Source organism: Stenotrophomonas nitritireducens (assembly GCF_050984405.1).
Taxonomy (GTDB): domain Bacteria; phylum Pseudomonadota; class Gammaproteobacteria; order Xanthomonadales; family Xanthomonadaceae; genus Stenotrophomonas; species Stenotrophomonas nitritireducens_B.
Genome location: NZ_CP158790.1, coordinates 800,344 through 1,215,000, shown reverse-complemented (window position 1 = coordinate 1,215,000; position 414,657 = coordinate 800,344). Strand labels below are relative to the sequence as shown.

Genomic DNA, 414,657 nt, shown 5'->3' with positions numbered 1-414,657 from the left:
CGCACGGCGTGGGCGCGGTAGAGCGCTTCGCGCAGCGCGCGGTTGTCCGCATAGGTCTGCACCGGCAGGTAGCACGGCATGTGCAGGGTCAGCTTCCAGCCGGCGCGCCCGTCCTTCTGCGCCGCGGCGCGGGCATTGGCGCGCACGTCGGCCGGCAGGCCCGCCAGCTCGGCTTCGTCCTCGACGTACAGGGCGAAGGCGTCGGTGGCGTCGAGAACGTTCTGCGAGAACGTCGCCGACAGCGCCGACAGTTCCTGCTGGATCTGCGCGAAGCTCGCCTTGTCGGCCTCGCCGAGTTCGGCGCCGCCCAGGCGGAAATCGCGCAATGCGTTGTCCAGCACCTTGCGCCTTGCGTCGTCGTACGCCGCCGCCTCGGGCGACGCCGCCAGCGCCTTGTACTGCGCATACAGCGCCGGGTTCTGCGCCATTGCGCTGCCGAAGCGGCTGATCTTGGGCAGGTTGGCGTTGTAGGCCTCGCGCAGCTCGGGGGTATCGGCCACCGCCTGCAGGTGCGCGACCTGGCCCCAGGCGCGGTGCAGCCGCTCGGTGGCGTCGTCCAGCGGCACGACGAAGGTTTCCCAGCTCACCGGCGCCACGGTTTCGGCGGCCTTCACCGCGGCTTCGGCCTCGGCCAGCAGGGCGTCGATGGCCGGGGCGACGTGCGCGGGGCGGATCTCGTCGAAGCGCGGCAGGCCGGAGAAATCGAGCAGGGGATTGGCGTTCATGGGGGTCCTGGAAACGGCGCCGGCGCGGCCGGCATCACCGCTGATATGGCGACGGCTCCAGCCACGCACAAGGCAATGCCGGCAGCCCCTGCCCCGCCACCGCGGCGGCGATGGCGGCATCGGCGCCCGCCACGTCGATGCCCTGGCGCTCGTACCAAGCGGTGTCGTAGTAGCTGTGCGCGTAGCGCTCGCCGGCGTCGCAGAGGATGGTGACGATGGAACCGTCGCGGCCGGCATCACGCATCAGCTGCGCGGCCTGCAGCACGCCGATGAAATTGGTGCCGGTGGAACCGCCGACGCGGCGCCCCAGGGTGACGCTGACGTGGCGCATGGCGGCCAGGCTCAGCGCGTCGGGCACCTTGACCATCGCATCGACGCAGGTGGGGATGAAGCTGCGCTCCACGCGCGGGCGGCCGATGCCTTCCACGCGCGAACCGCCCTCGCAGTTCATGTCGCGCCAGTCGGCGCCGGCCAGCGCCGCGCAGTAGCCGTCGTAGAACACCGACACTTCCGGGTCCGCGCACAGGATCAGCGTGTCGTGGCGGCGGTAACTGACGTAGCGGCCCAGGGTGGCCGCGGTGCCGCCGGTTCCGGGGCTGCAGACGATCCATTCCGGCACCGGGTGCGGCTCCTCGGCCATCTGCTTGAAGATCGACTCGGCGATGTTGTTGTTGGCGCGCCAGTCGGTGGCGCGCTCGGCATAGGTGAACTGGTCCATGAAGTGGCCGCCGGTCTCGCGCGCCAGCCGCTCGGATTCGCAGTTCAGGTCACAGGCGCGCTGCACCAGGTGGCAGCGGCCGCCGTGGAACTCGATGGCGGCGATCTTCTCCGGCGAGGTGCTGGCCGGGATCACCGCGATGAACGGCAGGCCCAGCAGGCGGGCGAAGTAGGCCTCGGACACCGCGGTCGAGCCGCTGGACGCCTCGATCACCGGGCAGCCCTCGCGCAGCCAGCCGTTGGCCAGCGCGTACAGGAACAGCGAGCGCGCCAGGCGGTGCTTGAGGCTGCCGGTCGGGTGGCTGGACTCGTCCTTCAGGTAGACGTCGATGCCGGGGAAGCCGGGCAGATCGATCGGGATCAGGTGGGTATCGGCCGAGCGGTTGAAATCGGCTTCGATCTTGCGGATGGCCGCCGCCACCCAGGCGCGCTGTGACATGGATCGCACACTCAATGAAAGCTGAAGCCGATTCTACTGTGGATGGTCCAGGGCGGACGGGCACGGCGACTTCCCGCGCCTCACGATGGTATGGTGCGCACTCCCTGTCCTGCCGACGCCGCGTGCCGCGCATCCTGCTGCCCCTGCTGCTGTGCCTGTCCCTGATCGCCGGTGCGGTCGGGTCGGTGTGGTCGGCCACGGCGATGGCGATACCGGCCGATACCGCGGCGGTCGCGCACATGGACATGGACCATGCCTGCTGCCACGACGGCGGCGGCATGCACGACGACGCAAGGCAGCCGCAGCCCGCGGCCCCGCCCTGCGGCGACGGCAAGCACTGCGACTGCACCCAGCACTGCAACATGCTGCCCACGCCGGCGGTGGCGCCGGCCAGCGAGATCATGCGCTCCCCGGAGCCCATGGCGCCCACGCCCGCGCGCTACGACGTGCGCCCGGCTAAGCTCAACCGGCCTCCCATCGCCTGATCCGGCCGTGACCGTCGGTGCGCAGCGATCGCGCCGGCGGCTATCCCGCAGGTGCGCGGTCCGCCGCGCCAGGTGACGTCACCCGCCGTGCCGAGCGCATTCCTGCGTATCCCGAACAATCCGCAGCTGCCATCCACGCCCAACGTGGATGGCCGATGGAGTTCCCATGAAAACCGATTTTCTTTCCGACCCACGCTCGGTGCTGTCGCGGCGGCGCTTCGTGCAGGGCCTGGCCCTGGGCGGCGTCGTTGCCGGCACCGGGCTGTGGCGCGCGTCCGATGCGTTCGCCGCGTCCGCCCGCGCGATGGCCGCCAGCGAGCTGCGCGGCACCGACCTGAGCCTGGCCATCGGCCGCTCGACGGTCGATTTCACCGGCCGCGCGCGCAGCGCGGTTACCGTCAACGGCTCGCTGCCGGCGCCGATCCTGCGCTGGCGCGAGGGCGATACGGTCAACATCCGCGTGGCCAACACGCTCGCCGACGAGATGACCTCGATCCATTGGCACGGCATCCTGCTGCCGGCCAACATGGATGGCGTGCCGGGGCTGAGCTTCGACGGCATCGCGCCCGGCGAGGCGTTCCAGTACCGCTTCCAGCTGCGCCAGTCGGGCACCTACTGGTACCACAGCCATTCGCTGTTCCAGGAGCAGGCCGGCCTGTACGGCGCGCTGGTGATCGACCCGCTGGAACCGCCGCCGTACCGTTTCGACCGCGAGCACGTGATCCTGCTGTCGGACTGGACCGACCTGGACCCGGCCGCGCTGTACCGGCGCATGAAGAAGATGCCGATGCACGACAACACCTACCAGCGCACGGTGGGCGATTTCATGCGCGATGCGCGCCGCGACGGCCTGCGCGCCACGCTGGCCGACCGCGGCATGTGGGGGCGGATGCGGATGACGCCCTCGGACCTGTCCGACATCAACGCCCACACCTACACCTACCTGATGAACGGCACCGCGCCGGCCGGCAACTGGACCGGGCTGTTCCGCAGCGGCGAAAAAGTGCTGCTGCGCTTCATCAACGGCTCAGCGATGACCTATTTCGACGTGCGCATCCCGGGGCTGAAGATGACCGTGGTGGCCGCCGACGGCCAGTACATCCACCCGGTGAGCGTGGACGAGTTCCGCATCGCGGTGGCCGAGACCTTCGACGTGATCGTCGAGCCGTCCGGGCAGGATGCGTTCACGATCTTCGCCCAGGACATGGGCCGCACCGGCCACGCCTGCGGCACGCTGGCGGTGCGCCACGGCCTGCAGGCGCCGGTGCCGGCGCTGGACCCGCGGCCGCTGCTGACCATGGCCGACATGGCCCACGGCCACGGTGGCGGCCACGACACCATGCAGATGGCGCAGGGCGGGCACGACGCCCATGCCGGTCATGGTGGTCATGGTGGCGGTGGCGGCAGCGCGCCGAAACATCCTCCCGGCGAACGCGGCAATCCGCTGGTGGACATGCAGAGCTCGGCCAGTTCGCCGCGGCTGGACGATCCCGGCATCGGCCTGCGCGACAACGGCCGCAGGGTGCTCGCCTACGCCGACCTGCATTCGCTGTTCGACGACCCGGACGGGCGCGAACCCGGGCGCGAGATCGAGCTGCACCTGACCGGGCACATGGAGAAGTTCGCCTGGAATTTCGCCGGCGTCCCCTTCGCCGGCGCCGAACCGCTGCGTCTGAACTACGGCGAGCGCATGCGCATCGTGCTGGTCAACGACACGATGATGACCCACCCCATCCACCTGCACGGCGTGTGGAGCGACCTGGAGAACGCCGACGGCCAGTTCCAGGTGCGCAAGCACACCGTCGACATGCCGCCGGGCACGCGCCGCAGCTACCGCGTGCGCGCCGATGCGCTGGGCCGCTGGGCCTTCCATTGCCACCTGCTGTACCACATGGAAGCGGGCATGATGCGCGAAGTGAGGATCGAGGCATGAAGACGATGACCCGATCCCTGCTGTTCATCGCCCTGGCCGCGGCCACCGGCAGCGCCGCCGCGCAGGACGCGCATGCCGGCCATCACGGCCACGACGCCGCCACGACGCCGGATCCGCACGCGAACCACGCCGCACATGGGGACCATGCGTCCCCTGCGACGCCGTCGCCCTCGTCGGATCCACACGCGGGCCATGCGTCGGCGTCGCCAACCGGCGCCGCGAAAGCCGATCCGCATGCGGGCCACTCGGTACCTCCGAGCACCTCCGGCCCGGACATGCATGCAGACCACGCCGCGCATGGGGATCATGCCTCCCACGCGATGCCGCCGCCGTCGACGGATCCGCATGCAGGCCATGCCGCGCATGCGGCGACTGCGACATCGACGGGGCCCGTGGCCGACCCGCATGCAGGCCACAAGGCACCGGCGAGCATGTCCGTTCAGTCGGACACACACGCGGACCACGCCGCGCATGGGGATCATGCGTCCCCTGCGATGCCGTCGCCTTCGACCGATCCGCACGCAGGCCACGCGATGGAAGCGCCAGCCAGCACATCCAGCGATCTGCATGAGGCCCACGCGGGACACGGCATGCATGACGGCCACGCACGGCAGCCGGCCCCGGCCGCTACGTCCGCCCATGCCGGCCACGCACCGGCGACGCCAGCCGTGCCTTCCAACGCCGGCACGCACGGCGAACACGGCGAACACGGCGAACACGGCGAACACGGCGAACACGGCCGCCATGATGCTGCTGCCCCGCAGGCACCGCGCGAGCCCATCCCCGAACCGACTACCGCGGATCTGGCCGCCGCGTTCCCCACGCTCCAGCCGCATGCGATGCAGCACGCGCCCGGCTTCAACAGCCTGGTGGTGTTCGACCATCTGGAAGCCTGGAACAACGCCCATGGCAGCGGCCAGTCGTGGGCGGCCAAGGGCTGGTTCGGCGGCGACATCGACCGCCTGTGGCTTCGCAGCGAAGGGCAGCGCAGCGAGGGCCGGCTCGGCGAGTGGTCACTGGATGCGCTCCATGGCCACGCCATCTCGCCCTGGTGGGATGTGGTCGCAGGCGTCCGCCACGACGGTGGCGACGTACCTGGCCTGACCCGCGCCGCCCTCGGCGTGCAGGGCCTGGCGCCCTACAAGTTCGAGATCGCCGCCACCGCCTACCTGGGCGGCCCGCGCAGGGCCGAACTGGCGGTGGAAGCGGAGTACTCGTTGCTGCTGACCAATCGGCTGATCCTGCAGCCGACGCTGGAAACCAGCGTGGCCGCCGACGACGACCCGCGCCGCGGCGTCGGCCGCGGGCTGGGTCACGTCGAGGCCGGCCTGCGCCTGCGCTACGAGATCACCCGCCGTTTCGCGCCCTACGTCGGCTTCGTGCACGAGCGCCGGTTCGGCCGCACCGCCGACCTGCACCGCGATGCCGGGGAAAGCCCACGCGATTCGCGCTGGGTAGCCGGCGTGCGTTTCTGGTTCTGACCGGACGAGGAGCGGGCAGGAAGGAGCGGGAAACGCCGCCCGGCTGGGCTCCTCGCTTCTGCTTCCGCCCTTCCCGCTCCTCTCCACCCGTTCGCCACTTTTCCAAGGAGATTCCCATGAACGTATCGCTGTACAGACTGGCCTCGCTGCTGCTCGCCATCGCTTCCGCCTTCGCCGTTTCCGCCTGCGAAGCCGCGCCGCCGCAGGCGGCGGGCAAGCCGGCGGCGTCCGCGCACGGCGCCCATGCGGCGCAGGTGGTGCACGTCCACAAGGACGCGAACTGCGGCTGCTGCAACGGCTGGATCGCGCACATGCGCGCGGCCGGCTTCACCGTGATGGCCCACGACAGCGCGGACATGGTGGCGGTGAAGCAGCGCCTGGGCATTCCGCTGTCGCAGGCCTCCTGCCACACCGCCGAGGTCGGCGGCTACGTGCTGGAAGGCCATGTCCCAGCCGCAGACGTGCAGCGCCTGCTGCGCGAGAAGCCAGCCGCGCGCGGACTGGTGCTGCCCGGCATGCCCGTCGGTTCGCCCGGCATGGAATCGCCCGATGGCCGCCGTGACGCGTTCACCGTGGCCCTGCTGGGCAAGGACGGCACGCTGCAGCCCTACGCCCGGCACCCCTGAGCCACATGGCCCACCGGGAGCACGGCCCGCCGCGCTCCCGGTGCGACGACGCCCGGCCCTCTAGAATTGCCCTCTCCCCCACTCCCAGGAGCAACGCCATGAGCCTGAACGCTCTCCACCCGCAGCCCGGCATGGCCGCGCAGCCGCCGGCCGAAACCGCCGGCTTCGTCTTCAACCATACGATGCTGCGGGTCAAGGACATCGCCGCCTCGCTGGATTTCTACACCCGCGTGCTCGGCTTCCGCCTGATCGACAGGCGCGATTTCCCCGAAGCCGCGTTCAGCCTGTACTTCCTGGCCTACGTGCCGGAAAACATGCAGGTGCCCGAGGACGATGCCCAGCGCCGCCTGTGGATGGCCGGCATTCCCGGCGTGCTGGAACTGACCCACAACCACGGCACCGAGAACCAGGACGGCCCGGTCTATCACGACGGCAACAGCGAACCGCGCGGCTTCGGCCACATCTGCGTGTCGGTGCCGGCGCTGGAAGCGGCCTGCGCGCGCTTCGAGGAACTCGGCGTGCCGTTCCAGAAGCGCCTGCAGGATGGGCGCATGAAGAACCTGGCGTTCATCAAGGACCCGGACGGCTACTGGGTGGAGATCATCGGCAACCGCTGAAGAAGCCGACCTCTTTCCTTTCGCAGGAGCGGCTTAAGCCGCGATGGGGCTTTCCCGGCATCCTCGTCACGGCGGATTTCGGCGCAGACCCCGTCGCGGCTGAAGCCGCTCCTACGGGGGCAGGCGGGGATGCAGGCGCTCCTGCTCCAGCAGCAGCGGGGTGCGCTGCAACGCCGATGCGGCTTCGTCCCAGCCCACGCGGCGGGCCAGGTCGCACATGCTGTCCAGCACTGCCGGCGATGGCGGTTCGGCAGCGGCGACGATGTCCGCAGGCAATTCTTCCGGCGTCATCAACCACGGACGCAAGGTGCGGCCACTCTGCCGCACGGTTTCGACCAGTTTGGCGGCGATGCGGAAACCGCCGCGGTCGATGTCGCCCCAGTGGTAGAGCGCCGCATCGGCCGGCAACCCGGCGAGCAGCCGCGCGTAGGCCTGGCGCCACGTCGGCGACGGCATGCCGCCGGTATAGAGCAGCAGCACCGGGGCATCGCCACGCATCGCCGCCGCCTCGTGGAAGCTTGCGAGGTTCTCGATGCTCAGCAGCGCGCGTGCGTCCGTATCTATTCCCCGCACCTCGTTCACCGGGAAACCCAGCCAACTGCGCGGCAACCGGTGGGAGCTGCCGTCGTCCAGCTGCACCGTGCCCGGCCCGGCAAGCCGCAGCGGCTGCGGCTCCCTGCGCAGGCCCAGCGCCGCCCACAGCTGCTCCTCTTCCAGCCCGCTCGGTGCCAGTTCGCCCGTCACCAGCACGTCCAGCCAGGCCGTCAGCTTTTCCAGCCGCTTGCTGTCGCCGAACAGGGTGACGCTGGCCTTGCGCAGGATGCGCTCGCCACGCGCTTCGGCCAACAAGGCATTCACCGCCTGCGCGGCGTCGGCGAGATGGGCGGCGGCTTCCGGGCCGCAGCCGCGTACCTTGCGACCCGCGCGCCACGCCTCGAGGACTTCGCTGATGATCGGGAAACCGGAGCTGCTTTCCGCCTGGTTTTCGCAGGAGCCGGGTGGTGGTTGCCATTGCGCCAGCAGGATTCCGGCTTGCGCCACGCGCTCGCCCAGCAGCTCGATGCGCAGGTCCCGGGCCAGTGCGGACAGATCGCGCACGGTCAGGCGCAGCAGGCGTTCGCCGTCGTCGCGGTGGCGGTCGCGTTCAACCGTGATCGCACCGGCACGCTCGGCCAGCGCGATACGGGCGTGGAATGCATCGAAATCCGCTACGCCGCTCAATGCGCGGTATTCGGCGCCGTCGCGGTTGCCGGTCATCGACAACGACACCGGCGGTGCACCGCCGTTCAACGAAGCGGCTTCGGCGCGGCGCAGCAGGCGTTCGAGTACGCGCCTGGCGGGCGTATCGTCCTCCGGCTGCGCCGCCGGCGTCATGTCGCCGCCTGCTCGCGTTCGATGCGTTCGGTTTCGGCCGCCAGCAGTTCCGGGTGCAGGTCGAACTGGTCGGACAGCAGCAGGGTGCGCGCGGCTTCAGTGACCTCGATGCGTTCGGCCTGCAGCAGGTCGCCGTCGCGGAACAGTTCGATGTAGCTGTCCAGCACGCCGGACAAGGTGCCCTGCGCGGTGTCCGGCGCCGCCAGCACCAGCTGCAGGCCCAGCGAGCGCAGGTAGTTGGTGGTGGCGCGCGCGTTCTGCGCGTCGATCTTGTCGCCGAACTCGTCGAGCAGGATCAGCCCCAGCCCGCCCGGGTGCGCCTCGCTCTTGCCGTAGGCCGCGGCCAGCGCGGCGCCGGCGATCACGTACAGCGGCGCGCGGTGTTCGCCGCCGGAACCCGAGCGCATGCGTTCGCTGAGGCTGCCGATCACCCTGTCGTCCTGGCGGATCTGCACCTCGAAGCGGAAGAAGCGGCGGTAGTCGTCCAGCGGCGAGTTGGCCACGTGGGTGGCGGCCTTGTCCTCGACCAGCGCGCGGAACGCCTCGGGCACCTGGCCGGCGCTCTCGAACAGCGTGTCCTCGCCGCCGATGTCGGCGGCGCGCTGGATGAAGCGGTGCAGTTCGCGGAACTCCGGCACCACCTCGTAATGGAACTGGTAGCGCTCGTTGTTGGAGAAGGCCGGGCTGGCGCGCAGGGTGCGGTTGAGCGTGGCGATCTGGGTCTTGAGCCGGGTGAAGTTGTCGTACAGCGTGGAGGCCACGCCAGTGCGGAAGGTATCCACGGCGGTGGCGTAGGCCTGGCGCGCTTCTTCCTCGTACTGCACCAGCTCGGTGTCGCGCAGCTGGGTCAGTTCGCGCTGCAGCAGGACGCGCGCCGGGCGCCAGGCGCTGGCGTCGAAATCCAGCTCCAGGCCGTGGTCGCGCGCGTACTGCGCCAGCCCGCTCCATGCCTCCGGCAGCAGCCGCGCCAGCTGTGCGTCGCTGTCCTTGGCGCGTTCCTCGCAGCGGCGTGCGCGTTCTTCCAGCGACGGGTACTTCTCGTCCAGTTCCTCGCGCTGGCGCTCGACCCGGTTGGGATCGACGTCCGGGTCGGCGAAAGCCTCCACCGCGCGCCGCGCGACCAGTTCCTCCTGCTGGCGCAGGCCGTCGAGCAGGCCGCGCGTGCCGGCAAGGTTGGACTCGGCCACCGCCTCCTTGCGCAGCAGGTCGTCGGCGCGCTTCTCGCAGTCGGCCAGGTGCAGGCCCAGTTCGCGCACCTGCTCGGACAGCCGCAGCAGATCCGGATCGAGCGAGGCGTGGCGGCTTTCCTGCGCGGCGCGATAACGCTCGGCCACCTGGCGGTGCTCGAGCACGCGCTCGTGCAGCGCCTGCGCCACCGCATCGGCGTCGGCCAGCCGCGCCAGCCCGCGCTGGCACTCGTCGGCGCGGCGCAGGTTGGGTTCGATGCGGCGCACCTCGGCTTCGGCCTTTTCGATCTCCTCGTGCAGCACACGCATGCGCGCGCGGTTGTCGGAGGCGCCGATGCGCAGGTCGCCCGCCGCCGGCAGGCGCAGGCGTTCGATGCTGCCGCCGCGCGAGAGCAGGCCGTCGCGGGTCAGGCCCTGGCGGCTGCGCACCAGCTCGGCCTCGGTTTCCACGCAGCGCAGCTCGCCGAGCTGGCGGCGCAGGAAGGCCAGTGCGTCGGCATTGACGCCCTCCAGCAGCGCGGCGACGCTGCCGGCCTCCGGTTCGTCGGCGCCACGCGACTTGCGCGCCTGGCTGGACAGCGCCAGCTTGACGCCATACACCGAGCGCCCGCCGGACAGGCCGCGGTACAGCTTGACCGCGCGTTCCTCGTCCTTGTCCGGAATCAGCAGCGCTTCGACGTTGCTGCGCAGATAGCCTTCGATGGCGTGCTGCCAGGTCGCGTCGGTGACGCGCACCAGGTCGCAGACCGGGCGCGCGTCGATGTTGGCCTCGCGCAGGTAGCTCATCAGCCGCACTGTGTCCGGGTGCAGCTCGGCCTGGCCGGCGGCCAGGCGCTTCTGGTTCTGGCGCGCGGTTTCCAGCGCGTCGCGCGCCTTGTCGTGCGCGGCGTGCAGCTGGCGGGCATGGCGGTCGACCCGCTCGCGCAGCGGCGCGGCGGCGCGCAGGGCCTGGCGGGCGCGGGCGAACAGTTCTTCCGGCGTCCATGGCAGCGCGTCTTCGGACGACAGCGCGGACAGGCTGGCGTGCCATTCATCCCAGTCGGCGCGGGCGGCGGCCAGCGCCCTGGCGTCGAGATCGTCCAGCGCCAGGGCATCGAGCTGGCGGAACTGCTGGCCGATGAAACCGACTTCGCGCAGCAGGTCTTTCTTCAGCTGCGCCAGCCGCTCGCGGTCGCGGCCGGACAGTTCGTCCAGCTGCGCCTGTTCGCCATAGCCGGCGCTGCCCTGCAGGCGGGCATTGGCGCGGGCGTGCTCCTCGCGCAGGGTGTCGCGCTCGACGCGGGTATCGACCAGCAGGCGCCGGGTATCGGCCAGCGTGCCTTCCGCGCGCGCCACCGCGTCCTCGGCCTGGTCGAGCTGTTCGCTGTACAGGTCGCGCGCGTACTCGGCGGCCAGCGCACGCGCGGACGCGGCGCGGGTCGCCTGGCCGGCGATCTTCTCGTACTGGCGCTCCACGCCTTCGGCGGCGTCGATGCGCTGCCGGACCTGCTCGATCTTCTCCTTGATCTGGCGGAAGCTCTCCAGCAGCGCGCGGAAGCGGGCGATGTCGGTGGGCCGGTCCTCGGCCACCAGGGTGCGCACGAACAGGTCCACGTCCTCGACGCGCTGCAGGTTCAGCGCGTTGAGGAAGGCCTTGCGGTAGGCGTTGAGGTCGGGGCTGGCCGACGGGCTGGCGCGCAGGCGCAGCAGCAGGTCGCGCAGGAAGCGCTCGGCGTTGGGATGCAGCTGCGGGGTTTCGCCCACCTCCTTGCAGCGGCGCGCGATGTGCTCTTTGAAAGTGTTCCAGGCCAGCGGCAGTTCCTTGCCCTTGACCCGCTCCAGGTGTTCGTCCAGATCCAGCGCCACGCCCGGCAGCAGGTACAGGCCATGGGTGCGGTGTTCGGGCTCGTCGACCGAGGCGCCGAGCGCGATGCCGGCGGTCAGCGGCACGCCGGTTTCGGTATCGCGGAACACCAGCGAGATGTAGGTGGTGGCGGTGCGGCGCTTGCGCCCTTCCTCGCCGCTGCGGAACACGCCCAGGCAGTAGTCGCGGATGGTACGCGCGCGGTGGCTGCCGCCGGCCTGCGCGTTGAAGCGGATGCGGCTGCGGTCGCCGCCCAGCAGCACGATCTGCAGGGCATCGAGCAGGGCGCTCTTGCCGGCGCCGTTGGGCGCGATGATGGCGCTGGTCGCGTCCAGCTGCAGGCTCTGCGCCTCGAACAGGAAGAACTGGACCAGGTGGATGCGTTCAAGCTGCTGCATCGTCGTCCTCCGCATCCGTGTCGCCCGCTTCGTCGCGGTTGTGCTGGTCCAGGCGCTGCAGCCACAGCTCGCCGACGATCTCGACGATGGCCGGGCGCACGCGCAGGTGGAACGGCTGCGGATCGTCGCCTTCGGAGTCGACCAGCCGGCACACGCCCCAGCGCTTGAGCGTGCGCGCCAGTTCGCGCAGCGCACCTACCTCGGGCATCGCGCGGCCGGTCAACGCCTGCCAGCTTTCCTGCAGTTCCGGCAGCTCCACCACCACTTCGCCATGGTCCTCGATCAGCCCCTGGCGCATGGCTTCGTCATAGCGCTGACGCAGTACCAGCAGCACGAGGGTTTCATGCAGGGTCACCGCCGTACCTTCGCCATGCGCCGGCAGCGCCACCACGTAGCGGTAGTGCGCGTTGCGCTCCAGGCGGATGCCCAGCGGCTCCAGCGCGGAGACGAAATCGGCATAGTGGTCTTCGACCAGGTGGTAGGCCACGCGCGAGCGCGCGTCGGCGGCGTACAGCACCTGCTCGGTGGCCAGGCGGTAGGCGGCGCGCTCGAAGTCCTGCACGGCGTAGGTGCCGTTGGACATCTGGCTGAGGGTGTTCCAGCTGCGTTTCATTGAGGAGAAGCCGGGAAGGGGGAACAGGGAACGGGGAAGGAAGCGAGGTTGCGAGGATCGGGCATGGCCGGGTGCAGGGGCGCGCGATGAACTGCGGATGGTCGGTGTCCCATCATTCCCTTTTCCCCGTTCCCGCATTCCCCGCCACCCGCTGGATGCGGAAGCGCGGGCCGCGCAGGTAATCGTTGCCGTCGCCGTTGCCGGCATCGAGCAGCTCGACGCGGAAGCCGCGCAGCAGCCGGCCGAGCGGATCCTCGCGGCGCAGGCCGCCGATGCGGTTGCCGCGCAGGGCGAGCGTGAGCAGGGTCTGGTAGGCGCGCAGGTCCTCGATGCTGGCGATGTCCAGCCGCGCCGAGTCGATCGCGGCGCCCTGCTGCAGGTGGCGGCCGACGTAGCGCGCCATGTCCTCTGCGTTGACCAGGCGCGCGCGCTTCATGCGCCGCAGCAGCGACAGCCGCGCCAGCTGCTCGGGCGTGGGCGGCGCGGTGGCGTTGGCGCTGCGCGGGATCGGCGCCGGCTTGCGGTGCGGCGGGCGCAGCCGCGTCTCGTCCATCAGCGGGCCCGGCGCCACCGGCAGGCGCAGCGCGTCTTCCGGCGCCGACAGCACGCCGCGGCAGGCGCGGCGCAGCAGCACGTCAAGCTTGTCGGGCGCGCGCAGGCGGTAGTCGAGGAAGGCCAGCGCGCGGCGGTTGGCCTGGCGGATGTCCTCGTCCAGGCGGGTCAGGTATTCGTCGATGCGCTCGAGCTCGCGCAGCCGGCCCAGGCTGCGCGACAGGCGCTGCTGCGCGCGCGCCTCGTCGCCGCCGGTGACGTGCTCGCGGTACCAGGCCACCAGCGTTTCGCGCTGCGTGCCGGATTCGAGCTGCTGCACCATCGCCAGAATCGAACTGCGCCGCGCCATCGGGTGGTCGGCGCGGTGCAGTTCGGCGTAGTCGCCGATGAACAGCTGGCCGACGTAGCGCTCGAACCACTGCCGGGCGAACTGCGCGGTGGTCTCGGCCTTGCTCAGTTCCGGCATCAGGTCGCGCACCTGCAGGCTCATCGAGGCCAGCGATACCAGCAGGCGGCGCGCCTGGTCGGCGGCCTCGTCGAGGATGCCGCCGTCCATGCGGCCTTCGGCGACCTGCTGCAGCTGCAGTTCCACCGAGCGCATCTTGGCCGATACGAAGGTCGGGCCGTGCTCGCTGAACTCCACCAGGGTGGACAGCAGCTGCGCCACCATCGGCGGCATGGTCACCATCTCGCGCGCGCCGATGCGCTCCTGGCGCAGCCAGCCGGCGGCGCGGAAGCGGTCGTGGATGGCGTTGGCGCGCACGTTCAGCGGCGCGTCCGGGGCCTGGCCGTCCTCGTCTTCCCACGGGTCGTCGGTGAGCAGGTAGCGCTCGATCGCGGCGGTGATCTCGCGGCGCGGGAAGCCGTGGCTGGGCGGCACCGGCGCGTCCGGGCCGAAGAACTCGTCGAACATCCGGCACAGCAGCGACCAGTAGTTCTGGCGGTTGGCCGAGGCCAGCGGGCCGAAGATGCCGGCGGGCACGACCGAGAACAGCGGCGGGGTGGTCGTGGGGTTGGTCGTGGTCAAAACGTCGGGGTCCTGCAGCTTCCTGCCGTGCGGCGGCGATTGTGGCATATCGCCGCCGCGCCCGGCCCGGGCAGCCCCTCCGGCCCACGACGGCGGGCGCCACCAGGCGCCCGCCGCCGGAACCGGACACCGCCGGCGGATCAGAACTTCTGGGTGTAGCGCAGGTAGACGATGCGTCCGTAGGCGTCGTACAGGTTGAAGTTCCACGGGCGGCCGTCGGTCTCGATCAGCTGCGGGTAGCGGTCGGCCAGGTTGTTGGCGCCCAGGGTGATGCCGGCGCGCCACGGCGTCGTGTAGGTCAGGCCGACGTCATGGGTGACATAGCTGGCCACGCGCGTGCCCGGATCGCCGGCGAGGAAGCCGAAGGTCGGCTTGACCCCGGGATTGCGCTGGTCGCCGATGTAGTTGACGTTCCAGTTGACGCTCCAGTCGCCCCGGCTCCAGGTATTGCGCAGGGTGCCGCGCAGCTCCGGCGCCGCGGCCCAGCCCAGCCGGTCCTTGACCGTGCTGCCGTCGGTGACCTTGAACTCCAGCACGCGCGCCACCTGCAGCCAGCTTTCCAGCCGGCCCCAGCCATCGCCCTCGAAGCGGCCGCGCAGGTTCAGGTCCAGGCCGCGGGTGTCCAGGTCGCCTTCGTTGGCGTAGGCGGTGTTGATCTCGCGGATGGAACCGTTGGAGCGGCGCTGCACCGAGGTGCCGGCCGGAAGCGGCAGCCCGCGGTTGTCGAAATCCACCAGCTCCTGGTACTCGATCAGGCGGATCCGGTCGTCGATCCGGATGTGGTAGTAGTCCAGCGTCAGGTTCAGCCAGTCCAGCGGATCCCAGGCCAGGCCCAGGCTGTACTGCCGCGAATGCTCCGAGCCGAGCGCCGGGTTGCCGCTGGACCAGGTATCGACCTGGTAGCTGACATCGCGGCTCACCGGGCCGTCGGCGATGCCGTCGTTGTTGGCGTCACCGCCGCAGTCGGCCGCCGAGTAGCCCACCGCCACGCAGCTGCGGTAATCCTGCACGTCCTCGGCCGAGAACGAACGCTTGGCGTGGATGCTGTTCAGGTTGGGCGCGCGGAAACCCTTGCCGGCCGAGCCGCGCAGGGTCAGGTTGGGCAGCGGCTGCCAGCGCAGCGAGACCTTGGGCGAGAGGTCGCCGCCGTAGTCGCTGTAGCGGTCGTAGCGCGCGGCCAGGGTGAAGTCGAAGTCCTGCATCACCGGCAGCAGCCATTCGGCGTAGGCCGCCTGCACGCGGCGGTTGCCGGCGGCCGAGTTGCCGGACGACCCGGCGACCACGCCGGCCTCGGACAGCGAGTCGTAGACGTCGGCATAGTCCTCGCTGCGCGCTTCCACGCCGAAGGCCACGGCCGAGCGCCCGCCGGCCATGTCGAACAGGTCCAGGCTGGCGTTGGCGTACAGCTCGTCGATGACGAACTTGCCCTCGCGGCTGGTGGTGGTGGTGAAGCCCTTGATGACCTCGTCGGGGTTGCCGAACGGATCGCGCAGGTCGTAGCGGCCGTCGGCGGCCGCGGCCTCGGCCAGCGGCGTGACGATGTAGCCGCGGCCCTGGTCCTTGAGGCGGGCGTCGCTGCGGCGTACGCCGGCGTCGATGCCGAGCCGGTCGTTGACCTGCCAGTTCATGCCCAGGTTGATGTCCAGCACCGTGTTGTCGATGAAGTTGTCGCGGTTGCCGGCCGCCGCGTAGCGGTGGTAGATGAAGGCGCCGAGCCCGTCGCCCGGCACCGGGTCGTTGGGCGAGTTCTCCGCCACGTACAGCACGCCCGGCGTCGGCGCGTAGCGGCCGAAGCTGCTGGCATGGCTGTAGCTGGCCGTGGCGTACAGCGACACCGCGTCGTCGAGCTGCACGGTGCCGCGCGCGAACAGCGACTTGTTCTTGATCGAGGCCTCGTTGGCGGCTACCGCGTTGTAGTCGTAGACGCAGTTGCTGCCGTTCATCCAGAAGTTCGGATCGTTGCAGGCGTAACCGGGCAGCGCGCCGCCGGCGTCGCCCTCCTCGCCCGGGGTGGTCGCGCTTTCGAAATAGAAGTTGTTGCCGTACGGGGAGCCGCCGCGGGTGTCGCCGCCAAGCTGGTCGCGCGTGAACACGATGCCGCGCGAGTTGTAGGACGCCCCGAACATCAGGTTGCCGCGCTCGCCCGAGGTGCCGAACAGCACCGCGCCCTCCTCGGTATCGCCACCGGCCACGCGCGGCGAGCCCTTGCCGATGCGCAGCTCGGCGCCGTCGAAGTCCTTGCGCAGGATGATGTTGACCACCCCGCCGATCGCGTCGGACCCGTACAGCGCCGACGCGCCATCGGACAGGACTTCGATCCGCTCCACCGCCGCCAGCGGGATGGTGTTGAGGTCGGCGTTGCTGCCCAGCGACGGTGCGTACGGCGCGCGCCGGCCATCGACCAGCACCAGGGTGCGGTCAGAGCCGATGCCGCGCAGGTCGACGTCGGACACCGCCTGGGCGCTGCTGCCCGAGCGCGGGCTGAAATTGCCGAACGAGGCGAAGGTGGTGTCGCGCAGCACGTCGGCGACGGAAACGTGGCCGCTGGCGTCGATCGCGGCGCGGTCGATCACCGTCACCGGCACGGCGCCTTCGATGTCGGCGCGCTTGATGCGCGAGCCGGTCACTTCGATCCGGTCCAGGCTGTGCACGTCGGGCTGTGACTGCGCCAGGACGGCGAACGGGACCAGTGCGGCGGCGATTCCCAGCGGGAGCGCGGCCAGCCGGACGGCCGGCGTCGGACAACGATGTTTCACGGGTTTCTCTCCTGATGATGTTAGTGATGCGTTAACGCCCGACGACGTTAAAGAGCGGCTCACGCCACCGCGCCGCATGCCCTGTCCACTGGGTTTGCACGATCTGTCGACACCCCGGGCCCGCCGTTGCGGTACAGCGAGGGGGACACGCCGAAGTGCGTGCGGAACGCGCGCGAGAAGCTGCAGTTGTTCTCGAAGCCGCTGGCCGCGCCTATCTCGGTGATGGACAGCGGCGTCTCGCGGATCAGCCGCGCGCTGTTGGCCAGGCGCAGGCGCACCGAGATGGCCTGCGGGCATTCGCCGTAGACCGCGCGGAAGGTCTTGGTGAAGTACCAGACCGACATGCTGCTCAACTCGGCGAGTTCGCCGATCCTGACCACGCGGTCGGTATGGCCCTGGAGGTACTGCAGCGCGCGCTGCATGCGGGCGTAGACCTGGCGCCGGTGCATCAGCGAGCGCCCCGGGCAGCGCGCGATCAGCGCCTGCTGGCCCTGCTGCAGGCCGGCCAGCGCGCGCAGCAGCCGGTCCACCTGCCAGCGGTCGGCGGCGATGGCCTGGCTGCCGCGCGCCGGGGTGCCGATCACCGCGCGCCAGCGCCGCGTCAGCAACCGCCGCGCCAGCGCCGGTACGACGCCGCGGCCGGGGAAGAGCGCCAGCTGCGGCGAGCGCAGCAGTTGCAGCTGGATGTCGGCCGGCACGGCCACGCCGATCGCCACGGTGCGCTCGCCGGCATGCAGCACCGGACTGGCGCCGCGATCGAAATGGATCCACTGCCCGGCCTCGAGCCGGAACGTGCCGGTGCGCGCGGCGATATCCAGCCCACCGCGCAGCACCAGCCACAGCGACGCCTCGGCCGGCCCGAGCGCCAGGCTGGCGCCGCGCGCGACCGTCGCCAGCAGCGGGGCCTGCCGTTCCATCCCACGCTCCAGTTCCTGGCTGTCGCCGCGATCGAGCCACAGCACCTGCACTTGCACCTGCATGACCACTCCCTTGTCGGACTGGCCTCCTGTTTGGCCGTGCGCCAGCCGAAATGCCGGAAATCCGGCCGAAATCTTTCCGAAATCCGCGGTTTCCAGCGCGTGCGGCGACGCCATGTGTCCGCGGCGCGGACAGGCGGACAGGCGGACACTCCGCGTCGGCGCTGCGTCGGCGGCGTTTCCGGCGTCCGCGGCGGACACACGAACGCCAAAGCCCGCACGGCATGCCGCGCGGGCCTTCGTCGATGGCGGGTTTCGTGCGTCAGTTGCGGCGGCGGGCGAGGCGCTTGTACTCGGCCTCGTCGATCACGCGCATTTCGCGTACCGCGCAGGAGCCGGCGCGCGAGCTCACCGTGCTGCCGTGGGTGCAGACGACGTTCTCGCGCCCATCGGTGGCGATCATCACGCTCGAGGTCTTCATCATCGCGTCGCAGTAGCGGCCGAAATCCAGGCGCAGGTGATTGCCGTCGTCGGCGACGACCATGCCGTCGGTGCTGACGCGCGCGGCCTTGTGCTGGCCGGACAGGGTGACGCAGCTCGGCGGCGCGTCGGCGCTCTTTCCCGCCGCGGCGGCGTCCACGGGCAGCATCGCGATGGCGCCCAGGGACAGGACGATCAACAGGCATCGGTACATGGCGTTTTCCTTCTTCGTTCCGTGCCGGGGGTGGGCACGGATGCAAGGCTAGGCGGCGCGTGCGCAGCGGGAATCTGCTTGAAGTCGCGATGACCAAGGGCCGGGCGTGAGGCCAAGGAATGCAAACAACGCGGCCGGCGGCGCAGCGCGTGATGCACCGAAAGCGTCGCCTGCCTGAACGCTTCCCCGCGACCTGACCAAAGGCACATGCCGCCGCCTCCGCGCCGCCAGCATCCTCGGCCCGGTGATGGAACGCCGATGGGCCCCATCGCACCGAACGGACGGCGAGGCGTGCGGCGCATGCACGGCGCCGTCTCCATGATCAGGGCGGGGCGTGCTGGCCAAGCCTGCACTCGGGCAGACCGGCGTAATGGAAGAGCGGGCAGTCACTGGTGGACGTCGTACCGGCAACGCGGCCGGGACGCAGGCGGCGCGCGGCGACATGCTGCGCGTGGGCGACCACGACATCGACCTGTCGCGGCGCACCGTGGTCTCGCGCATCGACGGCGCGTCGCGGCGGCTCACGCTCAAGTCGCTGCAGGTGCTGCTGGCGCTGGTGGACGAGGCGGGCAAGGTAGTCAGCCGCGACGCGCTGCTGGCGCGCGTCTGGCCCGACACGCTGCCCACCGACGATGTGCTGACCCAGGCCATCGCGCTGCTGCGCAAGGCGTTCGGCGACGACCGGGAAGCGCCGCGCTACATCGAAACCATCGCCAAGGGCGGCTACCGCCTGCTGGCCGCGCACGAGTGGACGCCGACGCCGGCCGATACCGCCGGCACCGCCGAAACGCAGACGCCGCCGCCAGCGCCGCGGCCCGTCCGGCGCGCGCCGCGCTGGCGATGGGCCGCGGCAGCGGCGGCATCGCTGCTGCTGGTGGCGCTGGTGGTATTCCTGCATGCCGGCGTCGCGCGCGATGACGACGACGAAGGCGCGCCGCCGGCATCCGCCGCGGCCACGTCGGCGCCCGACACCGCGCCGCCGTACCGCGCCATCGTTTCCACTACCGAGCAGGAGACCACGCCACGGCTGTCGCCGGACGGGACGCAGCTGGTGTTCGCGCGGCTGGATCCGGTCACGCGCAGGCAGCGGCTGCACATCCAGCGCGTCTCGCAGGCCAACGCCCGCCCGTTCGCCGCTCCCGGCCCCGGCGAACAGGACAGCCTGCCGGCCTGGTCGCGCGATGGCCGGCGCATCGCCTTCCTGCGCCGCGCCGGCCAACGCTGCCGCTTCATGGTCGCGGCGGCCGACGGCGGCGACGCGCGCGCGGTGGGCGATTGCACGGACCCGGATGGGCTGCCGTTCGACTGGACGCCCGATGGCCGCGGCCTGGTCACCGGCGGCACGCGCACGGCCGCGGACACGGGCGCCCTGCGCCGGCTCGACCTCGCCAGCGGGCGCTGGCAGGCCCTGGACTATGCGATCGACCGCGACGCCGTCGATGCGCTGCCGCGCCACTCTCCCGACGGCCGCTGGCTCGGCTTCCGCCGCGGCACCACCCTCGGCGACCTGTGGGTGATGCCCGCCGCCGGCGGCACGCCGCGCCGCATCACCACGCTGCGCGGCGACATCCGCGGCTGGTCGTGGCTGCCGGACAGCCGCGGCGTGGTCTTCAGCCTGGTCAAGGAGGAAGTGCGGCTGTACCGCGTCGACCTGGCCGGCGGCGAACCGCTGCCGCTGCCGGTGCTGGCCGGCGGCAACCCGGTGCACCCGGACATCGCCGCGGACGACTGGTCGATGGTGTTCGAGATCGACCGGCTGCGCAGCGGCCTGTTCCGCCTGCGCACCGATGGCCGCGGCGCCGCCGAGCCGCTGTTCGCGTCCAGCGGCGTGGACCTGACGCCGGGCATTTCCACCGACGGCGCCACCCTGGCCTTCGTATCGGATCGCAGCCTGCACGCGCAGTTGTGGATCGGCCAGCCGGCGCGGCCGGAAACCCTGCGTGCGGTGGCCGGCATCGTGCCGGTGCCGCGCCATCCGCCGGTCTGGTCGGGCGACGGCCGCCGGCTGCTGGTGATCGGCCGCGGTGAGGACGGCGACCGCCTGTTCGAGGTGGACGTCGGCAGCGATGCGGTGACGCCGCTGCCGGTACCGGCGCCGTCGCCGACGTTCGCCGCCTACACCGACCGGGACGACCGCCTGCTGGTTGGCATCGACGGTGGCCGGGGCAGGCTGCAGCTGGTGCTCTATGCGCGGCCGGACTGGCGCCGCGTCGCCGCCGTGGAAGACGTGTCCGTGGCGCGCTACGACGCCGTCGGCCGGCGGGTCTGCTTCACGCGGCCGGCGCGTGCGGGCATCTGGTGCGCCGACACCGGGCTGGGCTCAATCGTCGCGTACGACACCCGGCTCCCCGCGCCCGCCCACTACCGCGAATGGAGCGTCGCCGGCGGGACGATCTACTACGACGGACCGGCCGATGGCTGCCAGACCTCCTGGCGCCCGCTGGGCGACGGCCGGTCCGACGATGACGGCGCCTGCCTGATCGCCGCCCAGGGCGCCCTGCCCGGCTCCAGCAGCGTCGACGCCGCCGGCCGTTGGCTGCATGTCTCGCTGCCGCTGGAACACAACATCGATGTCGGCTGGACGCCGCTGCAGGCGCCGGCAGCGAGCGGCGGTCGATAGCCGCACCGGCATCGGGCGCCGTGCCCGGAAACGCGCCCGTCATCGCGCTGCGCTAATGTCGGCCATCGCTTCCGCGCCGTGCTTTCCCATGCCCGCCACGATCCTCCCGGCCAATGCCCACAGGCGGCCGCACCGCCGCGCACCGCCGTGGCGCAACGCACATGCGGCCTGAAACCGCACCCGATGGCGCGGGGCCTGCGCATGCACGCGAAAGCGCGTGGCACGTGTTCCTCGTCTTCCTGCGCCTGGGCCTGACCTCCTTCGGCGGGCCGGTCGCGCACCTGGGCTATTTCCATGCCGAGTTCGTGGTACGGCGGTGCTGGCTGGACGCACGCGGTTATGCCGACCTCGTTGCGCTGTGCCAGTTCCTGCCGGGGCCGGCCAGCAGCCAGGTCGGCATGGCGCTGGGCATGACGCGATGCGGCTACCGCGGCGCGCTCGCCGCCTGGGCCGGATTCACCCTGCCCTCGGCCATCGCCCTGGTCGCTTTCGCGCTGTTCCTGTCCGGGCACCCGGGCGCGATTCCGGCCGGCGCGCTGCACGGGCTGAAGATCGCGGCGGTCGCGGTGGTGGCGCAGGCGGTCTGGGGCATGTGCCGGAACCTGTACGCGGGCGGCGCGTGGCTCGCCCTGATGCTGGCGGCCACGGGCGTCGCCCTGCTGGTTCCTTCCGCCTTCGCGCAGCCGGGAATCACTGCCGCCGCCGCGGGCGCCGGGTTGCTGCTGTTCAAGCCCACGCCGCCACGCGAACACGCCGCATGGGCGATGCCCGTCGGGCGCCGCGCCGGCGCGGCGTGGCTGGTGGCGTTCCTTGGCCTGCTGGCCGGGCTGCCGCTGCTCGCCGCGCTGCTGCCGGGCCAGGCCATCGCCGAGGCCGATGCCTTCTTCCGCGCCGGCGCGCTGGTGTTCGGCGGCGGCCACGTGGTGCTGCCGCTGCTGCAGGCCGCGGTGGTGCCGCCGGGCTGGGTGGACAACGACGCCTTCCTCGCCGGTTACGGCGCGGCGCAGGCGATGCCCGGGCCGCTGTTCGCGTTCGCCGCCTTTCTCGGCGCCTCCATGCACGTCGCGCCTTCGGGCTGGAGCGGCGGACTGCTGTGCCTGCTGGCGGTATTCGCCCCGTCCTTCCTGCTGGTGACCGGCGCCCTGCCGTTCTGGAACCGGCTGCGCCTCAACGCGCGCATGCGCGCGGCGCTGACCGGCATCAACGCGGCGGTGGTCGGCCTGCTGCTGGCCGCGCTCTACGACCCGGTGTGGACCAGCGTCATCCACGCGCCCCTGGATATCGCGCTGGCACTGGCCGCGCTCGCCGCGCTGGCGCTGTGGAAACTGCCGCCGTGGCTTGTGGTGGTCGGCTGCGGCGTCGCCGGCGCGTTGTCGGGTACGGCCGGCCTGTCATGACGCAAACGGCCGGGGCGGATGCCGCCCCGGCCGTCCGTTACGCCAGCGCTTCGCGCCGCGCTTATTCCACCGTGACGCTCTTGGCCAGGTTGCGCGGTTTGTCCACGTCGGTGCCGCGCGCCAGCGCGGTGTGGTAGGCCAGCAACTGCACCGGGATGGTGTGCACCACCGGGCTGAGCACGCCGGCGTGGCGCGGGGTGCGGATCACGTGCACGCCGTCGGACGCGGTGAAGTTGCTGTCCTGGTCGGCGAATACGAACAGCTCGCCGCCGCGCGCGCGCACTTCCTGCATGTTGGATTTCACTTTCTCCAGCAGGCTGTCGTTGGGCGCGATCACCACCACCGGCATCTCCGCGTCGACCAGCGCCAGCGGGCCGTGCTTGAGCTCGCCGGCCGGGTAGGCCTCGGCGTGGATGTAGGAGATTTCCTTGAGCTTGAGCGCGCCTTCCAGCGCGATCGGGTAATGCAGGCCGCGGCCGAGGAACAGCGCGTTGGACTTGCCGGCGAAGCGCTCGGCCCAGGCGACGATCTGCGGCTCCAGGTTGAGCACGTGCTGCACGCTGCCGGGCAGGTGCCGCAGCTGTTCCAGGTAGTCGGCTTCCTGCGCGGCATCGACGCGGCCGTGCAGCTTGCCCAGCACCACCGCCAGCTGGAACAGCGCCGCCAGCTGGGTGGTGAAGGCCTTGGTCGAGGCCACGCCGATCTCGGCGCCGGCGCGGGTGTAGCAGACCAGTTCGCTGGCGCGCGGGATCGCGCTCTCCGGCACGTTGCAGATCGACAGCGTGTGGGTGTGGCCCAGCGCCTTGGCGTACTTGAGCGCCTCCATCGTGTCCAGGGTTTCGCCGGACTGGGAAATGGTGACGACCAGGTGCCTGGGATTGGCGTAGGCGGCGCGGTAGCGGTACTCGCTGGCGATCTCCACGCTGCACGGCAGGCCGGCGATGGCCTCGATCCAGTAGCGCGCGGTGAGGCCGGCGTAGTAACTGGTGCCGCAGGCGAGGATCTGCACGCCCTCGATGCCGGCAAGCACCGCCCCGGCATTGCGGCCGAACAGCGTGGCCGGGAACCCGCCGGCGTCGATCGCCGCCTCGAGGGTGTCGCCCAGCGCGCGCGGCTGCTCGTGGATTTCCTTCTGCATGAAGTGGCGGTACGGGCCCAGCTCCAGCGAGGCCAGCGACACGTCGGACAGGCGCTCCTCGCGCCGCACCGGCGTGTCGTCGGCGCCGAATACGCGCACGCCGGCGCGGGTCAGCTCGGCGGTGTCGCCCTCTTCCAGGAACATCACCCGGCGCGTGGCCGAGATCACCGCCGAGACGTCGGAGGCGACGAAGTTCTCGCCCTCGCCCAGGCCCACCAGCAGCGGGCAGCCCATGCGCGCGACCACCATGCGTCCCGGCTCGGCGCGGCTGATCACCGCCAGCGCGTAGGCGCCGGTCAGCTCCTTCACCGCGCGCTGCAGGGCGCCGAGCAGGTCGTCCGGATCGGCCTGCAGGTGGTGGTGGATCAGGTGCGCGATGACCTCGGTGTCGGTCTGCGATTCGAACGCATAGCCCAGCGCGCGCAGGCGTTCGCGCTGTTCCTCGTGGTTCTCGATGATGCCGTTGTGCACCAGCGCCACGCCGTGGCTGATGTGCGGATGGGCGTTGGATTCGGTGACGCCGCCGTGGGTGGCCCAGCGGGTGTGGCCGATGCCCAGCGTCGCGGCGAAGCCCTCGGCGGCGGCGGCGTTCTCCATCTCGGACACGCGGCCGGTGCGGCGCACGCGGCGGATGTCGCGGTCTTCCAGCACGGCGATGCCGGAGGAATCGTAGCCCCGGTATTCCAGCCGCTTCAGTCCTTCGATCAGTACCGGTACCACGTCGCGATCAGCGATCGCTCCCACAATGCCGCACATAGTCCATCCGTCTGGATTCACAGGCGGACATTCTAGGTCAGCCGGTTCGGACATCCACCGGACAACGGCCGGACATCGCCTCCGCGGACACTGTCCGCGCAGGTGTCCGCGGACACCCGGACACCGTGCCCTGCGGAAAACATTTCTTTGTTTTCAATCATTTGAAAGTTGGCACGGCACCTGCTTAACCGTTACCAACTCCGCCAGTGATGCCGACGATGATCCGCGACACCTCCGCACAGGACCACACCCTTTCCCAGCGCCCCCGGCCGCAGTGGCGCCGCTGGCTGTGGCCGGCCGTGGCCACGGTCGTGGTGCTGGCCGGCATCGGTTTCGTCGCCAAGGGCTGGCTCGGCGGGTCGCGTTCGTTCGACGGCGCGCGCCTGCGCATCGCCACCGTCGGCCGCGGCGACCTGGTGCGCGACATCGCCGCCGACGGCCGCGTGATCGCCGCCAACAGCCCGGTGCTGTACGCGATCTCCGCCGGCACGGTCACGCTGAAGGTGGTGGCCGGCGACGTGGTCAAGCAGGGCCAGGAGCTGGCGGTGATCGACAGCCCGGAACTGCGCAGCAAGCTGGCGCAGGAACAGGCCACCCTGGCCGGCCTGGAAGCCGAAGCCGGCCGCGCCGCACTGGACGCCACCCTGGCCCGCGCCACCGCCAGCAAGGTCACCGACCAGGCCGCCATCGACCGCCAGGCCGCCGCGCGCGACCTGGAGCGCTACCAGCGCGGCTTCGACGGCGGCGCGGTGCCGCAGGTCAACCTGGCCAAGGCGCAGGACGACCTGAAGAAGGCCGAGATCACCCTGCAGCACGCGCGCAGCGACGCCGCGCTGCAGAGCCAGGGCGCCGATCTGGACGCGCGCAACAAGCGCCTGCTCGCCAACCGCCAGCAGGCGGTGGTGGCCGAAGTGCAGCGCCAGGTGGACGCGCTGACCCTGCGCGCGCCGTTCGACGGCCAGGTCGGCCAGGTGCAGGCCACCCAGCACACCCAGGTCGCGGCCAACGCGCCGATCCTGGGCGTGGTGGACCTGTCGCGCTTCGAGATCGAGATCAAGGTGCCGGAGAGCTTCGCCCGCGACCTGGCGATCGGCATGCCGTCCCAGCTCACCAGCGGCTCCGGCCAGCCGTTCCCGGGCGAGATCTCGGCGGTGTCGCCGGAGGTGGTCAACGGCGAGGTCGTGGCCCGCATCCGCTTCTCCGACAAGCAGCCCGAGGGCCTGCGCCAGAGCCAGCGCATGAGCGCGCGCATCCTGCTCGACACCCGCAAGGACGTGATCAAGGTCGAGCGCGGCCCGTTCGTCGAGCAGTCCGGCGGCCGCTACGCCTGGGTGGTCAACGGCAGTACCGCCAGCCGCCGCCCGGTGCAGTTCGGCGTCAGCAGCCTGGGCGAGGTCGAGATCGTCTCCGGCCTGCAGCCGGGCGAGAAGGTCGTCGTTTCCGGCACCGACCTGTTCGGCGATGCCGAAAGGGTTTCCATCAATTGATGCAAAGCCGGGAAAGGGGAACAGGGAACCGGGAATGGAAGTGACTGCAATCGTCCGGGCCCCTGCAAGAGCAGGCACCTGTCCTTTCGCCACTCCGCTTCCTGTCCGCCACGCCTGGTCCTGCATTCCCCGCTCCCCGTTTCCCGCTTCCCGTTTCTCCTTTCCCAGAGGTCATCCCATGCTCCAGATGCAATCCGTCTCCAAGGTCTTCCGCACCGAGCAGGTCGAAACCCACGCGTTGCGTTCGCTCGACCTGCATGTGCGCGAGGGCGAGTTCGTCGCCGTCACCGGCCCGTCGGGCTCGGGCAAGACCACCTTCCTCAACATCGCCGGCCTGCTGGAGACCTTCACCAGCGGCCAGTACCTGCTCGACGGCCAGGACGTCAGCCACCTGGGCGACGATGCCCGCTCGCGCCTGCGCAACCAGAAGATCGGCTTCATCTTCCAGGGCTTCAACCTGATCCCCGACCTGAACCTGTTCGACAACGTCGACGTGCCGCTGCGCTACCGCGGCATGCCGTCGGCCGAGCGCCGCGAGCGCATCGAAAAGGCGCTGAGCAGCGTCGGCCTGGGCTCGCGCATGAAGCACTACCCGGCCGAACTGTCCGGCGGCCAGCAGCAGCGCGCCGCCATCGCCCGCGCCCTGGCCGGCAGCCCGCGCCTGCTGCTGGCCGACGAACCGACCGGCAACCTGGACACGCAGATGGCGCGCGGCGTCATGGAGCTGCTGGAGGAGATCAACAGCCAGGGCACCACCATCGTCATGGTGACCCACGATCCGGAACTGGCCGCGCGCGCGCAGCGCAACGTGCACATCGTCGACGGCCAGGCCACCGACCTGCTGCGCGATCCGTCGCTGGGCCGTGGCGTGGCGGCCACCGAAGCGGCCACGCAGGACTGAGGAACGGACATGCTGTCGCTGCTCCCGTACTACCTCGGACAGGGCCTGCGCAGTCTGCGCCGCACGCCGGTGCTCACCGGGCTGATGGTGCTGTCCATCGCCATGGGCATCGGAGCGGCGATGACGACCCTGACCGTGCGGCACCTGCTTTCCGGCGACCCGCTGCCCGGCCGCAGCCAGCACCTGTACTACCCGCAGCTGGATGCGATGCCGGGCGTGGAGCCGCGCACCAATCCGCCGGACATGCTCGACTACACCTCGGCCGTGGACCTGTGGCGCGCCGGCAAGGCCGACCGCCAGGCGCTGGTGGTGGACAGCCCGGTGAAGCTGCAGGCGCCGGAAAGCGGCGAGCCGGCGAGCATGACCACCATGCTCTCCACCACCGCCGACTTCTTCCCGATGTTCCAGGTGCCGATGGCCTGGGGCAGCGGCTGGTCGGCCGAGGACGACGAACGCCGCGCGCGCGTGGCGGTGATCTCCTGGGACCTCAACCAGCACCTGTTCGGCGGCCAGGACAGCACCGGCAGGATGCTGCGCATCCGCGGCAGCGACGTGCGCATCGTCGGCGTGCTGGCGCCGTGGCGGCCTTCGCCGCAGTTCTACACGGTGGCCGGCGGCCGTTTCTCCCAGGGCGACACGGCGTCGTACTACGCCAAGCCCGAGGACGTGATGGTGCCGTTCTTCACCGGCCTGCAGATCAACGCCGGCAACTTCCGCCAGTTCACCTGCTGGGGCCTGCCCGAGCGCCCCGGCTACCTGGAGAACTCCAACTGCGTGTGGCTGCAGCTTTGGGTGCAGCTGGACAGCGGCGCCAAGGTGGCCGCGTACCGCCAGTTCATGGACGGCTACGTGCGCCAGCAGCACGAGCTGGGCCGCATCAGCCAGACCGGCAATGTGCGCCTGCCCGGCCTGATGGAATGGCTGGACTACAACGGCGCGGTGCCGCGCGACGCGCGCCTGCAGGCGTGGCTGGCGCTGGCCTTCCTCGGCATCTGCCTGTTCAACACCGTCGGCCTGCTGCTGGCCAAGTTCCTGCGCCGCAGCGGCGAGATCGGCGTGCTGCGCGCGCTCGGCGCCACCCGCTCGATGGTGTTCGCGCAGTGCCTGGTCGAAGCGGCGCTGATCGGCCTGGCCGGCGGCCTGGCCGGCCTGTGCCTGACCCTGCTGGGCCTGTGGAACGTGCGCCAGCAGCCGCTGGAATACGCCGACATGGTGCACCTGGACCTGCCGATGCTGGCCCTCACCTTCGCCCTGGCCGTGGCCACCACGCTCGTCGCCGGCCTGCTGCCGGCGCTGCGTGCGAGCCGGATCGACCCCGCACTGCAGGTCAAGTCGCTGTGAACATGCTCATGGACATCAAACCCATCCTCGCGACCCTGACCCGGCACCGCGTCTCGGCGCTGCTGATCACCCTGGAGATCGCCCTGGCCTGCGCGGTGCTGTGCAACGCGCTGTTCATGGCGGTGGCGCGCATCGACCTGGTCGGCCTGGACAGCGGCGTGGACGAAGCGGCGCTGGCCACGCTGGCGCTGAACGATTGCGAGGGCTGCAACCCGGCCGACATCAACGGCCGCTGGCTGGATTTCCTGCGCCGCCAGCCCGGCGTGCAGGCCGCCGGCGTGGTCAACAGCCTGCCGTTCGCACAGCGCGCCGGCGCCGCCGGCGTCACCCTGGATGCCGAGGGCAAGCGCTTCGGTGGCGTGCCGCACTTCTACACCTTCGACCCGGGCGCGATCCAGGCGCTGGGACTGGTGCCGGTGCAGGGCCGCGCCTTCACCGCTGCCGACTACCAGCCGATCGACAACTTCCTGCCGGCCAGCGCGCAGGTATGGATCACCCGCGATTTCGCCGCGCACCTGTGGCCCGGCGAGAGCCCGCTGGGCAAGGAGTTCTGGATGGCCAGCTCGCGTTTCAGCGTGGCCGGCATCGTCGAGCACTTCGCCGTGCCCGATCCGGGCCGCAGCGAAGGCGGCGTCGCCGCGGCGCAGTGGTCGGTGATCGTGCCGGTCACCACCGACGCGCAGAGCGGCACCTACGTGGTGCGCGCCGATCCGCGCGACCTGCCCGGCATCCTCCAGGCCGCGGTGGCCGCCGCGCCGACGCTGGCGCCCGAAGCCATCCTCAACCGCGAGTACAGCCGCACGCTGACCGAGCTGCGCCACCGCTATTTCACCCAGGACCGCGCCATGACCCGGCTGCTGCTGGGCGTGTGCCTGGCGATGCTGCTGGTGACCGCGCTGGGCATCGTCGGCCTGGCCAGCTTCTGGGTGCAGCAGCGCACCAAGCAGATCGGCATCCGCCGCGCGCTCGGCGCCACCCGGCGCCAGGTCGTGGCGTACTTCCAGACCGAGAACCTGCTGCTGAGCGGCGCCGGCATCGTGCTGGGCATGTTGCTGGCCTATGCCGGCAACCAGTTGCTGATGCATTACTTCGAGACCGCGCGCCTGCCGCTGCTGTACCTGCCGCTCGGCGCGCTTGCCCTGTTCGCGCTGGGCCAGGCCGCCGTCATCGGCCCGGCACTGCGCGCCGCCACCGTTCCGCCCATCGTCGCCACCCGCGGTCAATGACCGCCCGCAAGGATCCGACCATGTTCGCCTACTACTTCAAACTGGCGTTGCGCAGCTTCCGCCGCAACAAGGTGCTCACCGCGCTGATGGTGCTGGCCATCGCGCTGGGCATCGGCGCGGCGATGACCACCCTGACCGTGTTCAAGGTGCTTTCCGGCGACCCCATCCCGCACAAGAGCGAGCGCCTGTTCTACGTGCAGCTCGATCCCTACACCCGCGACGGCTACAAGCCGGGCGAGGAGCCGGAGTGGCAGCTGACCCGCTTCGACGCCGAGGAACTGCTGCGGCAGAAGAAGGCGCCGCGGCAGGCGATGATGACCGGCGGCAGCGGCATCGTCGATCCGCGCGTGGACGCGCTCAAGCCGTTCAACGTCGGCGCGCGCTACACCTCGGCCGATTTCTTCCCGATGTTCGACACACCGTTCCTGTACGGACAGGGCTGGAGCGGCGCCGAGGATACCGGCCACGCGCGGGTGGCGGTGATCAGCCGTACGCTCAACGAGAAGCTGTTCAAGGGCGCCAACAGCGTCGGCCGCGAGGTGCTGTTCGAAGGCCACCCGCTGCGCATCGTCGGCGTGCTCGACGCCTGGACGCCGCGCCCGCAGTTCTACGACCTGTTCTCCGGCCGCTACGGCCGCCAGGAGGAAGTGTTCGTGCCGTTCTCCACCTCGCGCGACCTGCAGCTGGACCGCAGCGGCAACATGAACTGCTTCGGCCGCGAGATCGTCAACGACGCGACCGCGTTGAACGTGCCCTGCTCCTGGATCCAGTACTGGGTGGAGCTGGACTCGGCCGGCGACGCCGCCGCGTTCAAGACCTACCTGGACAACTACTCCGACCAGCAGCGCGCCGCCGGCCGCTTCGAGCGTCCGGCCAATACCCGCCTGCGCAACGTGATGGAGTGGCTGGACGTGCGCGGCGTGGTGCCCGGCGACGTGCGCCTGCAGATGTGGCTGGCGTTCGGCTTCCTGCTGGTGTGCCTGGTGAACACCGTCGGCCTGCTGCTGGCCAAGTTCCTGCGCCGCAGCGGCGAGATCGGCGTGCGCCGCGCGCTCGGCGCCAGCCGCATGGAGATCTTCAAGCAGTGCCTGGTCGAGGCCGGCACGATCGGCCTGGCCGGCGGCCTGCTCGGCCTGCTGCTCGCGCTCGGCGGGTTGTGGGCGGTGCGGCAGCGCCCGGCCGAATACGCGTCGCTGGCACACCTGGACGGCTCGATGCTGCTGCTGACCTTTGCCCTGGCCATCGTCGCCAGCCTGCTCGCCGGCATGCTGCCGGCCTGGCGCGCGATGCAGGTGGCGCCGGCGCTGCAGCTCAAGAGCCAGTAACGCTGGAACTACTGAGGGGTGGGGAGCGGTCGAGGAATCGGCTCTCTCCGCCCGCTTCCCACTCCTCGTCTTTATTCCGCTCCCGGAGAACCCCATGGAAATCCGTCCCATCCTCTCCACGCTGGCGCGCCACAAGACGGCCGCGGCCCTGATCGTGCTGGAGATCGCGCTGAGCTGCGCCATCATCTGCAACGCGCTGTTCATCGTCTCCCAGCGCATGGAAACCCTGAACCTGGCCAGCGGCATGGACGACGACCGCCTGATCGAGATCGGCCTGAGCGGCATCGGCCAGCAGACCGACGGCGACGCGCGCAGCGCCGAGGACCTGGCCACGCTGCGCGCCATCCCCGGCGTGGAGCGCGTGGCCATCACCAACCAGCTGCCGTTCCAGAACGGCAGCTGGAACACCTCGCTCTCGCTCTCGCCCGAGCAGGAAGTGCCCACGCTCAACGCCACCCAGTACCTGGTCAGCGAAGGCACCCTGGCGACCATGGGCCTGAAGCTGGTTGCCGGCCGCGACTTCAACGTCGACGAATACAAGAGCAACGACACCCTGAGCGAGGTCGAGGACGTCACCGGCCTGAGCTCGGCGATCATCGTCAGCAAGCCGGCCGCCGACAAGATGTTTCCGGAGGGCGGCGCGGTCGGAAAAACCGTGTACATGGCCAACATCCCGCTGACCATCGTCGGCGTGGTCGACACCCTGCTGCGCCCGAACATGCAGAACAACAACCGCACGTTCTCGGTGATCTTCCCGATCCGCATGAACTTCGCCAACGGCGGCCGCTACCTGGTCCGCGTCGCCGACCCGGCGCGCCGCGCCGAAGTGCTCGAGCAGGCGCTGGCCGCGCTGGACAAGAAAGATCCCAACCGCCTGGTGTGGCGCAAGGTGACCTTCGAGGAAGGCCGCGCCAGCTACTTCGCCAACGACCGCGACATGATCGGCCTGCTGCTGATCGTCAGCGGCCTGCTGCTCCTGGTCACGGCGCTGGGCATCGTCGGTCTGGCCAGCTTCTGGGTGCAGCAGCGCACCAAGCAGATCGGCATCCGCCGCGCGCTCGGCGCGACCAAGGGCCAGATCCTGCGCTACTTCCAGACCGAGAACTTCCTGCTGGCGACGATCGGCATCGTGATCGGCATGCTGCTGGCCTACCTGCTGAACCAGTGGCTGATGGGGCGTTACGAGCTGCCGCGCCTGCCGCTGCTTTACCTGCCGGTCGGCGCGGGCACGCTGTGGCTGCTGGGTCAGATGGCGGTGTTCGGCCCGGCGCGGCGCGCCGCGGCGATCCCGCCGGCGGTCGCCACCCGCAGCACCTGACCTGCAAGCCCTTCTCCCGCCGGGAGAGGGGTGGGGGTGAGGGCAGAAGGAAACAGACCCGGCCCAACCTCTTCCCCTCATCCGGCGCTTCGCGCCACCTTCTCCCGAGGGGAGAAGGAAATCAGGAACCTTCATGCTCGCCTACTACCTGCAGCTCGCGCTGCGCAGCTTCCGCCGCAACAAGGTGCTGACCGCGCTGATGGTGGTGACGATCGGCATCGGCATCGGCGCGGCGATGACCACGCTCACGCTGTACAAGGTGCTGTCCGGCGATCCGATCCCGGGCCGGAGCGCGCAGCTGTTCTATCCGCGGCTGGAGCCGCGCACGCTGGGCCGCGATACCAGCCTGGACGCGGAGCCGATGGAGCAGATGACCCGCTTCGACGCCGAGGAACTGCTGCGGCAGAAGCGCGGCAGGCGCCAGGCGCTGATGAGCGCCGGCTCGGTGACGATCCTGCCCGAGGGCGCCGCCGCGCAGCCGTTCCGCGCGCCGTCGCGCTACACCTCGGCCGATTTCTTCGCCATGTTCGCCGCGCCGCTGCGCGCCGGCCATGCGTGGAACGCGGACGACGATATCGCCCGCGCGCGCGTGGCGGTGATCGGCGCCAAGCTGGCCGGCAGGCTGTTCGGCGACGCCGACCCGATCGGGCGCGAGATCCGCATGCCGCAGGGCACGCTGCGCGTCATCGGGGTGATGGACGAATGGAATCTCAACCCGCGCTTCTACGACCTGAGCAACCGCCGCTTCGGCGGCGGCGAGCAGGTGTTCCTGCCGTTCTCCGCCTCGCGCGACATGCGCCTGCCCACCCAGGGCAGCATGAACTGCTGGGGCAACAGCAACGGCGACCCGGAAGGCGCGCGCAGCCTCAACGCGCCCTGCACCTGGCTGCAGTACTGGGTGGAACTGGAATCGCCGGACCAGGCCGCCGACTACCTCAAGTACCTGGCCGACTATTCGGACCAGCAGCGCGCCGCCGGCCGCTTCGAGCGCCCGACCAACGTGCGCCTGGACGACGTGATGGGCTGGCTCGACTACAACCGCGTGGTGCCCAACGACGTGCGCATGCAGATGTGGCTGGCATTCGGTTTCCTGCTGGTGTGCCTGCTCAACACCGTCGGCCTGCTGCTGGCCAAGTTCCTGCGCCGCAGCGGCGAGATCGGCGTGCGCCGCGCGCTCGGCGCCGCGCGCGGCGACATCTTCCGGCAATGCCTGACCGAGGCCGGCGCGATCGGCCTGGCCGGCGGCCTGCTCGGCCTCGGCTTCGCCGCCCTGGGGCTGTGGCTGATCCGCCAGCAACCGGACGACTACGCGCGCCTGGCGCAGATGGACACCAGCACGCTGCTGCTGACCCTGGCACTGGCGCTGGCCGCCAGCCTGCTGGCCGGCCTGCTGCCGGCGTGGCGGGCGATGCAGGTGCCGCCGGCATTGCAGCTCAAGAGCCAGTGAAGCAGGAACGAGTGAACAGGAGTGAGAAGTGAGAGAAGTCCAGATCAAGAGCGCCTGCAATCAAGTCTGTCGTTTTTTCATGAGCAGTGATCGCAGCTGAGAAGTGAAGCAACGGCTTGCCATCGCTTCTTCTCGCTCCTCACTCCTCTTCACTCACTCCTCGCTCCCGGAGATTCCCATGGAAATCCGCCCCATCTTCTCCATCCTGATGCGGCACAAGACCGCCGCGGCGCTGATCGTGCTGGAGATCGCGCTGAGCTGCGCGATCATCTGCAACGCGGTCTTCGTGATCGGCCACCGCGCCGGCGAGATGCGCCGCGACAGCGGCATCGCCGAGGACGAGCTGGTCTACATCAGCGTCAGCAGCCTGCAGCCGGACCGCAACCGCGACGCGATGCGGCGCGAGGACACCGCCACCCTGGCGGCGGTGCCGGGGGTCAGGTCGGTCACCAGCGTCAACCAGCTGCCTTATGGCGACAATGTCTGGGCGTCGGGCATCAACCTGCGCCCGGGCCAGGCCGAGTCCGACGTCACCGCATCCAACTACATGGACGACGGCCGGCTGCTGCCCACCCTGGGCCTTCGCGTGGCCGAGGGCCGCAGCTTCAACGCGGACGAGTACCAGGACCAGGAAGTACTGGAGACGGCCGGCATCTCGCCGCAGGTACCCGCGGTGCTGCTGAGCCGCCCGCTGGCGGCGCGGCTGTTCCCGGGCAGGAACGCAGTCGGCCAGGACATCTACGTCTGGGGCGACCAGCCCAGCCGCGTGGTCGGCGTGGTCGACCGGCTGATCGCGCCGGGGCGCGGCCGCACCTTCGAGGACAGCTTCCACACCATGATCTTCCCGTTGCGGGTGTCCAACGGCGGCTATGTGCTGCGCACCGACCCGGCACGCCGCGACGAAGTGCTCAAGGCCGCCGTGGCCGCGCTCAACCGCGCCGACCCCAACCGCATCATCGGCCAGCAGAGTACGGTCAGCCAGATGCGCCGTGACTTCTACAGCCGCGACCGCGCGGTGATCTGGCTGCTGGTGAGCGTCTGCGTCGCGCTGCTGGCGGTGACCGCCTTCGGCATCGTCGGCCTGGCCAGTTTCTGGGTGCAGCAGCGCACCCGCCAGATCGGCATCCGCCGCGCGCTCGGCGCCACCCGCGCGCAGATCCTGCGCTACTTCCAGGCGGAGAACCTGCTGCTCACCACCACCGGCATCGTGCTCGGCGTGCTGCTGGCCTATGCCCTCAACCTGACCCTGATGCGCCAGTACGAGCTGCCGCGCCTGCCGTTGGCCTACATCCCGGCCAGCGCGCTGCTGCTGTGGCTGCTGGGCCAGGCCGCCGTGTTCGGCCCGGCGCGGCGCGCGGCCTCCATCCCGCCGGCCGTCGCCACCCGCAGCGCCTGAGGAGCGACGCCATGAAAACCGCAAGGCGCCTGCTGCTCCTGCTGTCGTTGTCGCCCGCCACCGCGCTGGCGGCCGACGACCTGGCCACCACCGTCGCCGCGCTCGACCGCGCGGTGTTCGACAGCTTCAACCGGTGCCAGGATCCGGCCCAGCTGGAAAAGCACGCCGGCTACTTCGACCCGGCGGTCGAGTTCTACCACGATACCGGCGGCGTCACCTGGACACGCGAGGCAATGCTCGACAACACCCGCAGGCATGCCTGCGGCCGCTACACGCGTGAACTGATCGACGGCCGCCTGCAGGTATTCCCGGTCAAGGACTTCGGCGCCATCGCCCAGGGCAGCCACCGCTTCTGCGACACCGCCAGCGGCAGGTGCGAGGGACTGGCCGACTTCGTCATGCTCTGGCGCCTGCACGACGGCCAGTGGTCAATCACCCGCGTGCTGAGCTACGGCCACCGCGCCGCGCCTTCGCCGGCCGGGCGACAACCATGAACTACACGCTGGAGACCGGACCACACACCCCTCGGCCGACCTCCCTGGCATCGCGCGCCGCGCGCCTGCCCCCTGCGGACGCCGCGCGCAGCGTGTAAGGTCTGCGCTGCCCTTTCCCTTCCACCTGCCCGAACCGTGATGCCGCAGATACTGATCATCGACGACAACGCCGCCGTGGCCACCGCGCTGGACGTGCTGTTCTCGCTGCACGACATCGAGACGCGCCATGCGTGCTCGCCCGCGCAGGGGCTGGCGATGCTCGCCGAACAGGAGTTCGACCTGGTGATCCAGGACATGAACTTCACCGCCGACACCACTTCCGGCGAGGAAGGCCAAGTGCTGTTCCGGCAGATCCGCGACAGCTGGCCGGACCTGCCGGTGATCCTGCTCACCGCCTGGACCCACCTGGACAGCGCGGTGGAGCTGGTGAAAGCCGGCGCCGCCGACTACCTGGCCAAGCCCTGGGACGACGGGCGCCTGCTGACCACGGTCAACAACCTGCTGGAACTGGCCGAGACCCGGCGCGAGCTGAGCCGCCGCCGCCAGCGCGAACTGAAGCAGCGGCAGAGCCTGCACGAGCGCTACGACCTGGCCGGCGTGATATTCGCCGACCCGGCCAGCGAGCGCGTCATCAGCCTGGCCTGCCAGGTCGCGCGCTCCGACCTGCCGGTGCTGATCACCGGCCCCAACGGCGCCGGCAAGGAGAAGATCGCCGAGATCATCCAGGCCAACTCCGGCAAGCGCGGCGGCCCGTTCGTCGCGCTCAACTGCGGCGCGATCCCCGCCGAGCTGATCGAGGCCGAGCTGTTCGGCGCCGAGGCCGGCGCCTACACCGGCGCCAACAAGGCGCGCGAGGGCAAGTTCGAGGCCGCCGATGGCGGCACCCTGTTCCTGGACGAGATCGGCAACCTGTCGCTGACCGGGCAGATGAAGCTGCTGCGCGTGCTGGAGACCGGCCGCTTCGAGCGCCTGGGCTCCAACCGCGAGCGCCAGGTGAAGGTGCGCGTGGTCAGCGCCACCAACGCCGACCTGCCGGCGATGATCCGCGACGGCGGCTTCCGCGAGGACCTCTATTACCGCCTCAACACGGTCGAGCTGGCGCTGCCGGCGCTGGGCGAACGCCGCGAGGACATCCTGCCGCTGGCCCGCCACTTCCTCGGCGACGACGGCAAGCCGCTGTCGCCGCAGGCCGCGCAGGCGCTGCAGCGCCACACCTGGCCCGGTAACGTGCGCGAGCTGCGCAACGTGATCCAGCGCGCGAGCCTGCTCGCGCAGGGGCCGCGCATCGAGGTTGCCGACCTGAACCTGCCGCGCGCACCGCAGCGCCCCACCGCGCCGGCGGACGAGCCGGACCGCGCGCGCATCGTCGGCGCGCTGGAACGCGCCGGCGGCGTCATCGCCCAGGCCGCCGCCGACCTCGGCCTGAGCCGGCAGGCGCTGTACCGGCGCATGGACCGCCATGGCATCCCGCGCGAATGAAACGGCCATGCTGAGAACGCGCTCCTTCACCTTCCGCCTATTCCTGCGCCTGCTGCCGGTGCTGGCGCTGGCCGCGGCCGTGCCGTGGCTGCTGGCCTACTGGATGGACCGCGGCTGGGGAGTCACCGTGGTCTCCACGGTGCTGCTGCTGTCGCTGATGTGGTGGACGCTGCGCCGCGCCACCGCGCCGATCCGCTCGCTGCTGCGCACCCTGGCCGGCATCACCAGCAGCTACCGCGACGGCGAATACAACTTCGGCGTGCACTGGCGCGGCGACGACGAGCTGGCGCAACTGGTGAAGGCGCACGCCGAGCTCGGCGACGTGCTGCGCGAGCAGCGCCAGTCGCTGGTGCAGCGCGAGCTGCTGCTGGACACCATGGTGCAGAACACGCCGGTGGCGATGCTGCTGCTGGCCGACGGCGGCGACGGCATCCAGCGCGTGGCGTTCTCCAACGTTTCCGCGCGCAAGCTGCTGCACGGCGGCTGGAAGCTGGAAGGCAAGCGCATGCACGAACTGCTGGAGAACATGCCGGTGGAACTGCGCAACGCCATCGCCCGCGGCGGCGACAGCCTGTTCGCGGTGCGCGAGGCCGACGGCGACGAGGACGACGAACAGATCTACCACCTGTCGCGGCGCAGCTTCCACCTCAACGGCCGCCCGCACGACCTGCTGCTGCTGCGCCTGCTCACCGCCGAGCTGCGCCGGCAGGAAGTGCAGACCTGGAAGAAGGTCATCCGCGTCATCAGCCACGAGCTCAACAACTCGCTGGCGCCGATCGCCTCACTGGCGCACTCGGGCGCCGAACTGGTGCGGCGCGGCCGCACCGACCGGCTGGAGGACATCTTCGGCACGGTCGAGGAACGCGCGCGCCACCTGGAGGGTTTCATCCGCGGCTACGCGCGCTTCGCCAAGCTGCCGCAGCCGCAGCTGCAGACCATCGTCTGGGCGCCGTTCCTGGGCGGGCTGCAGCAGCAGATCCCGTTCCGCATGGTGCCGCCGCCGGACGACCTGTGCAGCCGCATCGATCCGGCGCAGTTCTCGCAGGCGCTGCTCAACCTGCTCAAGAACGCGCACGAAGCCAGCACCGACAACGGCGTCACCGACGACGCGGTGGAAGTCCGGCTGGCGCGGCTGCCGCACTGGCTGCGCATCGAAGTGCTGGACCGCGGCGGCGGCATGAACGAAGCGGTGCTGCAGAACGCGCTGATGCCGTTCTACTCGACCAAGCGCAACGGCACCGGCCTGGGCCTGGCGCTCACCCGCGAGATCGTCGAAGCGCACGATGGCCGCATCTCGCTGCAGAACCGCAACGACGGCGGGCTGTGCGTGACCATCCTGCTGCCGGCCGGCCCGTAAACCGGCCGGCGCGCGTCAGGCGGCCGGCCCGGCGGCGTCCTCCGCCATCAGCAGCCAGGCGCTGCGGCTGCCCGCTACCAGCAACGCCAGCACTGCCCACATCGCCAGCGCGAAGGCCTCCGGCACACCAGCAGCACGCCGGCAGCCAGAAATAACAGCTGGCCCATCACCGACAGGCCGAAACGCTGCAGTAGCACCGGCCGCGACCGCAATTCGCGCCGCAGCGCGAGCATGCCGCTCACGGTGCGGACCACCAGCGCCCCATCCACCGCAAGCCGAGCACGCCGTGATTGATCGGTCCCAGCGTCTGCACGACCAGCAAAAGCGAACACACCGACACGCCAAGGAAATCCAGTTGGACCTGCTGGGCCAGCGCATGCATCGCGCCGTCCCTGCCCTACCCGCGGCGGTCGCGGAAGGTCATCGCCACCCCCGGGCCGAGCGGACCGCCACCGATCTTCGCGGTGGCGATGAAGGACACGCTGCATGCCGCAAGTTGCTGTTCAACGCCGTCCATGCGCCGTGTCCCGGGTCGGCCGGTCAGGATTTTTTCTGCGGCCGCTTCCAGCCGTCGACGGTCTGCTGGCGGGCGCGCGCCACCGTGAGCCGGTCGGCCGGCGCATCGCGGGTGACCACCGAACCGGCGGCGATGGTGGCGCCATCGCCCAGCGTCACCGGCGCCACCAGCGCGCTGTTGGAGCCGACGAACACGCGGTCGCCGATGGTGGTCTGGAACTTGTTCACGCCGTCGTAGTTGCAGGTGATGGTGCCGGCACCGATGTTGGTGCCGCTGCCGATCACCGCATCGCCCAGGTAGGTCAGGTGGTTGGCCTTGCTGCCCTTGCCCAGCGTGACCTTCTTGGTCTCCACGAAGTTGCCCACGTGCACGCCGTCGGCCAGCACCGTGCCCGGGCGCAGCCGCGCGAACGGGCCGATCTGCGCCGCGCCTTCGCTGACCACGCCTTCCAGGTCGCAATGCGGGCGCACTTCGGTGCCCGCGCCGAGGCGGACATCCTTCAGCCGCACGAAGGCGCCGATGACGACGCCGTCGCCCAGCTCGACTTCGCCTTCCAGCACCACGTTGGCGTCGATCTGCACGTCGCGCCCGGCCTTGACCGTGCCGCGCTGGTCGAAGCGCGCCGGGTCGAGCAGGCGCACGCCCTGCTCGCACAGCGCCCGCGCCGCGCGCAGCTGCCAGGCGCGCTCCAGCTGCGCCAGCTGCCACGGATCGTTGGCGCCCTCGGCTTCCTGCGCATCAGCCACGTGCACCAGCGAAGCCGGCGTGTACTCGGCCGCGGCCGAGGCGAACACGTCGGTCAGGTAGTACTCGCCCTGCGCGTTGGCGTTGGACAGGCCCGACAGCCAGCGCCGCAGCGCGGTCGATTCGGCGGTGATGATGCCGGTGTTCACGGTGCGGATGCGTTTCTGTTCGTCGTCGGCATCCTTCTGCTCGACGATGGCCGCGACCTTGCCCTCGGCGTCGCGCACCACGCGACCATAGCCGCGCGGATCGTCGAGTTCGGCCACCAGCACCGCCAGCCGCGGCGCGTCGTGCAGCAGCGCGCGCAGCGTATCGGCGCGGATCAGCGGCACGTCGCCGTACAGCACCAGCACCTGCGCGGTGTCCGGAACGGCCGGCATCGCCTGCTGCACGGCATGGCCGGTGCCCAGCTGCTGCGCCTGCTCGGCCCAGGTCAGGTCGTCCTGGCCGTCGAAGGCCGCACGCACCGCCTCGCCGCCGTGGCCATGCACCACGTGGATGCCGGCCGGCTGCAGCTGGCGCGCGGTTTCGATCACGTGCGCCAGCATCGGCCGCCCGGCCAGCGGCTGCAGCACCTTGGGCAGGGCCGACTTCATGCGTTTGCCGGCGCCGGCGGCGAGAATGATCACGTGCAGCGGTTGGCTCATCGGCGGGCTTCCAGGGATCGATGTCCGGATTCTAAGAACGCGCCCATGAACCGTCGAGCGCGATGCGGGTACGCGCGCCGTGGCGGCCGGTTCGCCGGCGCGCTTTCCGGGCCCGTCGGGCGGGAAAGCCGCGCACCGGAGGAAGAAAGCGGACGCCTGCACGATACGGCGGCACTGCCGCTTGTCGTCCTTGTCCGGGCGCGCTGCAAGCCGGTCGTGCGCATGCGGCAGGCCACCGTGAACATGCGTTGGCCTCCAATGGTTAGCATGGTCGCCTTTCCCGGTCCGCGCCCCTCCCCATGACCCTGTTGCGACAAGGTGGCCGCTATGTCGCCGTCGGCCTGATGCAGCTGCTGCTGGACTGGGGGGTGTTCGTCGTGTCCACCGCCGCCGGTATGCCCACGGTGCCCGGCAACCTGCTCGGCCGCGCCAGCGGCGCGCTGCTGGGCTTCTGGCTCAACGGCCGCTACACCTTCCCGCGCGCGGACGGGCGCTGCCATGGCTGGCCGCACTTCGTGCGTTTCCTTGCCTTGTGGCTGCTGATGACCGCGGCCAGCAGCTGGCTGCTGGCTTGGGCCACGCACGCGCTGGGCCTGCAGATGGCCTGGCTGGCCAAGCCGCTGGTGGAAGCGGGGCTGTCGGCGCTGAATTTCTTCCTGCTGCGGCACGTGGTCTACCGCTGAACCTGATCGCCGCCGGAGCAGCGGCATGCAGCACCGTTGCCACAGCCCTCGTAGGAGCGGCTTCAGCCGCGACCGGAGCCTGACCGGGACATCCCCGTTCGCGGCTGAAGCCGCTCCTACGGGATGACGGGCGATGGGAGGGGCGGCGCGTGCACCGTGGCGTCGACTGCCGCAACGAAAAACGCCGGGCGCTGGCCCGGCGTTTTTCGTCGATACCGCGCTCGCGCGCTCAGTGCTTGAGGTTGCGGCGCAGGCGCTCCAGCGCCTGCAGCTGCGCGGTGACCTCGGCCAGGCGCTGCTGCGCCTCGGCCAGTTCCATGGCTTCGCCACGGTTGGCCAGCACGCGCTCGGCTTCTTCCTTGGCCTTGCGCACCGCCGCTTCGTCGATGTCGGTGGCGCGGATGGCGGTGTCGGCCAGCACGGTCACGACCTGCGGCTGCACTTCCAGGATGCCGCCGGAGATGGCGAAATCCAGGTGCTCGCCAGCGGCGGTGGTGACCACGACCTTGCCCGGCTTCAGGCGGGTGATCAGCGGCGCGTGCTTGGGCGCGATGCCCAGCTCGCCCAGCTCACCGGTGGCCACGACCAGGGTCGCTTCGCCGCTGAAGATCTGCTGCTCGGCACTGACGATGTCGCAACGGATGGTGCTCATGGTTTGGTTCTCGAAAGCAGGGAACGGGGAACAGGGAACGGGGAAGGCGGCTGCGCCGCGATGGAGGGTGCCCGGAACAGGGAAACTTCATTCCCTGTTCCCGTCTCCCCGTTCCCGCTCCAGCCTTCCTCAGGCCTTTTCGGCCATCTTCTTGGCCTTCTCGACCGCTTCTTCGATGCCGCCGACCATGTAGAACGCCTGCTCCGGCAGGTGGTCGTACTCGCCGTCGACGATGGCCTTGAAGCCACGGATGGTTTCCTTCAGCGGCACGTACTTGCCCGGCGAGCCGGTGAACACTTCGGCCACGTGGAACGGCTGGCTGAAGAAGCGCTCGATCTTGCGGGCGCGCGACACGGCCTGCTTGTCTTCCTCGGACAGTTCGTCCATGCCCAGGATGGCGATGATGTCCTTCAGCTCCTTGTACTTCTGCAGGGTCTGCTGGACGCGCTGGGCGGTCTCGTAGTGCTCGTTGCCGATGACCTGCGGGTCCATCTGGCGCGAGGTGGAATCCAGCGGGTCCACCGCCGGGTAGATGCCCAGCGAGGCGATCGAACGCGACAGGGTCACGGTCGAGTCCAGGTGGGCGAAGGTGGTGGCCGGCGACGGGTCGGTCAGGTCGTCCGCGGGCACGTACACGGCCTGGATCGAGGTGATCGAACCGGTCTTGGTCGAGGTGATGCGTTCCTGCAGGACGCCCATTTCCTCGGCCAGGGTCGGCTGGTAGCCCACCGCCGACGGCATGCGGCCCAGCAGCGCCGACACTTCGGTACCGGCCAGCGTGTAGCGGTAGATGTTGTCGACGAACAGCAGCACGTCCTTGCCCTTGCCGTTGGCGTCCTTCTCGTCGCGGAAGTACTCGGCCATGGTCAGGCCGGTCAGGGCGACGCGCAGGCGGTTGCCCGGCGGCTCGTTCATCTGGCCGTATACCATCGCCACCTTGTCCAGGACGTTGGAGTCCTTCATCTCGTGGTAGAAGTCGTTGCCCTCGCGGGTACGCTCGCCCACGCCGGCGAACACGGACAGGCCGCTGTGCGCCTTGGCGATGTTGTTGATCAGCTCCATCATGTTGACGGTCTTGCCGACGCCGGCGCCGCCGAACAGGCCGACCTTGCCGCCCTTGGCGAACGGGCACATCAGGTCGATGACCTTGATGCCGGTTTCCAGCAGCTCGGTCGAGGAGGACTGGTCTTCGTACGACGGGGCGGCGCGGTGGATTTCCCACGAATCCGAAGCGACGACCGGGCCGGCTTCGTCGATCGGGCGGCCCAGCACGTCCATGATGCGGCCCAGGGTACCGGCGCCGACCGGCACCGAGATGGCGCGACCGGTGTTGTTGGCCACCAGGCCCCGCTTCAGGCCGTCGGTGGAGCCCAGCGCGATGGCGCGGACGATGCCGTCGCCGAGCTGCTGCTGGACTTCCAAGGTGATGTCGGTGTTCTCGACCTTCAGCGCGTCGTACACCTTCGGCACGTCGCTGCGCGGGAATTCGACGTCGACGACCGCGCCGATGATCTGAACGATCTTGCCCTGACTCATTGCTGCATCCTCTAAGTAAATACTTTGACTGTGCGCGTCAGACCGCTGCCGCGCCGCCGACGATTTCGGAGATTTCCTGGGTGATCGCTGCCTGGCGGGCCTTGTTGTAGACCAGCTGCAGGGTTCCGATCAGCTTGTTCGCGTTGTCGCTTGCCGCCTTCATCGCCACCATGCGTGCCGCGTGCTCGGAAGCAACATTCTCCAGCACGGCCTGGTAGACCAGCGACTCGATGTAGCGCGTGATCACGTGCTCGAGCACGGTCGCGGCATCGGGTTCGTACAGGTAGTCCCAGTCGTGCGAGGCGACCTGCGTCTCGCTGGCCGGCAACGGCAGCAGCTGGTCGAAGGACGCCTTCTGCGTCATCGTGTTGATGAAGCGGTTGTAGACCAGGTACACACGGTCGACCTTGCCTTCGGTGAAGGCGTCGAGCATGACCTTGATCACGCCGATCAGCGTTTCCAGCTTCGGCTGGTCGCCGATGTGGGTGACGCTGCCGACCATGTTCACGTTGACGCGGCGGAAGAACACGCTGGCCTTCTGGCCGACGGTCACCATGTCGATCTCGGCGCCCTTGTCCTGCCAGCCGCGCATTTCGGCCACGGCCTTGCGGAACAGGTTGTTGTTCAGGCCGCCGGCCAGACCGCGATCGGAGGAGATCACGATGTAGCCCACGCGCTTGACGTTCTCGCGCTCGACCAGGAACGGATGCTGGAAATCGGTGCTGGCCTGGGCCAGGTGGCCGATCACCTGCTTCATCGCCTGCGCGTACGGACGCGAGGTCTTCATCCGATCCTGCGCCTTGCGGATCTTGGAGGCCGAGACCATTTCGAGCGCACGCGTCACCTTGCGGGTGTTCTGCACGCTCTTGATCTTGGTTTTGATTTCGCGTCCGCTTGCCATTTCTCTTCTCGGGACTCGGGACCCGGGACCCGGGACCCGGGAAGGTCCCTCGTCGCGCGTCGTTTATGCCAACCGTTTCCCGGCGCTGTTCCCGAACCCCGGAACCCGCTTTCGCGAGTCCCGGGTCCCGGGTCCCGGGTCCCGGCTCTTACCAGCTGCCGGTGGTCTTGAACTCGGAGATGCCCTTCTTGAAGGCAGCCTCGATGTCGTTGTCCCAGCCGCCGGTGGCGTTGACCTTGCTGACCAGCTCGCCCTGGGTGTTGGCGAAGTGGGCGTGCAGGCCCTCTTCGAACGCCAGCAGCTTGTTGACCGGCACGTCGTCCAGGTAGCCCTCGTTGACGGCGTAGATCGACAGCGCCTGGTTGGCGATGGACATCGGCGCGTACTGCTTCTGCTTCATCAGCTCGGTGACGCGCTGGCCGCGCTCGAGCTGCTTGCGGGTGGCTTCGTCCAGGTCCGAGGCGAACTGCGCGAACGCCGCCAGCTCGCGGTACTGCGCCAGCGAGATGCGGATGCCGCCGGACAGCTTCTTGATGATCTTGGTCTGGGCCGAGCCGCCGACGCGCGACACCGAGATACCGGCGTTCACGGCCGGGCGGATGCCGGCGTTGAACAGGTCGGTTTCCAGGAAGATCTGGCCGTCGGTGATCGAGATCACGTTGGTCGGGACGAAGGCGGACACGTCGCCGGCCTGGGTCTCGATGATCGGCAGCGCGGTCAGCGAACCGGTCTTGCCGGTGACCTTGCCTTCGGTGAACTTCTCCACGTACTCCTCGGACACGCGGGCGGCGCGCTCGAGCAGGCGGGAGTGCAGGTAGAACACGTCGCCCGGGTAGGCTTCGCGGCCCGGCGGGCGCTTGAGCAGCAGCGAGATCTGGCGGTAGGCCACGGCCTGCTTGGACAGGTCGTCGTACACGATCAGGGCGTCTTCGCCGCGATCCATGAAGTACTCGCCCATGGTGCAGCCGGAGTAGGCGCTGATGTACTGCATCGCGGCCGACTCCGAAGCGGTGGCGGCCACGACCACGGTGTGGGCCAGGGCGCCGTTTTCTTCCAGCTTGCGCACGATGTTGGCCACGGTCGAGGCCTTCTGGCCGATCGCGACGTACACGCACTTGATGCCGGTGCCCTTCTGGTTGATCACCGCGTCGATGGCCATCGCGGTCTTGCCGGTCTGGCGGTCGCCGATGATCAGCTCGCGCTGGCCGCGGCCGATCGGGATCATCGAGTCGACGGACTTGTAGCCGGTCTGCACCGGCTGGTCGACGGACTTGCGCCAGATCACGCCCGGGGCCACGCGCTCCACCGGAGCGGTCAGCGAGGTGCCCAGCGGGCCCTTGCCGTCGATCGGCTCGCCCAGCGCGTTCACCACGCGGCCGAGCATTTCCGGACCGACCGGCACCGACAGGATCTGGCCGGTGGTCTTGGCCACGTCGCCTTCGCGCAGGTGCTCGTAGTCGCCCAGCACCACGGCGCCGACCGAGTCGCGCTCCAGGTTCAGCGCCAGCGCGTAGGTGTTGTTCGGCAGTTCGATCATTTCGCCCTGCATCACGTCGGCCAGGCCGTAGATGCGCACGATGCCGTCGGACACCGAGGTCACGGTGCCTTCGTTGCGCGATTCCGCGGACAGGGCGACCTTCTCGATGCGGTTCTTGATCAGTTCGCTGATTTCGGAGGGGTTGAGCGTGGTAGCCATCGTCAAGTCCTAGTGCCGGCGATCAAGCCGGACGATAAGTGAATTCAGTGTGCGAGCGCGGTCTGCAGGCGCGACAGCTTGCCCTTGAGCGAACCGTCGATGACCACGTCGCCGGCATCGATCACGGCGCCGCCGATCAGCGAAGCGTCCACCGCGGTCGATACCTCGACGTCGCGGCCGAAACGCCTGCGCAGCGCGACCTTGATCTTTTCCAGCTCGTCGGCCGACAGCTCGGCCGCCGAGGTCACCGTGGCCTTGACCACGTTTTCGGCTTCCGCGCGCAGCTGGTCGAACAGGCCGGCGATCTCCGGCAGCTGCTGCAGGCGGTGCGACTCGGCCAGCAGGTTCAGGAAGCGGCCGTAGGTTTCGCCCGCCGCTTCCGGGGCCAGCAGGGCGACGGCGTCGCCGCGGGCCAGCTCCGGGTTGGACAGCAGGGCCGACACGCGCGGATCGGCGGCAACGCGGGCGGAGAACGCAAGCGCTTCGGACCACGGCGCGAACTTGCCGTCCTCGCGCGCAATCGCGAACGCGGCGCGGGCGTACGGGCGGGCAAGCGTGAGGGCCTGGCTCATCTATCAGATCTCCGCGGCCAGCTCGTCGAGCAGCGCCTTGTGGGCGTTGGCGTCGATTTCGCGCTTGAGCAGCTTCTCGGCACCGGTCACGGCCAGGGCGGACACCTGCTTGCGCAGGTCTTCGCGGGCGCGGTTGGCGGCGGCGTCGATTTCAGCCTGGGCCAGTTCTTTCTGGCGGTTGGCTTCGGCGATGGCTTCGTTCTTGGCGGCCTCGACGATCTGGTTGGCGCGGGCGTGGGCCTGGTCGATGATCTCGTTGGCCTTGCCACGGGCTTCCTTCAGCGCCTCGTTGACCTTCACTTCCGCCTGGGCCAGGTCTTTCTGGCTGCGGTCGGCAGCGGCGAGGCCTTCGGCGATCTTCTGCTGGCGCTCTTCGATGGCCTTCATCAGCGGCGGCCAGATCTTGGTCGCGATGATCCAGATCAGCGCGGCAAAGGCCAGGGCCTGTGCAATGAGGGTGAGATTGATATTCATGGGTTAGCTCGATCGCTGGTGTCGGGGTGGCTGCGCCGCCGCGACGGCGGCGCAACCGGACCTTCATCCGAAGCCGGATGCCGCAAGGCATCCGGCCGTCTCACTTCAGCTGGATCAGCCCGCCAGCTTGGCGGCTTCGGCCAGCAGGGCAGCGGCCAGCGGGTTGGCGAAGGCCAGCAGCAGGCCGACGGCGACCGAGATGATGAACGCGGCGTCGATCAGGCCGGCGGTGATGAACATGCGGACCTGCAGGACCGGGATCAGTTCCGGCTGGCGGGCGGCCGATTCCAGGAACTTACCAGCCATGATGGCCAGACCCAGACCGGCGCCCAGCGCGGCCAGGCCGATCATGATGCCGACGGCAAGGGCGGTGGAGCTCTGAACTTGGGCGAGATTGGTCAGGACGGCGAAGTACATGGTTTTCTCCGAGAACTAAAGGTAGCTAAGGGTGATGAAACGGATGAAGGTTGGAACTGGATGAAGCTTGCAACTCAGTGGCTGTCTTCCGACAGGCTCAGGTACACGATCGACAGCATCATGAAGATGAAGGCCTGCAGCGGAATCACCAGCAGGTGGAACAGCATCCAGCCCAGGCCGAACACGCCACCGGCAACAGCACCGAACAAGCCGGCGCCGCCCAGCACCCAGATCAGCAGGAAGACGATCTCGCCGCCGAACATGTTGCCGAACAGTCGCATCGCCAGGGAGATCGGCTTGCTCAGCCACTCGACGATGTTGAGGATCAGGTTGAACGGCATCATCCACTTGCCGAACGGGGCGGTCAGGAACTCCTTCACGAAGCCGACCAAGCCCTTGGAGCTGAGCGAGAAGAACACCATCAGGAAGAACACGCTGATCGACATGCCCAGGGTGGCATTGACGTCGGCGGTCGGCACCGGCTTCCAGTAGTGGACGCCCGCCCACTCCAGCGGCTTGGCGATGAAGTCGGCCGGGATCATCTTGATGAGGTTCATCAGCAGGATCCAGAAGAAGATGGTGATCGCGATCGGCGTCACCAGCTTGCTCTTGCCGTGGTAGGTGTCCTTGGCCTGGCGGTCGACGAACTCCAGGCAGATCTCGACGAAGGCCTGCCACTTGCCCGGCACGCCGGCGGTGGCCTTGCGGGTGGCCATCCAGAAGGCGAACACCATCAGCAGCCCCAGCAGCACCGCGGTGACGATGGTATCGACGTGGATGGTCCAGAAGCTGCCGCCGTCCCCGACCTTGGCGGTCAGGTTCTGCAGGTGATGCTGGATATAGGTGGTAGGGGTTAGAGCCTCGCCCGCCATGAGTCCGGAACCTTTTATGAATTCGATCAACGCCTGGCCAGAGCCAGAACCTGGAACATCAGCGCCACTGGAATCGCCGCCAGCAGCGCCAAGGGAGGAAGCCGCCACCAGACGAACGCCATTGCCAGCACGGCGACAATCAGCACGATCTTCAGCGCGAACCCAAGGAACATGCGGATCATCGCCGAACCAGCGGCCTGTACGCCGCCGCCGAGCCCCACCCATGCCGCCAGGACCGTCCCCGCCACCACCGTCACGCCGGAAACCAGCGCGCCAAGGGCGTACTTCGGCCCCACCAGCAGGAAGGCCAGAGCCAGGACAACCACTGCGGCCAGCGGGTAGACCGCGGCACGCAGCATCAGCCGCCGACCCGCATCAACGGAGTTCAGCACGTGGAATGTCCTGCTTCATGGAACAAGGAGATCTGGGCGGCGCCGGGGGCGCCTCATCGAGCCGCCAAATTATAGCAGGGGGACATTTTGCGAGACAACCGCCACAAGCTGCCCTCCTCCGGATCGCAAGTTGCGGCATTTACTGGATTTTTCAGCCGGCTCCGGGTAGGGCCGGGGAACCCGTTTTTTGCGATGCAGCATGAGGAACTTCGGCGGCTCCGCCGGGTCAGATGCACGTCCGCCGCCATTACCTCGTCGATGTGCGCGACGGACGCAACGGGCGGGGTGGTCCGCGAACGGGCCACCTCGCCGCACTTTGCACATTCCCTGCACCTTCCGGTCACGCAGGTGGCACGCCCCCTCGTCCAGGGTAGCGGCTCCGGTTTCAACACACACGGAGCGACCCGAACGATGCGACTTTCCCCTCCCCTCATGACCTGCGCGTCCTGCGCGCTCGCTTTCTCCCTCCTGCACGCCGCGCCGGCCAGCGCCGCCGACGGCGATCCGCGCTTCACCCTGCGCGTGGGCGCGATGAACATCGATTCGTCCAACACCCTGCGCGGCAATACCGACATCGACGGACGCGAGGTCGCGTTCGACCGCGACTTCGATCTCGGCGGCAAGGAATGGGAGCCGCGCGTGGACGGCCTGTTCCGGCTCAGCGACCGGCAGCGGCTGATATTCGATTACTTCAAGTACGACAAAGACCGCCGCCAGACGCTGGACGACAGCGTCAGCTTCGACGACACCACCGTGCCCGCCGGCAGTTTCGTCAAGGGCGAACTGAAGTACCAGATCGCCAGCCTCGTCTACGACTACTCGGTGGTCGATGGCGACCGCTTCGACCTGGGCCTGCAGCTGGGCGCCGAGTACGCCAAGGTCAGCGCGCACGGCTACGCCGATCTCGGCGATCTCTACCAGGGCCGTTTCCTCGACGACAGGACCGACGGCATCGCACCGGTGGTAGGCGCGCGGCTGACCTTCACCCCGTCCGAGCGCTGGCTTATCAACCTGCAGGGCCAGTACCTCAACACCAGCTGGGGCAGCTTCGACGACTACGAGGGCGACCTCAGCCGCGCCAACGCCATCGTGCAGTACAACTTCAACCCGAACTTCGGCATCTTCGCCGGCTACGACTGGTTCAAGCTCGACGCCGACAGGAAGGGAAGCGACGGCGTCATCGGCCTGAAGCAGGAGTTCAAGGGACCGCTGGCGGGCGTGAGCCTGTCGTTCTGAGCCGGCCGCTCACGGTCGCCGTGGCAGCGGCCCGTGCCGGGCAGGCGCTTTGCGGGCAACGCGGCAGGGCGCCGCGCCACGGCACCGAGGGCAGGCCTACAGCCGCTTGCCGTCGGCATCGGTCGCCGGGGCCGGGAACATCTGCGCCGCGACGCAGATGTAATCCGCCAGCGGCATCTGCCCGATGCTGGCGCGGCGCTGGTCCACCTGCTCCGGCGCTTCCATGGCCTTCGGCTGCCACTTGCCGCCAATGGCGGCGAGCTGGCTGCCGTAGCGCTGCGGCTTGCCGGAATTCACCAGCACCCGGTCGGTCAGCAGGGCGAATTCGCGCGATGAAACCTCGCCGCTGGCCACCTTCGGCGCCAGCCCGTCCAGCACCTGCCGCTGGAAACCGGCATCGGCATCGGCGTGCTGCACCAGCAGCCAGGCCGCGCGCAGGCCGTCCACGCCGACCGCGCGCACGTCCGGCAGGCCGCCATGGTCGGCGACCACCTGCCTGATCTTCGGCAGGTTCGCCGCGTCCACCGCAAGCATCTTCTCGACCATCGCCTGCGACCAGTCGCCGTCGCGCGCCTGCTGGTCCAGGCGCGCCATTTCCAGCAGCTGCTCGCGCAGGTCCGGCTCGGACGGCACGATGCCGGCGCTCCTGCGCGCCAGTGCCTGTTCGCGCAGCCTGTCCGCCTTCACGAACGGCGCCGCACCCGGGCATTGCAGCAACGCCGCATCCAGCTGTGGGTCCGCCTCCTCCGCCAGCACACTGCCCGTACCTGCCAGCAACACCACCGCCACGATCGCCCGCCGCATGTCCTTGCTCCTCCAGACGCCGGAAACGACGACGCCCCGGTGAAGGGGCGTCGCGTGGATCACTTCTTCTTGGGGATGTACAGGTCGGTGATGGTGCCGTCGTAGATCTCCGAGGCCATCGCCACCGATTCGCTCAGCGTCGGGTGGGCGTGGATGGTGTGGCCGATGTCCTCGGCTTCCGCGCCCATCTCGATGGCCAGGCCGATCTCGGCCAGCAGTTCGCCGGCATGCACGCCGACGATGGCGCCGCCGATGACGCGGTGGGTTTCCTCGTCGAACACCAGCTTGGTGAAGCCCTCGGTGCGGCCGATGCCGATGGCGCGGCCGCTGGCCGCCCACGGGAACTTGGCCACGCCGACCTTCAGTCCCTTGGCCTTGGCTTCGGTCTCGGTGACGCCGACCCAGGCGATTTCCGGGTTGGTGTAGGCCACCGACGGAATCACCCGCGCCACCCACTCCTTCTTCTCGCCGAAGGCCACTTCCGCGGCCAGCTTGCCCTCGTGCGTGGCCTTGTGCGCCAGCATCGGGTTACCGACGATGTCGCCGATGGCGAAGATGTGCGGCACGTTGGTGCGCATCTGCCGGTCCACCGGGATGAAGCCGCGGTCGGTCACTTCCACGCCGGCCTTGTCGGCATCGATCTTCCTGCCGTTCGGCGCGCGGCCCACGGCCACCAGCACGCGGTCGAAGGTGCCGCTTTCCATCGCCGGCTTCTCGCCCGCGGTGGCGGCCTCGAAGGTCACGGTGATGCCCTTCTTGTCGGCGGTGACGCCCGACGCCTTGGTCTTCAGGTGCACCTCGATGCCCTGCTTCTTCAGGCGGTCGGCCAGCGGCTTGACCAGGTCCTTGTCGGCGCCCGGCATCAGCTGGTCCATGAACTCGACCACGGTGACTGCCGCGCCCAGCGCGCTGTACACGGTGGCCATTTCCAGGCCGATGATGCCGCCGCCCACGACCAGCAGCGACTTCGGCACGTCGGCCAGTTCCAGCGCGTCGGTGGAATCCATCACGCGCTTGTCGTCCCACGGGAAGTTGGGCAGCTTCACCGCCTGCGAACCGGCGGCGATGATGCACTGCTCGAAGCGCAGCAGCTGGGTCCTGCCGTCGTCGCCGGTGATCTCCAGCTCGTTGGCCGAGACGAACTTCGCCACGCCCTGCACGGTGCGCACCTTGCGCTGCTTGGCCATGCCGGCCAGGCCCTTGGTCAGCTGGCCGACGACCTTTTCCTTGTACTCGCGCAGCTTGTCCAGGGCGATCTTCGGCTTGCCGAAGGCGATGCCCAGTTCATCGGCATGCGCGGCGTGGTCGATGATCTCGGCCGCGTGCAGCAGCGCCTTGGACGGAATGCAGCCGACGTTGAGGCAGACGCCGCCGAGGCTGGCGTAGCGCTCCACCAGCACGGTATCCATGCCCAGGTCGGCCGAACGGAAGGCGGCGGTATAGCCGCCGGGGCCGGCGCCCAGCACCACCATGCGGCATTCGATGTCGGCGGCGCGGCCGGTGGACGGCAGCGCCCGGGCGGCCACGGCCGGGTCCGGCGCGCGGTGCGACGGCGTCACCGGCGGCTTGCTGCCCGGCGCCACGTTGCCGGCGGCCGCCGCGGGCGCGGCGCCCTGGGCTTCCAGCACCACCACCACGTCGCCCTCGGACAGCTTGTCGCCGAGCTTGACCTTGACCTCCTTGACCACGCCGGCGGCCGAGGACGGCACCTCCAGCGTCGCCTTGTCCGATTCCAGCGTCACCAGGCCCTGGTCCTTGGCCACCGTATCGCCCACGGCCACCAGCACCTCGATGACCGGCACGCCGCTGTAGTCGCCGATGTCCGGCACCTTGACCTCGACCGGGCCGCTGGCGGCCGGGGCCGGAGCCGCCGGCGCGCTCACCGCCGCCGTCGGCGCGGCCGCAGCAGCCGGCTGCGCGGCGGGAGCCGGCGTCGCGGCGGGTGCGGTGGATGCCGGCGCGGCGGCCGCGCCTGCGGCTTCCAGCACCACCACCACGTCGCCCTCGGACAGCTTGTCGCCGAGCTTGACCTTGACCTCCTTGACCACGCCGGCGGCCGAGGACGGCACTTCCAGCGTCGCCTTGTCCGATTCCAGCGTCACCAAGCCCTGGTCCTTGGCCACCGTGTCGCCCACGGCCACCAGGATCTCGATCACCGGCACCGCGCTGTAATCGCCGATATCCGGGACTTTGACTTCAATCGTGTTCGCCATCTTTCAAGTCCTCGGGATCAGAGCAGCACGCGGCGCATGTCGGCCAGCACCTGCGACAGGTACGTGGTGAAACGCGCGGCCAGCGCACCGTCGATGACGCGGTGGTCGTAGCTCAGCGACAGCGGCAGCAGCAGCTTCGGCGCGAACTCCTTGCCGTTCCAGACCGGCTGGATCGACGACTTGGAGACGCCGAGGATGGCCACTTCCGGCGCATTGACGATCGGGGTGAACGCGGTGCCGCCGATGCCGCCCAGCGAGCTGATCGAGAAACAGCCGCCGCTCATGTCGGCCGGGCCGAGCTTGCCGTCGCGCGCCTTCTTCGCCAGCTCGCCGGTTTCCTGCGCGATCTGCACCACACCCTTCTTGTCCACGTCGCGGACCACCGGCACGACCAGGCCGTTCGGCGTGTCGGCGGCGAAGCCGATGTGGAAGTACTTCTTCAGGGTCAGGTTCTCGCCGCTGGCGTCCAGCGAGGCGTTGAACTCGGGGAACTTCTTCAACGCCGCGGCGCTGGCCTTGATCAGGAAGGCGAGCATGGTCAGCTTGATGCCGGCCTTCTCATTCTCCTTGTTCAACGCCACGCGCAGGGCTTCCAGCTCGGTGATGTCGGCCTGGTCGAACTGGGTGACGTGCGGAATCATCGCCCAGTTGCGCGCCAGGTTGGCGCCGGAAATCTTCTTGATGCGCGACAGCGGCTGTACTTCGGTCTCGCCGAACTTGCTGAAGTCCACCTTCGGCCACGGCAGCAGGTTCAGGCCGCCGCCGGCGGCCACCGGGGCGCCGGCCACGGCAGCACCGCCACCGGTCAGCGCGCCCTTGACGAACTTCTGCACGTCGGCCTTGGTGATGCGGCCGCCCTTCTCGGTGCCGGCCACCTGGGCCAGGTCCACGCCCAGCTCGCGGGCGAACACGCGCACCGCCGGGCTGGCGTAGGGCACGTTGGACGGCAGCACGCCCTCGGCGTTGAACTGCACCGGCGGGCTGGCCGGCTTGCTGGCGGCCAGCACGGCTTCCTGCGCGATCTCGCGCTGGGCCAGCTTGTCCGGCACCGGGGCCACGGCCACCGGCTCGACCTTGGCGCCGGTCTCGGCGGTCGGCTCGACCTTGGCCGGCGCGGCGGCGGGGGCGGCCTTGGCGCCGTCGGCGGCGCCCTCGGCGGCCACCTCGATCAGCGCCACGACCTTGCCCTCGGACAGGGTGTCGCCGACCTTGACCTTGATTTCCTTGACCACGCCGGCCACGGCCGACGGCACTTCCATCGTCGCCTTGTCCGATTCCAGCGTGACCAGGCCCTGGTCCTTCTTGACCGTATCGCCCACGGCGACCAGCACCTCGATCACCGGGATGTCGCTGTAGTCACCGATATCGGGGACAACTGCTTCCTTGATTTCGGCCATGAAACAACTCCAGCAACAGTGAGGGAAACCGCTATTGTGGCGCCAGCGCGCCGCAGCGCCAACCGCCGCAGCTGGATTCGCATACGTATGTCCGCGGACAAGGGCACGCCATGCCCCGCCTTCCATGGCCGCACGCGCCCTGTCGCGGGCGTCGCTGGCCTCCCTGCTGTCCCGCCCTGTCCGGTGCGGCCAGCCGCTCAGGGGACGGACTGTTCCGCCGCCGGCAACCACGGCGACAGCCGCCCCCACTCGCCCAGCAGCCGTTCGAACGACCAGGCGGCGTTGGCCGGGCTGGTCGATGGCAGCGCCAGCAGCGTCAATCCATGCCCGGCCGGCAGCGCCGGGCGCACATGGCGCTCGAACGCCCGCGCCGCCGCGGCGCCGTTGCAGGCGATGACCCGCAGATGCGGCAGTCCCCCGACCAGTTCCGGCAGCGGGTTGGCGAACTCGCTGCCGCGCACGATGGCCGCGTCCAGGCTGCCGCGCCGCCGGCAGCGGCCGATCACGTCCCACAGCCCGACGCCGGCGGCCTGCAGGCAGGCCACGCGCTGCGCATAGCCCTGCTGCGGATCGAAGCCGCACAGCGCTCCCATCAGCGGCCAGAAACGATTGCGCGGATGCGCGTAGTAGCGCGCCGCCTGCAGCGACGCCATGCCCGGCATCGAACCCAGCACGAGCACGCGGCATCGCGCATTCACCTGCGCAGGCAGGCCCTGCAGCGTCGTTTCGTTCGTCACGCGCGACACAACTCCATGAATGTCCTTTTCCCGGCGCAGGCCGGTGCGGCGGGCGTGCGGCCATTTTCCCTGAACGCACGCGCCCGCGGCGTCCGCTGCGTGCGGATCGATTCATCCTGCCGCGGCGAGGATGTGGCCGCCCCGACCGAGGGCCTCGATAACAACGCAATCCCGAGAGCACTACGAGGAGTCACCCCATGCGTACCACCAAGATCATGAGCCTTGCCGTCCTTGGCGCCTTGGCGCTGTCGCCCGCCGCGTTCGCGCAGGACGCCGGCACCACCTCCGCCGACACCGCGTCGGGCAAGCATTTCGCCGTCGTCGGCGGCGTGACGCTGCTGCAGCCCAAGAGCGGCCCGGCCGATGGCATCGACAAGTTCGACGGCGGCCCGGCGCCGACCGTGAGCGCCAGCTACTACTTCACCGACAACGTGGCCGTCGAGCTGTGGGGCGCGGCGGACAAGTTCAACCACCGCGTGCGCGCCAACGGCGGCAAGGTCGGCACCGTCGAACAGCAGCCGCTGGCGCTGAGCGCGCAGTACCACTTCGGCGCCGCCGACAACGTGTTCCGTCCGTTCGTGGGCGCGGGCTACTACGAGTCGAACTTCAGCAACGAGAAGATCGACGGCCTGGATGCCAGCGGCGACCATGTCGGCCTGCGCACCGCCAAGGGCGCCATCGGCACCGTCGGCGTGGACATGAACATCAACTCCACCTGGTTCGCCCGCGCCGACGCCCGCTACATGCACGCGCGTCCGGAACTGAGCGTGGCCGGCGCCGGCACCGGCGAGAAGCTGAAGCTGGACCCGTGGACCGTGGGCTTCGGCATCGGCGCCCGCTTCTGATCCAGAAGCCCCTACGCTCCAAAGCCCCTCTCCCTGCGGGAGAGGGGTTGGGGTGAGGGCCGCAGCAAGCCGCCCGCCCCTCTTCATGATCAGAGTTCCGCTCCTTCCCACTTCGCGCCACGCCCTTGACGTGCCTTGCCCCCGCAGCGCGGCGATACCGGCCGTGCTACTCCCAGAAAGGGAACCACACCCTCAAGGATTGCCATCCTCACTCCACTGCAGCGCGCGGTAATCGAAACCCAGCTGCAGGCGCGGCTTGACGATCTCGAAGAACGGCGACACGTCGAAATCGCGCGGCGTGTACAGGCTGTAGTTGCGGATGTGCAGGATCTCGCGCTGCTGCTCGCGGCCGCCGGCGTGGCCAAGCACCGTCTCGATCTCGGGCAGGATCGGGTAGCGGATCGACTCGAACGCCTGCGCCAGCAGGGTCGAGCAGATCGCCTTGGTCGGCTCGCCGCTGCCCAGCGCGATCAGGCGCCGGCGCATGTGCCCGGGCACCGGCGGCAGGATCAGGTAGCGCGCCAGGTCGAACACGTTCTTCAGGTCGTAGCTGTAGCCGATGCGCGCGCGCATGAAGCCGACCAGCTGGTCGATCACCGGCGGCGGCAGGTCCTGCGGCCGGCAGATGCGGGTGTGTTCCTCGGCGAAGGCGGCCAGCGGCACGCGCCGCACGCCGGCTTCCACGTCCACGTCGATCAGCATCGGCTGGCGCGGCCCGCCGGGCGCCAGCGCTTCCTCGCCGATATAGAGCGCGGCATGCGACCAGGTGGACTGGGTGAGGTACTTGATCGCGGTGGAGAAGCGGCTGTTGCCCTCCACCAGCAGCACGTCGCCGCGCCGCAGGGTGCGCGCCAGCAGGTGCGGATCGCTGGTGGGCGGGCGCGCCTGCCGGCGGCGCGGCTGGGCCAGGAAATGCGCCATGCGGCGCCCGGCGAAACGCAGCAACCCCATCCATGCCCCTCCGCGAAAGCATGGGTGGAAGCCTAGCCCCCGTCGAGGCAGGCGCACAACCGGCGGCGATGGCGCGGCCGCGATGTTCCTGCAGGAGCGCACTTCAGTGCGCGATGGAGCTCTACCGGGAAGGCCCCATCGCGCACTGAAGTGCGCTCCTGCAGGGATATAGAGGGCCTCAGAACGCCGGCAGCACCGCGCCCTGGTACTTCTTCTCGATGAAAGCCTTCACTTCCGGCCCGGTCAACGCCTTGGCCAGCTTGCGCACGCGCGCATCGTCGCGGTTGTCGGTACGCGCGACCAGGAAGTTCACGTACGGCGAATCGCTGCTTTCGATCGCCAGCGCGTCGCGGGTCGGGTTGAGCCCGGCATCCAGCGCGTAGTTGGTGTTGATCAGCGCCAGGTCCACCTGGTCGAGCACGCGCGGCAGCATTGCCGAGTCCAGCTCGCGGAACTTGAGCTGCCTGGGGTTGTCGACGATGTCGCGCTGGGTGGACAGGGCGTTGGACGGATCCTTCAACTTGATGACGCCGGCCTTGTCCAGCAGGATCAGCGCGCGGCTGTTGTTGCTCGGATCGTTGGGGATGACCACGTCCGCGCCCTGGGGCAGTTCGGCCAGCGACTTGACGCGGCGCGAATAGGCGCCGAACGGCTCGATGTGCACGCCGACCACGGTCACCAGGTCGGTCTTGCGGTCGCGGTTGTAGGCATCCAGGTACGGCTCGGTCTGGAAATAGTTGGCGTCGACCTGCTTCTGCACCAGCTGGTCGTTGGGCTGCACGTAGTCGTTGAACACGCGCACGTCCAGGGTGACGCCTTCCTTTTCCAGGAGCGGCTTGACCACCTCGAGGATCTCGGCGTGCGGCACGGCGGTGGCGGCGACCACCAGCCTGGAATCGTCGGCGGCGGGCTTGCCGCAGGCCGACAGCGCCAGCGCGGCGGCGGCAACGAGCAGCGGACGGAACAGGGAAGTCTTCATCGGGATTCCAGTGCGGCGGGAGGGGATGCGCATAGGTGCGGGGCTCGCCCCGCACGGGGTTTTGCCGAGAAAGCCCCATGCCGGGCAAGCCCGGCATCTACGAAAATGTTGCTCAACGGCGAGTGTAGTGGCGCACCAGCCGGTCGCCCAGCATCTGCAGCAGCTGCACCAGTACCAGCAGCAGCACCACGGTGACCAGGGCCACGTCGGTGTGCGAGCGCTGGTAGCCATCGCGGAAGGCCAGGTCGCCGAGGCCGCCGGAGCCGATGGCGCCGCCCATGGCGGTGAAGCCGATCAGGGCGATGGTGGTCACCGTGGCGCCGGCGATCAGGCCTGGCCGCGCCTCGGGCAGCAGCACCTTGAACACCAGCTGCGCGGTGGTGGCGCCCATCGCCTGGCTGGCCTCGATCACGCCGCGGTCCACTTCGCGCAGCGCGGTCTCGACCAGGCGCGCGTAGAACGGCGCCGCGCCGACCACCAGCGGCAGGATCGCGCCGCGCACGCCCAGCGAGGTGCCCATCATCGCCAGCGTCACCGGGATCAGCACGATCATCAGGATGATGAAGGGCACCGAGCGCAGCACGTTCACCAGCAACGCGGTCACGCCATACAGCAGCGGGCGGCGGCGCAGCTGCGGCGAGCCGGTGAGGAACAGCAGCACGCCCAGCGGCAAGCCGATGGCCATGGTCAGCGGCAACGAGCCGGCCAGCATCAGCAGGGTGTCGACGGTGGCCTGGCCGATGTCGGCCCATTTGCCGGCATCGAGGTGGCGGAAGAAACCGCCGGCGGTGGCGACGATCATCGGCGCAGTTCCTCCACGTGCACGCCGGCGTCGACGAAACCGGCCTGGGCGGCGTTCTGGTCGCCGCCCACCAGGGCCACGGTCAGCTGCCCGTAGGGTGTGTCCTTGATCCGGTCGATGCGGCCGGAAAGGATGTTGTAGTCCACCCCGGTCTGCCGCGCGATGCGGCCCAGCAGCGGTTCGTAGGTGCCGTCGCCGAGGAAGGTCAGGCGCACGATGCGCCCGCCCACGGCGGCGAAGTCGCGGTGCAGCTCGCCCTCGTCCACGTGCTCGGATTCGGACACGAAGCGGCGCGTGGTCGGGTGCTGCGGATGCAGGAACACCTGGCTCACCGGCCCGCTCTCGACCAGGCGGCCGGCGTCGAGCACCGCCACGCGGTCGCAGACGCGGCGGATCACGTCCATCTCGTGGGTGATCAGCACGATGGTCAGGCCCAGCTCGCGGTTGATCCTGGCCAGCAGCGACAGCACCGAGGCGGTTGTCTGCGGATCGAGCGCGCTGGTGGCCTCGTCGCACAGCAGGATCTTCGGCTCGGTGGCCAGCGCGCGGGCGATGCCCACGCGCTGCTTCTGCCCGCCGGACAGCTGCGCCGGGTACTTGGCTGCGTGCGCCTCCAGGCCGACGGTGCGCAGCAGTTCGGCCACGCGCGCGTCGATCTTCGCCTTCGGCGTGCCGGCCAGTTCCAGCGGGAAGGCGACGTTGCCGGCCACGGTGCGCGCCGACAGCAGGTTGAAGTGCTGGAAGATCATGCCGATGCGCCGGCGCAGCGCGCGCAGGCCCTCGGCGTCCAGCGCGGTGGCGTCCTGGCCGTCGATCAGCACGCGGCCGCCGCTGGGCTCCTCCAGCCGGTTGATCAGGCGGATCAGGGTCGACTTGCCGGCGCCGGAATGGCCGATGATGCCGAACACCTCGCCGGCGCCGATGGTCAGGTCGAGCGGATGCAGCGCGGTGATCGCGCGGCCGTCCACGGCGTAGGATTTGTGCAGGTTCTGGAACTCGATCACGGCCAGGGGCGATTGGACGGACGGCAGGGGCGGCAAGCCTAGCAGCGCCTGGACCGCGGCGCCCGCACGGGCGGAGGGAATCTTATTCCTTTTGGTTCTATGCGGGCCGATGGACCGTTCAGGGGTGGTCCACCTGTCCGGCCCGGCGCGCGTGCTGGACGCGCTCGCGGTGCAGCAGGTACAGGCCGCTGGCGACGATGATCGCCGCGCCGATCCAGGTCATGCGGTCCGGTAGCACGCCCCACAGCAGCAGGTCCCAGCCGATCACCCAGACCAGGCCGGTGTATTCCAGCGGCGCGATCATCGACGCCTGGCCCAGCTGGAAGGCGCGGGTCAGCGCGATCTGCCCCAGCGCGCCGGCCAGGCCCATGCCGGCGATCACCCCGGCGTGCTTCCACTGCAGCGGCTGCCACTGCGGCCAGGCCAGCAGCCCGGCGCCGACCGCCATGATCAGCAGGAACCACACCACCATCGACTGCGGCGTATCGGTGCGGGTCAGCAGGCTCACCGTCACCGCGGCGATGGCATAGGCGGTGGCCGCCAGCAGCACCATCAGCCCCGGCAGCGAGATGAAACCGTCCACGCCGGGGCGCAGCACCACCAGCACGCCGACCAGGCCGACGCCGATCGCGACCCAGCGCCGCGGCCCGACCCGCTCGCCCAGCAGCGGCACCGACAGCGCCGCCACCAGCAGCGGCGCGACGAAGTAGATCGAATAGGCGGTGGACAGCGGCAGGCTGCGCAGCGCGTAGACGAAGCAGCCGATCATCACCATGCCCAGCGCGCCGCGCAGCAGGTGCAGGCCCCAGCGCACCGGCACCAGCGAACGCGGTCCGGCGGTGGCCAGCACCCACACCAGCACGAACGGCAGCGAGGCGGCGCCGCGCAGCATGGTCACCTGCAGGGTCGGGTAGCTGCCGGACAGCAGCTTCATGCCGGCATCCATCAACGAGAACAGGGCGACGGCGGACAGCATCCACGCCACGGCGGCGGCGGGAGAGCGCGGAACGGACGGGGGGGAAGCAGACATGGCCGGATTATCGCAGGCGCACGCCGCGTTGCCGCTATGCTCGCCCCATCTGCCGCCGGAGCCGGATGCATGCCTGCCACGTCCACCCCGCCTCGTTCCCTGGCCGCGCTGGCCCTGTCCCTGGCCTGCGCGACGGCCGCCGCGCAGGCACCTTCGGCCACCGACCTTGCGCGGCTGGACGGCTTCACCCTCGGACTGGAGGCGGCTGGACGCTTTTCCGGCGTGGTGCTGGTCGCGCACGACGGCAACGTCGTGTTCGAAAAGGCCTACGGCCTGCGCGACGAGAACGGCGAGGCGCCGCTGCGCGCCGACGACCGCCTGAACCTGGCCTCGGCCGGCAAGATGTTCACCAGCGTGGCGATCCTGCAGCAGGTCGCCGCCGGCCGCATCAGCCTGGACAGCCATGTCGGCGACGTGCTCAAGGATTACCCGCACCGCGGCTTCGCCGACACGGTGACGGTGCGGCAGCTGCTCACCCACACCGCCGGCGCCGGCGACGTGGACGAACTGTTCGGCGCCGCGCACGCGGCCGGGCGCGCGCGGCTGCGCAGCGCCGCCGACATCATCGCCCTGCACGGCGGGCGCGCGCCGGAATTCGCCCCCGGCACGCAGCAGAAGTACGGCAACTACGGCTACGTGGTGCTGGGGCGCATGGTCGAGGTGCTGTCCGGGCAGGATTTCGAGTCCTACATCCGCGCGCACGTGCTGGCGCCGGCCGGCATGACCCGCACCGGTTTCGTCGACTGCGACGATCCCGCGCCGGACTTGGCGGCCGGCTACGTCGAAGTCGATGGCAGGCGCGTACGCAACTGCGCCACGCTGCCGGCGCGCGGCTTCGCCGCCGGCGGCGAGGTGGCGCCGGCCGCCGACCTGCTGCGCTTCGTGCAGGCCCTGCGTGATGGCCGGCTGCTGCCCCTGCCGCTGTTCATGGAGGCGACCACGCCGCAGCGCGAATTCATGGGACTGGGCTTCTTCGCCACCGGTTACGGCCCGGACGTGCCCAAGCGCGACTTCCGCTGGGGCCATGGCGGCAACGCCGACGGCATCTGTACCGACGTGCGCACCTACCCGCACACGGGCGAAACCGTGATCGTGCTGTCCAACAAGGGCGCGCCGGCCTGCTTCGCGGTATCCAACCTGCTGCATGCGCAGTGGAAGGGCGCGCCCTGACGGCGGCGCCACGCGGCGATCGCCTAGAATGGCCGCTGTTTTTCCGCCAGGAGCTTCCCCATGCCTTCCTTCGACGTCGTGTCCGAAGTCGACAAGCACGAACTGACCAATGCCATCGACCAGGCCAACCGCGAGCTGTCCACGCGCTTCGATTTCAAGGGCGTGGACGCGAAGTTCGAGCAGGACGGCGAAAAGCTGATCAAGCTGGCCGCGCCCAGCGATTTCCAGCTCAAGCAGATGGCCGACATCCTCAAGCAGCGCCTGGCCGCGCGCGGCATCGACTTCCGCTGCATGGAGTTCGGCGACATCGAAACCAACCTGGGCGGCGCGCGCCAGCAGGTCACGGTCAAGCAGGGCATCGAGCAGAAGCTGGCCAAGCAGATCGCGGCGAAGATCAAGGAATCCAAGATCAAGGTCGACACCCAGATCAACGGCGACAAGCTGCGGGTGAACGGCAAGAAGCGCGACGACCTGCAGGAAGTGATCGCGCTGCTGAAGAAGACCGAGTTCGAGCAGCCGCTGCAGTTCGACAACTTCCGCGATTGAGCCTGCCGGCCCGCAACCGGCCGCATGTCACCGCAGGAGCGGCTTCAGCCGCGATGGGGCTTTCCCGGGAAGGCGCCATCGCGGCTGAAGCCGCTCCTGCAGCGTTTCTGGCCGCCGCCGCGGCCGGCATCCCCTAGAATGGCCGCCCCGCTTCCCAGCCCGCACGCCATGAACGACACCGCCCACGACCCGATCGCCGACACCCGCCGCTGGCTGGAGAAGGCCGTGATCGGGCTGAACCTGTGCCCGTTCGCCAAGGCGGTGTACGTCAAGGAGCAGGTGCGCTTCGTGCTCAGTGACGCCACCACGCCCGAGGCGCTGCTGGAGGAACTGGCCGAGGAGCTGCTGCTGCTGCGCGACACGCCGGCCGAGCAGGTCGACACCACGCTGATCGTGCACCCGCAGGTGCTCGCCGATTTCCTCGACTACAACGACTTCCTCGACAACGCCGACGCGGCGGTGGAGGCGCTGGACCTGCAGGGCATCCTGCAGGTGGCCAGTTTCCACCCGCAGTACCAGTTCGCCGGCGCCGCGCCGGACGACGTGAGCAACTACACCAACCGCGCGCCCTGGCCGACCCTGCACCTGCTGCGCGAGGACAGCGTGGAGCGCGCGGTGGCCGCGTTCCCGGACCCGGACGTGATCGTCGAGCGCAACATCGCCACGCTGGACAGGCTGGGCGTGGACGGCTGGAAACGGCTGCTGGCCGACGATTGACCTGGCATCACCGGCCCGTCCTGGGGCTGGCCGGCGCTGTTCATGCCCCCCGGGGATAACCAGCGGCCACGCCGCAGACCTGCGCACGGCACGCGCCCTGTTTTCCGCTGCCCGGCCGCCACCCACGCATGGCGGCACCCGGCAATCACCGGCGGGCACGGGCCGCCCGGCCCCATCACATCAGGCCAGGCCGGCCATGTGTTCCTGTGCGAGACGGCCGACAAAGGCGCGGCCGGGGTTGTCGCCGGCGATCCACTCCTGCGGCGGGAACAGCTCGAACAACCCCACCTTGAACAGCGTCGGCACCGCCAACCGCAGGGCCTGCTCCACCTCGCCGCGGGCGCCGGCGTTGTACAGCCCGATGTTGTGCAGCATCGCCGCGACCGTGCCGGTCTGTACGCGGGTGCCGTCCTTCAGCTGCACCGCGGGCAACACCTCGCCGTCGGCCACGATGCGGCGGTTGATGTCGACCAGTGTCTGGATATCGTCCACTACGCCCTGAGCCATGCGTCCTCCCTGTCGCGGGCCTCGCCCGCCGTTCTCAAGGAAGTAGGGCGCGCGCCCGTGGAGTTCAAGCCGGCAATGGCAGCCAGCGTGCCAAGGCGCGGCGCACGTCGTGCAGCGAACCGGCGATGGCATGGCCCAGCGCGCGCACGTCGGCGTCCGGCTCCAGCAGGTCTGGTACCTGGATCACGCTCATGCCGGCGGCCAGCGCGGCGCGCACGCCGGTGGGCGAATCCTCCAGCGCCAGGCAATGGCGCGGTTCGACGCCCAGCCTGGCCGCGGCCAGCAGGTAGATGTCCGGCGCAGGCTTGGCATGGGCGACGTCGCTGCTGGTCGCCACGTGTTCGAAATACGGCAGCAGGCCGGCGCTTTCGAGCTTGCGCAGCGCCAGCGGGCGCCGCGTCGAAGTCGCCACCGCGCGCGGCACGCCATGGGCGACCAGGGTGTCGAGCAGGTCGACGATGCCCGGCCGGTGCGGCACGCCGGCGGCGACCAGGCCGTCGTAGCGCGCATAGGAATCCTGCAGCAGGGCATCAACCGCGTCGGCACCGACCTGGGCGGCGATGCGCTGGCGGGTGAGCGCGTCGCTGGAACCGATCAGCGACAGCAGGAAGGCCTCGGGCAGGTCGTGCCCGGCCGCGGCGCCGGCCTGCGCCAGGCAGCCCAGCAGGGCGCGCTCGCTGTCCAGCATCAGCCCGTCCATGTCGAAGATCACCGCCTGCGGCCGCGCCGACAGTGCCGTCAGCAGGGTCATGGCGCGTCTCCGAACAGGGCCTGCAGGTCGGCGGCCGACAGTTGCCGCCACTGCCCTTCCGCCAGGTCGCCCAGCCCCAGCCCACCGATGCGGCTGCGGTGCAGGGCATCGACGTGGTTGCCCACGGCCGCGAACATGCGCCGCACCTGGTGGTAGCGGCCTTCGTGCAGGGTCAGCCGCGCGTGGCGGGGACCGAGCACGTCCAGTTCGGCCGGCAGCAGCGGCTTGTCCTCCGATTCCAGCAGCAGCGCGCCGCTGGCGAAGGTCGCCGCCTCGTCGCCGCGCAGGTCCTGCGCCAGCCGCGCTTCGTAGACCTTGTCCAGCTTCGACTTCGGCGACACGATCCGGTGCAGCAGCGCGCCGTCGTCGGTCATCAGCAGCAGGCCGCTGGTATCGCGGTCCAGCCGGCCCACCGTGGACAGCAGCGGCGAGCGTTCGCGGAAACGGGTGGGGAGCAGGTCGTAGACCAGCCGGCCCTGGTCCTTGGTCGAGCAGGTGTAACCGGCCGGCTTGTGCAGCATCAGGGTCAGGCCCGGCGGCGGGTCCAGCGGCTCGCCGTCGATGCGGATGGCGCCGTGCTCCACCTTGTCGTCGGCGTACAGCACCTCGCCGTCGGCGTCGGTGACGCGGCCCTCGCGGAACAGCCACTGCACCTGCTTGCGGCTGCCGTAGCCGAGGTTGGCGATGTGCTTGACCAGCTTCATGCGCGCCCCCCGCGGGTGCCGACGATGACCTTGAAGCCGTCGCGCTCGGCCGCCACGCGCACCTGCCCGAAACTGTCGTTGAGGATCTGCTCGTAGGGCAGGTGCCGGTTGGCGACCATGAACAGCCGCCCGCCCGGGCGCAGCGCCTGCGCGGCCACGGCGATGAAGCGCTGGCCGATGTCCGGCCGGTCCTCGCGCGCGGGGGTGTGGAACGGCGGGTTGGAGACGATGAAGTCGTAACGGCCGTCGATGCCGGCGGTGACGTCGTGCCAGCGGAAATCCAGCTGCGCGCGGCTGTCGGCCAGGTTGCGGCGGGCCAGCGCCAGCGCGCGCGACTCGGCCTCGTACAGGTCCAGCGCGGCGACCTTGGGGCAGCGCGCCAGCACTTCGGCCGACAGGTAGCCCCAGCCGGCACCCAGGTCGGCGCCGCGCCCGGCGAGGTCGGCCGGCAGCTGTTCGGCCAGCAGCGCCGAGGCCGGGTCGATGCGGTCCCAGGCGAACACGCCGGGGCGGCTGTGGAAGCGCCCGTCCACGATCGGCCGCGACGCGTCCAGCGCCGCCCAGCGCCGGCGCAGCGTTTCGTCGTGGCTGCCGGCGAGCGGTGCGGTCCAGAACACGCGGCAGTGGTTCTTGGTCAGCTTGCCGCCCAGCCCGGCCAGCAGCTGCAGGTCGCTTTCGCCCGAGCGCGCGCCCTCGTTGTTGGACTGGCAGGCCACCAGCACGCCGCCCGGCGCCACCCGCTCCAGCGCGCGCGCCAGCAGCGCGCGGGCCTCGTCGCGCTGGCGCGGCGGCAGCACCAGCACCAGCGGGTATTTTTCGGCGGAGGCTTCCAGCGCCGCCTCGTCGCGCACCTCCCAGCCGCCGCGCTCCAGCGCCTGCGCGAAGGGCTGGAAGCTCTGCACGCAGACCAGCTGCGCGGGCGCGGCCTGCTCGCGCAGCGGCCAGCCTTCGCGCGCGCGCAGGAACAGCACCGGCCCCTGCGGCCAGGGCAGGACGCCGGTGGCGAACGGGAGGAACAGGGTCTGCAGCGGGGCGTCTTGGGCGGCGGCCATCGCGGGTATCCAGCGGAACGTAGCCGGCCATTCTAGCGGCCCGTCCGGAACCGGGCCGGCGCGCGCGGCCGCGGGTTCAGCCGCCGGTGCAGGCCTCGCGTATCGCGCCGACCAGTTGCGCCACGCTGTAGGGCTTGGCGACATGTTTCTGGAAGCCGGCCGCGAGCGCGCGGCGGCGGTCGTCGCCGCGCGCCAGCGCGGTCACCGCGACGGCAGGCAGCTCGGCGGCGGATACGCCCATGGTCTCGCGCAGGGTGCGCACCAGCCCGTAGCCGTCCATGCCGGGCATGCCGATGTCGCTGACCAGCACGTCGAAGGCGGCATGGCCGCGCAGGTCGAGCAGTTCCAGCGCCTCGGCCGCGGACGCCGCCGCCACCACGGTGGCGCCCTGCTCCTCCAGCACGCGCCGGAGATAGGCCAGCACCTCCGGCTGGTCCTCCACCGCCAGGATGCGGGTGCCGGCCAGCGCGTGGGCGGCCACCACCTGCTCGCCCGCGGCGACCCGCTGCACCGTGCGCCGCGGGCGACCGGCGCTCTCCATGCGATATACCGGCAGGCGCACGCTGAAGGTCGCGCCCTGGCCGGCGCCGGCGCTGTGCGCGGAAACCGAGCCGCCGTGCAGCTCGGTCAGCTGCTGCACGATCGCCAGCCCCAGGCCCAGGCCGCCGTGGCGGCGGGTGGTGGTGGCATCGGCCTGGCTGAAGCGGCTGAACAGGTGGGCGAGGAATTCGGGCGCGATGCCGTCGCCGTTGTCGCGCACGTCCACCACGTAGTGCCCGTCTTCCTGGCGCAGCTCGACGTCGACCCGGCCTTCGACCGGTGTGAACTTGATCGCGTTGGCCAGCAGGTTCCACAGCACCTGCTGCAGCCGCGTCGCATCGCCCAGCACCGGACACGGCACCGGCGGCACGCTCACCACCACGGCCTGCGCCTTGCCCTGCGCCACCAGCTCCTGCAGGCGCACCGCCTCGCGCACCTGCTCGGCCAGGTCCAGCACCTCCACCTCCAGCTGCACCTTGCCCAGCAGCATGCTGCTCAGGTCCAGCATGTCCGACATCAGGCGCTTCTGCGCCATCGCGCTGCTGGCGATCACCTCCATGCCGCGGCGCATGGGGTGCTCGGCCTCCATGCGCTGCAGCAGCAGCTCGCTCCAGCCCAGGATGGTGGTGAGCGGCGTGCGCAGTTCGTGCGACAGGGTGGCGAGGAATTCGTCCTTCACCCGCGCCATGCCTTCGGCGGTGTTGCGGGCGGCGCGTTCTGCCTCCAGCAGTTCCTCGCGCGCCATCTCGATTTCGCGGCGCTCGGTGATGTCCGGGCTGTTGCCTGCCAGGCCGATGAAGCGGCCATCGGCGGAGAAACGCGGCGCGGCCTTCATCTCCAGCCACCGCCATTGCCCGTCGTGGCGGCGCAGGCGGGCGCTCAGGTGCAGGTCGCGCTCGTTGGACAGCGCCTCGGCCAGCGCGTATTCGAAGACCTTCAGGTCTTCCGGATGCAGCAGCCCTTCCCACCAGCGCGGCCCGAACGCATGGTCGCCGCCCAGCCCGAAGAAGCTGCCGAAGGCGTTGTTGACGAAACGCACGTGGCCCAGGTCGTCCAGCACCCAGACCGGCATCGGCAGGCCGTCGGCCAGCGCGCTGAAGCGCGCCTCGCTCTCGGCCAGGTCGGTTTCGACCTGCTTGCGCCGCGAGATGTCGAAGAACAGCACCGCCACCCGCCGCGCCACGGCCGGCCCCAGCCGCACCGCCTCCACCGAATACCAGCGCCCGAGCTGCGGCAGGTAGCGCTCGAACTGCACCGGAATGCCCTCGCCGACCACCCGCCCGAACACCCGGAACCAGTACTCGTCCAGCCCTGGCAGCACCTCGGTGGCGCGCCGCCCGACCACGTCGGCCAGGCCGGTGATGCGCTCGAACGCGGCGTTGACCTTGCAATGGAGGAAATCCACCGCGCGGGCCTCGTCGAACAGCACCTCGATCACGCAGAAGCCGGTGCCGACGGCCTCGAACACCTCCTGGTACAGCGGGGAGCTCTCCAGGCTTCCGGCCACCGGGGAAACCGGGGGCAGAACGAACGGTTCCAGTTCGGGCGGATGCATGGTCAAGGCGGCGGAAGTCCGTGCGGCGCTGCGACAACGGGGGGAAAGTCTGGGCATGCGGCTATCGACGGTACGTGATGATGAACCGTCCGCAACCCGGCTCCAACCGTCCGGCGCCCGGCGATTGCCCGGCCCACGGATCGGCCCCACACTGCAGGGGACACCCCAACACCGGAGGTTGCGATGAAAACCACGACCCTCGCCGGAGTGGTGCTGGCCGGCCTGATCGCCGCCGGCAGCGCCCAGGCCGGCCCCCGTACCGTCACCGACCCGCAGGCGCCGCGCGCGCTGGCCAGCGAAGGCCCCGTGCAGGTGCAGTGGAACGACCCGTCCGGATTCGCCGAGCTGCGCCAGAGCCACAACCGCTGGGAAGCCGAGCGCGGCGACTGGGTGGTGAAGCTGGCCGAGCACCTGCGCAAGCAGGCGTCCAGCCAGCTGCCCGATGGCCAGCAGCTGGCGGTGACCATCACCGACATCAAGCGCGCCGGCGATTACGAGCCCTGGCACGGCATGCGCATGGACGATGTGCGTTTCATGCGCGACATCTACCCGCCGCGCATCAGCCTGCAGTTCACCCTGACCGACGCGCAGGGCCAGGTGATCGACCAGGGCGAGCGCAAGCTGGTGGACAACGCCTACCTGTACGGCAACACCCGCCTGTCGGACACCGATCCGCTGCGCTACGAGAAGCGCCTGCTCGACGACTGGCTGCGCCGCGAGCTGCGCACCGACCGCGTCACCGCCGGGCTGTAACGCCGCGGCGCCGATGCAGGGAAGGACAGGGAAAGGGCCGCGAACGCGGCCCTTTCTTATTGCGACAGATAGACGCGCGGGGTGCGCTTGAGGCTGCAGGGCAGCCGGTAGGCGCTGGTATTGCAGCGCGGCGCCAGTTCGGAAATGGTCGGCGCGGTACCCCACAGCTGCACGATGCTGCCCAGCCCGGCCTGCGGGTGGTCGGTGAGGTCGACGGTGAGCATGTCCATCGACACGCGCCCGATCAGCTGGCCCGGCACGCCGTCGATCTGCACCGGGGTGCCGTTGGGCGCGAACTGCGGGTAGCCGTCGGCATAGCCCATCGCCACCACGCCCACGCGGGTGGGCCGCTGCGCGACGAAGCGCGCGCCATAGCCCAGCGGCTCGCCGATGCCGATCTCGCGCACCGCGATCACCCGCGACTCCAGCGTCATCACCGGACGCAGCCGGGCCGCGTGCGCGCTCGGCTGCGGGTACAGCGGGTCGGCGCCGTACAGCATCAGGCCCGGGCGCACCCAGTCGCTGCGCACCTGCGGCCAGCCCAGCAGCGCCGGCGAGTTGCACAGGCTGGTTTCGCCGGACAGGCCGTCGATGGCGCGGCCGAAGGTTTCCAGCTGCTCCAGCGTGCGCGGGCTGTCCAGTTCGTCGGCGCGCGCCATGTGGCTCATCAGCACCATCGGCGCGACGTGCGGCAGCGCCGACAGCCGCGCATGCGCGGCGCGGAATTCCTCCACCGACAGGCCCAGCCGGTGCATGCCGCTGTCCAGCTTCAGCCAGACCTGCAGCGTGGCGTCGGTGCGGAACGCGGCCACCGCCTCGACCTGCCACGGCGAGGCCACCGCGGTCCACAGGCCGTGCTCGACGATCAGCGGCAGCTCGGCCGCGTCGAAGAAGCCTTCCAGCAGCAGCACCGGCGTGGTGATGCCGGCCTGCCGGAGCTCCAGCGCTTCCTCGATGCAGGCCACGCCGAAGCCGTCGGCCTCGGCCTCCAGCGCGCGCGCGCAGGCGACCGCGCCGTGGCCGTAGGCATCGGCCTTGATCACCGCCAGTGCCTTGCCGCCACCCAACTCGCGCGCCAGCCGGTAATTGCCGCGCAGCGCCTCCAGGTCGATCAGGGCCTGTGCCGGGCGCATCAGGCCGCTCCCTGGCCGCCGTAGCGGAAGATGTCCAGGCCTTCGGTGCTGATCTGCGGCGTCCTGCCGTCCATCAGGTCGGCCAGGTAACGGCCGGAGCCGGCGGCCATGGTCCAGCCGAGGGTGCCGTGGCCGGTATTGAGGAACAGGTTGCGGTACGGCGTGGCGCCGATGACCGGGGTGCCGTCCGGCGTGGCCGGGCGCAGGCCGGTCCAGAACTCGGCGCGCGACAGGTCGCCGCCGTGCGGATAGAGGTCGTTGACCACTTTTTCCAGGGTGGCGCGGCGGCGCGGGTCCAGCGACAGGTCGAACCCGGCCACCTCGGCCATGCCGCCGACGCGGATGCGGTCCTCGAAGCGGGTCACCGCCACCTTGTAGCTCTCGTCCAGGATGGTCGAGGTCGGCGCCATCGCCGCGTCGGTGATCGGCAGGGTCAGCGAATAGCCCTTGAGCGGGTACACCGGCAGGCGCATGCCCAGCGGCGCCAGCAGCTGCGGCGAATAGCTGCCCAGCGCAACCACGTACTGGTCGGCGGTCTCCAGCCGCCCGCCGATGCGCACGCCGGTGATGCGGTCGCCGTCGCGCTCCAGCCCGGCCACGTCCTGGTCGAAGCGGAACTCGACGCCGGCCGCGGCGGCCAGCGCGGCCAGCCGGCGGGTGAACAGCTGGCAGTCGCCGGTCTGGTCCTCGGGCAGGCGCAGCGCGCCGACCAGGGTGTCGGCCTTGCCGGCCAGGGCCGGTTCCACGCGCACGATGCCCTGGCGGTCCAGCACCTCGTAGGGCACGCCGTACTGGCGCAGCACCTCGATGTCCTGGGCGGCGGCGTCCAGCTGCTGCTGGGTGCGGAACAACTGGGTGGTGCCCAGCTGGCGGCCTTCGTAGTCGATGCCGGTGGCCGCGCGCAGCTCGTCGATGCAGTCGCGGCTGTAATCGGACATGCGCACCATGCGCGCCTTGTTGATCGCGTAGCGGCCCGCGGTGCAGTTGCGCAGCATCTGCCACAGCCAGCGGTACTGGGCGATGTCGGCGGTGGGGCGGATCGCCAGCGGCGCGTGTTCCTGGAACAGCCACTTGATCGCCTTCAGCGGCACGCCAGGGGCGGCCCACGGCGAGGTGTAGCCGAAGGAGAGCTGGCCGGCGTTGGCGAAGCTGGTTTCCAGCGCCGGGCCGGGCTGCCGGTCCACCACCGTCACCTCGTGACCCGCCTGTCGCAGGTACCAGGCACTAGTCGTGCCGATCACACCACTGCCGAGTATCAGAACCCGCATCGTTCTCTCCTGGGAGCCTGCCCCTGCCCGGCGCGGAGGCGGCGGGGATGACACGGCAGGCCCTTTACCCTGTCAATTCCCTGCCTGGAATCGGGCAGGGGCCATGAACGGCGCAGTATATTCAGCGGTTCCCAGTGATTTTTCCCGTATTGATGGATAAAACAGGGTAATTTCCCGTTTCCTTCACGCAAAACAGAGCGCCATGGCCACCCGCAGCCGCGAACTGGACAAGATCGACCGCCGCATCCTGCGCATCCTGCAGGCCGAGGGCCGCATATCCTTCACCGAACTGGGCGAGCGCGTGGGCCTGTCCACCACGCCCTGCACCGAACGCGTGCGCCGGCTCGAACGCGAGGGCGTGATCACCGGCTACTACGCGCGGCTGGACCCGCAGTACGTGAAGGCCGGGCTGCTGGTGTTCGTGGAAATCAGCCTGGCCTACAAATCCGGCGACATCTTCGAGGAGTTCCGCCGCGCCGCGCTCAAGCTGCCCAACGTGCTGGAATGCCACCTGGTCTCGGGCGATTTCGACTACCTGCTCAAGGCCCGCATCAACGAGATGGCCTCCTACCGCAAGCTGCTCGGCAGCACCCTGCTCAGCCTGCCGCACGTACGCGAATCCAAGAGCTACATCGTGATGGAGGAAGTGAAGGAGACGCTCAGCCTGCCGATCGCCGAGTAGCGCCGCGGGTTGCCCAAAGGATGCCGCTTCGCGGGCTCCCAGGACGCAGGACGCCTGCTGCGCCGCGGGCGCGCCACCGGCCATGCCGCCGCTCCGTATGCCGGCAGTGCCGGCATGACCGGCCGGAAAAGCTCAGGTCCCGTCGCCGTCCTTCTTCACCACGCGCACGCCGTCGCCGCTGGGCACGGTGTCGTGGTAACGGCCGGTGCGCGTATCCATCACCCGGCCCGGGCCAGTCGGGCGCATGCCGTTGAGACGCTGGCCCTTGCTGTCGTATACCGGCGCGGCCCTGGCCGGCTGCGGCTTCGCCGCGGGTTTGGGGGCCGGGGCGTCGCCCAGCGCCGGGCGCTCCAGCCGCTCGCGCAGGCGCGCGTTGTCGGCGGCCTGGCCCGACGCGTCAGTGGCCGGCTTCGAGGGCGGCGGCAGGCTCACCGGCCGGGTCGCGGTGGGCGCCGGCGGCGGCTTGAGCTGGGCCAGCGCCGGTGCGGCCGCCACGAGTCCCAGCAACAACAGTGCGATCCTTTTCATCACAAGCTCCCCCATGACCATGTACGCCAAGCATGCACCCAACCGGCTGCAGGCGCGGTAAACGCGGCGGCTGGAGCCCCGTCGCGCCCGGGCCTACCATGGGCGCCCATCCCCCACGGAGGCGCCCCATGACCGCTTTCGACCTGACCCCGCCCGATGCCGCCCAGCGCGACGCCCTGGTTGCCGGCCTGGGCGACGACGAGCGCCGCGTCCTGCTGCACCACGGCACCGAAGCGCCGTTCTGCGGCGTGTTCCTGGACAACAAGCGCGAAGGCACCTACTGCTGCCGGCTGTGCGGCCTGCCGCTGTTCCGCTCCAGCACCAAGTTCGACTCGGGCACCGGCTGGCCCAGCTTCTTCGCCCCGTTCGACCCGGCGCACATCGGCCGCGTCCGCGACAGCAGCCACGGGATGGTGCGCACGGAAATCACCTGCGCCCGCTGCGGCAGCCACCTGGGCCACGTGTTCCCCGACGGCCCGCCGCCGACCTTCGAAAGACATTGCCTGAACTCGGTTTCGCTGTCCTTCGTCGACCGCGGCGCGGCCTGGCCGGACCCGCTGCGGCGCGGCGGCGCCGAATCCGCGGCCTCCGACTGAGTTCACATTTCGCCGCTTCAGTTTCGCCCGGGCCGGCCGACAACGGGTTATCCCCCTCCGTGCCCGTGCCCCATGCTCATCATCGTCGGTCTGCTTGTCGTCATCCTCAGCGTGCTCGGCGGCTATATCGGCGCGCACGGAAAACTCGGCGCCCTGTGGCAGCCCTACGAGCTGGTGATCATCGGCGGCGCGGCGCTGGGCGCCTTCCTGGTCGGCACCCCGGCCAAGACGGTGAAAAAGACCCTGCAGGCCGTGGTCGGCGTGTTCAAGGGCCCGCGCTACAAACAGCAGGACTACCTGGACGTGCTCAGCCTGCTGTACGAACTGCTCAACAAGGCGCGCCGCGAGGGCTTCATGTCGCTCGAGGAGCACGTGGAGAACGCCGCCGAAAGCCCGATCTTCGCCAATTACCCGAAGATCCAGGCCGACCATCACCTGATCGACTTCATCACCGACTGCCTGCGGCTGATGATCGGCTCCAACATCGAGCCGCACGAACTGGAACCGCTGCTCGAACTGGAGCTGGAAAAGCACCACCACGAGGCGATGGAGCCGGCGCACGTGCTGACCAAGGTGGCCGACGGCCTGCCCGGTTTCGGCATCGTCGCGGCGGTGCTGGGCATCGTGGTGACCATGGGCTCGATCGGCGGCGACATCAAGGAAGTCGGCGCGCACGTGGCCGGCGCGCTGGTGGGTACCTTCCTCGGCATCCTGCTCGGCTACGGCTTCATCGGCCCGCTCGCGGCCGCGGTGGAAGCCCGCGCCGAACAGGACTCGCGCATCTACGAATCGGTCAAGACCGCCCTGCTGGCCTGCCTGCGCGGCTACAACCCGAAGATCGCCCTGGAGTTCGCGCGCAAGACCGTGCCGTCGGCGCTGCGCCCGGGTTTCAGCGAATTCGAGCAGCACCTGAAGTCGGTCAAGTAAGCCATGGCCAGCAACGATGCCAAGCCCACGGTGATCGTGCGGCGGGTGAAGAAGGTCCAGGGCGGCGGCCACCACGGCGGTTCGTGGAAGGTGGCCTACGCCGACTTCGTCACCGCGATGATGGCCTTCTTCCTGGTGATGTGGCTGCTGGCCGCCACCAGCAAGCCCGAGCGCGCGGCCATTTCCGAGTATTTCCGCAACCCGAGCCCGCTCAGCGGCACCAGCGCCACCCCGGCGCCGGGCATGGCCGGTCCCGGTGGCGCCAGCACCTCGATGATCAAGCTCGGCGGCGCCACCGACATCTCCCGCGGCAACAGTGACGACCCGTTCCAGAACCAGCGCGAGGCCGTGCCCACGCCGGTGGACGAACGCGAGCGCGAGAAGAAGCAGCTGGAGGCGCTGAAGCAGGAGCTGGAGGAAGCCATCAGCAAGAGCCAGGCGCTGGAGCCGTTCAAGGACCAGCTGCTGCTGGACATCACCCCGGAAGGGCTGCGCATCCAGATCGTGGACAAGCAGAACCGGCCGATGTTCGACATGGGCAGCGCCAAGCTGATGCCGTACACGCGCGAGATCCTGCGCGAGCTGTCGCGCTTCATCAACCAGGTGCCCAACCACATCAGCATCAGCGGCCATACCGACATCACCGCCTATTCCACGCAGCTGGGCTACAGCAACTGGGAGCTGAGCGCGGACCGCGCCAACGCGGCGCGCCGCGCCCTGCTGGAAGGCGGCATGGGCGAGGACAAGGTGGCGCGGGTGATCGGGCTGTCGTCCTCGGTGCTGTTCGACAAGACCGACCCGCAGAACCCGATCAACCGCCGCATCAGCATCGTGGTGATGACCAAGGACGCCGAGGCCGCCGCGCTGTCGGCCACCGCCGCGCTGCCGATGCCGGCCGCCGCGCCGCCCGCCCCCGCCGCGGCGGACGAGGAGGCCGGCGCCACGCCGGGCGTCGGCGCCCGCTGAGCCGCGGGTTCGGCAACGACCGGAACGGCCGCCTACAATGGCGGCCGTTTCCTTTTGCCGAACGATCATGTCCAAGCAGTCCAAAGCCAAGCGCGACCAGCGCAAGAAGCAGCAGCCCCGCCGCCCGTTCCTGCGCCTGGACGCGCAGCAGCAGGTCCAGAACCACGCCGTGCTGGTGAACGAGGAAGGCCAGGTGGTCGCCGCCATCGGCCTGCAGGGCCGGCAGTGGCTGCTGTCCATCGGCGGCCAGACCATGGGCAACGCCGACAACCCGGTGCCGATGCTGGCCATGCTCAAGCACCTGGCCAACGTGCAGGAGAAGGAAGGCCGCAAGGTCGCGCTGGAGTACTCGGAGCAGCTGCAGCAGCTGATCGACGCCACCGCCGCGACCGAAGGCAAGAGCGCCGACGACTACCTGGCCGGCCTGGTCGCCGAGTTCGAGGGCGTCGAAGGCGAGGAAGCCGCGACCGTGACCGACGGCGACGATGCCGCCGATGAAACCGGCGCCACCGAAGCGGCGACCGACACCGACGCCGGCGACAAGCCGCAGGCCTGAACGGCGGCGGCGCGGTGACGGTCTATATCGACGATGCGGTACACCCCTGGCGGGGCGAGCGCTGGGCGCATCTGCTGGCCGACACCCTGCCCGAGCTGCATGCCATGGCGCAGCAGCTCGGGATTCCGCGGCGGGCGTTCCAGAACCGGCCCAGCGGCGCGCACTACGACGTGCCGGCGCCGCTGCGCGAAACCGCCATCGCGCTGGGCGCGCGCGCCATCTCGCGCCACACCGACCGCGAGCTGGTGCGGCGTGTCATCGCCAACGCCCGCGCGCAATATCAGCCGTAGGTGGGGGGCCTGCCGCGCACGCTTCCCGTGGCATCTGCCCCGTCCGCAAAACGCCTGCGGGGCAAGCCCCGCAGCCACGCGGGCACGGCGGGATTCAGAACGGATCGCTGCCCGGCCGCACTTCCACGCCCAGCAGTGAGCACAGCGCCAGCATCGCCTCGTCGTCGCGGCTGAGCGCGATCCAGCCGGCGTAGCCGTCGCCGCCGGTGTTCCAGTTCCACAGCGAGTAGCCGTGCTCGCGCAGGCGGTCGTGCGCGGTCGCCATCAGCGCCGGCACGTCGATGTCCTGCGCGAAATCCTCGTCGTCCAGGTCGCCGCCCCAGTCGATGCGCAGGTTCCAGCGCGCGGCCAGCTCGTCGAGCGCGGCCACGAACGAATCGACGTCCTTCCAGTCCACGTAGAAGCCGGCGCGCCAGTCGATGGCGTCCTTCAGATCCCACAGCCACTGCTCGTCGCCGGATTCGTCCTCCGCGCCGGCGCGCGCCTCGCGCCAGGCGTCGAACTGCTGCAGCGCCGTCTCCTCGTCGCCGGGATTGATCAGCCACAGCAGGTTCCACACCCGCGCCGGATGATCGTCCTCGTCGAAGGTCGGCAGCAGTTCGTCGGAATCCTCGTAGTCGGCACTGTTGTCGGGCATGGCGGCTCTCCACTGCGTGATGGCGCGCATTCTGCCGCCGCGCGCGCGGCAGCGGAAGCCGCAGCGGTTATCCTTGTGCCCTGAAGAGGGCCACGGTGGCCTTCAGCGAACAGTGACATGAGCGATACCCCTCCCGATCGCCTGGCGGTCAACCCCACCAGCCCGTTCCACGACCCGGCCGTGCTCGAGCGCGGCGTCGGCATCCGCTTCAACGGCGTCGAGCGCGATGACGTGGAGGAATATTCGGTCAGCGAAGGCTGGATCCGCGTCCAGGCCGGCAAGGCCCGCGACCGTCGCGGCAACCCGATGACGCTGAAGATCAAGGGCGCGGTCGAGGCGTATTTCCTCAATCTGAAGTAGTTGGAGCGAGGAGTGAGTGAAGGGGAGTGAGGAGTGAAAAAAAGCAGGCGGAGCTCCGCTCCGCCACCTTTCCCGTGGGAGCCGGTTTTACCGGCGATTGCTCTACGATCGGACCACACAACGGCAATCGCCGGTAAAACCGGCTCCTACAAAAGCAGCAGCCAGGCTTTTGCTTTTGCTTTTGCTTTTTCTCACTCCTCACTCCCCTTCACTCACCCCTGCCTCTAATCCCGCTGCCGGCTCTCCAGCAGATCCAGGTTGCGGATCAGCTTGCGCGCGACCTCGTCGGGTATCTGCCCGTGCCGGGTCAAGCGGAACAGTTCCTCGCGCTCGGCGGTGAGCCCGGCCGAGCGCAGGCTGCGGTAGGCCTGCTCCATGCGCCGCACCTTCTCCGGGTCTTCGTCCGGGCCCTGCCCCTTTTCCAGATTGCGCTGGTACAGCAGGCTGACCCGCGCCGCGGCGTCGTTGTAGAGCTGCACGTTGGTGGTGGTCTGGCCTTCCACCAGCTGCTGGCGCGTCTTCTCCACCGCCGCCAGCGCGGCCTTGGACGACAGCTTGCGGGCCAGGTCCTCCACGCGCCGGCTGTCGTCGTCGCGCGGCAGTTCCAGGCCGCGCAGCAGCCGCGGCAGCAGCAGGCTGGCGCCGACCAGCGACACCAGGATCACCGACGCGGCCAGGAAGATCACCAGGTCGCGCGCCGGGAACGGCTCGCCGCCAGGCACCATCAGCGGCAGGGTCAGCACGCCGGCCAGGGTGATGGCGCCGCGCACCCCGGCCACCGACATCGCCAGCACCACGCGCCATGAAGTCGAGTTCACGCGCTCCTCGCCGCGCCAGCGCGCGCGCAGCAGGTTCCAGCGCAGCGACAGCCACACCCATGCCAGGCGCAGCACCACCAGCGCCGCATTGATCGCCAGCACGTAGACCGCCAGCCACCACCACTCGCGGTGCCCGGTGACCGCGATGGTGTCCACCGCGCGCTGCACGATGCCCGGCAGCTGTTCGCCGAGCAGCACGAACATGATGCCGTTGAAGCTGAACTGCACCGTGTTCCACACCGCGGTGCGCTGCACGCGCATGCTGCCGCTGATGCGGCCGGTCAGCTCCACGTAGCTCATGGTGATGCCGGCGGCGACCGCGGCGAGGATGCCCGAGGCATTGAATTCCTCGGCCAGCAGGTAGGCGGCGAAGGGAATCAGCAGGTTGACCAGCATCGCCGCGCCCGGCTCCTCGCCGAAGCTGCGCCACAGCCAGCGCTGGAAGGTGGACACGCCCAGGGTCACCGCCACGCCGATGCCCAGGCCGGCGAAGGCCACCCACAGGAAAGTCAGCGAGGCCTGCGCCAGCGAGAAGCTGCCGGTCATCACCGCCGCCACCGCGAAGCGGAAGCAGACCAGGCCGGAGGCGTCGTTGAGCAGCGACTCGCCTTCCAGGATGTGCATCAGCCGCTTGGGGATCGGCACGCGCGAGGCGATGGCGCCCACTGCCACCGGGTCGGTGGGCGAGATGATCGCCGCCAGCGCGAACGCCACGGCCAGCGGCATGGCCGGGATCAGCCAGTGGATCAGCAGACCGGCGCCGACCACGGTGAACACCACCAGGCCGAAGGCCAGCTCCAGGATCGCGCCCTTGTCGCGGAACAGGCCCTGCTTGGGAATGCGCCAGCCGTCCAGGAACAGCAGCGGCGGCAGGAACAGCAGGAAGAACATGTCCGGCTCGAGCGCGTGGCCGCGCTTGAACACCCCGGAAATCAACGCGCCCAGGCCGATCTGCACCAGCGGCAACGGCAGGGAGAAGGGAAGGATCCTTACCAGGTAGCCGCTGGCGACCACCGCCACCAGCATCGCCAGAACGACTTCGATCGTGTGCATGCCTCTCCACGAAGTCACCACCATGGCGGCGACGGTTGGACCACGCGGAAAAATTACCACAGCCCCGCGCCGCCGCCGATGACGGCGGCGGATGTTCCGGCACGAGTCCGGACGATCAGGCCGCGCCGTCGAAGCGGTAGATGTCCATCGCCAGGAAGCCCATGTCGATGCCGGCATCGATGCGGCGCGCGCCGAGCCGGTCGGAACCGGCCGCGCCCATCGCGAAGTGCAGCGGCAGCAGGTGCTCGTCGGTGGGATGCGCCTGCTCGGCGAACGGCGCCTGGCGGCGGTAGTCCAGCAGCGCCGGCACGTCGTCGGCCAGCAGTTTCCGTTCCACCCACTCGATGAAGGGGCGCACGTACGGCGCTTCCCCACCCTGCGCGTAGCTGCGCCAGTCGTGCAGGTTGTGGGTGATGCTGCCGGAGCCGACCAGCAGCACGCCTTCGTCGCGCAGCGGTGCCAGCGCGCGGCCCATCGCCCACTGGTGCGCCGGCCCCAGCGACGGCTGGATCGACAGCTGCAGCACCGGCACGTCGGCCTGCGGATAGAGGAAGCGCAGCGGCACCCACGCGCCATGGTCGAGCCCGCGCCGCGGGTCGATCGATGGCGACAGGCCGGCGGCGGCCAGCCGCGCGGCCACGTCCTGCGCCAGTTCCGGCGCGCCCGGGGCCGGGTACTGCAGCTGGTACAGCGCCTCGGGGAAACCGCCGAAGTCGTGGATGGTCTCCGGCCGCGCCGCGGCCGACACCATCGGCGCGCGGCCGAGCCAGTGCGCCGAGGCCATCACGATGGCGCGCGGGCGCGGCAGCGCCGCGGCCAGCTCGGCCAGGCGCGGCCCCACCGCGCCCGGCTCCAGCGCGGTCATCGGCGAACCATGGGAGATGTACAGGGACGGCAGGGAGGACATGGCGGCTTCCAGACGGCAGGAGCGATGCCGCTCAGGTTATTGCCGATGGCCGGGGCAACAAATAACCTCGTCCTCAACGTTTTATTGCCGAAGCGGAAACAATGGACACCATCGATGCCATGCGGGTGTTCGTCGCGGTGGTCGAGCGCAACGGCTTCAGCGCCGCGGCCGGCGCGCTGGACCTGTCCACCGCCGCCGTCACCCGGCAGATCGCCGCGCTGGAAAAACGCCTGTCCGCGCGCCTGCTCAACCGCACCACGCGGCGGGTCAGCCCGACCAGCATCGGCGCGGCCTACTACCAGCGCTGCGTGCAGCTGCTGGCCGAGTTCGACGCGCTGGAGGCCTCGGTCGGCGCGCAGGCGCTGCAGCCTTCGGGCCGGCTGCGGATCAACGCGCCGGTCAGCTACGGCATCGCCCGGCTGGCGCCGCTGCTGCCCGGCTATGCCGAACGCCACCCCGACGTGGAGCTGGACCTGTCGCTGGCCGACCGGCAGGTGGACATGGTCGAGGAAGGCTTCGACCTGGCCATCCGCATCACCCGCCAGCCGTCACCGTCGCTGATCGCCCGCCGCCTGGCCGAGGCGGCGATCGTGCTGTGCGCGGCGCCGGCCTATCTGGCACGCCACGGCACGCCGGCGCGGCCGGACGACCTGGCGCAGCACGCCTGCCTGGCCTACAGCTACTGGGCCGGCGGCGACAGCTGGCAGCTGCAGGGGCCGCAGGGCGAAGCGAGCGTACCGGTCAGGGCGCGCATGCGCGCCAACAACGGCGAGGTCCTGCGCGAGGCGGCCATCGCCGGCATGGGCATCATCGCCCAGCCCGATTTCATCGTCGGCCAGGCGCTGGCCGACGGCCGGCTGGTGCCGGTGCTGCCGGACTGGCGGCTGCCGCCGGTCGGCATCCACGCGGTCTACGCCAGCCGCAGCCATCTGGCGCCGAAAGTGCGCAGTTTCATCGACTACCTTGTCGAGCAGCTCGGCGCGGACGCCGCCGCCCCGCCCTCAGCCTGAGTCGCGCGCCATCGCCAGCAGCGCCAGCAGTTCGCGCAGCGGCATCGGCCGGCCCAGCAGGTAGCCCTGCACCTGGTCGCAGCCATGCGCGACCAGCCAGTCGAGCTGGCCTTCGGTTTCCACGCCCTCGGCGATCACCACCAGTCCCATGCTGTGCCCCAGCGACAGCAGCGCGCGGCAGATGGCGGCGTTGCGCGGGTTTCGTTCGACGTCGGCGACGAAGGCGCGGTCGATCTTCAGCGAATCCAGCGCCAGGTGCTGCAGGTAGGACATGCTGGAGAAGCCGGTGCCGAAGTCGTCCAGCGCCACCGCGATGCCGCTGGTGCTCAGGCTCTCCAGCACCTGCATCGCCTGCGCCGGGTTGCGCATCAGGCTGCTCTCGGTCAGCTCCATCTGCAGCGCGCCGGAGGGCAGCCCGAAGGCATCGGCGGCGCCGGCGAACTCGCCGACCAGGTCGCTGTTGAACAACTGCACCGCCGATACGTTGACCGCGACCGGCAGGTCATCCCAGCCGGCGTCGGCCAGCGCCCGCGCGGCGCGCGCGGCGGCGCGGATCACCCAGCGGCCCAGCGCGATGATCTGGCCGGTGTCCTCGCACAGCTGGATGAAATCCGAGGGCGGGATGAAGCTGCCGTCGGGCTGCGGCCAGCGCAGCAGCGCCTCCAGCACGGCCGGCGAGCCGTCGGCGGCGTGGCGGATCGGCTGGAAGTACAGCTCGAACTCGTCGCGCTCGATGGCCAGGTGGATGCGCCCGGCCAGCTGCAGCCGGTCGGCGTGGCGCTGCGCCAGCGCATGGTCGAAACGCAGCACGACCACGCCGTTCTCGCGCGCGGCGTGGGCCGCCTGCGCGGCGCGGCCCAGCACCAGGTCGGCCTGTTCGCCATCGCCCGGGCAGACCGCCATGCCGATGCGCGGCTCCAGCTGGTGGAAGGAATCGCGCCCGCGCACCGGCTCGGATACCGCCCCGCGCAGCGCCTCCAGCGCCTGCTGGGGGTCGTGCCCGCCGGCGACGGCCAGCACGAAGTCCTCCGCCGGCTGGTAGGCCAGCAGGCCATACCGCATGCCCAGCGTGGCGAGCCGGGCCACCATCGCCTGCAGCACTTCGTCGCCGGCCTCGCGGCCCAGCGTGTCGGCCACCATCTGCAGGCCGCGCAGCTGCGCGTGGATGATGGTGTAGCCGGCCGCGCCGGCGTCCAGCCGCTCGGCCAGCGCCTCGATCGTCAACAGGCCGGTGCCCGGGTGGTGGCTGGCGCGCCAGGCCAGGTCGCGCTCGTAGGCCAGCCGCTGGCTGACGTCCTCGGCCAGCACGAGGCAGGCCGGGCGTCCGTCGAACTCCAGCCGCGCCAGATGCCCCAGCACCTCGAACAGGCTGCCGTCGCGGCGCCGGTGCATGCGCACCTGCGGCGCCGGCGTCCTGCCCTCCCGCGATTCCTCCAGCGTGCGCTGGATCTCCTCCCAGCCCTCGCGCGGGCGGATGTCGAGGATGGTCATGGCCAGGAATTCCTCGCGGCTGTAGCCGTACTGGTCGATCGCGGCCTGGTTCACTTCCAGGAACTGCAGCGTGGCCAGGTCGAAGATCCAGAACGGCGCCGGATTGCGGTCGAAGACGAGGCGGAACTGGTGTTCGGCGCGCTGCACGCGCGCCTCGTTGCGCACCCGTTCGGTGATGTCGGTCACCGCGCCGGTCATGCGCGGCTGCGGTCCCGGCCCCTGCACGCGCTCGCCGCGCGCCGACAGCCAGCGCACGGTACCGTCGTGCAGCACCAGGCGGAACAGCGCGTTCAGCGCGCGCCCGGCGTCGGTCGCCTGCTGCACCTGCTGGCGCAGCCACGGCCGATCCTCCTCGTGCACGTGCGCGTAGAACTCCTCCAGGCGCGCCTGCCGCGCCGGCAGCGCGAACATGCGCCGGGTCAGCGCCGACCAGCGCACGGTCTCGCCCTTCCGGTCGATCGACCAGGTGCCCACCTTGCCGACCTGGTGGGCCAGCGCCAGTTCGGCCGCGCCGGTGCGCAGTTCCTCGGCCAGCCGCGCCTGGCGCAACGCGCTGCGGCGCATGCTGCCGAACAGGTAGGCGAACCCGCACAGGTACAGCAGGTAGATGCCGGCGGCGACGTAGAAATAGGTACGCCACGGCGCCATGACCTCGTCGTAGGACAGGCCGGCGAACAGGATCAGCGGATAGTCGCGCGGCGCGCTCACCGCCACCACGCGGCGCACGCCGTCCATCGGGCTGACCATTACCCCCAGCGCCTGGACCGTGTCCGCCGGCGGCGGCGGCACCAGCATGCGCGCAGGAACGCCACCTACCGATTCCGGCTCCAGATTGCGGCCCAACATGAGCCGGTCCCGGTTGCTGATCGACACCACCCCAAGCCGCCCCGTATCCAGGCCGCTGACCACGCGCTGGAACACCGCCAGGCGTACGCGCGCCAGCAACCACTGGCCCGGCTGCATCGGCACCGCGACCATCAGCATCCTGCTGCCATCAGGCGTGACGTCCAGCCCGCCAAGATACAGTTCGCCGGCCATCACCCGGTTCTGCGGCAGCGCCCAACGCGGCAGCGTCGGATCACCGCGTCCCTCGGACACGGCCTGCCCCGCATCGTCCACCAGGGTTATCGAGGCCAGGTCGGTATTGCGTTCGAGCGTGCCGCGGATGCTGGCCGCCAGCAGCGCAGGCGCCCGTTCCGGCACCTGCCGGTAGTATTCGCGCCCGTCGCGGGCCACGCCGCGCAGCGCACGCTCCATCGTGCCCAGTTCGGCGCGCAGCAGGCGGTCGCTGCCGGTCGCCAGCGCCATGCTCTGCCGCTGCGCGGCCTGCAGGCGGCTGTCGCGGTCGTTCCACAGCATGATCACCAGCGTCGCCGCCAGCAGCAGCGCGATCACGATCCCGAACGCGGCGACCTGGCGCAGCGGGTGGGTCATGTCCCGGTGCACCGGCATCCTCCCAGCGTCAGCGATCGGTCTGCATGCATGGTCTCGTTTCGTCGTTTGTCGCTGCCACCGGAAACCACGGGCCACGGCCGCAGCGCGCCATCCGCGCAGCCGCCAGCAGCATGCGGCCCGTCCCCCCGGAGCCGCCATCGATGTCGTCTTCACAGCATGCAGTACAAAGGCCCCCGACGGGAAGCCTTGCGCGGTGCCGGCGTGGCGGCATACCCGCGCGGCGCCGGCAAGTGCCGGAATCGGGCGCGCGCGCCGTGGGCCGCAGGACTAGACTGCGCGTTCCCTTTCCGCTTCCGGAGCCGCCATGGCCCTGCCACGTTCGATCCTCGCACTCGCCCTGGGCGCCGCGCTGTCGCTGAGCGGCTGCGGCGGCGACAAGGCCCCCGCCGAGGGCAATGCCGCCACCGCCACGCCCGCCGCCGCCGTCAAGGCGCAGCTGGGCAGCTTCGGCTTCGACGTGTCCGGCATGGACCGCAGCGTCGCCGCCGGCGACAACTTCTTCGACTTCGCCAACGGCCAGTGGGTGCAGCGCACCGAGATCCCGGCCGACCGCTCCAGCTTCGGCAGCTTCAACGTGATCTACGAGAAGACCCTGGCCGACACCCGCGCGATCATGGAAGAAGCCGCCAAGGCCGGCGATGGCGAGGCGCGCAGGATCGGCGACTACTACGCCGCGTTCATGGACGAGGCCGGCATCGAGGCGCGCGGCGCGGCGCCGGTGCAGCCGCAGTTGCAGGCCGTCGCCGGCATCGCCGACAGGCAGGCGCTGGCCCGGGCGCTGGGCGCCAGCCTGCGCGCCGACGTGGACCTGCTCAACGCCACCAACTTCTACACGCCGCACCTGTTCGGGGTGTGGGTGTCGGTGGACCTGCTGCAGCCGGACCGCAACGCACCCTACCTGGTGCAGGGCGGCCTGGGCATGCCCGACCGCGACTTCTACCTGGAAGGCGGGCGCATGGCCGAACTGCGCAAGGCCTACGAAGGCTATGTCGCACGGCTGCTGGAACTGTCCGGTGATGCCGACGCCGCCGGCAAGGCCGCGCGCATCGTCGCGCTGGAAACGAAGATCGCGCGCGCCCACGCTACCCAGGAGGAAACCAACGACGTCGAGAAAGGCGCCAACGCCTGGAAGCAGGCCGACCTCGCGGGCAAGGCGCCGGGCATGGACTGGGCGGCGTTCCTGGACGCGGCCGGCCTGTCGGCGCAGCAGGACTTCATCGTCTGGCAGCCGAAGGCCGTGGCCGGGCTGTCGAAGCTGGTCGCCAGCGAGCCGCTGGACGCCTGGAAGGATTACCTCGCCTTCCACGCGCTGGACGAAGCCGCGCCCTACCTGCCCAAGGCCTTCGCCGACGCGCACTTCGCCTTCCACGGCACCGCCATGAGCGGCACCCCGCAGCAGAGCGAGCGCTGGAAGCGCGCCGTCAGCGAGACCAACAACGCCGTCGGCGAGGCGGTCGGCAGGATCTACGTCGAGCGCCACTTCGACGCCGCCACCAAGGCGCGCGCCGACGAGATGGCGAAGAACATCATCGCCGCCTTCGCCCGGCGCATCGACGCGCTGGACTGGATGTCGCCGGAAACCAAGGCGCACGCCAAGGCCAAGGTCGCCGGGCTCAAGGTTGGCATGGGCTACCCGGACACGTGGCGCGACTACAGCGCGCTGGAAGTGAAGCGCGACGACGCGCTGGGCAACGCGCAGCGCGCGGCGCTGTTCGAGTACCGCCGCAACATCGCCAAGCTGGGCCAGCCGGTGGACCACGGCGAATGGGCGATGCTGCCGCAGACCATCAACGCGATGAACGTGCCGCTGGAAAACCGGCTGGTGTTCCCGGCCGCGATCCTGCAGCCGCCGTTCTTCGACGCCGCGGCCGACGACGCGGTGAACTACGGCGCCATCGGCGCGGTGATCGGCCACGAGATCAGCCACGGCTTCGACAACGCCGGCGCGCTGTTCGACGAGACCGGCAGGCTGCACAACTGGTGGACGGCCGAGGACCTGAAGCAGTTCAACGCCGCCGGCGACGCGCTGGCCGCGCAGTTCAGCAGCTACGAACCGTTCCCGGGCGTGCACGTCAACGGCCGCCTGACCCTGGGCGAGAACATCGCCGACGTGGCCGGCCTGGCGACCGCGCACGATGCCTACCGCATGGCGCAGCAGGGCAAACCGGCGCAGGACCTGGAAGGCTTCACCCCGGACCAGCGCTTCTTCCTCGGCTTCGCCCAGGCCTGGCGCAGCAAGATGCGCGAACAGGCGCTGCGCAACTCGCTGCTGACCAACGTGCATGCGCCGGGCCAGTTCCGCGCGCTGACCGTGCGCAACCTCGATGCGTGGTATCCGGCGTTCGGGGTCAAGGAAGGCCAGGCGCTGTACCTGGCGCCGGACAAGCGGGTCAAGGTCTGGTAGCGCGCCGCCGGCATGCACACGAAAACGGGCGCCTCGGCGCCCGTTTTCTTCTGGTCCGCCGTCACGGCGGCCATCGCAGCAGCGACTGCGGATCGCGTCCCACCCGCCGGCAGGCGCGCGTGGCGATGCCATCGCCGAGCGCGACGCGGAACAGCGGCGCCGCCCCGCGCAGGGTGCGCGCGGCCAGCCTGGCGCGCAGGCGCTGGCCGCGGCTGCGACCGAGCAGCCGCTGTGCCCAGTCCGGCAGCAGCGCCGCGCCGGCGGACAGGAAAAACTCGCGCGACACGCCAGGCAGCGGCACCGGCAGACGCACGGCCTCGAGCACCTCCAGTACCTCGCGCGAACGCGCGTCCATGCACAGCTGCGGCCGCTGCGCGGCGAAGTAGTCGCGCACCTGCGCCTCGCTGGCCGGCACGTCGCGCGCGCCCAGCGCTTCGGCCACGCGCCGGTACTCGTCGTAGTAGCGGTCGGCGATGTCGCCCGGCACTTCGCGGCAGTAGCGGCGGCAGCCTTCGAGGAAGCCATGGGCCTCGGTGACGTGCACCCAGGTGAGCAGTTCCGGATCGTCGGCGGCATAGGCGCGGCCATCGGGCAGCGTGCCGGCGATGCGCGCATGGATGCGCCGCACCCTCTCGACCAGCTTTTCCACTTCCGCTGCCGGTGCGTAGCTGGTGCCGGCGACGAAGGCGGTGGTGCGGCGCAGGCGCCCGACCAGGTCCTGCCGGAAGTTGGAATGGTCGTGCACGCCGGCCAGCGCGCGCGGGTGCAGCAGCTGCAGCATCAGCGCGCACAGGCCGCCGGCGAGCATGCCCGGGAATTCGGAATGGATGCGCCAGGTCACGCTGTCCGGGCCGAACCAGCCCGGGTCGCCCAAAGGGGCGTCATAGGCGATGCCGCTCTGGTCGCGCGGGAAGGCATCGAGCACCCAGCGCCGGATCTGGGCGGTGGCGGCGGCGGAAACGGATCGCGGCAGGAACGGCATGGAGGCCATCCTAGCCGGACGCCCGCGCACGCTCACCGCGCCGGACGCGCATCGCGCCCACCTTCCTCCGCCTCAAGCGCGTGCACGCGGCCTCCATTCTGGCCTTGTGCGCATGCAACATGCAGGCGGATTTTCGATTTTCGATTCCGCCACTTGCGCCATGACGCGGCGCAAAAAATACGGCGCCCCGGCGCATTCCGCAGGCATGCCGCCGCCGCTGCTTCGCGCCGCCCCCATTGCCAAGCCGGATGAAAGTGCTAGAACTGGAAGCGCCAGATCGTTCCACGCCGTATCCGTCGCTCGTTCCAGCCAGTATCTGCAAGGAGCTCCACATGATCGCGTTGTTCAAGGGTTTGGGTTTGTTGCTGCAGGACAATGAGCTGTACCGCAGTCCGTTCGAAAAACAGGTCGAGCACTGGAAGAACCTGAGTGACGAGCAGATACGCGACGAGGTGGGCGTGCTGGCCAAGGCCAAGTGCCAGTGGCTGATGGCGTCCATCGTGCTCTGGCAGGCGTCCTCTCTGCTGATCCTGGGGCTGATCACCAATTACCTGTGGCGCGACGACTTCCACATCACCTTCACCCGCGTGGTCATCGTGTTCGGCTCGTGGGTGTCGATCCTGTTCGTGATCTGGTTCATGGCCAACATGTTCGACCACACCGCCGGCTTCGAGCGCTGGATGAAGGCGTTCAACAGCCGCGCCCGCATCAGTTCCGACGCCGACAGCGTGGAGACCGTGGCCGACGCGCTGGAGATGGCCAAGCACTATCCGGAAGTGCTGGACTACAAGCAGGCGGTGGCGTCCCGGCGCGAACTGCGCCACGAGGACATCCGCATCATGCGCGAGCTGGGCCGCATGCGGCAGCATTCGGAACTGGTCGGCAAGCTCAACCATATCGGCGACGACGGACTGCGCCTGCAGCCGGCGTTCTGAGTCTTCCGTTCCAGCACCCTTCCCGCAACGCCGCGCTCAGTCGCGGCGTTGCGCTTCCCGGGCCCGCACCTGCTGGCCGAAGCCGGCCGGCAGGCCCTGTACTTCGCGCACGCCGCCGACCACCACGCTGAAGTCGTCCAGCGCCTGCCGCCGGCACAGCTCGCCGGCCGCCTCGTCGCGGCACTGTTCGCGGTAGAGCCGGTAGAAACAGTTGCCGCTGTCGCTCTGCAGGCACTGGAAGCGGGCCTGGCCGCCGGACACGGTGGTGCGGCTGAGCACGGACTGCTCGCCGTTGACGCGGACGATCGAGGTCTGTCCCTGCGGTTCGCGGTAACCCAGCATCGCCAGCAGGCTGCCGAGCAGGAAAGTCAGGTACTGCATGGCACTTCTCCTTGTACGGGTCGCGGACGGGGCTTACATGCCGCGGAACAGGCTCATGAAGGGCTGGCTGACCACCAGCGTCTCGCTGCGGTCCTTCAGGCGCAGCACGCCGCGCCCGCTGTTGTCGCGGCTCACCGCCGCCACCGCCTTCATGTTGACGATGGTCGAGCGGTGCACCTGGCGGAAGCGCTGCGGGTCGAGCGCTTCGGCCAGTTCGCGCAGCGAGCTGCGCAGCAGCAGTTCCTCGCCGGCGGTGACCACCGCGGTGTATTTGCTGTCGGCGCGGAAATACAGCACGTCCTCCAGCATCACCAGCCGCGTCTCGCGGCCGTTGCTGGCGGTGATCCAGGCCAGCGGCGGCGCGCCGGTCCTGGCGGCCGGCTGCCGCGCCAGCTGTTCCAGCAGCTGGTCCAGCAGGCGCCGGTCCGGCGCGCCGGCCTGCAGCCGCGCGAGCACGCGCTGGCGCGTGGCCAGCAGGCGCTCGTCGGCCACCGGCTTGAGCAGGTAGTCGACCGCGCCGCGCTCGAAGGCGTCGATGGCGTACTGGTCGTAGGCGGTAATGAACACCACCTGGGTCTGCGGGCTGAGCGTCTCCAGCGCGCGGGCGACGTCGATGCCGGTGACGCCGGGCATGCGGATGTCGAGGAAGGCCAGGTCCGGCTTCAGCGTTTCCAGCGCTTCCAGCGCGGCTGCGCCGTCCTCGCACTCGGCGACGATGCGCAGCTCCGGCCACAGCCGCTGCAGCTGCGCCATCAGCGCCTGCCGCAGCAGCGGTTCGTCTTCGGCGATCAGGGCATCAAGATGCATGGGTCGGCTCCGGCATCGGCGGGACGGCCGGCGGCGCAGCACTGCGGCGCGGCAGGGTGAGGGTCGCGGCGGCGCCGCTGGGGAAGTTGGAGACCAGGGCGAAGCCCGCCTCCGGCCCGCAGGTCAGGCGCAGGCGCTCGCGCAGGTTCTTCAGGCCGATGCCGGTGCCGCTGCCGCTGCTGCCGCCGAAGCCCTGGCCGTCGTCGGCCACGGTGATGTTGACCTGCCCGTCGGATTCGCGCGCCAGCAGCCAGACCGTGCCGCCGCCGGACTTGGGTTCCAGCCCGTGCTTGATCGCGTTTTCCACCAGCGTCTGCAGGGCCATCGACGGCAGCGCGACGTCGTGCAGCGCGTCGGGCACGTCGATCCGCACCGCCAGCCGGTTGCCCATGCGGATGCGCAGGATCTCCAGGTAGGCCTGTACCCGTTCCAGTTCCTGCCCCAGCGTCGACAGCGACTGGTCGATGCCCGGCAGCGAGCTGCGCAGGTACTGGATCAGGTGGCCGAGCATGCGTTCGGCGCGTTCGGGATCGGTGCGGGTCAGCACCTGCGCGTTGGCCAGCGTGTTGTAGAGGAAGTGCGGTTCGACCTGCGCATGCAGCATGTTCAGCCGCGCCACGCTCAGTTCCTTCTCCGCCTCGGTGCGCTCGGCCGACTCGCGTTCGTCGCGGCGCAGCTCGGCAACGCGCCGGCTCATCGCGCGGCTGACCGCCTCGGCGTTCTCGCGGTTGCTGCCCTCGTCCGGCATCAGCAGGTCGGCCCAGGCGCCCGCTTCGGGCTCGAACAACAGGGAGACGCTGCTGGTGCCCTGGCCCGGCGTCACCGTCGCCGACACCTGGTTGCGCTTGATCGCCAGCCACGACCGCGGGTTCCAGCGCGAGGGCGGGCTCATGTTGTAGGGGTCCACGCGCACGAGCTTGGCGCGCAGCTGCAGGCTGCCGGGCGAGCTTTCGATATCGGTGACGCGCGGCAGCCCCGCGATCACCGACTCGACCAGCGCGAACGCCTGCCCGGCGTCGAACGGCAGTTCGATCTGGCGCCGTTGGCGGCTGGACAGGCTGTCGTGGTCCAGGCGGCCCGCCGTCAGCTTGACCCGGTGCAGATGGCTGGCGGTATTGATCGCCGCCATCGCCAGCACGCCGATCACCAGCAGCGCGAATATCGCTCCCGGGTCGCCGAAGACCTGTGCCCATACGATGCCCAGCACGATCAACGCCAGCGCCCAGGCCACGAGGATGCGGAAGCAGAACCACAGGCTGGCGATCATGGAGGCGTTCCCGGCTGGACAGTGGTGGCGAGCATAGGCGCTGGGCCGCCATGCACAAGCGCCCTGCGACGAAGACGGGAATCTGGGGAACGAATGCCGGTGCCGGCGGCTGGAATCGGCGGCCGGAAACGCGGACGCCGCCCGTTGCGGGGCGGCGTCCTGGCGTCAGCGGCGTCCATCCGGGCGGAGGGACGCCGCCAGCTGGTTCAGCGGCGCTCGCTGGCGCTTGCGTCGCGGACGGCGCGGAACGGCTCGTCGGCGCTCCAGTTCGGCCAGGCGCGCGAGTTGGCCAGCTGCTCGCCGAGCGTGTAGACCACTTCCAGGTCGCGCGCGGCGCCGGCGAAGGTCCAGTCCGGCTGCCATTCGTCGCCCTGCTGGTGGTAGCGCCTGGCGGTGTAGTCGTCGGAGGCCTTCTTGCCGGCGGCCACGCCACCCTCGATCCAGTCCTGCCCGGCCGAGTACGACAGCGCCGGCACGCCGCGCTTGGCGAACGGGAAGTGGTCGGAACGGAAGAACAGGCCGGCTTCCGGCTTCGGGTCCGGCGTGTAGCGGATGTCCCAGCCCTTGGCCACGTCCTTGAGCTGGTCCAGCAGCTCGAACCGCGCCGAGCCGTAGATGCCGAAATCGCGCGACGGGCCGAACGGCGCCATGCCGTCCATGTTGATCAGCGCCACGGTCGTGCCCAGCGGATACAGCGGATGGCTGGCGTAGTACTCCGAACCGAGCAGGCCCTTCTCCTCGGCGGTGACCGCCAGGAACACCACCGAGCGCTGCGGGCGCGGCGCCTTGGCAAAGCCGCGCGCCAGTTCCAGCAGCGCGGCGGTGCCGCTGGCGTTGTCCAGCGCGCCGTTGAAGATGCGGTCGCCGCGCGCGTCCGGCTCGCCGACGCCGATGTGGTCCCAATGCGCCGAATAGAGCACGGTCTCGTCCGGATGGCGGCTGCCTTCCAGGCGCGCGACCACGTTGTGCGAGGTGATGACCTCGGTCTTGACCGCGTAGTCGGCCGAGAAAGTTTCGCCCTTCAGTTCCACCGGGCGGAAGTCGCGCGACTGCGCCTGCTTCTTCAACGCCTCGAAGTCCAGGCCGGCGCGCTTGAACAGGTCCACCGCCAGGTCGCGCTGGATCCAGCCTTCCAGCGGCGGGTGCGCCGCGGCCGGATTGTCGCGCACCACATCGAACATGGTGTTGGTATTGGAGCCGGCCACCGTCGCCCAGCCGTAGGAGGCCGGGGCGGTCTCGTGCACGATCAGCACGCCGGCCGCGCCCTGGCGCGCGCCTTCCTCGTACTTGTAGGTCCAGCGGCCGTAATAGGTCATGCCCTTGCCGTCGAAATCGCCGACGCCGGCCTCGAAGTCCGGGTCGTTGATCAGCATCACCGCGATCTTGCCCTTCAGGTCCACGCCCTTGAAGTCGTCCCAGTTGCGCTCCGGCGCCTTCACGCCATAGCCGACGAACACCAGCGGCGCGTCCTTGATCGCCACCGCGCTGTCGCCGTTCATGGCCGCGCGCACGGCAATTTCCTGGCCCTGGGTCAGCGCCTGCGGCGTGCCCTTGCTGGACAGCGACAGCTGCGGCTTGCCGACGATGTCGCCCTTGAGCAGCGGCACCGCCTGGGTCCACAGGCGCTTGCCGTCCTGCAGGTCGCCGCCGGGCTGCAGCCCGGCGGCGGCGAACTGCCGGCTCAGGTAGGCGATGGTTTTTTCCTCGCCGGCGGTGGCCGGCGACCGGCCTTCATAGGCGTCGGAAGCCAGTTCCTTCACGTCGGCGGAAATCCGCGCGCCGTCGAACTTCGGCGGCGCGGCCATCAATGCGGTGGACACCGACATCGCCAGCAGGCTGATCACGATTCGTTTCACATCCATCTCCAATGGGTCGAACAACCGCTGGAGTGTAGCCAGCGCCGCGGCCGGGCGGGCAGTGCCGGAAAGCATGGGCAGCGGCCAGCACCGGCAAAGTGAAGCACGGCACCGTAGATGCGGGCCCCTTCCCGCATGAAGCATTGCCGGGAAAACCATGTGCCGGGCAAGCCCGGCACCTACGAGGGTCATGCGATGACGCGCCGGATCGTAGGTGCGGGGCTTGCCCTGCATGCGGCATTGTCGGCAGGAGCGCACCCCGGTGCGCAACGGGGCATTCCCGGAAGAGCACGTGCCGGTACGAGGGTCATGTAATGACGCGCCGGACCGTAGATGCGCGGCTTCCCCCGCATGGGGCATCGCGGCAGAAGCGCACCCCGGTGCGCAACGGGGCATTCCCGGAAGAGCACGTGCCGGGCAAGCCCGGCATCTACGAGGGTCATGCAATGACGCGCCGGATCGTAGGTGCGGGGCTTGCCCCGCATGGGGCCTTCCCGGCGAAGCCCCGTGCCGGGCGAGCCCGGCACCTGCGGACCGGGTGACTGCGCTACGGCGACAGGTTCGCCGCGCGGGCCAACAGCGCCTCGCGCTCGCGGATGTTGCCGCTCAGCGCGGCGGCGCGCTCGAACGCGTCGCGCGCTTCGCCGGTGCGGCCAAGCTGCTCCAGCAGGTCGCCGCGCACCGCCTGCAGCGGCGCGTAGTCATCCAGCCGGCCGTCGTCCTGCAGCGCCTGCAGCAACGGCCAGGCGGCCTGCGGACCCTGCGCGCGCGCCACCGCGACGGTGCGGTTCAGTTCGACCACCGGCGACGGCATGACCGCCGCCAGCCGCGCATACAGCTGCGCGATGCGCGGCCAGTCGGTCTGCGCGGCGCGGCGCGCCCGTGCATGGCAGCCGGCGATGGCCGCCTGCAGCACGTAGGCGTCGTCCTCGCCGCCGAGGGCCAGCGCCTTTTCCAGCGCGGCCTGGCCGCGGCCGATCTGCAGCCAGTCCCAGCGGCCGCGGTCCTGGTCCATCAGCAGCACCGCGGCGCCGTCGGCCGCAGTGCGCGCGTTGATCCGCGAGGCCTGCAGTTCCATCAGCGCCAGCAGTCCCAGCACCGGCGCCGAGGCGGGCATCAGCCCGGCGAGCACGCGGCCCAGGCGCAGGGCTTCCCCGCACAGCGCCGGGCGCATCCAGTCCTCGCCATGGCTGGCGGCATAGCCTTCGTTGAAGACGAGGTAGACCACTTCCAGCACCGAACGCAGGCGCTGCGGCAACGCCTGGCGCCGCGGCACCTCGAACGCCACGCCGCGTTCGGCCAGGGTGCGCTTGGCGCGCACGATGCGCTGGGCGATGGTCGGTTCCGGCAACAGGAACGCGCGCGCGATCTCGGCCGTGCTCAGGCCGCACAGCAGGCGCAGGGTCAGCGCCACGCGCGCGTCGGCCGGCAACACCGGATGACAGGCGACGAACAGCAGGCGCAGCAGGTCGTCGCCGATGTCGTCTTCCACTTCGCGTTCGTGGTCGCGCACCACGCTCCCCCGATGGTCCGGATCCTGCGCCATCGCCTCGTGCTTGTCGGCATGCAGGCGGCGCTGGCGCAGCACGTCGATCGCCCGGCGCTGGGCGGTGGTCATCAGCCAGGCCGCGGGGTTGTCGGGCACGCCGTGCGACGGCCAGTGCTCGAGCGCGGCGACCAGTGCGTCCTGGGCCAGCTCCTCGGCGCTGTCCAGGTCGCCCAGCATGCGCGCCAGGCGCGCGATCAGGCGCGGCGACTCCATGCGCCACACCGTGTCGAGCCTGCGCTGGAGATCGCGGGTTTCCATCCTCCCGCGATCACACCATCGCGCCACGGCGCGCGCAAGCGCGCGCGCCGTGCGTCATGCCTCGACGAAGACCTTGAAGCCGCCCCAGAACATGCGCTTGCCGTCGAACGGCACGCTCTTGGCGTCCATGCCGGCCAGGCGCGGATCGGCCATGGCCTTGGCGTTGACGCGATCGCGGTGCGCGCGTGAGCGGTAGACGATGTAGGCGAAGATCACCACTTCATCGGGCTTGAGTTTGACCGCCTGCGGGAACGAGGTGTGCTTGCCCGGCTTGACGTCGTCGGCCACCGCTTCCAGGTAGGCCAGCGCGCCATGCTCCTTCCACACCTTGGCGCCCAGGCGGGCCATGCGCCGGTACTCGGCCAGCCGCGCCTGCGGCACCGGCAATACGAAACCATCCACGTAACTCATCGTCGTCTCCTTGCTGCGGGAAGTACGGAGGCGGCCGCGCCGGGGCGCGGCCGCCGGTGGATCAGCCCGGTTCGCCGTCCATGCAGGCGATTTCCCAGAGGTGGCCATCCAGGTCCTGGAAGCCGCGCTGGTACATGAAGCCGTAGTCGCGTGCCGGCATCGGTTCGCTGGCGCCGGCGGCCAGCGCCTTGTCCACCAGCGCGTCGACCGCCGCGCGGCTGGCCGCCGACAGGCAGGTGATGACTTCGGTGTGGCTGCGCGCGTCGCACAGCGGGTTGGGCGTGAAGCCCTTGAAGAACGGCTCCACCAGCAGCATCACGAAGATGCTCTCGCTGATGACAATGCAGGCCGCGTCCTGGTTGGTGAACTGCGGGTTGAAGGCGTAGCCGAGCGCGGCGAAGAACGTCTTGGACGCCTCCAGGTCGCGCACCGGCAGGTTGACGAAGATCATCTGCGGCGTCGCCATCGTCACTGCCCCCCGTCCATCGGCTTCATGCAGTTGACCATCCACGGCTTGCCGTAGCGGTCCACCAGCATGCCCCAGCGCCTGGCCCAGAACGTCTCGGCCAGCGGCATCTGCACCTGACCGCCCTCGGCCAGCGCCGCGAACACGCGCTCGGCCTCCTCGACGCTGTCCACGTCGACGTTGATGGTGGTGGCACACTGCCCTTCCGCCGGCGGGCCGTCGGCCGCCATCAGGATCGCGCCGCCGGCCTCGACCTGGCAGTGCGCCACCTGGTCGGGCGTGGGATTGAAGCCGCCGCAGCCTTCGCCGTCCATGTCGCCGGGCGGCATGTCGCCGTACTTCATTTCCGATACCACCTTGCCGCCCAGCGCCGTGGCGTAGAACGCCATCGCCTCATGGGTATTGCCGTTGAAGCCCAGGAAGGGAATCAGTTTCATGGTGCGTCTCCTCGTCATGGATCAGTCGTTGCGTTCGATGCGGTCGCGCAGACGTTGCTCCTGCGCGCGCAGTTCGGGAGTGAAAGCCTCGCCGAAGTCCTCGGCCTCGAAGACCGGGCGGATCTCCACTTCCACCGGCGCGGTGCCGTCGGCGTCGAACGGGGCGCGGGTGAGCCACTCCACCGCCTCGTCCATGGAGCGGACCTGCCACAGCCAGAAGCCGGCGATGAGTTCCCTGGTTTCGGCGAAGGGGCCGTCGATGACCCGGCGCTGCGCGCCGTCGAAACGCACCCGCGCGCCGCGCCGGCTCGGGTGCAGGCCCTCGCCGGCCAGCATGATGCCGGCCTCCACCAGCCGCTCGTTGTAGGCGCCCATCGCGGCCAGTTCGGCCTGGGTCGGCATGACGCCGGCCTCGCTGTCGGCCGTCGCTTTCACAATCACCATCACTTTCATCGCGTTTTCCCGGTTGCGGACCGGACGATCCGCTTCACACCCGGTACGACGAACCGGCGCCGGCGGAATCGACAAGGCCGCCGATCTTTTTTATGAACGCGTTAATGATTTCCGCGCCAGCGGTTTCCTGCGCCATCATGGCGGCCCACCCGGACCGGCCCCTGCCATGAAATTCCTGCTGCTGATCTACATCGACCCGGAACTGCTGCAGTCGCTGCCGCCGCACGAGTACGACGCGCAGATGCGCTCGTGCCTGTTCCACGCCGACGCCCTGCAGGCGCAGGGCACCCTGCTGATGGCGCAGAAGCTGCAGCCCCCGGCCAGCGCCCGCACCCTGCGCACGCGCGGCGGCCAGCCGCGCATCATCGACGGCCCGTTCGCCGAAACCCGCGAGGTCCTGGCCGGGTTCAACCTGATCGAAGCCGCCGACGCGGAGGAGGCCATGCGCATCGCCCACCAGTTCCCGTGGGCGGCCTACGGCAGCATCGAGGTGCGCGAGGTGGACGACCTGCAGGCCGAGCGGGTGCGGCTGGACGCCTGAACGGCCGTGTCCAGCCCGCGGCCGCTCAGGACACCACGATCCGCAGGTCGCGGCGTTCGACCGCTTCGTTCCCGCTGTAATCCCGGGCGGTGATCCGGATCACGTACTCGCCGGGCGGCAGGTCCGCCGGCTGCCACGCCTCGCTCGCCAGCCGGCCGTCGCGCACGGTGTTGGTGAGCACGTAGCGGAACCGCGTCACCGCGCTGCCGTGCACGGTGATGCCGCTGTCCTCGGCGTAGGCGACCTTCGCCGCGTCCGCCTGCGGCGGCATGCGGTTGAACTCGATGTTCATGCGCGGCTGTTCGTGGCCGGGCAGCGCGCGGCCGCCGGCGTCGAGGATCTGGTAGCCCAGCGCGTACAGGCCGAGCCTGCGGCGCGGCAGGTTGCCGTCCACCTGGTCCCAGGCTTCCACCACCAGCTGCAGGCCGCCTCCGTCGCGCGGCACCCGCAGGCGGCCATCGCGGCTTTCGCGCAGCCGTCGGCCCTGCGCGTCGAGCAGGGCGATGTCGTCGATGCGCGGCGGCACGTGGTCGGCGTAGTTGGCGAAGCCCAGCCGCACGGCGTTGCGCTCGTAGCCGGACGGCCCGACCGCCAGGTGCACGTGGGCCTGGCTGTTGATGCTGCCCAGCGCGTCGCCCGGCCTGAAGCGCGTGCCGCGGCGCACGCGCACCCGTTCCAGCTGCCCGGCTTCGTCGTACACCAGCTGGAAACGCGCCGGGTCCAGCGCGCGGCCGGCGGCGTCCCGGCCCACCTTCATGTGGATGTAGTCCAGCGTGTCCAGCGACAGGCCCTCGGCCTGCCCGCCCAGGCTCCACGCCGCCGCCGGGCTGCCGACCTTGGCGGCGGCGATGGCCAGTACCGTCTGCCCGACGTCGCCACGGATGTCGAAGCCGCCGTGCAGGTGGTGGCGGCTTTCGCCGCTGAAGTTGCCGCGCACCTCGCCCAGCGTGCCGACCACTTCGTGCCAGCCCAGCTGCGGCGCCAGCGGCCAGCGCCCTTCGTTGCGCGGCAGCGGATTGTCGATCGCCGGGCCGACCTGCGCTTCGGCCGTCGCCGTCCCGGCGACCTGCAGCCGCAGGTGGTGGACGCGGTAGGCGTCGGCGTCGCCGAGCAGCAGGCTTCCGTCCGGCGCCAGCGCCAGGCCCGCCGGCCGCGCGAACCGCTGCGCGTCGCCGGCCACGGCCACCACGTGCCCCGTGGGCGAGACCTGCACCACGCGGCCGGTGATGCGCTCGCCGACGTAGGCCACGCCGTCGTGGGTGAGCGCCAGCGTCATCGGCCCCCACAGCACGCGCGCGCTCCCGGGGCCGCCGGCGCGCGTGGTGACGCGGCCGGCGCGGGTCACGGTGCGCAGCGCGTCGTTGCGCAGGTCGGCCACCCACAGCGTGCCGTCGGCGTCGAGCTTGAGGTCGGTGGGGGTATCGAAACGCGCCGCGCCGCCCTGGCCGTCGGCCCAGCCCGGACGGTCGCCGCCGGCCAGCGTCCACACGCGGCCATCGGGCTCGATCACGCGGATGCGGTCGTTCCAGGTGTCGGCCACGTAGACGCGCCCCTGCGCGTCCACCGCCACGCCCATCGGACCGTCGAAGCGCGCCTGGCGCCCGATACCGTCGGCGAAGCCCGGGGTGCCGTCGCCGGCCAGCGTGCTCACCTCGCCCAGCGGGGTGATCCTGCGGATCGCGTGGTTGCCGGTATCGGCGACGTACAGGTTGCCGTGCCGGTCCAGCGCCAGGCCGGAAGGTGTGTTGAACGCGGCGGCTTTGCCGCGGCCGTCGGCGAAGCCCTCGCGGCCGCCGGCCAGCACGTGGAACGCGCCGTCCAGCCAGCGGTAGAGGATGCGGTTGTTGTCGCCGGCGTCGGCCACGTACAGCGTGCCGCCGGCGTCCATCGCCACGCCCCACGGATCGCTGAAGCGGCTCTGCGCACCGGAACCGACGCTGTCGCCTTCGACGCCATCGCCGGCCAGCAGGTCAACCTGCGCGCGCCAGCCCAGCGGCGTGGCGGCGGGCGCCTGCGCTGGCGGCGTCCGCGGCGCCCACAGATAGCTGGCTGCCAGCGCGCCCACGGTCAGCGCCGCCACCACCATCACCCCATGCCTGCGTTCCATGTACATACCAGCGGTTGCGGACCCGGCACCATAGACGCTCGCCGGCCGCGGAACCACCCGGCCCGTCGCAATCCGCTCAACCACCAGGGAGTCATCCATGAACCTGCGACTGCACCTGCAGGGCAACCCGATCCGCCTGCAACCGCCGCAGGGCGCGGCCGTCGTGCTGCCGCTGTCGCTGGATGGCCTGCTGGCCGCGGGACTGGAAAATTTTCCGCCGGGCGGCGCCGCGCTCGAACAGGCCATCCAGCAGGTCGAGGATGCGCTGATGCCGGCCATCCCCGCCCTGCGCGATCGGCCGGCAATGCTGCTGGAATGCGCGGACCCGGTGCTGGCGCCGTTGCTGCCGGCCGCCGGACGCGATCCCCTGGCGGCGGCCACGCTTTCCATCGCCGAGGTCGAGGACGTCTTCGACCGCCTCGCGCGGGTGGCGGCCGGCGTTCCCGCACGCAGCCTGGGCCTGCCCGGACAACCCCGCTTCGCCGCGGCGCTGGTGGTGGTGCGCGAACTGCTGCACCACGTCGGGCTCCCGGCGCTGCGCGTGCTGCCTGCGGCGGACTGACGCCTGCCGCGGGCTTCTGGCGTCAAGCGCGGCCGAACGCGTGCGGGCCCGGCTCGGCGGCGCCACACGCCCGCGCGGTCACCGCTTAGCGCGCGCCTGGCGCAGGTGCGTGCCGACCGGCACGGAGAACGCGCCCTTGTCGGCCACGTCCCAGTTGATCGACCAGGTCATCACGCCGCGGAAGTCCGGATACGGCTGCGCCGGCTTCACGCTGTCGCAGGCGGTGGCCATGGTCAGGCAATCGAAGGCGCGGTTGATGTCGGCCGGCGTGGCGTAGCCGTTGCCGGCCGCGGTCAGGCCGGAAGGCAGGGCCAGCGCCACCTGGTCCGGGCGCAGGCCGTCGAAGCGGCCCTTGCCGTCGGCGAGCTGGAAGCCTTCGATCAGCATCTTCGCCGAGCCCACCATCATGTCCACGCTGCCGGCCGGCAGCTTGTCCGCGTGGTAGGGCGTGGGCAGGCCGCCGTTGTTGTAGAGCTGCACGTGCAGCAGGTCCAGCTCGTCACGCAGGCCGTCGATCAGCGGCAGGTAGGCGCCCCAGATGCCTTGCATCGACACCCAGCCGCCCTGCACGTAGGGGTGCTCGGGCGCCATCGACACGTACAGGTTCGGGTACATGGCATGCAGGCGCTTGACCGCGGAGACGAGGTGGCCGGTCACCGGCGCGCCGTGCACGACGCCGGCGATCTTCTCCAGGTCGATGTCGATGCCGTCCAGCCCGTAGGCGTCGATGGCCTGCGCGGTGGTGCGCACGAAGTTGTCCTCGTCGCGCTGCGTCTGCAGGGTCACGGTGCCCAGTTCGCCGCCGAAGGACAGCGCCACGATCCCGCCGCGCGCGCGGCGGGCGGCGATGTCGGCGATCAGGCGGGCCTTGTCCAGCCCCGGCGCCGGGTTGAGCGCGATCCGGCCCTCGCCCATGTCGTCGGCGAACGCCAGCACGATCACGTCCCAGCTGTCGTCCACCTGCCCCAGCGGCAGCACGCCCGAGCCGTTGTCGAAGTTGTGCAGGTAGCCGACCAGCGCGTGGCGCGGAAGCGGATGGCTGTAGCCCGGCGTGATTCCGGGCTGCGGCTCGGCGGTCGGTTTCTGCCCGGCTTGGCAACCGAAACTGGTGAGGAGGACAAACGCGCACGACAGCAGGCTGATCGGCTTCATCGCAATCCCATGCGGTGGAGGGGATCCCGATTCTAGACAGGCGCCGTCGCGAAAAACCCTTCCGGAACATGAAGTTGGCGAAGTTGTCCGGTAATGACCTGGGCGGTCCAGCCGCTGTCCGGCGGGCCTGCCCGGCGGCTGTCGATGCGTTGTCGTATCGCACCGGCGCTCCCTTCGCGGAGGACATCGCCGGACCGTCGGACGCACGCGCGACGCCCCGGATCTGCCCCGCGCTGGCGGCCGCGCTCAGCCGCAGGTCTTCATGCGTCGCTCGGCGTCCCACAACGCGCGCCGCGCCAGGTCATAGGCGCTGTCGGCCGCCGAGGGCAGCGTGTGTTCGGCCTCGACCGGGTCGGCGCCGTGGCGGTAGCGGTATTCCAGACGCTCCAGCGCGTCCAGGTGCTGCAGCGCGGTGGCGAACCAGCGGCGGCGCGCGGCGCCGTCGCACCGCGGATAGCGCCGCTCCAGTTCGCCGATGGCGGTGCGGAGGCGGCGGCTGGCCTCGCCGTCGAGGCCCGGCAGCGGTTCGTGGCGGATCGGCGCGGCCTTGTAGGCATCGCCGGTCGCCTCGCTGCCCAGGTCGGACGCGCGTTCGTGCAGCGACGGGTTGAACGCCACCTCTGGGGGACGCCGCGCTTCCGCCGGCTGGGTGTCCTCACCGTAGAGCCAGCGCTGCATGCGCGACTGCTTCGTCCCCGCCCGCTGCTTCGAGAACAGCCCCGCGGTGGCGCGCTCGCCCACGCCCGTCGCCAGTTCGTCGCGGTGCTCGAACACCCGCTCGTCCTTGCCGGGGATGCGCCCGTCGGCAGCGACGCCGTCGGGCAGGTCGACCCCGCCATCGGCGGCGTAGAGGCGGCGCGACCAGTCAGTGGAAGACGCCGGCGGCGCGGACGCGGCCGGCGGCGGCGTGGAAGGGCGCATGGCCTCGGCCGGCAACGGCGCGGACGGAACGACGGGCGCCGTCGCGTGGGCCATGGCCGGGAGCGGCGGAGGCGGCGGCGCCGCGCCCGGTTCGCGCGGCAGCCAGCGAACCTGCAGGCGCTGCTGCCGCTGCTCCGGGGCGGTTTCGGGCACCTGCCACAGCACGCGCCCGACCAGGCAGAGGATCGCCGCGGTCGCCAGGCCGGCGCCGATGCGGTGGGACAGGGGTTCACTGACGCGGGAATCGTGCATGCCTCTCCATCGCAGACCTGCACGCGGGCGGGAGTCCCGCGGTGCACCGTGGCAACTAGACCGGAACCGGCGCGGCGAGTTCCATGGCGGCCGTCGCGCGCGGACGCCCGGGTTACGATGGCCGCCCTTTCCGGCACCGATGCTCCCACACGGGCACTCCCAGCGCATGACCCACTACTCCGGCCCCCTGCTCACCCGCCCGCTGCTCGACGCCATGCGCGACGCGCGCCGGCGCGGCAACGCGGCCTGGAGCGGCTCGTTCGACCTGGGGCGCGGCGAGGACGAGGCGCTCCTGGAAGCGGACCACTGGCGTTGGCGCGGCGGCGATTATCCGTGGCCCGAGCGGTTGAAGGACCGCACGGTCTACTACTGGGACGGCGGGGATTTCGTGCCCGCGTCGCGGTTCGGCAACGGCCTGTACAAGCTGGTGCCGACCGGCTGGGGCGTGCCGACGTTCGAGATCGACGGCATCAAGATGCTGGTCAGCGCACAGCTGTCGCCGATGGAGGACGCGCGCCGCAAGGTCGCGCTGGTCGCGCCGCGCGGCAAGCAGGTGCTCGATACCTGCGGCGGCATGGGCTACTTCGCCGCCTGCTGCCTGGAGTCCGGCGTGGCGGCGGTACGTTCGTTCGAGAAGAGCCCGGAAGTGCTGTGGCTGCGCACGCTCAACCCCTGGTCGCCGGACCCGGAGTCGGACGCTGCGGGCGGACGCCTGACGCTAACCCACGGCGATATCTCGCAGGCCATCGCAGATCTCCCCGACGCCTCGGTCGACGCCGTGCTGCACGATCCGCCGCGCTTCGGCATCGCCGGCGAACTGTATTCGCAGGCGTTCTACGACCACCTGGCGCGCGTGCTGCGCCGCGGCGGCCAGCTGTTCCACTACACCGGCACCCCCAACAAACTCACCAGCGGCCGCGATGTGCCGCGCGAGGTCGCCACGCGCCTGGCCAAGGCCGGCTTCCGCGCGCGGCCGGAGCTGGACGGGGTGTTCGCCGTACGCGCGTGAACGGCGCGCTACGCGTCGCGCCCTTCGGGCCGCTCCGCGTTGTCGCCCTTGGCATCGAAGGCTGTGCCCGCCGGCGTTCCGCTGTTGAGCACACGCAGGACTTTCCAAGGAAGAGCCCGCACTGACGCAATGGGTCACTACGACTGTGCGGGCTGGACTTTTGGCCTGTCCGGCACGTCGACACGGGCGTGTTCGCAAACGCATGTTTCCCGCCGTGCCGTTGGCGAACGCGATCTTCATCCAGGTCGCTCATGCGGGTCGTCGCAGGCGATCACTGATCCAGCACCGGCAGCCGGCCGGGCAACGCCGCTCGTGCCACGGATGCGGACGGAACAAGGGAAGGCGCACTGCTCCGGGCATGGCGACATAGCCGGATGCTATGCCTGACGCCCATCTTTTGAATGACGGCGACTGCACATCGGATGGAAGATCGAATCCGTGCCGTGGCCAACGGAATGAGTCGCGCACACCTGCATTCCCCCGGTCATCGCCGGTCTTCATGCCTGCCTCGTCCGCAACGCGTACGGTCCGATATCGACCCGACTGTACCGAGGACGCCGATCCTGCGGATACGGGGGTGGCAGACGGCAGGATCGCAATGGCAGCCCGCTCGAACTCTTCCATTCCCGTTCGCCGAGAGAGCCTGAATCCCATGATCCGACGCGTTGCCTTCACCCTGATCACCGGCCTGCTGGCCATCGCGAACATCGCCTCCGCGGCGGAGAATCCCGCGGCGCCACCGGCGGTCACCGCCCGTTCCTGTGCCATCGCCGACGCGGACAGCGGCAAACTGCTCTGGTCGCACCTGCCCGACGAGCCGCGCAAGGCCGCGAGCACCACCAAGATGATGGCCGCCTACGTGGTGCTGGAACTGGCCCGGGATGCGGCGATACTCGACGAACAGATAGAGGCTTCAGCGCTGGCCGCATCCACCCCGGGCTCCGTTGCCGGGCTCAGGCAAGGCGAGAGGATCGGGGTACGCGACGGTCTGTATGCGCTCATGCTGCCGTCGGGCAACGACATGGGCAACGCCTTTGCCGAGCATTTCAATTCGCGCTTCGAGGCACCCGGCGATGAGACGCCGGAGAACGCGAAGACGGAGGCCAACGCAACGCGCGTGAATTTCATCGCGGAGATGAACCGCACGGCCAGGCGGCTCGGCATGAACGATACGCACTACCGCAGCCCCTATGGGGACGGAGGTACCCCGGAGGATCGAACGACCACCGCCCGCGACCTTGTCACCCTGGCGGTAGCTGCGCGCAGGCACCCCTTGTTCCGCGAAGTGGTGGCCACCACGGACAAAGCCATCAGGGTCCATCTGCCCGATGGCAGCCTGCGGCGACTGGCCTGGGCGAACACCAATCGTCTCCTGGAGATCGACGGCTACGACGGCATCAAGACCGGCAGTACGAAGTTGGCCGAAAACTGCCTGGTGGCCAGCGGAACACAGGGAGGCAGGCGCTTCATCGTCGTCACGCTGGGCTCTTCCTCGGACCAGTCCCGCTTCACGGACAGCAAAGACCTGTTCCGCTGGGCATCGAGGCAGGTCATTCCGCAACAAGGTCGCTGACCGTGCCCGGCACGTCACGGGGCACTGCGGATCACGAACGATACCTCGGCCAACCGCGCCTGCCGCCGTCGTGCCACCCGCAGCGGCGGCACCGCTGCTCCGGGCCGGCGCCGGCTTCGTCGCCAGCGCGCAGCCGCTGGATTCCGAAGCCGGACGGGAAGTGGCGCACACGACTTCAACGCGATTGACGCTGCACATGCGGTACAGGTGATGCCGGACGTGATCGAACCGCGGAACTCCGGTCGGAAGAAGCGGCGCGATCCTGTTGCATTCGACGCCAGGCCGCGACGTGCCGCGCGAGGTCGCCACGCGCCTGGCCAGGGCCGGCTTCCGCACGCGGCCGGAGCTGGACGGGGTGTTCGCCGTGCGCGGCTGAGCGGCGCCAAACCTCGCGCCTTTACGGCCGTTCCACGTTCTCGCGCTGGAACACCACGCGCTCGGGACGATGCAGGGCGAAACCCTGGGCGCTGTCGATGCCCAGTTCGCGCAGCAGGTCCAGGGTGCCCAGGTCGTCCACCCATTCGGCCACCACCTTGGCGCCGCGCTGGTGGCCGATGCGGGTGACGGCGTCGATGATGGTCCGGCTCATCGGGTCGCGGCCGAGGTCGCGCACGAAACTGCCATCGATCTTGATCACGTCCACCGGCAGGTTCTTCAGGTAGCCGAACGAGGCCATGCCGGCGCCGAAATCGTCCAGCGCGATGCGGCAGCCGGCCGCGCGCAGCCGCTCGATCACCCGCACCACGCGCAGCAGGTCGCGCACCGCCACCGTCTCGGTGATCTCCAGGCACAGCCGCTGCGGCGGCACGCCATGGCGGGCGATGGCATCGAGGATGAAATCGGCCAGCCCCTCGTCCTCCAGACTGGCGCCGGACAGGTTGATGGCGCAGCTCTGCAGGCGTTCGCCGCAGGGATGCAGGTGGGCGAAGTTGGCCAGGGCGGTGCGGATCACCCAGCGGTCCACCGCCGGCATCAGCCCGTAGCGCTCGGCCGCGACCAGGAACACACCCGGCGCGATCACGCTGCCGTCGTCGGCGCGCATGCGCAGCAGCAGCTCCACCCGCGTGACCGGGTTGGCGCCGGCCGACAGCGGCACGATCTCCTGGTAGTCCAGCAGCAGGCGGTCCTGCTCCAGCGCCCTGCGCAGGTGGCTGGCCCATTCCATCTCGCCCATGCGGCGGGTGGCGTCGGCATCGTCGCGGTACACGCACACGCGGTTGCGGCCGTCTTCCTTGGCCTGGTAGCAGGCGCTGTCGGCCCACGCCAGCAGGTCCTTCAGCGTGCAGCCGGGGCGGTCGACCAGCACCAGCCCGATGCTGGCGCTGACCGTGTAGCTGCGTCCCAGCCAGCAGAAGGTCGAGCGCTCGATGCAGGCGCGCACCTGCTCGGCCAGCAGGTCGGCCTGCTCGCGGTCCACGCCGGACGCGAGCAGGCCGAATTCGTCCCCGCCCAGACGCGCCAGCAGGTCGCCGTCGCGGATGTGGCGGCGCATCGCCTGCGACAGCTGCACCAGCAGCTGGTCGCCGGCGGTGTGCCCGGACAGGTCGTTGATGAGCTTGAACTGATCCAGGTCGATGTACATCAACACGAACGGCCGGGCGCCGGCATCGTCGCTGCGGTCGGCCAGCGCCTGGCGCAGGCAGCGCTCGAACTCGCGCCGGTTGCACAGCCCGGTGAGCTCGTCGTGCGTGGCCTGGTAGCGCAGCCGCTCGGTCATCTCGCGCTGCGCGCTGGTGTCGCCGGCCACCATCAGCAGGTGCGGCACATGGTCCATGTCCAGCATGGCCAGCGATGCGTTCACCCAGAGCGCGGCGTCGGTACCGTGCACCACGAACGCCTCCTGGCTGCTCCACGTACCGTCGGCGAGGGTGGCGACGACCGCGGCCCGGCCCAGCGCGGCATCAGCGAACAGCTCCGCCAACGGCCTGCCGGCGACGTCGCCCAGTTGCGTCCGCGCAGCGCGGTTGGCATAGGTGATGTGCCCGTCGCGCGCGTCGGCCACCAGCACCAGCGCCGGCAGCATCTCGTTCAGGGCCTGGAAACGCGCCTCGCTTTCGCCGAAGCGGGCGCTCATGCGGCGGCCCAGTTCGACCGCGCGGCGGTGCAGGGTCGCCTGCGACCACAGGAACAGCGCCAGCAGCACGCTGATCGAACTGCCGCCGATGACGATCAGCCGCAGCTGCCCCCACGCGCCCATCGGCCGGCGCGGCCACAGGCGCAGCTCCCAGGTCCTGCCGCCGAACTCCATCCGGCGCGCCTGCACCTGGCCGGCAGCGGCCGGCAGCGGCGCGCTGGCGAACACGCGCGCATGCGCGGGCAGCGCGCCCAGGTCGCGGATGTCCACGTCCATGTGGTCAAGGATCCTTCCGTACAACGCCTGGCGCACCATCGGCTCCAGGCGCACGCTGACCGCCAGCGCGCCCAGTTCGCGCGCGCGCCGCTCGGCCACCGTGGCCGGCATGGCGCCCGGCGCATACGCGGGCAGGCGCACGGTGATGCCCATGTCGCTGGCTCCCTGCTGGCCGCGGAACTGCAGCAAGGGGAAAGGCGCGGACATGGCCGGCGCGTCGGCATCGCGCGCGCGCCGCAGTGCCTCCATGTTCTCCGGCTGCCGGGCGATGTCGAAGCCGACCAGCACCTCGTTGCCTTCCAGGGGCGCGACGTACTGGTAACGGTAGGTGGCCGCGCCCTCGTCGCCTGCATCCGCGCGCCGCTGCGCCAGGGCGATCAGCACGTAGCCGTGGATCCACTCCTGCGAGCGCAGGTTGCGCTGATAGCTGTCGAAAGTGGCCTGGTCCAGCGGCTCCTTGCCGGCCAGCAGCACGGTCTGCATCGCGCGCAGTCCCAGCGCGGCGCCGGCCAGCGGTTCGCGCAGGCGCGCCGGTGCCGCGTCGGCCAGCGACCGCTGCAGGGACTGCACCCGGTCGCGCTCGCTCTTCCATTCGCCCCACGCCATCCACGCCGTCAGCAGCAGGCCGGAAAGCAGCACCAGCACCGCCCAGAGCGGCGTGGTGAACATCGAGCGCGGCACGTCGCCGGCGCCGCGCCCTGCCGGGATCTCACGCTGCATGCGCGCATCCCCGGACAACGGCCACGGCACGCCGCCGGTCTCCCGTCGCCGTCAGGGTTCCCTGTTCCGCCATCGCCCCACCATCGTCCATACGGCACATGCCCTGTTCCCGATCCCCTGATTGCCGGCGGCGGCAACGCCCCGGCGACACGCACCACCAACGGCTTCCGTCGCACCCCGGCCATCGAAACGGCAGGCGTGGCCGGCGGAACGCCACGATTCTACCCACCGCACCGGCCCCGCTACCCTGAGCCGGTCCGCACTCCCGTGCATCCCGCGCTGCAACACCGCGGTACGACCCTGCGTGCGCCCGTGCCGGCGGTCCGGGGTTCATCCCTTTCTCTTAACTTCATCGCGTGTATACCTCGACGCAGGACGAAGCATCCCTGCGACCTGCCCGCTGCTGCACAAGCAAGCGCCAGGCCAGAAGCCCGCCGCCGGCAACGGCAACCGGGAACCGCCACCGACCTCCATGGGTACGTCAGGGGACTCCCGTGCGGGACCGGTGCGCGTCGAGACAGGACTCATGCGGCACCCGCACTCCCACGAAGGGATGTCGGGTTTCCCGCAGTGCGCCTTTGAGACGGCACGCCCGTGGACAGGTGGACCGGCATGGCGCGGCGGCCGTGCCGGCGCGGGCGGAAGGGAGCGGCGTCTTCGCCACAACCGTAGGACCATCGACAAGGAGAGCGGTCTTGAAAGAAGTGAACATGTTCCTGCAGGGACCCGGACTGGAGCGGCGCGCCGTCACCGTGCTGGCCACCGAACAGGTTCCGCTGGAAACGCTGGTCAGCCATGCGGTCAATGCCCGGCCCGGCGTGCTCGTCGACGTGTATGTGCTGGTGGACGAACACGGCAATCTCGCGCGCCAGATCGACCACGAAGGCCTGCGGTACCGGTTCAGCGATTCGAACGCGTCCTGGGTGCTGGTCGTCAGCTGACACCCGCGCACTCCGCGACGCCGTCCGCGATCCACGCAACGGCATCCCGGGACCGCGTGCTCGACAGCGGACCCACGGAGCGCTGCCGACCCAGCCGTGGAACGCCGGCAAGCACGCCGCCTTTCCATGCGGCCCCGGCGCCTTCTGGCCAGCGGCATCCGCCCTGTCCATCCGCAGACGCCGCAGTCAACCGCGCCTGGCCGGAACGCCGGGATTCGACCCGGCAGCCCTACGAGGAACCTTCCATGCCAAAAGCCGTCCCCAGCCGCCTGCCTCCGCCTTTCCACTGGGTCGAGGAACCCGAGCGGAAACGGCTGTGCCTGGGCGGCGTGCGGGTGCTGGAGATCTGCCGGCGGAACCAGGGATGGATCGTCGAGGTGTACCTGCACGAGCCCTCGCGCCCGTTGCCGATCATCGCCGTCCGCTCGGCCAGCGCCGGCATGCGATGGGGCGCGCGCTGGGCCAAGCAGCACATGCGCATGCTCACCACGCTGGCGCGCGAGCAGAACGAACCGGAACGGCCGCCGGCGGACTGAGGCCGCGGCCGTGCCGCGCTTCCAGGCAGGACGGCGCAGGCCCCGCTCAGCGCGCTGGTGCCGCGGCCGGATTCACTTCTTCCCTTCGGCGGCAGCGGCACGCGGGTTCCCGCCGCCTTCGGCCAAGCGGGTCAGCTTCTGGTCGATGCCCCGCTCCTCCTCGAGCGTCTGCAGCAGCAGTTTCAGCATTTCGTCGTGACCCAGCTGCCAGGCGATGGCAAAAGGGCATTGAACGAGCACCGGAGCGAAGTCATGAAACAAGAGCACCGTGCATCGCCAATTTCCCGCCATCCATACGGGTTGAGCAGACGCGGTTCTATACCGCCTCACGGTTTGTCTTCCCGGCCATCCGCCCACAGCACATACAAAGTTCCAGCAAATGGCGCAATGACGGGCTGCAGCCGCCCGTAACAATCGTGAAGCTTCACGCGGCCCAAGCTGTATCCAATGCTGTTCTTCCGGTCGAAGTCGCCGACCTCCCATCTTTCCAGCTCATCCTTGTGAAACTGAAAGCAGGTCACTCGCCACGCAAAGGAAACCCAACAGAGATTGGAGAGAATTCCATGTGCGCAGAACGCCTTAGTTGACCCGCGCAGCGAAGCGGCGTCAGCTTATAAAACTGAGGGGCAACAGCGAAAAACGTTGGCGCGTTGAGCCTCTGGATCGGGCCCGGCAGCCAATCAAGCAACATCTTCAGCGACCAAAATCCGAACGCGCCTGTGATGGCATGACCGGATTGCCCTGCGCATCGATCACGGTCACCTCTCCCAATGACAGTGCGCGCACCGGTGCCTCGATCTTCGATAGATCGCCCACCACGATCCAGGTCAGCTGCGCGGGATCCAGAATGCTCGCCGCAGCTTGTACCTGTTCGAGGTCAAGTTGTGCGATGGCCTTGCTTTTCCGAGCAACCCAATCGTCAGGGCGGGAGAATCGGACCATGTCCGCAATCTCCGACACGACGGCGTCTCTCGTCTCATGGCTTCCGGGGAGCCTGCGGATCTGGCTGCCCGTAAACCGTGCCAGCTCCTCTTCCGAGGCAGGCGCACCGCCCCGTACGTAGTCAGCGATCTCGCGCTGGATTTCGACTATCGCGTCAGCCACGCGGTCCGGCTGCACGGGTGCGACGACGCGCCACGGCCGTGGAACCGCAGCACTGCTTTGATTCGAGATCACACCATATGACCAGCCCTTGGCCTCGCGCAGATTCATGTTGAGCCGCGCGGCTGGCGAACCACCCAGGATGGAATTGGCAACCTCGAAAGCGATGGTTCTGGAATCGGTACTGGGAGGAATCAGCTGCCCCACGACGATGTTCGCCTGCATGGCTCCCGGGACATCAACAAGGAAAACCCGCGGGCATTCTGGCCGAGGGATATCGTCCGGCTTTAAAGCTGAAGTCGCTTCACCCGGTCCGCGCCAGTCACCGAAATGGCGTTCGAGCACGGCAACAACGGCCTCGAGCGTCGTGTCGCCGACGACTACCAGCGTGGCACGTTCGGGGCGAACCCAAGTGCGATGAAATTCCAGGATGTCGTTCCGGCCGAGTCGTTCGATTGACGCGATGGTGCCGCGTCCATTGAACGCTTCAGCATAGGGATGGTCAGCGCCATAGAGCAACGTGGGCAGGAGACGCTGCGCCAGGATCTGCGGATTGGCCTCTTCTTGACGGATGGCACCCACCGAGTTCGCGCGCGCGCGTTCGAGCGCAGCGGCGTCGAAGCGAGGTCGTCGGACCATATCCGCGTACAGCGCGACGGATGCATCAAGCGTTTCGCTCAGCGCCGACAGATTGACCGATCCAGCATCGACGTCAACATTCGAATCCAGCTGGGCACCCAGCGCCTCCGCGCGCGCCGCGAACGAGAGCGCATCGTGCTCACCCGCACCTTCGTTGAGCAGATTGAACGCCACGCCCGAAACACCAGAAGGCGACGCATCTTTGCCATGCCCCAGCGGAAACCGGTAGGACATCTGCACCAGGGGGACATCATCACGACGCGCGAGAATCACCTGTGTCCCGTTCGACAGCTGCGTACGCTCAAGCGCCGGAAACTTCAATTGAGGAAGCATCTCAGACACGGGCGGCCCCTGCTCCCGGTCGATGGCTGGTGCTCCATGAGAGTAACGCGGATCTGGCTCCCCCAGATGCATGGGGGGTGGTACTGCGGCAGGCGCCTCCTCAATCTCGGCCCGCGCGCCCGGCACCACAGTCAGCACGTGATCACCTTTCCGCAGCCAACGGCGTGCGGCGTTGCCTAGCGCCTCTGGCCTGGCGGATGCCAACACCTCCATGGAGCGCCTGAAGCAGCCAGCATCGCCCTCAAGTACTTCGCAGGCCGCAAGCACTTCCGCCTTGCCGTCGATGCCTCCATTACGCTCGATGCTCCTCACGAACTCGGCGCGCATCGCGACCCGCGCCCGTTCCACTTCAGCAGCACTCGGGCCGCGTGCGAGCAGACGCTCAAGTTCCTCGTCGATCGCGGCTTCCACCGAGGCGGGATCCACGCCTTCACGTACGTTCGCTACGATCATGAAGCGTGAACCCAGTTGCCCGCCCGCCTCAGCGCTGATGTCATCGACGAGTCGGTCCGAGTGCACCAGGCGTCGCCCCAAGCGTGATGCGCTGCCGCCCCCAAGGATGTGCGCCAGCATGCGCAGCTGGTCGAAGTCACGGGTTCCGCGTTGCGCCACATTCCAGGTGCGGTGAATGCGCACTTGCGGCACCTGGTCGGTGACCCTCTCCCGGCTTGTGGTTTCACGCCTGGCGATATCGATCTCATGTTTCGTGACTGCCGGTCCTGGCGGAATATGACCGAAGTACTTGAGCACCTTCTCGCGCGCGGTGTCGGCGTCGATGTCGCCAGACAGGACGAGCACGGCGTTGTTTGGCCCATACCACGCCCGGAACCAGTCGTGGACGTCACCCAAAGTCGCGGCGCGCAGATCGTTCGACGACCCAAGGGTGGAGTGGTGAAACGGATGCCCCTCGGGATAGCTGGCACGAGAGAGCAATTCCCAAGTGGCGCCATAGGGTACACCCCTGCGCTGGCGCTTCTCGTTCTCCACAATGGCGCGCTCCGTGTCCAAGGCGTCCTGATCGATGGCGCCCAGCAAGTGGCCCATGCGGTCCGATTCCATCCACAACACCACATCCAGCGCCGTGCTCGGGACAACTTGGAAGTAGTTAGTGCGCTCCGGCGTCACCGTCGCATTCACATCGGTAGCGCCCACGCGCTGGAGCGGCCCGTAGTAGTCGCCGGGGGAATGTTCCGTTCCCCTGAACATCAGATGCTCAAACAGATGCGCGAAACCTGTGCGTCCGGCCGGCTCATCGCCGGAACCGACGTGGTACCACACGCTGACAGCCACGATCGGCGCCTTGCGGTCGGTATGCACGATGACGCGCAAGCCATTGGGGAGGGTGAATGTCTCGAAAGCGATATCTATCGGATCGTTTGCCGGCACCGCAGTGGGCGTTGGCGTGGGAGATCCCGCCTCGACACTTGTTGCAAGGCACAACCCGATCAGGACAACCGACAGCCATGGTCGGCGAACCGCTCCAGACATCTCACTTCTCCTTCAATCTTCTTCTTCAAAGCAGGCAAGCCACTTTGCAGTCGATGCTAGTGCCACGCGGGCTATAGCGGGGAGTATTTGATTTTGGGACGCGGAGGTTCACCACCCAACCGTACGCGGAGCAGCCCTTACCGCGCGTCAATCTCTGATCTTCGGCATCCAACGAAAGTTCCCCTCAGGTCTACCAGATCTGGATCTCGACTCCGCAGCAAGCCGGTGATCAACTCCGAGCCCCCAACAGCAGCCATACGACTAGCCCGGAGTTGCCCTGTGGTGGCCATCTGGATCCGCACGCACAGATGCTGGGCTGCACCTAGTGATGGTGCTGGCTATGTACTTGCGCCAGGTCGCCGGCTTAGCAGCTGGACATCTTCGGCCCCGCGCGGGGCGCCTGGCCGAAATCAACCGCGTCGCCGCCGATGCAGCGCGCGTCACCTACAACTTCCCGCCCTCCATTCGGGAGGAGCGGGTGAGATTCTATCTGGCCGAGGCTGATCGATACGACGCCTTGGCCGCTCAATGCGCGCCGCCGATGGCGCCGAAAGGAGTATGCCGTGGCTGCGGCTGAGAAACTGGAAGAGCTACGGTCGATTGATCGTGTGTGCGAGCTGACCGGTGTCAGCCGGGCCTACATCTACATCCGCATCGGGGAGAAAACCTTTTCCGGGCAGATTGAGGTCGGCAAGAGATCGCTCTGGCTGATGAGCGAGGTGCAGGCGTGGATTGCTGCTGAGGTCTGCGCATTTCGAGAAAACGAAACGGGCACCAAACGGGCACCGGGCAGCTCTGAGGTCAGCGAAGAAGGAGCGAAAACGGAGCCAAGCCGTTGATTCAGTTGGTGGGCCCACCAGGATTCGAACCTGGAACCAAAGGATTATGAGTCCTCTGCTCTAACCGTTGAGCTATAGGCCCGCTGCCGGTGCGCAAGTGTAGTGGAGGCCGGCGCGGGCGACCACCGCCCGCGCGCCCTCGCCTGTGCGTCAGTGCGTCGACTGCGAGTACGGCCTTGCGTCGGCACGCGTACCCCATTCGCGGTTGGGCTCGGCCTGCATGGTGAAGCGCAGTTCGCCGCCGGCCATGATCTCCTCGTGGCGCAGGAAGGCGCGGTCCAGCGGCTTGCCGTCGAGGGTGGCGCTGGCGACGTAGGGATGGGCGTCGTCCAGGCCGTCGGCGACGATGGTGAAGCGCTTGCCATTGGGCAGGTTCAAGGTGGCGCGCGGCAGGAACGGGCGGCCGATGATGTACTCGTTGCTGCCCGGCGTGACCGGGTAGAAGCCCAGCGCGGTGAACACGTACCACGCCGACATCTGGCCCAGGTCGTCGTTGCCGGCCAGTCCGTCCGGGCGCGGCGCGTACTGGGTGTCCATGATCCGCTTGAGCCGCGCCTGGGTGCGCCAGGGCTGGCCGGCGTAGGCGTAGAGATAGGCGACGTGGTGGCTGGGTTCGTTGCCATGCGCGTACCAGCCGATCAGGCCGGTGATGTCTTCCATGTGCTCGAACACCTTCGGATCGACCTTCGCGTCGAACACCGCGTCGAGCCGGTCGAGCAGCCGCTCGGCGCCGCCGTGCGCGGCCGCCAGGCCGGCCACGTCCTGCGGCACGTACCACGAGTACTGCCAGGCATTGCCTTCGGTGTAGTCGCTGCCGTAGCCGCTGGCGGCGGGATCGAACGGTTCGCGGAAGCTGCCGTCGCGCCGGCGGGCGCGCATGAAGCCGGTGGACGGATCGAAGGCGTGCTTCCAGTTGCCGGCGCGCCCGGCGAATTCCGTGGCGATGTCCTCGCGCCCCATCGCCTCGGCCATGCGCGCGATGCTCCAGTCGTCGTAGGCGTATTCCAGCGTCTTGCTCGCCGCCTCGCCCTCCTCGTCGATCGGCACCCAGCCGAGTTCGCGGTACCGGGCGATGCCGTCATAGGGGCCGTAGTTGGCGCTGGCGACCATCGCCTGCAGCGCTTCGTCGGCATCGAAGCCGCGGATGCCCTTCATGTAGGCGTCGGCGATCACCGGCACGCCGTGGTAGCCGATCATGCACCACGTCTCCAAGCCGTGGAACGACCACACCGGCAGGATGCCGTAGGGGCTTTCGCGGCGCGCGGCCAGCAGCGAATTGACCATGTCGCTGCTGCGCTGCGGCGGCTGCAGCAGGGTCATCAGCGGGTGCAGCGCGCGGTAGGTGTCCCACAGCGAGAACGTCGAGTAGTGGGTCCAGCCCTTTGCCTGATGCACGGCGTTGTCCGGGCCGCGGTAGCGGCCATCGCTGTCCATGAACAGCGTCGGGCCGAGCATGCTGTGGTACAGCGCGGTGTAGAAACCGGTGCGCTGCGCCGGCGGCGCGTCCACGTCCACCGCCGCCAGGGCCTGCGCCCATTGCGCGCGTGCGGCGGCACGCATGCCGTCGAAGTCCCAGGCGGGCGCCTCGGCGTCGAGGTTGGCGATGGCGTTGTCCTCGCTGACCGGCGAGATCGACACCTTCACCACCAGCGGCGCGGCGTCTCCCGGGCCGAAATCGAAACTGCCGACGACCTGCCGGCCCTCGATCTGCGCACGCGCGCCCGGGTTCTTTTCCGCCGGCGGCGGGAAGCCGCGGTAGACCACGTCGGTCTCGGTGTCGTGGAAGGCATGCCCGCGGACCGGGCGCGAAAAACGCATGGCGAAGTACAGCTGGCGGCCGGGCGCCCAGCCGCGGGTCTGGCGGTAGCCGGTCACCGTACCGTCGGGGCGCAGCCGCAGGCGTGACCACAGGATCTTGCCCGGGTAGTCGTACATGCTGGTGCGCAGGTCGAGCAGCACGTGCGCCGGCCGGTCCGCGGGGAAGGCATAGCGGTGCATGCCGACGCGCGCGCTGGCGGTCAGTTCGGCGCGCACGCCGTAGTCGTCCAGCGTCACCGCGTAATAGCCCGGCTCGGCGCGCTCGCTGCGGTGGTCGAAGCGCGAGGTGTAGCCGCTGCCAGGCTTGCCGACATCGCCGCGTTCGTATTTCACCTCGCCGGCGATCGGCATCAGCAGCACGTCGCCGAGGTCGGAATGGCCGGTGCCGGAGAAGTGCGTGTGCGAGAAACCGACGATGGTGGTGTCATCGTGGCGGTAGCCGGCCGCCCAGCCGTAGCCTTCCTTGCGCGACCTGATCTGGGTGTCGGGGCTGAGCTGGATCATGCCGTGCGGCACCGTAGCGCCCGGATAGGTATGGCCTTCGCCGCCGGTACCGATGAACGGATCCACCGCCGCCACCGCGCGCTCGCCGACGCTCTCGCCCGCCATCGCCGTGCCCGCCAGCAGCACCAGCACCATCGCCCACTTCGCCTGTCCGACCGCCATCGCCCGCCCCTTTGGACCGATCCAACGCAGGCGTCGAAAATACCACCCGCCTCGCAACCGGGGGCGGCGCGGCGCCGCAAAAACGAAAAGGCCCCGCGCTGCGGGGCCTTTTCTTCCGTGCCGCGATGGCGCTGCGGAACGGTCAGTCGATGTCAAGGAAGCTGCGCAGCTGCTCGGAGCGGCTCGGGTGGCGCAGTTTGCGCAGCGCCTTGGCCTCGATCTGGCGGATGCGCTCGCGGGTGACGTCGAACTGCTTGCCGACCTCTTCCAGGGTGTGGTCGGTGTTCATGTCGATGCCGAAGCGCATGCGCAGCACCTTGGCTTCCCTCGGGGTGAGGCCGGCCAGCACGTCGCGCACGGTTTCGGACAGGTTGATGTTGGTGGTGTTGTCGATCGGGGACTCCACGTTGGTGTCCTCGATGAAGTCGCCCAGATGCGAATCCTCGTCGTCGCCGATCGGGGTTTCCATCGAGATCGGCTCCTTGGCGATCTTCATCACCTTGCGGATCTTGTCTTCCGGCATGTCCATTTCCTTGGCCAGCTCCTCCGGCGTGGCCTCGCGGCCGTACTGCTGGAGCATCTGGCGGGAAATGCGGTTGAGCTTGTTGATCGTCTCGATCATGTGCACCGGGATGCGGATGGTGCGCGCCTGGTCGGCGATCGAGCGGGTGATCGCCTGGCGGATCCACCAGGTGGCGTAGGTCGAGAACTTGTAGCCGCGGCGGTATTCGAACTTGTCCACCGCCTTCATCAGGCCGATGTTCCCTTCCTGGATCAGGTCCAGGAACTGCAGGCCGCGGTTGGTGTACTTCTTGGCGATGGAGATCACCAGGCGCAGGTTGGCCTCGACCATTTCCTTCTTGGCCTTGCGCGCCTTGGCTTCGCCGTAGGCCATGACGCGGCTGATTTCCTTCAGCTCGTCCAGGCTCAGGTGCGAGGCCTTCTCCACGTCGAGCGTGGCCTGCTGTTCGGCGACGATCTGGTCGCGGACGTCGCGCAGCGCCGACGACCACTTCTGCTTGCGCTTGATCGCGTCCTCGACCCATTCCAGGTTGGTCTGGTTGCCTTCCCAGGAGCGGATGAAGTCCTTGCGCGGCATGCGCGCGGTGACCGTGGCCAGGTGCAGCACGCGACGCTCCTGGGCCTTGATCTGGCCCATGGTGTCGCGCAGCATGCGGACCAGCACATCGGTCAGCGGCAGCGGCAGCTTCAGGGTCACGAAGGTCGCCGACAGCTCCTCGCGCAGCTTGGCCTGCGCCTTGGCGTCGCCCTTGGCGTGCGCCTTCTTGAACTTGGCCATGTCGCTGGCCAGTTGTTCCATGCGGTTGGCGACTTCTACCGGGTCCGGACCGGTCGGGCCGGTATCCTCGTCGCCGCCGACATCGTCCTCGTCCTCGTCGGCCTCGGCATCGCTGTCGTCCGAAGCATCGTCGCTCTCGGCGGTGGCCGGCGCCGGCACTTCCTCGACCAGGTCGTTGAAGCCGACGATGATCTCGGCCAGGCGCTTCTTGCCTTCCTTGTGCAGCTCGTAATCGGCCAGCACGGATTCGACGGCCGGCGGGAAGGTGCCGAGCGCGGCCTGCACCTGGCCCAGGCCTTCCTCGATGCGCTTGGCGATGGCGATTTCGCCTTCGCGGGTCAGCAGCTCGACCGTGCCCATCTCGCGCATGTACATGCGCACCGGGTCGGTGGTGCGGCCACCTTCGGTGTCGAGCGCGGTCAGCGCGGCCGCGGCTTCCTCGGCGGCGGTATCATCCACCTCGCGGTTGCCGGTGTTGCCGTCGCTCAGGATCAGCGTGTCGGCATCGGGCGCCACCTCATGGACGTCGATGCCCATGCCGGTGATCAGGCCGATGATGTCCTCGATCTGCTCCGGATCGACCATGTCGTCGGGCAGGTGGTCGTTGACTTCGGCGTAGGTCAGGTAGCCCTGTTCCAGGCCCTTGCTGATCAGTTGTTTGATATCGGACTGCTGGGCAGGACGTTCGTTGGCCATGTAGTGCTCGCGCCACCGGCGTGGGGAAAGATAGAGAACCTACTATTATACCAGCGCAGCATAACGCTTGCCGGGCGGTGGTTTCACGGCGCGTCAGGGTCTGAGCAGGAAGGTCACCGGTCCATCGTTGACCAGGCTGACGACCATATGGGCCCCGAACCGGCCGGTTTCCACCCCTCCGGCATGTTTTTCGCGGCAGATCGCCACCAGCCGGTTGAAAAGCCGTTCAGCCTCGGCCGGCGGCGCCGCGCTGGTGAAGCTCGGGCGCATGCCCGAGCGGGTATCGGCGGCCAGGGTGAACTGGCTGACCAGCAGCAGGCCGCCCCCGGTATCGCGCAGTGAACGGTTCATTTTGCCGGCATCGTCGGCGAAAACGCGATAACCCAGCAGGCGATCGGCCATGCGCGCCAAGCCCGCCTCGTCATCCCCCGGCTCCACTCCGACCAGCGCCAGCAACCCCGGGCCGATCTGCCCGACCACCTCGCCCTCCACGGTGACCGAGGCCTGGGCGACGCGCTGGATGAGGGAAAGCATGGGCACTCCTGCGGGGATGGAAGGCCGCACCATATACCGTCGGCGCCGCATCCCGCCGACCGCCGGCGACGGATGCGCCGCGGCGGCACCGGCAAGCCGGCCGCCACGGCGTACTAAACTTGCGCGGATGAAACCGGAACGTGCCGCCAAGCTGTACCACCGCCTAGCCACCGCGCTGACCCGGCTGCCCTGGTCCTGGCAGCGGACCCTGGCCGACGGCCTGGCCCGCCTCTGGCAGCGCCTGGACGCCCGCGAGAGCCGGGTGACGCGCCGCAATCTCGAGCTGGCCTTCCCGGAACTGTCCGCCGCCCAGCGCGCCTGCCTGCACCGCGACGTGCTGCGCACCACCGCCCGCCAGGCGCTGGAAACGCTGTACCTGTGGACCCACGATCCGGCCACCAACCTTGCCCGCCACCTGCACGAACGCCACGGACAGGACCTGTACGACGCGGCGCTGGCCGCCGGCCGCGGCGTGATCGTGGTCGCCCCGCATTACGGCAACTGGGAACTGCTGAACCAGTGGCTGGCCTCGCGCGGACCGATCGCCATCGTCTACGCGCCGCCGGAAAATCCTGTCGGCGACGAATTCCTGCAGCTGGTGCGCGGCGGCGACAACGTGCGCCAGGTACGCGCCGAAGGCCCGGCGGTGCGCCAGTTGTTCAAGGTGCTCAAGGACGGCGGCGCGGTCGGCATCCTGCCCGACCAGCAGCCGAAGAACGGTGATGGCGTGTTCGTGCCGTTCTTCGGCGTGCAGGCGCTGACCATGACCCTGGTCAACCGCCTGGCCGAACGCACCGGCGCCACCGTGCTTCACGCCTGGTGCGAGCGGATCGGCCCGGACATCGAATTCGCCCTGCACGTGGAACCGGCATCGGCGCGGATCGCCGATCCCGATCCGCTGGTCGCCGCCGGCGCGCTGAGCGCCGGCATCGAGCGCATCGCGCGGCGCGACCCGGCGCAGTACCAGTGGACCTACAAGCGCTATACGCTGCGCCCGCCCGGCAGCGGCGAGAGCGACCCCTACGCGACGGAACGCCACCCGCACTGAACGCCTGCCCGCAGACCGCGCACGCCCTCCCGCAACACTGCGTCACCCCGGTGGTCGTTTGAATCCGCGACCGCCGGCCCCATTAGGTTGCCGATGAACGCCATGCCCCCTTCCCCCGCATCCGCCTCCTCCAGCTTCGGCGAAACCGCGGCGATCCGCTGCGAACGTGCCGCCGCCGAACTGCGCGCGGGGCGGCCGGTGGTGGTCGCCGACGGTGTGCGCCGCCTGGCCACGATGGCGCTGGACAGCGCCTCTCCGGCGGGCTTTACCACCTTCGCCCGCGCCGCGGACGACCGGCACTACCTGTTCCTGACCCCAGCGCGCGCCCGCACGCTGGGCATCGACGGCGCCCACGGCATCCGCATCGCCCTGGCAGGGCACGGTTTCGACGACCTGCCGGCGCTGGCCTATCTGCGCGACACGCCGGCGCCGGCCGGCATCCCCAGCGAAGGCGATGCCCTGGATGCCGCCGCGGTGGAGGTCGCCCGGCTCGGCCTGCTGTTGCCGGCGCTGGTATCGGCGTCCCTGCCGGCCGGCGCCACCCCGTTCGACGGCTGCCTGCACCTCACGCTGGACGACCTGCGCTGCGGCGCGGCGCAGGCCGGCCAGGACTACGAACTGGTGACGCGGTCGCCGGTCCCGCTGCGCGAGGTCGGCATGACCGAATTCGCCGTGTTCCGCGGTGGCGTGGCGCAGCGCGACCAGGTCGCGGTGATCGTCGGCGCGCCCGACCTGCAGGGCGTGGTGCCGGTGCGCGTGCACTCCTCGTGCCTGACCGGCGACCTGTTCGGCTCGCTCAAGTGCGACTGCGGCGACCAGCTGCGGCGCGGCCTGCGCGCGCTGAAGGAGCTGGGCGGCGGCATCCTGCTGTACCTGGACCAGGAAGGGCGCGGCACGGGCATCGCCGCCAAGATGCGCGCCTACGGCTACCAGCACGAAGGACTGGACACCATCGACGCCGACGCGCAGCTGGGCTTCGGCGCCGACGAGCGCCGCTACGGCAGCGCGATCGCCATGCTGCGCGGCCTGGGCGTGGAACGCATCCAGCTGCTGACCAACAACCCGACCAAGGTGCAGCACCTGCGCAATGCCGGCATCGAGGTGCTGGGCAGCATCCCGGTGACCGGCGAGATCACCGCCGAGAACGAGCAATACCTGCGCACCAAGGCCGCGCGCGCCGGCCACCACCTGGACGTCGATGCGCTGATCATGTCCGCGCAGTGAGCGCGGCGGGCCGGCGGATGACGGCGCTCCCCGCGTCCCTGTAAGGTCGCGGCATGATTGAGCCTCCCAGCCTTCCCCCCGCCCCGCCGGCCGCCACGGGCGATTGGCAGCAGCTGCCGCGCCGCGGCGCGCCGTTCGCCGCCATCGGCACCGGACTGGCACTGATGTTCACCCTGCTGCTCGCCTGCGGCGCGCTGTCGCTGGCGCTGCACAACCCGTGGACGCTGGCGACCGTGCTGGTCGCCGCGGGCGTGGGCCTGCTGGGTGGCGCCTGGACCGGCTGGCGACGCCATCGCCGCACGTTCTGGCGGCTGGACGAACAGGCGCTGGGCGTGCGCCGCGGGCATCTGTGGCGGAGCGAAAGCCATGTCCCGGTGTCGCGCGTGCAGCACCTGGACCTGCGCCGCGGCCCGCTGCAGCGCGCCGCGGGGCTGGCGACGCTGATCGTGCATACCGCCGGCACGCGCATGAACACCGTCGCTATCGCCGGCCTCGCCCATGACGACGCCGAGCGCCTGCGCGACCGGCTCGCCCGCCAGCTCGATCACGACGACGCGCTGTGACGCTGCCCGATCTCCCGGCGCCAGCACAGGAACAGCGCCTGCACCCCTGGTCGTGGCTGTTCGAACTGCAGCAGCACCTGCAGCAGTTCCTGCTGCCGCTGGTGGCCCTGCTGTTCTTCGGCAGCCGCCGCCAGGACAGCGAATGGCCGTTCCACCTGGTCATGCTGGCGGTGCTCGCGGCGCTGGCCGCCACCGCGCTGCTGCACTACCTCACCTACCGCTACCGGATCGGCGAGGACACGCTGACCATCCGCAGCGGCATCCTCGAACGCACGCGCCGCGAAATCCCGTTCGCGCGCATCCACAACGTCGTCGTGCACCAGAACCTGCTGCACCGCCTGTTCGGCGTGGCGGAGCTGCGCCTGGAATCGGCCGCAGGCGACAAACCCGAAGCGCAGATGCGCGTGCTGCGGCTGGAGCAGGCGCTTGAACTGGAACGGCTGATCCGCCACCGGGGCGGCGACACCGTTCCCGCCGGCCAGGGCCCGCAGGCCGACGCGGCCCCGCTGCTCGCATTGCCGCTGCCGGAACTGGTGCGGCTGGGACTGATCTCCAACCGCGCGCTGGTGGTGGCCGCCGCCGCGCTCGGCGCCCTCTGGCAGATGCTCCCGCGCGACATGGCCGAGGACTTCGTCCGCGATCAGGGCCGCCAGGCATTCGGCTATGCCAGCCAGCTGCAGCTCGGCGCGTCCGCCTGGGTCGGCACCGGCCTGGTCCTGCTGCTGCTGGCCCTGCTGCTGATGTGGCTGGCGTCCATCGCCCTGGCGATCGTGCAGTACCACGGCTTCCGCCTCGGCGAAGCCGAGCGGCGCCTTACCGTCGAGCGCGGACTGCTTACGCGGCTGCGCAGCAGCGTCGCGCGCCGCCGCATCCAGGCCTGGACCCTGCGCGAAGGCGCGCTGCACCGCCTGTTCCGCCGCCGCCAGCTGCGCGTGGACATCGCCGCCGGCGGCGGCCAGGAGCAGGAGGGACGCGCGCTGAAGGAACTGGCGCCGCTGGCCACGCCCGACGACTGCGACCGCCTGCTGCAACACCTGCTGCCCGGCGTGCAGTGGCCGCCGCCGCAATGGCGGGCCGTGTCCATGCGCGGCTGGTGGCGGCTGTGCCTGCCGGCGCTGCCCATCGTGGCCGCGGCGACGGCGCTGGGCTGGCACGAATTCGGCGCCTGGGGTCTGCTGCCCCTGCTGTGGCTGCCATGGTCCGCGTTCAAGGCGCACCGCCAGGTCGCGCGCATGGGCTACAGCATCGACCCGCAACGGGTGGCGATGCGCGGTGGCTGGTGGAACCGCTGGTGGCGCGTGGCCGAGCTGGACAAGCTGCAGGCGCTGCGGCTGGACCGCTCGCCGCTGGATCGCCACTTCGGCACCGCCACGCTGACACTGGACACCGCCGGCGCTGCCGGTGCGCCGCCGCTGCGGCTGCGTTTCCTCGAGGAAACGCAGGCCCGCGAGCTGATGGCACAACTGGGCCGGGAAATGGCGCGGCGCCGGCTGCGCTGGTAGGAGCGCACTCCGGCACGCTCCAACGCACGTCCTACGGCCGCGACGGCCCCCAATAGCCGAGATCGCGACGGATCTGCAGCCCGCGCCACAGCGCGCCCAGCGGCTTGCGCGACAACCGCCCCAGGCGGCCGGCGATGAAATCCTCGGTGGCGGCGATCACCCGCTCGGACGAACGCCCGTCGCGGTACAGGTGGATCGAATCGGCATAGCGGACGATTTCCGCCATCAGCGCCGGCTCCGGCGACAGCGCGCGCGCCAGCATGTCCGGCAACCGGTCCGGATCGTCGAAATCGAGCATGTGCGGCTGCGGCACGCGGTTGCGGAAGGTCACCACCGGCTTGTGCTGGACGATGAACTCCGAAACGATCGACGAGGTATCGGAAACCAGCACGTCGGCGGCGCGCTGCGCGGCCATCACCTGTTCCGGCTCGACGAAGCGGGCGTTGTCGCCGGCAAGCGCGCGGTAGCGCGCGAACAGTTCCGGTGCGCACTTGGGGTGCAGGGTCAGCAGCCAGTAGCGCTCGCCCTGGGCGATGTCCGCGGCGATACGGTCGTACAGGTGTGGGGCCGCGCTCAGGCGCTCGGTGAAGGTGGAGCCGAACAGCACGACCGGCCGGCCGCCGGCCGGCGCGCGCAGGGCGGCAGCCTGCCCGCCATCGTCGCGGAACAGCGGGTCGAGCTTCGGCCAGCCGGTTTCCTTCACCGCGAAATGGCCTTCACGCGCGGCCAGTTCCTGGAACGGCCGCGTCGTTGCCGGGCCCTGCGTGCAATACAGGTCGAACAGGTCGCGCACCCGGAAGTGACCGCGCGTGTCCTCGCGCTTCTGCACGTTGAAGCCATGGAACAGCTGCACCTTGGCGCCGGCGACGAACGGCGGCACCCAGTTGGCCGCGCTCAGCACCGCACGCGGGCGCATCGCCAGCGCCTGCTGCAGCCCGATCGACGGCACGCCCTCCAGGGAAGCACCGGCCGCGCCATCCTCGAACCAGGCCGCGACCTCGTGGCCGCCCGCGTGCAACGCCTGCGCCAGAGGCGCGAGAATAGGCAGCGCATAGCGCTCCGTCGCAAACAGCAGGTATCCGGCCATCACCATGTCCTCTTCGACCGCTCCCACCGAACGGCCTCGCATCACGGCCTGCATTATCGCGTTCAACGAAGCCGCGCGCATCGGCGACTGCCTGACCTCGCTGGCGTTCTGCGACGAGATCGTGGTGGTGGATTCGTACTCCAGCGACGCCACCGTGGCGATCGCCGAAGCGGCCGGCGCGCGCGTGCTGCAACGGCCATTCGACGGGTTCCGCAGCCAGAAGGCGTACTGCGTCGAACAGGCCCGCCACGACTGGGTGCTGTGCCTGGACGCGGACGAGCGCGTGAGCGCCGAACTGCGCGGGGCCATCGAACGCGCGCGCGATGGCGGATTCGCCGGCGCGGCCGGCTACCGCTTCGCGCGCCTGTCCGAGTATTTCGGCCGTTTCCTGCGCCATGGCAACGCTTATCCGGACCGCGTGCTGCGCCTGTTCGACCGCCGCCGCGGCGGCTGGCGCGGCAAACGCGAAATCCACGAAGCCGCCAGCGTCGATGGCGTGGTGCGCACGCTCGGCGGCGACCTGGTCCACTATCCCTACCGCTCGTTCGAACAGCAGCTGGCCAAGACCCAGCGCTACGCGCGCATGATGGCCGAGCACGAATTCGCCCGCGGCAAACGCGCCACGCTCGGCAAACTGGTGCTCGCGCCGGCCTGGCGCTTCTGGCGCGGCTGGCTGCTGCGCGGCGGCTTCCGCGACGGCTGGCACGGCCTGGTCTATGCCTACGTGCGCGCCAATTACGTGCGGCAGAAGACCATCATGCTGTGGCTGCTGCAGAACGGCCGGAACGTCGCCGATCCGCCCCGCGATCAGCCCTGAGCGGCGTGCGGCCGGCGCCGTCCGGGCGCGGCGACCAGCGACAGGCCGGCGAGCACGCCGACCAGCGTGGCATAGGTGCTCGCGGTGATCTGGTGGGCGAACATGGACTGGGTGGCGCCGCACAGCACATAGGCGACCACGACCATCACCCCGGCCGCGGCCGGTCCGCGGAATCCCCCCTCGCCGCTGCGGCGATGCAGGTGGACGAACATCCACAACGGCAGCCCGTAGACGCACAACAGCAGCAACAGGCCGGGAATCCCCTGGGTCGCGGCCCACTCGGCGATGTCGTTGTGCGCATGCCCCAAGTGGCAGCGCTCCTCGGCCGCGCCCGGCTTCCGGCAGTCCGGCAGGCGCTGCATGGCCGCATCGAAGTGACCGATGCCCACGCCCGCCCAGGGGCGTTCCAGGAACGTATCCCAGGCCACCTGCAGTCGCTCCAGGCGCGCGCCGGCGGAGGAGTCCACATCGCCGACCTCGATGCGCTGCACGTCCTCGTGCAGCTCGCTCAACCGGGTGCGCTCGCGCAGCTGCGGGATGGCCAGGACCAGCACGGCGGCCATCACCACCAGCCCGGCCAGCGCGCCCAGGCGGACGCGCCCGCTGCCCCGGCGTATCGACAATGCCATCGCCAGCAGCAGCGCGAGCAATGCCGGCCATGCGCCCCGGCTGCCGCTGAGCAGGATCACGCCGCCACCGGCCGCCATGCCCAGCGCGATCCAGCCCCAGCGACCGGGGGGACGGCAGAACACCAGCAGCACCATGAACACCAGGGTGACGTCGGCCAGGACGATGGAGTTGGTCCAGGCCTCCGCGCGCGGCCAGCCCTGGACGACCTGGTAACCGGCGACGGCAAGGGTAGCGAACAGGCCGGCCAGCGCGCCCCACCACAGGGCCTCCAGGCGCGGACGGAACGCGCATACCCAGAGCAGCGCCCACGGCATGGCCAGGAACCGGGTGCGGTAGCCCTCGTCCCGGAACGCGCTTTCGAAATGCCAGGTGGACACGACGGCAGAGGCCAGCAACGCCACCGCCAGGGCCAGCAACAGGTATCCGAAGGTGCCGGCACGCTCGCGCGCCCGCCACAGGCTGGAAACGCCCATCGCGGTGGACGCCAGCAGCACCACGGCAAAGGGAAGCACGTTGAACGGCGTACTGACCATCACTGCCGGCAACAGGAACAGCCCTGCCGATGCCAGCATGCCCAGCGCGTCGTTCCGCTCGAGACCGGCCGTCCCGCTGTACGTCAGATTGCGTGCCATCGCCGCCACTCTGGGGCCGAAGCCATGAATCATTCCCTACCAGACAGTCCAACGGGCGCGAGGATTGAAGGGGTCGGCGGCGAATCAACCCCACCGGAAACGACACTCCGCCGGACAATATCACGCCTGTATAATTTCTTTTCTGCCCGTATTCACACTGTCGCCGATCTCCCTCATGAAACGCATCCTGGTAACCGGCGGCGCCGGCTTCCTCGGCTCGCACCTGTGCGACCGCCTGATCGGAAACGGCCACGACGTACTCTGCGTCGACAATTTTTTCACCGGCAGCAAGCGCAACGTCGCGCACCTGATGGGCAATCCCGGCTTCGAGCTGATGCGCCACGACGTGACCTTCCCGCTGTACGTCGAGGTGGACCGCATCTTCAATCTTGCCTGCCCAGCATCTCCCATCCACTACCAGCACGACCCGGTCCAGACCACGAAAACCAGCGTGCACGGGGCGATCAACATGCTCGGGCTGGCCAAGCGGCTGGATGCGCGCATCCTGCAGGCGTCCACCAGCGAAGTGTACGGGGACCCGGAAGTGCATCCCCAGCAGGAAGGCTACTGGGGCCGGGTCAATCCGATCGGCCTGCGCAGCTGCTACGACGAGGGCAAGCGCTGCGCGGAAACGCTGTTCTTCGATTACTTCCGCCAGCACGGGCTGGACATCAAGGTGGTGCGCATCTTCAACACCTACGGGCCGCGCATGCATCCCAGCGATGGCCGGGTGGTGAGCAATTTCATCGTGCAGGCGCTCAAGGGCGAGGACATCACCATCTACGGCGACGGCAGCCAGACCCGCAGCTTCTGCTACGTGGACGACCTGATCGACGCGATGGTCCGCATGATGGACAGCGAACGCGGCTTCACCGGGCCGGTCAACATCGGCAATCCGGGAGAGTTCACCATGCTGGAACTGGCCGAAAAGGTGATCTCGCTGGTGGGAGGCGGCTCGCGGCTGATCTTCCAGCCGTTGCCGGAGGACGACCCGAAGCAGCGCCAGCCGGACATCGCGCTCGCCCGTTCGGCCCTGGACTGGGAGCCGAAGGTGGCGCTGGACGATGGGCTGAAGGAAACCATCGCCTACTTCCGCCGGGTACTGGCGGCATGAGCACCATGGCCACCACCTTCTCCGTCGTCATCACCAGCTACAACTACCTCCAGTTCGTCGTGGAGGCGGTGGAAAGCGCGCTTGCGCAGACCCGGCCGGCCGCGCAGGTCATCGTCGTGGACGACGGTTCCACCGACGGCTCGCCGGCCATGCTGCAGGAGCGCTACGGCGCCGACCCGCGCGTGACCCTGCTGTTCGGCGAGAACGAGGGGCAGCTGGCGGCCTTCCAGCGCGGCGCGGCGGCCGCCACCGCCGACGTGGTCTGCTTCCTGGACGCCGACGACCGCTGGAAACCGCAGTACCTGGAGAAGATCGGCGCGGTCTACGACGAGCGCCGCGATGTCGATTTCGTGTTCAGCGACCTGCAGACCTTCGGCATCGACAACCAGGACATCCTCTACGAGGACAGCAAGGCGCCGATCGATCTGGGCTACACCGCGATCAGCACCTATTTCTTCGTCACCTGGTATGGCGCCCCCACCTCGGCGCTGTCCCTGCGCCGGCGCTGGGCGGACACCGTGCTGGACCTGCCGCACAGCTTCCGCAGGCAGTGGAAGCTGTGCGCCGACGCCTGTCTGGTCCATGGCGCCAGCATCCTGGGCGCGCGCAAGTTCTACCTGCCCACCGGCTGCGTCGAATACCGCACCCACGGCAGCAATGGCTGGTGGGCGACGCGGCAGCAGCCCGCCTCCCTGTACCTGAACGGCCTGCGCAACTACGGCATCGTCCGCCACTACGCCTGGCGCAGCGGACTGGACGACAACTGCAGCGTCCACAGCAAGAACGAATACCGTACCAAGCCCGCGCCGACGCGCAAGGAAAGAAAGCGTTACGCGTCGCTGGCCCTGCGCGGCGATGGCCCCTGGTGGAAACGCTACGAACGCGCCATCGGCATCCTTCTGGGTCGCAGGCGCGGCCGCCGCTGACAGGGCAAACTCCGGCGCCGCCCGGCGGCGCCAGACAGCTCAGTGGCAGGAGACGGCCCGGGTACGGAAGCGCCCGGGCAGGTTGTGCAGGAACCAGCGCACATCGAGCTTGAGGCGGTAGCCTTCCCGCGCCAGCCAGCGCCACAGCCCGACCGGTTCCTTCTGGCCCTCGCGGGCCTGGATGATCGAATCGAACGATTCGTCGCTGCTCACCAGGCCGGGTTTCAGGCCCAGGCATTCCACGCCATGCAGCCAGGCCAGGTCCATGTAGTCGTCGACGGCGACGACCCATTCGTCGGCATGCCGCAGAAAGCGCGCGGCCGCATCCGGCGCAAGGTAATAACCGAACGTGCACAGCGGACTGCGCCAGTAGCGATGGAGGACATGGTCGCCGATGCAGCGCCAGGGTTCGCTCGGCCTGTCGGCCGCATGCAGGCGGAAATACCCCACGTCGTCCGGCAACTGGCGCAGATCGGCCAGGAACGCGGGCAACGCCGGATCGATGGCGATGTCGTCCTCCAGGACGATCATCGGCTGCCCGCTGTCCACGCAGCGCTGCCAGAGCAGGTAATGGCTCGCCCAGCAGCCGATTTCACCGGGACGGAACGGCCTGCCCTTGCGCAGCAGCCGCTTCTTCTCGGCCACGTGGCTGAACAACGGGTGCGGCTGGCGCCCGTTCACGGCCTCGAAGAACCGGAACCGCAGTCCCAATGCCCCCGCCTGACGCTCCATCGACGACCGCCGGTCGGCCGAAGCGGGCAGGTTGATCACGTAGATCGGCAGGTCGGTCATGGGCCGAGGCGTCAAGGTACTTCTGGACTGGGTGATGCATGAGGGCGGGACACGCCGGCCGACGGAAACAGGGCAGATCCGTCGACCGTCCTGCTCCGGGCGCGGCGGGCGCGACGGTTGGCGGGATGGGAAGCCTTCACGCTACAGGCGGAGATTTTCACAAGCATTGCACACGGACCCGCGCGTCCATGTGAACGGGGCGCCTGCCAGCGCGGATGCCATTCAGCCAAGGAAGCCCGCCCGGCCGCCCCGCTACCGCGCCTTCACCAGCCGCGCCTGGAAGAACCCGTCGCCGCCCTGCTCTCCGGGCAGGCGCTGGCGCGTGCCGGCGTCGCCATGGCCGAACCCCTCCGGCAAGGCGTCGATGCGGGCATCGGGGGTGCGGGCGAGGAATTGGGCGATCTGCTGCTGGTTCTCGCGCCGCAGGATCGAACAGGTGGCGTAGAGCAGCACCCCGCCGGGCGCCACCACCTGCCATAGCGCGTCGAGCAGCCGCGCCTGCTGGGCGGCCAGCGCGTCGATGTCGCCGGGACGGCGGTGCAGCAGCACGTCGGGCTGGCGGCGGACGACACCGGTCGCCGAACAGGGAGCGTCCAGCAGCACCGCGTCGAAGGGCTCGCCGTCCCACCAGGCGCCGAGGTCGGCCGCATCCACCGCGCGCGCCTGCGCCGCCGCGCCCACGCCGGTGCGGGCGAAGGTCTCGCGGATGCGCTGCAGGCGGCGTGCGTCCACGTCCAGCGCCAGCAGGCGCAGGGTCGGATCACGTTCGAGCAGATGCGCCGCCTTGCCGCCCGGCGCGGCGCACGCATCCAATACCCGGGCGCCGGGCGCCGGCGCCAGCGCGTCGGCCACCTGCTGCGCCGACAGGTCCTGGATCGATACCCCGCCCTCGCCGAAATCCGGCAGGCTGGCGACGGGTACCGCGACCGGCAGGCGGATCGCATCGGCGGCCAGCGTCGACGCCTCGCCCTCGATGCCGGCTTCCCGCAGCCGCTCCAGATAGGCGTCGCGCGCGTGGCGCTGGCGGTTGACCCGCAGCCACAGCGGCGCGGGCTGCAGGCTGGCGGCGAACACCGCCTCGGCCTGCGCCGGCCAGTCATGCCGCACCTGCGCCAGCAGCCAGCCCGGCCAGGCGTCCTCGGCGCCGGCGGCGGGGAATCCTTCGCGCTGGGCGCGGCGCAGCACCGCGTTGACCAGACCGGCCTGGCGCTCGCGTCCCAACGCACGCGCCGCATCGACCGTGGCCGACAGCGCGGCGTGCGCCGGCAGTTCCAGCGCGTCCAGCTGGGCGAAGCCGGCCAGCAGCAGCCCCTTCAGTTCGCCGTCGCGCGGTCCCAGCGGCTTCTGCAGCCACTGCCGCAGCGCCTGTTCGTAGACGGAACGGCGGCGCAACGCGGCGAAGCTGATCGCCTCGAGCAGGGCGCGATCGCGGCTGTCATCCAGCCGCGGCAGCGTGGCCGCCAGTTCCGCCTTCAACGAGCGGCCGCGGCCGACGACCGCGGCCAGTACCCTGGCCGCCAGCACGCGCGTCTGCACGCCGGGCTGCTGCGCCGCGCCACCCTTCCACGGTCCGGATGCGGAAGCCACCATCCGCTCAGCCCCCGACCGGCAGGTCGCGCCGGGCATTGAGGTAGTCGGCGGCGGTGATCGCCTTGCCGCCTTCGCGCTGCACCACGCGCAGCCGCAGCGCGCCCTGCCCGCAGGCGATGTCGATGCCGTCGCGGGACGCGCCGATCACCGTGCCGGGTGCCTTGCCCTGGTTGTCGTCGATGGCCACGGCGCCATGGATGCGCACGCGCTCGCCGGCCAGCGTCGCCTCGGCCACCGGCCACGGATTGAACGCGCGCACCCGCCGCGCCAGCGCGGCGGCGTCCTGGCCCCAGTCCAGCCGGGCCTCGGCCTTGTCGAGCTTGTGCGCATAGGTGACGCCGGCCTCCGGCTGCGCCTGGGCGATCGGCTTGAGCCCGGCGCGCAGCAGGCCCAGGCCGTCGGACAGCACACGCGCGCCCATGTCGGCGAGGCGGTCGTGCAGCAGGCCGCCGGTATCGGTGTCGGCGATCGGGGTGCGCTGGCTCAGCAGCACCGGCCCCGTATCCAGCCCGGCTTCCATCTGCATCAGGCAGACGCCGGTTTCGCCGTCGCCGGCCTCGATCGCGCGCTGGATCGGCGCGGCGCCGCGCCAGCGCGGCAGCAGCGAGGCATGCACGTTCCAGCAGCCGTGGGTGGGAATGGCGAGCACCGCGCGCGGCAGGATCAGGCCGTAGGCGACCACGATCATCAGGTCCGGCTGCAGGTCGCGCAGCTGCTGCTGGGCTGCGGGCGTCTTCAGGCTTTCCGGCTGGAACACCGGGATGCCGCGGGCGATGGCGTCGAGCTTGACCGGCGACGGCATCAGGCCGCGGCCGCGGCCGGCCGGGCGGTCGGGCTGGGTGTAGACGGCGACCACTTCATGGTGGCGCGCGGCGGCCCCGAGCGAGGCGACAGCGAACTCCGGCGTACCGGCAAAAACGATTCTCATGCGATCCAACTCCCGGAAAGAACGACGGCGCCGAGGACGGCGCCGTGCGATGCGCGGACTGACGGCCCCGGCCGGGCCGGGCGGCCCGCCTCAGGCGACGTGCTTGCGCTGCTTGGCCAGCTTCTTGCGCACCATCTCGCGCTTGAGCGGCGAGAGGTAGTCGATGAACAGCTTGCCGTCCAGATGGTCCATCTCGTGCTGGATGCAGGTGGCCAGCAGGCCGTCGGCGGCCAGCTCGCGCTCCTTGCCCTCGCGGTCGAGGAAACGCACGACGATGCTGTCGGCGCGGGTCACGTCGGCATAGATGCCGGGCACCGACAGGCAGCCTTCCTGGTAGACGCGGCCGCTTTCGCTGGCGCTGGCGATCTGCGGGTTGATGAACACCTGCGGCGCATCGTGCTCCTCGCTCACGTCGATGACCATGAAGCGCTTGTGCACGTCCACCTGGCTGGCGGCCAGGCCGATGCCGGGGGCGTCGTACATGGTCTGGAACATGTCGTCGAGCAGCTGCTGGAACGCCGGCGTGGTCACTTCGGCGGCATCGACGGTGGCAGCCTTGGTACGCAGCCGTGGGTCGGGGAATTCGAGAATGGGCAGGAGGGCCATGGGGTACACCGATAGGGGATATGCCGCGCAATCCGGCAGGACGTCCCAATTCTAGCGCCTGCGCTTGCCCGGCGCCCCGGGTTCTGCACTATAGTGCGCGGACCTGTTGGGGAATCAGGCAGATCGCAGCCATGCTGAAACAATTACGTACGGTCGCCGCCGTCGCGTTGCTGACCGTGACGACCTATGCCGTGGCGGTGGAATCGGGCGCCACCCATCCCGACACCTATGTGGTGCGCAAGGGCGACACGCTGTGGGACATCGCCGCCCGTTTCCTGAAGAAGCCGTGGCTTTGGCCGGAAATCTGGCAGGCCAACCCGCAGGTCCGGAATCCGCACCTGATCTATCCGGGCGACGTGCTGAGCTTGGCTTACCTGGACCGCGTGACCCCGCAGGCCACGGTCCAGCCGGGCAAACGCGACGAGGCGCCGATCAATGCGGTGCCGCTGTCCGAGGTTGAACCGTTCCTGAAGAACCTGTCCGTCGTGGACAGCTTCAAGGAACTGCCCTACGTCGTCGGCCTGGAAGACAACCGTCTGCGCGGCAGCGCCGGCCAGCAGGCCTATGTGCGCGGCCTGCAGGGTGCCCAGCCCGGCCAGCGCTACGCGGTGCTGCGGCCGACGGTCCGTTATGGCCAGCCCAAGCCCAGCGACGACCTGGACGTGCGCGGCGACACCACGCCGCTCACCGGCAACCTCTGGAAGAGCTACGTCGCCAGCAGCGACCGCCATGAACTGCTCGGCTACGAACTGGCCCAGGTCGCCGTCGGCACCGTGAGCCAGGTCGGCAGCGGCGAGCGCGAGGCCTCCACCCTGCTGCTGCAGGACAGCGGCCGCGAGGTCCGCGTCGGCGACCGCCTGGTGCCGGTACAGGCCAATCCCTACGACCTCCAGTTCATTCCGCATGCCCCGACCGCGTCGTTCGCCGACGGCCACCTGCGCGTGCTGGCCGTCGCCGATGCCCTCACCTCCGGCGGCCCGCGCGATGTCATCGCCATCGCCGGCGGCAGCCGCGACGGCATCGACAACGGCACGGTGTTCTCGATCTGGCGCAGCGGGCGCCACGTCAACGACCGCGTGACCGGCATGGCGACCTCGCTCACGGACGACGCGCTGAAGCCGGGCGCCGGCCGCGTGTCGCTGCCCGACGAGTACGCCGCCCATGCCATGGTGTTCCGCACCTTCGACAAGGTCAGCTACGCGCTGGTGATGGAAGGCACCAAGCCGGCCCGCGTCGGTTACGAGCTCAAGCATCCGGACGCGCAGTAAGCGTCGCGGCAAAAACCGACGTTGCACCACGATGGCGCCCGAGGGCGCCGTCGTCGTTTCAGCGCCAGCATGCCGCGCATGCCCACTCCCGCAGACGATGTCCGCCGCCGCGCTGAAATCGATGCCCTGCTCGCGCTGGTCCTGACCGGCGGCCCGGCCGGGGTATCCCGCGACCTGCTCGACCGCTTCGGCAACGCCCCGGAGGCGCTGGCCGCAGCGCACCCCGCCCGGGCCGCGAGCGGGTGCGGCCCGCGCCAGGCCGAGGCCCTTGCCGTCCCGGCGCCGGAGCGCATGGAACAGGCCCGCCGCTGGCTGGAGCACCCGCGCCACCACCTGATCGGCTGGCGGGATGCCGACTATCCGCCCCTGCTGCGCAGCAGCCCGAATCCCCCGCTGGCGCTGTTCGTCGATGGCGACCCGGCCTGCCTCTGGCAGCCCGCGATCGCCATCGTCGGCAGCCGCAATCCCAGCGCGGGTGGACGCGACAATGCCTACGACCTCGCGCGCGCCCTGTCGGCGACGGGGCTGTGCATCGGCAGCGGGCTGGCCGCGGGCATCGACGCGGCGGCGCATCGCGCCGCGCTGGATGCCGGTGGCCCCACCTTTGCCGTGATCGGCACCGGCCCGGACCTGGCGTATCCCCGCCGGCACGCCCTCCTCCAGGAACAGGTCGCCATCAGCGGCGCGGTGGTCAGCGAATACCCGCCCGGCACGCCGCCGCGCACCGGCCAGTTCCCCGCCCGCAACCGGCTGCTGGCCGCACTGTGCCTGGGCACGGTGGTGATCGAGGCGGCCGAACGCTCCGGCGCCCTGATCACCGCCCGGCTGGCCGCCGAAGCCGGGCGCGAAGTGTTCGCGGTGCCCGGCTCCATCCGCAACCCGATGGCGCGAGGCTGCCACCGGCTGATACGCGATGGTGCAACACTGGTGACACAGGCCGCCGACATCCTCGAAGGCGTGGCCAATCTGGCCGGCGAACTGGCGGGCGCCTTGCAAAACCGGTTGTCGACCCCCATTCCGGATGCGCCGGGCGCCCCCTGCCCGGCCTTCGCCCCACCGGACCCGGACTACCAGCGCTTGTGGAATGCGCTGGGTCACGACCCAACCGGTATGGATTCACTGATCAGACGCACTGGATTGACGGCCAGCAGGCTGTCATCCATGCTGCTGGCCATGGAACTGGAAGGAAAGGTGTCGTCCGCATACGGCTGCTACACCCGCTCCTGAGGTTCCTTCACCTCCACAGCGCCGCCTGGCGCAGGCCGAGGGCAATGAAAGAGAGCATCCTGGACGTCCTGCTGTATCTGTTCGAACACTATTTCAGCGAGGACGCCGATCTCATAAGAGACCGCGATTCGCTGCAGAACGGCCTGATCCAGGCCGGTTTCAGCCCCACCGAGATCAACAAGGCGTTCGACTGGCTCGATGCGCTGGCCGAGCAGCGCCCGGCCGTGGGCCAGGCGCGGGTGGATGGGCCGGTGCGCATTTTCCATGGCCCGGAACTGGACAAGCTGGACGTGGAGAGCCGCGGCTTCCTGCTGTTCCTCGAGCAGCACGGCATCCTCGACGCCGACCAGCGCGAACTGGTGCTGGACCGCGCGATGGCGCTGGACCAGGACGAGCTGGACCTGGACGACCTCAAGTGGGTGGTATTGATGGTGCTGTTCAACCAGCCGGGCGCCGAAGCGGCCTACGCCTGGATGGAAACCCAGATGTTCGTCGACGAACCCGAGCCGCTGCACTGACAAGGCCGGCAACGCTTCGAAACCCGGCTCCGTTCGGGAAAAGGATCGGGGCAGGGACGAAGCTGCGCCGGATCGCCCGCAATCACGAGGCTGGACGCATCGCCACACGTGCTCCCGCGGACGACAACCGGGGACACGGCGGGGTGAACGGCATGCCGCACGAAGCTTCACGTAATCCGTCCACTCCCACGCGGTGCCGCTTCTCCCGGCGGGAGAAGACAATCCCTCGCGCACCCAGGTGCGTTCCCGCACGTACAGCCGCAAGGAAATCCCCGTGAGCCAATGGTTCTATGCCGAGGGCAACCGCGAGCGCCGCGGCCCGCTGCCCGCCGAGAACATCGCCGCGCTGTTCCGCTCCGGACGCATCGCCGGCGACACCCTGGTCTGGCGCGAGGGCGCCGGCGACTGGCGCCCGCTGCGCGACTTCGCCGCCGAACTCGGCCTGGACATGCCCGCCGGCCCCGCGCCGGAACCGGCCGCCCCGCCGCTGCCGCCCCCGGTCCAGCAGGTGCACGTCGTGGTACCGGCGCCCCGGCCCGGGCTGTCCGGCTGCGCCATCCTCGGCATCGTCGCCGCCGTGGGTGGCGTGATGGTGGTGGCGATCGCCGGCATCCTCGCGGCGATCGCGGTGCCGGCCTACAACGACTACCTGCTGCGCGCGAAGGTGACGGCGGCGCACGCCCAGCTGCAGCCGCTGGCCGCCGAGGTCGCGCGATCCGCCTCGGCTGGCGGCCACTGTCCGGTCAACGGCGACGAAGGCTTCGACAGCCCGGAAAGCTACGCCGGCGGCGATATCGGGACCGTGCGCATCGGCCGCTTCGACAATGGCCACTGCGGCCTGGAAGCGCGCTTCCACGTCCCCGGAAAAGACAAGCTTGACGGCAAGCACCTCTGGCTCGACTACGATACGCAGACCGCCACCTGGACCTGCAGCGCCGACGTGGCGGACAAACACCTGCCGGCCGGCTGCCGCGGCTGATCCAGGACGAACAGGACATTACGGGGAACACCAGATGAGTCAGTGGTACTACGCCGACGCCCAGCGCGAGCGGCACGGGCCGGTCGAGGCCGACATCCTCCGCGACAAGTTCCGCAGGAACGAGCTGGACCTGGCCACGCTGGTCTGGCGCGAAGGCATGTCGCAGTGGCAGCCGCTCTCGGCCATGGCCGAGGAACTGCAGCTGCTGGTGCAGGCGGATGCCAGCACCGGCATCGACCTGCGCGCGGATTACCAGGCCATCGAGGACGGCACCGCCGTCGCGAAGGCCGCCGCCAGCGCGCATTCGCCCTACGCCGCACCCGCCAGCACTGGAAGGGGCGAGGCGGTGGTCAACGGCGGCGAGATCGTCTATGCCGGCTTCTGGAAGCGCGTGGCGGCCTATTTCATCGACAGCCTGATCGTCGGCATGGTCGGCGGCGTGATCGCCATGGTCATCGGCATGGTGCTGGGCATCGGCATGGCCGGGCTGGGCAGCGGCGACACGATGGGCGCGGGCTTCATCGCGATCCAGCTGCTGACCAACCTCATCTCCATCGGCCTGTCGGCCGCCTACTACGCCGGCTTCCACGCCTCGGCGGGCAAGGCCACGCTGGGCAAGATGGCGGTGGGCATCAAGGTGGTACGCAGCAACGGCGAGCGGATCACCATCGCCCGCGGCATCGGCCGTTACTTCGCCGCCATGCTCAGCGGCCTGATCCTGTGCATCGGCTACCTGATGGCCGCCTTCACCGAGCGCAAGCAGGGCCTGCACGACATGATCTGCGACACCCTGGTGGTGGATCGCTGGGCGTTCACCGACCATCCGGAATGGCAGCAGCGCGGCCTGGGCACGGTGACCATCGTGATCCTGTCGCTGTTCGGCGTGCTGGTCGTGGTGGGCATCGTCGCCCTGCTGGCGGTGATCGGCATCGCCGCCTCCAATTTCAGCTGAGTCACGCGCCGCCGCTTGACAACGGCGGCCTCTCCGTGATTTCTCTGGACAGGAAAAAGCTGAACGCCCGGGCCCTGCCCGGGCGTCGGCATATACGGATCGGCCGCCGCTGCTTCACTAAAGGGCGCGTTTGCGCCACCCTAGCGCCCCCACCGGGCCCTGCCCTCCCCCGCAAGAATCATTGACATGCCCAAGCACCTGCTCATCGTCGAATCGCCCGCCAAGGCCAAGACGATCAACAAATACCTCGGCAAGGACTTCACCGTCCTGGCCTCGTATGGGCACGTGCGCGACCTGGTGCCGAAGGAAGGCGCGGTCGATCCGGACCATGGCTTCGCCATGCGCTACGACCTGATCGAAAAGAACGAGAAGCATGTCGAGGCCATCGCCAAGGCCGCCAAGAGCGCCGACGACATCTTCCTGGCGACCGACCCGGACCGCGAGGGCGAGGCGATCAGCTGGCACATCGCGGAAATCCTGAAAGAACGCGGGCTGCTGAAGGACAAGTCGATGCAGCGCGTGGTCTTCACCGAGATCACCCCGCGCGCGATCAAGGAAGCGATGGCGCAGCCGCGCGCCATCGCCGACGACCTGGTCGACGCCCAGCAGGCGCGCCGGGCGCTGGATTACCTGGTCGGCTTCAATCTCTCCCCGGTGCTGTGGCGCAAGGTGCAGCGCGGCCTCTCCGCCGGCCGCGTGCAGAGCCCGGCGCTGCGCATGATCGTCGAGCGCGAGGAGGAGATCGAGGCGTTCAAGGCGCGCGAGTACTGGTCCATCGAGGCCGACTGCGCGCACCCGACCCAGCATTTCTCGGCCAAGCTCATCAAGCTGGACGGGCAGAAGTTCGAACAGTTCACCATCACCGATGGCGACACCGCCGAGGCCGCGCGCCTGCGCATCCAGCAGGCCGCGCAGGGCCGCTTGCACGTCACCGATGTCGCCAGCAAGGAGCGCAAGCGCCGCCCGGCGCCGCCGTTCACCACTTCCACCCTGCAGCAGGAAGCCTCGCGCAAGCTCGGCTTCACCACGCGCAAGACCATGCAGGTGGCGCAGAAGCTGTACGAAGGCGTGGCGATCGGCGAAGAAGGCACGGTCGGCCTGATCTCCTACATGCGTACCGACTCGGTGAATCTGTCGCAGGACGCGCTGGTCGAGATCCGCGACGTGATCGCCCGCGACTACGGCACCGCTTCGCTGCCGGACAAGCCCAACACCTACACCACCAAGAGCAAGAACGCGCAGGAAGCGCACGAAGCGGTGCGCCCGACCTCGGCGCTGCGCACCCCGGCCCAGGTCGGCAAATACCTGACCGACGACGAGCGCAGGCTGTATGAGCTGATCTGGAAGCGCGCCGTGGCCTGCCAGATGATCCCGGCCACGCTCAACACCGTCAGCGTCGATCTCTCCGCCGGCAGCGAACACGTGTTCCGCGCCAGCGGCACCACCGTGGTGGTGCCCGGCTTCCTCGCCGTCTACGAGGAAGGCAAGGACAGCAGGAATGCGGAAGACGAGGACGAAGGCCGCAAGCTGCCGGCGATGAAACCCGGCGACAACGTGCCGCTGGAGCGCATCGCCGCCGACCAGCACTTCACCCAGCCGCCGCCGCGCTTCACCGAAGCGGCGCTGGTCAAGGCGCTGGAGGAGTACGGCATCGGCCGTCCCTCGACCTACGCCTCGATCATCCAGACCCTGCTGTTCCGCAAGTACACCGAGATGGAAGGCCGCAGCTTCAAGCCGACCGACGTCGGCCGCGCGGTCAGCAAGTTCCTGTCCAGCCATTTCACCCGATACGTCGACTACGACTTCACCGCCAGGCTCGAGGACGAGCTGGACGCGGTGTCGCGCGGCGAGGAGGAGTGGGTGCCGCTGATGGAGCGCTTCTGGGGCCCGTTCAAGGAACTGGTGAGCGACAAGAGCGAATCGCTGGACCGCACCGACGCCGGCAGCGCGCGCGTGCTCGGCACCGACCCGGCAAGCGGCAAGGAAGTCAGCGCACGCATCGGCCGCTTCGGCCCGATGGTGCAGATCGGCACCGTCGATGACGAGGAGAAGCCCAAGTTCGCCTCGCTGCAGCCCGGCCAGAGCATCTATTCGATCTCGCTGGACGATGCGTTGAAGCTGTTCGACATGCCGCGCAAGCTCGGCGCCGACGCCAACGGCGAGGAAGTGAGCGTGGGCATCGGCCGCTTCGGCCCGTTCGCCAAGCGCGGCAGCACCTACGCCTCGCTGAAGAAGGAGGACGATCCGTACAAGATCGACCTGGCGCGCGCCGTGTTCCTGATCGAGGAGAAGGAAGAGATCGCGCGCAACCGCATCATCAAGGAGTTCGAGGGTTCGGACATCCAGGTGCTCAACGGCCGCTTCGGTCCCTACATCAGCGACGGCACCCTCAACGGCAAGATCCCGAAGGACCGCGAGCCGGCTTCGCTGACCCTGGCCGAAGTGCAGCAGCTGATGGCCGAGACCGGCAAGCCGGCGCGCAAGGGTTTCGGCGCGAAGAAGGCCGCGGCCAGGAAAACGGCGGTGAAGAAGGAAGCCGCGCCGAAGAAGACCGCCGCGAAAAAGGCGCCGGCCAAGAAGGCAGTGAAGAAGACGTCAGCCAAGACCGCGACCGCGGCCAGGAAGGTCGCCGCGAAGAAGACCGTGGTGAAAAAGAAGGCCGCCGCGGCCGACGACGCGCCGCCGTTCTGATGCCTGACGAAGGAAAAGCCGGTAACCACTCCCCTTCTCCCATCGGGAGACAACCCGGCAGGATCGCCGGGTTGCACGGCGAAGCCGCCCGAAGGGTGAGGCGCATGGATGCGCCGAATGCAGGTGCCCGAAGGGCGGATGAGGGACGAACGAAGTCAGGTCAACCGGACCCTCACGCTCCATCGCCCCTCACCCCAACCCTCTCCCGGAGGGAGAGGGGCTTTCATGGCTTCACTCTCACCATGCTCGAACTGACCTTACAATCCGCCCCCCTCACCCTCCGCGACGGCGGCGTCATCGCCTACCCGACCGAGGCGGTCTGGGGCCTGGGCTGTGATCCGGCCAATGAAGCAGCGGTGATGAAGCTGCTGGCGCTCAAGCAGCGGCCGGTCGAGAAGGGCATGATCCTGGCCGCCGCCGACGTTGCGCAGCTGGAGGGCTGGATACGGCTCGACGCGCTGGCCGACGACCGCCGCCAGGCCGTGCTGGACAGCTGGCCCGGCGCCAACACCTGGATCGTCCCGGCCGGCCCCCGCACGCCGCGCTGGATCACCGGCACGCACGACGGCGTTGCCGTGCGGGTCAGCGCGCACCCGCTGGTGCGCGCCCTGTGCGAAGCCTGGGGCGGCCCGCTGGTCTCGACCAGCGCCAACCTCGCCGGCCAGCCCCCGGCACGCAGCCGCGGGCAACTCGACCCGGCGCTGCTTGCACAGCTCGATGGCCTGCTCGACGGCGCCACCGGCGGGCTCGCCCAGCCGACCCGCATCCGCATCGCCGCCACCGGCCAGGTGCTGCGCGATTGAGGCCAGCTCCCTGCAGGTGTGGGGCTCGCCCCGCACGGCCCCCCCACCAGCGAAGCCCCATCGCGCACTGAAGTGCGCTCCTACCCGCCGCCGGCCACATGCGGCAACATGGCGCCATGCGCGCCTGCCTGCTCCTGCTCGGGTCCCTGACCCTGCTGCCCACCGTGGCGTCGGCCGCCGAGCCGCCGCCCGCCGGCAGCGTGCGCATCTACCGCTGCGTGGCGGGCAATGGCGCCGTCGCGCTGCAGGACGCGCCCTGCGACGATACCCAGCGCCAGCAGGTGCTGGACATGCAGCGCCCGCAGGACCCGCCGCCGCGGCCAGCGTCGGCCTCTCCCGCGCCGGCCTCCACCAGTGCGCCGGCCGAACGCGGGATCCGCATCGTCACCGTGCAGCCGCCGCAGCCGCTGTACGAATGCATCTCCCCGGACGGCGGGCGTTATACCAGCGACGACGGCGTGGGCAATCCGCGCTGGGTGCCGCTGTGGGTCGGCGGCTATTACCCGCCGGTGCGCGTGGGCGGCAGCCTCTCCGGCAGCGCCGCCATCGGTTCCGGCCGGATCTCCATCCACGGCGGGCGGCCGCCCGGCCACGGCCGTCCCCGTCCCTACCCGGGCGGCGCGGCGGTCGCCACCGGCACCTGGGTCCGCGATACCTGCCATCCGCTGCCGCAGCAGGAAGTCTGCGCGCGCCTGCGCGACCGCCGCTGGGAACTGATACGCCGCTACAACAGCGCCCTGCAGAGCGAACGCCAGGACCTCACCCGCGAGCAGCGCGGCATCGAGGCGCGGCTGGCGCGGGACTGCGAGGCGGCGCCCTGACCGGCGCGGCCCGTGGGCGTTCCGCCCAACCCATGCGCTGCCGCTTTCCTGCATCCGGGTCGGAAGCTCCCGCCCGGGTGACCGGCAAACAGAAGCCCCGCGTTTCAGCAACACGGGGCTTCCTGTGAAACCGCTCCGGCCTCGCGGGAGGCCGGAGCATGTACTACCGCGTCAGAACGAGTAACGCACGCCCAGGTAGGCGCGGCGCGGCTCGACCCATTCGACGGCCTGGCCGAAGTCGTAGATGCCGTCACCCGCGACGAGGTCCTGCATGCGGGTTGCGCTCTGCTTGTTCAGGATATTGAAGATATCGAGGAAAACTTCCACCTTGCCCACCGGAAGCTCCTTGGTGTACTTGGCGCGCACGTCCAGGGTGGAATAGGACGGGCTCTGCTCGCTGCCCACCGAGCCCGGCGACAGCCAGCTGTCGGTCACGCCTTCGTACTCGTACGGGTCGTCCATCATCGGCAGGTGGCGCCTGGAGGTCAGCCAGGTACGGCTGTACAGCGTGCCGCTGTTCCAGTTGAACACGCCGCTGAGCTCCAGGCCGAAGTCCCAGTAGTAGGTGGCGAACGCCTTGAACTGCCGCTTGATGTTGCCCGGCTGCGGGCCCCACGCGTTCGGGGCGCGGGGATCCAGCGCGATCCAGTCGCCCTGGTAGTCGGCGTTGCCGTCCGAGTTGGTGTTGCCGTGCGCGTCGTTCAGGGTGACCGACATCATGCCCTGCCAGTTGTTGCTCTTGACCTTCTGCAGGGTGACTTCCAGGCCCTTGTACTCGCGCTTGCCGCCCTTCAGCGTGCCGAGCACGTAGTTCGTGCCCGGGTTGTCCGCATAGCCGAAGTAGGAATACGGCAGGTAGAAGTACGATCCGGCCGGGGCCTGGCTGTCGGCGCCCACGCCATCCGGGTCGGAGTACAGACCCAGGTCGTAGTCCTCCATGATGTCCTTGGTCTCGCGCTTGGTCAGCGTCACCGAGAAGGCGTAGTCCTGGCCGAAGTTGGTGGCGTAACCGAGCATCAGTTCGTCGGTGTACGGCGTCTTGATGTTCGGCGCGATGGCCGCATCGCCCGGACCGCGCTGGCGGAAGGTGTACCACTGGCCGTCGATGTTGACCTGTTCGTCGTAGGTCGGGCCGGTGACCGCGCCGGCGAAGTCCGCCATGTCCGCACGGATCGGATCGTAGTAGCGGCCGTAGTACGCCCAGACCTTGCTGCGGCCATCGCCATTGATGTCGTACGCCAGCGACAGGCGCGGGGCGATGTTCCAGTCGAACTTGTGGATCGTGGCGCCGGCCGAATTGACGAACTCGGTACGCTCGGCGCGGATGCCCACATTGGCCGAGAACTTGTCCAGGGTCCAGCTGTCCTGCAGGTAGGCCGAGGTCTGCTTGGACTTGACCGTGTAGGCCAGCCCCTCGTTCTCCGACTGCAGGATGCGGTAGACGTTGACCTGGTTGTAGGGATTGCCCGTGGTGTCGGTGAAGGTCTTTGCCAGCAGTTGGGCCTGGGTCAGGCCGGTGGCGGCCATGAGGCGGGCAATGTCGGTGGAGGAAATGGCAAGCGGGCCGCGCCATGCGTAGCCGCCGATGCCCATGTACTGGGCCATCGTCGTGCCCGCATCGCCCGCGCTGATGGAGGTGTAGCGCGGGCCGGCCGGATAGAGGGTCTGCTCCTCGTACGTGCCCTCGCCCTTGAGGAAGCCGGCCTTGAAGGTGTGCTCGCCCCAGTTCGTGCTCAGCAGGTAATCCAGGCTGGCGCCGAATTCCTTGGAGTCGCGGTTGGTGATCAGGTTGGAACCGGTGCCGCCCCGGCTGATGTCGGTATTGGTCGCATCGTCGCGGCCGTTGTGGAAGGCCACGCTGTTGAACGGATCATTGCTCGCGGCGAACTGGGAAAGCTCCGACTCGTGCTTGAACGCATACACGTCCAGGCCCAGGTTGTCCCAGTCGTGGGAGTACTCGAACTTGTAGTTGTTGCCGCCCTGCTTGCGGGTCAGGTCGCGGTTGTTCGGCACCGTGGGATCGAGCGAACCGCTGCGATCCAGCGGATCGTTGAAGAAGGTCGCGGTCAGGCGGTCGCGGTCCGTCATCTGCCAGGTCAACTTGCCGAAGCTGCGGTCGCTGTCCTGTTTCACCGTACGCATGACGTCCTGGGTGACCGGGTCGACCACGTCCTCCTCGCGGTTGACGCGCTGGTAGGACGCGAAGAACCACAGCTTGTCCTTGATGATCGGGCCGCCCAGGGTGACGGCCGTGTCGTAGGTGGAGAAGCTGGAGTCGTCCAGGTGCTTGTTCTTGGACACCAGCCTGTCGTTCTGCAGGTAGTAGTTGACCGAGCCATGCCACTCGTTGCTGCCCGACTTGGTGATGACCTTGGAAATCAGGCCCTGGCCACCGGCGTACTCGGCGGGAATGCCGCCGGTCAGCACCTGCATTTCCTGGATGATCTCGGAGTTCAGGTTGGAACCGAAGGTACCGGTCGACGGATCGGTGACGTTGACGCCGTCGATGTAATAGAGGTTGTCGGTCGACGAACCGATGGCGCCGTCGATGTCGGAATAGTTCACGCCGGACTTCGATGCCGGGTTGCCGCCCGCCGAGGGCTTCACGCCCGGCACCAGCTGCAGGTAGCTCTGGTAGCTGCGCGCGGTCGGCAGCGATTCGGTCATGTCCAGGGTCAAGGTGGTGCCGACCACCGCCGAGGTAGTGTCGATGGCGGCCAGGCCCGAGCCCGTCACCATGATCGTGTCCAGGTTGGTCGCGCCGCTGCTGCCGCCACCACCCAGCGCGTAGCCCAGGCTGAGGTCCTTGCCGCTGACCACGGCGACGTTGCTGGCGCTGAAGTCGCTATAGCCCGTGGCCGAGATTTCCACCGTATAGTTGGTCGCCGGATCCAGGCCGGTAACACGCGCGGTACCGTCGGCGCCGGTGGTTGCGGTCTTGCTGATGAGGCTGCTGGGCGAGCTGATCCGGACCGTGGCGCCGGCGACCGGGCCATCCGCGCCGCGGATGGTGATGCGCAGGCCGCCGGTATCGGCGATCGCCGCACCAACGAAGCACATGCTGAGTGCCATGCTGAGCGCAGTACGCCTCACGCCCCTGGAAAACACATTGAAACCGTGACGAGTAGCCATTCGTAACTCTCTCCGTAAGTTCAAAGGTGTCACCGCTAAAGCCGAGCGGGCGCAATTCTGAACAAATGCCTAACGAACCGCCCGGTGCGCGAGAGTAACGCAACTTTCATAACAAATGGAACTTGTTTAACGGGGCCCCATCCGCTAGCCACGGCGCGCCTCAGAAACCTTCAGAAGGCCTTCCATTGAGCCTCTTCAGGTTGTTCCAGGTACGGTTTGCCCCCAAATCACCAAAATCCATACGGCTATATATATTTCCGTATGTACACCCCCAAGACCGGGCGGAATCGAACCCAGGTCGGTCGATGATCCGGCAAGCCGCTGGCCTCACCCGCCGAACGAGCCAGTACTTCGCAACGAGCAGCGCCGCATCAAGACCAGTCGAGGGGCCACGGCTAGCGGCTTGTACCGGCGGCAGCGGCGTCCTCCGGCCAGCGCAGTTCGCAGCGGGCCGAATCCCCCGATACCTGCATTTCCAGCCGCCAGCCGATGCGTGCGGCCAACCGCCGGGCGATCTCCAGGCCCAGGCCGAAGCCTGGCGCGTCGGTCGCCGCCGTGCGGTTGCCTATCGCCAGTCGGCCGGCATCGGCCTCCACCTCGATCACGCCCGCGCCGCCGTGCTGGATCGCGTTGAGCAGCAGATTGGCCAGCAGGGTTTCGACGACCTCCAAGGGCGCGCCCCAGTACAGCGCCGGCGCGATGCGGACGCTGAAGGACTGCAGGCGCGCCGCCGCCAGCGGCCGCAGTTCGTCGATCAGCTCTTCCATCGCGGACAGCGCGTGCGTGCGGCTTGCGCCGGCCAGCACCGTGCCGCCGGACAGCCAGAGGATCGCATTGCCCGCCCGTTCCAGCCGCGACAACGCGCGCCGCAGCCGCGGCAACGCCGGCGAGACGGCTTCGGCCTCCTCCAGCAGGGCCAGGCTGGTGCGCGCAGACTGCAGCGGCGTGCGCAGTTCATGCGCGAGGAAGCCCAGGGTTTCCCGCTCGCGTTCGATGGCCTCGTGCCGTCCCCGCCAGACATCGGCATGCAGGCGCAGGATCTCGGCGAACTCGCTCACCGGCTCGTCACGGGCCATCGCCTCCAGGCTGGCCGGTTCCGGCGCCGACCGCACCTGCGCCAGCAGGCGCCGCGCGTGCCGCTCCGCGCGGCCGACGAAGGCGTTGGCCAGCAACCAGGCGCACAGCAGGGTGAAGGCGAACACGGCCGCGGCATAGCCCATCCCGGCCGGCAGGCCGGCGGTCACCGTGAGCTCGCCCGTCACGTCATACAGCAGCACCGCGCGCGCATCGCCGGGCGCCGGTACCAGCAGCGCATGCACGTAACGGCCATCGGCGCGCCGGAACTCGGCGATCGCCCCCACGGTCCGATCGGCCAGGCGTCGCTGTTCCGGCACCGGGAGCCGGTCGAAGGGAACCCACTGGAAATGCGCGGGCAGGGCCAGCGGGTGCGCGTCGGGCGGCAGGGTCGCCGCTACCGTGCGCAGGCGCCGGTCGATGAAGCTGTCCTCCAGCACGAACAGCAGCAACACGGTGGCGCCGGCGAACAGCAGCGACAGCAGCGCGGCAAACAGCATCCAGCGCCGGACGAGCGCCTGCCGCAGGCTACGCCGGCGCATCCGCGCCCTCCCCGCTGAAGCGATAACCGACGCCGCGCACGGTGGCGATCAGCGGCACGCCGAACACGCGCAGGCAGTGCTGGCGCAGCTGGTAGACATGCATGCGCAGCGGGTCGCTGTCCGGCGGCTCGCCCTGCCACAACTGTTCGCACAATGCCTGCCGCGATACAAAACCCGGGCTGGCCCGCATCAGCTCGCGCATCAGCACGAAGCCGGCGGCATGCAGCGGCAGCGAATGCCCGCCGCGCTGCAGCAGGTGGCGCTGCAGGTCCAGCACATAGCCGCCGGCGCGCAGCGGCAGGCCACCGCCCTGGGCCGCGTGCGTTGTGATCGCACGGGCACGGGCCAGCAGTTCCGCTGGCGCGAACGGCTTGACCATGTAGTCCACCGCCCCCGCCTCGAACGCGGCCAGCTTGTCGTCCAGCGCCCCGCGCGCGGTGAGGAACAGCACCGGCGGGCGCAGGCCGCCGCCGCGCTTGAGCTCGCGGCACAACGCCAGTCCGTCCTGGCCGGGCAGGTTCACGTCCAGGACCACCAGGTCGAATGCCTGCGCCTGCAGGCGCAGGCGCGCCTGCGGCGCGTTGCAGGCGAAATCGACCTCCACGCCATGGCTGTCCAGGTAATCGCCGAGGCCGGCGGCGATGTCGACATCGTCCTCCACCAGCAACAGCCGCAGTGTGGGTGCGCGCAGCGTCATCGCCTTTTCCCGTCGGAGCGCGAGTGTAGTCATCCATGCGCCAGCCGTTGCAAGTGCCAGGCATCGCGCCAGCGCCGCTGCATCGCCGCCACCAGCGCATGCATCAGCAGCAGCCGCTTGTCGGCGGCGGGCAGCGCCTGGCGGGCCGCGCGCGCGGCGGCGGCACCGCCCCGGCGGTACGCCTCCAGCACCCGCACCGCCTGCTCCTCGCCGGTAGCCTCGCGCGCCGCCGGCGCATGGCCCAGCGCCCTCACCATCGCCTCGGCGACCGACCACGTCGACCAGGGGTTCTGCCCGGTCACCAGGCGGCCGTCGACCACGGTGTTGTCCAGATACAGCGCGCCTTCGACGAAATGTCCGCCCTGCGCCGCGAGCGCATCCTGCAGCAGCGTGCCGAAGCGCTGGCGCGCGTCCTCCATCAGGAACAGTTCCTCGGCATTGGTGAAGCCGGTGACGCGGCGGCCGCGCAACAGCGGCGTGCCGTCGCCCAGCGCCACCCCGAGCAACGCCGCCGGGCCATGGCATACCGCACCGATCACGCCGCCGGTATCGTGGACGTGGCGCACGATCCGCGCGATGGCGGTATCGCCGGGAAAGTCGAACATCGCGCCCTTGCCGCCGACGAAATACACCGCGGCGTAACCGGAGGCATCCACCTGATCCAGCGGCAGGCTGGCGGCGAGCTTCGCCCGCGCCTGCGCATCGTTGAGGAAGGCATGGTCGGCCGCGCCCATGTCCTCGTCATCCACGCGCATCTGCGGGGTGCCGCCCAGCGGGCTGGCGATATCCACCGCGTAGCCATTGGCGAGGAAGGTGTAATAGGCGCGCGACAGCTCGGTCAGTTCGAAACCGGCGCGTTTCGCGGTGCCCGGGAAATACGCGGCGCTGCTGACCACCGCCAGGATCCGGCCGCGCGTCGGCGGCGGCGCGCCGCGCAGGAACGCCAGGTCGGCGGCGCTGCTGCGTGGATCGGGCGGCGGCTGGCTGTCCAGGTCGAGGCTGTGCAGGTACAGGCCGATACCCGCCGCCAGCGTCATCGCCGCAATGAACCCACCCAGCAACACCCGTCTGATCCAACGCCGCATGTTCCACTCCCGGGCCGCGCCCTGTTCGGTACGCGGCCACGTTGCAACGGCGATGTAGAACCAGGATCAGTCCACGCTGCCAGCGGGCGGCTCAGAACCCGTAGCGCAGGAAGCCGCCGTCCACCGCGATGCACTCGCCGGTGACGTAGCTCGACGCCGGCAGGCACAGGAAGCCGACCGCGGCGGCCACCTCTTCCGGCTCGCCTATGCGGCGCATCGGCGTGCGCGCGATCACCTCGTCGTAGTAGTCCGCGTCGGACAGCGGCCCGGAGGTACGGCGGGTGCGGATGTACCAGGGCGCCACCGAGTTCACGCGGATGCCGTCCTCGGCCCACTCGCAGGCGAGGTTGCGGGTCATCTGCTGCAGCGCGGCCTTGGTCATGCCGTAGACCACGCCGCTGCGCACGTGGGTGATGCCGGAAACGCTGCCGACGTTGACGATGGCCGACGACGCGTGGCGCGTGAGCAGCGGGTAGGCATGGCGCGACAGTTCGAACGCGGAGAACAGGTTGGTTTCGAAGATGCCGCGCCACTCGTCTTCGCTGTAGTCGTTGGCCGGCCTGGTGATGTTGCCGCCGGCATTGTTGACCAGCAGGTTCAGGCCGCCATGGTCCTCGACCCAGTCCAGGATCGCCTGGCGGTCCTCGTCGTCGGCGACGTCGGCGGACAGGCCATGGATCGCACGGTCGGGAAACTCTTCGGCAAGGTCGTCGCGCACCTGCTCCAGCGCATCGGCGTCGCGCGCCACCATCAGCAGGTCGGCGCCGAAACCGAGCAGTTCGCGCGCGATCGCCAGGCCGATGCCGGCGCTGGCGCCGGTGATCAGTGCGGTCTGTCCGTCCAGCCGCCAGCGGTTCGTGTTCATGCGTCGTAGCATACCGCCCACCCCACGGCCGGCCCATGCCCACGCCCCGCCCGCTGCCGTCCTTCCCGTCCGGCATCGCGGCAGCGGCGGCGCTCGCGCTGCTGTCCTGCACGGGCGGAACCGCGCGCGCGCAATCGCTGTTCGCCGGCGTGCGCGCCGACATGACCGCCGCACAGCTGCTGGCCACGGTGCCGGGCGCGGGCGTACCCACGGCGCCGCGCCGGCTGCACGGCGGCGACCGCGAGTGCGTGCGCATCGACGGCCTGCGCCTGGGCGGACATGCATTCATCGAGCGCGCGTACTACCGCGACGGGCGGGTGTCAGCTGTCGCTCGACCTGGCCCGGCGGGACCTGCCGCCAGTCGCGGCGCTGGCCGACCTGGAGGCCCGCCATGGCGCGCCATCGCACCGCCGGGATTTCCTCGACGATCCGCGGGCGCCGGAGCGCGAGGCGCTGGCGCGATGCCGACATCACCCTGCTCTACCTCGGCAACGGCGACGGCAGCGGCCGGTTCCTGTCGATCTAGAACGTGGTGTTCCGGCCGGCGCCCGCGGGCGGGTAAGGCGGCGGGACAGCCGCGCGGACGCGGGCCCTCCACCGGCATTGTGTCAGGATGTGGCCGGCTTCCACAGGAGCATGCCGATGAACCGCCGTCATTGCCTGTTGCCGTCCGCCCTGCTGCTGCTCGCCGGTTGCGGCAGTCCCCAGCCGCCGGACACCGAGCGCCGGCCGGACCCGCAGGCCGCGGCGATGCGCGGGGCCGTCGCGCAGCCGCTGGCCGAAGCCAGGGCCGCCGCGGCCGCGACCGAAGAGGCGGCCAGGAGCGGACAGAAGGCCGTTTCGGCCGCAGAGACCGTGCCGTAGGGGCGCATCCCACGAACGACAACGCCGCCCGGAGGCGGCGTTGCCGGGTCACGCGGCGCGGGCCGTCACAACCCGCAGAAGCAGTAGGCCAGCGCCTTCACCGGCGCGCTGTTGCGGTCCTTCGCCGCGTCCTCGACGAAACGCAGCTGCGTGTCCATTTCCGGCATCGTGCGCGCCAGAATCATGCGCGCCAGGCCGGAGTCGGACAGCATCCACGCGCCGGCGCGGCTGCCGGCGAAGCCGGTCATGAACTGCGCGAACGGGGTGGCCATCTTCTCGATGTAGCGCACGCGGTACTTGTCCTGTCCGCCGAGCTTGGCGCGCGTAGCGGCGTCGGCCACCGCGGCCTTCAGCCCGCCGAACTCGTCCACCAGCCCGCGCTCCTTCGCCTGCGCGCCGCTCCACACGCGGCCGCGCGCCACTTCGTCGATGGCCTCCACGCTGCGGTCGCGCGCCTGCGCCACCTTGCCGGTGAAGTCGGCATAACCCTTGTCGATCACCGACTGGATCACCCGGCCCACGGCCGGTTCCATCGGGCGGGTGACGTCGAAGGCGCCGGCGAAGCGGGTGGTGCCCACGCCGTCGGTGTGCACGCCGATCTTGTCCAGGCTGCGCGCGAAGTTGGGGATCATGCCGAAGATGCCGATCGAGCCGGTGATGGTCGATTCGTCGGCGTAGATGCGGTCGGCGTTCATGCTGATCCAGTAGCCGCCGGAGGCGGCCAGGTCGCCCATCGACACCACCACCGGCTTGCCGGCGGCCTTGAGCGCGTCCACCTCGCGGCGGATCTGCTCGGAGGCGAACACTTCGCCGCCGGGCGAATCCACGCGCAGCACCACGGCCTTCACGTCGTCGTCGTCGCGCGCCTCGCGCAGCAGCGCCGAGGTGGAGACGCCGCCGATGCGGCCGGCCGGCAGGTCGCCGCCGGCGATCTCGCCCTCGGCCACCACCACCGCCACCTGCGGGCGCTTGTCGATCGGCGAACGGCGCGCGTCGACCTGGGTCAGGTAGTCGCCCAGCGCGATCTGGCGGAAGCCGCCGTCGGCATCGCCGTCGGCCACGCCGCGGTCGGCGAGCAGCGCTTCCACTTCCTCGCGGGTCTTCAGCCCGTCCACCAGCTTCTGCTGCAGCGCGAAGCGCGCCAGGTCGCCGCCGGCGGCGGCGATGCCTTCGGGCAGGGTGTCGATGCCGGCGGCCAGCTGCGCGGCGTCGAGCCTGCGCGCCGTGGCGATGTCGCCAAGGTAGCGCTGCCACACGTCGTTCATCCAGAACAGGTCGGCTTCCTTGGCCTGCGGCGAGGCGGCGTCGAGCACGTAGGGCTCGGCGGCCGACTTGTATTCGCCCACCTTGAACAGGTGCACGTCCACGCCCAGCTTGTCCTGCAGGCCGGCGCGGAAGTACTGGCGGTAACGGCCCAGGCCCTCGAGCAGCAGGCTGCCCATCGGGTCCAGGTAGACCTCGTCGGCCTGCGCGGCCAGCAGGTACTGCGACTGGCCCATGTTCTCGCTGAAGGCCACGACCTGCTTCCCGGCCGCGCGCAGCTCCTGCAGCGCGGCGGCCACTTCGCGCATCGAGGCGAAGCCGCTGGGCTGGAGCTTGTCCAGGTTCAGCACCACGCGCTCGATCTTCTTGTCGTCCTTGGCCGCCTCGATCGCGCGGACCAGGTCGCGCAGCTGCAGTTCCTCGACGTTGGTGTCGCCCAGCGCCTTGCCCAGCGCACGGCTGACCGGGTCGGTGCTGTACTGCTCGACCAGCCGGCCTTCCGGCGCGATCACCAGGGCGGTGCGGTCCTGCAGCACCTTGGCCGACGAGGCGCCCTTGCCCATGGCCACCATGAACAGGATCAGCACCAGGAACAGCAGGCCGAAGAACAGCAGGTTGAGGATCAGCCGGCGGGTGAAGTTCATCACGTCCCACAGCCCGACGAAGAAGCTGGCGATGGGGTTGCGGCGGGGCAGCGGCGGGGGGTTCATGGACGCTCCATAAGGGGCTTGTTGCAACGCAGGATACCCATTACCGGCAGGGCCGGCATGGGCTTCAAGTCAGGGGGCCGGCCGGTGCAGCAGGCGCCGGCTGCTGACGCGCAGGCGCCAGCCCATCAGCACCGCGGCGGCGGTCAGGCCCATGATCAGGCCGATCCACATGCCCTGCGGGCCCCAGCCCAGGCCCAGGCCGAGCCCGGCGCCGAGCGGCATGCCCACGCCCCAGTACGCGAACATGGCGATGAACATCGGCACGCGCGTGTCCTTGAGGCCGCGCAGCGCGCCGGCCGACAGCACCTGGATGCCGTCGGGGAACTGAAAAGTGGCCGCGTACAGCAGCAGCGTGGAGGCCAGCGCGGCCACGGCCAGGTCGTCGGTGTACAGCCGCACCACCGCGTCGTGGCCGAGCAGCAGCACGGTGATGGACAGCATCTGCGTGACCAGCACGATGGCGTAGCCGGCCCAGGTGGCGCGGCGCACGCCCAGCGGATCGTTGCCGCCCACCGCATGGCCGACGCGCACCGTGGTGGCCTCGGCCACGCCCATCGGGATCATGAAGCACAGCTGGGCGACGTTGATGGCGATCTGGTGCGCGCTGGCCTCCACCGCGCCGATGCGGCCGATCAGCAGCGCGGTGATGATGAACAGGCCGCCTTCCATCAGCACGGTGATGCCGATCGGCAGGCCGGTGCGCAGCAGGTCCCAGATCGCGCGCCAGCGCGGCGGCTCGAAATGGCCGAACAGCTGCAGGTGGGCGAAGCGCCGGGTCTTCCACAGGTAGGCGGCGAAGCACAGCGCCTGCACCCACATCGTCACCGACGAGGCGATGCCCAGGCCTTCGGCGCCCAGCTCGGGAAAACCGAACCGGCCGTTGCACAACGCATAGCCCAGTGGCCCGAGCACCAGCAGCCCGCCGAAGCCGAGCAGCATGGTCGGCAGCGTCCAGTGCATGCCTTCGCTCAGGTAGCGCATGCAGAAGTACAGGGTCAGCGCCGGCACGCCCCAGCGGATGGCGTGCAGGAAGCTCGTGGCGCCGGGCACGATATCCGGCGCGATGCCGAAGGCCGGCAGGAACGCCGGCACCACGCTGAGGAAGGCGAACATCAGCACACTCAGGCCGATGCCCAGCCACAGCGCCTGGCGGAACAGCGGGCCGATGTCGCGCTCGCGGCCGGCGCCGTGCAGCTGCGACACCGACGCGGTGAGCGAGATCAGGGTGCCGATCGGCACCAGCATCGGCAGCCACAGCAGGGCGGTGCCGATGCTGACCGCGGCGAAGGTATCGGTGCCGTGGTGGCCAGCGATGGTGTTGTCGACGAAAGCGATCAGGCCGGTCGAGACGTGGCCCAGCACCAGGGGAAGGGCGAGCAACCCGGTGGCGCGCACTTCCTGGCGGAAGCGCGGCGTGGCGGACAGGGTGGACATACGGGAAAGAACGCGGACTGCGGCCGGCGCGGGACGCGCTGTTGCCGGGTCGCGGGAGCCGGCCATTGTAAGGGCAGCCGGTGAATGGGGGTGAAGGGTTGCCGCAGCGCCGGCGCGATCCCGCGGCCAGGCCGCGCGCGGTGCGCCGCCGTCAGCGCGCTTCGGTCTTCCGCAGCAGCCATTCGCCGCGGCCGCCGGCGGGCACGGCCAGCAGCTGCGCGCGCAGCGCGTCGCGTTCCTGCGGCGGCGTGCGCTGCGACAGCAGGGCCAGCTGCGCCAGCTGCTGCGCATCGAGCTGGCGCAGCAGGGCGAGCATCGGTTCGCGCTGCGGTTCGGGCAGGTAACCGAGCAGGGGCTGCAGTTTCGGGTACAGCGCGCCCAGCTGCGGGCCCAGCCGCCAGCCGTCGCGGTGCAGGCGGTCCAGGCCGAGGAAGCGGTCGCGCAGGGCCGCGCGCTCGTCCGCCGGCAGGGCGGCCATGGCGCCCGCGGCCGCGCGCACGCGCTGGCGCTCGGATTCGGGCAAGGCGCGCCACGCCGCGTAGCGCGCGCGCAGTTCCTGTTGCCGCACCGGCCCCAGCGCCGACCAGCGCGCCTGCGGGTCCACCGCGATATCGGGCGCAGGCGTGGCGGGGACCCGCGAACGGGCGCCCGGCACCGCCAGCGCCGGCCCCGCGGCCAGCGCCGTCAGCAGCGCCAGCGCCGGCAACAGGCGTTCAATCTTCCGCATCGACCGTCTCCAGCGCGGTACCGACCGGTTCGGCGCGGCTCGGTTGCGCCTGCGATTCGTCCACCGGCACCGGGCCGCCGGCCGCGTGCCAGGCATAGAAATCGGCGTCCTCGGCCAAGGCCAGCTCCGGATCGGCCAGCATCGCCGCGTCCGCCGCGGCGCGGCTGCCGTCGGCCGGCGGTGCGGCGGGAAGATCACTGTCGGGCAAGGCCTCGATCTGCACCGGGCCGTTGTCCGACACCGTGCCCTCGGCCGCCGGTGCGGCCGTGCCGGGCAGGGCCAGTCCGTGTTCCCGCCACCACCAGAAGGCGACGGCTGCGAGCAGGAGCAGCGGCAGGCACAGCAGCAGCCAGGTCCGCCAGGTCCAGCGCGACCCCGCGCGGCGCGACGGCCGGGCGGCGCGGTCGCCGGCCCCGGCCCGCGGCGGCGCGGCCGCGGCCGGCCTGCTCACGGGCGTCGCGTCGGCCGCCATCGGCTGGCGCAGGTGTTCCAGCTGCTGCAGCCGGGCCGGCGGAAGATCGCGTACCTGCGCCTGCACCTGCTCGGCCAGCCCGCGCCAGGCCACCGCATCCGGGTAGCCCTGCGCGTCCAGCGGGCAGGCGCCGGTGAGGGCGCGCCGGTAGTCTTCCGGCGCCAGGCCCAGGACCGCCGACGCGGCGTCCTCGTCCAGTCCGGCGCCGATGCGCAGCAGCAGCGCCAGCCGCTCGGCCGGCGCAAGTCCCTGCAGGTGCGCCAGCGGCGGTGGCCAGCCGCCGCCCGTGGACGGGGCGCGCAGCGACGGACTGCCGCACAGCAGGCTCCAGAACCGTATCGGCCAATCCGCCATGGGCATGCCGGCCGCCGGCCCGGCGAAGGCCCGCATGGCCGCCGCCACGGTCCAGCCGGCGGCGTCCTCGTCGCCGCCCTGCAGCCCGGCGACGACCAGGGCGCGGCGTTCGACGCCTTTGAGGAAAGCGGACAGGGCACCGGCTGCAGCCGTGGCGGACGTGGCGGGTGCAGCCATCAGGTGGACTCCTTCATCGCCGGAATGATACCCAGCGCGCCCGCCGCTGCGGACAGCCCGCGCACCGGCCTGCACACCGTCTTCACGACCGCTGGAACGGCCCATGCCGCAACTTGTGCACAGCGTCAATAGCCCGGCCGCGATCCGCCGCGATTCCGCCGCCGCGGCCGTGTTTCGCTTTTGTTTCACGCACAAGCCATTGATTTTAAATGGATTGATCGTATGGCTATTTTTTGACCAAGTTGAGGGAAAGGCTTCAACCACCGCCCTGGACGCGTGGAGCACAACGCTGATGCACAGAGTTATCCACATGTTGTGTGGATAAACCCAAATCTCCAGTGGCGGCCTGTGTTTACGCGGTGTTTATGCTCCCGGCGGGAACAAGCGCACGCAAGTTGGCGGCCGTGGCGGGCGAGCGCGGAAGGTCGCTGGACCTGGCGGTGCGCCGGGGGTGTGCCGGGCAACGGCCGGCACCTACACTGCCGCCCATGCCCACCTGCCCCACCCTGCGCATCGCCCTGCCGGTTCCGTTGCCGCAGACCTTCGATTACCTGCCGCCGGCCGGCAGTCCCTCCCCGCTTGCCGGCGACGTCGGGCGCCGGGTCCGGGTTCCGTTCGGCAACCGCGAACTGGTCGGCGTGGTCGAGGGCATCGGCACCGTGGACGATGCGGCGGCGCTGCGGGAGGCCTTCGAATGGCTGGACGGCCCGCCGCTGCTGGGCGGGGAACTGCTCGCCTCGCTGCGCTGGCTGGCGCGCTATACCCACGCGCCACTGGGCGAAGTGGCCGCCACCGCGCTGCCGGCGCCGCTGCGGCGTGGCGAGCCCCTGCCCGACACCCATGGCTGGGGTTGGGAACTGACCGACGCCGGCCGCGACGGCCTGCCGCGCCTGCGCAACGGCACCCGGCCGCAGCGCCTGGCCGGACTGCTGGGCGACGGCCCGCTGGCCGAGGACACCCTCCAATCGCGCATGGACGGCTGGCGCGAAGCCAGCCGCGCCCTGCTCAAGCGCGGTTTCGCGCGGCGGGTGGCGATGCCGGCCGAGATGCCGGTCGCCCATCCGCTACCCGGCCCGGCGCCCAACGCGCAGCAGCAGGTGGCGATCGACGCGATCACCGCGGCCGACGGTTTCCACCCCTTCCTGCTGGACGGCGTCACCGGCAGCGGCAAGACCGAGGTCTACCTGCAGGCCATCGCCCGCTGCCTGGAACAGGGCCGGCAGGCGCTGGTGCTGGTGCCGGAGATCGGCCTGACCCCGCAGATGCTCGCCCGCTTCCGCGCCCGCCTGGGCATCGCGGTGCACGCGCTGCATTCGGGTCTGAACGACAACGAGCGCGCGCGGGTGTGGGCGGCGGCCTCGCGCGGGCAGGCACGGGTGATCGTCGGCACCCGCTCGGCGGTGTTCACGCCGCTGCCGCAGGCCGGGCTGCTGATCGTCGACGAGGAACACGACGGCAGCTACAAGCAGCAGGACGGCATCCGCTACCACGCCCGCGATTTCGCGCTGGTGCGCGGCAAGGCGCTGGACGTGCCGGTGGTGCTGGGCAGCGCCACGCCGTCGCTGGAATCGCTGCACAACGCGCGCGCCGGCCGCTACGCGCACCTGCGCCTGCAGCAGCGCGCCGGCGACGCGCGGCCGCCGGCGGTGCGGGTGTTCGACGTGCGCAAGCGGCCGCTGCAGGACGGCCTGTCGCCGGAAGTGCTGGCCGGCATCGAACAGCACCTGCGCGCCGGCAACCAGGTGCTGGTGTTCAAGAACCGCCGCGGCTACGCGCCGGTGCTGCTGTGCCACGACTGCGGCTGGACCGCGCCCTGCCGGCGCTGCAGCACGCCATTGCACACCACGCCGATGACCGTGCACGGCGCCGGGCGCCGCCTGCAGTGCCACCACTGCGGCGCGCGCGCGCCGGTGCCGCTGGCCTGCCCGGACTGCGGCAGCCTGGCGCTGCAGCCGCAGGGCATCGGCACCGAGCGGCTGGAGGAACGGCTGCTGCAGCTGTTTCCCGATGTCCCGGTGCTGCGCATCGACCGCGGCACCACCGCGCGCCGCGACGCGCTGGAGCAGACCCTGGCCTCACTGGGCGAACGGCCCGGCATCCTGGTCGGCACGCAGATCCTGGCCAAGGGCCACGACCTGCCGCGGCTGACCCTGGTGGTGGTGGTCGGCATCGACGAGGGCCTGTTCTCGGCCGATTTCCGCGCCAGCGAGAAGCTGGCCCAGCAGCTGATCCAGGTCGCCGGGCGCGCCGGCCGCGCCGACCGCCCCGGCGAGGTCTGGCTGCAGACGCACCATCCGGACAACGCGCTGCTGCACACGCTGGTCAACGGCGGCTACCACGCCTTCGCCGACGCCGAACTGGCGCAGCGCGAGGCCGCCGGCTTCCCGCCGTTCGCGCATCTGGCGCTGCTGCGCGCCGAGGCCCGGCAGGCGGAACAGGCCAACGAATTCCTGGGCGCGGCCCGGCACCTGATCCCCGCGGAAAGCGTTGTCGAACGCTATGGCCCGATGCCGGCGCCGATGCCGCGCCGCGCCGGTTTCCAGCGCACCCAGCTGCTGCTGTCGGCCACGCAGCGGCGCGCGCTGCACGGGCTGCTCGACGGGCTGATGCCCCAGGTCCATGCGCTGCCGCAGGCGCGGCGCGTGCGCTGGTCGCTGGACGTGGACCCGATGGACCTGTACTGACGGCGGTTCATCCGCCGCAGCGCGCTTGCCGTGCGTGGCTGCGCCGCTCAGGCATCGACCGCCACGCGCCGCGCGGCCGATCCGGCATCGACCGGCGGCGTCCACCCGTCCTCGCAGATCCAGGCCAGCAGCCGGCGGGTCTCGAGCTGGGTATCGACGCCGAGGTCGCTGTGCAGCGCCTGCTGGATGCGCGCGTATACCGCCACCGCCGCCGCGCGCATGCCGTGGCCCAGGTAGGCGCGCATCGCCCGGCGCGCGTGCGCCTCGTTCCAGGCATCGCGCTGCAGCAGCACGCGCGCCGCCTGCAGCGCGCCTTCCCACCTGCCGGCGGCCAGCAGCCCGTCGCAATGGCGTTCGGCGACGCCGACCAGCTCCGCCTCCAGGGTGAGGCGCACGCTTTCCAGCCACGAACGGAAATCGGCGCCGGCCACGTCTTCCATGCCGGCGAGGAAGGAGCACTGCCCATCCAGCACGGCCAGCGCCGCCCCGGGATCGCGCGGCAGGCGGTCGATGTCGAACAGCGTCCGCCCGGCGCGCCGCAGCTCCACGCCATCGCGCTTCACGCACAGCACGTCGGGCCCGAGCCGCTGCCGGCAGTAGCGGTTGAGGTTGCACAGCACCTGTCGCAGGTTGGTCAGCGCCTGCGCTTCGCCGAGCTGCGGCCAGAACAGCATCGCCAGCGCCAGGCGCGGATGGCGGCGTTCCGGCTCGGCGGCCAGGTAGCCCAGCAACGCCCAGCCCTTGCGGTAGATCAGCGGCGCCGGGATGCCCGCGCACGCGCCCATGAGCCGCACCGGCGCACGGCCGGCGGCCGCGTCGCCGCGGCCTTCCCCTGGTGGGTACATATCCCCTCCGCTCGCCCATCCCCTGACCGGAACCGGTGCCGCCGAAGGCGACGCGGCCCGCGCACGGCGCCTGCCGTGCATGGGCGGGGACCTTAGCCCGCCACGGCCGCGGCCACATCCACGAAATCAGGTAGCGGGTCCGGCCGGTGCTCAACCGGCCAGTGGAACGTCCAGCGCCACCCGCGTGCCGGGCGCGCCGTCGCGCGCGCGCACGTCCAGTTCCGCACCCAGCCGGTGCGCGCGCTGGCGCATGCTGGCCAGGCCGGCGCCGCCTACCGCCGCGGCCCCGGTGCCGGCGGCGGGAAGGCCCACGCCATCGTCCTCCACCTGCAGCCGGAGGCGGTCGCCGGAGCGGCGCACCCGGATGTCCACGCGCCGCGCGCGGCTGTGCTTGAACACGTTGGTCAGCGCCTCCTGCAGCAGGCGCAGCAGATCCAGGCTGCGGTTGGCGCCAAGCTCGACGCCGCGCGCATCGTCCAGGTGCCAGCGCGCATCGATGCCCGCCGCGTCGAGCAGCTGGCTGGCGCGGTGCCGCATCGGCACGATCAGCTCGGCCAGGTCCGCGTGCTCGTGCGCGGTGCTGTCGATCACCAGGCGCAGGTCGTCGCGCATCCCGCGCAGCAGCGCCACCATCTCCCGGTGCGGCATCTCCTGCGGCGCCTGTTCCATGCGCGCGATGGCGCCCACCAGCGTGCCGCCGAAACCGTCGTGCAGGTCGCGCACCAGCTGCAGCCGTTCGCCGGCGCGGCTGTGCGCAAGTTCCAGCGCATGCTGCTGCCGCAGGGTGGCGGCCAGCTGCGTGGTCGCCTGCTGCACCTCATGGCGGAGCTCGGCGTTGAAGCCTTCCACCCGCTGCATGGTCCTGGCGAAGCGGTAGGCCAGCACGAAGCCCATGCCCAGCACGATCAGCGGCGAGGTGATCGCCCCGAGGTAGCTGACTCCGCCATACCAGCCCATGTACACGCCGAGGTCGTGCAGCGACACCGCGACCGGGACGACGATGCACAGCGCGAGCACCTGGCAGTCGCGGCGGCCGCTGCGCAGCGCGTAACCCATGAATACGAACGACACCAGGTACAGGAAGGCGATGGTCGGCACCAGGTAGACATTGCGGTTGGGCCCCATCCACTGCGGCCACAGCAGCGCCAGCGCCATCACCGCCGTCGCCGCGCCCAGCAGCAGGCGCTCGAACCGCGGCCAGCGCCGCTCGCTGAAGCGCAGCAGGAACACCGCGTGCGTCGCGGCCGACATCGCGTAGCAGCCGCCTATGAAGGCCTGCCAGCCGTCGGTGGTGGCGAACGGCCACGGGCTGGTGGCGAAGAAATTGGTGTCGTACAGGCGCCCGAACACCGCGCTCAGGGCGTACCAGCCGTACATCGTCTCCGTGCGGCGCAGCAGCCAGAACAGGCCGATCACCGCCGCCAGCACGAAGCCGATGGCGCTGTCGAGCAGCTGCAGGTCATGGCGGATCAACATCTCCTGGCGGAAACGCCCCTGCAGGATCCGCGGATCGCCCACGTCCACCACGCCGAGCGAAGGCTGGTACGCCGCCAGCCCCGACACGCGCACCAGCAGTTCGTTTTCGCCCGTGCGCAGCAGCGGCGACTGCAGCAGGAAGTAGCGCGGCACCTGCCAGCGGCGCGACAGCGGCTCGACCAGCGACGCATCGCGGTCGATCAGGCTGCCGTTGAGATACACCGCCGCGGCCATGCAGGTGTAGTCCAGCAGCAGGCCGGTGGGCTGCGCGGCGTCGGCCTGCCGCCAGCGCAGCCGGTACCAGACCACGCCGTCGTGCGCCGGCCAGCGGGTCTGCCACTGGTCGGCCAGCGCCACCGGCTCCCAGCCGACGGCCGGTGGCTGCCACGCGTTCCAGTCGGCGCGCACCGCCTCGGCGCGGTCGATGCGCAGCACGCCATCGCCATGGGCGTGCGCCGGCATCGCCAATGCCAGCGCGAGCAGCAGCCAGCACCAGCGGATCACGGCAGCAGTCCGAGGCTGCGCGCCTCGAATACGGCGGCGGTGCGCGACCCCACTGCCAGCTTGCGGTAGATGTTGCGGGTATGGCTCTCGATGGTGAGCCGCGACAGGCCCAGCAGGTCCGCGATCTCGCGGTTGCCGTAGCCCTGCGCGACCAGGTTGAGGATGTCCAGTTCGCGCGCGGACAGTTGCACCGGCGGTGCCGGCGTGGGCACAGCGTCTTGGGGCAGCAGCGCCAGGATGCGCCGCGCGATCATCGGGTCGATCGGCGCGCCGCCGCGCTGCAGGCTGCGCAGCGCGACGACCAGTTCGACATCGTCGCGGTCCTTGAGCAGGTAGCCGACCGCGCCGGCGCGCAACGCCGAGAAGATCGCCTCCTCCTCGGCGAACGCGGACACCACCACCGCCTGCACCGCCGGCGCGTGCGCGCGCATCCAGTGGATCAGGTCGATACCGGTGCCGTCGGGCAGCTGCATGTCCACCAGCGCCAGGTCGAAAGGACGGGCCTGCAGCAGTCCGCGCGCGCCGGCCAGGTCGGCCGCGGCATGGACCTGCGCCTGAGGTGCGGGCGCCGCTTCGCGCAGGAGCCGCTCCAGCCTCGCGAGCGAAGCCTCCATGTCGTCGACGATCAGGATGGAAGACAGCTCCATCGGCACCCGCTCCCCAGCGTTCCCGTATGGAGACGCAGTCTAGCGCCTGGCCCGGAAATCTCTCACTCCCTCACTGCTGGCGCAGGGCCGGCCGCTGCCACGCACCTGCAGCGTGCCGACACATGGAACAGCGGCGCGGGCGGGCGGCAGCCGAGCGGCATGGCCGCTCAGCGACGGTCCGCCGCCGGCAGAGCGCGATAGAACCCGGCGATCCGTGGGATGAAGTCCTGCGGATCGGCGCCGACCAGGTTGGTCAGCACGACGATGGCCAGGCCTTCGTCCGCATAGATGCGCATCGCCGCGCGGGCGCCGCCCAGGCTGCTCACCTCGCGATGGGGCGATGCGCCGGCCACGGGCCAACCGGCCGCCCAGGCGCCGGCGGTGCCGTCGTTCAATCGTTCCGGCGTCCACATGCGCTCGCGCAGGTGCGACTGGACCAGCCGTCCCTGCCGCAGCGCGATCAGCCACCGCGCGAGTTCGTCGGCGGTGGTCTGGATGCCGCCGCCCGCCCACAGCCCGTGCGGCACGTCATGGAACCAGTGCGACAGCCGCGCGGGCGCATCCGGCGCCTCGCTCGGGCGCGGAAAAAAGCTGTACACGGTGGCCGCGCCGGGGACCAGGTCGTAGCTGTCGCCGAACCGCGACCGGCGCATGCCGGCCGGTGCGAATTGGTACCCGGCCACGTAGTCCGCGTACGGTATCGCGGCCTGCCGTTCGACGATCCGCGCCAGCAGGCCGTAGTTGGTCTGGTTGTAGGCGAAGCGCTCGCCTGGCGCCGCCTCCATCGGCATGCGCATCACGGTGCGCCAGGCCGCCTGTTCCGATCCGCCGCCAGCCAGGCCCTGCGCACCGACGATGTCCGGCAGACCGGAGACATGCGCGAGCAGCTGGCGCACGCGGATTGCGCGCCAGTCCGGCGGAAGATCCGGCAGATACGTCGAGATCGGCGCCTCCAGGTCGATGCGGCCGGCCTGGACCAGCTGCATCACCGCCACGCCGGTGAACGCCTTGGTCGCCGAGTTGATCGGGAACAGGGTCGTGCGCTCGACCGGCTGCCGGTTCTCGACGTTGGCCAGGCCGTGGCTTTCGGAAAGCAGCAGGCGGTCGCCCTGGACGACGGCGATCTGCAGGCCGGGAATGCCTTTTTCCTTCATCGTCGTGCGGATGAAGTCCCGGGTCGCGGCGTTGGCGTTCTCCAGCGGACCGGCGCTCGCCGGGAAAGCGACCAACAGCGCAAGCGACGCCAGGAGCAGGAACAGCCGGTGTGGTGTGGCGCGCATCGATCTTCCCCTGGGCAGTCGTCATGGCATGCGCGCCTGCTTGCGGAGGCGTGCGACTGGAAGTTGGATGCGGGGGAAGACCGCAGGGTTTAAACCGGCGCGCCTGCGGCCGGGCGGCGCGCAAAAACAAGAGCCTGCGTGCCACCGGCACGCAGGCCCTGGTCGCCCACGCCGACGGCATGGGCGGATGCGGAACGGACCGCGCGGCTTACCAGGTCCTGCGCAGCGGGTGCGCTTCGGTATTGAACACCACGCCGTCGAAGTCCAGGGCACTGGCCGGGGCGAACAGCAGGTAGTAGTACTTGAAGGTCTCGGCGAACAGGAAGCTCTCCATCGAGTCGTCCTTCTCCTTGCTGCGCACGTCCTTCAGCGCCGAGAAGCCGTGTTCGGTGCGGGTGTACTTCACGAAGTCGTCGAAGAACTCCTTGCCCATGCCGCGGTAGCGCGCATCGCCGGTGTAGTGGTGCAGGTAATAGGCCGATTCGACGATTTCCGGGCGCAGCGCGTAACCGGGCGAGCGCACTTCCATCGCCGCGTAGTCCAGCGATTCCGGTTCGATGCCGTGCAGGCGCCACATCTTCAGGTTGGATTCCTGCAGGCGTTTGGCGCGGTCCAGGTCGCCGCCCAGGGCGAGCAGGCCCGGCATGAACGCATCCAGCGCGCCGTAGGTAGTGGAGGTGCGCGCGCCGCTGTCCATGTCGGCGTGCCCGTACCACAGCTCGCCCTCCCGCACGTCGTCGGCCAGGTACTGGTTGAGCGGGCCGATGCTGTCCTCCCACATGCGCTTGCAGTCCTGGTCGCCGAACAGCTTCCAGCACTTGAGCAGGTACTCGTAGTACGAGTCGATGCCGCCGGCGATCGAGGCGTCCTTGTTGGTCCACTCGCCGGTTTCGACATCGATGTTCAGGCCGACCAGGCCGATCTTCGAGCGGCGCTTGTAGGTTTCCACCAGAGCGCGCTTGGCCTTGTCGTAGTACGCCTGCTTGCCGGTGAGCTTGGCGAGCGTGCCGAACTCCAGCAGCAGGGTGCCGGTCTCGGCCGGGTTGCTGATCTTGCCGCGGGTCTTGCCGGTGCGCAGGTTGACGTGGGTGTACGGCAGGCCGGTGGGGCTGTCGAACACCGGCGACAGGCGCGTGCCCAGGTCGTCGGCGAGCTTGAGCAGGCGCTCATCATTGGTCATCTGGTAGGCCGACAGCAGGCCGCCAAGCAGGCGGATGGTGACCTCGAAGTTCTGCACCTCGATGTCCTGGTCGAACGACAGCTGGCCGACGATCAGCTCGCGCGCTTCGTTTGCCTCCTTGTCCAGGCCGAGCAGCAGCAGCGTGTCCAGCGCATCGACCGGCGACATCAGCAGCGGCACCGGGTACCAGTCGCGCGGCTGGGCGCTGATCGGCTTCAGGTCGTCATGGCCCTTGGCGTACTGCATGTAGCCCTGCCATGCATGGCGGGTCGCTTCACGCACCTGCTCGGCCATGCGCGCGGCTTCGGCGTCGTCAACGGCCGGCACATCGGCGGGTGCGGCCGGGGTGGCGGGCGCCGCATCGGCGGGCGCGACGCTGGAAGCGGGCGTCGAAGGCGTGCAGGCGGACAGCGCCAGCAGCAGGGCGGCGGCCAGGGGGGCGTTGCGCAGGGCTCGGTTCATCATCGGGTCCTCGGGATGGAAGCGGGGTCTTGCGGTGGAACGGAAGCGGCGTGCCGCGTGTCGCCCAGCGTGCGCACGCGCAGCGCCGCGCGCAGGGCGTCCAGGCTGGTGCCGCCACGCACGCGCAGGTCGCGGGTTTCGCCGGGCAGCAGGTCGAAGGCGTTGTCGTCCACGCGGGCGCCGGTGTCGCCGAAATCGACCCACACCGCGCGCACCAGGCCATCGGCGTGCAGCCGCAGGCGGTAGCCGTCGCCATCGGCGCTCAGCTCGGCGCGCAGCTGGTTGGCGGCGAGCGCCTGTGCCCTGGCCGGTACGAAGTGCACCAGCCGCCGCGCGATCACATCGCCATCGCGCAGCAGCTCGAACGCCGCGACGCTGCGCGCCGGGTCGTGGCCCTTGAGCAGGTCGGCATCGACCAGCTGCGCCACGGCGGTCGCGGCCATCGGCGCCAGGGTGATGGTTTCCTGCTGGCGCGCGAACTCGCCGCCAGCCACGTCCATGACCCGCACGCGCCACTGCGCGGTGAGCGCGTCGCGGCCATCGTTGAGCAGGCTGAAGCGGGTGACGCCGTCCTCGTCGCGCAGCGCCGCCACCGCCACCTCGGCGAAGAAGCGGCGCGCGTGGTAGTGCAGCGCCTTCCAGTGGCCGAAGTAGTCCAGGCTCGACCACGACGCGCCCGGCCATACGTCGTTGAGCTGCCAGTACAGCGAGCCCATCGTGTACGGCCGCGAGGCGCGGTGGTGCAGCGCCGCCAGTTCGATGCCCTCGGCCTGCATCACCTGGCTGAGGTAGACGAAATCGGCGAACGAAGCCGGCGTGCCGTATTCGCGCTCGATGTAGTGCAGCAGGCGTTCGTTGCCCCTGCCTGCCATGAACTTCTGGTGGGCGCGGATCACCGCGCCGTCGATCTGCTGCTCGTCGCGGCGGGCGAAGGCGTCCAGCGTGGACAGCTGCGGCCACGCCTGCAGGCCGTACTCGGACATGAAGCGCGGCGTCTCGCGCAGGTAGGCGGTGGCCGGCAGCGCCGGGCCGCCCCACACGTCCCAGTAGTGCTTGTCGCCGCGCCTGGAATCGTTGGCCTTCTCGTCCAGGTCGTTGCTCGGCGAGCTGGACCAGTACGGCACGCCCAGCCCCTCCTCGGCCACCACCTGGCGCAGGTCGTTGCCGAACAGGTCCACGTAGCCCTGCCATACCTTCGCCGCGAACGCGGGGTCGGCCGCGGTCAGCTGCCGGCGGTGGCCCCAGTCCTTCCAGGCGGTTTCTTCCTCGTTGTTGCCGCACCACAGCACGATGCTGGGGTGGTGGCGCAGGCGCCGGATGTTGTCGCGCGCCTCGGCCACCACGTTGGCGCGGAACGCCGGGTCGTAGCCGGGCTGCATGCCGCCGCCGAACATGAAGTCCTGCCACACCAGCAGGCCGAGTTCGTCGGCGATGTCGAAGAAATCGTCGCTCTCGTAGTAACCGCCGCCCCAGTTGCGCAGCATGTTCATGTTGGCGTCGCGCGCGGCCTGCAGGTCGCGGCGCAGGCGCTCGCGGGTGACGCGCGCCGGGAACGATTCGAACGGGATGACGTTGGCGCCCTTGGCGAACACCGGCACGCCGTTGATGACGAAGGCGAAGCCCTGCCCGCCCTCGGCATCGGTTTCGCGCTGCAGCTGCACCGTGCGCAGGCCGGTGCGGCGCGCGGCCTCGCGCGACGGATCGCCGCCGCCGTCGATGCGCGCCTGCACGGTGTAGCGGTCCTGCGCGCCGTAGCCCACCGGCCACCAGCGCCGCGGCTGCGCTATCTCCAGCGGCAGTTGCAGCGTGTTCTCACCGGGTTGCAGGACGACGTCACGTTCGAGGCCGGCGACGAGGCGCCCGTCCGGGTCGAGCACGTCCACCGCCACGCTGGCCTTGCCCGCCGTGGCGCCCTGCTCCACCTGCAGCAGCACGCCAAGACGTGCGCGCTGGTCGTCCAGCGCATCGGTGCGCACGGCCAGGTCGGTGATGCGGCGCTGGTCCCAGCTGTCCAGGTGCACCTGCCGCCACACGCCGGCGGTGACGTAGCGCGGCCCCCAGTCCCAGCCGAAGTGGTAGGCCGGCTTGCGCGCGAAGTTGCCGACCATCGCGTCCTTCGGCTCGTCGCCATAGGGCGAGGGATAGTTGCCGGCGATCTTGTGCGGCATCGCCTGCACCTGCGGCAGCAGGGTGCGGATCGGCGAGCGGAACACGACACGCAGTTCGTTGCCCTTCGCGCGCAGGCGGCCGTCGGCGCGGGCGCGCCAGGTGCGGTGCGCGTTGTCGGCCTTCAGCAGCGGCTGGCCGTTGAGGCTGACCTCGGCGAAGGTGTCCAGGCCGTCGAAGCGCAGTTCGGCATGGCGGCGCGCCAGCGTGGCCGCATCGACGTCGAAACGCGCGCGGTATTCCCAGTCGGCCAGGCCGATCCACTGCAGCCCGGCCTCGGCGGCGCCCACGTACGGATCGCCGATGACGCCGGCCTGCCGCAGGTCGTCATGCACGCTGCCCGGCACCTGCGCCGGGCGCCAGGCGTCCAGCCCGGGATGCGCCTGCAGCTGCGCATCGCCCGGCAGCAGGCGGAACTCCCACTGCGCCTGCAGCGGCGCCGCCGCCGTGATGCCGGCGAAGGCGCACAGCAGGCACGGCAGCAGCACGCGCCAGATCCCCGCCACCCGGGTTTGCATCGATCCAAAACCGACCGTCATCCGCTGCATGTCTCCTCCCGTCGCCGTCGTTGCCGATATCGCCGGGCCTCAGCCCGGCGTGCCCCCGCGCACCACGTTCAATACTTCGTGGCAGGCGCCCATGGTGTGGTAGTCGGTCTTGCCGGCCGGGCTCTTTTCGTCGTCGTACTTGCGGTTGTCGGCATCCAGGATGCGGAACCACGCGCCGTAGGTGTGGTCGACGAGGTGTTCCCACGAATACGCCCACAGCTTCTCGTACCACTGCCAGTACGCCTCGTCGCCCGTACGCTGGGCGAGCAGCGCGGCGGCGGCCAGGGATTCGGCCTGCACCCAGAAGTACTTGTCGTCATCACAGACGAAGCTGTCGCCACCGATGGCCGCGCCGTCCATGCCCGGCTGCCGGCGCGTTTCCGGCGCGAAGCCGTAATACAGGCCGCCACGCGCCGCGTCCCACGAGCGCGCGACGGCGCTGTCGAACAGGTGGCGTGCGGTCGGCACCAGCCAGTCGGCCTCGACGTGGCGGTCCAGGATCATCAGCAGCTTGGCCCACTCGGTCTGGTGGCCGGGCTGGAAACCCCAGGGACGGAACAGGTGTTTGGGGTTGTCGAGGTTGTAGTTCCAGTCGATGTTCCAGTCGACGTCGTAGTGTTCCCACACCAGCCCGCCAGCCTTGGCCGCCTGGCGGCGGGTCATGTTGTCGGCCAGCTGCAGCGCGCGCTCAACATAACGGCGCTCGCCGCTGGCCTCGAACGCGGCCAGCATCGCCTCGCACATGTGCATGTTGGCGTTCTGGCCGCGGTAGCCGGTGAAGTTCCACTGCGCGTCGGCCTCGTCGCGATACAGGCCGTGCTGCGGCTCCCAGAAGTGCTTTTCCAGCAGCTGCCAGGTTTCGTCCATCCACTGCCGGCCCTGCTCGATGCCGGCCTTGAGCGCGCAGCTGTAGGCCAGCAGCACGAAGGCCACGCCGTAGCAGTGGTTCATGTCGTCCTCGACCTTGCCCTCGCGCAGGGTCCAGGCGTAGCCGCCGGTGGCCGGATTGCGGTGCACGCTGCGCAGGTAGTCCACGCCGTGCTTGACCGCCTCCAGGTACTCGGCGTTGCCGAACTCGCGGTAGGCCATGGCGTAGTTGAAGACGAAGCGCGTACTGCTGACCAGGTGGCGGTGGCCGGCGTCGTAAACCGTGCCGTCGTCCTTGTAGTAGTGGAAGAAGCCGCCGGCCGGGTCGATGCAGCGCGGGTGGTAGAAGGCCATGGTGTCGGCGATGTGCGCGCGCAGGAAGGCCGGGGAACGGAAATCGGGAGCGGTGGTGTTCATGCGATGGCGTCCTGTTGCTGCAGCAGCTGCTGCACTTCTTCGAGTTCGGGCATGGCGGCGAACGCGCCCTTGCGGGTGACCGCCAGCGCGCCGACGGCCGCGGCGAAACGCAGGGTGGCGGTGATCGCGTCGTGGTCGTGGCAGAACGCATCGAACGCCGCGCCGGTGCCGCCGCGTTCGGCCAAGCCGTAGAGCACGCCGCCGACGAAGGCATCGCCGGCCGCGGTGGTGTCGACGGTCGGCACGCGGAAGCTGGGCACTTCGCCCTGGGCGTCGCGGGTCAGCCAGCGCAGCGGCGCGGCGCCGTTGGTGACGATCACCCAGCGCGTCCGCGCGCCGAGCAGGCGCCGCAGTACCCGTGCCTCGCCTTCGTCGCCGAGCGGCGCGGCCAGGTAGTCCAGTTCCTCGCGCGACAGCTTGACCAGGTCGGCGCGCTCCAGCGCCTGCCACAGCCACGGCGTCGGATCGACGTCCTGCGGCCACAGCGCCGGGCGCAGGTTGAGGTCGAGGCTGACCACCGCGCCGGCGGCGCGCGCGCGGTCCATGCCGGCGAAGGTCGCCGCGGCGATGGCCGGCTCGGTCAGGCTGTTGGAACAGACGTGGAAGCAACCGGTGCCGTCGAAGCAGGCCGGGTGGAAGTGCTCGGCGCGGAACAGCAGGTCGGCGGCCGGAGGGCGGTAGAAGCTGAAACTGCGCTCGCCGCCGGCGTCCAGCGCGACGAAGGCCAGCGCGGTCTTGGCCGCGTCGGTGCGCACGATGCAGTCGGTGAGCACGCCGGCCTCGGCCAGGCTGTCGGCAAGGAAGTCGCCGAACATGTCGCGGCCGAGCATGCCGGCGAAATGGCTGCGCGCGCCCAGCCGCGCCGCCGCCACCGCGACATTGGCCGGCGCCCCGCCGGCGTATTGCAGGAAAGCGCGCGGCGTTTCCGGCGTGGCCGGCGGCTGCGCCAGTAGATCAATCAAAATTTCACCGAAACAAACGATCTTGCCCATCTGGCCTCAGCCTCCCCGGCCGCTGGCGGTACCGGGGCGTGCGCCCACCAGCCCGTAGAAAATGATGTAGCCGTAGCACAGCAACGGCAGGATGAAGGAGTGTTGCAGACCGATGCGGTCGGCCAGCAAGCCCTGCAGGAACGGTACTACTGCGCCACCGACGATGGCCATGATCAGCAGGCTCGATGCCTTACTGGTCAGCGGTCCCAGGCGTTCGATGCTCAGCGCGAAGATGGTCGGGAACATGATCGAGTTGAACAGTCCGATCGCGATCAGGCTGTACACCGCCAGCATGCCGGTGCTGCTCATGGTGGTGGCCAGTAGCGCGATGTTCACTGCGGCGAACGCGGCCAGCGACTTGCGCGGCGACAGGATGACCATCATCGCCGAGCCTGCAAAACGGCCGACCATCGCCAGGAACCAGTAAGCCATCAGGTAGCGCGATGCCTGCGCCTCGGTAATGCCACCGATCTCCGGCAGCGAGAAGTAGTTGACCATCAGACTGCCGATCGTCACTTCCGCGCCCACATAGAAGAAGATGCCCAGCACGCCAAACACCAAGTGGGGGTGACGCAGCACGTCGGCCCAGCGGTGAGCGCGGGTATCGGACTGTTCGGTGGTTTCGATCAGCGCCGGCAGACGGAACAGGAACACGAACAGGGCCAGCACGAACAGGAAGATGCCCAGGCCCAAGTATGGGCCTTGTACCGCCTGCGCCTCAGAGACGAAGTACGCGGCCCGTTCCAGTTCGGGCATCGCCGCAATCTGCTCGCTGCTCCTGACCGTACTGGACAGGATCAGTACGCCGCCGAAATACGGCGCCAGCGTGGTGCCCAGCGAGTTGAGCGCCTGTGCCAGGGTCAGCCGGCTGGAACTGGTACGCTCGGGTCCGAGCAGCGCAACGTAGGGATTCGCCGCCACCTGCAGTACGGTGATCCCGGTGGCAAGCACGAACAGCGTGGTCAGGAATGCGCCATAGATGCGCAGCTCCGCTGCCGGCCAGAAACCGAGCGCACCAATGCCGGCAACCATCAGACCGATGACAATTCCCTTCTTGTAGCCAACGTGCGCCACCAGCCACCCGGCCGGCAGCGACATCAGGAAGTAGGCACCGAAGAAGGTGAACTGCACCAGCATCGCCTGCGCGAAGTTCAACTGGAACACACTCTTCAAATGCGGGATCAGGATGTCGTTCAGGCAGGTCAGGAAGCCCCACATGAAGAAGATCGTGGTGACCACTGCCAGGGCCGCACGGGGGTTGACCACCGGGGCAGATGCAGCGGTCGTTTTCAGCGGTGTGGAAGGTATCGCCATTGGCGGTGCGCCTCGGTGCGGTGGATTCGGGAAGGGGAGAAGGATCAGGTCGGGCGCGCCGCGCTGCTTTCGCGGATGCGCAGCTGCACCGGGGCGACGGTGCGCATCGGCGGCGCGTCGGGGTTGTCCAGGCGCTGCAGCAGCAGGGCAGCGGCCTGGCGCCCGCGCTCGCGCGGATCGGCGATCAGCGTGGTCAGCGGCGGCACCGCCACGGACGCTTCGGAAATGTCGTCGAAGCCGGTGACGGCGAAGTCGCCGCCGGGGCGGATGCCGCGCGAGGTCAGGCCCAGCATCAGGCCCAGCGCGACGGTGTCGTTGTAACAGACCGCGGCGCTGGGGCGTTCGGCGTCGGCGAACAGTTCGCCGGTGCGCGCGGCCGCCTCCAGGCGGTTGGGCGCCGATTCGATCATCCATTGCGGCCGCACCGGCAGGCCGGCTTCGGCCAGCGCCTGCTGGTAGCCGGCGCGGCGCTGGTGGCACGAACTGGACGCGGCGTGCCCGCCGAAGAAGGCAATGTCGCGATGGCCACGCTCGATCAGGTGGCGGGTGGCCAGGTAGGCGCCCTGCTGGTTGTCCATGGTCAGGAAATCCCACTCGGCGCCGGGCAGTTCGCGGTTGAACAGCAGCACGTTGGCGTGCGCGCCCAGTACCTGGCGCAGCTGCGCGGCATCGCTGCCTTCGGCCGGCGACAGGATGAAGCCGGTCGGCGTGTGCTCCATCAGGGTACTGAGCACCGCCTGCTGCCGCTCCGGCGATTCGCCGGTGCTGCCGAGCAGGGTCACGTAGCCCTTGCCGCCCAGCGCCTCGTCCACGCCGGACGCGAATTCGGCGAAGAACGGGTTGGACAGGTCGTTGATCACCAGCGCGATCGACGAGGACGTGCGCCGCCGCAGGTTGGCGGCGGTGCGGTTGTACACGTAGCGCTGCCGGCGCAGCTCGGCTTCGACGCGGGCGCGGGTATCGACGTTGACCAGCGGGCTGCCGCGAAGCACCAGCGACACGGTCGCCCGCGACACGCCCACGGCCTGGGCGATGTCGGTGACGGTGACCGCGCGCTTGCCGGCCCTGCGCGCGGATTTGCCGGTGGTGGAGGTGTCGTTGCTCATCGTCGCTCGGAGGTGGGCGGAAACGTCACAGCTTAAGAGCGGGGAATGGGGAAGTGGGAACGGGGAGGCCGGGCAGCGCGCGCTCCGCGTCGCCGCGGCGTTCCGTCCTGCTCCCGCTCATTCCATCGTGCTGCCCGGCGTGGCGCACCAGGAAACCGGCAGATCGGCCACGTCCGTGCCCCAGCCCTGCTCCGGCGCCTGCCGGGTCAGCGCGTAGCGGATCGTGCCGCCCTTGCCCAGCTGCGCCCAGTCCAGCCACACCGCGCGCTGCGGCTTGCCGTCGACCTGCACGCCCTGGATGTACTGCAGGCTGCGGCCGTCGGCGCCCGGGGCCTGCAGGCGCAGCGTGCGGCCGTTGCCCAGCGCGATCTCGGCCTTGGCGAAGCGCGGCGCGTGCAGCAGGAACTGGCCGCTGCCCGGCACCGCCGGGTACAGGCCCAGCGCGCTGAACAGGTACCACGCCGACATGGTGCCCAGGTCGTCGTTGCCGGTGACGCCATTGGGCGCGTTGGTGAACAGCTGCTGCGCGGCGCGCACCACCGTGGCGGTCTTCCATGGCTGGCCGATCAGCGTGTACATCCACGGCGAATGCAGGTCCGGCTCGTTGTTCGGGTTGTAGCGGTACTGGTTGTAGTAGCTGTACGGGCCGACCACCCACTCCTTGCGCGCGGCGGTCAGCGGCGCCTGCGCCAGCGCGTCGTAGGCGAAGAACGCATCCAGCCGGCGCCCGGCCTGCTCGCGGCCGTGCATCGCCGTCACCAGGCCCGGCACGTCCTGCTGCGCCAGCCACTGGTACTGCCAGGCGGTGCCCTCGTGGAAGCCGTGCTGCGAACGCGGGCTGTAGTGCCCGTCGGCCGGCGTGTACCACTTGCCGTTCTCGTCGCGCGGACGCGGGAAGCCGCTGAAGCCGGTTTCGGCGTCGCGCACCTGCGGGTCCCACACCTTGTGCCAGTTGCGGCCGCGCTCGCGCAGCGCCGCCGCGTCGTCGGCATGGCCAAGACCATCGGCCATCTGCGACAGCGCGCAGTCGGCCAGCGCGTATTCCAGCGTGGCCGAACCGCCATGGTGCGGGTCCACGTCCATGCCCTTGGACGGGAACGCGCGGTCGTAGACCACGTAGCCGTCGCGCAGGTAGCTGGCGTTGCCGGAGCGGCCGGCGGCGCGCGAGTTCAGCGGCGGCATGCCGAAGGCGTTGCGGCGCAGCGCGGCCCAGGCCTCGCCCTCGCGGCCGGCCAGCGCGCCGAAGCGCCACAGATCGACCAGGAACGGCGTGACCGGGTCGCCGGTCATGATGTTGGTCTCGAAGTTGGCGTAGCCCCAGCGCGGCAGCCAGCCGCCCTGTTCGTCGATCGCCAGCAGGGTGCGGCCGATGTCGCGCGCCACCTCCGGTTTGGTCAACGCCAGCCACTGGTTCTGCGCGCGGTAGGTGTCCCACAGCGAGAAGTACTCGTAATAGGTCCAGCCGTCGGCGCGGTGGATCGCGTCGTCGTAGCCGCGGTAGCGGCCGTCGGCATCGCTGCCGGTCATCGGCTGCAGCAGCGCGTGGTACAGCGCGGTGTACAGCACGGTGCGGTCGTCGGCGTTGCCGCCCTCGACCTGCACGCCCGCCAGTTCCCTGCGCCAGCTCTGCCGCGCCAACTCGTGCATGCGCTCGAAGCCGAGCAGCGTGTCGCCGCTCATGCCGTCGGCGCGCAGGTTGTTGCGCGCGCCCTCGGCGTCGACGTGCGAGATCGCGCTGGTGGCGGTGACGGAGCGGCCGTCGGCCAGGTCGAAGCTCAGCCACGCGCCATTGGGCTTGAGCTCGCCCTCCATGCTGTGGCGCGCGCCGGGCAGGCCGCCCTGCTCGCCCCAGGTGCCGAAGGCCTTGAACGGGCGGTCGAACTCGATGCGGAACCAAGTGGTGTACTGGTGGCCGCCGCAGAAGCTCTTGGTCACCAGCTTGCCTTCCACGGCACGGTCGCCGACCACGTCGACGACGCTGCCGATCACCGAATGGCGCTCGTTGGCCTGGCCAAGATTGACCAGCACGTGGCCCTGCCCGCTGCCGGCGCTGAAGGTATAGCGCTCGGCGGCGGCGCGGGTGCGCGCGGTGGCTTCCACGTCGATGCCGCCGTAGTCGGTCAGGCGCACCTTGTAGTAGCCGGCCTGCCCCACTTCGCCTTCATGGGTGTAGGCCGAGGCGTAGCGCTTGTGGTCGAAACGCTTGGCATCGGCGGTGTCGAAATCTCCGCCCGGACCGATGCTGCCGGTGACCGGCAGCACCGACACCTGCCCGCCCTGCTCCCAGCAGCCGGCGCCGGACACAAACGAATGGCCGAAACCGCGGATCTTCTCGTCGTCGTAGCGCCAGCCCGAATAGTGGCTGCCGATCGGGCTGACCTGGATCAGGCCGAACGGCGCCGACGCGCCCGGGAAGGTGTTGCCGTCGTCCTTGCTGCCGATGAAGGTGTTGACCTCGCGCTCCAGCACGAGCGGCGCGGCCGGGAGCGACGGCACGAAGGCCAGCGCCAGCAGGCAGGCGAGCCCGGCGACGGAGCGGTGGCGGGGAGCGGATGACGGCGATCGGCGCATGCGGTGGTTCCTCAGGGTCGATGTCGGTGCGTGGATAGGGTGGTCCGGCCGGAGCCGGACCGGTGATGCCCGGCCCATCCGCGGGGGATGGGGAGAGAGTGCCGGGATCAGGAAACAGGCCGGCGGGACGCGGCCGCTGCCGGTGCGTCCCCTTTCCGTGCCGGCGGATGCCGGCGGCGGCGATTCGGTTCTTGGTTCATTGCAAGCTCTCCCCGCTTCCAGTGGCGGTTGGCGCGCGATGCATCCGCGCCCGCCGGCGATTGCGTTGCCCGCCCCCGGTGGGCCGGGCAACGCATTTAGATCGATTCAAGTAAAGCATGGCCGTTCGCCGGCCTGCATTCTGCGCCGCACCATGACCGGCCCTCCAAGGCGCCGGCAGCCCTTGCGGCACCTGGGTTCCGGCGGGTCCCAAGCGGCCCGTACTTATTGCGCAGCAGCATGCGCCAGCCCGGGCGCTGTGCTAAAAATCCCGCGTCAGCCGTTTAGATCGATCCAAATAGAGACCGACGGGTGGTTGGCTGCGAACAGGGGAAACGGACCGGGTTCCGTCACTCGATCCATGCACGAAACGACCCCGGAAGTCCGGGGTTTCCGGCTTCAGAACTTAGATCGATTCAAAGTCCTTTCGTACCAGCGATTGTCAATCCAGGAGAGGGAGAGAGTGGAATGAAGAAGATGTCACGCACGCACGCCCGGAGCTCGTTGTCCGGCGCCATCGCGATCGCCTTGGCCGCCGCCGCGGCCCTGCCGGTCAGCGCCTTCGCCCAGCAGGCGGCCACGCCGTCGCCAGACGCGACCACCCTCGATGCCGTCACCGTCACCGGTTACCGCTACGCCATCGAGAAGAGCCTGCAGCAGAAGCGCGACGCCAACGCGGTGGTGGAAGTCATCACCGCCGAAGACGTCGGCAAGTTCCCCGACAAGAATGTGGCCGACGCGCTGCAGCGCGTGCCGGGCGTGATCATCACCCGCAGCGGCGGTGAAGGTAAGAACGTCAGTGTGCGTGGCCTGTCCTCGGAACTGACCCTGACCGAGTTGAACGGCAACTACATCGCCACCGCCGAGTCCAACGGCGACCCGACCCGTTCGTTCAACTACACGCTGCTGCCGTCGAACATGCTGGGCAGCGCCGAGCTGTTCAAATCGCCGGAAGCGCGCATCGACGAGGGCGGCATCGGCGGCACCGTGATCCTGCACACGCGCCGTCCGCTGGAGATGGAATCCAACACCGGCTTCGTCTCCGTCGAAGGCACCTGGGCCGACACCACCCGGAAGACCGACGGCCAGGCCTCCGCCTCGTACGCCTGGCACGACCAGGACGAACGCTTCGGCGTATTCGTCGGCTATACCGACCAGAAGCGCACCACCCGCACCATGGGCGCCAGCACCGAAAGCTGGCAGTGGTATGGCCGCGACGAAGGCGGCACCGCGGTCGACGTCAACGGCAACCCCTCCAAGTTCAACTCCAACTGGTGGGGCGGCACCGGCTTCTACGACCAGAGCGGCAAGTACTACACCGGCTTCATGATGCCGACCTCGGTGAACCTCGACGTCAAGGACGAGGAACGCGAGCGCAAGGGCAGCCAGCTGACCCTGCAGTTCAAGCCGCTGGACAACCTGACCCTGACCGCGAACTACTTCCGCTTCGACCTGTCGCAGAACTCCCAGACCCACACCATCAAGGTGCCGGAATGGAACATCGCCCGCTACTGGGGCGACGGCAACTGGGCCGGCGGGCGCCTGCTCGACGGACTGACCATGGACCCGAGCGGCACCATCGTCACCGGCGCCGACTACAGCCGGCATCCGGGCAAGACCTATTACTGCAGCGAGGACGAAGCCGCTGTCGGCGGCATGGCGCCGGGCGGCTGGGGCTCGGACGACTGCACCGTGCCGACCCCGCAGATCACCGGCAGCTACAACCTCGAAAAGGCGCTGTCGCAGACCGCCGACTTCTCGGCCGAATGGCGCGGCGAGTCGGTCGACATCGCCTTCAAGGGCGGGCGCACCTGGGCCAAGGGCGGCCCATCGCTGCAGTTCTCGGTGCCGCTCAAGCCGCGCAGCCAGAACGCTGACGGCAGCTGGAACCTCGGCAACCTGGCCAGCTCCTGGAACCTGGCCGGCACACCGTCGATGGCGTTCTCGCCGGAACTGATGCAGAACCTGAAGAACGGCATCCTGCAGGTCGACCTCGGCTCGACCGGTTCGTCGTGGACGCGCAACACCACCGAGCAGAAGTACGCCCAGATCGATACCACCTGGCACAACGACACCGGCTTCCTCGAATCGCTGCAGTTCGGCGTCAAGTACCGCGACGGCGGCATCCACCGCAGCACCGGCAACAGCTACTGGGCCTGCCCGGGCACCGACCCGGCCGACTACGAGAACCGCTACTGGAACGGCGGCTGCAACGACCTCGCCCAGCAGTTCTCGCCGGACTTCCTGTACGCGATGGGCAACCTGGCCGGCGGCATCAACGCCAGCGCGTTCCCGGCCATCAACTATCCGGCCTACATCGCGCATCTGAACAAGACCTACGGGCCGATGCAGACCCGCAACGAGGACAACTTCGTCTACAACGTGGACGAGAAGATCTACGCCACCTACCTGCAGGCCAACTTCCGCACCGAGCGCCTGCGCGGCAACGTCGGCGTGCGCGTGGTCAGCACCCGCCAGCACGCCGACTCCACCGACAAGGTCACCTCCTACAACGACTACTTCTACGACGACGCCAACGGCAATCCGCTGGCGTGCCAGGCCGGCGACACGGTGCCCGGCGGCGCCCCCGCCCGTACCTACTGCGGCACCGAAGGCTACTGGCGGCTCTCCGACAGCGAGGCGCGCACCGAGTCGTTCGCGGTCAGCGGCCTGGACCGCAGCTACACCGACGTGCTGCCGAGCTTCAACCTGGCCTACGACCTGAGCGAGAACCTGGTGCTGCGCGCGGCGGCCTCCAAGGTGATCGCGCGCCCGAGCTACAACAACATCGCCTCCCCGGGCAGCCTGGAATACTTCAGCCCCGAATACGTCAACGACCGCCGGCTCACCGGTGGCGCCGGCGAACAGGGCTGGTACGGGTCGGGCAGCAACAAGAACCTGGAAGCCTACAAGGCCACCCAGTACGACATCGGCGTGGAGTGGTACTTCCACCCCGGCTCGGTGGTGGGCCTGGACCTGTTCCGCAAGGACGTCAGCAACTTCTCGGTGCCGGTGGTGCAGGACGTGACCCAGAACGTCGGCGGCCAGACCGTGGTGGTGCAGAACTACTCGACCACCGCCGGCGGCCGCGACGCCGTTTCGCAGGGCCTGGAGTTCTATGCCCAGCACACGCTGGACTTCGGCCTGGGCTTCCAGGCGAACTACACGTGGAACGACACCAACGAAGCGGCCATCACCCTGGAAGACGGCACCGAGATCGGCAAGTCGCCGCTGGTCGGCAGCGCCAGGAACCAAGCCAACTTCACCGTTTTCTATGAAGTGGAGAAGCTGCTGCTGCGCGCCTCGTGGAACCGCCGCGGCGAAGTGGTGCAGGGCCTGGTCAGCGGCCTGAACCTCTACCAGGAGCCCTACCAGCAGATCGACCTGAATGCCGCGTACAACATCACGCCGGCACTCTCGTTGAGCGCCTCGGTGCTGAACCTGACCAAGGAAGAGACGCGCACCCACCTGGGCAACGACACCAAGGCCCGCTTCTATTCCAACAGCTATGCCGGTCGTGTCGTGTATCTCGGCCTGAACTGGAAGTTCTGATCCCTGCCCTTCGGGGCAGTCCACGACGACAGCCGCGCTGGTACAGGCGGCTGTCGTCGTTTGCGCGGGGCTGGCTTCGTAGATGCGGAGGCCTGCTCAGCAGGGGTCTCACCGGAAACGCACACCCGTAGGAGCGCACTTCAGTGCGCGATGGGGCATTACCGGGGAGGCCACAATCGTGCACTGAAGTGCGCTCCTGCAGTGCGCTCCTGCACGTGCCTCGTGCGGCGCCTCTCCCATCCACCGTACCCGCACACCTCAGGTCAACGGCGTCATCACGCCCTTGCGATAGGCCGGGCGCTGCTGCAGGCGCGCATACCAATCGGCCAGATGCGGGAGGTCCGGCCGCTGGATCGGCATCTCGAACCACGCATAGGCGAACGCGCCCAGCGGGATGTCGCCCATCGCGAACGTCTCGCCGGACAGCCACGGCTGCCGCGCCAGTTCGGCGTCGGCCAGCGCCATCAGCTCGCCGCAGCGCACCAGCGCCGCATCGATGCGCGCCGCGTCGCGATCGGCCGGCGCGGTACGCACCACGCCCCAGAACAGGTCGCGGAAGGCGACGGCAAAGCTCGATATGGTCCAGTCCATCCATTTCTCGCTCTGCGCGCGCCGCGCCGGATCCTCCGGATACAGCGTGCCCAGCGCGTAACGCGCCGACAGGTAGCGGACGATGGCGTTGGACTCCCACACCGGCAGGCCATGGTCCTCGATCACCGGCACCAGCCCGTTGGGATTCATCTCCCGGTATTCCGGCGTCTGCGTGCCGCCGAAGGCGCCGCCCACCTCGATCGATTCGTACGGCAGGCCGATCTCCTCGGCGCACCACAGCACCTTGCGCACGTTGCTCGAATTGCGGCGTCCCCAGATCTTCAGCATTCCGGTTCCCGTTGTGGCCGTTGCGAGGCCTGCACGATACGCCAGGTCGCGTTTCCTGTCGGCAGGCGCGGCGCAACGCGGCGATGCGGTGCGTCCCGGCCTGTCGCCGTCACGCGGCGCCCGGCTTCCCCGCCTTGGCCGCGGCCTTCTTCGGCAGCGCGCGCACGTAGGACGACTTGCCGTCCTTCTTCAGTTCGAACAGGCCGGTCGCCGCGAGCAGGTCGCTGAGCTTTCCATAGCCGTAGTTGCGTGGATCGAACGAGGCCTGGTTGCCAATCTGGCTGCCCACCGGCCCCAGGTGCGCCCAGCCGTCCTCGCCCTCGGCCGCGGTCACCGCGCGGCGCAGCATCTTCACCAGCCGCGTGTCGCCACGCAGCTCGGCGCCGCCCTTGCGCGGGCGCGCCGCTTCGTCGCCCGCGTCCGGGCCGACTTCGGGCGCGCTGGCGTGCGGCTGGCCCAGCGCCTCCAGGTAGGTGAACTGCGAGCAGGCGTTGACGAAGGGATCGGGCGTCTTCTTCTCGCCGAAGCCATACACCTTCACCCCGTCGGTCAGCAGGCGCATCACCAGCGGGGTGAAATCGGCATCGCTGGAGACGATGGCGAAACCGTCCAGGTTGCGCGCGTAGAGCAGGTCCATCGCGTCGATCACCATCGCCATGTCCGAGGCGTTCTTGCCCTTGGAATAGGCGAACTGCTGGATCGGCCGGATCGCGTACTCGTGCAGCACCGATTCCCAGCCCTTCAGGCGCGGGCTCTTCCAGTTGCCGTAGGCGCGGCGCACGTTGGCCACGCCGAAGCGCGCCACCTCGGCCAGCACTTCGTCGATCTTCGCCGCCGGCGCGTTGTCGGCGTCGATCAGCAGGGCGATGCGCTTCTCGGGATCGGACACGGCGTTCTCTCCATGGCACTCGACTGGATTCCAGTATCGATCATCGACATGGCCGTGCGTACCCCGTGCGAAGATGGCACCGGTTGTCACGCCCTCCAGCCGGCGTCCGCCGGCTCCCACCGGAGCATCGCATGTCCCACGACCGCCCTCCCCGCCTGCTGATCATCGGCGGCGGTTTCGCCGGCCTCTGGGCCACCCGCGCCCTCGCCGGGGCGAAGCTGCGCATCACCCTGATCGACCGCCGCAACCACCACCTGTTCCAGCCGCTGCTGTACCAGGTGGCGACAGCCGGCCTGTCGGCGCCGGACATCGCCGCGCCGCTGCGGCACATCCTCGGCCACCAGCGCAATGTCGAGGTCCGGCTGGGCGAAGTGGACGCCATCGACAAGCAGAACCGCCAGGTGCGGCTGCGCGACGGCGGCACGCTGGACTACGACCTGCTGCTGGTGGCCAGCGGCGCCACCCACGCCTATTTCGGCAACGACCAGTGGGCGCCGCACGCCCCGGGCCTGAAGACGCTGGACGACGCGCTGGCGCTGCGCCGCCGGCTGCTGCTGGCCTTCGAGAAGGCCGAGGCCGAACCCGATCCGGCGAAGAAGGCGGCGTGGCTCAGCTTCGCCATCGTCGGCGGCGGCCCCACCGGCGTCGAGCTGGCCGGCACCCTGGCCGAAATCGCGCGCCACACCCTGCGCAACGAATTCCGCCACATCGATCCGGCCTCGGCGAAGGTGCGCCTGGTCGAGGCCGGGCCACGGGTGTTGTCCAGCTTCCCGGAAGTGCTGTCGCTCAAGGCCCGCCGCCAGTTGGAACGGCTCGGCGTGGAAGTGCGCACCGGCACGCCGGTGACCGCCATCGACGCGGAGGGCTTCCGCCTGGGCGGGGACTTCATCGCCGCGCGCACCGTGGTCTGGGCCGCCGGCGTGTCCGCCTCGCCGCTGGCGCGCACGCTGGAGGCGCCGCTGGACCGCGCCGGCCGCGTGCAGGTGCTGCCGGACCTCACCGTGCCCGGCCACCCGGACATCTTCGTCGCCGGCGACCTGGCCGCGGTGACGCAGGCCGATGGCCGGCCCGTGCCGGGCGTGGCGCCGGCCGCCAAGCAGATGGGCAGGTACGTGGCCGACGTGGTCCGCGCGCGGCTGCGGCAAAGCCCCGCGCCGCCGCCATTCCGCTACCGCGACCAGGGCAACCTCGCCACCATCGGGCGCATGGCCGCCATCGTGCACATGGGCCGGCTGAAACTCTCCGGCCTGCTCGCCTGGTGGTTCTGGCTGGCCGCGCACGTGTTCTTCCTGATCGGCTTCCGCAACCGCCTGGTGGTGCTGCTCAACTGGGCGGTGGCGTACTGGAGCTACCAGCGCAGCGCGCGCATCATCTTCGGCGACGCCGATGGCGATGGCGATCCGCGCGACGGCGAGCCGTCCGCCCGCAGGTGACCGCCGCCGGCGTCAGGCGTCGCCGGGCGCGAAGCGCTCGAACACCTGTTGTCCGGTCAGCTTCTCGGTGTCGTTGGCCAGTTCGTAGAACGCCGGCTTCTCGTCGATGAAGATCTGGCTGGCCAAGGTGAAGTCGTGGTCCTGGAACAGGCCGGCCGACACGAAGTACTCGCCGTTGGGCACCAGCCGGTAGTAGAGCGTGCTGCCGCACGTGCCGCAGAACGCGCGCTCGGCCCATTCCGACGAACGGAAGGTCTTCAACGCATCGCCATCGAAACGAACCTTGTCGTCGCAATGCACCGCGAAGAATGGACCGCCGGTCCATTGCCGGCACATGCTGCAATGGCACAGCCCGATGTCGCGTGCGTCATTGGCCGTCACCTCGACCGCGCCGCACAGGCAGTTTCCCTTCATCGTCGTCTCCGTTCGTGGATGCAGAAACGCGAATCTACACTGCCGCGATGACGCGGGCGCGACCGGCCGTCGCGATTCCGGCAAGACATGGGAAACGCGGCTCGGCGGCCGCGCAACGAAAAAGCCCGGGTTTCCCCGGGCTTTCCGTGTGCCGTCCGTCGAACCGCCAGGCGATCAGGCGGCGAACAGCGCCTTCATCTTCTTCAGCGCGTTGGCCTCGATCTGGCGGATGCGCTCGGCCGACACGCCGTATTCGTCGGCCAGTTCCTGCAACGTCACCTTGCTGTCGGCATCCAGCCAGCGGCGGGCGATGATGTCGCGCGAACGCTGGTCCAGATTGGCCAGGCCCTCGCGCAGCAGCTGCAGCTGGTTCTCCTCGCTGTCTTCGCGCTCGTAAGCCTGCGACGGGTCCTCGTCGCGCGCGACCAGGTAGGCGGCCGGCGACGGCGGCGCATGGTCGTCGTCCTCGTCCGCCGGGGCGTCGAAGCCGACGTCGCGGCCGGACAGGCGCGATTCCATCTCCATCACTTCGCGCTCGGAGACGTTGAGGTCCCTGGCCACCGCGCTGACCTCGGCGGCGTTCATCCAGCCCAGGCGGGTCTTGGACTTGCGCAGGTTGAAGAACAGCTTGCGCTGCGCCTTGGTCGTGGCGACCTTGACGATGCGCCAGTTCTTGAGGATGAACTCGTGCATCTCGGCACGGATCCAGTGCACCGCGAAGGACACCAGGCGCACCCCCATGTCCGGGTCGAAGCGCTTGACCGCCTTCATCAGGCCAATGTTGCCTTCCTGGATCAGGTCGCCCAGCTGCAGGCCATAGCCGTTGTAGCCGCGCGCCACGTGCACGACGAAGCGCAGGTGCGAATGCACCAGCTCGCGCGCAGCGTCCAGGTCCTGCCCGTCGCGGAAGCGGCGCGCCAGTTCCTGTTCCTCGTCGACCGACAGCACCGGGATCTGGTGCACGGCACCGATATAGGCATCCAGCGAGCCGAGCGCGCTGGGGATCGGAAGATTGTTTGCCACAAGGGCAGTAGAGGTGTTCGGGCTCATAGGACCTCATCTTAGCAGTCGAACTATTGGACTGCTCGGTACAGAAAAAGTTCCAGTGTTCCAGATTTGTCGGAAAACAGCCTAGGAACTACCCTGAAGCCTTCCCATCCGGATCAATGGAAACGGGCTATGCAGCCTAGCAGGAAGCGTGTCGCCACCCCATGACAGCCCGCGGGACGTTCAGCCGCCGGCGAGCACGGCGTCCAGCTCCGCCCGGGGCGGCAGGCGCCAGTCGATCGGCGCCAGCCCGCGGCGCCCCAGGTACTCGTTGGCCTGGGAGAAGTGCCGGCAGCCGAGAAAGCCGCGGTGGGCCGACAGCGGCGAGGGATGCGGCGCCTTCAGCACGCGGTGGCGGCGGGTGTCGATGACCTTGCCCTTGGCCTGCGCATAACTGCCCCAGAGCAGGAACACCAGGCCCTCGCGCTCGCGGTTGAGCACGTCGACCACGTGGTCGGTGAAGCCCTCCCAGCCCTTGCCCTGGTGGGCGCCGGCGCGGCCTTCCTCGACGGTCAGCACCGCGTTGAGCAGCAGCACGCCCTGGCGCGCCCACGGCAGCAGGCAGCCATGGTCCGGACGGCGGAACGGCGGAACGACGGCGCCGTCGTCCTCCAGCTCCTTGTAGATGTTCAGCAGCGACGGCGGCACCGGCACGCCGGGCATCACCGAAAAGCACAGGCCATGCGCCTGGCCGAAGCCGTGGTAGGGATCCTGGCCGAGCACCACCACCTTCACCTGCTCGAACGGGGTGGCATCGAAAGCGGCGAAAATCTGCGGCCCCGGCGGGAACACGCGGGCGCCGGCGGCCTTGCGCTGGCGCAGGAAGGCGGACAGTTCGCGCATCTCCGGGCGCAGCAGCCAGTCGCCGACGCGCGCTTTCCAGCTGGGTTCGAGCTGGATGTTCGGGGCGGCGCTCAAAGCACCACCACCGGCTGCGCCAGTCGGGTCAGGCGCAGCTGGAACAGCACCTTGGTCACCAGCAGGCGTTCCTCGATCGGCTTCTGCACCAGGTCGTTGGCGCCGGCCTGCAGCAGCGCGGACTGGTTGTGCGGGTTGCCGTCGCCGGTCATCACCAGCACCGGCAGGCGGCGCTTGCCGTAGCCGAAGTCGATGCGCACGCGCTCGACCACGTCGCGGCCGTTGAGCTCACCCTTGAGGGTGACGTCGGTGAGCACCAGGTCGATGCGCCGCGTGGTGCGGCCCAGCGATTCGGCGGTGAGCAGCGAGAACGCGTCCTCGGCGGTGAGCACATGCACGACATGCAGGTCGTGGCGCTCGAGCATGCGTTTGGTGGCCTCGGCCACCACGCGGCTGTCCTCGACGTACAGCACGGTGGCGCCGGGTACCGGCTCGGGCTGCACGTAGCCGCGGATGAAGGTCGCCAGCGCCTCGTGACCCAGCGCCTTGTCGAAATAGTCGGTGACGAACTCGTTGAAGCGGCGCTGTTCAAGGTGGCGCTGCGCGTCGCCGGACACCACGATCACCGGCACATAGGCCTGCCCCGCCGCCTCGCGCACGCTGCGCGCCAGCGCCAAGCCATCGCCGTCGGGCAGCGCCAGCGAGGTGGTGACCAGGTGCACCGGGCCGGCCGCCAGCGCCGCGCGCGCCTCCTCGATACCGGCGCAGCCCACCACCTCCACGTCCGGCAGCTCGCGCTGCAGCACATCGGAGATCAGCTTGCGCACCAGTTTGGAGCCATCGACCACCATCACCCGGGGGGCGTCGCTGATCAGATGCTTGAGTTCGTGCGTGGACATGCGCGTGTCAGGTGTCGGTCGGGCGAGTCTGCCTGAGGAAGTGGCCGGTCACCAGCCACGCCCCCAGCCAGCCCAGGACCACCGTGCCCAGCAGCACCAGTCCCGAATGCAGGGCATCGAGCCCGTGCAGGGTGAACGGGCTGCCATAGCTGCCCGACAGCGCCGCCAGCGGCGGGCGCAGCGCCAGTCCGCAGGCGCCGATCAGCCCCAGCGCCAGCACGCCCGCACCCAGGCCGTACCAGGCGCCCAGATAGATGAAGGGACGGCGGATGAAGCCGTCGCTGGCGCCCAGCAGCTGCAGCACGCCGATTTCCTCGCGCCGCGCCTGGATGTCCAGGCGCACGGTATTGCCGACCACCAGCACCGCGCCCAGCCCCAGCAGCAGCGACAGCACCTGCACCAGCCGCGCGCCGAAGCCGAGCCAGGCGTCCAGGCGCTGGCGCCACAGCGCGTCGTGCTGGACCAGGTCGGCCTGCGGCAACGTTTCCAGCGCCCTGGCCAGTGCCGCGTCGTCGCTGGCCGGGGTGACGATCAGCAGCGTCGGCAGCGGATTCTCGCCGAGCGCGTCGATCGCCTCGCCCAGCCCGGCGCTGTCACGCAGCTCGGCCAGGCCCTCGTCGGGCGTGCGCAGCACCACGCCGGCGACATCGGCGCGCGCGCGCAGGGTGGCGGCCACGTCCTGCGCGGCGGCGCCATCGATCCCGGGCTTGAGGAACAGGTTGATGTCGCGCGACTGCTGCACGCTGCCGGCGAATACCTTGAGGTTGTCCAGCGCGATCGACAGGCCCAGCGGCAGCGCCAGCGCCAACGCCATCACCGCCACGGTCAGCGCGGTGGCCCACGGCTTGCGCAGCGCGCGGCCGAGGCTGAATACCACGCTGTGCAGGTGGTGGGCGAACCACACGCCCAGCCGCGACGGGGCCGCGGCTTCGGTATTGGCGGCCTTGTTCGCAGCTTCCTTCTTCGTGCCCGCGCTCATTCGGCCAGGTCCTGCGGCGAGATGTCGTCGACCAGGCGGCCGTGATCGAGGATCAGCACGCGCTTGCGCATGTGCTTGAGCAGCGGCAGGTCGTGGCTGACCACCAGCACGCTGGTGCCGCGACCCGGCAGTTCGGCGAACAGGGACATGATTTCCGCGGCGAGGGTCGGGTCGAGGTTGCCGGTCGGTTCGTCGGCCACCAGCAGCTTCGGCTCGGCGACGATCGCGCGGGCGATGCCCACGCGCTGCTGCTCGCCGGCCGACAACTGGGTGGGCAACGCTTTTTCGCGGTGGCCCAAGCCCATGCGCTCGAGCACCGAACGCACGCGCTTGCCGGTATCGGCGCGGCGGTCGCCGCGCAGGATCAGCGGCAGAGCCACGTTCTCGCCGACGGTGCGGTCGGTCAACAGGCGGTGGTCTTGGTGGACCGCGCCGACCTGGCGGCGGTGCAGCGCGACCTTGCCGCCGCGCACCTTGAGCAGGTTGCGCTCGCCGAACAGCACCGCGCCGCGGGTCGGGCGCTCGCTCAGGTGGATCAGTTTCAGCAGGGTGCTCTTGCCGGCGCCGGAGTGGCCGGTGACGAACAGCATCTCGCCGGCGGCCACCTCGAAGCTGACGTCCACCAGTGCCTGGTGGCCGCCCGCATAGTGCTTGCTGACATTGTCGAAACGCAGGACGCTCATGCGCCGATTATGCCGGAGGCGGACGCGCGGCGTGCATCGCGCAGGCGACGCCGGAAACGAAACAGGAGCGCACCGGGGTACGCTCCTGCGGTCGACAAGGCGGCCGGCCATCGGCCGGCACCCTCGCGATCAATCGCCCGCCAGCATCCGGCGGATCTTGCGGCCCAGGCGGGTCAGGAACGAATCGCTGTCGTTGCCGGCGGCGCGCATCGGCGTGGCCGGCACCTGCACCGGACCGGTGCTGGCGGCCACGGCCGCGGCTTCGGCACCTTCCACCGGCCGGCCATGGCGACGGCGACGACGCTTGCGCGGCGCGCGCTCGCCTTCCACCGCCGCATCCGGCGCGCCTTCGGCACGCGGCGGACGGGGCGGACGCGGTGCCGGCGCGGCCTCGGCAGCGGCAGCCACCTGCTCGCCTTCCACGCGCGGCTTGCGCGGGCCGCGCGGACGGCGCTCGCCGTCGCGGCGTTCGCCACGGCCACCGCCGGAGGAACGGCCGCCGCTGCGGCCGCCGCCACGGCGCTCCTCCTCGGCGGCGCGGGCTTCGCGCGCTTCGCGGAAGATCGCGCCGACGCTCTCGTTCTCCTCGCCCTCGCCTTCAGTCGGCGCCGGGCGTTCCGGGCGCGGCAGCGCGGTCAGCAGTTCCTTGGTGACCGGCTCGGAGGGAATCTTCTGCTCGATGTAGGCCTCGATGTCCGGCAGGCTCATCGCATAGCGTTCGCAGGCGAAACTGATCGCGTCGCCTTCCTCGCCCAGCCGCGCGGTGCGGCCGATGCGGTGCACGTAGTCCTCGGCGTCGAACGGCAGGTCGTAGTTGTAGACGTACTTGATGCCGTCGATGTGCAGGCCGCGCGCGGCCACGTCGGTGGCGACGAGGATTTCCAGCTGGCCCTTCTGGAAGCGGTTGAGCAGGCTCTCGCGCTTCTTCTGCGGCACGTCGCCGGACAGCACGCCGACGCGGTAGCCGGCCCGTTCCAGCGCGCGCGCCACGCGCTCGACGAACACCTTGGTATTGACGAACACCATGGTGCGCGCGCCCTCGCTGCGCGAGAGCAGGCCCAGCAGCAGCGGCAGCTTCTCCTCGTCGGACGGGAAGTAGATGCGCTGGCGCACGCGGTCGGCGGTGATGTTGTCGGTTTCCACCACCAGCTTCTGCGGCTCGTTCATGTGCTCGTAGGCCAGCTCCAGCACGCGGTGGCTGAGGGTGGCCGAGAACAGCAGGGTCTGGCGCGTGGTGCGCTCGGGCATGCGCCGCAGCAGGAAGCGGATGTCCTTGATGAAGCCCAGGTCGAACATGCGGTCGGCTTCGTCCAGCACGCAGATCTCGCAGGCATGCAGCGAGACCACCTTGTGCTGCTTGACGTAGTCGATCAGGCGGCCCGGGGTGGCAATGATCACGTCCACGCCCTTCTGCAGCAGCTCGCGCTGCTTGTCGTAGTCGACGCCGCCGTAGACCAGGGCGAAGCGCAGGCCCGAGTCGGAGGCGAACTTCATCGCGTCCTTGTGGATCTGGATGGCCAGTTCGCGGGTCGGCGCCAGGATCAGCGCGCGCGGGTCCTCCGGCTTGCGGTCGGCCAGCGCCGGCCGGCTCAGCAGCCGGTTGATGACCGCCACCAGGAACGCCAGCGTCTTGCCGGTGCCGGTCTGCGCCTGGCCGGCGACGTCGCCACCGGGCAGGGCCACCGGCAGGGTCAGCGCCTGGATCGGGGTACAGCGGGTGAATCCGGCTCCTTCCAACCCGGCCAGCAGGGCCGGTTGCAGCTCGAAGGAGGAAAAAGTCACATCAGTCAGCGGTTTGTCGCTCATTATTCGGTCTTGGTAGTGCCAGCCGGCCAGGTTGGCCGGGCGGCTTGCATCGTATCGGGCACCGTCGCACACTGCGGCCCCTGCGCCGGGTCGCGCGACGCCAAGGCCAAGCCTCAAGTCCGCGCAATGCCCCAGTTTAGCGCAATGCGGCAGCCAACCCGGCATGGGCCGTCGCATTGCCCCAGGAGACTCCCCAAGTGAGCGATAAGGTTCTACACGTCGGCGATGCCGATTTCGACGCCGCCGTGCTGCAGTCCGGTACCCCCGTGCTGGTGGACTTCTGGGCCGAATGGTGCGGCCCGTGCAAGATGATCTCGCCGGTGCTGGACGAACTTGCCGACGCCTACGACGGCAAGCTGAAGATCGCCAAGCTCAATGTCGACGAGAACCGCGCCACCGCGGTCAAGTACCACGTGCGCTCGATCCCGATGCTGCTGCTGTTCAAGGACGGCCAGATCCAGGCCACCCAGATCGGCGCCGTCGGCAAGGGCCAGCTGAGCCAGATGATCGACAAGGCGCTGGCCTGATCCACCCCGCCGGCGGCCGCCGCCGCCGGCTCCGGGCCAGCCATACCGCGGCCCAACGGGCGTTTCCCGCCTTCTTGCACCGCCGCGCGCGGCGGTGTTAGTGTCGCCGCATCCGGCAGCGTTCGCCTGCCGCACCCTCCGGCCGGGTTCTCGTCCGGATCATTCCCAACCAGTTCGCCGCCCCCATCGGGCGCTCGCACGTCAGCGAGAGGAATCAAGCACTTGTCCGAGAACACTCCTTCCGAAACCGGGAGCGCCGACGCGCCCGTCGAGAAGCGCGTGCGCAAGCCGCGTGTCGCCAAGGCCACCGAGGCCGGCGACAGCAGCAGCCCCGCTCCCGCCGCCGCCCCGGCCCAGTCCGCCCTGCCGCTGCCCGCCGGCGACGCTTCTCCCGCCCCCGCCGCTCCGGCCCCGGGCAATGAAGGCCAGGCGTCCACGCCGGCCGGCAACCCGCAGGGTGGCCAGGAGGGCGGCGAGCCGCGCGGCAACGACGGCAACAACAACGGCCAGCGTCACGGCCAGCAGAACCAGCAGGGCCAGGGCCAAGGCCAGGGCAACCGCCGCGACCGCTTCCGCAACCGCCGCGAGCGCAACCGCGACCGCTTCCGCGACGACGGCCTGCCCGGCGACAACGGCAACGAAACCTTCGTGCCGCGCCCGCACCCCTCGGTGCCGGAAGGCTTCCCGGTCTACTCGCTGAGCGACCTGAAGAAGATGCCGGCGCACAAGCTGCTGGAGATCGCCGAGCAGCTGCAGATCACCGACGGCGTGGCCCGCGCCCGCAAGCAGGACGTGATCTTCGCGCTGCTGAAGGTGCTGACCCGGCATGGCGAGGGCGTCGCCGCCGATGGCGTGCTGGAGATCCTGCCCGACGGCTTCGGCTTCCTGCGCGCGGCCGAGGCCAGCTACCTGGCCGGCCCGGACGACACTTACATCTCGCCCAGCCAGATCCGCCGCTTCAACCTGCGCACCGGCGACCACATCTCCGGCCGCATCCGCTTCCCGAAGGACGGCGAGCGCTACTTCGCGCTGAACATCGTCGACACCATCAACGGCGAGCCGATCGAAGCGTCGAAGAACAAGGTGCTGTTCGAGAACCTGACCCCGCTGTTCCCGCGCAAGCGCTTCACCCTGGAACGCGGCAACGGCTCCTCGGAAGACATCACCGGCCGCATCCTCGACCTGATGGCGCCGCAGGGCAAGGGCCAGCGCGCGCTGATCGTCTCCCCGCCCAAGGCGGGCAAGACGATGATGATGCAGCAGATCGCCACGGCCATCACCACCAACCACCCGGAAGTGCACCTGATCGTGCTGCTGGTGGACGAGCGCCCGGAAGAAGTGACCGAAATGCAGCGCACCGTGCGCGGCGAAGTGGTCTCCTCGACCTTCGACGAGCCGGCCGCGCGCCACGTGCAGGTCGCCGAAATGGTGATCGAGCGCGCCAAGCGCCTGGTCGAGCACAAGAAGGACGTGGTGATCCTGCTGGACTCGATCACCCGCCTGGCCCGCGCCTACAACAACGTCGTGCCCAGCTCCGGCAAGGTGCTGACCGGCGGCGTCGACGCCAACGCCCTGCACCGCCCGAAGCGTTTCTTCGGCGCGGCGCGCAACGTCGAGGAAGGCGGCTCGCTGACCATCATCGCCACCGCGCTGGTCGAGACCGGCTCGAAGATGGACGAGGTGATCTATGAAGAATTCAAGGGCACCGGCAACAGCGAAGTGCACCTGAACCGCCGCATCACCGAGAAGCGCGTCTACCCGGCCATCGACATCAACCGCTCCGGCACCCGCCGCGAGGACCTGCTGATCGAGCCGGAGCTGCTGCAGAAGATCTGGATCCTGCGCAAGCTGCTGCACCCGATGGACGAGATCGCGGCGATGGAATTCCTGCTGGACAAGATGAAGAACACCAAGTCCAACGACGAGTTCTTCGGTTCGATGAAGCGCTGATTCCCCGCGGGATCGGCTGTAACGGAAAAGCCCCGCGAACGCGGGGCTTTTCCGTGGTGGGTGCAGCCAGCGCGCTCAGCCTTCCAGCGGCGTCAGCAGCTTCGGCCCGCCGCCACGGCCGGCCATGTAGACGCCACCGTTGGCCAGTGCGTCCGAACCGTTCTCCCAGTCCTCGTCGCTGATCCACGGCGCGCGTTCGCGCGGTCCGGGGATGTAGGCCTGCCACGTGCCGTACTCGTCCGGCATCGGCTGGGCCCTGTCGAGCATTGCATAGTGCACCGGCACGCGCACATTCCAGTGCGGCGCATCCACGTCCTCGCCTTCAACCGGAACGCGGAACTCCCACTTGCGCGCCGCGGCCAGCGCATTGCCGCCCAGCACCTGGCGGAACCGGCGCATCTGGCTCTCGCTGGCCACCACGGTCATGTTGACCTGTTCCACGTATGCATCCTCGACGCGGCCATCGCGCCCGACCCTGACGATCAGGTAGACATTGCCCTGCGCCCCCACCTCGTACATCGAACGCGGGTAGCTCGGCGGCGTCATCTTCAAGGCCGTGACCGCGCTCCTGCTTTCCGGATCGTAGGCCTCGAAGGTGGCGCTGCGGATGGCCACCTCGGTACCTCCGTCTTCCAGCCTCTTGCCGACCAGGCGCAGCATCAACGGCGAACGTGCGGCGACCGGCTTGCCGTCTCGGACCACCGGCACGAAGGCCCAGCCCATCACCGAGCTCCGCACGAAACGGGCCAGCTCCGCGCTCAGCCGGTCCTGCTGGTCCAGCCGCACCGCCTCCACGCTGCCATCGGGCGCGATATCGATCTGCCCGGACAGCTGCATGCCCATCTCGGCCTGCTTGCGCACGGCCCCCGGCCCGGCGGCCGACGCGGCAACGGCCACCAACAGCAACGCGGCCAGCACGGCCCCGCGACGCAACGACTTCAGCATGACGCTCTCCTTGCCACTCCATGTCCAGGTCGCGACTGTAGCGTTTCCGGCGGCGATGTTCACGCCAGCCGCAGCGTACGTGGATAGGGCGGCGTGTCGGGGAACTCACCACGGGCGAAGGTGGCCTGCAGGCCACGCCACCACAGCGGGTCGAACAGTTCGCCATGCGCTTCGCGCACCGCGTCCATCAGCGGGCGCGGCAGGCCCATGAACAAGGGGAAGCGCTCGGGAAACACATCGTTGGACGCGACATGGAACCATGGCTCGGCAGCCATGGATTCCTCGGCGTCGCGCGGCCGCGGCCAGTCGCGGAAGTTGCAATCGCGGACCCTGCACAGTTCGTCGTAGTCGTAGAAAACGGCGCGGCCGTGACGCGACACGCCGAAGTTCTTCAGCAGCATGTCGCCGGGAAAGATGTCGTTGCGCGCCATGTCGGCGATGGCCTGGGCGTAGTCCAGTGCCGCCGCGCACGCGGCCTGGGCGGTCTGCTCGCGCAGGTACAGGTTGAGCGGGCGGAAGCGCCGCTGCACGTAGCACAGCGAGATCACCAGGTCCTCGCCCTCCACACGCACGCTGCGCGCGCAGCTTTGCAGCAGCTCGTCGCGCAGTTCCGGAGCGAAGCGCGCCAGCGGGAAGCGCAGGTGGCGATACGGCTGCGCGTCGAGCAGGCGGCCGATGCGGTCCAGGTTGAACACCAGCGCGTAGCGGTCCTCCACATCCTGCCGGCTCATGGTCTTGGGCCAGGCGAAGCGGTCGCGGATCAGCTTGAACACCAGCGGGTAGCTCGGCAGGGTGAACACCGCCATCACCATGCCCGGCGTGCCTTCGGCCTGCACCAGCCGCTCGTTCGCATGCTGCTGGAAATGGCGGAAGAAGGTGCGGTAGCGCTCGGTCTTGCCCTGCTTGGCGCGGCCGAGCACGGTGTAGATCTCGTCCACCGGCTTGCCCGGCAGCAGGCTGCGCAGGAACACCACCGCATCGGCGACGGTAGGCAGGTCGGCCTGGAAATAGCTGCGCGACACGCCGAACAGGTGCGCCACGTCGCGGCGGCGGCTGAGCACCGCTTCCGCGCGCAGGCCGTCGCCGTCGTTGACCAGCGCGATCACGCACGGCGAGAAACGGTGCTCGCCGAACACGCGGCCGACCAGGTAGGCACGGCGCTCGCGGTAGAACACGGTTTCCAGCAGTTCGATGGCACGCACCGGGTTCGGCCCCCAGTGCGCCAGGTCGTCCTGCAGGCGCACGGCGATGGCGGCGGCGCAGCGCAGGCGGTGCCGGTACGGCACGTCGAAGCGGTAGTCGGCCAGCACGCGCTCGAAAGCGTCGGCCGGGCGCGCCTCGGAAACGGTGTAGACGTGGCGCGCGACCGGATGGGTGATGGCGTCGGACGGCTCGATGTCGATCGCCATGAACTCGATGGCATCGTCCACGCCGCGAGTGGCGAACAGCCGCCGGGTCAGGGTGTTGTAGAAGGTCTTGTACAGCTCGCCGTCGATCAGCCCTTCGACCAGCGCGGCGAAGGCCGCACGCACCCGCACCCACGACGCGCGATCGGGCGCAGCACCGGCGATGGCCTGCAGGCGCGTCATGCACCCGCCGATGCACAGGTCGTAGAGTTCGATGCGTTCGACCGCATCGACGCGCGCCGCCGCCCAGTCGCGCTGCTCGAAACGCGACCGCGCGCGCGCGGTGATGGCGGCGAAACGCGCGTGGTAGTCCTCGAAACCATCGCGGATGCAGGCGGCGATGGCGTGGGCGGATTCGGTGGCAGGCATCGGCATTGCGGGAGTCGGGGCGCCGGGCTTCACCCTACCGCACCCGGGTGACGCTTGCCGCCCCCGTAGGAGCGACCTCAGTCGCGATGGGACTTTACCAGTGAAGCCCTTTCGCGACTGAAGTCGCTCCTGCGAAAGGGGCGGCGTCCATAAACGAAGAACCCGCATCGCCGGGGCGATGCGGGTTCGGGTCAAACGACAGCGGGGTCGGTCAGAGCGCCGCCAGCGCGGCGTTGAGGGTCGCGCTCGGGCGCATCGCCTTGCTGGTCTTGCCGAGGTCCGGGCGGTAGTAGCCGCCGATGTCCACGGCCTTGCCCTGCACCGCGATCAGTTCCTCGACGATCTTCTGCTCGTTGTCGGCCAGCGCCTTGGCCAGCGGGGCGAACTTCGCCTTCAGCGCGGCGTCCTCGTCCTGCGCGGCCAGGGCCTGGGCCCAATACAGCGCGATGTAGAAGTGGCTGCCGCGGTTGTCGATGGTGCCGAGCTTGCGGCCCGGCGAGCGGTCGTTGTCCAGGAACGTGCCGTTGGCTTCGTCCAGCGCCTTGGCCAGCACCGCGGCGGCGGTGTTGCCGTAGCGCTGGGCAAGGTGTTCCAGCGAGGCGGCCAGGGCCAGGAACTCGCCCAGCGAATCCCAGCGCAGGTAATCCTCTTCGACGAACTGCTGCACGTGCTTGGGCGCCGAGCCGCCGGCGCCGGTCTCGAACAGGCCGCCGCCGGCCATCAGCGGCACGATCGACAGCATCTTGGCGCTGGTGCCCAGCTCCAGGATCGGGAACAGGTCGGTCAGGTAGTCGCGCAGCACGTTGCCGGTTACCGAGATGGTGTCCTGGCCCTTGCGGATGCGCTCCAGCGAGAACTTCGTGGCTTCCACCGGCGACAGGATGCGGATGTCCAGGCCGCTGGTGTCGTGGTCCTTCAGGTAGGTCTCGACCTTGGCGATCACCTGCGCGTCATGCGCGCGGTGGGCATCCAGCCAGAACACGGCCGGCGTGCCGCTCAGGCGCGCGCGGCTGACGGCCAGCTTGACCCAGTCCTGGATCGGCGCGTCCTTGGCCTGGCACATGCGCCAGATGTCGCCGGCTTCCACGGTGTGCTCGAACACCACGTTGCCGGCGTCGTCGCTGACGCGCACGGTGCCGTTGGCCGGGATCTGGAAGGTCTTGTCGTGGCTGCCGTATTCCTCGGCCTTCTGCGCCATCAGGCCGACGTTCGGCACGCTGCCCATGGTGGCCGGGTCGAACGCGCCGTGCGCCTTGCAGTCCTCGATCACCGCCTGGTAGACGCCGGCGTAGCAGCGGTCCGGGATCAGCGCCTTGGTGTCCTGCAGCTTGCCTTCGGCGTTCCACATGCGGCCGGAGTCGCGGATCATCGCCGGCATCGAGGCGTCGACGATCACGTCGCTGGGCACGTGCAGGTTGGTGATGCCCTTGTCGGAATTGACCATCGCCACGGCCGGACGCCTGGCGTACTCGGCGGCGATGTCGGCCTTGATCGCCTCCTGGGTGGCTTCCGGCAGCGACGGCAGGCGCGCGTACAGGTCGCCGATGCCGTTGTTCGGGTCGAAGCCGGCCTGCCTGAGTTCGGCGGCGTACTTGCCCAGCACGTCCTTGTAGAACTCCTCGACCACCACGCCGAACATGATCGGGTCGGAGACCTTCATCATGGTCGCCTTCAGGTGCAGCGAGAACAGCACGCCCTGCGCTCGCGCATCTTCTATCTGCGCGGCGACGAAGGCGGCCAGCGCGCGGCGCGACATAACCGAGGCATCGACGATCTCGCCGGCCTTGACCGCAGTCTTTTCCTTCAGCACGACGTTCTGGCCGTCGTCCTGCACCAGTTCGATCTTCAGGTTGCCAGCGCTGGCCAGCGTGACCGACTGTTCGCTGCCGTAGAAATCGCCGCCGTCCATGTGCGCGACGTGCGACTTCGAATCGCCGCTCCACGCGCCCATGCGGTGCGGGTGCTTGCGCGCGTAGTTCTTGACCGACAGCGGCGCGCGGCGGTCCGAGTTGCCCTCGCGCAGCACCGGGTTCACCGCGCTGCCCTTGACCTTGTCGTAGCGCGCCTTGATGTCGCGCGAGACGTCGTCGGTCGGCGCGTCCGGATAGTTCGGCAGGGCGTAGCCCTGGTCCTGCAGCTCCTTGATCGCCGCCTTGAGCTGCGGCACCGAGGCGCTGATGTTGGGCAGCTTGATGATGTTGGCTTCCGGCTTCGTCGCCAGTTCGCCCAGCTCGGCCAGGTCGTCGCTGATCTTCTGCCCGTCCTGCAGGTAGTCCGGGAACTGCGACAGGATGCGGCCGGAGAGCGAGATGTCGCGGGTCTCCACCGCGATGCCGGCAGTGGTGGCATACGCGTCGATGATCGGCAGCAGCGACTGCGTCGCCAGGAACGGGGCTTCGTCGGTGAGCGTGTAGATGATCTTCGGCGTATCGGACATGGGGGATGGTTTCCGTCGGAAGTAAAGGCTGGAAAGTCAGCGCGGCATTGTCGCGCGTCGCGACGGTTCGGGCAAAACGGGCGGGTACGGTTCCGGCCACGGGCCTGTCGCCGCGGTTCATGGCATCTGGTCATGTGGCATGCATCAACCGGGCAGGCGCACGTCGATGCGCGAAGAAGCGTGGGAACCGCCGGCCCGCTCCGTCGAGGAAGGCGATGCCATGGGCATTGCCGCAGCCGATCCGGCACCGCCCCTCCGGCGATCGGCCGGGCGGACGGAAGAACGCACGACAGCCGCCGCAGCGGCTTTCGACATCGCTCTCCGGGAGCCCGCGGTCCCGCATGGACGGAGGGAACAAAAAAAGGCGCAGTCTCGCGACTGCGCCCATGGCCTGCACCTGCCGGGAGAGAGGGGCGGCAGGTGGATGCCGCTTGCTACTTCACTTCGAACTCCTGGGTGGTGCCGACCGGCTGGCCATCCAGGGTCACGTCCGCGCGGTACTTGCCGGCGGGCCATGCGCTTGCCTTGCTGAACTCGATGTTGGTGGTCTCGGCGCCGCTGGTGTTGAGCGGTGCGGTCTGCTCGCCGGCAACCTGCCCGTCCTGGTAGGTGAGCTTGGCGGCCAGCGTGGCGTTGTTGGCGGCGCCATCGGTCTTCACCGAGACGATGATCTTGTCCTTGCCGCCGATCATCGCCACCGGCGCCACCGACTTGTCGGCCGCGGCGGTATTGCCGACGGTGATCGAGGTGACGCTGACCGCAGGCGCGGCCGGGGCGGGAGCCGGTGCCGGCTCGGTCATCGGCGCGGGCGCCGGGGTGCTTTCCATCGGCGGCGGCGCGGTTTCTTCCTTCTTGCAACCGGCCAGGGCCAGCGTACCGGCCAGGGCGATCATCAGGGCACTGCTGAGCGAAGTCTTCTTCATGGGATGCTCCGGAATGGGAGGGAATGGGCGGTCCGGCCTGGCGGCCTCAGCCCTGGCGGGGCGGGATCTTCAGGGTCTGCCCGGGATAGATCTTGTCCGGGTCGTCGAGCACGTCGCGGTTGGCTTCGAAGATCCGCTTCCATGCATTGGCGTCGCCCAGCAGGTTCTTGGCGATCCTGGAAAGGCTGTCGCCCTTCTGCACGGTGTAGGCCTGCTCGCCGACGATCTGCGCGGTGGAATCCACGCGCGCCGTCACGTCGGAAAAGTCCGCCTTCTGCACGACCTCGGCCGTGCTGTCCACCCTGGACGTCACGTCCGAAAAATCGGCTTTCTTGTCGTTGCTCATCGGGTCGTTCCTCCTTGGCTGGGTGCCACGATTGCACCGCGCGCGTTAAGGAACCATCGCGCCGGCGTAAAGCCGGCGTATACCCGGGAACGGCCCCGGCCGGATTACTGGCGCGGGTCGCGGAAGGGGCGGTGGCCGGCGGCGAAGTCCGCGGTCGAACGGCGCGGATTGATGTCCAGGCCGCCACGGCGGGTGTAGCGCGCCTCCACGTCCAGCGAGCGGCAGCCGCAGTGGCGCAGCAGGTCCAGGAAGATGCGCTCCACGCACTGCTCATGGAATTCGGCGTGGTCGCGGTAGCTGGCCAGGTAGCGCAGCAGCCCGCCGCGGTCGATGCGCGGGCCGGCGTAGCGGATGCTGACGCTGGCCCAGTCCGGTTGCCCGGTCACCGGGCAGTTGGATTTGAGCAGGGCCGAGACCAGCGTTTCGGCGGCGTCATCGCCGGCGTCGGCATGCAGGAACCCGGCCTGCGGCGGGCCGTAGTGGTCGATGTCCAGGTCCAGGCCGTCGAGGGAGTCGCCCTCGGCGTCGGCCACCGGCGGCAGGCCGAACTCGACCGCGACCCCGGCCCCGGCGCAGGCCGAAAGATCGGCGGCGATGCGCGCGCGCACGTCGGCGGCGCTGTCGAAGCGCGCCGCGTTGAGGGAGTTCAGGTAGAGCTTGAGCGACTTGGATTCGACCAGATGGGGCGAGGTAGCCGGCACCCACAGCGTGGCGGTGGCCACGCACGGCTTGCCGCGTGCGTCCAGCCAGCCCAGTTCGTAGACATGCCAGCGGTCCTGGCCGACGAAGGGCAGCGTGGCGCCCAGGCCGATCTCGGCGCGCGCGGCGGCACGCGGAATCGGGAACAGCAGGCCCGGGTCGTACTGCGAGGGGTAGGCGACCTCGCGGCCCAGGCTGGAATCGTGGGGGGTGTTCATCGGCGCCATTGTAGGGGCAGCCGCTTGAGCGGCGTATTTACCGACCGGCGCTTTCGACTGCGCAGGTTCAGTTCAGCAGGCGCTTCCACCATGGCGTGCCCGGCCTGGCCTGCGCCACCTCCCCGCTCTGCAGGCGCATCACCTGCCGCTCCGGGTCCAGCGCCGAGGGGCCGTAGACGACGCGGATGCGTTCCTCGGCACTCGCCCCCAGGGTGTCGCCGTCGCCGATGACCATGCCGTTCTCGACCAGGTAATCGACGATGCCGGTGAGCCGGCCGAACACCTCTTCGGCACTGTCCCGGGTCTCGGGAATCTCGATGTCCATCAGCCCCAGCATGTCCATGCCGCGGGTGTGCCCGGTCATCACCCCGTCCGGGCGCTCGCCGACGTTGATCGCCACCCAGGCGAGCGGCATCGGCGCCGGCAGGGTGGCCTGGGCCAGGTCACGGAACAGGCCCGGCAGCACCACGTGGTTGGCACTGCCGAAATACACCGCCTGGATGCTGCCGGACAGGGCAATGGCCGAGGCCAGCACGCGGCTGAGCAGCGCGGCCTGGGCGAGCAGGTTGGTGTCCTGGCCGTCCTGGCCGAACTCCATCACGGTGACGAGGGTGTGCGCGGCGTAATCCACCGGCGCCGGCGTGGCGTTGGGCCACAGCCGGCTGTGCGCGCAGATCGGGGCGATGTCGTCGCCGATCCGCGCCGGGATGGGCATCAGCGCGATCAGGGAATCGCCGTACTCCAGGCACTGCACCGGCGACGCGTCATCGCCGGCGGCCTTGTCCGGGCCATCGTCGGCGGGCATTTCGCCCAGCCGCAGCAGCGACGGGTCCAGGTCGGGCCAATCGCTGCGCATCTGCGCGAGCAGGGCATCGGCAGTGAGCGTGGGATCGAGCTGCGACTGCAGCAGCATGGCCAGGCTGGCGCTCATGGGAGGTCCTTCTTCCGTATCGGGGGCACGATACTGGCGGGGGTCACCCCGCCTTGCCACCGTGCAGATAGTCCAGCGACACCTGCAGCAGCGCGCGCAGGCCCACGTCCAGCGCCTTCTCGTCGAGCAGGAACTTCGGCGAGTGGTTGCTGGGCGCGGTGGCCGGGTCGATGCCCTCGCCCGTCGAGCCGACGAAGAAGAACATCGCCGGCACCTGCTGCGCATACAGCGAGAAATCCTCCGAACCCATCTGCAGCGGCGGCTCGTAGACGTTGTCCTTGCCGACCACGGCCTGCAGGCTGGGCAGCATGCGCGCGGTCAGCGCCGGGTCGTTGACCGTGGCCGGGTTGCCGTCCTTCTCGTAGATGTCGGTGGTGGCGGTGGCGCCATGCGCGGCGGCGGTGTGCTCGGCGACGTTGCGCAGGTCGGCGAAGATCTGCCGGCGCATGTCCGGGTCGAAGGTGCGGATGGTGCCCACCATCTCCACCGCGTCGGGGATGATGTTGTAGCGGATGCCGCCCTTGATCGCGCCGACCGTCAGCACCGCCGGCTGTTTGGACAGGTTGGCGCGGCGGCTGACGATGGTCTGCGCGGTGCCGATCAGGTCGGCCGCGGCGACGATCGGGTCGATGCCGTTCCACGGCGCCGAGCCATGGGTCTGGCGGCCGTTGACGGTGATGGAGAAGCGGTCCGAGGCCGCCATCAGCGGGCCGCCGCGCACCGCGATCTGCCCCGCCTGGACGCTGGAGAACACATGCAGGCCGAACACCGCCTCCGGCTTGAAGTCCTTGAACAGGCCTTCCTTGAGCATCAGCTCGGCGCCGCCCTGCTCCGGCGGCGGCGCGCCTTCCTCGGCCGGCTGGAAGATCAGCATCACTTCGCCCGGCAGCCGCTCGCGCATCGCCACCAGCGCGTCGGCCACGCCGAGCAGGGTCGCGGTGTGGGCGTCGTGGCCGCAGGCGTGCATCACCCCGACCTTCTCGCCGCGGTACTCGGCCGTGGCGGTGGAGGCGAACGGCAGCCCGGTCTGCTCGGTCACCGGCAGCGCGTCCATGTCCGCGCGCAGGGCGATCTTCGGCCCCGGCAGGGCGCCCTTGATGATCGCCACCACGCCGTGCACGGCCACGCCGGTCTTCGGCTGCAGGCCCATCGCGCGCAGGCGCTCGGCGACCTTGGCGGCGGTGCGCTCCTCGCGGTTGGACAGCTCCGGGTGCTGGTGGAAGTCGCGGCGCCACTCCACCACCTGCCGCTGCAGGCGCGCGGCGGCCGCCTCCACTTCCGGGCGCTGGCCGTCGGCGGCCAGGGCGGAGGTGGAGGCCAGGGCGCACGACAGCGCGGTCAACAGAACGGTCTTGCGGATCATCCGGGCTTTCCTCGTCGGCAATCGAGAGGTGAATGTAGGGCAAACGGACGGGGGCGACGAGTGTCAACCGATGCGCGGCGGAACCGTTCACCACCAATACGGGTTTGAGCGCGTGGCCCATCGGTCATGCGCGGCCCGTCGCAGCCCGGCGTTATGCTCTGCGCCGTTGTGCCCGCCTCTTCGCCAATCGGTTCCCCGGGAGTTTTCCGCATGTCGCGTTTCTGGAAGATCGTGCTGCTCGTCATCGCCATCCTGCTCGTGGCGGGCATCGGCTACCGGGTGATGGGAGGCGGCAAGAAGGCCGGCGGCGCGGCGCCAGCCGCGGGCGCGGCCGGCGGCTGGGGCGGCGGCGACAAGGCGCGCGATCCGGTACCGGTCACCGCGGTGTCCGCCGAACGCAGGAACGTGCCGGTCTACGTCACCGCGCAGGGCACGGTGGCCGCCTACAACACGGTCACGGTCAGCCCGCAGGTCGGCGGCGAGCTGCTGAGCGTGGATTTCAAGGAAGGGCAGGCGGTGAAGAAGGGCGACCTGCTGGCCCGCATCGACCCGCGCACCTTCCAGGCCCAGTACGACCAGGCCATCGCCAGCCAGCGCCAGAACCAGGCCCTGCTGGCCACCGCCCAGTCCAACTACGAACGCTCCAATTCCGAGGCCTACCGCCAGTACGTGGCGCAGACCGACCTGACCACCCTGCGCAACCAGGTCGCCCAGTACCAGGCGGCGGTGGCCGCGGCCCAGGCCACGGCGAACCAGGCCAGGGTGCAGCTGGGCCATACCCGCATCATCTCGCCCATCGACGGCGTGGCCGGCATCCGCGCGGTCGACCCCGGCAACGTGGTGGGCGCCGGCACCGCCCTGGTCACGCTGACCCAGCTGCAGCCGATCTACGTGCTGTTCAACCTGCCCGAACAGCAGCTGGACGCGGTGCGCGCGGCGCAGGGCAGCGGCCCGCTGGAAGCGGCGACGCTGGACCGCGCCGGCGGCGCGGTGGTCAACGCCGACGGCAGGCTGCAGGTGGTGGACAACCAGATCAGCGCCACCAGCGGCACCTTCCGCCTGCGCGCCGAATTCCCCAACGCCGACAAGGCGCTGTGGCCGGGCCAGTTCGTCAACGTGCGCATGAAGCTCAACGAGCTGCCCGACGCCGTGGTGGTGCCGGCCGAGGCCGTGCAGCGCAGCAGCACCGGCGATTTCGTCTACCTGATCAAGCCGGACAACACCGTCACCCTGCGCGAGGTGGCGCAGGGCGGCCAGGTCGACGACAGCCACGTGGTCATCAGCAAGGGCCTGCAGCCGGGCGACAAGGTGGTGACCGAGGGCCAGTTCCGGCTCAAGGAAGGCGTCAAGGTCAATCCGCTGCAACCGGGCCAGGCGCCGCCGGCGCCGACCGAGGAACAGCTGAAGGCCGCCAGCCAGAAGCGCGGCGCCGGCCGGGGTGGCCGTGGCCCGCGCTGACGCCCGGTCCTGCTCGCGGCGCGTGATGGCGCGCGGCGGGCATCCGACACATCCGCACGCGTGAGCACCGCGCGCGGGACACGCAACGAGCGCGGCGGGAGCATGGGCGGGCGCTGACCGCCCTGCGCCGCGCGCACACTCACCACAGGAACCGACCGTGGGCTTTTCGACTCTCTTCATCCGCCGCCCCATCGCCACCTCGCTGCTGATGGTCGGGCTGATGCTGCTCGGCATCCTCGGCTACCAGCGCCTGCCGGTTTCGGCCCTGCCGGAGATCGAGGCGCCCAGCCTGGTGGTGACCACGCAGTACCCCGGCGCCAGCGCGCAGACCATGGCCTCGCTGGTGACCACGCCGCTGGAGCGGCAGCTGGGCCAGATCTCCGGCCTGGACCTGATGACCTCCGATTCCTCGGCCGGCCTGTCGACCATCGTGCTGCAGTTCTCGATGGAGCGCGACATCGACACCGCCGCGCAGGACGTGCAGGCGGCGATCCGCCAGGCCACCCTGCCCGGCTCGCTGCCGTACCAGCCGGTGTACAACCGGGTGAACCCGGCCGACGCGCCGATCCTGACCCTCAAGCTGGCCTCGGACACGCGCCCGCTGCGCGAGGTCAACGACCTGGCCGATTCGGTGCTGGCGCAGCGCCTGTCGCAGGTGGACGGCGTCGGCCTGGTGTCGATCGCCGGCAACGTGCGCCCGGCCGTGCGCATCCAGGCCAACCCGGCGCAGCTGGCCAACATGGGCATGACCCTGGAAGACCTGCGCAGCGCGCTGACCCAGGCCAACGTCAACGCGCCCAAGGGCTCGCTCAACGGCAAGACGCAGAGCTACACGCTGTCCACCAACGACCAGCTCAGCGACGCGGCGGACTACAACGACATCATCGTGCGCTACCGCAACGGCGCGCCGGTGCGGCTGCGCGACGTGGCCAGCGTGGTCGACGGCGTGGAGAACGACCAGATCGCCGCCTGGGCCGACGGCAAGCCGGCGGTGCTGCTGGAAGTGCGGCGCCAGCCCGGCGCCAACATCGTCAAGACCGTGCAGAACATCCGCCAGATCCTGCCGGGCCTGCAGAACATGCTGCCGGCGGACGTGAACCTGGACGTGTTCTCCGACCGCACCGTCACCATCCGCGCCTCGGTGCACGACGTGCAGTTCACCCTCGTCCTCACCATCTGCCTGGTGGTGGCGGTGATCTTCGTATTCCTGCGCCGGCTGTGGGCCACGGTGATCCCGTCGGTGGCGGTGCCGCTGTCGCTGCTGGGCACCTTCGGCGTGATGGCCTTCGCCGGCATGTCGCTGGACAACCTGTCGCTGATGGCACTGACCGTGGCCACCGGATTCGTGGTGGACGATGCGATCGTGATGATCGAGAACATCGTGCGCTACATCGAGCAGGGCAAGGAGGGCCAGGACGCGGCCGAGACCGGCGCGAAGGAGATCGGTTTTACCGTCCTGTCGCTGACCGTGTCGCTGATCGCGGTGTTCCTGCCGCTGATCCTGATGCCCGGCGTGACCGGCCGCTTGTTCCACGAGTTCGCCTGGGTGCTGTCGATCGCGGTGGCGATCTCGATGCTGATCTCGCTGACGCTCACCCCGATGATGTGCGCCTACCTGCTCAAGCCCGACGCGCTGCCCGAGGGCGACGACGCGCACGAGCGCGCCGCCGCTCAGGGCAGGGTGACGGCGTGGTCGAAGCTGGTGCACCTGTACGAATCCAGCCTGGACTGGGTGCTGCGCCACCAGCGCATGACCCTGGGCATCGCGCTGGGCTCGGTGGCGCTGACCGTGCTGCTGTACACCGCCATTCCCAAGGGCCTGCTGCCCGACCAGGACACCGGCATGGTCAGCGGCGTGGTCATCGCCGACCAGAACGTGGCCTTCGAACAGATGCAGCAGCGCACCCGGGCCGTGGCCGAGGCGCTGCGCCAGGACGAGGCGGTGACCGGCGTCGCCGCCTACATCGGCGCCGGCTCGATGAACCCCACGCTCAACCAGGGCCAGCTCAACATCGTGCTCAAGGACCGTGGCGAACGCGGCAGCCTGGAGGTGATCCTGCCGCGGCTGCAGGCCGCCGCCGCGCACATCCCCGGCGTGGCGCTGTACCTCAAGCCGGTGCAGGACGTGACCCTGGACACGCGCGTGGCCGCCACCGCCTACCAGTTCTCGCTGTCGGACATGGACAGCCGGGAGCTGGCCGAACAGGCCGCGCGCGTCACCGACGCGCTGCGCCGCCTGCCGGAACTGGCCGACGTGGACAACAACCTGGCCAACAACGGCCGCGCCCTGCACGTGGAAGTGGACCGCGACAAGGCCAGCCGCTACGGCGTGCCGATGCAGACCATCGACGACACGCTGTACGACGCCTACGGCCAGCGCCAGATCTCCACCATCTTCACCCAGCTCAACCAGTACCGCGTGGTGCTGGAAGTGGCGCCGGAGTTCCGAACCTCCGACGCACTGATGAACCAGCTGGCGATCGGCAGCAACGGCAGCGGCGCGCTGACCGGCAGCAACGCCACCACGCTGGGCCAGGTCAGTTCCAGCAACTCCTCCACCGCCACCGGCATCGGCAACAGCAACACCGGCATCGCGCTGGGCGCCGGCGGCACCATCCCGCTGTCGGCCATCGCCACCGCCACGCCGGGCACCGCGCCGCTGATCGTCAGCCACCAGCAGCAGCTGCCGTCGGCGACGATCTCCTTCAACCTGGCGCCGGGCTATTCGCTGTCCGAGGGCGTGGCGGCGATCAACAAGGCGGTGGCGGACCTGCAGCTGCCGCAACAGATGCAGGCGCAGTTTGTCGGCACCGCCGCCGAGTTCTCCAGCAGCCAGACCGACGTGGTGATGCTGCTGCTGGCCGCCATCGCGGTGATCTACATCGTGCTGGGCGTGCTCTACGAGAGTTGGATCCACCCGCTGACCATCATCTCCACCCTGCCCCCGGCCGGCGTCGGCGCGCTGCTGGCGCTGTACCTGTGCGGCATGAGCCTGTCGGTGGACGGCATCGTCGGCATCGTGCTGCTGATCGGCATCGTCAAGAAGAACGCGATCATGATGATCGACTTCGCGCTGGACGCGCAGCGCGCCGGCATGAACGCCTTCGACGCGATCCGCCGCGCCTGCCTGCTGCGCTTCCGCCCGATCATGATGACCACCGCCGCAGCGATGCTTGGCGCGCTGCCGCTGGCGCTGGGCACCGGCATCGGCTCGGAGCTGCGCCGCCCGCTGGGCGTGGCCATCGTCGGCGGCCTGCTGCTGTCGCAGCTGGTCACGCTGTACACCACGCCGGTGATCTACCTGTACTTCGAGCGGTTCTCCGAGTGGGCCGCGAAACGACGCGAGCAGCGGACGGCAGCGGGAGCGGGGGCGTGAAGGGGCTGCTCTCTGGCGGGACCCGGGACCGGGGACCGGGGACCCGGAACGGCAAAAGCAACGGCAACAGCGCCGCACTGTTGCTCCTGCTTCCCCGGGTCCCCGGTCCCGGGTCCCCAGTCCCGGTGTCTACCCCATGAACATCTCCGCGCCCTTCATCAAGCGCCCGATCGGCATCACCCTGCTGGCCATCGGCCTGTTCTTCGCCGGCCTGCTCTGTTACCTGCGGCTGGGCGTGGCGGCGCTGCCGAACCTGTCGATCCCGGTGATCTTCGTGCAGGCCAGCAACATCGGTGCCGACGCCGACACCATGGCCGCCACCGTCACCGCGCCGCTGGAACGCCACCTCGGCCAGGTGCCGGGCATCAGCACCATGCGCTCGAGCAGCAGCGACGGCCGCAGCATGGTGTTCCTGATGTTCGACACCAGCCGCGACATCGACGCCGCCGCGCAGGACGTGCAGGCGGCGATCAACGCCGCCATGGCCGACCTGCCGGCCGGCATCAACACGCCGACCTACCAGAAGGCCAACCCCAACGACGACCCGGTGGTCGCGCTGTCGCTGACCTCGGACACGCAGTCCGTCGCCGAGCTGTACAACCTGGCCGATTCGCTGCTGGCGCAGCGCCTGCGCCAACTGCCCGGCGTGTCGCAGGTGGACATCGCCGGCGCCTCCACCCCGGCGGTGCGCGTGGACCTCAACCTGCGCGCGATGAACGCACTGGGGCTGAGCCCGGACGACCTGCGCAACGCCATGCGCGCGGCCAACGTGGCCTCGCCGCTGGGCTTCCTCAGCGACGGCAGCAGCCAGACCGCCATCGTGCTCAACGACCAGGTGCGCAAGGCCGCCGACTTCGCCAACGTCGCCATCGCCAGCCACGACGGCGCGGTGGTGCGGCTGAAGGACATCGCCACCGTCTACGACGGCCAGCAGGACGCCTTCCAGGCGGCGTGGTTCAACGGCAGGCGCGGCGTGCTGATGTACGTCTACCTGCGCAGCGGCGCCAACCTGGTGGCGACCGTGGACAGGGTGAAGTCGGAGATGCCGGCGCTGTCCGGTTACCTCGACGCCGGCACCACGCTCACGCCCTACTTCGACCGTACGCCGACCATCCGCGCCTCGCTGGCCGAAGTGCAGATCACGCTGATGATCAGTCTGGCGATGGTGATACTGACCATGGCCCTGTTCCTGCGCCGGCTGGCGCCGACGCTGATCGCCGCGGTGACCGTGCCGCTGTCGCTGGCCGGCGCGGCGGTGGTGATGATGGTGCTGGGCTTCACCCTCAACAACCTGACCCTGCTGGCGCTGGTGATCGCCATCGGTTTCGTCGTCGACGATGCCATCGTGGTGATCGAGAACATCATGCGCCACCTGGACGACGGCATGCCGCGCATGCAGGCGGCGATGGCCGGCGCGCACGAGATCGGCTTCACCATCGTCTCCATCACCGCCTCGCTGGTGGCGGTGTTCCTGCCGATCATCTTCGCCCAGGGCATGATCGGCGCGTTCTTCCGCGAGTTCACCCTGACCCTGGTGGCGGCGATCATGGTCTCGGCGGTGGTGTCGCTGACCCTGACCCCGGCGCTGTGCGCGCGCTTCCTGCAGCCGCACGAGGCGCATGTGCGCGAATCGCGCATGCACCGCCTGCTCGACAAGGTGCACGGCGGCATGTTGAAGGTCTATACGGTCGCGCTGGATTTCTCGCTGCGCCACGCGCTGCTGCTGGCGCTGACCCCGCTGCTGCTGATCGTGGCCACGTTCTACCTCGCCGGCGCGGTCGGCAAGGGCAACTTCCCCGAGCAGGACACCGGCCTGATCTGGGGCCGCGCCAGTTCCAGCGCCACCGTGTCCTTCAACGAAATGAGCGCGCGCCAGCGGCGCCTGAGCGACATGTTCCTGGCCGACCCGGCGGTGAAAATGGTCGGCTCGCGGCTGGGCTCCAGCCGCCAGGGCAGCAGCGCGCAGTTCAACATCGAACTGAAGACCATGGCCGAGGGCCGGCGCGAACCCACCAGCCTGGTGGTCGCGCGTCTGAGCGCCAAGGCCGCGCAGTTCCCCGACCTGGACGTGCGCCTGCGCGCCATCCAGGACCTGCCGTCCGATGGCGGCGGCGGTGGCGGACAGGGCGCCCAGAACCGCGTCACCCTGCAGGGCAACGACGCCGCGCAACTGGCCGAATGGCTGCCGAAGCTGGTGGAGGCGCTGAGGCAGAACCCGAAGCTGCGCGACGTCGGTTCGGACGTGGACAAGGGCGGGCTGATGCAGAAGATCGTCATCGACCGCGAGAAGGCCTCGCGCCTGGGCGTGGGCATCGGCGCCATCGACGGCGCGCTGTACGGCGCCTTCGGCCAGCGCCAGATCTCCACCATCTACGCCGACCTCAACCAGTACGGCGTGGTGGTCAACGCGCTGCCGGAACAGACCGGCAGCCCGGCCGCGATCAACGATGTGTACGTGCGCTCCAGCAGCGGGCAGATGATCCCGCTGACCGCCTTCGCCCACCAGGAACCGGGCCTGGCGCCGTCGCAGGTGACCCACCAGAACCAGTACACGGTGATGGACCTGAGCTACAACCTGGCGCCCGGCGTGAGCAGCGGCGAGGGCGATGCCATCGTCAAGGCCGCCATCGACGGCCTGCGCATGCCCGGCGACATCCGCCAGGCCGAACCCGGCGGCTTCCGCCAGGCGCTGGACCCCACCGCGATGCTGATGCTGATCATCGCCGCCATCGCCACGGTCTACATCGTGCTGGGCATGCTGTACGAGAACCTGGTGCACCCGGTGACGATCCTGTCCACCCTGCCCGCCGCCGGCATGGGCGCGCTGCTGGCGCTGTGGGTGACCAACACCGACCTGTCGGTGATCTCGACCATCGCCCTGGTGCTGCTGATCGGCATCGTCAAGAAGAACGCGATCATGATGATCGACTTCGCCCTGGTGGCGCAGCGCGAGCACGGCAGGTCGCCGGCCGAAGCGGTACGCGAGGCCAGCATCGTGCGCTTCCGCCCGATCATGATGACCACCATGGTGGCGATCCTGGCGGCGCTGCCGCTGGCCATCGGCCTGGGCGAAGGTTCGGAACTGCGCCGTCCGCTCGGCATCGCGATGATCGGCGGCCTGCTGATCTCGCAGAGCCTGACCCTGCTCAGCACCCCGGCGCTGTACGTGATCTTCTCCTGCCTGCAGCAGCACTGGCGCGGCTGGCGCGCGCGGCGCCGCGAGCGCCGGAAGCAGCGGCGGATCGCACGGGCCTGACGCTTCCAGCGAAGCTGGCGCAATGCCCCGATGGAACGCGATGGCAACGCCTCTGCCGGGCATTGCCCGGCATGCGGATCAGGCCGCCAGCTGCGCCAGCGACTCCGCCTGCAGGCGTTCGTAGATCGCGAACTCGTCCGCCACCGTCGCGCCCAGCGCCTGCTCGAACGCCTCGCGGTTGGCGCACGCCGCGTAGGCGCGCTGCTCCTCGCCGCCCAGGTTGGACTGGAAGATGCCCGCCGCGCTGACCGGCAGGAAGTCCTCGTAGACGATCGGTTCGGCGGTGGCCAGGCCGCGCTCGATCAGCACCTCGGCCGGCAGCGTGCGTTCGGCGGCCGGTGCGGCGCGGCCGGCGTCGGTCAGCGCGTAGCGGTAGTACCCCAACCCCTCGCGGCGCAGGGTGGCGTGGTCGTCGGGGAAGCCGGCGAACGCGGCCTGCAGGCGCTGCGCGTAGTCGCCGCCGGTGCTGCCGGCGCCGCCGTTGTCGCGCGCCTGCGCCAGCAGCGCGTCGTACAGCGCGCGGCCCTTCGGAGTCAGCGCCAGGCCGCGCTGCTCGATCTCGCCGAAGCGCGCGGTGTGGGTGCCGGCGGCGTTGTCCTCGCCCGACGGGAAATGCACCAGTTCCTCCAGCGCCTTGAAGCTGGTCTGGCGCAGCAGGATCGGGCAGTCGCGGCGCGGCGGGCCTTCGATCACCGCCTTGGCGGCCAGGCCGCGCGCGTGCATCGCCGCCTGCGCGGCATCGATGTCCAGCGTGCGCGGAGTGAGGTGGTTGATGTGCGGGCCGCGGAAGCTGACCACGTCGGCCACCAGCCGGTGCGCGGCGTGCAGCGCGTGGTAGGTCTCCAGCGATACGGTGGCGGCGTTGTGCCAGCGGAACGTCTCCAGCGCCTCGACCACGAAGCGCCATGCGTCCTCGTCGGACAGGCCGCCGTCGCGTTCGCACTGTTCGATCAGCTGCAGCACGCCCGGGGTGAAGATGCAGCGGCGCGACAGGATTTCCGCGGCCTGCGCGCGCAGCGCCTCATCCTCGATCAGCTCCAGCCGCAGCAGCGAGGTGAACACGCGGAACGGATTGCGGTTGAGCGATTCGCCGTCGACCGGGCGGAATGCGGTGGAGTGCACCGGCACGCCGGCCACCGACAGGTCGTAATACCCCACCGGCTGCATGCCCATCACCGCGAACAGGCGCCGCAGCGTGCACAGCTCCTGCGCGGTACCGACGCGGATCGCGCCATGGCGTTCCACGTCCAGGCGCTCGCGCTCGCCGCTGCGCTGCATCTGCGCCGCCAGGTCCGGCTGCGCGGCCAGCACGCCGGCGTTGACCTCGCCGACCAGCTCCACGAGGGTGCCGTACAGCGGCACTTCGGTGCGGTACATGTGCGACATCGCCTGCGAGAACAGGCTGCGGATGTGGTCGGTGGAGACGAAACGGTCGGCGGTCATGGCGGGGGGCGCACGGCGTGGCGGGGGAAGCGGCCATTTTCGCCCGGATGACGGCCCCGGGTCATCCGTCTTCTCCCCGAAAACCGCAGGAGCGGCTTCAGCCGCGAACGGCCCTGCCCGTGCGGGTTCCGGTCGCGGCTGAAGCCGCTCCTACGGGTGACCGCGGGCCGCGTCGCGCTCCGCGCGATCACCCAGCTGGCGCCGCAGCAGCGCGTCCAGCGGGACCGGGCGGTCCCAATGGTCGTAGCTGGCGACGAGCGCGTGGCGCACGGCGCGCCAGTGCAGGTTGTCCGGCGCCACCGGCAGAGTTTCCACCACGGCTTTCCAGCCTTCGCCCGGGTGCCGGGTGCGGGCCTGCACCGGCTCGCGGCAGCTGGCGCCGATGGCCTGGCCCCAGAAGCAGGCGAACCAGACGTCGCCGGGCACCCAGCCATGCTGCTGCAGCAGCGCCTCGACGTAGCCGCGGCGCGCGCCGCCATAGCGCACCAGCTCGTCGACGAAGGCATCGGGGTAGCGCGCGGCATACAGATTGACGTCGGCCAACTGCCGGTCGAGCCAGGCGTCGCCGGTGCGCGGTTCATAGGGGGCAGCGGCCGATGGCGCAGACGTCGCCTGTGCCAAAGCCGCACCGGGAACGGCCAGGAGCAGGAACGAGTGGAGAGGAACGAGGAACGAGAGAAAGCAGCAACGCAGCCGCTTCGCTCTTGCCTTTGCCTCCGCCTTTACTCGGTCCTCATTCCTGTTCACTCGTTTCTCGCCTCAATCGCCGCCACCGCCTCCGGCCACTGCCAGGCGGTATCGGCCAGGCTCAGGCGCGGTTCGTCGCTGGAAACCCCATGCTCGGCTTCATGCGCCCAGGTCACGGCATACGGCGTGTGCACGCCCCAGCCGCCGAGCGCCAGCACCGGCTCGATGTCCGAACGCAGCGAGTTGCCGATCATCACGAAGCGCTCGGCCGGCAGGTCGAATTCGGCCAGTACCCGCGCATAGGTGGCCGGGTCCTTCTCCGAGACGATCTCGATGCGCGGGAACAGGTCGCGCAGGCCGGAGCGCTCGATCTTCTGCTCCTGGTGGAACAGGTCGCCCTTGGTGATCAGCACCACCGGCCAGCGCGCAGCGATAGCGGCCACCGCCTCGCGCACGCCGTCGATCACCTCGACCGGATGCTGCAGGGTGCGGCGGCCGATCTCGACGATCTGGCGCAGGTGCGCGGCGGAGATGCGCTCGCCGGTAAGTTCGATGGCGGCCTCGATCATCGACAGGGTCATGCCCTTGGCGCCGTAGCCGAACACCTCGAGGTTGCGCCGCTCGACCTTGAGCAGGTGCTGCGCGGTGCCGGCGTCGTGCAGGTCGATGTAATGGCCGAGCACGGCTTCGAAATCCTGCTCGGCCTGGCGGTAGTAGTCCTCGCTCTTCCAGAGCGTGTCGTCGCCGTCGAAGCCGACCAGGCCGATGGCCGCTGGAATGGAGGGGGAATCTGCGGATGCGGGGGATGCGGAAGTCATGCGCCACAGGATAGCAACCGGCCCCCGCCGCCGCGCGCGGCCTTCGCGCCGCGCCAGGTGGCCCCCTCGCGCCGGCCTCCGGATACGACGGAAGCGGCCAGAGGCCGCTCCCGTCGGTTCTGCCGGAGGCCGGAGGGTTATTTCTGCTGCGAGGCGGCGTAGGTGCGGTACTCGTCCGGCGTCAGTTTGCCGTCCTTGTCGGCGTCGGCGGCGTCGAAGACCTGGGCCAGGCCGGCATGGGCCTGCGCCTCGGTGCGGTTGATGCTGCCGTCGCCGTCGGCATCCAGGCTGGCCCACGACTGGCCTTCGCCATTGGCCGATGCCGCGGCGTCGGCGGCCGTGCCCTGCTGCGCCTGGGTGGCATCCTGCGCGGCCCGCTCCTGCGCCTGGCGCTCCTGCTGCGCCTGCGGGTCCTGGGCCATGGCCGGCATCGCCAGCGCGGCACCGACGGCGGCGACGAGGGCGAACAACGGGTTGCGGTTGCGAACGGTCATCGGGTGTTCTCCTGCGGTGTTGGGAAAGCGCGGTGGATCCGCACGGCCCCACCCTCGCAACCCCGCGCTGAATCGCATGCCCCCCGTGGATCGACGGCAGACACGCTCTTAACCACCGCCGCCCGCCGATCCGTTACCGCCTTGGTTAGCGCCGCGTGAGCCGCAGGTAAGCCGCGCATTCGGGCGTTCCATCGGCGGCAACACGCGCGGCCGCGGGTGCGCTCAGTCGACGCCGTTGTCGTCGATCGCCGCGCTGTGCGAACTGAACGCCCGCCATCCCAGCCCCACGCCGACCAGCGCGCCGGCCACTTCCAGCACCACGCGCGTGCCCAACTGGTCCGGATCGTGGATGCCGGCCAGCGCCAGCCGCGCATAGAGCGGCGACTCCAACTGCACCATGCCCAGGTAGAACAGGTTCCAGCCGTCCACGCCCGCGCCGATGGCGACCGCGGCCAGGCAGGCCCAGGCGATGGCGTGGCCCTGCGACAGCCCGGCGCGGCGGCAGACCTGCCACCACAGGAAGAACACCACGAAGCCGACCGCCAGCGCGATCAGCGCCGCTTCCAGCGAGCCCAGCAGTCCGTAGTGCAGTTCCAGGTTCATCGGCGTCGGTCGCGGCAACGGGGAGCGGCAGTGTATCCGGGCTGCGCAAAACCCGTAGGAGCGGCTTCAGCCGCGAAAGGGCTTTGCAATTGATCCCCATGGGAATGCGGCTGTTGCGCGACATTTCCACGCACGCCCCTTCGCGGCTGAAGCCGCTCCTACGGGCGGACCGTCAGCGGACCGGGAAGTCGTAGGCGGTGTCGGGGGTCGGTTCGGGGCGGAAGGTGTAGTGCCACCATTCCATCGGGTAGTTGGCGAAGCCCTCGGCGCGCATCGCATCGAGCAGCAGCTGGCGGTTGTGGCGCTGCTGCGGGGTGATGTCGGGGCTGTCGGTATGGGCCAGCGGGTCGAAGCGGTCGAAGCCGGTGCCCATGTCCCGTTCCACGCAATCGCCCTGGCGGCAGTCGAGCAGGCCCAGGTCCACGGTGGCGCCGCGGCTGTGGCCGGAATGCTCGGCGATGTAGCCGTCCAGCAGCCGGCTCTTGTCGATGTTCGGGTAGTAGCGCGCCTTGGCCTGCTGGTCGGCCGGGTCGTGCGCCCAGGCGACGAACGACTGCACCGAGCGCACCGGGCGGTAGCAGTCGTACAGGCGCAGCGCGTGGCCCTGCGCCTGCAGGGCGCGCTGCACGCGCGCCAGCGCCTGCGCGGCGGGCGCGAGCAGGTAGCAGCGCGGTGCGTCGTAGCCGGGCACCGGCCGGCCGGTGAAGTTGTCGCTGCCGGCGTAGCGCATGTCCAGCGAGAAGCCCGGCGCCAGTGTGGCGACGTCCAGCATGCCGGCCTGCGCCGGCGTCGTGGCCGGGGATACCGTCGGCGCGGCTGCCTGTACGCCCGTGCAGGCCAGCAGCAGAGCCAGCGCATGGCCGCGGTTACGCATTGCAATCTCCTGTGGGCTTGTGGTGGCAGGAGCGCATGTAGGAGCGCACTTCAGTGCGCGGTGGGGCTTCACCGGGAAAGCTTCTTCGCGCACTGAAGTGCGCTCCTACATGCGCTCCTGCAGGTCAGTTGCGTTCGCGCAGGTAGCCGTTGAGGCCCTTTTCGCGCAGCTGCCGTGCGGCATCGGTCCAGTCCAGCGGCCTGCCGCTGTCCAGGCGTTCGAGCACGGCGACGATCGCCAGTTCGACCTCGGGCAGCTGCCCCGCTTCTGGCAGGCGCGCGCGCTGGTCGATCGCCTCGTACAGCACGCGGTTGGCCTCGGCATAGCTCAGCGGCGCGGTGTCGCCGTGCTGCGCGCGCCAGCGCTTGCCGTCGAGCACCGCGTTGACGTGCGACTGGATCAGGTAGGTGGCGCGGCCAATCAGCTTCAAATTGCCCGGCTGTACCGCGGTCATGGTGTTGCCGACGGTGCGCCCGAGCCGCGCCATCACCGCGGTCGAATGCGCGTTGAGCAGCATCTTCAGCGCCAGGGTGCGGTCCAGGCCGAGCGGATCGTGGCGCTGCGGCAGGTCCAGCGCGATGCCCTGCGCCGCGCCATCCAGGCTCTTCAAGGCATCGCCCGAAGCCGCGCCATGCCCCACGGTGACGGTGAGCCGGCCGGCGCCGGCGTCGCCGAACGCCTTCCACCATTGCCGGGCCAGCGCGTCCACCGGTTCGCCGGCGTACCGCAGCAGCACGCCCAGGTCGCCCGCCTGCGGCGGCAGGCGCTGGCGGTTGGCCGGCGACCAGGACAGGTCGTACAGCGCCTGCTGCTCGGCGCCGGCGCGCTCCAGGCTGCGCAGCGCGGTGGCGCGCAGCGCCGGGTCGTCCACCTTCTGCTCGAACTGCGGGCGGTACTGCGCGGCGTCCAGCCCGTGGAACGGGCGGTGCAGCAGGGCGTCCCAGGCGGCCTGCGGCGTGGCCACCGGCGCCCACACGCGGATCCACGACGCCGGCGGCGCGGTGTCGGTGCGGTCCAGCGCCGCCAGGCGGAAGGTCGGCGCGCGCTCGGTCACGTCCACGAACACCGGCATCAGGGTTTCGCCGGCCAGGTAGGTGGCGTGGCGGCCATCGGTGTAGGCCTGCGCTTCGCGCACGGTCCACTGCGCCAGCTGCGGCGCGCTGCCGGCCACGCTGCGCTGCAGGCCGGCGAAGCCGCGCAGGCGGCTCTCGATGCTGTCCTTCGCGTCCAGGCCCAGGCGCTGCGCGTCGGCCGCCGGCAGGTGCGGCAGCAGCAGCGCGCGCAGCGCGTCCTCCAGCACCAGGCCCAGCGCGTACAGACTGGTGGTGGTGGCCTGCATGCGCGTGGAGCCGGTGATGGCCTGCGGGCCGGTCGGCAGCGCGATCTTGTGGATGCGCGCGTCGTCGAGCACGCGGCGGCTGCGTTCGAACGGGCGCAGCACTTCGTCCGGGTTGTTGTAGACGAACCAGACGCGGTCGGTGTCCGCGCCGCGCTGGTCGGCGGCGGCCAGCGCGGTGCCGATCACCGCCGAGGTCTCGCCGCCTTCGGTCACCGCGAACACCACGTCGTCGGCGCCGATGCCGTCGTCGCGCATCTGCAGCGCGCCGATCAGCTGCAGGTCCTCGAAGCCTTCCAGCGAGCTGATCAACGCGCGGTCGCCGCCGGTGATCTCGCCGCGCACGCGCTCGCCGAGGTTGGACGGCAGCTTGGCGGCGATGCGCGGCCACGCCGGGTCGGCCTGCATGCGGTTCCAGAACGGGCGCCACACCCCGCTTTCCAGCGTCTCGGCGAGGCGGCCGGTGGAGCCAGTGCCATAGAAGTAGATGCGGTGGCCGTCGCGCAGCGCGCGCTGCACCGCGCTCGATGCCGCATGCAGCTTCGCCATGCGCTGCGGGTCGTCGGCCAGCGCGGCGAAGGCGCGGGCCACGTCCTCGTCCACCGAGAACAGCTGCGCCAGCGCCTGCGCCGGGTCGGTCGCCGCCGCTTCGCTGAGGTTCCAGGTCCTGGGGTGGCGCTGTTCGGTCAGCAGCGTGTGAAGCTGGAACTGGGTACGCTGCCGCACGAACTCGGTCGATGCCGGCAACGGCGGCAGGCCCAGCCGTCCGGCGTCGTCGGCGGCAAGCGCGGCCGGGCTGATCGCCGCCAGGCTCAGGGCGAACGTCATGGCGATGCGTCCGGTACGGGGAAAGGATGCACGGTTCGGTCGAGTCATGCGCCGGCCTCAGGGAGTGATGGGGGCGGATGGGTCGCGCGGCGCCAGCGCATGCAGGATGCGCAGGTCCTCGGCGTCCAGTTCGGTGCCGCCCTGTCCACGGAAATGGTTGCGGAAGGCGCGCACCGTGGCGGCGCGGTCGTCCAGCGGATAGCCGATCAGGCGCAGCGCGGTCCACGGGTCGAACCCGTCCGGCGCCGGCGGCGCGTCGGCGGCCGGCCAGCGGCCGAAGCCGGCGTCGGCCAGGCGCTTCCACGGGAACAGCGGGCCCGGATCGGGCTTGCGCGTGGGCGCCAGGTCCTGGTGGCCGATGATCTGGCTGCGCGGGATGCGCAGGCGCGTGCACAGGTCTTCCAGCAGCACCAGCAGGCTCTGGATCTGCGCCTCGGCGAACGGCGACTTGCCGTCGTTGTCCAGTTCGATGCCGATGGACGCGGAGTTGAGATCGGTGAACGGTCCCCAGCTGCCGGCGCCGGCGTGCCAGGCGCGGCGTTCGTCGCTGACCAGCTGGTAGTTCCTGCCATCGGCGCCGATCAGGTAATGCGCGCTGACCGGGCCGCCGCTGTTGCGGCTGCGCAGCGTATCCAGGCTCTGCTGCACCGAGTCCTGCTCGGTGAAATGGATGACGATCAGGTTGGGCCGGCGCACGTCCTCGTTGGGCGAAGGCACCCAGGTCGCCAGCGGATTGCGCGGGGGCGTGTGGCCGCAGGCGGTGAGCAGGGCGGCAGCGAGCAGCAACGGCGGCAGGCGCGAAATCGAAATGTTCATGAGCGATGAGATTGGGTTGAATCCTATCGAAGCATGGATCAGGCCCCTCTCCCGGCGGGAGAGGGGTCGGGTGAGGCGCGGCGCTCCGCGCCGCCCTCATCCGCCCTGCGGGCACCTTCTCTTAATAGGGAGAAGGGCAAGACGGAACCACCGCTGCCGCATTACTGGAAGCGGTACTCCAGCAGCAGGTTGAAGGAACGGCCGCGCGGGTCGGCCACGCGCGCTTCCCAGCCCGCGCCGTCGCCGTCGTCCAGGTAGCGCACGGTGAACGGCGGATCGGTGTTGAGCAGGTTGCGGATGCCGAACGTCGCCTTCAGGTTCTCCATGCCGGACCAGGTCAGGCTGTAGTTGTAGGTGATGTAGGCATCGACGTTGCCGTCCCAGGCCGGCGGGGTGTAGCCATTGACGATGCCGCCCGGCTTCCAGTCCTTGTAGCCGCCACGGTAGACCTGGGTCAGCGTGTGCGCCCAGTCGCCCCTGGCCCAGCCGATGCCGAGGGTGTGCTTCCACTTGATCGGCAGGTTGTAGTAGCGCTCGTACTCGCCGACCAGGTTGTCGCTGTAGGGCAGGCTGTCGAAGGTCTTGGTCTTGAACGTGTCCAGGTAGTTGCCGTTGAGGTGGACGTTCCAGTTGCCGCCGGCCAGTTCGCCGCGCAGGTTGGCGTCCAGCTCGATGCCGCGGGTCAGCGTGCCGCCGGTGTTGATGTAGCGCTGGTCGATGGCGATGATCTTCCCGCTCCCGTCGCGGATGAAGTTCGACGCGTACAGCGGGTAGTTCGCTGTCATCGTGGACAGGTTGAAGCCGCTGCGGATCGTGTTGGAACGCTCGATCTCCCACCAGTCGACGCTGACGTTGAAGTTGCCGTGCGGCGCGAACACGAAGCCGATGCTGCGCTGTTCGGCTTCTTCCGGCTTCAGGTTCGGGTTGCCGCCGGTGATGATGTCCGGGCGGATCTGCTCGCTGCAGTTGGCCACGTCCGGGTTGTACTGGCCCTTCGGGCAGGTCGCCGGATCGGCCAGGTCCAGGCCGGTGTACTGACTCTCGGTGATGCCGCGGAACAGCTTGGCGAAGTCGGGCACCTTGAAGCCGGTGCTGTAGGAGCCGCGGAACACCAGCCAGTCGATCGGCTGCCACTTGAACGAATACTTCGGATTGGTGGTGCCGCCGAAGCCGTCGTAACGGTCGTGGCGCACGGCCAGGTTCACTTCCAGGCTGTCGACCACCGGCAGGTTGACCTCCGCGAACACCGCCTTGACGTTGCGCTGCTTGGGCGACATGTAGTTGGAGGCATCGCCGGGAACGCCGAAGACGTAGGCGTTGCCCGCGACCCATTCGGCCGGGCCGCCGAACTCGTATTCCTCGCGGCGCACGTCCACGCCCGCCGCGGCCTGCACGTCGTTCCCGCTCCACAGCCTGAAGCCGAGGCTGCCGCTGAAGCTCGCGTCGAACGTGGTGGTGGTCGAGGTGCCCTCGTAGATCTGCAGGCCGCTGGCGTCGGCCGCGGCCAGCGCGTCGTAGGCGGCCTGCGACTGGTCCTGGCCCGGCATCAGGAACGGGTTGAGCACGCCGTTCTTGAGCGCGGCCTTCAGCTGCGGGGTGTAGTAGTAACCGCCGGCGGTCACCGACTCGGCCTTGCTCTGCGCGCGCGACAGGCCGATGTTGTAGTCCCAGCTGCCGAGGCTGCCGGTCATGCCCAGCAACGCGCGGTAGGCCTTGGTGGTCGTCTCGATCTGGCGCGGGCCGCACACCTCGCAGCGCCAGCGGTAGGCGATGGGGCTGCCGTAGACCAGGTTGGCCTGGTCGCCGAAATAATCGTGCAGCTGGTTGTAGATCGCGTCGTAGGTCGCCTTGGTATTGGCGTTCAGCTCGTAGGCGTCGAGCTGGGTCGCGCTGGCGTTGATGCTGGTGGTGATCTGCTGCGCCTCGAACTGGCGCTTGGAGGTCACCTTGGAGCCCATGAATTCGGCGAAGAACTCATGGTTCTCGCCGACCTTGAAGGTGGCACGGCCGATGCCCTGCACCGTGTCCACCGGCTGCTGGATGGTGCGCGCGCGGCCGTAATCCCACGCGCAACCGAAGCTGGCGCCGGGGCTGGCCCAGATCTTGTCGCCGTAGTCGCCCATCATGTCGCCGCCGTTCTCGCAGCCGGCGCCGCCGGGCAGGCGCAGCGTATTGATGGTGGTCTTGGTGAGGTTGGTGTTCGGGTCCTTCAGGCCGCCGCCGATCATGCTGCCGGTGCCGGTGACGATGTTGGCGAACGGCGTGCCGCGCGTATCCGGCGACAGGCCGCGGTCGGCCTGGAAGCTGTTGACGAAATCGCGCTGGTTGCCGCGCAGGATCTTGTTCTTCTTGGCGTTGACCGCGGCCCAGACGTTCCAGCGGTCATTGTCCAGGTCGCCCCAGCCGCCGAGCAGGCTGCCGTGGTAGATGTTGCCGCCGCCTTCCTCGGTGACGTCGGCGCCGGCGGTAAGGGTGATGCCCTGGTAGTTGTTGCGGGTGATGAAGTTGATCACGCCGCCGATGGCGTCGGTGCCGTACACGGCCGACGCGCCATCGCGCAGCACTTCCACGCGCTCGATCGCGGCGAAGGGAATCGAGTTCAGGTCGACGACCTGGCCGGCCAGGCCGTGCGCGGCGACGCGGCGGCCGTTGAGCAGCACCAGGGTCGCGTCGGCGCCCTGGCCGCGCAGGTTGGCGCCGGACACGCCGTTGTTGCCGCGCGTACCCGGAGGGGCCACGCCGCTGTTGGCGGCCAGGCTGTCGGGGCCGCTGCTGGCGATGTTCAGCTGCTGCAGCAGCTGTTCGGCCGAGGTGATGCCCTGCGCCTCGATCTCGGCCTTCTGGATGATGGTGACGGGCATCGCCGCCTCGACATCGGTGCGCTTGATGCGCGAGCCGGTGACTTCGATCTTGTCGAGCGTGCGGGCTTCGGGCGAGGACGTGCCTGCCGCCGGCTGGGACTGGGCGAAGGCGGCCAGCGGGCTGCCGAGCGCCAGCAGCAGTGCGGCGCTCAGGTGGTGCATTCGTGGGGTGCGTGCGGATGCGGACATGCTCTCTCTCTCCAAAAAAGGGCGCGTAACGGGGGGATGCTGCGGGAACGATGCCGGTCCACTTCCAAATCCGTGCTGGCGGGTTACGGCGACCATCCATCGATCCTCAAGGGGGCGGCACGATTCCGCCAAGGCAACCGGATGCGCGCCACCTCCCCGGGGCCGCACCTCTCCTTCCATGGTTGCACCGCACCGGGGAGCGTCCTTGTCTGCCGGCCTGCAACATGCCAAGCCCGACTGCAGGCCTGTCCAGCGCCGGGGTGTCCTTCCAGCGGCTGCGTCGTGCAGGCCTCTGTGCAAGGAAACGGCGGGCGCATCCGCCTCCGCCCAGCCCGGTTTCACAGCTGTTTAACACGTGCCGATTCCGGTGGTCAATAAACCATTCCCCATGCCCTTGGCTATGGAAATAAAATATTTTCGTGATGCGTTGCACAACATGCGCGGCATCGCCCATTGCCCTGGTGCATGACCGCGTCAGCCGCGCGGCCTGCGGCGCGAGCATGTTGCAGCCGTCCGCCCATTGCACTCACGGGCAATCACCGACCCGGCGGAACGCCAGGTCCTGGTAGTCGTAGCTGAAGTCGATGTCCGGATCGATGGCGCGCATGCGCAGCGTGCGCTGCGCGCCGTCACCGGAAAACTCCAGCCACGCCTCCGCGTCCTCGCCCAGGTCCTGCCACTGCACCCAGGGGCGGCCGCCGGACGACATGACCCGGCCGCGCATGGCCGGCGACTTCACCGAGGCGAACACGATGCCTTCGCCGGCCGGGCACAGCGCGACCTGCCCGAACCACGGGTCGGACCACACGCCCGCATCGCCGCCGAAATCCCGTGCCGCGACCGCCATGGCCTGCGCCAGGACAGGGCGCACATGGCCGTCGGCACGGCGCTGCGCCCGTTCCTGTTCCAGCAGCCGCGCGTAATGGAGGACATCGTGGCCGGCGGCCGGTGCGGTCTGGCGCTTGAGCAGCGCCTGCATCAGCGCGGTGCGCGCGTCCTCGCCCTCGCCGTTGATCAGAATGACCACGCCGCCGCGCCGGTCCGGCAACAGCGCCAGCGACGAATACATGCCCGACAGCGTGCCGGTATGCGCCACCTTCCACTGCCCGTCCATGTCCGACAGGCGCCAGCCGTAGCCGTAGGCGAGGAAATGGGTGTTGTCCCAGTCGCGCAGGCGCTGGCCGACGGGCATGGGCATGTGCGCGGTCCACAGCGCGCGGCGCTGGGTGGCGTCCAGCCAGCCTGGCGCCTGCGCCGGGTCGAGCAGCGCCCGCATCCAGCGCAGCATGTCGTCCAGGCTGCAGCGCACGCCGCCGGCCGCCATCGACGGGAAATCCACGGCCAGGTCGCCATCGCGCCCACCGACCACGTTGCGCCCGTCCTGCCGGTAATGCGGCTGGGCGACGTTGCCCACCGCCTGCGGCGACCATTCGCCGACCTGGCAGCGGTCCATGCCCAGCGGCGCGAAGATCTCCTGCCGCACCAGCGCCGCGTAGGGTTTGCCGCCGGCGACCGCGGCCACCTCGCCCGCCACCACGTACAGAAGGTTGTCGTAGGCGTAGTCGGCGCGGAAGCTGCCGGCCGGCTTGAGGTGCGCCAGCCCGGCGATGATGTCCTGGCGGGTGAAGTGGTTCGGCTCCGGCCACAGCATCAGGTCGCCCGCGCCCAGCCCCAGGCCGCTGTTGTGGATCAACAGGTCGCGCACCTGCATGTTGCGCGTGACCCACGGGTCGTACATGCGGAACGACGGCAGGTACCTGGTCACGGGATCTTCCCAGCGCAGCCGCCCGGCCTGCACCAGCCGCGCCAGCACCGCCGCGGTCATCGCCTTGGTGTTGGAGGCGATCTTGAACAGCGTATCGGCATCGACCGCCTTCCCTTCCCCGGCCGCCTGCTCGCCGCGGGTGGCCACATGCACCACCTTGCCGTCCTCGATCACGCCGACCGCGACGCCGGGCAGCCGGTAGTGCTCGAAGGCCTGTTGCACGGCCTTGTCGTAGAACGCCGCATCGTCCGTGGGAACCGCGGCGTGGGCGATGCCCGGGAACAGGGCGAGGCAGAGCAGGAGTCGTTTCATCAGCATGTTTCCAGAACCCGGCGGCGGGGTGCGCCGCCGGGAGGTTGCCGCAGGGAGAGCTGCGGCAACAGCTACCGAAAAATCCGGCCCCGGCATCAGAAATCGATGTCGAGGTTCACGTACACCGCGCGTCCCATCAGACCGTAGATGCCCTGGTAGTACGGGAAGGCGGTGTAGGTGTCGTCCTTCGGGCCGTAGTTGTTGAACACGTTGACCACGTCCACGCCCAGCCGCATGTTGTCGGTGATCTGCCGGGACACGCTGGCGTTCCATTGCACGAACGGACGCAGGAGCTTCGTCGCGTAGTAGTTCATGCGCGGGCCGTTGCGGTAGCCGTACAGGTTGACGTTCCAGTCGTCCCTGGCCCAGCTCAGCGTCCAGTTGGTGCGGGTGCGGAAGGCCACACGCGAGGTCCAGTGCATCGCGTCTTCCCAGTCGTCGCCCTCGGTGGTCTGCTCGTCGTAGCCCAGCACACGGGTGAACCCGGCGTTCACGCCGAAGTCGCCCAGCCTGCCCCAGGTCCAGTTGTACTTGAGGCTGGCATCGAAACCATCGGTACGCACGCCGGCCTGGTTGATCGCGCCGGAACTCAGGGCGGTGATGCGCCCCTCCGCGTCACGCTGGACATAACCGGCATACATCGCGCACTTGCCCGACCCCGAGTCCACCGGGTCGCCATTGATCTTCGATCCCATCAGGCAGTCGGTATTGCCTTCCAGGATGCCAGCGACGCTCAGCAGCGAACTCTTGCCCTCGAGCTTGACCCGCCAGTAGTCGGCGCTGAGCGAGAAGCCCTGGAACACGTCCCAGACGAAGCCGATGCCGTCGGACTCGGCGGTCTCCTCGTGCAGCTGGGTGTTCATGCCGCCGGAGGTCCACCACAGGCCGTCGACGTAGTCGCTGTTGTTGCACTCCCTGCGACCGGCGGTCGTCGACAGGTCCATCCCGTCCTTGCGGCACATGTAGTCGTTGACGAAGTTGCCGTAGGACGACACCGGCCCGCCATACACCCACATCAGGTTCGGCGCGAGGAAACTGGTCTGGTGGTTGGCGCGCACCAGCAGGTTGTCCAGGGGGCGCCACTCCAGCGCGGCCGCCCAGGTGGAGGCACCCCCGACGTCGGAGATGTCGTCGTATCTGTCATAGCGGCCGGCCAGGGTCGCGGTCAGGCGCTCGAACACAGGAACGCGCAGCTCCAGGCCGGTGCCGTAGCGGTCGCGCGAGCCGCCGCCCCAGGTGGCGTTGTAGTTGAAGGTGTGGTCCTCCCCCTGGTAGGAGTTGCGCGAACGCATGTCCGGGGCCAGGTCGTACTTGGAATGCGAGGCCTCGGCCACGAACGCCATTTCCACTTCGCCGGCCGGCAGTTCGAACAACGGGCCCGTGAACACGAACTGCGCGGTGCTGGCCGAGGACTTGTTGCGGTTGACCACGATGTCGGTCATGGCCATGAAGTCCGCCGCCGAGGTCGGCCCGAACATGTGCTGGAACTGCTCCGGCCCCAGGTCGTACAGCGGGCCACCGTTGGCGGTGCCGATGGCCTCGCCGAACAGGAAGGTGTGCACCTTGTTGGTCAGGCCCTGGCGCCACCAGCTCTTCATCTCGCTGCTGGAGAAGGTCAGGCCCATGTCCCAGTCGAAGCGGTCGAACACGGTACCGCGCACGCCCATGTTGGCGCTGATGCCGATCTCCCTGTAGACGCGCTGCGGCATGCCGCCGGACTGCTCCGGATCGAGGATGCGCTGGTACTCGAACATGCCCAGGGTCTTGTCGGTGGCGTTTCCCTGGTTGAACACGTACAGGCTGGCGCGGCTGGTCATCTGGTCGCGCGCATGGGTGACCAGCAACTGGCCATAGCCTTCGAGGTTGTCGGTGAAACGATAGTTGCCTGACACGTAGGCCGAGGTCTTGTTGTACTTGTTCGACAGCGTGGCCCAGTCGTAGTAGTGCATGTTGCCGCAGGCGGTCGGCGTATCGCCGTCGGCCGGGTCGTCGTACGGGTAGTACGGTGTGTACTTCGGGCTGGCGTTGGCGCAGGAGTACTGCAGCGCGCCGCCGGCATCGGGCGAGCCCGGGGAAGCGGTGACCAGGTTGCCGTCCCGGTCCAGCCACGAGTTGTAGTGCATGTAGCCGCCGGGCGTGTCGTAGAACCACAAGGTCAGGCCGTCGGCCGGCGCCCAGGTCAGGCGGTTCGGGTCCTTGCTCTGCAGCGGGGCGGTCCGCATGTCGCCGATGCCCCGGTCATTGCGTTGCCAGGCGTAGACCGGCTCGCGGTTCAACTGCTCGAACGCATAGGTGATGCTGCCGCGCTCCCACGCCTTGCCGCCGCTGAACTGCAGGTTGCCGGTGTCGCCGCCGCCGTCGGTATAGGTACCGCCGCGGATGCGCAGGTGGTTACCTTCCCAGTTGTCCTTGGTGATGATGTTGACCACGCCGGCCACCGCGTCCGAGCCGTAGATGGCCGACGCGCCGCTGCTGAGCACCTCGATGCGCGCGACCGCCGCCGCCGGGATGCTGCCGATGCTGATGCCGGTGTCCGACGGCGTGGACGCGGCCGCGTAGTCGGCCATGCGCTTGCCGTTGAGCAGGATCAGCTGGTAGCCCACGCCCAGGCCGCGCAGGTTGAGATAGGACGCGCTCGGCGCCTGGTTGCCGAAGTTCCACTCGCCACCGACGACGTTGCCGGTGAACTGGGTCAAGGTACCCAGCGCCTCGGCGATGGTGCTGAAACCTTCCTTCTTGATGTCCTCGGCGGTGATCACCACCACCGGCGAAGGGCCTTCGACTTCGGTGCGCTTGATGCGCGAGCCGGTGACCTGGATCTTGTCCAGGGTCTGCGCGGCGGCCTTGTCCGTGGCGGCGGGAACCGGGTCCGGTTTATCGGGTTGCTGCTGGGCGGCGTTGTCCGCGCTGGCGGCCGACGCGAGGGCTGGCAGCGTCAACCCCATGATGATCGCCGCGACCAGCCGGCCGCGCTTCAGTTCGTTACGACAAACGGGCATTACGACCTCTCTCCGGTTTTTCCGGTGTGGTGGAAGGGTGGAGGTTCAGCGAGGTGTAGCGGCGATGCAGGCCAGTCCCTGGCCGATCTCTCCTGTACGTGGCGCCGGGCCGGCGGCCCGGTCCCGGTTCAGTCCCGCGTTCGCAGCAGCGCGCGGCTCAGGCCGTAGAGGATGCGCAGGTCCTCGGCGTCGAGTTCGGCGCCCTCGCTGCGCATGCCGCGGAAGTGGTGGCGGAAGGACTGCAGCGCGTTGGCACGGTCGTCGAGCGGATAGCCGATGGCGGCCATCGCCAGCCAGCCGTCGAACTCCGGCGGCGGATCGCCGGCGGCCGGGTCGGGCCAGATGCCGAAGCCGGCCTCATGCAGACGCTTCCACGGGAACAGCGGGCCCGGATCGATCTTGCGCCCCGGCGCCAGGTCCTCGTGGCCGATGACCTGCTGGCGCGGGATGCCCTGGCGCCGGGTCACGTCCTCCAGCAGCACGATCAGCTTCTCGATCTGCACGTCCGGATAGGGCGTGTAGCCGTCGTTGTCGATCTCGATGCCGATCGACGCCGAGTTGAGGTCGGTGATGGTGCCCCAGCGGCCGTCGCCCGCGTGCCAGGCGCGCTTTTCCTCGTCGACCAGCTGGTACAGCGTGCCGTCCTTGCCCAGCAGGTAGTGAGCGCTGACCGGGCCGTTGCTGTTGGCGGTCTGCAGCGTGCGCAGGCTGCCCTCGGCGGTCTTGCCGGCGGTGTAGTGCAGCACCACCACCACTGGCCGGCGCGTGTCGAAGTTGGGCGAGCGTTCCCACTTCGCCATGGGATTGCGGTGCGCACAGGCGCTCAGCAGCAGCAATGAGAGAAGAGGAACAAGGAACGAGCGAAGGCGAAAAGCCCGCACTCTCCCGCTCTCTCTCGTTCCTCGTTCCTCCACACTCGTTCCTCGCTTACTCATACCCGCCTCCAGTCGCTGGCGGGCTGTTCACCGGCCAGCATTTCATCCAGGCTCTGGCGGTGGCGCACCACCGCATAGCGCTCGCCGTCCACCAGTACTTCGGCCGGCAGCGGGCGCGAGTTGTAGGTCGATCCCATCGACGCGCCGTAGGCGCCGGCGCCGAGGATCGCCACCAGGTCGCCGGCCTCGCAGCGCGGCAGCGCGCGCGCGGTGGCGAAGGTGTCGCCGGTCTCGCACACCGGCCCCACCACGTCGTAAACCACGGTTTCGCGGCCGGACGCGTCGCCGACCGGCACGATGTCGTGCCAGGCGTCGTACAGGCTGGGCCGGAGCAGATCGTTCATGGCCGCGTCCAGCACCAGGAAGCGGCGCGCCTGGCCGTGTTTTTCCAGCAGCACGCGCGTCAGCACGATGCCGGCCTCCGCTACTAGCCAACGTCCCGGCTCGACCAGGATGCGCCCGCCGAAGCCGGCCAGCGCCTGGCGGATCGCATCGGCGTACTCGCGCGCGTCCGGCGCCTGCTCGCCCTCGCGGTAGCGCACGCCCAGCCCGCCGCCGACGTCGATGCTGGCGATGGCGTGGCCGGCGCTTTCCAGTTCCTTCCAGAACGCGGTCATGCGCGCCAGCGCCTCGCGTACCGGGTCCAGGCTCAGCAGCTGCGAGCCGATATGCATGTGCAGCCCGTCCAGGCGTACGGCGGGCCACTGCGCCTTCGCGTCGAACCAGGCACGCGCCTCGGCGATGGATACGCCGAACTTGTTCTCGGCCTTGCCGGTGGAAATCTTGGCGTGGGTCTTCGCGTCCACATCCGGATTGATGCGCACCGAGGCCACGGCGGTGACGCCGCGCGCGGCGGCGATGCGCTGGATGGCGTCGAGCTCGGCGCGGGATTCGATGTTGAAGCGGCCGATGCCCACGTCCAGCGCGAGCGCGATCTCCGCGTCGGACTTGCCCACGCCGGAGAACACGATGTCGGCCGCGGCGATGCCGGCGCGCAGCGCGCGTTCCAGCTCGCCGCCGGACACGATGTCCGCACCCGCGCCTTCCTCGGCCAGAAGGCGCAACACCGCACCATTGCCGTTGGCCTTCACCGCGTAGCGGATGCCGGCGTCCAGACCGGCGAGCGCGTCGCGCAGCGCCCGTACCCGCTGGCGGATCGCCGGCGCGGCGTAGACGTACAGCGGCGTGCCCTCGCGGGCCGCCAGGGCCGCCAGGTCCACCTGCCGGAACGCGTCCGGAAAGGCGTGCCCGTCGTGTCGTGTGAATCCCTGATCCAAGGCATTGCTCCAAAAAAGATGGCGGCCCCATGCACGGGCCGCCAGAGGAGGAACTCAGTACCGCGGTTGCATCGTCATTGCCGTGGCCGGATCAGAAGTTCCAGGTCACGACCAGCTGTGCGTAGCGGGGCGACTGCCAGCGGGTACCGGTGCCGAAGGTGTCACGCATCACGCCCGGCTGGCCTTCATAGCGTGCAGCCACGTTGATCACTTCCTGGGTGTTGAGCAGGTTGTAGATGGACAGGTTGGCCTTCAGGTCGATGCCCTCGACCGGCAGTGTCCAGGTGACGGTCGCTCCCAGGTTGTAGGTCCATGGCATGCGCCCGAACGCGCCACGGCCGGAGTACTTGTACACGCGGTCCTGCCAGGCCCCGGCGCACTTGTCCACGCAGAGCCAGCCGGTACCGCCGCCACTGCCGGTGCTGGTGTAGCTTGCGACGGCGCGGTTCTCGTCCGGCCAGGTGACGCCGAAAGCGGTGATCGGGCCGCCGGACAGCGCCGTCAGGGTGCTGCCGAAGGACCACATCTCGTTGAGTTTGTAGGCGGCGCGGAGCTTGATCTGATGACGATGGTCGTTGAAAAGATCGCCATAGCGCTCGTTGTTGGCCGGATGATCCCAGTGCTGGACCATACCGGTATCGCCATAGTTGGTATCCGAGTTGACCGGACCCTCATGGTTGCCCTCGGACTTGGACCACAGGTAGGACGCATTGAACGCCCACTTGTCGTCCCATGCCCGGTCGATCTGGAACTCCATGGACTTGTAGGTACGCTTGGGCTTGGAGTAACCGATGATGCGGTTGCTGCCCACCGTCATGTAGCCTTCCTTGGAGGTATCGATCGTCACCCAGCCATCCTGCGCGCAGCCCATGGCCTTGGTGCCCCACAGGGTCAGCTTGTCGCCAGGGTTGGCGATCGGCCACAGGTTGCCGTGGCGCGTGCCGCACAGCGAATTGATGAGCATGTCGTCCATCGCATTGGGCATGCGCCGGTAAGTGCCGGTAACGCCCCAGGACCACGCCTGGTTGATCATGCTCTGGAAGCCAAGGATCGCTTCATCCTGATAGACCGCATCCAGGTCGCGATCCACGCTCTGTCGCAAGTCCTGCACGACAATGTTCTGCGACTGGTCCACCGGGCCGATCTGCGCACCAATGATCGGCGCCATGTACGGCGCACCGGTGACCGGGTTGGTTTCCGGGCGCCAGCCGTCCAGCGCGTAGTAGGTGTACTCGTCGAGGAGACCGCCGGCGAAGTTGTAGCTCAGGATGCTCGGGATCGGCATGTAGTAGCGGCCGAGATTGCCGAACAGCTTGGTGCTGCCGTCGCCCTTCATGTCCCAAGAGAAGCCCAGGCGCGGCGAGAACAGGTTGTCCTGCTTGGTGAAGGTGGTCCCCACCGTGGTCATGTTCTCGAAGTTGTCCACGCGCACGCCGAGATTCAGCATCAGGGAGGGTGTGACGTTCCAATTGTCTTCCAGATAGAAGGCGCTGGCCTTGATGTCGAACACGCCGCCATCGGCGCGCTCGCGTGCGCGCAGGATCGCGTTCACACCCGCCGGAACGACCGAGCCGTTGTCGAGCAGGTTGCCCGGCTTGGTGCCATAGGCGGTGTAGTACTTGCGGGTCGGCCCCGGATAGACCGTCCTGCGGTCGGTGGTCATCAGCTCATGGTCCCAGCCGAAGCGCAGCTGGTGGTCTCCGAGCACCCACTCGAAGTCCAGGCGCTTGGCGATGCGCTCGTCCTCGTGATTGACAATCGTTCCACCCGGGTGACAGCCCAGCACCGGGCTGCCCATGGCCCGGTAGACCGCGCCGTAGCTGGAGTTCTCATAGGTCACGAAGTCGCACAGGGCGTCTGCGGGAGACTTGTTGTAGCTGCTGCTGCGATTGAAGCCGTACATCGCCTTGGCGGTGAAATTGTCACCAAAATGTCCGGTGTAGGTCGCCGAACCGCTGGTGCCGCCGCTGGAGGCACGGGATTGGCTGGGCTGATCCGTGCCACGCGTGGATGTCGCGAAATTGTAGGTATAGATCGCGGCGTCGCTGTCGCCCTCATCGGAGAACGCCATCAACTCCAGAAGATGGTTGTCGGTTATGTTCCAGTCTAGCTTGGTTCCCCAGAATCCATTGTCAGAGGTGTTCTGGGTCCAGCTGCTGCCGGCCGAATTGGTGCTGCCTACCTTGCTGTCGCGCTGCTCATACATGGCGAACAGGAACAGCTTGTCCTTCACGATCGGGCCGGAACCCCATACGTTGGCCTTGGTGAAGCTGCGGGTGTTGTGGCTGGACAGGACGTTGACGCGACCGTCGGCGTAGTAGTGATCCTCGGCCTCCGAGCGCCAGGCCGCCGGCTCGAACGTCATCGTCACGCCGCCCTTGAATTCGTTGCTTCCCGAGCGGCTGACCGCGTTGATCACGCCGCCGGTGGACCTGCCGAATTCGGCGGAGTACCCGCCGGTCTTGATCTGGAATTCCTCGAAGAACGCGAAAGGCGCCGCTGAAAAGCTCTGCCGCTTATAGAAATCGGTGACGTTCAGGCCATTGATGAACACCGAGTTCTCGGCCACCGACGAACCGCCGAAGGAGATGCCGCCGAACGACGAGTTGCCGCCGATGACACCCGGCGCGAGCAGCGCGACCGAGGACAGGTCCTGCGCCACCGGCATGCGCGCCAGTTCCTCGCGGTTGATGTTGAACGAAGACTCCGTGGAGTACACGTCCACCCGGTTCACGATGCGCGAACCCACCACCTGCACCGAATCCAGCGTCACCGCGCCGGCGTCGCTGCCGCCGAGGTTGACCGTGGTGGTGCCGCCCAGCGATACGTTGACCGCCACCGGTTCCTTGTCGCTCTGTCCGTCGCGCTTGACCGTCAGGCTGTAATCGCCGACCGGCAGCTGGCTCAGGCGGTAGCTGCCGTCGCGGCCGACGGTCACCGTGCGGGTCAGCCCCGTGGCGGTGTTGGTGATGGTGACCTGGTCACCTGCGTTGGCGCGGCCGGCGATGGCGCCGGTCGCGCTCTGCGCCATGACCGTGGGCGCCAGCGCGCCGAGGCACGCACCCAGTGCGACGCTGAGCGCCGCCTTCTTCAGCATTTTCCTGTTCATCCCCTGCCCTCTCCTGCAGTGTTGTGAAATACAGCGGTGTGATGGACGCTCAGCCTTCTGGCGGCGGCAGGACCTGCCACTGGAAGTCGTAGTCCCATTGATCGAAATAGAGATTGCCGCCCGCCCACTCGGCCTCGCCGCGCTGCGAGTCCACGGTTTCGGAGCGGAAGTGCCGCTTGGCCGGTACCAGCGGCTGCGCGTAATCGTCGTTGAAGGCGATGCGATAGGCGTCCAGCCCGCCGAAATAGAAATCGCGCACCGCCGGCACCGGGCTGTCCAGCGCGCCGGTGGTCACGTCCATCGGCACCCAGCCGTAGGGCGCCAGGTACAGCGCGCCCCAGTCGTGCAGGTTGCTGTAGCCGGTTTCGTTGTCCGAATACACCATGCCCGACTGCCAGCGCGCGGGTATGCCGTTCAGGCGCAGCAGGGCCATCAGCAGCAGCGTCTGCTGCCCGCAGTCGGCGTGGTTGGCGTGCAGCGCGTAATCGCTGATGTTGCCGATGGTCGAGTATTCGCGCGCGCCGCCCCAGGGGATGCGGTCGACCGCGTCGAACAGCCGGCGCGCGACCCGGTAGGGGTTGGTCTCCTCGCCCACCACGCGCCGCGAGAACTCGCGCAGCGCCGGGGTGAACACGATGTGCGGTGCGCGCTCGGCCAGGTAGGGCGCCAGCGCGGGATCGTCCGGGGTGGGCCGCACCGCGTCCGGGTCGATGGCGAAATGGCGCGCATGGACCGTGACTTCGTAGCTGACCGAGAACTCGGTCGGCGTGCCGGCCACCGCCTTGCGCTCCAGGTAGGCGGTGCGCTGCAGCGTCGCTTCCGGTGCGACCTGCGCGCCGGCCGGCACGCTGCCCAGCCAGCGGATGTCCTGCTGCTGGCCGGGGATGGCGCGCGGGTACGGAATCCAGGCGCGCACGGTCTCGCCGGCCGGTACCGCGTCGGCCTTGACCGTCAGCGACTGCGTCACCCGCACCCGCCGCGGCGCCACGCTGGTGGCGCCGGCCTGCGCGGCCTTGAGCACCTCGAGATGATGTGGCGTGACCACTTCGAACGGACCGGGTGCGGGCGGCTTGATCGCTGGCGAGCGCCGCGCGACCGCGGCGTCGCTGACGCGGAACAGGTTCGAGGGCGCGCGGTTGAACCAGCGGCGCTGGCCATCGATGTCCAGGTGTTCGATCAGCCCGGCGTCGTCCCAGGCGCGGAACTCGTCCTCGCGCAGGTCGGGAATGTAGCGGCGCACCGCGGCCATGGCGCGCTCGCGGTCCAGGCCGAAATCCAGGCGCATGCGGCGCATGCGCTCGCGCTGGAACAGGTACGCGTCGCGCTGCGCGTCGTCCAGCGCCGGCTGTTGCAGCGCAGCGTCGATCTGCGCGCCGGCGCCGGCGAAATCGCCGCGGTCCACGCGCGCGGCCAGCTGTTCCAGCGTATCGGCCGCGCCCGCGGTGCCCGAAAGCAGGCACAGCAGGCCCGCCATGAGCCGGTATCGGGCAGGCATGAAAGCGACTGGGACTTGGCGCGATGCTGGATCCACGGCAACACTTCCACGAACACGCGGGATAACGGTTGTGTAACACGCATGCGACAGTGGGTCAATAATTTATTCTTGATTTCATAGACGAAAGGAATAAGTATTCCGTTGCATCCAGAGGGAGCCCCCATGAACGCCATTCCCGTCCGACCCCGTCGCCGGCGCCTCGCCCGGGCCTGCTGGTCCTTCCTGATCGCCGCGCCGCTGTGCGCGGGCCCGGCCTTCGCGCTCGGCGCGGCCACCGCCTCGCCGCAGGACTACGCCGGCGTGATCGGCCTGCGCGAGGACTACCTGTCGGCCGCGCACTGGATCGCGCAGCTGTCCGATCCGGACCGGGTGATCCTCGACCGCGCCGGCATCGCCGCGCAGAACGCGCGCATGCGCCAGCTCGACGGCTCCATCCACGACCTGCGCGCGCTGCCGGCCACGCTGCCGCGCGGCTTCGTGCGCGAACAGATCGAGGCGATCTCGCGCCCGCCGACCCGCACCCTGTACGACGTGCAGGGCAAGGAAATCGGCGCCGCGCAGCTGCGCGCGGTCATCGACAACCTGGCGCTCGGGCGCATCGACGACAAGCGTCCACTGCAGTACGGTCTGGTCGTGCACCGCGCCGCGCTGCGCGCCTTCCCCACCGGGCTGCGCGCGTTCTCCAGCAACGACGACACCGACATCGACCGCTTCCAGGAATCGGCGCTGTTCCCCGGCGACGCGGTGGCGGTGCTGCATGAAAGCGCCGATGGCGACTGGCTGTTCGTGGCCAGCGAGCGTTACGTGGCCTGGGTGGAGAAACGCTTCGTCGGCATCGGCGACGCCGCGCAGGTGTTCGGCTACGGGGCCAGCGGCCCGCACCGGGTGATCACCGGCGCCACCGCCACCACCGCCCATACGCCGGAAGAGCCGCGCGTCTCGCGCCTGCAGCTGGACATGGGCGTGCGCGTGCCGGTGCTGGCCGACTGGCCGGCGCTGCGGCCGGTCAACGGCCAGCAGAGCCATGCCGCCTACGTCATCCAGTTGCCGGTACGCAACGACGACGGCAGCCTGGCGCTGGTGCCGGCGCTGCTGCCGCGCTCGCAGGACAGCAGCGACGACTACCTGGCGCTGACCCCGCGCAACCTGCTCGTCCAGGCCTTCAAGTTCCTCGGCGAACGCTACGGCTGGGGCCATTCCTACGACACCCGCGACTGCAGCGGCTTCGTCTCCGAGGTCTACCGCAGCTTCGGCGTGCTGCTGCCGCGCAATACCAGCGCGCAGGCGGTGAGCCCGGCGCTGGACCGCATCGCCTTCGGCGAGAAGGACGGCAAGGCCAGGCGCGAGGCGGCGGTGGACGCGCTGCAGGTCGGCGACCTGGTCTATATCCCGGGGCATGTGATGATGACCATCGGCCATGCCGACGGCATGGCCTGGATGATCCACGATACCTCCGGTGGCAGCTGGTTCGGCGCCGACGGCAAGCGGATTCCCGCCCACCTCAATGGCGTCTCGGTGACGCCGCTGCAGCCGATGATGGCCAGCGACACCGCCAGCTACGTCGACCGCATCACCAACATCCAGCGCATCCGCCCGCATACCGCCAAATGAAGATCACCGACATCGAACTGGGCATGCTGCGCGTGCCCCTGAAAACCCCGTTCAAGACCGCGCTGCGCACCGTCGAATCGGTCGAGGACATCGTGGTGCTGGTGCGCACCGACAGCGGCCATACCGGCTATGGCGAGGCGCCGGCCACCGCGGTGATCACCGGCGACACCCACGGCTCGATCATCGAGGCCATCAACAACTTCATCAAGCCGCGCCTGATCGGCGAGGACATCGCCAACCTCAACCGCATCTGCGGGCTGGTGCAGTCCTCGCTGGAACGCAACACCAGCGCCAAGGCGGCGGTCGAGATCGCCATCTACGACCTGTGGGCGCAGCTGCACGGCGCGCCGCTGTACCAGATGCTCGGCGGCGGCGACCCGGTGATCACCACCGACATCACCATCAGCGTGGACTACATCGACAAGATGGTGGCCGATTCGCTGTCGGCGATAGAGCGCGGCTTCGAGTCGCTGAAGATCAAGGTCGGCAAGGACATCGGGCTGGACATCGAGCGGGTCAAGGCGATCCACGCCGCGGTCGAGGGCCGCGCCCTGCTGCGCCTGGACGCCAACCAGGGCTGGACCGCCAAGCAGGCGGTCTACGCGATGAACGCGCTGGAGAACGCCGGCGTGGTGCTGGAACTGCTGGAGCAGCCGGTCAAGGCGGCCGACATCGACGGCATGAAGTACGTCACCGAGCGGGTCAATACGCCGGTGATGGCCGACGAGAGCGTGTTCGGCCCGCACCAGGTGTTCGACCTGATCCACCAGCGCGCGGCGGACATCATCAACATCAAGCTGATGAAGACCGGCGGCATTTCCAACGCGATCAAGGTCGCCGACATCGCCTCGCTGTACGGCATTCCCTGCATGATCGGGTGCATGCTCGAGTCGAGCATCAGCGTGGCCGCGGCGGTGCACCTGGCCGTGGCCAAGTCCGGCGCGATCACCAAGGTCGACCTGGACGGGCCGTCGCTGAGCCTGTTCAACCCGGTCAATGGCGGGGTGATCTTCAACGAGTCGGAGATCAGCATCACCGATGCGCCGGGGCTCGGCATCACCGAGGTGCGCGGGCTGGAGATGCTGAAGGCATGACCGGCATGGCGACGGCAACCGACCTTGTTGCTGTCGCACTCCCTGCCGGGTGGGCCGCATCCGGGGAGGCAGTGGGGAATGCTTCTGCCGTCGCTTCTGCCGTCGCTTCTGCCGTCGCTTCTGCCGTCGCTTCTGCCGTCGCTTCCGCCGTTGCCGTTGCCGTTGCCGTTGCCCGTGATTTTGCTCTTCGGCTTTTGACTTCCCCGGCCGTAGAGCGAGCCGAGCACCGCAGCGGGCCGAGGGGCGAAGAGGCGCACGTGTCTGAGCGAAGCGAGTTGTGCGCCGTCCCCTCGGCACGCGAGGAGCGCAGGGGACCGGCGGGCGCAGCCCGACGGATTGCGTCCCGGCCCATGTTTCTTTTGGCTACCTTTTCTTTGCACGAGCAAAGAAAAGTAGCTCGCACCCCGAAGGGGAGCGAAAGCCCTTGCTTCTGCCGCTGCCTGGGTCTTTGCCCTGGAAAGAAACAACAACCAGGCCAGAAGCTTGAAAGCAGAGCTTTCGCCCCTGCTTCGCAGGAGCGAGCTACTTTTCTTTGCTCGTGCAAAGAAAAGATAGCCAAAAGAAAGCACGCCCTGCCTCCGCGCCCGACGCGCTGCGCGCGCCGGGTCCACTCCGCCGGCGGGATTTTTCGACGAGACATCCCTGTCTCGTCGAAAAACGACGTGCATCCCTGCACGTCGCCCCTGCGGGGTCTTGTCCGCCAGCTCCGTCGCTGCGGAAGGGAACCCGGAAAGTCAAAAGCCGGAGCAACGGCCGAAGCCCAGTCAATAGCCCCGATATCCCTTCATTCCCGATATCGCGCTGCAAGGCCTTAACGCCTCCCTGAATTCCTTTTAGAGTCACCCCATCGCAGCCGACATCCCGCCCATGCCACCCCTGGTAAAAATCCGCTCCGAACGCGAACAGATGTCGGCGATCGAACGGCGCATCGCCGACTTCATCCTCGACAACGCCCACCTGCTGCGCGATTACTCGTCCCAGCAGCTGGCCAACGCCCTGGGCATCAGCCAGTCGAGCGTGGTCAAGTTCAGCCAGAAACTGGGGTTCAAGGGCTACCCGGACCTGAAGTATTCGGTCGGCGCGGCGGTGGCGCTGGCCAACAACAGCAACGGCGACGTCGCCGAATGGCCGCCGGAAAGCGACCCGCACGGCTACCTGCAGGTCGCCGAGGGCCTGCGCCGCAGCAAGGCCGCCGCCGAGGAGGAAACCCGCGTCGCCAACCCGCAGGAGGAGGTCGAGGCGGTGATCGCGCTGATCGACGCCGCGCCCAAGGTGTTCGTCTACGGGCTGGGCGATGATGGCCTGTACGCGCGCGAGTTCGCCATGCGGCTGGCGCTGCTGGGCATCCTCACCGTGCAGCACGCCGACCCGATCCTGATGACCGCCAACCTGTCGGCGGCGCGCCCCGGCGACGTGCTGCTGGTGTTCTCCGAGTTCGGCAAGCTGCCGCAGCTGTGGCAGCTCTCGCGCCAGTTCCAGGAGATGGGCGGCAAGGTGGTGTCGATCACCCGCCACACCGCCAACCCGCTGCGCGCGCACGCCGACGCCTCGCTGGCGATCTGCGCGCACGACCCGCAGCCGCCGGTCGCGCAACTGCTGTACCGTTGTTCGCTGCAGTACCTGCTGGACTTCGTGTTCGTGCTGCTGTGCCATGCCAACCCGGACCGCCAGCGCCAGCTGGCGTTGAACCAGGAACGCATCCAGCAGCTGATCGACAACTGATTGCCGGAGCCGCCGCCATGTCCTCCCTGTTCCGTTCCCTCGCCCGGTGCCTGCTGCCGTCGCTGTCCGCGATGGCGCTGGTCGGCGCCACCTCGGCCGCGCCGCCGGCCACGCCGGTGCACGATGCGCGCCAGCTGGTGGTCGTCACCACGCCGTCGTGGGACACGCCGTCGGGCCGCCTGCAGGCCTACGAACGCACCGCGCAGGGCTGGAAGCCGCAGGGCGCCGCATTCGACGTGGCGCTCGGCCGCAACGGCAGCGCCTGGGGGTTGGGCGTGCATCCGGCACAGCAGGACGGCCCGCAGAAGCGCGAGGGCGACGGCCGCAGCCCGGCCGGCGTGTTCGGCATCGGCGAAGCCTTCGGCTACGCGCCGCGCATCGACAGCGCCCTGCCCTACCAGCCGATGCTGGCCACCAGCTACTGCATGGATGTGCCCGATTCACCGCTGTACAACCGCATCGTCGACGCCGAGGTGGTGGGCAGCGAGGCGGTGGAAGGTTCCAGCGAGCCGATGCGGCTGGACCTGCACAACAAGGGCGACCGCCGCTACCGCGAGGGCTTCGTGATCGAGCACAACCCGAAGGCCCAACCCGGCCAGGGCAGCTGCATCTTCGCCCACCTGTGGCGGCAGAGCGGCGAGGCGACGGCCGGCTGCACCGCGATGGAACCGGCGCGCATGGAGGCCCTGCTCGGCTGGCTGGACCCGGCGGCGCATCCGTTGTTCGTGCTGCTGCCCGAGGCGGAGTACGCGCGCCTGCAGCAAAGCTGGGGCCTGCCAGTGCAGCATCCGCAGGCCGCTCATTGACCCTTTTCTTTTCCCTTCTCCCTCCGGGAGAAGGTGCCCCAAAGGGGCGGATGAGGGTGCGGGCGAAGCCTCGCCATGTTCGATTGCATGAGGCTCCGCCCGTACCCTCACCCCCAACCCCTCTCCCGGAGGGAGAGGGGCTTTGAACCCCGGTCGCGACTCACCTCGCTCCTACAACCTCCTCTGGCCTTCCATGACCACAACCACCCGACGCTTCCGGCTCTCCGCTCCCGTCAAAGTGCTGATCTCGCTGCTGGTCGGCGCGGTGGTCGGCCTGGCGCTCACCCACCATGACCCGGTGCTCGCGCTGCAGGTCGCCGAGTTCGCGCGGCCCATCGGCCGGCTGTGGCTCAACGCGCTGCAGATGACGGTGGTGCCGCTGGTCACTGCGCTGGTGATCGTCGGCGTCAACACCGCCAGCAACGCCGCCGCGTCCGGTCGCACCGCACGCAACGCGATCCTGGTGTTCATCGTGCTGCTGGTGGCCGCGGCCAGCTTCTCGGCGGTGATAACCCCCGCGCTGCTGGGGCTGGTGCCGCACGACAGCGCCACCATGCAGACCTTCCGCGCCGCCCTGCACGCGCCGGAAACGCTGTCCAAGGCGCCCACCGCCGCGCAGTGGATCTCCTCGCTGATCCCCAGCAACGTGCTGGCCGTGGCCTCGGCCAACGCGATGCTGCCGCTGGTGGTGTTCGCGATGTTCTTCGGCTTCGCGCTGAGCCGCCAGGACGCCGAACGCCGCGACCGCATCCTGGAGATCATCAAGATCGTCGGCGACACCATGATCACCATCGTGCGCTGGGTGCTGTGGGCCGCGCCGCTGGGCGTGTTCGCGCTGGTGCTGGTGGTCTGCGCCGAGGTCGGCATGAGCGTGCTCGGCATCCTCGGCTACTACATCCTGCTGATGTGCGTGGTCTACATCCTGATCACCCTGCTGCTGTACGTGGTGGCGGTACTGGCCGCGCGCGAGGGCCTGCGCCGCTTCGCCGCCGCGCTGGTGCCGGTGCAGGTCATCGCCGGCAGCACGCAGTCGTCGCTGGCCTCGCTGCCGGCGATGATCGACAGCGCGCGCAACCGGCTGGGCTATCCCGCCGCGCTGACCTCGCTGGTGCTGCCGATGGCAGTGTCGCTGTTCCGCGTGACCAGCCCGGCGCAGTACATCGCCGTGGCCAGCTTCATCGCCTGGCTGTACGGCATCGACATCACCTTCTCGCAGTACGCGGTGGCGGTGCTGCTGGCCGCGGCCATCAGCATGGGCTCCACCGGCCTGCCGGGCCAGGCCAACTTCATGACCAACAACATGCCGGTCACGCAGAGCATGGGCCTGCCGGTGGAACCGCTGGGCGTGCTGCTGGCGGTGGACACGATTCCCGACGTGTTCTGCACCATCGGCAACACCACCGGCGACATGACCGCCACCTCGATCGTCGCCAAACGCATGGGCACGCCCGAGGAAGTGTGAAACCAACCGTAGGAGCGGCTTCAGCCGCGACGGGGCTTTCACGCAGCTCTGGGCACCGGGGACTGCACGCTCAATGGATGGGAATCCAACGGGAAAGCCTCATCGCGGCTGAAGCCGCTCCTACCGTGAGTGACGGCGGGCGGCCTTTCCCGCGCTTGCCGACTTCGCCTATGGTGGGATCCTTGCCGCATTCACCCGGAGGACGTGCCATGCCCCGCCCGCTGCTGCTCTGTCTGGCCCTTGGCCTGACGCCCGCCCTGTTCACCACCGCCTGCGCCGCGGACCCCGCCGCCGAGGCGGCGGTCAAGCCGGCGCAATGGCCGTTCGCCGCTACCGAGGTGGCCCGTTTCGACGAGCCGTGGGCGATGGCCTTCCTGCCCGACCGCAGCCTGCTGGTCACCGAGAAGGCCGGCAAGCTGGTCCATTTCGATCCGGCCAGCGGCCGCCGCCATGAGATCGCCGGGGTGCCGACGGTGGCCTATGGCGGCCAGGGCGGCTTCGGCGACGTGGCCGTGCATCCGCATTTCGCCCACAACGGGCTGGTCTATTACAGCTATGCCGAGCCCGGCGGGAAGGACACCCGCGGCGCCGCGGTGGCGCGCGCGAAACTGGTGCTCGACGCCGACGGCGGCGGCCGCCTGGTCGACGCGCAGGTGATCTGGCGGCAGACGCCGAAGGTGAGCGGCAACGGCCACTACGGGCACCGGCTGCTGTTCGGACCGGACGGCAAGCTGTGGATCAGTTCCAGCGAGCGGCAGAAGTTCGATCCGGCGCAGGACATGGGCGGCAACCTCGGCAAGATCATCCGCCTCAATGACGACGGCAGCGTGCCGGCCGACAACCCCTTCGCGGCGCAGGGTTCGCCCGCCGACCAGGTGTGGTCGCTCGGCCACCGCAACATCCTCGGCCTGGCCTTCGACGCGCGCGGGCGGCTGTGGGAAAACGAGATGGGTCCCAAGGGCGGCGACGAGCTGAACCTGATCCAGCGCGGCGGCAACTACGGTTACCCGCTGGTCTCCAACGGCGACCACTACGACGGCCGCGACATTCCCGACCACGACACCCGGCCGGAGTTCGTCGCGCCCAAGGTCAGCTGGACGCCGGTGATCTCCCCGTCCAGCCTGGTCATCTATGACGGCGCGCTGTTCCCGCAGTGGCGCGGCAACGCCTTCATCGGCGGCCTCTCGTCGCAGTCGCTGGTACGCATCGCCTTCGACGGCGACAGCGCGCGCGAGGCCGGGCGCTTCGACATGGGCAAGCGCATCCGCGCGGTGGCGCAGGGCCCGGACGGCGCGCTGTGGCTGCTGGAGGATGGCAGCAACGCTCGGCTGCTCAAGCTGACGCCGCGCGCCCTGTAACGCATTGCAGGAGCGCACTCGTAGGAGCGCACTTCAGTGCGCGACGGGGCTTTGCCGGGAGAGCTTCATCGCGCACTGAAGTGCGCTCCTACGGTTTCCGGCGCATGCGCAGGTGCAGGCCGATGGCCTGCACCAGGCCGTAGCAGACCAGGGCGGCAGCCAGGCCCAGGGTCAGCGGGCTGGCGTTGGCCGCGCCGGGCGCCATGCTCTGGCTGAAGGCGCCGTCCTGCCAGCGCCAGGCCAGCCGCGCGACCAGCAGCAGCGACAAGGCGCCGCCGATCCACGGATTGGGCGTGTAGCCGGGCCGGCCTTCGCGCTGATCGAAGCGCGTGTGCTTCAGCGCGAACCATGCCAGCGCGATGCCGGCCAGCGCACCCACGGCCATGCCGGCGGCCACGTGCGGCACGAAGGCCGCGGCCAGTCCAAGCATCGCCGCCACCAGCGCCAGGATCACGATGCGCGCCAGAGTGCGGCGCGGCTGCCAGGGCTGCCAGCCGAAATGGCGGCGGAGCCGGCGGTAGTACATCCAGCCGAAACCGGCGGTCATCAGCCACGGCAGGTAGGTGGGCATCGGGGCAGGCATCGGCAGGTCTCCGACAGGCGCAGCCAAAGCATCGCATGCCCGCCGCCGGCATCAAGATGCCGGTCGCCATCCCGGCCCGGCAGCAGGCCGGAAATACGAGGTCAGGGCGCCAGCAGTTCGAACCGCACCGGCTCGCCGCTCGCCGACGAAGCGCATACCCACAGGTCGAACAGGCCCGGCTCGGCGGCGAACACGCCTTCGCCGTTGGTGAAGGCCAGCTGCCCGCGGTCGAGCCGGAACACCACGTCCTTCGCCTCGCCCGGCGCCAGCAGGATCTTCTCGAACGCCTTGAGCTCGCGCACCGGGCGCACGCGGCTGGCGACGCGGTCGTGCACGTACAGCTGCACCACTTCCTCGGCGGCCACCATGCCGGTGTTGGTGACGGTGGTGGTGACCACCAGTTCGCCGTCCCACTCCAGCTGCGGCGTGCCCAGGCGCGGCGCGCCGTAGGCGAACGTGCTGTAGCCCAGGCCATGGCCGAAGGCATACAACGGCGCGTCGGGAATCTCGCGCCAGCGCGCCTTGAACTCGGACATCTCCGGCAGTTCCGGGCGTCCGGTGCGCGGGTGGTTGTAGAAGTACGGCTGCTGCCCGGAGTGCTGCGGAAAACTCACCGGCAGCCGACCGGACGGGCTGTAAGCGCCGAACAGCACGTCGGCCACGGCGTGGCCGGTCTGGGTGCCGAGGAACCAGGTCACCGCGATGGCCTGCGCCTCGCGCACCGCGCCGTGCAGCGCGAGCGCGCGGCCGTTGCGCAGCAGCACCACGAGCGGCGTGCCGGTGGCGGCGACCGCCTCGGCCAGGGCCTGCTGCGCCGGCGGCAGCACGATCTCCACCCGCGACTGCGCCTCGCCGCTGTAACGCTGCGGCTCGCCCAGCGCCAGCACCGCCACGTCGGCGCGCCGCGCCGCGGCCACCGCTGCCTCGATGCCGCCTTCCAACGCCTCTTCCAACGCGCAGCCGGGCACCACCTCCAGCAGCGCGTCGTCGTCCAGCGCCGCGCGCACGCCCGCTTCCAGCGTCACGTAGCGCGCCTTGTCGCCGAACAGCGTCCAGCAGCCTTCGATGTTGTCGCGGTCCTGCGCGAACGGACCGATCAGCGCGATCTTCTGCCCGGCCCTGCGCAGCGGCAGCAGCGCACCCTCGTTCTTCAGCAGCACGATCGAACGCCGCGCCGCGTCGCGGGCCAGCGCGTCATGCGCGGCGATGTGCGACGCATCGGCCTCGCGCGCCGGGTCCAGCGAGCGGTAGGGATCGTCGAACAGGCCGATGGCCTCCTTCAGGCGCAGGATGCGGCGCACCGATTCATCCAGCACCGCCACCGGCACCTGCCCGCTTTCCACCAGCCCGGGCAGGTGCGCGGCGTAGAAGCCACTCTGCATGCTCAGGTCCAGGCCGGCGCTGAACGCCTTGCAGGTCGCGTCCACCTCGTCGGCGGCATAACCGTGGGCGATCAGCTCCATGTCGGCGGTGTAGTCGGAAACCACCACGCCGTCGAAGCCCCACTGCCCGCGCAGCAGGTCGGTCAGCAGCCAGCGGTTGGCGCTGGCCGGCACGCCGTTGATGTCGTTGAAGGCGCTCATCAGCGCGCGCGCGCCGGCCGCCAGCGCGGCCTTGAACGGCGGCAGGTGCACGTCGTGCAGGGTCTGCGGCGAGATGTCCACCGGCGCGTATTCCATGCCGGCGGCGACCGCGCCGTACGCGGCGAAGTGCTTGGGCGTGGCCAGCAGCGAATCGGCGGCGGCCAGGTCCCCGCCCTGGAAACCGCGCACGCGCGCGGCGGCGAAGGCGCAGCCCAGCACCACGTCCTCGCCGGCCGATTCGGCGCCGCGGCCCCAGCGCTGGTCGCGGGCGATGTCCACCGCCGGCGCGTAGGTCCAGTGGATGCCGGCGGCGGTGGCTTCGATGGCGGTCGCGCGGGCGGTGCGCTCGGCCAGCGCGGGCTCGAAGCTGGCCGCCTCGCCCAGCGGGATCGGGAACACCGTGCGCATGCCGTGGATCACGTCGGCGGCCAGCGCCACGGGGATGCCGAGCCGGCTCTCCTCCACCGCCACGCGCTGGATTTCCCGGCCCTGCGCCGCGCCGACGCCGTTGAACAGGCAGCCCACGCGGCCAGCGCGCACCTGCTCCAGCACCTGCCCGGCGTTGCGCACGTTGGCGTCGGGATTCACATCCGGCGCGAACGGGCGGACCATGTCGGCGAAAACCCCCAACTGGCCCACCTTTTCTTCCAGGGTCATGCGGGCGATCAGGGATTCGATGCGGTCTGCCACCGGCGGTCCTTGTATGGAAACGCTTGCAAAGCGCGGATTCTAGCGCCGTCGTCGTGAAGCCCGGAAAGCCGGCCCGGCCCGCGCACCGCTAGGCGGACGCCGGCCCGCCGCGCATCGCCATCAGCATCGCGTCGCTGGATTCCTGGAATACGCGCAGGCCGAATTCGGGCAGGATCGCCAGCAGGTGGTCAAACACGTCCGACTGCGTGGCCTCGTACTGCACCCAGGCCACCGACGCGGTGAAGCAGTAGACCTCCAGCGGCAGGCCCTGCGGCGTCGGCGCCAGCTGCCGCACCATCAGGGTCATGCCCTGGTGGATGCCCGGATGGCTGCGCAGGTAACGCTCGACATAGGCGCGGAAGGTGCCCAGGTTGGTCATCCGGCGCGCGTTGACCTCTTCCGGATGCGCCTGCGCCACCTGCGCGTTCCACTGTTCCAGCTCGGCGCGCTTGCCGGCCAGGTAGTCGTCGAGCAGGCCGAACCGGTCCAGCCGCGCCAGCGCCGCCGCGTCGAGGAACTGCACGCTGTGCTGGTCCAGGAAAATCGAGCGTTTGATGCGCCGCCCGCCCGATTCCTGCATGCCGCGCCAGTTCTTGAACGACTCGGTGACCAGCTTCTTGGTCGGGATGGTGGTGATGGTCTTGTCCCAGTTCTGCACCGTCACCGTATGCAGGGCGATGTCGATCACGTCGCCATCGGCGTTCTGGCTGGGCATCTCGATCCAGTCGCCGATGCGCACGCGGCCGTCGCCGCTGATCTGCACGCTGGCCACCAGCGACAGGATGGTGTCCTGGAAGATCAGCATCAGCACCGCGGTGGCCGCGCCCAGGCCGGTGACCAGGTAGCGCAGGTCCACGCCGGCCAGGGTGGCGACGATGGACAGGCCGGCGATCACGAAGATCACGATCTTCGCCACCTGCAGGTAGCCCTTGATCGGCTTGTTGCGGGCGTCAGGACGCCGCTCGTAGAGGTCGTTGGCCGCATCCAGCGCGTGCGACACCGCCAGCGCCACGGTCAGCACCGCCCAGGCCTGGCAGGCGCCGACGACGAAGGCCACCACGCCCGGCGGCAGGTCCGGCACCACCCGGATGCCGGCGGCGATCACCTGGCTGGGCACCACGTTGGAGAGCCGCGCGATCACCCGCATCAGGTGGCTGCCGCGCCCGGTCTCGGCGCCGGGCAGGCGGCTGAGCAGCCGGCGCAGGCCACGCAGCAGGATGCGTTTGGTGACCCAGTTGGCCAGCGCCGCGGCGACCAGCAGGGCCGAAATCATCAGTGCCAGATAGGCGCCGGGATAGGGTTCCAGTGTGTTCTGCAACCGCTCGAGCCACTGTACCGCCACCACCGCATCCACCATCCGTCGTCTCCTGTGTGTTTCCGTCGTTCTTGAAATCGCCGGCCGCCGGCCGGCACTGCCGCGTCAGGCCCGTTCGCGCTCGATGACCACGCCCACCGCGCGCGCGCCGCGCACCGCGCCGGGCTTGCTCAGTTTCAGGCGCAGCCAGCGCACGTCGAATTCATCCAGCACGATCCCCGCGCAGCGCTCGGCCAGGGTTTCCACCAGGCCGAAATCCGATTCGCGCACGTATTCCTGCAGGCGCTTGCTGACCGCCTTGTAGTTGAGCGTATCGGCAATGTCGTCGGTCGCCGCCGGCCTGCGGTTGTCGAAACCCATCTCCAGGTCGAACACCAGGGTCTGGCGGATGCGCCGCTCCCAGTCGTAGATGCCGATCAGGGCGTCGATCTCGAGCCCTTCGATGAATACCTTGTCCATGTATGAAGCGGGGAACCGGGATTGGGGAACAGGGAATGTTACGTGTTGGCGCGTAAAGGGAAGTGGAGAGCGGCCGATCCGGCGGGAAGCACCCACGCGCCGATTCCAGGACCGGAACGGCGCGCGAACATCGCGCACTCGCCGCGATCAGGCACTTCCCGCTTCCTGTTTCCCCTTCCCTGCCGCCACCGGCGGCAGTGTGGCCATGTCCCAGCGCGGCACCACCTTCACTTCGGCCGGGCTGTGCTGGCCGGCCTGCAGGCGCAGCGCGCCGGCGAAGGCGATCATCGCGCCGTTGTCGGTGCACAGCGCCGGACGCGGGAAGCACACGCGGCCGCCGCGACGCTGCGCGGCGTCCTGCAGCCTGGCGCGCAGGCGCTTGTTGGCGCCGACGCCGCCGGCCACCACCAGCACGTCGCAGCCAGCCGCCTCCAGCGCGCGTTCGCACTTGATCGCCAGCGTATCGACCACCGCATCCTCGAAGCCGCGCGCGATGTCGGCGCGGGTCTGCTCGCTCTGGTCGCTGTCGCGCCAGGCCAGCAGCACCTGGGTCTTGAGACCCGAGAAACTGAAATCCAACCCCGGCCGGTCGGTCATCGGCCGGGCGAACCGGAACCGCCCCGGCGTGCCGGCCTCGGCCAGCCGAGCCAGCTGCGGGCCGCCCGGGTACGGCAGGCCCATCAGCTTGGCGGTCTTGTCGAAGGCCTCGCCGGCGGCGTCGTCCAGGGTCTCGCCCAGCAGGCGGTAGCTGCCGATCGCATCCACCGCGATCAGCTGGGTGTGCCCGCCGGAAACCAGCAGCGCCACGAACGGCGGCTCCGGCGGGTCGTCCTCCATCAGCGGCGCCAGCAGGTGGCCTTCCATGTGGTGCACGCCGATGGCCGGCACGTCCAGCGCCCAGGCCAGCGAACGCGCCACGCCGGCGCCGACCAGCAGCGCGCCGACCAGCCCGGGGCCGGCGGTATAGGCCACGCCGTCGATCTCGGACACGGCGATGCCGGCCTCGTCCAGGGTCTGCCGGATCAGCGGCAGGGTCTTGCGCACGTGGTCGCGGCTGGCCAGTTCCGGCACCACGCCGCCGTATTCGGCATGCAGTGCGATCTGGCTGTAGACCGCATGGGCGCGCAGGGCGTCGACGCCGGACAGCGCGGTGTCGTACACCGCCACGCCGGTCTCGTCGCAGGAGGATTCGATACCAAGGACTTTCATGCCGGTATTGTGAACCCCAAGGCGCGCGTTTACGAACCGCGGCGGCGGTCGCGGGCGCCTCCGGACGTCCCTCCGCCCGGCCCCGCCCGTCGGCATCGCGGCCGACTTCCTGCCACGGCGCCAGCGACCAGGCGGCTGACCCAAAGGCCATGGCAGGCCGCTCCCCTCGGCCCGGCCAGCCGGGCCCACTTGCGCCCGGATTCAAAGCGGCTATAATGCGCGGCTCACCGGGCGTGACCCGGTCTCACTGTGTTCCGGAGATTCCATGCCCAGCGTCAAAGTCCGCGAGAACGAACCTTTCGAGTTTGCGCTCCGCCGCTTCAAGCGCACCTGCGAAAAGGCCGGCGTGCTGGCCGAGACCCGCAAGCGCGAGTTCTACGAAAAGCCGACCCAGGAACGCAAGCGCAAGGCCGCTGCTGCCGTGAAGCGCCAGCTGCGTCGTTCCTCGCGCGACGTCACCAAGCGTCAGCGCCTGTACTGATCGGACGCAGCTCCTGAGCGGGGGCTTCGGCCTTCCGTAACGGGAGTGAAAGCCGGCACGCGCGAGCGTAGCCGGCTTTTTGCGTTCCCGCGCCCCGTGCGCACCCCGCATTCAGATCCCGCAAGAGGTGATCCATGAGCCTGAAACAGCAACTGACCGAAGACATGAAGGCCGCCATGAAGGGCGGCGACAAGCACTCCCTCGGCGTGATCCGCCTGATCAACGCGGCGATCAAGCAGAAGGAAGTCGATGAGCGCATCGAGCTGGACGATGCCGCCGTGATCGCCGTGCTGGACAAGATGGTCAAGCAGCGCAAGGACTCGGTGAGCCAGTACGAGGCCGCCAACCGCGAGGACCTGGCCAAGGTCGAGCGCGACGAGATCGTGGTGATCGAGCGCTACCTGCCGGCCAAGATGGGCGAGGCCGAGATCCTGGCCGCGATCAACGCCGCCATCGCGCAGACCGGCGCCAGCAGTGCGGCCGACATGGGCAAGCTGATGGGCGTGCTCAAGCCGCTGCTGGCCGGCCAGGCCGACATGGGCCTGGTGTCCAAGCTGGTCAAGCAGGCCCTGGCCGGCTGATCCGCCGCCGCTCCTGCCGGACGCCATCGCGCCCGGCAGGAGCGCATCCATCACGGTCCTCTCCGGGACGGCGTGCGATCCTGCCTGCCATGGCGCCCCTGTCACCGGACATGAAGCACCGCCTGGAGCGGTTGCAGCAGAGCCTGCCGGCTGCCCTGGTCCGCCGCTTCAGCGAAGCGGACGTGATGACCCAGGCGGCCTCGCTGGCGTTCTACACCCTGCTCTCGCTGGCCCCGCTGCTGGTGCTGCTGCTGTGGCTGACCGCCTCGCTGTACCCGCCCGCGCAGCAGGCGCTGGTCGGCCAGATCGGCGACCTGGCCGGCAGCAGCGTCGCGGACGTGGCCGACACGGTCATCGCCAACGCCAGCGCGCGGCCCGATCTGGGCTCGCTGGCCGGCGTCTGGAGCCTGCTGCTGCTGTTCGTCGGCGCCACAGTGGTGTTCGCCCAGCTGCAGGGCGCGCTGAACCGGATCTTCCGCGCCGACCTGCAGCGTTTCGACGGCGTGCTCGGCTGGCTGAAGAAGCGCATCTTCTCCGCCGGCGTAGTGCTGGCGCTGGGTTTCCTGCTGATCGTGTCGATGGTCGCCACCACCGCCCTGCAGGTGGTGTTCGCGCACCTGCCCTCGCTGCTGCCGGCGGTGGGCTATGTGTCCACGCTGGTACTCTACGCGCTGGGCTTCGCCTTCCTCTACCACTACCTGCCCGACCGGCCGGTGGCGTGGCCGCAGGCCTTCGGCGGCGGCGCGATCACCGCGGTGCTGTTCACCCTGGGCCGCTACGGCATCGGCCTGTACATCGCCAACGCCGCGCCCGGCAGCGCCTACGGCTCGATGGGCACGCTGGTGATCATGCTGGTGTGGGTGTACTACGCCAGCGTGGTGTTCTTCGCCGGCGCCCTGGTCACCGCGGTCATCGACGAACGCGCGCACCCGCGGGCGCCGCAGGCCGCCTGACGGCGCCCGCGGAGGAGACGCCATCCGTTCCGGTGCCGGGCCTCTAGTACACTTGCCGCACACTTCGCCATGTACCGCTGCCGGCGGTGCTCCACTTTCCCGCATGGCCCGAATCCCCGACGCGTTCATCGACGACCTGCTCGCCCGCTCCGACATTGTCGAAGTGGTCGGCTCGCGCGTGCCGCTCAAGCGCCAGGGCAAGGAATACGCGGCGCGCTGCCCGTTCCACGACGAACGCTCGGCCTCGTTCACCGTCTCGCCGACCAAGCAGTTCTACCACTGCTTCGGCTGCGGCGCGCACGGCACCGCGATCAGCTTCCTGATGAACTACGACCGCCTCGAGTTCCTCGACGCGGTGGAGGAACTGGCCAAGCGCGCCGGCATGGAAGTGCCGCGCGATACCAACCCGCGCAGCCCGCAGCAGCAGGACGACAGTCGCGACCTGTACTCCGCGCTCGATGCCGCCACCCGCTTCTTCCAGAAGCAGCTGGAAGGCAGCGACAAGGCGCGGGCCTACCTCGACGGCCGCGGCGTCGACGCCGACACCCGCGCGCGCTTCTCCATCGGCTACGCGCCGGACGGCTACAGCGCGCTGAAGGACGCACTGGGCAAGGACGAGCGGCGCATGAAGCTGCTCGAGCGCGTCGGCCTGTTCTCAAAGAACGACCGCGGCCACGTCTACGACAAGTTCCGCGACCGGGTGATGTTCCCGATCTTCGACCGCCGTGGCCGCGTCATCGCCTTCGGCGGCCGGGTCATGGAAAAGGACGACGGCCCCAAGTACCTCAACTCGCCCGAGACCGCGCTGTTCCACAAGGGCCGCGAGCTGTACGGCCTGTGGCAGGTGCGCCAGGCCAACCAGAAGATCGAGCGGCTGATCGTGGTCGAAGGCTACATGGACGTGGTCAGCCTGTTCCAGTTCGGCGTCACCCAGGCGGTGGCGACGCTGGGCACGGCGACCACGCCGGACCACGCCGAGCTGCTGTTCCGCAACGCGCCGGACGTTTACTTCTGCTTCGACGGCGACAACGCCGGGCGCAAGGCCGGCTGGCGCGCGCTGGAGTCGGTGCTGCCGCGGATGAAGGACGGGCGCCAGGCGTTCTTCCTGTTCCTGCCCGACGGCGAGGACCCGGACACCATCGTGCGCAAGGAAGGCGCCGAAGCCTTCGACGCGCGCCTGAAGCAGGCCACGCCGCTGTCGCAGTTCTTCTTCGACGAACTCACCCGCGAGATCAACCTGGGCACGCTCGACGGCAAGGCGCGCCTGGCCGAGCGCGCGAAGCCGATGCTGGCGCAGATTCCCGACGGCGCCTTCGGCGACCTGATGAAGCAGGAGCTGCAGCGCCTGACCGGCGTGGGCCGCGTGCCCGCCGGCAACGCGCCGGCCGCCGCGCCCATGCGCCGCGCACCGGTCGCGCCGGTGCAGAAACGCAGCCTGGTGCGCGCGGCCATCGCCCTCCTGCTGCAGCAGCCTTCGCTGGCGCTGAGCCTGGAGGGCCACCACGCCATCGCCGGCCTGCGCCTGCCCGGCATCGAACTGCTGCTGGAACTGCTGGAACTGGTGCAGCAGCGCCCGGACATCAGCACCGGCGCGCTGCTGCAGCATTTCGACGGCCGCGAGGAACAGGCCGCGCTGCACCGCCTGGCGGCCGTGGCCCTGCCCGGCGACGAGGCCAGTTGGACCCAGGAGCTGCACGACGCCATCGTGCAGCTGGAAAAGCAGCTGCTGCAGCAGCGCCTGGACGAGCTGCAGGCCAAGCAGCGCCAGCAGGGCCTGGACGAAACCGACAAATACGAACTGCGCGAGCTGCTCAAGACACGCGCGACCATGCGCTGACGCGCGAACGGAGGAGCGATGAACCCGTACCTGCCGAAACTGCTGTTCCTGCTGCTGGCCGGCGCCAGCGCCGCGGACGCCGCCGAACATGCCCTCAAGCAACCGCGCCCGGGGCTGTTCACCAGCGGCCAACCCAGCGCGCAGCAGCTGCGCGAAGCCGCGCGGGCCGGCGTCACCACCGTGATCGACCTGCGCATGCCGCAGGAGGAGCGTGGCTACGACGAAGCCGCCACTGCCGAAAAGCTGGGTCTGCGCTACGTGCGCCTGCCCATCGACGGCGCTGGCGGCATCAGCGAGGCCAATGCGCGCACGCTCGACCGCCTGCTACGCCAGGACACCGGAACCACGCTGCTGCATTGCGCCTCGGGCAACCGCGCCGGCGCGCTGCTGGCGCTGGCGCAGGCGCGCGTGCATGGCGCCTCCCCCGATGCCGCCCTGCAGTTCGGCCGCGACGCCGGCCTGACCTCGCTGGAACCGGCCGTGCGCGCGGCGCTGGAGACCCCCACCAAGCCCTGAGCCCGGCTTCCTGCCCACAAGGACACCCCCACCGATGACCCGCTGGTGGTCGCGCCTGCGACCGGACAACTTCACCCTCGCCCTGCTCGCCACCGTGGCCCTGGCCACCGTGCTGCCGATGACCGGCAACGCCGCGCGCGGACTGGACCGCTTCACCGATTTCGCCATCGCCGCGCTGTTCTTCCTGCACGGCGCGCGCCTGCCGCGCGAATCCATCGTCGCCGGCATGCTGCACTGGCGCCTGCACCTGGTCATCCTGGCCTGCACGTTCGTGCTGTTCCCGCTGCTGGGGCTGGCATTCAAGCCGCTGGCCGGCTGGGCGCTCACCCCCGACCTCTACATCGGCGTGCTGTTCCTGTGCGCACTGCCGTCCACCGTGCAGTCGTCCATCGCCTTCACTTCGATGGCCGGTGGCAACATCCCGGCGGCGGTCTGCGCGGCCTCGCTGTCGAGCATCCTCGGCGTGTTCCTGACCCCGCTGCTGATGGGCCTGCTGGCCGGCAGCCAGGGCGGCATGGCCGATCCGCTGCACGCGGTCGGCGCGATCATGCTGCAGCTGCTGGTGCCCTTCGTCGCCGGCCACCTGCTGCGGCCGTGGATCGCGCGCTGGGTGGAGCGGCAGCGCGCGCTGCTGCGTTATACCGACCAGGGCACGGTGCTGCTGGTGGTCTATGGCGCGTTCGGCGAATCGGTGGTCGAAGGCCTGTGGCGCAAGACGCCGGTGGGCTCGCTGCTCGCCGCCGCGCTGGTGGCCGTGGTGCTGCTGGCCATCGCCATGCCCGGCATCACCTGGCTGGCGCGGCGCCTGGGCGTCAGCCGCGAGGACGAGATTCCCATCGTGTTCTGCGGCTCCAAGAAGAGCCTGGCCACCGGCGTGCCGATCGCCAAGGTGCTGTTCGCCGGCGGCAGCCTCGGCGCGATCGTGCTGCCGATCATGATCTACCACCAGCTCCAGCTGATCGTCTGCGCGGTGGTGGCGCAGCGTTATGCGCGCCGCGCCCCGTAGCTGCGGGGCTTGCCCCGCAGGAGGCGTTCCCGGTGAAGCTTCGTGCGGGGCGAGCCCCGCACCTGCGGCGCAGGCCCGGCCTCAAAGCCAGGGCAGCAGCCAGTGGTCCACCAGCAGGAAGGCGAACAGCGCCATCAGGTAGACCACCGAGTAGCCGAACATCTGCATGTTGAACATCTCGTCCGGCGGGTCCTGCATCTTCCACGCGTACCACAGGAACACCAGGTTCAGCACGGTGGCGCCGCCGAGGTAGAACACGCCGCTCATGCCCAGCGCCACCGGCAACAGGGTCACCACCACCAGCACCACCGAATAGAACAGGATCTGCCGGCGGGTATGCGGCACGCCGTGGGTGACCGGCAGCATCGGCACCGCGGCCTTGGCGTAGTCGGCGCGGCGGAAGATCGCCAGCGCCCAGAAATGCGGCGGCGTCCAGACGAAGATGATCAGCACCAGCAGCGAGGCGTAGGCCCAGTCCGACGCGCCCTGCATGCCGGTGATCGCCGCCCAGCCCAGCAGCGGCGGCGTGGCGCCGGCCAGGCCGCCGATGACGATGTTCTGCGAGGTCGCGTGCTTGAGGTACACGGTGTAGACCACCGCGTAGCCGATCAGCGAGGCGAAGGTCAGCACCGCGGTGATCACGTTCACCCACAGCACCAGGATGGTCATCGACAGCGCGGCGAGCGCGGCGGCGAACACCAGCACCTGCCGCGAGGACACCTTGCCGACCACCAGCGGGCGCCACGAGGTGCGCGCCATGTTGGCGTCGATGCGCGCGTCCAGCAGCTGGTTGATCGCTGCGGCGGCCGCCGCCGCCAGCCAGATGCCGATGAAGCCCACCGCGCCGGTCGCCGCCTGCGCGGCGGTCGGCCAGCCGGGGATCGCCAGGAACATGCCCACCAGCGCGGTGAACACGATCAGGGCCACCACCTTGGGCTTGGTCAGGTCCCAGTAATCGCGCAACGTCGTACTCATCGGCTCACTCCGGGGCACGCAGCCGCGCCAGCAGCGAGACCAGCACGAACAGCAGCAGCACGGCGCCGCCGTTGTGCATCACCGCCACCGCCAGCGGCAGGGCGAGCTTGACGTTGAGCACGCCCAGCGTGGCCTGCAACAACACCAGCAGGCCCAGCGCGCTGGCCCAGCCGCGCATGCCCGGCAGGCGGAACATGCGCGCCGACAGCACCAGCAGGTACAGGGCGACGACAACGGCCATCATCCGGTGCGCCATCTGGATGGCGATGCGCGAGGCGCCGTCGAGCACGCCGCCTTCGTAGTCCACGCCGATGCCGCGCCACAGGGTGAAACCCTCGGCGTAGTTCTGCGGTGGCCACCACTGGCTCACGCAGCGCGGGAAGTTGTCCAGCGAGGCGCTGCCGCCGCCGCAGGCCAGCGCGGCGTAGTTGGCGCTCACCCAGCCGCCCAGCGCGATCTGCAGCACCAGCAGCGCCAGCCCGGCGCGCAGCCACCAGCGCAGGCGCGGCGCCTGCGCCAGGGTGATGGGCAGGTGCGTGGCCTTCCACGCCATCCACACCAGCAGGCCGAACATCAGCATGCCGCCGAGCAGGTGGCCCATCACCACGATGGGCTTGAGCAGCCAGGTCACCGTCCACATGCCGAGCAGCGCCTGGAAGACGACCACCGCCAGGGTCAGCACCGCCGCGCGCGACAGGTCGATGTTGGACCAGCGCAGCGCCGCCAGCAGCAGGATCGCCTCGCCGCCGATGGCCAGCACGCTGGAGGCGACATGCTCGCCGCGCATGTACAGGGGTATGGCCAGCGCCACCAGCACCGAGGCCGTGACCACCTGCGCCACGCCCCAACGGTGGCGGCGCGCGGCCAGCAGCGCCAGGGTCAGGATCTCCACGCCCAGCAGGCCGGCCAGGAAACGATGCACCTGCTCGCGCCAGGCCTTGTGGCTTTCCAGCGGGCGGATCTCGCTGGCCACGTGCTGGGCGGCTTCCACCTGGGTCTGCGGCCAGGTGACGCGGCCGTAGCAGGTCGGCCAGTCCGGGCAGCTCAGGCCGGCGTCGGACAGGCGCACGAACGAGCCGAACATGATCGTGCTCGCGGTCATGATCAGCGCGAACCACGCCAGGCGGTGGAAATTGCGGTGCAGCGCCGGGCGCGCGGGGGCATTCATCGGATGGAACTCACTTCAGTTTCAACAGCCTGGAAAGGTCGGTGCGCAGGCCGCCCGGGTCGAAGCCGGGCGCATAGCGCAGTACCACGAAGCCGTTGGGATCGATCACGTACACGGGGATGCCGGCGGGGTCATCCACCCCCGGCAGCTTCGCCCGGAACGCCGGCGAGGCCTGCAGCACCTTCAGCGCCGGCGAGGCCGCCACCTGCGCGGGCGGCGTGCCCAGCCACAATATCTCGACATTATCCGCGTTATGGCCGAACAGCTGCCACACCGTGTGCAGCTGCTGCGACAAAGTGACGCAGGCCGGCGCGCAGTCGACCGCCGGCGCCAGCACGATGCGCCAGTGGCGCGCAGTCGGATTCCAAGCGTAGGGGCTGCCATCGGCCAGCTGCAGGCGTTCCTGGCGCAGGTCCACCGGCGGCTCGAACAGCTGCCCATGGTTGCGGTTCACCTGCGGCATCCAACCGGAAAAACGCAGGATGCCGGCCAGCGCCATCGAGCCGAAGAACATGGCGAAGATCAGCAGCAGCACGCGGCGGCCGCGCTTGCGGATGGCGAGCTGTTCCGGAGTAAGGGCATTCATGTGCGGCATTTTCCCATGGCTTGGCGTTCAGCGCCCGCGGCGGCGGCGCCAGTGCAGTACGAAGGCGATCACCAGCACCGCCAGCGCCATGGCGAACCATTGCACCGCATAGCCAAGGTGGCGCGAGGGCGGCAGCGTGTTGGGCAGCAGGTCCAGGTCGCGGGTGTAGCCCAGCGGTGCGGCCGGATCGAGCCGCAGCACATGCACCGGAAGCGCGTCGGCCGGAAGCCCCAGGTTCGCGGCGATGGCCGGGAAATCCAGGCGCGTGGCCAGCCATACCCGTGGCTGCGGTGTCCCGGTCAGCGCCGGTCCCAGCGCCAGGCCGGGCGACGGCGGTGGCGCCCACAGCCCTTCCACGTCGATCCCGCCCTGCAGCGGCGCGATGCGCGGCAGCTGGCGGTCGGCCGGCAGGGGCAGCCAGCCCAGATCGACCAGCACAACGGCGGCCTGCGCGCGCGCGGCCTGGTACACCTTCAGGCCGGCGCGGCCATCGCGCAGCTGGTTGTCCAGCAGCACCGTGGCAGGCAGGAACTCGAGCCGGTCATGCACCCAGTGCAGCGTGTCCGGCGTGCGCAGCGCCTGCGCCAATGCCATCGCCTCGCTGCGGTCCGGCGGCACCTGCGCCAGCAGCGCCTGCTTCTCGTGCATGCGCTGCAACTGCCAGGCACCCAGCGCGCTGAACATGGCGACGACCGCGAGCGCCAGCAGCCAGCCGAACAGACCCGTGTGCTGTCGCGTCATGACAACTGCGCCGCGAGCAGGTGAGATAGCAGCGCCTTCCCACTCCTCGAGCCGTGCATGAATGATTCGCTGAAGACACTGCTGGTGATCGCGTTCCTGATCGTCATCGTCTGGAATCTTGGCGCCGGGCTGTACTACCTGATGATCGACCGTGGCCAGACCAAGCGCACGGTCAATGCGCTGACGCGGCGCATCGTGCTGTCGGTGGTGCTGATCCTGCTGATCGTCCTGGGCATCTACAGCGGCTGGATCAAGCCGCATGGCGTCGGCGGCTGAAACCTGGCAGGTGCCCTCAAAGCAATCAGGGAGCGGCGTACCGGGACGCGATCCCGATGCCCCGCTCCCTGTTTTTTCCCGTCGCTTACAGCACGTAGACGAACAGGAACAGCATCAGCCACACCACGTCGACGAAGTGCCAGTACCACGCTGCGGCCTCGAAGCCGAAGTGGTTGTCGCGGGTGAAGTGGCCCTTGGCCGAACGCAGCCACATGACGATCAGCATGATCGTGCCCAGCAGCACATGCGCGCCGTGGAAGCCGGTGAGCATGAAGAACGTCGAACCGTAGATGCCCGAGCCCAGGGTGAGGTTGAGCTCGCCGTAGGCGTGCATGTATTCCTCGGCCTGGAAGAACAGGAACACGCAGCCCAGCAGCACCGTGGCGCCCAGCCAGATCAGCAGCTGCTTGCGGTTGCCGGCCTTGAGCGCGTGGTGGGCGATGGTCAGGGTCGCTCCGGAAGTCAGCAGGATCAGCGTATTGACCAGCGGCAGGCCCCAGGCCGGGATGGTCTGGAACATGCCGCCGATGCCGCCCGGGCCGTTGGTCGGCCATGCGGCCGAATAGCCGTCCCACAGGATCTCGTTGGTCGCCACGCCGTGGCCTTCGCCGCCCAGCCAGGCCAGGCCGTAGACACGGGTGTAGAACAGCGCGCCGAAGAAGGCACCGAAGAACATCACTTCCGAGAAGATGAACCAGATCATGCCCATGCGGAACGAGCCGTCGACCTGGCGGTTGTAGTTGCCACCGACCGACTCGCGGATCACGTCGCCGAACCACAGGAACAGGGTGAACACCAGCATCGCCAGGCCGATGAAGAAGGTCCAGCGGCCCCAGCTGGCGTCGTTGAGCCAGCTGGCCACTCCGACCATCAGCACCAGCATGGAGATCGAGCCGACGAAGGGCCAGCGGCTCTGGCTCGGCACGAAGTAGACGTTGGCATCAGGCGTGTTGTGGGCCATGGCTTGCTTCCGGATCCGTGGTCAGGGGGCTGCGTGCGACGAGCCGCCGGCCGAGGCCGGTGCCAGCTGCGCCGTCAGCGCGTCGTTCTTGTAGAAGGTGTAGGACAGGGTGATCGTGCGGACGTCTGCGGGCAGGTCCGGATCGACGATGAAACGCACCGGCATCTCGCGCTGCTCCCCGGCCTGCAGGGTCTGCGCGGTGAAGCAGAAACACTCGGTCTTGTTGAAATAACCGGAGGCGCGCGCCGGCGCCACCGAGGGCACCGCGCTGCCGACCAGCGCGTGGTCGCTGTCGTTGCGGGCGAAGTACAGCGCCTCGTTCAATTCGCCCGGCACCACGTCCATCGTCAGCTTTTCCGGATGGAAGGCCCACGGCAGCTTGGAATTGACGCCGCCATCGAACTCGACCCGTACCACGCGCTTGCCGGTCGCGGCCTGGGAAGCGCCCACCTGGCTGGCGCCGCGCTCAAGGCGCACGCCGAACACCTTCTCGCAGGCGATGCGGTACAGCGGCACCAGCGAGAAGGTCAGCACGAACACGCCCAGCGCGACGCCGAGCAGCCGGACGATGCCGGCGCTGCGTTCGGGCCGGGGCGCGGGCGTGGTCAATGCGCCAGCACTCCGGACAGGATGAAGCCGGCGTAGATCGCCACCGCGATCAGGCCTACCACCAGCGCCGTGCGCCGCGAACGGCGGCGGCGCAGGGCCAGTTCATCGGGTTGCCAGTCGGGACGGCTCATCGACACGCGCCTCAATGGGTGACGTCGTCATGGGCCAGGTCGCCCGGCTGGATCACCGGCGGCACGGTGAAGGTGTGCGCCGGCGCCGGCGACGGCACGGTCCACTCCAGGCCCTTGGCGCTTTCCCAGGCGCGCGCGTCGGCGCGCTGGCCGCTGCGCAGCGACGACAGCAGGATGGCGGCCATCAGGAACGGGGTGACGAACATGCCGAACGCGCCGATCGAGCTGACCAGGTTCCAGTCCGCGAACACCGGGTTGTAGTCCGGGATGCGGCGCGGCATGCCGGCCAGGCCGAGGAAGTGCTGCGGGAAGAACAGCAGGTTGACGAACACCATCGTCCACCAGAAATGCACTTTGCCCCAGAACTCGTTGTACATGCGGCCGGTCCACTTCGGCCACCAGTAGTAGACCGCGGCGATCAGCGCCAGCACCGCGCCGGTGACCAGCACGTAGTGGAAGTGCGCGACCACGAAGTAGGTGTCGTGGTACTGGAAGTCGGCCGGCACGATGGCCAGCATCAGGCCGGAGAAGCCGCCGATGCTGAACAGCACCACGAAGGCGATGGAGAACAGCATCGGGGTTTCGAAGGTCAGCGCGCCCTTCCACATCGTGCTGACCCAGTTGAACACCTTCACGCCGGTCGGGATCGAGATCAGCATGGTGGCGAACATGAAGTAGATCTCGCCGCCCAGCGGCATGCCCACCGTGAACATGTGGTGCGCCCACACGATGAACGACAGGAACGCGATGGCCGCGGTGGCGTACACCATCGCCTGGTAGCCGAACAGCGGCTTGCGGCTGAAGGTGGGGATGATCTCGCTGATCACGCCGAACGCCGGCAGGATCATGATGTAGACCTCGGGATGCCCGAAGAACCAGAAGATGTGCTGGTACATCACCGGGTCGCCGCCGCCGGCGGCGTTGAAGAAGCTGGTGCCGAAGAACTTGTCGGTCAGCAGCATGGTCACCGCGCCGGCCAGCACCGGCATGACCGCGATCAGCAGGAACGCGGTGATCAGCCAGGTCCAGCAGAAGATCGGCATCTTCAGCAGGTCGATGCCTGGCGCGCGCATGTTGAGCACGGTGGCGATGATGTTGATCGCGCCCATGATCGAGCTGATGCCGGCCACGTGGATGGCGAACACGCTGAAGGCGACGTTGTAGCCGCCCTGCAGCGACAGCGGCGGGTACATGGTCCAGCCGCCGGCGGGCGCGCCGCCGGGCAGGAACAGGGTTAGCAGCAGCAGGGTGAAGGCCACCGGCAGCAGCCAGAACGACCAGTTGTTCATGCGCGGCAGCGCCATGTCCGGCGCGCCGATCTGCAGCGGGATCATCCAGTTGGCCAGGCCGACGAAGGCCGGCATCACGCCGCCGAAGATCATCACCAGCGCATGCACGGTGGTCATCTGGTTGAAGAATTCCGGCTTCATGTGCTGAAGCCCGGGCTCCATCAGCTCCCAGCGGATCAGCACCGACATGAAGGCGCCGATGATGAACATCAGGAAGCTGAAGAGCAGGTACAGCGTTCCGATGTCCTTGTGGTTCGTGGAGAAGAACCAACGCTCGAAGAAACCTTGCTGGTGGCCGTGATGGTCGGAGTGGCCCACTGCGGAGTTCGCCATTGCAGCTATACCTCGTTATCCAGTTTCCAGGCATCGCGCCGGCCCAGGCCGGCGCGCAGCGGTATCAGGCGCCGGCCGCCGCGGGCGCCGGTTCCGCGGCGGGCGCGGCCTCCGGCTGCGGGGCGTCGGTGGCCGGCTCGGCGGCAGGCGCGGGTTCGGCCGCAGGCGCCGCTGCGGGCTTGCGCGAGGCCAGCCACGTCTTGAATTCTTCCTTCGACACGGCCTTGACCACGATCGGCATGAAGCCATGGTCCTTGCCGCACAGTTCGGCGCACTGTCCGCGGTACACGCCTTCCTGCTCGATGTTGGTCCAGCGCTCGTTGATGAAGCCCGGCACGGCGTCCTGCTTCCAGCCCAGCGCCGGCACCCACCAGGCGTGGACCACGTCGTCGGCGGTGATGACGAAACGGATCTTGGTATCCACCGGCAGCACCAGCGGATTGTCGACGTCCAGCAGGTAGTGCGGATCGGTGGCCATGGTCGGCACCGCGCCGCTCTGGCGCACCTGGTCGGACTTGCGGTCCAGGCGGCTGGTGAACTCCACGTTCTCGCCCAGGTACTCGTACTTCCACATCCACTGGTAGCCGGTGATCTTCACCGTCATCTCGGAATCGCGGGTGTCGTACATGGCGATCAGCTTGGCCGTGGCCGGCCACGCCATCACCACCAGGATGATGATCGGGATGACGGTCCAGATGATCTCGGCCTTGGTGTTGTGCGAGAACTGCGCCGCCACCGCGCCCTTGGACTTGCGGAACTTGAAGATGGCGTAGCCCATCGCGGCGAACACGATCACGCCGATGACGGTGCACACCCACAGCGCCACCATGTGCGCGTCCCATGCCATGCGCGCGGTATGGGTGACGCCCTTGCCCATGTTGAGCTGCCAGCGCTGCGGATCGCCCGCCTGCGCCCATGCCATCGGAGCCGCCAGCGCCATCGCCGCCAGACCGAGGCCGTTCCTGCACCACATTCCCCACCTGTTGCTTTGCTTCATTGCCTAGACCCTTGAGACGTCATCGGTTGCGGCCGTCACTGGCCGCGAGCAAGCCTTCCAGCGTCGCCGCCAGTTCCCGGCGTTCGGCGGGTGCGAGGAGACTCCCCACTTCGACCCGCTTCCCGCTGGAGACCAGCGCGACCCGTTCATCCTCGATCACCACGCGCACCCAGTACGGGTGGGCGCGGAAGACCGGCGGACATCCGGCTGCGCGGATCACCTCCACGCAGTCCGGTCCAACCCGGATCTCTTCCCGGCGCTCGCCGCCGCGCCATGACGCGCGCAGGGCCGCTCCCACCAGGAAGCAATGCAATACCGCGAAAACAGGGGCGAAAACGTTTCCAGACAGCCAGCCCAAGCCCGCCGAGAACGCCATCAACCCTGCCAACGCAACGAACAACAGGACGAACTGCCGGGCGCTGAGTGCCCGTGGGGGATGCAGCACCAGCTGCGCACGTGAGCCGCCTTCAACCCGCCGAAGCATCTCGATCATGTCGCAACCGCGTCCGTACCGCGGAAAACGGCTTCGATGGTAGCCCCGCCCAATCACCCCGGCAAGCTCTCATTCATCATTGTCGTGATTGCTGCACTGCACACTGGATTTGTGCCCGACCAAATCGACATCGGCAGATAATTTGCCGGATTCAGCACAAATTGATGGAGGCCTGCGATTTTCGCTGGATCGCCCTTGTACCAATGGTTGCGGCGCCACCAAGAGGCCGCCGGGAGGGCTGGGAAATCCGCCGCCAGGGATTAAAATGGCCGAATCCCAACGTGTCCCGATGTGGTCATGCCCATGAATGCAACACCGTCCACCCACGCCGCCGCGGCCCTGCCGCTGCTCTCGCCCGAACTGCCGCCCCGACCGGCTGCGCTGCGCCAGGCCATCACCGACGCCTGGCTGAAGGACGAGGCCAGCCACGTGCGCGAACTGCTGGAGCAGGCCCGCCTGCCCGCCGCCGAACAGGCCCAGGTCCAAGCCACCGCCGCCGACCTGGTGCGCCGGGTGCGCGCCCGGGCCAAGGACCAGGGCGCGATCGAGGCCTTCATGCGCCAGTACGACCTGGGCAGCGAGGAGGGCGTGCTGCTGATGTGCGTGGCCGAGGCGCTGCTGCGCATCCCCGACCAGGAGACGGCCGACAAACTGATCCGCGACAAGCTCGGCGAGGCCGACTGGAAGCGGCACATGGGCCAGTCCGATTCGGTGCTGGTCAATGCCTCGACCTGGGGCCTGATGCTGACCGGCCACCTGGTCGACCTGGCCGACGCCACCAAGCGCGACGTGCACGGCGCCTTCAAGCGCCTGATCGGCCGCGTCGGCGAGCCGGTGATCCGCCTGGCCGTGCGCCAGGCGATGAAGATCATGGGCCACCAGTTCGTCATGGGCCGCACCATCGACGAGGCGCTGGCGCGCTCGCACAAGGGCGACAACGGCAACTACCGTTATTCGTTCGACATGCTCGGCGAAGGCGCGCTGACGATGAAGGACGCGGCGCGCTACCTGGACGCCTACAAGCGCGCCATCCATGCCATCGGCAGCGACAATATCGCCCGCGGCGGCAAGGCCGATGGTGACGTGACGAAATCGCACGGCATCTCGATCAAGCTCTCCGCGCTTTACCCGCGCTACGAGCACGCCAAGCGCGAACGCGTGCTGGCCGACCTCGTGCCCGGCGTGCTGGAACTGGCGCAGCTGGCCAAGGGCTACGGCATCGGCTGCACCGTCGACGCCGAGGAAACCGACCGCCTCGAACTGTCGCTGGACATCATCGAGCGCGTGGTCAGCGATCCCTCGCTCAAGGGCTGGGAAGGCTTCGGCATCGTGGTGCAGGCCTACCAGAAACGCACCCCGTACACGATCGACTACCTTGCCGACCTGGCCCGCCGCATCGGCCACCGGCTGCAGGTGCGCCTGGTCAAGGGCGCGTACTGGGATGCGGAGATCAAGCGCGCGCAGATCGACGGCCTGCCCGGCTACCCGGTGTTCACCCGCAAGCAGAACACCGACGTGTCCTACCTGGCCTGCGCCAAACGCCTGTTCGGCCATGCCGACGTGCTGTACCCGATGTTCGCCACACACAACGCGGCCACCATCGCCGCGGTGAAGCAGATCGCGCAGGGCCGCACCTACGAGCACCAGAAGCTGCACGGCATGGGCGACGACCTGTACGCCGAGGTGATCCCGGCCGACCGCCTGGACGTGCCGTGCCGTGTGTACGCGCCGGTCGGCTCGCACGAGGACCTGCTGCCCTACCTGGTGCGCCGCCTGCTCGAGAACGGCGCCAACTCCAGCTTCGTCAACCGCATCACCGACGAGGACGTGTCCATCGACGACCTGATCCGCGATCCGGTCGAAGCCGTGTCCTCGTTCGAATCCATCCCGCATCCCAAGATCCCGCTGCCGGTCGACCTGCTGCGCAGCCAGAACCACGACAGGAACAACTCCATGGGCATCAACCTCGCCAACGACAACGCACTGCGCGCCCTCGCCGAGCAGCTCGACGCCGCGGTCAAGCCGTGGCAGGCCGCCCCGCTGGTGCCCGGCGCCAGCGCCACCGGCGCCAGCGTTGCAGTGACCAACCCGGCCGACACGCGCGAGGTGGTCGGCCACTGGCAGGCCGCCGACAGCGCCACCGTGCAGAAGGCGCTGGCCAATGCCGTGGCCGCACAGCCGGCCTGGAACCGCACCCCGGCCGCCAGCCGCGCCGCCATCCTCGAACACGCCGCCGACCAGCTGGAAGCGCGCATCGCCGAGTTCATGGCGCTGTGCGTGAAGGAAGCCGGCAAGAGCCTGCCGGACAGCGTCGCCGAAGTGCGCGAGGCGGTGGACTTCCTGCGCTACTACGCCAAGCAGGCGCGCGAGCAGTTCGGCAGCGCCGAGAAGCTGCCGGGCCCGACCGGCGAGAGCAACGAGCTGCAGCTGCATGGCCGCGGCGTGTTCGTCTGCATCAGCCCGTGGAATTTCCCGCTGGCGATCTTCCTGGGCCAGGTCAGCGCCGCGCTGGCCGCCGGCAACAGCGTCATCGCCAAGCCGGCCGAGCAGACCAACCTGGTCGGCTACTACGCGGTGAAGCTGCTGCACGACGCCGGCGTGCCGGAAGGCGTGCTGCAGTTCCTGCCGGGCGACGGCGCCACCGTCGGTGCCGCGCTCACCGCCGACCCGCGCGTGGCCGGCGTGGCCTTCACCGGCTCCACCGAAACCGCGCGCGCCATCAACCGCGCCATGGCCGCGCGCGACGCCGCCATCGGCGTGCTGATCGCCGAGACCGGCGGCCAGAACGCCTTCATCGCCGACTCCTCGGCGCTGCCGGAGCAGTTGGTCAAGGACGCGATCGGCTCGGCCTTCACCTCCGCCGGCCAGCGCTGCTCGGCCGCGCGCGTGCTGTTCGTGCAGGACGACATCGCCGACAAGGTGATGGGCATGCTGGCCGGCGCGATGGCCGAACTGAAGGTCGGCAACCCGGGCGAGCTGTCCACCGACGTCGGCCCGGTGATCGACGCCGACGCGCTGCAGATCCTCGAGGACCACGCCGCGCGCATGGACAGGGAAGCGCGCCTGATCGCCACCGCGCCGCTGTCCGACGCCACCGCGCACGGCAACTTCTTCGCGCCGCGCGCCTATGAACTGAAGGACCTGGGCCAGCTGCACAAGGAAATCTTCGGACCGGTACTGCACCTGATCCGCTGGAAGGCCGACCAGCTCGACGCGGTGATCGACCAGATCAACGCCACCGGCTACGGCCTGACCCTGGGCGTGCATTCGCGCATCGACGAAACCGTCGACCGCATCGCCTCGCGCGTCAACGTCGGCAACGTCTACGTCAACCGCAACCAGATCGGCGCGGTGGTCGGCGTGCAGCCGTTCGGCGGCCAGGGCCTGTCCGGCACCGGGCCGAAGGCCGGCGGCCCGCACTACCTGCTGCGTTTCGCCACCGAGAAGACGGTGACGGTGAACACCACCGCCGCCGGCGGCAACGCCTCGCTGCTGACCCTGGGCGACTGATCCCGCGCGGTCGGTGCGTCACTGGAAAGCCCCGCGAAAGCGGGGTTTTTCATGGGTCGACGCGGTGCAGCCGGCGGAGCCGGTGAAAGGTGCGGGCGACGCAACCGGTCCACCATGGCCGACCGGCCGCCATGCGCGGCCGGCTCAGGCAGCGGCGTCGACCGCCTGGGCCGGTGCCTGCGTGCGCATCAGCCGCCGCCAATGGCGCAGCGCCACCAGCGCATTGATCCAGAAGCCGACGTAGAGGATCGAGGTCAGGTGCAGTCCGCGGCTGTAGTACAGCGGCACGGCGATGCTGTTCACCAGCAGCCACACCCACCACGATTCCAGCTTGCGGCGCATCATCAGCACCTGCGCGATCATGCTCAACACCAGCACCGCCGAATCGACATACGGTGCATAGGCGTTGGTCAGGCGGGTCAGCATCCAGCCGTAGCCGAAGGTGGCTGCCACCGCCAGCGGCAGCAGCCAGCCCCATGCGCTTGGGCGCAGGGCGGTGATCGGCAGCGGCGCGCCATGGTCGCCGCGCAGCCATTGCCACCAGCCGAGCACGCTGACCGCGATGAAGAAGAACTGCAGCGCCATGTCCGCGTACAGGTGCGAGCGTTCGAACACGATGGCGAACAGCGCGCAGCCGACGATGCCCAGCCACCAGGTGTGCACGTTGTTGCGGCCGGCCAGCAGGATCGAACCGGCGACGGCGACATTGGCGGCCAGCTCCAGCTGGAACGCGGGATCGGACAGGTTCATGCGCCATTGTCGCCTGCGCCGCGCGTCCAGGCCATGGCATCGCCGCCGTGCGGCGGGCAGGCGCGCGCCGCACGGCAGGAAAACGAAAGGCCCCGCTTGCGCGGGGCCTTCCGGGTTGCAGCGACAGGCGGTGCCTGGATCAGAACTTGTAGTTGATCGACGCGGCGAGGATGTCGCCGGCGACCTTGTACTTGCCCTGCAGCACGTTGCCGGTCGCCGAGGTGGCGTTGATCGCCGGTTCGTTGGTGAACAGGTGGGTGTAGCCGAAGTTGAACTCGGTGTTCTCCTTCGGGGTCCAGCCCAGGCCGAACGACAGCCACTTGCGGGTCACGTCCGGCACGCGCACGTCGCGGTGGCCGTAGGTGGTCGGGGTTTCGTCGTAGGCCACGCCGCCACGCAGGGTGACGGTGTCGGACAGCTTGTACTCGGTACCGATCGAACCGAAGGTGGTGTCCTTGTAGCCGAACACCAGCGTGTTGTCGGGCTGGTTGGAGGCGAAGTCCACGGTCACCTTGTCGAACGCGGTGGCCCAGGCGGTGCGCGTCACGTCGCCCATCACCGTCCAGCGGTCGTTGATGCGGTGGGTCACGCTCATGGTGAGCGAGGCCGGCAGGGTCACGGTGGCCTTGCCGCTGGTATCGACGAACAGGCCGCTGGCCGGCTGGCCCAGCGCCGCGGCGACATTGCCCGGGACGGTGAAGTCGGCCTTGCCGCCGGTGATCTTGTGTTCGACCTTGGAGCGGTAGCTGAAGGCGATGTTGGTGTTCTCGCTCGGGCTCAGCGTGGTGCCCAGCACGTAGCCGACGGCGTTGTTGTCGCCTTCGATGGTCACCGAACCATCGGCGCTGCCCGGGTAGAAGCCAAGGGCGGCGGCCTGCTGGGCGCCCTGCCCACGCGCCGCGCGGATCTGTGCTGCGGTCGGGTTGGCGATCAGCTTGCGCAGCTGCGCTTCGGCCTTGTCCTGGGCGCCGCTGCTGACGATGGCGCCCATGTCCAGGGCGTTGCCCAGCTCGATGGTCAGGTGCTCGACGAACACGCTGGCGCCGAAGGACACGTACGGGTTGACGTCGTAGGAGAACGCCGCGCCCAGGTCGACGGCCTTCAGGTCGGTGGTGGTGCCGTGGTAGCGACCCACCCAGCCCTTGTCGTACTCGGTCTTGAAGCCGAACGGCGCGGTCAGCGACAGGCCGAAGTGCATGTTGTCGTTCTCGCCGAACGGCACGTGGAAGTAGGCCGCCGGAACCGGGGCGATCATGCCGGCGTCGCCGCCGTTGCCGCCGGAGATCGGCGTGCCGGTGCCCGGACCGGTCGCGCCGGCGTTGCGGGCGTTGTAGACGTCTTCCATCTTGGCCGAGAAGCTGATCGCGCTCAGGTCGGCCTGGAACTGGCGGCCATTGAGCAGGCGCATCGATGCCGGGTTGGTGGCGATCACCGAGGCATCATCCCAGGCGGAGGTGGAGCCGGCGAAGGCGCGGCCCAGGCCCTTGGCGCTGTTTTCCTTGAGCTGGAACGCGGCGGCGTCGGCGTTGCTGAAAGCCAAGGCACCAGCAATGCCGACGGCCAGGGCGGTGACGCGTGCGAGGGTGGAAGCGGTATGCATGTTGGAAGCTCTCTCCGTAGGGCGGTGGTGATTCGTTGTGCGCCTGCACCGCCAAGCCGTTGCCAGCCCTGCGGTGCGCCGGAGTCCCCTCCCGACATACGACGCCGTATGCAGTATCCATCAAGCCTGTTAACTAAACAATAACGCCGCCCCCATTCATTTCCTCTCGCTCCATCACCCTGTCCCGGGCCTTCACGGGGTAGGCTTGCGCGCCCATGTTCATTTCCATTCCCTCCCGCCATAAACCAGGACCGCGCTGGGCGGTGCCGCTGTTGTTCGCGGCGATCTGGCTGGCCTTCCTCTGGTCGATCTCGCGGCCGGACGAGGCCCGCCGCTCGCTGTGGATGGACTGGGGCGCGCTGTCCACGGGCCTGGGAAATCCCCAGGACTGGTGGGCCGCCCTGCGCGACGGCAGCGTGCTGCGCCTGTTCACCGCGCTGTTCCTGCACGCGGACTGGTCGCATCTGCTCGGCAACCTGGTGTTCCTGCTGATCTTCGGGCTGCCGGCCGAGCGGGTGCTCGGGCCGTGGCGGCTGCTGCTGCTGTTCCTGCTGGGCGGAGCGGCGGCCAACCTGACCGCGCTGTACGCGATGGAATCCCCGGACCAGATCATCATCGGCGCCAGCGGGGCGGTGTCGGCGCTGCTGGGCGCATATCTGGCGCTGTTCCCGGGCGCGCGGCTGGGCGTGGTGGTGCCGCTGGGCCTGTTCCTGGAGTTCGTGCGCGCGCCGGCCTACTTGCTGATCGGGGTATGGGCGGCGCTGCAGGTGGTGTTCGCCTACATCGGCCCCAGCTTCGGCATGGTCGCCTGGTCGGCGCACGTGGCCGGTTTCCTGTTCGGCATCGTCTACGGCCTGTACATCCGCGCGGCGATCGCCCGGCGGCTGCGCAAGCGCCACGGCTTCTAGCCCGGGCACGGCGGCGCCCGCAGCGTCCCTATAATCGGGCGATGAGCAGCAAGCCCCTGTACAAGATCACGTTCCTCAACCACGGCAAGGTGTACGAGCTGTATGCCCGGCGCGTCGGCAGCAGCCACCTGTGGGGATTCAACGAAATCGCCGAACTGGTGTTCGACCTTCACGACGGCCTGGTGGTGGACCCGACCGAAGAGCGCCTGCGCGAGGAGTTCGGCGATACCAAGGCGCTGCATCTTCCGATGCAGAGCATCGTGCGCATCGAGGAAGTGGAGAAGAAGGGCCAATCGGCCATCCGCGACGCGGCCACGGGAGAAAAGGTGGTCACGCCGTTTCCGATGCCGGCCAAGCCGCGCTGAGCGCACCTCTTCCCCTTTCGGGAAAGTCGCGTTTCGGGGAAGGCGCGTGGCTGGCGAACTCCCGCCCATGCACGTGTATGACCGATGCTCGGCAGCAGCGCGTGTTGGTGCTAAACGCCGGGGAGAAGTCGCGTGAGGTTTCGCGACAGGCGAAGGTCGCAAGGGCTTCCCGACCCTCACCCCAACCCCTCTCCCGGTGGGAGAGGGGCTTTCAAGGACATGCCAACACGCACTGTCACTTGTCGCTGTCGACGGTTTCCGGCTTGGCATCTTCCGGCTTGGCCGGCACGGTGGCGCCTGCAGGCTGCGCCTTCGCTTCGGGCTTCGTGGGCACGGTGACGCCCACCGACGGGGCCTTCGCTTCCGGTTTGGCCGCGGCCGCAGGCCGGGCCGCGAGCGAGCCGGGCTGCTTGAGCTCGCGCAGCGCCGACTGGATCGGCCCGTCGCCCGGCAGCACCACGCCGCTGGCGACGCCGGACGCCTCGTCGTCACCGCGCAGGTGGCCCGGCAGCTTGGCTTCGCTGAAATCGGCCAGCGCGGCCGGCATGTCCCTGGTGGCGTTGGCCGGGTCGGGGGCCAGTTCCACGTCCGGCACGATGCCGGTGGCCTGGATCGAACGGCCGCTGGGCGTGTAATAGCGCGCGGTGGTGAGTTTGACCGAATCGCCGTTGTCCAGCGGCAGCACGGTCTGCACCGAGCCCTTGCCGAAGGTGCGGCTGCCGACGATGCGGGCGCGCCGGTTGTCGTGCAGGGCGCCGGCCAGCACCTCCGACGCGCTGGCCGAGCCGGCGTCCACCAGCGCCACCACCGGCGCACCCTTCATCAGGTCGCCCGGCGTCGCCTCGAACTTCGCATCGCTGACCGAAATGCGGCCGCGGGTACTCACGATGCCGCCCTGCTCCAACAGGTCGTCGGCCACCTGCACCGCCGCGGTGAGCAGGCCGCCGGGATTGCTGCGCAGGTCCAGCACCAGGCCCTTCAACTTGCCCCCGGCCTGCGCCTGCAGCTGGGCGATGTGCTTCTGGAAATCCGCGCCGGTATCGGCCTGGAAGGTGCTGATGCGCACATAGGCATAACCGGGTTCGAGCATCCTGCTGCGCACGCTGGTGACGCGGATGGTCTCGCGGGTGACGGTGACGTCGAACGGCTTTTCCTCGCCGCGCTCGATGGTCAGCACCACCTGGCTGCCGGCCGGGCCGCGCAGCGGCTCCATCGCCTCGATCGCATCGATCGGCTTGCCGTCGATGGCCACGATCAGGTCGTTGGCGCGCAGGCCGGCGCGGGCGGCCGGCGTGTCGTCGATCGGCGAAACCACCTTGAGCACGCCGTCCTGCTGCAGCAGTTCGACGCCGATGCCCTCGTAGGCGCCGGTCGCCTGCTCGTCGAACGCCTCGGCGTCGGCCTTGTCGAAGTAGGTGCTGTGCGGGTCCAGGTCCAGCAGCAGGCCGCGCACCGCCGACTGCATCAGCTTCCTATCGTCCACCGGATCGACATAGGCCGCGCGCACCGCGTTGTACACGGCGACGAAGCGGCGGATCTCCTCCAGCGGCACCCGCGAGGTGACCGACTCCTTGGCATCGGGATCGTCCGCCCCGGGCGTCTTGTCCGGGACGCTCTGCGCCAGGCCGACGGCCGGCGACAGCGCGAACAGCAGGGCAGCAGCAAGGCCGGCTACACGCATGAACCACTCCATGAAAAACGCATGCGCACCATGCGCGTCGGAACCGATTATGCGCGAAGCCCGGCCGAATTCCCGTTGAACGCGGGGCACCGGGACCGCCGCCCGCTCAGCCTGCGGTCACTGGCGCTGCAGCCAGGTGGAAGGGTCGACCGGCTGGCCATTGCGGCGCAGTTCGAAGTACAGCGCCGCCACGCCCTGCCCGCCGGAGTTGCCGACCCGGGCGACCGCGTCGCCGCGGCGCACGCGCGCGCCGGCATCGCGCAGGAGGGTGTCGTTGTGGGCATACAGGCTCATGTAGCCATTGCCGTGATCGACGATCAGGATCATGCCGTAGCCGGTCATCCAGTCCGAGAAGACCACCGTGCCGTCGGCGACCGCGGTCACCGTGGTGCCGGGAGGCGCGCCGATCAGCACGCCGCTGCTGGTGCGGCCATCGGGCAGGCGACCGCCGTAGCGGGCCAGCAGGTTGCCCGACAGCGGCCACCCCAGCCCGCCGACCTTCGGCGCCGGTGCGTTCGCGGTGACCCGTGGCGGCACCTTGCCTGGCGCGGGCCGCGCCGTCCCGGAGGCGGCCTGCCGCGACTGGCGGGCCTGCTCGGCCTCGGCCCGGCGGGCGGCGGCGCGACGCTCGGCTTCGGCGCGGGCCGCTGCCGCACGCAGATTGGACAGCAGCCGCTCGAGTGCGCGCGCGTCCTTGCCCAGCACCTTTTCGCGTTCGCTGCGGTCCTGGTAGCGCTGGTCCAGTTCGGCCGCCACCTGCGCCCGCCGGCGGCGGTCCTCGGCCAGCGCCGCCGCCTGTTCGCGCTGCTGCGCGCGCGCCTGTTCCAGTTCGCGGCTGCGCGCCAGGATCTCCTGTTCGTTCGATGCCAGCGCCTGCAGGTCGGTGGTGAGCGAACCGATGGTCCTGGCCCGTTCGCGCTGCAGGTAGCGGTGATAGGCCAGGTCGCGGTTGGCATCGGCCACGCGGTCCTGCGACAGCAGCAGCTTCAGCGGCGCATGGTCGCCCAGCTGGTAGGCGCTGCGCAGCAGGGCGGCAAGCTGGCGGCGCTGCTTTCCCAGGTTGGCTTCGAGCGCAGCCCGGCGCTGCTGCAGCTCGGCCAGCGCCTGCTGTTCACGGCGCATCGCCGCTTCGGTATCGGCGACCGCACGGCCGCTGCGGGCTACCTTCTGGTCGGCTTCGCGCAGGCGCCGGGACGCGGCGTCGCGCTCGCCCTCCAGGCGCTGCCGCTCCTGCGCCACGTTCTTCAGCTCGCCACGCACCTGCTGCAGCTTCTTCTCCGCGTCGCGGCTGTTCTGTGCCTGGGCGAGGGGGACCGCGAAGGCCAGCGCCAGCAGGCAGCCGGCCATCCAGGCCGGCAATGCCGGGGAGCAGACGGTCGGGCGGCGTTGGCGGTACGGTCGCAAGGGCGTTCCAGTGACTTCAGGCAGATGCGGATTGTACCCAGCCATGCTGCCATCCATTCCCGCCCACAGGAATTCCCGACGGAGACGCACGATGAACCGATTCCTTCTTCTGCTGGCCCTGGGGCTGACCTGCCCGCTGGCGATGGCGTCCGACGACATCAGCAAGGTGAACGGGAGCATCCGCACCGAGTCCGGCACCGCGTACCGCGACCTGGATACGGTCAACGGCAGCATTCACCTGGCCAAGGGCGTGCAGGCCCGTGGCGTGGAGACCGTCAACGGCAGCATCAACGTCGACGACAACGTGCAGGCGCGCAGCCTGGAGACCGTGAACGGCGCGATCCGCGCGGGGCGCGGGCTGGTGCTGTCCGGCGGCGTGGAAACCGTCAACGGCAGCATCTTCATCGACCAGGGCGGACGCGTCGGCGGCGGCGTGGAAACCGTCAACGGCGGCATCGGCCTGGTCGGCACCGAGATCGGCCGCGACGTCGAAACCGTCAACGGCGACATCACCGTGGGCATCGGTTCGCACGTGAAGGGCGGCATCCGCGTGACCAAGCCGTCGTTCGGCCTGTCGCTGACGCCGCCGCGCAAGCCGCGCATCATCATCGGCCCCAACGCGGTGGTCGACGGGCCGCTCAACTTCGAGCGCGAGGTGACGCTGTACGTGCACGACAGCGCGTCCATCGGCACCGTCAGCGGCGCCACCGTGCGTCGCTTCGACACCGAGGCCGCGCCGAAGGATTGAGCGCTTCCCGGAGCGCTTGCCTAGAATCGGGCTTCGCCCCTCATCCGGAGCCCGTTTCAATGCCCCGCAAGATCCTGTTGTGCCTCGCCGCGGGCGCGGCCCTGGCCGCCTGCAAGCAGGAAGCCGTTTCCCCGCCGGCTCCCGTCCCGGTGCCGCCGCCGGCGCATGCCTTCTCCAGCGACATCAATGCCGTCGACTTCGCCGAACTGGTGAAGACGCTCGCCTCGGACGCGTTCGAAGGACGCGCGCCCGGCAGCCAGGGGGAAACGCTGACCGTGGAGTACATCCGCGACCAGATGCAGCGCATCGGCCTGCAGCCGGGCAACGGCGACAGCTGGTTCCAGGACGTGCCGATGACCGAGACCATCGCCGACCCCTCGACCGTGCTCACGCTCCGCCACGGCGATGCCAGCCGCACCCTCGGCTTCGGCGGCGACATGGTGATCGGAACCCGCACCGGCCAGCCGGAAGTGAAGATCGAGGCCAGCGAGATGGTGTTCGTCGGCTATGGCGTCGATGCGCCCGAGCAGGACTGGAACGACTACGCCGGCCAGGACTGGAAGGGCAAGACCGTGGTGATGTTCGTCAACGATCCCGGCTTCCATGTGGACGACGCCCGCCTGTTCGAAGGCAAACGCATGACCTACTACGGGCGCTGGACCTATAAGTTCGAGGAAGCCGCGCGCAAGGGCGCGGCGGCGGCGCTGATCGTGCACGACACTGCCGGCGCGGCCTACGACTGGGACGTGGTGCGGAACTCCTGGGGCGGGGCGCAGTACGACCTGCCGGCCGCCGAGGACAAGGAACCGCGCCTGCAGGCGCAGGGCTGGCTGAGCGCGGACGCCGCGCGGCAGGTGTTCGCCGACGCAGGCCTCGATCTGGAAAAGGCCTACCGCGACGCCAACAAGCGCGGCTTCAAGCCGGTGCCGCTGCGCACCACGCTGTCGCTGGACCTGAAGAGCAGCATCGCGGCGAAGAAATCGCGCAACGTGGTCGGCGTCCTGCCCGGCGGGCAGCGCGCCGACGAAGCCGTCCTCTACATGGCGCACTGGGACCATCTCGGCAGGCATGAGGGCCAGGCATCGGACAAGGATGGCGGCGACAGCATCTACAACGGCGCGGTGGACAACGCGACCGGCGTGGCCGGCATCCTCGAGATCGCCGACGCGATGACCCACCAGCAACCGGCGCCGCAGCGCTCGGTGGTGTTCCTCGCCGTGACGCTGGAGGAATCCGGCCTCCTGGGATCGCAGTACTACGTCAACCATCCAACGTTCCCGTTGGACAAGATCGCCGGCGTCATCAACATCGATGCGATGTCGGTCAACGGCCGTGCCCGCGACATGACCGTTACCGGCTACGGCAGCTCCGAGCTCGAGGACATCCTCAAGCCGTTGGCCGCCGCACAGAAGCGCACGCTGCATGCCGAATCGTCGGTACAGAGCGGCTTCTACTTCCGCTCCGACCACTTCAACTTCGCCAAGGCGGGCGTTCCCGCGCTCTATGCCGGCGGCGGCCAGGACCTTCTGGAGGGCGGCATCGAAGCCGGCCGCAAGGCCGCCCAGGCCTACGGGCGCGACCGCTACCACAGCCCGCGCGACGAGTACGATCCCGCCACCTGGAAGCTGGACGGCGCCATGGAAGACCTCGCGCTGCTGTACGGCGTCGGCAAGGAACTGGCCGGTGGCGACAGCTGGCCCAACTGGTACGAAGGCAACCCGTTCAAGGCCAACCGCGACCGCATGATGGAAGGTAGAGCCGCAGGCGGCGACTGATACGCCTGTAGCGTCGAGGAGATCGTCAACGGCATGTTGTCGCCGCTCTCCTCGACCAAGGCGCTGTCGGGCCATTCCCTGGGCGCCGCCAGCGTGCACGAGGCGATCTTCTGCCTACTGATGCTGCGCGACGGCTTCATGGCGGGCCCTGCCAACATCGAGACGTTGGACGCGCGCGCCGAGGGCTTCCCGATCCTGCGTCAGACGCGGGAGGCGGCGCTGGAGACGGTGATGTCCAACAGCTTCGGCTTCGGCGGCACGAACGCAACGCTGGTATTCGGCCGGGTGTGATCTTCGCGTTCCAGCGACAGTGATTGAAGCAACGGCGCCTATGGGCGCCGTTGTCGTATGCGCGACTGGCGTTGATCTAACCCAAAAGACCCTTCGCTCACGAGGATCCCGTTCAGCAGCCCGGCCTGCGGGTGATGGCTGAGAAGCACTTCAAGAAACACCGCCAGTGGGCGATTTTCTTCGAGGACCCGCACGTGGCGCGTCAGCACGAGGCGGACATCCAGTTGCTGGAGCGGGCGGTGACCACGGTGACGGACAAGGCGGTGTGTATAACTGCGCCCAATCTGGCCGCCCGCTGGGCCATTGCGGCGCGGCAGCGCCCGCAGCAGCGCTGATCTTCACGGCGTCGCAAACAGCAACGGCACCGTGAGGTGCCGTTGCTGTTTGAGCTTCTGGTCGACGTCTGGCCAGTCGCGCGTATGGCGTCTGTAGGCGGACCTGTAGTGCCGCTGTGGCCGCACTTCCCATGCAAGTAGCTGAGTTCGCGTAGTCAAGGCTGGGAGTTTGGTAGCGCACTCCCGCCTCCAGATGCCTTAGCCAGCCGTCCTGCCGAACGCGGTGTCCGGATGTCTTCCCGCGCGCAAAAGCAAACCCCCGCTGCGCATGCAGCGGGGGTTTGGGGGTAAAAACCCTGGCGATGACCTACTCTCGCATGGCTTGAGCCACACTACCATCGGCGCAGCTGCGTTTCACTTCCGAGTTCGGGATGGGATCGGGTGGTTCCACAGCGCTAATTTCACCAGGGAGAGGGTTGGAGGGTCGCTATCGCTTCTCTTGAAGAGTCCGCACATGGATGTGCGGGCTCTTGCGCAGGGAAGCGCATACAAGCGCCAGCCTCTCGTAGGTTCTTGTGACGTAGCGTGCACTTGGGTCCATCGACATGTCATGTCGGCCAAGGCAACTTGAGGTTATATGGTCAAGCCACACGGATCATTAGTATCAGTTAGCTCAACGCGTTGCCGCGCTTACACACCTGACCTATCAACCACGTAGTCTACATGGTTCCTTCAGGGGGCTTGTGCCCCGGGAAGTCTCATCTTGAGGCGCGCTTCCCGCTTAGATGCTTTCAGCGGTTATCGCTTCCGAACATAGCTACCCGGCAATGCCACTGGCGTGACAACCGGAACACCAGAGGTTCGTCCACTCCGGTCCTCTCGTACTAGGAGCAGCCCCTCTCAAACTTCCAACGCCCATGGCAGATAGGGACCGAACTGTCTCACGACGTTCTGAACCCAGCTCGCGTACCACTTTAAATGGCGAACAGCCATACCCTTGGGACCGACTACAGCCCCAGGATGTGATGAGCCGACATCGAGGTGCCAAACACCGCCGTCGATATGAACTCTTGGGCGGTATCAGCCTGTTATCCCCGGAGTACCTTTTATCCGTTGAGCGATGGCCCTTCCATACAGAACCACCGGATCACTAAGTCCTACTTTCGTACCTGCTTGATCCGTCGATCTTGCAGTCAAGCACGCTTATGCCTTTGCACACAGTGCGCGATGTCCGACCGCGCTGAGCGTACCTTCGAGCTCCTCCGTTACTCTTTAGGAGGAGACCGCCCCAGTCAAACTACCCACCATACACGGTCCCCGACCCGGATAACGGGCCTAGGTTAGAACGTCAAGCACGACAGGGTGGTATTTCAAGGATGGCTCCACTGCAGCTGGCGCCACAGTTTCATAGCCTCCCACCTATCCTACACAGACGAACTCAACGTTCAGTGTAAAGCTATAGTAAAGGTTCACGGGGTCTTTCCGTCTTGCCACGGGAACGCTGCATCTTCACAGCGATTTCAATTTCACTGAGTCTCGGGTGGAGACAGCGCCGCTGTCGTTACGCCATTCGTGCAGGTCGGAACTTACCCGACAAGGAATTTCGCTACCTTAGGACCGTTATAGTTACGGCCGCCGTTTACTGGGGCTTCGATCAAGAGCTTCGCCTTGCGGCTGACCCCATCAATTAACCTTCCAGCACCGGGCAGGCGTCACACCCTATACGTCCACTTTCGTGTTTGCAGAGTGCTGTGTTTTTGATAAACAGTCGCAGCGGCCTGGTCACTTCGACCATCGCCAGCTATAGCCCGCATGGGCCACCGGCAATGGTGCACCTTCTCCCGAAGTTACGGTGCCATGTTGCCTAGTTCCTTCACCCGAGTTCTCTCAAGCGCCTGAGAATTCTCATCCTACCCACCTGTGTCGGTTTACGGTACGGTCTGCGTAAGCTGAAGCTTAGGAGCTTTTCCTGGAAGCGTGGTATCAGTGACTTCGTCTTAAAGACTCGTCTCGGTGCTCGGTCTTAAAGGATCCCGGATTTGCCAAAGATCCAAACCTACCGCCTTTCCCCAGGACAACCAACGCCTGGTACACCTAACCTTCTCCGTCCCTCCATCGCACTTACGCGAGGTGCAGGAATATTAACCTGCTTCCCATCGACTACGCATTTCTGCCTCGCCTTAGGGGCCGACTCACCCTGCGCCGATTAACGTTGCGCAAGGAAACCTTGGGCTTTCGGCGTGCGGGTTTTTCACCCGCATTATCGTTACTCATGTCAGCATTCGCACTTCCGATACCTCCAGCAAGCTTCTCAACTCACCTTCACAGGCTTACGGAACGCTCCTCTACCGCGCATAACAAAGTTATGCACCCCAAGCTTCGGTTCTGTGCTTAGCCCCGTTAAATCTTCCCCGCAGACCGACTCGACCAGTGAGCTATTACGCTTTCTTTAAAGGGTGGCTGCTTCTAAGCCAACCTCCTGGCTGTCTGTGCCTTTCCACATGGTTTTCCACTTAGCACAAAATTTGGGACCTTAGCTGTGGGTCTGGGTTGTTTCCCTTTTCACGACGGACGTTAGCACCCGCCGTGTGTCTCCCATACAGTCCGTCTCGGTATTCGGAGTTTGCAATGGTTTGGTAAGTCGCGATGACCCCCTAGCCATAACAGTGCTCTACCCCCGAGAGGATACATATGAGGCGCTACCTAAATAGCTTTCGAGGAGAACCAGCTATCTCCGGGTTCGATTAGCTTTTCACTCCTAATCACACCTCATCCCCTACCTTTGCAACGGGAGTGGGTTCGGGCCTCCAGTGCGTGTTACCGCACCTTCACCCTGGGCATGACTAGATCACCCGGTTTCGGGTCTACTGCCCGCGACTATGCGCCCTTATCAGACTCGGTTTCCCTTCGCCTCCCCTATACGGTTAAGCTTGCCACGAACAGTAAGTCGCTGACCCATTATACAAAAGGTACGCAGTCACTCTTTCGAGCTCCTACTGCTTGTACGCACACGGTTTCAGGTTCTATTTCACTCCCCTCTCCGGGGTTCTTTTCGCCTTTCCCTCACGGTACTGGTTCACTATCGGTCGGTCAGTAGTATTTAGCCTTGGAGGATGGTCCCCCCATGTTCAGACAGGGTTTCACGTGCCCCGCCCTACTCGTCTTCACTGGAATGGCCCTTTCAAATACAGGGCTATCACCTTCTATGGCCGGCCTTTCCAGACCGTTTTTCTAGAACCATACCAGCTTAAGGGCTGTTCCCCGTTCGCTCGTCGCTACTCAGGGAATCTCGGTTGATTTCTTTTCCTCTGGTTACTTAGATATTTCAGTTCACCAGGTTCGCTTCCAGCAGCTATGTATTCACTGCAGGATACTGCCGAAGCAGTGGGTTTCCCCATTCGGACATTACCGGATCAAAGCTTGTTGCCAGCTCCCCGATACTTTTCGCAGGCTGCCACGTCCTTCATCGCCTCTGACCGCCAAGGCATCCACCGTGTGCGCTTATTCGCTTGACCATATAACCGCAAGTTGCCTTGGGTTATCTGATGTCCAGGGGTACAAAGCCCGGACACGAATATAACGACTCAATCAATAAAGAGACTTGCGTCTCTCGCCTTAGCCTCACGACACGTCAAGATAGACATCTCAAACGCTCGCTACGTCACAAGTTTTAAAAGAACAGGACACGGCCACAATGCCGTCCCCAATCAATTCTTTCGTATGCGCCAATCATTCAGAGTGGTGGGTCTGGGAGGACTCGAACCACCGACCTCACCCTTATCAGGGGTGCGCTCTAACCACCTGAGCTACAGACCCAATGTTCTGTCAAAGCTTAGTGGTGGAGCCTGTCGGGATCGAACCGACGACCCCCTGCTTGCAAAGCAGGTGCTCTCCCAGCTGAGCTAAGGCCCCAAAATGGGACTTCTCCACACCGGCTGCCGGTGCAGAACTCTGAATGCAGGTCTCTTGTGAGGGCGCCTGACAGGCGATGCTGTCATGCTCAAAAGGAGGTGATCCAGCCGCACCTTCCGATACGGCTACCTTGTTACGACTTCACCCCAGTCATCGGCCACACCGTGGCAAGCGCCCTCCCGAAGGTTAAGCTACCTGCTTCTGGTGCAACAAACTCCCATGGTGTGACGGGCGGTGTGTACAAGGCCCGGGAACGTATTCACCGCAGCAATGCTGATCTGCGATTACTAGCGATTCCGACTTCATGGAGTCGAGTTGCAGACTCCAATCCGGACTGAGATAGGGTTTCTGGGATTGGCTCACCGTCGCCGGCTTGCAGCCCTCTGTCCCTACCATTGTAGTACGTGTGTAGCCCTGGCCGTAAGGGCCATGATGACTTGACGTCATCCCCACCTTCCTCCGGTTTGTCACCGGCGGTCTCCTTAGAGTTCCCACCATTACGTGCTGGCAACTAAGGACAAGGGTTGCGCTCGTTGCGGGACTTAACCCAACATCTCACGACACGAGCTGACGACAGCCATGCAGCACCTGTGTCACGGTTCCCGAAGGCACCAATCCATCTCTGGAAAGTTCCGTGCATGTCAAGGCCAGGTAAGGTTCTTCGCGTTGCATCGAATTAAACCACATACTCCACCGCTTGTGCGGGCCCCCGTCAATTCCTTTGAGTTTCAGTCTTGCGACCGTACTCCCCAGGCGGCGAACTTAACGCGTTAGCTTCGATACTGCGTGCCAAATTGCACCCAACATCCAGTTCGCATCGTTTAGGGCGTGGACTACCAGGGTATCTAATCCTGTTTGCTCCCCACGCTTTCGTGCCTCAGTGTCAGTGTTGGCCCAGGCAGTCGCCTTCGCCACGGATGTTCCTCCTGATCTCTACGCATTTCACTGCTACACCAGGAATTCCACTACCCTCTGCCACACTCTAGTCGTCCAGTTTCCATCGCCATTCCCAGGTTGAGCCCAGGGCTTTCACGACAGACTTAAACAACCACCTACGCACGCTTTACGCCCAGTAATTCCGAGTAACGCTTGCACCCTTCGTATTACCGCGGCTGCTGGCACGAAGTTAGCCGGTGCTTATTCTTTGGGTACCGTCAGAACAACCGGGTATTAACCGGCTGCTTTTCTTTCCCAACAAAAGGGCTTTACAACCCGAAGGCCTTCTTCACCCACGCGGTATGGCTGGATCAGGCTTGCGCCCATTGTCCAATATTCCCCACTGCTGCCTCCCGTAGGAGTCTGGACCGTGTCTCAGTTCCAGTGTGGCTGATCATCCTCTCAGACCAGCTACCGATCGTCGCCTTGGTGGGCTCTTACCCCGCCAACTAGCTAATCGGGCATCGGCTCATTCAATCGCGCAAGGCCCGAAGGTCCCCTGCTTTCACCCGTAGGTCGTATGCGGTATTAGCGTAAGTTTCCCTACGTTATCCCCCACGACAGAGTAGATTCCGATGCATTCCTCACCCGTCCGCCACTCGCCACCCAGAGAGCAAGCTCTCCTGTGCTGCCGTTCGACTTGCATGTGTTAGGCCTACCGCCAGCGTTCACTCTGAGCCAGGATCAAACTCTTCACTTAAAACTACATGCCCGAAGGCAAATACTCTTAGCTGCAGATGCTCGACCTCTGGCAACGTTTCGCTTGCTTTAACAAACTATTCATTGCTTGATCAAACGTCTGCAAGATGGACAGTCATCCACTCCTGCAGGCGCCCTCACAAGATACCTGCGCATACTTTCAAAGAACTTCGGAATCGGCCTCAGCGCCTTCTTCCAAGTGCCCGACGTTTCCGTCCGAGCGAGCCGCCCATTATAGCCGGCTTTTCCGCTTCGTCAACACCTCGTTTCGAGGCCCGACTCCGCCGCTCCAACCCCAAACCCGAGGGCTTTTCGTCGAAGCGAGCCGCCTATTATGGCAGCCTTTTCGTTGCCGTCAACACCTTCGTGCGGGTGACTTCAACTTCTCCCTTCGCTGCCAACCCGTGGGCCGGCGGCGAAGGAGCGGAAGTATGCGGCCTCTTCACAGTTTTGTGAAGAGGCTGCACAGGAGATCAGGCAGATGGACGTCGTCCATTCAGCCAATCATCCACGCCCTGCTGCCGGCTGCCTATATATGTGACTTCAGGCCGCAACCAGCAGCACACGGGCGAAGGTGCGCTTGCCTACCTGCAGCAGGCCTTCGAAGCCCGGCTGCAGGACCGTCTGCGCGTCTTCGACGACGTTGCCGTCCACCTTCACCGCGCGCTCCTTGAGCTTGCGCGAGGCCTCGGAGTTGCTCGGGGTCAGGCCGGCAGCGGTCAACAGCGCACCGATGCGCAGGCCCTCGGCCGGCACCGTCACTTCCTGCAGCGGCAGCTGGGTGATGTCGCCCTGCCCGGTCACCGCGGCGTTCCAGCCGGCGATGGCCTGCTCGGCGGCGGCGGCATCATGGAAACGGGTGGTCAGTTCGCGCGCCAGGCGCAGCTTGATCTCGCGCGGATTGATGGCGCCGGCCTCGACGTCGGCGCGCAGCTGCTTCGCCTCGGCGATGGAGATGTCGAAGCTCAGCAGGTCGATCCAGCGCCACATCAGCGTGTCGTCGATCTTCATGGTCTTGGTGACGATGTCGATCGCCGGCTCGCTGATGCCGATGTAGTTGCCCAGCGACTTGGACATCTTGTTGACGCCGTCCAGGCCTTCCAGCAGCGGCATGGTCAGCACGATCTGCGGTTTCTGTCCGTAGTGCTCCTGCAGGCCGCGACCCATCAGCAGGTTGAACTTCTGGTCGGTACCGCCGAGCTCGACATCCGCTTCCAGCGCCACCGAGTCGTAGCCCTGCACCAGCGGGTAGAGGAATTCGTGGATGGCGATGGACTGCTGGGCGGCGTAGCGCTTGGCGAAGTCGTCGCGCTCGAGCATGCGCGCCACCGTGTGCTGTCCGGCAAGGCGGATCATGTCGGCCGCCCCCATTTTGCCGAACCATTCGGAGTTGAAGCGGACCTCGGTACGCTCGCGGTCGAGCACCTTGAACACCTGCTCCTCGTAGGTGCGGGCGTTGGCCAGCACGTCCTCGCGCGAGAGCGGCTTGCGGGTGACGTTCTTGCCCGAGGGGTCGCCGATCATGCCGGTGAAGTCGCCGATCAGGAAGATCACCTGGTGCCCGAGCTCCTGGAACTGGCGCAGCTTGTTGAGCAGCACGGTGTGGCCCAGGTGCAGGTCCGGGGCGGTGGGGTCGAAGCCGGCCTTGACCCGCAGCGGACGACCGCTCTCCAGACGCTGGCGCAGTTCATCCAGCTTGAGGATTTCATCGGCACCACGGCCGATCAGGGCAAGGGCTTCATCAATCGAGGACACGCTAGAACTCCCGGCTTCGCCGTCAGACATGGGGGTGTTAAGTGGAGGTTAACCGCCCAATTCATCAAAAAGCCATGCGGCTCAATGGTTTGACGCGGTATTGAAGGGTGACTATGTTACCCGCGTTTGGGCCCGCGATCCGGGCTGGCGAGAGAACCGAGCGATGTCCCAATCCGATCACGGCCAGGCGCGCAAGCAGCGCTTCCAGGAACGACTCCACGTCCTGCACGACACCGCCCTGCATCGGAAGCTCAAGCAACATCTCCCGGCCGCGTTCAACGAACGCTGGACCCGCCGCCACTGGATCCACGCCAGCCTGTTCGCCACCATCGGCGCGCTGGCGGCGACCATCGTGCCGGGCTTCTCCAACGCCATCGACGCGCCGCTGCCGTCGGCGCATTCGACCCTGGCCCTGCCGCTGCCGCCGCTCTCGCTCGCCCGGCGCAGCGAAACCCCCGGCGACAGCTGGCAGATCCTGCGGGTGGAACGCGGCCAGACCCTGAGCGACCTGTTCGAAGTGGCCGGCGTGCCGGCGACGGTGATGCACCAGGTGCTGGAGCATCCGGGCACCCGCGAGGTACTGACCCGGCTCCGGCCGGGCGCCGAGGTCGCCTTCGACCTGCCGGTGAACGGCCAGCTGCGCACCATCCGCTTCGACCGCGATCCCAGCCACCGTGTCGAGCTGTCGCTGCAGGGCGACCAGATCCGCGAGAAGGTGCTCGAGCGCGTCACCACCACCCGCACCGTGGTGGCCAGCGGCGAGATCCGCAGCTCGCTCTACGCGTCGGCGATGAAGGCCGGGCTGTCGCCTTCGGCCATCAACACGATGACCGACGAGATCTTCAAGTACGACATCGACTTCTCCAAGGACGTGCAGCCGGGCGACCGCTTCAGCGTGGTCATGGACGAGACCTGGCGCGAAGGCGAGCGCATCGACACCAGCAAGATCCTGGCGGCCACCTTCAGCACCGGCGGCAAGACCTATACCGGTTTCCGCTTCGAGCGCGGCGGCAAGGCCGAGTACTTCGACCTCAACGGCCGGCCGCTGAAGAAGAGCTTCATCCGCATGCCGATCCCGTTCGCGCGGTTGAGCTCCACCTTCGGCGCGCGCCGGCACCCGGTGCTGGGCACCATGCGCATGCACAAGGGCGTGGACTATGCCGCGCGCACCGGCACCCCGATCATGGCCGCAGGTGATGCCCGCGTGCAGTTCGCCGGCACCCAGCGCGGTTATGGCAACGTGGTGATCCTGGACCACGGGCGCGGCTACACCACCCTGTACGGCCACATGTCGCGCCTGGGCAGCTACCGCACCGGGGCGCGCGTGCCGCAGGGCGCGGTGATCGGCTACGTCGGCTCGACCGGCCTGGCGACTGGCCCGCACCTGCACTACGAATTCCGCGTCAACGGCCAGCACCGCAACCCGCTGTCGGTGACCATGCCGCCGCCGGAACCGCTCAAGGGCGCCGAGCTGGCCGCGTTCCGCGCCCAGACCTCGCCGGCGATGGCGCGCATCCAGGGCATGGAAGAGCTGATCTACGCCGATGCCGGCAAGGACAAGCCCACCACCACGGCGACCGCCGCGGCCCCGGCAGCCCGCAACAAGCGCGGCTGACCGGCAAGGCGTCGCATTGACGACCAGGGCAGGGAGCCTAGAAGCTTCCCTGCCCTTCTTCTTTCCGGCCTCCGCATGGCACCCGTCGATCCGCAGCTACCCCTGTTCCTCGGCCTGATGTCCGGCACCAGCGCCGACGGCATCGACGCCGCGCTGGTGCAGTTCCCGGCAGACGGCGGCTGCCGGTTCGTGCATGGGCACACCTTCGACTGGAAGGCGGAAACCCGCGCCGCGCTGGTCGCGCTGGGCCAGGGCGCCGAACCCGCCTCGCTGGACGCGCTCGGGCAGCTGGATGCGGAGGTCGGCATCGCCTTCGCCGCGGCCGCCAACGGCCTGCTGGAACGGGCCGGCATCGACCGCGCGCGGGTGCGGGCGATCGGCTCGCACGGGCAGACCATCCGCCACCGCCCCACGTCCAGTCCCGGTTTCACCTGGCAGATCGGCGACGCCAACCGCATCGCCGAACTGACCGGGATCACGACGGTGGCCGACTTCCGCCGCCGCGACGTGGCCGCCGGCGGGCATGGCGCGCCGCTGATGCCGGCCTTCCACCTGGCGATGCTGGGCAGCGCCGGCGAGGACCGGGCGGTGCTCAACCTGGGCGGCATCGCCAACCTGAGCCTGCTCGCCCGCGATGGCAGCCTGCGCGGCTTCGATACGGGCCCGGCCAATGCGCTGCTGGATGGGTGGTGCCAACGCCATCTCGGCACCGCGTTCGACGCCGACGGCGCCTTCGCCGCCAGCGGCCGGGTGGACGAGGCGCTGCTGGCGCGGTTGCGGGACGATGCCTGGTTCGCGCTGCCGCCGCCCAAGAGCACCGGGCGCGAGCAGTTCCACCTGGAGTGGGTGGAGGCGCGGATCGGCAACGAACCGCCGGCGCCGGCCGATGTGCAGGCCACGCTCGCCGAACTCACCGCCGCCACGGTTGCCGATGCGCTGCTGGCGCACCTGCCCAGCGTGAAGCGGCTGCTGGTCTGCGGCGGCGGGGTGCGCAACCCGCACCTGCTGCGGCGCATCGGCGCGCGGCTGCCCGGCGTGGACGTGGTTTCCAGCGCCGCGCACGGGCTCGATCCGGACTACATGGAGGCGATGGGTTTCGCCTGGCTGGCGCACGAAACCCTGGCCGGGCGCCCGGGCAACCTGCCCGGCGTCAGCGGCGCGCGCGGGCCGCGGATCCTTGGCGCGATATATCCGGCGTGAAAACGTTGGGGCGCAGCCCTGGCAGGCGCCCGCCCGGCCGCTGAAGCGTCGGGCGTCATCCTGCGCCACCTGTTGTCATAGGTACCGGGCTTGCCCGGCACGGTTTGCCCCGGAAGGCTCCATGCGGGGCGAGCCCCGCATCTACGGCGGTGCTTGAAGACAGAGGCCTGGGGCGCGCAGCCCCGACCCATGCTGGACGTGCACTCAACCGAATTCGGCTCCGGCAGGCAGCGCCTGCAGGGCATGGATGGCCTCGGACAGCACGTCCACTTCCGGGTGTTCGAAGCCGTGGCTCATTTCGTGCTCGCCGGCGAACAGACCCTGTTCGAGCAGCACCATGCAGGTGTGTTCGCGGGTCCAGCCGCGCGCCACCGCGAGGCGGCGGATGCGTTCGAGCAGCAGCGGGTCGACATCCCGCAAGATCACGTCGGCCATGTCCACCACGTCAACAGTCGGTGGATCCCCCCGTCGCATCATCTGCGAGGCGGCCGGGGGATTCAATACGAACGACTGGTTCAGCCTGCCCCGGCCACCCGGGTGGTGGCATCCACCTCGCGGCGCAGCCACCAGGCCATCAGCAGGCCCGGCACGCCGACCACCACCGAGACCAGGAAGAACACCTGCCAGCCATAGGCATCGGCCAGCACGCCGGCGAACGGACCGACGAACACCCGCCCCAGCGTGGCGAAGGCGGACAGCAGCGCGTAATGGGTGGCCGAAAAACGGGTGCCGCACAGGCCGCTGAGCAGGGCCACGAACGCCGCCGTGCCCATGCCACCGGCGAAGTTGTCCAGGCTCAGCGCGAACAGCAGCAGGCCGTCCATCGGCGTGGGCGCATCCAGGTGCACGATCAGCAGGTTGAAGGCGGGCACGTCCACCGTGCCCCAGGCGCCGGCACCCTCGCGGGCCAACAGGTAGAAGCCCAGGTTGGAGACCAGCTGCAGCACCCCGAAGGCGATCACCGCGGTGGACAGGCGCAGGCGCAGCAGGAAGAAGCCGCCGACGATGGCGCCGACGATGGTCATCAGCAGGCCGATGGTCTTGTTGGCCAGCCCCACCTCGGCCTGGCTGAAATGCATGCCCTTGAGCAGGAACGGCGTCGACAGGCTCAGCGCGAACGCATCGCCGACCTTGTACAGCACCACCAGCGCGAGGAAGGCGCCGGCGCCGCGCATGCCGAAATAGCTGCGCAGCGAGGCGGTGAGGGTCTCGAAGCGGACCCAGCGGGTGACCCCCAGGCCCAGCACCATCGCCGCGGCGATCTGGGTGACGACGAATACCAGCCGCACCCAGCGGTCGCTGCTGTCCGGGTCCAGTCCGATCAACACCAGCAGCTGGTGCGCCAGCCAGGCGCCTGCGGCCACGCCCAGCACCAGCGCCAGGAACCCCCGCAGTTCGCTGCTGGCCCTGGAGACCGGTGCCTTGAAGCGTTCCGGCAGCGGCGGCATCAGCACCAGCGCCAGCACGCCGACCGCGGCCGACAGCCCGGCCATGACCCGGTACACCTGCGGCCAGCTCTGCCACTGCTCGGCCCAGATCAGGGTGATGCCGCCGGACAGGACCATCGCCAGGCGGTAGCCGAGGACGGTCAACGAACCGCCCAGGCCGCGTTCGGCCGGCTGCAGCAGGTCGGTGCGGTAGGCGTCGATCACCACGTCCAGGGTGGCCGACAGGCAGGCCACCAGCACCGCCACGGAGGCGAACAGGCCCAGGTTGCGCGAGGGCGAGAGCGAGCTCATCGCCAGCAGCGCCGCGGCCAGGGCCAGCAGCATCAGCACGATCCAGCCTCGGCGGCGGCCGAGCAGCGGCAGGTCGAAGCGGTCGATCAGCGGCGCCCACAGGAACTTGAACGTGTACGGGATGCCGATCAGGGACAGGAAACCGAGAGTGACCAGATCCAGGCCATCCACGGTCAGCCAGGCCTGCATGGCGCCGCCGGTCAGCGCCAGCGGCAGGCCGGAGGCGAACCCCAGCAGCAGGATCACGAACAGGCGGCGCAGCCGCTGCAGGCCGCGATGCGGCGCCTCCACCAGCGCTTCGGTCACAGAGCGTAGTCCACGGTGAACGGTGCGTGGTCGGAGAAGCGCTGGCCGGTATAGATCGAACAGCCGCGCAGGCGCTCGCGCAGGCCGGGCGTGACGAACTGGTAGTCGATGCGCCAACCGACGTTGTTGGCGCGGGCGGCGCCGCGGTTGCTCCACCAAGTGTAGTCCTGGCCTTCCGGGTGCAGCGCGCGGTAGGCGTCCACCCAGCCGCGGCCGGCAGCCGGATCATGGTCGCCGGGCAGGTCGGCGCACAGGCCATTGAGCCAGTCGCGCTCCTCGGGCAGGCAGCCGGAATTCTTCTGGTTGGATTTCCAGTTCCTGATGTCCAGCGCGCTGCGCACGATGTTCCAGTCGCCGCACAGCACGTAATCGCGGCCGCTGGCCAGCCATTCGTCCAGGATCGGCCGCAGCCATTCCATCACCTCGAACTTGAAGCCCTGGCGCAGTTCGCCCGACGAACCGGAAGGGATATAGAAGGACACCACGCTCAGATTGCCGAAGCGCGCCTCGATATAGCGGCCTTCGTCGTCGAACGGCGCCCAGCCCAGCCCGGTGCGCACCTCGTCCGGCTCGCGCCGGCTCCAGATCGCCACCCCGCTGTAGCCCTTCTTGGTGATGGCGTCGCGGTAGAAACAGTGGTGGCCGTCGGGGCGGAACAGGGGGTCGGCCAGTTGCGACTCCTGCGCCTTGGTTTCCTGGATGCACAGCACGTCGGCCTGCTGCTGGGCGAACCATCCGGCAAAACCCTTGGTGGTGGCCGAACGGATGCCGTTGGCGTTGAAACTGATCATGCGCATGGAGAACCACTGACAGGCCGGGACCGGCACAGCATACCGCCCGCGCCAGCATTCCCCGAAGCCATGCTTTACCCTAGACACCTTCTATAGACGACAAGAATGCGCATTACATGAGTGACCACCGTTCCCGCTTCCTGCAGCTGGCGCTGAACGCCGACGCCCTCCGCTTCGGCCAGTTCACCCTCAAGTCCGGCCGGGTAAGCCCCTATTTCTTCAACGCCGGCCGTTTCGATACCGGCCTGGCGCTGGCCCAGCTGGGCAACTGCTATGCCGACGCGGTCGAATCGTCCGGGGTCGCCTTCGACCAGCTGTTCGGCCCGGCCTACAAGGGCATCCCGCTGGCCACCGCCATCGCCTGCGAGTTCTCGCACCGCGGCCGCAACCTGCCGCTGACCTTCAACCGCAAGGAAGCCAAGGACCACGGCGAGGGCGGCAGCCTGATCGGCGCCGACATGGCCGGCAGGCGCATCCTGATCGTTGACGACGTGATCACCGCCGGCACCGCCATCCGCGAGGCGCTGGCGATCATCCGCGCCGCCGGCGGCATCCCGGCCGGCATCGTGGTCGCGCTGGACCGCCAGGAAATCGCCTCCGAGGACGACCCCCGTTCCGCCGCCCAGGCCGTGGCCGCCGAGACCGGCATCCCGGTGATCGCCGTGGCCAACCTGGCCGACCTGCTTGCATTCGCCTCCGGGAACCCGGAACTTGTCGGCTACCGCGAACCGTTGCTGGCCTACCGGGCCCGTTACGGAAGCAATCCAACGGGCTGACCGCAGGGGGCTGCCATGAGGCCGAATCCGTCCACCGCCGGTGCGGGCATGCTGCTGGCGCTGGCCGCGCTGGCGATGCCGTCGCCGGCGCTGGCGCAGAACAAGCCGGCCGATACCGGCAAGAAGCTGTACTGCTGGGACAACGCCCGCGGCGAGCGGATCTGTTCGGACACCCTGCCGCCGGAAGCCGTCAACAGCGCGCGCGAGGAGTTCAGCGCGCGCAGCGGCCTGCGCAGCGCCGAGGTGCAGCGCGCGCTCACCGCCGAGGAACGCGCCGACGCCGAGCTCGCGGCGGCGCAGGCGCAGGTGGACGCGGCGGCGGCCGAGACCCGCCGGCGCACCGAACAGGCGATGCTGTCCACCTATGGCAGCGAGGACGCGCTGCGGCGCGTGTTCAACGAGCGCGCGGCCATCGTCGACAACAACATCAAGACCGCGGCCTACAACGTGGCCAGCCTGCGCGAGGCGCTGGCCACCCAGCTGTCCACCGCCGGCGACCGCGAACTGGCCGGGCAGAAGGTTTCCGACAAGCAGGCCGGGGACATCCGCCAGCGCCACGCCGAGCTGCTCGCCCAGCTGCGGCTGCAGGCGGCCTTCGAGCAGCAGCGCAGGGCACTGGACGTGGAGATCGCCGAAACCCTGGCCCGCTACCGCGAGCTCAAGGGCATCGCCGCGCCGGCCGCCGCCACTGCACCCGCGGCGACGGAGCCACCGCCCAGGCAGGGCTGACGGCCACGGCGACCGGATCGGAAGCGGCCTTCGGGCCGCTTTTCTTTTGGGCGGCCGCATGACGGGACGCAGCACTACCCCCCTGCCGGCGCGTCCCCCTCCTGTGGGCGCAGCCCGGATGGGCTTGCCGCGCAGGTTTCCCGCTTTTTTATGGCGTTTTTACGCCGATTCCCGCTCCACGACGTCGAATGTTTACGCCCTGCGGGAGGACGATGCCGGCCCTGAACGGGGCGAGCGGCGAAGGCCGGCGCCCTGCCCTTCCATCAACGGGCACCGGCCATCCGATGCCCCTCCGAGGTGTTCCATGCCCGGCTGGCTTTCCCTGTTGTGCGGCGTGGTGGTGCTGATCGCCGCCGCCTACCTGCTGTACGCGGTCCTGCGACCCGAGTCGTTCTGAGGACCGCGCCATGACCGAAACCCTTGTCATCCTGCTGGCCGGCATGGCGCTGGCCTGGCCGTTGGGGCTGTACCTGGCGCGGCTGATGCGCGGCACGCCCATGCGCATCGACATCCTGTTCCACTGGATCGAGAAGCCGCTGTACCGCGTGCTCGGCGTGGACCCGGCCCATTCCATGTCCTGGCGTGGCTACGTGCTCGCCTTCCTGCTCAGCAACCTGGTGCTGGCCGTGCTGACCCAGGCGGTCTTCATGACCCAGGCCTGGCTGCCGTTCAACCCGGACAACATCCCCAACCTGCGCTGGGACACCGCGCTGCACACGATGGTGTCGTTCCTGACCAACACCAACCAGCAGCACTACAGCGGCCAGGCACAGCTGTCCTACCTGTCGCAGATGACCGGCATCACCGGCCTGCAGGTGATCACGCCGATGATGGGCCTGGCGCTCGCGGTGGCCACGCTGCGTGCGTTGTTCGCCAAGGCGCCGGCGGCCACCACCGCCGACACCCATACGCCGGTACGCGTCACCGTCGGCAATTACTACGCCGACGTCGTGCGCCTGTGCCTGCGCTTCCTGTTGCCGCTGTGCCTGCTGTGGGCGCTGCTGCTGACCTGGCAGGGCGTGCCGTCCACCTTGGCCGCGGGCCCGCAGGCCACGCCGATCGATGCCAGCGCCGGCATGGCGACGCAGAAGATCCCGCTGGGCCCGGTGGCCGCGATGGTGGCGGCCAAGCAGCTCGGTGCCAACGGGGGCGGCTGGTACGGCCCCAACAGCAGCGTGCCGCTGGAGAACCCGACGCCGCTGTCCAATGCGCTGGAGCTGGTCGGCATCGTGCTGATCCCGATCGCGATCATCTTCATGATCGGCCGCTTCACCGGGCGCCGGAAGTTCGCGGCACTGGTGTTCGGCTGCATGCTCGGCATGTCGCTGCTGTCCACCTTCGCCAGCCTGTGGTCCGAGGGTCACGGCGCCACCGCCGCCAGCGCACTGCTGATGGAGGGCAAGGAAACCCGCTTCGGCGCGGATGGCACCGCGCTGTGGGCCACGCTCACCACCCAGGTGCAGAACGGCTCGGTCAACGGCATGCAGGACTCGATGAGCCCCCTGACCGGCCTGGTATCGCTGGTCAACATGCTGGTCAGCGCGATCTGGGGCGGCATTGGCTGCGGGTTGCAGCAGTTCCTGGTCTACCTGCTGATGGCGGTGTTCCTGGCCGGGCTGATGACCGGGCGTACGCCGGAACTGTTCGGCCGCAAGCTGGAAACCCCGCAGGTGCGACTGCTGGCGGTGCTGGTGCTGCTGCAGCCGATCACCCTGCTCGGCCTGACCGCACTGACGCTGGCCCTGCCCGGCCTGGCCGGCACCTCCAACCCCGGCTTCCACGGCATCAGCCAGGTGTTCTATGAGTTCACCTCCGCCTATGCCAACAACGGCTCGGGGTTTGAAGGGCTGGCCGACAACACCCTCTGGTGGAACCTGAGCTGCGCGCTGGTGCTGGCCCTGGGCCGTTTCCCCGTGCTGATCATCCCGCTGGTCATCGCCTGCCAACTGGCGGCCAAGCGGCAGGCCCCGCAGAGCGCGGGCAGCCTGCAGATCGAAACCCCGACCTTCGCGCTGACCCTGGTCTGCGTGATCGTCGTCCTCACCGTGCTGCAGTTCATGCCGGCCTTGGTCCTCGGCCCGGTGGCCGACCACCTGAGCCTGACACTGCAGGGAGCCTGATCCCCATGAATGCCTCTGTTCCACATGCCGGCGTACGCCGCCCCGCCCTGCTCGATGCCGCCGGCTGGCGGCGGGCGCTGCTGGAGTCGGTGCGCAAGCTCGCCCCGGCCCACCTGCTGCACAACCCGGTGATGGCCATCGTCATGGCCGGCACGCTGCTGGCCTTGCTGCTCACCCTCAGCGGCAATGCACCGCTGGGCTTTGGCCTGGCCGTCACCGCGATCCTGCTGGTGACGGTGCTGTCCGGCAATTTCGCCGAAGCCGTCGCCGAGGCGCGTGGCCGCGGCCAGGCCGCGTCGCTGCGGCGCGCACGCCAGGACCTGGTCGCGCGCCGCCTGGCCACCGCGCTGGCCGGTGCAGGCGAGGACAAGGTCGCCGCCGCCGAGCTGCGCCCGGGTGACCTGGTGATCATCGGCGCCGGCGAGTTCGTGCCGGCCGATGGCGAGATCGTGCGCGGCCTGGCCACCATCAACGAGGCCGCCGTCACCGGCGAATCGGCCCCGGTGCTGCGCGAGGCCAACACCGACCGTTCCGGCGTGATCGGCGGCACCAAGGTGCTGTCCGACGAGATCGTGGTGCGCGTCACCGCCGAGCCCGGCCACAGCTTCCTGGACCGCATGATCGCGCTGGTGGAAGGCGCCAACCGCCAGAAGACGCCCAACGAGATCGCCCTGACGCTGCTGCTGGCGGCGATGTCGCTGACCTTCCTGGTGGTGGTGGCGACGTTGCCGGCGATCGCCGGTTTCGTTGGCGTGACGCTGGACCCGCTGCTGCTGATCGCGCTGCTGGTGTGCCTGATCCCGACCACCATCGGCGGCCTGCTGCCGGCCATCGGCATCGCCGGCATGAACCGCGCGTTGCAGGCCAACGTGCTGGCCAAGTCCGGCAAGGCGGTGGAGGTGGCCGGCGACGTGGACGTGCTGTTGCTCGACAAGACCGGCACCATCACCTACGGCGACCGCCAGGCATCGGCCTTCCACGCGCTGGCCGGCATCAACGGCGACCAACTGCGCGAGGCGGCGCTGCTGTCCTCGCTGGCCGACCCGACCCCGGAAGGCAAGTCCATCGTGCGGTTGGCGCGCGAACAGGGCTGCGCCACCGCTGAACCGGAGACGGCCGACTATCTGGCCTTCTCCGCGCAGACCCGCATGTCCGGCGTGGACCTGGCCGGCGGCCGCGGCATCCGCAAGGGCGCGGCTGACGCGATCGCCGCGCATGTCCTGGCGTTGGGCGGCAACGTGCCCAACGAGCTGCAGGCGCGCGTGGACCAGGTCGCGCGCGGCGGCGCCACGCCGCTGGTGGTCAGCGAAGGCCGGCATGTGCTCGGCGTGGTGGAGTTGGCCGACGTGGTCAAGCACGGCATGCGCGAGAAGTTCGCGCAGCTGCGGGCGATGGGCATCCGCACGGTGATGATCACCGGCGACAACCCGCTGACCGCCGCGGCCATCGCCGCCGAGGCCGGCGTGGACGACTACATCGCCCAGGCCCGGCCCGAGGACAAGCTGGCGCGCATCCGCAGCGAGCAGGCCGGCGGTCGTCTGGTGGCGATGGTCGGCGACGGCACCAACGATGCGCCGGCACTGGCGCAGGCCGACATCGGCCTGGCGATGAACTCCGGCACGCAGGCGGCCAAGGAGGCCAGCAACATGGTCGACCTGGACTCGGACCCGGCCAAGCTGCTGGCGGTGGTGGAAGTGGGCAAGCAGCAGCTGATCACGCGCGGCGCGCTGACCACCTTCTCGCTGGCCAACGACGTGTCCAAGTACTTCGCGATCCTGCCGGCGCTGTTCGTGGCCGCCATTCCCTCGATGCACGCGCTGGACGTGATGCAGCTGTCCAGCCCGCGCAACGCGGTGCTGGCCGCGCTGATCTTCAACGCACTGGTGATCCCGGCCTTGATCCCGCTGGCGCTGCGCGGGGTGCGCTTCCGCCCGGCCACCGCCACCGCGCTGCTGCGCCGGAACATGCTGGTGTACGGGCTGGGCGGCGTGCTGCTTCCCTTTGCGGCCATCAAGGCCATCGACCTTCTTCTTGCCATGGTGTTCGGCGCATGAAATCCACGACTTCCGCTTCCCTCTGGCGCCCGGCCATCGGCCTGTCGCTGTTCGGCCTGATCTGCACCGGGCTGGTCTATGCCATCGTCGCCACCGGCATCGCCGGCGTGCTGTTCCCCGCCCAGGCCGAGGGCAGCCTGCTGCGTGATGGCGATGGCACGGTGCGCGCTTCGCTGCTGGTCGCGCAGCCGTTCAAGGGCGATGGCTACTTCCAGGCACGTCCATCGGCGGCCAACTACGATCCAATGGCCGCTGCCGGCAGCAACCTGGCGCGCAGCAACCCGGACCTGGCCAAGCGCGTGGCGGATGCCACCGCCGCCGTCGCGACCCGCGAGAACATCGACCCGGCGAGAGTACCGGGCGAACTGATCACCCAGTCCGGCAGCGGCCTGGATCCGGAGCTCTCGCCAGCCGCCGTGCAGGTGCAGGTGGCCCGCGTCGCGCAGGCACGCGGCTGGCCGGTCGGGCGCGTGCAGGCGCTGGTGGATGCGCAGGTGCAGGGCCGTCAATGGGGCGTGTTCGGGCAGCCGCGGATCAACGTGATGGCGCTCAACCGCAGGCTGGACGAGGCCGCGCATGCCCCTTGATGCAGGCGCGACCGGCAACGGCGCACAATCGCGGCCATGAACGACACCCGCAGCCGCCAGGCCGACGCCCTGGTGGAAGGCCTGCAACGCGATGCCGGCGGCAAGCTGACGGTCTTTCTCGGCGCCGCCCCGGGCGTCGGCAAGACCTTCCGCATGCTCACCCGCGCCCAGGAACAACTGCGGCGTGGCGTCGACGTGGCCGTGGGGCTGGTCGAGACGCACGGCCGCGGCGATACCGCCGCGCTGCTGGACGGCCTGCCGGTCATCCCGCTGCAACAGGTGGACTACCACGGCCATCGGTTGCAGGAGATGGACCTGGACGCGGTGCTCGCCCGGCACCCGGCGCTGGTGCTGGTCGACGAGCTGGCCCACCGCAACGCCCCCGGCAGCCGCCACGAGCGGCGCTGGCAGGATGTGATGGAGCTGCTCGACGCCGGCATCGACGTCTGGACCACGCTCAACATCCAGCACCTGGAAAGCCTCAACGACGTGGTGATGCGCATCACCGGCGTGCGCGTCACCGAGACGGTGCCCGATGCGGTGTTCGACCGCCTGCACGACATCGTGCTGGTCGACCTGCCGCCGCGCGAGCTGATCGAGCGCCTGCAGCAGGGCAAGGTCTACGTGCCCGAACAGGCCGCGCAGGCACTGCAGGCGTTCTTCTCGCCGGCCAACCTCACCGCGCTGCGCGAACTGGCGATGCAGGAGGCGGCCGACCGCGTGGACAGCAGCCTGCGCGAGACCCGCGCCGCGCGTGGCGAAGGCAACCTGCCGCTCCGCCGTCGCGTGCTGGTGGCCATCGACGGCGGCGGCCGGAGCGAATACCTGGTAAGGGTGGCGCGGCGCATCGCCGAGCGCCGCGATGCGCCATGGACGGTGGTGACCGTGCAGCACCGGCGCCAGGACGAAGCCACGCGTCGCGAGATCGATGCCGCCTTCGCGCTGGCGCGCCGCCTGGGTGGCGACGCCGAGCTGCTGCACGGGCCAGGCATCGCCGACGCGCTGCTGGACTACGCCGCGCACAACGCGGTGTCCGCGCTGGTGCTGGGACGCACACGCGAGCGACCGCTGGCGCGGCTGTTCAACCAGACCCTGACCCAACAGCTGATCCAGCGCGGCGCGCATTACGAGATCACCATCGTCAGCACTCCGCAGGCGCGGGCCCGCGCGCGGCGGGCAGGCCTGTCGCTGGATACCGAAAGCTGGGCCAGGGACGCCGGGCTGGCCCTGCTCGCCACCGGCGTGGCCTGCGTCGCGGCGTGGCTGGGCGAACGCTGGATCGGCCTGAGCGACCTGGCGATGGTGTTCATCGTCGCGGTGGTGCTGGTCGCCGCGCGCACGCGCATGAGCGCGGCGGTACTGGCGGCCACGCTGTGCTTCCTGGCCTACAACTTCTTCTTCATCGCGCCCCGTTTCACTTTCGCCATCAATGCGCGCCAGGGCGTGATCACCGTGTTCCTGTTCCTGGCCGCGGCACTGGTCGCCGGCCGCCTGGCCTCGCGGCTGCGCATGCAGGTGGTGGCACTGCGCGCGGCCAACCGCCACGCCACGCTGCGCCAGGCGCTGGGCCGGCAGCTGGCCGGTGCCGCCGACAACGCGCAGGTCGCGCACGCCGGGCGCGCTGCGCTGGAACAGGCACTGGATGCGCCGGCCTGGGTGCGGTTGGCTGGCGATACCAGCACCAGCGGCAGTGCCGCGCCCGGCGACACCGACCTGGCCGCGGCCGACTGGGCGCTGCGGCATGGCCAGCCGGCCGGCCGCTACACCGACACGCTGGCCGGCGCCGACTGGTGGTTCCTGCCGCTGCTCGACGGCGAAGGCCGGGCCATCGGCGTGGCCGGCCTGCAGTTCGGCCGGCAGCACCCACGCCTGGCACCGGAACAACGGCAGCTGGCCGAGGCCATGGCCGACGACATCGCCCAGGCCGCGCTGCGCACCCAACTGGTCACCGAGCTGGAAACCGCCCACCTGCACAACGAGACCGAACGCCTGCGCTCGGCGCTGCTGTCCTCGGTGTCGCACGACCTGCGCTCGCCGCTGGCGGCCATGATCGGTTCGGCCGACAGCCTGTCCAACTACGCCGAGGCCATGGATGCGGTCGATCGCCGTGCGTTGCTCGACACCATCGTGGTCGAGGGCGAGCGCCTGGACCGCTACATCCAGAACCTGCTGGACATGACCCGGCTCGGCCACGACGGGCTGAAGCTCAACCGCGACTGGATCGGCGTGGACGAACTGATCGGCTCGGCGGCGCGGCGCCTGCAGCGCTACCAGCCCGAGGTGCGGCTCAGCCTGGATATCCCGGCCGACCTTGCACCGATCTGGGTGCATCCGGCGCTGGTCGAGCAGGCGGTGTTCAACGTGATGGAGAACGCCGCCAGGTTCTCCCCGCCCGGCGTTCCCGTGCAGGTGCGTGCACGCCAGCAGGACAGCACGCTGCGCATCGAGGTGATCGACGAAGGCCCGGGCATCCCCGATGCCGAGCGCACGCGCATCTTCGACATGTTCTACAGCGTGGAGCGTGGCGACCGCGGCCGCCAGGGCACCGGCCTGGGCCTGACCATCTGCCAGGGCATGATCGGCGCGCACGGCGGCCACGTCGAAGCGCTGCCTGGGCGCGACGGACGCGGTACGCTGGTGCGCATGACCCTGCCCCTGCTCCAGCCTCATCCGGAGAACCGGCACGACGATGGTTGACGCCCCTGCCATTCCACCGGCGCGCGTGCTGGTGATCGACGACGAAGTGCAGATCCGCCGCTTCCTCGACATCTCGTTGCGCGCGCAGGGATACGCGGTCAGCCAGGCTGCCAGCGGCAGCGAAGGACTGCGCAGGCTGGCCGGCGAGGGCGCCGACCTGGTGATCCTGGACATCGGCCTGCCCGACATGGAAGGCCACGAGGTGCTGGCCGAACTGCGGCAATGGAGCCAGGTGCCGGTGATCATGCTCAGCGTGCGCGCCGGCGAGGCCGAGAAGGTGCGGGCGCTGGACAATGGCGCCAACGACTACGTCACCAAGCCGTTCGGCACGCAGGAGCTGATGGCGCGCGTGCGCGCCCTGCTGCGCGGCCGCAGCGCCGACAGCGAAGGCCAGGTGCCGGTGTTCGACGATGGCTGCCTGCACATCGACCTGGCCCGCCGCGAGGTGCGCGTGGACGGCGCGCCGGTGGCGCTGACGCGCAAGGAATACGCGCTGCTGGCGCTGTTGCTGCGCAACGCAGGGCGCGTGGTCACCCAGCCGCAGATCCTGCAGGAAGTCTGGGGCCCGAGCCATCGCCACGACACGCACTATCTGCGCATCCTGGTTGGCCGGCTGCGTCACAAGCTGGGTGATTCGGCGCTGGCGTCGCGCTACCTGTTCACCGAGCCCGGCATCGGCCTGCGTTTCCGCGTACCGTAGACGGCATCCCGCCGGCACGTTGCAGGTGGCTCCCGGCAGGGTGTTGCGCATCGCGCGTCCGCGCATCGCACGGGCGTCCTGCGGATGCGCGCCAACCGGTCAGAAGCCCAGTTCGGTTCCCGCCGGCAGCACCTGCCGCAGCTGTTCGCGGAACAGTTCCTTGATCCGCTCCAGCGCGGCCTCGTCGTCCGCCTCGAAACGCAGCACCAGCACCGGGGTGGTGTTGGAGGCGCGCACCAGGCCCCAGCCGTCGCTGAAGTCGGCGCGCAGGCCGTCGATGGTGGAGAGGCGGGCGCCGGCGAACGGCGAATCCCCGGCCTGCGCCGCCGCCACGACCAGCGCCACCTGCGCGTGCTGGGTGCCTTCGGCCACCGCCACCTTCAGCTCCGGCGTGGAGACGGCGTCGGGCAATTCATCGAACACCTCGGACGGGTCCTCTTCGCGCTGGGCGAGGATCTCCAGCAGCCGCGCGGCCGCGTACAGGCCGTCGTCGAAGCCGTACCAGCGCTCCTTGAAGAAAAAGTGGCCGCTCATCTCGCCGGCCAGTTCGGCGTCGGTCTCGCGCATGCGCGCCTTGATCAGCGAGTGCCCGGTCTTCCACATCATCGGGCTGCCGCCGTTGCGCAGGATGTAGTCGGACAGCTTGCCGGTGCACTTGACGTCGTAGATCACCATCGCGCCCGGGTTGCGCGCCAGCACGTCGGCGGCGAACAGCATCAGCAGGCGGTCGGCGAACACGATCCTGCCTTCCTTCGTCACCACGCCGAGCCGGTCGCCGTCGCCATCGAAGGCCACGCCCAGGTCGGCGCCGAAACGCTGGACCATCTGCACCAGGTCCTCGAGGTTGTGCGGCTCGCTCGGGTCCGGGTGATGGTTGGGGAACTGCCCGTCCACGTCGCAGTACAGCGGGATCACCTCGGCGCCGATGGCTTCCAGCAGCTGCGGCGCGACCGCGCCGGCGACGCCGTTGCCGGCATCGGCCACCACCTTGAGCGGGCGGTCCAGCTGCACGTCGTCGGCGATGCGCTGCACGTAGTCGGCGACAACCTCGCGCTGCTGCAGCCCGCCCGGCATGTCGGCGCGCTGCAGGCGGCCCTCGGCGATGCGCCGGTACAGGTCGGTGATCGCCTCGCCGGACAGCGTCTCGCCGCCGATGACGATCTTGAAGCCGTTGTAGTCCGGTGGGTTGTGGCTGCCGGTCACCGCCACGCAGCTGCCGGCGCGCAGGTGGTAGGCGGCGAAGTACACCACCGGGGTCGGTGCCATGCCGATGTCGATGACCTCGCAGCCGGCGCGGCGCAGGCCTTCGACCAGCCCCGCGACCAGCTCGGGGCCGGACAGCCTGCCGTCGCGTCCCACCACCACGTCGCGCAGGCCCTGCGCCTGCATCTGGCTGCCGATGGCCTGGCCGATCAGCGTGGCCACGGCCGGGGTCAGCTCGCTGCCGACCACGCCGCGGATGTCGTAGGCGCGGAAGATGCCAGGAACCACCGCCGCGATGTCCGCTTCTACGGCGGCGGGCGTCTGTCCGGCCTCGCGTTCGCGCGCCGCCGCCACCGGCAGCGGCTCCTGCGCCAGCGCTTCGCTCAGGGTGACGCCGTCGTCGGCGACCGCCGGTTCGCCGGCGCGGCGCAGCGCCGGAAGGCGCAGGCGCTTGCGGCCGACCAGCAGCAGCACCGCCGTCGCCAGCATCAGCGCCGCGACCACCGCGCAGGCCACCATGCCGAGCCCGAGCGGGCCTTCGACCGCGTCCGGCACCGCGGCGACCACGCGCAGGTGGGTATCGGCTACTGTCCGGGCCAGCGCGTCGGCGCCATTGCCCAGCGCGGCGTCGCCCTTCTGCAGCACGGTGTAGCCGCCCTGGCGCAGGCCGAGGAAGGCCGCCTCCGGCGACGCCAGCCCGTCGAACACGGCCGACAGCCGGGTCAGCGGCTGGCGCACGTAGGCGACCGCAGGCCGGCCCTGCAGCTGCACCGGGGCGGCCAGGCCCAGGCGCGGCCCGTTGCCGTCGCGCACCACGCGCGCGACCGGCCTGCCCTGGCTCATCGCCAGTTCCAGCAGGGCCAGCCGCGAATAACCGAAGGCGGCCGGATCGGCATAGGCATCGGACAGCGCGCCGTCGAAGACCTGCGCATCGTCCACCCCGTTCCATTTCTCGCGCAGCGCTGCGGCCGCGGCGGCGGCGTCGCCCCCGGCCAGGGCCGTCCTCACCGGCTCCAGCTCGAGCTGCCGGGCGAACTGCGCGGCCTGCGCGGCGATCGCCTTGTGCAGGCCGTCCACCGCCTGGTCGCGCGCCTGCTCCAGCCGGGTGCCGGTATCGGCCTGCTGCCACTGCTGGAAGGCGCTCCAGCCGAACCAGCCGGCCAGCAGCACCAGCAGAACCGCCAGCAATGGCGTCGAGCGGCCCAGCGCGACGCCCGGGCGCCGGCTTTCGTTCCCTTGGCTCATCGTGCGTTTCCCCCGTCAGCGCACTCCGGTGTGGCCGAATCCACCCGTTCCACGCGCACTGTCGACGAAAGTGTCCACCACCTGCAAGGCCACCCGCGCGATGGGCATGATCACCAGCTGCGCGATGCGGTCGCCCGGCTCGATGGTGAAGGTCTCGCGGCCGCGGTTCCAGACGCTGATCAGCAGCGGCCCTTGGTAATCAGCATCGATCAGGCCGGTGCCGTTGCCCAGCACGATGCCGTGGCGGTGGCCCAGGCCCGAGCGCGGCAGCACCACCGCGCACAGGCCCGGGTCGGCGATGTGGATGGCGATACCGCTGGGCAGCAGCGCCGCGTCGCCGGGCTCGAGCGTCATCGGCGCCTCGATCGCCGCGCGCAGGTCCATGCCGGCGCTGGCCTCGGTGGCATAGGCCGGCAGCGGCCAGGCATCGCCGAAGCGGGGGTCCAGCAGCTTCACCTGCAGCGGCTGCAGTGCGGTGTCCGTCTTCATGCGTCCAGTCTCTCCGCGATCAGGTCCAGCAGTTGTTCGGCCAGCTGCGTCTTGGCGGTACCGGGGAATTCGCGGTGGCCGTCGTTCCAGTAGGCGGTGGCCGCGTTCTGGTCGCTCTCGAAGCCGCCACCGGGGATGCCGACCTGGTTGGCGACGATCAGGTCCAGGTGCTTGTCGGCGAGCTTGCCGCGCGCGTACCTCTCCACGTCGTGGGTCTCGGCGGCGAAGCCGACCACCAGCTTCAGCATCTGCTCCTGCGCGGCCACCTCGGCCAGGATGTCCGGGGTACGCACCAGTTCCAGCGTCAGGGTCTGGCTGCCGGCGGTCTTCTTCAGCTTCTGCTGCGCCACCTGGCGCGGCGTGTAGTCGGCCACCGCGGCGGCGCCGATATAGATGTCGGCCGGCAGCGCGGCCAGCACCGCCTCGCGCATCTGCGCGGCCGAACGCACGTCCACGCGCTGCACGCCGGGCGGCGTCGGCAGCTGCACCGGCCCGCTGACCAGCACCACCTGCGCGCCGCGGCGCGCCGCGGCCGCCGCCAGCGAATAGCCCATCTTGCCGCTGGAACGGTTGCCGACGTAGCGCACCGGGTCCAGGTCCTCGTAGGTGGGGCCGGCGCTGATCAGCACGCGCATGCCCTGCAGTCGGTCCGGCGCCGCCGGCGCCAGATTGCCGGCCAGCGCGGCGACGATGGCGTCCGGCTCGCTCAGCCGGCCGGGACCGGATTCGCCCTCGGCCAGCGGCCCATCCTCGGGGCCGACCACCTGCACGCCACGCTCGCGCAGCAGCGCGATGTTGGCCTGCGTGGCCGGGTGCAGCCACATGCGGTGGTTCATCGCCGGGCACACGGTCAGCGGCGCGGTCGTGGCCAGGCACAGTGTGCTGACCAGATCATCGGCATGGCCGTGCGCCAGCCGCGCCAGCAGGTCGGCGGTGGCCGGCGCGATGACCACGCGGTCGGCCCAGCGCGCCAGCTCGATATGGCCCATGGCCTGTTCGGCGGCGCTGTCCCACAGCGTGGTGCGGACCGGCTGCCCGGACAGGGCCTGGAAGCTCAGCGGCGTGACGAACTGCTGCGCGCCATCGGTCATCGCCACCTGCACGCCAGCGCCGGCGTCGCGCAGGCGGCGCACCAGTTCCAGCGATTTGTAGGCGGCGATGCCGCCGCCGACGCACAGCAGCAGCTTCTGTCCGTCCAGCGGCCGCGATGGCGCGTGGACACTATGGGGAAAGCCGGTCACTTGGAAATCCTACCTGCACAAGAATCTTTAGCTTACCCGAAGGGTCCGTGACGACTTATTACCTTGCGCACGGTTCGCGCTCACTCTGTGGCCATGCACATCCGTCACTGGCCCCGCTACGAACGCCCCCGCGAGAAGCTGCTGGCACATGGCGCCCGCGGCCTTTCCGACGCGGAGCTGCTGGCGATCTTCCTGGGCTCGGGCCTGCGCGGCCAGGATGCGATAAGGACCGCCCGCGAGATGCTGCACGCCCACGGGTCGCTGCGGCAGCTGATGGACCTCGGCGCGCGCGAGCTGATGCGGGTGCCGGGGCTGGGCCCGGCCCGCGCCTGCCGGCTGGCCGCGGCGCTGGAGCTGGGCCAGCGCCACCTGGCCGCCGACCTGGAACGCGGCACCACCCTGACCGACCCGGATTCGGCCGGCCGCTATTTCGTCCAGCGGCTGCGGCCCCAGCCCCACGAGGTCTTCGCGGCCCTGTTCCTCGACACCCGGCACCGGGCTCTGGCCTTCGAGGAGCTGTTCCGCGGCACCATCGACAGCGCCGAGGTGTACCCGCGCGAGCTGGTGCGCCGGGGGCTGGCCCACAATGCCGCGGCGGTCATCGTCGGCCACAACCACCCTTCGGGCAGCGCCGAGCCCTCCGCGGCCGACCGCGCCGTCACCCTGCGCCTGCGCGACGCGCTGTCCCTGGTGCAGATCCGGCTGCTGGATCATTTCGTCATCGGCGACGGCCTGCCGGTGTCCCTGGCGGCCCGTGGCTGGATGTAGCCGGGCGCGATCCCGGCGCCTGGCCACGGACTCCGCGGCGGCGCGCGGCGAGCCGGGCCGGCGGCGGCCGGCACCGCCGGTGGAACGCGCAGGCCGGCCGCCATGTGCGTCTCCACACCCGGCAGGTGGCCTGCAACCCGGTCCTGCACCCCGCGTTGACTTCGCTGACCGACGGGCCGGCCCCGGAAGCAGCCACCCCGCCGGTCGGGTAAAATGTGCAGTTCCGCGCTCCAAGCAGACAGTCACGTGAAATCCCTACTCCGCGCCCTGATAGGCCAAGGCATCGAAGCCTTGCGCGCCAACGGCACCCTGCCTGCCGACACCCTGCCGCCGGATTTCGTGGTCGAACGGCCCAAGACCCGCGAGCACGGCGACTTCGCCACCAACGCCGCGATGCTGCTGGCCAAGGCCGCGCGCAGCAATCCACGCGCCGTGGCGCAGGCGCTGGTCGCCGCGCTGCCGCCCAGCGACGACGTCGCCAGCGTCGAGATCGCGGGTCCGGGCTTCATCAACTTCAAGCTGGCGCCGGTGGCGTTCCAGCGCGAGGCGGCCAGCGTGCTGCGCGAGGGTGCCGACTACGGCCGCAACCTCGGCGGCAACGGCCGCAGCGTCGGCGTCGAATATGTCTCGGCCAATCCGACCGGCCCGCTGCACGTCGGCCACGGCCGCGCCGGCGCCATCGGCGACTGCATCGCCCGCGTGCTGGAAGCCAATGGCTGGAACGCCAAGCGCGAGTTCTACTACAACGACGCCGGCGTGCAGATCGAGAACCTGGCCCGCTCGGTGCAGGCGCGCGCGCGCGGCTTCAAGCCGGGCGACGAGCAGTGGCCCGCCGAGGCCTACAACGGCGAATACATCGCCGACGTCGCCAAGGCCTACCTGCTCGGCCAGACCGTCGAGCTGGAAGGCAGCCAGGTGGTCGGTGCCGGCGACGCCGAGGACATCGAGGCCATCCGCCGCTTCGCCGTGGCCTACCTGCGCAACGAGCAGAACCAGGACCTGGCCGCGTTCGGCGTGGATTTCGACATCTACTTCCTGGAAAGCTCGCTGTACAAGGACGGCAAGGTCGCCGAGGCGGTGGACCAGCTGGTCGCCTCCGGCCACACCTACGAGGAAGGCGGCGCGCTGTGGCTGCGCAGCACCGACTTCGGTGACGACAAGGACCGCGTGATGCGCAAGTCCGACGGCACCTACACCTACTTCCTGCCGGACGTCGCCTACCACCTGAGCAAGTGGCAGCGCGGCTACGAACGCGCCATCACCGAACTGGGCGCCGACCACCACGGCTCGCTGGCGCGCGTGCGCGCCGGCCTGCAGGCGCTGGGCGTGGGCATCCCTCAGGGCTGGCCGGAATACGTGCTGCACCAGATGGTGACGGTGATGCGCGGCGGCGAGGAAGTGAAGCTGTCCAAGCGCGCCGGCAGCTACCTGACCCTGCGCGACCTGATCGACGAAGTCGGCAGCGATGCCGTGCGCTGGTTCCTGATCGCGCGCAAGCCCGATTCGCAGCTCACCTTCGACATCGACCTGGCCCGCCAGCAGAGCAACGACAACCCGGTGTTCTACGTGCAGTACGCCCATGCGCGCGTCTGCTCGCTGCTGCGCCAGGCGCAGGAGAAGGGCCTGGATTACGACCAGGCGCAGGGCCTGGCCGCGCTGGCGCAGCTGGACGACGCCGCCTCGCTGGAGCTGATGAACGAGATCTCGCGTTACCCGGAAGTGGTCGAAGCCGCCGGCGTATCGCTGGAACCGCACCTGGTCGCGCAGTACCTGCGTGAATTGGCGCACGCCTTCCACACGTGGTATCACGGGACGCCGGTGCTGGTGGACGATGCGGCCGCACGCAACGCCCGGCTCGCCCTTGCCTGCGCGGCCCGCCAGACGCTCGCCAACGGCCTGGGCCTGCTCGGCGTGAGCGCACCGGAAAAGATGTAAGCAAGGAGAAGTGGCAGAAATGGCAGCACGACGCGGCAAGAGCCAGGCCCGGCGCAACAGCGGCAACGGCACGCCCGGCTGGGTATGGCTGGTCGCCGGTGCGGCGATCGCGGCGGTGGTGTTCCTGGCTGCCCCGAACCTGTTCAAGAAGGACGGCGACGGCTTCCTTCGCGTAGGCCCGCAACCCAATCCGGACGCGCAGCCGGCGCCGGTCGCCGATGCCGACATCGATGCCGGCGCGGACCTGCCGCGTCCGGCCGCGCGCGACGGTGCGACGCCGGCGGAGAAACCGGCCGCGACCCAGTACGACTTCTATACGCTGCTGCCGGGCAAGGAAGTGCAGATGTCCGACGCCGAACTGGCCGCCAGCGCCCGCGCCGAGGAACAGCGCCGCGCCCAGGCCGCGCGTGCAGCGCAGACCAGCGAAGCCCAGCGCGCGCAGGCCGCACTGGAAGGTCGTGCCGTGCCGCCGGCCGCAGCACCGTTGCCGGCGCCGATCAGCGAGGCGCCGCGCCAGGCAGTGGCCAGCGAAAGCACGCCCGCCCGTACCGCTGCGGCCACCACCGCGACGCCCGCCGCTGCGGACAGCGCGCCGAAGCGGCCTGAACCGGCGGCACCGGCGAATGTCGCGACCAGCGACAACGTCCGCTACATCCTCCAGGCCGGCGCCTTCGGCGCTTCCGGCGACGCCGAGGCGACCAAGGCCAAGCTGGCGATGATGGGCCTGGCCGCGCGCGTGGAATCGGCGCAGATCAACGGCAACACCGTCTACCGCGTGCGCATGGGGCCGTACGGCACCGCCAGCGAACTGGCCGAGGCCAAGGCCAAGCTCAACGGCAGCGGCCTGCAGGCCATGGCGATCAAGGCGCAGTGAAGTCGCCTACGGCGGCTTCACCCCAAAGTTTGTGAAACAAACTTTGGGCCCCGTGCCAGTTACCCCCACAACCCCGCGCCTGTCGGCGCGCCCCCTTGACTCAAGGGGGCTGTTTCCTTCGGTAGGTGGGCGGCGAACGTCTTGGCAGCATCGCGGGACCACACCGCGTAGGAGCGACTTCAGTCGCGATGGCTTTCCGGCAGCTTCGCCCAGAGCTTGCGACGCAAACCTTCGGCTGCGTATCCGTCACCCCTCGACCTCGCGCTTGTCGGCACACATCCTTGACTCCGGGGGTCGGGGCCCGGTCGGCCCACCGTAGGTGCGGGGCTCGCCCCGCACGGGGCTTGACGAAAATTCCTCATGCGGGGCAAGCCCCGCATCTACGATGCACCCGCGTCTCATGGTGGGAAAACGAAGGCGTAGCGAAATGGTCTATGGCGGCTTCGCCCCAGATCTGTGAAACAAACTGGGGGTCCTCGTGCCCGTCACCGCTACAACTCTGGTCTGCCAGTGCCATTACTCCAAGGGTTGGTTATTCGGTGGGTGGCGGCGAGCGCCCCTTACAGCCAGCGCGGGACCACATCCCGCAGGAGCGACTTCAGTCGCGACAGCTTTCCGGCCAGCTGCTTCAGCCATGCGCAGGTGAGACCTGCTCCCCGCAGCGGCAGTTCCGCTCCCCTCCCCGACGCCATGTGCGCATCGGGCCAAACAGGCAGGGACAGGACATGCCGGCGCCACGACCCCGCGAAGGTGCGAAAATCGATGGCCCCTTCCCCTGGAAATCCGCCATGTCCAAGACCGTCCTGATCACCGGCGCCACGTCCGGCTTCGGTGCCGCTGCCGTCCGTCGTTTTGCCGGGGCCGGCTGGAAGGTGATCGCCACCGGCCGCCGCACCGCGCGCCTGCAGCCGCTGGTGGACGAGTTCGGCGCGGACACGGTGCACGCCGCGGTCTTCGACATCCGCGACGCCGCGGCGATGGAAGCGGCGCTGGCGGCGTTGCCGGCCGCGTTCCGCGGCATCGATCTGCTGGTCAACAACGCCGGGCTGGCGCAGGGCACCGCCGCCGCCCAGCACGCCAGCCTGGAAGACTGGCGCACGATGATCGACACCAACGTCACCGCGCTGGTCACCCTCACCCATCGCCTGCTGCCGCAGCTGATCGAGCGCCGCGGCGCGATCATCAACATCAGCTCCACTGCCGCCATCTATCCGTATCCGGGCGGCAACGCCTACGGCGGCACCAAGGCCTTCGTCAGCCAGTTCTCGCTGGGCCTGCGCGCCGACCTGCACGGCACCGGCGTGCGCGTGACCGCGATCGAGCCCGGCATGGCCGAGACCGAATTCACCCTGGTGCGCACCCACGGCAACCAGGCCGCCTCGGACCAGCTCTACAAGGGCGCCAACCCGATGACCGCGCAGGACATCGCCGAGCAGATCTTCTGGGTCGCCAGCCTGCCGCCGCACCTGAACGTCAACCGCCTGGAACTGATGCCGGTCAGCCAGTCGTTCGCCGGTTTCCAGGTCGCGCGCGAAAGCTGAGTCCCCCGCCGGCCTGCACGCCAGCGGCGTTCAGGCCGGCGCTCCGGCGGCATGGATGCGGTAGCCGTTCTTGCCGCCGCCCTTGATCTGGTACATGGCCCGGTCAGCGCATTCCAGCAGCTCGGCCAGCGTATCGCCGTGCAGCGGATACAGGCTCACGCCGATGCTCGCGCCCAGCACGTACTCGCGCCCCTCCACCAGCAGCGGCGCGGTGAACTCGCGCAGCAGCTTCCGCGCGATGCCGTGGGCGTGGTCCGCATCTTCCAGCTGGGTGCAGATGGCGACGAACTCGTCGCCGCCGATGCGGGCGCAGATGTCGGTGCTGCGCGTGGACTGGCGCAGGCGCGCGGCCAGCAGCTTGAGCACCTCGTCGCCGATGCGGTGCCCGGCGCGGTCGTTGACCGGCTTGAAATTGTCCACGTCGATGTAGATGACCGCGGCCAGCTGGTGCGGGCGATGCGCCAAGACCAGCGCGTTCTCGAACAGCGTGCGCATGTAACGCTGGTTGCTCAGGCCGGTCAGCGGGTCCTGGAAGGCCATGTCCAGCGCCTTCGATTCGGCTTCCAACAGGCGCTTCTGGAAACTGCGCAGCACCGCGGCGAGCAGCGAGAAGTACTGCACCAGCACCAGCAGCGCGCCGAGCAGGAAGCCGTACACGAACCACCCCGGCACGCGCTCGATGATGGCGAAGGCGCAGGCCCAGTGCAGGGCGAGCAGGCCGCTGGACACGGCGGTGATGGTGAGCAGGCGCCGGTCGAGCTGGTCGCGCCGGGTCCACGCGATCCAGGCGGCGGCAGCCAGCATCCCGGCGTTGAACAGCGCTACGCCGGCGCCGCGCAGCAGCGGCGGGAACGACCAAGCCCAGGCCGCGAGTATCCAGACCTCGACCGCGAAGGTGGCCACCAGCAGGTCGCGCAATCGCAGCGGCACGTCGAAGAACCGCACCAGTCCGATCAGCAGGCAGGATTTCTCGACCACGTTCAGCGCGGTGTACACCGACACGATGGCGGTGCGCCCGTGGTACTCGTCCAGCAGGACGACGAAGACCAGCCGGGAAGCGAGCGCGAACAGCATCGCTCCGGCCCACCAGCCGGCGCCGGGGTTGATCCGCGGCGTTCGCCGCACCCACAGGAACAGCAGGAAAAAAACGAAATAGACGGTCGAGCCGATCGTATGGACGATCTCGTACGGCATGCGGCACCCTCTGTTGTGCCTTTCCACACGAAGGTGCGGCCCATACCGGGCTGGCTCCGTCCCGGTGAGGTGCCGCTTCCTCCGTTCCCCGACAGCCACTATCGACCCAATCCGGGCCGTCTAGCAAGACGTCACATCAGGGAAGCCGCAGGGCGGCGCATGCCGCCCTGCGGTAGCCGGCCCACTACGGTTTCCCGCAGCACCGCTCAGCCCAGCGGTTCGTCCGACAGGCAGGTGTAGCCGGTGAGGCCGGCTTCCAGCGCCGCGTCCAGCTCGGCCGCGCGCAGGTCGTCCAGGCGGAAGGGGTCGGCGCGGACGCGGTGCACGCCGCGCTCTTCGACCGACTCAGTACAACGAAGCCTGCACCGTCACGCCCAGCCAGCGCGGGATGCCCGGCTTGTACGAGTTCCAGGTCAGCGGCACGCCGGTGTCCTGGTCGAACAGGTTCCTGGCCACCAGGCTGATCGCGAAGCGGCCGTCCTGGCGCCCCAGCCCGATCGAGAAGTCGGTAGTGCCGAGCGGGTCGGTCTTCGCATACCGCGACAGCAGCGTATCGGTGTAGTAGCTGCTCTGGTAGTTGTAGTTGAGGTTCGACTGCAATGCCCATACCTGCCCTAGCGGGTACGAGAAGTCGGCGAACAGGTTGCCGCTGACCTTCGGCGCACCCGGCAGGGTCTTGCCGGTGGCATCGTAGTACGGGCCGGCCGGATTGCCGCCGCCCAGCTCGGCCGGGTTCGGTGCGCGCGGGAAACTGCGGTAGGTCGCGTCCGTGTACGCACCGGAGAAACGCAGCGTGGTGTACGGGATGCCGAAGTAGGCCACGTCCAGCTCCAGGCCGCGGGTGCGCACCCTGGGCACGTTGCCGAGCGCGGCCACGTAGGCCGGCTTGCCGTCGTTGTTCAGCGCGGTCTGCACTTCGTCGTAGACGAAGGTGTTCTGGATGTAATCGTCGATGTCCTGCAGGAACACCGTACCGGCCAGCGACAGCGTGTCATCGAGCAGCAGCGACTTGAAGCCCAGCTCCCAGGCCTGGGTGGACTCGGCCTTGGCCGGCACCGATTTTCCTCCCAGCGCGGTGGCGCCGACGATCTGGGTGATGCCCGGCTTCTCGCCGTAGCGGTAGGAGCCGTACACGGTCAACGCATCGTTGATGCGGTAGTTCGCACCGAGCACACCGCTGAACAGCGTCTCCTCGTACTCCGGCGCGGCGACCTCAAGGTAGGAGCTGCCGATGCGGCCGGCGCGGATCGCCTTGGCTGCAGCCACCTGCTGGCGTTGCTTCGCACTCAACGCACCGTACGTCGCCACGCCGAAGTACTTCTGCGCAACCAGGTCCGCCAACGCCAGCTGCGCTGCGTTGTTGCCCGTTGCGAGGTTGCCGGATGCATCGTTGGCAAAGCCGTTGTAGACGACGTTGTTGACCTTTGCCGGGTTCAGTTCCCCGGCAAAGCCGTCGGCGAGGATACCGCTGCCGGCGTGGGTATTACGGGTCTCGCGGCTGACACGCAGGCCCGCGTTGACGCTGAAGTCATCGGTGACGTCCCACTTCAGGTTGGAGTAAGCCACCAACGATCTGTTGTCGTAGCGCTCCTTGCGCTGGGTGATCAACCCATAGGTTGAATTGAACAGCAACAGCCGGCCGGCGGCGTCCACCGCATTGGGCAGCGCCGGGTTGATCGGGTCGAGCAGAGCGTACTGCGCGGCGTTGGCGTAGTAGGCGCCAGCGTCGGTGCCATAACGCTCGGTCTGGCTGTAGTTGGGGAACTTGCCGTGGAAATAGAAGCCACCGGCGCGCAGGCTCAGGCCATCGCTCAGCTGGCTGTCCAGGCGCAGTTCCTGGCTGAGCTGCTCGAAGCTGGTCTGGGTGCCGCGCGGGGCGCGCAACCATTCGAAGCCGGTATGCGAGCCCGCACCCTGCGAGAAGTCGTAGTCACGCCAGCCGGTGATCGAGGTCAGCGTGGTGGCATCACTGAGCTTGTAGGCGAGGTTGGCGGTGACACCGGCGGTCTTGTAGGTGTTCGGGTACTCGCCGATGGTGTTGACGCGCGGGCGGTAGTAATCGTCGATGGTGTAGTCCGGGTTCTGCGCGAACCAGCGGCGCTGCAGCTTGCCGAACACGTCCTCGGCGTAGTTCACCTGCCCCGGCTGGCCGGTGACCGGATTGGTCCAGTCGTAGGTGGCCGGCGTCCTGGTGTTGAACCAGAAGCAGTTTTCGCAGATCTCGCGGCCCTTCGGGGTGACGTCCACCGACAGGTTGGCTTCCAGGCGGTCATTCGGGGCGAACAACAACTGCGCGCGCACGTTGGTGCGGTCGGTGTTGCGCCAGCTGTAGTGCGTGTCGTTGGCATTGTCGAACGGGCCATCGGCCGCTTCGCGGTTCACGCTCAGGCGGTACGCCAGCTTCTGGTCGATGAGGGCGCCGCCCACCACCGCGGTGGCGATGGTGGTGTTGCGCTCACCCAGCGTGATCGCAGCGCGCGCTTCGGGAGTAAAGCTGGGCTTGCGGGTGGTGATCTCCACGCGCCCCACGTTGGCCGCGCGCCCGCCTTCGGTGCCGTTGGGCCCCCGCACCACCTGCACCGATTCGATGTCCAGGTAGTTGCTCAGCGCGGAGATCGCATTGATGCCGTGACCGACGCCGTCAACGCTGACGCCGACGCTGGGTTCGAGCACGCCGGCGCCGGCGGCCCAACCCACGCCGCGCACGAAGATCGAGGCGGTGTTGGGGTTCTGCCAGGAGGTGCGCACGTTGCCGATGCGATTGACGATGTCGCGGAAATTGTTGACGTGGAACTTTTCCAGTTCCTCGCCGGTAACCGCCGAGATCGACGCCGGCTGCTGCTTGATCTGCTCGCTCTTGACGATCACCGCATCCAGCAGCGCGGCGTCGCCGGAGCCCGAAGCAGTTACCGGATCGATCGGTGCCTGCGCGGCGGCGCTCGGCGGCGCCGTGGTGCCGACTTCCGGTGGGAGGCCTGCCGCCTGGCGAAGGCGCGCGATCTCGGCCTTCAACTGCGCGTTCTCACGTTGCAGCTGTTCGGCCGATTGCGCATGGGCCTGCGACGGTGACACCACAGCGGCCAGCGCGGCGACGATCACGCAGGCAAGTACGGAACGTGCAGGCAGTTGACTGCTGCGCCCCGCGACAACGGGACTGATGGTCTTGCGATGATGCTCGGGCTGGGACTGCATCCGTACACTTCCTCTGATCGGGCTGAGCGACGGATGCTAGGAACTCGTTCACGCGCTGAATAATGACGGCGTCGCATGAGATCCTGCGGTCGGCGGTATCAGCCCGCAAGGGGAGGCCAGCGGTATAACAGCATCGCCATCGGCTATTTCCGCGCATTCATCGCAGCGTGGAAAGTCGGCAGTCTTCCGGCCATCCGGCCCATCGCGGAGTCCTGCCTGTCATGCCCATCGCACGCCCGTTGTTCCTTGCCCTCACCGCAACCGTGCTGTCCACGGCATTGCTGCTGCCACCGGCGTCGGCGGCGCAGTCGAGCACGCCGTTGCGCGACTACCTGGTCGAGAAGAAGGCCGCCATCCAGACGCAATCGGCGCAGAATGGCGTGCCCATCGCCATCCACACCAAGGTCACCGCCGAAAGCCGCTCCGGCGTGCGCCGGCTGCGCATCGGGCCAACCGGAACCTTCCAGTACCTCAGCGACAGTGGTCGCGACTACGCCGGCTACAACCTGGGCGCGGGTTCATGGGATTCGCTGGTGGGCGTGCTGTCCAGCGCCATCGCCGACGAATACCTGGTGCAGGCGGCGGCAGCGAACATCCCGATCGACGGGCTGGACGTGGTGTTCACCAGCATCCCCAAGCGCAAGAGCGCCAACCTCAGCTACCCGAACAACCTTTCCTACGTGGCCTACATCGACTCGCCGGCCACCGATGCGCAGCTGCAGGCGCTCAAACGCAGCGTCCACGAGCAATCCCCGGCGATCAACCTGGTGACGCAAGCGCAACCGATCAGCCGCATCGAAGTGGAGTACATCCAGACCCCGGCCACGCGTGACCCCAACCTGCCGCCGGGCCTGCGCGACTTCATCACCCAGGAGAAGCGACCTGCCGTGCTGGCCAAACAGCGCGAAGCCGCGTCGGGCGCGCCGGCCGCCGCCGAGACGCTGGTCGCACGTGCGCACGTCGAACCGCACACCGGCCTGCGCCAGGTGTTCATCGGCAAGGACGGGTATCACCTGCAACTGCACGACAGCGCGGCGGGCCTGCTCGGCTACGGACTGGCACCGACCGCCGAGGAGCACCTGATCGGCGTCACCACCACCTGCCCCACGCACATCTTTGAAGTGCAGGCCGGTGCGCGCAACGTGCTGCTGGACTCGCTGGAAGTCACCGCCAACGCCGAACTGACCCCTCGCTTCGGCAGGAACGTGAACGGCCCGGCGCGCTTCCACAACATCCGCTACACCGCGCGGATCGAGTCGCCGGCGTCGGAGCAGGAGATCCTGGCGCTGCGCGATGCGGTCGAGGAAACCTGCCCGCTGTACAACCTGGTCAAGGATGAGCAGACGCTGGAGGGCAGCGTCGTCCACGGCGCCTTCAAGGGCAGCTGAGCCGCATCCGCGCGGACAGCCCGATGATGCAGAGACGGCGGCGCAAGCCGCCGTCCTCCTGTATTCGGATGCAGGAAACGAAAACGCCCCCTCCCGCATGCGGAAGGGGGCGCATCCACCACACCGCTCAGCCCAGCAGTTCGTCCGACAGGTAGGTGTAGCCGGTGAGGCCGGCTTCCAGCGCCGCGTCCAGCTCGGCCGCGCGCGCGGCCGGCAGGTTGGCGGCGGCCACGCGCTGGCGGTAGGCCGCGCGCAGGTCGTCCAGCCGGTAGCCGACGTAGTCGAGCATCACGTCGGTGGTGTCGCCGCGGCGCTGCTGGGCGATACGGTAGCCGCTGCCGTCGACGGTGACTTCCACCGCGTCGGTGTCGCCGAACAGGTTGTGGATGTCGCCGAGGATTTCCTGGTAGGCGCCGACCAGGAAGAAACCGATGCGGTAGCTCTCGCCGTGGCGCAGCGCGTGCAGCGGCAGCGAGCTGTCCAGGCTCTCGTTCTCTACGTAGGTCTCGACCATGCCATCGGAATCGCAGGTCATGTCGGCGACGATGCCGCGACGGTCCGGGCGCTCGTCCAGGCGTTCGATCGGCACGATCGGGAACACCTGGTCGATGGCCCACACGTCCGGGATCGACTCGAACACGCTGAAATTGACGAAGTACTTGTCCACCAGCCGCTCGTTCAGCTCGTCCAGCACCGGGCGGTGGCTCTTCTCGTCGTAGATCAGGCGCGCACGCACGCCGTTGGCGATGGCGTAGAACAGGTCGTCGATGCGCGCGCGCTGCGGCAGGTCGATCTGGCCCAGCGCGTAGGCGCTCAGGCCCTCGGCATGGAAGTGCTGCGCCTCGTGGAACAGCTCCACCGCCGGGCGCACGTCCAGTTCGTCGTGGATCTCGCGCAGGTGGCGGATCGCCGCCGGCTCGTCATCGTGCGCTTCCGGCACGCGGCCTTCCGGCGCCTGCTCCACCTCGGCCACATTGGCGATCAGCACCGCGTGGTGCGCGGTCATCGCGCGGCCGCATTCGGTGACGATGCGCGGCTGCGGCAGGCCGTGGGCCTCGCAGGCCTCGGCCAGCGGCTGCACGATGTTGCTGGCGTAGGAATTGAGCCCGTAGTTGATCGAGCAGTAGCTGCGCGAACGGGTGCCTTCGTAGTCGATGCCCAGGCCGCCGCCGACGTCGACGTGACTGATCTTCGCGCCCAGACGCGAAAGCTCTATGAAGTAGCGGGTGGCCTCGCGCATGCCGTTGGCGATGTCGCGCACGTTGCTGATCTGGCTGCCCATGTGGAAGTGCAACAGGTTCAGGCAGTCGGCGTACTCGGTGTCGCGCAGCGACTTCCACAGGTCCAGCAGCTGGCGCGGCGACAGCCCGAACTTGGCCTTGTCGCCGCCGCTGTTCTGCCACTTGCCCGCGCCCAGCGAGGCCAGGCGCATGCGCACGCCGATGCCCGGCTTGACGTCCAGCGCGCGGGATTCCTCCAGCACCAGCTTCAGCTCGGACGGCTTCTCGATGACGATGAAGGTCTGCAGGCCCAGCTTGCGGCCGATCAGCGCCAGGCGGATGTACTCGCGGTCCTTGTAACCGTTGCAGACGATCAGCCCGCCCGGGCGCGACAGCGCCAACACGGCCATCAGTTCCGGCTTGGAACCGGCTTCCAGGCCGAAGCCCTCGCCGTGGTGGCTGGCCAGGGTGCCGGCCACGCCGCGGTGCTGGTTGACCTTGATCGGGTACACGGCGGTGTAACCGCCGGTGTAGTCCCAGTCGTGCTGGGCCTGGGCGAACGCGGCCTGCAGCTTGCCCAAGCGCTGGCCCAGGATGTCCGGGAAACGCACCAGCAGCGGCAGCTTGGCGCCGGCGGCGCGGGCCGAATCGACGATTTCCGGCAACGACACGGCCGGGCCCTGCGCGCCGGTGGGGCGCACCACGACGTGCCCGGCGGCATCGACATCGAAATAACCGTCGGACCAGTGCGGGATCGAATAGGTCTTGCGGGCCTGGTCGAGGGACCAATCGCTCATCGGCGTAGCAACTCTCGGCTGTGGATAAGAATGGCGCGCATTCTAACGCCTGCGGGGCAAGGGTCCGTTACAATCCGCGCCCGCGCCTTCAGGCCTCTCTCCCGCCGGGAGAGGGGTTGGGGTGCTTCGCGCCACCTTCTCCCGGGGGGAGAAGGAACAGCCCTTCCTCCCAGGAGCATCGCCATGACCACCAACGAAAACTGGTTCATCGAACACTTCCAGCCGACCGGCTCGGCCATCGGTTTCCGCATCACCGGCAAGCTGGACGAAGTGCAGTCGCCGTTCCAGAAGATCGAGATCTACGACAGCACCGACTGGGGCAAGCTGATGGTCATCGACGGCGCCATGATGCTGACCACCAAGGACAACTTCTTCTACCACGAGATGATCAGCCACCCGGTGCTGTTCACCCACCCGGCGCCCAAGCGCGTGGTGATCATCGGCGGCGGCGACTGCGGCACCCTGCGCGAGGTGCTCAAGCACCCGGGCGTGGAGAGCGCCACCCAGTGCGACATCGACGAGCAGGTCACCCGCATGGCCGAGAAGTACTTCCCGGAACTGTGCGAATCCAACGGCGACGCGCGCGCCGAACTGCTGTTCGACGACGGTGTGGCCTACATGGCCAACTGCGCCCCAGGCAGCGTGGACGTGGTGATCGTGGACTCCACCGACCCGGTCGGCCCGGCCGAGGGCCTGTTCAACAAGGCCTTCTTCGAGAGCTGCTTCCGCGCGCTGAAGGACGACGGCCTGCTGGTGCAGCAAAGCGAATCGCCGCTGGCGCTGCTGGACCTGATCAAGGACATGCGCGCGGAAATGGGCAAGGCCGGCTTCCAGTCGTTCAAGACCCTGCCGTTCCCGCAGCCGTGCTACCCGACCGGCTGGTGGTCGGTGACCGTGGCCAGCAAGCAGGCCGGTTTCGGCTTCGGCTTCCGCCAGGCCGATGCCGCCGCCAAGCCGTTCGACACGCTGTACTACACCGCCCCGCTGCATACCGGCGTGCTGGTCAGCCCGCCGTTCGTGGCCAAGGCGCTGGGCGAGTAAGCCCAGCCTTCGCCCACAAAAAACCCCGCGGCGACGCGGGGTTTTTTGTGGCGGTCAGAATGGGCGCGACCTTGCGGGCGGCTTCGCCGTGAAAACGAAGGTCCTGCCGTTTTTTCTCGCGGCGATCGGTTGCCTTCACCTCGCCCGGCGACGGCGGATTTCCGGGACCCCGAAACCGATCCGGCAAGTCCCCGGCAGAACGGCACCGGCCGCTGCACGGCATGCGCCGACACCCGGGGCACACCGATCCTCGGCTTCCACGTTCGCGCCGGGCTGACCCGTCGCGGCCCGCCGTTCTTGGTCAGCCCCGGAAATCGCGCCACAGCGGAATGCCACGCCGGCGCGCAATCCAACGCCCATACAGCCCCATCGACAGGCCGAACAGCACGCCGGCCACCACCATGGCCAGCAGCACCATGCCCACCGGCATCTGCGAACGGCGCCAGACCATCAACCACATCACCAAGCCCCAGATCGGCCCGAAGAGGCCCCCCATCAGCAAGGCGTTCGGGACAAACCCCATCATGAGCGGCGGCGGCACGCGGAAACCGAGCTTCCACAACAGCCGGTACAACAGCGGCGCGGACGTACCGCGCGGCAGGCCCTTGCCATCCAGCATCGCCAGGGCCCGCTGCAGGCGCTGGTCGAATTCCCCGTCAATGGCCGCCATGGTTCAGAGCGCGTCCGCGTCGAGCTCGCCGGTGCGGATGCGCACGACGCTGCCCAGGTCGTAGACGAACACCTTGCCGTCGCCGATCTTGCCGGTGCCGGCGGCCTTGACGATGGCTTCCACCACCTCGTCGGCCTGGGCGTCGGTCACCGCGACCTCGATCTTCACCTTGGGCAGGAAATCGACCACGTACTCGGCGCCGCGGTACAGCTCGGTGTGGCCCTTCTGCCGGCCGAAACCCTTGACCTCGGTGACGGTGATGCCGGCCACGCCACGCTCGGCAAGCGCCTCGCGCACGTCGTCCAGTTTGAACGGCTTGACGATGGCCATGATCATTTTCATCGGTCGGTTCCCTGTCGGTGTGCCCCTGAAGGATAGCCTGCCCTGCGCCGGGCGGGCAGGCCGGCGTGCCGCCGCCGGCACCAAGGGATTATCCTTACGTCCCTACGCAACAGAGCCCGATGGCCGCGGTTGCGGGCGGCGCCTAACCTGCCAGCCTGCCCCTGCGGAGACTCCCCATGATCGACCTGAACCACATCGATGCGCTGGCCCGCCGCCTGAGCGACCTGGTCCCACCGGGGCTGCGCGAATCGCGCGAGGAACTGCAGGCCACCTTCAAGAGCGCCCTGCAGGCCGGCCTGGCCAAACTGGACCTGGTCACCCGCGAGGAGTTCGAGGTGCAGCGCGCCGTGCTGCTGCGCACCCGCGAGAAGCTGGACGCGCTGGAACAGGCCGTCGCCGCACTGGAAAAGCGCCCCGCCAACGACGCCTGAGGCGTCGGCCATGAGCCTGGCGCTGGTGCACAGCCGTGCACGCGCCGGCGTGCATGCGCCGCCGGTACGGGTCGAGGTGCACCTGTCCGGCGGGCTGCCCTGCACCCAGATCGTGGGCCTGCCCGAAGCGGCGGTGCGCGAATCCCGCGACCGCGTACGCGCGGCCATCCTCTGCGCGCAGTTCGAGTTCCCGGCCCGGCGCATCACCATCAACCTGGCGCCGGCCGACCTGCCCAAGGACGGCGGCCGCTTCGACCTGCCCATCGCCTTGGGCATCCTCGCCGCCAGCGGGCAGATCGACCGCCAGGCGTTGTCCGGCCACGAGTTTATCGGCGAACTGGCCCTCACCGGCGAGCTGCGTGGCGTGGACGGCGCGCTGCCGGCCGCCATCGCGGCGGCACGCGAACAACGCACGCTGGTGGTGGCGCCGGACAACGCCGGGGAGGCGGCGCTGGCCGGGCAGGCGACGGTCAAGGTCGCGCGTACCCTGCTGGAGGTCTGCGCCAGCCTGGGCGGCGAAAAGGCGCTGCCGGACGCGCAGCCCGCCGCGGCCGAGCCCGTCCCGCTGCCCGACCTGGCCGACGTGCGCGGCCATGCGCAGGCGCGGCGCGCGCTGGAGATCGCCGCGGCCGGCGGCCACCATCTGCTGCTGGTCGGCTCGCCCGGGTGCGGCAAGACCCTGCTGGCCTCGCGGCTGCCGGGCATCCTGCCCGAAGCCAGCGAGGCCGAGGCGCTGGAAACGGCCGCCATTGCCTCGGCCGGGCGACACGGCGTGGACGCGGCGCGCTGGCGGCAACGGCCGTACAGGTCGCCGCACCACACGGCCAGTGCGGTGGCGCTCGTCGGCGGGGGCTCGATTCCGCGACCCGGCGAAGTCTCCCTCGCCCACAACGGCGTGCTGTTCCTCGACGAACTTCCGGAGTGGAAGCGGCAAACCCTGGAAGGGCTGCGCGAGCCGCTGGAATCGGGCGTGGTCACCATCGCGCGGGCGGCGCGCAGCACCGAGTTTCCGGCCTGTTTCCAGCTGGTGGCGGCCATGAACCCGTGCCCGTGCGGGTGGGCCGGCGACCGCAGCGGCCGCTGCCGCTGTTCCGGCGATGCGATCGCCCGTTATCGCGCCCGCATCTCCGGCCCGCTGCTGGACCGCATCGACCTGCAGCTGCAGGTTCCGCGATTGCCGCCGGCCGAGCTGCGCGGCGCGGCCCCACCGGGGGAAACCAGCGCCGTGGTCCGCGAACGGGTGGCGCAGGCCCGCGCCCGCCAGCTGCAGCGGGCGGGCAGGCCCAATGCGCGGCTGGATCCCGGGCAGACCCTGCACCACTGCGGGCTGGCCCGGGCCGACCAGGCGCTGCTCGAGCAGGCGATGGAGCGCCTGCAGCTGTCGGCGCGTTCGATGCACCGCATCCTGCGCGTGGCCCGCACCATCGCCGACCTGGCCGGCGGCGGCGCCATCGAACGTGCGCACCTCACCGAGGCCATCGGCTATCGCCAGTTGGATCGCGGCTCTCCGGATGGCTCGCAGTAGAGCAGGCAATGTCCCCCTGCGGACGCTGACGGGAATGCTCTGCCGGTGTTGCCCCACACCGCACACCTCCTATCGGATATCGACCCGCAGTTGCAGGTTCCGCGATCGCCACCAGCCGAGCGGCACGGCTTCACGAAACCCCTTTCGGCGGATGGAATCCCCTAGGAGCGGCTTCAGCCGCGAATGCCCGTAGATGCGGAACTCGCCCCGCATTGGGCCTTACCGGCCCAGCCCCGCCAGGCGACACCCGCGCTGCATGACACCGCAGGCCGCTGGATCGCAGTTCCCCGACATGTCCCGGAGCGGGCAGTACCCTGCGGCAGGGTGCCGATGAACAGGTACCGCTTCGGCACTACGGGATACACGGGCTATCGAACCGTGCGTATCCGCAGGCGACGCCCGGCGCTACACGACACCGCAAGCCGTTGGATCGCAGCTCTCCGACATGTCCCCGTGAAGCGGGCAGTGCCCTGCGGCAGGGCGGAATGAACAGGCACCGCTCGGCACTACACGCAGGCTACCGAACCACGCGTATCCGCAGGCGAAGTCTTGCGCTACACGACACCGCAGGCCGCTGGATGGCAGCTGCCGTACATGTCCCCGCGGAGCGCAATGCCCTGCGACAGGGTCCCGACGAACAGGCGCCGCTCCGGCACTACAGGACACCTGGGCTATCGAACCATGCGTATCCGCTGGAGCGCAGCAATACCGCCAGCCTCCAGCTGGGCCTGCCGTCGAGCAGGGCGCGCCGGCTGGACTTGCCGGCCCGCGCCCGCCATTCACCTGCGTCATGTGACCAACAAGGAACACCACAACCCCGCCACCCAGGCCCCGCCGGCCTATCGCGCCACCCGGGCCCGTCCCCGGTCGCCCCGGATGCGACGACAATGGCGCAGCATCGCCTTCCCCTCCCGCGGAGCCGGACATGGACAGGATCGAACGCCCCTTCTTCCCGATCATCTACGTGCGCGGTTACGCGATGACCCGCTCGGAGATCGTCGAGACCACTTCCACGCCGTTCATGGGCCTGGAGGCCGGCTCCACCAAGATCCGCCAGGCGCAGGACGGTTCGGTGGTGAAGTTCGTGTTCGAGTCGCCGCTGGTGCGGCTGATGAAGGACTACGGCTACCGCGACGTCTACGACGGCGGCGCCGAACTGCGCGGCGGCATTTCGCCACGCAGCATCGTCATCCACCGCTATTACGACGTGGCCGACCCGGCGTTCGGCGACGGCAAGGCACCGTCGATCGCCGAGGCCGCCGCCAGCCTGGGCCGGCGCATCCTGGAGCTGCGCGACAGCGTGTGCGGCAACAACGCCAGCCAGCGCCGCGATTTCCGCGTCTACCTGGTCGCGCACTCGATGGGCGGGCTGATCTGCCGCTGCCTGCTGCAGAACCCGGAGGTCGCCAGCGCCGAGGCGCGCACGCTGGTGGACAAGGTGTTCACCTACGCCACGCCGCACAACGGCATCGACATCGCCGGCATCAACGTGCCCGACCTGCTGTCGATCAACGACATGAACAACTTCAACCGCGGCAACATGGCGCGCTACCTGAAGGTGCCCAGGGACAAGGTCAACACGCTGGGCGATTCCGGCTTCCCGCCCGAGCGCCTGTTCTGCCTGATCGGCACCAACAGCCGCGACTACGCGGTGGCGCGCGGGCTGTCCTCGTTCGCGGTCGGCGCGCTCAGCGACGGCCTGGTGCGCATCGCCAACGCGTATGTGGAAGGCGCGCCGCGTGCCTTCGTCAACCGCAGCCACAGCGGCTACTTCGGCATCGTCAATTCCGAGGAGGGCTACCAGAACCTGTCGCGCTTCCTGTTCGGCGACATCTGCGCCACCGCGCAGCTGGACATCACCGCGCTGGCGCTGCCGCCGGAAGTCGAGGCCGCGCGCAGGCGCGGCAGGCAGGTGCGTTCCTCGTACTACATCGAAGCGACGGTGGCGCCGCGCGGCGCCTATACCTACCAGCTCACCGCGCGCACCCAGGCCAACGAGTGCGCGATACGCCGCGAGTACAGCGACATTTTCGACGCGGACGGCAAGGTACGCCGCGACGCGCACGCGCCGGTGCTGTTCTCGGTGTTCCTGGACAGCCGCCGCATTACCGCCGGCAGCGAGGTCGCCTTCTCCATCGAACTGGCGGTGTGCAACGCCGGCTACGAGGTCGATGGCGCGCTGTTCCTGAAGAACCATATCCCCGGCGAATACCTGTTCCGCAACACGCTGGTGCTGTTCGCCAAGCCCGATGGCGACAGCTGGCGGCTGCGTTATGTCTGGGGCGACGACCAGTGGGCCGGCGGCCCGAAGACCCAGGCCGAACTGGACAGCGCCAAGGCCCGGGCCATCGGCATCAGCCAGCAGTCGCCCAACGTGTTCACGGTGCCGCTGTCCTCGGCCAAGGGCTTCGCGGCGGAACTGAAGATCGCGCTGTCGGACTGGGAGTGAGGCGGGGAACAGGCCGCTGACAGCGGCGTTCTCCGACGGTTGCCAGACCGGATGAAGCGGCGGAAGTCCGCGTCATGCTGGCCTGCGCGACGTCGGTACGCACACCAGCGAAGTGTTCAAGCTGGAACAGCTTGAAGTAGTAGAGGCCCCTGTCGGCGACCCTCGGGCGCTTGGGCGTACACAACCGCACCCAGTCCAGCGTGGCGCTGTGCGCAGACGCGCTGCTGGTCAGTTGCAGGTGGGCAGACGCTGCTGGCGCTGACCGAAGGCGAAAAGTTGCAGGTGCTTGCGCCGGGGCCCGACGCGTACCGACCGATGCGATGGCGGCCGCCAACCTTGCGGTGTGCAGCGCCACTCCGTACTGGAACCGGGCGGCATGCGGCGCCCGGCGTCGGCCCTGCCCGGCGCCGCGAAGCCTGCATCGGCCACGCCGCCGCGCTCCCCGCGCGTTGCGCTAGTGGAAATCCCGCGAGCGGGTCTGCAGATCGCCCAGCAGGTGGCTGAGGTCGTGCAGGTCGCGGGCGATCAGGTGCTGCACGCCGTCCACCTGTTCCCAGCGCCCGCGCACCGCCATCAGCCGCGCGCCCAGCAGCACCTTGCGCCGGCGCGCGGCCAGGTCCTGCCAGACCACCACGTTGAGCGGGCCATGCTCGTCCTCGAGGGTGACGAACACCGTGCCCTTGGCCGTGCCCGGGCGTTGCCGCTGCACGACGATGCCGGCCACGTGCGCGCCGCGCCCGTGCGGCAGCTGCCGCACCTGGGCGATGTCGAGCACGCGCTCGCGCCGCAGCCGCGCGCGCAGCAGCGACAGCGGATGCTCGCCGAGGGTGAGGCCGAGCGTGCGGTAGTCGGCCAGCGCCTCCTCGCCGGCCGACGGCGCCGGCAGCGCCACGGCGTCCTCGTCGGGGCTGCCGGGCAGCAGCGGCCGCTGCCGCTCGATGCCGGCCACTTCCCAGCGCGCGGCGTGGCGGTGCCCGGCCAGCGCCTGCAGCGCGCCGGCCTCGGCCAGCGCGCGGCGACTCCGCTCGTCCAGGTTGGCGCGCAGGCACAGGTCGCGCACGTCGGCGAACGGGCGCCGGGCGCGCGCGGCGACGATGGCCTGCGCCACGGTTTCCGACAGCCCGGCCACCTGGCGCAGGCCCAGGCGCAGGGCCGCCTGCCCCTCGTCGTCGCCCTCGCCGCGGCGCAGCCGCCCGCCTTCCAGCGTGTTGTCCCATTCGCTGCAGGTCACGTCCACCGGCCGTACCTCCACGTTGCGGCGACCGCCGCGGCCGGCGCGGCGCGCGTCCTGCACGATCTCGCTGGGCGAATAGAAGCCCATCGGCTGCGCGTTGAGCAGGGCGCAGGCGAAGGCCGCCGGTTCGTGGCGCTTGAGCCAGCTGCTGATGTAGACCAGCTTGGCGAAGGAGGCGGCATGGCTCTGCGGAAAACCGTAGGAGCCGAAGCCCTTGATCTGCTCGAAGATCTGGTCGATGAACGCGTCGGAGTAGTTCTTCTGCTTCATCAACGCGCGGATCTTCTCGCGGTGCGGCTCCATGTCGCCGCCGCGGCCCCAGGCCGCCATCGAGCGGCGCAGGTGGTCCGCTTCGTGCTCCTTGTAACCGGCATGCATCACCAGTTCCATCACCTGTTCCTGGAACAGGGGAATGCCCAGCGTGGGCTTCAGGATGTCCCGGATGCCATCGGAAGGGTAGGTCACGTCCTCCTTGCCCTGCCGCCGCCGCAGGTACGGATGCACCATGTCGCCCTGGATCGGCCCGGGGCGCACGATCGCCACCTCGACGACCAGGTCATAGAAACACTCCGGCTTCAGCCGCGGCAGCATGCTCATCTGCGCACGCGATTCGATCTGGAACACGCCCACGGTGTCGGCGGCCTGGATCATGTCGTAGGTGGGTTTGTCCTTGGCCGGCGCCGCCAGATCGATACGGTAGCCGCGATGGCGCTCCACCAGGTCCAGCGCCTTGCGGATGCAGGTGAGCATGCCCAGCGCCAGGCAGTCGACCTTGAGCAGCTTCATCGTCTCCAGGTCGTCCTTGTCCCACTGGATGATGGTGCGCCCGTCCATGGCCGCGTTCTCCACCGGCACCACGCTGGACAGCGGCGCATCGCCGATGACGAAGCCGCCCACGTGCTGCGACAGATGGCGCGGGTGGCCACGCAACTGCGCGGTCACCGCCATCAGTCGCCGGATCAGCGGATTGTCCGGGTCGAAGCCGGTTTCGCGCAGCCGCTGCGCCATCGGCACCTCGCCGTTGCCCCAGCCATGGCAGCCGGCCAGCAGCGCGATCTGGTCCGGCGGCAGGCCGAAGGCGCGGGCCACGTCGCGCACCGCGCTCCTGCCACGGTAGCGGATCACGGTGGCCGCCAGCGCGGCGCGGTGGCGGCCGTACTTGCCGTAGACGTACTGCAGCACTTCCTCGCGCCGCTCGTGCTCGAAATCCACGTCGATGTCCGGCGGCTCGTCGCGCTCGCGTGACAGGAAGCGTGCCATCAGCAGCCGGCTCTCGGCAGGATTCACCACGGTGATGCCCAGCGCGAAGCACACCGCGGAGTTGGCCGAGGAGCCACGGCCCTGGCACAGGATGTCGCGCTCTTTGGCGAAACGCACGATGTCCTGCACGGTCAGGAAGAACGCCTCGTACTGCTTGTAGGCGATCAGCTCCAGTTCGCTGTCGATCTGCCGGACCACGTCGGGTGGCGCGCCTTCCGGCCAGCGCTCGCGCATGCCGCGCTCGGTCAGTTCGCGCAGCCAGCTGGTGGGCGTGTGCCCCTCGGGTACCAGTTCTTTCGGGTAGTGGTACTGCAGCTGGCTCATGTCGAAGCTGCAGCGGCGCGCCAGCCGCACCGCGTTTTCCAGCAGCGCGGGCGGATGGATGTTGCCCAGCGCGCGGCGGGTGCGCAGGTGGCGCTCGCCGTTGCGGAACAGGTGCGCGCCGCACTCGGCCAGCGGCAGGTTGTGGCGGATGGCGGTCATCGTGTCCTGCAGCATGCGGCGGCGGCGCACGTCCATGTGCACGTCGCCGCTGGCCAGCGGCGTCATGCGCAGCGCATCGGCCAGCGCCAGCAGCGCCTGCAGGCGCGCGTCGTCGTCCTGTTCGCGGTGCAGCTCCACCGCCAGGTGCGCGCGCGCGCCGAACCGCTGCTGCAGCCAGAGGCCCTGTTCCTGCCGCGGTTCCGCGCCCGGCAGCCACAGGGCGAACAGGCCCGAGGCTTCTGCGGCGATGCCGTCCAGCACCGCTTCCACATCCGCGCGCGCCAGCCGGTAGGCGCCCTTGCCGGCGGCCCGGCGGCCGCGGGTGATCAGCTCGCACAGCCGCGCGTAGCCGGCGGCGGTTTCCACCAGCAGCACGCAGCGCAGGCCGCAGGCCAGGGCGAACTCGCTGCCGACCACCAGCTTCACGCCGCTGGCGCGCGCGGCTTCCCAGGCGCGCACGATGCCGGCCAGCGAGCATTCGTCGGTGATCGCCAGCGCTTCGTAGCCGCAGTCGCGCGCCCGCGCGAACAGTTCCTCGGCGCTGGCCGCGCCGCGCAGGAAGGAAAAATCGGACAGGCAGTGCAGTTCGGCGTAGGCCGGCAGCGCGTCCTCGCCGGGCGCGCCATCGTTGGCGGCCGCGCGGGCCAGCCGCTGCGCCACTTCCCAGGCGCGCGGCGCGCGGCTGCCGGCATGCGAATCGCGCGCTTCGCGCCGGCTCACGCGAACCACCCGTGCAGCATCCAGCCGCCCTGCTCGCCCGGCGGCGCGAACGCCCAGGCGCGCTGGCCCTGCGAGGTTTCCAGCACGTAGTAGTCGCGGCGCGCGTCCTCGCCGTCCCACCAGCCGCTTTCCAGCCGTTCCGGGCCGGACACGATGCGCGGGCGCGGATCGCGCAGCGGCACCGGCTGCGGCAGCAACCAGGCCGGGCGCGGCGGCAGGCCCGGGGCGGCGGCGCCGATGCGGCCCTCGTCGCCCTGCACTGGCCGCCAGGCGCGTTCCGGGCGCGGGTCGCAGGTGGGCGTGATGCGGTGCACCGCACTGTCGCCCAGCCGTGCGCGCAGGCGCTCGCGCAGCTGCGGCCACGGCTGCTGCTGGCGCGTGCGCGGATCGAACAAGTCGCGCGAGGCCGGCACGAACGGCGGCAGTTCGCGCGCCAGCAGGCGCAGCGCGACCACCGGCCGCTCGATGCGCACCTGCTCCAGGCGGTTGCGCACCAGCTCGAACAGCAGCGCCGGCTCGCGCTCGGCGGCCAGCAGCCCCACCGCCACGTCGCTGTGACCTTCCTCGTGCTCCAGCCGCAGCACGAAACGCTGCACGCCGCCGTCGCGCACCGACAGGTAGGTGCACAGGTCGCCGACCAGGCGGCGCAGCGGGAACAGCAGCGCGGTGTGGCTCTCGACCTCGTAGCCCAGCTCCAGGCGCGCGTCGAAATGATCCGGCGGCGCGTAATACGCCAGCGGGTCGTCGGCTTGGCCGTACAGGCGGTCCAGGTGGTCCAGCAGCGGCAGGCCGAAACGGCGGCGCAGCGCGTCGCGCGGCAGCGCGCGCAGCGTGCGCAGGTCACCGATGCCCATGTGCCGCAGGCGTTCGCCGGCCTCCTCCGGCAGCCGCGCGCGGCGCACCGGCACGCGGTCCAGCAGGGCCGCCATCGCCGCCGGCTGGGTCACCGCCAGGCCGTCGCGCAGGCCGGCCAGCACCTGCGCGGCGCGCGGCGTCGGCGCCAGCGCGATGCGGTGGCTGAAGCCCAGCAGTTCCAGTTCCTCGCGCAGCCGCGCCTCGATGCGCGGCCAGGGCCCGAGCAGGGCGAAGCTGGCGCGCACTTCCAGCACGATGCAGCCGGGCCACTGCGCGCTGACCAGCGAACTGTGGCGGTAGGCCCACGCGGCGAGGAAACGCTGCCAGCGCTGCTCGGCCTGCGGATCGTGTTCGACCAGGGCCAGACCGGGCAGCAGCGCGTGAGCGGCGGTCAGGCGCATGCCGGCCTGCACGCCGGCGGCGGCCGCGGCGGCATTGACCGCATGCAGGCTGCGCAGCTGCGCCGGCCCACTGACCAGGGCCAGCGGTGCCTGCGGATCAGGGCAACGGCGCAGGACGGCGTCCAGCGCCAGCTGCGGCAGCAGTACACAGGCCCAGAGCATGGCCGCGCCTCACCGCGTGGCCAGGGCGAAGGCGCGCGCCGGCGCCGGGCCGCCGCGGCACTTGCGCACCTGCCAGGCGGTAGCGCCATGCGCGTCGCGCACCGCCTCCAGGCGCAGCGCGGCCGGCGAGGGATTGGCGGCATGGCGGCGGTCGCGCAGGGCGAAGCCCAGGCATTGCCCGCTGTCGGCCGCCACCTGCAGCCGCCGCAGCGCCTGCGCATCGGCCTGCAGCGGCCAACCCAGCACGGCGGCGCAGGCGCCGCTGCGCAGGCATTGCTCGAACGCCCACAGCGCATCGCGCGGCACGGCCTGCACGATCTCCAGCTTGTCCAGCGCCACGCCGGCGGCCTGCCAGGCCGGGGCATAGGGCACATAGGGCGGCGCCACCACCGCCACGGTGGCGCCAGCCCCGCTCAGCCGCGCCAGCGTGGGCAGCAGCAGGGCCAGTTCGCCCACGCCGTCGGCCGGCAGCAGCAGTTCGGTCAGCGCATGCCGCGGCCAGCCGCCCTGCGGCAGCAGCGCATCGAGCGCGGCATGGCCGGTGGGCTCGCCCAGCGCCGCGACCGACGCACGCCCGGCATGCCACAGCGTCTGCGCGGCCAGCAGGCTGTCGAGGGCGACCACCGTGCCCATTCAACCCGGGCGTACCAGCCCGCAGTAGACGCCCTCGATGGCGAAGTCCTGGCCCGGCCGCACCTCGATCGGCGCGTGCGCGCGGTTGCGCGGCAGCAGGCGGATGCGCCTTGGCCCGCGCTGCAGGCGCTTGATGGTCAGTTCGCCATCCACGCGCGCCACCACGGTCTGGCCGTCGCGCGCCTCGGGCGTGCGCTGCACCCCGACCAGGTCGCCGTCGAGGATGCCGTCGTCGATCATCGAATCGCCCTGCACCCGCAGCAGGTAATCCGGGCGCAGCGCGAACAGCCGCCGGTCCAGCCAGAACTGCTGGTCCAGGCCGATGTCGGCACCGATCGGCTGACCCGCGGCCACCCGCCCCAGCACCGGCAACGGCAACAGGTCGGCCTCGCCGCCGGGCAGGCGCAGGCCGCGCTTGCGCCCCGGCACCTGCTCCAGCAGGCCCTCGGCCAGCAGCGCCTGCACGTGCTTCTGCGCGGCATTGCGCGAGGCGAAGCCGAACGCTTCGGCGATCTCGGCCAGGCTGGGCGCACGCCCGGCCGCCAGCTCCCCGCGCAGGAAGGCGAGGATGGCGGCGCGTTGCGGTGGCAGGTCGTCGGGGATCATGAGGTGTACATTTGTACACCCATCGCGTGACCGGGGCCAGTGGCGGCTGCAGAGGTGCTGGGACAACCGCCCTGTCTGCCGGGGCAGATGCCCGGGGCCCGCCGGAACCGGGAGCGGTGATGCATGCCGCGGAATCCATAGCCTGCCGTTATGCGCAGCCGGCGTCTTTTCAATGGTGCCGGCTGGCGGTGGGAACGAAGATGACTGCGGACTTTCCCGGACACCCATCTCCCGCCATGCACGCCCTCCCCCAGCCCTTCCCCCTCGACGATTCGACCTGGCCCCCGCCGTTCCTGCTGTACCTGGGCAACGCGCCCGACGACCTCGCGGCCAAAACCGCGCGCGGGCTGGTGCAGTTCCGGCCCGAATGGTGCCTGGGCCAGTTCCGCGGCCCCGACTGCCGGACCAGCGTGCACGTGCCGGACATGGGCTTTGCCCAGGCGCGCGCGGCCGGCGCCAACACCTTGATCGTCGGCGTGGCCAACGCCGGCGGCCGCCTCGGCCCGGAGTCGGTGGCCGACATCGTCGCCGCGCTCGACGCGGGCCTGAACGTGGCCTCGGGCCTGCACGAACGCCTGAACCTGCAGCCGGAAATCGTCGAAGCCGCGCGCCGCAATGGCAGGCATCTTTTCGATGCGCGCAACCCGCCGCCCACGCCGGTCGGCAACGGCCTCAAGCGCGCCGGGCGGCGCCTGCTGACCGTCGGCACCGATTGCTCGACCGGCAAGATGTACACCACGCTGTCGCTGGAGAAGGAAATGCGCGCGCGTGGCCTGGCCGCGGATTTCCGCGCCACGGGGCAGACCGGCATCTTCGTGGCCGGGCGCGGCATCCCGATCGACGCGGTGGTCGCCGACTTCATCTCCGGCGGCATCGAATGGCTCTCGCCTGACCGCCACGATGGCGGATGGGACCTGATCGAAGGCCAGGGCTCGCTGTTCCACCCGTCCTTCGCCGGGGTGTCGACCGGCCTGCTGCACGGCGCGCAGCCGGATGCGCTGGTGCTGTGCCACGAACCCGGCCGCGCGCACATGCGCGGCCTGAAGCACTATCCGGTGCCGGATCTCAGGACCACGCTGGAAGCCAACCTGGTCACGGCACGCCTGACCAACCCGGACGTCGTCGCGGTCGGCGTGGCCCTCAACACCGTCAGGCTGTCGGCCGAAGAAGCCGAGCGCACCTGCCGGGCCGCCGAAGACCTGCTCGGCCTGCCGGCGCAGGACCCCGTGCGCGACGGCACCGCGCGCATCGTGGACCGGCTGCTGGAAGCCTTCCCATGCTGAGCCTGGCACACGTCAGCCATCCCCTTGCCACGCCGTTCCGCATCTCGCGCGGCGTGCGCACCTCCACCGAGGTGGTGGAGGCGACCATCCGCAGCGGCGGGTTCAGCGGCCGTGGCGAATCGCTGCCCTACGCGCGCTATGGCGAGACCGTGGAGTCGGTGCTCGACGATGCCAGCGCGCTTTCGGAGGCCATCGCCAAGGGCCTGGACCGACTCCAGCTGCGCGACATGCTGCCGCCGGGCGCGGCGCGCAACGCGCTCGACTGCGCACTCTGGGATATCGAAGCGCAGCGGCAAGGCATGCCGGTGTCGGCATTGCTCGGCCAGCCCGGGCCGCTGCCGCCGCTGGCCAGCGCGCAGACGGTGAGCCTGGACACGCCCGCGCGCATGGCCGAGGCGGCGCGCGCGCTGGCCCACCTGGACCTGGTCAAGGTCAAGGTCGATGCCGCCGACCCGGCCGCGCAGATCCGCGCCGTGCGCGGCGTGCTGCCGGACGCGCGCCTGATCGTCGATCCCAACGAAAGCTGGACGTTCGATCTCCTGCAGGCGCTGCAGCCCACGCTGCAGGAAACCCGCGTCGACCTGATCGAACAACCGCTGCCGGCCGGAGAGGACGACGCCCTGCTCGGCTTCACCTCGGTCGCGCGCCTGTGCGCCGACGAGTCGTGCCACGTCGCCACCGACCTGCCGCGCCTGCTCGGGCGCTACCAGGTGGTCAACATCAAGCTGGACAAGGCCGGCGGCCTGACCGGCGCGCTGGATCTGCTGGAAGCGGCGCGCACGCAGGGCTTCGGCGTCATGGTCGGCTGCATGATCAGCTCCTCGCTGGCGATCGCGCCGGCGTGGCACGTGGCCCGCCATGCGGAGTTCGTCGACCTCGACGGCCCGCTGTGGCTCAGCGACGACCATGCCGGCGGCGCGGTGATGCGCGACGGTCTGCTGCAGCCGCCCGCCGCGGCCCTGTGGGGTGGCGGCGGGCATCCGCCCGGAGCAACCGCCGCATGACCCACAACATGCTCCACTGCCCGTCGAGGCCCGCCCGGCCGCTGCGCAGGCTGGATCGAAGCCGGCATTGCTGCGCTGGTCGCCGCCCCGGCATGGAAACGGCAACGCTCATGGTTCTGGTCTGAAATGACGCGCCCGGAGGGGTGAGAGGCCGCGCCTGCACGCCACTGGCGTGCGCGGCATCGAACGCCTTCGCGCCCTGCGCGAAGGCCGGCAATCACGACGAAGCGACATCGTAAAGATGGCGCGCCCGGAGGGGTGAGGGGCCGCGCTTGCACGCCACTGGCGTGCGCGGCATCGAACGCCTTCGCGCCCTGCGCGAAGGCCGGGAATCACGACGAAGCGGCATCGAAGATGGCGCGCCCGGAGGGATTCGAACCCCCGACCAATGGCTTCGGAAGCCACTACTCTATCCGGCTGAGCTACGGGCGCGTTGTGTGTCGCAGCGGGAGCCGTGGGGCTCCCGGCCGACCGGCGCTGCCGGGCGGAGGCGCATTCTAACGGCAAATGCAGGCGCAGGTCTGCCCCCTGTCGCATCCGCCCGCGGCAACGGCAGGCCGGGCCCGGCTGGTAACCTGTGCGCATGGGTTACGAACGATACGAACGACAGCCGGCACCGGCGTCCTCGCGGCTGGCCAGCTACTGGAAACTGATGCGCGCCGATCGTCCGATCGGCACCCTGCTGCTGCTGTGGCCGACGTGGTGGGCGCTGTGGCTGGCCTCCGGTGGCCTGCCGGCGCCGTGGACGCTGTTCGTGTTCACCGCCGGCGTATGGCTGACCCGCTCGGCCGGCTGCGTCATCAACGACTACGCCGACCGCTGGCTGGACCCGCACGTCAAGCGCACCAAAGACCGCCCGCTGGCCACCGGCGCGGTGTCCGGGCGCCAGGCGCTGGCGCTGTTCGCCGGGCTGATGCTGGTCGCGTTCGCGCTGGTGCTGACCCTGAACGCGCTGACCATCGGCCTGAGCTTCGTCGGCGTGTTCCTGGCCGCCACCTATCCCTACCTCAAGCGCTACACCCACCTGCCGCAGGTCTACCTGGGCATGGCCTTCGGCTGGGGCATCCCGATGGCCTTCGCCGCGGTGCAGGGCGAGGTGCCGCCGCTGGGCTGGGTGCTGTACGCGGCCAACATCCTGTGGTCCACCGCCTACGACACCTGGTACGCGATGGTGGACCGCGACGACGACCTCAAGGTCGGCTCGCATTCCACCGCCATCCTGTTCGGCGACCTGGACCTGGTGATCCAGGGCATCCTCTACGCGCTGTTCTTCGCCGCGATGGCGCTGGCCGGGCAACGCGCCGGGCTGGGGACGCTGTACTGGGCCGGGCTGGGCGTGGCGGTGGCGCTGGTGGCCTGGGAGTTCTGGCTGTGCCGCCGGCGCGAGCGCGAGGCCTGCTTCCGCGCCTTCCTGCACAACAACTGGGTCGGCGCCGCGCTGTTCGCCGGCATCGTCGCCAGCCAGTACCTGGATTGACCCGCAACGACCCGCCCTTCGGCGGGTCGTCCGCTTTCACGCCCGCGATGGCTCAGACGGCTGTCCTGCCCAGGCCGCGCAGGCGGAACGCCACCACCACCTGCAGCACACCGTAGACCAGCGCCATCGCGCCGATCCACAGCGAGGTGACCATCAGCCCGCCCAGCGGGTTGAGCGCGAACATCACCCCCAGCACCACCGCCAGCAGGCCGCTGAGGATCAGCAGCCATTCGCCGCGGATGCGCCTGCGCACGCGGATGGCGAAGACGATGCGGTAGATGCCGCCGACCACCAGCCACGCCGCCAGGAACAGCAGCAGCACGCTCGCCGTCGCCAGCGGGTTGAGCAGGGCGAGCACGCCGAAGGCGATGGACACCAGCGCATAGAACACCGCCCAGCCGCGCGACACCGGCGCCGAACCGCCGATCGCCGCGGCCAGCGCCACCACGCCTTCGACGATGGCCATCACGCCCAGCCACATCGCCAGCACCGCCGCGGTGCGCACCGGCGCCATCAGCGCCAGCACGCCGAAGGCCACGGCGAACAGGCCGAACAACAGCACCACCCACCAGTGGCGGGACAGCTCGCCAAACAGCGTGCCGGACGGAAAACCCGGGTTGCTACTCATGTCATCGCTCCTTGCAGTGATCGGACGGGATGCCGTTGCCGGCCGAGCATAGGCGCCGCGGCGTCACCTCCCCGTGTTCACGGCACCCGCGCACAGACCCAGGCATCGACCCGCGCCACGCCGGCCCGGCGCAGCGCACGGGCGGCGGCCTGCAGGGTGGCGCCGGTGGTCATCACGTCGTCGACCAGGGCCACGTGCGCCGGCAACGGCCCCCGTGCGGCGAAGGCCGCACGCAGGTTGCGGCGCCGCGCGGCCGCGTCCAGCTCCGACTGCGCCGCGGTGGCGCGGGTGCGGCGCAGCCCGGCCAGCAGCGGCAGCCGCAGCGTGCGCGCCAGTGGCCGCGCCAGTTCCAGCGCCTGGTCGTAGCCACGCCGGCGCAGGCGCGACAGGTGCAGCGGCAGCGGCACCAGCGCCTGCGGCCGCTCCACGGCCGCCAGCCGCACGTGCATCAGCTGCGCCAGCAGGCGCCCGGCGGCCAGGTCGCCATGGAACTTGAAGCGGCGCAGCAGCCCGTCCACCGGCGCGGCATACAGGAACGCGGCCTGCACCCCGGCCAGGGGCGAACGCCCCTGGCGGCAGGTGCCGCACAAGGCACCGCCCGGCTCGGTGGCCGGCAGCGGCAGGGCGCAGCCGCGGCAGGCGCCTTCCAGCCATGGCAGCGCGGCGGCGCAGGCCGGGCACAGGTCGCGGCCGGGCGGGCCCGGCTCCGCGCACACCAGGCAGGTGGGCGGGAACAGCAGGTCCGACAGCCGCCCGCCCACCCTGTAAACCCCATCCAATGGCGATTTGTTGACAGTGGCGCGCATGCTCACCAGACTGCGCCGCTTCCATTGCCCGATCCATCAGGAAACCCCCATGTCCGCCGTCATCCGCCACGACTGGAGCCGCGAGGAACTGCTGGCGCTGTTCGACCTGCCCTTCCCCGAGCTGCTGTTCCGCGCCGCCAGCGTGCACCGCGAGCATTTCGACCCGGCGCAGGTGCAGGTCTCCACCCTGCTGTCGGTCAAGACCGGCGGCTGCCCGGAGGACTGCGCCTACTGCCCGCAGGCGCAGCGCTACGACACCGGCGTGGACGCGCAGAAGCTGATGGACACCGACAGCGTGGTGGCCCGCGCCCGCGCCGCAAAACAGGCCGGCGCCTCGCGCTTCTGCATGGGCGCGGCGTGGCGCTCGCCCAAGGATCGCGACATCCCCAAGGTGGCGGCGATGATCCGCGAGGTGAAGGCGCTGGGCCTGGAAACCTGCGCCACCCTGGGGATGCTCGAAGGTCACCAGGCCCGCGCGCTCAAGGACGCCGGGCTGGACTACTACAACCACAACCTCGACACCGCGCCGGACTACTACGACTCCATCATCCACACCCGCCAGTACCAGGACCGGCTGGACACGCTCGAACACGTGCGCAACGCCGGCCTGAAGACCTGCTGCGGCGGCATCGTCGGCATGGGCGAGACCCGCGAGCACCGCGCCGGCCTGCTGCTGGCGCTGGCCAACCTGCCGGCGCACCCGGATTCGGTGCCGATCAACCGCCTGGTGCAGGTGGCCGGCACGCCGCTGCATGGCAGCGCCGAGCTGGATCCGTTCGAGTTCGTGCGCATGATCGCGGTGGCGCGCATCGTGATGCCGCGCTCGATGGTGCGGCTGTCGGCCGGGCGCGAGAGCATGAGCGACGAACTGCAGGCGCTGTGCTTCGCCGCCGGCGCCAACTCCATCTTCTACGGCGAGAAGCTGCTGACCACCGGCAACCCGGATACCGCGCGCGACCAGGCGCTGTTCGCGCGGCTGGGCATCCGGCCGATGGAAGTGAACGTCGATGCCGACGACCACGACCACCCCGGCACGGTGCACCTGGACATCGCGCCGCGCTGCGCGGTTCCGGCCTGACCGTAGGAGCGCACTTCAGTGCGCGATGAGGCTTTCCCGGGAAGGCCCCATCGCGCACTGAAGTGCGCTCCTACCGTACGCTTCTACGCCGGTTCGCCCCGCAAGCGCTGCCACCGGCAACCGGTTACCCTAGCCGCCCACCCGTCCATGAACTGACGCCATGGCCCGCCCCGACCTCCTCGCCCGCCTGCAGGACCAGCGCAAGCTGCGCCAAGCGCAGGGGCGCATCCGCGTGCGCCGCAGCGTCGGCCGCCGCGACGGCGTGCGCCTGGAAGTCGGCGGCAGGTGGCTCACCGGCTTCTGCAGCAACGATTACCTGGGCCTGTCGCAGCAGTTCGAAGTGGTGGCCGCGCTGCAGGACGCCGCCGGCCGCGAGGGCGCCGGCAGCACCGCCTCGCACCTGGTCTGCGGCCACCATGCGCTGCACGAACAACTGGAACGCGAAATGGCCGACTGGCTCGGCTACCCGCGCGCGCTGCTGTTCGACAGCGGCTTCATGGCCAACCTGGCCGTGCAGCAGGCGCTGCTGTCCGAGGACAGCGACGTCTGCGTGCAGGACCGCCTCAACCACGCCAGCCTGCTCGACGCCACCCGCCTGGCCGGCTGCCGCCTGCGCCGCTACCCGCACCTGGACAGCGAAGGCGCCATGCGCCAGCTGAAGAACGCCGCCGACGGCGCGGCCATGCTCGCCACCGACGGCGTGTTCAGCATGGACGGCGACATCGCCCCGCTGCGCTCGCTGTCGCTGGTGGCGCGCATGCAGGAGGCGCTGTTCTACGTGGACGACGCGCACGGCGTGGGCGTGGTCGGCAAACATGGCCGCGGCTGCGTGGCCGACGCCGGGCTGGGCGTGGCCGAAGTGCCGCTGCAGCTGGCTACGCTGGGCAAGGCGCTGGGCGGCCACGGCGCGGTGGTGCTGGGCGAGGAGAACCTGGTCCAGCACCTGGCCGAAACCGCGCGCCCGTACATCTACACCACCGCGCTGCCGCCGGCGCAGGCCGCCGCCTCGCTGGCCGCGGTGAAGCTGGCGCGGCGCGACCACTGGCGCCGCGAGAAGCTGGTCGAACTGATCGCCGCCTTCCGCGACGGCGCGCGCCGCAACGGCCTGGAACTGATGCCCTCGGAAACGCCGATCCAGCCGCTGCTGTGCGGCGACGAGGCCACGGTGATGGCGCTGGGCGCGGCATTGGAGCAGTCCGGGTTCATGGTCGGGGCGATCCGCCCGCCCACCGTGCCCGAAGGCAAGGCGCGGCTGCGCATCACCCTGTCGGCGCTGCACACCCTGGAGCAGGTCAGGGCGCTGGTCGAGGCCACCGCCCGCGCCCGCGACCTGCTGTCCTACGAGCAGTCGCTCAATACCGCCAGCGCCTGAAGCACACCCTATACGCATGCATATCCACGTCACCGGCAGCGGTCCGGCACTGGTCCTGATCCACGGCTGGGCGCTGCACGGCGGCATCTTCGCGCCGCTGGTCGAACGCCTGTCGCCGTGCTTCCAGCTTCACGTGGTGGACCTGCCCGGCCACGGCTTCAGCCGCGATGACGACACCCCGCTGCGCCTGCCCTACCTGGTCAACGCCATCGCCGCCGCCACGCCGCCGGCGGTGTGGTGCGGCTGGTCGCTGGGCGGGCTGGTGGCGCTGCACGCCGCGGCCACGCTGCCGCAGGTGCGCGGGCTGGCGATGCTCGCCGCCACGCCGCGCTTCGTGCGCGACGCCGACTGGCCCGACGCGGTGGACCGCAGCGTGTTCGAGCAGTTCGGCCAGGACCTGGAACAGGACTACCGCGGCACGCTGGAACGCTTCCTCGCGCTGGACGTGATGGGCTCGCAGCACGCGCGCAGCGAACTGCGCACCCTGCGCGACGCCCTGGTCGAGCGCGGCGAACCGGCGCCGCGCGCCCTGCACGAAGGCCTGACCCTGCTGGACCGCAGCGACCTGCGCGGCGCCCTGCCCAAGCTGCGCACGCCGGGCCTGTGGATCGGCGGCCAGCGCGACCGGCTGGTGCCGGCCAAGGCCATGCACAGCGCCGCGGCGCTGGCGCCGGCCGGCCTGCATGCCGCGCACACCATCAACGGCGGCGGCCACGCGCCGTTCCTCGGCCATGCCGACAACGTCGCCGGGCTGCTGCAACGCTTCGTTGCGGACTGCACGTGAGCCGGCGCCTGCGCGCATCGCCGATCATGTGCAGCCACCGAATACACCGGGAGTAGGCCGATGGATCTGGGAATCGCCGGGCGCTGGGCGCTGGTCTGCGGCGCCAGCAAGGGGCTGGGGCTGGGCTGCGCGCGCGCGCTGGCCGGCGAAGGCGCCAACGTGGTCATCGTCGCCCGCGGCGCCGACGCGCTGGAAGCGGCCGCGGCGGAACTGCGCGCGCTTCCCGGCGCCGGCCAGGTCGTCGCCGTCGCCGCCGACATCACCACCGCCGCCGGCCGCGCCGCCGCGCTCGCCGCCTGCCCGCAGGTGGACATCCTGGTCACCAATGCCGGCGGCCCACCGCCGGGCGACTTCCGCGACTGGGAGCGCGAGCACTGGCTGGCCGCGCTGGACGCCAACATGCTCACCCCGATCGAACTGATCCGCGCCACCGTCGACGCGATGGCCGCGCGCGGCTTCGGCCGCGTGGTCAACATCACCTCCAGTTCGGTGAAGGCGCCCATCGACATCCTGGGCCTGTCCAACGGCGCGCGCTCGGGGCTCACCGGCTTCGTCGCCGGCGTCGCCCGCACCCACCTGGCGCGCAACGTCACCCTCAACAACCTGCTGCCCGGCGCGTTCGACACCGACCGCCTGCGCGGCACGCTGGACGCCAGCGCGCGCCGCCAGCAGCTGCCGCTGGACGAGGTGGCCGCGCGCCGCCGCGCCGGCATCCCCGCCGGCCGCTTCGGCACGCCCGACGAGTTCGGCGCCGCCTGTGCCTTCCTGTGCAGCGCGCACGCCGGCTACATCACCGGGCAGAACCTGCTGATCGACGGCGGCGCCTACCCCGGTACCTTCTGACCCCGTTGCAACTGCGTATTCCCATGCCTTCCCTGTTCGATGCCAAGCACGTCCGCCGCGCCTTCTCGCGCGCCGCCTCCAGCTACCACGCAGCCGCGGTGCTGCAGCAGGAAGTGGCCAAACGCCTGCTGGAATCGCTGGACTACCTGGAGGAACGGCAGCCGCAGGTGGTGCTGGACGTGGGCAGCGGCCCGGCGCACGCGACCGCGGCGATGAAGAAGCGCTGGCCCAAGGCGCAGGTGATCGCGCTGGACCTGGCCCTGCCGATGCTGGCCGAAGCGAAGAAGCAGGCCGGCTGGTGGCGCCCGTTCTCGCGCGTGTGCGCCGATGCGCGGGCGCTGCCGCTGGCCGACAACAGCGTGGACGTGATCTTCAGCAACCTGTGCCTGCAGTGGGTGGAAGACCTGCCGTCGGTGTTCGCCGGCTTCCGCCGCGTGCTCAAGCCCGGCGGCCTGCTGGTGTGCTCCACCTTCGGCCCGGAGACGCTGGTGGAACTGCGCGAGGCGTTCGCGCAGGCCGACGCCACCCCGCACGTGAACCGCTTCGTGCAGATCGCGCAGTTCGGCGACGCGCTGATGATGGCCGGCTTCCGCGACCCGGTGCTGGACCGCGACCTGTTCACCCTCACCTACGACGACCTGCCCGCGCTGATGCGCGAGCTCAAGGCCATCGGCGCGACCAACGCGCTGAGCGAACGCCGCCACACCCTCACCGGGCGCAGCCGCTTCAACGCCGCGCAGGCGGCCTACGAACCGCTGCGCCGCCCCGACGGCAAGCTGCCCAGCAGCTGGGAAGTCATCTACGCCCACGCCTGGGCGCCGGAACCGGGCGCGCCGATCCGCGAGCACGGCCATGATGTCGCTTCGGTGCCGGTGTCGGCGATTCCGATCCGGCGGAAGAATTCTTCGTAGGAGCGCACTTCAGTGCGCGATGGGGACTTCCCGGTACAGCCCCATCGCGCACTGAAGTGCGCTCCTACAGGCGGCTCAGCCGCCGACCTGCGCGATCCAGTCCTGCAGGTTGTAGTAGTTGCTGACGCGCGCGATGCGGCCATCGCGGATATCGAAGAACGCGCCGCCCGGCAGCACGTAGCGCTGGCCGTTGGCCGGCGGCAGGCCCTCGTCGGTGTGGTGGTACTCGCCATGCACCACGTACTCGGCCGCGGCGCGGGTGCCGTCGGTGCTGGCCATCACCACCACCTCGCGCAGCTGCTCGCGGTAGCTGGCGTCCATGCGCCGCAGGAACGCGGCGAACGCCTCGCGGCCGCTTTCGCGCGCGCCCTGGTTGAGGTCGTGCGCCACGTCGTCGGTCAGCCGCTCCAGCATGCCGGCCCAGTCGCCGCGGTTGAAGGCATCGTAGTAGGCGCGGACCAGGTCGATGGCCTGCTGCTGCGCGGGAAAAGCGTCGTGGCTCATGGGGTTCTCACGGAAGGAACGAGGACGGCGCTCAGGCGCCGCCGGCGAACAGGTCGCGGTGGAAGAAATAGATTTCCTGCGCCAGGAAGCGCCAGCTGGTATGGAAGCTGCGGAAGCGCGTGCTCGGCGTGGACGAGGCCAGCGCATCGATGCCCAGCTCCTCGGACAGGCGCAGCGCGCGCGCCATGTGCAGCGGGTCGCTGACCAGGATCACGCGGTGCATGCCGTGCGCATCCATCAGCCGCTTGGCCTCCACCAGGTTCTGGCGGGTGGTGCGCGAGCGGTTTTCGATCAGGATGTCCCTGGCGGGAATCTCCTGCTTCAGCGCATAACGGCGCGCCACCTGCGATTCGGAAAAACGCGCGCCGGCGCCGCCGAAGCCGCCGGTGAAGATCAGCTTGGGCGCGTAGCCCTGCCGGTACAGGTCCAGGCCGTGGCGGATGCGTTCCTCGAATACCGGCGACGGCTTGGCGTCGTAGGCCGCCGCACCCAGCACGATGATCGCGTCGGCCGGCGCGGCCTGGTCGCGGTCGCCCACCCAGATGATCCACGCCGCCACGCCGAGCAGCCACAGCAGCACCAGCACGCACAGGCGCCACAGCCAGTCGAACAGGCCGGTGCGCCTGCGGCTCATGCGCCCATCCACGGCAGCGCGTCCAGGTCGACGTTGCCGCCGGACAGGACCAGGCCCACGTTGCGTCCGGCAAAGCGCTGCGGCTGCGCCAGCACCGCCGCCAGCACCGTGGCCGAGGAGGGTTCCACCACCTGCTTGAGCACCTGCCACAGCAGGCGCATCGCCGCCACGGTGGCGGCGTCGGCCACGGTGATGACGGTGGCGTTGCCTGCAAGCAACGCGAAATTGGGTTCGCCCAGCGCGCCGCGCAGGCCGTCGCAGACGGTGTCGGGCACGAAATCGACCAGCCGCCTTCCCGCCTCCAGCGAGCGGGCGGTATCGGCCGCACCGGCCGGTTCGGCCAGCACCAGCTCGCAGTCCGGCGCCGCCTGGCGCAGCGCCAGCAGGGTGCCGGAGGCCAGCCCGCCACCACCGGCCGGCACCACCACCGCATCCAGCGTCGTGCCGGCCTGACGCAGCAGTTCCAGCGTCGCCGTGCCCTGCCCGGCGATCACCTGCGCATCGGCATAGGGATGGACCAGGGTCGCCCCGGTTTCCCGCTGCACCCGCGCACATTCGGCCTCGCGCGCGGCCTGGGTCGGCGCGCAGCGCCACAGCGTCGCGCCTTGGCGGGCGATGTTGGCCAGCTTGGCCGCCACCGCGCCCTCGGGCACCACCACGTGGCAGGGAATGCCGCGCGAGCGCGCCGCCAGCGCCAGCGCCGCGCCGTGGTTGCCGGAGGAATGGGTCACCACGCCGCGGCGCGCCTGCGCCTCTTCCAGCGCCCACACTGCGTTGCAGGCGCCGCGGAACTTGAAGGCGCCGCCGCGCTGCAGGTGTTCGGCCTTGAAATGCAGGCGGGCGCCGGCCAGCGCATCCAGCTCGCGCGAACGCAGGACCGGGGTGACCGTGGCATGGGGCGCGATGCGGGCCGCGGCGGCCAGCACGTCGGCCGGCCCTGGCAGGGTGAGTTCAACCATGGGGAAAGGTTAACGTAGGCCCCGGTGCCCGGCCATCTCGGGCGGCCGCTGCACCTGCGTTCAGCCCCTGCCGGCAGGGTTAAGGACCGATTCAATGCAAGCGCACGAAGCTGGCCGCGTGCCCAACAGGGGGAAACTCATGAAAATGCGCCTGATCCTTTCGGCCGGCCTGCTGCTCGGCCTGTCCGGCTGCGCCACCTACGACTATGTCGACGGCGGCGCCGGCGGCTATTACCGCGGCGCCACGTCGGTGCAGCGCACCTACCCGTACGGCTACCCCTACGGTGGCGGCTATGGCCCTTACGGCTATGGCAGCTACGGGTATTACGACTACTACCGCTCCCCGTACCCGGTGTACCGCCCGCCGTACACCCCGCGTCCGCCGCATGGCGGCCACTGGGGCAATGGCCACCGCCCGCCGGCCCATGGCAACGGCAATGGCGGCCACCGCCCGCCGCCGCGGCCCGGCGATGGCGACGGGCGCCCGACCCGTCCGCCGCGCCCGCCGGTGGAAGGCGGCAAGTCGCCGTGGCGCGACATGGACCGCCTGCAGCGTCCGCAGCCGCGCCCGGCCCAGCCGGTGCAGCGGGCGATGCCGGCACCGCGCGCCGACGCCGCCCCGCGCCCGATGATGCAGCGCCCGGCACCGTCCCGACCGCCGTCACAGTCCCGCCCGCGCGAGTCGGCACGGCAACAGGAACTCTGAGGCGCTTGCATTTGCCGAAAAACCAGGCAATCTTGTCGAACCGGGTGACCGGCAGCGTCGTTAACTGACACGAACTGCCCTTCACACCGCACCGCTTCAATGTCGATGTCCGTCAGGAAATCTGGATCCCCCCTGTTCCGGCCCTGTCGGGCATCGGCGCCTACAACGACAAAGCCCCGGCCATGGCCGGGGCTTTGTTTTTCCAGGCATGGGCCGCCGCCTTCCTCCGGTGCAGCAGGCGGCGTGGCGCAAGGCGCCGCAACCCTGCGGCCCGCGTGCGCGCCCCTGGCGAAACCCGCGATAAAAGAAGGGCCGGCAGTCCCCCGACTGCCGGCCCCATGCTTCCCCGGTGTGCGCTTCGGCCGGCCCCTGTTCCAATTCCAGCCATTGCGCCCATGTCGCACGCCACACCGGGTGCAAAGACGTTAGCTGCAGTTTGTGTGCCAACTTTAGGGTCGCGTCCGTGCCCACCAGGCATTGGCGGTAAAATCACCACACCGTCGCCCAAGGCGCATGCCGCCGGCCGACGACGGACTTCACACTTCAAGCGTCCATCCCACCCATGACCGACTCCTTCCATCGTTACGACGTCATCGTCATCGGCGGCGGCCACGCCGGCACCGAGGCCGCGCTGGCCGCGGCACGCGGCGGCGCCCGCACCCTGCTGCTGACCCACAACGTGGAAACCGTGGGCGCCATGAGCTGCAACCCGGCCATCGGCGGCATCGGCAAGGGCCACCTGGTCAAGGAAATCGACGCGCTGGGCGGGGCCATGGCGCACGCCGCCGACCTGGCCGGCATCCAGTGGCGCACGCTCAATGCCTCCAAGGGCCCGGCGGTGCGCGCCACCCGCTGCCAGGCCGATCGCAACCTGTACCGCATGGCGATCCGCCGCATCGTCGAATCGCAGCCCAACCTCACCGTGTTCCAGGCCGCGGTGGACGACCTGGTCATCGAAGGCGACGCCGTGCGCGGCGCCATCACCCAGACCGGGCTGACCTTCCATGCGCCGGCCGTGGTGCTCACCGCCGGCACCTTCCTGGCCGGCAAGATCCACATCGGCGAAACCCAGTACACCGCCGGGCGCATGGGCGACCCGCCGGCCACCACGCTGGCCGCGCGCCTGCGCGAGCGCCCGTTCGCCATCGACCGGCTCAAGACCGGCACCCCGCCGCGCATCGACGGCCGCTCGCTCGACTACAGCGTCATGGAAGAACAGCCCGGCGACGACCCGCTGCCGGTGATGTCCTATCTGGGCAGCGCCGCCGAGCACCCGCGGCAGGTGAGCTGCTGGATCACCCACACCAGCGAGCGCACCCACGAGGTGATCCGCAACGCGCTGCACCGCTCGCCGCTGTACAGCGGCCAGATCGAAGGCATCGGCCCGCGCTACTGCCCGTCCATCGAGGACAAGGTGGTGCGCTTCGCCGAAAAGGACAGCCACCAGATCTTCGTCGAGCCCGAAGGCCTGGACGTGGTGGAGATCTACCCCAACGGCATTTCCACCTCGCTGCCGTTCGACGTGCAGCTGGAACTGGTGCGCAGCATCCGCGGCTTCGAGCACGCGCACATCACCCGCCCCGGCTACGCCATCGAATACGACTTCTTCGACCCGCGCGGGCTCAAGAACACGCTGGAAACCCGCCAGGTCGCCGGCCTGTTCTTCGCCGGCCAGATCAACGGCACCACCGGCTACGAGGAAGCCGGCGCGCAGGGCCTGCTGGCCGGCATCAACGCCGCGCTGTTCGTGCAGGGGCGCCAGGGCTGGTGCCCGCGCCGCGACGAGGCCTACATCGGCGTGCTGGTGGACGACCTGATCACCCACGGCACCAGCGAGCCCTACCGCATGTTCACCAGCCGCGCCGAATACCGGCTGCAGCTGCGCGAGGACAACGCCGACGCGCGCCTGACCCCCACCGGCCGCGAGCTGGGCCTGGTCGACGACCGCCGCTGGCGCGCCTTCGAAACCAAGCAGGCCGCCGTGGCCAGCGAAAGCGCGCGCCTGCGCGGCCTGTGGGCCACCCCCGCCAATGCGCTGGGCCGCGAAGTGCAGGAAACCACCGGCGTGGCGGTGAGCCGCGAAACCAATGTGCTCGACCTGATCAAGCGCCCGGAACTGGACTACGCCAAGCTCATGCGCGTGCCCTCGCTCGGCCCCGGCGTGGACGATGCGCGCGTGGCCGAACAGGTGGAAATCAGCGTCAAGTACGCCGGCTACCTGGACCGCCAGCGCGAAGAGATCGAACGCCAGCAGCGCCACGAGAACACCGCCATTGCCGAGGGCTTCGACTTCGCCGCCGTGCGCGGCCTCTCCGCCGAAGTGCTGCAGAAACTCGAACGCGTGCGCCCGCAGACCATCGGCCAGGCCCAGCGCATCCCCGGCATGACCCCGGCCGCGATCTCGCTGCTGCTGGTGCACTTGGAGCGGGCTCGGCGCGGGAAGGTGGCGTGACTCCAGCCGTCAGCATTGGTCGAGCAGAAGACTTTTAATCTCCTGCGCAACGCCTTCGCGTCATGCACCTGACTGCGTTACCCAAGAAGAAGCCCGCGCAAGCGGGCTTCTTCTTTTCATGACTGCGGAAAGCGCACCGCTGCGGCCATCAACCGTTGAACAGCCGCAGCGCCGCGCCGCTCAGTCGTCGTTCGTGCTGCGGCTGATCAACAACAACCCGTTCCCCACCGTCACCTGCAACGCATCGCCCACGGCAAAGCCGCAACGTTCCAGCCAACGGCCGGACAGGCGCAGCTTGGGCACGGCCCGGCCCACGACCTGCTGGCCCCGGCGCTCGTCGTAATACAGGTAGCCCATCGTGCAGCGCTTGGGCATGCGCGCCCAGCCGCTGGATGTGGATGGCATGGGCAACGGCGGCGAGAACAACTCCGGAACCGCCGCGGAATCGATCATCCGCGGCGTGGATGCCTCGTGCCTGGATGGGCTGCGGTTGGACGCAACGGTGGAAACGCGCGTGATTTCCTTGGTACGACTCATGTCGGACTCCTTGTGCGATAGGGAATCCTTGTGTTTTCGAGCTGCCAAACCCGGCTGCGGACTTCAGCCGCAACCAGTGAATAGTGCTGTCGGATAGCGACAGTCGTCAACGGATCGGGGCGGCCCATGAGTATCCAAGATGGCCAACAGGACCATAAGAGAACCGCCATCCGTTCCAACCCGCAATTGGGCGCGACAAATGGAACGACCTGAGCCGCCCAGCAGTACCCTGATCAACATGATTGCCGCTACAGTCTCCTTCCGTGAGATCCATCCATGGCACACATGGATGGCACGGCACAGGGGATCGACATGGAACAGTTGCAGTCTTCGGACCTGAAGACAATCCTGCATTCAAAGCGGGCCAATATTTACTACCTTCAACACTGCCGGGTACTGGTCAATGGAGGCCGCGTCGAGTACGTCACCGACGCCGGGAAGCAATCGCTTTACTGGAACATCCCGATCGCCAACACCACCACTGTACTTCTGGGTACCGGCACCTCCGTCACCCAGGCAGCGATGCGCGAACTGGCCAAGGCGGGCGTTCTGGTGGGTTTCTGTGGCGGGGGTGGAACGCCCCTCTTCAGCGCCAACGAAATCGACGTCGACGTGGCCTGGTTCTCGCCGCAGAGCGAGTATCGTCCTACGGAGTATCTGCAGGCGTGGGTGAAGTTCTGGTTCGACGACGACCTCCGTCTTCTGGCGGCCAAGCAGCTCCAGCAACTGCGGCTGCAGCGGCTATCCAGGCAATGGCAGCAACGTGCGTTGCATGAGGCTGGCTTCAAGGTCGATGCCGGCCGGCTTGAAAGCCTGCTGCAACCTTCAAGCCGCAACATCGAACTGGCGCAGGACACCACGGCACTGCTCACCGAGGAAGCACGCCTGAGCAAAGCCCTGTTCAAGCTTGCGGTGGATACCGTCGGCTATGGCGAATTCAGCCGCGCCAAACGAGGTACCGGCACAGATCCGGCGAATCGCTTCCTGGATCATGGCAATTACCTCGCCTATGGATTGGGCGCCACTGCCTGCTGGGTACTGGGCCTGCCGCATGGCCTGGCCGTACTGCACGGAAAGACCCGGCGCGGCGGGCTGGTATTCGATGCCGCCGACCTTATCAAGGACGCCAGCATCCTTCCCCACGCATTCCTCTCGGCGATGCGCGGCGACGACGAGCAGAGTTTCCGCCGCCATTGCATCGAGTCGCTCACACGCAGCGAGTCGCTGGACTTCATCATCGACAGCCTCAAGGCCATCGCGCTCTCGACGGCTGCGCAGGTGAAGGCTTGAACATCCTGCTGATCTCGCAGTGCGAGAAAAGGGCGCTTTCCGAAACACGGCGCATCCTGGATCAGTTCGCCGAGCGCCGTGGCGACCGCACCTGGCAGACCGCCATCACCCAGGAGGGACTGGATACCCTGAGGCGATTGCTGCGCAGGACCGCGCGGAAGAATACCGCCGTTGCCTGTCACTGGATCCGGGGACGCGACCACAGCGAACTGTTGTGGGTGGTTGGCGATGCCCGGCGTTTCAACGCCGAGGGCGCCGTACCGACCAACACCACTCGGCGCAACATCCTGCGCACCCACGATGAGAACGATTGGCACACCGCTCAGCCAATCCGGCTCCTGGCCCAGTTGGCCGCCCTCCTGCACGATCTGGGCAAGGCCAGCATCGCTTTCCAGGAGCGCCTGCGCGGCATCCGTACCGAACGCAACCTGTATCGCCATGAGTGGGTATCGCTGCGCTTGTTCCAGGCCTTCGTCGGAACCGATGATGACGCAGGATGGCTGCATCGGTTGAGCGATAGCGAGAACGCCAACGAACTGGACTGGCTGGCCGAGGGCCGTTATCAGCGCGACGGCATGGATGCCGCGCACGCTTTCCCGTTCCAACGGCTGCCTCCCCTCGCTGCCGCCGTAGCGTGGCTGGTGGTCAGCCACCATCGTCTTCCCGTTGTTCCGGCGCTTGACAGCGACGGCGATCAGCAGCCGCTCGGGTGCCGTACCGCGCACTGGAATGAGCTCTGGCTGAAGGAACCGCTGGCACTGGTCGCACATGGATGGAATGAAAGATCTCAATCGCCTTCGGACCAGGAAGCCCGGCCCTACTGGGAACCTGCTGCAGTCCTGCCGGTGATGGAAAAGGACTGGCTGCATCAGGCTGCGCGCGTTGCCAGAAGCTTGTTGCAACTACAGCAACGCGACGACAGCCGGTGGATCGACAATCCCTACGTCATGCATCTCGCGCGCCTTTGCCTGATGCTGGCTGACCACCATTACTCCAGCCTGCCCCCGGATGCTCCTGATCGGCTGAAGGTCAAGACAGACAGCACGCTGTATGCCAACACCCACAAGGATGGGAAGCTCAAACAGACATTGCTTGAGCACCTGCTCGGCGTGGCCCGCGATGCAGGCATGGTCGCGCATGCGCTTCCCGGCTTCGAGCGCCATCTTCCACGGCTGGCCAATCACCGGGGGCTGCGCAAACGCAGCAGCAACCCGAAGTTCGCATGGCAGGACAAGGCGGCTGATGCCGCGGCAAGTCTGCGCCATGACTGCCAGAAGCTCGGCGGCTTCATCGTCAACATGGCATCCACGGGCTGCGGCAAGACGCTGGCCAATGCACGTATCCTGCATGCACTCAGCGATCCGCAACTCGGCATGCGCGTGACGTATGCGCTCGGCCTGCGCACGCTCACGCTGCAGACCGGCCGCAGCTACCGCAACGACCTCCATCTCGGAGAGGACGAGCTGGCCATACGTGTTGGCGGGTCGGCGAGCCGGGCGTTGTTCGAATACTACGAACAGCTGGCAGAGTCTTCCGGATCGGCATCCATCCAGGACCTTATCGAGGAGGACAGCCACGTCCTTTACGAGGGCAACAGCAGCCAGCATCCGTTGGTGTCGCGCGCCCTGCACGATCCGGACATCCGCAACCTGCTGTCGGCGCCCGTGCTGGTCTGCACGGTGGACCACATGGTGCCTGCCACGGAGTCCCTGCGTGCCGGCCGCCAGATCGCGCCGATGCTGCGCCTGATGAGTGCCGACCTGGTGCTCGACGAACTCGATGATTACGACCTGGACGACATGCCGGCACTCACCCGGCTGGTGCACTGGGCTGGCATGCTGGGCAGCCGCGTGGTGTTGTCCTCGGCCACGCTTCCACCGTCCTTGGTCACTGGCATGTATCTCGCCTACCGTGCCGGGCGACGGCTGTATCGCCAGAACCGGGGCGAGCCAGGAGCCGCGAATGTTGGAGCTGAGATTCCTTGCCTATGGGCGGACGAGTTCGGCGTGCAGGTGGCGGGCGTGAGTGGCCAGGACTTCGAACAGCAACACCTGCGATTCGTGGAAAAACGTGCCGCCCGACTGAGGAACGTCGCACCGTTGCGCCGCGCACGATTGCTGCCACTGTCGCTTGGAAACAGGAAACCCGAGCAGCAGCGCGCTGAGTTCGCTCCACACGTCCGCGACGCCTGCCTGAAACTCCACCAGGCGCACTTCCAGACAGACTCTGCCAGCGGAAAGCGGGTCAGCTTCGGGCTGGTGCGCATGGCAAACATAGGTCCGCTGTTCGACGTTGCGCGAGCCCTGTTCGCGCAGGATGCACCAGAAGGTATCCGTATCCACCTCTGCGTCTATCACGCGCGTTTTCCCCTTCTGCAACGCTCCGCCATAGAAGCAATGCTGGATGGCGTCTTCAATCGTCGCGGCGGCACCAACGTCGTATTCCAGCATCCCACCATCCGTAGCGCGCTGGATGCCCACCCCGAACCGCAGCACTTGTTCGTGGTGCTGGCTTCACCCGTCTGCGAGGTTGGCCGGGACTGGGATGCGGACTGGGCAGTAGCCGAACCTTCGTCCATGCGCTCATTGATCCAGTTGGCTGGACGCGTGCAGCGACATCGGGGTCATGCATCGTCGGAAGCGAATGTGCTGGTGTTCGATACCAACCTTCGCCACTTTGCAGAGGCTCATTCCGACAGGTTGGCATTCCAGCGGCCCGGTTATGAGAAGTCCGGCTCCAGCCCCGCTCAGAAACGCCTGCAGTTGTCCACGCATCGCCTTGCCGAATTGCTGTACCCGACCGAGTTCGAGGTACTCGACGCCTTGCCGCGTATCCAGCCGCGGCCGTCGAAGATCTGGCGGACACGCCACAGCCTCGTGGACCTGGAACAGGCGCGTACCGCCCTCAGCATGCTGCCTGTACCTGCCACCGCGGAAAGCCAGATTCCTCCTGTCGAGCAGGATCAGGCTTACGTGGCGTGGAAGTACCCACAAGCCGCATTGACCGGCGTTCTCCCCCAACAGCAGCGGTTCCGGCGGCAGACCATGCAAACCACGACGCTGGTTTTCCTGCCCGACGACGAGAGCGAACGACTGCTGTTGCATCGGGTCGAGGAAGCCGCCGACCGGCGTTCCGCTCCCCTGTACATCCTGGTCGAGCAGAGCCAACGCAGGGATGTCCCGCTGACCTTCGGCACCGGAATCAGCCCCTGGGGGCAGTTCGAGCTGATGTCCCTGCTGGAAGATCAGACCGCACACTCGGGAGACTCGCTGGACTACTGCGCCCGACGCTTCGCCACGGTCGAGGTGCATTCCAATCCGAATGGCTGGCGATGGCATCCATTGCTTGGCTTTGGCGACATGGCATGAGGTGGGGCATCCCTGCCCCAGCTGCCTGTTCGGCAGCAAGCAACGATCAGCATTCCACACCTAAATTTCCTGAGCTGCCTACACGGCAGAGTGGTCTTGCACCTGCTGATCGTTTAAGCCATAGTCTGCACCAAGACCTTATATCTTGTCGATCTGCAATTTACACATAAATGGTAAGAAGCCCGGAGTCACTGGCATGACTCCGGGCGAACAGAGAGCCGGTTGGTCCCCGGACCTACGCACAAGGACTGCTGTGCAAAGGAGGATGTGGAAGTGTTTTATCGACGCTTTTCCAGAATATGCGTCCGAGGGTAGAACCCTCACGACACCCCACGGCAGCTCGCTGCCGTGGGGATTCTACAGGCACGCCCTGCAACGGGCGAATGAAAGGATTCTCCATGAACGAAACATCGGAACGTCTTCGCTCCGGCCGTTTCCGCTCGGCCATCGCCGGCTTCATCGAAGCCCGGCGCGAGGCCAAGCTGAAAGGCAAGGAGGAAGAAGGCGATATCTCGGCCAAATACGACTATGGCGCCTGGTTGGCCGATGCCGCCCGCCGGGTAGGCCAGATCCAGGCAGTCACCCACGTACTCAAGGCGACCCACCCGGACGCGCGGGGCAGCAGCCTGCACGTGCGGCCAGACGCCCTGCCCCGCCACGCCGAGATCGGCACCCATGTGCTGGGCGACGACTTCGCAGAGGATGTCGTGGGCAATGCCGCAGCACTGGATGTATTCAAGTTCCTCAAGATCGAAGTGGAGGGACGCCGGCTGCTGGATTGGATGCAGGCCGGCGATGCGGACCTGCGCTCAGCTCTGCACGCGGATGCCAAGACCGCAGACAGCTGGATGAAGGCCTTCAGCGGCCTGGTCCGCGGCGATACCCATCCCGCGTCGCACGAGGCCGCCAAACAGCTGTACTGGCTGGTCGACGGCCCCGCCACCGAAGACGCGGCCTATCACCTGTTGCAACCCCTGTTCTCCAGCAGCCTGGCCCATGCCGTGCATGCCGAGATCCAGAACGCGCGTTTCGGTGAGGACAACAAGGCCGCACGGCAGGCGTTCCGCGCCAAGGAGGCGCACGAAACGCCCTACCGCGACTACCGCAACCTGGTCGCCCGCAAGCTGGGGGGCACCAAGCCCCAGAATGTGTCGCAGCTCAACAGCGAACGCGGCGGCGTCAACTACCTGCTTGCCTCCCTGCCGCCGAGCTGGGACATCGAGCAACCGCGCAAGCTGCTGAATCTCGAATCGGCAATGGATCGCCTGGCTTGGTTCCCTGGCGTTCGCGACACCGTCGACCAACTGGCCAGCTTTCTTCTGTCCAATCCGTCCCCTACCGATGCAACGCGACGGAAGCGCTCCGAACTGGCGCAGGAACTGGGAGCTCAGCTGGCCATCTTTGCCGTGGAAACGCAGGTTCGTTTCGAACCGGGATGGACGAGGAACGAAAGCTGCACCTTGCCCCTGCACCAGCAGGTCTGGCTGGACCCCGAACGCGTGGAGCTGGATCCGCGCCCGCAACCAGAGCTGGCCGCCGAGGACGAAGCCTTCATCGCTGCCTGGGAGTTCGGCGATTGGCCGGATCAGGTGGCGGGCGATTTCGCCAACTGGTTGAACGACCGGCTGCGTTCCGCCGGACTGGTCGCCGTCGGGGACGCGGAGTACCGGCACTGGGCGCGCCATGCGGTCGTCGATGCGACCTGGCCGGTACCCGTGCAGCGGCGCGCGCCGAAAGGAGGCACGGCATGAGCACTTGCCCGCAATTCGATCACCTGCTTGTTTTCCCGCATCTGCAGGTGCAGAACGCCAACGCCATTTCCGGCCCGCTGACGCACGGCTTCCCATCGATGACGGCGTTCCTGGGGCTGATGTGGGCCTTGCAGCGCAAGGCGGAAGCCGCGGGACTGGATGTCCGGTTCAATGCCGTGGGAGTGGTCTGCCACCAACATCGCGAATTGGCCACCGAAGGCGGCTTCGTCAACAGCTTCTACCTGACCCGCAACCCGGTGAACAAAGACGGCGGCAGCTCTGCGATCGTCGAGGAGGGTCGCATCCATTTGGGCCTGAGCCTGCTGCTGGCCGCCACGAGCCTGCGCTGGCAGAAGCAGCCAGAAACGCGCGAAGGCGATCTGCGGGCACTGGCCGAACTGCTGGCCGGCATGCGCATCGCAGGTGGCAGCCTGATACCGCCGGCCCATCCCTGGCGTCGGCGCTACCAACCTTGGGCGCTGGAGCTGACAGGCACCGCAGCCGATCGCCAGGCACTGTTCGCCAAGGCACGCATGCGCCTGTTGCCTGGCTTCGCGCTTGTGAGCCGTGACGACCTGCTGGCCGAGCGCCTGCAGCAACAGGAGCAATCAGGCAAGGCGCCAAGCCCGTTGGATGCCTGGCTGTCATTGGCCCGCATCAATTGGCGCTGGCAGGCCGACCACGATACCGGCAAGGGCAGCTGGACCAACGACCGAACTGGCAATGGCTGGGTGGTTCCCATCCCAGTGGGTTACGGCGCGCTGGGCGAACTGCACGCTGCCGGCAGCGTGGTCAACGCCCGCGATGCCGGAACGCCGTTCCGCTTCGTCGAAAGCCTGTACTCGGTGGGCCAGTGGATCAGCCCACACCGCCTGCATGTGCCTGAAAGCCTGCTCTGGTATGCCGACACGCAGCCCGAGCTAGGCCTGTATCGCTGTCGCAACGACCATGCGCAACCTCTCGACGAGGGTGAGCTGGATACGCCTTTTGAATTCGACACCACCACCTACTGACCCGGTAGAAAAGGAATCCCATCATGTCCAAGGAACTCAAGACCGCATCCGTCCTGGCCTTCGAACGCAAGCTGGACCCGTCCGATGCCCTGTTCACCAGTGGAAACTGGGCGGCACGCACCCAAGCGGCGGACTGGAAACCGGTAGGCCTGCGCGAAAAATCCGTGCGCGGCACCATCTCCAACCGCCTGAAAACCAGCGGCCAGGATCCGGCCAAGCTGGACGCCGCCATCCAGAACCCCAACCTGCAGACCGTCGATGTGGCGGCATTGCCGGCCGATGCCGACACGCTGAAGGTGCAGTTCACCTTGCGCGTGCTTGGTGGAACCGGCAGGCCCTCGGCCTGCAACGACGCCGCCTATCGCAGCAAGCTGCTGGAAACGGTGGACGGCTACGTACGCCAGCACGGCTTCAACGAGCTGGCGCGCCGCTATGCAGCCAATCTGGCCAATGGCCGCTTCCTGTGGCGCAACCGTATTGGCGCCGAACAGGTCGAGGTGACGGTGTCCCATCTGCGCGACGGCAAGCCCGTCCAGCAGTGGACCTTCGATGCGCTTGCACATTCGCTGCACGATCTCGTGGCGCCGGCCGGGGAAGCCGCCGCCCTGGCCGAACTGGGCGAGCTGATCGCCGCTGGCCTGGCCGGTGACAACCACGTACTGCTGCAGGTCACCGCTTTCGTCCGCATGGGCGCTGGCCAGGAGGTTTTCCCCTCCCAGGAACTCATCCTGGACAAGGCGGCCGGCAAGAAGAGCAAGACCCTGTACCACGTCGACAAGGTGGCTGCCATCCACTCCCAGAAGCTCGGCAATGCGCTGCGCACGGTGGACACCTGGTATCCGGAGGCGGCCAGCAACGGCCCCATCGCGGTAGAGCCTTACGGCTCGGTGACCACGCAGGGCAAGGCCTATCGCCAACCCAAGGAAAAACAGGATTTCTACAACCTGCTCGATGCCTGGGTACTGAAGGACAAGGCGCCACCGGTGGAGCAGCAGCACTTCGTCATCGCCACCCTGGTTAGGGGCGGCGTGTTCGGCGAAGCAGGCTGAACACCATGACCAGCCACCATGTCGACATCCAGGTGGTCCCCGATCCGGAGACCACCGCCCCGCAACTACTTGGCGCGCTCTACGACCGCCTGCACCTGGCGCTGGTCCAGCGGCGTATCGAGGACATCGGTGCGAGCTTCCCGGGCTACAGCACTACTCCTCGCACCTTGGGCACCGTGCTGCGGCTGCATGGCAGCGAGGCCACCCTGCGTCGCTTCCTGCAGGAAGATTGGCTCAAGGGTCTGCGCGACCACGTACGCCTTACCGGGATCACCCCGGTTCCGGAAGGAGCACCGCAGCGCACCGTGCACCGCCGGCAGTTCAAGACCAACGCCGAACGCCTGCGCCGCCGTCGCATGCGGCGCAAGGGGGAGACCGAACAGCAAGCGCAACAAGCCATCCCCCAGACCGTGGAGCGCCGCCCCAACCTGCCCTACCTGCACCTGCGCAGCCGCAGCACAGGGCAGCCCTTCTGCCTGTTCGTCGCCCTGGGTCCGTTGGCGGACACCCCCACACCGGGGACGTTCAACAGCCACGGATTGAGCAGCACCAGCACCATCCCGTGGTTCTGACCCTATTTCCAGGGAGTCAGTAGCGCTCTTTGAAAATCAGTGACTTGCGAATGCCCCCGGAAATTTGGGGGCATTCCTTTAATCATGAATTTCCTTAGCATTACCAATGACTTGACGTGAAATTCGTCTAGTTCGCTGCCGCGTAGGCAGCTCAGAAATGGACACCAGCGCCCGCGACGCGAAGTCGGATGTTCGCTGCCGCGTAGGCAGCTCAGAAAAAGGAGGTCGCGGACAACAGCTTCAACCCGGCGTTCGCTGCCGCGTAGGCAGCTCAGAAATTCAACGGAGAATCCCACGATGGCACTGCCTCGTTCGCTGCCGCGTAGGCAGCTCAGAAAAATGGCCCAAGACTTCCACCACGGCGTTCGCGGTTCGCTGCCGCGTAGGCAGCTCAGAAATTGCCGGAGCCTTGGGCGAGTACCGGTTTCGTGTTCGCTGCCGCGTAGGCAGCTCAGAAAACTGTCGGCGCGCGATCAGGAAACGCGCGCGCGTTCGCTGCCGCGTAGGCAGCTCAGAAAAGGGTAACGGGGGCCGAACGACCGCGCAGCGTGTTCGCTGCCGCGTAGGCAGCTCAGAAAGTGCTAACCAGCTTCTTGATCGCCCATACGCAGTTCGCTGCCGCGTAGGCAGCTCAGAAATGGACGACTACAAGGTCGATCTGTGGGCCATCGTTCGCTGCCGCGTAGGCAGCTCAGAAAATGAAGGCCATGCGCTCGCTGATTTCGTCGGCGTTCGCTGCCGCGTAGGCAGCTCAGAAAAGCGCGACCTGGAGAAGTTCATCGACAGCCGCGTTCGCTGCCGCGTAGGCAGCTCAGAAATGGGAGTTCCCGCGGATCCCCACGGGCTACTTGTTCGCTGCCGCGTAGGCAGCTCAGAAAATGTGCCTGTGACGCCGAACGCATCGGCAATGGTTCGCTGCCGCGTAGGCAGCTCAGAAAACGTTGATCAGGTAGTAATCGTCACCATCGAAGTTCGCTGCCGCGTAGGCAGCTCAGAAAAGTCGTACTGCTCGGCGTAGAAGCGCTCGGTTGTTCGCTGCCGCGTAGGCAGCTCAGAAAGACCAGCGGGCAGGTGTCGACAACAGCCCGCAGTTCGCTGCCGCGTAGGCAGCTCAGAAAGGCCGGTTCGGCGATATGGCGCCACCGCACGCGTTCGCTGCCGCGTAGGCAGCTCAGAAAAGATCGACAACGGCGTTCTTCGTGAACGCGCCGTTCGCTGCCGCGTAGGCAGCTCAGAAAAGCAAGCTGCGCGGCGGCATCGATGGCCTGAAGTTCGCTGCCGCGTAGGCAGCTCAGAAAAGCCGCCTTTCGATTTTCTCGTCGCTCAGCATGTTCGCTGCCGCGTAGGCAGCTCAGAAAGTCCACCCTGAGCCCGTCTCGTCCGCCGTGTTGTTCGCTGCCGCGTAGGCAGCTCAGAAATTGAACCGAACTGCCTGGACGATTCGGTCTGTGTTCGCTGCCGCGTAGGCAGCTCAGAAAAGCCCCAAGGGCGGCAGCGAGGATCGGCATGCGTTCGCTGCCGCGTAGGCAGCTCAGAAAACCGTTCGTGGCACGGATCGTCCACGCGTATTGTTCGCTGCCGCGTAGGCAGCTCAGAAAAACCCTTCGGCGCTTCCGAACTGTTCGTTCAGGTTCGCTGCCGCGTAGGCAGCTCAGAAATGCGAACACTCGCTCACCGCCCGTCGATGTAAGTTCGCTGCCGCGTAGGCAGCTCAGAAAAACTCGCGCAGCACCGCGAATACCTGCTGCGCGTTCGCTGCCGCGTAGGCAGCTCAGAAATGCGGCTCGACCAGGCCGAGCAGGCTATGGATGTTCGCTGCCGCGTAGGCAGCTCAGAAAAGTAAGGCGATTCACAGCCGCCGACGAAATCAGTTCGCTGCCGCGTAGGCAGCTCAGAAATGTCATCGCCGCCGTCGAAGCTGCATTGTCGGGTTCGCTGCCGCGTAGGCAGCTCAGAAAACTTGCAGGAACGGACCCTTGACGAACGTCCAGTTCGCTGCCGCGTAGGCAGCTCAGAAAGCTGGTGATCCGCCAGGCGCAGACGCGGGTTAGTTCGCTGCCGCGTAGGCAGCTCAGAAATGGCGGGCGCAATCATCGAAAAGCTGGCTTACGTTCGCTGCCGCGTAGGCAGCTCAGAAATTGCCGATGCCTTTGTTCACTAGCCCGAGTACGTTCGCTGCCGCGTAGGCAGCTCAGAAAAATTCCGACTGTGAAAGTTATACGGCACCTTATGTTCGCTGCCGCGTAGGCAGCTCAGAAAACACGCAGGTGCTGCCGGAACAGCTGTCACGCGTTCGCTGCCGCGTAGGCAGCTCAGAAATCTTCCGGCTAGATATCCCAGCCTCCCCCCTGGTTCGCTGCCGCGTAGGCAGCTCAGAAAGATCCGGGCGCGACCATCGCAACGCACAACATGTTCGCTGCCGCGTAGGCAGCTCAGAAATTGGCGCGCAGGCCGTGGAGCATGTCATCGAGGTTCGCTGCCGCGTAGGCAGCTCAGAAAACCTGGTGCTGAACATCGAGGTGCAGAACTTCGTTCGCTGCCGCGTAGGCAGCTCAGAAAATCAGGCTCGGCCCGAAATGCTGCCGCATGCGGTTCGCTGCCGCGTAGGCAGCTCAGAAATCCGCGGCTGTTCGCTGTAGTCCCGATACCGCGTTCGCTGCCGCGTAGGCAGCTCAGAAATGAACATGAACACGTTCCCCCGCGAGTTCGAGGTTCGCTGCCGCGTAGGCAGCTCAGAAATGCGCGACGCCATGGACCTCGCGTACTTGACCGTTCGCTGCCGCGTAGGCAGCTCAGAAATCCACCAGCGCCTGCGAAAAGAGCCAGCTCATGTTCGCTGCCGCGTAGGCAGCTCAGAAACCAATCCTGGCGCGCATCAGTTCATCACCCGTGTTCGCTGCCGCGTAGGCAGCTCAGAAAATCAGCCACTCGACGCGCTCAGCGTAGCCGCCGTTCGCTGCCGCGTAGGCAGCTCAGAAACCGGAGCGGCACGCATGAAGCCCGGGCCTCAATGTTCGCTGCCGCGTAGGCAGCTCAGAAAATGAAGTCGGCAAGGCCGGCATGGACGGCGGTGTTCGCTGCCGCGTAGGCAGCTCAGAAACAGACCCTGGGCGTCGGCGCCGAGGGCGCGGTGTTCGCTGCCGCGTAGGCAGCTCAGAAACTGACCGACACCAGACGCCGCTCGTTGTCGACGGTTCGCTGCCGCGTAGGCAGCTCAGAAATTCGGTGATGCGGTCAGCTGGCCCTCGATCAGGTTCGCTGCCGCGTAGGCAGCTCAGAAAGGAGCCGTATCGCAGCGACTGCGAACGCGACCGTTCGCTGCCGCGTAGGCAGCTCAGAAAATTCATGCCGAAACGAACGCTATCCTCTCCACGTTCGCTGCCGCGTAGGCAGCTCAGAAACAGCAACCCCGATGAAGGCGTGAGCCTCGCCGGTTCGCTGCCGCGTAGGCAGCTCAGAAAATACAGAAGGAAATCCAGATGACTGCTTCGACGTTCGCTGCCGCGTAGGCAGCTCAGAAATGATCGTCACGAGCCCGCGCATCTGCGCCGCGGTTCGCTGCCGCGTAGGCAGCTCAGAAAAGAGACCGACATGATCGTCAGGTACACGTCCTGTTCGCTGCCGCGTAGGCAGCTCAGAAAGTGTTCCTCTGGTTGAGCCGGCGCAGGGTCACGTTCGCTGCCGCGTAGGCAGCTCAGAAAACTCAAGGCCAGTTGCCGAGCCCGCCGGCGACGTTCGCTGCCGCGTAGGCAGCTCAGAAAAGCTGCGGGTGCAGCGGCTTGTCCACTGCCCAGTTCGCTGCCGCGTAGGCAGCTCAGAAATCGGCATGGTCGAAATCGTCAACGGCGAGGATGTTCGCTGCCGCGTAGGCAGCTCAGAAAAGTGGATGGGCAGGTCCGAGCTGGAGGCCACCGTTCGCTGCCGCGTAGGCAGCTCAGAAATGCACGGCCTGGCGGGCGGCTGGGGCTACGAAGTTCGCTGCCGCGTAGGCAGCTCAGAAAGTCGAGACCGAGAGCGAGGACGACGCGCCCCTGTTCGCTGCCGCGTAGGCAGCTCAGAAAGTCGTGCCGCGTTGGAGGACCGCCCCGGCGAGGTTCGCTGCCGCGTAGGCAGCTCAGAAAAATCCGAACCCGGTCTGACCCCTCCCGCGTGCGTTCGCTGCCGCGTAGGCAGCTCAGAAATGGCTCACCAGGGCAGCGACACCCGTGACCTCGTTCGCTGCCGCGTAGGCAGCTCAGAAATCATCGGCAAAGGCCGCCGCCTCGTGCTGAAGGTTTGCTGCCGCGTAGGCAGCTCAGAAATCAACGAAGTAGGCACCCTGCCCCCAAACGTCGTTCGCTGCCGCGTAGGCAGCTCAGAAAACCTTGACCGATTCCTGCGCGAGTACCATGCCGTTCGCTGCCGCGTAGGCAGCTCAGAAATTTCCCGCCCCTTGTTCGAGAAGCGTGGCAGCGTTCGCTGCCGCGTAGGCAGCTCAGAAATGACCGATGGCTACCTGGCCGCGCTGTGGCATGTTCGCTGCCGCGTAGGCAGCTCAGAAAATCAAGAGCTTGTCTTTCATCCCCACTCCCTGGTTCGCTGCCGCGTAGGCAGCTCAGAAATTCCACCGGGTCCTTCAACTCGCACTCTTCGCGTTCGCTGCTGCGTAGGCAGCTCAGAAACTCGGCATCGCTGTGCGCTTCAGGGCGCTTTCGTTCGCTGCCGCGTAGGCAGCTCAGAAATGTTGCAGGTCCTGGCAGACGTGGGCGGTGTCGTTCGCTGCCGCGTAGGCAGCTCAGAAAGCGCACGGAATGACGAAGAGCGTAGCGCTATTGTTCGCTGCCGCGTAGGCAGCTCAGAAATTGCGGGCATTGTCGAGCGGACGGCCCATGCGGTTCGCTGCCGCGTAGGCAGCTCAGAAAGCTCAGGTCGGCACCGCGCAGGTCGGCACCGCGTTCGCTGCCGCGTAGGCAGCTCAGAAATTAGCCAGGGACTTGTCCAGGCGCGCCGCCATGTTCGCTGCCGCGTAGGCAGCTCAGAAAAGGCCATGCGCCGTAAGCTGGGCCTGGACGACGTTCGCTGTCGCGTAGGCAGCTCAGAAAACGACGTAGTAGCCCTGTTCCTGCAGCCGGGCGTTCGCTGCCGCGTAGGCAGCTCAGAAACTGCGCGCCGCGCCGGAGGGGTTCGTGCTGGTGTTCGCTGCCGCGTAGGCAGCTCAGAAAGGCAAGATGAGCCGCGTGCTGATCGAGCGCGCGTTCGCTGCCGCGTAGGCAGCTCAGAAAATGTACAACGCAGAGATTACCTTCACCGGTGAGTTCGCTGCCGCGTAGGCAGCTCAGAAAATCGGCCCGGAGTGGCACCCGGACAACCGCACGTTCGCTGCCGCGTAGGCAGCTCAGAAAATCGACTCCGCGGCATTCCTCCTGGTGCTGGGGTTCGCTGCCGCGTAGGCAGCTCAGGAATGAAGTTTATATCTTGGATTCTTTGAGTTCGCTGCAGAGCAACCAACCTATAAACCTTCGACGGTATCCAGTTAGACCTTCAGGTTTTCTGTTCATTCCGCTTGGCAGCCACTTCACTTCCGCCACTCCATCCGATGTAGGAGAAAGCAAGGCATACGCCTATCATCCAAAGTCGGACGACCACCCTTGGACTCTTTCAGTGACTTCCCTCCGCCCCTTCCTGGAAAAATCCCCCACCCTCGGCCAGCGCGTCTACATCGACCCCGCGTGCACCATCATCGGCGACGTGGTGCTGGGCGATGACGTGTCGGTGTGGCCGGGCACGGTGATCCGGGGCGATGTGAACCATGTGCGCATCGGGGCGCGCACCAACGTGCAGGACGGCACCATCATCCATGTCAGCCACGAGAGCCCGTACAACAAGGGCGGGTACCCCACGCTGATCGGCGAGGGCGTGACCGTGGGGCATGGCTGCATCATCCATGCGTGCCGCATTGGCGATTACTGCCTGATCGGCATGGGCGCGTGCGTGCTGGATGGCGCGGTGATCGAGGACGAGGCGTTCATCGGCGCCGGGGCGGTGGTGGGGCCGGGCAAGCGGGTGGCGCGCGGCGAGTTGTGGGTGGGCAACCCGGCGCGGCCGGTGCGCACCTTGAGCGAGAAGGACATCGAGGGGCTGCGCTATTCGGCGGACCATTACGTGCGGTTGAAGGACCAGTACCTGGGAATGGCGGGCTGAAGGAGCCTGCGGGGCAAGCCCCGCAGCTACGGTGCACCGCCGGCGGTTTCCGTTGCCGCCGGGGCCGCGCTTGCCCCACACTGCCGGCCTCGGGCGCGGGGGCGCCCTTCCAGGGAAAGGAACCCTTCATGTCGATCAGATCCATGGCGCTGGGCCTGCTGGCCGGCGCGACGCTGTTGTGCGCTGCTTCGCCCGCTCTGGCGCAGGACGAGCAGGACGCCGCGGCGTTCGTGCAGTCGCTGCATTTCCGCTCCGGCACCATCGAGGTGCCCGCCGCCAAGGCGCGCTTCAACCTGGGCCCGGAGTTCCGCTACCTGGACCAGGCCGATGCGCGGCGCGTGCTGGAGGACATGTGGGGCAACCCGCCCGACGAGGACGTGCTGGGGCTGATCGTGCCGCGTTCGCCCAGCCTGGCCGACGACGACAGCTGGGCGGTGGTGGTGACGTATTCGGACGACGGTTACGTGTCCGACGAGGACGCGTCGAAGATGGACTACGCCAAGCTGCTGCGCGAGATGCAGGAGCAGACCAATGACGCCAACCCGGAGCGCGAGAAGGCCGGTTACGGCACGCTGAAGCTGGTGGGCTGGGCGGTGCCGCCGCGCTACGACGCCGGCAACAACAAGCTGTACTGGGCCAAGGAGCTGGAGTTCAACGGCCAGCCCGGCCACGTGCTCAATTACGACATCCGTGTGCTCGGCCGCCACGGCTACCTGAGCCTCAACGCGGTGTCGGGCATGAACGAGCTGCCGCTGGTGCGCACCGGCATGGAAAAGCTGCTGCCGATGGCCGAGTTCGAGCCCGGCGCGCGTTATGCCGACCACAACCCCAAGACCGACAAGATCGCCGCCTATGGCGTGGCGACGCTGATCGGCGGCGGGCTGGCGGCCAAGGCCGGGCTGTTCGCCAAGCTCGGGCTGGTCTTCGCCAAGTTCTGGAAGCTGCTGCTGATCGGCGCCATCGCGCTGGGCGGCGTGGCGCGCAAGTTCTTCGGCGGCGGCCGCAGGAACGGTACCGTACGCTGAACCCGGCGGCACCCACGCAGGAAGGCAGGCCATGGCCCATACCGACCAGTCCATCGACACGCTGATCTCGATCAGCGGCACATTGGCGAGCATCAACCTGGCGCTGGTGGCGATCCTGGCCGCCAAGACCTCGATCGACCATGTCGAGGTGGCGGCGGACGATTTCTTCCTGTTCTCCTCGCTCGGCTTCCTGTTCGTCGTGGTGCTCGGCTACCTGGCGCAGAAGAACCAGGGCAGCGCCAACGCCAACCGCCTGGTCAGCATCTCCGAATGGATCTTCTCCGGCGCGCTGGCCGCCACCGTCATCGGTGCGGTACTGATGGTCTATTCGGCCGTTTGAACGGGCGGGCATGGCCGCCCCGGCCGCGTGCGCAGGCTGGGTTTTGGCGGGGCCGGCAGGTAAAGTCGGCCCCTGACAAGGACGCAGCAGAGAGCCCCATGCCCGCGGCAGCCCCCCGTGCCGGGATAACCGCTTTTCCCCGCGACCCGGCCGTTGCCCGCGCGACGCCGGTGGCGTCGCGTTGAACCACGCTTTGCCCATGCTCGACACCTTCCGCGAGGTCATCACGCCCGAAGGCGTGCCGCTGCAGTTGCCGGCGGCCGGGCCGGTGCCGCGGGCGCTGGCGTGGCTGATCGACCTGATGACGCGCTTCGGCGTGCTGGCGCTGATGAGCCCGCTGCTGATGGCGCTGGGCGGGCTGGGCCAGGGCCTGTACCTGGGGCTGATGTTCCTGATGTTCTGGGGTTACCCCATCGTGCTGGAGGTCTGGTTCGGCCAGACCTTGGGCAAGCGCGCGCTCGGCCTGCGGGTGGTGGCGCGCGACGGCGCGCCGCTGGGCTGGATGCCGGCGATCGTGCGCAACCTGCTGCGCACCGTGGACATGCTGCCGTTCGGTTATGCGCTGGGCCTGCTTGCCTGCCTGTGCGATGCGCACGGGCGCCGGCTGGGCGACCTGGTGGCCGGCAGCCTGGTGGTGCACGTGCCGGCGCCCGCGCCGGTGCCGCCGGCGCGCATCGACACCGTGCTGGCGCCGCCGCTGCCGCTGCAGCCGGCCGAGCAGATGGCGGTGATCGCCTTCGCCGACCGCGCCCCGGCGCTGTCCGGCCCGCGCCAGAGCGAGCTGGCCGATATCGCCAGCGGCCTGAGCCGGGCGCAGGGCCCAACCGGCGTGCTGCGCCTGTACGCGATGGCCAACTGGCTGCTGGGGCGGCGATGAGGCAGGAACAGTTCGTCACCCGCCACCAGCATGAATGGCGCCAGTTCGAGGACTGGCTGCAGCAGCGCGGCGGCAGCGCGCGCAAGGCGCGCGGTACGCCCGCGCCCGACCTGCCGGGCGACGAGACCATTCCCGAGCGCTACCGGCGCCTGTGCCAGCAGCTGGCGCTGGCGCGCCGCCGCGGCTACAGCCCGCAGCTGGTCGAGCGCCTGCAGCAGCTGATGCAGCGCGGCCACAACCTGCTGTACCGCGCGCCGCCGCCACGCTGGCAGCGTGCGGTGGAATTCCTGTTCGCCGGTTTCCCGCAGCTGGTGCGCCGCCAGGCCGCGGCGATGTGGGTGGCGTGCGCGCTGTTCGTGGCGCCGCTGGTGGGCGTGTTCGTGCTGCTGCAATACAGGCCGGAGCTGGTGCACCTGCTGCTGGACCCGCCGCAGATCGCGCAGATGGAAAAGATGTACGCGCCCACCGCCGACCACCTGGGCCGCGACAGCGGCACCGACTGGGCGATGTTCGGCCACTACATCATGAACAACATCAGCATCGGCCTGCGCACCTTCGCCAGCGGCCTGCTGGCCGGCGTCGGCACGGTGCTGGTGCTGCTGTTCAACGGCCTGACCATCGGCGCGGTGGCCGGGCACCTGCAGCAGGTGGGCTATGGCGATGCGTTCTGGCGCTTCGTGGTGGGGCATGCGCCGTTCGAATTGACCGCCATCGTGATTGCCGGCGGCGCCGGCCTGCAGCTGGGGCTGCGGCTGATCGCACCGGGCCGCAAGCGCCGCATCGATGCGCTGGTGGAAGGCGGGGTGATCGGCGCGCGGCTGTGCCTGGGCGTGGCCTTCATGCTGCTGGTGGCGGCCTTCATCGAGGCGTTCTGGTCATCCATCGCCTGGGTGCCCGCGTGGGGCAAGTTCACCGTCTCCGGCGTGCTGTGGACGCTGGTGTTCGCCTGGCTGTGGCGCGGCGGGCACGGGGGCGGCGATGCGCATTGACCAGCTCGACGTGGTGCTGCGCGCGCGTTCGCAGTGGGAGGCGATGGAGCTGGGCAGCGCGCTGGTGCGGCGCCACGCCGCGGCCATCTGGAAGCCGTGGCTGCTGCTGACCGCGCCGCTGTTCGTGCTGCTCAACCTGGCCGGCTGGTGGCTGGACGCGTTCTGGCTGCCGGCGCTGCTGATGTGGTGGTTGAAGCCGGCGTTCGAGCGCATTCCGCTGTACGTGATTTCGCGCGGCGCGTTCGGCGCGGTGCCCGGCACCGCGGATACGCTGCGCGCGCAGTGGCGCTGGGGCTGGCGCGGCCTGCTGGCCTACCTGGGCTGGCGCCGGCTGAGCCCGGCGCGCTCGCTGCTGATGCCGGTGGACCTGCTCGAAGGCGGCGACGCCGGGCAACGGCGCCTGCGGCGGCGCGTGCTGGGCGGCGCGGCCTACGGCCATGCGGCGCTGCTGACCCTGGTGTGCTGGCATTTCGAGGTGATGCTGCAGCTGGCCGGCATCGCCCTGGTCTTCATGTTCGTGCCGCTGGATGCGCTGCCCGAATCGCTGCGCGTGGCGGTATCGCTGATCGGCAGCGACACGCCGTCGTGGGTGTGGCTGGGTTTCAACCTGCTGGCCTGGGGCGCGATGACGCTGATCGGCCCGTTCTACAGCGGCGCTGGCTTCGGCCTGTACCTCAACCGCCGCACCCAGCTGGAAGCCTGGGACGTGGAGATCGCCTTCCGCCGCCTGCGCGAGCGGCTGTCGCGCGCGGCGCCGCTGCTACTCGTGGCGCTGCTGGCCTGCGCGCCGTTGTCACTGCCGGTCCATGCGCAGGAGGCCGGCGATGCGGCCGCCGCGACGCACGACAACCACAAGGGCAGCGCCGCCGCGCCAGCGGCCGCGGCCACGCCGGCAACGGTCTTCGGCCCCGCGCAGGTCGATACCGCCGGCTTCCGCCAGGCGGCCGCGCGTGCCTACGAAGACCCGCAGCTGGGCGCCAGACACATGGTCTGCCGCTGGGAGCGCAGGGCCGTGGAGGAGGAGAAGCAGAAGCCCGCACGCGATTGGGATTTCCCCGGCGGCGAGCTGCTCGGTGCGCTCGCCAAGCTGCTGGCCCTGCTCAGCGAAGGCTTCCTGTGGATCGTGGTCGGCGCGCTGTTGCTCGCGCTGGCGCTGACCGCCCGCTGGTGGCTGCCCTGGCTGCGCGGCAGCGGGCGCCGTCGTCGCCGCGAAGCCCAGTCGGACGTCACCCAGCACGAACTGCAGCTGCCCGACACCCTGCCGCCGGACATCCTCGCCAGCGCCCGCCGCCTGTGGCAGGACGGCCGGCCGCGGCATGCGCTGGCCCTGCTGTACCGCGCCAGCCTGGACGAACTGGCCCGGCGCGCCGACATCGTGCTGCCGCCGGGCAGCACCGAAGCGCAGTGCCTGCGCGCATCAAAGCGCATGCCGCAGGAAGCGGACCGGCGCCTGTTCGCGCGCATGGTGCGCACCTGGCAGTACGCCGCCTATGCCGGGCGCCTGCCATCGGACGATGAGTTCAACACCCTGCTCGACGACCTGCACCAGCAGTACGGGTGGCCGGCATGAGCCCGCGTTGGCGCAACGCGCTGATCGCCCTGGCCGTCCTGCTGCTGGCGGGCGTGGCGGTGATGTGGTTCCTGCGCACCTACCAGCGCGTCTGCGAGCAGGCCACGCTGCCGGCCTATGGCGAACCCAGCTTCAACCCGCTGTTCGCCCTGCGCGAAACCCTGCGCCGCGACGGCGTGGAGGCGGAGACGCGGCGCACGCTCGACCTGCCGGCCATGCGCCTGCAGGCCCGCGACACCGTGCTGCTGCTGGACGATCCGCGCCAGCTCGCGCCGGAGCAGGTCGAACAGCTGGCGGACTGGGTGGAATACGGCGGCCACCTGCTGCTGCGCATGCCCAGGGCCGACGAGGCGCTGGATGGCGAACGCACGCTGTTGGGCCGCTTCGGCATCACGCCCAGCGAAGCCGCACCGCGCTGCCAGCCGTGGCAGGTGCAGGGGCAGGAGGAGCACCAGGAATTCTGCGCCGGCCCCCGCTTCACCCTGGGCGAGAACGCACGCGCCGAGCGGCGCTGGGGCGATGCCGCCGACGACACGCTGGCCTACGCGCGGCTGCGCTACGGCAGCGGCCGGGTGGACGTGCTGGCCGACATGGATTTCCTGCGCAACGGCCAGGACGAAAGGGACACCGGCCTGCGCGACCAGCCGCACCGCGACCTGGCGCGGCTGGTGCTGGCCCCCAACTACGGCAAGGGCCGCATGCACCTGGTCTACGCGGCCGAAGCGCCGTCGCTGTGGCGCACCGTGCTGCAGCGCGGCTGGCCGATCTGGCTGCCGCTGCTGCTGGCGCTGCTGGCGTGGCTGTGGATGCGCGCGCAGCGCTTCGGTCCGCTGCTGCCCTCGCCGCGGCAGGAGCGCCGCTCGCTGCTCGAACACGTGCGCGCCAGCGGCGAGCACCTGCACCGCTACGGCAAATCGCCGCTGCTGTACGACGCGGTGCTCCAATCCTTCCTGGCGCGCCTGCGCCGCCGCGCGCCGCTGGCCGCGGCCCTCACCGGCGATGCCCAGCTGCAGGCCATCGCCGACCACCTGCGCTGGCCGCTCGAACGCGTGCGGCTGGCGATGCAGCTTCCTCCGTCACGCGACGACGCCGCGCTGCGCGAACGCATCGCCCTGCTCATCCAGATGAGAAACCAGCTATGACCGACCTGCCCGCTCCGCCCGCCCTTCCCGGCGATGCGCCCGCACCGGCGCCCGCGCCCGGCAACACCGAACTGATCGAACGCGTCGAACGCCTGCGCGAAGCGGTGGGCCAGGCCTTCATCGGCCAGGCCGACGTGCTGGACCAGATCCTGGTGGCGCTGCTGGCCGGCGGCCACGTACTGATCGAAGGCGTGCCCGGCCTGGGCAAGACCCTGCTGGTGCGCGCGCTGGCGCAGGCGCTGGAGCTGGATTACGCGCGCGTGCAGTTCACGCCCGACCTGATGCCCAGCGACGTCAGCGGCCACGCCGTGTACGACCCCAAGACCGAGAGCTTCAAGATCCGCCGCGGCCCAGTGTTCACCCACCTGCTGCTGGCCGACGAGATCAACCGCGCCCCGGCCAAGACCCAGTCGGCACTGCTGGAAGTGATGCAGGAAGGCCAGGTCACCATCGAAGGCCGCGCCTTCCCGCTTACCCCGCCCTTCCTCACCCTGGCCACGCAGAACCCGGTAGAGCAGGAAGGCACCTACCCGCTGCCGGAAGCGCAGCTGGACCGCTTCCTGCTCAAGGTGCTGATCGACTACCCGCAGCTGGAGGACGAGAAGCGCATGGTGGAGGCGATCACCGCCGGCCGCAGCGCCAGCGACTTCGACCTGTCGCAGGTGCCGCGGGTGATGAGCGGCGCCGACGTGGTGGCCATGCAGCAGGCGGTGGCGGCGATCACGGTGGACCCGCAGGTGATCGACTACGCGGTGCGCATCGTGGCGGCCACGCGCAAATGGCCGGGCATCGCGCTGGGCGCCGGCCCGCGCGGCAGCCTGGCGCTGGTGCGCGCGGCGCGCGCGCAGGCGGTGCTGGCCGGGCGCGATTTCGTCACGCCGGATGACGTGCGCGAGATCGCCAGGCCCGCATTGCGGCACCGCATCGCGCTGGCGCCGGAGCTGCAGATCGAAGGGCAGTCGGCGGACGATGCGTTGACCGCGCTGCTGGCGAAGGTGGAGGCGCCGCGCAAATGAGCCGTACGGGCAGCCACGCTGCTTCCACTCCCTCCCTTTCGCACGCAGTGCGAAGGGGAGGGTCGGGGAGGGGTGCCGTTGCCGTGATTTTGCTTTCCGCTTCTGCCTTTCGGGTCCCCTTCCGCAGCGACGGAGCCGACGGACAAGACCCCGCAGGGGCGACGTGCATGGATGCACGTCGTTTTTCGACACGACAGGGATGTCGTGTCGAAAAATCCCGGCGGCGGAGTGGACCCGGAGTGCCGCAGGCACGGAGGGCGCGGAGGCAGGGGCGTGCTTTCTTTGGGCCACGTTTCTTTGCACGAGCAAAGAAAGGTGGCTCGCTCCTGCGAAGCAGGGGCGAAAGCTCTGCTTTCAAGCTTCTGCTTTCGTTCTTTGCCTTCATGCCACGGCTTCTGCTCGGGCCGTCGCCTTTTTCCGTATGCAGAAAGAGCCTGAGCAACGGCAGGGGCAGGATCAAAGGCTTTCGCTCCCCTTCGGGGCGCGAGTTACTTCTCTTTGCTCGTGCAAAGAGAAGTAACCAAGAGAAAGCACGCCCCTGCCTGCGCGCCCGACGCGCTGCGCGCGCCGGGTCCACTCCGCCGCCGGGATTTTTCGACGAGACATCCCTGTCTCGTCGAAAAACGGCGTGCATCCATGCACGCCGCCCTTCGGGTTTTTCCCGCCGGCTCCGTCGCTGCGGAAGGGGACCCGAAAATCAAAAGCAGGCGGCAACAGCAAAGTCACAAGCAACCGCAACCGCAACCGCAACCGCAAAGGATCTTGTGCTTTCGCGCTCGTCCGCAGGCATCGCATCCGGCATGAGGGCCACCGCATGAGGCCCGCACCGCTGTTGATCGCACTGCTCGCCCTGTGGGGCCTGCTCGGCATCCCCGTTGCCCTGCGCCTGCTGCCCGTCGAAATCTGGACGGCAGCCGCCTGCGCGATCGCCCTGCCCACCCTGGTCGACGCGTTGTGGCTGTGGCGCCGGCCCACGCCCACGGTGCGGCGCGAGCTGCCCGAAACCCTGGCGCTGGGCGTGGAGCGCGAGACCTGGCTGCAGCTGGACAGCTTCGGCAGGCAGCGCGTGGACGTGTTCGACCTGGTGCCCGGCGGCTGGGCCACGCGCGGGTTGCCGCGCCGGCTGCGCCTGTCGCGCGCCAGCGAATCACGCTTCAGCTACCACTTCACCCCCGGCGCGCGCGGTGCCTTCGCCTTCGACGGCGTGCAGCTGCGCCTGCATTCGCCGCTGCGGCTGTGGCGGCAATCGCGCATCGCCGGGCCGGTGCAGAAGGTGCGGGTCTACCCGAACTTCGTGCCGCTCACGCGGCTGGCCCTGCTCAGCGCAGAAATGGCCTCGCGCCTGGTCGGCGCGCACCTGAAGCGGCGCCGCGGCGAGGGCACGGATTTCCACCAGATGCGCGAGTACCGCGTCGGCGACAGCCTGCGCCAGATCGACTGGAAGGCCACCTCGCGCGCGCGCAAGCTGATCTCGCGCGAGTACCAGGACGAGAAGAACCAGCAGCTGGTGATGATGATCGACACCGGCCGGCGCATGCTGGCCGACGAGGGCGGGCTGTCGCATTTCGACCACGTGCTCAACGCCTCGCTGGTGGTGTCCTACCTGGCGCTGCGCCAGGGCGACGGCGTGGGCCTGTTCGCCAGCGGCGGCGAGAGCCGCTGGGTGGCGCCGCAGCGTGGGCTGGGCGCGATCGACACGCTGCTACGCGCCAGCTTCGACCTGCAACCGCAGCCGGTGGCCACCGACTACCTCGCCGCCGCCACCGAACTGTCGCTGCGGCAATCGCGGCGCTGCCTGGTGATGCTGGTGACCAACGTGCGCGACGAGGACATCGAGGACCTGCTGGCCGCCGTGCGCCTGCTGCAGAAGCGCCACCTGGTGTGCGTGGCCAGCCTGCGCGAGCGCGAACTGGACGATGCCCTCGCCCGCGGCGCGGATACCCTGCCCGACGCGGTGCAGGCCGGCGCCATCGCCCGTTACCTGCAGCAGCGCGCCGCCGCGCATGAGGCGCTGCGCAGCCACCGGGTGATGGTGCTCGACGTCACCGCCGAGGAACTGCCGGCCGCGCTGGTGGAGCGCTACCTGGCGGTCAAGCGCGACGGGTTGCTGTAGCGCCTTGAAAGCCCCTCTCCCTGTGGGAGAGGGGTTGGGGTGAGGGTAAGGACGAAGTCCCGCGATGTCTGGCTGCACAAGGCTTCGCCCGCCCCTCATCCGCCCCTTCGGGGCACCTTCTCCCGGAGGGAGAAGGGTCTCAAAACCCTCAGACGTAGATCCGCGTACTCCCCTGCGGTGCATCGTCTACGATGGCGTGCGGCAGGAAGCGGGCGCTGTCGCGGGTGATGCGGCTGTCGTCCTCGCGCACGCCGATGCCGCAGGCGCGGTCGCCCACCACCCAGCTGCCGACCAGCGGGTAGTTGCCCTCGAACGCCGGCAACGGATGGAAGGCCTGTACGATGCACGGCCCGGCGTACGGGCCTTCGCTCTCCTGCCAGCGGCCGTCGCTCATGTGCATGGCGACGTTGGCGCCTTCGCGCGAATGCAGCGGCTTGCGCACCCAGCCGGCCGGCAGGGCGCTGCCATCGTCGAAGTGCGCTTCCAGCAGGTTGGGATGGCCGCGGTGGCGCTGCCACAGCAGCGGCAGGATGCCCTTGTTGCTCAGCACCGCCTTCCACGCCGGCTCCAGCAGGCGCACGCCGGAACCAGGCAGCGCCGCGCCGAATTCCTCGCGCATCAGGTCTTCCAGCGGATACAGCTTGAACAGGCTGCCGATCACCACGTCGTCCAGGTCGGTGAAGCGGCCGTCGGCCGACAGGCCGATGTCCTCGATGGCGATGGCCGCGCCGTGCAGGCCGGCCTGCGCCGCGCAGTCGCGCAGGTAGGCGACCGTGCCCTGGTCCTCCTCCGAATCGCGCACCGCGCTGAAATACAGCGGCGGCGGCAGCTGCGCCGCCAGTTCGGCGAAGCGCTCGACCAGGGTTTCGTGCAGGGAATTGAACTGGTCGGCCTGCTGCGGCAGCGCGCCGCGGTTGCGCTGGTCCTCCAGCCACTGCCACTGGAAGAACGACGCCTCGTACAGCGAGGTCGGCGTGTCGTAGTTCAGTTCGTACAGCTTGGCCGGGCCGTTGCCGCCGTAGGCGAAATCCAGCCGGCCGTACAGATGCGGGTCGCGGCGCCGCCAGCTGTCGGCGATCCAGTCGCGGAACGGCGCCGGGATCGCCAGCCGCTCCATCAGCGCCTCGCTGGCCACCACCTCGCCGACCAGGTCCAGCGCCATGGCGTGCAGCTCGGCGCTGGGGTCTTCCAGGTCGTTCTCGATCTGGCGCAGGGTGAAGGCGTAGTACGCGGTTTCGTCCCAGTACGGCGCGCCGTCGATGGTGTGGAAACGGAACCCCGCCTCGGCCGCGCGCGCGCGCCAGTTGGAGCGCTCGGCAATGGCAACCCGCCTCACCGCATCAACCGCCGACGGTGGTGCGGCCGCCGCTGCGCGAGCCGAAGCCGCCGCGGCTGGCGGTGACGGCGCGGTTCGGCTCGGTGGTCACCGGCGCCAAGCCGGCCTTGCCGGCGCCGATGCCGCTGGCGGTGTTCAGCCCGCCGCTGCCGGCCGGCTTGGCCCAGCCGTTGGCGTTGTCCTTGAACGCCGGCTGCGCGGCCGGCGGCGCGGCCACCGCGCCACGGCCGCTGTTGAGCATCTGCGACATGAAGAAGCCCATCATCATCGGGCCGACAAACGAGGTGCCGGCGCTGGTGTGCTGCTGCACGCACTGCTCGGCCGGGTACTCCTTGGCGCACTCTTCCCTGCTGGCGTACTTGGGCGCGGCGTCGGCGGCCTGCTGCTGCGCGGTGGCGAAGGCCGTACGGCAGGCGGACGGATCACCAGTGGCTTCGCTGCAGGCTTCCACCGAGGTGTACAGCCCTTCCTGCACCTGCACGGCCTGCTCCTTCTGGCAGGCGGTGAACAGCAGCGGCGCCGTGCTCATCAGCAGCAGCGCGGTGGTCCTGGATCGCTTCATCGTCGTAGCCCCATGAAAGTCGTCCCCGAATGATGCCCGATCCGGCCGCGCGGGCGGAAATCGGCGGCACCGCGAACCTGAACATCGTTTCAGGTAAAGGGCCGGGCGCATCCCCGAGCAATGCCCGGTTTCGCCGACCGCTGATTTCCCGCGCCTGCGCTTTCCAGCGGTCATTCCATCGCCACGATGGTTGCAACAGCAACCGGGTTCTTCATGCAGAATCAATGGCACTGCGTTCGCTGCCTTCCCCCATGCCTGAATACCGCTCGAAAACCTCCACCGCCGGCCGCAACATGGCCGGCGCCCGCGCCCTGTGGCGCGCCACAGGCATGACCGACGGCGATTTCCACAAGCCGATCATCGCCGTGGTCAATTCCTTCACCCAGTTCGTGCCCGGGCACGTGCACCTGAAGGACCTGGGCCAGCTCGTGGCGCGCGAGATCGAAGCGGCCGGCGGCGTGGCCAAGGAATTCGACACCATCGCCGTGGACGACGGCATCGCCATGGGCCACGACGGCATGCTGTACTCGCTGCCCAGCCGCGAGATCATCGCCGACTCGGTGGAGTACATGGCCAACGCGCACTGCGCCGACGCGCTGGTGTGCATTTCCAACTGCGACAAGATCACCCCCGGCATGCTGATGGCCGCGCTGCGGCTGAACATCCCGGTGGTGTTCGTCTCCGGCGGGCCGATGGAAGCCGGCAAAACCAAACTGGCCGAGCACAAGCTCGACCTGATCGACGCCATGGTCGCCGCCGGCAACGAAGCGGTGAGCGACGAGCAGGTGGCCGCCATCGAGCGCAGCGCCTGCCCCACCTGCGGCTCGTGCAGCGGCATGTTCACCGCCAACTCGATGAACTGCCTGACCGAGGCGCTGGGCCTGTCGCTGCCGGGCAACGGCACCGTGGTGGCCACGCACAGCGACCGCGAGGCGCTGTTCAAGCGCGCCGGGCGGCTGGTCGTGGAGCTGTGCCACCGCTGGTACGGCGGCGAGGACCCAAGCGCGCTGCCGCGCGGCATCGCCACGTTCGAGGCGTTCGAGAACGCGATGACCCTGGACATCGCCATGGGCGGCTCGACCAACACCATCCTGCACCTGCTCGCCGCCGCGCAGGAGGCGGAAGTGGCCTTCGACCTGCGCGACATCGACCGCCTGTCGCGGCGCGTGCCGCAGCTGTGCAAGGTCGCGCCGAACACGCAGAAGTACCACATCGAGGACGTGCACCGCGCCGGCGGCATCATGGCCATCCTCGGCGAGCTGGCGCGCGGCGGCCTGCTGCATACCGGCGTGCCGACCGTGCACAGCCGCACCCTGGGCGAGGCCATCGCGCGCTGGGACGTGACCCAGGTGCAGGACGAGGCGGTGCACCAGTTCTACAAGGCCGGCCCGGCGGGCATCCCCACCCAGGTGGCCTTCAGCCAGAGCACGCGCTGGCCGTCGCTGGACACCGACCGCGCCGAAGGCTGCATCCGCGACGTCGCCCACGCCTTCTCCAGCGAAGGTGGCCTGGCCGTGCTGTACGGCAACCTCGCCGCCGACGGCTGCGTGGTGAAGACCGCCGGCGTGGACGAATCCATCCACGTGTTCGAGGGCAGCGCCCGCGTCTACGAAAGCCAGGACGCGGCGGTGAAGGGCATCCTCGGCAACGAGGTGCGGGCCGGCGACGTGGTGGTGATCCGCTACGAAGGCCCCAAGGGCGGCCCCGGCATGCAGGAAATGCTCTACCCCACCAGCTACCTGAAATCCAAGGGCCTGGGCAAGGCCTGCGCCCTGCTCACCGACGGCCGCTTCTCCGGCGGCACCTCGGGCCTGAGCATCGGCCACTGCTCGCCCGAAGCCGCCGCCGGCGGCACCATCGGCCTGGTCCACGACGGCGACCGCATCCGCATCGACATTCCCCAGCGCGGCATCCACCTGCTGGTGGACGACGCCGAACTCGCCCGCCGCCGCGAGGAACAGGCCACGCGCGGCTGGAAACCCGCACAGCCGCGCCCGCGCAAGGTCAGCACCGCGCTGAAGGCCTACGCGCTGCTGGCGACCAGCGCGGACAAGGGCGCGGTGCGGGACAAGGCGCTGCTGGACGGTTGAGCGCCCCACAGGGGGCCGCCTCTTCCCGGCTCGCACGCTTCCTGTAGGTGCCGGGCTCGCCCGGCACACTCGCACGCGGAATTTCCCTTCGCGCGAAATCCACATCCTTGATCCATTGCCGCAGGCATTCCATCAAGCGCATGCCGGCCCCAGGCAACGGGCACGCCATCAACTCGGGCAGACCTTCGGGCATGCCCGCCACCACTCGCGCCACCTGCTGCTGCGGCAACACCACCGGCAGCAGGCGCCGCCTGGCACGTACCACGCCTCCATCCAGGACGGCTCAATCCATACATGCCCAGAGTGATCATTACCAACAGTGGCGGCTATAAGATGCAAGTCGCAGGAGTTCCTCGCGCAGTTCGCGTGGAGCGCTTGAAGTAGTTAACTGGCCCTGCGGCCTGACAATTCATCCAAGCCGACGCCGTTTCGCGGCGCGGTTTAGTTCAAGCATTAGGCCCCTAAAGCAATGAACGACCCGATCCTCACTTTCAAGGACCAATCCGCATGGGAGTCCTGGCTTGAGCTGACAGGAAGTGTGTCAACTGGCGCATGGCTTCGCATTGCCAAAAAAGGCGCCGGTATAAAAACCGTCTCCTATGCCGAAGCGTTGGAAATCGCCCTTTGCCACGGCTGGATTGATGGTCAAAAGAAGGCAGAGAACGAGCACTATTGGCTTCAACGATTCACGCCCAGGACAGCCAGAAGCATCTGGTCCCAGATCAACAAGGCAAAAGCTGAGGCTCTTGTCTCGACGGGACGAATGCGTCCTGCCGGAATGCGCGAAATTGATCGAGCCAAGAAAGATGGTCGCTGGGATGCCGCGTACTCATCGGCCAGCAATTCGGTCGTCCCGGATGACTTGCAACAGGCCCTCGATGCCAACAAGAAAGCCAAAGCCTTCTTTTCAACCCTCAACAGCCAGAACCGATACGCCATACTTTTCAGAATTCAGAGTGTCAAAAAGGCAGAAACGCGTGCCAAGAAGATCACTCAGTTCATCGAGATGCTTGCTCGCGGCGAAAAGCTCCACCCGTAGCCTCCGCTTCGGGTCAGGGGATCGTATATGCGGTGTTTGCGACACTTTTTCTCCATTTCCGGCCGACGTCGCTTCGCAGCGCGGCTTGATTCAGGTGTCAGGCATGAAAGCAGAACGACTGGCCATTACTGCGCTCATTGCGGTCGTTGTCGCGGCTTGCAAGGACAAGAGCACTCCGGCAATCAAACGCACCGCTCAGCTTGGTTCTCGCCAATGACGATCGAAAAGAAGACAACTCTCAAGCGCGCCAGGAACCCCATGCCCGCTTCCGTGGAGGCCGCATTGAACGAGCACGGGCTGATGGCGGCATACCGGGCGCGGCCACCGTATCAGCAGAACGACTATCTGGGCTGGATCTCCCGCGCCAAGCGTGAGGCAACCCGGCAGAAGCGGGTTGACCAGATGCTGGCCGAGCTCAGGGACGGAAGAAAGTACATGAACATGGCATGGTCCGGCGGCCGGTCATAGACCTGACACTTCATGCGTGGACTTCCACCAGGCAGCGCAGCACACCACACGGCCTGCTCGGCGAATCGCTCGACCACGTGGTGAAAGACAGGAGAGACATCCACCCGACCGTGAAGCACCGTCGTGGAGCACACGTGCTTCGATAGGTTGCCCCTCCATGCGGCAGGGCCATCCAATCAGGACACCGGCCGCCATCACCCCATCGACCCCGCAACCATGGAGGACCACCGTATGGCCATCCTGGGACTGCGGGCCGCCATCTTGCCGGTCTCATCGCCGGCAGCGTGGCCGCCGCCACATTGCCCTGCATCGCCAGGCGGGTAAGGAACGCTTCGACCTCCGGGACCGAGTTCCCTCGGATGGCGCCTGTCGTTGGCGAGAATGAAGCGTCGGACCCACCCCACCCGACGTAGGCCTGTTCGGTACGGATGCTGTAATGGCGCAGTCGGGTCCGCTCACGGACATGATCAAGCAAACGCGGTGGCCCTGGCTCCAATACGCCGGTAGATTGAGGGGTGCAATCCATATGGTGATGCTCCTGCGGCATAACGCCGCCATCCTGCCGCCTGCGCCTCACCGACTCCATAGTCCAACTCACTGATACGAAGTAGGATTCATCCGATTCACAAGGCAGCGGGAAGCCGCCATACTCGGGACAACGCCGCAGATAGGCGGCGAATAAGCGTTAGGCGCCAATAGACATGCCCGCGAGCTTGCTAACAGATATCCTGTTCCGTGGTGCCTTTGAGATTGTGTTCTATGGTCTCGGCTATCTCATTGGTTGGGCGGTCGTCCCAATATTCTCCCTTGGCTACTACAGTGTTGAACCTTGGGACCTCAGCAGCCGCAAGAAATCCAAGAGCCGCTCGAGACAACTGTTACCAAGGCAAATCTCGGCAGACGCGGCATGCGGTGTTGGGCTTGTCACTTTGGTTGTAGCATCAGCAATCGCATATCTCTTGTGGCGTGCGGCAGGCGCCTAACAATTCATTCAAGCCGAAGCCGCTTCGCGGCTCGGCTTAATTCTGGCGTTAGAGGGCTATGTTGGGAGACTGCCGTCTGATCCTGCTTTCAGTCGCCTTGGCTTGTACGGCTTGTGTTTCGCATCCCAAGGTTGACCTGACGCAATGCGCAGCGCAAGGCGGTACAGTTCGTGGCGTCGGTATGTTCGCTACACCGGCCTGTGTTCTTCCCTATACAGATGGCGGCAGGGAGTGCAAAGACGGGGCGGAGTGCCAAGGTATGTGCAAGGCCGCACCGGATGTCGCCATTGGAGCCAAGGCCGTCGGCACATGCCAAACGGACACGCATGACATCTACGGTTGCTACAACGAGGTCAAAGCAGGGGTAGTTGTGGCTGGTATTTGCTTCGACTAGGCGTGGCGCCCCCTAACCATTCATTCGAGCCGACGTTGCTTCGCAACGCGGCTTAATTCAAGCGTTAGACAGCAGATTAAACAATGCCGTACTTCAAGGTCATCCATTCTGGTCGCGGCATTGACCTGCCGTTCGAGGGGCGATTCGGCGGTCGGGTTCTTCACCACCAAGCTGGTTCGTGCCACTGACCTGTCAAGCGCAGAATCTTTGGCAAAAGCGATCATCTTGTCTGAGTGGAGCTCCGGCGGCACTTACGCTCAAGCGAATCGCGGCCCGTTACCCACTCTATCCGTGGAGCGCTTATTCCCTGTGGGCTGGCTAGCCGGCACCCTTGGGCGCAAGCCATCTGGCTATACCTTTTACCTCCATGAGGAATAGACTGCTGCCTAACAGTTCGTTCAAGCCGACGTTGCTCCGCAACGCGGCTTAACTCAAGCGTTAGGCTGCTATGTCACATTTGTTCGCCGCCGAGATTCACCTGCTGCCCACAGACACTGGTGGACGCATTGGCCCACTGGTGCATGGCGAATGGCGTACGGTACTGTGCATCAACAACGAGCACTGGTCCGCCCGCCTATTCTTCTCGGGCAACCCATTGCCTGGACAGACTTTCCCGGCTACGGTGCAACTGCTCATGCCAGAGGCAGCTCGATACTTTCCAGCTGGCACTGAGTTCACGGTCTGGGAGGGTGGCACAAAAGCTACAGGTCGCGTGCTGTCGGCGCAGCCCAACAATTCATTCAAGCCGACGCCGCTTCGCGGCGCGGCTTTACTCAGGTGTTAGCTTGCTCAGATGGATAGCCGGCTGTTCTATACAGTTTTCCTCCACGCACTGAAATCCGTCGCTTGGGACAAGCACGGCGAGAATGAGTACGTGCTTGTCGGTGACGGCACCGCTATATACCAGGACAGGCTGCAGTCCTTGGTATCACAGACCTTCAGAGATTCCGTCCTGTTCTATCCGGAGAGCCGCAGCGATACTCTAGAGATTGCCCTACCTGCTGCAGCCGCTTTTATTGCTGAGCGACTTCCGCCAAAAGGCACTTTAACTTTGTCTGACACAACAGCTTCTACTTTCCTACAAGTGCACGACGTGGGCGTCGCGCGCACCGGGCGGACGCAGGCTAGCAATTCATTCAAGCCGACGCCGCTTCGCGACGCGACTTAGTTCAAGCATTAGGCCTGCTGTCCAGATAATCGGCACGTGTAAAGAAGAGGAAGAATAAGATGGAGCCAGTTTGGGATGCTGATGACCCGGTGGATCCCAACGGATCCTTGAATAGCAGAGGCCTTGCTTGCTTTGTAGTCGATGCACTGCTCCGTGCGGGGATTGTCACTCAAGAAAGTGCTGAGTCTGCTATTGAGGTGGCAACGGAAGAGATCGCCGTGAGATATTTCAGCGGCGAGCTTCGCTACACATGAGCAGCATGCCTAACAATTCATTCGAGCCGACGCCGCTTCGCGGCGCGGCTTAATTTCAGGCATTAGGCATCATGATCGCAACTCATCGCGAGATTGTTGATTACTGGGCAAGGCACGAGGACGAGTGCGGCCTATCGGTTGACTGGGCGGAGGCTGAGAAACTTTGTTGGCGTTGTGCACACAAACGCTTACTTCAGCGCTGCCATATCATTCCCAGATCTCTTGGAGGTGACGGGAGCCCGAGCAATCTTGTTTTGCTTTGCGCGCAATGTCATGCAGAGGCGCCCAACGTTGCAGATCCTGCGTTCATGTGGACTTGGTTGCGCGCCCATGCTGTTCCCTTCTACGGCACGTACTGGCAGCAGCGTGGCGTCTGGGAGTACGAACTAATCTTTGGCGAAAAGCCGTTTGTTGGCCTCTCCCATTCAGACGAGCTAATGGAACGCGTTACCGCTAGGCTCAGCGAGCTCTTTGCACGTACCAGCACTCACTGGGGTCAAGGCAAAATTAATCCTTCCACATGAGCTTGGGTTATGCGCCAGGTTGATCAGATCGCCCGGGCATGATGCCTAACAGTTCATTCAAGCCGACGCCGCTTCGCGGCGCGGCTTAATTCAGGCGTTAGGCCACAGAGGACACATGACAGCGACTGACCCGATGATGATTGGCTGTGGAGAACACGGCGAGCTGATCTCCGCTGTTGTTTGTAAGCACATGCTTCAGGGGCAGCCCGCTCTGGCCGGCTTTGTCGAGAACAGCAGCGACCCGAATGACCTTCAAGCATGGTGCTACCTGTGCGAGGACAAGTTCCAGCAGGAAGGAGGTATGACGGATGCCTTCAGAGAGTTCAATGGCATGGCTATTGTCTGTGTAGTCTGCTACAGCGAGGCCAAGGCCCGTCATACAGTTCCAGCAGGTCATTAGATCATGCCTTTCGAGATCGTCTTCATCACTGAAGGTCGAGATGACAGTCCAGCCGCTGAAGTCCAGTTCAACGGTCAGCGCCTCTGCATTGTTCGTCTCTTGGCTTCGGATGCACCTCAGATTGAGTTCCTGACAGACCTGTATGTGGGCCGGGACGTAAAAATGGTGTTTCCCTACTCACAGTTTCAAGAGCAGATTCAGTTGGCCACAAGCGAGTTGACCTCATGGCAAAGAGAGATTGCCAGTGGTCGCGCTGAGGCCTAACAGTTCATTCAAGCCGAAGCCGCTTCGCGGATCGGCCTGATCCGGTCGTCGGAGCGCATGGGAAATCATGAAATCCAGATATGCCATCGCGCTTTACTTGGTTCTCCTGCCCACCCTGCCCTGTGCAGGCAATCCGGTTCAAGCCGTTCCGGAACAGTTCCTGGGCAGCTGGGGTACCAGCCTGGCGGACTGCGGGGGCAAGTCGGATGAGGCTTCCCTGCACATCGAGGCAGATCGTATTTCGTACCACGGGGGTTCCGGCCCGTTGCGGGCCGTTGTCGTACGTGGGAAGAAGGAGGTGGCCTGGGTCGCCGAGCTCACGGGTGAAGGGCAGACCTGGCTCGATGCATCAGCCTTCGCGCTTTCTGCGGACGGCGACCAGCTTACCCAGAGATCCGGAATGGACGGGGAGCCCTTTATCCGGGTGCGGTGCAGCTCCATACTCGGCTGACGGCCATGTGGCCCCCGGAGGTTTCGCTTGCGCGCCGGGACGCTGCGATTGGCCTACGGGAAGCCGGGTTCCGGCCGCCACGACATGCGACGGGAAATCTGCGGATGCATGTGCAGGGATCAGGGGCAGGCTCCTACCAGGCCCTGACGACTCACCCCGGGCCAAGGCAGCTTCGCGGCACGGCTTCAACTCCGGCATCAAACGTCAATCGAGGACGCCATGAACATCTGGATTACGCTGCTGGCAGCCGTTTCGAGTTTTGTTGTTGGCGGGCTCTGGTACTCGCCCATGCTGTTCGGCAAGGCGTGGATCGCAGAGAACGGTGGCCCGCCGACGACAGGGCACCCGGCGAAGGTGTTTGGCGTGAGCTTTGCCTTCTCGCTTCTGGCGGCTGCCTGCTTCGCGGTTCTCGTTGGGCCCTCTCCCACGCTGGAGTCCTCGCTCAGGCTTGGCGCTCTGGTGGGCGCCGGCCTGGTTGCGGCCAGCTTTGGCATCAACTATCAGTTCGCGCAGAGAACCTTCAGGCTCTGGCTCATCGACGGCGGATACCACGTCGCGCAGTTCCTGCTGTTTGGCGTGGTGTTCGGCCTGTTGGGTTGATGCCAGTCAAGTCATCCAGGCCGGTGCCGGCTGGCGGCTCCACCTGGTCCAGGCGCCGGACCGCACCGGGCGCCGCCTCTGCCCCATCCTTTCGGGTCACCGATGCTTCATCACATCTCACTGGGTGCGTGCGATATCGAACGCGCGGCAACCTTCTACGACGCGGCTCTTCGACCGCTGGGTTATGTCCGGGTCTGGACGGACCTGCGGCCTGGCGAGCAGGAGCAGGCCGTCGGCTACGGGCCGCCAGGCGCGGGCGACAGGCTCGCGATCAAGCAGGTGTCGTCTCCGCTACCCTGGATCCCGGGGTTCCATGTAGCGTTCTCCGCGCCAGGCAGGGCATCGGTCGATGCCTTTCATGCCGCGGCACTGGCCGCTGGCGGGGTGGACAACGGACGGCCGGGCTTACGGCCGGACTACGGCGAACACTACTATGCGGCTTTCGTCATGGACCCGGAAGGCCACCGGCTGGAGGCTGTGTGCAGGACGTCCGAGTAGTGGGCGCGCGCAGTTCAGCAGCCCATCCAACAGGTGGAAACCGCATGACCGGGTGGCCGTACTGGATTCAGGGTGGCGGACTTCTCACCACACTCATGGTGCTCTCCGCGCCCTTGTACGCAATGACGCCATGTCCGAGCGAGTACGGGCCGAAAAGTCCGTTGATCAACCTCCTTGGCTGGTTGGTTGTGGCGCTGGGGGTCGTGGCCGGTGGATTGTTCGCCGCCTGCCTGCTGCGCCGCTCCCGCCGGATGCAGCTGTTTCCACGCCTTGCGGTGGCGCTTCTCGGCCTCGTTGGCATGGCCATCCTCTGGGCCGGCGGCCTGGCCCTGGCGACGGCGTTCTTCTTCCTTCGCTGCTAGACGGTTCGTTCGGGCCGGCGCCGCTCCGTGGCTGTGATCCAGGCGCCAGGCCGGAGAGAAAGCCTGCCTGCAGACCGTCGGTAGTACGATGCCGGCAGCAGCGTCTTCATTCGTTTCCGCAGTCGTCCGGACTTCTGGATCGACGCAGGGTCCCGACCGACGCGCCGGCCGCCGTTGTCCCAACCGCCCCGCACCCCTGGAGGACCACCGCATGCCCATCCTGAGACTGCTGCTCGCCATCGTTGCCGGGCTCATCGCCGGCAGCGCGGTCAACATGGCCCTGGTGATGGCGGGCGGGCATATCGTCGCGCCTCCGGCCGGGGCGGACATGACCACGGCCGAAGGCATACGCGCCGCCCTGCCCCAGCTCGCGCCGCGCCACTTCCTGTTTCCGTTCCTTGCGCATGCGCTCGGGACGCTGGCCGGCGCCTTCGTCGCAGCGAAGCTCGCCAGCCGCTACAAGCCGGTGGGCGCGCTGGTGGTAGGCGTGTTCTTCCTGGCCGGCGGCATTCTCGCGGCACGGATGATCCCGGCGCCGGCCTGGTTCGTCGCCACGGACCTGGCCTGCGCCTATCTGCCGTTCGCATGGCTCGGCTACCTGCTGGCGCGGCCGCGGCGCTGAACGCGGCCGGCCCCGGGCCGGCCTTCGCGGCACCTGCCGGTGCGGCTTGCTAGTCTTGCGGCTCCCGCCGCCGCGCCGGCGACGCAACCGATGCCAGCTGCACGGAGCGACCATGGCCATTCAGAGCAACGCGGACAAAGCCACCGGTTTCCTGGCCATGTGCACGGCCGGCCAGGTCAGGCAGGCCTACGATACCTACGTTGCGGACGATTTCCGCCACCACAACGCGTACTTCCCCGAGGACCGGGAATCGCTGCTGCGGGGAATGGAGGAAAGCGCGAGGGTCGAGCCCGACAAGTCGTTCACCGCCAGGCAGGTCATCGAATCCGGCGACCGGGTGGCGGTGCTTTCCCATGTGCGCCGCGGCAACGCGGGCGTCGACATCGTCGTCGTCCACATCCTGCGCTTCGAGAACGACAGGATCGTGGAGATGTGGGACATCGGCCAGCAGATTCCCGCGGATTCGCCGAACAGGCTCGGCATGTTCCAGCCGCCAACGCCATGGCCGCGCGGCTGCATCGAACGCGCCCGTGGGCACGGCTCTCGATGCATGATGCGTGAGCCCCGCTCCGCCGAGGCACTGGAGTTGGCAGCGGCAGTTCCAACGTTTTCGTCATCAACCACAGGAGAAGCACATGGCCAGATACCTGATCTCCTTCCCCAGCGCAGCGATGGTCGTAGCCGACGACGAGTGGGAGACGGTGGGAAACGATGCGCACGACGTGATCGAGGAAGCCAAGGCCGCCGGCGTCTACGTCTTCGCCGGCGGCATCGACGAGAGCACTCCACCCGTGCGGGTGTCAGCCGATGGCGCGGTGGCCGAGGGCGGTTACCCGTGGGCACCGCCGCTCAATGGCGGCTTCACCGTACTTGAACTGTCAACACGCGAGGAGGCCGTGGCCTGGGCCGCACGCATAGCGAAGGCGTGCCGTTGCGATCAGGAGCTGCGTGTGTTCGGGCCTGATCCGCGATCCTGACGGCCCAGGACGACGCAGTTGCGACACTGCACGCCACGCCAACCGCCCCTTGCGCCATGCGCCTGGCCGTCGCGCTACTTCGACCCTCGGGAAGCGCATATCCTGCGCGCCCGCCTCGAGACCGAGGGCATCCCCGCCTGCATCACCGGCGATCAGCACATCATCGTGAACTGGCCCTTGTCGGTGGCCCTGGACTGCGCTGCGCTGCAGGTTCCGGAAGGCAATGCCGGGCGGGCATGGGACATCATCGCCGCCTGCCATGCCGGCGTTCTCGAGCAGGACCTGGTCACCGCGCACCCGGAGGCCGCGGAAGCCTGCGCCGGCTGCGGCGCCACGCAGACGAGCGCCATGGTTCCCCTTCGGGCAACGGGCGTTGGCCGTTGCCACTTTCTTGTTGGCGCCGGCACCTTTCCCGACCCGCGCTTCGCGCATGACGTGCGGGGCGTGCGGAAGGCAGTGGCGATACGGGGATGGCATGTCCCCGGGCGCGCCGCCCGGCAACGCATCTGCAGAAGCATCATGCGATCCGCAGTGAAGGCTGTCTGTATCGGTGGTTTCCTCGGCGGCGCCCTGGACCTGGCGTTCGCGATCGGTTTTGCCGCGTTGAACGGGCTCGCGCCTGCCACGCTGCTCCAGGTCATCGCCAGCGGCTGGTTCGGCAGCGCGGCCTTCGACATGGGCGCGGCAAGCGCGGGCATCGGGTTCGTTTCCCACTTCGCGCTTTCGCTGGGATGGGCCGCCTTGTTTGTCGGGTTGGCGATGCGGTTGCGCGTGGCGGCGCGCCCGTTGCTGAGCGGGCCGGTCTTCGGCACCGTGGTTTTCCTTGGCATGCGACTGGTGGTGCTGCCGCTGTCCGCGTTTCCCAGGCCGGTCAACTTCGACATGCAGGCCGCGCTGTACGACCTGCTGTCGCACATGTTCCTGTTCGGGTTGCCGATCGCCCTGGCCGCGCGCACCTTCATGCCCGGCCGAAGGACGTGAGGTCCCACCCTGCCCTTTCAACAAACGCTGCTCGGAGAACAACGATGGATGCAACCGGACGTCGCGACCTCATCGAACGCTATATCACCGCCTACAACGCCTTCGACGTGGAGGGCATGCTGGCGACGCTTTCGGCGGATGTGGCGTTCCGCAATTTCTCCTCCGGGCAGCTCACCGCGCAGTCGAACGGCAAGGAGGCGTTCCGGCGCCTGGCCGAGCAGGGCAAGGCGCTTTTTTCCGAACGCGAACAGACCGTGGTTTCCCTGCGCGAGGAAGGAGAATCAACGATCGTGGACATCGCCTATCGCGGCAGGTTGGCCGTGGACATCCCGGATGGCCCCGCAGCGGGCACGCTCATCGAGCTCACCGGGCAGTCGGAATTTTCCTTCGGCGAGGGCGGCATCACGCGCCTGATCGACCGCAGTTGACGGGCACTGGCCGGCCTGTCGCGGCGACGCCTGTTCACCCTCGCCGCGGGTCCAGCAACAGGCAGCGGGCGCCCGCGGATTGGAACATCGCCGCCGGGTCGGTGAAAATGGGGCATCAGACCGTCGCCACGCCATCGCCGGCCCCAGCCAAGAGTCCCCGCATGAATACTGAAGCCTCCTCCACCCTCCCGCCGCGCGAAGCGATGGAGTTCGACGTGGTGATCGTGGGCGCCGGCCCGGCCGGGCTGTCCACGGCCATCCGCCTGCGCCAGCTGGCGGTGGAGAAGGGCCACGAGCTGTCGGTGTGCGTGCTGGAGAAGGGCTCCGAGCCGGGTGCGCACATCCTGTCCGGCGCGGTGATGGACCCGCGTGCCCTTGGCGAGCTGTTCCCGGACTGGCAGGAAAAAGGCGCGCCGCTGAAGCAGGCGGTGACCCGCGACGAATTCCTGTTCCTGGACGCCACCGGCGCCAAGGCCACGCCCAACTGGCTGCTGCCCGAATGCTTCCAGAACCACGGCAACTACATCGTCAGCCTGGGCGAGGTGACGCGCTGGCTGGCGCAGCAGGCCGAGGCGCTGGAAGTGGCGATCTTCCCGGGCTTTGCCGCCGCCGAGGTGCTGTACGACGACGCTGGCGCGGTGATGGGCGTGGCCACCGGCGACATGGGCATCCACAAGGACGGCACGCCCGGCCCGAACTACGAGCGCGGCATGGAACTGCATGCCAGGTACACGATCTTCGCCGAAGGTTCGCGCGGCCACCTCGGCCGCCAGCTGATCAGCAGGTTCAAGCTCGACGCCGGCAAGGACCCGCAGAGCTACGGCATCGGCATCAAGGAGCTGTGGCAGATCGACCCGGCCAGACACGAGCCGGGCCTGGTGGTGCACGCGGCCGGTTGGCCGCTGGACGACGACACCTATGGCGGCGCGTTCCTGTACCACGCCGACGGCGGCAAGGTCTCCATCGGCTACGTGGTGGGCCTGGACTACAAGAATCCCTGGCTGAGCCCGTTCGAGGAGTTCCAGCGCTTCAAGACCCACCCGGCGATCCGCAAGCACCTGGAAGGCGGCAAGCGCATCGCCTATGGCGCGCGTGCGATCACTGCCGGCGGCATCCTGTCGCTGCCCAAGACGGTGTTCCCCGGCGGGGCGCTGGTCGGCTGCGAGGCCGGCTACCTCAACGTCAGCCGCATCAAGGGCAGCCACGCGGCGATCAAGACCGGCATGCTGGCCGCCGAGGCGGCGTTCGAGGCGCTGGCGGCCGGACGCTCGCGCGATGAGCTGGCTGCCTACCCGCAGGCCTTCGAGAACAGCTGGCTCAAGACCGAGCTGCTGCAGTCCAAGAACTTCAAGCAGTGGTTCAAGAAGGGCCGCACCCTGGCCACGCTGATGACCGGCATCGAGCAGTGGCTGCTGCCCAAACTGGGCCTGCGCAACGCGCCGTGGACGATCCACCGCACGAAAGCCGACCACGAATGCCTGGAGCCGGCCAGCCAGCACACGAAGATCGAGTACCCCAGGCCGGACAACGTGCTGACGTTCGACCGGCTGAGCTCGGTGTTCCTGTCCTCGACCAACCACGAGGAAGACCAGCCCAGCCACCTGACGCTGAAGGATGCGACGGTGCCGGTGCGCATCAATCTGGCCGAGTACGCCGGCCCGGAGGCGCGCTATTGCCCGGCGGGCGTGTACGAGTTCGTCGGCGAGGGGGCCGACACGCGCCTGCAGATCAACGCGCAGAACTGCGTGCACTGCAAGACCTGCGACATCAAGGACCCGACCCAGAACATCGTGTGGGTGACCCCGCAGGGCGGCGGCGGGCCCAATTACCCGGCGATGTGATGGCGCAACCGCGCGTGCTTGCCGGAAGGGGAACGGAAAGGGCTTCGCTTTCTGCCGGGCAAGCCCGGCAGCTACGGGAGCACTGTCGTGGGAGCGTCGTGCGGCGCTGCGCATGGCTGTTCGGAATGGCGGCCGCGCTATGCGCCTGCGGCCAGCGCGATGCGTTCAACCATGCCGCCGACGCCACGCCGCACCAGCGCGAACTGGAACGGGCCTTCGCCATCTGCGCCGGCTGCCACGACACCCGCGCCGACCTGGGGCACCGTTTCGGCCCCAACCTGCATGGCGTGATCGGCCGCCGCGCCGGCAGCGCGCCGGGCTATTCCTATTCCGAGGCGATGAAAAACAGCGGCATCGTCTGGGATGCGCGGACCCTGGATGCGTTCCTCGCTTCGCCGCAGAAACAGGTGCCCGGCACGCGCATGCGCAATGCGACGTCCGATCCGCAGCGCCGGCAGGCGGTGATCGAGTATTTATCCGGGCAACCGCAGTGACCGGGCCGGCGCCCCCGATGCAATCCATCGGGCCATGCCTGGCCGGGACGCCGCTCAGCCGCCGATGTTTTCCTGCAGGAATTTCTCCAGCGCGCGATAGAACGCGATGCTGTTGTCGTCGTTGTAGAAGCCGTGGCCCTCGCCCGCGACGGCCATCCAGCCCGGCGTGTTCCCTGCGGCGACCAAGGCGGCGCGCATGGCGTTGGCCTGCGCGATCGGCGCCCGTTCGTCGCGTTCGCCATGCACCAGCAGCACGCGGGCCTTGATGCTCGCCGCCAGGCTCACCGGCGAGTTCGCCAGCAGCTCCTCGTCGCTGCGGCCGATCACCCGCTCCAGGTAGTTGCGCCCATAGGCGCTGTCCTTGATGTCGCCCTTCCTGTACATCATCTTCAGGTCGTAAACGCCAGCCAGGCCCGCCGCGCAACGGATCCGTTCCGGCGCGCGCACGGCCAGCATCATCGCCGAGTAGGCGCCGAAACTCGCGCCATACGCGCATACGCGCTGCGGATCGGCCAAGCCGGCCGCAACCGCATGGTCCAGCCCATCCAGCAGGTCCTGCTGGATCCGCGTCCCCCAATGCAGGTAGCCCAGGCGTTCGAACGCACGCCCGCGCCCGCCGCTGCCGCGATAGTTGACCTGCACCACCAGGTAGCCGCGGTTGGCGAGGAACTGCGCGTCGGTATCGTAGAACCAGTCGTCGCTGACCCCGTGCGGACCACCATGCGGCAATACCACGACGGGGAGGCGGCGGCCATCGCTGTTGCGTGGAATCGTGAGCATGGCCTCCAGCTCGACCCCGTCGCTGGCCTTGAAGCGCACCGGGCGCCGCTCGGCCATCAGTGCCGGATCGATCGCATCGCGCGACGAAAGCACCTTCTCCAGCTTGTTCGTCGAGCGCTTCAATACGTACCAGCTGCCTGGGTCGCGGTCGCTGGCGATATGGATCAGCGCGACCTGCCCGTTGCGGCTGACATCGACGAAGGTCACGTGCTGCTGCGGCAGCAGCTCGGCCAATGCCTTGTGCAGCTCGGCTTCGGGGCGGCCCGGATCGAAATAGACCAGCCGTGGCCGGCCTGCCTGAGGCGCAGCCGCGAACGGTATAGATGGATGGCCCGTCCACTGCGTCAGGCCGACGCCCGCGAAGCCATCGCCGACAAGCACCTCGGCATTGCCGCCGTCCAGGTCGCTCAACACCAGCTGCGAAGGCCCATCAGTGCGGCTGAGGCGGGCATACACCTTGGTGTTGTCCACCGAGAACGACAATGGCGTCCAGATGCTTCCGGCCTGCGGCGGCGCCAACGGCTGCCAGCGCATGCCATCGTCGGACCGGTACAGCAGATGGTTGTCGGCGTCGTCGCGCCCCCATGCATAGCGCGCGACGCCGTTGCGATCGATCACGAACTCCAGCCGCGGCACGCCGATATCGGCGATGAGCTTGAACGTCGGCCGTTGCGTATCGACCACATAGAGCATGGATGAGGTGGGATCGCGCTGGAGCTGGCGCATGTAGAAGCGGCCATCGTTGCTCTCGGCCACGCTTTCGATATAGCCAAAGCCGCGATCCAGGCCGGCCGCGGCGTTCTGCTGCTCGTAGCCGTAGATATAGCGCTGGTTCCGGCCATCGAAATCGCTTGCGATGATCTCGCCGGTGGGAAGCGGCTTCTCCAGCGAGCCGTACTTGCGTCCCTTGGCCACGACCAGACGCGCGTCGCCCACCCACACGATCTGGAAAGGGCTTTCGTAACGTGGCAGGCGCAGTACTGCCATTCGCTCCATGTCCGACAGGCGCAGCACCTGCACGGCATGGTTGCCTTCCCCGAAGTCGGTTGAAACCGCCAGGTAGTCGCCTGTCGGGGAAAGACGCGGCATCGAGAACGGACTGGCCTTGGCGAACGCTTCCAATGGCACCGTCTGCGCCTTCGCCGGCGCCACCCCTGCCATGCCCGCCAACATCCCTGTCAACAGCAGCACAAGCCTGCGCGATCCCCTTCCCATGACAACACTCCAGAAGCCAGGTGTGGGCGCAGCGTAGGGCATGGGCCCCTTCCCGGGAAGGGGGCTACGGACTCACGGCACCGACGCCTTCCCTGCGCTGTAGTTTTTCTGGCAGTGGGTGCAGAAGAACGTGCGGCGATGGGTTCTGCCCATGTAGACCTTCCTGACCGGGCCACCGCAGACGGGACAGGTTCGGCGGGTGTGCACCTGCCAGTACTTCCTCAGTTCGAAGATGCGCTTCCAGGCGAGGAAGTCGAAGCTGTACTCGCGCGCCTGGGCGATGAGCTGGCCGAGTTTCCGGGGCGGCAGGTCGCCGACGCGCGTGGCCGGGTGCACGCGGATGCGGAACAACACCTCGTTCTTGATGATGTTGCCGACCCCCGAAAAGATCTGCTGGTCCAGCAGCGCGTCGCAGACCAGCATGTCGGGCGATGCCTTGAGCTTGCGGCGGGCCAGCGCGGGATCCCAGCGGTCGCTCATCACGTCCGCGCGCCAGTCATAGACCTCGTCCAGCGGCTGCTCGATGAACTTCACCGAGCACGCGTAGAAGTTCAGTTCGCCGTTGTCGAAGCGCAGGGACACGCGCGGCGGCGTGGGCTTGCGTTCGTCGATCAGCCAGCTGCCGAACATCATCAGGTGGATGCGCATGCTGAAATCGTCGAACTCCAGCAGGAAATGCTTGCCCCAGCTGCGCACGTCGACCACCTCGCGCCCCTGCATGCGCGCCAGATCCTCGCGGGAGTTTCCGCTCACCTGCCGCACGGTCCAGCCGCGGAACCGCTCGGCGGCTTCGCGCAGCAGCACGAGGGACGGGCCTTCAGGCATGCCGGCAGCAGACCCATGAACGTGCGGGCGCACGGGCGCCGGCGGTCGGCCTGCAGGTAATCGCACCGGCGCCTGCGTGCCGTTCGTATCGCAAAGCGCTCCCGCGATGGAACATCGGCCACTCCCGGTATGTGGAGTGGTCTACCGTCCCACCGCACCTGTCATCCGCTCGTGAACCGATGCATGCGCCTTCGTGAAGAAAGGAAGATGTGGTGTGGGCGACGCGCCGGATTCACTGGTGGGCCGCCGCTGAAAGCAGCGCATGACGGACACGATGCGCTCCAGGCCACGCAGGCCCCGGCATCGCGACGATGCACGCGTCGCGTGGCGCCGATGCTCCGTCAGCTCTGCTTGACCAGCGTGCGCCGGCCGGTGGCCGGCGCCTTCGGCGTGAGCCTGGCCACGCCCGGGATCAGGAAGTCGGCCACGCTGCGGCCGTGCCGAGTCTTGGCCGCCAGCCAGCGCGGCATGCGGCCGCGGCCGGTCCACGTGTTGCGGCGGTTGTCCGGATCGCGGTACTTCGGCTCCACCCGCGCCCGCTTGCGCCTGCGCCGGCCCTTCGGCGCCGGCTGCGCCTGTTCCGCATCCAGCCCGAACAGCTCCTCGATCGTGTAGCCGGCGCGCTGCGCCTGGGCAATCAACAGGCGCCTGACCTTGGCGGGCGGCTCGCGCTCGGTGAGCGCCTTGTGCCTGTCCTGGGCGGCGCGGATGAGGGTGTTCAACTCGCGGAGGTTCAGCGGGGTCAGGTCGATGCTCATGGCGTTAGCGTCGATTCCAGAGCGTGCGGGTGTCAAGGCATGGTTTCCGCTGTCGCGCTGATGCCGCTCACTCCGGTGCCAGCGGCGGGCAGGCGTGGACCAGCCCTTCCTCCGCTCCCCTGGCCAGTACCTGCGCGACGATGCGGTCGCAGCGCGCGCCGTCGAAGCTGAAGGCGTCGGCGAGCGCGGCATCCACGTCCTGCGCCAGGCTTTCGCGCAGCAGGCTGCGCGCGCGGAAGAACCGCGTCCTGACGGTGGCCTCGGGTATGTCCAGCGCCTGCGCGGTTTCCTCCACGCTCATTTCCTCGACCGCGCGCAGGACGAATACCAGACGGAAGATTTCCGGAAGCTGGTCGATGCGCGCCTCCATCACCCTGCGCATCTGCCCGCGCATCGCCGCCTGCTCCGGGCCGCGGTCGGCTTCGTCGGCGAACAGGGACTGGATTTCGGGATCGTGGTTGCGCATGGCGGCTTCCAGCGGGATGACCTGCGCGCTTTTCTGGCGCAGGCGGCCCAGTGCCTCGTTGATGGCGATGCGCACCAGCCAGGTCGAAAGCCGGCTTTCGGTCCGGTAGCTGCCAAGCGCGCGCCAGGCGTGCAGGTAGGCGTCCTGCACGACGTCCTCCGCTTCCGCGTCGTCCCGGACGATGCCGCGCGCGGCGCGGAACAGCAGCCGGTTGTGCCGGCGCATCAGCGTTTCGAATGCATGCCCGTCGCCCGCGGCGGCACGGGCGACGAGCGCGGTTTCCGCCGGTTCGGCCGGACTTGGCGGGTGCAGGGTGACAGGCGTGGCGGACATGGCGTGGTCGCTCATCTCGCAGGCAGGGGAATCGTAACCGGGTATCAGTGTCCTGGCCGTGCAGCGCGCCGGGAGGTCAGCGGCCGACGCCGTGGCCGTACACCAGGCGCCCGCCCAGCCACCCGCCGACCAGCAGCGCGACGGTGCCGGAGGCGTCCAGCAGCAGGGCCAGCGCATCCGGCGGCAGCGGTCGGCCGTGCTCCAGCCGCAGCAGCAGCCGCGCCGCGAACAGCACGAAGGCCAGCAGCATGGCGGACATATGGGCATAGGCATCGCGCATCGCCACGCCCTCGGGCATCCGCCGCAGTTCCATCAGGCCGGCCAACATCGCCGGCAGCGCCATGGCGCAGCCGACGCCCAGCAGCCCCGCGGACCAGCGCCATGCCGTTTCGCCGAACCACAGGCTGGCGGCATCGGCGGCCACGGCCAGCGACCAGCAGGCCACCGGGAAATGCACGATCGCCGGGTGCAGGGGATGGCGCATGGCGTCAGAACACCTGGCTGAGCAGCACAAGGAAACCGGCGACGGCAACGCCGGCATGGATGACCACCACCGCCTTGGGCGGCAGCTTCCGGCGCAGATGGAACGAAGCGAGGAAGAACCCGCCGAGCGCGGCGAGCAGCAATACCGCCAGGCCGACCAGGACCGGCCGGGAGGCCGCGCCGCGGAGCAGCAGCATGACCAGCAGGACCAGACCGGTGGCGCCCAGCGCCGCATGCAGCAGCGACAGCGCCCACGGCGCGAACTTTCCGCGCAGCACGTGCGCGGCGAGGACCAGGCCGCCGAGGGCGGCGACCGCAAAGACGATCAGGGCATAGGCGAGCATTGGAAGGCTCCGGCAGATGGCGTGGACAAGGGTCCTGGGAAAGCGGAATCGGCGGATCGGATCGCGTTTCTCCGCTCCTGCCCATCTGATGCGATCAGCGCGGACTACGTTCCCGGCGCCGCCAGCTCCACGCCCACACCCACGCCGCAGAGAAGCGGCGACTGCTCCCGCAGGCAGGCCGCATTCGACCCCGCGCCACAAGTTCCCGCAGACGCCGCGCAATTTATGTACTGGTCAGTTTGATATTCAGGGTCGATTCCGTCGGCTAACGGATAATTCACACCTGTCGACCGGCAAGCCGTTCCGCCGGGTCGATCAAACCAAAATAAAAAGGTAATCCGTAATGAAGACTTCCCTGATCGCTCTGGGCCTGCTGGCCGCCCTGCCGTTCGCTGCTTCGGCGACCGATGGCCTGTCCTACAACTACGTGGAAGGTGGTTACGTGAACACCGACGCCAAGGGCGGCGACGCCGATGGCTGGAAGGTGAAGGGTTCGGTGGCCGTGCACCCGAACTTCCATGTCTTCGGCGACTACAGCGCCCAGGAGACCGACACCTTCAAGAACGACGTCGACCAGTGGCGCCTGGGCGTGGGCTACAACTACGGCGTCGCCCCGAACACCGATCTGCTGGCGCGCGTGGCCTACCAGCGCTTCGACCTGCAGCATGCCCCGACCCTCAATGGCTACAGCGCCGAAGTCGGCGTGCGTACCGCCTTCACCCCGATGATCGAAGGCTATGCGCTGGCCGGTTACGAGGACTACAGCAAGAAGGCCGGCTACAACCCGGACGGCGAGTTCTACGGCCGCGTCGGCGCCGCCGCCAAGTTCAACGCCAACTGGGGCGTGAGCGGCGAAGTGAAGCTGGGCAAGGGCGGCGACAAGGAATGGTTCGTCGGCCCGCGCTTCACCTGGTAAGCCGGCAGTACATCGTTTCAAGGCGCGTGCTCTCTCTCCCCCGCGCCCCCGGAGCCCGGTCCTCCCCGACCGGGCTCTTTCTTTTTGCGGCTGGCCGACAGCGGGGCCGGCGGTCCATGGATGCCGAGCGCGGGATGTGGGGTGCCCGTGCACCGAGCTGGTGTCGGGTCATCGGGAAGGCTTCTTCGCGACTGAAGTCGCTCCTACACGGGCTGCGGCCGACGTGGCGGCAATAAAAAGCCCGGCATTGCCGGGCTTTTTATTGTTTCTTCGCCGATTGTTACTTGAACAGCGTTTCCGGGTATTCCGGCTTCTGTTCGCGGGCCAGCAGCTGCTTGAGGCCCTCGGAGGGGCTCAGTTCGCCGTGCAGCACCGATTGCACCGCCTTGGAAATCGGCAGGTCGATGCCGTGGCGACCGGCCTGGCGCATGACCTCGTCGGCGGTCTGCACCGACTCGACCACCTGGCCGATCTCCTTCACCGCGTCGGGCAGGCTCTGCCCGCGGCCCAGCGCCAGGCCCAGCCGCCGGTTGCGCGACAGGTCTCCGGTGCTGGTGAGCACCAGGTCGCCCAGCCCGGCCAGGCCCATCAGGGTCTCGGGCTTGCCGCCGATGGCCGCGGCCAGCCGCAGCATCTCGTTGAGGCCGCGGGTGATCAGGCCGGCGCGGGCGTTCAGGCCCAGCTGCATGCCGTCGGCCACGCCGGTGGCCACCGCCAGCACGTTCTTCATCGCCCCGCCCAGTTCGGCGCCGACCATGTCATCGCCCGTATAGGCGCGGAACGCCGGGCCGTGCATGGCGTCGGCCACCTGCTGGGTGAAGGCGGCATCGTCGCCGTGGACGGTGATGGCCGTGGGCAGGCCCAGGGTCACTTCCTTGGCGAAGGACGGGCCGGTGACGACCGCCAGCGGCACGTCCGGGCCCAGCACGTCGCGCGCGACTTCATGCAGGAAACGGCCGGAACCGGGCTCGAAGCCCTTGGTCGCCCAGGCCACGCCGGCACCGGCCGGCAGCAGCGGCGCCAGGGCGCGCACGGTTTCGCCGAAGGCGTGCGACGGCACCACCACCAGGATCCAGCGGGCACCGGCGACGGTACCGGCCAGGTCGGTGCTGGCGTGCAGCGCATCGGGCAGCGGAATCCCCGGCAGGTACCGGGGATTCTCGTGACGGCGGTCGATCGCCTCGACCACGTTCGCATCGCGCCCCCACAGCACGGTCGGGTGACCGTGCCGTGCCAGCAGGCTGGCCAGCGCGGTGCCCCAGGAGCCCGCGCCGAGGACGGCGATCTTTTCCGCGTCGTTGGTACTCATCCGCAGGGATGGACGCCGGTCAGGCGTTGCCGGCCGGCTCGGAGTCGGCCAGCGAGGCGCCATCGGCCTGCTGCTGGCGCTGGCGCAGGGTTTCGGCGTACAGGCCTTCGAAGTTGATCGGCTGCAGGTAGAACGGCGGGAAGCCGCCGGCCTGGATCAGGTCCGACACCATCGAGCGCACGTACGGGAACAGGATGTTCGGGCACTGGGTGCCGAGCAGCACGTCGATCGCCTGCGGCTCCAGGCCGATCAGGCCGAACACGCCGGCCTGCTCCACTTCGGCCACGTAGGCGGTCTTGTCGCCGGCCTTGCAGGTCAGGGTCACGCCCAGCACCACTTCGAAGGCGTTCTCGGACAGGCGCTGCACCTTCTGGTTCAGGTTCAGCTGCAGGTCCGGCTGCACGTTCTCGTTGAAGATGGTCGGCGAGTTCGGGGATTCGAAGGAAACGTCCTTGACGTAGATCTTCTCGACGGTGAACGCCGGGCCGTTGTTGGCTTCGGCCGGGACGGCGTTGTTGTTCTCTTCGGACATTTCTCTAGGACTCCAGAACGGTTCGTGCGTTGAATGGGATTGTTACCCCACCTGCGATGGGGGCGGCGCTGGCCCCACACAAGGGCTTAACGCCAAATGAAGATCAGCCGCGGCCCTTGACCAGCGGCAGGTCCGCCGCCTGCCAGGCCGGCAGGCCGCCGTCGAGCACGAACACCTGCTCGAAACCGGCCTTCTTCAGCGCCTTGGCGGCGTTGGAAGACGCGTTGCCGGTGCGGCACACCAGCACCACCGGGGACTGCCTGGCCGAGGCCAGCAGCTTGTGCGCGGGGGTCAGCTGGGCCGGTTGCACGTTGCGGCTGCCGGTGATGTGGCCCTTCTCGAAGTCGCTGCCCGCCGACAGGTCGATCACCACGGCGTCGCCGGCGTTGATCATGCGGGTCAGTTCGGCCGGCTTGAGCGACTTGTAGCCACGGAACAGCCGCGCGATCTCGGTGACGATGATGGCGATGGTCAGGCCGGCGAAGGCCAGCGACAGCATCGGGTTTCGGCCAGCGAAGGCCAGCAGCTCTTCGTAATTCACTCGGGTCACGGTCAGACAAGCGGGCGGCGATTGTCGCACAAGCCGGCCGCGGGACGGCCAGCGGCTACTGGCCCTGCCACAGGTCCGGCAACCCCTGCACCTGCCACCAGCGCTTGGCTTCGGCGTCCCAGCGCCAGCGCTCGGTCACCGTCACGGTGCGCTCGGCCAGGGTGTTGCGGTTGACCACGCCCATCTCCACGCGCCGCTCGATCGTGCCGTCCGCGCCGGCGCCCCGGGAGCGCTCGCGGTAGCTGGACACCTGCACCTGCCGGTAGCGCTCGCGCTCCAGGTCGGTCAGCGGGTGCGCCTGCCGGTAGGCCGGGTCGATGAACCCTTCGGCGGTCTCGAAATCGCTCCAGCGCACCGCCGCGACATAGGCGTCCTGGGCCTGGGTGAGCTTGTTGAGCTGGCCGCGGCCGGGACCGGCCGCCTGGGCGGCCATGGCCAGGCCCAGCAGCAGGACGGCGGCGGACTGGATGAGGCGTCGGTGCATGGCTTCTCCCGGGGTCGGCGCCATCCTACGCCCTGGCCAGGGCGACGAAGCGCCCTTCCAGTTCGGCGGCGCCGCCTTCGATCTGCGCGCGCACGCTGATGCGCGCCCGGCCGCGCTTGTCGAACAACGCCAGGAAAGCGTCCCAGTCCTCGCCCGGGGCGGCGTGCGCGGTGGCGTCGAGGTCGCCGTACACCGGCGCCCGGTAGCGGATGCTGCTGTCGGCGACGTACACCTCGGCGTCCTGCCCGGCCAGCGACAGGCGCAGGCTCACCAGTGCCCAGCCGGCCAGGGTCATTACCGACGCCAGGCTGCCGCCGAAGGCGTTGCCCTTGTCGTTGACGTTGGTGGCCAGCGGCGCCTGCAGGCGCAGCGCGCCGTCGGCGTAGCCGGCGATGCGGATGCCCATCGCCGCCACCGGCGGCATCGCATCGAGGGTGGCCTGCAGCTGGCGCAGCAGAGCGTCGCGGTCGGGGGTGTCGGACATGGGGCCGTGCGGGGAACAGGAAGCGGAAAGCGCCCGCATAATGCATGGAATGAACAGCCGCGCCTATGTGCCGGCCGACACGGCCTGGTACCTGATCTCCCTGCGTCCTTCCGGCCAGCACGATGGCCTGCGCCGCGCCGCCGCCCGCTTCGGCGCGCGCACGGTGGCGGTGTCGCCGTGGCGGCTGCAGGCCCGCGACGACGAGGCGACCCGGTCGCGGATGGCGCAGGCGCTGGCCTGCGATCGGCTGATCTTCACCAGTCCGGCGGCTGCCGTGGCCGCTGCCGGGTTGATGCCGTTGGAGCGGCTGGACGCCGGCCGCCTCGTCGCCGTCGGCCAGGGCACGGGGCGGGCCCTGCGCCGGCACGGCGCGGCGGCGGTGCAGGCGCCGACGCGGATGGACAGCGAGGGCCTGCTGGCGCTGCCGGCCATGGCGGACCTGCACGGCAAACGGGTGGCGCTGGTCACCGCGCCGGGCGGCCGCGGAATGATCGCCGCCCAGGTGCAGGCGCGCGGCGCGCAGCTGCTGCGCGTGGACGTGTACGACCGCGTGCCGCTGCCGGTGCCGGCCGCGCTGTGCGCGCGCCTGCAGGCGCTCGATGCGCCCGCCGTGCTGGCGGTAAGCAGCGGCGAAGCGCTGGAACGGGTGATGCCGCAACTGCCGTCCGCGCTGCGCCAGCGCTGGCAACGGCAGCCGCTGGTGGCCGCCAGCGCGCGCCTGGCCGCGCTGGCCACGACGCTCGGCTTCGCCCATGCGCACGTGGCCGCCGGCCCCATGCCCGGCCAGCTCGCTGCCGCAGCCCATGCCGCGCTGTTTCCACCCGCCGCGTGAACGGCATGGCGCGGCTTGCAGCCGCGCCGCGTCGCGGGCGATGCTTGAAGCGCATCGCCGCCCGTCGGGGCGCATGCCTGCCAAGGAAGTCGTACCCCCATGAATGACGTTTCCTCCCCTTCCCCGCGGCACCGCCCGATACGCTGGATCGTCGCCGGCCTGCTGCTTGCCGCGCTGTGCGCGGCCGGCGTGTTCGGCTGGCGGGCCTGGCAGGCGCGCCAGCACCAGGCCGAGCGCGACCGCGCCGCCGCCGGCCAGCAACTGGCGGCGCTGCAGCAGTCGGTGGAGGCGCTGCGCCGCGACCAGCGCGCCAACGCGCGCGGCCTGCAGGACGTCGCCGCCACCAACCGCATCCTGCGCGACGAAGTGCTCGGCCTGGGCCAGCGCAACGCGCTGCTGGAAGAAAACGTCGCGCGCCTGGCCGACCATTCGCGCCAGGGCGCGCAGGCGGTTCGCCGCGAGGAAGCCGAACTGCTGCTCAGCCAGGCCCAGCAGCGCCTGGCCTACGCCGGCGACCTGGACGGCGCGCGGCACCTCTATGCGCTCGCCGCCGGCGTGCTGGAGGAGATCGACAGTCCGGCCTACCTGAACCTGCGCCAGGCGCTGCTGCAGGAGCGCACCGCGGTCGATGCGCTCGGTCCGGGCGTGCGCGCCCGCACCGCCGGCCAGCTCGCGCAGTGGGCCGCGGCGCTGGACGCGCTGCCCGAACAGGCCGAACAGCCGGCCGACGCCCGCCGGCCGTGGTGGCAGCAGGTGCTTTCGCCGCTGGTGCAGATCCGCCCGGCCGATCCGCAGATGCTGGTGGCCCGGTCCGAACGCATCGCCGCCGGCGACGCGCTGCAGATCGAACTGAGCCTGGCCCGCGCCGCGCTGGAACGCGGCGACACCGGCGCGTGGCAGCAGGCGTTGCAGCGCATGGACGGCTGGCTGCTGCGGCTGTGGCCGGATTCGCCGCAGCGGCGCCGCCAGCGCCAGGCGCTGGCCGAGCTGCGCAAGGTCGACCTGCACATCGCGCTGCCGGAACTGGGCAGCACCCTGCAGCAACTGCGCGCCATGCGCGACGGGAAGGAGGCGCCATGAAAGCATTCCGTTCGCTGGTGGTGGTCCTGCTGGTAGCCGCCATCGGCATCCTCGGCGCGCAATGGCTGGGACAGGAATCGGTCCGCGGCATCGGCGAGGTGATCGTGCGCGCCGGCGGAAACGACTACATCGCCACCCTGCCGCAGGCGCTGCTGGCCCTGCTGATCGCCGGGCTGCTGCTGTGGCTGCTGTGGACCCTGCTCAGCGCGCCGTTCCGCAGCTGGGCGCGCTACCGGCGCCGCCAGGGCCGCGCGCGGCTGATCGACGGCCTGCAGGCGCTGGACGGCGGCCAGTGGCAGCGCGCGGAAAAACTGCTGCTCAGCGCCGCCGGCGAGAAGGAAGTGCGCCCGATCGCGCTGGTCGCGGCGATGCGTGCGGCCGAAGCGCGCGGCGACGCCGCCAGCGCCGGCCAGCACCTGCAGCAGCTGGGCGCGCTGGACGCCACCCTGCACGCGCTGCACAGCGCCGAGCGCTGGCTGCAGCTGGAAAAACCTCAACAGGCGATCGACGCGCTGGACATTCCGGCCATCCAGCCGCTGCCACCGCGCGGCCTGTGGCTGCGCACCGACGCGCTGGCCCGTGCCGGCCGCGCCGAGGAGGCCTACGGCCAGCTCGGCGCGCTGCGCCAGCAGCAGGCGGTGCCGGGCGACACCTTGGCCGCGCTGGAAACCCGGTTCGCCCTGCAGATGCTCGACGAGGCCGCCGACGTGAACATGCTGGCCGCACGCTGGGAAGTCCTGCCCAAGGCGCTGCGCGCCACGCCAACGGCGGTGGCGCGCTACGCCCGTCGCGCGGTGGCGCTGAACTGGAACGACGCCGCCCTGCACAGCATCGAGCAGGCGCTGGACAGCCACTGGGACGAAGAGCTGATCGCGCTATACGGCGAACTGCCGGTGGACAAGCTCGACTCGCGCCGCGCCAGCGCGCAGCGCTGGCTGCAGTCGCACGCCTCCAGCCCGGCGCTGCTGCTGACCCTGGGGCGGCTGTCGCGCGGCCAGGGCCAATGGACGCAGGCCGAGGAATTCCTGCACCGCGCCATCGCCCAGGGCGCCGGCGCCGAAGCCTGGGAGGAACTGGGCGAAGGCTTCGCCGCCGCAGGCGAGGACGCGCTGGCGCGCCAATGCCTGCTCAACGCGCTGCACCACCGCCGAGGCCGCGCCGCACAGCCGCTGCAGCGCCGCGACCTGCGCCAGCAGATCCAGGACCAGGCGGTGGCCGAGGAACGCGACGCGCACGGGTTTCCGCGCTTGCCGGGTTGAACAATCCTCACGCGAGAAGGCGCATGAAGAAACTGGCCGCACTTGCCCTGTTGGTACTGTCCACCTCGCCCGCGCTGGCGGAAAGCCGCTACGCGCAGGCGCGCGCACTGGCATTTGATGTCCTGGGCCATCAGTACGAAAACACCCGCACTTCCGGCAATGTCTGCGCATTGGGGCTGCCGACCGAGGCGCAACGCAGCGCCCTCAGCGCCGCATTGGCAAGCGTCGAGCCCCCTTTGCCCGAGTCGCCCGATCCCACGTTCGTTGCGGCCTCCGCCAACCCCGCCCTGCTGACCGAACGCAGCTGGCTCGATCCACTGATCCTGGCGACCTTCGCCGACGACGTGGCCATGCTCGAACGCATGGAAGCCAACGGCCATCCCCTGCAGGAACGCGCTGGCGGTCTGCTGCAGGATGCGGTCCATGCCGGCTCACGGCAGGTGCTCGATTACCTGCTGGCGCACGGCGCGGCGCCGGATGCGACCAACGAGTCCGGCGCCAGCGCCCTGATCGTCGCGGCGGCCAACAACCGGCTCGACATGGCCCGCGTCCTGCTCCAGGTCGGCGCATCACCGGACCTCGCGACCGGCAGGGGCGCCACGGCACTGCGCTATGCCGTCGGCTGCCGCAACCAGCCGATGGTGGACCTGCTGCTGGCGGCCGGTGCCACGCCGGACGAGGCCATTCGCCAGTCGGCAATCAAGCGGAACGTGCGGCTGGATACCGCCAGCGGGCACTGACGCCAGCTCAACCGATGGCAGCAGGCGCGACGCAGGCCGACGGGATTCGGCCCGTCACGCGGACCTGTGGGGAGCCGCAGGCCGACAGCCGTCACCTGCACTTAACGCTCGATGATCGCCACCACGCCCATGCCGCCGGCGGTGCAGATCGACACCAGCGCGCGGCCTCCGCCGCGTTCGGCCAGTTCCTTGGACACGGTGGCGACGATGCGCGCGCCGGTGGCGGCGAACGGGTGGCCGGTGGCCAGCGACGAGCCCAGCGGGTTGATCTTGTCCGGGTCGATGCGGCCCAGCGGCGCGTCCAGGCCCAGGCGGTTGCGGCAATAGTCCTCGCTCTCCCAGGCGCGCAGCGTGCACAGCACCTGCGCGGCGAAGGCTTCGTGGATTTCGTAGATGTCGAAATCCTGCAGGGTCAGGCCGTTGCGCCGGAGCATCTCCGGCACGGCGATGGTCGGCGCCATCAGCAGGCCTTCGCCGTGCACGAAATCCACCGCCGCCACCTGCGCGTCACGCAGGTAGGCCAGCGGCTCATGGCCGTGGGCGCGCGCCCATTCCTCGCTGGCCAGCAGCACCGCGGCGGCGCCGTCGGTCAGCGGCGTGGAGTTGGCGGCGGTGAGCGTGCCGCGGCCGGAGGTCTTGTCGAACGCCGGCTTCAGCGTGGCCAGCTTCTCCAGCGAGGTATCCGGCCGCAGGATGTTGTCGCGCTCGACGCCGCGGAACGGCGCGATCAGGTCGCCGAAGAAGCCGCGCTCGTAGGCGGCGGCCAGCTTGCGGTGCGAGGACACCGCCCATTCGTCCTGCGAATCGCGCGAGATGTTCCACTCCTTGGCCATGTCCTCGCAGTGGTCGCCCATGCTCTTGCCGGTGCGCGGCTCGGCCACGCCGGGGAACTCCGGCTTGAGCTCGGACAGGCGGAAGCCGGACAGCAGCGCCTTGACCTTGTCGCCGGTCGATTTGGCGCGGTTGGCGGCCAGCAGGCGCCCGCGCAGCTTCTTGCCGTAAACGATCGGCACGTCGGACGTGGTGTCCGAACCGCCGCCGATGCCCGACTCGATCTGGCCCAGGGCGATCTTGTTGGCCACGGTGATGATGCTGTCCAGCGAGGTGCCGCAGGCGCGCTGCAGGGTGATGCCCGGGGTCAGCGGCGACAGCCCGGAGGACAGCGCGGCCTCGCGGCCGAGGTTCCAGTCGCTGGGATGCTTGATCACCGCGCCCATCGCCACTTCGCCCAGCTGCTGCCCGTGCAGGCCGAAACGCTCGACCAGCGCGCCGAGCGTGCGCACCGACATGCCGAGATTGCCGACATCCGCGTAGGCGGTGTTCTGGCGGCAGAACGGAATGCGGACACCACCGAGAATGGCGACGGGACGGGCGCTGGACATGCGGTTACCTGGGAGCTGGTGGGGGAAGGCGACGCGGACCTGCCTGCGGCAGCAGGCATAATGCACATCGAGTGTAGCTTCGAGCCCGTGACGGGCCAACCGCGAACCATGAGCAATTCCAACCCCGACATGAACGCACTGGGCGTGATGGCACTGGAACTGTCCGGCGGCCAGCAGCCCCGGCTCGCCGCGCTGCCTTCCGCGCAGGCCGGCGAACTGGCCGCGCTGGTGGGCCGCGATCTGCAGAAACTGGTGCCGCAGGCCAGCGGGCTGGACCTGGTGCTGGCCGCGGCCCATTTCGACCCGGCCGAGGTGCTGCGCCCGGGCTGGCCGGTCCACCGTCGTCTGGAAGAGCTGCAGATGCGCGCGCCGGGCCGCAACCAGGGACCACGCCTGCTCGCCTTCGGCGCCGACGCGGCCGGCGACGTGCCGCTGCCCCTGCAGGCCGACCCCGCGCTCACCGGCGGCGGCCTGCGCGTGCTGCCGTTCGTGCTGACCGGCAGCGACGCCACGCTGCTGGCCGAGACCCGCGACGCGCTGGAAGACGTGCTGCTGGCCAACGGCATGGCCCAGGCCGACACCGCCCTGCTGGCGCAGAACGCCTTCGGCGCGCAGATCGAGCACGCGCGCTATTTCACCGTCAACGACCTGGCCGCGATGATGGCCATGCAGTACGACAACCAGGGCCTGGCCGGATTGTGGCCGCTGCTGGAGACCGCCATGTTCTCGCCGGAACGCGAACAGTGGCTGGACGCGGCGCCCGAACCGCTGCTGCGCTATGCCGGCAGCGAAGTGCGCATGGCCCTGTTCGACCCGGCCGGCTGGTGCGCGCACTACGCGCAGGACAAGAACGACTGCGACCGCCTGCAGCGCATCTACGAGCAGTACCTGATGCGCCAGCGGCAGATGGCCGCGGTGCTCGAGGCACATGGCCTGGACGTGCTGTACGTGCATGTCGAGGCCGGACAGGACGCGCGCGTGGTGATGGCGCGCTGACGGTTCCGCGGGCCCCGGCCATCGTCTTCAACGGAAAACGCCGGCATGCGCCGGCGTTTTCCGTTTGTGCGGCAGCGGGCTGCCTTATTCGGCCTTGGCGATCACCGCGCAGGCCAGGCGCGCGCCGGCGTTGCCGGTGGGCTGGCTGTGGTAGTCGTCCGGGTCGGCATGGACGATCAGGCCGCGGCCGATGATGTCGAAGCCGTCGCCCTTGCCGGCGTTGACGTTGCTCGACACCGGACCATCGACATGGGCGTTGCCCTGCGCGTCGGCGACGATGTTGGGCATGTCGCCGCCATGGTGCGCGGCCGCGTCAATGCTGCCGTGTTCGGCATTGCCCGGGTTGAAGTGGCCGCCGGCGCTGGTGCCGTCCGGCGCGCTGCAGTCGCCCTTCTCGTGGATGTGGAAGCCGTGCTCGCTGCCCGGCTTCAGCCCGCCGATGTCGCCGCTGGCGTGCAGCCTGCCGTCCACCAGGGTGAAGCGGATGCTGCCCTTGACCGTGCTGTCCTTGGTCGGCTGCAGCTCGGCGGTGGCCACGGCTGCCGCGTTGGCTGCGGCAGGCTCCATGGCCGGCGGCGCGGCGGGATCGGCGGCCGGCGCCGGCGCGCTGGCGGCGTCGGCAGGTGTGGCAGCGGGTTCGGCGTCCTGCCTGCACGCACTAAGCGCCAGCGCGCTGGCGAGGAACAGGCTGGTGTGGATCAAACGCATCGTCGTACTCCCTTCGTTGAACTGGATCGGCCGGATCGCCGCATTCAGCGGGTGACGCGGATCACGCCGCAGGCGATCCGGGCGCCGGCGTTGCCCGCCGGCTGGCTGTGGTAGTCGTCGGCGTCCGCATGGACCACCAGGGCGCGGCCGGCGATGTCGTTGGCCGCGCCGCCGCCAAGGGTAACCCCGCGCAGGCGTACGTCCACGTGTACGACGCCCTCGGCATTGGCCTGCAGGTTGTCCATGTCGCCGGCATGGTGCGCGCCGCTGCCGGCGCGGCCGTGCGGCTGGGCCGCCGGATTGAAGTGGCCGCCGGCGCTGCTGGCGTCGACCGCGCTGCAGTCGCCCTTCTCGTGCACATGGAACGCCACCTGGCGGCCGCGCGGCAGGCTGCCGATCACGCCGGTGATGTGCACGCCGCCGGCTTCCGGCACCAGCGCCACGCGCCCGCTGACCAGGCTGGCCGATGCCGGCGCCAGGTTGGCCTCGGCCATGCGCGCGGTGCTGACCGCCGGTGGCGCGGGCGGCGCTTCCTGCCGGGTGGGCGGGCGCGTGCCGCAGGCAGCGAGCAGGGCAGTGCCGACGAGGGCCGTCAGGGGGAGGCGAAAATGCATGGCGAGCTCCTTTGCGTTTCCGGCAAGCGTACCGCCTCGCATGGAAAAATCCCCGCATGCACCGGTGAAGCTGGCGTGCCATAGGAAGCGACGCGCGCGCGGGATGCCCCGCCCGCGCGGTCCGTGTATCGAGCCGGGCGACACGCCGTACCGCCTCTATCTAGATCCACCGGCAGCCTTCCTGGCTTCTTCGACCTTCGCCAGCGTCTCGCGCACGCTGCGCAGCGGATCGTCGCGCCCATCGCCGTAGACGGCACGCATCGCCGCGAGCGCGGCCCCGGCATGGGCATGCGCGCGGCCGACATCGCCAAGCGCGAGTTCGGCTTCGGCCAGTCCGCGCAGGATCTCGGCGGTGACCGGGTGATCGCGCAACAGCGTCCGCTCGGCGATCTCCAGCAGCGCGCGCTGTTCCTGCTGCGATTCCCGTGTGCGGCCCGCCGCCAGCAGCCAGTTGGCATGGTTGTGGCGGTTGATGAGCGCATCCAGCGACTCGGGGCCGGAGTGGGCGATGCTCCATTCCATCGCGGCGCGGTAGTGGGGGCCGGATTCCTCCAGCCTGCCCTGCTGGCGCAGGGCGCTGGCGAGCAGGCCGCGGGCGTAGGCAGTGTAACTGTTGTCGTCCCCGTATAGGCGCCGATACGCGCCCACCACCTGCTGCAGCTGGGCCTCGGCGGCGGCGAATTCGCGCTGGTACAGATGGGCGACGGCGAGGTCGCGGCGGGTGACCAGGGTCAGTGGATGGTCGGCGCCCTTCAGGCGCTCACGGCGCTGGACGAGGTCGCGCAGCAGGGCGATGGCCTGCTGTTGCCCACCGGTGCTGGAGAGTACGTTGGCGAGCCGCTTCTCGGCGTCCAGCCGGTATTGGTCGTCCGCCGGCAGCAGGCGCGCGAGCCCCGCCTCCGCCGCACGCGCCTCGCGCAATGCCTCGTCCGGGCGCCCGAGGTCGATGAGCACCATTGCCCGGCGCGACTGCATGTCGTGGGCGAGCCAGAGATGTCCGGGCGCGCCACGCCGCGCCCTGTCGATGCCTTCGGCGAGCAGCGCATCGGCCTGCTTGCGTTTTCCGGCCCCCACCAGCGCATCGCCCAGCACCTGGGTCGCGCGCAGGTACTGGAGCTCGAGCTGGTCCGGGTACCTGCCGGCCAGTTCGCGCACCGCTTGTAGGTGCGCGATCGCAGTCCCGAACTCGGCCAGGTGGGTCTGGTTGATGCCGATGAGCAACTCCATGTCGGCCAGGATGTCCGGGTAGGCCGACAGTTCCTGCGACGCGCGCCTGGAGGCATCGTCGAGCACGCGCAGCATCAGGGTCTTGTCCAGATCCTGCGAGATCGCAGGATCGACGCTGTCCAGCACCGAGGCCAGGAACTCCGACGTCACCTTCGCCCGCGCCGCTTCCTGGCGCGCTTGGCGCAACGACCAGGTGGTGGCGGCCAGGCCGGCAACCAGCGCCACGGCCACTGCGGACATGGCGGCCACCGCCAACCGGTTACGGCGCACGAAGCTACGCACAGCCAGCCATCGCGCTGGGCCGGCTGCCTGCGGTGGGTAGTGGCAGAGCCACCGCCGCAGATCGTCCAGCAACGACGATACCGAGGCGTAACGCGCGGCGCGATCGGGCTGCAACGCCTTGAGGGCGATCGCGTCGACACCGTAGCGCAGTTCGCGCCGCAGCCCGCGCGGCGTGCTGCCACGCAGGGCCGCCCGTTCCCGCCGGCACGGTAACGCCTGTCCCTGCAGCTGGCGCGAAGGAGCAACGAGGGCACTGCTTTCCGGGCGGGCGCCGCAGGCCAGTTCGTACAACAGGGCACCCAGCGAATACACGTCGCTGCGCGCGTCGATGCCACCGCCCGGATCCGCCTGTTCCGGGCTCATGTAACCGGGCGTGCCGCCGCCGATCGTTTCCGTCGTGCCTTCGGTTTCCATGGCGATGCCGAAATCGATGATCTTCGGCAGGGGGTGTCCGTCGACTTCGGCGACCAGGATGTTGCCCGGCTTCAGGTCGCGATGGATCACGCCCTTCTGGTGCGCGTGCTGCACGCCCTCGCCGGCCTTGACCAGCAGTTCGATGCGCTGGCGCAGGTCCAACGCGTTCTCGTCGCACCAGGTGGAGATGGGATGGCCGTGGATGTACTCCATCACCAACCACGCATGGCCATCCGCATCGACGCCGGCATCGTGGATCTGCGCGATGGCCGGATGCTGCATCTGCGCCAGCAGCCGGCATTCGTATTCGAAATGACCGTGACGGCGCGCGTCCACCAGGGCCGCCGCTCGCACCAGCTTGATCGCGACCTCGCGCTCGTAGGCGCCGTCCGCGCGCCGCGCCAGGTAGACGCGTCCCATGCCGCCCGAGCCGATCATGCGCTCCACCGCCCATGGCCCGAAACGCGTCCCGGGCGCGACGTCCGGATCGCTGGCCCGCACCACCTCTTCGACCGCGCGTCGCAGCGGGGCATGCAGGCGCGTGGTGTCGGTATCGGCAGCGATCAGCGCCAGCAGTTCACGTTGCAATTCCGGATCGTCGCCGGCCTGCGAGTGGACGAACGTGATCCGTTCGGATTCGGGAAGCTCCGTGGCGCGGTGGAACAGGTCGGTCAGACGGTTCCAGGCATCGGCGTTCAACATGACGCTCGCATCGCAGGCCCGGTACGGCCGCACGGCGACATCGACGACGGCGGCATCGGCAGCCCGTCCGACGCGCGCCGGACGATGCCCGCGATGTCCGAAGGTGGCATCTGCGTCCCCATCGGAGGCCGATCATACACGGCCATTCAGGTCGGGGAGCGCAGCCACACCGGGCTCCCCGGATGGATCGGGCGCTCAGCGTTTCCTTCCCGGCCCCAGCTTGCGGGTAACGGTATTGCGGCCGAGGCCGAGCCTTGCCGCCGCTTCGCTGCGGTGTCCGTCGGTGGCGGCCAGGGCGGCGTCCAGCAGCACCGATTCCATGCGCTCGCGCACCTCGGCGTGCAGGCCGCTGGCGCCTTCGGCCAGGCGTTGCCGCGCCCATTCGGCCAGGGCCTGGTCCCAGTGCGCCGGCGCGGGCGCCTGGCCCGCGGCGCGGGAGCGCGCGCCGCGGGCCAGCGCCGCGTGCACGTCGGCGGCGGCGATGGTGTCGGCCACCGCCAGGGCCGCCAGCCGCCAGCACACGTTTTCCAGTTCGCGTACGTTGCCGGGCCAGGGATGCTGGCGCAGCGCCTGCACGGCGGCGGAGGACAGGCGCTTGGGCGGCATGTCGAGGCGGCGCGCGGCATTGCCGAGGAAGGTCGCGGCCAGCGTCGCCACGTCGTCCAGGCGTTCGCGCAGCGGCGGCAGCCACAGCCGCACCATGTCCAGCCGGTGCAGCAGGTCGGCACGGAAACGGCCCTGCTCGACCAGCGTCTCCAGGTCCTGGTGGGTGGCAGCGACCACGCGCACGTCGACATGGATCAGCTCGCGGCCGCCGACGCGGAAGAACTCGCCTTCGGCCAGCACGCGCAGCAGCCGCGTCTGCAGCGGCAGCGGCATGTCGCCGATTTCGTCCAGGAACAGGGTGCCGCCATGGGCCTGCTCGAAGCGGCCTATATGGCGTCTGGCCGCGCCGGTGAAGGCGCCGGCCTCGTGGCCGAACAGCTCGCTCTCCAGCAGTTCGGCGGGAATGGCCGCGGTGTTGAGCGCGACGAACGGGCCGCGCGCGCGCGGCGATTCGCGGTGCAGCGCGTTGGCCACCAGCTCCTTGCCGGTGCCGGTTTCGCCGTTGATCAGCACCGACAGCGGCGCCTGCGCCAGGCGCCCGATGGCGCGGAACAGCGCGCGCATGGCCGGCGTATCGCCGATCAGCTGCGGCGCCTGCTGGTCCTGCGCGGGCGCGTGCGGCGTCTCCACGCGCGGCTCGGGTTCGGGCAGCGCGCGGCGCGCCAGCTCCACCGCGTCGTCCAGGTCGAACGGCTTGGACAGGAATTCGTGCGCGCCGCCACGGAACGCGCCGGCGGTGCTGGCCACGTCGGTATAGGCCGACATCACGATCACCGGCATCTGCGGCAACGCGGTCTTGAGCTTCTCCAGCAGCACCAGGCCATCGTCGCCGGGCATGCGCACGTCGGTGAACAGCAGGTCGGGCGCCGGTTGCCGCGCCAGGGCATCGAGCGCGGCGGCGGCGCTGTCGAAACCCTCCACGGTGTAGCCGGCGTCGCGCAGCGCGGTGGTCAGCACGAAACGCACCGCGCGGTCGTCGTCCACCACCCAGATCGTCGCCGCCGGCGCGGGAACGTCATGCATCGGCCGCCTCCTTTTCCTCGCCGGCGGCCGGCAACGGCAGCAGCAGGGTGAACACGGTATGCCCCGGGCGCGAACGGAAGCTCAGCGTGCCGCGGTGCTCGCGCGCCACCTGCTGCGCCAGCGCCAGGCCTAGGCCGGTGCCCTCGGCGCGGCCGCTGACCAGCGGCAGGAACAGGTGTTCGGCCAGGTCGTCCGGCACGCCGCGGCCGTCGTCGGCCACTTCCAGGCGCAGCGCCAGCGGCGCGGCGTGCTCGGCGATGCGTGCGCCGTGTTCGACGCGGGTGCGCAGCACGATGCGTGCGGCGCCGGCCTGGATCGCGTTGCGCACCAGGTTGAGCAGGGCCTGGGTCAGGCGGTCGGCATCGCCGGCGAATTCGGGAATGCTGGGGTCGTAGTCGCGCTGCAGTTGCAGGGCCCAGCCGGCTTCGTTTTCGGCCAGGCGCAGCACGCGTTCGAGCGCGGCATGGATGTTGAGCGGCGCGTGCGGCCGCTGCGGCGCCGGCGACAGCAGTTGCTCGAGCAGGGTGTTTAGGCGTTCGATCTCGGCGCCGATCAGTTCGATCAGCTCGCTCTCGGCGGCGTCGCGGTTGCCCGCGCGCCGCGCCAGCAGCTGCGCCGCGCCCTTCAGCCCGGCCAGCGGATTGCGCAGTTCGTGGGCCAGTCCCTTGAGCGCGGCGGCGAAGGCGCCGGGCAGCACCTGCGCCGGATCGGGTGCGGCGAACTCGTCCACCGGGTGCGCTTCCAGCAGCCAGCCGCCGGCGTCCAGCGGCGTCAGCCAGCCTTCGGCGAAACGCGGGCGTTCGCCGGGCAGCGCCAGCGCCAGCCGCGACAGGCGCACGGCATCGAGGGCGCCGGCCTGCGCGAGCCTGTCGGCCAGCGCTTCGCCCTGGCTTTCCAGCGAGGCCAGCGGCTGCCCCAGCAGGCGCCGCACGCTTACCCCCAGCCAGCGGCAGAACGCCGGGTTGGCGCCGGCGATGCGTCCATCCGCCGTGGCCCACGCCAGGGGCGTGGCCATCATCTCGGCGGTGGGCAGGGAACCGGTGTCGCGCATTGCACCAATGTAGTGCAAAGAGGGCGAGGGTCGCCACGCCGAAGCCGGCCAGACCCGCGGCGGCGGGCCCGGCCGTTCCCGCTCAGGCCTCGTAGGCCGATTCGCCATGGGTGCTGATGTCCAGGCCGGTGCGCTCGGCTTCCTCGCTTACGCGCAGGCCGACCAGCGCGCGCACCACCAGCAGGATCAGGGCGGTGACCGCCGCGCTCCACAGCACGGTGAAGCCGACGCTGACGGCCTGTACCCAGAGCTGGTGGCCGATCTCCAGGCCCGCCTTGGTGCCGCCCAGCGACTGCGCGCTGAAAACGCCGGTGAGCAGCGCGCCGACGATGCCGCCGACGCCATGCACGCCGAACACGTCGGCGGTGTCGTCAACCCGCAGCAGCCGCTTCAGGCCGGTGACGCCCCACACGCAGACCATGCCTGTGACGAAGCCGATCACGATGGCGCCCAGCGGCCCCACCGTGCCGCAGGCCGGGGTCACGCCGACCAGGCCGGCAACCGCACCGGAGGCCGCGCCCAGCGCCGAGGGATGGCCCTTGGTCAGCGCTTCCACCAGCGTCCAGCCCAGCACCGCGGCGGCGGTGGCCAGCACGGTGTTGAGGAAGGCCAGCGAAGCGACGGTATCGGCCGCGGCCGCGGAACCGGCGTTGAAGCCGAACCAGCCCACCCACAGCAGCATCGCGCCGAGCCAGGTCAACGGCAGGTTGTGCGGCTTCAGCGCGACATGGCCGTAGCCCAGGCGCTTGCCGACGAACCACGCCGCCACCAGCCCGGCCACGCCGGCGTTGATGTGCACCACGGTGCCGCCGGCGAAGTCGATGGCGCCCATTTCGCCCAGGTAACCGCCGCCCCAGACGATGTGCGCCATCGGGATGTAGCCCAGGGTGAACCACAGCGCGGAGAACAGCAGCACCGCGCGGAAGCGGATGCGTTCGGCGAACGCGCCGACGATCAACGCGGTGGTGATGCCGGCGAAGGTGGACTGGAAGGCCACGAACAGGTAATCCGGCAGGCCGGCGATCGGCGTGTTGCCCACCGATTCCGGGGTGAAGCCCCTGAGGAAGGCGAACTCGGTGAAGGAACCGAAGAACGGGTTGCCGGCGCTGAACACCGCGCTGTAGCCGTAGGCCACCCACAGCAGCAGCACCAGCGAGAACACCACCAGCACCTGGCTCAGTACCGACAGCACGTTGCGGGCGCGCACCAGGCCGCCATAGAACAGCGCCAGCCCCGGCACCACCATCATCAGCACCAGCAGCGTGGAGGTGAGCATCCAGGCCACGTCGCCGCGGTCGAACGCGGGCGCGGCATCCTGCGCCGATGCGGCCAGGGGAAACAGCGCCAGCGCGAGGCCGGCGGGCACGGACGACAGGCACAGACCACCCGTCCGGGCCTTGGGCCCGGTGAAAATTTCCTTTCGCATTGTCGACTCCGGTTGGGGGTGGATCAGCGCAGAGGGCGACTGCCGGAGCCTCTCTCCCTCCGGGGGAGGGATCGGGGCGGGGAGTGGTGGAGTCCCGTTGGTTCAAACATCACCGGCTCCGTTCGTCCCTCATCCGGCGCTTCGCGCCACCTTCTCCCGAAGGAGAAGGAACAACCGTCCTTCGCGCTGATTCAAGGGTTGGGGTTCAGAGCGCGTCGGCGCCCGTTTCGCCGGTGCGGATGCGCACCACCTGTTCGAGCGGGGTGACGAAGATCTTGCCGTCGCCGATCTTGCCGGTGCCGGCGGCCGCCTGCAGGGCCTCGATCACCGCCTCGGCGTGGTCGTCGGTGACGGCGGTCTCGACGCGGATCTTGGGAAGGAAATCGACCACGTACTCGGCGCCGCGGTACAGCTCGGTGTGGCCCTTCTGCCGGCCGAAGCCCTTGACCTCGGTGACGGTGATGCCGGAAACGCCGGCCGCGCCCAAGGCCTCGCGCACTTCGTCGAGCTTGAACGGGCGGATGATGGCGGAGATCAGTTTCATGCGCAGGTCCCGATGTGGAGGAGACCGGCCCGGGGGGGGCCGGCATCGTGTCTTCCATCGGCCAGGGATCGGCCGCTGGCGTTGCGCCGGATGCGCTGCGGGCCGGTGACGCGGGGAGGAAAGCCTGGCCCGCGCGGCGCGTTTCCGGGTTCTCTTGCCACTGCCTGGGTGTTGCCGGGTTTGCCGCCGGGGGCGGCGATGGCGAAAGCGGGAGGGGAGGGACTTTGCCATCGCCGCCGTTGCCGGCAGCAAGGGGGTACGGCGGCCGCGCGAGGGCGGCCGTCCCGATCAGCTGGCGTAGTACAGCTGGTATTCCAGCGGATGGGTGGCCGCGCGGAACGCGGTCACTTCCTTCATCTTCAGAGCGATGTAGGCGTCGATGAAGTCGTCGCTCATCACGCCGCCGGCCTTGAGGAACTCGCGGTCCTTGTCCAGCGCTTCCAGCGCCTGGTCCAGCGAGGAGCAGACCTGCGGGATCAGCTTCTCCTCTTCCGGCGGCAGGTCGTACAGGTCCTTGTCGCTCGGCGCGCCCGGGTCGATCTGGTTACGGATGCCGTCCAGGCCGGCCATCATCAGCGCGGTGAAGGTCAGGTAGCCGGACTGGATCGGGTCGGGGAAACGCATCTCGATGCGGCGCGCCTTCGGGTTGGACACCCACGGGATGCGGCACGAGGCCGAACGGTTGCGCGCCGAATAGGCCAGCATCACCGGCGCCTCGAAGCCCGGCACCAGGCGCTTGTAGCTGTTGGTGCCGGAGTTGGTGAAGGCGTTGATGGCGCGGGCGTGCTTGAAGATGCCGCCGATGTACCACAGCGCCATCTGCGACAGGCCGCCGTAGCCGTCGCCGGAGAACAGGTTCTTGCCCTCCTTGGCCAGCGACTGGTGCACGTGCATGCCGCTGCCGTTGTCGCCGACCAGCGGCTTGGGCATGAAGGTCACGGTCTTGCCGTTGCGGTGCGCCACGTTCTTGATGACGTGCTTCATGCGCTGCAGTTCGTCGGCCTTGGTCACCAGCGTGTTGAACTTGGCGCCGATCTCGCACTGGCCGGCATTGGCCACTTCGTGGTGGTGCACTTCGACCTCGATGCCGACCTTTTCCAGCACCTTGCACATCTCGGCGCGGATATCGTGCAGCGAGTCGGTCGGCGGCACCGGGAAGTAGCCGCCCTTCACGGTCGGGCGGTAGCCGCTGTTGGCGCCGTCGTAGCTCTTGCCGGTGTTCCAGGAACCTTCCTCGGAGTTGATCTTGAAGAAGGTGTGGCCCATGTCGTTGGCGAACTGGACCGAATCGAAGATGAAGAATTCCGGTTCCGGGCCGAAGAAGGCCAGGTCGGCGATGCCCGAGGACTTCAGGAAGGCCTCGGCGCGCTTGGCGATGCCGCGCGGGCAGCGGCCGTAGCCCTGCATGGTGGCCGGGTCGAGCACGTCGCAGGTCAGCACCAAGGTCGGATCGGCGTAGAACGGGTCCAGGTAGGCGCTGGCCGGGTCCGGCATCAGCACCATGTCCGATTCGGCGATGCCCTTCCAGCCGGCGATCGAGCTGCCGTCGAACATCTTGCCTTCCTCGAACAGCGACGGCTCGATGATCGAGACCGGGAAGGTCACGTGCTGCTCGATGCCGCGCATGTCGACGAAACGCAGGTCGACGAACTCGACCTGGTTGTCCTTGATCAGCTTCTCAACGTTTTCCAGGGACATCGGGCAAAACCTCGGATGGAGTGGCGTGCCTTGGGTATAGCAACTCGCGTGCCAACTTCAGAAGGCCCGCAAGCCCTTGTTTTTACAAGGAGCCTGTGGGTCCCGAGTGCCAGCAATGCACCACAATGGGGCATCTGACGGATGAACGCACCACAAGGGTGCAGGCGGGCGATGCTCTATCCTTTGCCGATCCTTTCCCATTGCACGCCCATGTCCGACCCGATTTCCGCCCTGCTGCTCGGCATCCTCGAAGGCCTGACCGAATTCCTGCCCATCTCCAGCACCGGCCACCTGCTCATCGCCGAGCGCTGGCTCGGCGCGCGCTCGGACTTCTTCAACATCGTCATCCAGGCCGGCGCCATCCTCGCCGTCACCCTGGTGTTCCGGCAGCGGCTGTGGGCGCTGGCCACCGGCCTGGGCGAACGCGAAAACCGCGACTACGTGCTGAAACTGGGCACGGCGTTCCTGGTGACCGCGGTGGTCGGCCTGCCGGTGCGCATGGCCGGCTGGGAATTGCCGGAAACGGTGACGCCGGTGGCCTGGGCGCTGGTCGTCGGCGGCGTATGGATGCTGCTGGCGGAGGGTTTCGCCGCGCGCCTGCCCGACCGCGACAGCGTCACCTGGAAAGTCGCCGTCGGCGTGGGCCTGGCGCAGGTGGTGGCCGGCGTATTCCCGGGCACCTCGCGTTCGGCCGCGGCGATCTTCCTGGCCATGCTGCTGGGCCTGAGCCGGCGCGCTGCCGCCGCCGAGTTCGTCTTCCTGGTGGGCATCCCGACCATGTTCGCGGCCAGCGCCTACGCCTTCCTGGAACTGGCGCGGCACGGCCAGCTCGGCCACCAGGACTGGGGCGACGTGGGCATCGCCTTCGCCGCCGCCGTGGCGACCGGTTTCGTGGTGGTGAAGTGGCTGCTGGGCTACATCAAGCACCATCGCTTCACGTGGTTCGCGGTATACAGGCTGGCGTTGGGCGTCGCGCTGCTGCTGTTCCTGCCTGCTGGAAACTGAATGCGGAAAGCCGCCGGCAACCCCCGCGGCCGGCGCCATGCGTTTGCATCACCGCCTGCCACGGCGGCCCCGCCGGGCCATCGCCGGCGCGACGTCGAAGAACCGCCCCGGGCGGCTCTTCCATCCCCTTTCCCCATGCTTCCCAAGGAGTACGACATGAAGCGCATCCTGCTGCTGGCCCTGCCCATCGCCCTGATGACTGCCTGCAACAACGCCCCCTCCACCACCCCGGCAGACGCCGCGCCCGCGCCTGCGGCCGATGCGGCGCCGGCCACCGCGGCCACGCCGGTCGACGCCGGGCAGCTCGGCGCCAACCACTGGGTGCTCGACAACGCGGTCGACAGCGCTGGCAAGCGCATCGACGCGCTGTTCGTGCGCGCCGACAAGCCGGTCACCCTGGGCTTCGCCGATAGCCGCCTGTCGGTGGACAACACCTGCAACCGCATGGGCGGCGGCTACACCCTGGCCGGCAGCGAGATCACCGTTTCGCGCATGGCCTCGACGATGATGGCCTGCGCCGACCAGGCGCTGATGGCGCTCGACCAGGCCGTCGGCAGCCGCCTGGAAGGCACGCTGAAGATCGACCAGCTCGACGCTTCCACGCTCAAGCTGACCAGCGCCGCCGGCGACGTGCTGACCTTCCGCGGCGAACCGACCGCCGAGACCCGCTACGGCGGTCCGGGCCAGACCGTGTTCCTCGAGGTCGACGCGCAGACCAGGCCGTGCCCGCACCCGCTGATCCCGGACAAGCAGTGCCTGCAGGTGCGCGAAGTGCACTACGACGACAAGGGCCTAGAGCAGGGCAAGCGCGGCGAGTTCAGCCATTTCTACGACGCCATCGAGGGCTATACCCACGAGGACGGCGTGCGCAACGTGCTGCGGGTCAAGCGCTATGCGGTGAAGAACCCGCCGGCCGATGCATCCTCGCAGGCCTACGTGCTGGACATGGTGGTCGGCTCGGAAACGGTGAAGAAGTAACCGGCCTCGCCACCGCTGGAAACGACGAAGGGCGCCGCAAGGCGCCCTTCTTTTTTATCCACCAGGAGCATGCCCTGGGGCGCGGTGGACTATCGTGCAGATCCTCCCGCAACAGCACCCACATCCGTACGCGGGGATTGGAGCTTCCGTGCGGGGGCGAGCCCCGCACCTATACGCTCAACCCAGGGCCGGGTTGAGCGTATAGGTGCCGTGCACCGCCGCTTCGGCCAGCACGTGGCCGTGCATGGCGCGGTACACGTCGGCGGCGGTGAAGTCGCCTTCCACCGGCAGGCGTTCCACGTCCAGCGCGAACAGGCGGAAGAAGTACCGGTGCACGCGCTCGTCGTTGAACGGCGGGTACGGGCCGTCGTAGCCGCGGTAGGTACCGGCCATGTCCGGGTTGCCGGCGAACCAGGCGGTGTAGTCGTTCACGCCCTGGCGCGCGCCTGCCGGGCCCATCGGCGGCTGCTTGCCGCGCGCGGTGAAACCCTCGCTGCAGCTGCCGGCGGCGATCTCGCGCAGCGGGGCGGGAATGTCCACCATCACCCAGTGGATGAAGTCGCCGCGCGGCTGTTCCAACGGGATGGTCACGTCGTCGCGGCCGACCAGTTCGGGCACGGTCGGCACGTCCGGGTCCACGCACACCAGCGCGAACGAACGCGTGCCTGCCGGCACGTCGCTCCAGGCCAGCTGCGGGTTGCGGTTGGCGGCGAAGCCGGTGGCATCGCCAGCCGCGAATCCGGCCGGGATCGGCCGGCCGTTGTCGAAACTCTGGCTGCTCAGTTGCATTGCCTTCTCCTGAAAGGGAGGCGCCGGCCGCGGCCGGCGCCTGCCATTACGTGTGGATCGACGGGTGGATCGCGCGCTCAGGCGTCGGGATAGCCCAGGCGCGCGGCGACCGGGGCCAGGTGCGCGAATTCGGCGGCCAGCACCTGCGCGTACCGGCGCCAGTGGCCGGGCGGGATGGTGGCCGGGCCGATGCTGCGCACCGGCGGGAAGCGCAGCCCGAAGGCCTGTTCCAGCAGGTTGCCCATCGCCGCCGGGTCGTTGACCGCGTCGTCGATGCGCAGGATCAGGTGGGTGTAGAGATCCTGCTCGTGCAGGTCGGCCACCTGCTCCAGCGCGCGCGCCAGCCAGCGCGCCGCCTCGTCGGCCGAGGTCAGCGCCAGCGGTGCCGGCGCGCCCAGCGCCAGCCATTCGACCAGCATGTCGCGCGGGTCGCGCACCACCACCACCAGGCGGCCTTCCGGCAGCTGCGGGCGCAGCGCCCACAGCAGGGCGTTGTCCCACCACAGCAGCCAGTCGATCACGTTGCCGTCGGCGATGCCGCGCGCCGGCAGGGCATCGCGCCACTGCTGCACGAACTGCGCCGGGCTCAGCGCGTCCTCGGCCAGGCGCTGCAGGGTGTGGAAGTTCTGGAAGGCGTCGTCCGGCGGATTCGGCCCGAAGCGGTCGCCGCGCAGCACCGGGCTGCCGGCGGCCATCACCGTCACCACGCGCTCCACGCCCGAACCCGGCGCGCCCCAGACGAACAGCGGCCGCATCGGGTTGTCCTGCGCCACCTCGCCCATCGCAGGCCATTCGCCCGGCGCCCTGGCCTGCGGCGGCAGCGGCAGGCGCGAGGGCGCCAGGTCGCCGTGCAGGCGCTGCCAGGTGGCCAGCGCCGCGGCCGGCTCGCCGGCGCGGTCCTGCACCGCGCCCAGCCACACCCGCAGTTCCGGTTGCGCGGCTTCCGGCGCGCTGTCGATCAGCGCCTGCACATGGGCGATGGCCGCCGCCGGCTCGCGCTCGAGCAGGGCTTCGACGATGCGCTGCTCGCCGCTGACGCGGCCCGGCTCCAGGGCGACGATGCGCCGCGCCACCGCTTCGGCGGCATCGGCTTCCTCGTTCATGTCGTGCAGGCGCAGGCGCGCTTCCAGCGCCGGCAGGTGATCGGGCATCGCCGCCAGCCAGCGCTCGACCACCTCCACCGCTTCCGGGCTGCCGACCGGCGCCACCGCCAGCCGCGCCAGCCACAGGTCGTGCAGCTGCGGGTGCGCGGCCAGCGCCGCGTCCAGTTCGGCGCGCGCCTCGTCCTCGCGGCCCAGGCGCTGCCAGGCGACCAGCAGCATCTGCAGGGTGGCGCGGTCGCCGGGCAGTTCGGCCAGCAGCGGGCGCAGGTGCTCCAGCGCCTGCAGCGGCTGGCCCGATTCGAGCTCCAGCTCGCCGGCCAGGCGGCGCATGCCCGGGGTGTCGCCTTCCGGCGTGGACAGCACCTGCCGCATTACCTCGGCGGCGCGGTCAGGGTGGCCCTGGCGCAGCGCCAGCTGCACCAGCAGGCCGCGCAGCGCATGGTTGGACGGATTCAGTTCGACCACGCGGCGGAACGCCTGTTCGGCGAAGGCCAGCAGGTCCTTGCCCAGATAGGCGAAGCCCAGCGCGTAGAGCACGCGCGGATCGTCGGGCAGGCGCTGGCTGGCGGCCGACAGGACCGCCAGCGCACGGTCGGCGTCGCCGCGGCGCAGCGCGACCATGCCTTCGATGGCGCCCAGTTCCGGGCTGTCGGGCTCCACGCGCGCGGCCATGCGGCCCAGGCGCTCGGCCTCGTCGATGTCCTCGCGCGCCAGCGCCAGGTGCGCCTGCATCAGGTAGGCGGAGAATTCGTTGGGGTTGAGCGCGGTGGTGCGCTCCAGCGCCTGCCCGGCGTCGTCGATGCGGCGCTGGGCCAGCAGCAGCCCGGCGTGCTGCAGGTGCAGGTCGGCATTGTCCGGCGCCAGCGCCAGTGCCTGTTCAAGGCTGGCCTGGGCGGCGGCGGCATCGCCCTGCTGCTGCAGGGCCAGCGCCAGCCAGCGGTGCGCCTGCGGCTGCTGCGGTTCGGCGGCGACCCACTGCCGGGCGGCGGCGATGGCGTCGTCGGTGGCGTTGCGGCGCAGGGCTTGAATGATCGTGTCTTGCATGGCGGTCCGGCGTAGGCACAAAGCGCCATTGTAGAGGCGCAGCCTGCTCCGCACGCCTTTGGCGCTGCGGACTCAGGAACCGAGCGCCAGCGCGGCCTCTTCCGGCGCCTGCCAGGCGCCCACCGCCGCCGCCAGCCGCTGCGCCACCCAGCGCTCGGCGAAACCGTCGCCGCGCAGGTTCTCGATGAAGCCGCAGTGCCCGCCCCAGCGCGCGATTTCTAGCCGCGCGTGCGCCGGCAGGCGCCAGTGGCGGAAGGTGGTGAACGGGATCACCGGATCGTCGCGCGCCATCAGGATGTCGGCCGGCACTTCCAGCGTGGACAGGCGCGGGCCGGCGATGGAATAGCCGTCGAAATAGTCCTGCAGCGTGGCGAAGGCGGTGTGCCGCTCGACCAGCCAGCCGGTCAGCGCGCGGATGTCCAGCTTCAGCACGGTGTCGTCGCAGTCGGCCAGTTCCGGGAACAGGTCGCGCTTGCGCCGCAGCGAGCCGGTCCACTTGCGGCGGAAATACCAGTCGTACATCGCCGGGCCGCGCTCGATGCTGTCCATGGTCAGCGCCGGGTCCAGCACCGGGCATACCGAGGCCACGTGCCGCAGCGGCACGCCGGCGGCGGGCGCGTGCAGGGCCAGGCGCAGCACGAAGTTGCCGCCCAGCGAGTAGCCCGCCGCCACCAGCGGCAGCCCCGGGAAGCGCCCGGCCAGGTCGCCGGCGGCCTGCACCACCTCGTCGATGCGGCAGGAATGGAAGATGCCCGGGTTGAGGTGATGGGTGTTGCCGTGGTCGCGGAAGTTCAGCCGCACCACGTCGAAGCCCTGTTCGAGCATGCGCGCGGCGGTCATGCGCATGTAGCTGGATTCGGCGCTGCCCTCCCAGCCGTGTAGCAGCAGCGCCAGGCCGACCGGCGCGCCGCCCGGCAGGCGGCTGTGCCAGGCCTGCAGGCGCACGCCGTCGCCGCCGTCGAGGATGAGTTCGCGGGTGATGGCGCCGCTGGAGGCCAGCAGCCGCTGGCCGCGGCGCAGGCGCACCCCGCTGGACGCCAGCATCGACTGCAGGTGCGGATTGCGCAGCCAGCGCGGCGGCTGGTACTGGGTGGCGCTCAACATGGCGCTCATGCTGCGCGCCGCCGGCGGGAGAAGGCGTGAACCAGCGCCATCGCGCTAGGCGCCTTCCATCACCGCCACGATGCGCGCGCGCGAGGTCTCGGCGATGCGCCGGCGCCCTTCAAGGTCGTGGCTGCCGACCGGCTCGAGGAAATGCACCTCGGCGCGGCGCGCCGGCTCGCCCAGCAAGCGCAGGAAATTGCCGAAGAAACTCTCGCCCGGCGCGAACGCGACCCGGGTCTGGGCATCGCCGCGCACGCCGTAGCGCAGCGCCACCGGCTGCACCGGCACGCCGGTCTCCACCGCCGCCTGGAAGATGCGCGCATGGAACGGGCCGACCTCGTGGCCGCCGCGGGTGCGGCCTTCGGGGAACACCGCCACCGGCCGGCCCTCGCGCAGCCGCTTGGCCATCTCCTCCATCACCCCGCCCAGCGATTCGGTGTTGCCGCGCTGGTGGTAGATGGTGTGGCCGCGGCTGGCCAGCCAGCCGACCAGCGGCCAGCCGGCGATCTCGCGCTTGGCGACGAAGCCGACCATCTTCTGGCTGTGGATCATGCTGATGTCGACCCAGCCGACATGGTTGGCGACGAACAGCACCGCCCCCGGCTGCGGCTGGCCGAGGCGGCGCAGGCGGAAACCGAAGATCCACATCAGCCCGCCGGACCACCAGCGCACCACCTTGTGTTCCAGCGGATCGGTGGCCGCGCCGAGGCGGCCGAACGGCGGCGCCATCAGCAGCAGGATCAGCGGCAGGAAGATCACGACGTGGACCAGCAGCAGCGGCACGCGGTACAGATAACGGAACGCACGCGCCACGCTGCCCTGGCGGGCGGGACGGGGGGAAGTCATCCGCGCACGATACCGGATGCGGTCCGGCTTCCGCCAGCGGCGGCCAGGGCCGCGGCCGGGCGCACGGCGGCCGCGGCGCGCTCACCCGGACGCGCCGGCAAAGCGGTATAAATCCGCTCACGCCTTCTGGGGGAACCGGACATGGAGCAGCTAGCGCGGTCGGCGGCCGGGGACATGCTGCGCCTGTTCTCGGCGGCGCTGGAGGAAGTCGACAGCGGCGTGATCCTGTTCGACAACCAGAACCGCATCGTGCATTTCAACAAGGCCATGGAAGTCCTGTCCGGCTGGCCGCGCGCCGAGGCGGTGGGCCGCAACCTGGGCATCCTGGCGCCGCCGGCCATGCGCGAGCGCTACGACAGCGAACGCCACCCCGGCCCGGCCAACCGCGTGCAGGAACTGGCCAGCCAGCCGCGCGACGTGCAGCTGGTGCGCAAGGACGGGCAGACGCGCTGGATCAGCGTGTCGCTGGCGCAGACGCCGGGCGCGGACGGTCAGCTGCACATGGCCTTCGTCAGCGACGTCACCGCGCGGCGCCAGCGCCAGGAACGCGAACGGCTGCTGTCGCTGGGCTTCGACGAGACCCAGAGCGCGGTGCTGATCACCGATGCGCGCGGCCGCGTCGTGCACCTGAACAAGGGCTTCTGCCGCCTGTTCGGCTTCGACGCCAGCCAGGTCCTGCGCCGCCACGTCGCCGCGCTGCTGGTGCCCGACCGCACCCGCCGCCGCGCGGTGCTGGACCACGCCGCGCGCCTGCTGGCCGGCGAGCCGGTGCGCTGCGACGAGCGCGTGGCCTGCCGCGACGGCCGGCCGCTGTGGTGCTCGGTCAGCGTCAACCCGATCTTCGACGACTACGGCACGCTGGCCAACCTGGTCATCGTGCTGATGGACATCACCCACACCAAGGTGCACGAGGTGCTGCAGCACCGGATGCTGGACGCGCTGGTGCGCGAGGTGCCCACCAGCGAGGTGATGCAGATGATGTGCCGCGACGTGGAGCAGACCGCGCCGCAGGTGCTGTGCTCGGTGCTGCGGGTGGAGGACGGGCGGCTGCGCACGCTGGCCGCGCCCAGCCTGCCGGAGGCCTACATCCGCCAGGTGGACGGCATCCCGGTCGGTCCGGGCGTGGGCTGCTGCGGCACCGCCGCCCACACCGGGCAGACGGTGGTGGCGCGCGACATCGCGCTGGACCCGAACTGGCAGGGCATCAGCCACCTGGCGCTGGAGCATGGGCTGGCGGCGTGCTGGTCCACGCCGATCAAGGCCAGCGACGGCCGCGTGCTGGGCACCTTCGCCTTCTATTACCGGCGGCCGCACGATCCGGACGCCTTCCACCGCCGCCTGGTCGACGTGATCGTGCACCTGTGCGCGCTGGCGCTGGAGCGCGAGGAAGCGCGCAACCGCATCCGCCGGCTGGCCTTCTACGACGACCTCACCGGCCTGCCCAACCGCAACCTGCTGCATGCCCAGGCCGACCAGGCGATCACCGCGGCGGCCGGCGCCGGCCAGGCGCTGGCGGTGCTGTTCATCGACCTGGACCGCTTCAAGCAGATCAACGACTCCTTCGGCCATCCCGGCGGCGACCAGCTGCTGCGCGCGGTCTCGCGGCGCCTGCAGGACGAGGCCGGCGCGGCGGACATCGTCGGCCGCCTGTCCGGCGACGAGTTCGTGATGGTGCTCGCCGCCTGCGACGCGCAGTCCGCGGCCGAGCGCGCCGAGCGCATCCTGCGCCGGCTGTCGCTGCCGCTGCCGCTGGACGAAGTGCAGATCCGCCCGTCGGCGAGC

341 protein-coding genes, 4 tRNA genes, 3 rRNA genes, 5 pseudogenes and 1 CRISPR repeat array (2 of these 354 cut by a window edge) are annotated in these 414,657 nt (G+C 69.1%); of the genes and pseudogenes, 159 read left to right on the top strand and 194 right to left on the bottom strand.

The window, feature by feature from the left end; genetic code table 11:
• Both ABTV91_RS05075 and ABTV91_RS05070 read right to left on the bottom strand, forming a co-directional pair.
• On the bottom strand, positions 1-725 hold the 5' portion of the coding sequence (locus ABTV91_RS05075; RefSeq protein ID WP_433853524.1) for a M3 family metallopeptidase. Its footprint begins 1,303 nt before the window's first position; the window shows 725 of its 2,028 coding nt (coding positions 1-725); its start codon is at positions 723-725; its stop codon lies beyond the left edge, outside the window.
• Positions 726-759: 34 nt separating this feature from the next.
• Positions 760-1,881, bottom strand: coding sequence for a PLP-dependent cysteine synthase family protein (locus ABTV91_RS05070; RefSeq protein ID WP_433853523.1), 1,122 nt, complete (start codon positions 1,879-1,881; stop codon positions 760-762).
• A gap of 122 nt (positions 1,882-2,003) precedes the next feature.
• Between ABTV91_RS05070 and ABTV91_RS05065 the strand changes: the two genes are divergently transcribed.
• The 5 genes from ABTV91_RS05065 to gloA all read left to right on the top strand — a co-directional run bounded on the left by ABTV91_RS05065 (position 2,004) and on the right by gloA (position 7,023).
• Positions 2,004-2,366 carry a CopL family metal-binding regulatory protein gene (locus ABTV91_RS05065; RefSeq protein WP_433853522.1) on the top strand — a complete coding sequence of 121 codons (363 nt, stop codon included), beginning with the start codon at positions 2,004-2,006 and terminating at the stop codon, positions 2,364-2,366.
• A 166-nt stretch (positions 2,367-2,532) separates the two neighbouring features.
• A complete protein-coding gene (locus ABTV91_RS05060) occupies positions 2,533-4,299 on the top strand; it encodes a copper resistance system multicopper oxidase (RefSeq protein ID WP_433853521.1) in 1,767 nt (588 codons plus the stop codon).
• A 668-nt stretch (positions 4,300-4,967) separates the two neighbouring features.
• Positions 4,968-5,780, top strand: coding sequence for a copper resistance protein B (locus ABTV91_RS05055; RefSeq protein ID WP_433853520.1), 813 nt, complete (start codon positions 4,968-4,970; stop codon positions 5,778-5,780).
• Positions 5,781-5,896: 116 nt separating this feature from the next.
• Positions 5,897-6,406: a DUF411 domain-containing protein gene (locus ABTV91_RS05050; protein WP_433853519.1), complete on the top strand. Its 510-nt coding sequence runs from the start codon at positions 5,897-5,899 to the stop codon at positions 6,404-6,406.
• Between the two features lie 98 nt (positions 6,407-6,504).
• On the top strand, positions 6,505-7,023 hold the full coding sequence (gloA, locus tag ABTV91_RS05045; protein ID WP_433853518.1) for a lactoylglutathione lyase: 519 nt from the start codon (positions 6,505-6,507) through the stop codon (positions 7,021-7,023).
• Positions 7,024-7,134: 111 nt separating this feature from the next.
• Here the strand turns inward: gloA and ABTV91_RS05040 are convergent, their stop codons facing one another.
• From ABTV91_RS05040 to ABTV91_RS05010, 7 genes are all read right to left on the bottom strand, one after another.
• Positions 7,135-8,397: a Wadjet anti-phage system protein JetD domain-containing protein gene (locus tag ABTV91_RS05040; protein ID WP_433853517.1), complete on the bottom strand. Its 1,263-nt coding sequence runs from the start codon at positions 8,395-8,397 to the stop codon at positions 7,135-7,137.
• Positions 8,394-11,825 (bottom strand): SbcC/MukB-like Walker B domain-containing protein, encoded by a 3,432-nt coding sequence (locus ABTV91_RS05035; RefSeq protein WP_433853516.1) that lies wholly within the window; start codon positions 11,823-11,825, stop codon positions 8,394-8,396. The genes ABTV91_RS05040 and ABTV91_RS05035 overlap by 4 nt, the downstream gene beginning before the upstream one ends.
• Complete coding sequence (locus tag ABTV91_RS05030) at positions 11,812-12,438, bottom strand: DUF4194 domain-containing protein (protein WP_433853515.1); 627 nt, start codon at positions 12,436-12,438, stop codon at positions 11,812-11,814. The genes ABTV91_RS05035 and ABTV91_RS05030 overlap by 14 nt, the downstream gene beginning before the upstream one ends.
• A 112-nt stretch (positions 12,439-12,550) precedes the next feature.
• Positions 12,551-14,017: a Wadjet anti-phage system protein JetA family protein gene (locus ABTV91_RS05025; RefSeq protein ID WP_433853514.1), complete on the bottom strand. Its 1,467-nt coding sequence runs from the start codon at positions 14,015-14,017 to the stop codon at positions 12,551-12,553.
• Between the two features lie 140 nt (positions 14,018-14,157).
• On the bottom strand, positions 14,158-16,773 hold the full coding sequence (locus ABTV91_RS05020; protein WP_433853513.1) for a TonB-dependent receptor plug domain-containing protein: 2,616 nt from the start codon (positions 16,771-16,773) through the stop codon (positions 14,158-14,160).
• 59 nt (positions 16,774-16,832) lie between these two features.
• Positions 16,833-17,753, bottom strand: a complete 921-nt coding sequence (locus ABTV91_RS05015) for a helix-turn-helix transcriptional regulator (RefSeq protein ID WP_433853512.1) — start codon at positions 17,751-17,753, stop codon at positions 16,833-16,835.
• Between the two features lie 259 nt (positions 17,754-18,012).
• Entirely contained in the window at positions 18,013-18,384 is a 372-nt protein-coding gene (locus ABTV91_RS05010; RefSeq protein WP_433853511.1) for a hypothetical protein, read from the bottom strand.
• A gap of 334 nt (positions 18,385-18,718) precedes the next feature.
• On the opposite strand from ABTV91_RS05010, the gene ABTV91_RS05005 reads away from it, so the two are divergent.
• Together ABTV91_RS05005 and chrA are read left to right on the top strand one after the other, a co-directional pair.
• On the top strand, positions 18,719-21,004 hold the full coding sequence (locus tag ABTV91_RS05005) for a winged helix-turn-helix domain-containing protein (RefSeq protein ID WP_433853510.1): 2,286 nt from the start codon (positions 18,719-18,721) through the stop codon (positions 21,002-21,004).
• 224 nt (positions 21,005-21,228) lie between these two features.
• Positions 21,229-22,401, top strand: a complete 1,173-nt coding sequence (gene chrA / locus ABTV91_RS05000) for a chromate efflux transporter (protein WP_433853509.1) — start codon at positions 21,229-21,231, stop codon at positions 22,399-22,401.
• Positions 22,402-22,462: 61 nt separating this feature from the next.
• Here the strand turns inward: chrA and glmS are convergent, their stop codons facing one another.
• Positions 22,463-24,295: a glutamine--fructose-6-phosphate transaminase (isomerizing) gene (gene glmS / locus ABTV91_RS04995; RefSeq protein WP_433853508.1), complete on the bottom strand. Its 1,833-nt coding sequence runs from the start codon at positions 24,293-24,295 to the stop codon at positions 22,463-22,465.
• A gap of 218 nt (positions 24,296-24,513) precedes the next feature.
• Here glmS and ABTV91_RS04990 point away from each other — a divergent pair, with 218 nt between their 5' ends.
• The 11 genes from ABTV91_RS04990 (at position 24,514) to ABTV91_RS04940 (ending at position 38,066) form a co-directional block, all read left to right on the top strand.
• Positions 24,514-25,782: an efflux RND transporter periplasmic adaptor subunit gene (locus ABTV91_RS04990; protein ID WP_433854125.1), complete on the top strand. Its 1,269-nt coding sequence runs from the start codon at positions 24,514-24,516 to the stop codon at positions 25,780-25,782.
• A gap of 178 nt (positions 25,783-25,960) precedes the next feature.
• Entirely contained in the window at positions 25,961-26,683 is a 723-nt protein-coding gene (locus ABTV91_RS04985; protein WP_153191192.1) for an ABC transporter ATP-binding protein, read from the top strand.
• An 18-nt stretch (positions 26,684-26,701) separates the two neighbouring features.
• Positions 26,702-28,024 carry an ABC transporter permease gene (locus tag ABTV91_RS04980; protein WP_433854124.1) on the top strand — a complete coding sequence of 441 codons (1,323 nt, stop codon included), beginning with the start codon at positions 26,702-26,704 and terminating at the stop codon, positions 28,022-28,024.
• An 8-nt stretch (positions 28,025-28,032) separates the two neighbouring features.
• Entirely contained in the window at positions 28,033-29,250 is a 1,218-nt protein-coding gene (locus ABTV91_RS04975; RefSeq protein ID WP_433853507.1) for an ABC transporter permease, read from the top strand.
• A gap of 20 nt (positions 29,251-29,270) precedes the next feature.
• Positions 29,271-30,575 carry an ABC transporter permease gene (locus ABTV91_RS04970; protein WP_433853506.1) on the top strand — a complete coding sequence of 435 codons (1,305 nt, stop codon included), beginning with the start codon at positions 29,271-29,273 and terminating at the stop codon, positions 30,573-30,575.
• A 94-nt stretch (positions 30,576-30,669) separates the two neighbouring features.
• A complete protein-coding gene (locus ABTV91_RS04965) occupies positions 30,670-31,893 on the top strand; it encodes an ABC transporter permease (protein WP_433853505.1) in 1,224 nt (407 codons plus the stop codon).
• Between the two features lie 133 nt (positions 31,894-32,026).
• Complete coding sequence (locus ABTV91_RS04960) at positions 32,027-33,340, top strand: ABC transporter permease (RefSeq protein ID WP_433853504.1); 1,314 nt, start codon at positions 32,027-32,029, stop codon at positions 33,338-33,340.
• A gap of 178 nt (positions 33,341-33,518) precedes the next feature.
• Complete coding sequence (locus ABTV91_RS04955) at positions 33,519-34,736, top strand: ABC transporter permease (protein WP_433853503.1); 1,218 nt, start codon at positions 33,519-33,521, stop codon at positions 34,734-34,736.
• An 11-nt stretch (positions 34,737-34,747) separates the two neighbouring features.
• The gene (locus tag ABTV91_RS04950) at positions 34,748-35,230 is read left to right on the top strand and encodes a nuclear transport factor 2 family protein (RefSeq protein ID WP_433853502.1); all 483 of its coding nucleotides are present in this window, start codon (positions 34,748-34,750) and stop codon (positions 35,228-35,230) included.
• 138 nt (positions 35,231-35,368) lie between these two features.
• Complete coding sequence (locus tag ABTV91_RS04945; protein ID WP_433853501.1) at positions 35,369-36,709, top strand: sigma-54-dependent transcriptional regulator; 1,341 nt, start codon at positions 35,369-35,371, stop codon at positions 36,707-36,709.
• A gap of 10 nt (positions 36,710-36,719) precedes the next feature.
• Positions 36,720-38,066, top strand: a complete 1,347-nt coding sequence (locus ABTV91_RS04940) for a sensor histidine kinase (RefSeq protein ID WP_433854123.1) — start codon at positions 36,720-36,722, stop codon at positions 38,064-38,066.
• 238 nt (positions 38,067-38,304) lie between these two features.
• Here ABTV91_RS04940 and ABTV91_RS04935 read toward each other — a convergent pair whose 3' ends face one another.
• On the bottom strand, positions 38,305-38,448 hold the full coding sequence (locus ABTV91_RS04935; RefSeq protein WP_433853500.1) for a hypothetical protein: 144 nt from the start codon (positions 38,446-38,448) through the stop codon (positions 38,305-38,307).
• 158 nt (positions 38,449-38,606) lie between these two features.
• Positions 38,607-39,974: a bifunctional UDP-N-acetylglucosamine diphosphorylase/glucosamine-1-phosphate N-acetyltransferase GlmU gene (gene glmU, locus ABTV91_RS04930; protein WP_433853499.1), complete on the bottom strand. Its 1,368-nt coding sequence runs from the start codon at positions 39,972-39,974 to the stop codon at positions 38,607-38,609.
• A gap of 299 nt (positions 39,975-40,273) precedes the next feature.
• Between glmU and ABTV91_RS04925 the strand changes: the two genes are divergently transcribed.
• Positions 40,274-40,657: a GtrA family protein gene (locus tag ABTV91_RS04925; RefSeq protein WP_433853498.1), complete on the top strand. Its 384-nt coding sequence runs from the start codon at positions 40,274-40,276 to the stop codon at positions 40,655-40,657.
• Positions 40,658-40,886: 229 nt separating this feature from the next.
• Here ABTV91_RS04925 and ABTV91_RS04920 read toward each other — a convergent pair whose 3' ends face one another.
• From ABTV91_RS04920 to ABTV91_RS04880, 9 genes are all read right to left on the bottom strand, one after another.
• A complete protein-coding gene (locus ABTV91_RS04920; RefSeq protein WP_054661996.1) occupies positions 40,887-41,309 on the bottom strand; it encodes a F0F1 ATP synthase subunit epsilon in 423 nt (140 codons plus the stop codon).
• Between the two features lie 129 nt (positions 41,310-41,438).
• Positions 41,439-42,845: a F0F1 ATP synthase subunit beta gene (gene atpD / locus ABTV91_RS04915; RefSeq protein WP_433853497.1), complete on the bottom strand. Its 1,407-nt coding sequence runs from the start codon at positions 42,843-42,845 to the stop codon at positions 41,439-41,441.
• A gap of 37 nt (positions 42,846-42,882) precedes the next feature.
• Positions 42,883-43,746: a F0F1 ATP synthase subunit gamma gene (gene atpG / locus ABTV91_RS04910; protein ID WP_055770518.1), complete on the bottom strand. Its 864-nt coding sequence runs from the start codon at positions 43,744-43,746 to the stop codon at positions 42,883-42,885.
• Positions 43,747-43,894: 148 nt separating this feature from the next.
• The gene (atpA, locus tag ABTV91_RS04905) at positions 43,895-45,442 is read right to left on the bottom strand and encodes a F0F1 ATP synthase subunit alpha (protein ID WP_433853496.1); all 1,548 of its coding nucleotides are present in this window, start codon (positions 45,440-45,442) and stop codon (positions 43,895-43,897) included.
• Positions 45,443-45,486: 44 nt separating this feature from the next.
• Positions 45,487-46,014 carry a F0F1 ATP synthase subunit delta gene (locus ABTV91_RS04900; protein WP_433853495.1) on the bottom strand — a complete coding sequence of 176 codons (528 nt, stop codon included), beginning with the start codon at positions 46,012-46,014 and terminating at the stop codon, positions 45,487-45,489.
• 3 nt (positions 46,015-46,017) lie between these two features.
• Complete coding sequence (locus ABTV91_RS04895) at positions 46,018-46,488, bottom strand: F0F1 ATP synthase subunit B (protein ID WP_433853494.1); 471 nt, start codon at positions 46,486-46,488, stop codon at positions 46,018-46,020.
• A 114-nt stretch (positions 46,489-46,602) separates the two neighbouring features.
• Positions 46,603-46,905, bottom strand: coding sequence for a F0F1 ATP synthase subunit C (atpE, locus tag ABTV91_RS04890; RefSeq protein ID WP_054661978.1), 303 nt, complete (start codon positions 46,903-46,905; stop codon positions 46,603-46,605).
• Positions 46,906-46,979: 74 nt separating this feature from the next.
• Positions 46,980-47,777 carry a F0F1 ATP synthase subunit A gene (gene atpB / locus ABTV91_RS04885; protein WP_433853493.1) on the bottom strand — a complete coding sequence of 266 codons (798 nt, stop codon included), beginning with the start codon at positions 47,775-47,777 and terminating at the stop codon, positions 46,980-46,982.
• A gap of 26 nt (positions 47,778-47,803) precedes the next feature.
• Positions 47,804-48,169 carry a hypothetical protein gene (locus tag ABTV91_RS04880; protein ID WP_200911390.1) on the bottom strand — a complete coding sequence of 122 codons (366 nt, stop codon included), beginning with the start codon at positions 48,167-48,169 and terminating at the stop codon, positions 47,804-47,806.
• 411 nt (positions 48,170-48,580) lie between these two features.
• On the opposite strand from ABTV91_RS04880, the gene ABTV91_RS04875 reads away from it, so the two are divergent.
• A complete protein-coding gene (locus ABTV91_RS04875; protein WP_433853492.1) occupies positions 48,581-49,405 on the top strand; it encodes a hypothetical protein in 825 nt (274 codons plus the stop codon).
• Between the two features lie 96 nt (positions 49,406-49,501).
• Here the strand turns inward: ABTV91_RS04875 and ABTV91_RS04870 are convergent, their stop codons facing one another.
• From ABTV91_RS04870 to ABTV91_RS04855, 4 genes are all read right to left on the bottom strand, one after another.
• The gene (locus ABTV91_RS04870) at positions 49,502-50,209 is read right to left on the bottom strand and encodes a DUF6624 domain-containing protein (protein ID WP_433853491.1); all 708 of its coding nucleotides are present in this window, start codon (positions 50,207-50,209) and stop codon (positions 49,502-49,504) included.
• Between the two features lie 59 nt (positions 50,210-50,268).
• Complete coding sequence (lpdA, locus tag ABTV91_RS04865) at positions 50,269-52,422, bottom strand: dihydrolipoyl dehydrogenase (protein WP_433853490.1); 2,154 nt, start codon at positions 52,420-52,422, stop codon at positions 50,269-50,271.
• Between the two features lie 17 nt (positions 52,423-52,439).
• Positions 52,440-53,945 carry a dihydrolipoyllysine-residue acetyltransferase gene (locus ABTV91_RS04860; RefSeq protein WP_433853489.1) on the bottom strand — a complete coding sequence of 502 codons (1,506 nt, stop codon included), beginning with the start codon at positions 53,943-53,945 and terminating at the stop codon, positions 52,440-52,442.
• Positions 53,946-54,016: 71 nt separating this feature from the next.
• On the bottom strand, positions 54,017-54,595 hold the full coding sequence (locus tag ABTV91_RS04855; RefSeq protein ID WP_433854122.1) for a DNA-deoxyinosine glycosylase: 579 nt from the start codon (positions 54,593-54,595) through the stop codon (positions 54,017-54,019).
• 158 nt (positions 54,596-54,753) lie between these two features.
• Between ABTV91_RS04855 and ABTV91_RS04850 the strand changes: the two genes are divergently transcribed.
• Positions 54,754-55,401, top strand: a complete 648-nt coding sequence (locus ABTV91_RS04850) for an OmpW/AlkL family protein (RefSeq protein ID WP_433853488.1) — start codon at positions 54,754-54,756, stop codon at positions 55,399-55,401.
• Between the two features lie 192 nt (positions 55,402-55,593).
• Here the strand turns inward: ABTV91_RS04850 and ABTV91_RS04845 are convergent, their stop codons facing one another.
• From ABTV91_RS04845 to ABTV91_RS04825, 5 genes are all read right to left on the bottom strand, one after another.
• Complete coding sequence (locus ABTV91_RS04845; RefSeq protein ID WP_433853487.1) at positions 55,594-56,352, bottom strand: YiiX/YebB-like N1pC/P60 family cysteine hydrolase; 759 nt, start codon at positions 56,350-56,352, stop codon at positions 55,594-55,596.
• Positions 56,353-56,530: 178 nt separating this feature from the next.
• Positions 56,531-57,331, bottom strand: coding sequence for a MetQ/NlpA family ABC transporter substrate-binding protein (locus tag ABTV91_RS04840; protein WP_433853486.1), 801 nt, complete (start codon positions 57,329-57,331; stop codon positions 56,531-56,533).
• 112 nt (positions 57,332-57,443) lie between these two features.
• The gene (locus ABTV91_RS04835; protein ID WP_153191168.1) at positions 57,444-58,133 is read right to left on the bottom strand and encodes a methionine ABC transporter permease; all 690 of its coding nucleotides are present in this window, start codon (positions 58,131-58,133) and stop codon (positions 57,444-57,446) included.
• Positions 58,130-59,137, bottom strand: a complete 1,008-nt coding sequence (locus ABTV91_RS04830; RefSeq protein ID WP_433854121.1) for a methionine ABC transporter ATP-binding protein — start codon at positions 59,135-59,137, stop codon at positions 58,130-58,132. Before ABTV91_RS04830 ends, ABTV91_RS04835 begins: the two co-directional genes overlap by 4 nt.
• Before the next feature lie 118 nt (positions 59,138-59,255).
• Positions 59,256-60,167 (bottom strand): DMT family transporter, encoded by a 912-nt coding sequence (locus ABTV91_RS04825; RefSeq protein WP_433853485.1) that lies wholly within the window; start codon positions 60,165-60,167, stop codon positions 59,256-59,258.
• A gap of 69 nt (positions 60,168-60,236) precedes the next feature.
• Between ABTV91_RS04825 and ABTV91_RS04820 the strand changes: the two genes are divergently transcribed.
• The 3 genes from ABTV91_RS04820 (at position 60,237) to ABTV91_RS04810 (ending at position 62,600) form a co-directional block, all read left to right on the top strand.
• Complete coding sequence (locus ABTV91_RS04820) at positions 60,237-61,337, top strand: serine hydrolase domain-containing protein (RefSeq protein ID WP_433853484.1); 1,101 nt, start codon at positions 60,237-60,239, stop codon at positions 61,335-61,337.
• A 60-nt stretch (positions 61,338-61,397) separates the two neighbouring features.
• Complete coding sequence (locus ABTV91_RS04815) at positions 61,398-61,883, top strand: YajQ family cyclic di-GMP-binding protein (protein WP_433853483.1); 486 nt, start codon at positions 61,398-61,400, stop codon at positions 61,881-61,883.
• A gap of 168 nt (positions 61,884-62,051) precedes the next feature.
• Positions 62,052-62,600 (top strand): DUF1415 domain-containing protein, encoded by a 549-nt coding sequence (locus ABTV91_RS04810; protein ID WP_433853482.1) that lies wholly within the window; start codon positions 62,052-62,054, stop codon positions 62,598-62,600.
• 180 nt (positions 62,601-62,780) lie between these two features.
• Here ABTV91_RS04810 and ABTV91_RS04805 read toward each other — a convergent pair whose 3' ends face one another.
• The 5 genes from ABTV91_RS04805 to ABTV91_RS04785 all read right to left on the bottom strand — a co-directional run bounded on the left by ABTV91_RS04805 (position 62,781) and on the right by ABTV91_RS04785 (position 67,709).
• Positions 62,781-63,107 (bottom strand): DUF7709 family protein, encoded by a 327-nt coding sequence (locus ABTV91_RS04805; protein WP_433853481.1) that lies wholly within the window; start codon positions 63,105-63,107, stop codon positions 62,781-62,783.
• A 64-nt stretch (positions 63,108-63,171) separates the two neighbouring features.
• A complete protein-coding gene (locus tag ABTV91_RS04800; RefSeq protein ID WP_433853480.1) occupies positions 63,172-63,858 on the bottom strand; it encodes an HAD family hydrolase in 687 nt (228 codons plus the stop codon).
• Positions 63,855-64,562 (bottom strand): pseudouridine synthase, encoded by a 708-nt coding sequence (locus tag ABTV91_RS04795; protein ID WP_433853479.1) that lies wholly within the window; start codon positions 64,560-64,562, stop codon positions 63,855-63,857. The genes ABTV91_RS04800 and ABTV91_RS04795 overlap by 4 nt, the downstream gene beginning before the upstream one ends.
• Entirely contained in the window at positions 64,559-65,614 is a 1,056-nt protein-coding gene (locus ABTV91_RS04790) for a class I SAM-dependent methyltransferase (protein WP_433853478.1), read from the bottom strand. Before ABTV91_RS04790 ends, ABTV91_RS04795 begins: the two co-directional genes overlap by 4 nt.
• Positions 65,615-65,690: 76 nt before the next feature.
• The gene (locus ABTV91_RS04785; RefSeq protein ID WP_433854120.1) at positions 65,691-67,709 is read right to left on the bottom strand and encodes a PAS domain-containing hybrid sensor histidine kinase/response regulator; all 2,019 of its coding nucleotides are present in this window, start codon (positions 67,707-67,709) and stop codon (positions 65,691-65,693) included.
• Positions 67,710-67,892: 183 nt separating this feature from the next.
• Between ABTV91_RS04785 and ABTV91_RS04780 the strand changes: the two genes are divergently transcribed.
• Positions 67,893-68,462, top strand: coding sequence for a DUF3016 domain-containing protein (locus ABTV91_RS04780; RefSeq protein WP_433853477.1), 570 nt, complete (start codon positions 67,893-67,895; stop codon positions 68,460-68,462).
• Positions 68,463-68,518: 56 nt separating this feature from the next.
• On the opposite strand, the gene alr is transcribed toward ABTV91_RS04780, so the two are convergent.
• Together alr and ABTV91_RS04770 are read right to left on the bottom strand one after the other, a co-directional pair.
• Entirely contained in the window at positions 68,519-69,595 is a 1,077-nt protein-coding gene (gene alr / locus ABTV91_RS04775; protein WP_433853476.1) for an alanine racemase, read from the bottom strand.
• Positions 69,595-70,863: a D-amino acid dehydrogenase gene (locus ABTV91_RS04770; protein ID WP_433853475.1), complete on the bottom strand. Its 1,269-nt coding sequence runs from the start codon at positions 70,861-70,863 to the stop codon at positions 69,595-69,597. The genes alr and ABTV91_RS04770 overlap by 1 nt, the downstream gene beginning before the upstream one ends.
• Positions 70,864-71,065: 202 nt before the next feature.
• On the opposite strand from ABTV91_RS04770, the gene ABTV91_RS04765 reads away from it, so the two are divergent.
• A complete protein-coding gene (locus ABTV91_RS04765) occupies positions 71,066-71,545 on the top strand; it encodes a winged helix-turn-helix transcriptional regulator (protein WP_433853474.1) in 480 nt (159 codons plus the stop codon).
• A gap of 132 nt (positions 71,546-71,677) precedes the next feature.
• On the opposite strand, the gene ABTV91_RS04760 is transcribed toward ABTV91_RS04765, so the two are convergent.
• Positions 71,678-72,073 carry a classical arabinogalactan protein 4 gene (locus tag ABTV91_RS04760; RefSeq protein ID WP_433853473.1) on the bottom strand — a complete coding sequence of 132 codons (396 nt, stop codon included), beginning with the start codon at positions 72,071-72,073 and terminating at the stop codon, positions 71,678-71,680.
• A gap of 128 nt (positions 72,074-72,201) precedes the next feature.
• Between ABTV91_RS04760 and msrB the strand changes: the two genes are divergently transcribed.
• From msrB to ABTV91_RS04735, 5 genes are all read left to right on the top strand, one after another.
• Positions 72,202-72,669 (top strand): peptide-methionine (R)-S-oxide reductase MsrB, encoded by a 468-nt coding sequence (msrB, locus tag ABTV91_RS04755; RefSeq protein ID WP_433853472.1) that lies wholly within the window; start codon positions 72,202-72,204, stop codon positions 72,667-72,669.
• 72 nt (positions 72,670-72,741) lie between these two features.
• Positions 72,742-73,596, top strand: a complete 855-nt coding sequence (motA, locus tag ABTV91_RS04750) for a flagellar motor stator protein MotA (protein WP_433853471.1) — start codon at positions 72,742-72,744, stop codon at positions 73,594-73,596.
• Positions 73,597-73,599: 3 nt separating this feature from the next.
• Positions 73,600-74,562 (top strand): flagellar motor protein MotB, encoded by a 963-nt coding sequence (gene motB, locus ABTV91_RS04745; protein WP_433853470.1) that lies wholly within the window; start codon positions 73,600-73,602, stop codon positions 74,560-74,562.
• A 67-nt stretch (positions 74,563-74,629) separates the two neighbouring features.
• The gene (locus tag ABTV91_RS04740) at positions 74,630-75,118 is read left to right on the top strand and encodes a hypothetical protein (protein WP_433853469.1); all 489 of its coding nucleotides are present in this window, start codon (positions 74,630-74,632) and stop codon (positions 75,116-75,118) included.
• 14 nt (positions 75,119-75,132) lie between these two features.
• Positions 75,133-75,408, top strand: a complete 276-nt coding sequence (locus tag ABTV91_RS04735; protein WP_433853468.1) for a DUF4031 domain-containing protein — start codon at positions 75,133-75,135, stop codon at positions 75,406-75,408.
• Positions 75,409-75,502: 94 nt separating this feature from the next.
• Here ABTV91_RS04735 and ABTV91_RS04730 read toward each other — a convergent pair whose 3' ends face one another.
• Positions 75,503-76,045 (bottom strand): DUF6630 family protein, encoded by a 543-nt coding sequence (locus ABTV91_RS04730; RefSeq protein WP_433853467.1) that lies wholly within the window; start codon positions 76,043-76,045, stop codon positions 75,503-75,505.
• A gap of 117 nt (positions 76,046-76,162) precedes the next feature.
• Between ABTV91_RS04730 and ABTV91_RS04725 the strand changes: the two genes are divergently transcribed.
• Positions 76,163-76,405, top strand: a complete 243-nt coding sequence (locus tag ABTV91_RS04725; RefSeq protein WP_433853466.1) for a DUF3297 family protein — start codon at positions 76,163-76,165, stop codon at positions 76,403-76,405.
• Positions 76,406-76,629: 224 nt separating this feature from the next.
• Here ABTV91_RS04725 and ABTV91_RS04720 read toward each other — a convergent pair whose 3' ends face one another.
• Both ABTV91_RS04720 and ABTV91_RS04715 read right to left on the bottom strand, forming a co-directional pair.
• Positions 76,630-78,276, bottom strand: coding sequence for a Na+/H+ antiporter (locus ABTV91_RS04720; RefSeq protein WP_433853465.1), 1,647 nt, complete (start codon positions 78,274-78,276; stop codon positions 76,630-76,632).
• Between the two features lie 115 nt (positions 78,277-78,391).
• A complete protein-coding gene (locus ABTV91_RS04715) occupies positions 78,392-79,183 on the bottom strand; it encodes a DODA-type extradiol aromatic ring-opening family dioxygenase (RefSeq protein WP_433853464.1) in 792 nt (263 codons plus the stop codon).
• Between the two features lie 101 nt (positions 79,184-79,284).
• Here ABTV91_RS04715 and ABTV91_RS04710 point away from each other — a divergent pair, with 101 nt between their 5' ends.
• Positions 79,285-80,193 carry a LysR family transcriptional regulator gene (locus ABTV91_RS04710; protein ID WP_433853463.1) on the top strand — a complete coding sequence of 303 codons (909 nt, stop codon included), beginning with the start codon at positions 79,285-79,287 and terminating at the stop codon, positions 80,191-80,193.
• Here the strand turns inward: ABTV91_RS04710 and ABTV91_RS04705 are convergent.
• Positions 80,185-83,118, bottom strand: a complete 2,934-nt coding sequence (locus ABTV91_RS04705; protein WP_433853462.1) for a bifunctional diguanylate cyclase/phosphodiesterase — start codon at positions 83,116-83,118, stop codon at positions 80,185-80,187. The two genes, ABTV91_RS04710 and ABTV91_RS04705, sit on opposite strands and share 9 nt — an antisense overlap.
• Positions 83,119-83,443: 325 nt before the next feature.
• Here ABTV91_RS04705 and ABTV91_RS04700 point away from each other — a divergent pair, with 325 nt between their 5' ends.
• Positions 83,444-85,543, top strand: coding sequence for a M13 family metallopeptidase (locus ABTV91_RS04700; RefSeq protein ID WP_433853461.1), 2,100 nt, complete (start codon positions 83,444-83,446; stop codon positions 85,541-85,543).
• Positions 85,544-85,604: 61 nt separating this feature from the next.
• Here ABTV91_RS04700 and ABTV91_RS04695 read toward each other — a convergent pair whose 3' ends face one another.
• On the bottom strand, positions 85,605-86,525 hold the full coding sequence (locus ABTV91_RS04695) for an oxygenase MpaB family protein (RefSeq protein ID WP_433853460.1): 921 nt from the start codon (positions 86,523-86,525) through the stop codon (positions 85,605-85,607).
• Positions 86,526-86,857: 332 nt separating this feature from the next.
• Between ABTV91_RS04695 and ABTV91_RS04690 the strand changes: the two genes are divergently transcribed.
• A complete protein-coding gene (locus tag ABTV91_RS04690; protein ID WP_433853459.1) occupies positions 86,858-87,460 on the top strand; it encodes a hypothetical protein in 603 nt (200 codons plus the stop codon).
• A gap of 36 nt (positions 87,461-87,496) precedes the next feature.
• Here the strand turns inward: ABTV91_RS04690 and ABTV91_RS04685 are convergent, their stop codons facing one another.
• The 9 genes from ABTV91_RS04685 to ABTV91_RS04645 all read right to left on the bottom strand — a co-directional run bounded on the left by ABTV91_RS04685 (position 87,497) and on the right by ABTV91_RS04645 (position 95,345).
• The gene (locus tag ABTV91_RS04685) at positions 87,497-87,841 is read right to left on the bottom strand and encodes a hypothetical protein (protein WP_433853458.1); all 345 of its coding nucleotides are present in this window, start codon (positions 87,839-87,841) and stop codon (positions 87,497-87,499) included.
• Positions 87,842-87,874: 33 nt separating this feature from the next.
• Positions 87,875-88,648 carry a LytR/AlgR family response regulator transcription factor gene (locus tag ABTV91_RS04680; RefSeq protein WP_433853457.1) on the bottom strand — a complete coding sequence of 258 codons (774 nt, stop codon included), beginning with the start codon at positions 88,646-88,648 and terminating at the stop codon, positions 87,875-87,877.
• Positions 88,638-89,915 carry a sensor histidine kinase gene (locus tag ABTV91_RS04675; RefSeq protein ID WP_433853456.1) on the bottom strand — a complete coding sequence of 426 codons (1,278 nt, stop codon included), beginning with the start codon at positions 89,913-89,915 and terminating at the stop codon, positions 88,638-88,640. Before ABTV91_RS04675 ends, ABTV91_RS04680 begins: the two co-directional genes overlap by 11 nt.
• A 206-nt stretch (positions 89,916-90,121) precedes the next feature.
• The gene (locus ABTV91_RS04670) at positions 90,122-91,777 is read right to left on the bottom strand and encodes a M28 family metallopeptidase (protein ID WP_433853455.1); all 1,656 of its coding nucleotides are present in this window, start codon (positions 91,775-91,777) and stop codon (positions 90,122-90,124) included.
• A 541-nt stretch (positions 91,778-92,318) separates the two neighbouring features.
• Positions 92,319-93,578 (bottom strand): RNA polymerase sigma factor, encoded by a 1,260-nt coding sequence (locus tag ABTV91_RS04665; RefSeq protein ID WP_433853454.1) that lies wholly within the window; start codon positions 93,576-93,578, stop codon positions 92,319-92,321.
• A gap of 54 nt (positions 93,579-93,632) precedes the next feature.
• Positions 93,633-93,989: a DUF1428 domain-containing protein gene (locus ABTV91_RS04660; RefSeq protein WP_433853453.1), complete on the bottom strand. Its 357-nt coding sequence runs from the start codon at positions 93,987-93,989 to the stop codon at positions 93,633-93,635.
• 61 nt (positions 93,990-94,050) lie between these two features.
• Positions 94,051-94,455, bottom strand: coding sequence for a VOC family protein (locus ABTV91_RS04655; protein ID WP_433853452.1), 405 nt, complete (start codon positions 94,453-94,455; stop codon positions 94,051-94,053).
• A gap of 2 nt (positions 94,456-94,457) precedes the next feature.
• The gene (locus ABTV91_RS04650) at positions 94,458-94,892 is read right to left on the bottom strand and encodes a VOC family protein (RefSeq protein ID WP_433853451.1); all 435 of its coding nucleotides are present in this window, start codon (positions 94,890-94,892) and stop codon (positions 94,458-94,460) included.
• A 21-nt stretch (positions 94,893-94,913) separates the two neighbouring features.
• Positions 94,914-95,345 (bottom strand): YciI family protein, encoded by a 432-nt coding sequence (locus tag ABTV91_RS04645; protein ID WP_433853450.1) that lies wholly within the window; start codon positions 95,343-95,345, stop codon positions 94,914-94,916.
• Between the two features lie 166 nt (positions 95,346-95,511).
• Between ABTV91_RS04645 and ABTV91_RS04640 the strand changes: the two genes are divergently transcribed.
• Entirely contained in the window at positions 95,512-95,886 is a 375-nt protein-coding gene (locus ABTV91_RS04640; protein ID WP_433853449.1) for a YciI family protein, read from the top strand.
• A gap of 25 nt (positions 95,887-95,911) precedes the next feature.
• On the opposite strand, the gene ABTV91_RS04635 is transcribed toward ABTV91_RS04640, so the two are convergent.
• Positions 95,912-97,993: a gluconolaconase gene (locus tag ABTV91_RS04635; protein ID WP_433853448.1), complete on the bottom strand. Its 2,082-nt coding sequence runs from the start codon at positions 97,991-97,993 to the stop codon at positions 95,912-95,914.
• Between the two features lie 97 nt (positions 97,994-98,090).
• Here ABTV91_RS04635 and ABTV91_RS04630 point away from each other — a divergent pair, with 97 nt between their 5' ends.
• Positions 98,091-98,555: a hypothetical protein gene (locus ABTV91_RS04630; RefSeq protein WP_433853447.1), complete on the top strand. Its 465-nt coding sequence runs from the start codon at positions 98,091-98,093 to the stop codon at positions 98,553-98,555.
• Between the two features lie 78 nt (positions 98,556-98,633).
• Here the strand turns inward: ABTV91_RS04630 and ABTV91_RS04625 are convergent, their stop codons facing one another.
• Together ABTV91_RS04625 and ABTV91_RS04620 are read right to left on the bottom strand one after the other, a co-directional pair.
• A complete protein-coding gene (locus ABTV91_RS04625; protein WP_433853446.1) occupies positions 98,634-99,707 on the bottom strand; it encodes a chitinase in 1,074 nt (357 codons plus the stop codon).
• Positions 99,708-99,953: 246 nt separating this feature from the next.
• Positions 99,954-100,880, bottom strand: a complete 927-nt coding sequence (locus ABTV91_RS04620) for a hypothetical protein (RefSeq protein ID WP_433853445.1) — start codon at positions 100,878-100,880, stop codon at positions 99,954-99,956.
• A gap of 166 nt (positions 100,881-101,046) precedes the next feature.
• On the opposite strand from ABTV91_RS04620, the gene ABTV91_RS04615 reads away from it, so the two are divergent.
• The 3 genes and pseudogenes from ABTV91_RS04615 to ABTV91_RS04605 all read left to right on the top strand — a co-directional run.
• A complete protein-coding gene (locus ABTV91_RS04615; protein ID WP_433853444.1) occupies positions 101,047-101,889 on the top strand; it encodes a class I SAM-dependent methyltransferase in 843 nt (280 codons plus the stop codon).
• 652 nt (positions 101,890-102,541) lie between these two features.
• On the top strand, positions 102,542-103,462 hold the full coding sequence (locus ABTV91_RS04610; protein WP_433853443.1) for a D-alanyl-D-alanine carboxypeptidase family protein: 921 nt from the start codon (positions 102,542-102,544) through the stop codon (positions 103,460-103,462).
• Between the two features lie 274 nt (positions 103,463-103,736).
• Positions 103,737-103,838: pseudogene (locus ABTV91_RS04605) on the top strand (SAM-dependent methyltransferase); the annotation flags it as partial.
• Between the two features lie 21 nt (positions 103,839-103,859).
• Here ABTV91_RS04605 and ABTV91_RS04600 read toward each other — a convergent pair.
• Positions 103,860-106,532, bottom strand: coding sequence for a bifunctional diguanylate cyclase/phosphodiesterase (locus ABTV91_RS04600; RefSeq protein ID WP_433853442.1), 2,673 nt, complete (start codon positions 106,530-106,532; stop codon positions 103,860-103,862).
• Between the two features lie 695 nt (positions 106,533-107,227).
• Between ABTV91_RS04600 and ABTV91_RS04595 the strand changes: the two genes are divergently transcribed.
• Together ABTV91_RS04595 and ABTV91_RS04590 are read left to right on the top strand one after the other, a co-directional pair.
• Complete coding sequence (locus ABTV91_RS04595; RefSeq protein WP_433853441.1) at positions 107,228-107,473, top strand: hypothetical protein; 246 nt, start codon at positions 107,228-107,230, stop codon at positions 107,471-107,473.
• Positions 107,474-107,718: 245 nt separating this feature from the next.
• Positions 107,719-108,009 carry a hypothetical protein gene (locus ABTV91_RS04590; protein ID WP_433853440.1) on the top strand — a complete coding sequence of 97 codons (291 nt, stop codon included), beginning with the start codon at positions 107,719-107,721 and terminating at the stop codon, positions 108,007-108,009.
• Positions 108,010-108,081: 72 nt separating this feature from the next.
• Here the strand turns inward: ABTV91_RS04590 and ABTV91_RS04585 are convergent, their stop codons facing one another.
• Together ABTV91_RS04585 and ABTV91_RS04580 are read right to left on the bottom strand one after the other, a co-directional pair.
• Entirely contained in the window at positions 108,082-108,270 is a 189-nt protein-coding gene (locus ABTV91_RS04585; RefSeq protein ID WP_433853439.1) for a DUF892 family protein, read from the bottom strand.
• A gap of 432 nt (positions 108,271-108,702) precedes the next feature.
• Positions 108,703-111,579: a M16 family metallopeptidase gene (locus ABTV91_RS04580; protein WP_433853438.1), complete on the bottom strand. Its 2,877-nt coding sequence runs from the start codon at positions 111,577-111,579 to the stop codon at positions 108,703-108,705.
• Between the two features lie 563 nt (positions 111,580-112,142).
• On the opposite strand from ABTV91_RS04580, the gene ABTV91_RS04575 reads away from it, so the two are divergent.
• Positions 112,143-112,418 carry a helix-turn-helix transcriptional regulator gene (locus ABTV91_RS04575; RefSeq protein WP_433853437.1) on the top strand — a complete coding sequence of 92 codons (276 nt, stop codon included), beginning with the start codon at positions 112,143-112,145 and terminating at the stop codon, positions 112,416-112,418.
• 6 nt (positions 112,419-112,424) lie between these two features.
• Here the strand turns inward: ABTV91_RS04575 and ABTV91_RS04570 are convergent.
• From ABTV91_RS04570 to dtd, 4 genes are all read right to left on the bottom strand, one after another.
• Positions 112,425-112,500, bottom strand: a tRNA-Ile gene (locus tag ABTV91_RS04570).
• A 68-nt stretch (positions 112,501-112,568) separates the two neighbouring features.
• The gene (locus ABTV91_RS04565; RefSeq protein WP_433854119.1) at positions 112,569-114,875 is read right to left on the bottom strand and encodes a GH92 family glycosyl hydrolase; all 2,307 of its coding nucleotides are present in this window, start codon (positions 114,873-114,875) and stop codon (positions 112,569-112,571) included.
• A gap of 169 nt (positions 114,876-115,044) precedes the next feature.
• A complete protein-coding gene (rpoD, locus tag ABTV91_RS04560; RefSeq protein ID WP_433853436.1) occupies positions 115,045-116,898 on the bottom strand; it encodes an RNA polymerase sigma factor RpoD in 1,854 nt (617 codons plus the stop codon).
• A gap of 93 nt (positions 116,899-116,991) precedes the next feature.
• A complete protein-coding gene (dtd, locus tag ABTV91_RS04555; protein ID WP_433853435.1) occupies positions 116,992-117,432 on the bottom strand; it encodes a D-aminoacyl-tRNA deacylase in 441 nt (146 codons plus the stop codon).
• 127 nt (positions 117,433-117,559) lie between these two features.
• Between dtd and ABTV91_RS04550 the strand changes: the two genes are divergently transcribed.
• The 4 genes from ABTV91_RS04550 (at position 117,560) to ABTV91_RS04535 (ending at position 121,769) form a co-directional block, all read left to right on the top strand.
• The gene (locus ABTV91_RS04550; protein WP_433853434.1) at positions 117,560-118,480 is read left to right on the top strand and encodes a lauroyl acyltransferase; all 921 of its coding nucleotides are present in this window, start codon (positions 117,560-117,562) and stop codon (positions 118,478-118,480) included.
• A 93-nt stretch (positions 118,481-118,573) separates the two neighbouring features.
• Positions 118,574-119,704, top strand: coding sequence for a GTP cyclohydrolase II RibA (gene ribA, locus ABTV91_RS04545; RefSeq protein ID WP_433853433.1), 1,131 nt, complete (start codon positions 118,574-118,576; stop codon positions 119,702-119,704).
• Positions 119,705-119,757: 53 nt separating this feature from the next.
• Positions 119,758-120,267: a PH domain-containing protein gene (locus tag ABTV91_RS04540; protein ID WP_433853432.1), complete on the top strand. Its 510-nt coding sequence runs from the start codon at positions 119,758-119,760 to the stop codon at positions 120,265-120,267.
• A gap of 2 nt (positions 120,268-120,269) precedes the next feature.
• Positions 120,270-121,769, top strand: coding sequence for a PH domain-containing protein (locus tag ABTV91_RS04535; protein ID WP_433854118.1), 1,500 nt, complete (start codon positions 120,270-120,272; stop codon positions 121,767-121,769).
• A gap of 31 nt (positions 121,770-121,800) precedes the next feature.
• Here ABTV91_RS04535 and ABTV91_RS04530 read toward each other — a convergent pair whose 3' ends face one another.
• Positions 121,801-122,859, bottom strand: coding sequence for a CDP-glycerol glycerophosphotransferase family protein (locus ABTV91_RS04530; protein WP_433854117.1), 1,059 nt, complete (start codon positions 122,857-122,859; stop codon positions 121,801-121,803).
• A 1-nt stretch (position 122,860) separates the two neighbouring features.
• Between ABTV91_RS04530 and ABTV91_RS04525 the strand changes: the two genes are divergently transcribed.
• Entirely contained in the window at positions 122,861-123,673 is an 813-nt protein-coding gene (locus ABTV91_RS04525) for a glycosyltransferase family 2 protein (protein WP_433853431.1), read from the top strand.
• Here the strand turns inward: ABTV91_RS04525 and ABTV91_RS04520 are convergent.
• Positions 123,664-124,965 carry an O-antigen ligase family protein gene (locus ABTV91_RS04520; protein ID WP_433854116.1) on the bottom strand — a complete coding sequence of 434 codons (1,302 nt, stop codon included), beginning with the start codon at positions 124,963-124,965 and terminating at the stop codon, positions 123,664-123,666. The two genes, ABTV91_RS04525 and ABTV91_RS04520, sit on opposite strands and share 10 nt — an antisense overlap.
• A gap of 145 nt (positions 124,966-125,110) precedes the next feature.
• Between ABTV91_RS04520 and ABTV91_RS04515 the strand changes: the two genes are divergently transcribed.
• Together ABTV91_RS04515 and ABTV91_RS04510 are read left to right on the top strand one after the other, a co-directional pair.
• Positions 125,111-126,049, top strand: a complete 939-nt coding sequence (locus ABTV91_RS04515; protein ID WP_433853430.1) for a UDP-glucuronic acid decarboxylase family protein — start codon at positions 125,111-125,113, stop codon at positions 126,047-126,049.
• On the top strand, positions 126,046-126,975 hold the full coding sequence (locus tag ABTV91_RS04510; protein WP_433853429.1) for a glycosyltransferase family 2 protein: 930 nt from the start codon (positions 126,046-126,048) through the stop codon (positions 126,973-126,975). The genes ABTV91_RS04515 and ABTV91_RS04510 overlap by 4 nt, the downstream gene beginning before the upstream one ends.
• A 39-nt stretch (positions 126,976-127,014) precedes the next feature.
• Here the strand turns inward: ABTV91_RS04510 and ABTV91_RS04505 are convergent, their stop codons facing one another.
• The 4 genes from ABTV91_RS04505 to def form a co-directional block, all read right to left on the bottom strand.
• A complete protein-coding gene (locus tag ABTV91_RS04505) occupies positions 127,015-127,767 on the bottom strand; it encodes a glycosyltransferase family 25 protein (RefSeq protein ID WP_433853428.1) in 753 nt (250 codons plus the stop codon).
• A 252-nt stretch (positions 127,768-128,019) separates the two neighbouring features.
• Positions 128,020-129,354, bottom strand: coding sequence for a 16S rRNA (cytosine(967)-C(5))-methyltransferase RsmB (gene rsmB, locus ABTV91_RS04500; protein ID WP_433853427.1), 1,335 nt, complete (start codon positions 129,352-129,354; stop codon positions 128,020-128,022).
• A 7-nt stretch (positions 129,355-129,361) separates the two neighbouring features.
• Positions 129,362-130,285 (bottom strand): methionyl-tRNA formyltransferase, encoded by a 924-nt coding sequence (gene fmt / locus ABTV91_RS04495; protein WP_433853426.1) that lies wholly within the window; start codon positions 130,283-130,285, stop codon positions 129,362-129,364.
• Between the two features lie 90 nt (positions 130,286-130,375).
• Positions 130,376-130,891 carry a peptide deformylase gene (def, locus tag ABTV91_RS04490; protein WP_433853425.1) on the bottom strand — a complete coding sequence of 172 codons (516 nt, stop codon included), beginning with the start codon at positions 130,889-130,891 and terminating at the stop codon, positions 130,376-130,378.
• A 131-nt stretch (positions 130,892-131,022) separates the two neighbouring features.
• Here def and ABTV91_RS04485 point away from each other — a divergent pair, with 131 nt between their 5' ends.
• The 8 genes from ABTV91_RS04485 to ABTV91_RS04450 all read left to right on the top strand — a co-directional run bounded on the left by ABTV91_RS04485 (position 131,023) and on the right by ABTV91_RS04450 (position 140,150).
• Positions 131,023-132,159 carry a LysM peptidoglycan-binding domain-containing protein gene (locus tag ABTV91_RS04485; protein WP_433853424.1) on the top strand — a complete coding sequence of 379 codons (1,137 nt, stop codon included), beginning with the start codon at positions 131,023-131,025 and terminating at the stop codon, positions 132,157-132,159.
• A 78-nt stretch (positions 132,160-132,237) separates the two neighbouring features.
• Positions 132,238-133,386 carry a DNA-processing protein DprA gene (gene dprA, locus ABTV91_RS04480; RefSeq protein WP_433853423.1) on the top strand — a complete coding sequence of 383 codons (1,149 nt, stop codon included), beginning with the start codon at positions 132,238-132,240 and terminating at the stop codon, positions 133,384-133,386.
• A 44-nt stretch (positions 133,387-133,430) separates the two neighbouring features.
• Entirely contained in the window at positions 133,431-133,904 is a 474-nt protein-coding gene (locus ABTV91_RS04475) for a DUF494 family protein (RefSeq protein WP_153191108.1), read from the top strand.
• A gap of 274 nt (positions 133,905-134,178) precedes the next feature.
• The gene (locus tag ABTV91_RS04470) at positions 134,179-134,883 is read left to right on the top strand and encodes a pilin (RefSeq protein ID WP_433853422.1); all 705 of its coding nucleotides are present in this window, start codon (positions 134,179-134,181) and stop codon (positions 134,881-134,883) included.
• Between the two features lie 34 nt (positions 134,884-134,917).
• The gene (locus ABTV91_RS04465) at positions 134,918-135,835 is read left to right on the top strand and encodes an RDD family protein (protein WP_433853421.1); all 918 of its coding nucleotides are present in this window, start codon (positions 134,918-134,920) and stop codon (positions 135,833-135,835) included.
• Positions 135,836-136,021: 186 nt separating this feature from the next.
• Positions 136,022-138,526: a DNA topoisomerase I gene (locus ABTV91_RS04460; protein WP_433853420.1), complete on the top strand. Its 2,505-nt coding sequence runs from the start codon at positions 136,022-136,024 to the stop codon at positions 138,524-138,526.
• A 242-nt stretch (positions 138,527-138,768) separates the two neighbouring features.
• Positions 138,769-139,329: a Sua5/YciO/YrdC/YwlC family protein gene (locus ABTV91_RS04455; protein WP_433853419.1), complete on the top strand. Its 561-nt coding sequence runs from the start codon at positions 138,769-138,771 to the stop codon at positions 139,327-139,329.
• Positions 139,330-139,445: 116 nt separating this feature from the next.
• Positions 139,446-140,150 carry a DUF4124 domain-containing protein gene (locus tag ABTV91_RS04450; RefSeq protein WP_433853418.1) on the top strand — a complete coding sequence of 235 codons (705 nt, stop codon included), beginning with the start codon at positions 139,446-139,448 and terminating at the stop codon, positions 140,148-140,150.
• Positions 140,151-140,321: 171 nt separating this feature from the next.
• Here ABTV91_RS04450 and ABTV91_RS04445 read toward each other — a convergent pair whose 3' ends face one another.
• From ABTV91_RS04445 to ABTV91_RS04425, 5 genes are all read right to left on the bottom strand, one after another.
• A complete protein-coding gene (locus ABTV91_RS04445; RefSeq protein WP_433853417.1) occupies positions 140,322-143,222 on the bottom strand; it encodes a TonB-dependent receptor in 2,901 nt (966 codons plus the stop codon).
• A gap of 455 nt (positions 143,223-143,677) precedes the next feature.
• Positions 143,678-144,898, bottom strand: a complete 1,221-nt coding sequence (locus ABTV91_RS04440) for a sensor histidine kinase (protein ID WP_433853416.1) — start codon at positions 144,896-144,898, stop codon at positions 143,678-143,680.
• Complete coding sequence (locus tag ABTV91_RS04435) at positions 144,885-145,595, bottom strand: response regulator transcription factor (protein ID WP_433853415.1); 711 nt, start codon at positions 145,593-145,595, stop codon at positions 144,885-144,887. The genes ABTV91_RS04440 and ABTV91_RS04435 overlap by 14 nt, the downstream gene beginning before the upstream one ends.
• Positions 145,596-145,624: 29 nt before the next feature.
• Positions 145,625-146,680: a type 1 glutamine amidotransferase domain-containing protein gene (locus ABTV91_RS04430; RefSeq protein WP_433853414.1), complete on the bottom strand. Its 1,056-nt coding sequence runs from the start codon at positions 146,678-146,680 to the stop codon at positions 145,625-145,627.
• 91 nt (positions 146,681-146,771) lie between these two features.
• The gene (locus tag ABTV91_RS04425; RefSeq protein ID WP_433853413.1) at positions 146,772-147,545 is read right to left on the bottom strand and encodes an SDR family oxidoreductase; all 774 of its coding nucleotides are present in this window, start codon (positions 147,543-147,545) and stop codon (positions 146,772-146,774) included.
• A gap of 391 nt (positions 147,546-147,936) precedes the next feature.
• Here ABTV91_RS04425 and ABTV91_RS04420 point away from each other — a divergent pair, with 391 nt between their 5' ends.
• Together ABTV91_RS04420 and ABTV91_RS04415 are read left to right on the top strand one after the other, a co-directional pair.
• A complete protein-coding gene (locus tag ABTV91_RS04420) occupies positions 147,937-148,071 on the top strand; it encodes a hypothetical protein (protein WP_433853412.1) in 135 nt (44 codons plus the stop codon).
• A gap of 116 nt (positions 148,072-148,187) precedes the next feature.
• Positions 148,188-148,409 (top strand): hypothetical protein, encoded by a 222-nt coding sequence (locus ABTV91_RS04415; RefSeq protein ID WP_433853411.1) that lies wholly within the window; start codon positions 148,188-148,190, stop codon positions 148,407-148,409.
• 65 nt (positions 148,410-148,474) lie between these two features.
• Here the strand turns inward: ABTV91_RS04415 and sppA are convergent, their stop codons facing one another.
• From sppA to ABTV91_RS04395, 4 genes are all read right to left on the bottom strand, one after another.
• Positions 148,475-150,382, bottom strand: coding sequence for a signal peptide peptidase SppA (gene sppA, locus ABTV91_RS04410; RefSeq protein ID WP_433853410.1), 1,908 nt, complete (start codon positions 150,380-150,382; stop codon positions 148,475-148,477).
• A gap of 69 nt (positions 150,383-150,451) precedes the next feature.
• Positions 150,452-151,816, bottom strand: coding sequence for an MATE family efflux transporter (locus ABTV91_RS04405; RefSeq protein WP_433853409.1), 1,365 nt, complete (start codon positions 151,814-151,816; stop codon positions 150,452-150,454).
• 151 nt (positions 151,817-151,967) lie between these two features.
• Entirely contained in the window at positions 151,968-152,543 is a 576-nt protein-coding gene (locus ABTV91_RS04400) for a DUF3106 domain-containing protein (RefSeq protein WP_433853408.1), read from the bottom strand.
• Positions 152,530-153,546, bottom strand: coding sequence for a hypothetical protein (locus tag ABTV91_RS04395; RefSeq protein WP_433853407.1), 1,017 nt, complete (start codon positions 153,544-153,546; stop codon positions 152,530-152,532). The genes ABTV91_RS04400 and ABTV91_RS04395 overlap by 14 nt, the downstream gene beginning before the upstream one ends.
• A 103-nt stretch (positions 153,547-153,649) precedes the next feature.
• On the opposite strand from ABTV91_RS04395, the gene ABTV91_RS04390 reads away from it, so the two are divergent.
• Both ABTV91_RS04390 and ABTV91_RS04385 read left to right on the top strand, forming a co-directional pair.
• Complete coding sequence (locus ABTV91_RS04390; protein ID WP_433853406.1) at positions 153,650-153,871, top strand: hypothetical protein; 222 nt, start codon at positions 153,650-153,652, stop codon at positions 153,869-153,871.
• A 163-nt stretch (positions 153,872-154,034) separates the two neighbouring features.
• Positions 154,035-156,230, top strand: coding sequence for a primosomal protein N' (locus tag ABTV91_RS04385; protein WP_433853405.1), 2,196 nt, complete (start codon positions 154,035-154,037; stop codon positions 156,228-156,230).
• A 47-nt stretch (positions 156,231-156,277) separates the two neighbouring features.
• Here ABTV91_RS04385 and ABTV91_RS04380 read toward each other — a convergent pair whose 3' ends face one another.
• From ABTV91_RS04380 to ABTV91_RS04330, 11 genes are all read right to left on the bottom strand, one after another.
• On the bottom strand, positions 156,278-157,015 hold the full coding sequence (locus tag ABTV91_RS04380) for an AfsR/SARP family transcriptional regulator (RefSeq protein WP_433853404.1): 738 nt from the start codon (positions 157,013-157,015) through the stop codon (positions 156,278-156,280).
• Between the two features lie 210 nt (positions 157,016-157,225).
• Positions 157,226-159,055 carry an ATP-binding protein gene (locus tag ABTV91_RS04375; protein WP_433853403.1) on the bottom strand — a complete coding sequence of 610 codons (1,830 nt, stop codon included), beginning with the start codon at positions 159,053-159,055 and terminating at the stop codon, positions 157,226-157,228.
• Positions 159,052-159,702: a response regulator gene (locus ABTV91_RS04370; RefSeq protein ID WP_433853402.1), complete on the bottom strand. Its 651-nt coding sequence runs from the start codon at positions 159,700-159,702 to the stop codon at positions 159,052-159,054. Before ABTV91_RS04370 ends, ABTV91_RS04375 begins: the two co-directional genes overlap by 4 nt.
• Before the next feature lie 167 nt (positions 159,703-159,869).
• The gene (locus tag ABTV91_RS04365; protein ID WP_433853401.1) at positions 159,870-160,982 is read right to left on the bottom strand and encodes a serine hydrolase domain-containing protein; all 1,113 of its coding nucleotides are present in this window, start codon (positions 160,980-160,982) and stop codon (positions 159,870-159,872) included.
• A 208-nt stretch (positions 160,983-161,190) separates the two neighbouring features.
• Complete coding sequence (locus tag ABTV91_RS04360; RefSeq protein WP_433853400.1) at positions 161,191-162,624, bottom strand: glycoside hydrolase family 47 protein; 1,434 nt, start codon at positions 162,622-162,624, stop codon at positions 161,191-161,193.
• A complete protein-coding gene (locus ABTV91_RS04355) occupies positions 162,624-165,296 on the bottom strand; it encodes a beta-mannosidase (protein WP_433853399.1) in 2,673 nt (890 codons plus the stop codon). Before ABTV91_RS04355 ends, ABTV91_RS04360 begins: the two co-directional genes overlap by 1 nt.
• 81 nt (positions 165,297-165,377) lie before the next feature.
• Complete coding sequence (locus ABTV91_RS04350) at positions 165,378-166,622, bottom strand: AGE family epimerase/isomerase (protein WP_433853398.1); 1,245 nt, start codon at positions 166,620-166,622, stop codon at positions 165,378-165,380.
• Complete coding sequence (locus ABTV91_RS04345) at positions 166,619-167,614, bottom strand: carbohydrate kinase family protein (RefSeq protein WP_433853397.1); 996 nt, start codon at positions 167,612-167,614, stop codon at positions 166,619-166,621. The genes ABTV91_RS04350 and ABTV91_RS04345 overlap by 4 nt, the downstream gene beginning before the upstream one ends.
• Before the next feature lie 6 nt (positions 167,615-167,620).
• On the bottom strand, positions 167,621-168,928 hold the full coding sequence (locus ABTV91_RS04340; RefSeq protein WP_433853396.1) for a sugar MFS transporter: 1,308 nt from the start codon (positions 168,926-168,928) through the stop codon (positions 167,621-167,623).
• 44 nt (positions 168,929-168,972) lie between these two features.
• Entirely contained in the window at positions 168,973-170,034 is a 1,062-nt protein-coding gene (locus tag ABTV91_RS04335; RefSeq protein WP_433853395.1) for a LacI family DNA-binding transcriptional regulator, read from the bottom strand.
• 117 nt (positions 170,035-170,151) lie between these two features.
• A complete protein-coding gene (locus ABTV91_RS04330) occupies positions 170,152-172,605 on the bottom strand; it encodes a GH92 family glycosyl hydrolase (protein WP_433853394.1) in 2,454 nt (817 codons plus the stop codon).
• A 666-nt stretch (positions 172,606-173,271) separates the two neighbouring features.
• On the opposite strand from ABTV91_RS04330, the gene ABTV91_RS04325 reads away from it, so the two are divergent.
• Positions 173,272-176,355, top strand: coding sequence for a TonB-dependent receptor (locus tag ABTV91_RS04325; RefSeq protein ID WP_433853393.1), 3,084 nt, complete (start codon positions 173,272-173,274; stop codon positions 176,353-176,355).
• A 258-nt stretch (positions 176,356-176,613) separates the two neighbouring features.
• On the opposite strand, the gene ABTV91_RS04320 is transcribed toward ABTV91_RS04325, so the two are convergent.
• Complete coding sequence (locus ABTV91_RS04320; protein ID WP_433853392.1) at positions 176,614-177,234, bottom strand: glutathione S-transferase family protein; 621 nt, start codon at positions 177,232-177,234, stop codon at positions 176,614-176,616.
• A gap of 109 nt (positions 177,235-177,343) precedes the next feature.
• Positions 177,344-178,123 (bottom strand): NYN domain-containing protein, encoded by a 780-nt coding sequence (locus tag ABTV91_RS04315; protein WP_433853391.1) that lies wholly within the window; start codon positions 178,121-178,123, stop codon positions 177,344-177,346.
• 131 nt (positions 178,124-178,254) lie between these two features.
• Between ABTV91_RS04315 and ABTV91_RS04310 the strand changes: the two genes are divergently transcribed.
• Complete coding sequence (locus tag ABTV91_RS04310; RefSeq protein ID WP_433853390.1) at positions 178,255-179,556, top strand: NAD(P)/FAD-dependent oxidoreductase; 1,302 nt, start codon at positions 178,255-178,257, stop codon at positions 179,554-179,556.
• Positions 179,557-179,568: 12 nt separating this feature from the next.
• Here ABTV91_RS04310 and ABTV91_RS04305 read toward each other — a convergent pair whose 3' ends face one another.
• From ABTV91_RS04305 to rhlB, 7 genes are all read right to left on the bottom strand, one after another.
• Positions 179,569-179,970: a GFA family protein gene (locus ABTV91_RS04305; protein ID WP_433853389.1), complete on the bottom strand. Its 402-nt coding sequence runs from the start codon at positions 179,968-179,970 to the stop codon at positions 179,569-179,571.
• Between the two features lie 174 nt (positions 179,971-180,144).
• Positions 180,145-181,020 carry an RNA polymerase sigma factor RpoH gene (gene rpoH, locus ABTV91_RS04300; protein WP_433853388.1) on the bottom strand — a complete coding sequence of 292 codons (876 nt, stop codon included), beginning with the start codon at positions 181,018-181,020 and terminating at the stop codon, positions 180,145-180,147.
• 180 nt (positions 181,021-181,200) lie between these two features.
• Positions 181,201-181,935, bottom strand: a complete 735-nt coding sequence (ung, locus tag ABTV91_RS04295; protein WP_433853387.1) for a uracil-DNA glycosylase — start codon at positions 181,933-181,935, stop codon at positions 181,201-181,203.
• On the bottom strand, positions 181,932-182,774 hold the full coding sequence (locus ABTV91_RS04290; protein WP_433853386.1) for a response regulator: 843 nt from the start codon (positions 182,772-182,774) through the stop codon (positions 181,932-181,934). The genes ung and ABTV91_RS04290 overlap by 4 nt, the downstream gene beginning before the upstream one ends.
• Before the next feature lie 7 nt (positions 182,775-182,781).
• The gene (ftsX, locus tag ABTV91_RS04285; protein WP_433853385.1) at positions 182,782-183,753 is read right to left on the bottom strand and encodes a permease-like cell division protein FtsX; all 972 of its coding nucleotides are present in this window, start codon (positions 183,751-183,753) and stop codon (positions 182,782-182,784) included.
• Positions 183,750-184,436: a cell division ATP-binding protein FtsE gene (ftsE, locus tag ABTV91_RS04280; protein WP_433853384.1), complete on the bottom strand. Its 687-nt coding sequence runs from the start codon at positions 184,434-184,436 to the stop codon at positions 183,750-183,752. Before ftsE ends, ftsX begins: the two co-directional genes overlap by 4 nt.
• A 129-nt stretch (positions 184,437-184,565) precedes the next feature.
• On the bottom strand, positions 184,566-186,242 hold the full coding sequence (gene rhlB / locus ABTV91_RS04275) for an ATP-dependent RNA helicase RhlB (protein WP_433853383.1): 1,677 nt from the start codon (positions 186,240-186,242) through the stop codon (positions 184,566-184,568).
• Between the two features lie 197 nt (positions 186,243-186,439).
• Here rhlB and trxA point away from each other — a divergent pair, with 197 nt between their 5' ends.
• Positions 186,440-186,769, top strand: a complete 330-nt coding sequence (trxA, locus tag ABTV91_RS04270; RefSeq protein ID WP_343199659.1) for a thioredoxin TrxA — start codon at positions 186,440-186,442, stop codon at positions 186,767-186,769.
• Positions 186,770-186,991: 222 nt separating this feature from the next.
• Positions 186,992-188,719 carry a transcription termination factor Rho gene (gene rho, locus ABTV91_RS04265; protein ID WP_433853382.1) on the top strand — a complete coding sequence of 576 codons (1,728 nt, stop codon included), beginning with the start codon at positions 186,992-186,994 and terminating at the stop codon, positions 188,717-188,719.
• A 75-nt stretch (positions 188,720-188,794) separates the two neighbouring features.
• On the opposite strand, the gene ABTV91_RS04260 is transcribed toward rho, so the two are convergent.
• The 8 genes from ABTV91_RS04260 to ABTV91_RS04225 all read right to left on the bottom strand — a co-directional run bounded on the left by ABTV91_RS04260 (position 188,795) and on the right by ABTV91_RS04225 (position 198,353).
• Positions 188,795-189,664, bottom strand: coding sequence for an energy transducer TonB (locus ABTV91_RS04260; protein WP_433853381.1), 870 nt, complete (start codon positions 189,662-189,664; stop codon positions 188,795-188,797).
• A 59-nt stretch (positions 189,665-189,723) separates the two neighbouring features.
• Complete coding sequence (gene aceK / locus ABTV91_RS04255) at positions 189,724-191,445, bottom strand: bifunctional isocitrate dehydrogenase kinase/phosphatase (protein WP_433853380.1); 1,722 nt, start codon at positions 191,443-191,445, stop codon at positions 189,724-189,726.
• Positions 191,446-191,650: 205 nt separating this feature from the next.
• A complete protein-coding gene (locus ABTV91_RS04250) occupies positions 191,651-193,876 on the bottom strand; it encodes an NADP-dependent isocitrate dehydrogenase (RefSeq protein ID WP_433853379.1) in 2,226 nt (741 codons plus the stop codon).
• 434 nt (positions 193,877-194,310) lie between these two features.
• A complete protein-coding gene (locus ABTV91_RS04245; protein WP_433853378.1) occupies positions 194,311-194,799 on the bottom strand; it encodes a hypothetical protein in 489 nt (162 codons plus the stop codon).
• 46 nt (positions 194,800-194,845) lie between these two features.
• A complete protein-coding gene (locus tag ABTV91_RS04240; RefSeq protein WP_433853377.1) occupies positions 194,846-195,145 on the bottom strand; it encodes a LysM peptidoglycan-binding domain-containing protein in 300 nt (99 codons plus the stop codon).
• Between the two features lie 104 nt (positions 195,146-195,249).
• Positions 195,250-196,062 carry an NADPH-dependent 7-cyano-7-deazaguanine reductase QueF gene (gene queF, locus ABTV91_RS04235; RefSeq protein WP_433853376.1) on the bottom strand — a complete coding sequence of 271 codons (813 nt, stop codon included), beginning with the start codon at positions 196,060-196,062 and terminating at the stop codon, positions 195,250-195,252.
• Between the two features lie 67 nt (positions 196,063-196,129).
• Positions 196,130-196,993: a DUF4261 domain-containing protein gene (locus tag ABTV91_RS04230; RefSeq protein WP_433853375.1), complete on the bottom strand. Its 864-nt coding sequence runs from the start codon at positions 196,991-196,993 to the stop codon at positions 196,130-196,132.
• A gap of 43 nt (positions 196,994-197,036) precedes the next feature.
• The gene (locus tag ABTV91_RS04225; protein WP_433854115.1) at positions 197,037-198,353 is read right to left on the bottom strand and encodes a M20 family metallopeptidase; all 1,317 of its coding nucleotides are present in this window, start codon (positions 198,351-198,353) and stop codon (positions 197,037-197,039) included.
• A 213-nt stretch (positions 198,354-198,566) separates the two neighbouring features.
• Here ABTV91_RS04225 and ABTV91_RS04220 point away from each other — a divergent pair, with 213 nt between their 5' ends.
• The 3 genes from ABTV91_RS04220 (at position 198,567) to ABTV91_RS04210 (ending at position 206,446) form a co-directional block, all read left to right on the top strand.
• Positions 198,567-199,814, top strand: coding sequence for an efflux RND transporter periplasmic adaptor subunit (locus ABTV91_RS04220; RefSeq protein ID WP_433853374.1), 1,248 nt, complete (start codon positions 198,567-198,569; stop codon positions 199,812-199,814).
• Positions 199,815-199,971: 157 nt separating this feature from the next.
• Positions 199,972-203,190: an efflux RND transporter permease subunit gene (locus tag ABTV91_RS04215; RefSeq protein WP_433853373.1), complete on the top strand. Its 3,219-nt coding sequence runs from the start codon at positions 199,972-199,974 to the stop codon at positions 203,188-203,190.
• A 136-nt stretch (positions 203,191-203,326) separates the two neighbouring features.
• Positions 203,327-206,446, top strand: coding sequence for an efflux RND transporter permease subunit (locus ABTV91_RS04210; RefSeq protein WP_433853372.1), 3,120 nt, complete (start codon positions 203,327-203,329; stop codon positions 206,444-206,446).
• A 78-nt stretch (positions 206,447-206,524) separates the two neighbouring features.
• Here the strand turns inward: ABTV91_RS04210 and hglS are convergent, their stop codons facing one another.
• The 15 genes from hglS to ABTV91_RS04135 all read right to left on the bottom strand — a co-directional run bounded on the left by hglS (position 206,525) and on the right by ABTV91_RS04135 (position 229,323).
• Positions 206,525-207,889: a 2-oxoadipate dioxygenase/decarboxylase HglS gene (gene hglS, locus ABTV91_RS04205; protein ID WP_433853371.1), complete on the bottom strand. Its 1,365-nt coding sequence runs from the start codon at positions 207,887-207,889 to the stop codon at positions 206,525-206,527.
• 150 nt (positions 207,890-208,039) lie between these two features.
• Positions 208,040-208,582, bottom strand: coding sequence for a hypothetical protein (locus ABTV91_RS04200; protein WP_433854114.1), 543 nt, complete (start codon positions 208,580-208,582; stop codon positions 208,040-208,042).
• Between the two features lie 50 nt (positions 208,583-208,632).
• Entirely contained in the window at positions 208,633-209,394 is a 762-nt protein-coding gene (locus ABTV91_RS04195; protein ID WP_433853370.1) for an HAD family hydrolase, read from the bottom strand.
• A 137-nt stretch (positions 209,395-209,531) separates the two neighbouring features.
• Complete coding sequence (locus ABTV91_RS04190) at positions 209,532-209,888, bottom strand: EF-hand domain-containing protein (RefSeq protein WP_433853369.1); 357 nt, start codon at positions 209,886-209,888, stop codon at positions 209,532-209,534.
• Positions 209,889-210,110: 222 nt separating this feature from the next.
• Positions 210,111-210,491, bottom strand: coding sequence for a hypothetical protein (locus ABTV91_RS04185; RefSeq protein ID WP_433853368.1), 381 nt, complete (start codon positions 210,489-210,491; stop codon positions 210,111-210,113).
• 172 nt (positions 210,492-210,663) lie between these two features.
• On the bottom strand, positions 210,664-211,365 hold the full coding sequence (locus ABTV91_RS04180; protein ID WP_433853367.1) for a M15 family metallopeptidase: 702 nt from the start codon (positions 211,363-211,365) through the stop codon (positions 210,664-210,666).
• A gap of 124 nt (positions 211,366-211,489) precedes the next feature.
• The gene (locus tag ABTV91_RS04175) at positions 211,490-213,529 is read right to left on the bottom strand and encodes a hypothetical protein (protein WP_433853366.1); all 2,040 of its coding nucleotides are present in this window, start codon (positions 213,527-213,529) and stop codon (positions 211,490-211,492) included.
• A gap of 57 nt (positions 213,530-213,586) precedes the next feature.
• Positions 213,587-214,345 carry an N-acetylmuramoyl-L-alanine amidase gene (locus ABTV91_RS04170; protein ID WP_433853365.1) on the bottom strand — a complete coding sequence of 253 codons (759 nt, stop codon included), beginning with the start codon at positions 214,343-214,345 and terminating at the stop codon, positions 213,587-213,589.
• Positions 214,346-214,506: 161 nt separating this feature from the next.
• A complete protein-coding gene (locus ABTV91_RS04165) occupies positions 214,507-217,395 on the bottom strand; it encodes a TonB-dependent receptor plug domain-containing protein (RefSeq protein WP_433853364.1) in 2,889 nt (962 codons plus the stop codon).
• Between the two features lie 526 nt (positions 217,396-217,921).
• Positions 217,922-219,472 carry a serine hydrolase domain-containing protein gene (locus ABTV91_RS04160; protein ID WP_433853363.1) on the bottom strand — a complete coding sequence of 517 codons (1,551 nt, stop codon included), beginning with the start codon at positions 219,470-219,472 and terminating at the stop codon, positions 217,922-217,924.
• 95 nt (positions 219,473-219,567) lie between these two features.
• Entirely contained in the window at positions 219,568-222,471 is a 2,904-nt protein-coding gene (locus ABTV91_RS04155; protein WP_433853362.1) for a TonB-dependent receptor domain-containing protein, read from the bottom strand.
• 128 nt (positions 222,472-222,599) lie between these two features.
• A complete protein-coding gene (locus ABTV91_RS04150; protein WP_433853361.1) occupies positions 222,600-223,271 on the bottom strand; it encodes an N-acetylmuramoyl-L-alanine amidase in 672 nt (223 codons plus the stop codon).
• A gap of 131 nt (positions 223,272-223,402) precedes the next feature.
• Entirely contained in the window at positions 223,403-224,683 is a 1,281-nt protein-coding gene (lysA, locus tag ABTV91_RS04145; RefSeq protein WP_433853360.1) for a diaminopimelate decarboxylase, read from the bottom strand.
• 91 nt (positions 224,684-224,774) lie between these two features.
• The gene (locus ABTV91_RS04140) at positions 224,775-227,792 is read right to left on the bottom strand and encodes a TonB-dependent receptor (protein WP_433853359.1); all 3,018 of its coding nucleotides are present in this window, start codon (positions 227,790-227,792) and stop codon (positions 224,775-224,777) included.
• Positions 227,793-227,841: 49 nt separating this feature from the next.
• The gene (locus tag ABTV91_RS04135; protein WP_433853358.1) at positions 227,842-229,323 is read right to left on the bottom strand and encodes a transglutaminase-like domain-containing protein; all 1,482 of its coding nucleotides are present in this window, start codon (positions 229,321-229,323) and stop codon (positions 227,842-227,844) included.
• 126 nt (positions 229,324-229,449) lie between these two features.
• On the opposite strand from ABTV91_RS04135, the gene ABTV91_RS04130 reads away from it, so the two are divergent.
• The 6 genes from ABTV91_RS04130 (at position 229,450) to ABTV91_RS04105 (ending at position 237,340) form a co-directional block, all read left to right on the top strand.
• Complete coding sequence (locus tag ABTV91_RS04130) at positions 229,450-230,898, top strand: SH3 domain-containing protein (RefSeq protein WP_433853357.1); 1,449 nt, start codon at positions 229,450-229,452, stop codon at positions 230,896-230,898.
• On the top strand, positions 230,895-231,992 hold the full coding sequence (locus ABTV91_RS04125) for a dipeptide epimerase (protein ID WP_433853356.1): 1,098 nt from the start codon (positions 230,895-230,897) through the stop codon (positions 231,990-231,992). The genes ABTV91_RS04130 and ABTV91_RS04125 overlap by 4 nt, the downstream gene beginning before the upstream one ends.
• Positions 231,993-232,859: 867 nt before the next feature.
• Positions 232,860-233,714, top strand: a complete 855-nt coding sequence (locus tag ABTV91_RS04120; RefSeq protein ID WP_433853355.1) for a MurR/RpiR family transcriptional regulator — start codon at positions 232,860-232,862, stop codon at positions 233,712-233,714.
• Positions 233,715-233,731: 17 nt separating this feature from the next.
• Positions 233,732-234,520 carry a L,D-transpeptidase family protein gene (locus ABTV91_RS04115; RefSeq protein WP_433853354.1) on the top strand — a complete coding sequence of 263 codons (789 nt, stop codon included), beginning with the start codon at positions 233,732-233,734 and terminating at the stop codon, positions 234,518-234,520.
• A gap of 193 nt (positions 234,521-234,713) precedes the next feature.
• Positions 234,714-235,982 (top strand): dicarboxylate/amino acid:cation symporter, encoded by a 1,269-nt coding sequence (locus tag ABTV91_RS04110; RefSeq protein ID WP_433853353.1) that lies wholly within the window; start codon positions 234,714-234,716, stop codon positions 235,980-235,982.
• 209 nt (positions 235,983-236,191) lie between these two features.
• Positions 236,192-237,340 (top strand): PQQ-dependent sugar dehydrogenase, encoded by a 1,149-nt coding sequence (locus ABTV91_RS04105; RefSeq protein ID WP_433853352.1) that lies wholly within the window; start codon positions 236,192-236,194, stop codon positions 237,338-237,340.
• A gap of 88 nt (positions 237,341-237,428) precedes the next feature.
• Here ABTV91_RS04105 and ABTV91_RS04100 read toward each other — a convergent pair whose 3' ends face one another.
• The 5 genes from ABTV91_RS04100 to tsaD form a co-directional block, all read right to left on the bottom strand.
• Entirely contained in the window at positions 237,429-237,923 is a 495-nt protein-coding gene (locus ABTV91_RS04100; RefSeq protein WP_433853351.1) for a hypothetical protein, read from the bottom strand.
• Between the two features lie 101 nt (positions 237,924-238,024).
• Entirely contained in the window at positions 238,025-240,163 is a 2,139-nt protein-coding gene (locus tag ABTV91_RS04095) for a glycoside hydrolase family 3 N-terminal domain-containing protein (RefSeq protein ID WP_433854113.1), read from the bottom strand.
• 121 nt (positions 240,164-240,284) lie between these two features.
• Positions 240,285-241,553 (bottom strand): mechanosensitive ion channel family protein, encoded by a 1,269-nt coding sequence (locus ABTV91_RS04090; protein WP_433853350.1) that lies wholly within the window; start codon positions 241,551-241,553, stop codon positions 240,285-240,287.
• 63 nt (positions 241,554-241,616) lie between these two features.
• Positions 241,617-241,970 (bottom strand): dihydroneopterin aldolase, encoded by a 354-nt coding sequence (gene folB, locus ABTV91_RS04085; RefSeq protein ID WP_433853349.1) that lies wholly within the window; start codon positions 241,968-241,970, stop codon positions 241,617-241,619.
• A gap of 147 nt (positions 241,971-242,117) precedes the next feature.
• The gene (gene tsaD / locus ABTV91_RS04080) at positions 242,118-243,179 is read right to left on the bottom strand and encodes a tRNA (adenosine(37)-N6)-threonylcarbamoyltransferase complex transferase subunit TsaD (RefSeq protein ID WP_433853348.1); all 1,062 of its coding nucleotides are present in this window, start codon (positions 243,177-243,179) and stop codon (positions 242,118-242,120) included.
• Between the two features lie 265 nt (positions 243,180-243,444).
• On the opposite strand from tsaD, the gene rpsU reads away from it, so the two are divergent.
• The 6 genes from rpsU (at position 243,445) to ABTV91_RS04050 (ending at position 248,553) form a co-directional block, all read left to right on the top strand.
• Entirely contained in the window at positions 243,445-243,660 is a 216-nt protein-coding gene (gene rpsU, locus ABTV91_RS04075) for a 30S ribosomal protein S21 (RefSeq protein ID WP_002808376.1), read from the top strand.
• Between the two features lie 134 nt (positions 243,661-243,794).
• Positions 243,795-244,241 carry a GatB/YqeY domain-containing protein gene (locus tag ABTV91_RS04070; RefSeq protein WP_433853347.1) on the top strand — a complete coding sequence of 149 codons (447 nt, stop codon included), beginning with the start codon at positions 243,795-243,797 and terminating at the stop codon, positions 244,239-244,241.
• Positions 244,242-244,330: 89 nt separating this feature from the next.
• Positions 244,331-245,194, top strand: coding sequence for a YihY/virulence factor BrkB family protein (locus ABTV91_RS04065; RefSeq protein WP_433853346.1), 864 nt, complete (start codon positions 244,331-244,333; stop codon positions 245,192-245,194).
• A 103-nt stretch (positions 245,195-245,297) separates the two neighbouring features.
• A complete protein-coding gene (gene dnaG, locus ABTV91_RS04060; RefSeq protein ID WP_433853345.1) occupies positions 245,298-247,031 on the top strand; it encodes a DNA primase in 1,734 nt (577 codons plus the stop codon).
• An 18-nt stretch (positions 247,032-247,049) separates the two neighbouring features.
• Positions 247,050-247,547, top strand: a complete 498-nt coding sequence (locus ABTV91_RS04055) for a beta-lactamase hydrolase domain-containing protein (RefSeq protein WP_433853344.1) — start codon at positions 247,050-247,052, stop codon at positions 247,545-247,547.
• A 34-nt stretch (positions 247,548-247,581) separates the two neighbouring features.
• A complete protein-coding gene (locus tag ABTV91_RS04050; RefSeq protein ID WP_433853343.1) occupies positions 247,582-248,553 on the top strand; it encodes a bile acid:sodium symporter family protein in 972 nt (323 codons plus the stop codon).
• An 81-nt stretch (positions 248,554-248,634) separates the two neighbouring features.
• Here the strand turns inward: ABTV91_RS04050 and cyoE are convergent, their stop codons facing one another.
• The 4 genes from cyoE to ABTV91_RS04030 are packed head-to-tail and all read right to left on the bottom strand — an operon-like array spanning position 248,635 to position 252,023.
• On the bottom strand, positions 248,635-249,528 hold the full coding sequence (gene cyoE / locus ABTV91_RS04045; protein WP_433853342.1) for a heme o synthase: 894 nt from the start codon (positions 249,526-249,528) through the stop codon (positions 248,635-248,637).
• Between the two features lie 4 nt (positions 249,529-249,532).
• Entirely contained in the window at positions 249,533-250,696 is a 1,164-nt protein-coding gene (locus ABTV91_RS04040) for a COX15/CtaA family protein (protein ID WP_433853341.1), read from the bottom strand.
• A 10-nt stretch (positions 250,697-250,706) separates the two neighbouring features.
• A complete protein-coding gene (locus ABTV91_RS04035; protein ID WP_433853340.1) occupies positions 250,707-251,282 on the bottom strand; it encodes a hypothetical protein in 576 nt (191 codons plus the stop codon).
• A gap of 27 nt (positions 251,283-251,309) precedes the next feature.
• Positions 251,310-252,023 (bottom strand): SURF1 family protein, encoded by a 714-nt coding sequence (locus ABTV91_RS04030; RefSeq protein WP_433853339.1) that lies wholly within the window; start codon positions 252,021-252,023, stop codon positions 251,310-251,312.
• Positions 252,024-252,080: 57 nt separating this feature from the next.
• Between ABTV91_RS04030 and ABTV91_RS04025 the strand changes: the two genes are divergently transcribed.
• Positions 252,081-252,299, top strand: coding sequence for a twin transmembrane helix small protein (locus ABTV91_RS04025; RefSeq protein WP_433853338.1), 219 nt, complete (start codon positions 252,081-252,083; stop codon positions 252,297-252,299).
• Between the two features lie 85 nt (positions 252,300-252,384).
• Here the strand turns inward: ABTV91_RS04025 and ABTV91_RS04020 are convergent, their stop codons facing one another.
• The 6 genes from ABTV91_RS04020 to ABTV91_RS03995 all read right to left on the bottom strand — a co-directional run bounded on the left by ABTV91_RS04020 (position 252,385) and on the right by ABTV91_RS03995 (position 257,112).
• Positions 252,385-253,260, bottom strand: a complete 876-nt coding sequence (locus ABTV91_RS04020; RefSeq protein WP_433853337.1) for a cytochrome c oxidase subunit 3 — start codon at positions 253,258-253,260, stop codon at positions 252,385-252,387.
• 21 nt (positions 253,261-253,281) lie between these two features.
• Entirely contained in the window at positions 253,282-253,869 is a 588-nt protein-coding gene (locus tag ABTV91_RS04015) for a cytochrome c oxidase assembly protein (protein WP_433853336.1), read from the bottom strand.
• A complete protein-coding gene (locus ABTV91_RS04010) occupies positions 253,866-254,000 on the bottom strand; it encodes a hypothetical protein (RefSeq protein ID WP_433853335.1) in 135 nt (44 codons plus the stop codon). The genes ABTV91_RS04015 and ABTV91_RS04010 overlap by 4 nt, the downstream gene beginning before the upstream one ends.
• 11 nt (positions 254,001-254,011) lie before the next feature.
• Positions 254,012-255,622 carry a cytochrome c oxidase subunit I gene (gene ctaD, locus ABTV91_RS04005; RefSeq protein WP_433853334.1) on the bottom strand — a complete coding sequence of 537 codons (1,611 nt, stop codon included), beginning with the start codon at positions 255,620-255,622 and terminating at the stop codon, positions 254,012-254,014.
• 64 nt (positions 255,623-255,686) lie between these two features.
• Entirely contained in the window at positions 255,687-256,619 is a 933-nt protein-coding gene (gene coxB / locus ABTV91_RS04000) for a cytochrome c oxidase subunit II (protein WP_433853333.1), read from the bottom strand.
• Positions 256,620-256,638: 19 nt separating this feature from the next.
• A complete protein-coding gene (locus tag ABTV91_RS03995) occupies positions 256,639-257,112 on the bottom strand; it encodes a DUF2244 domain-containing protein (RefSeq protein WP_433853332.1) in 474 nt (157 codons plus the stop codon).
• 303 nt (positions 257,113-257,415) lie between these two features.
• Here ABTV91_RS03995 and putA point away from each other — a divergent pair, with 303 nt between their 5' ends.
• On the top strand, positions 257,416-260,622 hold the full coding sequence (gene putA / locus ABTV91_RS03990) for a bifunctional proline dehydrogenase/L-glutamate gamma-semialdehyde dehydrogenase PutA (RefSeq protein WP_433853331.1): 3,207 nt from the start codon (positions 257,416-257,418) through the stop codon (positions 260,620-260,622).
• A gap of 144 nt (positions 260,623-260,766) precedes the next feature.
• Here the strand turns inward: putA and pnuC are convergent, their stop codons facing one another.
• Positions 260,767-261,372, bottom strand: a complete 606-nt coding sequence (gene pnuC / locus ABTV91_RS03985) for a nicotinamide riboside transporter PnuC (RefSeq protein WP_433853330.1) — start codon at positions 261,370-261,372, stop codon at positions 260,767-260,769.
• Positions 261,373-261,511: 139 nt separating this feature from the next.
• A complete protein-coding gene (locus tag ABTV91_RS03980; RefSeq protein ID WP_433853329.1) occupies positions 261,512-262,972 on the bottom strand; it encodes an outer membrane protein transport protein in 1,461 nt (486 codons plus the stop codon).
• 215 nt (positions 262,973-263,187) lie between these two features.
• On the opposite strand from ABTV91_RS03980, the gene ABTV91_RS03975 reads away from it, so the two are divergent.
• Together ABTV91_RS03975 and ABTV91_RS03970 are read left to right on the top strand one after the other, a co-directional pair.
• Positions 263,188-263,880, top strand: a complete 693-nt coding sequence (locus ABTV91_RS03975) for a rhomboid family intramembrane serine protease (protein ID WP_433853328.1) — start codon at positions 263,188-263,190, stop codon at positions 263,878-263,880.
• A 41-nt stretch (positions 263,881-263,921) separates the two neighbouring features.
• The gene (locus ABTV91_RS03970) at positions 263,922-264,245 is read left to right on the top strand and encodes a DUF1820 family protein (RefSeq protein WP_433853327.1); all 324 of its coding nucleotides are present in this window, start codon (positions 263,922-263,924) and stop codon (positions 264,243-264,245) included.
• Positions 264,246-264,480: 235 nt separating this feature from the next.
• On the opposite strand, the gene ABTV91_RS03965 is transcribed toward ABTV91_RS03970, so the two are convergent.
• Together ABTV91_RS03965 and ABTV91_RS03960 are read right to left on the bottom strand one after the other, a co-directional pair.
• Positions 264,481-265,926: a S41 family peptidase gene (locus tag ABTV91_RS03965; protein WP_433853326.1), complete on the bottom strand. Its 1,446-nt coding sequence runs from the start codon at positions 265,924-265,926 to the stop codon at positions 264,481-264,483.
• 117 nt (positions 265,927-266,043) lie between these two features.
• Positions 266,044-267,375 (bottom strand): murein hydrolase activator EnvC family protein, encoded by a 1,332-nt coding sequence (locus ABTV91_RS03960; RefSeq protein WP_433853325.1) that lies wholly within the window; start codon positions 267,373-267,375, stop codon positions 266,044-266,046.
• Positions 267,376-267,421: 46 nt separating this feature from the next.
• Here ABTV91_RS03960 and ABTV91_RS03955 point away from each other — a divergent pair, with 46 nt between their 5' ends.
• From ABTV91_RS03955 to ABTV91_RS03940, 4 genes and pseudogenes are all read left to right on the top strand, one after another.
• Positions 267,422-268,078, top strand: coding sequence for a hypothetical protein (locus ABTV91_RS03955; RefSeq protein ID WP_433853324.1), 657 nt, complete (start codon positions 267,422-267,424; stop codon positions 268,076-268,078).
• A gap of 59 nt (positions 268,079-268,137) precedes the next feature.
• Positions 268,138-269,853, top strand: coding sequence for a M28 family metallopeptidase (locus ABTV91_RS03950; protein ID WP_433853323.1), 1,716 nt, complete (start codon positions 268,138-268,140; stop codon positions 269,851-269,853).
• A gap of 39 nt (positions 269,854-269,892) precedes the next feature.
• Positions 269,893-270,144, top strand: a pseudogene (locus tag ABTV91_RS03945) (beta-ketoacyl-ACP synthase I); the annotation flags it as partial.
• A gap of 164 nt (positions 270,145-270,308) precedes the next feature.
• A pseudogene (locus ABTV91_RS03940) lies at positions 270,309-270,479 on the top strand (methylglyoxal synthase); the annotation flags it as partial.
• 294 nt (positions 270,480-270,773) lie between these two features.
• Here ABTV91_RS03940 and rrf read toward each other — a convergent pair.
• The 6 genes from rrf to tyrS all read right to left on the bottom strand — a co-directional run bounded on the left by rrf (position 270,774) and on the right by tyrS (position 277,721).
• Positions 270,774-270,888, bottom strand: a 5S ribosomal RNA gene (gene rrf, locus ABTV91_RS03935).
• 168 nt (positions 270,889-271,056) lie between these two features.
• Positions 271,057-273,934 (bottom strand): 23S ribosomal RNA (locus ABTV91_RS03930).
• Between the two features lie 224 nt (positions 273,935-274,158).
• Positions 274,159-274,235: transfer RNA gene (locus ABTV91_RS03925), tRNA-Ile, on the bottom strand.
• Between the two features lie 20 nt (positions 274,236-274,255).
• A tRNA-Ala gene (locus ABTV91_RS03920) sits at positions 274,256-274,331 on the bottom strand.
• 91 nt (positions 274,332-274,422) lie between these two features.
• A 16S ribosomal RNA gene (locus ABTV91_RS03915) occupies positions 274,423-275,967 on the bottom strand.
• Together the 16S, 23S and 5S rRNA genes with 2 tRNA genes alongside form the textbook arrangement of a ribosomal RNA operon.
• A gap of 542 nt (positions 275,968-276,509) precedes the next feature.
• The gene (gene tyrS, locus ABTV91_RS03910) at positions 276,510-277,721 is read right to left on the bottom strand and encodes a tyrosine--tRNA ligase (protein ID WP_433853322.1); all 1,212 of its coding nucleotides are present in this window, start codon (positions 277,719-277,721) and stop codon (positions 276,510-276,512) included.
• A gap of 163 nt (positions 277,722-277,884) precedes the next feature.
• On the opposite strand from tyrS, the gene ABTV91_RS03905 reads away from it, so the two are divergent.
• Positions 277,885-279,336 carry a peptidoglycan DD-metalloendopeptidase family protein gene (locus tag ABTV91_RS03905; protein ID WP_433853321.1) on the top strand — a complete coding sequence of 484 codons (1,452 nt, stop codon included), beginning with the start codon at positions 277,885-277,887 and terminating at the stop codon, positions 279,334-279,336.
• 75 nt (positions 279,337-279,411) lie between these two features.
• The gene (locus tag ABTV91_RS03900) at positions 279,412-280,536 is read left to right on the top strand and encodes an anhydro-N-acetylmuramic acid kinase (RefSeq protein WP_433853320.1); all 1,125 of its coding nucleotides are present in this window, start codon (positions 279,412-279,414) and stop codon (positions 280,534-280,536) included.
• A 204-nt stretch (positions 280,537-280,740) separates the two neighbouring features.
• Here ABTV91_RS03900 and ABTV91_RS03895 read toward each other — a convergent pair whose 3' ends face one another.
• The 3 genes from ABTV91_RS03895 to ABTV91_RS03885 form a co-directional block, all read right to left on the bottom strand.
• Positions 280,741-280,971 carry a hypothetical protein gene (locus ABTV91_RS03895; RefSeq protein WP_433853319.1) on the bottom strand — a complete coding sequence of 77 codons (231 nt, stop codon included), beginning with the start codon at positions 280,969-280,971 and terminating at the stop codon, positions 280,741-280,743.
• Positions 280,972-281,051: 80 nt separating this feature from the next.
• Positions 281,052-282,581 (bottom strand): AmpG family muropeptide MFS transporter, encoded by a 1,530-nt coding sequence (locus ABTV91_RS03890; RefSeq protein ID WP_433853318.1) that lies wholly within the window; start codon positions 282,579-282,581, stop codon positions 281,052-281,054.
• Positions 282,578-283,378 carry an exodeoxyribonuclease III gene (locus ABTV91_RS03885; protein ID WP_433853317.1) on the bottom strand — a complete coding sequence of 267 codons (801 nt, stop codon included), beginning with the start codon at positions 283,376-283,378 and terminating at the stop codon, positions 282,578-282,580. The genes ABTV91_RS03890 and ABTV91_RS03885 overlap by 4 nt, the downstream gene beginning before the upstream one ends.
• 110 nt (positions 283,379-283,488) lie before the next feature.
• Here ABTV91_RS03885 and pyrE point away from each other — a divergent pair, with 110 nt between their 5' ends.
• The 8 genes from pyrE (at position 283,489) to ABTV91_RS03845 (ending at position 293,035) form a co-directional block, all read left to right on the top strand.
• Positions 283,489-284,148, top strand: a complete 660-nt coding sequence (gene pyrE / locus ABTV91_RS03880; protein WP_153192796.1) for an orotate phosphoribosyltransferase — start codon at positions 283,489-283,491, stop codon at positions 284,146-284,148.
• Between the two features lie 75 nt (positions 284,149-284,223).
• Entirely contained in the window at positions 284,224-284,877 is a 654-nt protein-coding gene (locus tag ABTV91_RS03875; protein WP_433854112.1) for a hypothetical protein, read from the top strand.
• 304 nt (positions 284,878-285,181) lie between these two features.
• Positions 285,182-285,274, top strand: a complete 93-nt coding sequence (locus ABTV91_RS03870) for a potassium-transporting ATPase subunit F (RefSeq protein WP_057635969.1) — start codon at positions 285,182-285,184, stop codon at positions 285,272-285,274.
• A 10-nt stretch (positions 285,275-285,284) separates the two neighbouring features.
• Positions 285,285-286,997 carry a potassium-transporting ATPase subunit KdpA gene (gene kdpA, locus ABTV91_RS03865; protein WP_433853316.1) on the top strand — a complete coding sequence of 571 codons (1,713 nt, stop codon included), beginning with the start codon at positions 285,285-285,287 and terminating at the stop codon, positions 286,995-286,997.
• A gap of 5 nt (positions 286,998-287,002) precedes the next feature.
• A complete protein-coding gene (gene kdpB / locus ABTV91_RS03860) occupies positions 287,003-289,051 on the top strand; it encodes a potassium-transporting ATPase subunit KdpB (protein ID WP_433853315.1) in 2,049 nt (682 codons plus the stop codon).
• Complete coding sequence (kdpC, locus tag ABTV91_RS03855) at positions 289,048-289,638, top strand: potassium-transporting ATPase subunit KdpC (protein WP_433853314.1); 591 nt, start codon at positions 289,048-289,050, stop codon at positions 289,636-289,638. Before kdpB ends, kdpC begins: the two co-directional genes overlap by 4 nt.
• 36 nt (positions 289,639-289,674) lie before the next feature.
• Entirely contained in the window at positions 289,675-292,335 is a 2,661-nt protein-coding gene (locus ABTV91_RS03850) for an ATP-binding protein (protein WP_433853313.1), read from the top strand.
• Positions 292,328-293,035: a response regulator transcription factor gene (locus ABTV91_RS03845; protein ID WP_433853312.1), complete on the top strand. Its 708-nt coding sequence runs from the start codon at positions 292,328-292,330 to the stop codon at positions 293,033-293,035. The genes ABTV91_RS03850 and ABTV91_RS03845 overlap by 8 nt, the downstream gene beginning before the upstream one ends.
• A 99-nt stretch (positions 293,036-293,134) precedes the next feature.
• Here the strand turns inward: ABTV91_RS03845 and ABTV91_RS03840 are convergent, their stop codons facing one another.
• The 3 genes from ABTV91_RS03840 to coaBC are packed head-to-tail and all read right to left on the bottom strand — an operon-like array spanning position 293,135 to position 297,213.
• Positions 293,135-295,483, bottom strand: coding sequence for a phosphomannomutase/phosphoglucomutase (locus ABTV91_RS03840; protein WP_433853311.1), 2,349 nt, complete (start codon positions 295,481-295,483; stop codon positions 293,135-293,137).
• A 15-nt stretch (positions 295,484-295,498) separates the two neighbouring features.
• On the bottom strand, positions 295,499-295,972 hold the full coding sequence (gene dut / locus ABTV91_RS03835) for a dUTP diphosphatase (protein ID WP_433853310.1): 474 nt from the start codon (positions 295,970-295,972) through the stop codon (positions 295,499-295,501).
• Positions 295,969-297,213, bottom strand: a complete 1,245-nt coding sequence (gene coaBC / locus ABTV91_RS03830; protein ID WP_433853309.1) for a bifunctional phosphopantothenoylcysteine decarboxylase/phosphopantothenate--cysteine ligase CoaBC — start codon at positions 297,211-297,213, stop codon at positions 295,969-295,971. Before coaBC ends, dut begins: the two co-directional genes overlap by 4 nt.
• Positions 297,214-297,306: 93 nt before the next feature.
• Here coaBC and radC point away from each other — a divergent pair, with 93 nt between their 5' ends.
• The 4 genes from radC to ABTV91_RS03810 all read left to right on the top strand — a co-directional run bounded on the left by radC (position 297,307) and on the right by ABTV91_RS03810 (position 302,331).
• Positions 297,307-297,981, top strand: a complete 675-nt coding sequence (gene radC, locus ABTV91_RS03825; protein ID WP_433853308.1) for a RadC family protein — start codon at positions 297,307-297,309, stop codon at positions 297,979-297,981.
• Positions 297,982-298,227: 246 nt separating this feature from the next.
• Entirely contained in the window at positions 298,228-299,916 is a 1,689-nt protein-coding gene (gene argS, locus ABTV91_RS03820; RefSeq protein WP_433853307.1) for an arginine--tRNA ligase, read from the top strand.
• Positions 299,917-299,935: 19 nt separating this feature from the next.
• Complete coding sequence (locus ABTV91_RS03815; RefSeq protein ID WP_433853306.1) at positions 299,936-300,790, top strand: SPOR domain-containing protein; 855 nt, start codon at positions 299,936-299,938, stop codon at positions 300,788-300,790.
• A 788-nt stretch (positions 300,791-301,578) separates the two neighbouring features.
• Entirely contained in the window at positions 301,579-302,331 is a 753-nt protein-coding gene (locus tag ABTV91_RS03810; protein ID WP_433853305.1) for an SDR family NAD(P)-dependent oxidoreductase, read from the top strand.
• Positions 302,332-302,361: 30 nt separating this feature from the next.
• Here ABTV91_RS03810 and ABTV91_RS03805 read toward each other — a convergent pair whose 3' ends face one another.
• Positions 302,362-303,525, bottom strand: coding sequence for a diguanylate cyclase domain-containing protein (locus tag ABTV91_RS03805; protein ID WP_433853304.1), 1,164 nt, complete (start codon positions 303,523-303,525; stop codon positions 302,362-302,364).
• A gap of 345 nt (positions 303,526-303,870) precedes the next feature.
• Entirely contained in the window at positions 303,871-306,717 is a 2,847-nt protein-coding gene (locus ABTV91_RS03800; RefSeq protein ID WP_433853303.1) for a TonB-dependent receptor, read from the bottom strand.
• A 221-nt stretch (positions 306,718-306,938) separates the two neighbouring features.
• Here ABTV91_RS03800 and ABTV91_RS03795 point away from each other — a divergent pair, with 221 nt between their 5' ends.
• A complete protein-coding gene (locus tag ABTV91_RS03795; RefSeq protein ID WP_433853302.1) occupies positions 306,939-308,105 on the top strand; it encodes an OsmC family protein in 1,167 nt (388 codons plus the stop codon).
• 127 nt (positions 308,106-308,232) lie between these two features.
• On the opposite strand, the gene speA is transcribed toward ABTV91_RS03795, so the two are convergent.
• Complete coding sequence (gene speA, locus ABTV91_RS03790; RefSeq protein WP_433853301.1) at positions 308,233-310,122, bottom strand: arginine decarboxylase; 1,890 nt, start codon at positions 310,120-310,122, stop codon at positions 308,233-308,235.
• 183 nt (positions 310,123-310,305) lie between these two features.
• Between speA and speE the strand changes: the two genes are divergently transcribed.
• Positions 310,306-311,163 (top strand): polyamine aminopropyltransferase, encoded by an 858-nt coding sequence (speE, locus tag ABTV91_RS03785; RefSeq protein ID WP_433853300.1) that lies wholly within the window; start codon positions 310,306-310,308, stop codon positions 311,161-311,163.
• A 301-nt stretch (positions 311,164-311,464) separates the two neighbouring features.
• On the opposite strand, the gene ABTV91_RS03780 is transcribed toward speE, so the two are convergent.
• Both ABTV91_RS03780 and ABTV91_RS03775 read right to left on the bottom strand, forming a co-directional pair.
• Complete coding sequence (locus ABTV91_RS03780; protein WP_433853299.1) at positions 311,465-311,833, bottom strand: DUF6404 family protein; 369 nt, start codon at positions 311,831-311,833, stop codon at positions 311,465-311,467.
• Between the two features lie 3 nt (positions 311,834-311,836).
• Positions 311,837-312,175 (bottom strand): P-II family nitrogen regulator, encoded by a 339-nt coding sequence (locus ABTV91_RS03775; RefSeq protein WP_054662546.1) that lies wholly within the window; start codon positions 312,173-312,175, stop codon positions 311,837-311,839.
• Between the two features lie 176 nt (positions 312,176-312,351).
• On the opposite strand from ABTV91_RS03775, the gene ubiK reads away from it, so the two are divergent.
• From ubiK to ABTV91_RS03760, 3 genes are all read left to right on the top strand, one after another.
• Positions 312,352-312,606 carry a ubiquinone biosynthesis accessory factor UbiK gene (ubiK, locus tag ABTV91_RS03770; RefSeq protein ID WP_433853298.1) on the top strand — a complete coding sequence of 85 codons (255 nt, stop codon included), beginning with the start codon at positions 312,352-312,354 and terminating at the stop codon, positions 312,604-312,606.
• A 10-nt stretch (positions 312,607-312,616) separates the two neighbouring features.
• Positions 312,617-314,131: a YifB family Mg chelatase-like AAA ATPase gene (locus ABTV91_RS03765; RefSeq protein WP_433853297.1), complete on the top strand. Its 1,515-nt coding sequence runs from the start codon at positions 312,617-312,619 to the stop codon at positions 314,129-314,131.
• A gap of 925 nt (positions 314,132-315,056) precedes the next feature.
• The gene (locus tag ABTV91_RS03760) at positions 315,057-316,580 is read left to right on the top strand and encodes a lipase family alpha/beta hydrolase (protein ID WP_433853296.1); all 1,524 of its coding nucleotides are present in this window, start codon (positions 315,057-315,059) and stop codon (positions 316,578-316,580) included.
• Between the two features lie 454 nt (positions 316,581-317,034).
• On the opposite strand, the gene ABTV91_RS03755 is transcribed toward ABTV91_RS03760, so the two are convergent.
• The 4 genes from ABTV91_RS03755 to lexA are packed head-to-tail and all read right to left on the bottom strand — an operon-like array spanning position 317,035 to position 322,934.
• Positions 317,035-320,277, bottom strand: a complete 3,243-nt coding sequence (locus ABTV91_RS03755; RefSeq protein WP_433853295.1) for an error-prone DNA polymerase — start codon at positions 320,275-320,277, stop codon at positions 317,035-317,037.
• Entirely contained in the window at positions 320,274-321,695 is a 1,422-nt protein-coding gene (locus ABTV91_RS03750) for a Y-family DNA polymerase (protein ID WP_433853294.1), read from the bottom strand. The genes ABTV91_RS03755 and ABTV91_RS03750 overlap by 4 nt, the downstream gene beginning before the upstream one ends.
• 9 nt (positions 321,696-321,704) lie before the next feature.
• Positions 321,705-322,328, bottom strand: a complete 624-nt coding sequence (gene imuA, locus ABTV91_RS03745) for a translesion DNA synthesis-associated protein ImuA (protein WP_433853293.1) — start codon at positions 322,326-322,328, stop codon at positions 321,705-321,707.
• Positions 322,329-322,934, bottom strand: coding sequence for a transcriptional repressor LexA (gene lexA / locus ABTV91_RS03740; RefSeq protein WP_433853292.1), 606 nt, complete (start codon positions 322,932-322,934; stop codon positions 322,329-322,331).
• Between the two features lie 236 nt (positions 322,935-323,170).
• On the opposite strand from lexA, the gene dgcN reads away from it, so the two are divergent.
• Together dgcN and dgcA are read left to right on the top strand one after the other, a co-directional pair.
• Positions 323,171-324,217, top strand: coding sequence for an N-acetyltransferase DgcN (gene dgcN / locus ABTV91_RS03735; RefSeq protein WP_433853291.1), 1,047 nt, complete (start codon positions 323,171-323,173; stop codon positions 324,215-324,217).
• Complete coding sequence (dgcA, locus tag ABTV91_RS03730; protein ID WP_433853290.1) at positions 324,211-325,221, top strand: N-acetyl-D-Glu racemase DgcA; 1,011 nt, start codon at positions 324,211-324,213, stop codon at positions 325,219-325,221. Before dgcN ends, dgcA begins: the two co-directional genes overlap by 7 nt.
• Positions 325,222-325,576: 355 nt before the next feature.
• Here dgcA and ABTV91_RS03725 read toward each other — a convergent pair.
• Positions 325,577-325,653: transfer RNA gene (locus tag ABTV91_RS03725), tRNA-Arg, on the bottom strand.
• Positions 325,654-325,804: 151 nt separating this feature from the next.
• Here ABTV91_RS03725 and ubiA point away from each other — a divergent pair.
• Positions 325,805-326,698, top strand: a complete 894-nt coding sequence (ubiA, locus tag ABTV91_RS03720; protein WP_433853289.1) for a 4-hydroxybenzoate octaprenyltransferase — start codon at positions 325,805-325,807, stop codon at positions 326,696-326,698.
• A 52-nt stretch (positions 326,699-326,750) separates the two neighbouring features.
• On the opposite strand, the gene ABTV91_RS03715 is transcribed toward ubiA, so the two are convergent.
• Both ABTV91_RS03715 and ABTV91_RS03710 read right to left on the bottom strand, forming a co-directional pair.
• Positions 326,751-327,326 carry an HdeD family acid-resistance protein gene (locus ABTV91_RS03715; protein ID WP_433853288.1) on the bottom strand — a complete coding sequence of 192 codons (576 nt, stop codon included), beginning with the start codon at positions 327,324-327,326 and terminating at the stop codon, positions 326,751-326,753.
• 77 nt (positions 327,327-327,403) lie between these two features.
• On the bottom strand, positions 327,404-328,132 hold the full coding sequence (locus ABTV91_RS03710; RefSeq protein ID WP_433853287.1) for a double zinc ribbon domain-containing protein: 729 nt from the start codon (positions 328,130-328,132) through the stop codon (positions 327,404-327,406).
• A gap of 49 nt (positions 328,133-328,181) precedes the next feature.
• Here ABTV91_RS03710 and bioB point away from each other — a divergent pair, with 49 nt between their 5' ends.
• From bioB to bioC, 5 genes are all read left to right on the top strand, one after another.
• Positions 328,182-329,210, top strand: a complete 1,029-nt coding sequence (gene bioB, locus ABTV91_RS03705) for a biotin synthase BioB (protein ID WP_433853286.1) — start codon at positions 328,182-328,184, stop codon at positions 329,208-329,210.
• A 160-nt stretch (positions 329,211-329,370) separates the two neighbouring features.
• Positions 329,371-330,582 (top strand): 8-amino-7-oxononanoate synthase, encoded by a 1,212-nt coding sequence (gene bioF, locus ABTV91_RS03700; protein ID WP_433853285.1) that lies wholly within the window; start codon positions 329,371-329,373, stop codon positions 330,580-330,582.
• A gap of 16 nt (positions 330,583-330,598) precedes the next feature.
• Positions 330,599-331,366, top strand: a complete 768-nt coding sequence (bioH, locus tag ABTV91_RS03695) for a pimeloyl-ACP methyl ester esterase BioH (RefSeq protein ID WP_433853284.1) — start codon at positions 330,599-330,601, stop codon at positions 331,364-331,366.
• A 60-nt stretch (positions 331,367-331,426) separates the two neighbouring features.
• Positions 331,427-332,209 carry an SDR family oxidoreductase gene (locus ABTV91_RS03690; RefSeq protein WP_433853283.1) on the top strand — a complete coding sequence of 261 codons (783 nt, stop codon included), beginning with the start codon at positions 331,427-331,429 and terminating at the stop codon, positions 332,207-332,209.
• A 23-nt stretch (positions 332,210-332,232) separates the two neighbouring features.
• On the top strand, positions 332,233-333,120 hold the full coding sequence (bioC, locus tag ABTV91_RS03685) for a malonyl-ACP O-methyltransferase BioC (RefSeq protein WP_433853282.1): 888 nt from the start codon (positions 332,233-332,235) through the stop codon (positions 333,118-333,120).
• A gap of 75 nt (positions 333,121-333,195) precedes the next feature.
• Here the strand turns inward: bioC and ABTV91_RS03680 are convergent, their stop codons facing one another.
• The 3 genes from ABTV91_RS03680 to ABTV91_RS03670 are packed head-to-tail and all read right to left on the bottom strand — an operon-like array spanning position 333,196 to position 335,217.
• Complete coding sequence (locus tag ABTV91_RS03680; RefSeq protein WP_433853281.1) at positions 333,196-333,624, bottom strand: ketosteroid isomerase-related protein; 429 nt, start codon at positions 333,622-333,624, stop codon at positions 333,196-333,198.
• A 31-nt stretch (positions 333,625-333,655) separates the two neighbouring features.
• On the bottom strand, positions 333,656-334,258 hold the full coding sequence (locus tag ABTV91_RS03675) for a YdcF family protein (RefSeq protein WP_433853280.1): 603 nt from the start codon (positions 334,256-334,258) through the stop codon (positions 333,656-333,658).
• Positions 334,255-335,217 carry a pyridoxal-phosphate dependent enzyme gene (locus ABTV91_RS03670; RefSeq protein WP_433853279.1) on the bottom strand — a complete coding sequence of 321 codons (963 nt, stop codon included), beginning with the start codon at positions 335,215-335,217 and terminating at the stop codon, positions 334,255-334,257. The genes ABTV91_RS03675 and ABTV91_RS03670 overlap by 4 nt, the downstream gene beginning before the upstream one ends.
• 139 nt (positions 335,218-335,356) lie before the next feature.
• Here ABTV91_RS03670 and ABTV91_RS03665 point away from each other — a divergent pair, with 139 nt between their 5' ends.
• Both ABTV91_RS03665 and mnmG read left to right on the top strand, forming a co-directional pair.
• Positions 335,357-335,923, top strand: a complete 567-nt coding sequence (locus ABTV91_RS03665) for a hypothetical protein (protein WP_433853278.1) — start codon at positions 335,357-335,359, stop codon at positions 335,921-335,923.
• A gap of 562 nt (positions 335,924-336,485) precedes the next feature.
• Positions 336,486-338,375 (top strand): tRNA uridine-5-carboxymethylaminomethyl(34) synthesis enzyme MnmG, encoded by a 1,890-nt coding sequence (mnmG, locus tag ABTV91_RS03660; protein WP_433853277.1) that lies wholly within the window; start codon positions 336,486-336,488, stop codon positions 338,373-338,375.
• Between the two features lie 180 nt (positions 338,376-338,555).
• On the opposite strand, the gene ABTV91_RS03655 is transcribed toward mnmG, so the two are convergent.
• Positions 338,556-338,912 (bottom strand): SymE family type I addiction module toxin, encoded by a 357-nt coding sequence (locus ABTV91_RS03655; RefSeq protein WP_433853276.1) that lies wholly within the window; start codon positions 338,910-338,912, stop codon positions 338,556-338,558.
• 276 nt (positions 338,913-339,188) lie between these two features.
• On the opposite strand from ABTV91_RS03655, the gene cas1f reads away from it, so the two are divergent.
• The 15 genes from cas1f to ABTV91_RS03580 all read left to right on the top strand — a co-directional run bounded on the left by cas1f (position 339,189) and on the right by ABTV91_RS03580 (position 363,207).
• Positions 339,189-340,202 carry a type I-F CRISPR-associated endonuclease Cas1f gene (gene cas1f / locus ABTV91_RS03650; RefSeq protein ID WP_433853275.1) on the top strand — a complete coding sequence of 338 codons (1,014 nt, stop codon included), beginning with the start codon at positions 339,189-339,191 and terminating at the stop codon, positions 340,200-340,202.
• Positions 340,199-343,570: a type I-F CRISPR-associated helicase Cas3f gene (gene cas3f / locus ABTV91_RS03645; RefSeq protein ID WP_433853274.1), complete on the top strand. Its 3,372-nt coding sequence runs from the start codon at positions 340,199-340,201 to the stop codon at positions 343,568-343,570. The genes cas1f and cas3f overlap by 4 nt, the downstream gene beginning before the upstream one ends.
• 398 nt (positions 343,571-343,968) lie before the next feature.
• A complete protein-coding gene (gene csy1 / locus ABTV91_RS03640) occupies positions 343,969-345,321 on the top strand; it encodes a type I-F CRISPR-associated protein Csy1 (protein WP_433853273.1) in 1,353 nt (450 codons plus the stop codon).
• Positions 345,318-346,334 (top strand): type I-F CRISPR-associated protein Csy2, encoded by a 1,017-nt coding sequence (gene csy2, locus ABTV91_RS03635; RefSeq protein WP_433853272.1) that lies wholly within the window; start codon positions 345,318-345,320, stop codon positions 346,332-346,334. The genes csy1 and csy2 overlap by 4 nt, the downstream gene beginning before the upstream one ends.
• A 23-nt stretch (positions 346,335-346,357) precedes the next feature.
• Positions 346,358-347,383: a type I-F CRISPR-associated protein Csy3 gene (gene csy3, locus ABTV91_RS03630; RefSeq protein WP_433853271.1), complete on the top strand. Its 1,026-nt coding sequence runs from the start codon at positions 346,358-346,360 to the stop codon at positions 347,381-347,383.
• A 5-nt stretch (positions 347,384-347,388) separates the two neighbouring features.
• Positions 347,389-347,955 (top strand): type I-F CRISPR-associated endoribonuclease Cas6/Csy4, encoded by a 567-nt coding sequence (gene cas6f / locus ABTV91_RS03625; protein WP_433853270.1) that lies wholly within the window; start codon positions 347,389-347,391, stop codon positions 347,953-347,955.
• Between the two features lie 130 nt (positions 347,956-348,085).
• Positions 348,086-353,396: a CRISPR direct-repeat array (repeat unit 28 nt; unit sequence GTTCGCTGCCGCGTAGGCAGCTCAGAAA).
• Positions 353,397-353,595: 199 nt separating this feature from the next.
• The gene (locus ABTV91_RS03620) at positions 353,596-354,135 is read left to right on the top strand and encodes a gamma carbonic anhydrase family protein (protein WP_433853269.1); all 540 of its coding nucleotides are present in this window, start codon (positions 353,596-353,598) and stop codon (positions 354,133-354,135) included.
• Between the two features lie 128 nt (positions 354,136-354,263).
• The gene (locus ABTV91_RS03615) at positions 354,264-355,160 is read left to right on the top strand and encodes a DUF2167 domain-containing protein (RefSeq protein WP_433853268.1); all 897 of its coding nucleotides are present in this window, start codon (positions 354,264-354,266) and stop codon (positions 355,158-355,160) included.
• A 31-nt stretch (positions 355,161-355,191) separates the two neighbouring features.
• Positions 355,192-355,500: a hypothetical protein gene (locus ABTV91_RS03610; RefSeq protein WP_433853267.1), complete on the top strand. Its 309-nt coding sequence runs from the start codon at positions 355,192-355,194 to the stop codon at positions 355,498-355,500.
• A gap of 199 nt (positions 355,501-355,699) precedes the next feature.
• Positions 355,700-356,377 carry an RDD family protein gene (locus ABTV91_RS03605; protein ID WP_433853266.1) on the top strand — a complete coding sequence of 226 codons (678 nt, stop codon included), beginning with the start codon at positions 355,700-355,702 and terminating at the stop codon, positions 356,375-356,377.
• Positions 356,374-357,366: a stage II sporulation protein M gene (locus ABTV91_RS03600; protein WP_433853265.1), complete on the top strand. Its 993-nt coding sequence runs from the start codon at positions 356,374-356,376 to the stop codon at positions 357,364-357,366. The genes ABTV91_RS03605 and ABTV91_RS03600 overlap by 4 nt, the downstream gene beginning before the upstream one ends.
• Complete coding sequence (locus ABTV91_RS03595; protein WP_433853264.1) at positions 357,356-358,936, top strand: DUF4129 domain-containing protein; 1,581 nt, start codon at positions 357,356-357,358, stop codon at positions 358,934-358,936. The genes ABTV91_RS03600 and ABTV91_RS03595 overlap by 11 nt, the downstream gene beginning before the upstream one ends.
• Positions 358,933-360,078, top strand: coding sequence for a DUF4350 domain-containing protein (locus ABTV91_RS03590; protein WP_433853263.1), 1,146 nt, complete (start codon positions 358,933-358,935; stop codon positions 360,076-360,078). The genes ABTV91_RS03595 and ABTV91_RS03590 overlap by 4 nt, the downstream gene beginning before the upstream one ends.
• Entirely contained in the window at positions 360,075-361,094 is a 1,020-nt protein-coding gene (locus tag ABTV91_RS03585) for an AAA family ATPase (protein WP_433853262.1), read from the top strand. The genes ABTV91_RS03590 and ABTV91_RS03585 overlap by 4 nt, the downstream gene beginning before the upstream one ends.
• An 814-nt stretch (positions 361,095-361,908) precedes the next feature.
• Positions 361,909-363,207, top strand: a complete 1,299-nt coding sequence (locus ABTV91_RS03580) for a DUF58 domain-containing protein (protein WP_433853261.1) — start codon at positions 361,909-361,911, stop codon at positions 363,205-363,207.
• Between the two features lie 148 nt (positions 363,208-363,355).
• Here ABTV91_RS03580 and ABTV91_RS03575 read toward each other — a convergent pair whose 3' ends face one another.
• Together ABTV91_RS03575 and ABTV91_RS03570 are read right to left on the bottom strand one after the other, a co-directional pair.
• Complete coding sequence (locus ABTV91_RS03575) at positions 363,356-364,543, bottom strand: glutathionylspermidine synthase family protein (RefSeq protein ID WP_433853260.1); 1,188 nt, start codon at positions 364,541-364,543, stop codon at positions 363,356-363,358.
• A gap of 4 nt (positions 364,544-364,547) precedes the next feature.
• Complete coding sequence (locus ABTV91_RS03570; RefSeq protein WP_433853259.1) at positions 364,548-365,105, bottom strand: DUF1190 domain-containing protein; 558 nt, start codon at positions 365,103-365,105, stop codon at positions 364,548-364,550.
• 251 nt (positions 365,106-365,356) lie between these two features.
• On the opposite strand from ABTV91_RS03570, the gene ilvD reads away from it, so the two are divergent.
• The 3 genes from ilvD (at position 365,357) to ABTV91_RS03555 (ending at position 368,702) form a co-directional block, all read left to right on the top strand.
• Positions 365,357-367,195, top strand: coding sequence for a dihydroxy-acid dehydratase (ilvD, locus tag ABTV91_RS03565; protein WP_433853258.1), 1,839 nt, complete (start codon positions 365,357-365,359; stop codon positions 367,193-367,195).
• A 469-nt stretch (positions 367,196-367,664) separates the two neighbouring features.
• Positions 367,665-368,234: a YdeI/OmpD-associated family protein gene (locus ABTV91_RS03560; protein ID WP_433853257.1), complete on the top strand. Its 570-nt coding sequence runs from the start codon at positions 367,665-367,667 to the stop codon at positions 368,232-368,234.
• Between the two features lie 213 nt (positions 368,235-368,447).
• Positions 368,448-368,702: a YdeI/OmpD-associated family protein gene (locus ABTV91_RS03555; protein ID WP_433853256.1), complete on the top strand. Its 255-nt coding sequence runs from the start codon at positions 368,448-368,450 to the stop codon at positions 368,700-368,702.
• 283 nt (positions 368,703-368,985) lie between these two features.
• On the opposite strand, the pseudogene ABTV91_RS03550 reads toward ABTV91_RS03555, so the two are convergent.
• Positions 368,986-369,228 (bottom strand): annotated as a pseudogene (locus ABTV91_RS03550) (site-specific integrase); the annotation flags it as partial.
• Positions 369,229-371,572: 2,344 nt separating this feature from the next.
• Between ABTV91_RS03550 and ABTV91_RS03545 the strand changes: the two are divergent.
• From ABTV91_RS03545 to ABTV91_RS03480, 14 genes and pseudogenes are all read left to right on the top strand, one after another.
• On the top strand, positions 371,573-372,025 hold the full coding sequence (locus ABTV91_RS03545; protein WP_433853255.1) for an HNH endonuclease: 453 nt from the start codon (positions 371,573-371,575) through the stop codon (positions 372,023-372,025).
• A gap of 115 nt (positions 372,026-372,140) precedes the next feature.
• Complete coding sequence (locus ABTV91_RS03540) at positions 372,141-372,425, top strand: hypothetical protein (RefSeq protein ID WP_433853254.1); 285 nt, start codon at positions 372,141-372,143, stop codon at positions 372,423-372,425.
• A 3-nt stretch (positions 372,426-372,428) separates the two neighbouring features.
• Positions 372,429-372,689: a hypothetical protein gene (locus tag ABTV91_RS03535; protein ID WP_433853253.1), complete on the top strand. Its 261-nt coding sequence runs from the start codon at positions 372,429-372,431 to the stop codon at positions 372,687-372,689.
• A gap of 67 nt (positions 372,690-372,756) precedes the next feature.
• A complete protein-coding gene (locus ABTV91_RS03530; RefSeq protein WP_433853252.1) occupies positions 372,757-373,140 on the top strand; it encodes a hypothetical protein in 384 nt (127 codons plus the stop codon).
• Between the two features lie 219 nt (positions 373,141-373,359).
• Positions 373,360-373,740 (top strand): DUF1761 domain-containing protein, encoded by a 381-nt coding sequence (locus ABTV91_RS03525; RefSeq protein WP_433853251.1) that lies wholly within the window; start codon positions 373,360-373,362, stop codon positions 373,738-373,740.
• A 102-nt stretch (positions 373,741-373,842) separates the two neighbouring features.
• Positions 373,843-374,238: a VOC family protein gene (locus ABTV91_RS03520; RefSeq protein ID WP_433853250.1), complete on the top strand. Its 396-nt coding sequence runs from the start codon at positions 373,843-373,845 to the stop codon at positions 374,236-374,238.
• A 44-nt stretch (positions 374,239-374,282) separates the two neighbouring features.
• A complete protein-coding gene (locus ABTV91_RS03515) occupies positions 374,283-374,600 on the top strand; it encodes a hypothetical protein (protein ID WP_433853249.1) in 318 nt (105 codons plus the stop codon).
• A gap of 211 nt (positions 374,601-374,811) precedes the next feature.
• On the top strand, positions 374,812-375,222 hold the full coding sequence (locus ABTV91_RS03510; RefSeq protein ID WP_433853248.1) for a hypothetical protein: 411 nt from the start codon (positions 374,812-374,814) through the stop codon (positions 375,220-375,222).
• Positions 375,223-375,334: 112 nt separating this feature from the next.
• Positions 375,335-375,616, top strand: a pseudogene (locus ABTV91_RS03505) (nuclear transport factor 2 family protein); the annotation flags it as partial.
• A 241-nt stretch (positions 375,617-375,857) separates the two neighbouring features.
• Positions 375,858-376,199 (top strand): YciI family protein, encoded by a 342-nt coding sequence (locus ABTV91_RS03500; protein ID WP_433853247.1) that lies wholly within the window; start codon positions 375,858-375,860, stop codon positions 376,197-376,199.
• Between the two features lie 18 nt (positions 376,200-376,217).
• Entirely contained in the window at positions 376,218-377,180 is a 963-nt protein-coding gene (locus ABTV91_RS03495) for a hypothetical protein (protein WP_433853246.1), read from the top strand.
• Between the two features lie 44 nt (positions 377,181-377,224).
• Positions 377,225-377,608 (top strand): nuclear transport factor 2 family protein, encoded by a 384-nt coding sequence (locus ABTV91_RS03490; RefSeq protein WP_433853245.1) that lies wholly within the window; start codon positions 377,225-377,227, stop codon positions 377,606-377,608.
• Between the two features lie 161 nt (positions 377,609-377,769).
• On the top strand, positions 377,770-379,449 hold the full coding sequence (locus ABTV91_RS03485) for an electron transfer flavoprotein-ubiquinone oxidoreductase (protein ID WP_433853244.1): 1,680 nt from the start codon (positions 377,770-377,772) through the stop codon (positions 379,447-379,449).
• Between the two features lie 125 nt (positions 379,450-379,574).
• Positions 379,575-379,943: a c-type cytochrome gene (locus ABTV91_RS03480; protein WP_433853243.1), complete on the top strand. Its 369-nt coding sequence runs from the start codon at positions 379,575-379,577 to the stop codon at positions 379,941-379,943.
• Positions 379,944-379,997: 54 nt separating this feature from the next.
• Here ABTV91_RS03480 and ABTV91_RS03475 read toward each other — a convergent pair whose 3' ends face one another.
• From ABTV91_RS03475 to ABTV91_RS03450, 6 genes are all read right to left on the bottom strand, one after another.
• Complete coding sequence (locus tag ABTV91_RS03475; protein ID WP_433853242.1) at positions 379,998-381,980, bottom strand: alpha/beta hydrolase family protein; 1,983 nt, start codon at positions 381,978-381,980, stop codon at positions 379,998-380,000.
• A gap of 30 nt (positions 381,981-382,010) precedes the next feature.
• Positions 382,011-382,763: a DNA-formamidopyrimidine glycosylase family protein gene (locus tag ABTV91_RS03470; protein WP_433853241.1), complete on the bottom strand. Its 753-nt coding sequence runs from the start codon at positions 382,761-382,763 to the stop codon at positions 382,011-382,013.
• A 341-nt stretch (positions 382,764-383,104) separates the two neighbouring features.
• Complete coding sequence (locus tag ABTV91_RS03465; protein ID WP_433853240.1) at positions 383,105-383,521, bottom strand: H-NS family nucleoid-associated regulatory protein; 417 nt, start codon at positions 383,519-383,521, stop codon at positions 383,105-383,107.
• 67 nt (positions 383,522-383,588) lie between these two features.
• Positions 383,589-384,320 carry an RNA polymerase sigma factor gene (locus ABTV91_RS03460; RefSeq protein ID WP_433853239.1) on the bottom strand — a complete coding sequence of 244 codons (732 nt, stop codon included), beginning with the start codon at positions 384,318-384,320 and terminating at the stop codon, positions 383,589-383,591.
• A gap of 76 nt (positions 384,321-384,396) precedes the next feature.
• A complete protein-coding gene (locus tag ABTV91_RS03455) occupies positions 384,397-384,804 on the bottom strand; it encodes a DUF2231 domain-containing protein (protein ID WP_433853238.1) in 408 nt (135 codons plus the stop codon).
• A 4-nt stretch (positions 384,805-384,808) separates the two neighbouring features.
• Complete coding sequence (locus ABTV91_RS03450) at positions 384,809-385,147, bottom strand: hypothetical protein (RefSeq protein ID WP_433853237.1); 339 nt, start codon at positions 385,145-385,147, stop codon at positions 384,809-384,811.
• 343 nt (positions 385,148-385,490) lie between these two features.
• Between ABTV91_RS03450 and ABTV91_RS03445 the strand changes: the two genes are divergently transcribed.
• Entirely contained in the window at positions 385,491-386,063 is a 573-nt protein-coding gene (locus ABTV91_RS03445) for an OmpO family porin (RefSeq protein WP_433853236.1), read from the top strand.
• A 280-nt stretch (positions 386,064-386,343) separates the two neighbouring features.
• On the opposite strand, the gene ABTV91_RS03440 is transcribed toward ABTV91_RS03445, so the two are convergent.
• The 5 genes from ABTV91_RS03440 to ABTV91_RS03420 form a co-directional block, all read right to left on the bottom strand.
• Entirely contained in the window at positions 386,344-387,372 is a 1,029-nt protein-coding gene (locus tag ABTV91_RS03440; protein ID WP_433853235.1) for an NAD(P)H-dependent glycerol-3-phosphate dehydrogenase, read from the bottom strand.
• Between the two features lie 19 nt (positions 387,373-387,391).
• Positions 387,392-387,904, bottom strand: coding sequence for a protein-export chaperone SecB (secB, locus tag ABTV91_RS03435; RefSeq protein ID WP_433853234.1), 513 nt, complete (start codon positions 387,902-387,904; stop codon positions 387,392-387,394).
• Positions 387,905-388,007: 103 nt separating this feature from the next.
• Complete coding sequence (locus tag ABTV91_RS03430; protein ID WP_433853233.1) at positions 388,008-388,445, bottom strand: rhodanese-like domain-containing protein; 438 nt, start codon at positions 388,443-388,445, stop codon at positions 388,008-388,010.
• A 64-nt stretch (positions 388,446-388,509) separates the two neighbouring features.
• Positions 388,510-388,938: a hypothetical protein gene (locus tag ABTV91_RS03425; RefSeq protein WP_433853232.1), complete on the bottom strand. Its 429-nt coding sequence runs from the start codon at positions 388,936-388,938 to the stop codon at positions 388,510-388,512.
• A gap of 25 nt (positions 388,939-388,963) precedes the next feature.
• Positions 388,964-389,422 (bottom strand): YiiD C-terminal domain-containing protein, encoded by a 459-nt coding sequence (locus ABTV91_RS03420; RefSeq protein WP_433853231.1) that lies wholly within the window; start codon positions 389,420-389,422, stop codon positions 388,964-388,966.
• Positions 389,423-389,471: 49 nt separating this feature from the next.
• On the opposite strand from ABTV91_RS03420, the gene ABTV91_RS03415 reads away from it, so the two are divergent.
• The 4 genes from ABTV91_RS03415 to ABTV91_RS03400 all read left to right on the top strand — a co-directional run bounded on the left by ABTV91_RS03415 (position 389,472) and on the right by ABTV91_RS03400 (position 393,333).
• Positions 389,472-390,254 carry a uroporphyrinogen-III synthase gene (locus ABTV91_RS03415; RefSeq protein ID WP_433853230.1) on the top strand — a complete coding sequence of 261 codons (783 nt, stop codon included), beginning with the start codon at positions 389,472-389,474 and terminating at the stop codon, positions 390,252-390,254.
• Positions 390,255-390,353: 99 nt separating this feature from the next.
• Positions 390,354-391,334 (top strand): uroporphyrinogen-III C-methyltransferase, encoded by a 981-nt coding sequence (locus ABTV91_RS03410; RefSeq protein WP_433853229.1) that lies wholly within the window; start codon positions 390,354-390,356, stop codon positions 391,332-391,334.
• A complete protein-coding gene (locus ABTV91_RS03405) occupies positions 391,331-392,593 on the top strand; it encodes a heme biosynthesis protein HemY (protein ID WP_433853228.1) in 1,263 nt (420 codons plus the stop codon). The genes ABTV91_RS03410 and ABTV91_RS03405 overlap by 4 nt, the downstream gene beginning before the upstream one ends.
• Positions 392,594-392,616: 23 nt before the next feature.
• A complete protein-coding gene (locus ABTV91_RS03400; RefSeq protein WP_433853227.1) occupies positions 392,617-393,333 on the top strand; it encodes an ankyrin repeat domain-containing protein in 717 nt (238 codons plus the stop codon).
• Positions 393,334-393,434: 101 nt separating this feature from the next.
• Here ABTV91_RS03400 and ABTV91_RS03395 read toward each other — a convergent pair whose 3' ends face one another.
• Entirely contained in the window at positions 393,435-394,715 is a 1,281-nt protein-coding gene (locus tag ABTV91_RS03395) for an acetyl-CoA C-acetyltransferase (RefSeq protein WP_433853226.1), read from the bottom strand.
• Positions 394,716-394,823: 108 nt separating this feature from the next.
• Between ABTV91_RS03395 and ABTV91_RS03390 the strand changes: the two genes are divergently transcribed.
• A complete protein-coding gene (locus ABTV91_RS03390) occupies positions 394,824-395,711 on the top strand; it encodes a hypothetical protein (protein WP_433853225.1) in 888 nt (295 codons plus the stop codon).
• An 84-nt stretch (positions 395,712-395,795) separates the two neighbouring features.
• Here ABTV91_RS03390 and ABTV91_RS03385 read toward each other — a convergent pair whose 3' ends face one another.
• The 8 genes from ABTV91_RS03385 to glnA all read right to left on the bottom strand — a co-directional run bounded on the left by ABTV91_RS03385 (position 395,796) and on the right by glnA (position 406,006).
• Complete coding sequence (locus ABTV91_RS03385; RefSeq protein WP_433853224.1) at positions 395,796-396,419, bottom strand: superoxide dismutase family protein; 624 nt, start codon at positions 396,417-396,419, stop codon at positions 395,796-395,798.
• Positions 396,420-396,463: 44 nt separating this feature from the next.
• The gene (locus tag ABTV91_RS03380) at positions 396,464-397,033 is read right to left on the bottom strand and encodes a superoxide dismutase family protein (RefSeq protein ID WP_433853223.1); all 570 of its coding nucleotides are present in this window, start codon (positions 397,031-397,033) and stop codon (positions 396,464-396,466) included.
• 156 nt (positions 397,034-397,189) lie between these two features.
• Positions 397,190-399,658: a protein kinase domain-containing protein gene (locus ABTV91_RS03375; protein WP_433853222.1), complete on the bottom strand. Its 2,469-nt coding sequence runs from the start codon at positions 399,656-399,658 to the stop codon at positions 397,190-397,192.
• Between the two features lie 195 nt (positions 399,659-399,853).
• A complete protein-coding gene (gene ntrC, locus ABTV91_RS03370; protein ID WP_433853221.1) occupies positions 399,854-401,287 on the bottom strand; it encodes a nitrogen regulation protein NR(I) in 1,434 nt (477 codons plus the stop codon).
• A complete protein-coding gene (locus ABTV91_RS03365; protein ID WP_433853220.1) occupies positions 401,280-402,338 on the bottom strand; it encodes a two-component system sensor histidine kinase NtrB in 1,059 nt (352 codons plus the stop codon). Before ABTV91_RS03365 ends, ntrC begins: the two co-directional genes overlap by 8 nt.
• Before the next feature lie 82 nt (positions 402,339-402,420).
• On the bottom strand, positions 402,421-403,764 hold the full coding sequence (locus ABTV91_RS03360) for an ammonium transporter (RefSeq protein WP_433853219.1): 1,344 nt from the start codon (positions 403,762-403,764) through the stop codon (positions 402,421-402,423).
• 205 nt (positions 403,765-403,969) lie between these two features.
• Entirely contained in the window at positions 403,970-404,308 is a 339-nt protein-coding gene (locus ABTV91_RS03355) for a P-II family nitrogen regulator (protein WP_433853218.1), read from the bottom strand.
• A gap of 288 nt (positions 404,309-404,596) precedes the next feature.
• Entirely contained in the window at positions 404,597-406,006 is a 1,410-nt protein-coding gene (gene glnA, locus ABTV91_RS03350; protein ID WP_433853217.1) for a type I glutamate--ammonia ligase, read from the bottom strand.
• Between the two features lie 210 nt (positions 406,007-406,216).
• Here glnA and ABTV91_RS03345 point away from each other — a divergent pair, with 210 nt between their 5' ends.
• Both ABTV91_RS03345 and ABTV91_RS03340 read left to right on the top strand, forming a co-directional pair.
• Positions 406,217-407,011 carry an undecaprenyl-diphosphate phosphatase gene (locus tag ABTV91_RS03345; protein WP_433853216.1) on the top strand — a complete coding sequence of 265 codons (795 nt, stop codon included), beginning with the start codon at positions 406,217-406,219 and terminating at the stop codon, positions 407,009-407,011.
• Between the two features lie 156 nt (positions 407,012-407,167).
• Complete coding sequence (locus tag ABTV91_RS03340) at positions 407,168-407,989, top strand: DUF4377 domain-containing protein (RefSeq protein ID WP_433853215.1); 822 nt, start codon at positions 407,168-407,170, stop codon at positions 407,987-407,989.
• 177 nt (positions 407,990-408,166) lie between these two features.
• Here the strand turns inward: ABTV91_RS03340 and ABTV91_RS03335 are convergent, their stop codons facing one another.
• The 4 genes from ABTV91_RS03335 to ABTV91_RS03320 all read right to left on the bottom strand — a co-directional run bounded on the left by ABTV91_RS03335 (position 408,167) and on the right by ABTV91_RS03320 (position 412,875).
• Positions 408,167-408,778 carry a YbhB/YbcL family Raf kinase inhibitor-like protein gene (locus ABTV91_RS03335; RefSeq protein ID WP_433853214.1) on the bottom strand — a complete coding sequence of 204 codons (612 nt, stop codon included), beginning with the start codon at positions 408,776-408,778 and terminating at the stop codon, positions 408,167-408,169.
• Positions 408,779-408,855: 77 nt separating this feature from the next.
• Complete coding sequence (locus tag ABTV91_RS03330; RefSeq protein ID WP_433853213.1) at positions 408,856-410,925, bottom strand: tetratricopeptide repeat protein; 2,070 nt, start codon at positions 410,923-410,925, stop codon at positions 408,856-408,858.
• Between the two features lie 72 nt (positions 410,926-410,997).
• Complete coding sequence (locus tag ABTV91_RS03325; RefSeq protein WP_433854111.1) at positions 410,998-412,026, bottom strand: YheT family hydrolase; 1,029 nt, start codon at positions 412,024-412,026, stop codon at positions 410,998-411,000.
• A 57-nt stretch (positions 412,027-412,083) separates the two neighbouring features.
• Positions 412,084-412,875: a lysophospholipid acyltransferase family protein gene (locus tag ABTV91_RS03320; protein WP_433853212.1), complete on the bottom strand. Its 792-nt coding sequence runs from the start codon at positions 412,873-412,875 to the stop codon at positions 412,084-412,086.
• 141 nt (positions 412,876-413,016) lie between these two features.
• On the opposite strand from ABTV91_RS03320, the gene ABTV91_RS03315 reads away from it, so the two are divergent.
• On the top strand, positions 413,017-414,657 hold the 5' portion of the coding sequence (locus ABTV91_RS03315) for an EAL domain-containing protein (protein ID WP_433853211.1). Its footprint extends 912 nt past the window's final position; the window shows 1,641 of its 2,553 coding nt (coding positions 1-1,641); the start codon lies at positions 413,017-413,019; the stop codon falls past the right edge of the window.

Excerpts from the sequence above, each read along its gene's own strand:
- ABTV91_RS04090 (WP_433853350.1), bottom strand. The coding sequence starts at position 241,553 with ATGGTGGATGCGGTGGTGGCGGTACAGTGGCTCGAGCGGTTGCAGAAC.
- ABTV91_RS03330 (WP_433853213.1), bottom strand. The coding sequence starts at position 410,925 with ATGCAAGACACGATCATTCAAGCCCTGCGCCGCAACGCCACCGACGAC.
- rhlB (WP_433853383.1), bottom strand. The coding sequence starts at position 186,242 with ATGAGCGACAAACCGCTGACTGATGTGACTTTTTCCTCCTTCGAGCTG.
- ABTV91_RS04615 (WP_433853444.1), top strand. The coding sequence starts at position 101,047 with ATGACCCACTACTCCGGCCCCCTGCTCACCCGCCCGCTGCTCGACGCC.
- ABTV91_RS04310 (WP_433853390.1), top strand. The coding sequence starts at position 178,255 with ATGTCCCACGACCGCCCTCCCCGCCTGCTGATCATCGGCGGCGGTTTC.
- ABTV91_RS05060 (WP_433853521.1), top strand. The coding sequence starts at position 2,533 with ATGAAAACCGATTTTCTTTCCGACCCACGCTCGGTGCTGTCGCGGCGG.
- ABTV91_RS04670 (WP_433853455.1), bottom strand. The coding sequence starts at position 91,777 with ATGGATGTGAAACGAATCGTGATCAGCCTGCTGGCGATGTCGGTGTCC.
- imuA (WP_433853293.1), bottom strand. The coding sequence starts at position 322,328 with ATGGGCACGGTGGTCGCCCTCGACAGCCTGCTGGCCGCGCAGACGCTG.
- cyoE (WP_433853342.1), bottom strand. The coding sequence starts at position 249,528 with ATGAGTACGACGTTGCGCGATTACTGGGACCTGACCAAGCCCAAGGTG.
- ABTV91_RS04420 (WP_433853412.1), top strand. The coding sequence starts at position 147,937 with ATGGCGCGCCATCGCACCGCCGGGATTTCCTCGACGATCCGCGGGCGC.
- ABTV91_RS03950 (WP_433853323.1), top strand. The coding sequence starts at position 268,138 with ATGCCCCGCAAGATCCTGTTGTGCCTCGCCGCGGGCGCGGCCCTGGCC.
- ABTV91_RS04055 (WP_433853344.1), top strand. The coding sequence starts at position 247,050 with ATGAACCCGTACCTGCCGAAACTGCTGTTCCTGCTGCTGGCCGGCGCC.
- ABTV91_RS04450 (WP_433853418.1), top strand. The coding sequence starts at position 139,446 with ATGCGCGCCTGCCTGCTCCTGCTCGGGTCCCTGACCCTGCTGCCCACC.
- ABTV91_RS04515 (WP_433853430.1), top strand. The coding sequence starts at position 125,111 with ATGAAACGCATCCTGGTAACCGGCGGCGCCGGCTTCCTCGGCTCGCAC.
- ABTV91_RS03965 (WP_433853326.1), bottom strand. The coding sequence starts at position 265,926 with ATGCGTGTAGCCGGCCTTGCTGCTGCCCTGCTGTTCGCGCTGTCGCCG.
- pnuC (WP_433853330.1), bottom strand. The coding sequence starts at position 261,372 with ATGAACCTGTCCGATCCCGCGTTCCAGCTGGAGCTGGCCGCCAATGTC.
- ABTV91_RS04710 (WP_433853463.1), top strand. The coding sequence starts at position 79,285 with ATGGACACCATCGATGCCATGCGGGTGTTCGTCGCGGTGGTCGAGCGC.
- ABTV91_RS04170 (WP_433853365.1), bottom strand. The coding sequence starts at position 214,345 with ATGAACATTTCGATTTCGCGCCTGCCGCCGTTGCTGCTCGCTGCCGCC.
- ABTV91_RS04550 (WP_433853434.1), top strand. The coding sequence starts at position 117,560 with ATGAAACCGGAACGTGCCGCCAAGCTGTACCACCGCCTAGCCACCGCG.
- dgcA (WP_433853290.1), top strand. The coding sequence starts at position 324,211 with ATGCTGAGCCTGGCACACGTCAGCCATCCCCTTGCCACGCCGTTCCGC.
- ABTV91_RS04485 (WP_433853424.1), top strand. The coding sequence starts at position 131,023 with ATGCTGAAACAATTACGTACGGTCGCCGCCGTCGCGTTGCTGACCGTG.
- ABTV91_RS03605 (WP_433853266.1), top strand. The coding sequence starts at position 355,700 with ATGCTCGACACCTTCCGCGAGGTCATCACGCCCGAAGGCGTGCCGCTG.
- ABTV91_RS03525 (WP_433853251.1), top strand. The coding sequence starts at position 373,360 with ATGAACATCTGGATTACGCTGCTGGCAGCCGTTTCGAGTTTTGTTGTT.
- ABTV91_RS04190 (WP_433853369.1), bottom strand. The coding sequence starts at position 209,888 with ATGACCGTTCGCAACCGCAACCCGTTGTTCGCCCTCGTCGCCGCCGTC.
- dtd (WP_433853435.1), bottom strand. The coding sequence starts at position 117,432 with ATGCTTTCCCTCATCCAGCGCGTCGCCCAGGCCTCGGTCACCGTGGAG.
- ABTV91_RS04335 (WP_433853395.1), bottom strand. The coding sequence starts at position 170,034 with ATGAGCAACGACACCTCCACCACCGGCAAATCCGCGCGCAGGGCCGGC.
- ABTV91_RS04770 (WP_433853475.1), bottom strand. The coding sequence starts at position 70,863 with ATGCGGGTTCTGATACTCGGCAGTGGTGTGATCGGCACGACTAGTGCC.
- ABTV91_RS04525 (WP_433853431.1), top strand. The coding sequence starts at position 122,861 with ATGTCCTCTTCGACCGCTCCCACCGAACGGCCTCGCATCACGGCCTGC.
- ABTV91_RS03440 (WP_433853235.1), bottom strand. The coding sequence starts at position 387,372 with ATGAGTACCAACGACGCGGAAAAGATCGCCGTCCTCGGCGCGGGCTCC.
- coxB (WP_433853333.1), bottom strand. The coding sequence starts at position 256,619 with ATGAAGCAAAGCAACAGGTGGGGAATGTGGTGCAGGAACGGCCTCGGT.
- ABTV91_RS04370 (WP_433853402.1), bottom strand. The coding sequence starts at position 159,702 with ATGGAGCTGTCTTCCATCCTGATCGTCGACGACATGGAGGCTTCGCTC.
- ABTV91_RS04360 (WP_433853400.1), bottom strand. The coding sequence starts at position 162,624 with ATGAACCGAGCCCTGCGCAACGCCCCCCTGGCCGCCGCCCTGCTGCTG.
- rpoH (WP_433853388.1), bottom strand. The coding sequence starts at position 181,020 with ATGAGCCCGAACACCTCTACTGCCCTTGTGGCAAACAATCTTCCGATC.
- ABTV91_RS03535 (WP_433853253.1), top strand. The coding sequence starts at position 372,429 with ATGCCTTTCGAGATCGTCTTCATCACTGAAGGTCGAGATGACAGTCCA.
- queF (WP_433853376.1), bottom strand. The coding sequence starts at position 196,062 with ATGAACACCCCCCACGATTCCAGCCTGGGCCGCGAGGTCGCCTACCCC.
- ABTV91_RS03560 (WP_433853257.1), top strand. The coding sequence starts at position 367,665 with ATGAACGACCCGATCCTCACTTTCAAGGACCAATCCGCATGGGAGTCC.
- ABTV91_RS04390 (WP_433853406.1), top strand. The coding sequence starts at position 153,650 with ATGCCGCAACTTGTGCACAGCGTCAATAGCCCGGCCGCGATCCGCCGC.
- ABTV91_RS04125 (WP_433853356.1), top strand. The coding sequence starts at position 230,895 with ATGAAGATCACCGACATCGAACTGGGCATGCTGCGCGTGCCCCTGAAA.
- ABTV91_RS04325 (WP_433853393.1), top strand. The coding sequence starts at position 173,272 with ATGAAGAAGATGTCACGCACGCACGCCCGGAGCTCGTTGTCCGGCGCC.
- ABTV91_RS03425 (WP_433853232.1), bottom strand. The coding sequence starts at position 388,938 with ATGCACCGACGCCTCATCCAGTCCGCCGCCGTCCTGCTGCTGGGCCTG.
- ABTV91_RS03475 (WP_433853242.1), bottom strand. The coding sequence starts at position 381,980 with ATGCCCTACGCTGCGCCCACACCTGGCTTCTGGAGTGTTGTCATGGGA.
- dgcN (WP_433853291.1), top strand. The coding sequence starts at position 323,171 with ATGCACGCCCTCCCCCAGCCCTTCCCCCTCGACGATTCGACCTGGCCC.
- ABTV91_RS04230 (WP_433853375.1), bottom strand. The coding sequence starts at position 196,993 with ATGAGCGCCAGCCTGGCCATGCTGCTGCAGTCGCAGCTCGATCCCACG.
- ABTV91_RS04155 (WP_433853362.1), bottom strand. The coding sequence starts at position 222,471 with ATGCCCGTTTGTCGTAACGAACTGAAGCGCGGCCGGCTGGTCGCGGCG.
- ABTV91_RS03905 (WP_433853321.1), top strand. The coding sequence starts at position 277,885 with ATGTCCCAATCCGATCACGGCCAGGCGCGCAAGCAGCGCTTCCAGGAA.
- ABTV91_RS04110 (WP_433853353.1), top strand. The coding sequence starts at position 234,714 with ATGACCACAACCACCCGACGCTTCCGGCTCTCCGCTCCCGTCAAAGTG.
- ilvD (WP_433853258.1), top strand. The coding sequence starts at position 365,357 with ATGCCTGAATACCGCTCGAAAACCTCCACCGCCGGCCGCAACATGGCC.
- ABTV91_RS04825 (WP_433853485.1), bottom strand. The coding sequence starts at position 60,167 with ATGTCTGCTTCCCCCCCGTCCGTTCCGCGCTCTCCCGCCGCCGCCGTG.
- ABTV91_RS04960 (WP_433853504.1), top strand. The coding sequence starts at position 32,027 with ATGCTCGCCTACTACCTGCAGCTCGCGCTGCGCAGCTTCCGCCGCAAC.
- ABTV91_RS03555 (WP_433853256.1), top strand. The coding sequence starts at position 368,448 with ATGACGATCGAAAAGAAGACAACTCTCAAGCGCGCCAGGAACCCCATG.
- ABTV91_RS03400 (WP_433853227.1), top strand. The coding sequence starts at position 392,617 with ATGAAGAAACTGGCCGCACTTGCCCTGTTGGTACTGTCCACCTCGCCC.
- ABTV91_RS04875 (WP_433853492.1), top strand. The coding sequence starts at position 48,581 with ATGCGACTTTCCCCTCCCCTCATGACCTGCGCGTCCTGCGCGCTCGCT.
- hglS (WP_433853371.1), bottom strand. The coding sequence starts at position 207,889 with ATGACCGCCGACCGTTTCGTCTCCACCGACCACATCCGCAGCCTGTTC.
- ABTV91_RS04120 (WP_433853355.1), top strand. The coding sequence starts at position 232,860 with ATGCCACCCCTGGTAAAAATCCGCTCCGAACGCGAACAGATGTCGGCG.
- ABTV91_RS04815 (WP_433853483.1), top strand. The coding sequence starts at position 61,398 with ATGCCTTCCTTCGACGTCGTGTCCGAAGTCGACAAGCACGAACTGACC.
- ABTV91_RS04840 (WP_433853486.1), bottom strand. The coding sequence starts at position 57,331 with ATGAAGACTTCCCTGTTCCGTCCGCTGCTCGTTGCCGCCGCCGCGCTG.
- def (WP_433853425.1), bottom strand. The coding sequence starts at position 130,891 with ATGGCCCTCCTGCCCATTCTCGAATTCCCCGACCCACGGCTGCGTACC.
- radC (WP_433853308.1), top strand. The coding sequence starts at position 297,307 with ATGCACATCCGTCACTGGCCCCGCTACGAACGCCCCCGCGAGAAGCTG.
- ABTV91_RS04950 (WP_433853502.1), top strand. The coding sequence starts at position 34,748 with ATGAAAACCGCAAGGCGCCTGCTGCTCCTGCTGTCGTTGTCGCCCGCC.
- ABTV91_RS03715 (WP_433853288.1), bottom strand. The coding sequence starts at position 327,326 with ATGAGTAGCAACCCGGGTTTTCCGTCCGGCACGCTGTTTGGCGAGCTG.
- ABTV91_RS04210 (WP_433853372.1), top strand. The coding sequence starts at position 203,327 with ATGAACATCTCCGCGCCCTTCATCAAGCGCCCGATCGGCATCACCCTG.
- ABTV91_RS03975 (WP_433853328.1), top strand. The coding sequence starts at position 263,188 with ATGTTCATTTCCATTCCCTCCCGCCATAAACCAGGACCGCGCTGGGCG.
- ABTV91_RS04180 (WP_433853367.1), bottom strand. The coding sequence starts at position 211,365 with ATGCGTAACCGCGGCCATGCGCTGGCTCTGCTGCTGGCCTGCACGGGC.
- ABTV91_RS05010 (WP_433853511.1), bottom strand. The coding sequence starts at position 18,384 with ATGTACCGATGCCTGTTGATCGTCCTGTCCCTGGGCGCCATCGCGATG.
- ABTV91_RS03390 (WP_433853225.1), top strand. The coding sequence starts at position 394,824 with ATGAGCAATTCCAACCCCGACATGAACGCACTGGGCGTGATGGCACTG.
- ABTV91_RS04690 (WP_433853459.1), top strand. The coding sequence starts at position 86,858 with ATGATCGCGTTGTTCAAGGGTTTGGGTTTGTTGCTGCAGGACAATGAG.
- ABTV91_RS04260 (WP_433853381.1), bottom strand. The coding sequence starts at position 189,664 with ATGCTGAAGTCGTTGCGTCGCGGGGCCGTGCTGGCCGCGTTGCTGTTG.
- ABTV91_RS03675 (WP_433853280.1), bottom strand. The coding sequence starts at position 334,258 with ATGAGCCGCAGGCGCACCGGCCTGTTCGACTGGCTGTGGCGCCTGTGC.
- ABTV91_RS04650 (WP_433853451.1), bottom strand. The coding sequence starts at position 94,892 with ATGAAACTGATTCCCTTCCTGGGCTTCAACGGCAATACCCATGAGGCG.
- ABTV91_RS04150 (WP_433853361.1), bottom strand. The coding sequence starts at position 223,271 with ATGGCGAAGTGGGAACGCTCGCCCAACTTCGACACGCGCCGGCCAGTG.
- ABTV91_RS04195 (WP_433853370.1), bottom strand. The coding sequence starts at position 209,394 with ATGACTTCCGCATCCCCCGCATCCGCAGATTCCCCCTCCATTCCAGCG.
- ABTV91_RS03460 (WP_433853239.1), bottom strand. The coding sequence starts at position 384,320 with ATGTCCGCCACGCCTGTCACCCTGCACCCGCCAAGTCCGGCCGAACCG.
- ABTV91_RS03455 (WP_433853238.1), bottom strand. The coding sequence starts at position 384,804 with ATGCGCCATCCCCTGCACCCGGCGATCGTGCATTTCCCGGTGGCCTGC.
- ABTV91_RS04620 (WP_433853445.1), bottom strand. The coding sequence starts at position 100,880 with ATGCACGATTCCCGCGTCAGTGAACCCCTGTCCCACCGCATCGGCGCC.
- ABTV91_RS03545 (WP_433853255.1), top strand. The coding sequence starts at position 371,573 with ATGATCGCAACTCATCGCGAGATTGTTGATTACTGGGCAAGGCACGAG.
- ABTV91_RS03885 (WP_433853317.1), bottom strand. The coding sequence starts at position 283,378 with ATGCGCATGATCAGTTTCAACGCCAACGGCATCCGTTCGGCCACCACC.
- ABTV91_RS04590 (WP_433853440.1), top strand. The coding sequence starts at position 107,719 with ATGCCAAAAGCCGTCCCCAGCCGCCTGCCTCCGCCTTTCCACTGGGTC.
- ABTV91_RS04035 (WP_433853340.1), bottom strand. The coding sequence starts at position 251,282 with ATGAATGCCCTTACTCCGGAACAGCTCGCCATCCGCAAGCGCGGCCGC.
- ABTV91_RS04945 (WP_433853501.1), top strand. The coding sequence starts at position 35,369 with ATGCCGCAGATACTGATCATCGACGACAACGCCGCCGTGGCCACCGCG.
- ABTV91_RS03870 (WP_057635969.1), top strand. The coding sequence starts at position 285,182 with ATGCCCGGCTGGCTTTCCCTGTTGTGCGGCGTGGTGGTGCTGATCGCC.
- ABTV91_RS04730 (WP_433853467.1), bottom strand. The coding sequence starts at position 76,045 with ATGCCCGACAACAGTGCCGACTACGAGGATTCCGACGAACTGCTGCCG.
- ABTV91_RS03530 (WP_433853252.1), top strand. The coding sequence starts at position 372,757 with ATGAAATCCAGATATGCCATCGCGCTTTACTTGGTTCTCCTGCCCACC.
- ABTV91_RS03320 (WP_433853212.1), bottom strand. The coding sequence starts at position 412,875 with ATGACTTCCCCCCGTCCCGCCCGCCAGGGCAGCGTGGCGCGTGCGTTC.
- ABTV91_RS03375 (WP_433853222.1), bottom strand. The coding sequence starts at position 399,658 with ATGTTGAACGCCGATGCCTGGAACCGTCTGACCGACCTGTTCCACCGC.
- ABTV91_RS04790 (WP_433853478.1), bottom strand. The coding sequence starts at position 65,614 with ATGGCCGCCGCCCAAGACGCCCCGCTGCAGACCCTGTTCCTCCCGTTC.
- ABTV91_RS03360 (WP_433853219.1), bottom strand. The coding sequence starts at position 403,764 with ATGCGAAAGGAAATTTTCACCGGGCCCAAGGCCCGGACGGGTGGTCTG.
- ABTV91_RS04340 (WP_433853396.1), bottom strand. The coding sequence starts at position 168,928 with ATGGCGATACCTTCCACACCGCTGAAAACGACCGCTGCATCTGCCCCG.
- ABTV91_RS03585 (WP_433853262.1), top strand. The coding sequence starts at position 360,075 with ATGACCGACCTGCCCGCTCCGCCCGCCCTTCCCGGCGATGCGCCCGCA.
- ABTV91_RS04700 (WP_433853461.1), top strand. The coding sequence starts at position 83,444 with ATGGCCCTGCCACGTTCGATCCTCGCACTCGCCCTGGGCGCCGCGCTG.
- ABTV91_RS03590 (WP_433853263.1), top strand. The coding sequence starts at position 358,933 with ATGAGCCCGCGTTGGCGCAACGCGCTGATCGCCCTGGCCGTCCTGCTG.
- ABTV91_RS03655 (WP_433853276.1), bottom strand. The coding sequence starts at position 338,912 with ATGAGTCGTACCAAGGAAATCACGCGCGTTTCCACCGTTGCGTCCAAC.
- ABTV91_RS04465 (WP_433853421.1), top strand. The coding sequence starts at position 134,918 with ATGAGTCAGTGGTACTACGCCGACGCCCAGCGCGAGCGGCACGGGCCG.
- ABTV91_RS04975 (WP_433853507.1), top strand. The coding sequence starts at position 28,033 with ATGGACATCAAACCCATCCTCGCGACCCTGACCCGGCACCGCGTCTCG.
- kdpB (WP_433853315.1), top strand. The coding sequence starts at position 287,003 with ATGAATGCCTCTGTTCCACATGCCGGCGTACGCCGCCCCGCCCTGCTC.
- ABTV91_RS04820 (WP_433853484.1), top strand. The coding sequence starts at position 60,237 with ATGCCTGCCACGTCCACCCCGCCTCGTTCCCTGGCCGCGCTGGCCCTG.
- bioF (WP_433853285.1), top strand. The coding sequence starts at position 329,371 with ATGGCCCGCCCCGACCTCCTCGCCCGCCTGCAGGACCAGCGCAAGCTG.
- ABTV91_RS04305 (WP_433853389.1), bottom strand. The coding sequence starts at position 179,970 with ATGAAGGGAAACTGCCTGTGCGGCGCGGTCGAGGTGACGGCCAATGAC.
- ABTV91_RS04385 (WP_433853405.1), top strand. The coding sequence starts at position 154,035 with ATGCCCACCTGCCCCACCCTGCGCATCGCCCTGCCGGTTCCGTTGCCG.
- ABTV91_RS03810 (WP_433853305.1), top strand. The coding sequence starts at position 301,579 with ATGTCCAAGACCGTCCTGATCACCGGCGCCACGTCCGGCTTCGGTGCC.
- ABTV91_RS03365 (WP_433853220.1), bottom strand. The coding sequence starts at position 402,338 with ATGCGCGACACCGGTTCCCTGCCCACCGCCGAGATGATGGCCACGCCC.
- ABTV91_RS03845 (WP_433853312.1), top strand. The coding sequence starts at position 292,328 with ATGGTTGACGCCCCTGCCATTCCACCGGCGCGCGTGCTGGTGATCGAC.
- ABTV91_RS03510 (WP_433853248.1), top strand. The coding sequence starts at position 374,812 with ATGCCCATCCTGAGACTGCTGCTCGCCATCGTTGCCGGGCTCATCGCC.
- ABTV91_RS04365 (WP_433853401.1), bottom strand. The coding sequence starts at position 160,982 with ATGCGCGCCACACCACACCGGCTGTTCCTGCTCCTGGCGTCGCTTGCG.
- ABTV91_RS03775 (WP_054662546.1), bottom strand. The coding sequence starts at position 312,175 with ATGAAAATGATCATGGCCATCGTCAAGCCGTTCAAACTGGACGACGTG.
- lexA (WP_433853292.1), bottom strand. The coding sequence starts at position 322,934 with ATGATCCCCGACGACCTGCCACCGCAACGCGCCGCCATCCTCGCCTTC.
- atpA (WP_433853496.1), bottom strand. The coding sequence starts at position 45,442 with ATGGCTACCACGCTCAACCCCTCCGAAATCAGCGAACTGATCAAGAAC.
- ABTV91_RS03405 (WP_433853228.1), top strand. The coding sequence starts at position 391,331 with ATGAAAGCATTCCGTTCGCTGGTGGTGGTCCTGCTGGTAGCCGCCATC.
- ABTV91_RS04140 (WP_433853359.1), bottom strand. The coding sequence starts at position 227,792 with ATGAACAGGAAAATGCTGAAGAAGGCGGCGCTCAGCGTCGCACTGGGT.
- glmS (WP_433853508.1), bottom strand. The coding sequence starts at position 24,295 with ATGTGCGGCATTGTGGGAGCGATCGCTGATCGCGACGTGGTACCGGTA.
- motA (WP_433853471.1), top strand. The coding sequence starts at position 72,742 with ATGCTCATCATCGTCGGTCTGCTTGTCGTCATCCTCAGCGTGCTCGGC.
- ABTV91_RS03600 (WP_433853265.1), top strand. The coding sequence starts at position 356,374 with ATGAGGCAGGAACAGTTCGTCACCCGCCACCAGCATGAATGGCGCCAG.
- ribA (WP_433853433.1), top strand. The coding sequence starts at position 118,574 with ATGAACGCCATGCCCCCTTCCCCCGCATCCGCCTCCTCCAGCTTCGGC.
- ABTV91_RS03385 (WP_433853224.1), bottom strand. The coding sequence starts at position 396,419 with ATGCGTTTGATCCACACCAGCCTGTTCCTCGCCAGCGCGCTGGCGCTT.
- ABTV91_RS04425 (WP_433853413.1), bottom strand. The coding sequence starts at position 147,545 with ATGAACACGAACCGCTGGCGGCTGGACGGACAGACCGCACTGATCACC.
- ABTV91_RS04645 (WP_433853450.1), bottom strand. The coding sequence starts at position 95,345 with ATGAAAGTGATGGTGATTGTGAAAGCGACGGCCGACAGCGAGGCCGGC.
- ABTV91_RS04050 (WP_433853343.1), top strand. The coding sequence starts at position 247,582 with ATGACCCGCTGGTGGTCGCGCCTGCGACCGGACAACTTCACCCTCGCC.
- ABTV91_RS04095 (WP_433854113.1), bottom strand. The coding sequence starts at position 240,163 with ATGACCCTGGAAGAAAAGGTGGGCCAGTTGGGGGTTTTCGCCGACATG.
- aceK (WP_433853380.1), bottom strand. The coding sequence starts at position 191,445 with ATGCCGATGCCTGCCACCGAATCCGCCCACGCCATCGCCGCCTGCATC.
- atpB (WP_433853493.1), bottom strand. The coding sequence starts at position 47,777 with ATGGCGGGCGAGGCTCTAACCCCTACCACCTATATCCAGCATCACCTG.
- ABTV91_RS04395 (WP_433853407.1), bottom strand. The coding sequence starts at position 153,546 with ATGGCTGCACCCGCCACGTCCGCCACGGCTGCAGCCGGTGCCCTGTCC.
- ABTV91_RS03875 (WP_433854112.1), top strand. The coding sequence starts at position 284,224 with ATGCCGTCGCCGGCGCTGGCGCAGAACAAGCCGGCCGATACCGGCAAG.
- ctaD (WP_433853334.1), bottom strand. The coding sequence starts at position 255,622 with ATGGCGAACTCCGCAGTGGGCCACTCCGACCATCACGGCCACCAGCAA.
- ABTV91_RS04760 (WP_433853473.1), bottom strand. The coding sequence starts at position 72,073 with ATGAAAAGGATCGCACTGTTGTTGCTGGGACTCGTGGCGGCCGCACCG.
- ABTV91_RS03380 (WP_433853223.1), bottom strand. The coding sequence starts at position 397,033 with ATGCATTTTCGCCTCCCCCTGACGGCCCTCGTCGGCACTGCCCTGCTC.
- ABTV91_RS04010 (WP_433853335.1), bottom strand. The coding sequence starts at position 254,000 with ATGAGCCGTCCCGACTGGCAACCCGATGAACTGGCCCTGCGCCGCCGC.
- ntrC (WP_433853221.1), bottom strand. The coding sequence starts at position 401,287 with ATGCATGACGTTCCCGCGCCGGCGGCGACGATCTGGGTGGTGGACGAC.
- ABTV91_RS03335 (WP_433853214.1), bottom strand. The coding sequence starts at position 408,778 with ATGCAACTGAGCAGCCAGAGTTTCGACAACGGCCGGCCGATCCCGGCC.
- ABTV91_RS04795 (WP_433853479.1), bottom strand. The coding sequence starts at position 64,562 with ATGAAGCTGGTCAAGCACATCGCCAACCTCGGCTACGGCAGCCGCAAG.
- ABTV91_RS03960 (WP_433853325.1), bottom strand. The coding sequence starts at position 267,375 with ATGGCTGGGTACAATCCGCATCTGCCTGAAGTCACTGGAACGCCCTTG.
- ABTV91_RS03900 (WP_433853320.1), top strand. The coding sequence starts at position 279,412 with ATGGCACCCGTCGATCCGCAGCTACCCCTGTTCCTCGGCCTGATGTCC.
- ABTV91_RS04025 (WP_433853338.1), top strand. The coding sequence starts at position 252,081 with ATGAATGATTCGCTGAAGACACTGCTGGTGATCGCGTTCCTGATCGTC.
- ABTV91_RS03970 (WP_433853327.1), top strand. The coding sequence starts at position 263,922 with ATGAGCAGCAAGCCCCTGTACAAGATCACGTTCCTCAACCACGGCAAG.
- ABTV91_RS04475 (WP_153191108.1), top strand. The coding sequence starts at position 133,431 with ATGAAAGAGAGCATCCTGGACGTCCTGCTGTATCTGTTCGAACACTAT.
- ABTV91_RS04850 (WP_433853488.1), top strand. The coding sequence starts at position 54,754 with ATGCGTACCACCAAGATCATGAGCCTTGCCGTCCTTGGCGCCTTGGCG.
- ABTV91_RS04780 (WP_433853477.1), top strand. The coding sequence starts at position 67,893 with ATGAAAACCACGACCCTCGCCGGAGTGGTGCTGGCCGGCCTGATCGCC.
- ABTV91_RS03345 (WP_433853216.1), top strand. The coding sequence starts at position 406,217 with ATGTCCGACCCGATTTCCGCCCTGCTGCTCGGCATCCTCGAAGGCCTG.
- ABTV91_RS04970 (WP_433853506.1), top strand. The coding sequence starts at position 29,271 with ATGTTCGCCTACTACTTCAAACTGGCGTTGCGCAGCTTCCGCCGCAAC.
- ABTV91_RS04810 (WP_433853482.1), top strand. The coding sequence starts at position 62,052 with ATGAACGACACCGCCCACGACCCGATCGCCGACACCCGCCGCTGGCTG.
- ABTV91_RS04405 (WP_433853409.1), bottom strand. The coding sequence starts at position 151,816 with ATGTCCACCCTGTCCGCCACGCCGCGCTTCCGCCAGGAAGTGCGCGCC.
- ABTV91_RS03615 (WP_433853268.1), top strand. The coding sequence starts at position 354,264 with ATGTCGATCAGATCCATGGCGCTGGGCCTGCTGGCCGGCGCGACGCTG.
- ABTV91_RS04955 (WP_433853503.1), top strand. The coding sequence starts at position 33,519 with ATGGAAATCCGCCCCATCTTCTCCATCCTGATGCGGCACAAGACCGCC.
- ABTV91_RS05070 (WP_433853523.1), bottom strand. The coding sequence starts at position 1,881 with ATGTCACAGCGCGCCTGGGTGGCGGCGGCCATCCGCAAGATCGAAGCC.
- pyrE (WP_153192796.1), top strand. The coding sequence starts at position 283,489 with ATGAGTGACCACCGTTCCCGCTTCCTGCAGCTGGCGCTGAACGCCGAC.
- ABTV91_RS04635 (WP_433853448.1), bottom strand. The coding sequence starts at position 97,993 with ATGGAACGCAGGCATGGGGTGATGGTGGTGGCGGCGCTGACCGTGGGC.
- gloA (WP_433853518.1), top strand. The coding sequence starts at position 6,505 with ATGAGCCTGAACGCTCTCCACCCGCAGCCCGGCATGGCCGCGCAGCCG.
- ABTV91_RS04250 (WP_433853379.1), bottom strand. The coding sequence starts at position 193,876 with ATGTCCGATACGCCGAAGATCATCTACACGCTCACCGACGAAGCCCCG.
- ABTV91_RS04765 (WP_433853474.1), top strand. The coding sequence starts at position 71,066 with ATGGCCACCCGCAGCCGCGAACTGGACAAGATCGACCGCCGCATCCTG.
- ABTV91_RS04640 (WP_433853449.1), top strand. The coding sequence starts at position 95,512 with ATGAAATTCCTGCTGCTGATCTACATCGACCCGGAACTGCTGCAGTCG.
- secB (WP_433853234.1), bottom strand. The coding sequence starts at position 387,904 with ATGTCCGAAGAGAACAACAACGCCGTCCCGGCCGAAGCCAACAACGGC.
- tsaD (WP_433853348.1), bottom strand. The coding sequence starts at position 243,179 with ATGAAAGTCCTTGGTATCGAATCCTCCTGCGACGAGACCGGCGTGGCG.
- ABTV91_RS03520 (WP_433853250.1), top strand. The coding sequence starts at position 373,843 with ATGCTTCATCACATCTCACTGGGTGCGTGCGATATCGAACGCGCGGCA.
- ABTV91_RS04705 (WP_433853462.1), bottom strand. The coding sequence starts at position 83,118 with ATGACCCACCCGCTGCGCCAGGTCGCCGCGTTCGGGATCGTGATCGCG.
- ABTV91_RS03610 (WP_433853267.1), top strand. The coding sequence starts at position 355,192 with ATGGCCCATACCGACCAGTCCATCGACACGCTGATCTCGATCAGCGGC.
- ABTV91_RS05050 (WP_433853519.1), top strand. The coding sequence starts at position 5,897 with ATGAACGTATCGCTGTACAGACTGGCCTCGCTGCTGCTCGCCATCGCT.
- ABTV91_RS04610 (WP_433853443.1), top strand. The coding sequence starts at position 102,542 with ATGATCCGACGCGTTGCCTTCACCCTGATCACCGGCCTGCTGGCCATC.
- ABTV91_RS04350 (WP_433853398.1), bottom strand. The coding sequence starts at position 166,622 with ATGAACACCACCGCTCCCGATTTCCGTTCCCCGGCCTTCCTGCGCGCG.
- dnaG (WP_433853345.1), top strand. The coding sequence starts at position 245,298 with ATGGCCCGAATCCCCGACGCGTTCATCGACGACCTGCTCGCCCGCTCC.
- ABTV91_RS04100 (WP_433853351.1), bottom strand. The coding sequence starts at position 237,923 with ATGCCTGCCCCGATGCCCACCTACCTGCCGTGGCTGATGACCGCCGGT.
- dut (WP_433853310.1), bottom strand. The coding sequence starts at position 295,972 with ATGAAGACGGACACCGCACTGCAGCCGCTGCAGGTGAAGCTGCTGGAC.
- ABTV91_RS03680 (WP_433853281.1), bottom strand. The coding sequence starts at position 333,624 with ATGAGCCACGACGCTTTTCCCGCGCAGCAGCAGGCCATCGACCTGGTC.
- bioC (WP_433853282.1), top strand. The coding sequence starts at position 332,233 with ATGCCTTCCCTGTTCGATGCCAAGCACGTCCGCCGCGCCTTCTCGCGC.
- ABTV91_RS04920 (WP_054661996.1), bottom strand. The coding sequence starts at position 41,309 with ATGAGCACCATCCGTTGCGACATCGTCAGTGCCGAGCAGCAGATCTTC.
- cas1f (WP_433853275.1), top strand. The coding sequence starts at position 339,189 with ATGGCACACATGGATGGCACGGCACAGGGGATCGACATGGAACAGTTG.
- ABTV91_RS04175 (WP_433853366.1), bottom strand. The coding sequence starts at position 213,529 with ATGACGTTCGCCCTGAGCCTGGCGGCGATCAGCCCGGCCGCGCTTGCC.
- ABTV91_RS03340 (WP_433853215.1), top strand. The coding sequence starts at position 407,168 with ATGAAGCGCATCCTGCTGCTGGCCCTGCCCATCGCCCTGATGACTGCC.
- cas6f (WP_433853270.1), top strand. The coding sequence starts at position 347,389 with ATGACCAGCCACCATGTCGACATCCAGGTGGTCCCCGATCCGGAGACC.
- ABTV91_RS04130 (WP_433853357.1), top strand. The coding sequence starts at position 229,450 with ATGAACGCCATTCCCGTCCGACCCCGTCGCCGGCGCCTCGCCCGGGCC.
- ABTV91_RS04505 (WP_433853428.1), bottom strand. The coding sequence starts at position 127,767 with ATGACCGACCTGCCGATCTACGTGATCAACCTGCCCGCTTCGGCCGAC.
- ABTV91_RS03485 (WP_433853244.1), top strand. The coding sequence starts at position 377,770 with ATGAATACTGAAGCCTCCTCCACCCTCCCGCCGCGCGAAGCGATGGAG.
- ABTV91_RS04220 (WP_433853374.1), top strand. The coding sequence starts at position 198,567 with ATGTCGCGTTTCTGGAAGATCGTGCTGCTCGTCATCGCCATCCTGCTC.
- ABTV91_RS05040 (WP_433853517.1), bottom strand. The coding sequence starts at position 8,397 with ATGACGCCGGCGGCGCAGCCGGAGGACGATACGCCCGCCAGGCGCGTA.
- ABTV91_RS04380 (WP_433853404.1), bottom strand. The coding sequence starts at position 157,015 with ATGGGCGCGTGCGCGGGCATCCCGGCGCCGCTGATCTACCGCAAGGGC.
- ABTV91_RS03780 (WP_433853299.1), bottom strand. The coding sequence starts at position 311,833 with ATGGCGGCCATTGACGGGGAATTCGACCAGCGCCTGCAGCGGGCCCTG.
- ABTV91_RS04725 (WP_433853466.1), top strand. The coding sequence starts at position 76,163 with ATGAGCGATACCCCTCCCGATCGCCTGGCGGTCAACCCCACCAGCCCG.
- ABTV91_RS03595 (WP_433853264.1), top strand. The coding sequence starts at position 357,356 with ATGCGCATTGACCAGCTCGACGTGGTGCTGCGCGCGCGTTCGCAGTGG.
- lpdA (WP_433853490.1), bottom strand. The coding sequence starts at position 52,422 with ATGGCGAACACGATTGAAGTCAAAGTCCCGGATATCGGCGATTACAGC.
- ABTV91_RS03355 (WP_433853218.1), bottom strand. The coding sequence starts at position 404,308 with ATGAAACTGATCTCCGCCATCATCCGCCCGTTCAAGCTCGACGAAGTG.
- ABTV91_RS04985 (WP_153191192.1), top strand. The coding sequence starts at position 25,961 with ATGCTCCAGATGCAATCCGTCTCCAAGGTCTTCCGCACCGAGCAGGTC.
- csy3 (WP_433853271.1), top strand. The coding sequence starts at position 346,358 with ATGTCCAAGGAACTCAAGACCGCATCCGTCCTGGCCTTCGAACGCAAG.
- ABTV91_RS04835 (WP_153191168.1), bottom strand. The coding sequence starts at position 58,133 with ATGATCGTCGCCACCGCCGGCGGTTTCTTCCGCCACCTCGATGCCGGC.
- ABTV91_RS04020 (WP_433853337.1), bottom strand. The coding sequence starts at position 253,260 with ATGGCCCACAACACGCCTGATGCCAACGTCTACTTCGTGCCGAGCCAG.
- ABTV91_RS04900 (WP_433853495.1), bottom strand. The coding sequence starts at position 46,014 with ATGAGCCAGGCCCTCACGCTTGCCCGCCCGTACGCCCGCGCCGCGTTC.
- ABTV91_RS04165 (WP_433853364.1), bottom strand. The coding sequence starts at position 217,395 with ATGTCCGCATCCGCACGCACCCCACGAATGCACCACCTGAGCGCCGCA.
- ABTV91_RS04630 (WP_433853447.1), top strand. The coding sequence starts at position 98,091 with ATGAACCTGCGACTGCACCTGCAGGGCAACCCGATCCGCCTGCAACCG.
- ABTV91_RS05035 (WP_433853516.1), bottom strand. The coding sequence starts at position 11,825 with ATGCAGCAGCTTGAACGCATCCACCTGGTCCAGTTCTTCCTGTTCGAG.
- ABTV91_RS04665 (WP_433853454.1), bottom strand. The coding sequence starts at position 93,578 with ATGGAAACCCGCGATCTCCAGCGCAGGCTCGACACGGTGTGGCGCATG.
- ABTV91_RS04400 (WP_433853408.1), bottom strand. The coding sequence starts at position 152,543 with ATGCGGAAGATTGAACGCCTGTTGCCGGCGCTGGCGCTGCTGACGGCG.
- glmU (WP_433853499.1), bottom strand. The coding sequence starts at position 39,974 with ATGAGCCAACCGCTGCACGTGATCATTCTCGCCGCCGGCGCCGGCAAA.
- ABTV91_RS04510 (WP_433853429.1), top strand. The coding sequence starts at position 126,046 with ATGAGCACCATGGCCACCACCTTCTCCGTCGTCATCACCAGCTACAAC.
- ABTV91_RS04740 (WP_433853469.1), top strand. The coding sequence starts at position 74,630 with ATGTCCAAGCAGTCCAAAGCCAAGCGCGACCAGCGCAAGAAGCAGCAG.
- ABTV91_RS04685 (WP_433853458.1), bottom strand. The coding sequence starts at position 87,841 with ATGCAGTACCTGACTTTCCTGCTCGGCAGCCTGCTGGCGATGCTGGGT.
- ABTV91_RS03800 (WP_433853303.1), bottom strand. The coding sequence starts at position 306,717 with ATGCAGTCCCAGCCCGAGCATCATCGCAAGACCATCAGTCCCGTTGTC.
- ABTV91_RS05015 (WP_433853512.1), bottom strand. The coding sequence starts at position 17,753 with ATGCAGGTGCAAGTGCAGGTGCTGTGGCTCGATCGCGGCGACAGCCAG.
- ABTV91_RS03480 (WP_433853243.1), top strand. The coding sequence starts at position 379,575 with ATGGCGGCCGCGCTATGCGCCTGCGGCCAGCGCGATGCGTTCAACCAT.
- atpD (WP_433853497.1), bottom strand. The coding sequence starts at position 42,845 with ATGAGTCAGGGCAAGATCGTTCAGATCATCGGCGCGGTCGTCGACGTC.
- ABTV91_RS04660 (WP_433853453.1), bottom strand. The coding sequence starts at position 93,989 with ATGAGTTACGTGGATGGTTTCGTATTGCCGGTGCCGCAGGCGCGGCTG.
- alr (WP_433853476.1), bottom strand. The coding sequence starts at position 69,595 with ATGCGCCCGGCACAGGCCCTGATCGACCTGGAGGCGCTGCGCGGCAAT.
- kdpC (WP_433853314.1), top strand. The coding sequence starts at position 289,048 with ATGAAATCCACGACTTCCGCTTCCCTCTGGCGCCCGGCCATCGGCCTG.
- ABTV91_RS03445 (WP_433853236.1), top strand. The coding sequence starts at position 385,491 with ATGAAGACTTCCCTGATCGCTCTGGGCCTGCTGGCCGCCCTGCCGTTC.
- ABTV91_RS04625 (WP_433853446.1), bottom strand. The coding sequence starts at position 99,707 with ATGAAGCCGATCAGCCTGCTGTCGTGCGCGTTTGTCCTCCTCACCAGT.
- ABTV91_RS03500 (WP_433853247.1), top strand. The coding sequence starts at position 375,858 with ATGGCCAGATACCTGATCTCCTTCCCCAGCGCAGCGATGGTCGTAGCC.
- ABTV91_RS04695 (WP_433853460.1), bottom strand. The coding sequence starts at position 86,525 with ATGCCGTTCCTGCCGCGATCCGTTTCCGCCGCCGCCACCGCCCAGATC.
- ABTV91_RS03815 (WP_433853306.1), top strand. The coding sequence starts at position 299,936 with ATGGCAGCACGACGCGGCAAGAGCCAGGCCCGGCGCAACAGCGGCAAC.
- ABTV91_RS04290 (WP_433853386.1), bottom strand. The coding sequence starts at position 182,774 with ATGTCCACGCACGAACTCAAGCATCTGATCAGCGACGCCCCCCGGGTG.
- ABTV91_RS03750 (WP_433853294.1), bottom strand. The coding sequence starts at position 321,695 with ATGCTCTGGGCCTGTGTACTGCTGCCGCAGCTGGCGCTGGACGCCGTC.
- ABTV91_RS03450 (WP_433853237.1), bottom strand. The coding sequence starts at position 385,147 with ATGCTCGCCTATGCCCTGATCGTCTTTGCGGTCGCCGCCCTCGGCGGC.
- ABTV91_RS04925 (WP_433853498.1), top strand. The coding sequence starts at position 40,274 with ATGACCCTGTTGCGACAAGGTGGCCGCTATGTCGCCGTCGGCCTGATG.
- rpsU (WP_002808376.1), top strand. The coding sequence starts at position 243,445 with ATGCCCAGCGTCAAAGTCCGCGAGAACGAACCTTTCGAGTTTGCGCTC.
- ABTV91_RS03850 (WP_433853313.1), top strand. The coding sequence starts at position 289,675 with ATGAACGACACCCGCAGCCGCCAGGCCGACGCCCTGGTGGAAGGCCTG.
- ABTV91_RS03490 (WP_433853245.1), top strand. The coding sequence starts at position 377,225 with ATGGATGCAACCGGACGTCGCGACCTCATCGAACGCTATATCACCGCC.
- speE (WP_433853300.1), top strand. The coding sequence starts at position 310,306 with ATGACCACCAACGAAAACTGGTTCATCGAACACTTCCAGCCGACCGGC.
- ABTV91_RS04860 (WP_433853489.1), bottom strand. The coding sequence starts at position 53,945 with ATGGAAGGCGGGGCATGGCGTGCCCTTGTCCGCGGACATACGTATGCG.
- sppA (WP_433853410.1), bottom strand. The coding sequence starts at position 150,382 with ATGAACCCCCCGCCGCTGCCCCGCCGCAACCCCATCGCCAGCTTCTTC.
- ABTV91_RS04185 (WP_433853368.1), bottom strand. The coding sequence starts at position 210,491 with ATGAACCTGGAACTGCACTACGGACTGCTGGGCTCGCTGGAAGCGGCG.
- ABTV91_RS04800 (WP_433853480.1), bottom strand. The coding sequence starts at position 63,858 with ATGACCCTGCTGACGGCACTGTCGGCGCGGCCGCAGGCGGTGATCTTC.
- motB (WP_433853470.1), top strand. The coding sequence starts at position 73,600 with ATGGCCAGCAACGATGCCAAGCCCACGGTGATCGTGCGGCGGGTGAAG.
- msrB (WP_433853472.1), top strand. The coding sequence starts at position 72,202 with ATGACCGCTTTCGACCTGACCCCGCCCGATGCCGCCCAGCGCGACGCC.
- ABTV91_RS04540 (WP_433853432.1), top strand. The coding sequence starts at position 119,758 with ATGATTGAGCCTCCCAGCCTTCCCCCCGCCCCGCCGGCCGCCACGGGC.
- ABTV91_RS04160 (WP_433853363.1), bottom strand. The coding sequence starts at position 219,472 with ATGAAACGACTCCTGCTCTGCCTCGCCCTGTTCCCGGGCATCGCCCAC.
- ABTV91_RS04330 (WP_433853394.1), bottom strand. The coding sequence starts at position 172,605 with ATGCGCCGATCGCCGTCATCCGCTCCCCGCCACCGCTCCGTCGCCGGG.
- ABTV91_RS04785 (WP_433854120.1), bottom strand. The coding sequence starts at position 67,709 with ATGCATCCGCCCGAACTGGAACCGTTCGTTCTGCCCCCGGTTTCCCCG.
- ABTV91_RS03760 (WP_433853296.1), top strand. The coding sequence starts at position 315,057 with ATGGACAGGATCGAACGCCCCTTCTTCCCGATCATCTACGTGCGCGGT.
- ABTV91_RS04715 (WP_433853464.1), bottom strand. The coding sequence starts at position 79,183 with ATGTCCTCCCTGCCGTCCCTGTACATCTCCCATGGTTCGCCGATGACC.
- ubiA (WP_433853289.1), top strand. The coding sequence starts at position 325,805 with ATGGGTTACGAACGATACGAACGACAGCCGGCACCGGCGTCCTCGCGG.
- ABTV91_RS04600 (WP_433853442.1), bottom strand. The coding sequence starts at position 106,532 with ATGCAGCGTGAGATCCCGGCAGGGCGCGGCGCCGGCGACGTGCCGCGC.
- ABTV91_RS03710 (WP_433853287.1), bottom strand. The coding sequence starts at position 328,132 with ATGCGCGCCACTGTCAACAAATCGCCATTGGATGGGGTTTACAGGGTG.
- ubiK (WP_433853298.1), top strand. The coding sequence starts at position 312,352 with ATGATCGACCTGAACCACATCGATGCGCTGGCCCGCCGCCTGAGCGAC.
- ABTV91_RS03570 (WP_433853259.1), bottom strand. The coding sequence starts at position 365,105 with ATGAAGCGATCCAGGACCACCGCGCTGCTGCTGATGAGCACGGCGCCG.
- ABTV91_RS03980 (WP_433853329.1), bottom strand. The coding sequence starts at position 262,972 with ATGCATACCGCTTCCACCCTCGCACGCGTCACCGCCCTGGCCGTCGGC.
- ABTV91_RS03670 (WP_433853279.1), bottom strand. The coding sequence starts at position 335,217 with ATGGTTGAACTCACCCTGCCAGGGCCGGCCGACGTGCTGGCCGCCGCG.
- ABTV91_RS03470 (WP_433853241.1), bottom strand. The coding sequence starts at position 382,763 with ATGCCTGAAGGCCCGTCCCTCGTGCTGCTGCGCGAAGCCGCCGAGCGG.
- ABTV91_RS03665 (WP_433853278.1), top strand. The coding sequence starts at position 335,357 with ATGAAAATGCGCCTGATCCTTTCGGCCGGCCTGCTGCTCGGCCTGTCC.
- bioH (WP_433853284.1), top strand. The coding sequence starts at position 330,599 with ATGCATATCCACGTCACCGGCAGCGGTCCGGCACTGGTCCTGATCCAC.
- ABTV91_RS03540 (WP_433853254.1), top strand. The coding sequence starts at position 372,141 with ATGACAGCGACTGACCCGATGATGATTGGCTGTGGAGAACACGGCGAG.
- ABTV91_RS04680 (WP_433853457.1), bottom strand. The coding sequence starts at position 88,648 with ATGCATCTTGATGCCCTGATCGCCGAAGACGAACCGCTGCTGCGGCAG.
- ABTV91_RS04445 (WP_433853417.1), bottom strand. The coding sequence starts at position 143,222 with ATGGCACTCAGCATGTGCTTCGTTGGTGCGGCGATCGCCGATACCGGC.
- ABTV91_RS04115 (WP_433853354.1), top strand. The coding sequence starts at position 233,732 with ATGTCCTCCCTGTTCCGTTCCCTCGCCCGGTGCCTGCTGCCGTCGCTG.
- ABTV91_RS04895 (WP_433853494.1), bottom strand. The coding sequence starts at position 46,488 with ATGAATATCAATCTCACCCTCATTGCACAGGCCCTGGCCTTTGCCGCG.
- fmt (WP_433853426.1), bottom strand. The coding sequence starts at position 130,285 with ATGAGAATCGTTTTTGCCGGTACGCCGGAGTTCGCTGTCGCCTCGCTC.
- ftsE (WP_433853384.1), bottom strand. The coding sequence starts at position 184,436 with ATGAGCGTCCTGCGTTTCGACAATGTCAGCAAGCACTATGCGGGCGGC.
- ABTV91_RS04105 (WP_433853352.1), top strand. The coding sequence starts at position 236,192 with ATGCCCCGCCCGCTGCTGCTCTGTCTGGCCCTTGGCCTGACGCCCGCC.
- ABTV91_RS04580 (WP_433853438.1), bottom strand. The coding sequence starts at position 111,579 with ATGTCTGGAGCGGTTCGCCGACCATGGCTGTCGGTTGTCCTGATCGGG.
- rpoD (WP_433853436.1), bottom strand. The coding sequence starts at position 116,898 with ATGGCCAACGAACGTCCTGCCCAGCAGTCCGATATCAAACAACTGATC.
- ABTV91_RS04655 (WP_433853452.1), bottom strand. The coding sequence starts at position 94,455 with ATGGCGACGCCGCAGATGATCTTCGTCAACCTGCCGGTGCGCGACCTG.
- csy1 (WP_433853273.1), top strand. The coding sequence starts at position 343,969 with ATGAACGAAACATCGGAACGTCTTCGCTCCGGCCGTTTCCGCTCGGCC.
- ABTV91_RS04345 (WP_433853397.1), bottom strand. The coding sequence starts at position 167,614 with ATGGGCAAGATCGTTTGTTTCGGTGAAATTTTGATTGATCTACTGGCG.
- ABTV91_RS04565 (WP_433854119.1), bottom strand. The coding sequence starts at position 114,875 with ATGGTGCTGGTGCTGCTGGCGGGCACGGCGATGGCGGGCGAGAGCGTC.
- ABTV91_RS04935 (WP_433853500.1), bottom strand. The coding sequence starts at position 38,448 with ATGCATGCGCTGGCCCAGCAGGTCCAACTGGATTTCCTTGGCGTGTCG.
- csy2 (WP_433853272.1), top strand. The coding sequence starts at position 345,318 with ATGAGCACTTGCCCGCAATTCGATCACCTGCTTGTTTTCCCGCATCTG.
- ABTV91_RS03955 (WP_433853324.1), top strand. The coding sequence starts at position 267,422 with ATGAACCGATTCCTTCTTCTGCTGGCCCTGGGGCTGACCTGCCCGCTG.
- ABTV91_RS03420 (WP_433853231.1), bottom strand. The coding sequence starts at position 389,422 with ATGTCCGACACCCCCGACCGCGACGCTCTGCTGCGCCAGCTGCAGGCC.
- ABTV91_RS04870 (WP_433853491.1), bottom strand. The coding sequence starts at position 50,209 with ATGCGGCGGGCGATCGTGGCGGTGGTGTTGCTGGCAGGTACGGGCAGT.
- ABTV91_RS04990 (WP_433854125.1), top strand. The coding sequence starts at position 24,514 with ATGATCCGCGACACCTCCGCACAGGACCACACCCTTTCCCAGCGCCCC.
- ABTV91_RS04435 (WP_433853415.1), bottom strand. The coding sequence starts at position 145,595 with ATGACGCTGCGCGCACCCACACTGCGGCTGTTGCTGGTGGAGGACGAT.
- putA (WP_433853331.1), top strand. The coding sequence starts at position 257,416 with ATGAATGCAACACCGTCCACCCACGCCGCCGCGGCCCTGCCGCTGCTC.
- ABTV91_RS04720 (WP_433853465.1), bottom strand. The coding sequence starts at position 78,276 with ATGCACACGATCGAAGTCGTTCTGGCGATGCTGGTGGCGGTGGTCGCC.
- ftsX (WP_433853385.1), bottom strand. The coding sequence starts at position 183,753 with ATGAGCGCGGGCACGAAGAAGGAAGCTGCGAACAAGGCCGCCAATACC.
- ABTV91_RS05030 (WP_433853515.1), bottom strand. The coding sequence starts at position 12,438 with ATGAAACGCAGCTGGAACACCCTCAGCCAGATGTCCAACGGCACCTAC.
- ABTV91_RS03580 (WP_433853261.1), top strand. The coding sequence starts at position 361,909 with ATGAGGCCCGCACCGCTGTTGATCGCACTGCTCGCCCTGTGGGGCCTG.
- ABTV91_RS03995 (WP_433853332.1), bottom strand. The coding sequence starts at position 257,112 with ATGATCGAGATGCTTCGGCGGGTTGAAGGCGGCTCACGTGCGCAGCTG.
- ABTV91_RS04675 (WP_433853456.1), bottom strand. The coding sequence starts at position 89,915 with ATGATCGCCAGCCTGTGGTTCTGCTTCCGCATCCTCGTGGCCTGGGCG.
- ABTV91_RS04455 (WP_433853419.1), top strand. The coding sequence starts at position 138,769 with ATGCTCGAACTGACCTTACAATCCGCCCCCCTCACCCTCCGCGACGGC.
- ABTV91_RS04460 (WP_433853420.1), top strand. The coding sequence starts at position 136,022 with ATGCCCAAGCACCTGCTCATCGTCGAATCGCCCGCCAAGGCCAAGACG.
- ABTV91_RS04965 (WP_433853505.1), top strand. The coding sequence starts at position 30,670 with ATGGAAATCCGTCCCATCCTCTCCACGCTGGCGCGCCACAAGACGGCC.
- folB (WP_433853349.1), bottom strand. The coding sequence starts at position 241,970 with ATGGACAAGGTATTCATCGAAGGGCTCGAGATCGACGCCCTGATCGGC.
- ABTV91_RS03795 (WP_433853302.1), top strand. The coding sequence starts at position 306,939 with ATGCCCATCGCACGCCCGTTGTTCCTTGCCCTCACCGCAACCGTGCTG.
- ABTV91_RS04070 (WP_433853347.1), top strand. The coding sequence starts at position 243,795 with ATGAGCCTGAAACAGCAACTGACCGAAGACATGAAGGCCGCCATGAAG.
- ABTV91_RS03895 (WP_433853319.1), bottom strand. The coding sequence starts at position 280,971 with ATGGCCGACGTGATCTTGCGGGATGTCGACCCGCTGCTGCTCGAACGC.
- atpE (WP_054661978.1), bottom strand. The coding sequence starts at position 46,905 with ATGTACTTCGCCGTCCTGACCAATCTCGCCCAAGTTCAGAGCTCCACC.
- ABTV91_RS04805 (WP_433853481.1), bottom strand. The coding sequence starts at position 63,107 with ATGGCTCAGGGCGTAGTGGACGATATCCAGACACTGGTCGACATCAAC.
- ABTV91_RS04845 (WP_433853487.1), bottom strand. The coding sequence starts at position 56,352 with ATGGGGTTGCTGCGTTTCGCCGGGCGCCGCATGGCGCATTTCCTGGCC.
- ABTV91_RS03465 (WP_433853240.1), bottom strand. The coding sequence starts at position 383,521 with ATGAGCATCGACCTGACCCCGCTGAACCTCCGCGAGTTGAACACCCTC.
- mnmG (WP_433853277.1), top strand. The coding sequence starts at position 336,486 with ATGACCGACTCCTTCCATCGTTACGACGTCATCGTCATCGGCGGCGGC.
- ABTV91_RS03805 (WP_433853304.1), bottom strand. The coding sequence starts at position 303,525 with ATGCCGTACGAGATCGTCCATACGATCGGCTCGACCGTCTATTTCGTT.
- ABTV91_RS03690 (WP_433853283.1), top strand. The coding sequence starts at position 331,427 with ATGGATCTGGGAATCGCCGGGCGCTGGGCGCTGGTCTGCGGCGCCAGC.
- bioB (WP_433853286.1), top strand. The coding sequence starts at position 328,182 with ATGTCCGCCGTCATCCGCCACGACTGGAGCCGCGAGGAACTGCTGGCG.
- ABTV91_RS03415 (WP_433853230.1), top strand. The coding sequence starts at position 389,472 with ATGAACAGCCGCGCCTATGTGCCGGCCGACACGGCCTGGTACCTGATC.
- ABTV91_RS04415 (WP_433853411.1), top strand. The coding sequence starts at position 148,188 with ATGAACCGCCGTCATTGCCTGTTGCCGTCCGCCCTGCTGCTGCTCGCC.
- kdpA (WP_433853316.1), top strand. The coding sequence starts at position 285,285 with ATGACCGAAACCCTTGTCATCCTGCTGGCCGGCATGGCGCTGGCCTGG.
- ABTV91_RS04440 (WP_433853416.1), bottom strand. The coding sequence starts at position 144,898 with ATGCGCCGGCGTAGCCTGCGGCAGGCGCTCGTCCGGCGCTGGATGCTG.
- ABTV91_RS04065 (WP_433853346.1), top strand. The coding sequence starts at position 244,331 with ATGGCGCCCCTGTCACCGGACATGAAGCACCGCCTGGAGCGGTTGCAG.
- ABTV91_RS04040 (WP_433853341.1), bottom strand. The coding sequence starts at position 250,696 with ATGAATGCCCCCGCGCGCCCGGCGCTGCACCGCAATTTCCACCGCCTG.
- ABTV91_RS03410 (WP_433853229.1), top strand. The coding sequence starts at position 390,354 with ATGAATGACGTTTCCTCCCCTTCCCCGCGGCACCGCCCGATACGCTGG.
- ABTV91_RS03395 (WP_433853226.1), bottom strand. The coding sequence starts at position 394,715 with ATGTCCAGCGCCCGTCCCGTCGCCATTCTCGGTGGTGTCCGCATTCCG.
- ABTV91_RS04030 (WP_433853339.1), bottom strand. The coding sequence starts at position 252,023 with ATGACGCGACAGCACACGGGTCTGTTCGGCTGGCTGCTGGCGCTCGCG.
- ABTV91_RS04430 (WP_433853414.1), bottom strand. The coding sequence starts at position 146,680 with ATGCGGCGTTGGATCAGACGGGTGTTGCTGGGTGGGTTCATTGCGGCG.
- glnA (WP_433853217.1), bottom strand. The coding sequence starts at position 406,006 with ATGTCCCTGGAAAACGTTGAGAAGCTGATCAAGGACAACCAGGTCGAG.
- ABTV91_RS03840 (WP_433853311.1), bottom strand. The coding sequence starts at position 295,483 with ATGAGCCAAGGGAACGAAAGCCGGCGCCCGGGCGTCGCGCTGGGCCGC.
- ABTV91_RS03765 (WP_433853297.1), top strand. The coding sequence starts at position 312,617 with ATGAGCCTGGCGCTGGTGCACAGCCGTGCACGCGCCGGCGTGCATGCG.
- dprA (WP_433853423.1), top strand. The coding sequence starts at position 132,238 with ATGCCCACTCCCGCAGACGATGTCCGCCGCCGCGCTGAAATCGATGCC.
- ABTV91_RS04240 (WP_433853377.1), bottom strand. The coding sequence starts at position 195,145 with ATGAGCAACGACAAGAAAGCCGATTTTTCGGACGTGACGTCCAGGGTG.
- ABTV91_RS04245 (WP_433853378.1), bottom strand. The coding sequence starts at position 194,799 with ATGAAGAAGACTTCGCTCAGCAGTGCCCTGATGATCGCCCTGGCCGGT.
- ABTV91_RS04320 (WP_433853392.1), bottom strand. The coding sequence starts at position 177,234 with ATGCTGAAGATCTGGGGACGCCGCAATTCGAGCAACGTGCGCAAGGTG.
- ABTV91_RS03515 (WP_433853249.1), top strand. The coding sequence starts at position 374,283 with ATGACCGGGTGGCCGTACTGGATTCAGGGTGGCGGACTTCTCACCACA.
- speA (WP_433853301.1), bottom strand. The coding sequence starts at position 310,122 with ATGAGCGATTGGTCCCTCGACCAGGCCCGCAAGACCTATTCGATCCCG.
- atpG (WP_055770518.1), bottom strand. The coding sequence starts at position 43,746 with ATGGCAAGCGGACGCGAAATCAAAACCAAGATCAAGAGCGTGCAGAAC.